The sequence below is a fragment of the Kitasatospora sp. NBC_01246 genome, from assembly GCF_036226505.1.
Classification (GTDB): domain Bacteria; phylum Actinomycetota; class Actinomycetes; order Streptomycetales; family Streptomycetaceae; genus Kitasatospora.
On record NZ_CP108484.1, the window covers coordinates 7,401,609 to 7,862,981 of the forward strand.

The following is a 461,373-nucleotide window of genomic DNA, read 5'->3' on the forward strand; positions in this document are numbered from 1 at the left end:
CCGGATCGCCCTCACCGGCACGCCCGTCGAGAACCGGCTGGCCGATCTGCACGCCGTCCTGGACTTCGCCAACCCCGGCCTGTTCGGCAGTGCGGAGTCGTTCAGGGAGCGTTTCTCGATCCCGGTCGAGCAGTCCGGAAACGCCGAGGTCGCGGCCCGGCTGCGGCGGTTGAGCGGTCCGTTCCTGCTCCGCCGGAGCAAGAGCGACCCGCTGATCGCCCAGGACCTCCCGGCCAAGCAGGAGTTCACCGTCCACTGCGGGCTCACCGCCGAACAGGCCGGTCTCTACCGGGCGGTGGTCGCCGATCTGCTGCGGCGCCTCCAGGGCATCCGGGGCGTGGAGCGCAAGGGGGCGGTGCTGGCGGCGATCGGCCGGCTCAAGCAGGTGTGCAACCACCCGGCCCAACTCCTCCACGACGGAACGGAGGTGGCCGGGCGCTCGGGCAAGGTCGAGCGGCTGGTCGAGGTGCTGGAGGAGGCGCTGGCCGAGGGGGACCGCGCGCTGGTCTTCACCCAGTACGCCGAGTTCGGCGCGATGCTCCAGCCGTACCTGAGCCGCCGCCTGGGCGGCGAGGTGCCGTACCTGCACGGCGGGGTGCCCCGGGGGCGGCGGGACGACCTGGTCGAGCGGTTCCGGGCCCCGGACGGCCCGCGGGTCTTCCTGCTCTCGCTCAAGGCCGGCGGCACCGGTCTGAACCTCTCCGCCGCCAACCAGGTGATCCACCTGGACCGTTGGTGGAACCCGGCGGTCGAGGACCAGGCCACCGACCGGGCGCACCGGATCGGCCAGCGCCGCGACGTGCAGGTCCGGCGGCTGGTCTGCGTCGGTACCGTCGAGGAGCGGATCGCCGACCTGATCTCCGCGAAGCGCGCGCTGGCCGACGCCGTGGTCGGCGGCGGCGAGCAGTGGCTGGCCGAGCTGTCCACCGAGCGGCTGCGCGAGCTGCTGACCCTGTCCGCCGACGCGATCGGGGAGTGACCCGCCGCCATGCCAGTACCGGATGACCGCCCGTTGACGGATTCGCTCGACACCTTCTGGCAGGGCAGGGTCCCGCCCCCGATCGAGCCCGCCGACGCAGGCCCCGAAGCGGCCCCGGCCGTCGACGGGTTGGTCGCCTCCGGGATCACCGTGCGCGGCCGCCCGCTGGAGGCGCTGCTCGCCCCCGCGTACCGGCGGTTCACCGACACCGGCTGACCGGTCGGGCCGCGTTCCGGAACGACCGGCAAGGAGGTCCCGTTCCGGCCCGCCGGACGAGCGGCCCCTCCCGGTCCCCCCGCCCGGAGCGACGCCTCCCGGTCCCAACCGCGCGGAGCGGCCCCCCGGGCCCAACCGCCCCGCCGGTGCCCGCGGTTCACGCCGCGGGCACCGGCCGGGCAGGCGGCAGGCCGGGCTACCGAGCCGTCAGCGGGTAGTGGTCGGAGAGGTCGTTGTAGGTGTAGCTCGTACCCCAACTGCTCACCGCCCACGGCGAGCTGTGGAAGCGGACCACCGTGTTGGTGTAGCGCGCCGGCCGGGCGTGGTCGGCCCGGTAGAGGACGTAGTCCAGGTCCTCCTTGGGCTCACCGGGGTAGCGGTAGGCGGCGATCGAGTTGTCGACCGTGTCGAAGGAGTTGGCCCAGCCGTCGCGGGTGTCGGCGGGCGCCACGTTCGCGTTGGTCAGCAGCGACGGGTACTCGCTGCCGTGCGAGTCGATGTTGAGGTCGCCCGCGATCAGCACCGGCTCGGCGGCCGGGATGTTCTTGCCGTCGATGAACGCCTTCATGGCCTTGAGCTGCGCCGCCCGGACCGCCGCGGGCTGCCCGGCCGAGCAGCCGGTGTCGGTGGACTGCAGGTGCGTGCCGATGACGTGCGTGCGCCGGCCGTTGACGTCCAGCACCGCGTAGACGAAGCCCTTGTTCGACCACCAGTCGCTGCCGCAGGCGTCCTTGAAGACGTACTGCTCCTTGCGCAGGATCGGCCACTTGCTGAGCAGCGTCACCCCGCCGTCCTCCGGGGTGGTGGAGGTGTAGCTGCCGCTGGTGGCGTCCCAGCCGGAGGTCGAGCGGCCGACCACGGGGGTGTGGTACGGGTACGCGGCGGAGGCCTGTGCGGTGAGCAGGTCGGAGGCGCTGTTGTCGAAGGCCTCCTGGAGCACGACCACGTCGTGGCCCTGGAAGACGTCGGCGGCCGCGATCGCCTTGGCCCGGTAGTCCTGGCCCCAGTTGGGGTACAGGTTCCTGCTCATCAGGAAGACGTTGTACGTCAGCACGTCGAGCGGCGCGACCGACGGGGTGGCGGCGCTCGCGGTCGGCGCGGTCACCGCCTGGGCGGCGGCGCAGGGGGCGAGCAGGGCGGCGGCGACGGCACCGGCGGCGGCGAGTCGCGAGGCGCGCCGGAGGGTGGTGGGAGTTGGCATGCGCGCAGTCAACGCGCTCCCGGCCACGTCCGGCAAGACGTTCGACAAGCAGTTTGTGAACTCATCGGTAACTCAAAGATGTCTGCTCAACTGGCTTTCCGGATCGTGGACTTGCCTGGACAACTTGTTCGGCCACCACATGTGCCGGTCCAGGTCCATGGTCAGCGCGGTGACCAGCACCGAGCGCACCACTAGGGTGTCCAGCAGCACTCCGAGTGCCACCGCGAAGCCGATCTCGGCGAACCCCACCACCGGCAGCGTCCCGAGCACCGCGAAGGTGCTGGCCAGGATCAGCCCGGCGGAGGTGATCACCCCACCGGTCGCGGCCAGCCCGGCCACCGCCCCCTGTCGGGTGCCGAGTTGGGCGGACTCCTCCCGCACCCGGGTCATCAGGAAGATGTTGTAGTCGATGCCGAGCGCGACCAGGAAGACGAAGACGAACAGCGGGAACGCGTTGTCCTGGCCCTCGAAGTGGAAGACGTGCTCGAAGAAGAACGCGCTGATCCCGAGCGCCGCCGCGTAGGACAGCACCACGGTCGCGATCAGCACCAGCGGTGCGGTGACGGCCCGCAGCAGCACCGCCAGGATCACCAGCACCACGCCGAGCACCAGCGGGATGATCGTCCGGTTGTCGTTGGCGGCGGCCCGTCCGGCGTCCAGGATCACCGCCGTGCTGCCGCCCACCTTGGCGTCGGCGTTCGGCACCGCGTGGACGGCGGCCCGCACCCGGTCCACGGTGTCCTTGGCGGCCTGGCTGTCCGGCGGGTCGGCGAGCGTGGCCTGGAACAGTGCCTGCCCCTCGTGGGTGGTCGGGGTCGACGTCCCGGCGATCCCGGGGGTCTCCTGCGCCACCGCGCGGACGGTACCGGCCTCGCCCGCCGCGCTGATCACGGTCAGCGGAGCGCCGGTGCCGCCGGGGAAGTGCTGCTCCAGCACCTGCTGGCCGACCACCGAGTCCGGCGTCCCGGTGAACGAGCCGGCCGTGCTCAGACCGGTGGCGTTCAGCGAGACCAGCCCGATGCAGCAGGCCCCGAGGGCCAGCGCGGTGCCGATCCACACCTTGCGCGGACGGCGGTTGATCCAGCCGCCGACATGGGCCCACCGGCCGGTCCTGGTCGGCTCCGGCGTCCCGTACGCGGGCTTGACCGGCCAGAACACCCAGCGGCCGACGACCACCAGCAGCGCCGGCAGCAGCGTCAGCATCGCGGCCAGGGCGACCAGCACGCCGATCGCGCAGACCGGGCCGAGGCCCCTGGTGGAGTTCATCTCGGCGACCAGCAGACAGAGCATCGAGGCGACCACGGTGGCCGAGGAGGCCAGGATCGCCGGCCCGGCCCGGTGCAGCGCGAACGCCATCGCCTCGTGCCGGTCCTCGTGCCGGCGCAGCTCCTCCCGGTAGCGGGCGGTGAGCAGCAGCGCGTAGTCCGTGCCGGCGCCCAGTACCAGCACGACGAGGATGCCGGCGCTCTGCGCGTTGACGGTCAGTCCGGAGTGCTCGGCGAGGAGGTAGATCACGGCCTGGGAGACGACGAGCGCGCCCGCCGCGGAGATCAGCGGCAGCGCCCAGAGCACCGGGCTGCGGTAGGTGAGCAGCAGCAGGATGATCACCACGCTGATGGTGGCGGCCAGCAGGGTGCCGTCGATGCCCGCGAACGCCTCGGCCTGGTCGGCGCCGACCCCGGCCGGGCCGGTGACGTGGGTGGCCATGCCCATGCTGTTGTCGGCGGCGGTCGCGCGCATGCTGTCCACCGCCGGACGCAGGTCCTGCCAGCCGCCGGTGCCGATGTCGACCGGCACGATCGTCTGCATCGCCTGGCCGTCGGCGGAGACCACCGGTCCGACCACCGGCCCCAGGACGTGCGGGGCGCTCGCGAAGGCCGTCGCGTCGCGGGCGGCCTCGACCCGGTCGGCGGGGGTGATCCCGCCGTCCCGCTGGTAGACCACCACGGCCTGCGCGGTGTCGACCGGTTGGAAGGCCCGCTGTTCGTTCAGGACCTGGGTGGACTCCGCGTTGCCCGGCAGCCAGCTGGACGCCTGGTTGTCCTCGGCGTCGGTGAGTTTGCCGGCCAGCGGCCCGGCCACCACCAGCAGCACCAGCCACAGCGCCAGGACCACCCACTTGCTGCGGCGGCCGCACGGCAGGGTGGCCAGCTTCCGGGTCGGGCTCATCGGAAACTCCCAGGGGCCTCGGGCGTCAGTCGTCCCAGCCTCCCACCGCTCCCGCGACCCGGCAGCCCGGGCTGAACCGGTCGGGGGGCGGTCCGTACCGAACCGGGCGGGGGCGGCCCGCCGGGCGTGGTCCGCGAGCCGCCCGCGGCGCCGGAGCCCGGCGGCTACGCCGGTACGGCGGCCCGCGCGCGCAGCTCCTTCAGGACCGCGATGTCCCTCGCGTGCCCGGTGCCGTCACCGCCGTGCTTGCGGTCCGGGGTCTCCACCAGAAGTGGGACACCGGCTGTCGCGGGGTGCTCGAAGAGCTCGCGGAACGGCTCCGCCCCGATCAGCCCGGCCCCGATGTTGGCGTGCCGGTCCTTGCGCGCGCCGACGGCGTCCTCCGAGTCGTTGGCGTGGATCAGGCGCAGGCGGCCCGGCCCGGCGGCCGCGACCAGGGCGTCCAGCGCCGCGCCGGTGCCGCCCGGCGCCGCCAGGTCGTGACCGGCCGCGAAGGCGTGGCAGGTGTCCAGGCAGACCCCGACCCTCGGGTGGCCGTCCAGCGCGTCCAGGTACGCCGCCAGGTCCTCCATCCGGGAGCAGAGCGAGCTGCCCTGACCGGCCGTCGGTTCCAGCAGCAGCCAGGGCGCGTCCTCGCCGAGCGCGTCCAGCTCGTCCAGCAGCGGCCGGACGTCCGCGCGGACCTGGGCCATCGCCTCGGCCCGCCGGGAGCCGCCGCCCGGGGCCGTCCCGACCGCCGAACCGGTGTGCAGCACCACGCCCGCGGCGCCGATCGCGTGGCCGCGCAGCAGGGAGTGCCGTAGCGAGTCGGCCGAGCGTTCGCGGGTTGCCGCGTTGTCCGAGCCGAAGTTGATCAGGTACGGCGCGTGCACGTACGCCGGGATGCCCTGCTCGGCACAGGCGGTGCGGAACTCCGCGTCCTGGGCGGGGTTGCCCGGGGGAGTGGCCCAGCCGCGCGGGTTCGCCACGAACACCTGCACCGTCTCGGCCCCGACCCGGCGCGCGTACGCGAGGCCCGTCCCGGCCAGTCCGCGGGCGGCCACCGGCACGTGGGCGCCGATCGGATTGCGGGCGGAGGCGGCGGGTACGGCCGCGGCGGGCGGCGCGGCGACGGCGGTGTTCATGACCCCGAGCATGCCACGCGGGCCGGCGGCCCCGGCGCCCGGACGGGTGCGGTCCGGACGGGCTCGCCCCGGCGACCGGCCACGGCAGGGCGCACCGCCGCCCCGCCCCACCGCCGCCCCGCCCCACCGCCGCCCCGCCCCACCGCCGCCCCGCCCCACCGCCGCCCCGCCCCACCGCCGCCCCACCCCGAGTCTCCCCGCCCACGGCCCCGATCCGTCGTCCCCCCGCCCCGCCCCGACCCACCCCCGCCGCCCCGCGCCACGCCGACGGGCCCGCCCACCCGGCCGACGCCCCGTCAGTCCCGCAGCCCAGCCCTGGTGGCGGGCCCCCTCGCGCGCCCATAGCGTCGATTCGGCCGACACCCACCGGTCGTCATCCCCCGCACACTCCGTGTCACCGCGCCGGCGTCCCCGCGAGCGCGCGAGAAAGCAGGTCACCACTCATGCCCACGCGACGGGTCCACCACCTCGCCGCGGCCACCGCCGCCGCCACGACCGCACTCACCACCGCCCTGACCGCGCTCGGCGCCGCACCTCCGGCGCACGCCGCCGGGACGGTGCACCTCGTCCAGCCGGGCGAATCGATTCAGCAGGCCGTCGACGAGGCCGGCCCCGGCGACACCGTCCAGCTGCTCCCCGGCACCTACCGGGGCAGCGTCCGGATCACCACCCCGGGCCTCACCCTGCGCGGCGCCGGCCCGGACAGCGTGGTCGCCCCCGGTGACGCCGCCGACGGCAACGCCTGCGCCACCGCCGGCCACGGCCTCTGCGTGGTCGGGGCCGACGCCGGCCCGCTCACCGACGTGACGATCGAGGCCCTCGCCGTCACCGGCTTCCGCAAGAACGGCATCAACGCCTCCGGCACCGACCGCATGACCGTCCGCGCCGCCTACGTCCACGACAACGGCCAGCAGGGCATCAGCCAGGAGAAGTCCACCCGTGCCGTGATCACCGGCAACGAGTCGACCCGCAACGGCCAGTCCGGCGTCTTCCTCGCCAACGCGGTGGACAGCGAGGGCGGGGCCCTCACCACCGACGGCACCGTGGTCAGCGGCAACCTGCTCACCGACAACCGGATCGGCGTCACCGTCCGCCGGCTGCGCGACCTCAGCGTCGAGGCGAACGAGATCCACGGCAACTGCGGCGGCGTCTTCATCGTCGGCGACGAAGGGGTCCCCCGGGCCGGGGCGCTGAGCGTCAGCCACAACAGGGTCGTGGCCAACAACAGCTACTGCCCGCCCAACCCCCGCCTCGACGCCATCCAGGGCACCGGCATCCTGCTCACCGGCGCCGAGGACACCACGGTGGCCGACAACGAGGTCACCGACAACGTGGGCGCCTCGCCGATGTCCGGCGGCATCGTGCTCTTCCGCAGCGTGGTCGGCGTGGCCAACGCCCGGAACACCGTCACCGGCAACCACGTGGTCGGCAACGGTCCGGCCGACCTCGCCGACCGCGACACCGGTACCTCCAACTCCTTCGCGCGCAACCAGTGCGCGGTCTCCGAGCCGGCCGGCCACTGCTGAGCCGCAGGCCCCCACCCGCGGCCGCGGGGCACCCCGGCCACCCGGCGAAGCCCAGGCTCCCCCGTACCCCAGCCCACCTCCCACCTGCAGAAAGACGGCACATGACCACCGCACCCGCCACCACCCCGCAGGCCGCGATGCGCCTGCGGGAGCTCGTCTTCGGCGCCGCCTGCGCCGCCGCCGTCCGCGCGGCCGCCAGGCTCGGGGTCGCCGACGCGCTCGGCGACACCCCGACCACCGTCACCGACCTCGCGGCCGCGCTCGACACCGAGCCCAAGCCGCTGCGCCGGCTGATGCGTGCCCTCACCTGCTACGGCATCTTCCACGAGACGGGTGACGACCGCTTCGAGCACACCGAGATGTCCCGCCTGCTGCGCGAGGACGCCCCGAACAGCCTGCGCTACATCTCCCTCTGGTGCACCGAGCCGTGGACGTGGGAGGCCTGGCCGAAGCTGGACGAGGCCGTCCGCTCCGGCCGCAACGTCTTCCCGGAGCTGTTCGGCAAGGAGTTCTTCGACTACCTGCACAGCGAGGGCGGGGACTCGGCCAAGGTCTTCGACAAGGCGATGACCACCTCCAGCCGGCAGTCCGCGGTCGACTTCGCCGAGTACCTCGACCTCACCGGGATCGACTCGGTGGTCGACATCGGCGGTGGCCAGGGCCATGTGCTGGCCAGCCTGCTGGAGAAGCACCCGGCCCTGCACGGCACCCTGCTGGACCTGCCCAAGGTGGTCGCCGGCGCCGACCCCCGGCTACGCGACGGCGGCGCCTTCGCGGCCCGGGCCCGGCTGGTCCCCGGTGACTGCCGGGTCGACATCCCGGTCCACGCCGACCTCTACATCATCAAGAACATCCTGGAGTGGGACGACGAGAGCACCCGTCGCACCCTCGCCAACGTGGTCCTGGCGGCCCGTCCGGGCGCGCGCGTCGTCGTGGTCGAGAACCTGGTCGACGACAGCCCGTCGATGCGCTTCACCACCGCGATGGACCTGATGCTGCTGCTCAACGTCGGCGGCGCGAAGCACTCCAAGGAGAGCCTGGTGCGGCTGATGGAGGAGGCCGGGCTGGACGTGGCCGACGTCCGCCCGGTCAACCCGTACCTGCACGCCTTCGAGGCCACCGTGCGCGGCTGACCGCCGCACCGCACCGAGCGACCGCCGGCCCCGCAGTGGGGACCGGCGGTCGCTCGGTGTCCGGGCTCACGCCTTGCGCGAGGACTCCAGGTGCGCGAAGACCACCACGTTGTCCAGGTAGTCCTTGCGCTTCTTGTCGTACACGCCGCCGCAGGTGATCAGCCGCAGCTGGGAGTCGGTGGTCTTCCCGTACACCTTCTGGTCGGGGAAGGCGTTCTTCGCGAAGGTCTCCACCGAGTCCACCACGAAGACGGCGACCGTGCCGTCGGCCCGCTGCACCTCGACCTTGTTGCCGGGGACGACCAGGCTGAGCAGCAGGAAGACCGCGGCGCCCTTGGCGGTGTCGACGTGTCCGGCCACCACGGCGGCGCCGCGTTCACCGGGCGAAACGCCGTCGCGGTACCAGCCGACCAGGTTCTTGTCCTCCGGCGGCGGTGCGTTGAGCTCACCGGTCGGGTTCAGCGTCAGCTCGGTGAAGGGCGCGTCGACGGCGATCTGCGGAATCCGCAGCCGGGTCGGCTTGGAGCGCTTCAGCACGGGGGCCGCCGGCTTGGCGGCGGCCGCGGGCGAGGCCGCGCCACCCGGGGACGCGCTCGCGGTGGCGGCCGGGGGAGCGGCCTGGCCGGGTCCGGGATCGGACGCGGGCGCCAGGTCCACCGAGTTGTAGATCATCAGCAGACCGGCGGCCGCGGCGCCCATACCCACGCGCAGCAACCGGGACGTTCCAGTGGCCGGACCGGCCATCGTTCCACTCCTAGGTCATGCCGGTCGTCACCACCGGGCGGTGTTCGCTGTCCACGGGCGGCGCCTGCGGCCGCCGGGCACGGCGCCGCCCGCCCCGAAGAGGAGGGGCCGGGGCGCCGCCGCACGTGCCCCCGCCGTGGCCACCACTAGGGACGGTGGCCACGGCGGGCAGGCTACGGAGAGAGCCCGGTCAGATCGCGGCGCCGCTGGTCCGGCGACCGCGCCGCAGCGCGATGGCGCCGGCGCCCAGGCCGCCGAGCAGCAGGACGGCGCCGGAGGCGAGGCCGCCACCGGACAGGGCGAGGCCGCCGCCACCGGTGTGCACGCCACCGTGCGGAGTCTTCTCCTCGGCCTTGTGCTCCTCGCCGGAGGGCGCGGAGGGCGCGGCCGGCGCGGAGGGCACGGACGGGGCGGCCTTGTCCTGCTTGTCGTCCCAGGTCTTCTGACCGTCGGGGGCGGCAGCCTTGTCCTGCTTCTCCTGCCAGGTGAGGTTCTTGTCGGCGGTGCCGTCCGCGTACGCGGCGGGGGCGGCAACGGTCAGGGCGGCGGCGACGGCCGCTCCGGCGAGCAGCGTGCGTGCAGAACGCATGGGGTGGGTCCTTCCGGCGCGGGCCGCGACTGCCGACACGTCGTCGGGCAAGGGGACTCGCGGAGTGCGCCTGAACCACCGTCATCCACCGCGGCGGCCGTTGCCACCGGAGGGCGGCGGTGGCCGGTGTGGCGGTGCGCCCTTCGAGTGGACTCCTGGGCGGGTTCACCCGAGTGCCCCGGCGATCCGGGTGATTCGGTATCCGGGCCCGGGACGCGCTGCGGCCGCCGCCGGCCGGGGCGGGCCGGCGGCCACCGCCCCCGCCCCGGTCACGTCGAACGGCGGGCCCGGGGCCACCGCCGGAGCGCTGGGCCCGACCGCGGGCCCGATTCAGTGCAGCTGCTGCACGCCCCCGCTGTCGCGGACGAAGACGGACCGGGTGTCGGTGGCCCGGTAGCGCTCCTTCAGGGTGAACGCGGCGGGCGTACCGGGCGCGGGCGCGTCCGGGGCCTCGTAGTAGAGGACGTACGTCTTCGCGCTGTCCGTCTGGCTCTCCAGCTGGAGCCAGCCGGTGAATCCGGCGGCCGGGAAGGTGCCGGTCGCGGTGACGGTCGTGGCGGAGGACGTCTGGCTGAACGCGAAGGCCGCGGTGCCGAGCTGGAGGCGCTTGTGCCCGCTCTCGTGCCAGCGGCGGAAGAGCGCGATCCACTCCTGCGGCCACGGGCCGCCCTCGGAGTCCGGAGGCATCCCGGCGCCGTCGATCCGGGAGAGGATGTCGTCCGCGTTCGCGACCACGGAGTCGAAGTCCCAGAGGTCGACCGCGAAGGTCATGTGCTCCTGGTCGGTCGCCCGGAACATGGGCCGGATGTGGAGTTCGAAGACCGGAGTACGCATCTCAGCCGTACACCTCCATCAGGACGTCCTTCAGGGCGACCTCCTGGAGCAGGCCGGGAGCCTCCTGGGGCCGGCCGTAGGGGTCGGGGGAGGGGAGGTACTGGAGCGTCAGCACGAGGTCCTCGGGGGCCGGGGCCGCTGCGAGGACGGCCGTGACGTCGAAGCGCGCGTTGCACTCGGTCGGGTGGTGGGGCTGCGGCCGGCCGTCTGCGGGGCGGTCGTCGGGGGCCGTCCGGTGCGACTTCCACATCGTGACGTAGCCGACGCCGTAGTGGTCGGCGAAGTCCGGGTCGTCGGCCCGGAACGCGACGTCGGCGGGGTGGACGTAGGCGCGCAGCACGTAGCTGCCGGCGACCGGGACCTTCAGGTCGTCGAGCCGGACCATCACCTTCCGCGCCTCGGCCGGCGGGGCGGCGAGGCTGAACTCGGCCCGGGAGTCGGCCCGCAGCGAGGCCGTGAGGCTCGGTGCGGACACCAGGCTCAACGGCTGCGCCGCCAGCAGCCGGCGGACGACCGGCTGCGGGGTCGGCACGTCGAAGTCGGCCTTGAGCCGGTCGGTGAGTTCGTACCGGTAGCCCAGCGCCACGGTGTCGGCGAAGTCCGCCACCTTGTGCTTCTCCTGGGAGAGGAAGCCGCGCAGGTCGTGGTCGGGCGAGGTGGGGGCGGGGGATCCGTTGCGGCGCTGCCACTCGGCCCAGAGCAGGTCGATGAAGGCGTGGAAGCTGTAGTAGATCGGGTCCATCGACGCGGTGGACGGGTCCGCCATCAGGCCGCCGATGTAGTTGCCGTGCATGAAGTTGTGCGGGCCGAACTCCAGTCGCCCGAAGTCGCCTCCCGGGTGGGCCGCCGGGAAGCCGCCGAACTCGCCCTGGTCGGTCTCGGTGGTCACGATGTCCAGGGTGTCGGGCGGAAGTGCCGTGGCCACGGTGTTGCGGTCCTCGACGAGCCCGGGCAGCGAGAACGCGGCCGGGAACTTCCCCGTCGTCTCCGGGTGCAGCCAGTCCCAGTAGGGCAGCGTGACGTTCGCCGTGCGCGGGGGATCGGACTCCTGCAGGAGCTTCTCGAAGTGGTACAGGTGCGAGCGGTGCCACGGCAGGAACAGGTCGTTGCCGTGCTCGCACGGGCCCACGAACATGTCGTTGTGCAGGGCGGCCTGGAAGTCGTACCCGGTCTCGTCGTCCGGGTTCGCGGCGGACCGTGCGCGCAGGATCCCGAGGGCGTGGACGTAGTCGTCCAGCTCGGCCGGGCTGAGGGAGTTGATGTCGCGTCGGCTCGTGGTCATGGGGTCACCTCCGTTGTGCGGCACACCGTATGCGCACGGGGTGATCGCCCTGGTGAGCCGTGCGGTGCGGCGCGCTCCGCGCCAGCCGACCGGCGTACCGCCCGGCGCCGGATCGTCCGCCCCGGCGCTCGGCGATGCGCCGGTCCGCGCCCCTGGCCGCGACACCGCCATCGTGATGACATGTACCCGACAAGCTCGCCGGATGGCACGCACGTGGGGGTGCGGCCCGTGACCGGTGGGCCGACGGAAGGAAATGCCCGTGACTGTACGCATGTTGGCCGCCGGCGGTGCGGCGGTGGCAGCGCTGCTCGGCTCCTCGTTCACCGGCGTCGGCGGCGAGGCCGCCGCGACCGGCTGGAGCACGCCGCCGCCGGACAAGATCGTCATCGACGTGGCCACCGTCAACGGGTCCGGCTGCCCGGCGGGTACCGCCGCCATCGCCGTCTCCCCGGACAACACGGCCTTCACCGTCACCTACAGCGACTACATCGCGCAGGTGGGCGTCGGGTCGAAGCCCACCGACTTCCGGAAGAACTGTCAGCTCAACCTGAACGTCCACGTCCCGCAGGGCTTCACCTACGCGATCGCCGCCGCCGACTACCGGGGCTACGCGCACCTGGAGCCGGGGGCGTCCGCCGTGCAGAAGGCGAACTACTACTTCCAGGGCTCGCCCCAGACCACCTCGCTCAGCCACAAGTTCACCGGCGCCGTCGACGACAGCTGGCAGGCGACCGACAGCGTCGCCGTGACGGCGCTGGTCTGGGCGCCCTGCGGGGAGCTGCGCAACTTCAACATCAACACCGAACTCCGGGTCAACGCCGGCACCTCGGACCCGACCAGGACCACCAGCTTCATGACCATGGACTCCACCGACGGCAGCATCAACACCGTCTACCACCTCGCCTGGAGGCAGTGCCCCTGACGCCGCACGGCCCGGCGGGCCGCTCCCCGACCTGCGCCGGGGGCGGCCCGCCGGGCCGGTGGTACGCGGTGTCAGCTCGCGTCGCCGCGCTCCCACCGGTAGAACTCGTGCGCCATGGCGTCCTTGGGCCCCCGCCAGGTGGCCGGGTCGTAGGCCTGCACGTAGGCGGTGAGCCGGTCGCTGACGTCCCGGAACTCCGGGTGCTCGACGACCCGGGCGACGGCCGGGCCCGGCGGGCGGTCCGCCTCGATCAGGTGCAGGTAGACGTCGCCGAACTGGAAGAGGCTGCGCCCCGTGACGCCGATCAGGTGCGGGAGTTCGCCCCGGTCGGACTCGGCGAACACCTCGGCGATGCCGCCGGCGGCGTCCGGCTTCATCCGGGCGACGATCAGTGCGCGGTGCATCCGGTTCAGACCTCCCCCGCCTGCTTCTCGACCTTCTCGCGGATCAGCTGCATCTGGACCCGCGAGTTGCGGTTGATGTGGTTCACCATGCCGTCGTCGTCGACCGGCGCGGTGGGCTTCATCGCGAAGTCCTGCACCCAGCGCATCCTGGTGCCGGCCGGGACCTCCGCGTACTCCCAGCGGATGTCCATGAACTCGAACGGCCCGGGCTCGACCCGGCGGGCGCGCACCGCGAGCGAGGCCCGGTCGGTGGTGCGCTCGGAGACCCAGCTCCACACCTGGCCGTTCTCGTCCGGGTGCATGGTCAGCCGGAACCGCACGCTGTCGCCGTCGCGCTGCAGCACCTCGACCGAGGCGTACTCGCTGAACAGCTGCGGCCAGTTCTCCAGGTCGTTGGTGACTTCCCAGACCAGGTCGAGCGGGGCGGCGATGACGATCTCGTTGTCCGTGTGTCCGGGCATCTCAGGCACCGGCCTTCGTGGCGAACGAGGAGTTCACCAGGTCGAGGAACTCGGCCGGCGTCTTCGCCGACTCCGCTCCGTTGGTGACCTTCACGCCGTGTCGGTTCTCCAGCTCGCCGACCACGCCGAGCAGACCGAGGGAGTCCACGCCGAAGTCGTCGAAGCTGGCGCCCGGGCGCTCCAGGTCGAGCGGGTCGATCACCACGCCGGCCCGCGCCTGGATCAGCGCGGCCAGTTCGGGATGGCTGAGGGTGTTGCTCACGGGATGTTCCCTTCAGTTCGTTGCCAGAGCAGTGGTTCGGTCAGGCCCGGTCCCCGCGCCGGAGCACCAGCGCGGAGTTGGAGCCCATCAGCCCGCGGCTGAGCACCAGCGCGGTGCGCAGCTCGGCCGGGCGGGCGCGGCCGGTCACCAGGGCGAGGTCGTGGCAGACCTCGGTGACGTTGGGGGTGGGCGGCACCACGCCGTCCTCCATGGCGAGCACCGCGGCGGCGGTGTCCAGCAGGGGCGCGCCGCAGTACGCCCGGCCGGTGCCCGCCTTCGGGGCGGTCACCGGTACCCGTTCGGCGTACGGGCCCAGGGCGTCGGCCAGGGCCAGCGCCTCGGCGCGGTCGGCGGCCGGGACGCCGAGGGCGTCGGCGAAGACCACGTCGACCTCCTCCGGGGCGATCCGGGCCTGGTCGAGCGCGATCCGGACGGCGTTGGCCAGCCCCTCGCGGGATTCCTCCCAGCGGGAGGCGCCGGTGAACGTGGCGCCGTGCCCGGCCAGGTACGCCCGGACGGTCGCGCCGCGACGGCGGGCCGTCTCCTCGTCCTCCAGCAGCAGCATCGCGCCGCCCTCGGCGGGGGCGAAGCCGTTGGCGGCGGCGGAGAACGGCAGGTAGGCCCGGTCCGGCCGGTCGTCGAGGCTGAGCTCGGGGTAGCCGAGCTGGCAGACCATCGAGTACGGCGCCAGCGGGGCCTCGGCCGCGCCGGCCACCACCGCGTCGGTGCCGCGCTCGATGGCCCGGGCGGCGTGCGCGAGGGCGTCCAGGCCGCCGGCCTCGTCGCTGGCGACCACCCCGCACGGGCCCTTGTAGCCGCCCCGGATCGAGACCTGGCCGGTGCTGGCCGCGTAGAACCACGCGATGGACTGGTAGGGGCCGACGAACTGTGGCCCCTGGCCCCAGAGTTGCTGCAGTTCGCGCTGGCCGAACTCGCCGCCGCCGGAGCCGGCCGCGGTCACCACGCCCACCCCGAACGGCTGGTCGGGGTCGGGAACGAACCCGGCGTCCGCCACCGCCAGGTCGGCGGCGGCCATCGCGTAGTGCGTGAAGCGGTCGGTCTGCACCAGGTAGCGGCTGTCGATCACGGACTGCGGGTCGAAGTCCCGTACCTGGCCGGCGACGCGCAGCGGAAAGTCCGCGCAGCCCTCGCGGGATATCCGGTCGAGGACGCTCACGCCCTGCCTGGTGGCCTTCCAGAAGGCGTCGGCCCCCACACCGTTCGGCGCGACCACGCCGAGGCCGGTGACCACCGCCCGGCGGCCCTGCTGACGTGACGTCATGGATCTCACCCCGTTCTGTTGAGCACGACGGCGGACTGGAATCCGCCGAATCCGCTGCCGACCGACAGGATGTGCCGGAGGGGCAGCTCGCGCGCGGTGCGCGGCACGTAGTCGAGGTCGCACTCCGGGTCCGGAGTCTCGTAGTTGGCGGTCGGCGGTACCACGCCGTGGGCCAGTGCGAGGGTGCAGGCGACCACCTCGATCGCGCCGATCGCGCCCAGCGAGTGCCCGACCATCGACTTGATCGAGCTCATCGGCGTCCGGTACGCGTGCTCACCGAGCGAGCGCTTGACGGCCGCCGTCTCGTGCCGGTCGTTCTGTTTGGTTCCCGAGCCGTGCGCGTTGACGTAGTCGACGTCGGTGCGGTCCACCCGGGCGTGGGCGAGCGACTCGTCGATCGCCCGGGACATCTCCAGCCCCTCCTGGGTGAGGCCGGTCATGTGGTAGGCGTTGCCGAAGGTCGCGAAGCCGCCGATCTCGCCGTAGATCCGGGCCCCGCGCCGCCGGGCGTGCTCCAGCTCCTCCAGCACCAGGACGGCGCCGCCCTCGCCGAGCACGAAGCCGTCGCGGTGGGCGTCGAAGGGGCGGGAGGCGTGCTCCGGGTCGTCGTTGCGTTCGCTGGTGGCCTTGATGGCGTCGAAGCAGGCGACGGTGATCGGTGAGATCGGCGAGTCGGAGGCGCCGGTGACGCAGATGTCGGCGCGCCCCTCCTCGACCGCCTGGAAGGCGTAGCCGATCGCGTCCAGTCCGGAGGTGCACCCGGTGGAGACGGTCTGCACCGGGCCGTGCGCACCGGTGCGCTCGGCGACCGCGGAGGCCAGCGTGCTGGGCGCGAAGGCGCGGTGCAGCTGCGGCTCGGCCCGTCGGTGGTCCACGTCCCAGCGCGCGCCGCCGGCGCTGACCAGGGCGTAGTCGTGCTCCAGCCGGGTGGTGCCGCCGACGGCGGTGCCGAGCGAGACGCCGATCCGCCACGGGTCCTCCGCGGCCAGGTCCAGGCCCGAGTCGGCGATCGCCTCGTCCGCCGCCACCATGGCGAACTGCACGTAGCGGTCGGCCCGTTGGACGTCCTCCGGGCTCAACCCGTGCGCCGCCGGGTCGAAGTCGCACTCGGCGGCGATCCGGGAGCGGAATCCGGTGGGATCGAAGAGCGTGATGCCCCTGGTCGCCGTCCGGCCGGAGGTGAGCAGTTGCCAGAAGGCCGGTACGCCCACGCCGCCGGGCGCGACCACACCGATCCCCGTGACGGCGACCCGCCGGGTCACGAAGCCACCTTGGCGTGTTCCGGCGGACCGGAGGTCACCGCTCCCTCGGTCTCCTCGGTGTCGACGTGGCCGAGCTCCGGGCGGGGGGCGAGCGGGCCGAGGTGGAAGACCATCCGGGCCTCGGTGTCGCCGACGTTGCGGAAGCGGTGGCGCATGTCGATCGGGATCATCAGGCCCTGGTCGGGCCGGAGCGAGTGGGTCACCCCGTCCAGGTCCACCTCCAGTTCGCCGGCGACCACGAAGACGAACTCCTCGGAGTACGGGTGGTAGTGCTCGCCGATCCGCTCGCCGGGCTGCACGATGGCCAGGCCCATGAAGCCGCTGGTGGCGCCGCAGGTGGTCGGGGTGAGCATGGCGCGCAGGTCGCCGCCGCGCCGGCGGTTCTCCGGCGCCTCGTCGACGTGCACGATCCGTGGGTACTGCGTGGACATGGTTTCTTCCTTCGGGAGTCGGAGCCGGCGCAGGGCCGATGGTCGGTCAGGTGAGCTGGGAGCTGCGGTCGGTGACCGGGCTCATGGCGCGGGCGGCGAGGAGGGCGCTCAGGCCGGCGACGGTGCGCAGGTCGCCCTCGGCGCCGAGGTCCAGCAGCCGGCCGAGGACGGTGGCCTCGCGCTCGCCGGCCACGCCCAGGGCGACGGCCGGCTCGGCCTCGGCCGGGACCCGCAGGTCCACCAGGCGGACCACGACGTCCTCCCGGTGGAAGACGGTGGCGGCCGCGAGCGGGCCGGTCGGGTCGGCGGTGGCCAGGTTGTCGTGCTCGGCGAGCAGGGCGGCCACGGCCGCGCCGTTGCCCGGCTTGACGGGGTAGAGCACGGCGTGCCGGTGCAGCCGGCCGGAGGCCGGGGAGCCGGCGATCGCCTGGTGCTCGGCGGGCAGCGCCGCACGGGCGAAGAAGGCGCGTGCCGCCTGCGGGTCTCCGAGCTGGCGGGCCTCCTCCAGGTACGGGTTGATGGCCTCCTCGACCGCGCGGACCTCGGGCTGCATCGCCACGTGGCGCAGCGCGTCGCCCAGGTTGCCGACCACCTCGACGGCCCGGACCACCCGGTTGCCGTGCATGAAGAGGGAGGTTCGGCGCAGCTGGGTGGTCTCGTCCACCTCGGCCTTGGGGGAGGCGTAGCCGGAGAGGATCCGGGCCACCTCGTGCTCGCTGCCGGGCTTGACGGTGAAGGTCAGGGCGTGCCGGACCACCCCGTCCGGGCCGGGCGCGGCCTGCGGCGGGCCGACGTGCCCGGCCGGCGCGGTGCGCGGCAGGCCGGGCGGCACGTCCACCGGCTTGCGGGTGCCGGTGGCGCCGGCCGCGGAGGTCTCCCGGAGGATGGAGTAGCGCAGCGAGCGGAAGGTGTCGCTGACGCAGCCGTGCATCGGCTTGACCATCTCGCGGTGGGCGGGGCTGTCCACCCACTCCAGGAAGGTCTCCTGGTCCTTCCACTCGCTGGTGATGAGCCACTGCCGCGGGTCGTTGATCGACTGGCAGAGCTGGTCGCTGACGTGGCCGGGGACCGAGGCCACCTGGTGGCGCAGCTTCTCGTACACGTCGAGGAAGCGCTGCTGGGCGCCGTCCTTGATCTCCAGCATCAGCATCACGCGCAGTCGGGTGTGCTGCTCGGAGTGCTGCTCGGCCTGCGGTTCGGACAGAGTCGTCATGATCCACTTTCTTGCTTCGGGCGCTGCCCGCGCCGTGCGCGCCGGGCGGCTTCCGTCCGGACGGGCCCCGGCGGGGGGAGGGCGGTGCGGTGGCGGTCGGCCCGGGCGGGTGGGGGCCAGGCCTGAGGTCGATCGTGCGCGGACCCCACGAGTGGCGCGAGATATGCGGGCCATCCGGGCGACGAGGCGGCAGAAGGGACCCGCGGCGGGGGATGGAAGAGCGGGGCCGACGTGCGCGAGGGCCCCGCCGAGGGCGACGCCGAGCCCCGTAGCCGGGTCGCGAACCCCCGTACAGGCTGGAGCAATTGATGAATCCGAAGGTTGACGACCGGGTGCCGGTCCTGATCGTCGGCGGCTCGCTGGTCGGGCTGTCGGCCTCACTCTTCCTGGGCCGACTGGGTGTCAGACACCTGCTGGTCGAGAAGCACGCCGACACCTCGCGTCACCCGCGTGGCCGAGGCAACAACGTCCGCACGATGGAGCTCTACCGGGGGGCGGGGATCGAGACGGCGATCCGCGAGGCCGCCTCGGTGCTCGCCGCGAACCACGGCATCCTGCAGGCCCCCTCGCTGACCGGCGAGGAGCAGGAGTGGCTGTTCCGGGAGATCGACCCGGGCGGCCGGCTGGCCCGGTTCAGCCCCAGCTCCTGGTGCCTGTGCAGCCAGAACGACCTGGAGCCGGTCCTGCTGAAGGCCGCCCGCGAGCTCGGCGGCGAGCTGCGCTTCAGCACCGAGCTGGTCTCCTTCGAACAGGACGACGAGGGGGTGACGGCGCTGCTGCGCAGCCGGGAGACCGGCGAGGAGCGCACCGTCCGGGCCCAGTACCTGATCGCGGCGGACGGCCCGCGCAGCCCGGCCCGGGAGGCGCTGGGCATCGGCCAGAGCGGCAAGGGCGAGCTGTTCCACAACGTCAGCATCACCTTCCGGGCCAAGCGGCTGGCCGAGGTGGTGGGCGACCGGCACTTCATCGCCTGCTACCTGACCAACCCGGACGCCGACGGCGCGCTGCTGCCGGTGGACAACCACGAGGAGTGGGTCTTCCACGCGCCGTGGCACCCGGAGCACGGCGAGCCGCTGGAGGCGTTCACCGACGAGCGGTGCGTCCGGCACATCCGGGCCGCCGTCGGGGTGCCGGACCTTGAGGTGGAGGTCACCGGCAAGGCCCCCTGGCACGCGGCCGAGCGGGTGGCGACGCGGTACTCCGCCGGGCGGGTCTTCCTGGCCGGGGACTCCGCGCACGAGATGTCGCCGACCGGCGCGTTCGGCTCGAACACCGGCATCCAGGACTCCCACAACCTGGCCTGGAAGCTGGCCGCGGTGCTCTGCGGCTGGGCCGGACCGGGGCTGCTGGAGACGTACGGGCAGGAGCGCCGGCCGGTGGCGGAGGTGACCAGCGAGCGGGCCTCGGCGCGCTCCGCCGAGCACAGCCACCCCGGGTACGCGGTGGTGCCCGGGGTCGGGCGGCAGGCCGGGGTGCTGGCGGTGGCACTCGGCTACCGCTACCCGGTGGGCGCGGTCGCCGGGGCGGACCCTGCCGGGCCGGTGGTGCCGGAGGCGTTCGAGTCCGGCGGCGAACCCGGCAGCCGGGCGCCGCACCAGTGGCTGCTGCGGGCGGGCGTCAAGCTCTCCACCCTCGACCTGTACGAGCAGGCGATGGTGCTGCTGACCGGCCCCGAGGGCACGGCCTGGCACCAGGGCGCCCGCCGGGCGGCCGACCGGCTGGCCGTGCCGCTGGACACCTACCGGATCGGTACCGGGGCGGAGGACGACCTGGCGCCCGAGCCCGGCGCGGACTTCGCCGAGCTGCACGGCCTCCGGCCGGGCGGCGCGGTGCTGGTCCGCCCGGACGGCTTCGTCGCCTGGCGGAGCGAGGACGCGGTGGCGGACCCGGAGGCGGCGGTGGAGGCGGCGCTGCGTACGGCTCTCAAGCTGTAGCCGCGAGCGGGCGGCGAACGCGGGGCGGGCCCGCCGGTGTGTACCGGCGGGCCCGCCCCGTGGTGTCCGACGAAGGGTCAGTGACCGCCGGCGTCGACCACCTCGATGTCCTCGATGTTCTGCTCGATGGCCTCGGCCGGCAGCGCGACCCGGATCGCCCAGAAGTAGACGCCGAGGGCGAAGACGGCGACCACGCCCATGTCCCACCACATCGGGATGTTGCCGCGGCCCTCGCCGAAGCCGCCCTGCCAGGAGATCAGGCCGAGGCCCACCAGGTAGACCGGCAGCCACTGGGCGGCCCGCCAGTCCAGGCGCGGGGCGTTCGGCAGGCCCTTGCGGATCGCGTAGGCGGCGTAGCTGCCGAGCAGCACGTAGCCGAGGACGATCGCGATGCCCAGGCGGGACAGGGTGTGCCAGCCGGCCCAGTAGATGATCAGGCTGGCGACCACGAAGGCCAGCGGCGAGATCACGCCGCCGAGCGGCAGCCGGTACGAGCGCTCACGGGCGGGCAGGCGGCGGCGCAGCGCGCCGAAGGCCAGCGGGGCGCCGGCGTACATCAGCACGCTGGCGGAGGTGATGAAGCCGACCAGCTCCTGCCAGCTCGGGAAGGGCAGGAAGCAGACGACGCCGGTGACGAAGGAGAGGATCAGGCCGAACCACGGCACGCCCCGGCTGTCCAGCTGCTCGAACTTCTGCGGCGCGTAGCCGTTCTTGCTCAGGCCGTAGGAGATGCGGGAGGTGGAGGTGGTGTAGATCAGGCCGGTGCCGCCGGGGGAGACGATGGCGTCGAAGTAGAGCACCCAGGCCAGCCAGCCGAGGCCGACCAGGGTGGCGAGGCCGGCGAACGGGCCCTCGATGCCGGGGAAGTCGAGCTTGTCCCAGCCGTTGGCGAAGGAGCTGAGCGGCAGCGCGCCGATGAAGACGACCTGGAGCAGGACGTAGATCAGGGTGCCGATGGCGACCGAGCCGAGCACCGCGCGGGGGATGTCGCGCTTGGGGTTGCGGCTCTCGCCGGAGATCTGGATCGCCTGCTCGAAGCCCAGCAGCGCGAAGATGATGCCGCTGGAGCTGATCGCGGCCAGCACGCCCTTGATGCCGAACGGGGCGAAGCCGTGCGAGGTGAAGTTCGAACCGTGGAAGTTGGTCAGCGCGAGCACGAAGATCGTCAGCAGCGGGACGAAGATCTTCAGCCAGGTGGCGATCGAGTTGGTGTGGGCCAGCACCCGCACACCGAGGAAGTTGACCGCGACGAAAACGCCCATCAGCAGGACGGCGACGATGAAGCCGCTGGTGGTGAGGGTGCCGTTGTCGTTCAGGAAGCTCTTGGCGAACTCCCAGTGCCCCGCGTACCCGATCATGGCCTCGACCTCGATCGGTGCCACGGTCGCGGCCTGCAGCCAGGAGAACCAGCCGAAGGACATGCCCGCCAGACCGCCGAAGGCGTAGTGCGGGTAGCGGGCCGTGCCGCCGGCGACCGGGAAGAGCCCGCCCAGCTCGGCGTGCACCAGGGCGAGGAGGACGATCGCGACGGCGCCGATGCCCCAGGAGACGAGCGCGGCCGGCCCGGCGACCATGACGGCGTTCTTGGCGCCGAACAGCCAGCCGGAGCCGATGATCGAACCCACCGAGGCCCACAGCAGGCCGATCAGGCCGACCTCGCGGCGGAGCGACCGATGGGTGGGTGTCCCGGAGTCGGGAGAGGTGCCGGTGCTCGGCGGGGACAGCTGGTTGAGGGATGCCATGCGAAATCTCTCTGTGGTGTGGGAACCCGGCGGACGGAGCGCGGAGAGTTGCCACACAGTAGGCGTATTCATAGGCCTATGCACAGATTTCATTACTGAATGTTTACCTACTTCCCCAGACATTCCCGCTGGTAGGGGGTCCTCTGTTCATGTGTGTGTTACGTGACTCGCCGGTAGGTCCAGCATTTGAGCCGGAATTGAGGTTCCGCACAAGATCCGGCAATGTGGACGGCAAATAGGGTTATAGAAATAGTGGCGGCCGCATAGGGATACCGGGCGGAATCGGTGAGGTGCCCTGTGGTCGGGGTCGTTCGTTCGCTACGGTATGCGCCACCACCGCGGCACAGCGTTGTGTCCGTGCGCTCGAACCCTCCCGAGGTGCGCGCAGATGAGACTCACCCCCCACGAGCAGGAACGCCTGCTCATCCACGTGGCCGCCGAGGTGGCCCGCGCCCGCCGGGCGCGGGGGCTGCGGCTCAACCACCCCGAGACGGTCGCGCTGATCACCTCGCACGTCCTGGAGGGCGCCCGGGACGGCCGGACCGTCGCCGAGCTGATGGACTCCGGCCGCAAGGTGCTCACCCGGGACGACGTCATGGAGGGGATCGCGGAGATGATCCCGGACGTCCAGGTCGAGGCGACCTTCCCGGACGGGACCAAGCTGGTCACCGTGCACGGGCCGATCCAGTGAGCGGCGAGCGGGCGTTCCCGGGGCAGATCCTCCACGGGGAGGGCGCGATCGGCCTCAACCCCGGTTTGCCGGTCACCCGGCTGACCGTCGTCAACGCCGCCGACCGGCCCGTCCAGGTGGGCTCGCACTACCACTTCGGGGAGGCCAACCCCGGCCTGGACTTCGACCGGTCCACCGCGCGCGGCCTACGGCTGAACATCCCGGCCGGCACCGCCGTCCGCTTCGAACCGGGCATCCCGGTGGAGGTCGAACTCGTCCCGATCGCCGGCCGGCGCGAGGTCCTCGGCCTGCGCGGCGCGGTCGGAGGTGCGCTCGATGACTGACCGCCCCGCCCTCTGGCTGACCCGCGAGCGCTACGCCGACCTGTACGGCCCGACCACCGGGGACCGGATCCGGCTCGGTGACACGAATCTGCTGATCGAGGTCGAGGAGGACCGCGGCCGCGGCGGCGACGAGGCCGTCTTCGGTGGCGGCAAGGTGATCCGGGAGTCGATGGGCCAGGCCCGGACCAGCCGCGCCGAGGGCGCCCCGGACACCGTCATCACCGGCGCGGTGGTGCTCGACCACTGGGGCGTCGTCAAGGCCGACATCGGCATCCGGGACGGCCGGATCACCGCCCTCGGCAAGGCCGGCAACCCCGAGACCATGGACGGTGTCCACCCGGACCTGGTGATCGGACCGGAGACCGAGGTGATCTCCGGCAACGGCCGGATCGTCACCGCCGGCGCCGTGGACGCCCATGTGCACTTCATCTGCCCGCAGTTGGTGGACGAGGCGCTGGCCTCCGGGGTCACCACCCTGGTCGGCGGCGGCACCGGACCGGCCGAGGGCAGCAAGGCGACCACGATCACCCCGGGGGCGTGGCACCTCGGCCGGGTCTTCGCGGCGCTGGACGGCCTGCCGGTCAACATCGGCCTGCTCGGCAAGGGCAACACCGTCAACCGGGCCTCGATGCACGACCAGCTGCGGGCCGGCGCGCTCGGGTTCAAGATCCACGAGGACTGGGGCGCCACGCCGGCCGCGATCGACGCCTGCCTCCGGGTCTGCGACGAGACCGGTGCCCAACTGGCCATTCACACCGACACCCTGAACGAGGCCGGCTTCGTCGGCGACACCCTCGCGGCGATCGCCGGCCGGGGCGTCCACGCCTACCACACCGAGGGTGCGGGCGGCGGCCACGCGCCGGACATCATCACCGTGGTCGGCGCCGCGAACGTGCTGCCCAGCTCCACCAACCCGACCAGGCCGCACACCGTCAACACCGTCTCCGAGCACCTCGACATGCTGATGGTCTGTCACCACCTCAGCCCGTACGTGCCGGAGGACCTCGCCTTCGCCGAGTCCCGGATCCGGCCGTCGACCATCGCCGCCGAGGGCATCCTGCACGACCTCGGCGCCATCTCCATCATCAGCTCCGACTCCCAGGCCATGGGCCGGATCGGGGAGGTGGTCCTGCGCACCTGGCAGACCGCCCACGTGATGAAGGCCCGGCGCGGCCCGCTCGCCGGCGACGGCCGGGCCGACAACCACCGGGCCCGGCGCTACGTCGCCAAGTACACCATCAACCCGGCCGTCGCCCAGGGCCTGGACGGCGAGATCGGCTCGGTCGAACCGGGCAAGCTCGCCGACCTGGTGCTCTGGTCACCCGCCTTCTTCGGGGTCAAGCCGGACCTCGTGGTCAAGGGCGGCCAGATCGCCTGGGCGCAGATGGGCGACGCCAACGCGTCCATCCCGACGCCCCAGCCGATGCTGCCCCGGCCGATGTTCGGCGCCATCGGGCGCTCGGCGGCGGCCAACTCGCTCAACTTCACCGCGGCGGCGGCGATCGAGGACGGCCTGCCCGAGCGGCTGGCCGAACAGCTGGGGGTCGCCAAGGCGTTCAGCGCGATCCGGAACACCCGGGGGGTCACCAAGGAGCGGATGGTCAACAACAGCGCGCGGCCGGACGTCCGGGTCGAACCCGACACCTTCACCGTCACCATCGACGGGGAACTCGTCACCCCCGAACCGGCCGCCGAACTGCCGCTCGCCCAGCGGTACTTCCTCTTCTGATGGGCCTCGCCGCGCTCCTGCTGCTCGCCGACGGCCGGTTCCCCGCCGGCGGGCACGCCCACTCCGGCGGGGCCGAGGCGGCGGTCCGGTCCGGGCGGGTGCGGGACACCGAGAGCATGACGGCGTTCCTCACCGGGCGGCTGCACACCACCGGTCTGGTGTCGGCCGCCCTGGCCGCGGCGGCCGCAGCCGGCCAGGACGCCGGCCGGCTCGACGCGGCCCGCACCGCCTCACCCGCCCTGCGCGCCACCAGCCGCCGGCTCGGCCGACAACTGCTCCGCGCCGCCCGCGCGGCCTGGCCGCACCCCGGACTCGACCGGCTGGCCGCCGAGTTCCCGCGCGGCGCGCACCAGAGCGTCGTCCTCGGCACCGTCGCGCTGGCCGCCGGCCTCACCCCCGCCCAGGCCGCGACCGCCGCCGCCCACGAGAGCGTCAACGGCCCGGCCACCGCCTGCGTGCGGCTGCTGGGCCTGGACCCGTACGAGGTCGCGGCCGCGCTGGCCCGGCTCGCCCCCGAACTCGACACCGTGGCCGAGGCCGCCGTCACCGCCGCCCTGGGCGGGGACCCGGACGCGCTGCCCGCCGCCTCCGCGCCGCTGCTCGACGTCTACGCCGAGCAGCACCACTCCTGGAAGGTCCGCCTCTTTGCATCGTGACCACGCCGACCCCGTCGACGCCCCCGCCCGCCACACCTACACCTCCACCGCCGCCGGCGGCACCCGCCGGCGCGCCCTGCGGATCGGCCTCGGCGGGCCGGTCGGCTCCGGCAAGACCGCCACCGTCGCCGCGCTCTGCCGCCTGCTGCGCGAGGAGCTGTCGCTGGCCGTCGTCACCAACGACATCTACACCACCGAGGACGCGGAGTTCCTGCTGCGCAACGCCGTCCTGCCGCCCGAGCGGATCACCGCCGTGGAGACCGGCTGCTGCCCGCACACCGCCATCCGCGACGACATCTCCGCCAACCTGGAGGCCGTCGAGGAACTGGAGGAGGCGGTCGGGCCGCTCGACCTCGTCCTGGTCGAGTCCGGCGGCGACAACCTCACCGCCACCTTCAGCCGGGGCCTGGTCGACCACCAGATCTTCGTCATCGACGTCTCCGGCGGGGACAAGATCCCGCGCAAGGGCGGCCCGGGAATCTCCACCTCGGACCTGCTGGTGATCAACAAGACCGACCTCGCCCCGCTGGTCGGCGCCGACCTCGACGTGATGGCCCGCGACGCCGCCGCCCAGCGCGGCCCCCTGCCCACCGTGTTCTCCGCGCTCACCTCACCCGACGGCGTGGCACCGGTCGCCGCCTGGGTCCGGGAGCGGCTGGCCGACTGGCGCACCCGGCCGTGACGGCTCCCATGGTGACGGCTCCCATGGTGACGGCTCCCACGGTGACGGCTCCGGTGACGACGGCCGCGGCCGGTCCCGTCCCGGCCGACGCGCCCCGGGCCGCGCTGGTGGCCCGGGCCCGGATCCGGGCCGAACCCGACGGGCGGGGCGCGACCGCCCTGCCCGTCCTCTCCGGCGCCGGACCGCTCGCCCCACGGCGCACCCGGGACGCCGACGGCGGAGCCCGGGTGGTGCTCGTCGGCTCGATGGCCGCGCCGCTCGGCGGCGACCGGCTGGCACTCGCGGTCGAGGTGGCCGACGGCGCGGCCCTCACCGTGACCAGCGCGGCCGCCACGATCAGCCTGCCCGGCCCCGGCCCCGCCCACTACGACGTCGAACTGACGGTGGGGGAGGGCGCCCGGCTCGACTGGTGCCCCGAGCCGGTGGTCGCCGCCGCCGGCAGCCACCTCCTGCTGCACACCCGGATCACCCTCGCCGCCGGTGCCCGGCTGCGCTACCGCGAGGAGCAGATCCTCGGCCGCCACCACGACTGGGCCCGGGCCGCCGGCCCCGGCCGGCTCACCTCCCGGCTGACCGTGCGCCGAGCCGGCCGGCTCCTGCTGGACCAGCGGACCGACCTCGGCCCCGGCGCCCCCGGCTGGGACGGTCCCGCCGTCCTCGGCGGCCACCGGGCCACCGGCCAGCTGCTCACCGTCGGCCACCCGCCGCCCGCGCCGCCGCGGTGGCCCGAGGCCGGGGACGCCGCTCTGCTCACCCTGCCCGACCCGGACGCCCGGCTGCTCATCGCCGCGGCCCCCGACGCGCTCGCCCTCCGGCGGGTGCTCGACGGGGACTGAGCGCCGGGGCCGCCGCCGCGGGGCGGCCCCGCGCGCGGCCGGCCGGGCGCTGATCCGATGCGAATGGTCGGACAAGCCCTAGCCTGGGGCGATGACCGATCGCCGGCCCGGCCGCTACCGCCCGCTCTCCCCGCTGCGCGAGCACCTGCGGGAGTCGTTCTGGTTCGCCCCGCTGGTCACCTGCGTCGCCGCGGTACTGTTCTCCGGGGTGACGGCCTGGCTGGACGAGGCCGTGGTCACCGCCAGCGTCGCCGAGACCGGCTCGGCGGACGAGCTGATGCGGTTCACCGGTGCGGCCAAGAGTGTGGTCTCCACGGTGAGTTCGGCGATGCTCACGTTCATCGGCGTGGTGTTCTCGATCTCGCTGGTCGCCCTGCAGATGGGCGCCAGCCAGTTCTCCCCGCGCGTCCTGCGGCTGTACGTCCGCAGCCGGCTCACCAAGGCCACCTTCTCGGTCTGCCTGGCCACCTTCCTGTTCGCCCTGCTCGTCCAGCTCAGCTACGACGACTCCGCCGACCCGGCGAAGGTCACCTCGGTGCCGGTCTTCTCCGGCCTCGGCTCCCTCCTGCTGGTACTGCTCAGCCTGGCGCTGTTCGTGCTCTACGTGCAGTCCACCATGCGGCTGCTGCGGGTGCCGCACGTCATCGACCGGGTCGCCAACGAGTCGGTGGCGGTGATCCTCCAGTACCGACGGATGCCGCCCGAGCCGCAGCCGCCGGCCGTCCCGGAGGGGGCGCCCACCCTGCTCCACGAGGGGCGCTCCGGGGTGCTGCGCGACGTCAACATCGGCCGCCTGGTCCGGATCGCCCGCAAGCACGACGTGGTGCTCCATCTGGTGCCCAGGATCGGCGACTTCATCACTCCCGGCACCCCGATCGTCCGGGTGGCCGGGGCCGCCGACCGGCCGCCGCGCCCGCGGGGGATCGCCCTGGCGCTCAACGTCGGCGTCGACCGCACCATGCACCAGGACCTCAGCTTCGGGTTCCGGCAGCTGGTCGACATCGCGATCCGCGCGCTCTCGCCCGCCGTCAACGACCCGACCACCGCCGTGCAGGCGATCGACCGGATCCACCAACTGCTCGGGATGCTGGTGCACGAGAGCTTCGGGGACCTCTGCTTCCGCGACCGGGCCGGCGCCGTCCGGCTGGTCGAACCGGTGCCGGACTGGCAGTCCGTGGTCGACCTCGCGTTCACCGAGATCCGGCTCTGCGGGGCTGGCCACCCGCAGGTGACCCGCCGGCTGGCGGCCGCCCTGGACGACCTGCTGCTGATCAGCCCCGACCGGCGGCGCTCGCAACTCCTGGAGCAGCGGCGCCTGTTGGACCGTGCCGTGGTCGAACAGCTGCCCGATCCGGAGGTCCGCGCCTTCGCCCTGCTGCCGGACCGGCAGGGCATCGGCTGAGGAGCCCCGGGGCCGGGCCGCCGCCCGACTACCCGGCCGCCACCAGGTCGGAGGGGTCGGTGTTGGCGCCGCAGAGCAGCACCGCGATCCGCTCGCCGGCCACGTCGTCCAGCTCCGTCACCGCGGCGAGCGCGGTGGCCGCCGCGTGCTCGACGGCGATCCGCCGCTCGTCCCAGAGCGCCTGCCGGGCCCGGACGATGGCGTCGTCCGGTACCAGCACGGTGCGGACGCCGTCCTGCCGGGAGGCGTGCACGGCCAGCGCGGTGGCCCGGCGGGCCCCTAGGGAGTCCGCGGCCACCGAGTCCACCGGGACGTCCACCGGGTGGCCGGCCGCGAGGGCCGCACCCAGTGCCCGGCTCCCCGTCGGCTCCACCGCCACCACCCGGACGCCGTGCTCCCGCGCCGCGGCGGCCACCCCGGCGAACAGTCCGCCGCCGCCCACCGAGACCACCACCGTGTCCAGACCGGGCAGCCGGGCCACGATCTCGTCCAGCACCGTCCCGGCCCCGGCCGCGATCAGCGGGTGGTCGTACGCGTGCGAGGCGAGCGCGCCGCCGTCCGCCGCGAACTCCTCGCAGGCCGCCAGCGCCTCGGCGTACTCGCGGCCCGCCAGCCGCACCTCGGCCCCGTAGGAGCGCAGCCGGGCCACCTTGACCGCGGGCGCGGTCTCCGGCAGGAACACGGTGGCCCGCACGCCGAGTTCGCGGGCCGCCCAGGCACAGGCGAGGCCGGCGTTCCCGCCGGAGGCGATGGTCACCCCGGCGGCCGGGAGGGTGCCCGCCTCGGTGTGCGCGAGCAGGAAGTTCTGCGCCCCGCGGGCCTTGAAGCTGCCGGTGTGCTGGAGGTACTCCAGGGCCAGCCAGACCCGCCCGCCGTCGTCCCCGGGTGCCACCACCACCGGCCGCACCCGCCCCGCGATCCGCCGCCCGGCCGCCTCGACCTCGCCGTACGTCAGGTGCTCCACGCTGCTGCTCCTCCCGGTCCGGGGGTGGAAGCCGACTTCCACCGCGTCACCGCCGACGGTACGTCGCGGCGGCCCACCAGCAGAAGATCACGACCGCCCGGCGGGGGCCGCACAGGGGTCGGGTCCGGGCGGCCGCGTAGGCTGACCGCCATGCGTTCCGTGATTCTTCCGCCGCCCGCCCGCTAGCGGGCGCGCTCCACGATTCCCCGCCCGGCGGCGCTGTCGCCACCGGGCCGCTGGATGCCGCCCGCGCCGACCGCGGACGTCACCGGCCCACCATCGTGGAGAACCAACGCATGACCACTCGTTCCGCCGTGCCGCTCCGGCACGGCCTGCTGTCCATCTCGGCCGCCGCCGTCGCCTGGGGCCTGGGCGGCGCCGCCGCCGCGCTGCTGCTGCGGACCACCGGGCTCGGCCCGGTGGCCGTCTGCTTCTGGCGGTTCGCCGTCGCGGCCGGCTGCCTGGCCCTCCTCCCCGCCCGCCGGGGGCGCGCCGGTGCGCGCGGCGCGGCCCTGCTCACCGGCCTCGGGCTGGCGGTGAGTCAGTGCGCCTACTTCGGCTCGGTGCAGTACGCCGGTCTCGGCCTCGGCACCCTGGTCACCATCGGTGCGGGGCCCGTCCTGACCAGTCTCGGCGCCCATCTGCTGCTCGGTGAGCGGCTCACCGTGCGGGCCTCGGCCGCGATCGCGGTCGCGCTGGGCGGGCTGGTCCTGCTGGTCGCCGCCCCGGCGGCCGGCCCGCGGCCGGTGCTCGGCGTCGCGCTCGCCGTCCTGGCGGGCGCCGGGCAGAGCGGCCTCACCCTCTGGGCCCGCGGCGGCGGTTCGGCCCGGGCGGACGTCGGCGCCTTCACCACCGGCATGCTCTGCCTGCTGCCCCTGGCCGCGGCCGACGGGGTGCTGCCGACTGCGGGCGGTCCGGCGCTGACGGCGGGCGCGCTGCTCTTCCTGGGGACCGTCCCCACGCTGCTCGCCTACCGCTGGTACTTCACCGGTCTGACGGCCGTCCCCGGGGCGACGGCCGCCGTGCTGGTGCTGCTGGAGCCGGCGACCGCCGCGCTGCTCGCCACCGTCTGCTTCGGCGAGCCGGTGACCCCGGCCCTGCTGGCGGGCTCCGTTCTGCTGCTGGCCGCGATCGCGCTGCTCACCCGCGAGAGCGGCTGACCGCTAGGGCCGCCCGCGCCCCGCCCGGTCGACGGTGGGGCGCGGGCGGCCTTACGGCACCGGCCGCAGCGTCGGTGGAGCAGGTGTCAGGGCGCGCAGCACGAGGTCGACCTGGACCCGCACCGCGCCGGCCCGGAGCAGCGCGGTGGAGATCGCGCGCAACTCCTGGGGGCCGCCGCAGACGAGCCGCAGTTCGAGGTCGGCGCCGCCGGCCAGCGCGAACCCGCTCCGGATGGCCGGGAACTCGGCGGCGAGCCGGTCGAAGTCGAGCGGTACGGGGCCGAAGCCGACCCGGACCAGGGCGTGCAGGGGCCGCCCGCCGCCGGGGTGCGGGGTTCCCCCGGGCCGGGCCGCCGGCCCGGGGGAGCGCTGTCCCGGGCCGGCGGCCCGCCGGTCCGGTTCGGGCGACCGGGCGCCGGGGACGAGCCGGAGCGTCGTCACCGGTGCTGGAGCTCGGTCCGGACAGCCGCCGCGGTGGGGCCGGTGGGCCCGGCGGGCGTGCTGGCAGCGCCCTCCCGGGCGGGCCTGGCGACGGGCGGTGCCACCAGCCGTGGATCCAGGACCAGGGCGTCCACGCCGAGCGGCGCGGCGAGCGCCCGCAGCGCAGGCTCGGCGAGTTCGGTGCACGCCTGGTCCGGTCCGAGGAGCGCGGTCAGCGCCTCGGTGGTGGCGAAGCCCACCGCGCAGCGACGGCCGTCGCGCAGGCGGAAGAGCCGGAGGGCGGTGGTGGATCCGGTGACGGTGACCGGGACGTGCCAGACGACGGGGGCCATGCGGTGCTCCCAAGGAGTGGTGGGGCCTGCGGGAACTGCTTACTCCGACGCTAGGGCGGCGGCGGGCCGTCGGTCGCTCCCCTGACGCGGCGTTGACCGAATGCGGTGCTGTGTTGACGGAGTCCTGACGGTCCCCGGACCTCCCCCCGATCACGCCTACCCTTTCCTTCCCTATACGCCCGATCGTCGTGGTAGTTTGCGTAATGATAAGGAAGATCGAAGGAAGCGAGGCCTGGTGGCGCCCTACTACTCGGTGGAACAGGTGGCCGAACTGCTGGACCTGCACGTGCGCACGGTGCGCGGCTACGTCCGCGACGGCCGCCTCCGGGCGACCAGGATCGGCAAGCAGTACCGGATCACCGCCCAGGACCTCGCGGAGTTCACCGGTGCCCCCGCGCCCGCGCCGGCCGAGGAGCGGCGCCACGCCGAGGCCTCGACCATCGTGCAGATCGACGCGATCGGGACGGTGGAGGCCGCTCGGCTGGCCAACACCCTGATGGCGGCCGTCGCGGGCCCGCGCGAGGACGGACCGCTGCGGGTCCAGACCCTGCACGACGAGCAGCGCTCGACGCTCAAGGTGGTCATCCTCGGGGGTCTGGCCGACACGGCCGAGCTACTCGTCATCGTCAACGCACTGATCGGGGAGAACGCCGATGTCTGAGTCCGCCGTCACCGTCCTGCGCCTGCCCGCCGACGGCCCGCCGGTGCGCGACGAACGGGATGCCACCGATCTGATCGGTGACGCGTTCGCGGCCGGCGCGGCCTGGGTCGTGGTGCCCGCCGAGCGCTTCGAGGAGGACTTCTTCCGCCTCAGCACCCGGATCGCGGGCGGGATCGTGCAGAAGTTCGCCACTTACCGGCTCGGCCTGGCCGTCGTCGGTGACATCTCCCGCCACACCGACGGCAGCGGCCCGCTGCGGGACTTCGTCCGGGAGAGCAACCGGGGCGGCCAGCTCTGGTTCCTCGCCGACGAGGCCGAGTTCGACGCCCGGCTCGCCGCGCACCGGTGAGGCCGCCGGCGGGGGGTTCCGCGGGCCCGCGCCCCGCTGCTCCGCTTGCCCGGCGCCCGCCCCGGGACGACGGTGGAGCTGACCGCCGCCGGCCTCACCGGGCGCGGGAGTGCACTCCGGTACGGGGGGAGGTGGAGCGAAGGGGCGAACACGAGATATCTTGACATCAAGACGTTGGAGACGTGAAGCGGAGTACCGATGACTGACTCGACCATCATCTATACGCACACCGACGAGGCGCCGGCCCTGGCAACGTACTCGTTCCTGCCTGTGGTGCAGGCTTACGCCTCGACGGCGGGTGTGCGGGTGGAGACCCGCGACATCTCCCTCGCCGGGCGGATCATCGCGAGCTTCCCGGAGCGTCTGGAGGAGGGCCAGCGGATCGAGGACGCCCTCGCCGAGCTGGGCGAACTCGCCAAGACCCCGAGCGCCAACATCATCAAGCTGCCGAACATCTCGGCCTCCATCCCGCAGCTGAAGGCGGCGGTCGCCGAGCTCCAGGCGCAGGGCTACGCGCTGCCGGACTACCCGGACGACCCGCAGACGGACGAGGACAAGGACGTCCGGGCCCGCTACGACAAGGTCAAGGGCAGCGCGGTCAACCCCGTCCTGCGCGAGGGCAACTCCGACCGCCGCGCCCCCGCGTCGGTCAAGAACTACGCCAAGACGCACCCGCACCGCATGGGCGCCTGGTCGGCCGACTCCAAGACCAACGTCGCGACCATGGGCGCGAACGACTTCCGGTCCACCGAGAAGTCCGCGGTGGTCTCCTCGGCCGGCTCGCTGCGCATCGAGCTGGTCGCCGAGGACGGCACCACCACCGTGCTGCGTCCGTCCGTCCCGGTCCTGGCCGGCGAGGTCGTCGACGCCTCGGTGCTGCACGTCGCCGCGCTGCACGAGTTCCTGGCGGCCCAGGTCGCCCGCGCCAAGAGCGAGGGCGTGCTGTTCTCGGTGCACCTCAAGGCCACCATGATGAAGGTCTCCGACCCGATCATCTTCGGCCACGTGGTCCGCGCCTTCTTCCCGAACACCTTCGCCAAGTACGGCGAGGCGCTGGCCGCGGCCGGTCTGAACCCGAACAACGGCCTCGGCGGCATCCTGGGCGGCCTCGAGAAGCTGGAGAACGGCGCCGAGATCAAGGCCTCCTTCGAGGCCGAGCTGGCCGAGGGCCCGGCCCTGGCCATGGTCGACTCCGACAAGGGCATCACCAACCTGCACGTGCCGAGCGACGTCATCGTCGACGCCTCGATGCCGGCCATGATCCGCACCTCCGGCCACATGTGGGGCCCGGACGGCAACGAGGCCGACACCCTGGCCGTGCTGCCGGACAGCAGCTACTCCGGCGTGTACCAGGCCGTCATCGACGACTGCCGCGCCCACGGCGCCCTCGACCCGGCCACCATCGGCTCGGTGCCGAACGTCGGCCTGATGGCCCAGGCGGCCGAGGAGTACGGCAGCCACGACAAGACCTTCGAGATCGCCGCCGCCGGCACCGTCCGGCTCGTCGACGACGAGGGCAACGTCGTGCTGGAGCAGGCCGTCGAGGCCGGCGACATCTTCCGCGCCTGCCAGACCAAGGACCTGCCGATCCAGGACTGGGTCAAGCTGGCCGTCACCCGCGCCCGCGCCACCGGCGACCCGGCCGTCTTCTGGCTGGACGAGAACCGCGCGCACGACGCCGTGCTGATCGAGAAGGTCAAGACCTACCTGCCGGAGCACGACACGGCCGGTCTGCAGATCGAGATCAAGACCCCGGTCGAGGCCACCAAGTTCTCGCTGGAGCGCATCCGCCGCGGCGAGAACACCATCTCGGTCACCGGCAACGTGCTGCGCGACTACCTCACCGACCTCTTCCCGATCCTGGAGCTGGGCACCAGCGCCAAGATGCTGTCGGTCGTCCCGCTGATGAACGGCGGCGGCCTCTTCGAGACCGGCGCCGGCGGCTCCGCCCCGAAGCACGTCCAGCAGCTGGTCAAGGAGGACTACCTGCGCTGGGACAGCCTGGGCGAGTTCTTCGCGCTGGCCGCCAGCTTCGAGCACCTGGCCCAGACCACCGACAACGCCCGCGCCCAGGTGCTGGCCGACACGCTGGACCGCGCCACCGGCACCTTCCTCAACGAGGACAAGTCGCCGAGCCGTCGCCTCGGCGGCATCGACAACCGCGGCAGCCACTTCTACCTGGCCCTGTACTGGGCCCAGGAGCTGGCCGGGCAGACCGCCGACGCCGAGCTGGCCCAGGCGTTCGCCGGTCTGGCCGAGGCGCTGGCCGGGCAGGAGCAGGTCATCGTCGAGGAGCTCATCGCCGTGCAGGGCTCGCCGGTCGACATCGGCGGCTACTACCAGCCCGACCCGGCCAAGGCCGCGGCCGTGATGCGCCCCTCGAAGACCTTCAACGAGGCGCTCGCCAACCTCGGCTGATCCCAGCCGGGCGGAGTCGGCACCAGGCCGGCACCGAGCCGTACCGGGAGGCCCCCGGGTCCGTTCGCGGACCCGGGGGCCTCTCCGCGTCCGGCGGGGCGGGCGGCCGGACGGCTCACCACCGCCAGCCCACCACCGCCCCCGCCGTCGCGAGCAGCAGCACGGCGACGGCGTTCGCCCGGGGGTACATCAGGCCCGTCGCGACCACCTCGCGCAGGACGGCGCTGGGCCAGTAGTACCCGGCCGTCGGCGCGCCGACGACCTGCCCCGGCACCCCGGCCCGGCGGGTGGTCACGGCGGAGCGCAGCACGTGGAAGCTGCTGGTCACCACGGTGCAGTGGTAGCCGGGCCGTTCGCGCTCCATCAGCTCGCGGCTGAAGGCGAGGTTCTCGGTGGTGCTGGTGGCCTTCTCCTCCAGCCGGATCCGCTCCCGCGGGCAGCCGGCGGCGACCAGGTGGTCCGCCATCGCCGAGGCCTCGGTGCAGCTCTCGTCCGGGCCCTTGCCGCCGGTCACCAGCATCAGCGGTGCGTGTCCGGCGGCCTCCTCGGCGCGGTAGAGCGCCATCGCCCGGTCCAGCCGGGCGGCCAGCAGCGGCGGCACCTCGCAGCCGTTCAGCCCGGCGCCCAGCACCACCAGGTAGTCGGCGCCGGGCCGGGGGGCGAGGCGCCGGTACAGCAGGGTGTACCCGAGGAAGCAGAGCAGCAGGAAGGCGCCGTAGCCGCCGAGCAGGACGGCGGCGCCGGCCGCCGCGCGCAGCGCCCGGACGCTGAGGTAGGTGGCCGAGAGCAGCAGCCCGAGCAGGGCGAGCAGGGCGGCGCCGGCGAGCAGGGACAGCAGGCTGGCCGGCCGGGTGCCCTCCCGCCGGACCATGGTGACCCCGTTGGCCACCAGCAGGGCGGCCGCGACCAGCCCGCTCAGCCAGACCGCGCCGGCCACGCCGGCGGTGACGGCGCTCGCGGCCGACGAGGAGAAGTGGCCGACCGCGCTCACCGTGCCGAGCGCCGCGCAGACGCCGATCAGGCCGATCAGCACCCCGTTGCCCAACCGTCTCGGTTCCTGGATCCGGGAGAGCAGGACCACGGCGAGCAGGGCGGCCATCAGAAGCGCTTGCATGCCCGGATCCTAGGCGGTGTCGGCAAGGTCGCGGCGTCGCGGACCCGGCGGGACTCTGCCAACACCCCCCCAGGCGCACACGCGCGGGCGCCGCCGCCTGCCGGGCTGGTCCCGGCGGGCGACGGCGCAGGTGGTGGCGGGAAGGGGCCGGAGGCGGGCTCACCCCTCCTCGTGCGGGCGGGCGTGGCGGGGCAGCAGGAAGGCCACCAGGAAGGCCAGCGCGAGCAGGCCCGCGCTGAGGCCGAAGGTCCAGCCGGCCGCGTGCCGGAAGCCCTCCGGACCGGCCCAGCCGAAGAACGCGGTGCCGAGCAGGGCGACCCCGATCGAGCCGCCGAGCTGCTGCTGCGCGTTGAGCACGCCGGAGGCCGAGCCGGTCTCGGCGTCCTCCACACCGGCCAGGGCGATGTCGAAGAACGGCGCCATGATCAGGCCGAGTCCGAATCCGGTGACCAGCAGCGCGGGGATCAGCGCCCAGCTGGTCAGGCCGCCGGCCCAGTGCTCCACCGAGACCCAGAGCCCGAGCGCGCCGGTGGCGGCGACCGCCATCCCGGCGTGCAGTACCCGGCGGCCGTAGCGGGGGCCGAGGACGCCGCCGGAGAGCACGGCGCCGGCCACGATGCCGAGCGAGAGCGGGATCATGCTGAGGCCGGAGTGCAGCGATGTCCAGCCGAGGCCGAGCTGGAGGTAGAGGGTGAAGGTCAGCAGCAGGCCGGAGAGCGCGGCGAAGAAGACCAGGCCGGTGGCGAGCGCCGAGGTGAAGGCCCGCTTGGCGAACAGCGAGGGCTCGATCAGCGGGGTGCCCCCGCGCCGCAGCACGCTGCGCTGGTGGAGGGCGAAGAGCCGGAGCACCGGAAGCGAGGCGGCCATGGCCAGGTACGTCCAGAGCGGCCAGCCCAGCTCGCGGCCCTGGACCAGCGGGTAGACCAGCAGCAGGACGGCGGTGCTGAGCAGCAGCACGCCCACCGGGTCGAGCCGGCCGGCGCCCTCCGCCCGGGTGGTCCGGTTGGCGGGCAGGATCCTGACGGCGGCCACCACGGCGAGCAGCCCGAGCGGCAGGTTGATCAGGAAGACCATCCGCCAGCCGGTGCCGAACCAGTCGGCGTCGGTGAGGTAGCCGCCGAGGGTGGGGCCGAGGACGGAGGAGAGCCCGAGGATCGGCCCGAACAGCCCGAAGGCGGCGCCGATCTCCTTGGGCGGGAACATCGCCTTGATCAGGCCGAGCCCCTGCGGGATCAATAGTGCGGCGAACAGGCCCTGGACGGTCCGGGCGGCGATCAGGGTGCCCGCGCCGGTGGCGGCCGCGCAGAGCACGGAGGCGAGCGTGAAGCCGGCCGCGCCGAGGACGAACAGGCGCTTGCGGCCGAAGAGGTCGCCGAGCCGGCCGCCGGTGATCAGCAGCACGGCGAAGGCGAGCGTGTAGGAGGCGGAGATCCACTGGATCTGCGCGTCGCCCCCGCCGAAGTCGCGCTGGATGGCGGGGGAGGCCACGCCGACGATCGTGGTGTCGAGGAGGTCCATCACCTCGGCGGCCAGGATCACGGCGAGGGCGGCCCAGCGCAGCCGGTATCCGGCCGGTTCGGGCTCGGCCGCGGTGGCGGCCGGGGGTGGGGCGGTCTGACTGGTCATGAGGGGGCTCTCCGGGATCCGGGGCTGGGAAGGGGACTGGAACTGGAACTGGGGGCGAACTCTGTTCGCCTGAACGAACACTGTTTTCTTCAACGAACAGTGTTTTCCCATGGAACGGTGTTCGTGTCAAGTACGCTGGGACTCGTCGCCGACCACGAAGGAGCCCCGATGACCAGTGCCGCCCCGCGTCCGAGCTGGCCAGCGCACTGGCAGGAGAAGGAGAAGGCGCCGGCCAAGCGCCAGCCGCTGAGTCGCGAGCGGATCGTCGAGGCGGCGCTGCGGATCGTCGACGCCGAGGGCATGGACGCGCTGAGCATGCGACGGGTCGGCCAGGAGCTCGACACCGGGGCCGCGAGCCTCTACGCCCACATCGGCGGCAAGGAGGAGCTGGTCGAGCAGGTCCTCGACCTGGCCTACTCCGAGATCGAACTCGAGGAGCCCGACGCGGCCGACTGGCAGGAGCAGATCAAGCGGCTGATGCGCCGCTCCCGGGACGCCCTGCTGGCGCACCGGGACCTCGCCCGGGCGGCGGTGGTGGCCAATGTGCCCACCACGCCGCACGCCATGGACATCGCCGAGTCCATGCTCGGCATCCTGCGCGCGGGCGGCCTCGACGAGCAGACCGCCGCGTACGGGGTCGACGTGCTCGGGCTCTACACCACGGCGACCACCTTCGAGGCGTCCACGCGTGGGGGCGGGAACTCCCAGGACTACACCGACCAGGTGCGGGAGTACTTCGGCACCATCCCCGCCGACCGCTATCCGATGATCACCTCGATGGCGGCGGCGCTCACCCGCAACGTCGGTGACGAGCGGTTCGAGTTCGGTCTGGACATCCTGGTGGCCGGCCTCGCCCGCCAGAACGGCTGGAAGGCCTGAGCCGCCAGGGCCCGAGCCGCCGGGGTCCTGAACCCCAGAGGAGCCTGCGGCCGGGGACGACGAAGCCCCCGCCGGTGGGGCGGGGGCTTCGTCACGGTGTCGGGGGCGGTGCCGGCGCGGCCGGTCAGCCCGCGTCGGCCGCCGGTGCCGGGGCGGCCCGCTGGCCGCGCTTGTCCAGCGAGGCCAGGTAGGCGTTGTACGCGGCCAGCTCGGCGTCCCCGCTGCGGTCCTCGGCGCGGTCGCGGCGGCGGGACACCCGCTGCTCGGACCGCATCCACTGGTAGACCAGCGCGATCAGCACGATCGCGGTCGGGATCTCGCCGAACGCCCAGGTGATGCCACCGGCCAGCTTCTGGTCGTCCAGCAGCTTCGTCCCCGGAGGCGCTCCCTCCTCGGTGAAGGTGGTCACCAGCGGGTGGCTGGCCATCATCACCGCGACGCCGAAGAAGGCGTGGAACGGCATCCCCATGAACAGCTCGATGATCCGCATCACGTGGCCAGGCCGGTGCGGGCCCGGGTCCACGCCCATGATCGGCCAGAAGAACGCCAGCCCGGCGGCGAGGAAGTGCACCATCATGAAGATGTGCCCGAGCCGGTACTGCATGAGGAAGTCGAACAGCGGGGTGAAGTAGACCCCGTAGAGGCTCGCGATGAACAGCGGGATGGTGAAGCCCGGGTGCGAGACGACCTTGACGTAGGTGCTGTGCAGCAGGGCCACCAGCAGCTCGCGCGGCCCGCGCGGCCGGCCCTTGCCGGCCGGGCGCAGCGCCCGCAGCGCCAGCGTGATGGGCGCGCCGAGCAGCAGCAGGATCGGCGACAGCATCGAGAGCACCATGTGCTGCATCATGTGCGCGCTGAAGAGCACCATGCCGTAGTCGTTCAGCCCGGTGCAGGTGACCAGGATCACCGAGCCGATGCCCGCCGCCCAGCCGACCGACCGGCCGATCGGCCAGCGGTCGCCGCGCCGGTACAGCCGGACGACGCCGGCGCCGTACAGCGCCAGGCCGGCCAGGCTGCCGATCAGGAAGACCCAGTCGGGAGACCAGGTCATGACGTTGGAGAGGGAGAAGGGGCCCAGCTCGGTCATTCCGCCGTGGTGGTGCATCCCTGACATTCCGTCGCCCATCGGCGGGTCCCGCTTTCCCTCGTCACGACCCTGGGTGGGTCCGGTTCGCCCGTTTTGCTTGCCTCCACAGCCTAGGCGGGCCTTACTCCGCCGCTTCCCCCGCCCCCCGTCCGCGGGGCGGCGGCGCGGGAAGGGGCGGCGCGCCGGTCGCCGTCCGCGCGCCGCCCCTTCCGTCCGTCCGGGCGGGTGTCAGGACCCGCTGTTCCCCTTCAGGCAGTAGCTCTTGTCCGTGTGCTCCTTCAGGTAGCCCGCCGTGATCAGGCCGCTCACGTCGAAGGTCGTCAGGGTGGGGTCGTTCGGCTTGAGGTCCGGGTCGAGCCACTGCTGGAGGCCGTTGCCGGGCTGCGAGAAGGCGCCCGCGATGTGGCCCTGCTGGACTTTGAACGCCTTCCGCACCTCGAAGCAGTGGTAGTTGGCCTCGCCCCCGTTGAGGGAGTCCGGCGGGAGGGCGCGCTCGGCGAACCGCGTGCCGCCGGGGGCCAGGAACCTGCCGCGGTCGTTGCTGCCGAAGCGGTCGAGCTTCTTGCCCGTCGGCAGGGTCACCTCGGTCATGTCGAGGTTGCCGCCGTTGGCGGTGAAGCCGTTGTGGTCCGGGTACTTCCAGCCCCGCCAGTCCCGGTACCAGTCCAGGAACCGGGCCGGCGTCACCCCGCCCAGCCGGTCGTAGTCCTTCAGCAGCGCCTTCAGCACCGGGCTCGTCGGCAGGGTGACCGGGCCGAGCTCCCGCCGGGTGCAGAGGTACTGGTCCGCGCCGGTGTCGTAGACCTTCGGGACGCCTTCGCACTCGTTGATCGGCACCCGCTGGGAGGGGGACGACTGCGCGACGGCGGTGCCGGTGGCGGCCAGGCCGGTCAGGGGGAGCGCGACCGCCATGGTGAAGGCGGCGAGAGCGGGACTGCGCATGCGTGGTTCCGTTCGGGAGGGGGAGTGGGGGCGCCTCGGTCACCCGCCCGCCCGGCGGGCCCGGTAGCCGAGAGCACGCGCACAGTTACCCATGGCGACACGGTTGGTGCACGGATGACCCACGCGCACAGCCTGCCGCCCACCCGTTCGGCCCAGGGCCCGTGCGGTGGAGGCCCGTTCGGGGGCTCCGCGGGCCGCCCGCCCAGGACCGCCGGACGGTCCCGCTGACGAGCCGCGCCGTGTCGGGCGCGGCGGCGCGGGGGAACGCCGAGGACCCGTCACCGCGGGTGGTGACGGGTCCTCGGCGGCGGGGCTCCGGTTCCACCGGGTGGCCCCGGCCTCGTGTCAGAGGCCCTGCCAGGCGGGCTTGGCGGCGTAGGTGTCGCGGAAGTAGTCGGCGAGCTTGAGGCCGGAGGCGGCCGCCTCGTCGACGACGACGGTGGCGTGCGGGTGCAGCTGCAGGGCCGAGGCGGGCACCATCGCGGACAGCGGGCCCTCCACCGCGAGGGCGACGGCCTCGGCCTTGGCCTCACCGGTGGCGAGCAGCACCAGGTGGCGGGCCTCCAGGATGGTGCCGATGCCCTGGGTGAGCACGTGGTGCGGGACTTCGTCGAGGCTGTCGAAGAACCGGGCGTTGTCCTCGCGGGTCTGCCGGGTCAGCGTCTTGATGCGGGTGCGCGAGGCGAGCGAGGAGCACGGCTCGTTGAAGCCGATGTGGCCGTCGGTGCCGATGCCGAGCAGCTGGAGGTCGACCCCGCCGGCCTCGGCGAGCGCGCGGTCGTACGCCGCCGCGGCCGCGGCGATGTCCGGCGCGTTGCCGTCCGGCCCGAGGAAGGACGCCTCGGTCAGGCCGAGCGGCCCGACGACCTCGCGCAGGACCACCGAGCGGTACGACTCGGGGTGGCCGGCCGGGAGGCCGACGTACTCGTCCAGCTGGCAGACGCGTGCGCGGGAGGCGTCCAGGGTCCCGGCCTGCACGCGGGCGGCCAGGGCCTGGTAGATCGGCGTCGGGGTGGAGCCGGTTGCCACCCCGAGCAGGGCGTCGGGCTTGTCGGTCAGCAGATCGGCGATCGCCGCGGCGATGAGGCTGCCTCCGGCGGCAGCGTCGGGCACGATCACGATTTCCATACGGATAGCCATTTCTGGAGAGCGACGTAGAGGTCTAGACCACATTCTGCCGCGAATTCCTCCCCCAGGTCCATTCCGTTCCCCTGGGCGTCCCGGAGGGTGGTCGGCCCCGCCCCGGACGGGGCGGGGCCGGGCGGTGGGCGGGCTCCTCGGCGGGTGGCCCCCGGAGCACACCGTCGACGGCGCCCCGTACGTGCACCAGGGTCATGTCGTCGGCTGCGACGCGTTCAGGATCCAGGCGCAGGCCGTCCTGCGGGCGGACACGCTCGACCGAACGCACTCGACCGGGACGGCGACGGCATCGCGTGCCCGGACCTCCCCGGGCCGAAGGACCGCAAACCGGGCCCCCGCCGGGCACCCCGGGGTCAGTTCCCCGGTACCAGGGTGTTCTCGCTGCGCCGGCCGGCTTCGAAGTCGTCGACGTTGCGGACCGTCGCCTCGATGATCTGGCCGACGGCGGTGTGCGTGAAGTAGGCCTGGTGGGAGGTGATCAGGACCTGCGGGAAGGTGACCAGCCGGGCGAGCGTGTCGTCGCTGACGCCCTCGACCGAGCGGTCGTAGAAGAAGACGCCGGTCTCCTCCTCGTAGACGTCCAGACCGACGCCGGACAGCCGGCCGGCGCGCAGCGTCTCGACCAGGGCGGTGGTGTCGACGAGGCCGCCGCGGCTGGAGTTGATCAGGATCGCGTCGTCCTTCATCAGGGCGAGCGCCGCGCCGTCGATCACGTGGTGGGTGCTCGGGACCAGCGGGACGTGCAGGCTGATCAGGTCGCTGCGGGCGAGCAGTTCGGCGCGGTCCACGTAGGTCATGCCGAGCGCGGTGCATGCGGGGTTTTCCGCGATGTCCCAGCCGAGCAGCTCGGTGCCGAAGCCGTGGGCGATCCGGGCGAAGCACTCGCCGATCTTGCCGGTGCCGAGCACGCCGACCGTCATCCCGTGGATGTCGCGGCCGAGCAGCCCGTCCAGCCGGAAGTCGAACTCGCGGGAGCGGTTGGTGGCCCGGGTGAGCCGCCGGTTCACCGCGAGCGCCAGCGCCCAGGCGTGTTCGGCGACGGCGTACGGGCTGTAGTACGAGACCCGGGCGACGGTGAGGCCGAGCTCGGCGGCGGCGTCCAGGTCGATGTTGTTGAAGCCGGTGGAGCGCTGCGCGATCAGCTCGGTGCCGCCGGATGCGAGCAGGCCGAGCGTCCGGGCGTCCAGGACGTCGTTGACGCTGCTGCTGACCGCGCGGTGCCCGGCCGCCAGCGGGGCGGTGTCGCGGTCGAGGAAGACCGCCAGGCTGCGCAGCGCGTGGCGCTCGGCGAAGGCCTTCTCCAGCAGGGGCCGCTCATCTTGTTGGACGCCGTAGGCGAGGATCTCCATCCCGTCACGCTACCGAGCCGTCCTGCTCCGACGCCCCCGACGCGTCGGGGGCGTCGCGCCCACCGGACGAATCGACAGTTGTGGCCGTTGGCACCGGGGTTCGGCCACCGACGGCCGGAGGGAGGCCGTCCCATCGCGCCATCCTGGCCGGGTGGTGCGGGTCACCGGGGAAGGGTCGGGGGCGAAGGATTTTCGGTGCGGGATCTGCACAGCGTGAAGATCGATCCGGGTCTGACGATCATTCAGTGGAGAAACGGGAGATCTTCCTGGGGCGTCCGAGGCGTGGGCAGCCGGGGGATGGCTGAATCCGCGCCAACCGTACGTACCCCCGCCGATCGGCAGTTCACTAGGTCGAGTTGCCCTGCGAGCATCGAAACAGCGAGCACGATCATGAAATCGCCTCGCATTAACGTTTCTGCAAGCTTTTCTGAACGGCGCCCCAACACCAGACGGGGTGCCCAAGGGGGGTACCACCATGTCCGAAGACACCCATGCCTCGGAGCTGACCCGGCGGCGGATGCTGCAGGGGGCCGCCGTGGCCCTGACCGCGGCCGCCGGCACCGTCGTGCTCGGCGTCGCCGGTCCGACCAGCAAGTCGGCGACGGCGGCCGACCCGGGGGCGTCCGACACCTTCGACGAGGTCTTCCAGGGCCGTCGCATCCAGGGCCGCCCGGTCACCGACGGCAGCAGCCACCACCACGGCGGCGCCGGCTACTCGGTGCGGATCGACGGCGACGAGCTGCACATGATGCGCAACGCGGACGGCACCTGGATCAGCGTCGTCAACCACTACCAGACCTTCGCCACGCCGCGCGCGCTCGCCCGCGCGGCCGTCAGCGAGCTGCAGGGCGCCACGCTCGTGCCGATCGCGACGGTCTGAGCACCGAGTCCGAACACCCGGACCAGGAACACCACTTCACACCCAAGGGGGGACTCATGGCAGTCCGCAAGAACCAGGCGACCCTGACGGCCCAGGAGAAGCGCGCCTTCGTCAACGCCGTGCTCGAACTCAAGCGCAACGGCGGTTACGACTCCTTCGTCACGACCCACAACAACTTCATCATCAGCGACACCGACAACGGCGAGCGGGTCGGCCACCGTTCGCCGTCCTTCCTGCCCTGGCACCGGCGCTTCCTGCTCCAGTTCGAGGAGGCCCTGCAGGCGATCGACCCGACCGTCACCCTCCCGTACTGGGACTGGACGGCGGACCGCACCACCACCGCCTCGATCTGGGGCGCCGACTTCATGGGCGGCAACGGCCGCAGCAGCGACGGCCAGGTGACCACCGGGCCGTTCGCCTTCTCCGGCGGCAACTGGGCGCTGAACGTGCGGCCGGACAGCCGCACCTTCCTGCGGCGCCAGTTCGGCGCCTCGGTCGCCCAGCTGCCGACCCGCGCCGAGGCCACCGGTGTGCTGGCGATCGCCGCGTACGACGCCGCGCCGTGGAACAGCGCCTCGGACGGCTTCCGCAACAACCTGGAGGGCTGGCGCGGGGTCAACCTGCACAACCGGGTGCACGTCTGGGTCGGCGGTCACATGACCACCGGCATGTCGCCCAACGACCCGGTGTTCTGGCTGCACCACTGTTTCATCGACAAGCTCTGGTCGGAGTGGCAGAAGCTCCACCCGTCGTCCACCTACCTGCCGGCGGCCGGCACGGCGAACGTGGTCGACCTCGCCGAGACCATGAAGCCGTGGAACAACGTGACCCCGGCGGACATGCTCGACCACACCGCCCGCTACACCTACGACACCGGCTTCTGATCGGCCGCGCGCCGACCTGACGCCCGCACGAGACGGCGCCGGCCCCCGAGCGGTTGCTCGGGGGCCGGCGGCCGCGGTCGGGTCTGGTCAGATGACCGTCTCCGCCTCCAGGTAACGCTCCTGCGGCACGGTCTTGAGCTCGGCGACGGCCTCGCCGATCGGCACCAGGTTGATGTTGGTGCCCTGCAGTGCGGTGATGTGGCCGAAGGCGCCCTTGTGGACGGCCTCCACGGCGTGCCAGCCGAACCGGGTGGCCAGCACCCGGTCGTACGCGGTCGGGGTGCCGCCGCGCTGGGTGTGGCCGAGGATCACCGGGCGGGCCTCCTTGCCGAGCCGGTGCTCCAGCTCCCGGGAGAGCTGGGTGGCGATGCCGGTGAACCGCTCGTGGCCGTAGATGTCCTTGCTGCCCTCTTCCCAGTGCATGGTGCCGGGCTCGGGCTTGGCGCCCTCGGCGCAGACCACGATCGCGAACTTCTTCTGCCGGTCGAAGCGCTCGCGGACGACGGCCGTGAGCTTGTCGATGTGGAACGGGCGCTCCGGGACGACGATCGCGTGGGCGCCGGCGGCCATGCCCGCGTTGAGCGCGATCCAGCCGGTGTGCCGGCCCATGACCTCGACGACCATGACCCGCTGGTGCGACTCGGCCGTGGTCTTCAGCCGGTCCAGCGCGTCGGTGGCGACCGAGACCGCGGTGTCGAAGCCGAAGGTGACATCGGTGCACGCGATGTCGTTGTCGATGGTCTTCGGCACGCCGACGATCGGCAGACCGGCGTCGCTCATCAGCTTGGCGGCCTTGAGGGTGCCCTCGCCGCCGATCGGGATGACCGCGTCCAGACCGAGGTCGGCGCAGTACCGCTTGGCGCGCTCGACGCCGTCCCGCAGATGGCTCGGCTGCACTCGCGAGGAGCCGAGGATGGTGCCGCCCTGGGCGAGGATGCCGCTCACCGAGTCCAGGGTCAGGGGGCGGTGGACGCCCTCCAGGAAACCTCGCCAGCCGTCCTCGAACCCGATGATCTCGTCGCCGTGGTCGACCACCCCCCGGTGGACCACGGAGCGGATCACCGCATTCAGGCCGGGGCAGTCACCGCCGCTGGTCAGCACTCCAATACGCATTGCTTTGCAACTCCCGAGCAGAACCGAGGAACGGCCGGACTACAGGCTGGGACGACGAACCGTCACCGTAGCGGTCGGTTCCCACACCGTGATGGCGGGGAGATGACCGAGGGGTGAAGGACCGGTCGATCCGGACAGAACGCCCGAAAACGACCGTGCAGTCGAGCATACGACCCCTGCGTCCGGCCGGGCAGGAGCCGACGCGGGAGCGGCGCCGTCGGCGCCCCCGCGCGGAAGTGCAGCCTGCTGCCGAGGAGGGTGTGCAGCCGGCATCCCCATTGTCGTACGTCCGGGCCCGCCCGTGGACCGGATGACCGCATCGCGGGCACCCGGTCGGAGCGGGCCGGCGTACTACGCGGGGCGCGAAGTGGCCGCGATGCGCTCGGCGCGCAGCGCGTCGTACCAGGTGGTGTCGGCCGGCGGCAGGGCGTTCACGTCCAGCGCCAGCTTGATCAGCATGTCCGCGACCGCGGGATTGCGGGCCATCACGGGGCCGTGCAGGTACGTCCCGAAGACGGTGTCCCGCCAGGCGCCCTCGGTGCCGTCACCGGTGCCGTTGCCCCGGCCCGCGGTGACGGTGGCCAGCGGCTGGACGCCCTGGCCGAGGTGCGTGATGCCCTGGTGGTTCTCGAAACCGGTCAGCTGCGGCAGGGCCAGGCGCGGGTCGACGTCGGCGAGCACGTCGCCGACGCAGCGGGCGCCCTCGCCGCGGGTGGTCCAGACGTCGAGCAGGCCGAGGCCCGGCTCGCGCTCGCCGAGGTCGTTGACGAACTCGTGGCCGAGGATCTGGTAGCCGGCGCAGACGGCGAAGATGATCGCGCCGTTCTCGGCGGCCCGGACCAGCCCGCTGTCGCCCCGCAGGCGCTCGGCGGCCAGCCGCTGCGGCCGGTCCTCACCGCCGCCGATCAGGTAGATGTCACCGCTGGTGGGCACCGCCTGGTCGGAGCGGACGTCGATCCTGGTCACGTTGAGGTGGCGCTGGCGGGCCCGGCGCTCCACGACCAGGGCGTTGCCCCGGTCGCCGTAGGTGCTGAGCAGGTCGGGGTAGACCCAGACCACGCGCAGGCTGCTCTCACTCATCCTCGAAGGCCTTCCGTCGTGAAGTGGGCTGCTGGGCCGGGCATCAGCCGGCCACGACCTTCCGCAGCTGCTGGAAGGCGGTGTAGTTGGCGATCGCCTCGATCCGGCCGGGCGGGGCCATCCGGACGGCCTGCTCCAGCGAGTCCACCACGTGGAACTGCAGCCCGGCGACCTCCAGGCGGACGGCGAGGTCCAGCTTGCGCTGGCCCATCACGAAGACCGGGTGCCCGGCGAGGCGCTCGTAGTCGACGTCCCAGAGCCACGAGGTGTCGGTTCCGTCGGCGTCGAGCGCGTTGACGGAGAGGATCACCGGCGCCGGCGGGCCGTCGATCAGCGAGAAGGTCTCCAGCCAGCCGGCCGGGTTCTTGGCGAGCAGCAGCCTGATGTCCCGGCCCTGGTACTGGACCACGTCGTAGCGGCCGGCCACGGCCGTCACCGACTGCATCCGCTCCAGTGCGACCTGCGGCGGGACGCCGAAGACGGCGGCCACGGCGGCGGAGCTGGTGGCGTTGGCCAGGTTGGCGCGGCCGGGCAGCTGGAGCTGGATCGGCCAGGCGCCGCGCTGCGGGTCGATCACGTGGGTGCCCTGGAGCGCCCAGTGCGGGTTGGGGCGCCGGAAGCCGCAGTCCTGGCAGAACCAGTCGTCGCCGGGGCGCTGCATCACGCCGCCGCAGGCGGGGCAGGACCAGGCGTCCTCCTTCCAGGCCTGTCCGGCGGCCACCCAGACCACCTTCTTGCAGGAGGAGGCGGCCCAGGTCACCAGCGGGTCGTCGGCGTTGGCGATGACCACGGCCTCGGTGTCCTGGAGGCCCTCACGCCACTTCTCGGCCATCATCCGGGTCTCGGCGGCGCGGTCCAGCTGGTCGCGCGAGAGGTTGAGCAGGGCGATCGCCTTGGGGTGGGTGTCACGGGCCACTCCGGCCAGGTACTTCTCGTCCACCTCGATGACGCCGAAGCGGGCGTCCGTGCCGCCGGCCAGGGCGGAGGTGATGCCGGCCGGCATGTTGGCGCCCAGGGCGTTGGAGACCACCGGGCCGGCGGCGCGCAGCGCCTCGGCGATCAGCCGGGTGGTCGTGGTCTTGCCGTTGGTGGCACTGACCAGCACGACGTCCAGGTGGTCGGCGAGGGTGGCGAGCAGGTCGGGGTCGAGCCTCAGGGCGATCTTGCCGCCGATCACCGAGCCGCTGCCTCGGCCCGCCTTCTGGGACAGGGCGGCGGCCACCTTGCCGGCCGTGACCGCGATCTTGGCGCGGGCGGGCAGCGAGGCGTCGCGTGCGCCTGTGGGCTCCGATTCGGTGCCTGCCATGCTCAGTGGTTCCTCCTTGCTGCGGCACCGCCCGGGGCCGGATAACGGGCCGTCGGGCGGCGGGGACGGGGCCAGCCTACCGACTCCGCCGCCCGGCTCGACGCTCCGGACCCCGCGCCGCCTGCTGCGACGGCGCCGGCTGCCTCGTCGGCGCCGCTCTGACGTGGCGTCAGAACGGGCGGTGTACGGAGGGGCCTTGCCCTACGGGGGACGCCTCGGCCGGGCCGGTCGGTTCCCCCGGCGCGCGCCTGCGAAGGGCCCGCCGAGCGGCCCGGCGGCGCCGGTCCGGGCCGGGCGCGCGACGGTCCGGGCGGCGTGATCGCCACCCGGACCGGTGTGCGTGCCGAGGCCCGCGGTGAGGATCCGGTGAAGACCGGACTACCTGCCCGGCCGGGTGGGCCAGGGCACGGGCAGCTCCTCGGCGGCCTCCGCCAGGTGCGCGGTGATCACCAGGGTGCCCTCCTCGACCTGGTAGTCCAGTGGCGCGGCCAGCTTGCGCATGGTGGCGATCAGCCCGGTGTTGGAGGAGTGGGTGACGGCGTAGACCGTCTCCACCCCGGCCTCCAGCGCCAGCGCGGCCATCCGCCGCATCAGGTCGAGCCCCAGCCCGCGCCGCTGCCAGTCGTCCTCGACCAGCACCGCGACCTCGGCGCTGCCGTCGTCCCACATCAGGTGCCCGAGGGCGACGATCCGCCCGTCGGGGGCCTCGACCGTGAGGGTCTGGCCGTGCCGGGCGTCCAGCAGGTGGTCCAGATAGCGGTCGGCGTCCCGGACCGGGCCGTGGTAGCGCCGGCGCAGGGTCTCCGGGGAGCAGCGCCCGTGCATCGCCAGCGCCGCCTCCCGGTCGCCCTCGTCCGCGCGCCGCACGGTCAGGTCCGCCCCGGCGGGCAGCCGCAGCCGGGCCCGGACGTCCGGCACCCGGGGGCCGAGCAGGGTGTCCAGCTCGACCAGGGCCTGGGCCCGGGCGAACTCGGTCGGGGTGAACGGCAGGTGCGGGCGGCTGAGCTCGATGAGGTCGCCGGAGGGCACCGGCAGCCGCATCAGGTGCCCGTCCACCCCGGCGCCGCCGCGCCGGGCCGCGCCCGGGTACTGCCGGATGGCGCACTGCCCGAACAGCCGGCGCAGCGCGATCGGCAGCTCGGCGGCGTCCAGCGCGGTGCGGGTCGCCAGTGCCAGGACGTGGGTGGGCACGTCCACCAGGTCGTGCGCGTCGGCCGGGTCGGTCCAGATGTCGTGCCCGCCGGCCGACGCCACCAGCGCGGCCAGGTCGGTCCGGGTGAGGGCGTGCGGCGCCCGGACGAAGAACTCGTCCACGGTGCCGTTCGGCAGCGGGTGGGACTGCATCGAGATGATGTTGACCTGCCGCTCGGCGAAGGCCGTGCAGACCCGGGCCAGACTGCCGGGGGAGTCCTGCACCGTGGTGCGGACCCGCCAGAGCGCGGTCTGCTCGAAGTCGGCCAGCGGCCCCTTCAGCCCCTCCGCCGCGTTCGGCGCGGGCGGACCCGGGGGCGCCGACGCGTCCGGGGCCGGCGGGCCGTGCAGATGGTGCCGGTGTGACCACCAGGTGTGGAACAGCGCCGTGGCGAGCAGGGCCACCGCCGAGGCGGCGAGCACCACCGGGCCCTCCGGGCCGTGCACGACGAGCTTGGCCACCAGGTCGGCGGCGGTCACCGAGAGGAAGACCGCGGCCAGCTCCACGGTGTCGCGGCGCCAGCGGTGGGTTCTGGCGCCGCGCCGTTGGGCACGGGAGGGGGCCGGCGAGTGGTCGGTGGATTCGGTCGTCGTCAGAGGCTCCGTGTGCTCCATGCCATCAATCTGCCGCTCCGGTGTTTCGCGATCACGAATCCCCCGTGACCTGTCGGTAAATGTCTCCGGGCCTCGGTTACCGCTGCTCGCCGGCGAGCAGTTCGGCCGCGGCCGACTTCACCTCGGTGAGCAGCAGGGCGAGGTCCGCCTCGGTGGTCGCGGCGTTCAACAGGCAGGCGCGCAGCATCTCGTGGCCGTCGAGCCGGGCGCCGGTGACGAAGACCCGGCCGCGCCGCTGCACCGCAGTCGGCAGCTCCCGGTTGAGCGCGTCCAGCGCGGCGCCGTCCAGGCCGGCGGCGCGGTGACGGAACGCCACGATCGAGGTCTGCACCTCGGCCAGCAGCTCCAACTCGTCGTCCGCCTCGACGAGTTCCCCGAGGTGGCGGGCCAGCGCGGTGCACCGGGCGATGTCCCGGGCGATGCCGTCGCGGCCCCGGTGGGCGATGGTGGCCCAGACCTTGAGGGCGCGGAAGGGGCGGGTCTGCTCGGTGCCGTACTCGGAGAACCAGCCGAGCGCCCCGGCGGCCTCGTCGCGCAGGTAGGGCGGCACCAGGCTGAAGGTGGCGCGCAGCTCCTCGGTGTTGCGCACCAGCGCGCAGCCGCAGTCCACCGGGACGCCGAGCCACTTGTGCGGGTCGAGGGCGAGTGAGTCGGCCCGCGCCAGCCCGGCGTAGCGGTGGGCGATCAGCGGGTCCAGCACGCCGAAGGCCCCGTACGCGCCGTCCACGTGCAGCCAGAGGCGCTGCTCGGCGCAGACGTCGGCGATCGGCCCGAAGGCGTCCACGGCGCCGGTGCCGACCGTGCCGGCGGAGGCCACCACCAGGAACGGCAGCAGTCCGGCGGCCCGGTCCCGCTCGATCGCGGCCCGCAGGACGGCCGGGTCGAGCCGGCCGTCGGGGCCGGTGGCGACGGTGCGCAGGTGCCGGCTGCCCAGGCCGAGCAGCTCGGCGGCCTTGCGCACGCACGAGTGCGTCTCGCCGGTGACGTAGCCGACCAGCGGCGGCAGCCCGGCGAGGCCGTCCTCGCGGACGTCCCACCCGGCCGCGCGGGCGGCCCGGTCGCGGGCGGCGGCGAGGCAGACGATGGTCGCCATCGAGGTGCCCGAGGTGAGCAGCCCACCGCCGGCCGGGTGGGGGAAGCCGACCAGCTCGGCGATCCAGCGGACCACGGCCCGCTCCAGGTGGACGTCGGCGTGGTCGCCGCCGGCCGAGCTGGGGTTCATGGCGGACGCGGCGAGGGTGGCGAGCACGCCGGCCGGCGCGGGGGCGGAGTTCACCCAGCCGAAGAACCGCGGGTTGCCGTTGCCCATCGGGTACGGCAGCACCTCCGCGTCGATGGCGGTGAGCAGCTCGGTGAGCGGCCGGCCGGCCGCGGGCAGCGGCGCGTCCAGCAGGGCCTGCCGGGCGCTGTCGTCCATCGGCTGCCAGACCGGGCGCGCGGGCAGGTCGGCGAGGTAGTCGCTGACCAGGTCGGCGGCGGCGTGCGCGGCGGCGCGGAAGTCCTCGGAGGTCACGGCGGGCTCCAGGTGGTACGGGGCCTGGTGGCGCGGCGTCCTCGGCGCACCCGGATCAGCCCGATCCTACGAAAGCGGGCCCGCGCCGTGCGGCGCGGGCCCGGTCCTGGGGGGAGGGGGTCAGTCCAGGGAGGCGGAGAGCCCGCTCGCCGAGCGGCAGTAGCCCTGCATCTCCTTGTTCGTGATCTTGGCGCAGAGCCGGCCGGCCGCGCCGCCGTCGGTGTAGTTGACCGTGTAGTAGCTGACCAGGCCCTCGGCGCAGGCCTTGCGCTGCCAGCCGTCGGCGGCGGTCGCGCACTGCTCGGCGGCCCAGTCCTCGCGGTCCAGGTTGTACTTCATGGTCCGCGAGCCGACGCCCCGGCTGCAGTCCACCGCGCCGCCGCTCGCCTTGCCGTTGAGGCACCACTTCAGCGCCTCGCCGTAGACCTCGGGGTGGTTCGGGTAGTCGTGCGAGGAGAGGAAGAAGGTCGGCGCGTAGAAGTAGCAGGCGGACTGGTAGAGGGCCGGCTGGTCCTTGCACGGGTAGAGCGGGTCCTGCGCGAGCTTGTCGGCGGGCAGGTTCGCCTTCGCCTTCTCGTCCTCCTCGTCCGGGCCGAAGAGCTGCATGAACAGGCCCTCCGAGCAGCGGATCCGGTTCTGGTCGGTGGTGAACTTGTTGCAGAGGTCGCGGGCCTTGGCCACGTCCTGCTTGGCGACGAACATCGTGCCGTGCCCGACGCCGTGGATGCAGGGGCCGGTGTTCTTGGGCGCGCAGAGCTTGAGCAGGTCCACCTCGGGCTGGGCGGAGGCGTTCAGCATCTCCTCGACCGCGCCGTGCAGGTAGCCGGCCGCGCAGGTCTCGTGGGGGAAGGAGATGACCTTCTGGAAGTCGGCGTTGTACCGCTTGACCGCCTCGTGCCCGAGCTCGTGCGCGATCGGGTGGCAGAACCGGACGGTGTACGGCAGCTGCTTGGTGATCCGGTCGAGGTCCGCCAGCGCCACCCCCGGGTCGCTCGCCTGCATCTCGGCCATCATCTTGTTGCGCAGCGTCGAGCGGGTCCAGACCGCCGGGTCACCGGTCGGGGTGGCCGTCGCGGCGCCGCCGACGGGGGGTGCGTTGGAGCCGGCCGCGGTGGCGGCGCCGGGGGCGGTCGCCGAGGTGCTCGTCGCGGGGGTCCAGTCGGTGACGGCCACCGACCCGAGGCCCAGCACTCCCAGCAGGAGGGCGGTGAGAATCGCGAAGACTCGCGGCTGCATGGCGGAGATCCCCCGGCGGATCGAGACGGACGGTTCGCTCCCCATCCTGACGCCACGGGGGCGGGAATCCGCGTTTTGGGCAGCCATTCGGGAGGTGTCGGCGACGCTATCGCACGTCGCACCCGGTCAACGAAGCGGGATGCCCGGCGGTCACCACCCGGACGGCGGGCACCCGGCACGCCGCCGTCCGGAGGTGACGGCCGCTCACAGTTCCAGGGAGACCTGGTACCCCGTCAGCCAGGCGTTGAGGTCCAGCGCCAGGTCGACGCCGAGCCGGACGGACTGCGGGTCGGTGTCCGGCGCGAGCGCGTCGGTGAGCGCCCGGCGGTCCAGCAGGCCGAGCACGGGGGCGCCCGGGTCGGCGGCGAGTTCGGCGAGTTCGGCGCGCAGCAGCGCCGGGTAGTGCGGATCCTGGACGACGGGGTACGGGCTCTTCACCCGGTCGGCGATCTCGGCCGGCAGCAGGTCGCGGACGGCGGCCCGCAGCAGGCTCTTCTCCCGGCCGTCGAAGCTCTTCATCGCCCAGGGGGTGTTGAAGACGTACTGGACCAGCCGGTGGTCGCAGAACGGCACCCGGACCTCCAGGCCGTTGGCCATGCTCATCCGGTCCTTGCGGTCCAGCAGGATGCAGACGAAGCGGGTGAGGTTGAGGTAGGAGATCTCGCGCATCCGGCGTTCCACCGGGTCGGCGCCGGGCAGGTGGGGGACTTCGGTCAGCGCCTCGCGGTAGCGGGCCCGCCGGTACTCGGCCACGTCGAGCTTCTCGGCCAGCCCCCGGTCCAGCAGCTGGTCGCGGGGGCCGGCGCCGGTTCCGCCGAGCTGGGTGACCGCGTCCACCCACGGGAAGTCGTCGGCGGCGACCAGCTTCGGGTCGTGGTACCAGCGGTAGCCGCCGAACAGCTCGTCGGCTGACTCGCCGGACAGCGCCACGGTGGACTTCTCGCGCACGCCCCGGAAGAGCAGCAGCAGCGAGACGTCCATGTCGCCGAAGCCGCCGGGGGTGTCCCGGGCCCGCAGTACGGCGGAGCGCTGCGCCGGGTCGGTGAGCGCGGCGCTGTCCAGCTCGATGACGTGGTGGTCGGCGCCGACGTGCCCGGCCAGCATCCGCGCGTAAGGGCCGTCCGGGGTGGACCGGACGGCGTCGGCCCGGAAGCTCTCGCTCTGGCCGGTGAAGTCGACCGCGAAGGAGCGCACCGGGCCGGCTCCGGCCGTCCGCAGCGCCCGGGCGGCGATGGCGGTGACGGCGCTGGAGTCGAGCCCGCCGGAGAGCAGCGAGCAGAGCGGGACGTCCGCCTCCAGCTGGCGGTGGACGATGTCCTCCAGCAGGGCGCGGACGGTGGCGACGGTGGTCTCCAGGTTGTGGGTGTGCTCGCGGGCCTCCAGCGCCCAGTACCGCCGGGTCGTGACGCCCTGGCTGCGCACCCGGACGACGTGGCCGGGCCGCACCTCGGCGATCCCCCGGTAGACGGTGCGGCCGGGGGTCCGGCTGACGGCGAGCATCTCGCGCAGCCCGTCCAGGTCGACCACCGCCCGGACGTCCGGGTGCGCCAGCACGGCCTTGGCCTCGGAGCCGAAGACCACGCCGTGCGGCGTCCGGAAGTAGTGCAGCGGCTTGACGCCCATCCGGTCGCGGACCAGCAGCAGCTCCTGGCGGCGGGAGTCCCAGACGGCGAAGGCGAACATGCCGTTCAGCCGCTCGGCCAGGCCCTCGCCCCACTCCAGGTAGGCGTGCAGCACCACCTCGGTGTCGCTGCGGGTGCGGAACCGGTGGCCGGCCGCCTCCAGCTCGGCGCGCAGCTCGCGGTGGTTGTAGACCTCGCCGCTGTAGGTGAGGGCGGCCAGTACGCGGCCGTCGTGCTCGACGGTCATGGGCTGGGTGCCGCCCTCGATGTCGATCACGGCGAGGCGGCGGTGGCCGAGCGCGGCGTGCCGCTCCAGGTGGGCGCCGCCGGCGTCCGGGCCGCGGCAGAGCTGGGTCCGCGTCATCGCGTCCAGCACTGGACGCTGGGCGGTGAGGTCGCGCTCGAAGTCGACCCATCCGGTGATCCCGCACATCAGCAAGCCTCCGGTCTTCCGCTACGCATCTCCGATGCGTATGCGGAGTATCACGCTACGGGGCGTAGTGGTGTCGCTACAAGGGTGTGTCGGCCGGGTGGCGAGCCGGCGCCGGTCGGGGTGGCGCGCCGCCACCTGAGAGGCGGAAGGGGCTTCGGGCGCCCCGCCTGGTCCGAATGTCGTAAGGTCTGCCCGAAATCGGGCAGGATCTTTGATCTCGCGGCTCGGTCCGGCCTAGGCTCCCCGTTCGTGTCCAGCTCTCCCGGCTCCTCGCACCCTCACGAAGACCTGCTCGCCCACCTCACCCGGACCAGCCCGCTCGGGCCCCGCGAGGCGGCGCGGGTGGTGGCGGAGGTGCTGGCGTACTTCTCCGAGACGGCCGAGGAGTACGTCCGCCGCCGCCACGGCGAGCTGCAGGCACGCGGCCTGACCAACGAGAAGATCTTCGCCCGGCTGGCCGAGGAGCTGCCCGCCCGGCGCGTCGCGGCGCCCGGGCTCTCGGCCCGCCAGCTGCGCCGGATCGTCTACGGCTGACCGCCGTCGCCCCTCGCCCTCCCCGTTCAAGGAGTCCACCCAGATGTGCGGAATCGTGGCCTACATCGGCCCCAAGGACGCGACCCCCTTCCTCCTGGAGGGCCTGGCCCGGCTGGAGTACCGCGGCTACGACTCGGCCGGCGTGGCCGTGACCGGCCGCACCGGCGGCCTCAAGCTCCGCAAGGTCAAGGGCCGGGTCGCCGACCTCGCCGCCGCCGTGCCGGCCCGGTTCAAGGGCACCACCGGCATCGGGCACACCCGCTGGGCGACCCACGGCGTGCCCAGCGACGCCAACGCCCACCCGCACCTGGACAACGCCGAGCGCATCGCCGTCGTCCACAACGGCATCATCGAGAACGCCGACGAGCTGCGGGCCAAGCTGACCGCCGACGGCGCGGTGTTCCGCTCCGAGACCGACACCGAGGTGCTCGCCCACCTGATCGCCGCGCACGCCGCCGAGGGCGCGGAGCTGGAGGACGCGGTGCGCGCCGCGCTCGCCAAGGTGGTCGGCACCTACGGCATCGCCGTGCTCGACGCGGAGCAGCCCGACCGGATCGTCGTCGCCCGCAACGGCAGCCCGATCGTGCTCGGCATCGGCGAGAAGGAGATGTTCGCCGCCTCCGACGTCTCCGCCCTCGTCCGCTACACCCGCCAGGTCGTCCACCTGGAGGACGGCGAGCTGGCCACCGTCCGCGCCGACGGCTTCCGCACCTTCACCGAGGACGCCCGCACCACCCACCGCCAGCCGTCCACCGTCGACTGGGAGATCGACTCCTACGACACCGGCGGCTTCGAGCACTTCCTGCTCAAGGAGATCCACGAGCAGCCCGGCTCGGTGGAGCGCACCCTCAGCGGCCGGCTCGACGAGCGCTTCGCCACCGCCCACCTCGGCGGTCTCAACCTGGACGCCCGCGAGCTGCGCGAGATCCGCCGGGTCAAGATCCTCGGCTGCGGCTCCGCCTACTACGCCGGCGAGATGGGCGCCCAGCTGATCGAGGAGCTGTCCCGGATCCCCGCCCACAGCGAGCCGGCCTCGGAGTTCCGCTACCGCAACCCGGTGATCGAGGCGGACACCCTGTACGTGGCGGTCAGCCAGTCCGGCGAGACCTACGACACGCTCGCCGCCGTCCAGGAGATCAAGCGCAAGGGCGGGCGGGTGCTCGGCGTGGTCAACACCGTCGGCAGCGCCATCGCGCGCGAGTGCGACGGCGGCATCTACCTGCACGCCGGACCGGAGATCTCGGTCGCCTCCACCAAGGCCTTCACCTCGACGGTGGTCGCCTTCGCGCTGCTCGCCCTGCACTTCGGCCGCATCCACGACCTCTCGCCCGCCGACGGCCGCCGGATCGTGGCCGGGCTGAAGGCGCTGCCGGACCAGATCCGGGAGATCCTCGCGCAGGGCGAGGAGATCGCCGAGCTCGCGGCCGCGTACGCCGAGTCCGAAGGCATGATGTTCATCGGCCGGGTCCGCGGCTTCCCGGTGGCCCGCGAGGGTGCGCAGAAGCTCAAGGAGATCTCCTACGTCCACGCCGAGGCCTACCCCGCCAGCGAGCTGAAGCACGGCCCGCTCGCGCTGATCAGCCCCGAGCTGCCGACCGTCGCGCTGGTTCCGGACGACGAGCTGCTCGACAAGAACCTCACCACCCTCGGTGAGATCAAGGCCCGCTCCGGCCGCGTGCTGGCCGTCGCCCACCGCCGGCCCGAGGCCAAGCTCGCGGACCACTGCGTCCTGGTGCCCAAGAGCGAGCCGGAGCTGGACCCGCTGCTCCTCAACATCCCGCTCCAGCTGCTGGCCTACTACGCCGCGGTGGCCCTGAAGCGCGACGTCGACAAGCCGCGCAACCTGGCGAAGAGCGTGACGGTCGAGTAGCGGCCGCCCGGCCGCACGGAACCGGCCGCCCGGGTGCGTCGCGCGCCCGGGCGGCCGCGCCGGTCCCGGAGATGATTGACTTTGCCAACCATCTCGGCCTACTGTCGACAGAAGCTTGATGTTGTCAACTATCAAGCGCTTCAAAATTTCCTGTCGGGAGTACTCTCATGAAGGCCATCACCGAATCCGATCCCGCCACCGTCGTCGCCGGGCTGCGCGCCGCCTTCGCGAGCGGCCGGACCCGCCCGGTCGCCTGGCGCCGGGAGCAGCTGGGCGCCCTGCGCGCGCTGCTCACCGAGCGAAGCGAGGATTTCCTCACGGCGCTCCACGCCGACCTCGGCAAGGGACCCGCCGAGGCGTACCGCACGGAGATCGCCTTCACCCTCAACGAGCTCGACCACACCGTCCGGCACCTGGACGAGTGGCTGAGCCCGCGGCCGGCCGACGTCCCCGAGGCGTTCCGCCCGGCCACCGCCCGGGTGGTCCGGGAGCCGCTCGGCGTGGTGCTGGTGATCGCGCCCTGGAACTACCCGCTCCAGCTCGCCCTGGCCCCGGTGGTGGGCGCGCTGGCGGCCGGCAACGCCGTCCTCGTGAAGCCCAGCGAGCTGGCCCCCGCCACCTCCGCCGCGCTGGCCCGGCTGCTCCCGCGCTACCTCGACCCGGAGGCCGTCGCCGTCGTCGAGGGTGCCGTCCCGGAGACCACCGCCCTGCTGGAGCAGCGGTTCGACCACATCTTCTACACCGGCAACGGCGCGGTCGGCCGGATCGTGATGACCGCCGCCGCCCGCCACCTGACCCCGGTGACCCTGGAACTCGGCGGCAAGAGCCCGGTGGTGGTCGACCCGGACACCGACCTGGAGGTCACCGCCCGGCGGCTGGCCGCCGGCAAGTTCCTCAACGCCGGCCAGACCTGCGTGGCCCCCGACTACGTCCTCGCCGTGGGCGGCACCGGCCCCGCGCTGGCCGGGCACCTGGCCGAGGCCGTCCGCGCGCTCTACGGCGAGGACCCGGCGGCTGATCCCGAGTACGGCCGGATCGTCAACACCCGCCACTTCGACCGCCTGGCCGCGCTGCTCGGCGACGGCCGCGTGGTCACCGGCGGCGGCCACGACCGGGCCACCCGCTTCATCGAGCCCACCGTGCTGGCCGACGTGGATCCGGACGCCCCGGTGATGCGCGAGGAGATCTTCGGCCCGGTGCTGCCGGTGCTGGAGGTGGCCGATCTCGACGCGGCGATCGCCTTCATCACCGCGCGGGAGAAGCCGCTCGCGCTCTACGCCTTCACGGAGTCGGAGACGACCAAGCGCCGGCTCGCCGAGGAGACCTCCTCCGGTGCCCTGGTCTTCGGCCTTCCGGTGTCCCATCTGGCCGTGCCCGAACTGCCCTTCGGCGGCGTCGGGGAGAGCGGCATGGGCAACTACCACGGCGAGTACTCGCTGGCGACGTTCAGCCACACCAAGGCGGTGCTCGACAAGCCGCTGGGCTGAGCCCGGGGGCCCGTCCAGGGGCGCCGCCCGCCTCCCGGGGCGGGCGGCGCCCGCGTTCGGAACCGGCCGCGCGCGGCCGGGCCGGACGGTGCCGGATGCCACACCGCGGACGCGCCCGGAAAAGGACCCCGTTTCGCGCCCGCACCTGCTACAGTCGACGTCAGTTGCAGTTTTGGTTCCCATGAACTCTGTGTGCGCCTGCCGGTTGTAACCGCTGGCGCATTTTTGTTTTCCCCGGATTTTCCTCGGGTGGGCCTCATCGCGGCGACGCGGGACTTCGCGAGGTGCGAAGCTCCGGATTTGCCCTTTCAAGGAGAATTTTTATGGCTAATGGCACTGTGAAGTGGTTCAACGCGGAGAAGGGCTTCGGCTTCATCGAGCAGGAGGGTGGCGGCCCGGACGTCTTCGCCCACTACTCGAACATCAACGCCCAGGGCTTCCGTGAGCTGCTCGAGGGCCAGAAGGTCGAGTTCGACGTCACGCAGGGCCAGAAGGGCCCGCAGGCGGAGAACATTCGCCCCCTGTAGTACGCACCGCTGAGCGGCCCTGGCCGAACAGCACGGGCCTGCACTGCGCTTCGCGCACGGTGCAGGCCCTTCGGCGTTCCCGGGGGCGGACCGGGCGGCCGTGGGCGCCCGCGGCCGACAGGCGGCGCCGGGACCGGCCGGAGCGAAGCCGACGGGCCCGGGACCCTGACTCCGCCGGGTCCGGTCCGTTAGCCTGGCGGTATGCCGAACCCGGATCCGTTGCTCATCAGTATCACCGCGATGGTGGAGTCGACGGGCAGTAATCAGATGCCGATCACCGTGGTCGTCCCCGGCGCAGTCATCACCGGGCGGCTCGCCGCCGAGACTGTCTGGCGGGAACGAGTCGCCGAAGTCCTGGAAGCGTCCGACCACCTCAAACCCTTCGCGCCGCTGTTCGCCGATGCGGTGACGGACGCCGACGCCCCGGTGACCCACCTGCACCTGCACCTCGCCAAGATCCTGCAGGGCAGCTTCGGCCTCCCGCACACCGGCGGGATGTACCGCATCGCGATCGACGACGTCAGCAGCTGGACCCTGGGGGACCTCAGCTACTCGGACCAGTGACGGCGGCGGGTGCCCGGCCGGTCGCGCAGGCCGGCCGGGCACCCGTCCTCAGCGCACCGCCGCGGCGGCGCGGAGGACGGCCGCGGCCAGCGCGTGGTTCTCCGGCGCACCACCGCCTTCGGTGCCGAACCTGCGGCGGGTGTAGCCGCACGCCACTCCGCTGCGAGGATCGGCGAACGACTGGGCGCCCACCGCGCCGCTGTGTCCGAAGGCGTGATCCCGGCCTTGCCCTCCGCCGCGAACTCCGGCCAGTGACGGGCCACTTCCTCGTCCAGGCCGAGCACGCCCCGCTGCACCAGCAGCGCCACCACCAGATGGGCGGCGCCCTTCGCCGAGGAGTAGACGGAGAGCAGCGAGTCACCCGCCATGCCCTCGCCCGTCCAGAGGTCCACCACCCGGCGGCCGTCCAGATGGGCGGCCAGCTGGGCGCCGCCGTGGCCCGGATCGGTGGCCACGACGGCGGCGAACTCCGCGCGCACCCCCTCGAATCCCGGCGCCACGCTGCCATGGACGGTGGTACTGCTCGACATTGGTCCCCCGGGGTCGCACACCTGGTCAGGCCTTGATCATCGGCCTGTCGAAGCGTCAACCACCGGTGGGCCGGGCGCATTCCTGCCGGGCACGCGGTTCCTTCGGGGCCGGGCCGGGCGTGGTCACCCGTCGGCCCGCTGCGCCGCGAGGGTGTTGAGCAGGGCGGCGCCGCGCTCGGCGTCGTCGACGCTGACCGCGAACTCCGCGCCCGTGCGCGGGTGGACGACCAGGCACTCGCCGCGCCGGAGCATCACGGTGGTGCCCAGCCCGCTCAGCCGATAGCCCCAGCCGCCGACCTGGGCGGGCGTCCGCTGTTCGACGCGGGCCGACTCGATGTCCTGGACCGGCCAGCGCCGGACCGGCCAGCCCGCCGGGCCGAAGGCCACCTCCAGGCCTTCGGGCGTCACCCGGGCCTGGACGGAGGAGCAGCCGAGCACCGCCGCGGCGACGAGGGCCAGCGGGGCGATCGCCGCCCAGGGGGCGTCGATGAGCCCGCCGGCCGCGGCGATCGCCCCGGCCGCCGCGGCCAGACCGAACACGGCAGCGGTCAGTTGGAGCCAGGGGTTGGTCGTCCAGGAGAGCCAGACGAACCGCTCTCCCACGGGGACGTCGAGCACCGGTCCGCCGGCCGGGGCCGCGGCGGCCGTCGTACCGCGCCGGCCGACGAGCAGGCCCAGCAGGCCGGCGAGCAGGGCCGCGCCCACGGTCAGGGCGACTGCGGCGCCGACCCCGTCGGCCTCGGCCCAGTCGGCGCGGTCCAGGTTGGCGTGCACGATGGCGGCCTGGGCGCCGGTCAGCAGGACGCCGGTGAAGAGCAGCGTCGCGCCGAACCAGGGGCGCGCCGGCGGGGTCGTGCGCCGGGTCAGCAGGGCGAGGACCAGTACCAGGACCGCCCAGATCAGGGCGGGGAAGAGCGGGACGGCCCAGCGGGGCAGCGAGCCGTCCGGCTGCCCGCCGTCGCCCCAGTGGGTGGCCACCCGCTGGGGCAGCCGCCCGGCGGCACTCAGCGGCAGGGCGACCAGCGCCGCCAGGACGCCGGTCACCCAGGCCGCCGCGCTCCAGCGCGCTCCACGATTCCGGTTCCCCCCACTGCTCACGGCAGCCTCCTGATCAGTTCGACGAGATCGGCCCGGCTGTACCCCAGGCGGGCCGCTTCGGCGACCAGTTCGGCCGCCTGCCGGGCCAGTTCGGCGCGCTGGCCGGCGCCGCCGGCGACGGTCACGCCGCGCCCCCGGCGGAACTCCAGCACTCCCTCGTCCCGGAGGGCCCGCAGGCCCCGCAGGACGGTGTTGGCGTTGACGCCGAGCGCGCGGGAGAGCTCCCGGGCGGGCGGCAGTCGGTCGCCCGGCGCGCACTCGCCCTCGGCGATCGCGCGCCGGATCGCACCCGCGACCTGCTCGTGCAGGGGGCGGTTGTCGGTGAGGTCCAGCTTGAGCAACATGGTGATATCGACAGTAGCACCATGTGGCGATAGTGCCATCGCCGAGGGAGCGGCCGGACCGCCGCGTCCGCGCCGGCCGAGGCCGTTCGCGGGGCGGGGGCCCGCCGGATTCCGGGCGCCGGGGGCTCGGCGCTCCGGGTGGCCTCAGTAGTCCGCGCTGGGCGCCGCCGCCGTGGGGCCGAGGTCCGGCGTGTCGCGGAGTTCGACCGCCTCCCCGTGGGTCTCCAGTTCGAGGACGACCAGCTCGTTGCGGCCGGCCCGCCAGAGCGGGGCCGGCGCGTACAGCGTGCGCTGCGGGCCCTGCCGGGTGTAGCGGCCGAGCAGGAAGCCGTTCAGCCAGAGCAGGCCCCGGCCCCAGTCCGGGAGGGCGACGAAGGCGTCGGCGGGGGCGTCCAGCGCGGCCTCGAAGCGGTGGAAGACCGGGTCACCGTCGGCGGCCGGTGCGGTGGCGTCACCGAAGGCGAGCGGGCCCAGGTCGTCGAGCGGGAGCGGGCGGATCTCCCAGCCGAAGAGGCGCTGGGAGCCGTGCGAGACGCCGCGGCCGATGCCCTTGCGGTCGTCCAGCTGAGGGCCGTAGTTCACCCGGCCGAGCGCCTCCACCAGGATGTCGAGCGCCGCACCGGCCGGGCCGCTCTCCAGCGGCAGCGTCCCACCGGGGGCATTGCGGTCCAGGACGCCGAGCGGCACGCCGTCGGCGAAGACGTGGGCCCGGTCGCCGATCCCGTCGATCCGCAGCGCCGCGGCCGGGCGGGGGCCGGGCACCCGGGTGCGGTAGTGGATCAGGCCGAGGGACTGGCCGACCCGCTCCATCGGCTCCGGCGTCGCGCTGCGGACCGGCGTGGACAGCGCGTCGAGGGAGGCCAGCAGGCGGGCGCGGCCGGTCGGGCTTGCGAGCCGCTGCGGCGCGACGCGCGGGGCGGGCTCCGGCAGCGCCGCGTCCGGCAGTGGGGCGTACTTGGCGATGACGGACCGGAACGCGTGGAACTTCTCGGTCAGTTCACCCGCCTCGCCGATCGGCGCGTCGTAGTCGTAGCTGGTGGAGGCGGGCTCGTACCCGGCGTCGTACGGATGGGCGCCGAAGTGGTTGGCGCCCGACCAGAAGCCGAAGTTCGTGCCGCCGTGGGCCATGTAGAGATTGACCGAGGCGCCGGTCGCGAGGAGTTCGTCGAGGGAGCGCGCGGACTCCCCGGCGTCGCGGACGTGGTGCGGCCCGCCGACCCGGTCGAACCAGCCGATCCAGAACTCCATCGCCGTCAGCGGGCCCTTGGGCTGGTGGCGGCGCAGGACGGCGAAGCGCTCGGCGGCCCGCGACCCGAAGGTGGCGGTGGCCAACTGGCCGGGGATCGCGCCGCCCTGCTGCATGGCGTCCTCGGCGCCGTCCGTGGTGAAGAGCAGGCAGTCCAGGCCCCGGCCGAGCAGGCCGTCGCGCAGGTGGGCCAGGTACCCGGCGTCGTCGCCGTAGCTGCCGTACTCGTTCTCGACCTGGACGGCGACCACCGGGCCGCCGCGGCTCGCCAGCAGCGGCAGGATCTCGGGCACCACGGCGTCGAACCAGCCGTCCACCTCGGCCAGGAAGGCCGGGTCGGCGCAGCGCAGCCGCACGCCGTCGGCGGCGAGCAGGCGGGCCGGGAGGCCGCCGAACTCCCACTCCGCGCAGATGTACGGGCCGGGGCGCAGGATCACGTCCAGGCCGTTCGCCCGCGCCAGCCAGGCGAACCGGGCGATGTCCCGCCAGCCGGTGAAGTCGACCTCGCCGGAGGACAGTTCGTGGAAGTTCCAGGGGACGTAGGTGTCGACGGTGTTGGCGCCCATCGCGCGCAGCCGGCGCAGGCGGTCGTCCCAGAGGTCGGGGTGGACGCGGAAGTAGTGCAGGGCGCCGGAGATGATCCGGTGCGGGGCGCCGGCGCGGCGGAACCCGGTGTCGTCGTAGTCGAGCAAGGGGGCCTGCCTTCGGTGGGAACACGGTGGGATCGCGGAGTGATCGTGGTGTGCCGGGCGAGGGTCGAGGGGCCGACGGTCGGTGTACGGGTGATCTTCGGAGCCTACCCGGGGCGGCCGACGGGATGCCGGAGCACGGGCCACCGGTGCGGGGCGTCGGGCTACGAGTCGGCCCGGTCCCGGAGGTCGGCGTGCCAGGGCGGGTTGGGGCCGGCGACCGAGCAGGTCAGGGCGGCCACCCGGGCGGCGAATCGGCAGGCGTCGTGCACCTCCTCCGGGGTCAGCGCGTCGAGGCGGCCGCCGAGCCGGCCGATCCCGCCGAGGTGGTGCAGCAGGCCGCCGGTGAAGGCGTCGCCGGCGCCGATGGTGTCGACCACGTCGGTCCGCGGGGCGTCGACGGTCAGCCGCTCGCCGTCCAGCGAGGCCAGCGCGCCCCGGCCGCCCAGGGTGATCACGACCAGTCGAACGCCGGCCAGGTGCCAGTCGTCGCAGGCGCGTTCGGCACTGACGCCGGGCAGCAGCAGGTCGAGGTCGTCCGCGCTGAGCCGCAGGATGTCGGCGGCCGCGCACCAGTGCGGAAGCCGGGACCGGTAGCGTGCCGGATCGACCAGCAGCGGACGCACGTTGGGGTCGATCGACACGGTCGGGCGGCCGGGGGCCCGGGTCAGCAACTCCTCGACGCGGGGGCCGCCGGGCTCGCGGACCAGGGCGAGCGAGCCGGTGTGCAGACAGCCCACGCCGGCCAGCGGGAGGGCGCCGAGCTCGGCCGGCGTCCAGGCCCAGTCGGCGGTGCCCTCGGCGTGGAACGAGTAGCGGGCCTGGCCCAGTTCGTCCACGGTGGCGATGGCCAGGGTGCTGGGTTCGGCCGCCGCGACACTGCCGCCGAGGTCGACGCCGGAGGAGTCGAGGTGCTGTCGGAACAGCGCCCCGAAGGGGTCGGCGGAGATCCGGCCGAGGAAGCGGGTCGGGGTGCCCAGCCGGGCCAGCGCGACGGCGGTGTTGGCGGGGCCGCCGCCGGGCAGGACGCGCAGCGCGAGTTCGCCGGGGCGCCGCTCGGCGGAGGAGTCGGTGAACGCGTCGGCGACGCACTCGCCGAGTACGGCGACCGGGAGTCGGGTCATGGCGGACCGCCTTCGGGAGAGGGCTCGTTGGGTGCTGCCGGGCGTCCCGGGCGACACCGCAGGGGTGTTCCCGGGGCACCTCAGCGTACGGGGGGATGCCGCCGGGGCGGGAGCACCGAAGGCCCGCACGGCGCCGGGCGGGCGTTGCTCACGGCGTTGCTCACGGCGCGTCGGATCAGGTGGCCCGGTCGCCCGGCCCGTCCGCCCGGCCGTCCGGTGGGGTGTCCGGGCGGGCGGAGCACGCCTAGACTGCGGAACTCGCGCGGTATTACCGACCGGTAGGGATGGGGAGTTCGGATGGCCGAGGAGCGGGTCCACGCGTTCGGGGACGACGCGTTGGGGGAGCACGACGCGGTCGCGCTGGCGGCGCTGGTACGGTCCGGCGAGGTCGCTCCCGGTGAGCTGGCCGCCGCCGCGGCGGCGCGCGCCGAGCGGGTCGACGCGGCGCTGGCACCCGTCGCGTTCGCGTCGTACGGGCAGCCGCGCAGCGCCCCGGCCGGTGGTGGGGCCCCGCTGTTCGGGGTCCCGAGCTACCTCAAGGACAACGTGGACCTGCGGGGGATGCCCACCGGGCAGGGCAGTTCGGCGTTCCGCGCCAAGCCGGCACGGCGCGACGCCGGCTTCGCCGAGCAGTTCCTCAGCACCGGCCTGGCGGTGCTGGGCAAGACCAGGATGCCGGAGTTCGGCCTCAACGCCTCGACCGAGTTCGCCGAGGCCCGGCCGGTCCGCAACCCGTGGCGGACCTCGCACTCGCCGGGGGCCTCCTCCGGCGGCGCGGCCGCGCTGGTCGCGGCGGGCGTCGTGCCGATCGCGCACGCCAACGACGGCGGCGGGTCGATCCGCATACCGGCCGCCTGCTGCGGCCTGGTCGGCCTGAAGCCGACCCGCGGCCGGCTGGTCGCCAACGACCAGGGCCGCCGGCTGCCGATCGACCTGGTGACGGACGGTGTGGTGACGCGCTCCGTCCGGGACACCGCCGCCTTCTTCGCCGCCGCCGAACTCCACCACCGCAATCCGGCGCTGCCGCCGCTCGGACTGGTGGAGGGCCCGGGGGACCGGCCGCTGCGGGTCGGCCTGGTGGTGGACTCCCCGATCGCCGTCACCGACGGGCCGACCCGGCAGGCGGTCGAGCGGACGGCGGCGCGGCTGGAGGCGATGGGGCACAAGGTCACGCCCGCGACGCTGCCGTTCGGCGAGGACTTCTCCCGCGACTTCACGCTCTACTGGGGCTGCATCGCCTTCATGATCGCCACCACCGGCCGGCTGCTGCTGGACCCGGGCTTCCAGGCGCGGAAGCTGGACGGTCTGACCACGGGGCTGCGGCGGCGCTTCCACCGGGAGTTCCTGCGCACGCCCGGCGTGCTGCGCCGGCTCCGGCAGGCGGAGGCTGCGTACGGCGGACTGTTCCGCGAGCACGACGTGATCCTCTCGCCGGTGCTGGCCCATGTCGCGCCGCCGATAGGGCACTTGAGCCCGAACGTGGCATTCGACGAGCTGCTGGACCGGCTGGGCCGGTACGTGGCCTTCACCCCGGTGAACAACGTGACGGGCGGCCCGGGGATCTCGCTGCCCGCCGAGTCGGCCGGGAACGGGCTGCCGATCGGGGTGCACCTGTCGGCCGCGCACGGCCGGGAGCGGCTGCTGCTGGAGCTGGCGTTCGCGCTGGAGGCGGACCGGCCCTGGCAGCGGATCCAGGACTGAGCGCGGGGTCGGCAGGCGTCCCGCGTGGTGCGTGCTCAAGCCGGGCCGGGCGAGGCGTCCCGCGTGAGGGGGTGCCGGTGCTCAGCCCGGGCCCGGGGAGGCGATCGCCCGGGCGGCCCGCACCTCCTGGCGCAGCGGCGCCAGCACGCCGTCCTCGGCGGACTCTCCGCCGGACTCCTCGCCGGTCTCCGGCCCGGTCCCTCTGCCGGTCCGCCCGGTGCTGGCGGCCGGGTCGGACGGCGGAGGGGTCGCGGGTCGCGGAGCGTCGGCGCGCAGGGCCGCCGCGAGCTCGTCGAGCTCACGGGTGATGGCGGCGACCTCGGCCGCCGGCGGCGGGGGCACCCCGTGGTCGATCCGGACCCGGGTGGCGGTGGTGGCCTCCACGATCCGCTCGACGGCGATGACCAGCGGCCACCACGCGGCGGCCCGCGCCCCGGTGGGCGGGGGTTCGGTGAGCGCCCGCTGGAACTCCGACCGCACGGCGGACAGGTCGCGGTAGAGCCTGCGCCGGTGGCGGAGCCGGGCCGACTGGTCCCGGCCGGGGTCCGCGTCGAACGCCAGCCTGACGTAGGCCGCGGTGTCCGCCGCGGCGTCCGCGAGCCGGTCGCCGATCCGGGTGTGCCAGGACTCCAGCCAGAGCAGGTAGCCGGCGATCAGCGAGACCCCGCAGCCGATCAGCGAGTCGTAGAGCCGGGGCGCCACCAGCCGGAACCCCTGGTGGTTGAGCAGGTCGGAGAGGAGCAGGATGACCGGGGTGATCGCCGCGGTCTGGAAGGCGTAGCCCTTCGCGGAGAACGCCGGGATCAGCATCGCGAGCAGGGCGATGGTCGGCACGTCCCACCATCCGCGCGGCACCTCGGCGAGGACCGGGACGGCGATCAGCAGGCCGACCGCCGTGCCGAACGCCCGCAGCACGGCGCGCGAGAAGACCGAGCCGAAGTCGGGCTTCATCACGAAGGTGACGGTCAGCGCCACCCAGTACGAGCGGGGCACGGCGATCACCGAGACCAGCGTCTGGGCGACGCCGATGCACAGGGCCAGCCGCAGGCCGTAGCGCCAGGACGCCCCGGACAGCAGGGCCGCGCGGGCCGTGCGGCGGGCCCGGACGTGCAGCACGGCGGGGCGGCCGAGCCGGTCGGCCCCGCCGAACGGGTCCGGCGCGGGCTCCCCGGCGACGGCGGCCGCGTACCGCAGCGCCTGGTCGACGGCCCGCTCCGAGGGACCGGTCGGCGGTGGCAGGTCCAGCGTGTGCGGCTCGCCGGGCCGCCCCCGCTCGACGGTGTCGGCCAGGGCCCGGGCCGCCGCCTGGTAGGCGTCCGGCAGCGGGCCGAGCGAGGCCGGGCGCAGCTTCGCCGCCGAGGCGGCCTCCACGACCGGGATCACGGCGTTGAGCTGGGCGAGCAGCCGGGTGAGGCCGGGGGAGCGGCCGTGCCGGCGGGTGCGGTGGGCGAGCAGCAGGTCGTAGGACCGGTTGAGCGAGTGGGTGACGGCCAGGCGCCGTTCGTCGTGCGCGGGGGTGCCCGCCGCCCGGAGGAAGTCGGCGACGGTCCGGTACGTCTGCGCGACCGCCGTCCGCTCCGGGACGCCACCGCGCAGCGGCCAGGCGAACAGGGTGAGCGCGAGCACCACCAGGCCGCCGAGGAGGAGCAGCAGCGGCGGCTTCCACCAGGGCGCCGGCATCGGCAGGCCGGCCCCGACGACGGCGTTGAGCAGGAGCAGCAGCCCCGACACCGAGGCGACCGAACCGATCGAGGAGATCATGCCGGAGACCAGCGCGATCAGGGTGAGCACGACGACGGCGAGCCAGCCCTCCCCGTACACCAGGGTGCCGAGGGTGACGCCGACGGCGCCGAAGAGCTGGGGGACGGCGATGTTGTAGACCCGCATCCGGTAGGCGTCGGCGGTGTCGCCGATGACTCCGGAGAGCGCCCCCATGGAGGCCAGCGCGCCGTACTGGGGCTGCCCGGCCGCGAGACCGACGGCGAGCGGCGCGGAGAGGGCGACGGCGGCGCGGGCGACGGCCGCCCAGGGGATCGGTGCGGGCTGCGGGCGCAGGCCCGCGGTGATCCAGCTGGGGGGTGCGAGCCGGCCGGCTCGTGCGCTCCGTGCCATACGAGAAACGTACGGCTCCGGGCCGGGGCGGGCCCGGTGTCGGCGCGCCGGACGGCTCGGTGTCGCGGCGCCGGGGGCGGGGTGCCGGGGGGCGGGGTGCCGCCCCGTCAGGGCCGGCCGACCGGGGTGGGGGAGGCGGCCGGGGTGGCCGGCGCGGCGGAGCCGTCCGGGAGGTCGCGCAGGCGGGGCAGCGGGGACAGCCAGAGGACGGCGGCGGCGAGCGGGACGGCGGCGGTGGCCAGCCACATCGCGGGCACCACCCCGACGGCGGAGGCGGTCGCGCCGCTGGCCAGGGCGCCGAGGGGGATGGCGCCGTAGTTGAGGAAGGAACCGCTCGCGCTGATCCGGCCGAGCACCCGGGCGGGGACGTGGCGCTGCTGGAAGGTGGCCCGGAGGACGTTACCGGCGACGATGCCCGCCGAGACGGCGAGACCGCCGAGGACGTAGCAGGCGACACCGGCGCCCGGCCCGGTCAGCGGGATCAGCAGGGCCAGCATCGGCACCCAGAACAGGAAGAGCATCAGGGCGCGGGCGGTGCCGATCGCGGCTCCGACCCGGCGGGCGACGGCCGCGCCGAGGACGCCGCCGGCACCGGCGGCGCCGACCACCGCGCCGATCGCGCCGTCGGAGAGACGGGCCTGCTCGACCAGGAAGACGACCTGGATCGACTGGTAGGCCATCAGGGCCATGTTGGCCAGCGCCCCGTGGAGGGCGAAGGTGCGCAGCCAGACGTCGCCGGTGATCAGGCGTAGGCCCTCGGAGACCTCGCGCCGCAGGTTCGGGCGGGGGCTCGGGGCGGTGCCCGGGTGGTCGCCGCGGCGTGCCGCCGGGGCGGGCTCGCGGGTGCGGATGGCGGCGGTGGAGAGGAGCGAGAGGAGGAACGTGGCGGTGTTCGCGAGCAGGCTGTTGACCGGGCCGAAGGTCTGGGCGGCGGCGCCGCCGGCGCCGAGCCCGACGATCTGGGCGGCCGAGGCGCTGCCGTGCAGGGCGGCGTTCCCCTCGGCGCGGTCCGGTTCGGCGACGAGGGCGGGGAGGTAGGCGGTGTACGCGGTCTGGAAGAAGACCTCGGCGGCGCCGGTCGCCGCGGCGACCGCGAGGAGCTGGCCGGTGGTGAGGACGCCGAGCACGGCGGCGGCGGGGACGGTGAGGTGGAGCACCAGGGAGACGGCGGTGGAGACGAGCATGACCGTCCGTCGGCGCATCCGGTCGACCCAGGCGCCGGCCGGCAGGCCGATCAGCAGCCAGGGCACCCACTTCGCGGCGACCAGCAGGGCGGCCTCGAAGGCGCCGGCGTGCAGGACGCCGACGGCGATCAGCGGTAACGACAGATTGGTGAGGGCGCCGCCGAACCTGCCGGCGACCTCGCCGGTGAAGAGAAGCCGGAAGTCCCGGTTGCGGCGGAGCAGCGAGCCGCGGGCGCCGGCGCTCATTCGGCACCGCGCGACGTACGGGGGAAGGACTGCAGTTGCACCACGACCGGCAGCGCGTCCGGCGCCGGGTCGGCGTCCGGGGCGGGGGTGTGGCGGCCGATCACCTCGAACAACTCCTCGTTGAGGGCCTTGAGCTGAGACGGCGTCAGGCGCAGGTTGGTCCAGTCCGCGATGGTGCCGGAGTTGCGCCAGTCGCCCGCCCAGTCCTCGCTGAGGTAGGAGGTGACGCGGTTGAAGTACTGCTGCACCAGCTCGTGCGTGTAGAGCGCCACCGCGCCCCGGCTGTCCGGGTCGTCCCGGAACTCGGCGGTGTTCAGCTCGTTGCGGACGGGGATCCGCCGCCACCAGCGCTCGCGCTTGGTGCCGCGTCCGGTGTCCTCCTCGATGAAGCCGTGCTCGGCGAGGTGGCGCAGGTGCCAGCTGACGGTGCCGGTGTTCTCGCCGAGCCGTTCGGCGAGCCGGGTGGCGGTGGCGGGACCGTCCAGCTTCAGCAGCTCGAAGATCCGCATCCGCAGCGGATGGGCCAGCCCGCGCAGGCTGCGGGCGTCCAGCCGGCGGAGCGGCCGGTCGGCCGGCGGCTGCGGCTCGGTCGGGTCCGGCGGCTCGGTGGGGGCGGGGTGTTCGGTCATGGCGCCATCGTAGGGTGCAGAGTGTTCTCTGCATAGGTGTCTCTGCAGAGAACACTCTGCAAGTTGCCCCGGAGTGATGCCCGGAGGAGTGTGGGGAGCGTGCGGAGCGGGCGGGCGGAGAACCGGAGTGACGTCCTCCGGGCACGTCGGCCTGCCCGGGGCGGTGGCCGACGGTCGATCGACTCGGTGATCTTCTAGAGTCGCCAGCGGTACGACTGTATGACCACCGTGCGGTCTCGGAGACTGTGCGGAGCGCGACACCGAGAGGCGGCACCACCATGAACGACCAGCAGGCTCCCGAGCCGTTCGAGCCCGTCGACGAGGACTGGCAGACCGCGCTGGCGGTCGTCGCCCACCCCGACGACATGGAGTACGGCGGTGCCGCCGCCGTCGCCCGCTGGACGGCCCAGGGCAAGAAGGTGGTCTATGTGATGGTCACCAGCGGCGAGGCCGGCATCGACTCGATGAGCCCCGAGGACTGCGGCCCGCTCCGCGAGGCCGAGCAGATCGCCTCCGCCGCCGTGGTCGGCGTCGACACCGTCGAGTTCCTCGGCCACCCGGACGGGGTGCTGGAGTACGGGCTGCCGCTGCGCCGGGACATCGCCCGGGCCGTCCGCCGCCACCGCCCGGACATCGTCATCACCAGCAACTTCCGTGAGACGTACGGCGGGGTCTTCCTCAACCAGGCCGACCACATCGCGGTCGGCCGGGCCACCCTGGACGCGGTCCGGGACGCCGCCAACCGCTGGGTGTTCCGCGAGCTGGTGGCCGAGGGGTACGAGCCGTGGAACGGGGTGCGGGCGGTCTGGGCGGCCGGCTCGCCCGAGTCGCGGCACGCCGTGGATACCACCGAGCACTTCGACAAGGGCGTCGCCTCGCTCGCCGAGCACAAGGCGTACCTGGCCGGGCTGGGCGGTGCGATGGCCGATCCGCAGGAGTTCCTGGAGGGCTTCGGCCGGGGCGCCGGCAGCCGGCTCGGCACCCGGTTCGCCGTCCCCTTCGAGGTGTTCCCGCTGCGCTGAGGCGTGCCGCGCGGGATCAGGAGCCGTGGTCGGCGTGCTCGCGGCGGCGCCGCCGGTGGCGCAGCAGCTGCCGGGCGGCGAGCGCCGCGCAGAGCACGCCGACGGCGACCAGCAGCCACAGCTGGTACCGGACCGCCGTCCGGTACACGGCCCCGATGTTGGCCCCGGCCAGGTAGCCGAAGGCGGACCAGACCCCCACCCAGAGCGCCGCGCCGAGCACGTTGAACGGCTGGAACCGCCGCCAGGGCATCTCGGTGGTGCCGGCGATGATGCCGTTGGTCTGGCGCAGCCCGTCCACGAAGCGCGCCACGGTGACGACCTTGCCGCCGTGCCGGGCGAAGAAGCCGTCGGCGCGCTCCATCCGGGCGGGGGTGAGCAGCACGTAGCGGCCCCACCGGTGGACGAAGGCGCGGCCGCCGGTGCTGCCGATCAGGTAGCCGAGGCTGTTCCCGAGGACGGCGGCCGCGAAGGCGATCCCGACCACGGCGGCCAGGTCGAGGTGCCCGGCGCCGGCGTAGACCGCGGCCAGCACCAGGATGGTCTGGCCGGGCGCGGGGATTCCGCAGTTGTCCAGCAGGACGAGGAGCGCCACGGCCGCGTAGCCGTACTCGTCGAGCAGCGGGGCGAGCCCGGCGAGCGGGCCGGGCAGTGCGGGCTCGGACACGTGGCTCACCACCCCGCGCCGGTCGGGCCCGGGGTGGCGGCCGGATGGGTCAGCGGAGCGCCTGGCGGGGCTCGATGTTGCAGTCGGGGCCGGGGTAGATCAGCCCCGTGTGGCCGTCCTCGAAGCGGACCATGTACGGCGGCTCGCCCTCCGCGCCGCGCACCTCGATGATCTCGCCCTTCTGGTCGACCATGCCCACCGCCCTGCTGTGGATGTGGAGCTGGTCACCTACCGCTGCGTGCATGGTCTGCTCCTCGGGTCGCGATGGCCGCCCGGGCGGCCGTTCTGCTTCCACTCTGCTGCGGCGGGGGCGGGCCCGCAACGGCTTGGCCGTGCGGCCGGTGCGGGGGGCGGGTGTCGTCGTGGGCCGGTCGACGTCGCCGGGCGGGGCACGGTGCGGGCCCGGTCAGTGGGGGCCGAACTGCTCGGCGAGGTAGCAGCGGACCAGTCGCTTGCACTCGCCGATCAGCGCCGGATCCCCGTCCGGAGCGCTCCGGAAGGCGAGCTTGAGCACGGCGTCCGCCGCCTCCAGGGCCACCCGCAGTGCGAGCGTGAGCGCCGCCGGGTCGGCCGTCGCGAACAAGTCGCCGCCGAGGGCCTGGAGGCGCAGCGCGACGGCGGTGTTGTTGTCGAGGTCGGTGTCGAGCAGGTGCAGGTCGTCCCGGACCCCGGCGGGCACGGCCGCGCCGGCCAGCCCGAAGTCCACCTGGCCGAAACCGGGGACGGCCCGCTTCATCGCCACGAACTCGTCCACCGCGAGGTCGGTGAACCCCGCGGTACCGGTCGGCGCCGCGTCGAGCAGCCGGCGGTCGAGGCGCTCCAGGTAGTGGTCGAGGTTGCGGCCGGCGAGCGCCGCCAGCAGGTCCTCCTTGCCGGCGAAGAACTGGTACAGCGTGCCGATCGGCACCTGGGCGCGGTGCGCGACCTCCTTGGTGGTGAGCGCGGCCGCGCCGACCTCGTCGAGCAGCCCCGCGCAGGCGTCCAGGAGCCGCTCGTAGCGCTCCTGGCTGCGCTGCTGCACCGGCCGCCGCCGGCCCGGTCCGCCCTGCCCGGCCACCCGGTGACTCCTCGTGTCCGCGCTCATGGGGCCACTGTGCCGCATCGGGTGTTCCACGGGCCAATCATCGCTGTGAGCCGTGCTCATATTCTTCGCCGCGGCGCCCCGGCCGAGCTGTCCGTCGCCCGGTCGCCGGCGGGTCGTCGCCGTCCGGCCGCCGGGACCGCGACGCCCGCTGCCGGGGCCGGGCACGGGCAGCGGTGGTTCCTGCGGCCGCGTGTGCCTGCGGCCGGGGGAGAGTGTTCCGCCATTGCGGCGACATCGCCCCGGCGCTGCCCGGTCCGATGATCCGAGCCGCATACCCTGTCGCCTTGCCGTCGCCCGACGGTGAGGCGGCGTGGGTCGGTGGACAGGGGTGCGGCTTGGTTTCGTCGGGTTCGGCCGATCCGGGGGCCGCGGCGTCGGGGCGGCAGCGCTTGCGTGCGTGGTTGCTGGACGGGCTGGCCGACATGGCCAAGCAGTACCCCGGGCCGCACGCGCAGGCGCCCGTCGAGCACCAGGGCGCCCGCTGGTGGCGGGTGATGTGCCTGACCGGTCTGGACTACTTCTCGACGCTCGGCTACCAGCCGGGCATCGCCGCGCTGGCGGCCGGCCTGCTGTCCCCGGTGGCGACCATCGTGCTGGTGCTGGTGACGCTGTTCGGCGCCCTGCCGGTGTACCGGCGGGTCGCGAAGGAGTCCCCGCACGGCGAGGGCTCGATCGCGATGCTGGAGCGGCTGCTCTCGTTCTGGAAGGGCAAGCTCTTCGTCCTCGCGCTGCTGGGCTTCGCCGCTACCGACTTCATGATCACCATCACCCTGTCGGCCGCCGACGCCACCGCGCACCTGGTGGAGAACCCGCACCTGCAGAGCGCGCTGAGCGGCCGGCAGGTGCTGATCACGCTCGTCCTGGTCGCGCTGCTGGGCGGCGTCTTCCTGAAGGGCTTCAGCGAGGCGATCGGCCTGGCCGTGGTGCTGGTCGCGATCTACCTGTCGCTGAACGTGGTGGTGGTGGCCACCGGGCTCTGGGAGGTCGCGCGCTCCCCGCACCTGGTCACCGACTGGTCGGACGCGCTGACCACCGAGCACGGCAACGTGGCCGCGATGATCGGCGTCGCACTGGTCACCTTCCCCAAGCTCGCGCTCGGCCTGTCCGGTTTCGAGACCGGCGTCGCGGTGATGCCGCACATCGAGGGCGATCCGGAGGACACCGAGGAACGGCCGACCGGCCGGATCCGGGGCGCCCGGAAGCTGCTGACCACGGCCGCGCTGATCATGAGCGTCTTCCTGATCACCACCAGCTTCATCACCACCCTGCTGATCCCGAAGGCGGCGTTCGAGCCCGGCGGCGAGGCCAACGGCCGGGCCCTGGCCTACCTGGCGCACGAGTACCTGGGCAGCGCCTTCGGCAGCGTCTACGACCTGGCCACGATCCTGATCCTCTGGTTCGCCGGCGCGTCGGCGATGGCGGGCATGCTCAACCTGATGCCCCGCTACCTGCCGCGCTACGGCATGGCGCCGGCCTGGGCGCGGGCGGTGCGGCCGATGGTCATCGTGCTCACCCTGATCGCCTTCCTGGTGACCTGGCTCTTCGACGCGAGCGTCGACGCGCAGGGCGGCGCGTACGCCACCGGCGTGCTGGTGCTGATCACCTCGGCCGCGATCGCCGTCACCATCGCCGCGCACAAGGCCCGCCAGCGCAACTGGACCGTCGGCTTCGCGGTGATCGCGGCGGTCTTCGTCTACACCACGGCGCTGAACATCGCCGAGCGGCCGGACGGCGTCAAGATCGGTGCCTGCTTCATCGCCGGCATCATCCTGCTGTCGCTGCTCTCCCGGCTCAAGCGGGCCTTCGAGCTGCGGGTGACGGACGTCGCGTTCGACGAGGCCGCCGAGCGTTTCGTCCGCGACTACACGCACCGCCCGCTGCGCCTGATCGCCAACGAGCCGAACAGCCGGGACCTCGCGGAGTACCAGGAGAAGAAGCGCCAGATCCGGGCGGACAACGACATCCCCGCCGAGGACGACCTGGTCTTCGTCGAGGTCACCGTGCTCGACCCGTCGGAGTTCGAGACCGTCCTGAAGGTCCACGGGGAGGTCCTGCACGACCGCTACCGGGTGCTCACCCTGGAGAGCTCCAGCGTGCCGAACGCCCTGGCGGCCCTCCTGATGGAAGTCCGGGACCGGACGGGGCAGCAGCCGCACATCTACTTCGAGTGGACCGAGGGCAACCCGTTCGCCCAGTTCCTGCGGTTCTTCCTGTTCGGCCACGGCGAGGTCGCGCCGGTCACCCGCGAGGTGCTGCGGGAGGCCGAGCCGGACCGCGGCCGCCGCCCCCGCGTCCACGTCGGGTGAGCGGGACTCCGGGGGCTGCGGGCGTCGAGGCGGGCCGGGCGCTCAGACCGGAACGACCGCGACCGGGCAGCCGGCGTGCCGGACGACCGCCTGGCTGGTCGAGCCCAGCCTGCCGAGCGGTCCGCGCTGCTCACCGTGGCGTCCGACGACGACCAGTCGCTGGGTCTGCGACCCGGCGACCAGCTCGCGGGCCGGGTTGGACCGCACCGCGGTCGCGGTGACGGTGACGTCCGGGAACTGTTCGCGCGGGCCGGCCAGCACCTCGGCCAGCAGCCGGTCGTGCTCGGCGGCGATGTCCGCCTCCTCGTAGACCAGCGGGAGGTCGTGCGCGGGCCCGGCGACCAGCGGATAGGCCCAGGCGTGGACGGCGAACAGGGGGAGGTTCCGGCGCCGCGCGGAGTCGAAGGCGTAGGCGAGGACCTCGTCGTCGTGTCCCTTGCCCTGGACGCCCACCAGCACGCCGCCGCCGCCGGCGCCGGCCCCGGTGTCGTGCACGACGACGACCGGGCAGGTGGCGTGGCCGGCGGCCCGGAGACTGGTCGAGCCGAGCAGCAGGCGGGGGAAGCCCCCCGTACCCCGGGCGCCCAGGACCAGGAGCAGGGCCTCCTCGGCCGCTGCCGCCAGCGCCTGCCGCGGATGGTCGTCCACCAGCTCCGTCACGACGGCGAGGCCGGGGTGCCTCAGCAGGGCGCGTTCGCGGGCCGCGTCGAGCAGGCCGGCGCCCGCGTCCTTGCTGAGCCGGGTCTCCTGACCCGCGGGAGCGTGTGCCGCCTCACCGAACCAGGCGTGGACCACGCGGAGCGGCGCGTTGCGCAGCCAGGCCTCGTCCGACGCCCAGTCCACGGCCTCCAGGCTCGACTGGGAGGCGGCGACGCCCACGACGACGGGGTTTCTCATGGCCGGCTCCTCCTGACTGCGGGGCGGCGTCGCGGGGCAGCCCGGTGCTCGCACGGGCACCGCGTCCGGTCCTGCGTCCAGGCTATGCCGCGACCCGCGCGGTGGCAGGGCGGGCGGGTCGCGGGCCGGGGGTCGCGGGTCGGGGGCCGGGTGCTCGTCCGGGGCCGGGGGCCGGGGCCGGGGCGGATGTCGGGCGGGCCGGTGGGGTGCCTGCGGGTGGCGTCGTGGCAACGCCTGGCGCGTGGGTGGTGCCATCTGGTGTCATCCGGTGTCATGAGACGTCATGAGGCGCCACGGGTGCTGCCTCCAGGGGCTTCGGGGTGCGAGGTGCCCGGTCGTTGGGGGTGCTTGCTCCAGGATCGGGCAGCTGGGAGGCCCGGGAATGCCTGGCACGAGGCCGATGTCAGGGTGGGTGCCATAAAGGCTTGCGGATGGCGCCATCATGGTGCCACCATAGCGTCATCGGCCTCGCGACGTCAGTGATCCCGGAGACGATCGACGACGTCGTGGTCCGAAGAACCACACCCGGCAGAGCACCATCGACCTCCTCCGGGCCGCGGGCTGAGCCCCGGCGCCGCCACCTCGCACACGCCCCAGTCACTTCAGTTCTCGAACGGGAGGGCTCATGCCTTCATCCGCCATGCCCACACCCAGGCGGGCCGACGGTCACCTGCCACCGGCCGCCGTCTCCGCCGTCGGTCTGCGCAAGTCCTACGGGGACAAGACCGTCCTCGACGGCATCGATCTGCGGATCCCGGACGGGTCCGTGTTCGCGCTGCTCGGCCCGAACGGGGCCGGCAAGACCACCGTCGTCAAGATCCTCTCCACCCTGATCGGCGCCGACGGCGGACAGGCCCGGGTGGCGGGCCACGACATCGCCACCGCGCCGCAGGCGGTGCGCGCCGCGATCGGTGTCACCGGGCAGTTCTCCGCCGTCGACGGCCTGATCACCGGCGAGGAGAACATGCTCCTGATGGCCGACCTGCACCACCTCACCAAGCGCGAGGGCCGCCGGGTCGCCGCCGAACTCCTGGAACGCTTCGACCTGGTGGAGGCGGCCGGGAAGCCCGCCTCCACCTACTCCGGCGGCATGAAGCGCCGGCTGGACATCGCCATGACGCTGGTCGGCGGCCCGCGGGTCATCTTCCTCGACGAGCCGACCACCGGCCTCGACCCGCGCTCGCGCCACACCATGTGGCAGATCATCCGCGAACTCGTCACCGGCGGCGTGACCGTCCTCCTCACCACCCAGTACCTGGGGGAGGCCGACCAACTCGCCGACCGCATCGCGGTCCTGAACGACGGCCGGATCGCCGCCGAAGGCACCGCCGACGAGCTGAAGCGACTCATTCCCGGCGGCCACGTGCGGCTGCGCTTCGCCGACCCGGCCGCCTACCGGTCCGCCGCCCTCGCCCTGCACGACGTCACCCGCGACGACGAGGCCCTGGCCCTGCGGATCCCCAGCGACGGCAGCCAGCGCGACCTGCGCGCCGTCCTCGACCGGCTGGACGCCACCGGCATCGCGGCCGACGAACTCACCGTCCACACCCCCGACCTCGACGACGTGTTCTTCGCCCTGACCGGCGGCACCGACCAGTCCAAGGAGACCGTCCGATGAGCTCCCTCTCCCTCGCCGTGCGCGACTCCTCCACGATGCTGCGCCGCAATCTCCTGCACGCCCGGCGCTACCCGTCACTCACCCTGAACCTGCTGCTCACCCCGATCGTCCTGCTGCTGCTCTTCGTCTACGTGTTCGGGGACGTGATGAGCGCGGGGATGGGTGGCGGCGCCGACCGCTCCGCGTACATCGCCTACGTCGTGCCGGGCATCCTGCTGATGACCATCGGTGGCACGGTGGTCGGGACGGCGGTGTCCGTCTCCAACGACATGACCGAGGGCATCATCGCCCGCTTCCGCACCATGGCGATCCACCGCGGGTCGATCCTCGTCGGACACGTCATCGGCAGCGTCCTGCAGTCGGTCGCCAGTGTCCTCCTCGTGGGCGCCGTCGCCGTGGCCATCGGCTTCCGCTCCACGGACGCCACCGCCCTGGAGTGGCTGGCCGCCTTCGGTCTGCTCGCGCTCGTCGCCCTGGCGCTCACCTGGATCGCGGTGGGGATGGGCATGGTCAGCCCGAACGCCGAGGCCGCCAGCAACAACGCGCTGCCGCTGATCGTCCTGCCGCTGATCTCCAGTGCCTTCGTCCCGGTCGACGCGATGCCGGGCTGGTTCCAGCCGATCGCCGAGTACCAGCCGTTCACGCCGGCCATCGAGACCCTGCGCGGCCTGCTGCTCGGCAGCGGGATCGGCTACAACGGCTGGCTCGCCGTCGCCTGGTGCGTGGCGCTCACCGTCCTCGGCTACCTCTGGTCGAAGTCGGTCTTCAACCGTGATCCGAGGTAGCGCCGGGCGGCCGGGGTGGGGTGGGGTGGGGTACGCGGACACCGCGTCGGCGCACCCCGCCCCGGCGGCGGTGGCCCGCGACCCGCGAGCGGAGGCCGGCGCGGCGCCCCCTCGGCCGCGCCGCCTGGGCCGCACCCGGCTGACGCGTCGTCCGGGCTGCGTCACCGGGTCGCGTCACCGGGCTGCGGCGAGGTCCTCGACCAGGCTGGCGGACGGCTGGGGGATCTCGCCGAAGTCCTCGTCCTCGCCGTCCACGACGAGTTGGTTGAGGACGGCCTGCAGCCGGGGCGGGAGGCGGGGGGCGAGACCGTCGTGGCAGCGGGCGAGGATGTCGTGCCGCACCTGCTCGGGGAGCAGCGCGGTGGCGGGGCGGTGGGGTCCGGGGCGGTGCCGCGAGTTCTCGGCCAGGTTCTCCGCCTGGGCGCGCCAGTAGGCGGCGTCCCGCGTCTCGCCCGCCTGCTGGTGGTGCAGGTGGAGGAGGTACGCGGCGGTGGTGCTACCGGAGCCGGCCGCGAACTGCCACCAGAACTGCGCGGCGTCCACCCGGCCGGTGAGGGCCAGCAGACAGGCGAGGACGAGCGCGCCCTCCGGGTGGATCCGGGACCCGTTGACCAGCTGTTTCAGGGACGCGCCGGCCTGCGGTGCGTTGAGGACCAGGGCGATGGCGAGAGAGAGTTCGTGGGCGGCCTGCTCGTGGGCGGAGGGGAAGGGTGCCGGTGCGACGGTGATCCGCGGCGGCTGCACGGGCGGTGCGGCCGCGGTGCCGGTGAAGACCTCCGTCCGGCCTCCCGCTTCCGTGTCGGTCGGCCAGCCGTTGCAGGCCGGGCCGCCGTCGAGCCAGGAGGTGAGGCCGGGGTGGTCGAGATTGCGGTTCACCGGGACTCCCTGTCCGAGAGGTCGGGTCGGCCGATGGCCTTGGCTATCCGCCGGCGGGCGTGGCGGCGGTTGGACCGCAGGGTGGCGGTCGGCGTGCCGAGGTAGGCGGCGGCCTCGTCGTCGTCCAGGTCGAGGCAGTAGGTGAGGACCATGATGTCGCGTTGGCGCTCGGGTAGGGCGAGGATCGCGGTGAGCAGGCCGATCTGCTCGGGCAGGGTCTCCAGGCTGAGCCGGGCCTGTCGGCAGAAGTGTCCGATCACGGCGTCCATCGCGGCGATCTGCACCGCGGCGGGCTGGCTCTGGGCGTCCAGCCAAGCGCCGAGGTGCTCCTTGAGCAGGCGCCAGGCGTAGGCGGCGGGGATCTCCTGGCGCAGGGCGAGGGACCAGTTGCGACGCAGGTGGGCCTTCATCTCGGCGACGATCAGTTCGGCGGCGCCGTGGTCGGCGCCGACCTGGGTGCGGGCGAAGCCCGACCAGGCCCGCTCGTGGGTGGCGCAGAACGCCTCGAAGGTGAGCCGCAAGCGGGGACCGTCCGGTGCGCTGCTGTCGTTCATGGCTTGCCCTCCCCTGCGCCCGCCCGTCGGGGGCGGCGCCTGCCGGTCGATCGTCATGTCGGTCCTCCTCGTGTCTGCGGTGTGGGGCCACCGAGCCTGAGCGAGGGAACGGTTGAGGCCCCCGTGGAACATGCAAGCGCAGCAGGGGCGGCTGTGTGCAAAGAGAGAATCAAGAATACTGACTGAAAGTAATATGATGAATACGCAGACGATACTGATGGATCGTCACATGCCGGTGGCATAGGTTGGACCGGTTCAGTGAGGCGCCGGTCGCAGCGGCCGCCGCGCCGGTTGACCGGCATCGGTCGTGGGCAGATGTCTCCACTGAGAGGTGCGCCCTGGCGCGCCTGAGCGCGCGCCGCATGGCGCATGGGGGTGGCGCGGCCCACGGGCCGACAAGGCGGGGGAGACAGATGGCGGGGAGCAGGGGAAGTCACGACGGCGTCGAGGTCGATCTGCAGTTGCACCGGGCGCACTCGGCCCGGATGTACGACTACTACCTCGGTGGGACGACCAACTTCGCGGCCGACCGCGAGGCCGCGGGGCAGGCCCTGGCCGTCTTTCCCTGGGCGCCCGTCGCGGCCCGGGCGAACCGGGCGTTCATGCACCGGTCCATCCGCTTCCTGGCCGGTACGGGGATCGACCAGTTCCTGGACATCGGTACCGGCATCCCGACCAGCCCCAACCTCCACGAGATCGCCCAGCAGGTCAATCCGCAGGCCCGGGTGCTCTACACGGACAACGACCCGATCGTCTTCGCCCACGCCCAGGCCCTCCTGCGTTCCAACCCGGCGGGCCGCACGGTCTACCTCCAGGCCGACGTCCACAAGCCCGAGGCCATCCTGGAGTCCGCGGAGCTGCGGGAGGCCCTGGACCTGGCGCGGCCGGTGGCCCTCAGCCTCGTGGCGCTCCTGCACTTCATCCCGGACGAGCGGCAGGCGCACGCCGTGGTGGACCGGCTCAAGAGCGCGCTCGCCCCCGGCAGCGCCCTCGTGATCAGCCACGGCACGGCGGACTTCGCGCCCGCCGCCGCCGAGCGCGTCAGCCAGGTGTACGCCGCCGCCGGCACCCCGGTGCGGATGCGCGGCCGGGAGGAGGTCCGGAGCTTCCTCGACGGCTGGGAGATCCGCGACCCCGGTGTGGTGGCCACCCACCGCTGGCGGCCCGATCCGGACGGCTCCGGCCCGGAGATCACCGAGGCCGAGGCCTCCGCCTACGCCGCCGTGGCCGTCAAGCCCTGACCGGCGCGCGGCCGCCCGCGGGAAGGGCCGGCCGTGGGAGAGGGCCGGCCGCGGGGCCGGAGACCGGTGCTGTTCCGGCGGGTGACAGGGGTGTGTCGTGAGCGGTCCCCGGTTCAAGGGATCATTGCCCTGGCACGTTGCGTCGAGACCTCGTGCGAACGCCTTGCAGACGGGCTGATCGGAGAACACATGTCACCCCTGGTACGTCGGCGGACCGGTCGTCGGGTCCTCGCTGTCGCCGCCCTGACCGCGGTGGCGGTCGGCGTCCCCGCGGTGCTCACGGCCATCCCCGCCTCCACGCCGGAGGCGGCCCCGCCCGGCTGGTCCGCCGGGATCCGCTCGTACCTGGTGATCAGCGCACCCGCCGACGTCCACTCCGCCAAGGCCGCCGTGGTGGCGAAGGGGGGCACGGTCTTCGCCTCCTACGACGCGATCGGCGTGGTCGTCGCGCACTCGACCACCGGCGACTTCGCGACCACGCTGCGGGGCGTGCCCGGGATCCAGCAGGTGGGCGCCACCCGCACCGCCGACGTGCCGGCCGACGCCTACGCCCCGGCGGTGCCGGCCGCCCCCGACGAGTCGGACGAGGCCCCCGACGAGACCGTCGGCTGGAACATGAGCCAGATCAGGGCCGACCAGGCCTGGGACGTGACCACCGGCTCCCGCACCGTCAAGGTCGGCGTGCTGGACACCGGTGTGGACGACCTGCACCAGGACCTCGCGCCCAACTTCGACGCCGCTGACTCCGTCTCCTGCGCCTACGGCAGGACCGATACCCGGGCCGGATCCTGGCGCGCCATCGGCTCGCACGGCACCCACGTCGCGGGGATCATAGCCGCGGCCAGGAACGGCGTGGGCGTCGTCGGTGTCGCCCCGGGCGTGGAGATCGCCTCGGTCCGGACCGCGGAGCCGGGCAGCCTCACCTACGCCGAGAACGCCGTGTGCGGGCTCGTCTGGGCCGGTGACCACGGCTTCCGGGTGACCAACAGCAGCAACGAGACCGACCCGTGGCTGTTCAACTGCCCGGACAACCCGGATCAGGCCGCCATCATCGAGGGCGTCAGGCGCGCCCAGGAGTACGCCGAGAGCCGGGGATCGCTCCAGGTCGCCGCCGCCGGCAACGCCAACCAGGACTTCGCCGGAACGCCGACGGACACGTCGAGCCCCAGCGACTCCGAGCCCTTCGAACGGACCGTCACCAAGGCCTGCCTCGACGTCCCCGCCGAGCTTCCGGGTGTGGTGGCCGTCGCCTCCACGGCCGTCGGCGGCGGCTGGGCGTCCTACTCCAACTACGGCGAGGGCGTCATCGCCCTCGCGGCGCCGGGCGGCGACGGTGACGCGGACGTGTACTCGACCGTGCCCGGCGGGGGCTACGGCATGATGAGCGGCACCTCGATGGCCTCCCCGCACGTCACGGGTGTCGCCGCGCTGATCGCGAGCACCGACCCGTCGCTCACCCCGGCCGGGATCCGCGAGCGCCTCGCCGCCCAGGCCGACCCTCAGCCGTGCCCCGCCTCGGACACCCGCTGCGTCGGCACCGAGGGCGACAACGGCTTCTTCGGCAAGGGCGAGGTCGACGCGCTGAAGGCGGTCGGGGGCGCCGTCGCCGCCACGCGGCGGCCGGTGGCGGTGGCCGGCGGCTCCCCGGAGTAGCGACCCGGCGGTCCGGGGCCGTCGTCGGGGCGCCGCGCCCCGACGCGCCCCGACGTACCCGCCGGTACCCCGACGTACCCGCCGGCGCCCGGACCCACCCGCGGGTCAGGGCCGTCCCGGGTGCGGTGCCGGGGGGCGGGGGAAGTCGGCCGGGTCGTGGGCGCAGATCAGTCGGACCTCGTCGTGGTGCGCGCGGCGCAGTTCGCGCAGGCGTTCCCGGTTCTGCAGGCGGGCGCCGTTGTCGAACGCCATCATGCGCTGGAAGGCCGTCAGCCCGGGCGGGCGGCGGGGTGCGGCGGGGTCGACGTCCGTCTGCGAGAAGTAGGCGTCGCCGCAGTGCAGCAGCCAGCGGTCGGCCTCCCGGACGGCGACGCCGCAGTGGCCGCGGGTGTGCCCCGGCAGGGGCACGAGCAGCAGGTCGGGGCCCCCGCGCCAGGGCGCCGGGATCGCGCGGAAGCCGTACCAGCTCTCGGTGGCGGCGTCCGGTCGGTGCTTCACCCAGCGCGGACCGTGGGCCCACTGGACCGGGCGGTAGCGGTCGCGTTCCCCGCGGGTCGCCAGGGCCTCGACGGCCCGGAGCTCGTCGGCCAGGACGTGGACCCGGGCGTGCGGGAAGTCGCCGATCCCGCCGGCGTGGTCGGGGTCGAGGTGGGTCAGGACGATGTCGCGGACGTCGCGCGGGTCGTGGCCGAGCGCGCGGATCCGGTGCACCGCGGTGGCGGCCGGCCGGAGCCGGGGCCGGACCGTCCGCAGGAAGGACCGCCCGAGCCGCCGCGGGTCCGCGACGTCAGCGGTCCCGAACCCGGTGTCGACCAGGACCAGTCCGTCCGCGCCCTCCACCAGCAGGCAGTGGGCCGTCAGCCGGCCGATCAGCGGTCCGCCGCTGCCCAGGAGCAGCCGGCCCCCGACGGGGCACATGGTGGCGCAGTTCAGGTGATGGATGGTCATCTCGTCTCCGGTGTCCCGTGCTAGGCGAGTCGCAGGCCGTGGCGGGCCCGGGGGGTGGGCGCGATCGCGGTCGGGCCCGCCGGGGTCCGGCGGCCCGCCGGTCCGGCCAGCCGCCCGTCCAGGTCCTCGGCCAGCCGGACGTCCCCGTGCGCGGTGTACAGCTCGCCCGCCGCCCGGAGCTGGTCGCCGGCCTCCTCGGTGCGTCCCGTCCCCGCCAGGAAGTCGGCGAAGTGACGCCGCACCAGGGCGTGCAGCCGGACGTTGCCGCTCGACCCGCACAGGTGCAGCGCCTCCCGCCAGACCCGTTCGGCCGCCTCCGGTTCGCCCAGCGCCTGCCGGGCGAGGGCCTCGCTGACCATCGCCCACAGGTGGGCGTTGGCGGTCGGACGGTCGGACAGCAGCGCGCGCGTCTCGCGGGCGTGCTCCAGCGCGGCCGCCGGCTCGCCCAGCACCACCTTGATCGCCGCCGCGTTGCTGAGCACGGTGGCGGCGTGCTCGCGCAGTCCGCTCGCCCGGATGAGGGCGAGGGCGGCCCGCGCGATCCGGTCCGCCTCGGCCGGGTCGCCGGACAGGGCGGCCATCGAGGACCGTACGGAGAGGGCGTGGATGTGCAGTTCGCCGTCGTCCGGGGTGGTCCGGCCGACGGCCCGCCCGGCGAGCGGCAGCGCCTCGGCGACGCGTCCGCTGGAGCCGAGGGCGCAGGCCGTCGCCGCCTCCATGGCGGCCAGCCCCTCCCGGCCGCCGTCCAGCCGGGCGGCCCGCAGCCCGACCCGCAGGCAGTCGAGCCGGTCGGCGACCCGCCCGGCGCCGTAGTAGAGGATCGAGGCCGACCGGGCCAGGCGCCACGCGCGTTCGTACTCGCCGCGATCGGTCGCGGCCGTCACCAGCGCGCGGAGCACCGGCTCCTCGGCGTGGCACCAGGCGAGCGTGGACCGGACGTCGCCGAGCCGCGGCAGCGCGCGCGGCCCGGGCCCGGCCGGCCGGAACGGCTCGTGGTACGGGTTGATCCGCCGGACCGCCAGGCCGGTCGCGACGAGCTCGTAGTCGACCAGGCGCCGGAACGCCGCCCGTTGCCGCTCGGGGGCGAAGCGGGCGAACAGCTCCGAACCGTAGAGCCGGACCAGGTCGTGCCGGCCGAAGCGACCGGGCGTCTGCTCCGCCAGTAGGTGGTGCGCGGTGAGCGGGCCGAGCGCGTGCCGGGCGCCCTCGGCGTCGGTGTCCAGCAGCGCGGCGGCCGCGTACGGGTCGGTGGTGCTGCCCGGGTGCACGGTCAGCAGCGCGAGCAGGCTCCGCGCGCCGTCCGGGAGATGGTGGTGCGTCAGGGTGAGCGCCGCCCGGACGCTGACCGCCCCGCCCTGGGTGCCGAGCGCGGCCAGCCGGGTGCCCTCGTCGCTCAGCTCGTCCACCAGGTCGGCGATCCGCCAGCCCGGGCGGGCGGCGAGCCGGGCGGCCACGATCCGCAGCGCCAGCGGGAGCCGGTCGCAGAGACCGATCAGCCGCCCGGCCGGCTCCGGCTCCGCCGCCACGCGCTCGGCGGTGAGCAGGCGCTCCAGCAGGCGGTGCGCGTCGGCGGACGGCAGGGCGGCGAGCTGGAGCAGCGCGGCGCCGTCGGTGACGACCAGGTCCTCCAGGCTGTTCCGGCTGGTGATCACGGTGGCGCAGCCGGGCCCGGACGGCAGCAGGTCGGCCACCTCGGCGGCGCACCGCGCGTTGTCCAGCACGACGAGCAGCCGGCGCCCCTGGGTGCGGTCACGGAACAGTGCCGCGCGCGCGGCCCGGTCCTCCGGGATCGCCTGCTCGGGGAGGCCGAGCGCGCGGAGGAAGCGGCCCAGGGCCCGGGCCGGGTCGCCCGGACCGGCGGGGTCGAAGCCGCGCAGGTCCGCGAAGAGGACGCCGTCCGGGAAGCCCGCCGCGACGCGGTGGGCCCAGTGGAGCACCGTCGCGGTCTTTCCCACCCCGGCGGGGCCGGTCACCACGGCCAGGCCGTCCCCGGTCCGGTCGGGCCCGCACTGCCGGCCGAGCCAGTGGTGCTCCGACGAGCGCCCGACGAAGCCCCGGGGCGGCCCGGGCAGGTCCCCGACGGCCACCGGCGGCTCGACGGCGGCCGTGTTGTCGGAGGTGTCGGAGGTGTCGGGGGTGTCGGGGGCCTGACGGGAAGGGGCGCCCCGGCCGGGGCGGTCGGTGGCCGGCAGCTCGGCCAGGGCTGCCTGCAGCGCGGGCCCCGGTGCGACGCCCAGTTCCTCGTCCAGCCGGGCACGGGCCCGGTGGTAGACGCGCAGTGCGTCCGCACCGCGACCGCTCTGGTGCAGACAGCGCATCAGCAGGGCCGCGGTGGGCTCCCGCAGTCCGTCCGCGCGGACGCTCTGCTCCAGGACGGGGACGGCCGCGTGGCCCAGGCCGAGCCGCAGCTGGCGCCGCGCCCACGCGGTCAGGGCCTCGGTCCGGCCCTCGTCGAGCCGGCCGGCCAGATCGGTGCAGAGCGGGGTGGCCGGAAGATCGGCCAGGGCGGCGCCGCGCCAGAGCCCGAGCGCCCGCTGGAGCAGCCCGGCGGCGGTGGCGTCGTCGGTTGTCTCGGCGGCCCGCGCGGCCAGTGCCCCGGCGGCGAGGGCGTCGACCGCCCCGGGGTCGCCGTCGAGCCGGTAGCCGGGCGCGCGGGTGGTGAGCGTGAACCCCGAGCCGGCCAGCACCTTGCGCAGCGCCGCGACGTGCCCCTGCAACGCCGCCTTCGCCTGGATCGGCGGCTCGTCGCCCCACATCAGCTCGAAGAGCCGCTCGACCGCCACCGTCCGGCCCAGCTCCAGCGCGAGCAGGGCGAGCACCGCCCGCCGCTTCGCACCGCCGACCGCGGCGGCCTCGCCGTCCGCGCGCCACAGCTCGACCGGTCCGAGCAGCCGTATCCCCATCGTCCCCGTCCCGCCTGTGCCGTGCCGCGCCCTGCGGTGCCCCTGCTGTGCTGTGCCTGTTCCGTGCAGGGGTGGCATCGTACCGACGGGTAGCATCCCGGTGGCACCCGTCGTCCGACGGGGGAGGGGCGGCGGGCGACCTCCTGGCGCCCGCCCCGGGGCCGGGCCGGGCGCCGTTCCGGGTGCCAGGTCGGGCGCCGGGCCCGGCGTCGCGTCAGAGACCGCCGAGCCCCGGGGGGTCGTCGACGGGCGGCCCGGTATGCGGACCTTCGGGCCAGGAGACGGCCCCGGAGAGGGGGCCGAGCCTGCCGGTGAAGCCGCCCCGACGAACGGCGGTGGCGAGCAACTCGGCATCGTGCGCGGAGAGATCGTCGTTGGTGCGGGGGATCCACGGCTCGTGGTCGGCGTAGTGGGCCTCCAGCGCGGCCCGCCCCGCGTCCGTCCGGCTGCAGTGCCAGTAGTGGCCGCTCACCGGCGGGGCGGCGGCCTTCCAGCCGACCGCGAGGAGGACGGCCGTGGCCACGAGCGGGACCAGGAACGCGCGGCCTCCCTCGGCGGCGGCCAGGCCGACGGCGGTCAGTCCCATCGCGACGGACGCCACCTGGGCCCACACCAGCCAGGTGTGGCTCCGCTGCGCCGCCCGGGACCGGCCGGGGTGCCGCACCAGCCCCTGGTCGCCGAGCCGGTCACCGATCGCGAGGACGGCCCGGCTCCGCTGGAACCGGTTCATCCGGCGCCAGGTCCGGCGGCTCGGCGAAAGCCCGATCACCTTGATCACGTCGGCTTCGACCGCGTCGCGCGGCACGGGATCGATGACGGTGAGCACCTTGTCCCGCGCCCTCAGCCGCCCGCCCAGCACCATCGCGGCCATGGCCGCCCGGGCGACCCGGTCCTCGTAGAGCTGCAGGAAGGCCACCTCGTAGAGCGTGAACTCCTCGCCGGGCGCCCGCGGAACGACCGGAGCGTCCAGGAAGACGCGGAGCGCGCGCCGGTACCGGACGGCGCAGGCCGCGGTCGACCCGTAGGCGACGACAAGCAGCACCCACCAAGGCACGGCACAGTCCCTCCACCCCGCCGACAGGTCACCCGCCCTCTACCCCGCCCGGTCGCGCCCGACGCGGAGGAGCCCCCGGCGACCGGGCTGCCCGGGCGGTGAGGGGCACGCGGAGGTCCGACGGGGCGTCAAAAATAGTTCCAGGACACCTGCAACCTCACCGGGGTCGGCACGTCTATGAGGTTGAGACGGTCGGGAAGCCCGGGTGTCTCGATCCGAAGCACAGGTACAGAGATCCCATGGGGGAACCATGAACAACCACGTCCTTGCCAAGCGCCGTCTCGGCTCCGCCGCCACTGCGGTCGCCCTCGGGCTCGGCGCCGGGCTGCTGGCCGCCGCCCCGGCCTCGGCGTCCGGGATGTCCTACGTCCCGCTCTCGGCCGACTCCGCGGTGGCGCTCCAGAACGCCGAGACCGGCAAGTGCCTGGGAGTCGTGGACTTCCGCACCGACGACGGTGCGCCGGTCCGGCAGTCGTCCTGGTGCTCCGACACCGCGCAGCAGTGGCGGATCAGCGACGGCTTCCTCGTGAACGTGTACAGCGGTAAGTGCCTTGAGGTGCCGGGCTGGAGCACCGACCGGGGCACCGCGGTCGACCAGTGGACGTGCAACGGCGGCGCCAACCAGCGCTGGGGCAAGGTCAACGTGAACGGCACCACCTCGGCCGTCGTCAACTTCAACAGCGGCCTCGTCCTCGACGTCTCCGGCGGGGACCCGAGTGACACGACCCCCGTGATCCAGTGGTCCCCGGGCGGCCCGGCGAAGACGAACCAGCAGTGGGCGCTCAACCCCGTCGGCTGACCCGCCCCGGCCACCCGGCCCGGCGCTTCCGCCGGGCCGGGTGGCCACCCTTGCCGGCCGGGTGCGGTCGGCGCAACTCGCCCGCGCCCGGGGCTTGGTCAGGCTTCCGGGGCGATGTCGGCGCGGGGTCGCCGATGTCGACGTGTCCGCGGTGGCACGTCAACCTCCGGATGTCCTGGCCGTCCACCTCTGGTGCTTCGGCGTCCGGCCAGTAACATGAGCCCTCCTCGCGTTTCTGTAGGAGGTTGTCATGCAGGCTCGACTTGAACTGCCGTCCGGGTTCCGCTGGGGCGTCTCCACGGCGGCCTACCAGATCGAGGGGGCCGTCGAGGAGGACGGCCGCGGGCCTTCGGTCTGGGACGTGTTCGCCGCCCGGCCCGGCGCGGTGCGGGACGGGCACACCGGGGCGGTGGCCTGCGACCACTACCACCGGTATCCCGAGGACATCGCGCTGATGCGGGGCCTCGGGCTGGACGGCTACCGGTTCTCGATCGCCTGGCCTCGCGTGCAGCCCACCGGCGCGGGCCCGGTCAATCCCGCCGGGCTCGACTTCTACGACCGGCTGGTGGACGCCGTGTTGGATGCCGGGATCACCCCGCTGCCCACGCTCTTCCACTGGGACCTGCCGCAGGCTCTGGAGGACGCCGGCGGCTGGCTGAACCGCGACACCGCGTACCGGTTCGCCGAGTACGCGGCGGTGGCCGCGGACCGGCTCGGCGACCGGGTACCCGCCTGGATCACCCTCAACGAGCCCTTCGTGCACATGGTCTACGGCTACGCGATGGGCATCCACGCCCCCGGCCGGACCCTGATGCTGGACGCACTCCCGGCCGCCCACCACCAGCTGCTCGGCCACGTCCTGGCCGCTGCCGCCCTGCGCGAGCGCGGCCTGGAGGTGATGATCGCCAACAACCTCACCCCGGTCTGGCCCGCCTCCTCCTCGGAAGCCGACCTGGTCGCCGCGCAGGCCTACGACGCCCTGCACAACCGCCTGTTCAGCGACCCGCTCCTGCTCGGCCGCTACCCCGACCTCGCCGCCTACGGCGTCGGCCCCGACCTCGGCGGCAGCGTCCGGGACGGCGACCTGAAGCTGATCGCCGGGACGCCCCTCGACGGCCTCGGCGTCAACTACTACAACCCCACCCGCATCGCCGCCCCCACCGACCCCGGCCTCCCCTTCACCGAAGCCCCCATCGAGGGCGTCCCCCGCACCGCCTTCGACTGGCCCGTCGTCCCCGACGGCCTGCGCGAACTCCTCGTCGGCCTCCGCCAGCGCTACGGCGCCGCCCTCCCGCCCGTCACCATCACCGAGAACGGCTGCTCGACCACCGAAACCCTCGACGACCAGCCCCGCGTCGACTACCTCGCCGGCCACCTCGACGCGGTGGCCGCAGCGGTCGCCGACGGCGTGGACGTGCGCGGCTACTACACCTGGTCACTGCTCGACAACTACGAATGGGCCGAGGGGTTCAGTCAGAGATTCGGTCTCGTCCATGTCGACTTCGAGACGCAGAAGCGGACCCCCAGGGCCTCGTACGGCTGGTATCGGGACGTGATCGCCGCCCAGCGGAAGCGGTCCGCGAGGTAGGCGGGCCGGTCTGGTCGGGCACCGGGCGGGGCTGCTTCACGCTCGCGCCACGCCTGTGCAACACGCTGCTGGGAGCATCGACCGCATGCTCTCCCTGGTCGCCCCGCCCACGCACGGCAGGACCGCGTCGCCCACCGAGGGCGGCGGGGCCGGGGCCGTGCTGCGCGCGGTACTGACCGGCGGCCCGCTGACCCGCAGCGCCGTCGGCCGGGCCACCGGCCTCAGCCCGGCTGCCGTCTCCCGGCACACCGCCGACCTCACCGGACTCGGGCTGCTGCGCGTCCTGCCACCGCCGGACGGTCCGCCCAGGGCGGGGCGCCCGCAGCTGCCGCTGGACATCGACACCCGTCACCACCTCGCCTGCGGGGTGCACATCGGGGTGCCGTGGATCACCTTCGCCCTGCTGGACCTGCGGGGACGGGTGGTCGCCCACGAACGCCTGCCCCGGCGCGGGGACGCCGCCGCGGTCCTGGGCACCATCAGGGCGTACCTACCGGGTTTCCTGGGCCGCCGGGCCACCGGCCACTCGGTGCTCGGCCTCGGGGTGGTCACCGGCGGCTGGGTGGACTCCGAGACCGGCCGCGTCGTCGCCCACGGCCCGCTCGGCTGGTACGACGTCCCCGTCCGCGACGTCCTGGCCGACGCCACCCGGCTGCCCGTGCACGTCGACAGCCACGCCCGGGCGCTGGCCCAGGCGGAGCTGCTGTTCGGCGCCGGCAGCACGGCCACCGAACTGGTCCAGCTGTTCGTCGGCAACGTCGTCGACGCGGCCATCGCCACCGGTGGCAGCGTGCTGCGCGGGAGGCGGTCCCGCGCGGGCGACATCGGCCACCTCGCCGTACCCGCCTCCACCGAGCCCTGCTCCTGCGGACGGACGGGCTGCCTCCAGGCCGCCGTCGCGGATCGGACCCTGGCCCGCCGGGCCCACGCCCTCGGCCTCGTCCCCGAACCCGACTTCGGCCTGTTGCTGGACCTGGCCGGCGCCGGGAACCGCGCTGCGATCCGCCTCTTCGAGGAGCGGCTCCGGCTCGTCGCGCCCGCCGCCGGCCTGCTGCTGGACGTCCTCAACCCCGAAGTCCTGGTGGTCAGTGAGGCGGGGCTGTCGGTGGCGCCCTGCCTGCACCCCTACCTGGCCGAACAGATCCGCCTGCACTCCAACGCCGCACCCGAGCAGCTGGTCACCGCCACTGCCTTCGGCGTCGACGTGCTGGCGGTCGCGGCCTGCGCCGGGGTGCTCGACAGCGTCTACCAGCGGCCGATGGAGCTGCGGACGGCCGGGAGCTCGACCGCCCGGGCGATGCGTTGAGCCCTCGTCAACGGCGCATTAATTCCACCGCCAGGCGAATCGTTGAACGGCCGGACGGCGGGTCGGAGAATCGGGTCAATCCCCTTTCTCCCGCCCGCCTGCCGAGCCCCGGAGCGTTCCGCCATGCCCGAAAGTCCCGCCGATCGCCAACTTCACTTCAACCTCTTCCTGATGGGAGTGGGCCACCACGAGGCCGCCTGGCGCCACCCCCGCACCGACCCGTCCGCCGCAGGCGACGTCGCGCACTTCCAGAGGCTCGCCCGGACGGCCGAGGCGGCCGCCTTCGACTCGGTGTTCCTCGCCGACGGCGTCGAGGCCCGCTCCGACGGTGGATGGGGCCTGATCAGCCACTTCGAACCATTCACCCTGCTCACCGCGCTGGCTGCGGTGACCACGAGGATCGGCCTGATCGGCACCGTCTCCACCGGCTTCTCCGAGCCCTACAACCTGGCCCGGCAGTTCGCCTCACTGGACCACATCAGCCACGGGCGGGCCGGCTGGAACATCGTCACCTCGGCCGGCGACCGCGCCGCCCAGAACTTCGGCCGCAGCGCCAACCAGGACCATGCCGTCCGGTATGAGCGGGCCGCCGAGTTCCTCGACGTGGTCACCGCCCTGTGGGACAGCTGGGAGGACGACGCGCTGTTGCTCGACCCTGCGAACGGGGCCTTCGCCGCCCCGGACCGGGTGCACGACATCGACCACGTCGGAAAGCACTTCCAGGTGCGCGGGCCGCTGAACATCCCGCGCAGCCCGCAGGGCCACCCGCTGCTCGTGCAGGCCGGATCCTCGGACGACGGCAAGGCCTTCGCGGCCCGTTGGGCGGAGGCGGTGTTCACCGCGCAGCAGACACTGGCCGAGGGGCAGGCCTTCTACGGCGACCTCAAGCGACGGACCGCCGAGGCCGGCCGCGACCCGGCCCGGGTAAAGATCCTGCCCGGCGTCGTCCCCGTCCTCGGCTCCACCGAGGCGGAGGCACGTGCCCTGGACGAGGAACTGGACGCGCTGATCAACCCGGCCCGCGCGGTCGGCGTGCTCTCCACGGTGCTCGGCGTCGACCTCACCGACCACCCACTGGACGAACCGCTGCCGCCGCTGCCGCCGGTCACCCGGATCAACGGTGCCAAGAGCCGCTTCGAGCTGATCCGCGACCTCGCCGAGCGCGACCGGCTGACCCTGCGCCAACTCGTCGGACGGCTCGGCGGCGGCCGTGGCCACCAGGTCGTGGTCGGCACCCCCGAGCACCTCGCCGACCACATCGAGACCTGGTTCACTCAGGGCGCCGCCGACGGCTTCAACATCATGCCGCCCGTCCTGCCCGGCGGCCTGGACGACTTCGTCGAGCAGGTGGTCCCGATCCTGCGGGCACGCGGCCTGTTCCGCGAGGGCTACACCGGGAACACCCTGCGCGAGCACTACGGCCTGCCGCGCCCGGCCGGGCGGTACACCGCGCCGTAACGGTCGCGCGTCGTAACGGTCGCGCGTCGGGTCGGGCGCCGGCCCGCACGTCGGCCCGGCGCCCGGCTGCACGGGGGAAGGCCCGGACCACTCGGTCCGGGCCTTCCCCCATGGCGTCGGCCGCCCGCAGCCCTCAGCCCTCGGCCCGGCCGCACGGAGTCCTCCGCGCGGCCGGGCTGCCGGTCAGGAGGTGTAGTGCGAGGCGTCGTCACCCTCCAGCACCTGGCTGGGCTCGCCCGTCACACCCACCGGGACGTCACCGGCGACGGTGACGCGGTGCAGGCGGCGCGGCAGGTCGTCGTAGTCGTCCGGCGCGTAGTGCTGGGTGGCGCGGTTGTCGAACAGCACCACGTCCCCCAGCTCCCAGCGCCAGCGGACCACGTTCTCGGGCCGGGTCACGTACGCCTGCAGGCTGCGCAGCAGGTCGTGGGACTCCGCGGTCGGCAGGCCGACGACCGACTGCGCGAAGCCGCCGATGAACAGCCCACGCTCACCGCTCTCCGGGTGCACCCGTACCACCGGGTGGACGGTGCGGTACTTGCGGGCGGTGAAGACCCGGCGGCGCTCCTGGTCCGCGGCGTCCAGCTCCTTTCCCTGCGCGTAGTCGTAGTCGTTGGTGTGCACGGCCCAGAGCCGGTCGGCGAACTCGCGCAGCTGCTCCGGAAGGTCCCGGTACGCGGCCTGGGTGTTGGCGATCAGCGTGTTGCCGCCGTACGGCGGGACGATCAGGCTGCGCAGGGTGCTGGCCTTCGGAGGCGTACGGACGAAGGTCACGTCGGTGTGCCAGCGGTTGGCCCGGCCGCCGTCCTCGCTGTCCACCGCCAGGACGTTCGGCTGGCCGTCGAGCGCGGGGACGGTCGGGTGCGCGGTGGTGAGGGTGCCGAAGTTGGCGGCGAAGCGGGTCTGGCCGTCGTCGTCCAGCTGCTGGGCGCGGAAGAAGAGCGCCTTGTGCTCCACCAACGCGGCGTTGAGCTTCTCGACGGTCTCCGCGTCGAGTGCGGCGGCGGTGTCGACGCCGAGGATCTCGGCGCCGATCCGGCCGCCGATCTTGCGGATCTCGAAGGTGCTGGTCATGGGGATCTCCTTCGGACGCTGGGTACGGTACGGACGGTCAGGAGGTGATGGGGGCGGCCGAAGCGGCCGGCCCCAGGGTCGGGCCGATCGCGCGCAGCGCGCCCGGGGTCCGGCCCCGGCCCCAGCCGATCTGCGCGCGGTAGCTGCCGAGCAGCCCGGCCTCGGTCAGCCGCCGCTCGTCGCGGACGGCCGGGTCCTGCGGCTGCGGGTGGGTGTACGGGGCGACGAACAGCGCGTCGACCGGGCAGTTGGCTTCGCACTGGAAGCAGGTCTGGCAGTCGTCCTGCCGGGCGATCGACGGGATGCCGTCGGTGCCCCGCTCGAAGACGTCGGTCGGGCAGACCTTGATGCACTTGTCGCAGGCGATGCAGCGTTCCGGGGAGACGAGTTCGATCATGCGGTGACCTCCGTGGTGGTGCGGGGCAGCGGGCGGGTCCAGACCTCGTCCAGGCCGCCGGTGGCGATCCGGTGGTGCTGCGCCGGATCCTGGTCGGGGTGGTCGAGCCGGCGGGCCATCCCCCGGGATTCGGTACGGGCGAGCGCCGAGCGGTACATCCAGCGGGCGTTCGCGGCGAGCGCCGCCGCCTGCCGGGCCCGGATCGCGTCCGCACCGGTGGCCCGCAACCCGGCCCGCAGCCGCGCCCAGGCGTCGTCGAGCACGGTGAGCGCCCCGGTGAGGCCGTCCCCGTGCCGGAGGTAGTTCTTGTCGTACGGAAGCACCTCGTGCTGGACGGTGGTGACGATCTCGCGGGCGTCCCCGCCGGGCGTCCCGGTGGGGCGCAGCCCGGCCCGGCCGGCTGGGGCGAGCGTACGACGATGGGCACCGGGCCCGAGCGCACGCGCGTACCCGGCGGCGCCTCGCCCGGCCCAGGTGCCCGAGGACATCGCCCATGCCGCGTTGTGGCTGCCGCCGCCGGTGAAGCCCCCGCAGATCTCCTCACGGGTGGCGGCGTCCCCGGCGGCGTACAGGCCGGGGACGGTGGTGCGGCAGTCGTCGCCCGCGATCCGGATGCCGCCGGTGCCGCGCACGGTGCCCTCGGCGAGCAGGGTGACGGCGAACCGGTCGGTGAACGGGTCGATGCCCAGCCGGTCGAAGGTCAGGAAGAAGTTGGGCTGGGCCAGGCGCATCGCGCGTCGGGCCGCTTCGTCGGCGCGGTCCAGCAGGCAGTACACCTTGTTCCCCGCCAGCAGTGAACGGGCGATCACCGAACGGCCGCCCTGGCTGGCCGCGCCCTCCAACGGGGCACCGTCCGCCGTGGTGAAACTGGCGTACGAGTAGAAGGCGGTCTTGGTCACCGAGGTGTGCTCCGGCGCGATGCCGTAGGCGTTGGAGAACTCCATCCCCGAGAGCTCGGCGCCGACTTCGGCCGCGTACAGGGCGCCGTCGCCGGTGTTGGTGTTGGTGCCGAGTGCCTTGCTGAGGAACGCGCAGCCCCCGGTGGCGAGCACCACGGCGCCCGACCGCACCAGGAAGGGGTGCCCGGCCTGCCGGCGGTGGCCCGCAGCACCGGCGACCGAACCGTCGATGGCGGTGAGCAGTTCGGTGACGGGGCTGTGGTCGAGGATGCGGACACCCGCCCGCCGCACCCGGATCCGCATCCGGCGCATGTACTCGGGGCCCTGCAGACCGTTCCGCAGCTGGCGGCCGTCCGGACTGGTCGGGAAGGGATAACTCCCGCTTTCCGCCAGCTCGTTCATGTTGGCGTAGGTCTGGTCGAGGACTCTGGTCATCCAGCGACGGTCGGCCAGGTAGCCGCCGAGCGCCTCCCGGCTCGCCATCGCCGCCTCGCGCCGCACCGGCTCCGGGTCGACGTACCAGACACCGGTGCCGCCTGCCGCCGTCGAGCCGCTCGTCCCGCAGTACCCCTTGTCGGCCAGGACGACGTCCGCGCCCGCGCGGGCCGCGTCCAGCGCCGCCCAGGTGGCCGCCGGGCCGCCGCCGACCACCAGGACGTCGGTCGTGAGCTCCTGTCGTGTACTCATGTCAGGCCTCTCAACCGCCCAGCGGGGCGCGCCAGGCGGTGAACCGGCGCTCCAGCGCGACCAGCAGCTGGTTGAAGACCAGCCCGATGACGGAGATCGTCACGATCCCCGCGTACATCTGCGGGATCGCGAAGTTGTACTGCGACGCGTTGATCAGATAGCCGAGTCCCGCCTTCGCCCCCACCATCTCGGCGGCCACCAGTACCAGGATCGACACCGCCCCGGCGAGCCGGACGCCGGTGAAGACCACCGGCACCGAGGCGGGCAGGATCACCTTCTGGAACAGCCGGGGCGCGGAGAGGTCCAGCGAGCGGGCGAGCCGGATCAGCGTCGGGTCCACACTGCGCACCGCGCTGATGGTGTTGAGCAGGATCGGCCACAGGCAGGCGTACAGCACGATCGAGATCTTGGACGTCTCGCCGATGCCGAGGATCAGCACGAACACCGGGAGCAGGGCGAGCGCCGCCGTGTTGCGGAACAGCTCCAGCAGCGGGCTGAGCAGGTCGGCCACCGGCCGGTACCAGCCGATCAGCAGGCCGAGCGGCACACCGATCACCACCGCCAGGCCGAAGCCGCTGAGCGAACGGGTCAGGCTGGCCAGCGTGTTGTCGGCCAGCTGGCCGTTCTGCAGCAGCCCGTACCAGGCGCCCAGCACCTCGCTGAACGGCGGCAGGAAGGTCGGGTCCACCAGCTCGAACCGCGGGGCGAGCTCCCAGAGCAGCAGCAGCGCGACGATCGCCACGGATTTCGTGGCGCCGCTCAGCAGTAGCCGCAGCAGACGGCGCGGCACCCTCGACCGGAGGGCCGGCGCCGGGGCCGCCGTCCCACCCGGGGCCGGTGGCGGGGTCGATGCACTGCTCGGGGCTGATACCCCGCCCGGGGGCGGTTCGACCGTAGGCCGGGGTTCGACGGGGAGCGTCCGCACGTCCACCGCCGCGCGCGGGTTCAGATCGGTGCTCATATGCGGCTGACCTCTCTCTCCAACTGCTGCGCACGGCTGACCTCGTCGTGCAGCAGGCTCCAGATCCGGTGGCGGTAGCGGGCGAACTCCGGGCTGGATCGCAGGTCGTGACCGGCCGCACGCTCACCCAGGTCGATCGGGACGACTTCCTTCACCCGGCCCGGCCGCGACGTGAGCACCGCGACGCGACCGCCCAGGTAGACCGCCTCCTCGATGCCATGGGTGATGAACACGACGGTCTTGCCCGTCCGCCGCCAGATCCGCAGTAGTTCGTCCTGGAGCGACTCGCGGGTCTGTGCGTCGAGCGCCGCGAACGGTTCGTCCATCAACAGGACGGCCGGGTCGTACGCGAGACTGCGGGCGATCGCGACCCGCTGCTTCATGCCGCCGGAGAGTTCGTGCGGGTGGCGGTCCTCGAAGCCGGTGAGACCGACCAGGTCGAGGTACTCCCGTGCCCTGGCGGCCCGTTGCCGCCTCGCCACGCCGGTGGCCTCCAGGCCGAACTCCACGTTGCCCTGGGCCGTCCGCCACGGCAGCAGTGCGTACTGCTGGAAGACGATGCTGCGGTCGATCCCCGGGCCGGTGACCGGCCGGCCGTCGAGCAGGATCTCGCCGGAGGTCGGCGCCGTCAGTCCCCCGAGGAGGTCCAGCAAGGTGGATTTCCCGCAGCCGCTCGGTCCGACGACCGTCAGGAACTCGCCCTTGGCGACGTCGAGTTCGACCGAATCGAGGGCGATGAACCCGGAGGGTGGGCGGTCTCCCGCACGCCCCCGGACCGGGAACGTCTTGGTGACCTGGCGGAGGCTGATGTGATCGGTCATCGCGGGCTCAGCTCCCGGCGGTGGGAGTGGGCGAGGCGGCCGAGTAGCCGTTGAACTGGTTGGTGTAGAGGTCGGCCGCCTTGACCTGCCCGGCCTTGATGTCACCGTGGGCGGTCAGCCAGTCGATCCAGAGCTGGAAGGTCTGGTCCGTGATCCGGCCGCCGGGCTCGGCGACGCCGAAGGACTTCCAGTACTGGAGCGCCGCGACGTCCTCGTTGCGGCCACGGCGCTTGATGATGTCCGTGCTCCGGGCGATCACCTCCTCGCGCGGCGTCGTCCGGGCCCACTCGATCGCCTTCGCGACCCCCGTGACGAAGACCCTCGACGTGGTCGGGTTCTGGTTGAGGAACCTGTCGGTCAGCACGTACGTGCCGGCGCTGAAGGCGCCCAGCAGGTCGAAGTCGCTGAACAGCGGCCTGATCCCGCCCGCCGCCAGCGCCTTGTCCCGCAGGACGCCGCCCAGCGAGGCGACCTCGATCTGCTTCTGGCGCAGCGCCTGCTCGGTGTTCACCGGGGGCACGACGATCCGCTCGACCCGGCGCAACTCCGATGCGGCGAAGCCGTTGCGCTGGAGGTAGGTGTCCAGCACCGCCTCGACGTGGGCGCCGAGCGTGTTCATCCCGACCTTCTTGCCGACCAGGTCCCGGGCGGAGCGGATCGGGCTGTCCTCCAGCACGTAGTAGCCGTTGTAGGAGGCGGCGTCGACGCCGTAGTAGCTGATCGCCGCCTTCACCGGGGCCCCGGCCGCGATCAGCTTGACGACGGCGCCGTTGAACGCCCCGCCGAAGTCCGTCTGCCCGGTCGCCGCCGACTGGATGTCCTGCGGGCCGCTGATCGTGTTACCCACCCACTCCAGCTTCACGTCGCCGAAGTAGCCGAGATCCTCGGCGAGTTCGGGCAACGTCACCTGCCCGACCCAGCCCTGGTAGCGGAGCTTCTTCGTCTCGGCGCCGCCGGCCGCCGTCGCCCGGCCGCAGGCGGCGGCCGCCGCCGCGACCGCGGCCAGCGTGAGGAACCGGCGTCGGGAGGTGGGTGGGGGAGCGGGCCATGAGGTCACGGGCATGGGGAGGTCCTTTGCGGGGTCGGCTGGGTACGCCGACGGGGACGCGCGGCAGGGCTGCGCGTCACGCGGCGAGGCGGGTGAACGGCTGATGGTGAACAGGAGCGCACCCGGCGCACAGGGCCGGGGCGGGGCGCCTAGGGCGCGGAGGCCGCGCAGGACGGCACGGCCGGGTACGGCGACAGCCCGGAGCTGCGGCCGCGACGTCAGGGCAACCGTGCCGGTAAGGCAACCGTGCCGGTAGGGCGACCGTGCCGGTTCAGGCCGACAGGTGAGAGGAGCGCGTCAGCGCCAAGGGGCGCCGGTCAGTGGCAGACAGCACAGATGGCGCTCGCGTGTCGTCGTAGATCGACGTGCAGGCGGCCCACAAGGCGCTCGGATTGGCTCACGTCCGACAGCCTGGCAGCTGACCCGAACCAGGTCAACGAATGTTCAGCCGCCGGAAGAAACCCGCCTCGGCCGGACCGGGGGCCCCGCGCAGACGCGTCCGGAGTCGCGCGGGGCGTCGCTCCTGGGGGCGGACCAGGGGTCGAGCCGGGGGTCGAGCCCGTCGCCGGCGGGCTCTCGGATGGGGCCGTACAGAAGACAGCCCGGCCGACGGGTCGAGTGGTTGCCGGCCGCCGCGACTCGGCATCGGTGGTCCGCCCCGTCGGCGGCTATGCGGCCCGGCGCATCGCAGGAGCCCCGTACCAGACGTTCTGCGGAAGGACCATCCTCACCTTCAAACCCGACTCCGACTACATCGATCCCGAGAAGCCGAAGCCGATGCAGGGGCAGTTCCATCCGGCAGCCGCGAGGTCAGCTTCACCGCCGGGCGCCAGGGCTGGTGGAACCACACCAGCCTCAACAGCAAGTAGCCACGAAGGGCGCCCCCACCGCGGCGCGAAAGGCGACCGTCGGGCCCTGGCCCCAGTGGATACCCCTGGCTGGAACGTCGGCCTTCGCGTCCGGCTCCGTGCTGACGCTCGACGGCGGCGGGTCCCTCGTCTGGGCCGACCGGCAGACGGATCACGTGAGGCGCCGGGGGTGGGGCGGCCGTCCCGGCGGTAGCGGTCGCCGCGGGGCGTCCGAGCGGGCGCGGGTCACGGGGCTCGCGACCCGCTCGTGGGTCCTGCGCGATCGCGGTTACTCGGCGTAGGGCTGGTCGGTTCCCTGGGCGCTGTAGCCGAGGCTCCAGATGTAGCCCTCCGGGTCGGCGAAGGTGCCGCCGTACCCGCCCCACGGCAGAGCGCCGGCGGGCTTGAGGACGGTGGCGCCGGCCTGCTGGGCCTCCGTCATGATCTCGTCGACCCGTGCCTCACTACGGACGACGTAAGTCAGGACCAGGCCGCTGAAGCCGCTGCCCTCCTGGTCCGTGCCGACCAGGTCGGCCAGGCCCTCGCGGCCGTAGAAGCCGACCGGCGAGGCGCCGTCCGATGCGAAGAACACCGAGACGCCGTAGTCGTTCTGGATCTTCCAGCCGAGCCCCTCGGTGTAGAACCGCTTGGCCCGGTCCATGTCCCGGACGCCGAGGAGGATGGAGCTGACGTGCGCCTTCATGGCTCACTCCTTGTACTGGTGGATGTGTGTGCGCTACTGGTGGAGGTGTACGCGATGTGTGGGGGTGTACGCGTCGGCGATCCGGGCCGGGGCCCGGCTGTCGTCGGCGGCGCGGACGATCGAGCGGGGTTGGGCGCGCAGGACCCGGTGGCCCGTCGGAGGCGCGGCCCGTCGTCAGGACGGCGTGGGGGCGAGCGCCTCGGCGGCCTCCCAGACGAACCCGTCCTGGTCGGTGAAGGCCCCGGCGTCGCTGCCGAGCACGATGCGGTGCGAGCCCGTGCCGTCGACGGGGACGCCGAGGTCCTTGGCCAGCGCGCGGCGCTTGTACAGCGCCAGCTTGACGGTGCCGGCCCGACCGGGGGCGAACTCGGTGTACTTGCCGCCGAAGCTCTTGGCCACGGTCAGGCCCCGGTCGACGTAGACCTGCTTGGTGGCCTTCACGTCCTCGACGCCGAGCAGTAGGACGACCTCGTCGATCTCGCGGGTGGCGGGGCCGCTGTCCTTCTTCGCGGAGGTCGCGATCTTCCAGATCGTCCCGTCCGGGGCCTGGACGACGCCGCCGTAGCCCCACAGCGACTTCGCGGCGGGCTTCAGGACGGTTGCCCCGGCGTCCACGGCGGCGCCGACGAAGCCGTCGACGGTCGCGGGCCCGGACACCGTGAGCGCCAGGGTGAAGCCGCGGAAGCCGGAGGAGTGCGCCCCGGACGCCCGCAGGCGGATGTGCGCGTCCACGCCGAAGGCGCGGTAGAAGCGGAGGGCGGCCTCGGGGTCGGCCACCTCAAGGGTGACGGAGGAGAGGGACGTGTGGGCTGCGGTGGAAGCGGTGGTTGCCATGACCATCACGCTAGGCGCTGCCCGGCGGCCGGGGCTTCTCGATTCCTGACCGGTCTCGCGACCCGCCTCGCGACCCACGCGGGCATCCCGTCCAGGATGATCGCCGGCCCCGCCGCGGGAGCGGGACGGCCGGCCGCCGCGTCCGCCGCACCCGCCGCGTCCGCCGCCCGGCGCCGGAAGGCTCCTGGCGGCATGCCGACCAGCTCGGTGAAGCGGGTGGTGAACGTACCCAGCGACGCGCAGCCGACCGCGCGGCAGACCTCGGTGACGCCGAGGTCGCCCCGCCGCAGCAGCGCCGCCGCCCGCTCGATGCGACGCGCCATCAGATACGCGTACGGCGACCGGCCGTAAGCGGCGCGGAACTCCCGACTCAGCTGCCCGGCGGGCATGTTCGCGTCGCGGGCGAGCGCCGCCACGTCCAGCGGCCGCGCGTACTCCCGGTCGATCCGATCGCGGACGCGGCGCAACCGCGCGAAGTCGGCCAGGCGCTGCGCCTGGACGAGCGCTCGCCGCCATTCCGGCCTGCACATGGGAACCCCCTCGTTCTCCGTCTGCCCTGCCCATCGGCGTCTTCGAGTGACCGGGGGTGGCCGAGACGGCTGCCCCCCGGACGCGTCCACGTGCCGCCGGTACCCCTCACGGGTGGTCGCGCGGCGGCTCGCACAGCCGCGCCGGTACCCGTACGGCTCAGCGCAGTTCCTGGATGCGGATCAGATTGCCCGCGGGATCGCGGAACGCGCAGTCGCGGACGCCGTACGGCTGGTCGGTCGGCTCCTGGACGACCTCGCTGTCACCGGCCTGCACCTTCTCGAAGGTGGCGTCGAGGTCCGGGGTGGCCAGCAGGATCCAGCCGTAGGTGCCCTTGGCCATCATCTCGGTGATCGTGCGGCGCTCGTCCTCGCTGATGCCGGGGTCGGCGGCGGGCGGCGCCAGCAGGATCGACGTGCCCGGCTGCCCGGCCGGGCCGACCGTGATCCAGCGCATCCTGCCCTGCCCGACATCGCTGCAGACCTCGAAGCCCAGGACGTCGCGGTAGAAGACCAGCGACGCGTCCGGGTCGTCGTGCGGAAGGGTGGTGGTGTGAATGCTGATGTCCATGGCGTGCAGGCTAGGGGCAACGCCGTGGCCCGCGCTTCTCGATTCCTGATCGATCGGGACACATTCGGACGTCGGCGGAGATGTCGGGCGGCGCGCCCTCGCGTCCCACGCCAGCGGCGGAGCGGAGCGGGGAGACCCCCGCCCCGCCCCCGCCCCGCTCCGCCCCGTCACGTCACTCGGCGGGCAGTCGAGGGGTGCGCGGCGGTTCCGTGCGGCGGGGGGCCGTCGCCTCGAAGGCGGCGCCGAGGGTCAGGAGCGCGTTGTCGTCGTAGGCGCGGCCGGCGAAGGTGAGGCCGACGGGCATGCCGGTGTCGGTCATGGTGCCCATGGGCACGGTCACCGTGGGGATGCCGAGGTGGCGGGGGACCAGGTTGCCGTTGGCGACCCAGACGCCGTTGCGCCAGCCGAGGTCGGCGGACGCCTCGGAGACGTCCATGTCGGCGGGGCCGACATCCGCGACCGCGGGGAACACGACGGCGTCCAGGCGCAGTTCGTCCATCCACTCCTCCAGGTCGACCCGGCGGGTCTCCTCCAGTCCGCGCAGGCCCGCTTCGAGGTGCGGCATGTCGGTGAAGGAGGCGTACGGGCGCTCGCGGACGAAGCGCGGGTAGTCGCCGATGGTGTCGTCGAAGCCGTCGTAGCGGTCGGGGAGTTCGCCCTGCTGCTTGGGCCAGATGCGGTCGCCGTCGACCTCGGCCAGGGTGGCGAGCGCGGGGTCGGCGTTGGCGCGCAGGAAGTCGTCCCACGCCCAGGCGGAGAGGTCCTCGATCTCGACGGTGAGGTAGTCACGGCCGACCAGGCCGCGGGTGAGCAGCGAGGGCGTGCCGGGGCGGTCGGACTCGTAGTTCGACACGACGGGGAAGTCGACCTCGACGACCTCGGCGCCGGCGGCCTCCAGGTCGCGGCGTGCGGCTTCCCACAGGGCGATCACCGAGGGGCGGGTGTCGATCCGCTGTCCGGTCTGGCCGCCGATGCCGCCCTCGGGGTTCGTCCCGGCCTCGGGGTCGGCGTTGATGTACATCCTGGGCACGCCGACGCGCTTGCCGGCGAGCGCGGCGCGCGCCGCCCCGGCGTCGGCGGGGGCGAGGGCCGGGTAGGAGGCGGGCCGCACCCGGGAGGCGGCGGGCAGCGGCACCCACGGCTGGGCGCGCCACAGGTCGCCGCGGGTCTCCGGGTCGTCGGCGACGATGACGTCGAGCAGCTCGAACAGGTCGGCCATGGTGCGGGTGTGCGGGACCACGACGTCCATGGTCGGCACGAGCGGCCAGTTGCCGCGCACCGAGATCACGCCGCGGCTGGGCGTGTAGGCGCACAGCGCGTTGTTGGAGGCGGGGGCCCGGCCCGAGGACCAGGTCTCCTCACCGAGGCCGAACGCGCCGAACGACGCGGCGGTCGCGGTGCCGGAGCCGTTGGAGGAGCCGGAGCCGTAGGCGCTGGTGAGCCAGTCGGCGCTGTACGGGCTCTCCGCGCGGCCGTAGACGCCGCGCTGCATGCCGCCGTTGGCCATCGGCGGCATGTTGGTCAGGCCGATGAGGACGGCGCCGCCCGCGCGCAGCCGCTCGATGGCGAAGGCGTCGCGCTGGGCGACGAGGTGCTCGAAGGCCGGCGAACCGGCGGCGGCCGTCAGCCCCTTCGCGAGGTAGCTGTCCTTCGCGGTGTACGGGATGCCGTCCAGCGGGCCGAGCGTCTCGCCGCGCGCGCGGCGAGCGTCGGAGGCCTCGGCCTCGGCGCGGGCGTCCGGGTTCATCACGACCATCGCGTTGAGGGCGGTGGCGGTGCCGGGCCGGTCGTACGCGTCGATCCGTGCGAGGTAGGCGTCGAGCAGCTCGACCGCGGTGGTCCGGCCCTTCTCCAGTGCCTCGCGCAGGTCGGCGATACAGGTCTCCACAACGTCGAATCCGCGCGTCATGCGGGTGCCTCCTGGGTGGGGGTCGGGCAGGTGGATCGCCGGGCGGCGGGCCGGTCGCGCGTACGCGGCCGCCACGCCTCCGGCGCACTGACTAGAATTTCAGTCTAGACTACGGATCTAGACCCCCAGGATCGAGGTGCGGCCATGTCGACGAGAGAGACCGAGCCGGTGACGGGTGCCGCGCAGGGTGCCGAGGCGTGCGGTGCGTCGGGCGCTGGGACGGGCACTGAACCGGGCGCCGCTCCCCAGCCTTCCCCGACCTCGGTCGACCGGAAGCGCCAGCCCAGCGGCGACGAGGCGCGGGGGCGGGCGATGCGGGCCGCCATCAGCGTCATCGCCGAGAAGGGCACCGCGGCCGTGCGGATGTCGGACATCGCCGCGCGGGCCGGCATGAGCACCGGGCACATCCTCTACCACTTCGGCAAGAAGGACCGGCTGCTGCTGGAGGTCCTCGCGTGGAGCGAGGCTGACCTCGGCTCCCGGTTCGAGCGGGCCGCGGACGAAGCCGCGTCCCCCGCCGAGAAACTGGCGCTGTTCGTCCGCTACTACCTGCCCCGCCACCCGGGCGACGAACGCTACGCGCTGTGGACGCAGGTGCTGGCCCAGTGCCACGACGACGCCGGCCGGCAGGTCCTCACCGACCTGTCCGACGTCTGGGAGGAGCGGCTGGAAGCCGTCCTCCGGGAGGGGCGGGCGCTGGGGCAGTTCGCCGACGTGGACCCTACCGAGTTCGTCATCAGGGCGGTGGCCATGCTCAACGGGCTCTCCGGGGACGTGATGTTCGGGCGGGCCCGTTGGCAGCACGCCTCGGCGCACGCCTTCGCGCTGGCCGCGCTCGAACGCGAACTGCGGCCGACCGGCCGGGCCTGAGGACGCGCCCCGCTGCCGTCGCACGGGTCCGGCGGGCCGAGGGCCACCACGTGCGGCGCGAGGATCGGCGACGACCGGCGGGGGCCGGCCGGTGCGGCCGCCCGGCGGCAGGCTGTGCGCGGTGCCTCGGGCTGCGGGAGCATGCCCTCATGGACACCGAGACTCTCGTACGCACCCGCCGGGCCCTGCACGCGGTGGCCGAGCTGGTCCTGGCCGGGCCGCAGTACCGGGACAGCGGAACCATCAGGCTGCGCGCCTGCGCGGGGGGCTTCGCCACCACGGCCGAACCGCGGCTGCGGGTGATCGGCGCGGAGCTGGTCGCGCCCGGGCAGGCGCTGTCCCTCGAATGGACCACCTGCACGGCGCTCGGTGCGGCCCTCGGACTCGCGGTCGGTGCCCCGGCCGGGCTGTACGGGGACGGACCGGTCGTGGCCGCCGACGACGCCGTCGAGACGGACCCGTCCGCCGCCCGCCGGCTCGCGCGGTGCTTCGCGCTCGGGGACGCCGCGTTGCGCGGGCTGTTCGCGGGGGCGGACCCGGTCATCTGGCCCGAGCACTTCGACATCGGGGTGACCGTCGACGGCGTGAACTACGGCGTCTCACCCGGCGACGCGTTCCAGGCGGAGCCGTACGCGTACGTCGGCCCGCCCACCCCGCGGCGGGGCGAGTTCTGGAACGCGCCGTTCGGCGCCGCCCGGCCGATCCGCGAACTCGGCGGCGTCATCGGCACCATGGCGTTCCTGGAGCAGGGCTGCGGGCTGGCCGCCACGGCCTGACCGGCCGGCGCGCGAGGGCGCTCCCGGCGGGACGGGGCCCGGCGGCGCTCCCTCGGTGGCCGGGGCCTCGCACTCCCGTGCCGAACGGGACGCAGGTCATGGCGGAGGTAGCGCCTGGCTGCGGCTTCGGGCGTCCGGCTGGTGTGAGAGCACGGAGGAGAGCACCGGGCGGCCTGGACGAGGACGTGGTGCTGGAGCGGACGGCGGCGATGCGCCGGCTGTCCCGCCGGGTGGTGCACGTGCTGCTGATCGGCGCGTCCGGCCCCGTCGGGGTGGTCGTCCGGGACAGCGTCGGCCTGGTCGGCCTGGTCGGCCTGGCGGCGCTCGGCGCGGCGCTGTGTGGGGCGTCGTTCGCCTGAACCCTGCCGGCCGGTTGGCTCGCGTTCACCCTCCTCCTACCGCCGCCGGGCGGCACCGCGGGGCAGGTGCTCCACTGGATGGCCGTTCTGCCCGGCACGGCGGCGTCCACCGGGACGGCGTGGGCCCTGTTCGCGACCGGCGCCGCGGCGTACGCGGCCGCAGGTCCGAGGCGGTAGCGGGCATTCCGGCGGTCGGTCGGGGCCGTGGAGACGGGTCCGGCGAGGCGTTCGGACAGGGCCATGATCCGCTGGGCGGGCGGAAGTTCGGTGCTGCCGAACTATTGGTAGGGAACTTTACTATCCATTAGGCTGTCGGTCGGCGGCTTGGCACGGCACCCCGGCTCGAAGGGGGTGTGACGTGCTCAGCGAGAGCTCTGACCCGGCCGCTGCGGTGGCGCGGTTGCCGCTCGCCCGGTGAGTTCGTGTGCTGTGGACCGGAGTCCAGCTCTCGCCATCTACTCAACGTCATGGAGTTCAGGGATGCGTCTGGGTGTCTCGGCAAGACCTGTTCGTGTCGGAGTGTTCGCCGCTGTGATCACGTTGCTCGGCGGCCTGTTGCTCGGCTGGTCCGGGCAGGCGGGGGCGGCGGTCGACCCGCTGCTCTCGCAGGGGAAGGCCGCGACGGCCTCCTCCACCGAGGGGTCGTCGTACGCGGCGGGGAAGGCGTTCGACGGGAGTACCTCCACCCGGTGGGCCAGTGTGGAGGGGAAGGACCCGCAGTGGCTGCGGGTCGACCTCGGGGTGAGCGCCAACGTCTCCCGGGTGAAACTGAGTTGGGAGGCCGCCTATGCGAAGGCGTACCGGCTGGAGGTGTCGGCGGACGGGGTGACCTGGACGGCGGTGGCCGAGGAGAAGGCCGGTAACGGCGGGACGGACGACTGGACGGGGCTGGCCGGAAAGGGCCGCTACGTCCGGATGTACGGGACGGCGCGCGGGACGTCGTACGGGTACTCGCTGTTCGAGATGCAGGTGTACGGAGTGCCGGACGGCACCCCGTCGCCGACCGGCACCCCCTCGCCGACCGGTACCGCGCCGGGCGGGGCGTTCACCGTGGTGGCGGCGGGCGACATCGCCGCCCAGTGCACCGCCGCGGACAGCGGCTGCGCGCACCCGAAGACGGCCGCGCTGGCCCAGCAGATCAACCCCAAGTTCTACCTGACGATGGGTGACAGCCAGTACGACGACGCCCGGTTGGCGGACTTCAAGGCCTACTACGACAAGACCTGGGGGGCGTTCAAGGCGAAGACCCATCCGGTGCCGGGCAACCACGAGACCTACGACCCGGCCGGGTCGCTCGCCGGGTACAAGGCGTACTTCGGCAGCATCGCCTACCCGCAGGGGAAGAGCTACTACAGCTTCGACGAGGGAAACTGGCACTTCGTCGCGCTGGACTCCAACGCCTTCGACCAGAGCGCCCAGATCGACTGGCTGAAGGCCGACCTGGCGGCCAACGGGAAGAAGTGCATCGCCGCCTACTGGCACCACCCGCTGTACTCCTCCGGCGGCCACGGCAACGACCCGGTCTCCCGGCCGGTGTGGAAGATCCTCTACGGGGCCAAGGCCGACCTGGTGCTGAACGGGCACGACCACCACTACGAGCGGTTCGCCCCGCAGGACCCGGACGGGAAGGCGACCGCGGACGGGATCGTCGAGATCGTCGGCGGGATGGGCGGCGCCGAGCCCTACCCGATCGAGCAGGTCCAGCCGAACAGCCAGAAGCGGATCAGCGGTGACTACGGCGTGCTGAAGCTGGACTTCACCGACTCCGGCTACGGCTGGAGCTACGTCGGGACGGACGGCCAGGTCAAGGACACCAGCCCGAAGTACAGCTGCCACTGATGATGTACCTCGCCACCACGGGCCGCCGTCCGGACGCGCCGTCCCGCCCCGCCGGGGCGGGACGGCGCGTCCCGGGCACGGTCGTCGCGCTCGGCGCGGTCAGCCTGGTCACCGATGTCTCCTCGGAGATGGTCACCGCCGTGCTGCCGCTCTACCTGGTGCTGGGGCTCGGCCTCTCGCCGCTTCAATTCGGTTTCCTCGACGGGCTGTTCAACGGGGCGACGGCACTGGTCCGGCTGCTCGGCGGCAAGCTCGCCGACCGCGGCGGCGGCCGGCACCGGACGGTCGCCGGGGTCGGCTACCTGCTGTCGGCGCTCTCCCGGCTCGGGCTGCTGCTGGCCGGCGGCGCGGCCGCCGGGATCGCCGCCGCGCTGGCCGCCGACCGGCTCGGCAAGGGCGTGCGGACCGCGCCGCGGGACGCGATGATCTCGCTCAGCGCGCCGCCGGAGGAGCTCGGGCGGGCGTTCGGGGTGCACCGGGCGATGGACACCACGGGGGCGCTGCTGGGCCCCCTGGTCGCGTTCGTGGTGCTGTGGGCGACGGCGGACGCGTACGACGCGGTCTTCGTGGTCAGCTTCGCCACCGGGCTGTTCGGCGTGCTGGTGCTGGTGCTCTTCGTCCCGGCCGGGGCGAGGCCGGCAGTCGGCGTGAAGCCGGTGGCCGATGTGAAGCCGGCGGTCGGCGTGAAGCCGGTGGCCGATGTGAAGCCGGCGGTCGGCGTGAAGCCGAGGCCGGCCGGCGGGAGGACCGGCGAGCGCGGCAGGACGGGGAAGAAGCCCAGGGCACTCGGCGACCCGGTGTTCCGGCGGGTCGTCACGGCCGCCGTGCTGCTGGGCGCCGCGACGATCGGCGACTCCTTCCTCTACCTGCTGCTCCAGCGCGGCCTGGACCTGCCGGCCCTGCTCTTCCCGCTGCTGCCGCTCGGCGCCGCGGCGTGCTACCTGCTGCTGGCCGTACCGGCGGGCCGGATCGCGGACCGGTCCGGGCGGCGCACCCCGTTCCTCTGGGGGCACGGTGCGCTGCTCGCGGCCTACCTCGTGGTGATGGCCCCGCCGGGCTGGCCGGCCACCGTACTCGTCCTGGTCCTCCTGGGCGTCTTCTACGCCGCCACGGACGGTGTGCTGATGGCACTCGCCGGGCCGGTCCTGCCGCTCGACGGCCGGGCGAGCGGGCTCGCGGTGCTGCAGACCGGTCAGGCGCTCGCCCGGCTGGTCGGCGCGGCGGGCTTCGGTGCGGCCTGGACGTGGTGGGGGCCGCGTCCGGCCCTGGCGGCGGCCGCGCTCGCGCTGGCCGCCGCACTCGTCGCGGCACGGCGGATCCTGCCGGAGCGGCCGGAGAGGGAGGTCTCGTGAAAGCGCGTTCGCTGGTGCTGATCACCGCGGCCCTGGTGCTGCTGGGCGGTTCCCTGGGGTACGTCCTGCACGCCAGGGAACGCGGCGGCGGGCAGCGGCTGGTCGCCGCCGCGGGCTCGTTCACCCTGGACGAGCCCGGGCTCTACTACCGGGATTCCGCCACCGGGCGGGTCGCCCGCGGTCCGGGGGTGGCGGACGGCCCGTCCTGCGTCCGCTTCCACGCCGCGGGGGACCGGGCGCTGTGCCTGCGCGCGCTGCCCGGCACCCCGGCCCGGACCCAGGCGGTGGTGTACGACCGGAAGTTCACCGAGCTCCAGTCGGTGACGGTGCCCGGGATCCCGAACCGGGCCCGGGTGTCGGCCTCCGGCCACCTGCTCGCCTGGACCGCCTTCGCGGTGGGGGACTCCTATGCGGCGGGCACCTTCTCCACCCGGACGTCGGTCCTGGACCTGCGTACCGGCTACCTGGTCAAGTCCATCGAGTCCATCCCGCTGACCGTCGACGGCGCCCGCTACCACGCCGCCGACGTCAACTACTGGGGCGTCAGCTTCGCCGCCGACGACAACCGCTTCTACGCCACCGTCTCGACCGGCGGCCGGACCCACCTGGTCGAGGGGGACCTCCGGGCCTGGTCGGCCCGCACCCTGCGGGAGAACGTGGAGTGCCCCTCGCTCTCGCCGGACGGCACCCGGATCGCCTTCAAGAAGAAGGTCTCGACCGACCCGGCGGCGCCCTGGCGGCTCCACGTGCTGGAGCTGGCGGGGATGGGCGAGCACCCGCTGGCCGAGTCGCGCAGCGTGGACGACCAGGCGGTCTGGCTCGACGGGGAGACGCTCGGGTACGCGCTGCCCGGCCAGGGCGGCAAGGGCACCGACGTCTGGAGCGTGCCGGCGGACGGCGGCGGGGCGCCGCGGCTGCTGGTGCCCGGCGGCTCGTCGCCGGTGGCCGTGGCCGCGGCGCCGAACTGAGCCGGGGGCCGGCACCACGCGGCCGTGCTGCCTCGACCGGCCGCCCGGGCTGGGCCGACCCGGCGCCACCGCACCGTGCGGACGGGGGTGCCCGGCGCGGCGGCGCCAGGTGGCAGTTCGGTCGCGCCGGGCGGTGCTCCCGCAGGTCGGAGGTGGTCGTGATGGCTGGTCAGATGGCGTGACGCGGCGGCAGCGAAGAACCGGCGGGTTCGGCTCCAGGGGTCTGGCCGAACCACCCGCCGATGTCCGGAGCAGCCCCGATGACCAGCGAGAACACCGTCCGCCCCGGCGGTCGCCGCGGGCCTGCGGGAACGGCTCGCCGACTCCGACGCGGACGTGCGGGCCTACGCGCGGCTGGCCCTGCGGACGGGTGAGCCCGGCGGGCGTCGGCGGTGATCAGGCGTAGATCCGGGCGTAGAGCTCCTGGATCTGCTCGGCGGTGGGCACGACGGGGTTGTTGGCGGGGGAGCCCGACCCCAGGGCCTGCTCGGCCATCAGGGGCGTCAGCCGGGCCCACGCGGCCGGGTCGATGCCGTGGGCGCGGGGGGTGGGGACGGCCAGGTCGTGGCAGAGCTCGTGGAGGGCGTCGACGAGCTTGGCGGCGGCCGCGCCCTCGGCGTCCGTCACGCTCGCGGCGCCCAGGGCGCGGGCGCAGTCGGCGTACCGGCCGGGGGCCGCGGCCACCGAGAAGGCGGTCACCGCGGGGAACAGCATCGCGTTCGACAGGCCGTGGGCGACGTGGAAGTGGGCGCCGATCGGACGGCTCATGCCGTGTACGAGGGCGACGCTGGAGTTCGAGAAGGCCATCCCGGCCTGGGTCGCGGCGAGCATCATGGCCTCGCGCGCCACGGCGTCCGAACCGTCCGCGTAGACGCGGCGCAGATGGCGGCCGATGGTGGCGATCGCGGTGAGGGCCAGACCGTCGGAGAAGGCGTTGGCCTTGCGGCTGACGTACGCCTCGACGGCGTGGGTGAGGGCGTCGACGCCGGTGTCGGCGGTCAGCCGGGGCGGCATCGACAGGGTCAGGTCCGCGTCGACGACGGCGGCGATCGGCTGGAACGCCGGGCCCAGGCAGAGCATCTTCTCGTCCGTGCCGCTGTCGGTGATGACGGTGACCTGGGTCGCCTCCGAGCCGCTGCCGACGGTGGTGGGGACGGCGATCACCGGGAGCGCCGGCCCGTGGTTGACGCGCGGCGCCTTGTAGTCGCGCATCCGACCGCCCTGAACGCCCAGCAGGGCGAGCGCCTTGGCGCTGTCCATCGGGCTGCCGCCGCCGAACCCGATGACGGAGTCCGCCCGGTGCCCGTGCAGCGCCTCCAGGCCCGCGGCCAGCGAGTCGGTGGTCGGGTCGGGCACGGTGCCGGAGAACAGGCGAGGGCTCAGCCCGGCCCGGACCAGCGTCGCGGTCACCCGCTCCGCCCCGCCCGTCCCGACCAGGAACGCGTCGGTGACGAGCAGGGGCCGGCTCAGCCCCAGTCCGGCGACGACGTCGCCCAGTTCCTCGACGGCGCCGCGGCCGACGCGCACGATCCGGGGCAGGGACAGGCCGGCGACCATGGGGGACCCTCTCGACGCGGGGAGGAACGGCGGCCGGGTGCGCCGGCCGACGGTGCCCCGACTCTGCCGCCCCCGAGTCGTGCGCTCAAGCACCAATCGTGCAGACGGGGTGTGCGCGAATGCAGATACGCTGCCTCGGTGCCCTCCCGTACCCGCCCGGTCGGCGACGACCCGGAGCCGCCGACGCGGCCGGAGCACGGCGGCCCCGACCCGCGCGCACTCCGCGCGGACGACCTGCGGTACCTGCTCGCCGTCGCCCGCACGGGCCGGCTGGTCAGCGCGGCCGACGCGCTCGGCGTGGACCACACCACGGTGTCCCGCCGGATCACCGCGCTGGAGAAGAGCCTCGGGGTACGGCTGATCGAACGCGGCACGGAGGGCTGGGGCCTGACCGACGCCGGCCGGTCCGTCGCGGACAGCGCCCGCGCGATCGAGGACGCCCTCGTCCGGGTCGTCGACGCGGTCTCCGGTCAGGACGCGCCGTCCCTGCACGGCACCGTCCGGGTGAGCGCCCCGGACGGCTTCGGCACCGTCTTCGCCACCCCGGCACTGGTCCGGGTACGCCGGCGCCACCCCCGACTGCGCGTCGAACTCATCACGGCCACGCGGCAGTTGAATCTGCGCCCGACCGGATTCGACCTCGCCCTGGCGATCGGCCGGCCACCGCGCAGCCGCCTGGTCACCGAGCACCTGACCGACTACGCGCTGGGCCTGTACGCCGCCGACGAGTACCTCGCGCGGTCCGGTCCGCCCGGCTCGGTCGCCGAGCTGCGGGAGCATCCGCTGATCTTCTACATCGACTCGATGCTCCAGGTCGGCGACCTCGACATCGAACGCCATCTGCCGGGCGTCACACCCGCGTTCTCCTCCACCAACGTCTTCGCCCAGGTCGAAGCCACCCGACTCGGCGCCGGGATCGGCGTGTTGCCGGCCTTCCTCGCCGAACGGGCCCGGCTGCGAAGGCTGTTGCCGGACGAGGTCGACATCCGGCTGCCGATCACGCTGGCCGTACGGCGCGAGGCGGTGACCCACCCCGCCGTCCGGGTCGTCCGCGACGCCCTCCACCACGAGGTCGCCCACCGCACCGCCGAACTCCTCCCCGCCGACTCGACCCGGGAGCCGGGACCACCACCTCCGAGCAGTACATGATGATCCGTCAGGCCGGAACGGCCTCGACCACGGAAAGGACGGTGGGGGTGGGGAGGACGCGGGAGAGGCGTAGGCCGGCGCGGTCGAAGAGGGCGGCGAAGTCCGCCTCGGTGCGTTCGCGGCCGGTGAGGGAGGCCATCATCATCAGGTCCAGGGTCTTGGACTGGTGCGGGGCGTTGCCCCGGGGGACCACCGCGTCCAGGACCAGGACGCGGCCGCCCGGGTGGAGCGAGCGGCGGCAGCTGGTCAGCAGGGTCACGCAGGTCTCGTCGTCCCAGTCGTGCGTGATGCGCTTGAGCAGGTGGATGTCGCCGGGCGGTGCGGACACGAAGAAGTCGCCCTCCGCGAGGGTCCAGCGGCCCGCGATCTCCTTGTCGGTGTCGAGACGATGGCCGGCCAGGACGTGGGCGCGGTCGTAGAGGACGCCCGCCACGCCCGGGTTGCGGCGCAGCACCTCCAGTAGCAGGCCGCCGTGGCCGCCGCCGACGTCCACGACGGTGCCGGTCTCCGGGAAGTCGTAGGCCGCCGCGATGACCGCGTTCTCGGCGTCGGACATCGCCGCCATGCCGCCGTGGAAGACGGCGGCGGTCCGCGCGTCCTGGGCGAACCAGTCGAAGAACGGCATGCCGAAGATGGCCTCGAACGACGCGGTGCCCTCGGTCAGGCAGCTCGTCAGCTCGCCGGCCGGCTGCCACATGGTGCGGTCGGTGAGCATCTGGACGGCCGTCCGGGCCGAGCAGGGGACGTCGCTGCGCAGCGCCTGGCCGGCGTCGGTCAGCGTGAACCGGCCCGCGTCGTCCTCCGCCACCACGCCCCGGGTGGCGAGCAGGCGCAGCACCCGGTGCAGGCTGCGGGCGTCCAGGCCGGTCGTGGTGGCGAGTTCGGCGGGCGTGCGGGGGCCGTCCGCGAGGTGGTCGGCCACGCCGACGTCGGCGGCGGCGCGGAGGGCGGCGGGGAAGAGGAAGCCGAGGGCCTCGTCGATGAGGAAGGCCGAGGAACGGCGGTAGCGGGCCTCGGGATCGGCCGCGCCGCCGGGCTCGGCGGCGGTGTCACCCGCCGCCGTCCGCTCGTCGAAGTGCTTGGCCTCGTCCTGGCGCATGCCGTCCTCCTCGCATCCGTGTCCCCGCCCGGGAAGGCTGCCCACGGGCGACGGGACCGAAGCGCACCACCCACCGGTCGGGTGCGGACGTTCGCCGGGGAACGACCCGCCTGGCCGTAGGGTCGTCGTGACACGTGACGGAAATCCGCGAAGGAGCGGCCCGATGGCGACCGGCCGGCGCATCCTCAAGGTCAACGGCGCGGAGCTGAGCGCCGACCTCCTCGGCGATCCCGCCGATCCCGCCGTCCTCCTGATCCACGGCGCGGGCCACTGCGCGCTCAACTGGAGCGACGGCTTCGTCCGGCGGCTGGCCGACGGGGGCAGGTTCGTCATCCGGTACGACAGCCGCGACGCGGGGGGATCGACGACCTACCAGGTGGGCGCCCCGCCGTACGGGCTGCCGGACCTGGCCGACGATGCCGCCGTCCTGATCGGCGCCCTCGGCCTGGGCGCGGCCCACGTCGTCGGCATGTCGCAGGGTGCCACGGTCGGCCAGCTGCTGGCCCTCGACCATCCGGACCGGGTGGCCACGCTCACCTGCGCGTCGTCCACGCCCGGCATCCCCGGGCAGGAGCAGGCGGACCTCCCGCCGATGTCGGACCGGCTCGCGGCCTTCTTCGCCCGGTCCGAGGCCCAGTCCGAGGCCCAGTCCGAGGCCGGTTCCGGGGCCGGGTCCGGGCCCGGAGTGGAGGACGGTGACGGCGAGGCCGGAGCGGACGGCGGTGGCGGGGTCGACTGGTCCGACCGGGACGCCGTCATCGCCTCGATCGTCGAGGGCGAGCGCCCCTTCGCCGCCGTCTCGCGACCGTTCGACGAGGACGCCGTGCGCCGGCTGGCCGCCCGGGTCGTGGACCACGCCGCCGACATCGCCGCCCAGTCGACCAACCCCTACCTCCTCGATGCCGGCCGCCCCTGGCGCCACCGGCTCGGCGGGATCACCGCGCCCACCCTGGTGCTCCACGGCGACGAGGACCCGCTGTTCCCGGTCGAGCACGGGCGCGCCCTGGCGGCGGAGATTCCCGGCGCCCGCTTCATCGCCCTCGAACGCACCGGGCACGAGGTCTTTCCCGAGGGGACGTGGGACGTCGTCGTCCCGGCGCTCCTCGCCCACACCCGCCGGCCGGGCGGCCCCGCCGCCCCGGGCCGGCCGTAGCGGGGAACGCGGGGAGACCCCCGCGTCGCAGCGCCGGGGCGCCGCGTCGCGGGGGTCTCCCGGGTGGACCGGTCAGCAGTGGACGCTGCGCTCGCACTCCTCGTAGCGGCGGATCTGCGCCTCGATGGCGGCCGCGCGGGCGTCCGTGACGTTGGCCTCCTGGAAGTGGCCCTGGCTGCGCAGGCGCTGGGCCTGCTGGCGCAGCTTGGCGGCCTGGACCTGCAGCTCACCGATGTTGACCGAGACGGAGGCGCGGGCCTGGGCGGGCGCGGCCTGGGCGGGCGCGGCGGCGAGGAGCAGGCCACCGGCGAGAACGGCCGAGACGGTCAGTGCGGACATGCGACGGAGCATGGTTTCCCCCTGGTTGTTCGATGGTTCATGTGCTGTTCGGTCATCCGTCGAACTGATGACTGCTCAGTAGCGTAAGTGATCATGCCCGATGACCGGGCACCGGACGCCGCATTGCGGACGTTCGGCGGGTCGGCGACCCTGCCGATCGGCGGGGGTGGGGCGGGGCGGCGGGGTGATCCATCGACGGCTACTGGCGAGTAATGTGGCTGATCATCACCTCCTCTGATGGGCCATCAGCTCGCTAGGCTCGACGGCCGGGCGGAGTCGCGAGGTTCGTGCGGCCCGTGTTGTCCGCATGGTCCGAGTGGCCTCCGTAATCCGAGCGATCCGAGCGATCCGAGTCGCTCCGAGTCGCTCCGAGCGGGCTCCGAGGATTCGCGTGATTCCAGTGGTTCGAATACAGAGGGAGCAGTGATGGAACGAGCCCACCCCCGTCCCGGCCGCCGGGCGGCCAGTGCCGTCCTGGTTGCGGCGCTCGCGCTCGGTGGGGCCGCCGTCGCACGGCCCGCCGCCGCGGCGGCCGCGACGGGGACCCCCGCGAGCGGCCCGGCAGCCGGCCCCGCCGCCGGCGCCGTCGGGTCGTTCCGGCTGGCCGACATCCCGGCGAACGACGGCGTGGTGCTCAAGGCGGACGTGTTCGCCCCGGCCCCCGGCAGTCCGGGGGCCGACCCGCGGGGGCGGTACCCGCTGGTGGTGCAGCCGGCCAGCTGGGGGCAGAACGACCTGGAGTACGTCGCCCAGGGCCACGCGCTCGCCGCCGCGGGCTACGTGGTCGTCACCTACACGGTGCGCGGCTTCTGGGGCTCCGGCGGCGAGGTCGACGTCGCCGGGCCGAAGGACGTCGCCGACATCTCCACGGTGATCGACTGGGCGCTGGCGCGGACCCCGGCGGACCCGGAGCGGATCGGCATGGTGGGGCTCTCGCTGGGCGGCGGCCTCACCCTCCTCGGCGCCGCCTTCGACCCCCGGATCAAGGCCGTCGCCTCGCTGAGCGGCTGGGCCGACCTGACCGACTCGCTGTACAGCGGGCAGACCCGGCACGTCCAGGCGGCCGCGGTGCTCGCCGGGATCCAGGCGCCGACCGGCCGCCGGAGCCCCGAGTTCAGCCGGGTGCTGGACGACCTCTTCGCCGACCGCGACCTGCCCGAGGTCGTCCGGTGGGCGGACACCCGCTCACCGGCCCGCTACCTGGACCGGATCAACGCCAACGGCACCGCCGTCCTGCTGGCGAACGCCTGGGGCGACAGCTTCTTCAACCCCGGCCAGGTGGCGGCCTTCTACCAGCGCCTCACCGGGCCCAAGCGCCTCGAACTGCGCCCGGGCGACCATGCCAGCCAGGAGTTCACCGGCCTGCTCGGCCTCTCCAACGCCGCCTGGAGCAGCGCCCGTTCCTGGCTCGACCAGTACCTCAAGGGTGCCCCCGGCGACTCGCGGCCGCCGGTCGACCTGGCGGTCCGCCCCACCGGTGCGCACGAGGCCCACCCCGACTGGCAGGCCGTCAGCTCCCGGACCGAGACGCTGGCGCTGGGTGCCGAGGACCTCGGCGGACCGGCCGCCGGGGACTGGCGGTCGACGCTGCGCGGCAACGCCGCCTCCGGGGCGAGCGGCGGCGTCGCCCTGCTGTCCGGGCTGGCGGACCAGGTGCTCCACCGGGCGCCGACCGCGGCCGTCCCGCTGCTGGACCGCTCCGCCGCCGTCGTCCGGCAGTCGCCGCCCCGGCCGCAGGGCCTGGCGGTGCGCGGAGCGGCCCGGGTGCACACCACGGTGACCGCCTCCGCCCCGCAGGGCACGGCCGTCGCCTACCTCTACGACGTGGACGCGCTGGGTGTGGGCCGGCTGATCTCGCACGGCCCGCAGAGCTGGTCCGACCGGACGCCGGGCCAGCCGTTCCCGCTGGACGTCACGCTCTTCGCCACCGCCTACGACCTGCCCGCCGGTCACCGGCTCGCGCTGGTGCTCGGCACCCGGGACGCCCTCTACGGCGGTCGCACGCCGTCCGGCTCCACCGTGACCTTCGGCTCCACGCGGGCCGACCCGGCCGTGCTGGACCTGCCGGTGCGCTGAGCCGGCGGCCGTTCGGCGGCTACGGCCCGAGGTCCTCCAGGACGGCCTGTGCCGCGTTGTGGCCGGGGATGCCGCTGACGCCGCCGCCGCGGACCGCCCCCGCGCCGCACAGCAGCACGTTCGGGTGCGCCGTCGCCACGCCCCAGCGGGCGGCGGCGCCGTCCGGCTCCCCGGTCGCGTAGGGGAACGCGAGGTCCCGGTGGAAGATGTGACCGCCCGGCAGGCCGACCTCCCGCTCCAGGTCCAGCGGCGTCCTGACCTCCACGCACGGCCGCCCGGCGGCGTCGGTGGCCAGGCAGTCGGCGAGCGGCTCGGCCAGCACCTCGTCGAGCCGGGCCAGGCTCGCCGCGAGCGCGAGCTCCTTGGCCGCCGGATCGGTGAACAGCCGCGCGGGCATGTGCAGTCCGAACAGGGTGAGCGTCTGGAGCCCCTGCCGGAGCGCCTCGGGCCCGAGGATCGACGGGTCGGTGAGGGTGTGGCAGTAGATCTCCGACGGCGGCACCGAGGGCATCCGGCCGGCCGACGCCTCGGCGTGGGCCGTCTCCAACTGCCGGTACCCCTCGGCGATGTGGAAGGTCCCCGCGAAGGCGTCGCGGGGATCCGCGGCCGGGTCCCGGAGCCGTGGCAGCCGGCGCAGCACCATGTTGACCTTCAGCTGGGCGCCCTCCGGGGCGGGCCCGGGGTCCTCGCCCAGCAGCCGGGCCAGGACGGCCGGGGCGGCGTTCGCCAGGACCCGGCGGCCCACCGCGGTGGCCTCGCCGCCCCGGTGGCGGTAGGACACCTCGGCCTCTCCGGTGCCGTCGGTGGCGACGGCGGTGACCTCGCAGCCGGTCCGGATCTCCGCGCCGGCCGCCAGCGCCGCCTCGGCCAGCGCGCCCGTCACCGCGCCCATCCCGCCGACCGGGACGTCCCAGTCGCCCGTCCCGTTGCCGATCACGTGGTACAGGAAGCAGCGGTTCTGCAGCAGCGAGGGGTCGTGGGCGTGGGTGAAGGTGCCGATCAGCGCGTCCGTCAGCACCACGCCGCGGACCAGGTCGTCGGTGAAGGTCCGCTCGATCGTCTCGCCCAGCGGGCGTTCGAAGAACGACTCCCAGAGGGCGTCGTCCGCGACCCGCCGGCGCAGCCCGGCCCGGGCGGGCAGCGGCTCGGTGAGCGTCGGGAACACCCGCTCGGCGAGCTTCCCGGTCGCCGCGTAGAAGCTCTGCCAGGCCTCCCACTCGCGCGGGTCACCGGTCAGCGCCCGGAAGGACGCCGCGGTCCGGGCGGGGTCGGCGGCGTCCACCAGCAGACCGGTCGGCCGGCCGTCCCGGACGGTGGGCGTGTAGGAGGAGATCCGGCGCCGCCGCAGGTCCAGCCGGAGCCCGAGGTCCCGGACGACCCGGCGCGGCAGCAGGCTCACCAGGTACGAGTAGCGCGACAGCCGGGCGTCCACGCCCGCGAACGCCCGGGCCGACACAGCCGCCCCGCCGACCTGCGCCAGCCGTTCGAGCACCAGCACCCGGAGGCCGGCCCGGGCCAGATAGGCCGCCGCCACCAGGGCGTTGTGGCCGCCGCCAACGATCACGACGTCGTGCCGGGAGAGCGGGTCCGCGTTCACGCGGTCACGCTACGCCTCGGCGGGCGGGTGGGGAACAGGCCGCGCGTCAGGTGGCCGGTATCCGTCGCGGGCGGTGGGCCGCCCTACCCCATCGGGGCTCTCGGGGTGTGCCGGACGGCGCTGTTCGCCCCCGGGACCGGGGGTGCCGGGCGGGCGCGCCGCCGGCGCAGCCAGATGTACAGCAGCAGGCACGGCAGCAGCAGGCCGCCGACGTTGAGCGCGACGAACGCGGTGAGGCTGCCGATGTGGTCGACCAGCCAGCCGAAGTTCTGGCCGAAGAAGCCGACCACGAAGGACAGCGGGAGGAAGACGGTCGCGACGATGGTGAGCCGCTCCATGGTGGCGGTCTGCCGGAGGTTGATCCGGTTCTGCTCGACGGAGATCACCGCGATGTTCGCCTCCAGGACGGTGGCCAGCAGGTCGCGCTGGGCGGCGACCTCCTCGTTGACCAGCAGCAGGTGGTCGTGCACGTCCCGGAAGTACGGCAGCAGTTCGGGCGCCGACCGGCCGGGCTGGAGCCGCCGGGCGAGCACGGCGAGCAGGGGGTGGACGACCCGGTAGAAGTCGGTGGCCTCGCGGCGCAGGAAGTAGATCCGTTCGGTCGGGGCGACCGTGCCCGAGAACACCGTGGCCTCGATCTCCTCGATGTCGCGTTCGAGTTCGGTGACGACGGGCGCGTAGCTGTCGACCACCTGGTCGAGGATCGCCCACAGGGTCGAGGCGCTGCCGGTCCGCAGCAGTTCGGGGCTGCGTTCGAGCCGGTTGCGGGCGCCGGCCAGCTCGCTGGCGATGCCCTGGCGGACGGTGATCACGAAGTGCTCGGCGAGGAAGACGCTGATCTCGCCGGAGTCGACCTCCTCGCGGTCGTCGTCGTAGCGCGCGGTGCGCAGGATGATCAGCTCGGTGCCGTCCTCGTAGCGCTCGGCCTTGGGCCGCAGGTGGTGGGCCTGGGCGTCCTCGACGGCGAGTTCGTGCAGTCCGAAGCCCTCGCGCACGGTGGCCAGCTCCTCGGGGGCCGGTTCGAACAGGCCCAGCCAGACGAACCCGCCCTGCGCGCAGCGCGCGGCCGCCTCCTCCAGCGGCATGGGGCCCTCGTGCTGGCGGCGTCCGTCGCGGTAGTGCGCGCAGTCGACGATCATGGCCTTCCTCCTCGTGCCCGGCCGACCGCGCCGAGTGCCGCCGCACCGGCGGGCGCGGCCGCCGCGGTCGCCCCCGCACTCGATGCTCCTCCGATTCGGCCGGACGTGCCGCACCGGCGGGGCCCGGGTACCCCGGTACCCCGCTGCTCCGGCGGACCGGCCGGTCCGCCGCTCGCCGGGGGCTCGGCCGCTCAGCCGGTCGACGGGAGCGGGTCGCCGAGGTAGCGGCGGCCGGCTATCTGCTCGAAGATCAGGTTGGTCCGGGTCTGCGCCACCGCCGGGTGGGTGGTGAGGTGGTCCACCACGAAGTCGCGCAGGCCCTCGGGCCCGGCGACGCCGACGTGCAGCAGGTAGTCGTCGGACCCCGCCATGTGGAACACCGCCAGGACGCCGGGCAGGTCGGGGGCGGTGCCGCGGAAGCTCTCGTTCTGCTCCCGGGTGTGGGCGCGCAGCCGGACGGAGATCATCGCCTGCAGCGGCAGGCCGATCGCGGCGGGGTCGACGTCGGCCCGGAAGCCCCGGATGATCCCGCGCTCCTGGAGGGCGCGGACCCTGGCCAGACAGGTGGAGGGGGCGATGCCCACCGCCTCGGCGAGCGCGTTGTTGGGCAGCCGGGCGTGCTCGGAGAGGACGCGCAGGATGGCCCGGTCCACGTCGTCGACGGGCGCTCTGCGGGGCGGTGGAATGTTCGGCATGCCGGGCAGGATTCCAGCTGTTTCCGCCGATCCGCAAGATCTCGGGCCGTGCCACCGAATCTTGTGCGGAGGAACTTCCCCCGGGCGCCGGGAAGTTCCATCCTGACCGCGAGCGTCGAACGCCCCTGCGGCGTTCCCCGCCGGTGGACGGCCCGCGGCGACCCCGTGCGGCCCCCACCGCGACCCCCACGTCGCCCCCCACACCAACACCCTGGAGTGCCGCGCCCATGAGCCCGACCGCCACCTTCGCCGCCGCGACCGCCGTCGACCCGGGGGCGGAGCTGGACGGCCGCGACTTCGTGCTCCCCACCGGCGGGCTGGACGACGACCGGCGCCTGCGCGCCCTGGACACCGTGGACGAGTACCTGACCCGCAAGCGCCGGCACCTGGTGGGCTACCAGGCCACCCAGGACATGCAGGGCTGCGCACTGGACCTGGCCCGGTTCATGCCGAACAACATCAACAACCTCGGCGACCCGTTCCAGAGCGGCGGCTACAAGCCGAACACCAAGGTGGTCGAGCGCGCGGTGCTCGACTACTACGCGGCCCTGTGGAACGCCGAGCGGCCGCACGACCCCGCCGACCCCGAGTCCTACTGGGGCTACATGCTCTCGATGGGCTCGACCGAGGGCAACATGTACGCGCTCTGGAACGCCCGGGACTACCTGAGCGGCAAGGCGCTGATCCAGCCGCCGACGGCCCCGTTCGACGCCCTTCGGTACGTGCAGGCCGCGCCCGACCGGGACAACCCGAACGCGCACCGGCCGGTGGCCTTCTACTCCGAGGACACCCACTACTCCTTCGCCAAGGCGGTGCGGGTGCTGGGTGTCGAGACCTTCCACGCCGTGGGCCTGGAGAAGTACGCGGACCGGTGCCCGCTGGTCGACCCCGCCACGGGGCGCCGCGAGTGGCCCACCGAGGTGCCCTCCCGCCCCGGCCCCTCGGGCCTCTCCTGGGACGGCCCGGGCGAGATCGACGTCGACGCCCTCGCGGTGCTGGTCGAGTTCTTCGCCGCGAACGGGCACCCGGTCTTCGTGAACCTCAACCTCGGCAGCACCTTCAAGGGCGCCCACGACGACGTCCGGCAGGTCTGCGAGCGGCTGCTGCCGATCTTCGAGCGGTACGGCCTGGTCGAGCGCCAGGTGGTCTACGGCACGGACCCGCGGACCGGGGAGCCGCTGGTCGACCTGCGCCGGGGCTTCTGGATCCACGTGGACGGCGCGCTCGGCGCCGGCTACGCGCCATTCCTGCGGCTGGCCAACCAGGACCCGGCGTACGGCTGGACCCCCGACGTCGAGCTGCCCGAGTACGACTTCGGCCTGAGGCTGCCCACCCGGGAGCACGGCGAGCTGGACATGGTCTCCTCGATCGCGATGAGCGGCCACAAGTGGCCCGGCGCGCCCTGGCCCTGCGGCATCTACATGACGAAGGTCAAGTACCAGATCTCGCCGCCGTCCCAGCCGGAGTACATCGGCGCGCCGGACACCACCTTCGCGGGCTCCCGCAACGGCTTCTCCCCGCTGGTCATCTGGGACCACCTGTCCCGGCACTCCTACCAGGACCAGGTGGACCGGATACGCCGGGCCCAGGAGCTGGCCGGGTACCTGGAGCGGCGGCTGCGGGGGATCGAGCGGGAGACGGGCGTCGAACTCTGGCCGGCCCGCACCCCGGGCGCGGTCACCGTGCGGTTCCGCAAGCCGAGCCCCGAGCTGGTGGCGAAGTGGTCGCTGTCCTCCCAGGACGTGCTGATGGTCCCGGGCGACGAGACCACCCGCCGCAGCTACGTGCACGTCTTCGTGATGCCCTCGGTCGACCGGGCGAAGCTGGACGCCCTGCTGGCCGACCTCGCCCGGGACCCGGTCGTGCTCGGGTCGGCCGGGTGACGCGGGGGGCCGCCGGGCCCGGCCCCGCGGCTCAGGCGGACCGGGTGAGGCGGATCGAGTGGGGGTGGCGGCGCCGGCCCGGTGGGAGGGCCCACGGCTGCGCCGGTGTCCGGAATCGCACCGGATCATCACCCCGACTGTAGTTTCAGTCAGGTTCGGGTCGGAAGGCATCCACCGGGCGGACCTCCCGATAGGATGATCCCCCGTGGCTGACCGTCGAAGCTTGATCATGGAAGCGGCCGCGCGGGTCATCGCCCGGCGCGGTGTCCGCGGGCTGCGGGTGGAGGAGCTGGCGTCCGAAGCCGGCGTCTCCACCGCGCTGATCTACTACCACTTCAAGGACCGCGCGGGGATCCTCCGGGCGACGTTGGAGTTCATCAACGGCCGGGCCGGTCGCTACACGACCGAGCGCGCTCCGGACGCCCCGCCGCTGGACGCCCGGGGCGAGCTGGAGCAGACCCTGCTGCTGGAGCTCCAGGACACTCCCGAGGTGCGGGAGAACAGCACGGCCTGGGGCGAGCTGCGGGCGAGCGCGGTGTTCGACCCGGACCTGCGGGAGGACCTGGCCCGCGCGACGCTGGTGTGGGTGCAGGAGGTCGCCGACCTGCTGGGCAAGGTGCGGCCGATGAACGGGGCCGCCGCGCTGGCGAGTTCCGCCGAGCGGCTGACCGCGCTCGTGGAGGGGCTCAGCGTCCGGTGGCTCAGCGGCAGCCTGCCGGGGGAGCACGCGCGTGAGCTGATGGCCGGTGCGATCGACATCGAGCTGGAGCGGCTGCGCCGCTAGGCGCCGGGGTCCGGACCGGACCGGTCCGGACCTGTTCGTGCCCGGGGAAGCGGGCCCGACTCGGCGGGTCACACCCGTGTCCGCGGCCTTGATCGAACTTTCAGTCAGACTGAGAGCGGGGCTGTGGCGCCGGGTACGACGGCCCGACCGCCCACGGCAGGGCCACCGGTCACCCGTTGGGCACTCGCCGAGGCGTTCTTCGGGCGCGAGGTCGTCCAGCTCGACGTCGACCGCCTGGTGGCCGGGGTCGGCGGCATCCACTGCTCCACGATGCAGGGGCCGCTCCCGTAGCAGCGGCCCCGGCCCCACGTTCCGCGCCGCCCAGTTCGGGGATTCCCCTCCGACGCCGCGGCGAAGGCGAAGCTCCGGTCTGCTCTTCCGCGGCCGGGTCGTCGAGCAGCTGAACATCGACCGCATCGGCCTCGGCGGGGGCGGCATCCACTGCGTCACCCGACCGCAGCCGGTCCCGTAGTGGCGGCCCGGCCCGGCGGGTGCGCGCCGGGCCCGGGTCTACCGGCCGTTCGGAGCCCCCGAGGCGGTGGGGTGGATCCGGCCGCGGCAGGCCCAGGCGGTGGCCGCCGCGAGGAGCGCGGTGCCGCCGCCCAGCAGCATCACGGCGGTGGTCGACCCGTGGTCCACCACGGTGCCGCCCGCCAGGGCGCCGATCGACAGGGTCGCCTGGAAGGACGAGGTGAACACCACCCCGGCCGCCTCCGGTGCCTGCGGCGCCGCGGCGAGGAACCAGGTCAGCGAGCAGACCGGGACGGCGCCGTACGCCACCCCCCAGAGCACCAGGACGACGGCGGCGCCCGGACCGGAGCCGCCCAGGACCGGCAGCAGCAGGGTCGCGCCGGCGAGCAGGGCGGCGGCGCCGGCCAGCGCCGCTCCGGGGGCCCGGGCCGCCCGGTCACCGGCGAGGACGTTGCCGAGCAGCCCGGCCGCGCCGTAACCGAGCAGGAGCCCGGTGACCAGCCCCGGCCCCGCGTGGGTGACCTCCGCCAGGAACGGCGAGACGTAGGTGTAGCTGCCGAAGTGGGCCAGCACGATCAGGAAGGTCACCGCCAGGCCGCTGCGGGTGCCCCGCCCGGCGAGCAGCCCGCGCAGCAGGCCGAGACCCGTGCCGGCCCCCGGCGGGAGCGGCGGCAGCGAGACCAGGAGTGCGAGGAGCACCAGTACGGTCAGCGCGGCCATCGCGGCGAAGGCGGTGCGCCAGCCGGCCAGTGAGCCCAGCAGGACCCCGGCCGGCACGCCGATGACCGAGCCGAGCGGCACGGCGGTGAAGAACACGGTGTTCGCCCGGGCCTGCCGCTCCGGTGCGACGAGGCGCGGGGCGAGCCCCGACCCGATCGACCAGAAGGCGCCGATCACCAGGCCGAGCGCGACCCGGGCCGCCAGCACCGCCCAGTAGGCGGGGGCGAGCGCGTTGAGCAGGTCGGCGAGCGCCAGCAGCGCCAGCAGGCCGCAGAGCATGGTGCGGCGGTCGGCGCGCCGGGTGGTGACGGTGACCACCGGCGCGGCCACCGCGGCGACCAGGCCGGGCAGCGTCATCATCAGTCCGGCCGTGCCGTCGGAGATCCGGAAGGAGGCGCCGATCGGGGTGAGCAGGCCGATCGGCAGGATCTCGGTGGTGACGAGGGAGAAGACGCCGGCCGTCACGGCCAGGACGGCGGGCCAGCCGCCGGTCCTGGCGCGGGGGCGGGGCGGGGCGCCGGCGGGTGTGGGCGGGGCGGGTGCGGGCGGGGTGGGGAGAGCGGTGTCGGGCACGCCGGCGGTCCTGTCCGTGTGGGGTGGGTTCAGGTCGAAGTCCACCAGTCCGGCCGGGTGTCGCGCTGGCGTGAATCCGACGTGAACGTCCGGTCCGAGCGGCGTTCCACCGCCCGCGCCCTGGACGGATAGCTCTCACTGAGAGCTAAAATGGAGGCATGACCGCGGATGTCACGGACACCCCCGACACCGCCCTGGGCGACGAGTTCTCCACCCTCCTCGTCGGGATCCAGCGCCTGGTCCGACGACGGCTGCGGGAGGGCCTGACCGAGCCCCGGCTGCGCGGCGCGCAGGTCGAACTGCTGCGCCTGGTGGCCGACTCGCCGGGCCTGCGGGTCTCGGACGCGGCCGCGGAGCTCTGCCTGGCCGGCAACTCGGTCTCCACCCTGGTCAACCAACTGGTCGCGCTGGGCCTGCTGCGCCGCGAGGTGGACCCGGCCGACCGCCGGGCCGCCCTGCTCCACGTCACCGACGAGGCGGTCGAACGGCTCGCGGCCTGGCGGGCCCGGCGGTCGGCGCTGGTCGGCGAGGTGGTGGCGGGGCTGTCCGCCGAGGAGCGGACGGCGCTGGACGCCGCGCTGCCCGCGCTGCGCGGCGTCGCGGTGGGTCTGCGCGCCCGACCGGAGACGAGGCCGGAGACGACGAAGCCGGAGAAGCCGGAGAAGCCGGCGACGAAGGGGAGGGTGCGGCGATGACGTCGGGCGAGGACGAGGCGGTGGTCTGCCGCGGCCTGGAGTACTCCTTCCATCGCGGCCGGGGGAAGGACGGTGCCACCAAGGCGGTCGACGGGGTCGACCTGACGGTCCGCACCGGCGAGGTGTTCGGCCTGCTCGGCCCCAACGGCGCCGGCAAGACCACCACGATCCGGGCGATCACCACCCTGCTCCCGACGGCCGCCGGCATGGTCCGGGTCTTCGGCCACGACGCGGCCCGGCAGCGGACGCAGGTGCGCCGGCTGCTGGGCTACGTCCCGCAGCAGCTGTCCGCCGACGCGGGGCTGACCGGTCGCGAGAACGTCGCCCTGTTCGCCCGGGTCTTCGACGTGCCGAGGTCCGAGCGGTCCGAGCGGGTCGCCCAGGCGCTGGCCGCCGTCGACCTCACCGAGGCCGCCGACCGGATGGCCGGCACCTTCTCCGGAGGCATGGTGCGCCGGCTCGAACTCGCCCAGGCCCTGGTCAGTGCCCCGCGCCTGCTCGTCCTGGACGAGCCGACGATCGGCCTGGACCCGATCGCCCGGGCCGGCGTCTGGGAGCGCGTCGACGCGATCCGCCGGGCCACCGGGATGACCGTCCTGGTGACCACCCACTACATGGACGAGGCCGACCGGCACTGCGACCGGATCGCGCTGATGGACCGCGGCCGGATCCGCGCGCTCGGCACCCCGGGAGAGCTCAAGGACCGGGTCCGGGAACAGGACCCGCGGCAGTCCGAGCCCAGTCTGGACGACGTGTTCCGCCACTTCTCGGGCCGCGGCCTGGGCCGTGGCGAGGCCACGGAAGGAGACTTCAGCGATGTCCGCCGAACCCGTCGCACGGCCGGCCGTGTCGGCTGAACCCGCCGGCCCCGCCCCGGCCACCGACCTGCCCGACCTCGCTCTGCTGCTGGTCCCGCCGCGTGCCCGCACCGGGTGGCGGGTGGTGCCGGCCCGGGTGGCCGCGATGTGCGTGGTCGAACTGCAGAAGCTGCGCCACGACCGGACCGAGCTGTACACCCGGGCGGTCCAGCCGGCGCTCTGGCTGCTGATCTTCGGCGAGACCTTCACCCGGCTGAAGGCGATCCCGACCGGCGGGATCCCGTACCTGGACTTCCTGGCGCCCGGGATCATCGCCCAGTCGGCGATGTTCATCGCGATCTTCTACGGCATCATGATCATCTGGGAGCGGGACTCCGGCGTGCTCACCAAGCTGCTGGTCACCCCGACCCCGCGGGCCGCGCTGGTCACCGGGAAGGCCTTCGCCGCCGGGGTCAAGGCGGTGCTGCAGGCCGCGGTGGTGGTGGTGCTCGCGGCGGCGCTCGGGGTCGCGATGACCTGGAACCCGCTGCGGCTGCTCGGCGTCGTGGTCGCGGTGGTGCTCGGGTCGGCCTTCTTCTCGTGCCTGTCGATGGCCATCGCCGGCCTCGTGCTCACCCGGGACCGGCTGATGGGCATCGGCCAGGCGATCACCATGCCGCTGTTCTTCGCCTCGAACGCGCTCTACCCGGTGGACCTGATGCCCGGCTGGCTGCAGGCGGTCAGCCGGGCCAACCCGCTCAGCTACCAGGTCGACGCGCTGCGGGGGCTCCTCATCGGCACCCCCGCGCACCTTCCGCTGGACTTCGCGGTGCTGACGCTGGCCTCGGGGCTCGGCATCGCGGCGGCCTCCGGGCTGCTGGGGCGGCTCGCGCGGTAGCGACCGGGCCGCGTCGGTGGCCGGGTGTGCCACGACGCCGCTGGACCGGACCGGGTGGTCGGGTGCAGCGGCGTTGTCGTGCCCGGGTGGGCGGGTGTGGCGGGTGGTGCTGGGGGTGTTACTTGGTGAGGCCGGCCTTGACGGAGCAGACGGGCCAGGCGCCGGGGCCCTGGGCGGCGAGGACCTTCTCGCCGATGGCGATCTGCTGGGCCTTGGTGGCCTGGTGGGCCTGGGGGGCGTAGGTGGTGCCGCCGAAGGCTGCCCAGGTGCTGGAGGTGAACTGGAGGCCGCCGTAGAAGCCGTTGCCGGAGTTGATGGCCCAGTTGCCGGTGGCTTCGCAGGCGGCGACCTTGTCCCAGACGTTGGCGGGGGCGGCGGAGGCGGTGTTGGCCGTGACGAGGCCGGCCACGGGCAGGGCGGTGAGGGCGCCGGCCATGAGTGCCGTGCGGACGCGGTTGCGGCGCTTGGTGGCGGTGGTGGTGGCGGCGGTGGTCTCGTTACGGAGGGTCATGCGGGTCCTTTCGGGGGGTGGGTGCGAGCGTGCGGAACCAGGCCCTGGGTGGGGTGGTTTCGTGTCGCGGGGGGTGGGGGCACCGGGTGCGGTGCGGGGTGGTGGGCCCTGCGGTGCGTGGTGGTCGGTGCAACGGGTTCGAAGTTACGGGGGTGGGGTGGGGGGTTTCAAGGATTCGTAGGTTTGGGCTGGTGGGTGGGTGGTTACCGGGGGTATGGATCTAGGGATTGGGCTGTTTTGAAGGTGTTTGCCCCGTTTTTCAAGATCGTTTGGGGGGTGGGAGTGGTCCGGGCCACAGGTTTGGGGGTGTGAGGCCGGGCACATCGTCGACGGTGGGTGACGGGGTGTCGGCGGGGGGTGCGGATCGTGGGGGGTGGGGGTCCGGGGTCGGGTGGCGCGCACCACAGCCCTCACCCGACGCCCGGAGGGCCACTACCCACGGTGACGATTTCGGGCCCCGAAACGGCGGGGCGCCCGGTCCCGCGCCGGTACCCCGGTCAGTTCGCGGCGTCCCGGACGTCGTCCGCCGGCGCCGCCTCCGGGCTCCGGTCGGCCCGCAGCCGCGATCCGGAGCAGCTAGCGGAGCGGCGCCCCGAACGCGGCTGGGAGCGGATCGACGACCGACGGGCGCCGGCCCACCCCCGTGGGACCGGCACCCGCCGCGTCGTCAGCCCGCCGGCCGGCCGGCGGAGCGCCGCAGGTGTTCGGCGAGGGCGAGGAAGACGAAGAAGTTCGGGATCGTGCTCACGGCGGCGTGGGTCAGGGCCCGCCACCGGCCGGCGACCCTGAGCTTGACGAAGCCGTCGAAGACCTTGATCTCCTGGATCTCCTGCCACTGCGCGGACTCGCGGGCCGAGCCGACGGCGTCCACGGTCAGCCAGAGCCGGCCGAACTCCAGTCGCCCGCCCGAGTCCAGGGCGGCGACCGCCCCGGGGAGCTGGGCCCGGGTGACGGCCTGCTGGAGCGCCGGCCCCCACTCCCGCGGGTTGCTGAATCCGCCCTTCTCGGCGACCTCGCCCGACCCGTCCGCCCGGCCGCGCAGCACGACCTCCGCGCCGTCCACGTCGGTGAGCGTGTACTCGTAGGACGTGTAGCCGCCGACGCCGGTGTGCCGGACGGTGTTCTGGAGGACGGACGTGCTCTCGTAGCGGACGGCGTGGACTCGGCCCTTCACCACGGCGGTGAGACCGCGCTCGTGGAGGTCGAGCCGGACGCCCTGGTTCTTCGCCGTCGTGGACCGTTCCTTCCAGATGCCCAGCGGGACCAGCAGCAGCAGTCCGAGCGGGATGACCGCCAGCGCCGCCGCCTCGGTGAGCGAGAGCACCAGCGCCAGCCCCCCGAAGACCACCGCCCCGGTCACCGCGCAGCCGAGCGAACTCGCCTGCGACCGGGTGCCCGGGTAGACCGCCACCCGGTCACCCAGCCGGTTGCGGACCGCCGCCTCGTCGATCAGCGTCAGAAGCTCGCTCCGGCCGTCCGCGAGGCCGTCCTGCCCGGTCATGCGCTGTCCTCTGCCTCGTGTTCGGGGTGTTCGTCGCGTCCGTGGTGTTCGCGGTGACCGGGCGGGCCCGTCCCGGCGGTGCGGGCCCACCGGTCGGCCGGGGCTCAGCCCGCCCGGTCGAAGGCGGCCTGGAGCCGGGGGACGTAGTCGGCGAGCGCCGGCGCCCAGCAGCCGTAGTTGTGGCCGCCGTCGCAGGTGGGCGACAGGGTCGAGCCGTCGCCGTAGTCGACGTAGCGGCTGGCGATGCCGAGCTGGTTCAGCCGGGTCCGGACGGTGTCGGTGGCGATCGCCGTGAAGTGGTCGATGGGCCCCCGGTCGCCGGTGTAGAGGGCGACGTCGGTGGCGGCCAGCTTGGCCAGGTTGGCGCCCGCGGCCGGGTTGACCTCGTTCCAGACGTGGTCGGCGCCGAAGACCGGGTAGGGCGAGCCGAAGATCGCGTCGCTGTCGACGTAGGGCCCGTAGCCGACGCACTGGCCGCTGCCGGAGGTGCTCACGGCGCACCACGCGCCCGGGAGGTTGAGTTCGGTGGCCAGGACCGTGGCGCGGATCTCGGTCATGCCGAGGTCGATGCCGCCGGACAGCGAGGCGACGTGGCCGAACAGGTCGGGCCGGAACTCGGCGTAGCGCAGCGCGCCGTAGCCGCCCATCGACAGGCCGACGACGGCCCGGTGCGACCGGTCGCCGAGGGTGCGCAGGTTGGCGTCGATGAAGGGGACGACCTGGCTGGTGTGGAAGGTCTGCCAGTTGGCCGCGCCGAGCACGGTGTTCTGCATGACCCAGTCGGCGTACCAGCCCTTGAGGCCGCCGTCCGGGACGACGGTGATCATCGCGTCGGAGTGCAGGGCGGGCGCGGCCGCGACGTCGTCCACGGTGCCGGCCCCGCCGTGCAGGAAGTACGTCACCGGCCAGCGCCGGCCGGGGTCGGCGGCGTAGCCCCGGGGGAGGAGGATCCGGATCTTGTGCGTGCCGGAGAGCTGACCGGTGGTCACGGTCAGCGTGAAGTCGGTGTCCGAGTGCACGTCGGGGGCGCCGACCTGGGTCAGGCCGAACCCGTCGGTGAAGGTCGGCGGGGCCGGGTCGGCCGCGTGCGCGGGCGCACCGACGAGCAGCGCGGACACGGCCATCGCCGCGGCGACGACGGCCGCCCTGGCGTGCCGGCGCCAGGCGGGCGGGAAGGAGGTCATCGAAGGTCCTCTCGGGGTGGGTGCAGGGGGGAGCGGGCCCCGCGGCCGGGCGACGGACGGGGGCGGGGCGCGGTGCTACAGCGCGCAGTAGGCGTCGACCGTCGCCTTGCCGGTGTCCTGCTGGCCCTTCGTCCCGGCGAGCAGGTGGAACTCGTTGTTGGCGCGCGCGACCTGCTTGGCGCCGTCGTCGCTGGTGTACCAGTCGCTGAAGTAGCCCAGTACGGCGCCGTTGTGGCTCCAGGCCCACTGGCCGCACGGCAGCTGCACGTGGATGATGCCCAGGCCGTAGCCCACGGTGCCGTCGGCGGTCACCGGGACGGTGGTCTTGAGCTCGGCCTCCTGCGCGGGTGCCAGGAGCCGGCCGGTGACCAGGGCCCGGGAGAAGGCCGTCAGGTCGTCCAGGGTCGACACGATCGCCCCGGCGGGCCCGAAGGTCTGGACGTCGGAGACGGTGACGTCCCTGATGCCGATGCCGATCACCGGGTACTCGTAGCCGTGCAGGTGGTTGCCGGAGATGGTCGGATCGCTGGTCGGGAAGGTCGTGTCGGCGAGGCCGAGCGGTTCGATGATCCGCTGCCGGATCTCGGTGGCGGCGTCGTTGCCGGTGACGGCCTTGATCACCATGCCGGCCAGGACGTAGTTGGTGTTGGAGTAGCTCCACTGCCCGCCCGGAGTGCCGGTGGGCCGGTGCTGGGCGAGGCCGAGGTTCACCAGGGTCTGCGCCGGCCAGGCCTTGGTGGGCTCGGTGTTCAGCGCGTAGGACAGCGCGAACCCGGTGTCCTTGGCGTAGTCGGGCAGGCCGGAGGTGTGGTTCAGCAACTGGCGGATCGTGATCGTGCTGCCGTCGTAGCCGTTCGCGGCGACCGCGCCGGGCAGCCACTTCGCGACGGTGTCGTCGAGGGACAGCCGCTGCTCGCCCTCCAGCTGGAGCAGCACGGTGGCGGTGAACGCCTTGGTGTTGCTGCCGATCCGGAACCTGGCCTTCGGATCGGTGGGCACCCTGGTGGACAGGTCGCCGACGCCCGCGTGCACGTACTGGGTGGTGTCACCCTGGCGGACCAGGCCGATCACGCCGGGGTATCCGTCGGCGACCCCCTGCTGGGCGCCGGCCTGGAGGAGGCCGGCGGCGGTCGGGGTGTCGGCGTGCGCCGGCCCGGCACCGGCGAGGGCGGCGAGCGCCAGCGCCGCGCCGGCGGCGGTCAGACGTAGGGGTTTCATCGGACTCCTCGGGCTGCGGGTGGTCATGGCGGCGCGCGGTGCTCGCGACCGGTCCGATGGGCCCGGACCGTCGGCGCGGCGCCGACCTGGTACCCGCGATCCTGCGGGCCGGCCGCGCCGGCGGACAGGCCATCGCACCGGCCACATGTGACCGGCCCCGCTCCGGCCCGCGGATGCCCGCCCCCGGCCTGCGGATTCCCGCGCCCCACCCGGGCGGCGCCGGCGGACCGGGCGCCGGCGGTCACGGCGTACCGGCCGGTGCGGGCGGGAAGGTGGCCGGTGCGTACTTGCCGTGCTGCTGGCGGAAGGTGCGGCCGAGGTGGTGCTGGAGCCGCTCGTGCCGGAACTGGTAGACCGCGCCGGTCTGGCGCAGCACGCCGCGCTGGTAGGCGTCGTCCAGGAACGCGACCGGGCGCCAGGGCAGCCGGCCGGTCAGCGGCAGCCAGACCCGGGCCAGCACCAGCCACTGGCCCCAGGCGGTGAAGGCGAGCAGATAGGCGACCGTCCCGCCGATCCCGCCGACCGCCCCGATGAACAGGCCGTCCGCCAGCCCCCAGTTCAGCGGACCCAGGACGCCCTGGAACAGGTCGACGACCAGGCGCCCGCCGCCGGCGATGGTGAGGGTGAGGGCCGGCGCCAGGACGAGGAACTGCCGGGCCACCGTGGCGCGGTTGGCGCTGAGCAGGCTGACCGGGGTGGCCGAGGAGGTGACGTCCACCGGCGCCTCCAGCGCGGCCGAGAGCCCGAAGACCAGGCCGGCCGCCGACCCGAAGGTCAGCCCGAGGCAGAGCATGTTGATCAGGGTGCCTTCGAGGACGTCCGGGTCGGTCAGCGGGGAGCCCGCGTACAGCGCGCGTTCCAGCGCGAGCGCGCAGGCACAGCCGACGCCCATCAGGGACCCGCCGAGCAGACCGTCCCCGAACCGGGCGAGGAAGGTGCGGACCGGCCGCCGGCCGAGGCTGTCGTGGGTGCCGGGCAGCCGCAGCCGCACCCGGGACGGCTCGAAGACCTCCCCGCCGCCGAAGGTGATCAGGATCGCGTACACCGACCCGAAGGCGAGCCCGGCCACCGGCCCCATCAGGCTGCCCTGCAGCAGCACCTCGCCGGCCCCGGTGCCGAAGCCGATGCCGAGCAGGCTGACGAACAGTCCGACGAACCAGTCGGCGAGGGCGACGCTCAGCGAGGTGGCCACGACCACGGCCAGGACCCGGGTCGAGCGCGGCAGCGTGTCGCCGAGCTGCCACCAGGCGAGGTCCTGCCGGTCGTGGTCGAGCCGGACCAGGTGGTGCGCGAGGTGGCCGAGCCAGTGCTGGGCGCGACCGGTGTCCCAGCCCGTCGGCCGGCCCGGTCGGCCGGCGGCGTCCCGCTCCGGGGCGCGGCGGCGGTACACCGCGGGGACGAAGCCCGCCAGCAGGTGCTCCTCCAGGGACTTCGCGGTGGGGAAGCGGGCGGTGTCGAGCAGTTCGGCGGGGTCGCGGCCGGGTGTCTCGCTGTAGGCGGTGCGCGCCAGGATCACCATGAGCGGCGTGGTCAGCACCGCGGCGAGGGCGGCGCCCGCCCCGCTCTCCCCGGCGCGCAGCTCGTCGAGCACGGTGTCCCACAGCGACCCGTCCTCGCTCCCGTCCTCGCTCCCGTCGGCGGCGGCGTCGCCGCGGCCGACCGACCGGGCCGTCCGGGGCAGGTAGTGGCCGAGGTCGTCGAGGGTGAGGTCGGCGAGCGTGATGCCGGCCGCCCAGAGCAGCGGCGCGTGCGCCTCCTGGACGGCCTCGGCGAACTCGTCGTGCCGGCTGGTGAGGACGAGCGGCAGGGTGGTGGCGTTGAGGGCGTCGAGGGCCTCCCGCCGCAGGCCCTCCGCGATCTCGTCGAACCCGTCGAGGACGGGGAGGACGAGGTCGGCGTCGACCAGCGCGGCGGCCAGCGTCGACCCGTGCGGTCCCCGGCGGGCCAGGTGCGGGTGGTCACGCAGCAGCCGCCCGACCAGCCAGTCCCGCAGCGCGGTGGTGGTCGGGTCCCAGGAGCCGAGACTGAAGATGACCGGGACCCGGCCGGCGGCGCCCGGGGCCTCCAACTGGTCCAGGACGAACCTGATCGTCAGGATCGACTTGCCCGAGCCGGCCCGGCCGAGGATCACCAGCCGCCCGGAGGAGATCCGCCGGTAGACCTCCGCCACGCTCCGCAGGTCACCGCTGAGGTCCATCGGGCGGGGGGCGGCCCCCGGGCCGAGCCGCTGGATGTTCTCCGAACGGTCCGTCAGCCCGGCCGGTGCCCGCTGCCACCGGACCGGGAGCGGGAACGGGTCGTGGACCCGGCGCTGCGCCTCCTCGCGGCGCCAGCGGCGTCTGACCTCGCCGGCCAGCTCCTGCGCGGCGTCGGCCAGCGCGCCGGGCACCGGGCGGGGCGCGGGCGGCGCGGGGGTCTCGGGTGGCGCCGACGGGCCGGGGGCCGGGGACTCGGCGGCCGGGCCGCCGGGTGGCGCGGGCGCCGGTTCGAGCGGCGCGGGAGCCGGCCGGGGCACCGCGGGAGCCGACGCGCCGCGCGCCTCGGCGAGCGTGCTCGCCAGCTGCCGGCGGTCCTCCGCGCTGATGTCGAGGGCGTCGGCCAGCAGGTTGACCGTACCCAGTCGATGGTCGCTGGACCTGCCGCTCTCCAGCCGGCGGATGGTGCGCACACTGACGCCGGAGCGCTCCGCCACCTGTTCCTGCGTCAGGCCCGCCTGGCCGCGCAGCCGGCGTAACAGCGTGCCGAGCTGATCCGTCAACGGGGCGCCTCTCTACTCGCCGGTAATCGCCGGTGAGCCTACCGGTGACGACCGGTCAGCGATGTCCGGCCGGTTGGCCTGTCCACCGAACATGACGAACGCCACAATCGCTGCCTTCGTGCAGGCGCTGTGCGGCGAGAAGCGAGGAGTCGACGTGGCCTACCGCTACTGGTGCGGTGAGTGCAGTTCCAGGACGGCCTGGCTCGGCGAGTCCGAGGGGGAGCGGCAGCAGGTCGAGCACTACGCGAAACGGCATCCCGGCATCCCGCCCGGCGGCCAGGTCGAGGTCGGCAGAAGACTCGACGCCGGCCGCGGCTGGCTCGCGCCGGCCGCGGCTGCGCTCGTCCTGCTGATCGTCGTGGTGGCCGTGGTGGCCGTGGTGGCCGTCGTGACCCGGTACCGGTAGGCCGCGCCGCCGCCGGCACCGGCCGCCCTTGGCCGGTCCGTGGCCTGTCCCGGCCGGTCGGCCGGAGCCCAGCATGGGCGCCGGGGCCGCACGCCCCCGGGGGCCGTGTCCGGCGCCCCGGCCGGCGGCACCCCACCCCTCCCAGCAACCGAAGGAGATCCATGTCCACTTCACCGCAGCCGGGGCAGGCCCTCACCCGGCGCTCGCTCCTGCGGACCGGGACGGGGCTCGCCCTGGGCACCGGCCTCGCCGTGGCCGCCGGGGTCGCCGCCGCCGGGCCCGCCGCCGCGACCAACGGCGTCGGCCAGACCGGCGCGCCCCTGTGCCAGCTGCCCGGTGACTCGGCGAGCCGGTACGGGCTGGGCAGCGGCGACCTGGGCATCCCGTACTACCGGGAGCACGACAACACCTGGGGCTACGTGTTCGGCGACTCCTTCGACACCGGCAACGGCTACCTCGGCTCCCCGGTGATGCTGAACCAGGCGACCTTCGACCGCTCCGGGGCGACCCCGATCTCGTTCGGCTACGCCATGCCCGACGGTTCCGCGGCCCAGCTCCTCGACTACGGCCACGGAACCGACAACGGCCACGGGGTGGAGAGCACCCGGATCCCGAACGACTGCATCGAGTTCGGCGGCCGCACCTACCTCCAGTACACCTCGGTGGCGCGCGGCATCGGCCCGGACCCGCTGCCCGCCGGCGAGGACGGCTCACTGATGTCGGGCGTCGCCTACTCCGACGACTCCGGCCGGACGTGGACCGACTACCCGTACCACTGGCCCGGCCAGGACCAGGGCGTCAACCAGTCGATGTACGGGATGTGGTCCTTCGCCGGCATCGACCCGGACGGCTGGCTCTACATCTACTCCAAGCGCTGGAACGGCACCCACAAGAACACCGCGGACCAGGGCGCGATCCAGTTGTTCCGGATCGACCCGGACGCGTTCCGGGCCGGCGACTTCGGGGCCCAGCAGAACTGGGCGTACGACGGCGGCTGGCACTGGGCCACCGACGGCACCCCGCCGACCCCGCTGTTCGGCCCCGGGAACAACATCGGCGAGTTCTCCGTGAAGCGGATCGACGGCCGCTACTGCATGAGCTACCTCGACCTGACGGACGGTTCGATCTGCACGCGCACCGCGCCCCGGCCCGACGCCGCGTGGTCGACGCCGGTCCCGCAGATCGTGGCGAGCAACCTCTGGCCGCCGAACCACTGGCGCCGGCCGCAGGTCGAGAGCCTCTACGGCGGCTACATCCACCCCGGCAGCGCCGGTGCGAACTCGCTGACGCTGATCGTCTCCCAGTGGACCGCGCAGGGCGCCTACCGGGTCCTGCAGTTCGACGGGATCCGGCCGTAGTGCGCGCCCCGCAGCGGCCGTCACGGCCGCCCCTCGACACCCCGCGACCCCCGCACCGGAAGGAGTCCCCGTGAGACTCGCCGTCCTGACCAGAGCGCTGGTGGGCGCGCTGCTCCTCTCCTCCGCCGTCCTCGCCACCACCGGCCCGGCCGCCGCGGCCACCGACGGCGCCAAGGACGTGACCTACCGGGGCACCACGCTGCGCGTCCCCGGCACCTGGCCGGTGATCGACCTGGACGCGGCGCCGGACACCTGCGTGCGGTTCGACCGGCACGCCGTCTACCTCGGCCGCCCCGGCGAGAACCAGGACTGCCCGTCCCACCTGCGGGGACGCAGCGAGGCGATCCTGGTGCAGCCAGCCCTACCCGGCGCGGAGCGCGGGGCACGGGAGAACACCGCCTCCCGCGAGATCACGGCGACCACCGGCGCGGTCACCGTCACCGCGGCCTACGGCACCGACCGGGCGGCGGTGGCGACCGTCCTCGACCGGGCCGGTCTGCCGCAGCCGCGCCGGACGGCGCAGGCACCGCGGAGCGCGGCCGACCCGGCCGGCGCCGGCGGCATCACGGCCGGCGCCGGCGCGGCGCTGACCGCCGCGGTGGACGGCGGCGCCACCAACTACACGGGCCAGGGCTTCGACCCGTGCGCGGCCCCGAGCTCGTCCACCATGCGCACCTGGATGGACGCCTCGCCCTACGGCGCGATCGGCATCTACATCGGCGGCGTCAACCGCACCTGCGACCAGCCGAACCTGACCGCCGACTGGGTCGCCCGGCAGGCCTCGATCGGCTGGCACTTCTTCCCGCTGTACGTCGGCCACCAGGCGCCGGGCGCCTGCCCCGGCTGCGCCACGATCCCCTCCGCGGCCCAGGGCGCGGCAGACGCCGACGACGCGATCGCGCAGATGTCGGCCCTCGGCTTCCCCCCGGGCACCCCGGTCTACATGGACAACGAGCACTACGCCCCGTCGTACTCGGGCCTGGTCCTCGGCTACCTGTCCGCCTGGACCACGCAGTTGCACGCCCGGGGCTACCTGTCGGGCGTGTACGGCAGCGCCGGCAGCACGATCTCCGACCTGGTCGCCCACTACTCCTCCTACGCGATGCCGGACGTCATCGACTTCGCGGCGTGGCCGGGCAACGGCAGCACCAGCACCTCGGACCCGGCGATCCCGGACCACCTGTGGGCGAACCACCAGCGGATCCACCAGTACACCGGTGGCCAGAACGAGACCTACGGCGGCATCACCATCAACATCGACGCCGACTACCTGGACGTCCGACTGGCGCCCACCGCCAGGGGGTGGGACGACTTCGGCGACGGCCGGCAGAACCCGGCGATCGGCCGGCAGGCCAACGGGGCGATGGTCGCGTTCGCGGTCGCGCCGGACCAGCAGGGGCTGTTCTTCCGCGAGCAGACGGCACCGAACGGCGGCTGGGGAACGTGGCAGCGGCTCGGCGGTCCGGTCGGCGGCCTGCCGGTGGTCGGCCGCGACCCCGACGGGCGGCTGGAGCTGTTCGTCCTCGGCCCCGGCCGGAGCAGCATCCAGCACAGCTGGCAGACCACGCCGAACGGCGGCTGGAGCACGTGGGACACCTCCTTCGGGCCCGCGGCGTCGGGCCTGAGTGTCGGTCAGAATGCGGACGGTCGGCTGGAGGTGTTCGCGGTGGCGCCGGATCGCAGTTCGATCTCGCACATCTGGCAGACGGAGCCCAACGGCGGGTGGAGTGGCTGGAACGGTGACGGCGCCGGGCCGTTCGGGGGCCCGACCGGTGGTGCGCCGGTGGTCGGTCACCAGGCCGACGGGCGGATGGCGGTCTTCGTGCTGGGACCGAACGGCAGCGGGGTGGCGATCCGCGAACAGGTGGCCCCGTCCGCCGGCTGGGGCGCCTGGAACGGCTCCTTCGGGCCCGCGGCATCCGATCTGAGTGTCGGTCAGAATGCGGACGGTCGGCTGGAGGTGTTCGCGGTGGCGCCGGATCGCAGTTCGATCTCGCACATCTGGCAGACGGAGCCCAACGGCGGGTGGAGTGGCTGGAACGGTGACGGCGCCGGGCCGTTCGGGGGTCCGACCGGTGGTGCGCCGGTGGTCGGTCACCAGGCCGACGGGCGGATGGCGGTCTTCGTGCTGGGACCGAACGGCAGCGGGGTGGCGATCCGCGAACAGGCGGCCCCGTCCGCCGGCTGGGGCGCCTGGAACGGCTCCTTCGGCGGCGCCGCCGCGACCGTGAACGTCAGCCGCAACGCGGACGGCCGGCTGGAGGTGTTCGCCCTCGCCCCCGGCGGAGCCAACATCTCGCACATCTGGCAGACGGAGCCCAACGGCGGCTGGAGTGCCTGGAACGCCGACGGCACCTTCGGCGGCGCCGCCTGGGTGGGCGTATGAACACGTCGAGAGGAACGGTCGAGAGCGCGATGCCACCGCGCACCCGCCCCGCCCGCCACGCGTCGCACGCCTCCAGGGCGACGGCCCCCGGTGGCCGGCGCCGGCCGGATCAGCGCGCGAGGAGGCGCCGGAGCCAGCGGGTACGGGCGTCGCGGGCGTCCCGGGCCAGCGCCGAGTGCGGCGCGAGGGTGTCGAAGCCGTGGCAGGCACCGGGCCACACGTGCAGTTCGGCCCGGCCGCCGGCCTGCCAGAGCGCCTGGGCGTAGGCGACGTCCTCGTCCCGGAGGGTCTCGGCCGATCCGACGTCGATGTAGGCCGGGGGCAGCCCGGACAGGTCGGTGGCGCGGGCGGGGGCCGCGTAGGGCGGGAGGTCCGCGGCACCGTACCGGTCACCCAGCAGGGCCTGCCACGCGGTGGCGTTGGAGACGCGGTCCCAGGTGTCGGTGCCGGCCAGCTGGTGGCTGGAGAAGGTGCGGTCGCGGTCGTCCAGCATCGGGCTGAGCAGCAGTTGCCCGAGCGGGACGGGCCCGCCCCGGTCCCGGGCGAGCAGGGCGAGCGCGGCGGCGAGCCCGCCGCCGGCGCTCTTGCCGCCGAGCACGATGCGCGCCGGGTCGATTCCCAGCCGGTCGGCGTACGCGGCCGCCCAGGTGAGGCCGGCGTAGCAGTCCTCCACCGGTCCGGGGTACCGCGCCCGCGGCGCCAGCCGGTACTCGACGGAGATGACGGCCAGCTCCAGCGGGAGCGCCCACTCCCGCAGCACCCGGGGGAGGACGGACCAGGCGTTGCCCATGACCATGCCGCCGCCGTGCAGGTAGTACAGCAGCGGCAGCGGCCGGGAGATCCCGGCGGGCCGGGCGCTCAGCAGGGTGACCTCCGGCCCGTCCGGCGGTCCCGGTACCCGGAGTTCGGCCACCTCGAAACGGCCGCCGTCGGTCAGCTCGTGGACGGCGGGCCGGGGCCGGGTCGCGGTGTCCCGGGCCTGGCGGGCCGCCAGGTTCGCCGGGGTGAGCGGCTCCCCGGCCGCGTCGCCCAGAGCCGCCAGCGCGGCGGCCAGCTCGGGGTCGAACGGGGGCGCGGTCCGGGCCTTCGGGGCGGGGCCGGGTGCGGCCGGCGGGTCGGCGACGCTCATGCCGGGCCGTCCGGTCGAGCCCCGGCGCGCCGGCCGGACGGGACCGGGGGGAGGCAGCACGTCGAATGAACGAGGTCCATAGGGCCAGTCAATCACCCGTCCGGCCGGGCCGCGGCCGGTCCGCCGCTCCGGTGGGCGGCCGGTTCCGGCCCACCCGGGGCGGCCCGGTCGGGCGGGGGCCGGGAGAATGGCGGCCATGACCACCACCCTCGATCACCCCGCCGCCGTCGCCGCGGAGACCGCCCGCTTCGTCGCCGTCGTCCGTGCCGCCGACCCGTCCACCGCGGTGCCCACCTGCCCCGGCTGGACGCTGGCCGACCTGGTGCGTCACGCCGGGAGCGTGCAACGCTGGTTCACCGTGCTGCTGCGGCAGCGGATCCAGGAGCCGCCGCGCAGCCGGGAGGTCGACCTGCGGCTGCCGGAGGGGCCGGACGGCTACCCCGACTGGCTGGCCGAGGCCGCGGTCGAGGCCGGTGCGGAGTTCGCCGCGGCCGACCTCGACGCGCCGATGTGGGCCTGGGGCGCCGACCAGCACGCCCGGTTCTGGGTGCGCCGGATGCTCTTCGAGACCCTGGTGCACCGCGTGGACGCGGAGCTCGCCCTGGGCCTGCACCCCGGGATCGACCCGGCGCTGGCGGCCGACGGCGTCGCGGAGTTCCTGGTCAACCTGCCCTTCGCCGCCGGCTTCGCGCCCGGGACGGCCCTCCTGCGGGCGGACGACCGGACCGTCCGGTTCACCCGCACCGACGGGGCCGGGGACTGGTTGGTCCGGCTGCGGCCCGACGGTTTCGGACTCGACCCGCAGGGTGCCGGGACGGCCGCCGACGTGACGGTGCGCGGCACCGCCGCGGACCTGCTGCTGTTCCTCTACGGCCGGTTGGACCGGGCCGCCGGCCGCTTCGAGGTGACGGGGGACGAGGGCCTGCTGGCGCACTGGGTGGCCAACTCCGCGTTCTGACTCCGCGTTGACCGGCGGGGCCGGCCGTCGCGAACGCGGCGGGCCGGGTGCGGCCGGGGCGGTGCCCCTCGCCACACCCGGCCCCGGAGGTCGGCCCGGTCGGCCCGGTCGGCCAGGTCAGACCCGGTCGGCCGCGATCAGGACGTACTGGAAGGAGCCGTCCTTGTACGAGGAGATGAACGCCTCCTCGATGCCCGTGACGAGCGAGGACGTCGCGCGCAGCTCCCAGTACGGCAGGGTCGCCGGGGTGAGGTCGATGACGGCCTGCGGCACGAGCCGGTTGTCCGCCATGGCACGCAGGTACTCCCGGCGGGAGTGGATGTTGCACTCGAAGTGCGCGTTGATCTGCGACACCCACTTCGACGGCTGCCCGTAGGCGGGGTTCCAGCAGCCCGTGATGGTGACGTACCGGCCGCCGACCGCCAGCATCCGGGAGTGCTCGGCGAAGAGGTCGTGCAGGTCGACGTACATGCTGGACTCGTTGTTCCACGAGCCCGCCACCTGGCCGGTCTCGAAGGGCATGTCGAGCATGTTGCAGACCCGGGACCGGACCGAGCCGTCGATGCCGAGCTCCCGGGCGCGCCGGTTGCCGAACTCGGCCTGCTTGGCGGAGAGGGTGACGCCCTCGACCTTGCACCCGAAGCGCTGGTGGGCCATCACCATGGAGCCGCCGCGGCCGCAGCCGGCGTCCACCAGGGTGGCGTCGGGGGCGATCGGGCCCAGGTGGTCCAGCAGCACCTCCGCCTGGGCGGACTCCAGCCGGTGCAGCTCGGCGATCACCTTCTTCTCGCGCTCGCTGTCGTCCGGGTCGCCCAGCGAGGCGTGGTCGATGTCGCCGATGCCGTAGTGGTGGTGGTAGAGGCCGTCGACGTCACCGAGGCGCAGATTGACGGGCCGGGCCTCGTGGTCCCAGTAGCGGGCGATGTCGCCCTGGTAGGGCGTGGCGGGACCGGGAACGAGGCTGGTGGGCGTGGTGGGGATATCGGTCGTGGTCATGGGTCAGCTCCTTGGTTACCAGAAGTCGGGCAGGCTGTAGCGGTAGGTGTTGGTCCGGTGCCAGTAGTGGTTGCCGTCGATCCACACGGCCACGCCGCGCAGGAAGCGCAGCAGGGGCGGCGCGGGGCAGGCGGCGGCCAGGGCGGCCGCCTCGGCCTCGAAGGCGTGCATGAGGTCGTTGTGGACCTCGACCGCCTTCAGGTAGCCGTCGCGGTCGGTGCCGCCCTCCTGCTCGGCGAGCACCACCGGGAGGTTCAGGTGCCGGCCGGGGCCGGCGAGTTCCTTGGTGTAGGAGTAGAGGTCGTTGACGATCGTGGTGGCGTTGGAACCGAGCGCGATGACCCGTTGCAGGGCGGGCAGCGTGTGCAGGTCGGCGGGCAGCTCGTAGCCGCCGACGGTGTCCGTGATGGTCGGGCACGGGCGGAAGTTGTTGAACTGGCGCATCGCCAGGTACTCCCAGACCGTGGGGACGTGCTCGGTCTCGGCCCAGGCCGCCTCGGCGAGGTACCCCAGGTGCAGGCGCGCCATGTCGTGCCGGAACCGGTCCGCCTGGGACGGGCTCGCGGCGCGGTGGAAGTAGTCCATGGCGGAGCGGTAGGCGCGCCGCGGGGCGTCCTCCTGGAGCGACTCCTCCCAGGCCGGCTGGTACTCCGCCGTGGTGTGCAGGGGGTCGAGCGCGGTGTGCGCGAGGAGCAGCCGCCCGCCGAGGCCGACCGGCGAGCCGCCGTGGTCCTCGCAGTAGCAGTCGTCCACCACGTTCTCGGCGACCATCAGCCGGGCGGCGACCATCAGGTGGTCGGTGTCGGGGGCGTCGGGGTGGCAGGCGACCATGTACCGGCCGATCGAGAACCCGTCGAACTGGTCCTCCCACTCCGGCGGGTACAGCTGGACCTCGTCCACCGCCCAGGTCTTGATCCGGTTGCCGACCTCCTCGACGCGCCCGGGGTCGGGCTCCGGTACCGGGTGGTAGTAGAGGCCCGGAACGGCGCCGCCGGCCTCGGGCGGTGGCGTACGGCGGCCCGGGTGCAGGCCGCCCGTGCCGAGGCCGCTGGGGCCGCTGAGGATCCGATCCAGGGCGGTACGGCTCATGACCGTACCGCCGAGGTGTCCCCGGTGATCTCCGGTCCGTTCTTCATGGGCATGGACGGGCCTCCCTCCGCGCAGGACCGCGCTGGATGACGGGCCGTCATCCGGCGCGACAGAAGGGGGGATCCCGCAGGTGGTACCCCCCTTGCCGTTCGCTGATCAACGGTAGGCGGGGTGGTCTCGGCCGGAGGCCTCCGGAGCGGTTGATCTACTCGATAGGGTGAATGTTCGGGAAGATCGGGTTTCAAGCGCGCGGTGTGCGCGTGGTGGGGGCGGCCGGGGCGGCGGCCGACCGGCCCGACGGCCGCCGACGGCCGGGTCCGGTACGGAGCCGGGCTCCCGCGCACACGCAGACCGGGGTCGGGTCGGGGGCGCGGAGGGCCGGGTCGGGTGGTGCGGGCGGAGGTGCGGATCGAGGGGTCGGGGTGCGGCGGGCGTTCCCCGCTGGGGACCGGGGACCACCGGCCCGTCGGGTCAGCCCTCGGTGTTCCGCTCGGCGCCCTCCGCCGCGGCGGCGTCCCGCCGGTCCAGGGCTTCGGCGGTCGCGGGGTACTTGGACCGCAGGCGGTCCCGGAGCGAGAGCGAGGGGCCGCCTGCCCCCTCGGAGGTCGCCGGGTCGGCGGCCGGGGCGGGGGTGGGACCGGTCACCGGGGTGGCGGCGTCATGGGCCGGGGTCGCGGAATCGGGCGCGGAGTCGGGCGCCGGGCCCGCGGGGGCGCGCAGCCGCGCCAGCTCGGCCTCCAGCTCGGCGACCCGGGACCGCAGCTGCTGCGCCTCCTGGGCGGCGTCCCGGTAGAGCTGCTTGTTGCGCTTGCCGACCTCGGAGAGGGTGTCCACCCGGTCCGCGAAGGCGTCGCGCTCACTGGCGATCGGCTGGACGATCTGGCCGGCGACCACCGCCGCGATCCAGTCGACCCACTCGTTGATCCGGGTGGTGCCCAGCGGGCCGATCAGCTCGGCGTCCTGCAGGCCGGTGAGCATGGGACGGCGGATCATGTCGGCGATGCTCCGCTGCGGGCCGCTCTGTTCGGTCACGACTGCTCCTCGATGCTTGCCCCGCGGTGGGGCGGTGGATGCCGCCGGCGTCACGGTCCGCAGGGCAGGTGCCGGTCTCCTCGGCGATCTCCAGCCTAGCCACCTGCGATTCGGCCGTCGCCGGGTGGCCGGGCCGGGGCCCCGGCGGGGGTGTTCCGGGCCGCCCGGCACCCGGTGGGGAGCGCCGGGCCTCAGTGGCCGGATCCGGTCGTCCGTGGACGTCGGACACCTCGGGTAGTTCGTGCCGCCAGGGATTTTACCGGGGGTTAACAATCGGCCACCGGGTCGACGGGTCGTGTCCGGACGGGCAAGGCGGCGGGGCCGTTCGGGCAATTGCCGTGGTGAAGCGCCCTCGCGGCCGTGATGCCTTGTGGGTACGGCCGGTTGGGCGCCGCCGACAGGCCTCTGACCTCCGGCGCTGAAGCTTGATGTCGTGTACAGAGCGACCCTTGACGCGTTCTGCTGATGCTGGTTCAGTTGCGCTGTGGCCTCACGGGAAGCACACGTATCTTACGAATCTCTCATGTATTCCACTCACAGTGATGCGATAGCCGTTGTCGGCCTGTCGTGTCGGTTACCCGGAGCTTCGACTCCCGATGAGCTGTGGCGACTTCTCCGGCACGGTGAAACCTCTGTCACGGAGGTCCCGGAAGGCCGGTGGGGTGAATTGCCGACGGATGGCGGACAAACAGTCGAAACCGGCGGATCGATACCCCGATGGGGCGGTTTCCTCGATCAGGTCGACCGATTCGACCCCGGCTTCTTCGGCCTTTCCCCGCGCGAGGCGGTCGCGACGGACCCGCAGCAGCGGCTGATGCTGGAACTCGCCTGGGAGGCCCTGGAGTACGCCGGGATCGTCCCGGCGACGCTCGACGGACGATCGGCCGGTGTCTTCTTCGGCGCGATATGGGACGACTACGCGACCCTGTTGCACCAGCGCGGTCCGCAGGCCGTCACCCAGCACAGCGTGACCGGGCTGCAGCGCAGCATGATCGCCAACCGGGTCTCCTACACCCTCGGCCTGCGCGGGCCCAGCCTGGTGACCGACACCGGTCAGTCGTCCTCCCTGGTCGCCGTCCACCAGGCCTGTGAGAGCCTGCGCGCCGGCGAGACCGACCTCGCGCTCGCGGGGGGAGTGAACCTCAACCTCGCCCCGCAGAGCAGCATCGCCGTCGCCCGGTTCGGCGGCCTCTCGCCGACCGGCCGGTGCCACACCTTCGACGCCCGCGCGGACGGCTACGTCCGGGGTGAGGGCGGCGCGGTGGTCGTCCTGAAGCGCCTCGCGGACGCGCTCGCCGACGGCGACGGGGTGCACTGCCTGATCCTCGGCGGCGCGGTGAACAACGACGGCGGCGGTGAGGGGCTCACCGCACCCAGCCCGGCGGCCCAGGAGGAGGTCGTCCGGCGCGCCTACCGCCGGGCCGGGGTGGACCCGGCGGACGTCCAGTACGTGGAACTCCACGGCACGGGCACCAAGGTCGGCGATCCGGTGGAGGCCGCGGCCCTCGGCGCCGCCCTCGGGCGGCTACGGGAGCCCGGGCGGCCGCTGGCGGTCGGCTCGGCGAAGACCAACGTGGGGCACCTCGAAGGCGCCGCCGGGATCGTCGGGCTGCTGAAGGTCGCCCTGAGTCTGCGGCACCGGGAGCTGCCGCCCAGCCTCCACTACGAGCGCCCCCATCCGCTGATTCCGCTGGACTCGCTCCACCTGCGCGTGCAGCGGGAGCTGGGGCCGTGGCCGGAGCCGGACCGGCCGCTGCTGGCGGGAGTGAGTTCGTTCGGCCTCGGCGGGACCAACTGCCATGTGGTGCTGGCCGCCGGGCCCCTGCCGACCGCCTCGGAGCCGGGGCTCTCGGAGGGCGGGCGGACGGAGGGCGGGCCCTCGGAGGTCGGCCCCTCGGAGGTCGAGGTTGCGGAGGCCGGGGGCTCGGCGGCCGGGCCTTCGGGCGGCGGGGCGGGGGCGGCCCGGACGGTGCCGTGGCTGCTGTCCGGCCGCTCGCCGGCGGCGCTGCGGGCCCAGGCGGCCGCGCTGCTGGCGCGGCTCGACGAGCGGCCCGGGCTCCGCGCGGCGGACGTCGGGTACTCGCTGGCCGTGACGCGCTCGGCCTTCGAGCAGCGCGCCGCGGTGACCGGTCGGGACGACGCCGGGCTCCGGCGGGGCCTGACGGCGCTGGCCGCGGGCGGGCGCGCCGCCGAGGTGCTGTCGGGGCAGGCGTACGGGCCCGCCCGGCTCGCCTTCCTGTTCGCCGGTCAGGGCAGCCAGCGGCCGGGAGCGGGGCGTGTGCTCTACCAGGAACACCCGGTGTTCGCAGCGGCGTTGGACGCGGTCTGCGAGCACGTCGACGCGGCCGCGGCCGCCGCGGGAGCGGGCCCGGACCGGCCGCTGCGGGACGTGCTCTTCGCGGCACCGGGCTCCGCCGCCGCGGATCTGCTGGACGGCACCGGTGTCGCGCAGCCCGCCCTGTTCGCGATCGAGGTCGCCCTGTTCCGGCTGCTGGAGAGCCGGGGCGTCCGGCCGGACCTCCTGCTCGGCCACTCCGTCGGCGAACTGGCCGCCGCCCACGTCGCCGGGGTGTTCCCGCTCGCGGACGCCTGCACGCTGGTGACCGCCCGCGGCCGGCTCATGCAGGCGCTCCCGCCCGGCGGCGCCATGGCGGCGCTGCAGGCCGGTGAGCAGGAGGTGCTCCCGCTGCTGGCCGGCCGGGAGCACCTGGTCGGCCTCGCCGCCGTCAACGGCCCGGAGGCGACCGTGGTCGCCGGGGACGCCGAGGAGGTCGAGCGGATCGCGGCCCACTGGCGGACCGCCGGCCGCCGGACCAGAAGGCTGCGGGTGAGCCACGCGTTCCACTCCCCGCACATGGACGCCGTGCTGGACGACTTCCGCGGCGTCGTGGCGGCCCTGGACCTCCGGCCGCCGGAGCTGCCGGTCGTGTCCACGGTCACCGGCGATCTCGTCACGGCCGAGGAGTTCGGCTCGGCCGAGTACTGGGTGCGGCACGTGCGCAGGCCGGTGCGGTTCCTCGACGGCATGCGCCGGCTGGAGCGCGAGGGCGTCACCGCCTACCTGGAGCTCGGGCCGGACGGCACGCTCGCCACGATGGGCCGGGACTGTCTGACCGAGCCCGCGCGGCCGGGCGCCGGTCCCGTCCTCGTGCCCACGCTCCGCAAGGACCGGCCCGAGGCCGACGCACTGGTCACCGCACTCGCCCGGCTGCACGTCCACGGCGTCGAGGTGGACTGGGCGGCGGAATTCGCCGGGCACGGCGCCCGGCGGGTCGAGCTGCCCACCTACGCGTTCCAGCGGGAGCGGTACTGGCTCGGGGGCGGCGTGCTCCCGCCGGCCCCGGTGGCCGGGACGGCGACCGCGCCTGCCGCGCCTGCCGCGCCTTCCGGGACCGACGCGGTCGACCGGCCGGAGCGGGCGCCGGTCGGCGACCGGGGCCCGGGCGCGCTGCTCGACCTGGTGCGCTCCGAGGCGGCCGCCGTGCTCGGCCACCACGACGCCGGGCCGGTCGACCCCGGGCTCTCCTTCAAGGAGCTGGGCTTCGACTCGCTGACCGCGGTGGAGCTGCGGGACCGGCTCGGCGCGGCCACCGGGCTGCGGCTGCCGACCGGTCTGCTGTTCGACCATCCGACGCCTCTCGTCCTGGCCGAGCGGCTGGGCGCCCTGCTCCAGCCGGCGGACCGCGCGGCGGGCTCCGGGGCCCTGGCGGAGCTGGACCGGCTGGAGCGGTCGCTGGCCGCGCTCGGGCCGGACAGCGCCGCCTGGGAGCGGGTCGAGGCCCGGCTGCGGTCCCTGCTGGCCGCCAGGCCGCGAACCGACGGCGACGACCCGAAGCCGAACAGGCTGCGGACGGCGACGGTCGACGAGCTCTTCGCCTTCATCGACCAGGAGTTCCGCACCTCCTGACGCGCCCCGACGCGCGATGTCCGAACCTTCCGCACGGCCGCACCGACACGGAGTGAGAGCAGTGGCGAACGAGGAGAAGCTGGTCGAGTACCTCAGGTGGGTGACCACCGACCTGTACCGGACCAGGGAGCGGCTGCGCGCGGCGGAGTCCGCGTCGGGCGAGCCGGTGGCCGTGGTGGGCATGGGCTGCCGGTTCGCGGGGGGCGTGCGGGCCCCGGAGGACCTGTGGCGGCTGGTGGTGGACGGGGGGGACGCCGTCGGGCCGCTGCCGACCGACCGGGGCTGGGACCTGGCAGAGCTGTTCGACCCGGAGGCCGGGCGGCCGGGGTCCAGCTATGTGCGGGCCGGTGGGTTCCTGGACGCGGTGGCCGAGTTCGACGCGGGGTTCTTCGGGATCTCGCCGCGTGAGGCGCTGGCGATGGACCCGCAGCAGCGGTTGCTGCTGGAGACCTCGTGGGAGGCGGTGGAGCGGGCGGGGATCGACCCGCTGTCGCTGCGGGGGAGCCGGACGGGCGTCTTCGCCGGGGCGACCTTCCAGGAGTACGGCCCCCGGCTGCACGAGGGCTCGGAGGACCAGGGCGGCTATCTGCTGACCGGCGTCACCCCCAGCGTGATCTCGGGGCGGGTCGCATACGCGCTGGGCCTGGAGGGGCCGGCGCTGACGGTGGACACGGCGTGTTCCTCGTCGCTGGTGGCGCTGCACCTCGCGGTGCGGTCCCTGCGGTCGGGCGAGTGCGACCTGGCGCTGGCCGGCGGGGTCACGGTGATGCCGACCCCGGGCATGTTCGTCGAGTTCAGCCGGCAGCAGGGCCTGGCGCCGGACGGACGGTGCAAGCCGTTCGCCGCCGCCGCGGACGGCACGGGCTGGAGCGAGGGCGTCGGTGTCCTGCTGGTGGAACGGCTGTCGGACGCGCGGCGGTTGGGGCATCCGGTGCTGGCGGTGGTGCGGGGCAGTGCGGTGAACCAGGACGGTGCGTCGAACGGCCTGACGGCGCCGAACGGTCCTTCGCAGCAGCGGGTGATCCGGCAGGCGCTGGCGGACGCGGGGCTCTCGGCGCGGGACGTGGACGCCGTGGAGGCCCATGGCACGGGCACCCGCCTCGGCGACCCGATCGAGGCCGAGGCACTGCTGGCCACGTACGGTCAGGGTCGGTCCGAGGGGGCGCCGCCGCTCCGGTTGGGCTCGGTGAAGTCGAACATCGGGCACACCCAGGCGGCCGCCGGGGTGGCCGGCGTGATCAAGATGGTGTCGGCGATGCGGGCGGGCGTGCTGCCCAGGACGCTGCACGTGGACGAGCCGTCCCCGCACGTGGACTGGAGCTCGGGAGCGGTCGAGCTGCTGACCGAGGCCCGGGAGTGGCTCCGGGGCGCGCGGCCGCGCCGCGCGGCCGTCTCCTCCTTCGGGATCAGCGGGACCAACGCGCACGTGGTGCTGGAGCAGGCGCCGGCCGAGGAGCCCGGCGAGGAGCCGGCCGGGCCGGAGAGCGGGCCGGTGAGCGGGCCGGCGGTGGTGCCGTGGCTGCTCTCGGGGCGCTCGCCGGAGGCGCTGGCCGCGCAGGCCCGGAGTCTGCTGGCGCACCTGGACGCCCGGGGCGCCCTGGATGCCCGGGACGCTCTGGACGTCCGGGGTGCTCTGGACGTCCGGGGCGGCGAACGGCCGGTGGACACCGGCCTCGCGACGGTGGTCACCCGGTCGGTCTTCGAGCACCGCGCCGTGCTGCTGGCCGGCCGCGCGGACCGGGAGGCGTTCCGGACCGGGCTGGCGGCACTGGCCGAGGGCCGGTCCGTCCCGCAGGTGATCGTGGGCGACGCGGCGGTCCGGCCCGGCCGGGTGGTGTTCGTGTTCCCGGGGCAGGGGGCGCAGTGGGCGGGGATGGGTGGGGAGTTGGTGGATTCCTCGCCGGTGTTCGCGGCGCGGTTGGCGGAGTGTGCGGAGGCGTTGCGGCCGTTCGTCGGTTGGGACGTGCTCGATGTGGTGCGGGGGGTTGCGGGCGCGCCTTCGTTGGAGCGGGTGGATGTGGTGCAGCCGGTGTCGTTCGCGGTGATGGTGTCGCTGGCGGCGTTGTGGCGTTCCTACGGTGTGGAGCCGTCGGCGGTGGTGGGCCACTCCCAGGGGGAGATCGCGGCGGCGTGTGTGGCGGGTGCGTTGCCGCTGTCGGAGGCGGCGCGGATCGTGGCGGTGCGCAGCCGGGTGATCGCGGAGCGGTTGGCGGGCCGGGGCGGGATGGTGTCGCTGGCGCTGAGCCCGGTCGGGGCGGGGGAGTTGGTGGCCGCCGCGGAGGGCCGGTTGTCGGTGGCGGCGGTGAACGGGCCCGGCTCGGTGGTGGTGTCGGGGGAGCCGGCGGCGTTGGAGGGGCTGCTGGCGGACTGTGAGGCGCGGGGGGTGCGGGCACGCCGGATCCCGGTCGACTACGCCTCGCATTCCGCGCAGGTCGAGACCGTGCGGGACCATCTGCTCGACGCGCTCGGCCCGGACCGGGCGGCGGCCTCGGAGGTGGCGTTCTACTCCACCGTCACCGGGGACCTCCTGGACACCGAGGGGATCGACGCCGACTACTGGTACCGCAACCTGCGCGAGACCGTGCGCTTCGACCAGGCCGTCCACCGGCTCTCCGCACAGGGCCACGGCGTCTTCATCGAGGTCAGCCCCCACCCGGTACTGCGCCCGGGCATCGAGGAGACGGTCGAGGAACTCGGCCGTGACGCCGTCGTGGTGGGAACGCTGCGCCGGAACGAGGGCGGACTCGAACGCTTCCTCACCTCGGCCGCCGAGGCCTTCGTCCGGGGCGGCCCGGTGGACTGGACGGCCGCGTTCGCGGGCACCGGTGCCACCCCGGCGAGCCTGCCGACGTACGCGTTCCAACGGCAGTCCTACTGGTGGCGGCCGGCCCCGGGCGCGTCGGGTGACGCGAGCACCCTGGGACTCACCCCGGTCGATCACCCCTTCCTGGGCGCGGCACTCGCGCTGCCCGACTCCGACGGCGTCCTCGTCACCGGTCGGCTCTCGCTGGCCGAGCACCCGTGGCTGGCGGACCACACCGTCCTCGGGACGACGGTGGTCCCGGGCACGGCCCTGCTGGAGCTGGCCTTCCAGGCCGCCGACCGGGCCGGGTGCGGCCGGATCGAGGAGCTCACGCTGCACGCCCCGCTCGTCCTGCCGGACCAGGGCGCGGTGTCGCTCCAGGTGGTGGTCGGCGCGCCCGACGAGGCCGGTCGGCGACCGGTGAGCTTGCACTCCCAGCCGGCGGGGGCGCCGGCCGAGCGGCCGTGGACCAGGCACGCCACCGGCCTGGCGGGGCCCGCCGGACCGGTAGGAGGGGCCGGAGCGGCCGGGGAACGCGACGCCGGCCCGGCGGCCTGGCCCCCACCGGGAGCGGGACCCGTCCGGATCGACGGGCTGTACGCCGGCCTGGCCGAGACCGGTCTGCCCTACGGCCCGGCCTTCCGGGGCGTCAGGGCGGCCTGGCGGCGGGGCGACGAGGTGTTCGCCGAGGTCGCGCTGCCCGAGGAGGCCGCCGACGGCGCCGACCGCTTCGCCGTGCACCCGGCGCTGCTGGACGCCGCGCTGCACGTCATCGGTCTGGCCCGGCCGGCCGCCGAAACGGCGGACGGCCTGCCGCAGCTGCCCTTCGCCTGGGAGGGCCTGACGCTGCACGCCGTCGGTGCGACCGCGCTGCGGGTCACGGTCACCCCGCTGGGGGCCGGCAAGGTGGCGCTGAGCGTCGCCGACACCACGGGCCGACCGGTCGCCGGAATCGAGTCCCTGGCGCTGCGGCCGGTCACCCGGGAGCAACTGGACGAGGTCGGCCGGGCCCACGGCGAGGCGCTCTTCCAGGTCGACTGGGTGGCCGTCGGCGCGCCCGCGGCCACCGCGTCGGGCTCCGGAGGCGACTGGGCCGTGGTGAGCCCCGGGGGCGCCGGCTTCGCGGGCCAGAGGCCCGGGGGCGCCGGCTCCGACGGCCCGGTCGGCGGGACGTTCGCCGATCTGCGCTCGCTGGCGGAGGCGGCGACGCGGACGAACGGTGCCGTGCCGGAGGTGGTCCTCCTGCCCTGCGCCGCCCCGGCCGCGACCCCCGGCGCGGCCGACCTCGGGGCGGCGGCCCGCGCGCTGGCCGCCGACGTCCTCGACGCGCTGCGGACCTGGCTTTCCGACGACCGGTTCGCCGCCTCCCGCCTGGTGGTGGTGACCAGGGGCGCCGTGACCGTCCGCCCCGGCGAGGGAGCGGCCGCGCCGGTGCAGGCCCCGGTGTGGGGCCTGGTGCGGGCCGCGCAGGCCGAGAACCCCGGCCGCTTCGTCCTGCTGGACCTGGACGAGGGCGACGCCCCACCGGCGCTGCTGGCCGCGGCCGTTCACTCCGGTGAGCCCCAACTCGCCCTTCGCGACGGCACGCTGAGCGTCCCCCGGCTCACCGGGGCGACAGCGGCGCTGACGCCGCCGGTCGGCGCGGCCGCCTGGCGGCTGGACATCGAGGGCAAGGGCACCCTGGAGAACCTGGCGCTGCTGCCGGGCCCGGACGACTCCGCCACCGGCCCGCTGGCCGAGGGCCGGGTCCGGATCGCGGTCCGCGCCGCCGGACTCAACTTCCGTGACGTCGTGGTCGCGCTGGGCCTGGTCCCGAGGCTCGACGGGCTCGGCATCGAGGGCGCCGGCGTGGTCACCGAGATCGGTCCCGGGGTGGCCGGGCTCGCCGTCGGCGACCGGGTGATGGGCCTGTTCTCCGGCGCGTTCGGACCGGTCGCGGTGGCCGACCACCGGGCCGTCGTCCCGATGCCCGACGGCTGGTCGTTCGCCGAGGCGGCCGCCGTCCCGGTGATCTTCCTGACCGCCTACCACGGCCTGCGGGACTTGGCGGACCTGCGGCGCGGCGAGAGCGTCCTGGTGCACTCGGCGGCCGGCGGGGTCGGCATGGCCGCGGTGCAGCTGGCCCGGCACTGGGGGGCCGAGGTCTACGGCACGGCCGGCCCGGGCAAGTGGGGCACCCTGCGCGCGTCGGGTCTGGACGAGGCGCACATCGCCTCCTCCCGGGACCTCGGCTTCGAGCAGCGGATCCTGGCGGCGACCGGCGGGCGCGGGGTCTCGGTCGTGCTCAACTCGCTGGCCGGCGAGTTCGTCGACGCCTCCCTGCGGCTGCTGACACGGGGAGGGCGCTTCCTGGAGATGGGGAAGACCGACCACCGGGACGGGGCCGAGGTGGCCGCCGCGCACCCCGGCGTCGACTACCGGATCTTCGACCTGATGGAGGTCGACCCCGGGCGGATCGGCGCGATGCTCCGGGAGGTCCTGGCCCTGTTCGCGGCCGGGGCCCTGCACCGGACGCCGCTGACCGTCTGGGACGTCCGGCGGGCCCCCGAGGCGTTCCGCCACCTCCGCCAGGCCCGGCACATCGGGAAGATCGTCCTGACCGTGCCCGCCGCGCCGGACCCGGACGGCACCGCGCTGATCACCGGCGCCCCGGGGACGCTGGGCGCGCTGACCGCCCGGCACCTGGTGACCCGCCACGGCGTACGGCACCTGCTCCTGGCCTCGCGCCGGGGCGCGAAGGCCGACGGAGCCGCCGCCCTCGCCGCCGAGCTGACCGCTCTCGGCGCCACCGTGACCGTCGCCGCGTGCGACGTCACGGACGGCGGGGCGGTCGCCCGTCTGCTGGCCGGGATCCCGGCCGAGCACCCGCTGACGGCGGTGGTCCACACGGCGGGCGTGCTGGACGACGGGGTCGTCACCTCGCTGGACCGGGCGCGGCTGGACGGCGTCATGGCGCCGAAGGTGGACGCCGCCTGGCACCTGCACCGGCAGACCGAGCACCTGGACCTCGCGGTGTTCGCCCTGTTCTCCTCCGCCACCGCCCTGGTGGGCGCCGCCGGACAGGGCAACTACGCGGCGGCCAACGCCTTCCTGGACGCCCTGGCCGCGCACCGGCGCTCGCGCGGCCTCCCGGCCCTCGCACTCGCCTGGGGGCTGTGGGCCGAACGCAGCGCCATGACGGGGCACCTCGACGGCGCCGACCTCGACCGGATGCGGCGGGTCGGCATGGGCGCGCTGTCCACCGAGGAGGGGCTGGCACTCTTCGACGCCGCCCACCGCGCGGCCGCGCCGGTCCTGGTGCCGATGCGTCTGGACACCGCCTCCCTGCGGGCACGGGCGGCCTCCGGCGCCGGGCAGACCGCCGTACCGCCGCTGCTGCGCGGGCTGGTCCGGGTGACCGACCGCCGGACGGCCGCCGCGGCCTCGCCCACCGGGGGGACGACGCTGGCCCAGCGGCTCGCCGGACTCCGCGGGCCCGAGCGCGAGCGGCTGGTCCTGGACCTGGTGCTCGACGAGACGGCCGTGGTGCTGGGGCACGGTCTCGCCGGCGCGGTCGACGCCCGCCGGGCGTTCCGGGACCTCGGCTTCGACTCGCTGGCCGCCACCGAGCTGCGGAACCGGCTGAACACCGCGACCGGACTGCGGTTGCCGACCACCACCGTGTTCGACCACCCGACGCCCGCCGAACTCGCGGCCCTGCTGCGCGCCCGGCTCGTCGGCGAGGCCGAGGCCACCGGGGCGCCGGTACCGGACGCCCGCGCCGGGGCGGCCGTCTACCAGGAACTCGACCGGCTGGAGGGCGCGCTCGGCGCGGTGGCGCAGAACGACGAGGCAGTCGCCGGCATCACCGAGCGCCTCGAAGCCCTCCTCGGGAAGTGGAAGGAGGCCCGCGCCTTCGAGACGGGGGCCACCGAGGACCGGCGGGACTACGAGTCCGCCACCGTCGACGACATCTTCTCGCTCATCGACGAGGAATTCGGCCTGTCCTGATCCGCCCCCGCTCCGCCCGGTCCCGTGCTGCCCCGCCCCGCTCCGTGCTGCCCCGCTGCTCCCTGCGGCTCCCCTGTCCCGACCGCCCGGCCTGACCTCGAACGGCGCTCCCGGCCTCTACCCGTTGGACGGATTCCCGATGGATAACGAAGAGAAGCTCCTCGATTACCTGAAGCGTGTGTCGGCCGACCTGCGGCAGACCAGGGAGCGCCTGCGGGCGGTGGAGGCCGCGTCGGGCGAGCCGGTGGCCGTGGTGGGCATCGGCTGCCGGTACCCCGGCGGGGTGCGGTCCCCGGAGGACCTGTGGCGGCTGGTGGTGGACGGCGGGGACGCCGTGGGGCCGCTGCCGACCGACCGCGGCTGGGACAACGAGGCACTGTTCGATCCCGAGGCGGCGCGGCCGGGATCCAGCTATGTGCGGGCCGGTGGGTTCCTCGACGCGGTGGCCGAGTTCGACGCGGCGTTCTTCGGGATCTCGCCGCGTGAGGCGCTGGCGATGGACCCGCAGCAGCGGTTGCTGCTGGAGACCTCGTGGGAGGCGGTGGAGCGGGCGGGGATCGACCCGGACTCGCTACGGGGGAGCCGGACGGGCGTCTTCGCCGGCGCGCTCTCCCAGGAGTACGGCCCCCGGCTGCACGAGGGCTCGGACGACCTCGCCGGCTACCTGCTGACGGGCAACACGCTCAGCGTCCTGTCCGGCCGGGTCTCGTACGCGTTGGGGTTGGAGGGGCCGGCGGTGACGGTGGACACGGCGTGTTCGTCGTCGTTGGTGGCGTTGCACCTGGCGGTGCAGTCGTTGCGGTCGGGTGAGTGCGACCTGGCGTTGGCGGGTGGGGTGACGGTGATGTCGACTCCGGGGATGTTCGTGGAGTTCTCGCGGCAGCGGGGGTTGTCGAGGGACGGTCGGTGCCGTTCCTTCTCGGTGGATGCCGAGGGGTTCGGTATGGCCGAGGGCGTTGGTGTCCTGCTGGTGGAACGGCTGTCGGACGCGCGGCGGTTGGGGCATCCGGTGCTGGCGGTGGTGCGGGGCAGTGCGGTGAACCAGGACGGTGCGTCGAACGGTCTGACGGCGCCGAACGGTCCGTCGCAGCAGCGGGTGATCCGGCAGGCGCTGGCGAACGCCGGACTGTCCGCGCCGGACGTGGACGTGGTGGAGGCCCATGGCACGGGGACCCGCCTCGGCGACCCGATCGAGGCCCACGCGCTGCTCGCCACCTACGGCCAGGACCGCCCGGCGGAGCGGCCGTTGTACCTCGGGTCGGTCAAGTCCAACATCGGGCATCCGCAGGCGGCTGCCGGGGTGGCCGGTGTGATCAAGATGGTGTCGGCGATGCGGGCGGGTGTGCTGCCGAGGACGCTGCACGCCGACCAGCCCTCGCCGGAAGTGGACTGGGACGCGGGGTCGGTGGAGTTGCTGTCGGAGGCCCGGGAGTGGGGTGCTTCGGTGGAGCGGCCGCGTCGGGCGGCTGTCTCCTCCTTCGGGATCAGCGGGACCAATGCGCATGTGGTGCTGGAGCAGGCGCCCGTGGAGGAGCCGTCGGCCGCGTCGTCGGGGCCGGGGGTGGTGCCGCTGGTCGTGTCCGCGAGGGGCGGGTCGGCGTTGCGCGCGCAGGCGGCGCGGTTGGCCGACTGGTGGGAGGCGCGTGACGACCTGGGTGTGCCGGATGTGGCCTATTCGCTGGCCTCGGGGCGTGCGCGGCTGGAGCGCCGGGCCGTGATCGTGGCGGGGGACCGGGCCCAGGCGCTGGCGGGCGTCCGTGCGCTGGCTTCGGGCGAGCCGTCGCCCGCGCTGGTGGAGGGTACGGCCGATCCGCTGGACGCCTCCGGCGTGGTGTTCGTGTTCCCGGGGCAGGGGGCGCAGTGGGCGGGAATGGGTGGGGAGTTGGTGGATTCCTCGCCGGTGTTCGCGGCGCGGTTGGCGGAGTGTGCGGAGGCGTTGCGGCCGTTCGTCGGTTGGGACGTGCTCGATGTGGTGCGGGGGGTTGCGGGCGCGCCTTCGTTGGAGCGGGTGGATGTGGTGCAGCCGGTGTCGTTCGCGGTGATGGTGTCGCTGGCGGCGTTGTGGCGTTCCTACGGTGTGGAGCCGTCGGCGGTGGTGGGCCACTCCCAGGGGGAGATCGCGGCGGCGTGTGTGGCGGGTGCGTTGCCGCTGTCGGAGGCGGCGCGGATCGTGGCGGTGCGCAGCCGGGTGATCGCGGAGCGGTTGGCGGGCCGGGGCGGGATGGTGTCGCTGGCGCTGAGCCCGGTCGGGGCGGGGGAGTTGGTGGCCGCCGCGGAGGGCCGGTTGTCGGTGGCGGCGGTGAACGGGCCCGGCTCGGTGGTGGTGTCGGGGGAGCCGGCGGCGTTGGAGGGGCTGCTGGCGGACTGTGAGGCGCGGGGGGTGCGGGCACGCCGGATCCCGGTCGACTACGCCTCGCATTCCGCGCAGGTCGAGACCGTGCGGGACCATCTGCTCGACGCGCTCGGCCCGGACCGGGCGGCGGCCTCGGAGGTGGCGTTCTACTCCACCGTCACCGGGGACCTCCTGGACACCGAGGGGATCGACGCCGACTACTGGTACCGCAACCTGCGCGAGACCGTGCGCTTCGACCAGGCCGTCCACCGGCTCTCCGCACAGGGCCACGGCGTCTTCATCGAGGTCAGCCCCCACCCGGTACTGCGCCCGGGCATCGAGGAGACGGTCGACGCCGTGGTTGTCGGGTCGTTGCGGCGGCACGAGGGTGGGCTTGAGCGTTTCCTCGCGTCGGTGGCCGAGGTGTGGGTGCGTGGTGTGCCGGTGGACTGGGGCGTGGCCACGGGGGGTGGGCGTCGGGTGGAGTTGCCGACGTATGCGTTCCAGGGTGAGCGGTTCTGGCTGGAGCCGTCGGTTGTGGGTTCGGGTGTTTCGCCGTTGAGTGCGGTGGATGCGTTGCGGTATCGCGTGGTGTGGCGGCCGTTGGATGTGGCTCCGGCGGTGGGGTCGGGGGGTGCGTGGCTGCTGGTGGTGCCGGAGGGTGGTGCCGACGGTGGCTGGGGGTCGGCGCTGGTGTCGGCGTTCGCCGAACTCGGTGTGGATGCCGCTGTGTTGGTGGCGGACGGTGCGGTTGGGCGTGACTCGTTGGCGGCGTCGTTGAAGGGGCGTGAGCCGGCGGGGGTGGTGTCGCTGCTGGGCAGCGGGCCGGGCGCGGTGGCCGGTGGTGGGTCGGTGCCGTGGGGTCTGGCGGCGTCGGTGGCGTTGGTGCAGGCGTTGGAGGACGTGGGTGTGGCGGCGCCGTTGTGGTGTGTGACGCGGGGCGCGGTGGCGGTGGGTGGTGGTGAGCGGGTGTCCGGTCCGGAGCAGGCGATGCTCTGGGGTCTGGGCCGGGTGGTCGCCGCGGAGCTGCCGGACCGTTGGGGTGGGGTGGTGGATGTGCCGGAGTCGCCCGGCGTCGATCTGGCGCGGGCCACGGTCGCCGCCCTGATCGGCGGCCACGGTGAGGACGAACTTGCGGTCCGTGCTGCGGGGTTGTCCGTCCGCCGGTTGGAGCGGGCGCCGCTGGCGGGCCGTCCGCCGGTGCGTGACTGGAAGCCCGGCGGCACCGTGCTGATCACGGGTGCCACCGGCGCGCTCGGCCGTCACCTCGCCCGGCGCCTGGCCGCCGACGGCGCCGAACACCTGCTGCTGCTGAGCCGGAGCGGTCATGCCGCACCTGGCGCCGAGGCGTTCGAAGCGGAGCTCACGGGGCTCGGCGCGAAGGTCACCGTGGCCGCGTGCGACGTGTCCGACCGGGATGCGGTCGCCGAGGTGCTGGCCGCGCTGCCGGCGGAGCACCCGCTCACCGCCGTGTTCCACACGGCCGCCCTGCTCGACGACGCGCTGATCGGTGACCTGACCGCACATCAGATGGAGCACGTGCTCCGGGTCAAGGTCGGCGGCGCCCGGGTGCTGCACGAGCTGACCGAGGGCCTGGACCTCTCCGCCTTCGTCCTGTTCTCCTCGATCGCCGGGACGTGCGGCCTGGCCGGTCACGCCAACTACGCACCGGGCAACGCTTATCTGGACGCGCTGGCGCACCAGCGGCGGGCGGACGGCCTGCCCGCCACCGCGATCGCCTGGGGCCACTGGGACGGCGGCGGCATCGCCGCACCCGCCATCGAGGAGCAGATCCGGCGACGCGGTGTGCTGACCTTCCGGCCGGAGCTGGCGCTGGACGCGCTCGCGGGGATCCTCGACCACGACGAGACCGCGGTCGCCGTCTTCAGCACCCGCTGGGACGGTACCGGGCTCGGCGCGGGCGCCAGGCCGGTCCCGCTGCTGAGCGACCTGCTCGCCGCCGATCGCCCGGTGGCCGGTCCGGAGCGGACGCCCGCGACCTCCGCCGAGGAGTCCCCGGACCTGGCCCGCCGCCTGGCCGGACGCTCCGCCGAGGAGCAGCGGAAGGCTCTGCTGGACACCGTCCGCCAGGTGGTCGCCTCCGTCCTGCGGCACTCCTCTGACGACACCGTCCCGCCGAGCCGCGCCTTCAAGGAGCTCGGCTTCGACTCGCTCACCGCCGTCGAACTGCGCAACCGCCTGCGGATCGCGACCGGCCTGCGGCTGACCGCCACCCTGATCTACGACCATCCGACGCCCGTCGCCCTGGCCGACCACCTGCACGCGGAACTCTTCGGGCACCAGCCGGCCTTCCCGGCCGCCCGTCCGGTGCCGGCCGGATCCGACGAGCCCGTCGTGATCGTCGGGATGAGCTGCCGGTACCCCGGTGGCGTGCGCTCGCCGGAGGACCTGTGGCGGCTGCTCGACGCGGGGACGGACGCGATCTCCGCGCTGCCCGCGGACCGCGGCTGGGACGTCGACGGCCTGTACGACGCCGACCCCGACGCGTCCGGGCGGTCCTACGTCCGAGCCGGCGGATTCCTGGACGCCGCCACCGAGTTCGACGCGGCGTTCTTCGGGATCTCGCCGCGGGAGGCGCTGGCGATGGACCCGCAGCAGCGGTTGCTGCTGGAGACCTCCTGGGAGGCCTTCGAACGGGCGGGGATCGACCCCGAATCGGCCCGGGGCAGCAGGACCGGCGTTTTCGCGGGCCTCAGCATGCAGGACTACACGACCCTGCTGCGCGAGGCGTCGACCGAGGTCGAGGGCTACGCGGTGACGGGTAGCGCGGGCAGCGTGCTCTCGGGCCGGGTCTCGTACGCGTTGGGGTTGGAGGGGCCGGCGGTGACGGTGGACACGGCGTGTTCGTCGTCGTTGGTGGCGTTGCACCTGGCGGTGCAGTCGTTGCGGTCGGGTGAGTGCGACCTGGCGTTGGCGGGTGGGGTGACGGTGATGTCGACTCCGGGGATGTTCGTGGAGTTCTCGCGGCAGCGGGGGTTGTCGAGGGACGGTCGGTGCCGTTCCTTCTCGGTGGATGCCGAGGGGTTCGGTATGGCCGAGGGCGTTGGTGTCCTGTTGGTGGAGCGGCTGTCGGACGCGCGGCGGTTGGGGCATCCGGTGCTGGCGGTGGTGCGGGGCAGTGCGGTGAACCAGGACGGTGCGTCGAACGGTCTGACGGCGCCGAACGGTCCGTCGCAGCAGCGGGTGATCCGGCAGGCGCTGGCGAACGCCGGACTGTCCGCGCCGGACGTGGACGCCGTCGAGGCCCACGGTACGGGCACCACCCTGGGCGACCCGATCGAGGCGCAGGCCCTGCTGGCCACCTACGGTCAGGACCGCGCCGGGGGAGCACCGCTCTGGCTGGGCTCGGTGAAGTCGAACATCGGGCACACCCAGGCGGCTGCCGGGGTGGCGGGTGTGATCAAGATGGTGTCGGCGATGCGGGCGGGCGTGCTGCCCAGGACGCTGCACGCCGACGAGCCCTCGCCGCACATCGACTGGTCCTCGGGCGCGGTGGAGTTGCTGTCGGAGGCCCGGGAGTGGGGTTCTACGGTGGAGCGGCCGCGTCGGGCGGCTGTCTCCTCCTTCGGGATCAGCGGGACCAATGCGCATGTGGTGCTGGAGCAGGCGCCGGTGGAGGAGCCGTCGGCCGCGTCGTCGGGGCCGGGGGTGGTGCCGCTGGTCGTGTCCGCGCGGGGCGGGTCGGCGTTGGGGGCGCAGGGCGCGCGGTTGGCCGACTGGTGGGAGGCGCGGGACGACCTGGGTGTGCCGGATGTGGCCTATTCGCTGGCCTCGGGGCGTGCGCGGCTGGAGCGCCGGGCCGTCGTCGTCGCGGAGGACCGGGCCCAGGCGCTGCTCGGTCTGCGCGCCGTGGGCGGGGCCTCGCCGGTAGCGGGGGTCGTCGAGGGCACGGCCGACCTGCCGAATGACGCGGGGGTGGTGTTCGTCTTCCCGGGTCAGGGAGCGCAGTGGGTAGGCATGGGACGGGAGTTGCTGGATTCCTCGCCGGTGTTCGCGGCGCGGCTGGCGGAGTGCGCGCAGGCCTTGAAGCCCTTCGTCGACTGGGACGTGCTCGATGTGCTGCGGGGCGTGCCCGGCGCGCCGTCGCTGGACCGGGTGGATGTGGTCCAGCCGGTGTCCTTCGCGGTGATGGTCGCACTGGCCGAGCTGTGGCGTTCCTACGGTGTCGAGCCGTCGGCGGTCGTCGGCCACTCCCAGGGGGAGATCGCGGCCGCCTGTGTGGCGGGTGCGCTCTCCTTGGTGGACGCGGCGCGGATCGTGGCCTTGCGCAGCCAGGTGATCGCGGACGCACTCGCGGGGCTGGGCGGGATGGTGTCGCTGGCGCTGAGCCCGGCGCCGGCCGGGGAGTTGGTGGCTGCCGCGGAGGGCCGGTTGTCGGTGGCGGCGGTGAACGGGCCCGGCTCGGTGGTGGTGTCGGGGGAGCCGGCGGCGTTGGAGGGGCTGCTGGCGGGCTGTGAGGCGCGGGGGGTGCGGGCGCGCCGGATCCCGGTCGACTACGCCTCGCACTCCGCGCAGGTCGAGACCGTCCGGGGCCGACTGCTCGACGTCCTGGGCGAGGTCACCGCCCGGTCGGCGGAGGTGCCCTTCTACTCGTCCGTGACCGGCGGCCGGGTGGACACGACGATGCTGGACGCGGAGTACTGGTACCGGAACCTGCGGGAACCGGTGGCGTTCGCCGCGGCCGTGCGGGCCTGTGCGGCCGACGAGTTCCGGGCGTTCGTCGAGAGCAGCGCGCACCCGGTGCTGAGCCTGGCCGTCGAGGAGACGTTGGAGGAGCACGGCGGAGAAGCCGTGGTTGTCGGGTCGTTGCGGCGGCACGAGGGTGGGCTTGAGCGTTTCCTCGCGTCGGTGGCCGAGGTGTGGGTGCGTGGTGTGCCGGTGGACTGGGGCGTGGCCACGGGGGGTGGGCGTCGGGTGGAGTTGCCGACGTATGCGTTCCAGGGTGAGCGGTTCTGGCTGGAGCCGTCGGTTGTGGGTTCGGGTGTTTCGCCGTTGAGTGCGGTGGATGCGTTGCGGTATCGCGTGGTGTGGCGGCCGTTGGATGTGGCTCCGGCGGTGGGGTCGGGGGGTGCGTGGCTGCTGGTGGTGCCGGAGGGTGGTGCCGACGGTGGCTGGGGGTCGGCGCTGGTGTCGGCGTTCGCCGAACTCGGTGTGGATGCCGCTGTGTTGGTGGCGGACGGTGCGGTTGGGCGTGACTCGTTGGCGGCGTCGTTGAAGGGGCGTGAGCCGGCGGGGGTGGTGTCGCTGCTGGGCAGCGGGCCGGGCGCGGTGGCCGGTGGTGGGTCGGTGCCGTGGGGTCTGGCGGCGTCGGTGGCGTTGGTGCAGGCGTTGGAGGACGTGGGTGTGGCGGCGCCGTTGTGGTGTGTGACGCGGGGCGCGGTGGCGGTGGGTGGTGGTGAGCGGGTGTCCGGTCCGGAGCAGGCGATGCTCTGGGGTCTGGGCCGGGTGGTCGCCGCGGAGCTGCCGGACCGTTGGGGTGGGGTGGTGGATGTGCCGGAGTCGCCCGGCGTCGATCTGGCGCGGGCCACGGTCGCCGCCCTGATCGGCGGCCACGGTGAGGACGAACTTGCGGTCCGTGCTGCGGGGTTGTCCGTGCGGCGGTTGGAGCGGGCGCCGCTGGCGGGTCGTCCGTCGGTGCGTGACTGGAGGCCTGGCGGCACTGTGCTGATCACGGGTGCCACCGGCGCGCTCGGCCGTCATGTCGCCCGGCGCCTGGCCGCCGACGGCGCCGAACACCTGCTGCTGCTGAGCGAGGACGCCTTCGAGGACGCCGAGTTCCTCGCCGAGCTGACCGCCTCCGGTGCCCGGGTGAGCGCCCACCGGTGCGAGGTGTCCGACCGGGCCGCGGTGGGCGAGCTGCTGGCCGGGCTGCCCGGGGAGCACCCGCTCACGGCCGTGTTCCACGCCGCCACGCTGCTCGACGACGCCCTGGTCAATGCCCTGACGGTTGATCAGATGGAGCACGTGCTCCGGGTCAGGGCGGGCGGTGCCCGGGTGCTGCACGAGCTGACCGAGGGCCTGGACCTCTCCGCCTTCGTCCTGTTCTCCTCCTTCGCCGGGACGTGCGGCCTGGCCGGTCACGCCAACTACGCACCGGGCAACGCCTATCTGGACGCGCTGGCGCACCAGCGGCGGGCGGACGGCCTGCCCGCCACCGCGATCGCCTGGGGCCACTGGGACGGCGGCGGCATCGCCGCACCCGGTACCGAGGACCGGATCCGCCGGCACGGCGCCCGGGACCTCGACCCGGAGCTGGCCCTGGACGCCCTCGGGGGGATCCTGGACCACGACGAGACCTCCGTCGCCGTCCTGCACTGCGCCTGGGACGACCCTGCCTGGCGCCTGCCCCTGCTGGGCGGTCTCCGCGCCGAACGGCCCGGGCCGGCGCCGTCCGGCCCGGCGGTCGCCGACCCGTCGGACGACCCGGCGGCCGCGCTGGCCCGCCGCCTGGCGGAGCTGCCGGAGGCCGAGCGCCCCGGCGCCCTGCTGGCGCTGGTCCGGCCGGTGATCGCGACCGTCCTGCGGCACTCCTCGCCGGACGCGATCGAGCCCGACCAGCCGTTCAAGGACCTCGGCTTCGACTCGCTCACCGCCGTCGAACTGCGCAACCGCCTTCGGACCGCGACCGGCCTGCGGCTGACCTCCACCCTGATCTACGACCATCCGACCCCGGCGGCGCTCGCCGATCACCTGCACGCCGAACTGGCCCCGCGCCCCGACACCACCGTGGTGCCGGTCCTGGCCGAACTGGACCGGCTGGCGGCGGTCCTGTCCGCCGCCTCGCTCGCGGTGGCCGAACGCCAGGCGGTCGGCGACCGCCTCCAGGACCTGCTGGCCGGCTGGCGCGCCACCGCGTCGCGCGCCGACGGTCCCGCCGACACCGTCACCGAACTCGAAGCCGTGACCGACGACGAGCTGATCGGGCTCCTCGGCGACGAGTTCGGCATCTACCAGCCCGATCACTCCGCAGAGGGAAACGCTCATGAATGACGACCGGATGCGCTACTTCCTCAACCGGGTGACCGCCGAGCTGCGCGAGACCCGCGACCGCCTGCGGGAGGTGGAGGACAGCCGGCAGGAGCCGATCGCGATCGTCGGCATGGCCTGCCGGCTGCCCGGCGGCGTCACCTCGCCCGAGGGCCTGTGGGACCTGGTGGCGGCGGGCTCCGACGTGATCTCGGGGCTGCCCGTCAACCGCGGTTGGGACCTCACCGACTTCTACGACCCGGACCCCGACGTGCCGGGCCGCTCCTACGTCCGGGCCGGCGGGTTCCTGCACGAGGCCGCCGAGTTCGACGCCGCGTTCTTCGGGATCTCGCCGCGCGAGGCGCTGGCGATGGACCCGCAGCAGCGGCTGCTGCTGGAGACCGCCTGGGAGGCCTTCGAGCACGCGGGCATCGATCCGGTGTCGGTGCGCGGGACCGACACCGGGGTCTTCGCCGGCGTGGTCTACGGCGACTACGCGCGGCGCGGTGCGCAGATCCCGGCCGATCTGGAGGGGCACGTCGGCACCGGCAGCGCCGCCAGTGTCGCCTCTGGCCGGATCTCCTACACCCTGGGCCTGGAAGGCCCCGCGGTGACGGTCGACACCGCCTGCTCCTCCTCCCTGGTCGCCCTGCACCTGGCCGTCCAGTCGCTGCGGTCGGGCGAGTGCTCGCTGGCGCTGGCCGGCGGGGTGACGGTGATGCTCACCCCCGAGGAGTTCGTCCGCTTCTCCCGGCTGCGCGGTCTGTCCACCGACGGGCGCTGCCGGGCCTTCGGGGCCGGCGCGGACGGCTTCGGGATGGCCGAGGGCGTCGGGCTGCTGCTGGTCGAGCGGCTGTCGGACGCGCGCCGCAACGGGCATCACGTCCTGGCGGTGGTGCGCGGGTCGGCGGTCAACCAGGACGGCCGGTCCAACGGGCTGTCCGCGCCGAACGGCCCCGCCCAGCAGCGGGTGATCCGGCGGGCCCTGGCCGACGCCCGGCTGTCCGCCGCTGAGGTGGACGTGGTCGAGGCGCACGGCACGGGCACGAAGCTCGGCGACCCGATCGAGGCCCAGGCCCTGCTCGCCACCTACGGCCGGGACCGGCCGGCGGAGCAGCCGCTCTGGCTGGGCTCGCTGAAGTCCAACGTCGGCCACGCCCAGGGGGCGGCCGGCGTCTCCGGGGTGATCAAGATGGTGATGGCGATGCGGAAGGAGGTCCTGCCGAGGACGCTGCACGCCGAGGAGCCGTCCCCGCACATCGACTGGTCCTCGGGCGCGCTCCGGCTGCTCACCGAGGCCCGGCCGTGGCCGGCGGGGGAGCACCCGCGCCGGGCCGGCGTCTCGTCGTTCGGCATGAGCGGGACCAACGCGCACGTCGTCCTCGAACAGGCCCCCGCCCCGGTGGACGCGGAGCCGGGGGAGGCGCCGGCCGCGGTCGCGCCGGTGCCCGCGTCCGCCGTGGTGCCGTGGCTGCTGTCGGCGCGCAGCGCGCCCGCGCTCCGCGAGCAGGCCGCGCGCCTGCGTTTGGCCCTCGGGGCGGGCCGGGCCGAGGATCCGGCGGCGGTCGGCCATGCGCTGGCGACCACCCGGGCCGTGCTGGAGCACCGTGCGGTGGTGCTCGGGACCGACACGGACAGCCTGCTGCGCGGCCTCGACGCCGTGGCCGGGGACTTCCCGGCGCCGGGTGTGGTCCGCGGCGTGGCGGCGGGCCCCGGCCCGGGCCGGGTGGTGTTCGTCTTTCCGGGGCAGGGTTCGCAGTGGGTCGGGATGGGTGTGGAGCTGTTGGCGGAGTCGGAGGTCTTCGCGGCGCGGTTGGCGGAGTGTGCGGAGGCGTTGGGGCCGTTCGTCGGCTGGGATCTGCTCGATGTGGTGCGTGGTGTGCCCGGTGCTCCGTCGTTGGAGCGGGTGGATGTGGTGCAGCCGGTGCTGTTCGCGGTGATGGTGTCGTTGGCGGAGTTGTGGCGGTCGTACGGTGTGGAGCCGTCGGCGGTGGTGGGGCATTCGCAGGGGGAGATCGCGGCGGCGTGTGTGGCGGGTGCGTTGTCGCTGTCGGACGCGGCGCGGATCGTGGCGTTGCGCAGTCGGGCGTTGACCGGGTTGGCCGGGCGCGGTGGGATGGTGTCCGTTCCGCTGCCTGCCGGTGAGGTCGGTGAGTTGATCGTCCGCTGGCGGGACCGGATCCAGGTGGCGGCGCTGAACGGCCCGGCGGGGACGGTGGTGGCCGGTGAACCGGCTGCGCTGGAGGAGCTTCTGACGCATTGCCAGGAGTACGGGGTGCGGGCCCGGCGGATTCCGGTGGACTACGCCTCGCACACCTCGCAGGTGGAGCGGTTGCGCGAGGAACTGCTGGCGGTGCTCGCGCCGGTCGAGCCGGGACCGGCCGAGGTGCCGTTCTACTCGACGGTCGAGGAGCGCTGGCTGACCGGCGCCGAGCTCGATGCCGACTACTGGTACCGCAACCTGCGTCGGACCGTCGCCTTCGAGCCCGCGACCCGGGCGCTGGCGGAGCAGGGCCACGGCGTCTTCGTCGAGGTCAGTCCGCACCCGGTGCTGACGGCGGGCCTCCAGGAGACCCTGGAGGCGGCCGGGATCCAGGGCATCGTGACCGGCTCGCTCCGCCGCGACGACGGCGGGCCCGCCCGGTTCCTCGGCTCGCTCGCCGAGGTGCACGTCCAGGGCCGCCCGGTGGACTGGGCGGCGGCCTTCGGCGGCCCGCCCGCACGGCGGGTGGAGCTGCCGACCTATCCGTTCCAGCGGCAGCGCTACTGGCTGAACGCCTCCGGGCTCACGAGCGGCGGACTGACCGGCGCGGGGCTCGGCACGGCGGACCATCCGCTGCTCGGCGCGGTGATCGAACCGGCCGACAGCGACGAAGTCCTGTTCACCAGCCGGCTCTCGCTGGACACCCACCCCTGGCTGGCCGACCACGCCGTGGCGGGCACCGCCATCCTGCCGGGCACCGCTTTCGTCGAACTGGCCGTCCGGGCCGGTGACCAGGTGGGGTGCGAGCTGCTCGACGAGCTGGTCATCGAACGGCCGCTGGTGCTGCCCGACCAGGGCGGTCTCCAGTTGCAGGTGCGGGTGGGCGCCGCCCAGCCGTCCGGGGTGCGGCAGGTCGGGGTCCACACCCGCCCGGACCAGGGCGGCGAGGAGCCGTGGACCCGCCATGCCACCGCCGTGCTGGCGGCCGCCGGCTCGGCCGGGGACCGGTCCCCGGAGGCCTTCGACGCCGAAGTGTGGCCGCCGCCCGGCGCGGTGGCCCTGGAGACCGCCGGGCTGTACGAGCGGCTGGTGGCGGCGGGCTACCACTACGGGCCCGCCTTCCGGGGGCTGCGCGCCGCCTGGCGCCGTGGCGACGAGGTGTTCGCCGAGGTCGGCCTGGACGAGGAGCAGTCGGCCGAGGCGGGCCGGTACGGGCTCCACCCGGCGCTGCTGGACGCGGCCCTGCACGCCACCTTCCTGACCGGCGCCGACGCTGACGCTGAAGCAGGCGCAGGCTCAGGCGCCGGGACCGACGCGGTAGCCGGTCCCGGGGCCCCGACCGCCACCCGACTGCCGTTCGCCTGGAACGAGGTGCGCGTCCACGCGGTGGGCGCTTCGGCCCTGCGCGTCCGGCTGCGGCCGGACGGACCGGACCGGATGGCCCTGTCCGTCGCCGACCCCGCCGGGCAGCCGGTGGCGACCGCCCGGTCGCTGGCCCTGCGTCCGGTCTCCGCCGAGGAGTTCGGCGCGGGGGGCGCCGCCGTCGGGGACTCCCTCTACCGGATCGCATGGGCGCCGGCGCCCGGTGCGCCGGCGGCGGCGGCCCCGGCCCCGGCCGTGGTCGTCGAGCACTTCCCCGCGCCCGGGGAGGAGGGGGCGGCGGCCGTGCACCTGCTGGCCCGGCGGGCGCTCGACACCCTGCGGTCCTGGCTGGCCGACGAACGGTCGGCGGACCACCGGCTGGTGGTGGTGACGCGCTCCGCGACCGCCGTCCGGCCGGACGAGGCCGCGGACCCGGCCGGTGCGGCCGTCTGGGGGCTGGTGCGCTCCGCGCAGGCCGAACACCCGGGGCGCCTGGTCCTGGTGGACGTCGACGACCCCGCCGCAGTGCCGCTCCTGCCGCCCGCCGTCCTCGCCTCCGAGGAGCCCCAACTGGCCCTCCGGGCGGGCGAGGTGCTGATGCCCCGGCTGGTCCGGGCGATCCCGTCCGGGGGCGGCGCACCGGCCCCGCGGTTCGATCCCGAGGGCACGGTGCTGGTCACCGGTGGTACCGGCACGCTGGGGTCGTTGCTGGCCCGGCACCTGGTGACGGCGTACGGGGTGCGGCATCTGCTGCTGGTGGGCCGCGGCGGCCCGGCGGCCCCGGGCGCCGGCGAACTGGAGGCCTCGCTGCGCGAACTGGGCGCCCAGGTGACCATCGCGGCCTGCGACACCACGGACCGCGACGCGCTGCGGGAGCTGCTCGCCGGCCTCCGGCGCCCGCTGACCGGTGTGCTGCACGCCGCCGGGGTACTGGACGACGGCCTGGTGGCCGGGCTGACGCCGGAGCGGCTGGCGGTCGTCCTGCGGCCCAAGATCGATGCCGCGCTCGCGCTGCACGAGCTCACCGCCGGCGAGGATCTCGCCGCGTTCGTCCTCTTCTCCTCCGCCGCGGGCGTGCTCGGCGGCGCCGGCCAGGCCTCCTACGCGGCGGCCAACGCCGCCCTGGACGCGCTCGCCGGGGCGCGCCGGGCGCGCGGGCTGCCCGCCGTGTCGCTGGCCTGGGGCCTGTGGGCCGAGGCCAGCGGGATGACCGGTCACCTGGACCGGGCCGACCACCGCCGGATCGCCCGGAGCGGCGTGCGGCCGTTCTCCTCGGAGCAGGGGCTCGCGCTGTTCGACGCCGCGCTCGTGGCCGACGAGGCGGTGCTGGTGCCGATGGCGCTCGACCTGGCCGGGCTGCGGTCCGCGGACGCGACCGTCCCCGCCCTGCTGCGCGGCCTGGTCCGGCCGGGGCGGCGGGTGGCCCGGGCCGCCGCCGAGGGCCGGGCGGCCGGCACCCTGACGGAGCGGCTCGCCGGCCGGCCGGCGGGTGAGCGCGGTCGGGCCCTGCTGGAGCTGGTGCGCGCGCACGCCGCGACGGTGCTCGGTCACAGCACCGGCTCCGGGATCGAACCGGCGCTCGCCTTCCGCGAGTTGGGCTTCGACTCGCTGACCGCGGTGGAGCTGCGCAATCGGCTCGCCACGGCCACCGGGCTCCGGCTGCCGGCCACCCTGGTGTTCGACCATCCGACGCCGGCCGTGCTGGCGCGGCGGCTGGAGGCCGAGCTGTTCGGCGAGGCCGAGGGCGCCCGCCCGGCCGCACTCGCCGCCGAGGCGCAGGACGAGCCCATCGCGATCGTCGGCATGTCCTGCCGCTTCCCGGGCGGCATCGACTCGCCGCAGGACCTCTGGGAGACGGTCGCGGCGGGCCGGGACGTGGTCGGGAGCTTCCCCGAGAACCGGGGCTGGGACCTCGACACGCTGTTCGACCCGGACCCGGACCGTCCGGGCAAGAGCTACGTCGACGCGGGCGCGTTCCTCGCCGACCCCGGGGAGTTCGACGCGGAGTTCTTCGGCATCTCGCCGCGCGAGGCGCTGGCGATGGACCCCCAGCAGCGGCTGCTGCTGGAGGCCTCCTGGGAGGCGTTCGAGCACGCGGGCATCGACCCGGCGGCGCTGCGGGGCAGCGACACCGGGGTGTTCGCGGGGCTGCTCTACCACGAGTACGGCGCGCTGCTCGACCGGGCCGAGGGGGCGTCCGAGCTGGAGGCCTACGCGGGTACGGGCGGTGCGGGCAGCGTCGCGTCGGGCCGGATCTCCTACACGCTCGGGTTGGAGGGCCCGGCGATCACCGTCGACACCGCCTGCTCGTCCGCCCTGGTGGCGGTGCACCTGGCGAGCCGTTCGCTGCGCTCGGGTGAGTGCTCGCTGGCGCTGGCCGGCGGCGTGACCGTGATGACCACGCCGGCCGCGTTCACCGGTTTCTCCCGGCAGCGCGGGCTGGCGGCGGACGGGCGGTGCAAGCCGTTCTCCGCGACGGCCGACGGCACCGGCTGGTCCGAGGGGGTCGGCCTGCTGGTCCTGGAGCGGCTCTCCGACGCGCGCCGCCACGGACACCGGGTGCTCGCGGTGGTCCGGGGCAGCGCGGTCAACCAGGACGGGGCGAGCAACGGGTTGTCGGCGCCGAACGGACCGGCGCAGCAGCGGGTGATCCGGCAGGCGCTGGCCAACGCCGGGGTCGCCGCCGGCGGCGTGGACGCCGTCGAGGCGCACGGCACCGGAACGGTGCTGGGCGATCCGATCGAGGCGCAGGCGCTGCTGGCGACGTACGGCCAGGACCGCGCCGAGGCGGAACCGCTCTGGCTGGGCTCGGTGAAGTCGAACCTCGGCCACACCCAGGGCGCCGCCGGCGCCGCCGGAATGATCAAGATGATCCAGGCGATGCGGCACGGTGTGCTGCCGAAGACGCTGCACGTGGCGGAGCCGACGGGGCAGGTGGACTGGTCGTCGGGTGCGGTGGAGCTGTTGACGCGGGCGCGGCCGTGGCCGGAGACGGGGCGGCCGAGGCGTTCGGCGGTGTCCTCGTTCGGGATCAGCGGGACCAACGCGCATGTGGTGCTGGAGCAGGCACCGCCGGAGCCGTCGGAGTCGGCGGAGGCGAGCGGGGTCGGTGTGGTGCCGTGGCTGCTGTCGGGTGGTGACGAGGGCGCCCTGCGGGCCCAGGCCGGCCGGCTGGCGGCGCATCTGCGGGAGCGGCCGGAGCTGGGCGTGCGGGACGTCGGCCACGCGCTGGCGGTCACCCGGGCGGCGCTGCCCGAGCGGGCCGCGGTCCTGGGCGCGGACCGGGCGGCGCTGCTGCACGGCCTGGACGCGCTGGCCGAGGGCCGGCCCGCCGCCGCGACGGTGCGGGCCCGGGCGACGGCCGACGACCGGGTGGTGTTCGTCTTTCCGGGGCAGGGTTCGCAGTGGGTCGGGATGGGTGTGGAGCTGTTGGCGGAGTCGGAGGTCTTCGCGGGGCGGTTGGCGGAGTGTGCGGAGGCGTTGGGGCCGTTCGTCGGCTGGGATCTGCTCGATGTGTTGCGTGGTGTGCCCGGTGCTCCGTCGTTGGAGCGGGTGGATGTGGTGCAGCCGGTGCTGTTCGCGGTGATGGTGTCGTTGGCGGAGTTGTGGCGGTCGTACGGTGTGGAGCCGTCGGCGGTGGTGGGGCATTCGCAGGGGGAGATCGCGGCGGCGTGTGTGGCGGGTGCGTTGTCGCTGTCGGACGCGGCGCGGATCGTGGCGTTGCGCAGTCGGGCGTTGACCGGGTTGGCCGGGCGCGGTGGGATGGTGTCCGTTGCGCTGCCCGCCGGTGAGGTCGGTGAGTTGATCGTCCGCTGGCGGGACCGGATCCAGGTGGCGGCGCTGAACGGCCCGGCGGGGACGGTGGTGGCCGGTGAACCGGCGGCGCTGGACGAGCTTCTGACGCACTGCCAGGACCGCGGGGTGCGGGCCCGGCGGATTCCGGTGGACTACGCCTCGCACACCTCGCAGGTGGAGCGGTTGCGCGAGGAACTGCTGGCGGTGCTCGCGCCGGTCGAGCCGGGACCGGCCGAGGTGCCGTTCTACTCCTCGACGACCGGGAAGACGATGGAGGGGTGGGAGCTCGACGCCGCCTACTGGTACGCCAATCTGCGGCAGCCGGTGGAGTTCGAGGCCGCCACCCGGGCGCTGCTCGACGACGGCCACCGGGTCTTCGTCGAGGTCAGCCCCCACCCGGTGCTCACCACCAGCATCCAGGACACCGTCGAGAGCGCGGAGGCCACGGCGACGGTGACGGGCACGCTGCGCCGTGACGAGGGCGGGCCGGAGCGCTTGCTGGCCTCGGTGGCCGGGCTCTGGGCCGCCGGTGTGCCGGTCGACTGGAGCGCCGCCACCGCCGGTGGCCGCCCGGTCGAGCTGCCCACCTACGCCTTCCAGCGCCGCCGCTACTGGGTGCGGACCGCGGCGGACGAGCAGGGCGGCTCGGCCGCCGGCCTCGGGCTGGGGGACGCCGGCCATCCGCTGCTCGGCGCCGTGGTCGCCCCGGCGGGCGGTGACGGCCTGCTGCTCACCGGCCGGCTGTCGCGGCGCGGCCACCCGTGGCTCGCCGACCACGCCGTGCGGGAGACGGTGCTGCTGCCGGGGACGGCCTTCGTCGAGCTGGCCGTCCGGGCCGGTGACGAGGCCGGCTGCCCGGTCGTCGAGGAACTGGTCATCGAGGCGCCGCTGGCGCTGCCCGAGCGGGCGGCGGTCGGCATCCAGGTCGCGGTCGGGGACGCCGACGACACCGGACGGCGCACGGTGACCGTCCACGCCCGCCCGGGCGAGGGGCGACCGTGGACCAGGCACGCCTCCGGGACCCTCGCCCCGGCCGACCCCGTGGAGGAGCCGGCCGACCTGGCCGTCTGGCCCCCCGCCGGTGCGGTCGCGGTGGACACCGCGGGCTTCTACGAGGGCCTCGACGAGGCCGGGTACCGCTACGGACCGGCGTTCCGCGGCCTGCGGACCCTCTGGCGGCGCGGTCCGGAGCTCTTCGCCGAGGTCGGCCTCCCGGAGTCCGAGCGCGCCGGGGCCGGGCGCTACGGACTGCACCCCCCCCTGCTGGACAGCGCCCTGCACGCCTGGGCGCTCCAGGGCGTCGGCGGCGCCGCCCGGCTCCCTTTCTCGTGGAGCGGGTTCCGCCTGCACGCCTCGGGCGCCACGGCGCTGCGGGTCCGGCTGGTGCCGACCGGTGAGGACAGCGTGTCGCTGCTGGTCGCCGACGAGGACGGCCGTCCGGTGGCCTCGGCGGCCTCGCTGCTGGTCCGGGAGATCCCGGGCGGCGCGCTCGCGCAGCGCGAGGCGGTGGCCCCCGACGCGCTCTTCGACGTGGCCTGGCAGCCGCTGCCGCTCCCGGCCGGACCGGTCGCGCGGACGGCGCGGATCCTGGTCACCGCGGCGGGCGACGCCGACCCGGCCCGGGCCGTCCGGGACGCCGTCCGGCACGCACTGACGGAGGTCCGGGCCAGGCTGGCCGAAACCCCCGCCGACGCGGGCCCGCTGGCCGTGGTGACCCGCGGTGCGGTGGCCGCCCGGGCGACGGACGGCGCGCCGGACCCGGTGGGCGCCGCCGTGCTGGGGCTGCTCCGCTCCGCCCAGGCCGAGCACCCCGGCCGGTTCGTCCTCGTCGACCTCGACGACGATCCCGCCGCCCCCGGGCTGCTGGACGCCGCCGTCGCCACCGGCGAGCCCCAACTCGCGGTCCGCGACGGCGTACTGCACGCCCCCCGGCTGGCCCGGGCGGTGGCGGCCCGGGGTGAACTGGCACTGCCCGACCCGACTGAGCTGCCCGCCACGCCTGAGCGGCCCGACACGCCCGCCTGGCACCTGACCGCCGACGCGTCGGGCACCCTGGAGGGCCTGGCGTTCGCCCCGCACCCCGAGGCGCTCGCGCCGCTGGCCGCCGGCGAGCTGCGGATCGCGGTCCGCGCGGCCGGACTGAACTTCCGGGACACCCTGGTCGCGCTGGGGATGTACCCGGACCCGGCGGCGTACCTCGGCGGCGAGGGCGCCGGGGTGGTGCTGGAGACCGGCCAGGGGGTGACCGGCTTCGCCCCCGGGGACCGCGTCCTCGGCATGCTGCCCAAGTCCTTCGGACCGGTCGCGGTGGCCGATGCCCGGCTGGTGGCCCGGATTCCCGAGGGCTGGTCGTTCGCCGAGGCGGCGGCCATGCCGGTCGCCTTCCTGACGGCCTACTACGCCCTGTACGACCTGGCCGACCTGCGCCCCGGCGAGTCGGTGCTGATCCACGCCGCCGCCGGCGGCGTCGGAACGGCCGCCGTGCAACTGGCCCGGCACCGGGGCGCCGAGGTCTACGGCACGGCCGGCCGGGGCAAGTGGCCGGCGCTGCGCTCGCTCGGCCTCGACGACGACCGCATCGCCGACTCGCGGACCACCGGCTTCGAGCAGGCGTTCCTGGCGGCCAGCGGCGGGCGCGGGATGGACGTCGTCCTGGACTGCCTCGCGGGGGAGTTCGTCGACGCCTCGCTGCGCCTGCTGCCCCGTGGCGGAAGGTTCGTCGAGCTGGGCAAGACCGACGTCCGCGCCGCCGACGAGGTGGCCGCCGCGCACCCGGGCGTGACCTACCGGGCGTTCGACCTGGTGGCGGCCGCCGGCCCGGACCGGATCCAGCAGATGCTGGCCGAACTGGTGGACCTCTTCGAGCAGGGCGTGCTGTCGCCGCTGCCGACGACCTGCTGGGACGTCCGGCGGGCACCCGAGGCCTTCCGGCAGCTGAGCCAGGCCAAGCTGGTCGGCAAGGTCGTGCTGACCGTCCCTCGGCAGCTGGGCCCCGAGGGCACGGTGCTGGTCACCGGTGGTACCGGCACGCTGGGGTCGTTGCTGGCCCGGCACCTGGTGACGGCGTACGGGGTGCGGCATCTGCTGCTGGTGGGCCGTGGTGGCCCGGCGGCCGAGGGTGCCGGTGAACTGGAGGCCTCGCTGCGCGAACTGGGCGCCGAGGTGACCATCGCGGCCTGCGACACCGCCGACCGCGACGCGCTGCGGGAGCTGCTCGCCGGGGTCCGACCGCCACTGAGCGGCGTCGTGCACACCGCGGGCGTGCTCGACGACGGCGTGGTGGAGTCCCTGACCGCCGAGCAACTGGACGCGGTGCTGCGGCCCAAGGCCGACGCGGCACTCGCGCTGCACGAGCTCACCGCCGGTGAGGACCTCGCCGCCTTCGTCCTCTACTCCTCGGCCGCCGGTGTCTTCGGCAGCCCCGGGCAGGCCAACTACGCGGCGGCCAACGCCTTCCTGGACGCGCTCGCCGCCCGGCGGCGGGAGGCCGGCCGGCCGGCGCTCTCGCTCGCCTGGGGGCTCTGGGAGCCCAGCAGCGGGATGACCGGACACCTCGGCGCGAGCGACCACGGCCGGCTGGCCAGGAGCGGCGCCCTCGGGATGACCCCGGAGCAGGGCCTCGCCCTGTTCGACGCCGCGGTCCGGCTGGACCGGTCGACGCTGGTGGCCGCGCCGCTCGACCTGGCCGGCCTGCGCGAGCGCGGCGGGGACGTCCCCCCGCTGCTGCGCGAGCTGGTCGCCCCGGCGCGCCGGACGGCCGGCACCGGCCGGCCGGAGGACGGTTCGCTCGTCCTGCGGCTGACCAGGCTGCCCGCGGCCGAACGCACCCGCGTCCTGCTGCGGGCGGTCCGGGGCCACGCCGCCACCGTGCTCGGCCACGACGGGCCGGACCTGGTGGGGGCGGACCGCCCCTTCAAGGACCTCGGCTTCGACTCGCTGACCGCCGTCGAGCTGCGAAACCGGCTGAACACGGCGACCGGGCTGCGGCTGCCCGCCACCGTGGTCTTCGAGAGCCCGAGCGCGCGCGAACTCGCCGAGCGGCTGCGGCGGGAGCTCTTCCCCGACGGGGAGGCGCCCGGGGCCGTCGCCGTCGCGGTGCCCGGTACCGGCGCCGACGAGGACGGGATCCGCCGGACCCTCGCCGCGCTGCCGCTCGACCGGCTGCGGGAACTGGGCCTGCTCGACGTGCTGTTGGGCCTCGCCGAGGAGGCCCCGGCCCCCGCAGCGGCCCCCGGGCCGTCCCCCGAGCCGTCCCCTGTCTCGGCGCCCGACCCGACGCCCGACCCGACGTCCGACCCGGCGCCCGTCGCGGAGGACGAGCTCGACCGGCTCGACGGCATGGACGCCGAAGACCTGATCGCCCGCGCGTTCGGCAGCACGACATGACGCCGCGCCCCGACCGCCCGGCCGGTCCGCCCGTCCGGGCCCCGCATGCCGACCGACCCGGAACCGCCAGTGGAGGAAAGATGGCTGAGACCCAGGACCGCCTCGTCGAAGCCCTGCGGCTCTCGCTGAAGGAGAACGAGCTGCTGCGCCGGCAGAACGCCGAGCTCGCCGACCCCGCGCCCGAACCGATCGCGATCGTGGGCATGGCCTGCCGCCTCCCGGGCGGGGTGCGCACCCCGCAGGACCTCTGGACGCTGCTGACCGACGGCGCGGACGTGATCGCCGACCTGCCCCGGGACCGCGGCTGGGACATCGACGGCCGGTACGACCCCGACCCGGACGTGCCCGGCACGTTCTACGTCCGGCAGGGCGGCTTCCTGACGGACGTCGCGGAGTTCGACGCGGAGTTCTTCGGCATCTCGCCGCGCGAAGCGCTCGGGATGGACCCCCAGCAGCGGCTGCTGCTGGAGACCTCCTGGGAGGCCGTCGAGGCGGCGGGCATCGACCCGCACTCCCTGCGCGGCAGCCGGACCGGCGTCTTCGCGGGCCTCGGCTACCACGACTACGGCACCCGGCTGGGCCGGGTGCCGGACGGGCTGGAGGGCTACCTGGGCAACGGCCGCTCGGGCAGCGTCGCCTCCGGTCGGGTCTCCTACACGCTCGGGCTGGAGGGGCCGGCCGTCACGGTGGACACGGCCTGCTCGTCCTCGCTGGTCGCGCTGCACCTCGCGGCCCGCTCGCTGCGCCAGGGCGAGTGCGACCTCGCCCTGGCCGGCGGGGTGACGGTGATGTCCACCCTGGACGGCATCCTGGAGCTGGCCCGCCAGCGGGCCCTGGCCCGTGACGGCCGCTCCAAGGCGTTCGGCGCCGGCGCCGACGGCATGAGCATGGCCGAGGGGGTCGGCCTGCTGCTGGTGGAGCGGCTCTCCGACGCCCGCCGCCTCGGCCACCCGGTGCTCGCGGTGCTCCGGGGCAGCGCGATCAACCAGGACGGCAGGTCGAACGGCCTGACCGCGCCGAACGGCGCCGCGCAGCGCCGGGTGATCCGGCAGGCCCTCGCCGAGGCGCGGCTGACGCCGGACCAGGTCGACCTGCTGGAGGCGCACGGCACCGGCACCGCGCTGGGCGACCCGATCGAGGCCGTCGAGCTGCTGGCCACCTACGGCCAGGGCCGGCCGCAGGAGCACCCGGCCTGGCTGGGCTCGGTGAAGTCGAACCTCGGCCACACCCAGTTCGCCGCCGGTGTCACCGGGGTCATCAAGGCCGTCCTCGCGATGCGGCACGGTGTGCTGCCGAAGACGCTGCACGCGGACGAGCGGACCGGGCAGGTGGACTGGTCGTCGGGTGCGGTGGAGCTGTTGACGCGGGCGCGGCCGTGGCCGGAGACGGGGCGGCCGAGGCGTTCGGCGGTGTCCTCGTTCGGGATCAGCGGGACCAACGCGCATGTGGTGCTGGAGCAGGCACCGCCGGAGCCGTCGGAGTCGGCGGAGGCGAGCGGGGACGGTGTGGTGCCGTGGCTGCTGTCGGGTGGTGACGAGGGCGCCCTGCGGGCCCAGGCCGGCCGGCTGGCGGCGCATCTGCGGGAGCGGCCGGAGCTGGGCGTGCGGGACGTCGGCCACGCGCTGGCGGTCACCCGCGCGGCGCTGCCCGAGCGGGCCGCGGTCCTCGGCGCGGACCGGGCGGCCCTGCTGCACGGCCTGGACGCGCTGGCCGAGGGCCGACCCGCCGCCGCGGTGGTCCGGTCCGCCGTCACCGAGCACGACGGCACCGTCTTCGTCTTCCCGGGCCAGGGCTCGCAGTGGCTCGGGATGGGTGTCGAGCTGCTGGCGGAGTCGGAGGCCTTCCGGGACCGCATGGCGGAGTGCGCCGAGGCGCTGAAGCCCTTCGTCGACTGGGACCTCCTGGACGTCCTGCGGGGCGCGCCCGGCGCGCCGTCGCTGGACCGGATCGACGTCGTCCAGCCCGTGCTGTTCTCCGTCCTGGTGTCGCTGGCGGCGGTCTGGCGCTCCTTCGGGGTGGAACCCTCGGCCGTGGTGGGGCACTCCCAGGGCGAGGTGGCGGCGGCCTGCGTGGCCGGTGTGCTGACGCTCCCGGACGCCGCCCGGCTGGCCGCGCTGCGCAGCCGGGCCCTGGCCCGACTGGCCGGACTCGGTGGGCTGGCCCCGGTGTTCCTGCCGGTGGAGCAGGTGCGCGAACGCCTGCGGGCCTGGGAGGGCCGGCTCTCGGTGGCGGCCGTGAACGGGCCGGGCACCGTGGTGGTGTCGGGGGACCTCGACGCGCTGGGCGCCTTCGTGAAGGACTGCGAGGCGGACGGCGTCCGGGTCCGCCGGGTCCAGGCGGGCGTCGCCTCGCACGGGCCGCAGATCGATCTGGTCCGGGACGAGCTGGCCGGGGTACTGGCGCCGGTCGTGCCGGGCCCGGCCGCGATCCCGTTCTACTCCTCGGTCACCGGTCGGCTGATGGAGGGGCGGGAGCTGGACGCCGCCTACTGGTACGCCAATCTGCGCCAGCCGGTGGAGTTCGAGGCCGCCACCCGGGCGCTGCTCGACGACGACCACCGGGTCTTCGTCGAGGTCAGCCCCCACCCGGTGCTGGCGGCGAGCATCCAGGACACCGTCGAGAGCGCGGAGGCCACGGCGACGGTGACGGGCACGCTGCGCCGTGACGAGGGCGGGCCGGAGCGCTTGCTGGCCTCGGTGGCCGGGCTCTGGGCCGCCGGTGTGCCGGTCGACTGGAGCGCCGCCACCGCCGGCGGGCGCCCGGTCGAGCTGCCCACCTACGCCTTCCAGCGCCGCCGCTACTGGCTCGACGCCGAGCCGGAGGAGGAGCCGGAGCCGGGCGGCCGGCCGCTCGCGGACCAGCCGTTCTGGGCGGCCGTCGAGCAGGGCGACATCGAGGCCCTGGCCCGCGCGCTGGGCGCCGGACCGGACGGCGGGGCGGCCGTCGACGCCCTGGCGCCCGCCCTGCCGCTGCTCGCCGCCTGGCGACAGCGGCAGCGGACGCTGTCCGTGGTGGACGGCTGGCGGTACGTCATCGACTGGCAGCCGCTCCGCGAGCCGTCCGGGCCGGCCCTGTCCGGCACCTGGCTGGTGGTGGTCCCGGCCGGTGACACCGGTGACCCGTGGGCCGCCGAGGCCGAACGCGCCCTCGCCGAGCACGGCGCCCGGGTGCTGCGGATCGCGCTCGACCCGGCCGCGGACCGCGCCAGGCTGGCCGACCGGCTGCGCGAACTCGCGGGCGGGCCGGAGCCCTTGGCGGGCGTGCTGTCGCTGCTGGCGCAGGCCGGGCAGCCGCACCCCGAGCACCCCGCGCTGTCGGTGGGCCTGGTGCTCACGCTGACCCTGGTGCAGGCGCTCGGTGACGCCGGTGTCGCGGCCCCGCTCTGGTGCGCGACGCGCGGCGCGGTCACGGTCGGCGCCGCCGACCCGCTCGACAGCCCCGGCCAGGCCGCCCTCTGGGGCCTGGGCCGGACGGTCGCCCTGGAGCACCCCGACCGCTGGGGCGGCCTGGTCGACCTGCCCGGGCAGCCGGACGACCGGGCGCGTGCCCGGCTGTGCGGCGTGCTCGCGGGCATCGCCGACGAGGACCAGGTGGCCGTCCGGGCCGGCGGCCTGTACGCGCGCCGGCTGGTCCGCGCGTCGGCCCCGGCCCCCGGGGCCGAGGTCGCAGCGGGGGCCGGGGCCGAGCCGGGGACGGCGGCCGAACCGGCCGGCTGGCGGCCGCGCGGCACCGTCCTGCTCACCGGCGCCACCGGGGCGGTCGGCCCCTATCTCGCCCGCTGGCTGGCCCGCAGCGGGGCCGAGCACCTGGTGCTCACCAGCCGCTCCGCCGCCGGCGGTCCGGCCACCGACGCGCTGCGGGCCGAACTCGCGGCCGCCGGTACCAGGTTGACGGTCACCGCGTGCAACGTCGCGGACCGGTCCGCGCTCGCCGCGCTGGTGGCCCGGCTGGCGGCGGACGGCACGCCGGTGCGGGCCGTCGTGCACGCGGCCGCCTTCATCCGGCTGAGTTCGCTGGACGCCACCACCCCGGCGGAGTTCGCCGAGGTGGTCGCGGCCAAGGCGGACGGCGCCCGCCACCTCGACGAGATCTTCGACCGGGACGACCTGGACGCCTTCGTGCTCTTCTCGTCCGTCGCAGGGGTCTGGGGCAGCGGCGACCACGGCGCCTACGCGGTGGCCAACGCCTACCTGGACGCCCTCGCGCAGCAGCGCCGGGCGCGCGGGCTACGGGCGACCGCGGTCGCCTGGGGGCTCTGGAACACCCCGGACCGCTGGGGCCCCGAGGGCCCGTCGAAGGAGGCCGAGCGCCGGCTGTTCCGGCAGGGGCTGCCGCTGATGGACCCCGAACCGGCCGTCGCCGCCCTCCAGCAGGTGCTGGACCGCGACGAGACCTTCGTCGCCCTGGTCGACGTGGCCTGGGACCGCTTCGTGCCGACCTTCGCCTCCGCCCGGCCGCGGCCGCTCCTGGACGCCATCCCCGAGGCCCGCCGGGGCCGCCGGAGCGAGCAGCCGGAGCCCGGGCACGCGGCGGACGCCCTCGCCCGGTGGCGCGACCGCCTGGCGGGCCGCCCGGCGGCGGAGGCCGACCGGGAGCTGCTGGAACTGGTCGCCGGGACGGTGGCGGCGGTGCTCGGCCACGACTCGCCCGAGGCGATCGCGACCGGGCGGCCCTTCCGCGAACTCGGCTTCGAGTCGCTGGCCTCGGTCGACCTGCGCAACCGGCTGAACGCCGCGACCGGCCTGCGGCTGCCGACCACCGTGGTCTTCGACCACCCGACGGTCCGGGCGCTCGTTGACCGGCTGCGGACCGAGATCCTGGGGGAGTCGCCCCAGGTGGCCGAGCACCCGGCGCCCGCCGGTGCCGCGGCCGGGGACGACCCCGTCGCGATCGTGGCGATGAGCTGCCGGCTGCCGGGCGGCGTCCGGACGCCCGAGGACCTCTGGCAGCTGCTCGACGCCGGTACGGACGCCGTCTCCGGGCTGCCCACCGAGCGCGGCTGGGACCTCGCGGGCCTCTACCACCCGCAGCCCGGACGCCCCGACACCACCTGCACGCGGGAGGGCGGATTCCTGCACGACGCCGCCGAGTTCGACCCCGGGTTCTTCGACATCGGCCCGAGCGAGGCGCTGGCGATGGATCCGCAGCAGCGGCTGCTGCTGGAGGCCTCCTGGGAGGCCGTCGAGCGGGCCGGCATCGACCCGCACGCCCTGCGCGGCAGCCGAACCGGCGTCTACATCGGCTCCCGCTACCAGGGCTACGGCGCGCGGGCCGAGGTCACCGACGAGCTGTCGGCGCACCTCGGTCTCGGCGACGTGATCAGCATCCTCTCCGGCCGGGTCTCCTACACCCTCGGCCTGGAGGGCCCGGCGGTCACCGTCGACACGGCGTGCTCGTCCTCGATGGTCGCCCTGCACCTGGCCGCCCAGGCGCTGCGCCAGGGCGACTGCTCGCTCGCCCTGGCGGGCGGGGTCACCGTGATGTCCTACCCCTCCGAACTGGTCGGGCTGAGCCGGCTGGGCGAGCTGTCGGCGGACGGCCGCTGCAAGTCCTTCTCGGCGGAGGCCGACGGCATGGGGATGGCCGAGGGCGTCGCCGTCGTCCTGCTGGAGCGGCTGTCGGACGCCCGCCGGCACGGGCACCCGGTGCTGGCCCTGGTCCGCGGCTCGGCCGTCAACCAGGACGGCGCGAGCAACGGGCTCACCGCACCCAACGGTTCGGCGCAGCGGCGGGTGATCCAGCAGGCTCTGGCCAACGCCGACCTGACGCCCGATCAGGTCGACGCGGTGGAGGCGCACGGTACCGGTACGGCGCTGGGCGATCCGATCGAGGCCACCGCGCTGCTGGCCGCCTACGGGGCCGGCCGCTCGCCCGAACGGCCGCTCTGGCTGGGCACCATGAAGTCCAACATCGGCCACACCCAGTCGGCGTCCGGCGTGGCCGGAGTGATCAAGATGGTGCTGGCCATGCGGCACGGCGTGCTGCCCAGGACCTTGCACGCGGACCGGCCGTCACCGCAGGTGGACTGGGACGCCAGCGCGGTCCGGCTGCTGACGCGGGCGCGGTCCTGGCCGGAGACCGGTCGGCCCAGGCGGGCCGGGGTGTCCTCGTTCGGGATGAGCGGCACCAACACCCATGTCGTGCTGGAACACGTGGCCGAGGGCGCCCCGGACTCCGGGGGCGCTCCGGCTCGGCAGCACGGGCCGCTGCCCTGGGCACTGTCGGGCCGCACCGCGGCCGGGCTGGCCGCCCAGGCGGCGCGCCTCGCCGCCTTCCTGGAGTCCGGGGCCGAGCCGTCCGCCCTGGACGTCGCCTTCTCGCTGGCCACCGGCCGGGCGGGCCTGGAGCACCGCGCGGTGGTGTTCGCCGCCGACCGGGAGGGGTTCCTCGGCGGGCTCAAGGCGGTGGCCGAGGGGGCGCCGGCCGAGAACGTGATCGACGGCCGGCCGGAGGCGGACACCGCGGCCCAGGCGACCGGGACGGCCGGCGGACTGGAGGCGCTCGCCCGGCGGTGGGTGCGCGGCCAGGACGTCGACTGGCGGACCGCCCTGCCGGGCGGGCGGCGGGTGGACCTGCCCACCTACGCCTTCCAGCGCGAGGCCTTCTGGCTGACGCGCTGACGCGCTGACCCCCCGGCACCCGCGCGGGCCGGTCCGGACGGGAGCACCGTCCGGACCGGCCCGCGCGGTTCGGCTCAGGTGCGGGCGGCCGTCTGCCGCTCGGCCCAGCCGGCCAGCTCCTCGCGCCCGATCTTCGCGTTGTGCCGGATGTCGACCGGGAACCCCGGGTGCCGCAGGAACTCGCGCAGCCCGGCCGTCAGCGGCCGGTCGGCGCCGAGCCGGCGCAGCTCGGTCAGCAGCTCCGGCCACTGCTCCTCGGAGACGCCGTCCTCGGTCTCCACGCACACCACCGGGCGCTGGGCCCCGGGGGCCCCGATGCCGACCAGCGCGCTGCGCCGGACCAGCGGGTGCGCGTTGAAGACCCCCTCGCAGCGGACGGTGTGCAGGTCGCCCCCGGCGGTGCGCACCCGCTGGGCCCGGCGCCCGCAGAACCAGAGGCGCCCGGCGTCGTCCAGGTAGCCCAGGTCACCGGTCCGGTGCCAGGTCCGCTCGGGACCGTCGGCGGGCCGCTCGCGGATCTTGTACTGGGCGTTGGCGTCCGCGGTGGCGTGGTAGCGCGGGCTGACCACGTCCCCCGCCACCACGATCTCGCCGATCTCCCCCGCGGGGACCGCCAGGTCGTCCTCCCAGTCCGGCAGCGGGCCGTCGTCGACCCGCACCAGCCGCACCAGCGTCCCGTCGACCGGCCGGCCGACGCAGGTGCCGTCGCCCAGCGCGCCCCGGGCCGCCGTCTCGCCCAGGATCTCGGCGGACTCGATCGAGGAGATCGGCATCGCCTCGGTGGCGCCGTAGGCGACGTGGATCCCGGTCCGCTCGTCCAGCACCCGGCGCAGCGAGGCGACCAGGTCGGGCGGGACGGGTGCGCCGGCGGACACCACGCCGCGCAGCTCGGGCAGCGGGACGCGCTCGCGCTCCAGGTGGGCGGCGAGGACGCGGAACAGCGCCGGGGAGCCGAACACGGTGGACACCCGGAACCGGGTCAGGGCCGCCGTCAGCAGCTCCGGGTCCGCCTGCGCCACCTTGGCCGGCGCGATCGGCGCCAGCACCATGGTCGAGCCGTAGATGAGGTCGAACAGCCCCCAGATCGGGACGGTGACCAGGGATATGTCGTCACGGTCGCGCCCGTGCGCGGCGTGCATCTGGCGGGCCGTCGCGGTGGCCATCCGGTGGACGCTCTCGACGCCCTTGGCGGCCCCGGTGCTCCCGGTGGTGAAGGCGATCATCATCAGGTCGTCGCCGGTCACCGGCCGGGCCGGCGCCGAGCCGGAGCCGCCGAGCAGCCCGTCCAGGGTGTGGCCGCCCCAGAACCAACGCCGGCCCAGCGTCACCTTGATCCGGACGGTCGCGAAGGTGCGGCGGCCGAGCACTCGGACGGCGTGCGCGACCGAGGGCCCGACGAAGGCCTCCGCGCCCACCGCGCGGTAGCAGTTGAGCATGCGCTTGATGCCCATGCCCGGGTCCACCACCACCGGTACCGCGCCGATCCGCAGCAGCGCGAAGACGAGGATGTACAGATCCGGTCCGGGCTTGGGCATCAGGATGGTCCGCATGCCCGAGGTGATCCCGATCCGGCTGAACCCGGCCGCCAACTCCTCGACCCGGCGTTGCAGTTCGCCGTAGCTGAGCTCGCGGTAGCGGATCGCGCCGTCCGGCTCCCGGCCGTCGGGGTGGATGATCGCGGTCTTCTCGGGGGAGGTGCGGGCGTGCCGTTCCAGGTAGTCGGCGAGACCGGCCTCGGCCTCGAAGGGGTGCCGGGGTGCGACGGTCATCGGCGGGCCGCCCGTCCGGCGGTGGCCTCGACTCCGCGGTGGCGCCTGGCAGTCATCACTGGTTCTCACTCCTCGGGGTCCACACGAAGGCGCGCTCCCCGTAGCGCCGCCCTGACATGTCGCACCGGGCGGCACACGGTGCCCGTGCGGCAGCCGGTGCCGGTGGGCCTCGGACGACAGGAGTGACGCTACCGGCCGGGCGATCATCGCGGTCGAGAACCGTCAAAAAGGGTCGTGCGCGGTGCAGATGGACCGCCCGACCCGGATCGCCGGCCGCACGCGAAGCCAATGAGACGATACGTCTCGTCTTGACGAGAAGGCGGAACGGGGACGATAGTGGAGGCATCAAACGAGACGAACCGTCTCGTCTCTCGCACGTGGAGGAGTACCGGGTATGCGCACCTCAGCCGCAAGCACCGACCGGGTCTGGTTCATCACGGGCGCCAGCCGGGGCCTCGGCCGCGCCTTCGCGGACGCGGCACTCGCCGCGGGGGACCGGGTCGCGGTCGCCGCGCGCACCACCGGGCCGCTGGAGGAGCTGGCGGCCGCCCACCCCGGGCGGGTGCTGCCCCTCGGGCTGGACGTGACCGACCGCGGCGCCGTCTTCGCGGCGGTCGACGAGGCCGTCGGCCACTTCGGCCGGCTCGACATCGTCGTCAACAACGCCGGGATGCTCTCGATGGGCATGGTCGAGGAGTTCGGCGAGGCCGAGGCCCGGGCCCACCTCGACGTCAACTTCTTCGGCGCGCTCTGGGTGAGCCAGGCGGTGCTGCCCGTGCTGCGCGGGCAGGGCTCCGGGCACCTGGTGCAGATCTCCAGCGTCGCCGCGCTGGGCGGATTCCCGAGCACCGGGCTCTACAGCGCCGGCAAGTTCGCGCTGGAGGGCCTGAGCGAGGCGATCGCGAGGGAGGTGGCGGGCTTCGGCGTGAAGGTGAGCATCGTGCAGCCCGGTGGCTACTGGACCGACCTCTACACGGCGATGCACAGCACCGACACCCTGGACGCCTACGACCCGCTCCGGGCCGAACTGGCGAAGCAGTTCGCCGAGGGCTCGGTCGACAGCGACCCGAAGCTCGCCGCCGAGGCGCTGCTCCGGCTCGTCGACAGCGACGAGCCTCCGCTGCGCCTGCTGCTGGGGAGCATGGTCTACGACCTGGCGTTCGACATCGCGCGGACCAGGATGGAGACCTGGGCCGGCTGGGAGGAGGTCAGCCGTGCGGCGGAGCGCGCGGTGCCCGCGCCCGGCCCGGCCGCCGGGGTGCGGTGACCGCCGGGGCGGCCGCCGGCGCGCGGCGTCAGGCGTCGGTCGGCAGGACCGGGGTGAGGCGGCGCGGTGGCGCCGTGCGCGGCTGGGCGGGGAGCGGGAGGGCGAGGGCGTCGCGGCTGCCGGCCGGCAGCGCCAGCGCGGCCCCGACCTCGGCGGGCAGGTCGCACAGGCCGAGCAGTCCGGTGCAGAGCCGGGCGGTGGCACGGTGCCAGTCACCGGAGCGCCGGAGGAGGGTGTGACCGCTGCCGACCACGGTGTAGCCGCAGACCCCGGCCCCGGCCGAGCGGGCGCGGGCGGCGAAGGCGCGGGTGTCGGCCGGGCCGGTGACCTTGTCGCGGTCGCCGTGCAGCATCAGGACGCTCCGGCCGGCGAGCTGTTCGCACGGATCCTCCGCCGGGCACCAGGGCGCCAGCGCGACCACGCCGGTGACGTTCGGGTGGCCCGCCGCGCGCAGCGCCGCCCGGCCGCCCATCGAGTGGCCGACCAGCAGGGTCGGCACGTGCCCCAGCTCCTCGGCCAGGTCGCCGAGCGCGGCCCGGGTGTCCCGGGCGGCGTCGGCGCGCTCGCCGTTCCAGCCCTGGTGGCGGTAGCGGACGGTGCCGATCGCGACCCCGGCCCCCGCCGTCTCCCGGCGCAGGGCCCGGACGAAGCCGGTCATCCGCAGACCGGGCAGGTTGACCGGGCCGGGCCGGCCGAGGCCGTGCTCCCGGCCGCCGTGCAGGACCAGCACCGCGGCCACCGGGCGCTCGGGCAGCTCCCGCCAGACCAGCGCCCGGTGGCCGGTCGCACCGCTCTCGCGACCCGCCCGGACCGTGCTCCCCGTGTCGCCGTTCACCCTGTACCGTCCCGCCCCCGCCGTCCGTCCGTTGGACCGCCACTGTACGCGGCGACCCGCCGGCGCCGGGCCCGCCCGGGAGGATCGCCCCGGCCGCGCCCGTCCTCAGCGGGTGAGCAGGCCCTGCTCGCGCACCAGCCAGCAGATCGCGGTCAGCCGGTGCACCGCGAAGTCGTACCCCACCGGCTCCCGCCAGCCGATGTCGATCAGCGCGTCGACGAACTCCGCCGCGTACTGCGACAGCTCCGCGCGGTCCAGCGCCAGGGGCAGCAGCTCCGGGCCCTGCGCGTAGAGCAGCTCGCGCAACTGGGCGACGTGCTGGTCGACCGCGGCGACGAAGCCGGGCTCGAAGGCGAACTCGGCCAGCCGCGGCGTGAAGGCGGCGACGATCCCGGGCAGCGGGCAGCCGGCCGGCTGGTCGGGGGAGTCGCGGTGGGACTCGTCGGGCGTGGCGAACATCCGTCCAAGGTAGGCGAGCGGCGGCGGGGGAGCGGCCGCGCGGGCTGAGACCTTGGCCACCCCGCCGCCCGCGGCCCGGCCGGTCCCGCCCCCCGCCCCGCCGCGTGGCCGAAAGCGCGGATCGCCCGGAAGCACGGGGCGATCTGCCCCAGAATGGACCGCATGGATCTTCGAATCTTCACCGAGCCCCAGCAGGGCGCGAGCTACGACACGCTGCTCCGGGTGGCGCGGACCACCGAGGAGCTCGGCGCCTTCAGTGCCTTCTTCCGCTCCGACCACTACCTCAAGATGGGCGGGGTGAGCGGCCTGCCCGGCCCGACCGACGCCTGGATCACGCTGGCCGGCCTCGCCCGCGACACCAGCACCATCCGCCTGGGCACCCTGATGACCGCCGCCACCTTCCGGCTGCCCGGGGTGCTCGCCATCCAGGTCGCCCAGGTCGACGCGATGAGCGGCGGCCGGGTCGAGTTCGGCCTCGGCGCCGGCTGGTTCGAGGAGGAGCACACCGCCTACGGCATCCCGTTCCCCAAGGAGAAGTTCGGGCGGCTGGAGGAGCAGCTGGCGATCATCACCGGCCTCTGGAACACCAAGGTCGGCGACACCTTCGACTTCGCCGGCGAGTACTACCGGCTGACCGAGTCGCCGGCGCTGCCCAAGCCCGCCCAGGAGAAGATCCCGGTGCTGGTCGGCGGCACGGGCCCGACCCGGACGCCGGCGCTGGCCGCCCGCTTCGCCGACGAGTTCAACCTGCCCTTCGTCTCGGTCGAGCAGAGCGCCGCCCAGTTCGGCCGGGTCCGGGCCGCCGTCGAGCGGGCCGGGCGCCAGGCCGACGACCTGGTGTACTCCAACGCCCTGGTCGCCTGCGTGGGCCGGGACGACGCCGAGGTGGCCCGCCGGGCCGCCGCGATCGGCCGCGACGTGGACGAGCTGAAGGCCAACGGCCTGGCCGGCACCCCCGACGAGGTGGTGGCGACGATCGGCCGCTACGCCGCCGTCGGCTCCGAGCGCTTCTACCTCCAGATCCTCGACCTGGACGACCTCGACCACCTGGAGCTGATCGCCTCCCGGGTCGCCCCGCAGCTGGGCTGACCCGCCCCGCGACCGTCCGCCTCCCCTGCCCGCCCCTGCCCACCTCCGCCCGCCTCCGCCCGCCTGCGCCGCCGGGCGGGGGCGGGCGGGCGGGCGGGGGCGGCGCGCTCTGCCCCGGGCAGCCGGGCCGAAACAGCCGGTACGAACGGCCGGGGCGAATGCGTCGGTTCCGAGGGCGTGGTGCGAGGGCGTTGTGCGGGAGGCGCCGCCGCGGCGCGGGAGGGCTCGGCCGCACCGGCGCTGACCACTAGTCTTTACTCTCTCTTGAAGGGGGAAGGTTTCTTCGGGAGGCGGAGGCCGGGGAGCCGGGGCCGCGGAGTCAGGGGGAGTGCCGGTGGTTGAGGTCGGGGTGTCCGGGGCCAAGGTGCCCGTACCGAGATCGGCGTGCGCCGCCGAGGTCCGCCCGGCCGCGCCGGTGCTGCGCCCGCGCGGCCTGCACGACCTGCGCCGGGGGCCCGGCACGGCCGGGTGCCCCGAGGCGGGGGCCGCCGCGGTGCCCGCGCAGGCGCTGCACTACCGCGCCGACGACCTGCTGGTCGTGTCGGGCCTGCCGGGCAGCGGCAAGAGCACCCTGATGCGCCGCTGCGTCCGAGCCCCGCTGGTCGACTCCCAGCAGGTGCGGGAGGAGTACGCGGCCCGGGTCCCCGGCTGGCTGCCCTATGCCGCCTACCGCCCGCTGGTGCGGGCCGCGCACTACCGGCGGCTGCGCCGCGCCGTCCTGGCCGGCGGCCCGCTCGCGGTGCACGACTGCGGCACGCTGCCCTGGGTGCGGTACTGGCTGGGCCGCGCGGCCGCCCGGCAGGGGCGCCGGGTGCACCTGATCGTGCTGGACGCGAGCGCGGAGGAGGCCCGGGACGGCCAGCACGCCCGGGGCCAGCGCGTCTCCGCGTACGCCTTCGCCCGGCACCGCGAGTCCGCCCGGCGGCTGCGCGGGCGGCTGGCCGGGACGGGCGAGCCGCCGGCGGGCTGTGCGTCGGCGGTGGTACTCGACCGGGCCGGTGCGCGCGCCGTGCGGGAGATCGTCTTCGTGGCGTCGTAGTCTCGGCGAGGCGGTGCGGGGCCGCCCACCCGACCGGTCCGGTCGGCCTTCCGAGGCCTGTCCGGCGGACGGAGCGTCAACTTTCGGACAACCCGGGGGCGTTGCCCCGACCGTGCGGCACCGGAAATGCTCCACCTGTGACCGGGGTCACTCGATCGGGCTTCCGGGTTATGTCCGATATGTCGTCAGGACTTCGCGGCCGGAAGAAACCTGACGCGTACACGCGGCCCTGCGTAGCCTAGGCTCGGCGGCCCCCCTCCGCCACCCCCCACAACTCCCCCTCAGGAGCGCAGATGCGTCGTTCTGCCCGCGTACCCTCGCGTGTCCCCCGCAGATTCCTCAGCGCCGCAGCCCTCGTCACGGCCCTCGGGCTCACCCAGTTCGCCGCCCCCTCGGCGTTCTCCACCGCCGCCGCGCAGGCCCCCGGCGCGGTCGCCGCCCCGTGCGTCGGCGGGGAGAGCCAGGACGCCGGGGCCCGCAAGCCCGCCGGCAGCCCGGGCGGCCAGGAGCCCAACGCCGTCACCGAGGCCCAGGCCCAGGCGATGGACGCGGACCTCAGCGCCCGGGTCGCCCAACTGGCCCACTCCTCCCAGGGCAGCGCGCTGCTCGCCCCGGGGACGCTCGCCGCCACCACGACCATCCCGGTGTACGTCCACGTGGTCCACGCCGGATCGACGGGCAAGCTGACCGCGACGGACATCAGCCGGCAGATCTCCGTCCTCAACGCCGCCTACGGCGGCCAGGGCGCGGGCAACACCGCCAGCCAGTTCCAGTTCCAGCTGACCGGCACCGACTACACCGACAACTCGTCCTGGTACAACGGCATCACCCCGGGCTCCTCGGCCGAACGGTCGATGAAGAGCTCGCTGCGCAAGGGCGGTGCCAACGCCCTCAACCTCTACACCGCCAAGCTCGGCCAGTCGCTGCTCGGCTGGGCGACCTTCCCCAGCTCCTACCGGTCGAACCCGAGCGACGACGGCGTGGTCATCCTCGACAGCTCGTTCCCCGGCGGCTCGGCCACCAACTACAACGAGGGCGACACCGTCACCCACGAGGTCGGCCACTGGCTCGGGCTGTACCACACCTTCCAGGGCGGTTGCGGCGGCCAGGGCGACTACGTCTCGGACACCCCGGCCGAGAAGACCGCCGCGTACCAGTGCCCGGCCGGCCGCGACACCTGCACGGCCACCGGCGTCGACCCGATCCACAACTTCATGGACTACACCTACGACTCCTGCATGACCCAGTTCACCCCCGGCCAGGTCGCCAGGATGTCCAACTCCTGGGCCGCCTACCGGGCCTGACGGGCCGTCCGTCCAGAGACCCTGGCGGGTGCGCGGGCAACGAGGCCCGCGCACCCGCCAGTACCAGTCTCCGCCCCCGGCCCGTCCGCCGGACCCGCGGGCGCGTCACGCTTCTTGGGTCCCGGGGCGGGACCGCACAGGGTTCGAAAGTGTTCGACGTCTTCGGCGTGGCAATTAGCGGCCATATGCCCGTATTGATCTATGTTTGCCTGGTCAGCGGCAGGTGAAGCCGAGGTAGTCGAACAAGGAGCAGCGGCATGGCCGACAGCGCGGAACCCCTGATCGTCGTCGGCGTGGACGGCTCGCCCGCCTCGGAGCGGGCGCTGCGCTGGGCGATCGACTACGCCAGGCTGGCCGGCGGCGGCGTCCGGGCGATCGCCGCCTGGGAGTACCCGGCGTTCTACGGCTGGGCCGGGCTCGCGATGCCCCCGGCCGAGGGCTTCAATCCCGAGGAACTGGCCGGGCGGACGCTCTCCGAGACGGTCGCCAAGGTCGCCGGGGCCGACGCCGGGGTCCGGATCGCCGAGACGGTGATGCCCGGCAACGCCGCGCAGGCCCTGCTGGAGGCGGCCCAGGGCGCCGCCCTGCTGGTGGTCGGCAGCCGGGGCCTCGGCGGATTCTCCGGCGCCCTGCTCGGATCCGTCAGCCGCCACCTCACCGAACACGCCCCCTGCCCGGTCGTCGTGGTGCGCGAGAAGTAGGCCCCGCCGACCGTGTCGGCGCCGGCCGGCGGGGGAGGATGGGGGCATGCCTGAAGGTGACTCCGTCTACCGTGTGGCGGCCCGGTTGCACGAGGAACTGGCCGGCCGGGTGCTGACCGCGGCCGATCTGCGGGTGCCCGCGCACGCCACCGCCGATCTGACCGGGCGGCGGGTGCTGGAGGTCGCCCCGCGCGGCAAGCACCTGCTGACCCGGCTCGACGGCGGCCTCACCCTCCACACCCATCTGCGGATGGACGGCCGCTGGGCGGTCTACGGCCCCGGCGAGCGATGGTCGGGCGGACCCGCCTGGCAGATCCGGGCCGTCCTCGGCACCGAGCACAGCACGGCGGTCGGCTACCGGCTGCCCGTCGTCGAGCTGCTGCGCACCGCCGAGGAGGAGCGGGTCGTCGGCCACCTCGGGCCCGACCTGCTCGGCCCCGACTGGGACGCGGGCGAGGCCGTCCGCCGGCTCCTGGCCCAGCCCGGTCGGCCGCTCGCCGAGGCGCTGCTCGACCAGCGCAACCTGGCCGGCATCGGCAACGTCTACGCCAATGAGCTCTGCTTCCTCGCCGGGGTCACCCCGTGGACTCCGGTCGGCGAACTCCCTCGCCCCGAAAGGCTGGTGGAGCGCTCCCAGCAGATCCTCGACGCCAACCGGCTGCGCCCCGGGCACGTCACCACCGGCGACACCCGGCCGGGCCGCCGGCACTGGGTGTACGGCCGGGCCGGGCGGCCGTGCGCGCGCTGCGGCACGGTCGTCCGGACGGCGACCCAGGGCACGCCGCCACAGGAGCGGGTGGCGTTCTGGTGCCCGCACTGCCAGCGCGGGCCGGCCCCCGGGACGCGGACCGCTACTCGACCAGGGCCGGGTGGCGCGGGTCGTCGACCCGGACGGTGAGGTCGGCCGCCTCGGCGGGGACGGTCTCGGCCGCGTAGCGGGCGAACGCGGGCAGCGTCCACTGCTCCTGGGCCGGAGTGCGGCGGGCCAGCGCGGCCGGGGTGAGCGCCAGGTGGACGGTCAGCTCCAGCGGCAGCCAGCGGCCGAGCAGCAGCGCGCCGTCCAGCAGCAGCACGCCGCCGGGCGGCAGCGGCGTGTACGGCGCGCGGGTCGCCCGGTCGGTGACCGGGTCGCGCAGCGACGGCAGGACGAGGCCGGTGCCGCCGGGCTCCAGAGGGTCCAGCACCTCGCGCAGCAGGGCGCCGTCGTCCAGCCAGAGGTCGTGGTAGGCGTCCGGGTCCTGCTTGCCGTACTCCAGCCGGACCGAGGCCGGGCGGAGGAAGGCGGCCGCCGACACCCGCAGGGTGGGGCGGCCGCGCTCCCGCAGCGGCTCCACCAGCGCGTCGGCGAGTGCGTCGGGCCGGGCGGCCGGGGCGCCGTCCACGGCGACCCGCAGCCACCGCTCACCGGCTCCGGGCAGGGCGGTGACGCGGTCGGCGAGGCGCTCGGCGAGCCGGTCGGGCGAGATCGGGTGTACCTGCACGCCGCCATCCTCCCCCGTCGCCGGGGCGGCGGCGGGACCGGGGCCGCGCAGCGGTGACCGCGGGTCAGGCGAGCGGGAGCGCGTGCAGGACGTCGTCGTGGCCGGCGTACAGGCGGGTCGCGTCGTGGGAGAGCGACCAGACGTCCACCCCGGGGCCGGAGTCGCGGAAGGTCCAGCGCTCCTCGCCGGTGGCGGCGTCCAGGGCGCGGACGCCCGCGGCGGCCGGACCGGGCACGTAGAGGACCGGCCCGGCGAGCAGCGGGCTGCTGCGGCGGTCCAGCCGGAACGGCAGGCGGTGCTCCCAGACCTGGGCCCCGGTGTCCGCGGCGTGGGCGGTGACCAGGCCGTTGTCGCGGAACAGGTGGACCAGGGCGCCACCGGCGACCGGCGGCAGCAGCCGCCACTCGTCGGCCGGCCCCGGGACGACCGACCAGTGCGGGCCGCCGTCCGCCACCCGCAGGGCCCGCAGCCCGGCCGGGCCCTGCGGGGCGTAGACGTGCTCCGGATCGGTGACCGCCCAGCCCGTGCCCCTGTCGGTGGGCACCGTCCAGAGCCGCTTGCCGGTGGCGGCCTCCAGCAGGCGCAGGCCGCCGGCCGAGCCGTCGAAGGCCGGCACCCGGCCCCCGGCCGCGGTGAGCGGGGAGAGCGGCCGCTCCCCCTCGGACGGACGGGACCAGAGCACCCGGCGGTCCGTGACGTGCACCGCGAAGAGCCGGCCGTCCCCGGTGAACGGCCGGGGCTGGAACTCGCCGTACACGACGTCGCCCGCGCAGCCGAACAGCGTGACGGTGCCGTTGCCCAGCTCCTCCGGCAGCGGCAGGCTCCACTCGGCGGCCGGGTCGGTGAGGTGGTGGCTGTCGAGGTGGCCGTTGGAGGTGGTGAACACCCGGTCGGGGCCCACCACCACATGGGCGCCCGGCTGCTGCACGTCGTTCGGCCAGTCCGCCTTGGCCGCGGCGAACGACAGCAGCCGCAGCGGCCTGCCGTCGGCCGGGTCGAGCACTTGGAGCCCCTCGCGGGTGAGGAAGACGGGGACGGCCGGGCGGCCGGTCAGCCGCTCGGACGCCATCGCCTCCCGGCCCCGGTACGTCCAGAGCGGCTGCGGTCCGGCGACGCGGGTCGGCAGCGGCCGGGGCGGAGCGGGCGCCGGTCCGTCCGCCGAGCGGGCGAACGCCCAGACCGCGGCGCCCGCCGCGAGCACCCCGGCGCCGGTCAGCAGCCGCCGCCGGGTCAGCCGCGGCCCGCCGCCCGCCTCGGAGCCGCCGCTCAGCACGTCGGCCGGTTCGGCCGGCCGGTCGTCGCTCTCGCCGTCCCACTGCCAGGCGGCGCCGGCCTCCTCGGTCTGCGCCGGTCGGGCACGGTCGGACGGTGCCGGCTGCATGGACGTACTCGTTTCCCCGGGGCAGCCGCTGCGCTGCGCTGTCCGAGTGAGGATATCGAAGCGCGTCCGGACGGTTCGCGGGCGGCCGGTGCCGGGGCGGCGCCCGGCCACCCGGACGAGGGCCGCCGGCCCCGGCGGGCCGCCTCAGCTGCCGTGGTCGGCCAGCTCGGCGAGCACCTGGGCGTGGCAGGCGAGCGGGACGCACCAGCAGCCGAGCCGGCGGCCGCGCAGCTCCGGCAGCAGGGCGAGCAGGTCCGGCCGGTCCAGCAGGTAGGCGCGGTACTCGACGAGCATCCGCTCCCGGCTGAGGTCCGGTCCGGGCCGGTAGGGGCAGTGCAGCGGGGACTCGTCGAGGTGCCAGCCGCCGCGGTGCATCGCCCGCCCGACGTAGACGACGTCGGCGTAGTCGGGATCGTCGCGATGGCCCTTGAGGTTGACCACGGTGGTGCGGCCCGGATCGGTCGGCATGGTGACCATGCTGGCGCGGTCCGGCCCGGGCGGCACGCGGGGCTCGCCTTGACAGTCCCTTGACCCGGGCGTAGCAAGAGAAGATGCGCCAGGGTGTGCCGGCGGACCGGCCCGGTCCGCATGTGACCGGCGGGACTCGGGCGACGCGACCCGACGCGCGCCGCCCCCGGGAGCGCGATGCCGTGGCCGGGGCGACGCACGAGCGGGACGCGCTGCTCGCGACCGCCGTCCGCAGGGTGCTCGCCGAGACCGACGCGTACGGCGGGATGGTCTACCTGCGGGCCCGGGACCGGCGCTCACTGGTGCTCTGCACCATCGCGGGTGTGCCGCTGTCGATCATCGCCCAGTTCCGGCGGATCGCCGCGGCCGGGCCGATGCCGGTGGCGGTCAGCTTCCGCACCGGCCGGGTGGTCGCGCTGGCCGACACCGAGGACACCATGCGGCGCTTCCCGCAGATGGCCGTCGGCATGCCCTACGACTTCGCCTCCGCCTGCGTGCCCGTCAAGGCGGGCAAGGAGACGTACGGGGTGATCGGCGTGCTCTGGGCCGCCTCGGACGAAGGCGTGCCGGCGGGCGCGCAGCGGCACCTGCGGTCGGTGGCCGACGGGCTGGCCGCCGCGCTGGCGGCGCTGGACGGGAACGGGCGGCTGATCGAACCCAATGGCGAGACCGCCGTGGTCGAGCTGGCGCCACCGTCCCCGCCGACCACCAGGGTCGGCCTGTTCGACTGGAACCTGGCCACCGGGGCGCTCGCCGTCGACGAGCCGTTCTGCGAGATCTTCGGGATGTCGCCCGCCGAGTTCGACGGCCGGGCGGCCACCCTGACCACCCGGATCGCCCCCGGCGACCTGCCGGAGCTCCGGGCCGCCGCCCGGGCCGCGCTGGACGAGGGCCGGATGCTGGCCGCCCGGGTCCGGGTGCTCGACCACGACGGCCACCCCTATCCGGTCGAGCTCTGGGGCCGGGTGCCCGAGACCGCCGGGCCGGACGGCCGCACCCACCTGGTCGGCGCCGTGCTGGACACCCGGACCGGCACCGCCGCGGCCGAAGCCGTCGAGCGGCTGCGCGACGGCGTCTTCTCGCTGGACCCGGACGGCCGGATCACCTACGCCAACCGCAGCGTCGAGCTGCTGCTGCACGCCCGCCGCGAGGACCTGGTCGGCCACCACCCGTGGGACGTGCTGCCCTGGCTCTCCGACCCGGTCTACGAGAACCGCTACCGCGCCGCGATGGTCTCCCAGCAGCCCACCGCCTTCCTCGCGGCCCGCCCGCCGGACGGCTGGCTGGCGTTCTCGCTCTACCCGGACACCCACGGCGTCACCGGTCGGGTGGTCGCCGCCGAGCCGCCCGCCGGCGCGCCGGAGCCGCCGGCCGAACCCCCGCCCGGCGCCCGGACCAGCGTCGGGGCCATGTACCACCTGCTCCAGCTGGCCAGCGCGCTGAGCGAGGCCGTCACCGTCCGGGAGGTCTGCCGGGCCGTCGCCGACCAGATCCTGCCGGCCTTCGGCGGCCAGGAGCTCGCCATCTACACCGTCCGCGACAAGCGCCTCCACCTGGTATCCCAGAGCGGCTACCCGGACGGCTTCCTGGACCGCTTCGAGGGCACCCCGATCGGCGCCCGGGTGCCCGGCGCCGAGGCGCTCAGCTCCGGCACACCGATCTTCTTCGAGTCCGTCCACGAACTCGCCGCCGCCTACCCCGGCATCGCCCTGGACGAGATGCGCGCCTGGGCGTTCCTGCCGCTGATCGCCTCCGGCCACCCGGTCGGCAGCTGCATCATCGGCTTCGACGAGTCCCGCGCCTTCACCCTGGAGGAACGCGGGCTGCTCACCGCCCTCGGCGGCTTCATCGCCCAGGCCCTGGAGCGGGCCCGGCTCTACGACGCCGAGTTCGCCCTCGCCCGCGGCCTCCAGCAGGCCCTGCTGCCGCACCGGCTGCCGCGCCTGGAGAACGTCCGGATCACCGCCCGCTACCTGCCCGGCACCCAGGGGATGGAGATCGGCGGCGACTGGTACGACGCCATCGTCACCGGCCACGACCTCAACCTGGTGATCGGCGACGTCGAGGGCCACAGCGTCGGCGCCGCCGCCACCATGGGCCAGCTGCGCAGCGCGGTCCGGGCCTTCGCCGCCAGCGGCCACCCGCCGGACCAGGTGCTCGCGCAGACCAACCGGCTGCTGCTCGACCTCGACCCCGGGCTGCTCGCCAGCTGCTGCCTGATCCGGCTCACCCCCGCCGACGGCACCGCCAGGATCGCCCGGGCCGGCCACCTCCCGCCGGTGCTGCGCCACCCGGACGGCAGCACCGAGGCGCTGTACGTGGCGGGCGGGCCGCTGCTTGGCGTCGACCACTGGGCCGAGTACCCGGTGAGCGAGTTCCGGATGGCGCCGGGCTCGCTGCTCGCGCTCTACACGGACGGGCTGGTCGAGGACCCCGCGGTGGAGATCGACCACGGCGTGGACCGGCTGCGCGACGCCCTCACCGGACCGGCCGGCGCGGCCGGCGACGCGGAGGACGGGCTGGAACGGCTGGCGGAGCGGCTGCTGCAGGAGGTCGGCTCCACCGACCGGGTGGACGACGTGGCGCTGATGCTCACCGCCTACGGGTGAGCCGGCCGCAGCCGCCGACGGAGCCCGCGACTTTCGTCGGCCCGCGACTTTCGTCGGGGCGGGCAACGACGAACGGTGGCGGTGCCCGGGCGGGCCGCTTCGCTAACCTCGCGGCGTGGACGCGATAGCGAAGGCCTGGTCGAGGGCGGTACGAGCGGCGCTGCCCGGGCCCTGGCGGCCCTGGACGGTGGCCCGGGAGGCCGTCGGCGCGCTGCTGGTGGGCGCGCTCGCGGCGCTGATCGAGATGGTCTCCCACACCTGCCTCTGGCCGGTCGTCGGCCTCGGTGCGGCCGTGCTCTTCCTGCTCCGGCGCGCCCTGCCCTCGACCGTGCTGCTGCTCGCGGCCGGCGCCTGCGGCTGGTTCGGCGGGACACTGCCGCTGCTGGTCTTCGCCGGCTGGTCGGCCGGCGCCCGGGTGAAGCGGGTCGGTGTGCTGGCCGGCTCGTTCGCCGGTGCCTTCCTGCTGACGACGGCCGTCAGCGCCGTGAAGGAGGCCGGGTCGACGCCGATCAAGCTGACGATCGGGCTCTCGCTGGGCGGGTTCCTGCTGATCGCCGTGCTGCCCGCGCTCTGGGGCCGCTACCGGGCCCAGCGCCGGGCACTGCTGGACGCGCTGCGCGAGCGCAACGAGCAGCTGCTGCGCGAGCGTGCCATGGTGGCGCACCAGGCCAGGCTGCGCGAGCGGCACCGGATAGCCCAGGACATGCACGACAGCCTGGGCCACCAGCTCGCCCTGATCTCCGTCCACTCCGGCGCGCTGGAGGTCGACCGCACCCTGTCCGACCGGCAGCGGGAGGCGGTCGGCGTGCTGCGGCTGGCCGCCGTCACCGCGATGCGCGAGCTGCGCGAGGTGGTCGGCGTGCTGCACGACGAGTCGAGCGCCCGGGAGCCGGCCCCGGTCGGCGGGCCGGCCGGCGCCACCGTGCGCACCGGTGGCACGGAGGGCATCGAGAAGCTGGTCGAGTCCTCCCGGGCGGCCGGGACGACGGTCTCCTTCGGCGAGGACGGCGAGCGCCGACCCGCGGCCGCCAGCGTCGGCCAGGCCGCGTACCGGATCGTCCAGGAGGCGCTCACCAACGCGCACAAGCACGCCCCCGGCGCGCCCATCTCGGTGGCGCTGCGCTACGAGCCGGACGCCCTGGTGGTCGAGGTGGCCAACCCCCGCGCCCCGGAGCCGGCCGAAGTGCCGGCGGGTGGCCGGGTCGCGCCGGTCAGCGGCGGTCAGGGGCTGACCGGACTGCGTGAGCGGGCCCGGCTGGTCGGCGGGATGGTGCACGCCGGGCCGACCGCCGAGGCCGGGTTCCGGCTCGCCGCGGTGCTCCCCTACGAGGGGGCCGGCGGCGATCCGGCCGCCGCCCCGGGCGCGGCCGGCGAGGAGGAGGCCTGGGTGCGGGACGTGCTGCCGGAGGTCGGGAGCGGGTCCGGCGACCGGCGGCGGCGCAGCCCGGCGATCGGCTGCGCGGTCGGCGGGGTGGTGGTGCTGCTCACCGTGCTCGGCCTGCTGGTCTGGGGTGTGGTGGCCTTCATCGGCGCCGCGGGCGACGCGACCGTGCCGCGCGGGCTGTACGACTCGCTCCAGGAGGGCACTCCCGAGGCCGAGGTGGGGGGCCGCCTCCCGATCGGCAACAGCCTCTTCACCCAGGACTACGAGGGCAGCGGCCCGACCCCGCCGGCCGGTTCCTCCTGCCGCTACTTCGTCTACGGGACCACGGGCGGCCTGGGGAGCGAGGAGGAGGTGGCGCGGTTCTGCTTCAAGGACGGCGTGCTGCTGGAGAAGCAGCACTACCCGGCCCGGTCCTGACGCCTCGCCACCGGGGCCGCCCGGGCCGGTGACCGGTCGGCCAGCGAGATGTGAGGATGGTGGCGAGCAGCGCCACCCGCACCACATCGAGGGGATGACCAGCAGTGATCCGAGTCCTCGTCGCCGACGACGAGCCGCTCATCCGGGCCGGGATCAGGATGATCCTGTCCTCCGCCGACGACATCGACGTGGTCGCCGAGGCCGCGGACGGCCGGCAGGCCCTCGACCTCGCGCTGGCCCACCGGGTCGACGTCGTCCTGCTGGACATCCAGATGCCGGTCATGGACGGGCTGACCGCCCTCGGCGAGCTGCGCCGGGTGGTGCCCGGCGCGCGGGCGCTGATCCTCACCACCTTCGGGGAGCGCGACAACGTCCTGCGCGCCGTCACGGAGGGCGGGGCCGGGTTCCTGCTCAAGGACACCGCGCCGGCCGAGCTGATCCAGGCCGTCCGCGCCGCCGCCACCGGCAACGCCTTCCTCTCTCCCGCCGCGACCAGGTACATCGTGGACTCGCTGGCCGGCGCCCGCAGCGGCCCGGCCGCGGCCCGGGGCGCGTCCGCCCGGCAGCGGCTGGAGGTGCTGACCGCGCGCGAGCTGGAGGTTCTGGCCCTGCTGGGCGAGGGGCTCTCCAACGCCGACGCCGGCGCCCGGATCCACATGAGCGAGGCGACGGTGAAGACGTACGTCAGCCGGATCCTGGCCAAGCTGGGCTGCGAGAACCGGGTGCAGGCGGCGCTGCTGGCGCGCGACGCGGGGCTGGGTGGCGGGATCTGACCCGGCCGGGTGCCCGGTGCCGGGTTCCCGGTCAGCGGGTGGCGATCCGCAGGGCGAGCCGGGTGTTGGAGTGGGCGACGCCCGCCTCGTGCTTCAGCCGGCGCAGCAGCTGGTCGAGTCCGGCGGCGTCGGCCACCCGGGCGCGCAGCAGGTAGTCGTACTCGCCGGTGACATGGGCGGCCTCGGTGACGCCGGGCAGTCGTAGCGCGGTGGTCTCGAAGGCGTCGCTGTCCGTCTCCGGGCGCAGCCGGACGTCGACGAAGACGGTCAGGCCCGGACGGGCGGTGTCGGCGGCCGGGTCGACCAGGGCGGTGAAGCCCCGGATCACACCGCTGCGGACCAGCCGGCGGACCCGGTCGGCCGTCGCGTTGGCACTCAGGCCCACCCGGGCGCCGAGGTCGCGGTAGGAGATCCGCGCGTCCGCGCGCAGTTCGCCGATGATTTCGCTGTCGAGGGCATCCATACCGCGATTGTCGCGGCCCTGGCCGGTTTTCGGCCGCCGTTGTCGCGGCGGGTGGGCCACGGTGGCGCCATGACTTTCGGGACGGCCCTCGGGGCCGGGGTGACGGCGACGGACCCGATCCAGGCCGTGGCGGCCGCGGCGGGGCCGGCGGCGGCGGCGCTGGCGGGCGTCGGGGCGGGGCTGGGCGTGGCGGTGCCGCTGGGGGCGGTCGGGGTGCTGCTGCTGGAGGAGGGGCGGCGCGGGCGCGCGGCCGCGGTGAGTGCGGCGTGCGCGGTGGCCTGCGTGGACGCGGCGTACGCGGCGCTCGCCACGGCGCTCGGCTCCCGATGGGCATCTACCTCCGCCGGCTGGGAGTCCTGGGCCCGGATCGGCTCGGCGGTGGTGCTGGTGGTGGTGGCGGTCCGGGGGCTGCTCGGGCTGCGGCGGGCACCGGGCGGGCCGGCGGGCCCGGGCAGGGCGAACCGGGGCGGCAGGGCGGGCCGGGGCGGCGGGGCCTTCGTGGGCGCGGCGGGCGGGGGTGGGGCGGGGCCGGCGGGCCCTCCGGTCCGGGCTTTCCTGCGGTTCACCGCCCTGACCGCGGTGAATCCGACCACCGCGCTCTACTTCGCCGCCCTGGTCACGGGCGGTAGCGGCCCGCGGGGCGGCCCGGGTGGCGCGGCCTTCGTCGCCGGGGTGCTGGTGGCCTCGCTGCTCTGGCAGCAGGGGCTGGCGGCGGTGGGCGTCTCCGTGGGCGCGCGACTCTCGCCGCGGGCCCGGGCGCTCAGCCACTGCGTCGGGTACGGACTGGTCGTGTGCTACGCGCTGCGCATGGCGTGGCCACGCTGAGTGACAGGTGTGGGCGACGCCACGGGGGCGGCCCGCGGAACCGGGAACTCCGGTGGCGGTGGTGACGGTCAGTCGGCCCGCCATCGCTCTGGGTCGACGGTGTGGGAGGCCTCACAGATGGACAGGTGTGAGCGATGGCACGGAAATTGATCATTCGATCTTGGAAATGCGGTCAAACACGTAAATTTCGGGCACAGTTTCATGATCGATACCGCCGGTAACAGTCAACTGACCTGCGGCGTCCAAGAATTGCTTGAAGCCGCCCCGGGTGGGGCCGTAGCTTCATTGGCGGTGCAACGAGCACCACCCGGGTTCACCCCCGACGCACAGCCCGCCGACTGACCCCCGGCGCGAGGGCCGTGCCCGTTGACGCGACCGGCTCGAACAGGCCGTCGGCGAGCGAGGGTGGCCGGGGCGGCGCGGCACGTCCGACACGTGCCCGGCCGCCCGTCGAGTGAGGTGAGCGCGAAGGCCCTGCCAAGGGTCTGGTTCCGCCTGCCCGCCCGGGGCTTGTCGAGAGGACTTTCATGACGATCCGTAACGAGACCGCCGCTGCCACCACCAACACCACCACCGCCGGGAAGCGCCGCAGCCGTGCCCGTCTGGTGCTGGTCGGCGGGGCCGTCGCGGCCCTCCCGGTGGCCGGCCTCGTCACGGCCACCTCGGCCTCTGCCGCGTCCACCTCGACCTGGGACGCCGTCGCCCAGTGCGAGAGCGGTGGCAACTGGAGCATCAGCACCGGCAACGGCTTCTCCGGCGGACTGCAGTTCACCCCGTCCACCTGGGCCGCGTACGGCGGTACCGCCTACGCCTCGCAGGCCAACCAGGCCACCAAGGCGCAGCAGATCTCGGTCGCCGAGAAGGTGCTCGCCTCGCAGGGTCCCGGCGCCTGGCCGGTCTGCTCGGCGAAGGCCGGTCTGGCCAAGGGCGGCGCCCCGGCGGCCGTCGACACCGCCGCCCAGGCCGCCCCCAAGGCGCAGCAGCCGGCCAAGCCCGCCAAGCCCGCGCAGACCCCGCAGGCGAAGCAGGCCCCGGGCAAGGCCGCGCAGGGCGACCAGGCCCAGAAGTCGCAGAAGACCCAGTCCTGGAAGTCCCAGGACACCGCCAAGCCGGCCAAGCCGGCCGCCGCCGACCGGAACGGCTCCGGCGGCAGCTACACCGTCAAGAGCGGCGACACCCTGAGCGACATCGCGGCCAAGTTCAGCACCGACACCGCGAGCCTGCACGCCAAGAACGTCAAGGCGATCGGCGGCAACCCGGACCTCATCTTCCCGGGTCAGACCCTCAGCGTCTGACGCCCGCCCCGCACCTCGCACCGAGCGGCCGCCCCGTCCAGGGGCGGCCGCTCGGGCGCGTCGGTAGGGTCGACGCCATGCCCCGACTGATCGGTGACGGCGAGTTGACCAGCTCGGACGTGGTCGCCAACAACACCATGAACCGCGAGCGAGGGCTCAGCGGCGTCAACAGCTACACCCGGGAGCTGGGCTTCGACCCGGCCGGGTGGTTGGGCGGCCGCTGCGGCGCCCCCAGCTGGCTGGACCTGTGCAGCGGGGAGGGGCGGGCGCTCGTCGAGGCCGCCCACCGGCTGCCGACCGCGAGCGTGCTGACGGGTGTCGACCTGGTGGGCCCGTCGGCCCCGCCGGCCGCCCTGCCGGCGGGTGCGGCGCGGCTGGAGCTGGTGACGGCGGCGGTGGCGGACTGGGTCCCGGAGCGGGCCTACGACCTGATCACCTGTGTGCACGGACTGCACTACCTCGGCGACCAGCTCGGTGCGATCGCCCGTGCGGCGGGCCGGCTGGTGCCGGACGGGCGGTTCGCCGCGCACTTCGACCCGGATTCGGTGCGCCGGGCGGACGGATCGAGCGCCGCGCGCGCCGTCCTGACGGCGTTGCGCGCGGCGGGGTTCGAGTACCGGGCCCGGCGGCACCTGCTGGTGCTGGACGGTGGGCGGACCGTGCGCCTGCCGTTCGGGTACCTGGGGGCGGACCCGACGGCCGGTCCGAACTGGACCGGCCAGCCCGCGGTGGCCTCGTACTACCGGGAACAGCCGATTGTTGAAGATTGAACGCGACGTCCGAATACCGCCGGACTCGTGGGCGGCGCCGGTCGAGGATTGAGTCATGTCCGCGAACGAGTCAAGGAGTTCTGACGATATGACGATGACCCAGCTTGCGAAGCTCGACGGCAAGGTGGCCCTGGTGACCGGCGGCAGCCGGGGGATCGGGGAGGCGGTGGCCCTGCGGCTGGCCGAGGATGGCGCCGACGTCGTGGTCACCTACCAGGGCAGTGCGGAGCGGGCCGAGGCGGTCGCGGCCAAGATCACCGGCATGGGCCGGCGCGGCTGGGCCGTCCGGGCGGACAGTGCCGACCCGCAGGCCGTCCGGGCCGTGGTCGAGGCCGTGGCCGAGCGCTTCGGGCGGCTCGACATCCTGGTCAACAACGCCGGCGTCGGCGTGCTCGGCCCGATCGAGGAGCTCACGCTCGACGACGTGGACCGGGTGCTGGAGGTGAACGTCCGGGCGCCGTTCCTCTACGCCCAGGCGGCCTCGGCCCACCTGGCCGAGGGCGGGCGGATCGTCACGATCGGCAGCTGCGTCGCGAAGCACGTGGCCTTCCCCGGTGCCACGCTCTACGGGACGAGCAAGGCCGCCATGATCGGTCTCACCAAGGCGCTCTCGCGCGAGCTGGGCCCGCGGGGGATCACCGCGAACGTCGTCCACCCCGGCCCGATCGACACCGAGCTGAACCCGGCGGACGGTCCGTCGGCGGAGTTCCAGCGCGGGCTGACGGCACTCGGCAGCTACGGCCGGGTCGAGGACGTCGCGGCCACCATCGCGCACCTCGTCGGTGAGGACGGCCGGTACATCACCGGCGCCGAGATCGCCGTGGACGGCGGCCTCGCCGCCTGATCCGGCGTGGTCCGGTCCGATCGGGCCTGATCCGGCGTGGTCCGGCCCGTTCGGGGCGGCCGGCGGGCCGGTCGAACGGGGGCGACGGCCGGCCCGGCGCGGTGTTGCGCCGGGCCGGTTGTCGGTCCCCCCGCTTACGATCGGCCGGTCCGACCGCTCGCCCCGAATCGAAGAGGTGTGCCATGACCGCAACGGAAGACCCGATCGACCTGCTCGCCCGGGCCCTCGCCCAGACCGCCGGGCTGATCGACGGCATCGGTGCCGAGCAGGGCATCCACCCGAGCACCTGCCGCTCCTGGGACGTCACCCAGCTCGTCAGCCACCTCCTGTTCGACCTGCGGCAGTTCACCCTGCGGGCCGAGGGCGGCGACCCGGACTGGTCACAGCCCTTCGACCGGGTCGAGGGCGACTGGCTGCACGCCTTCGAGGCCGGCGCCGAAGAGCTGGTGGCCGCCTGGCGCGCGGCCGGCGACCTGGACGGCGTCATCGAACTCCCCGGGGGGAAGCACCTGCCCGCCCGCTTCCCGCTGGACCAGCAGATCGCCGAGTTCGCCGTGCACGGCTGGGACGTGGCCCGCTCCACCGGCCAGTCCACGGCCGGCCTGGACCAGGAGGTCGGGCGGGCCGCGCTCGACTGGGGGCGCGGCGCGCTGCGCCCCGAGTACCGGGGCAGCGAGGAGGAGCACCACTCCTTCGGCCCCGAGGTGGCCGCCCCCGAGGACGCTCCGGTCTACGACCGGTTGGCCGCCTTCTTCGGCCGGGACCCTGAGGCCCGCTGAGCCGCGGGCGGGGTGGCCGGTCGCCGGTGGCCGGCGCCCGGACCAACCGGCTCCGGCTCCCACCCGTACGGAATCCGGCAGGATCCGCTGATGACCCGATCCGCGGTGACTTTGCGCAAGCCCGTGCTCGACGACTGGCAGGCCGTGCACTCCTGGGCCGGCCTTGAGGAGGCTTGTCGCTACCAGGCCTGGGGGCCGAACACCGAGGACCAGACGCGCGCGTTCGTGCAGACCGCCGTCGACGCCTGGTCGCACGCCCGTCAGCAGCGATACGTCTACGTCGCCCGCTTCGAGGGCGAACTCGTCGGCATGGGCGAGCTGCACATTCGCAGCCGTCGCCATCGGCAGGGCGAAATCGCCTACATCGTGCACCCGAGGGCCTGGGGGCGTGGCGTGGGCACGGCGATCGGACGGGAGCTACTGTCGCGCGGGTTCGGCGAGTTGGGGCTCCACCGGATCTACGCGACCTGTGACCCCCGCAACCTCGCGTCGGCCCGGTTGCTGGCCGGGCTCGGCATGACGTACGAAGGGCGGCATCGGCACACCGCGTTGATCCGGGACGGCTGGCGGGACTCCGAGATGTTCGGCATCCTCGAAGCGGAATGGCGGCCGAACCCCGGCGATGGACGGTGATCTCGCTGGTGCGGGCCCATTCGGGCAAGGGCGCGGCCATCGTTGTCGGCACGGGCCGGGCCGAGACGTTCCGGTTCGGCAGGGGTGTGGCCGGTCCGTCCCGGGCCGGGATCAGGGCGTGGGGCGCGGTGCGGGCCCGGCCGTGGTCCGGGTGGTGAACACGGGTACGAGTCCGGGTGCGAAACCGGTCGTCGCCGTGGGTGCCGGGGCCGCCTGGGCGGCGGCGGCCTTCTTGATCGCCTCGCGGATCCGCGGGTAGGTGCCGCAGCGGCAGATGTTCTGGATCCCGTCGATGTCGGCGTCGGTCGGCGCCGGGGTGCGGCGCAGCAGGGCGACGGCCGTCATGATCTGGCCGGGCTGGCAGAAGCCGCACTGGGCGACGTCGCACTCCAGCCAGGCCTCCTGGACGGGATGCAGGACCTCGCCGTCGGCGAGGCCCTCGATGGTGGTGACCGTCCGTCCGGCGCAGTCCTTGACCGCCGCCGTGCACGGCTGGAACTCCTCGCCGTCCAGGTGGCTGGTGCAGGCGCGGCAGACGCCGACCCCGCAGCCGTACTTGGGGCCGGTGACGCCGAGCTTGTCGCGCAGCACCCAGAGCAGTGGCATGTCGTCCGGCGCCTCGACGGTGACCGGCTGCCCGTTGAGGACGAAGGTGTGGCTGGGCATGGGGAGTCGGGCCCTTCGAAGAGGTCGGTGGCGGCGGCGGACCGGGGCCACCGGGGGAGTGCGGGCGGCGGGTCAGAAGTCGAGCGGGAAGGAGCGCGGGGCGGTTCCGGTCGCGCGGGCGTAGGCGTTGGCGACCGCGGCCGAGGCCGCCGGGACGCCCAGCTCGCCCGCGCCGCCGGGTGGACCGCTCGGCGGCAGCAGGTGGATCTCGACCGAGGGCGGGGTGTCCCGCTGCCGGGCGTAGCGGAAGTCCGAGAAGCTGCCCTCGCGGACGGCGCCGTGGTCGATGTGGTTGCCGGCCCGGAGGATCACCGAGATGCCGTCGATCAGCGCGCCCGTCAACTGGGCCTCCAGACCACTGGGGTTGATCACGCGGCCCACGTCAGCGGCGATCACCGCCCGGGTGACCCGCGGCCGGCGGGGGTCGGAGGCGTCCAGCTCGACCAGGTAGGCGACCCGGCCGCCGTTCTCGTCGTGGTAGCCGATGCCCTGGGCCTGGCCGGCGGGCATCGGGCGGCCCCACCGGCCGGCCTGGGCGACCTTGTCCAGAACGGCCCGGCCCTGGGCGTCGCGCAGCCGGGCCCGGCGGAAGGCGACCTGGTCCTGGCCGAGCCGCCGGGCCAGTTCGTCCATCATGATCTCGTCGGCGACCCGGACGGTGCCCGAGTAGACCGAGCGCCAGCTACCGGTGGGCACCTCCAGCGGCACCTCGGAGAGCAACTGGGTCGGGACGCCGACGTTGTACGGGTTCTTCTCACTGAGCAGGAAGAAGGCCTGGGCGAGGCTGATCCCGGCCACCGAGAGGTTGAACCCGGCGGCGGTGAGCGCCTCGCCGAGGCCGTGCCGGAAGTCGGTCCGCACGGTGGCGACCCGGTGTTCGTAGCTGAGCACCTGCCCCAGGCCGTAGGTGGCGCGCACCCGGTGGTGGCTGGCGGGGCGCATCCGGCCGTGGCGCATGTCGTCGTTGCGGGTCCACATCAGCTTGACCGGGCGGCCCGCCGCCCGGGAGATCTGGGCGGCCTCCAGTGCGGCGTCGAAGAACAGCCGCCGGCCGAACGAGCCGCCGCCGCGCACCACATGGACGGTGACGGCGTCCTGCGGCAGGCCGAGTTCGGCGGCGATCGTCTGCTGGGCCACGATCGGGGTCTGCGAGGCGAACCAGATCTCGGCCCGGTGGGGGCGCACGTCGGCGACGGCGGTCAGCACCTCCATGGGGGCGTGGTTGACGAAGGCGAAGTCGAACTCGCCGTCCACGTACTGGGTGAGCAGCGGCGGGACGAGGAACGGGGCGTGGGCGGCGCGGAGTCGGGCCCGGATGTCGGCGTCGGAGAGCGCCGCGACCGGACCGGGGTTCCAGGACGTGCGGAGCGCGTCGCGGGCCTTGAGCGCCTGGTCGAAGGTTTCTGCCAGGACGGCCACGCCGCTCGGGATCCGCACCACGCCGAGGACGCCGGGCATGGTGCGGGCGGCCGAGGCGTCCAGGGACTTGAGGGTGCCGTTGATGGTGGTCGGGCGGGCGACCACGGTCGGCACCGCGCCGGGGACGGCGAGGTCGCCGGCGTACTTCGCGCGGCCGGTGACGATGGACCGGGCGTCGATCCGCCCGGTCCGCCGGCCCACCAGGCGCTGCTGGTCGGCCGGCTTCGGGGTGGCGGGCACGGCCGGGACGGCCACGGCGGCTGCCTCGGCGGCGAGTTCGCCGTAACCGGCCCGACGGCCGTCGGGGGCGAGGACGGCGGAGTCGGCGGTGCGCAGCGTGTCGGCCGGCAGCGACCAGCGGCGGGCGGCGGCGGTGACCAGCCGGGCGCGGGCGGCGGCGGCCGCCGCGCGGACCGGGTCGTACAGCGAGCGCACCGAGTTGGAGGCGCCGGTGAGCTGGTTGAACAGCAGGTCGGGGCGGCCGTCGGAGAGCGGGACGTCGACATCGCCGAGCCGGGCGTCGAGTTCGTCGGCGACGAGCATCGCGATGGTGGTGGTGAGGCCCTGGCCGACCTCCAGCCGGGGGAGGTGGAGCGCGGCGCGACCGCCGGGGGTGATCTCCAGGACCAGCAGGTGGGCGGTGGGCAGTCCGGCCACGATCAGCGCGTCGCCGAGGTCCAGGATGTCCGGGATGCCGGGCAGACCGAGCAACTGCGGTGCCTCGGCGGCCCGTTCGGCGGCGGCGTGGGCGGTGGCGGGTGCGGCGGCGTCGAGTCCGGCCCGGGCGGCGACGGTGAGGGTGGGTGCGGCCAGCAGATAGGTGAGGAAGCGGCGGCGGCCGGTGGGCCTGGCGGCACGGTCGGCGGCGGCCTGGGCGGCGGTGTCCCGCCCGCTGTCCGGGGATGCGACGGAGGTGCTGATGGCAGGAGCCCTTCGAGCCGGGGTCGGCTCCGGCCGGGCGGCCTCGGCGGCCCCGGCCCCGGTGCCGGATCACGAACGCGGTCGAGCATAGGAGGGGGCTACTGGCCGGTCAACACGGGCACTTCGGGCCGGAACGGGCATCTGCGGGGATGTCGGATGGGGCGGATACGGACGGCACCGCAGGGCGTGGCGGCGGCCGCGGTACCGCTGTCCGGGTGACGGCCGGGCCTTGCCCGTACGGGGGTTCGCCGCTCGGCCGCGGGTCCGGCCCGGGGTGTCCGCGAGTCCGCCGGCGAGCGGGACCGCGAAGCCGCAGGAGGCGCCCGTGCGGGTGGTCGGAGCGGACCGGGGCGGCCCGCTCCGACCACCCGCGGGCGTCAGCCCTCCTCGGGCGCCGGGAACCCGAACCGCGCCAGCAGCTCGGCGGTGTCGAGCAGTTGGACACCGAGCCCGGCGACCTCGGCCAGCCCCTGCTCGCTGGTGCGGGAGATCGCGTCGGGCACGGCCACCACCCGGTAGTCCCGCTCGCTGGCCTGGATCAGGGTGGCCCGGGGGCAGTTCGGGAAGTTGCAGCCGACGAGGACGACGGTGTCCACGCCGTGCCCCTCCAGCAGCTCCTGCAGGGGCGTCCGGTAGAACGCGCCCCAGCGCGGTTTGAAGATCGCGTACTCGCTCGGACCCAACTCCTGGGCCCGCCCGGCCAGCAGGAGCTCGGGGTCGAGCGGGGGCGCGCCGAGCGGGGCGAGCGCCGGGGCGAGCCCGCTCCCCTCGGAGCCGGGCGAGACCAGGTCGGTGCCGGAGGCCAGCAGCGTCCGGCGGACCAGGTCGGCGTTGCCGCCGCCCTTCTCGTACAGCCGGACGACGTGGACCACCGGGCGGCCGGCGGCGCGGAAGGCCTCGACCGTCCGGCGCACCTGCGGCAGCACCTCGGTCGTGCCGGGGATGCCGTAGGGGCTCTCGGAGAGGAAGTCCCGCTGCAGGTCGATGGTGACCAGGGCGGAGGACGCCGGGTGCGGGGCGAGGTGCGGGTCGGCCGTCGTCATGCCGCCTCGATCAGGTCGGCGAGGAAGCGCTGCTCGATCCGCTCGACCGTGCGGAAGTCGTCGACGCTGACCTCCTGGAGGTCGATGGTGCGGCCGGAGATGCTCTCCAGCAGGTAGATGAACTCAAGGAAGTCCAGGGAGTCGATGAGGCGGCCCTCGATGAGGTCCTCCTCGCGGTCGATCTCCCGGTCCAGCTCGGGGTTCTTGGCGTTGATCCACTCGATGATCTGCTGCATGACAGCTCCTGGGAGGTTTCGAAGGTGCGCCGGCGACACGTCCGTGACGGAGTCCGCGGGGACGGCGCCGGCCCGGCAGGCGGTAGGACGGGCGGGCGGTACGGGCGGCCCTCAGGCGGTGGTGCCCCCGGCGCGGCCCACCAGGAGGCGGGCCGACTGCTCGGCGGTGGGCAGCACCTCGATGTCCGACAGCCCGGCCGCCGTCATCAACTCCGCCATCTCCGCGGTGGTGTAGCTGCGGCCGCCGCTCCAGAGGGCGAGGGCGGAGAGGTTGTGCAGGGTGGTGAAGACCGGCGCGGTGCGGGACTCCTCCAGGAAGTGGCCGTGCACCAGGACCCGGCCGCCGGTGCGCAGCGCCGCCGCCGAACGCCGCAGGATGGAGAGGCAGTTCTCCGGGCTCTCCTGGTGCAGCACGTTGGAGAGCAGCACGACGTCGGCGTCGGTGCCGAAGGCGTCCCGGTAGTAGTCGCCGGTCCGGGCGGTGATCCGGTCGGCCAGACCGGCCTCGCCGATCACCTTGCCCGCCAGCTCGGCCACCGGCGCGAGGTCGACCACCTCGGCCCGCAGCCCCTCCCAGACCCGGCAGAACGCGATGCTGTAGCTGCCCGCGCCGCCGCCGACGTCGATCAGCCGCCGGGCGTCCTCGGGCGGCAGCGCCCGGGCGACGGCCTCCGCCGTCCGGGAGTTGTACTCGTGCATGCCGAGGATGAAGTCCTCGACGTACGCCGGGTCGTCGGTGAGCCGGCCGCTGCGGTCCTCGACCGCGCGGCCCTGCTCCAGGGCCTGGCCGAGCCGGCCCCAGGGCTGGTACCAGCGGCCCATCACCCGGACCCAGCGCACCAGCGACTCCGGCGAGCCGGTGGTGAGCAGGCGCTCGGCGGTGCGGGTGTTGCGGTACCCGCCGTCGGGGTCCCGGGTCAGCAGCCGCAGGGCGGTCGCGGCGTCGAGCAGCCGCAGCGCGGAGTCCGCGGGGACGGCGCATCGCTCGGCGACCTCGTCGACGCCCAGCGGGCCGTCGGCGAGTGCGTCGAACACCGCGAGCTCGACCGCGGCGATCAGTACCTGGGAGTGCCAGTAGCCGAACGCCAGCTGGCTGACCTGGGTCAGTCCGAGGTCCAGGGCCATGGGGTCACGTCCTTTCGGAGGGTCGGAGGGAGTCGGGGACCGCGTCGCCGGTGAGGGCGGCGTCGCCGGCGAGGGCGGCCCGGAACTCCTCGCGGAGCCGGGCGACCACCCGCCCGGCGGGCTCGACGGCCGTGATCCGCCCGCTGCCGAGGCCGGCGTAGCGGGCCATGGCGTCGATTCGGCCCTCGGCCTCGACGGTGGGGGCGGCCGCGGAGCCGCGCGGCACCGGACGGCGGACCCCCATCACGGTGGTCCAGGCGATCAGGGTGGCCGGCGGCGGCTCGGGCGAATCGGTGACCGGCCCGCGCAGCACCCGGTGCGGACGGCCGGGCCAGCCGATCGAGAAGCGGTCGGTGATCAGGGTGTCCGCGCCGGTCGCCGCGACGACGGCCTTCTTGTAGTCGTCGTGCGCGGCGGACTCCGCGGTGGTCACGAAGACCGTGCCGCACAGCGCCCCGCTCGCCCCGGCCCGGAGCGCGGCCAGCAGGCCGGCGCCGTCGGTGACGGCGCCGGACGCCAGCGCGGGCGGCTCCTGGTCGTAGGCGGCCAGCAGCTCGGCGAGCGGCCGGGTGCCGAGGTGGTGGCCGCCGGCCTCGGTGCCCTGCAGCACGACGGCGTGGGCGCCCAACGCCGCGGCGGCGGCCGCGTCCTCGGGCGTGCCGACCTGGACGACCAGCCGGTGGCCGGCGTCGAGCACCCGGCGGGCCTCGGCCTCCGGCGGCAGGCCGTAGCTGTTGAGCACGAGCTGCCGGTCGGCCGCCTCGATCAGCGCGCCGATCTGCTCCGGGAGCAGCCGGCCCGACACCTCGGGGATCAGATTGACGCCGAAGGTGCGCGCCGTGCGGCGGGCGGTGTCGCCGATCAGCTCGACGGCCAGCGCCCGGTCGCCCTTGTAGAGCGCGACCGTGCCCAGCGCGCCCGCCTCGCTGACGGCGGCCGCCAGGGCCGGTCCGGCGATGCCGCCCATACCGGCCTGCACCAGGGGGAACTCCACGCCGAGGGCGGCGGCGCCGCGCTCGGCCGCGGCGAGCACCCGGGCCCGCTCCCCGGTGTCAGGCGCGGACATCGCGCACCCGGGCCAGGGCCTTCTCGGCGGTGCCGTGGGCGAGCAGCATCGCGTGCACCCAGCGCTCGACGCCGAACGCGGTGCAGCTGCTGTGCGCGGTCTCGCCGCCCGAGGTGATGCCGAGCCGCTCGCCGAAGAAGTTGCGGTGGCGGTTGACCGAGGCGATCGCGGTGCCGTCGGTGGCGACGAACTCGTACTTCACCGGGTCCAGGGCCATCAGCTTCGCCCGGGAGCCGGTCCGGTCGTAGAACGGGTCGTTGGCGGGCTGGTACGACAGCTCGACGCCGAGGCGCCCGGCCAGCTCCTCGACGAAGACCCGGGAGGTGGCGACGTGGTCGCGGGCACCGTCGGCCGAGCCGAAGTACACGACCTCGCGCATGTGGAAGCCCCAGAGCCGGCGCAGGCCGTCGTAGTGGTCCTCGTTGCGGAAGCAGCGGCCGACGGCGGTCAGCCGCAGCTCCTCGCCGACCTCCTGGCCCTCCAGCGAGAGCAGCACGCCGTAGCAGGTGGCCGAGGGCAGCACGTAGCCGGTGGGCTCGACGGGCTGCCGGCCGGCCTCCGCACCGGCCGCCAGCTCGTCGACGGCCTGCTCGGACAGGCGGGCCGCGAGCACCCCGAGGTGGGGGAAGTTCCGGAAGTAGTCGAGCTTGGCCAGGCCCTCGACGGGCAGCAGCGGCGGGCCCACCACGGCGGGCGCGGCGACCTGGTCGGCCAGGCCGGTGAAGAGCGCGTCGAGCTCCAGCAGCAGCGCGGCCCGGTCGGGGTCGAGGGCGACCAGGCCGGGGCCGGGGTCGCGCAGCCGGACGGCGGTGGGCTCTACGGTCGATGTCATGCGAGCGGTACCTCGTTCTCGTGGATGGGGCCGGAGGGCTGGTGGTTCCGGTGGTTCTGGCGGTTCTCGTGTGCCGGTGGTCCCGGCGGGGCCGAGGGCTCAGGCGGCCTTCGGTGCGAGCACGCCGATCCGGCGGTAGAAGGCGGTGGTGCGGCTGACGATCGCGTCGTGGACCGGCCCCCGGGCCGGGTCGGCCAGCAGGCGGGTGCGGAAGGCGAACGGGTCGGGGATGCCGGCGTCCCGGTAGACGTCCACGCTGTAGAGCTGCTGGATCGAGGCGTTGATGTACTTCTCGATGTACTGCCGGGCGGCGCTCAGCTCCTGCTCGTCGCCGGCCTCGCGCAGCCGGTCCCAGAGCGCCCGGACCAGCTGGGCGCCGAACGCGATGTGCCGGGACTCGTCCTGGTGGTGGACCCGGTTGATCGCCCGGATCGTCTCCGGCAGCGCGGTGTCACCGGCCATCTTGCTGTTGAAGTGGTCCACGATCTGCTCGAAGATCAGGATCCGGCTGAACACGATGAAGTTGTCGAACAGCGCGGAGTGCTTCTGGTCGCCGAAGCTCATCGCCCGGTTGGGGTAGAGCTTCCCGCCGTAGCGCAGGCAGAACTCGGCGAAGAACCACATGTGTTCGTTCTCCTCCCCCAGGAAGTGGTGGAAGAACGGCGTGGGGATCTCGTAGCCCGGGGCGTGGATGCGCGCCACGACCTCCTGCATCAGCTCGCGGATGCCGTGCACGTTCAGGCTGTAGAAGTTGACGCTCTCCCACTTGGCCAGCGTCAGGTACTGCTCGCGGGTGAGTTCGGCGGCCGCGTCGGTGCCGTGGACCGTCATCAGGTCCTCGCTCATCCACAGGGCGCCCTCGGGGATGCTCTCCGGCCAGTCGAAGGTCTGGTACGGGTTGTAGTACTCGTTCTCGGCGGCGGTGGTCAGGCGCTCGACGGCGGCGCTGACCTCCTCGTCCCAGATGGCGGGTGCGGTACTGCTCATGGGTGCGTGCTCCTGTGCGACGGAGGGCTTCTGGGGTACTTCGGGCGTACGTCGGGCGTACTTCGGCCGGGCGTACTTGGGCGAACGTCGGGCGCGCTCCGAGGTACGTGGACGTACTTCGGGCGTGACCGGACCTACGCCGGGCGTACTTCGGCCGGGCGTACTTCGGTGGTGGGGGAGGGAGGTCGGGTCAGGAGCCGGCGACCGGGAGGGTGTCCAGGCCCGGCAGGCCGGCCGCGCTCTCCACGAGCAGCCGCTCGAAGGCGCGCAGCAGGCGCTCGATCTCCGGACGGGGGATCAGCGCGGTGTCGGCCATCAGGTACAGCAGGCAGGTGTCCGGCTCGTAGGTGGTGTGCACGAAGAAGTCGGCGTCCTGGCGCTCCCAGGTGCCGATCAGCGAGACCTCGGTCTTCTCGGTGAGCGCCCGCAGCTGCTCCGCGGAGCCGTCGGTGGCCGGCAGCCGCTCCCAACGGTCGTGCAGGCGGACGTCGTTGAAGAAGGACGCGAGCCGCAGGGCGCCGCCGCTCGCCTCCCGGGCCGCGTCGATCACCCCGTCGACCACCAGCGGGTCGTACTGCGCGAAGCGGTAGGCGTTCATGCCGGCGAGGAAGGTGGCGCGGATGACCTCCTCGAAGGTCGGCCGGGCCACGTCCAGGGAGAACAGCGCGTTGGCGGTCATTGCGGCGACCAGGCGGCGGCTGCGCTCGTCGTGCCGGTTGACGGCGATCAACTGCAGGACGGCGGTGCTGTTCCCGGTGTACGCGCCGAGCAGCGCGGCCGTCCCGGCGAGCAGGACGGTACCGGTGCTGACCCCGCAGCGGTCGGCGAGCGCGCTGGCGGCCACCGCTGTGGCGGGCGAGTCCATGCGCAGCCGGACGAACCGCTCGGCGGCGTCCGTGACCGGGGAGGCCTCGCCCGCGACCGGGGGGAACCGTGTGGCCGGGAACATCGTGGGCGGCAGGCCCGCGAGGCTCCGGCGCCAGTAGTCGACCGAGGCGGCGCCGCGGGCGGCGCCCGGGCCCTCGGTCTCGAACCCCGCCTGGTCCAGCGGCTGCCAGGCCGGCGGCTCCGGGTCCTGCCCGGCGAGCAGGTCGCGCAGGTCCTGCTCGACCTGCTGCACGCCCCAGAAGTCGACGCCCAGGTGCGAGAAGACCAGCGCGACCTGGACCGGCTCGCCCTGTTCCGTCACCACGGCGCAGCGGAACGGCCACTCCTCGCGGTGCCGGAAGGGTTCGGCCGCCAGCGCCCGGGACACCTCGTCGGCGACCGTCGCGCCCTCGCCCGGCGGGGCCTCGTGGACGGGGACGGCCAGCTCGCCGGAGGCCGACACGTGCTGCACCGGCCCCTGCCCGGTCTGCTCGAACCGGGTGCGCAGTGCCTCATGGCGCGAGAGCAACCGGCCCAGTGCGTCTTCAATCTGATGGCGCGTCAGACCAGGTGGTGCGGACACGACCCGGGGGATGTTGTAGTAGTGGGCGCCTTCGTCGAGCCACTGGATGGACTTCCAGATGGCGCGCTGACCCCAGGTCATCGGGGCGCTCCCGGTCCGGTCCCCGTGGAACCGGAGGGAGCCGACACGACGTTGTTCCATGCCTATGCCTCTCGGGGCTGCGCCGCGTCAGCGGCGCGGTCGGTTGACGGCGTGGTGCGGTGCGGTGATGCGGTGGGGCTGCCGCGTCCTCGGCCGGGCGCCACGGCAGTGGGGCGCCTCGGGGGTGCGGTGCATCGCTCGGGGACGTGCGGGCGGGCCCGGTCGACCGCCGTACGCGGCCGGCCCGGCGGAACGCGAGGCGGGAGCGGTGCGGCGGTCGACCGGCAGTCGCGGGGACGGTGCGGCGTGAAGTCCGGTGGAGGGTGGGACGCCGCGGAGGGTGGGGCTGGCTGTGGGCCTCGCCCTCGGTCCGGCTTCCAGAGGTGCGGGGCCACCGATCGGGCGGCGGCCCACGTCGACCCCGGTCCGAGGTGAAGGACGGAGACACCGACCCGGCCGGCCGGTTTGCTCCCTTCCGCTTCGGACCCTAGCGACCACCGCTTCGGGTTGTCCAGCACCTTCCGGCGGCCCGCGCCGCCCCTCGGCCGGGCGGGCCGAACCACCCGGCCCGCCCGGAACCGGCAGTTCCACGAATTCCTTGACGTGACCACTGGTCTAGTCCAAGCTGATCGCGGCGCACGATCATGAGCAGCAGCGGAACAAAATCGGTTGTCACCCACGCCCGCCGCTCCGCCGACCGCCCGGGTACCCCGTGGCTCCTGCTCGCGCCGAACCGCACAGCCGCCGGTCCTGCTTCGGGGTGTCTTCCAGCACCGGTACGAACGACCGCGGTCGACGACGTGTCACGCGTCCGCTCCCTTCCTCGCCGGCCCGGCAGTCCGCCGGTTCCGCCCGTCCGTCCTTCCGGTCCACGTCCTGTCGTTCGCCCGGCTCATCGTTCGCCCTGCACGTCGTTCACCCGGCTCGTCATTCGCCCTGCACGTCGTTCACCCGGCTCGTCGGGCCGGTGCCTCACCGGTCCGCCGGCTTCGTCAGCACACTTGTCCACGGGGGTTTTCAAGGTGTCGTCATCCGTTCCGTCTGCCGACGCCGGCTGGCTCGGCAGCCGCGTCAGGCGCTGGCGCGCCGTCGTCGAGCTGCTGCGCCATGCCGGCGCCGGCCTGCTCGTGTCGGGCGCCGTGGTCCACCTCGTGGTCGGGCTGCTGCCGATCGCGTTCATCGCCTGGACCAGCCGGGTCATCGCGGACATCCCGGCCGCCGCGGCGGCCGGGGGCACCACGGGAGCGGACTGGAAGAAGGTCGCCGCGGCGCTCGGCATCGCCGTCGGGGCGTTCGTGCTGCAGCAGTTGCTGACCCCGTTCCAGACCGTGGTCAGCGAGGTGGTCACCCGCCGGGTGGACGGCGCCTGCATCGGCCGGCTGATGGACGGCGCGCTGAACGACCTGCCCGCGGCGGAGCTGGAGCGGCAGGACGTGCTCGACCTGCTCTCGGACGCCCGCAGCGCCTTCGACCGGGCCCGGCCCACCCCGGGCGACGCCGCCGCCGGAGCCCTGGCGCTGATCGCCCGCTACGCCCAACTGGCGGGCGCCGCCGTGATGGTGGCGGTCACGCTGGGTGTCCTCCCCGGGGTCATGGTGGCCCTCACCGCCCTGGTCATCCGCTTCGGCCAGCGCGGCTCGCTGGGCCGCTTCGCCACCCTGCTGGGCTCGCTGGCCGGCCCGCGCCGCCGGGTCGGCTATCTGCGGCGGGCCGCCGGCGGGCCCGAACTCGCCAAGGAGACGCGGATGCTGGGGCTGTTGCCCTGGCTGCTCGGCCGTCACGAGCGGGAGGCCCGCGAATACCTCGAACCGCTCTGGACCGGGCGCCGCCGGCTGCTCTTCTGGCCCTTCGTCGGCCTCGCGGTGGTCGGTCTGCTCGGCGGCGGCACCGCGCTCGTGGTCCTGGCCCGCAGCGGGGTCGACGGCACGCTGTCGCTGCTCCAGCTCTCGGTGGCGCTCCAGGCCGTGCTGATCCCGATGCGCTTCGGTGTCTACTTCCCGGAGAGCGACGTCCAGACCCAGTACGGGCTGGCGGCCTACGACTCCCTGGTCCGCTTCGAGGCCCTGGCCCGCGCCCGCGTGCCCGCGCGGCCCGGCGTCGGCCCCGCGTCGGACTCCGCCGCCGGGACCTCGCCCGCCGGGACCTCGCCCGCCGGTATGTCGCCCACCGGGGCCTCGCCCGCGATCGACGGTCCGATCCGCTTCGAGAACGTCGCCTTCCGCTACCAGGAGGACGGCCCCGACGTGCTGCGTGGGCTGGAGCTGGAGCTGCGGCCGGGCCGATCGACCGCGATCGTCGGCCTCAACGGCTCCGGCAAGACCACCCTGGTCAAGCTGCTGGCCGGGCTCCACGAGCCGACCGAGGGCCGGGTCACCGCCGGCGGCACCGACCTCGCCGGGCTGCCCGCCGAGGCGTGGCAGCGCCGGATCGCCGTCATCTTCCAGGACTTCACGCGCTACCAGCTCACCGCCGCGGAGAACATCGGGATGGGCCGGCCGGAGCTGCTCGGCGACCGCGAGGCACTGCTCGCCGCCGCCGAACGGGCCGGAGCGGCCGAGATCGTCGCGCGGCTCCCGAAGGGCCTGGACACCGTCCTGTCCACCCAGTACGAGGGCGGCAGCGACCTCTCCGGTGGGCAGTGGCAGCGCATCGCGCTGTCCCGCGCCCTGCTCGCGGTGGACGCCGGCGCCTCGCTGCTGATCCTCGACGAGCCCACCGCGCAGCTCGACGTGCGGGCCGAAGCGGCCTTCTTCGACCGCTTCCTGGAGATGACCGAGGGCATCACCAGCGTGATCATCGCCCACCGGTTCTCCAGCGTGCGCCGCGCGGACCGGATCGTCGTGCTGGCCGACGGCGGCGTGGCGGAGAGCGGCACCCACGAGCAGCTGATGGAACTCGACGGCCGCTACGCCGAGCTGTTCAGGATCCAGGCGGAGCGGTTCGCGCGCGACGAGGAATCCGGCGACGGCCCGACCGACGCGCAGGACCCGGACGGACAGGAAGAGGACCGCACCATGCGCCCGGTGGGTGCCCGATGACCACACTGTTCCACGCCGTGCGCCGGCTGCTGAGGCTCGCCGTGCACTGCGACTCCCGCCGGCTGACCCACGCCGTTCTGCTGATGACCGTCGGCTACCTGGCCACACCGCTGATCGCGGTCAGCCTCAAGGAGCTGACCACGGCCGCCATCGACGGCACCGGCTCGGCCGCCACCTGGCTGGCGCTGACCACGGCGCTCCTGCTGGTCGTCGAACTGACGATGAATCACTTCGCCCACCTCTCCTACTTCGAGCTGGGTGAGCTGGAGGAGCTCAGCCTGCAGGCCGAGGTGATCTCGATCGCCCACGGCGACCGCGGCCTGGAGAAGCTGGACCGCGCTGACGTCGCCGACGCCCTGACCCTGATCCGCGAGGAGCTGCCGCGCACCCGCGCCGCGCTCGAAGCCGTCCTCCAACTCGGCGGCCTGGGGCTTCAGATGGCCGTCACCGCCGTCCTGCTCGGACTGCTCAACCCGTGGCTGCTGCTGCTCCCGCTGTTCGCCGTGGTGCCCGTGCTGGTCGGCAACCGGGCCCAACTCCTGGTCGATCGGGGCAAGGAGGCCACCGCGCCGGAGAACCGGCTGGGCCGGCACCTGCTCGAACTCGCCACCACCCACGCCTCCGTGAAGGAGGTGCGGCTGTCCGGCGCCGCGTCGGTGCTCATCGAGCGCCACGGCCGCGACTGGCGGCGCGCCACCGGCACTCTGGCCCGCGCCCACGCCAAGGCCGGACTGCTGCGCGCGATAGGGCAGTTGGCCTTCGCCGCCGCGTACGGTGGTGCGATCTACCTGGTTGCCCGGCAGACCGTGAACAGCGGCGCCGGCGCCGGCATCGGCGACGTCATCCTGGTCATCACGCTGGCCGCGCAGGTCAGCCTGCAGGTCTCCAGCGCGCTCACGCTGCTCTCGGTGCTCCAGGGCGCCGGCCGCACCCTGCAGCGGCTGGACGGGCTCCGCGAGCCGCGCCGGGAGGAGGCGGCGGGCGGCGCCGTCCCCGAGGCCATGACGGCCGGCATCCGCCTGGAGGGCGTCACCTTCCGGTACCCCGGCCAGCAGCGGGCCGTCCTGGACGACGTCACCCTGGACATCCCGGCCGGCGCGGCGCTCGCCGTGGTCGGCGAGAACGGCGCCGGCAAGAGCACCCTGGTCAAGCTGCTGTGCGGGCTCTACCGGCCCACCTCCGGCCGGATCCTGATCGACGGCGTCGACCTGGAGGAGTGCGACCCGCAGCTCTGGCAGCGCCGGGTGGCCACGCTGTTCCAGGACTTCGCCCGGCTGGAGCTGAGGCTGCGGGACAACGTGGGCATCGGGGACCTGGAGCGGCTGGACGACGACGCGGCGCTCACCCGGGTTCTGGAGAGCGCCGACTGCGGCCCGGCGCTGGCCCGGGTCGACGGCGACCTCGACGGGCTGCTCGGCCGCGGCTACGGCGACGGGGCCGAACTCTCCGGCGGCCAGTGGCAGAAGCTCGGCCTGGCCCGGGCCCTGCTGCGCCGCCGCCCGCTGCTGGTGGCGCTCGACGAACCGGCCTCCGCCCTGGACGCCACCGCCGAGCACGCGCTGTTCGAGCACTTCGCCGACCTCGCGGCCCAGGCCCGGGCGGACACCGGAGCGGTCACCCTGCTGGTGTCGCACCGCTTCTCGACGGTGCGGATGGCGGACCTGATCGTGGTGTTGGAGGGCGGCCGGGTCTCGCAGGTCGGCAGCCATGCCGAACTCGCCGCCGCGGAGGGCCTGTACGCGGAGCTCTACCGTCTGCAGGCCCGCGTCTACCGCTGAGTTCTGCCGTCGGCGGGTCCGCGTTCGCCGCTGGGCTCTGCCGTCGGTGGGTCCGCGTCTACCGCTGAGCTCTGCCGTCGGTGGGTCCGCGTTCGCCGCTGGGCTCTGCCGTCGGTGGGTCCGCGTTCGCCGCTGGGCCGACGGCCCGGTCCCGCCCCCTTCGCCGGGGCCGGGGCCGGACCGGGACCGGACCGGCCCCGGCGGCGAAGTGGCCCACTCCTGTGCCACACCACTGGCCCTGTCGGCCGGTCCACCCGCTCCCTAGCATTGATCCTGTCAGTGCGACCGAGCGGCCGACGGCCGCCCGACCCGGGAGAGCTGTGTCGATTCGATCCGTCCCACCGGCAGGGGCCCGGCGGACCCTCGCCGCCGCCCAGTTGATCAGCTCGATCGGCGACGGCGCGTACTTCACCTGCTCGGCGCTGTACTTCACCCACGTCGTCGGCCTCTCGCCCGCCCGGCTCGGCCTCGGCCTGGCCGTCGCCTGGGCGATCGGCTCGCTGGCGGGAGTCCCGCTCGGCCACCTCGCCGACCGGCGCGGGGCGCGGGGCACGGCGGTGCTGCTGGCCCTGGCCACCGGTGCGGCCGTCGCCTCCTTCCTGGTCGTCCACTCCTTCGCGGCGTTCCTGCTCGCCGCCTCCGTGTACGCCACGACGCAGTCCGGGCTCACGGCCGCGCGCCAGGCGCTGGTCGGCGGCCTCGTTCCGCGCGAGGAGCGCACCGAACTGCTCGCCCGGCTGCAGTCCACCCTCAACGCGGGACTGGCGCTCGGCGCGGCCCTCGGTGGCGTCGTCCTGACCGTCGGCACGCGGACGGCCTTCCTCGCCGCCTTCCTGGTGACCGCGCTGGGCTTCCTGGGCGCCGGACTGACGCTGCTGCGACTGCCCGCGGTGGCGCCCGGCCGGGACCGGACCGGCGCCGCGCCCCGGCTGGAGGTGCTCTCGGACCGGCCGTTCGCGGTGGTGACCCTGCTCAACACCGTCCTGCTGCTGCGGATGCCCCTGCTCAGCCTGGTGATCCCGCTCTGGATCGCCGAACGGGCGCCAGGGCTCGGCTGGTTGGGATCGGGCCTGTTCGTCCTCAACACGGTCGGGGTGATGCTCTTCCAGGTGCGGGTGGCCCGCCGGGTCACCGGACTGCGGACCGCCTCGCGGGCCGTGCGCGAGGCCGGCGTCGTGCTGCTCGTCTCCTGCGTGGTCTTCGCCGTGGCCGCCGCCGCGGGCCTGCCGCCCTGGGCGCTGGGCGGGCTGCTGGTCGCCGCCGCGGCGCTCCAGGTGGCCGGTGAGCTGCGGCAGTCGGCCGGCTCCTGGCAGATCGCCTTCGACCTGGCGCCGGCCCATCAGACCGGCCAGTACCAGGGGTTCTTCGGCTCGGGTGTGGCCGTGGCACGCACGGTCGGGCCGCTGCTGCTCACCACGCTGCTGCTGAGCTGGGGCACGCCGGGCTGGCTGCTGCTGGGCGCACTGTTCGCGGCGGCCGGCTGGGCGATGGGGCCGGCGGTGCGTTGGGCGGAGCGCCGCCGCCCGGGAGCGGTGGCGGCGCCACCGGCGGCGCGGGCGCTACCCGCGCGAATCTGACGGGACATCACCAGCAGGCGGGCGCTGTCCGGATGGTGAGGGGGTGCGGACGGCCCGCGGCGGATTTTGCGCCAGATCCTGTTCCGATAACGGAAATTGCCGGACAGATGGCGTCGCACCAGAAGAATCCACGGTGGTACGTGGTCTTCCCCTCCCGAGGAGCGGCTGCCAGGCTGACCGGGTTTGCAGAACCGGAGGAGGTTACGTGTCCCGTATCACCAGTCTCGCGCTGGCGGTCGCCAGCGCGTTCGCGCTCGTCGCCGGCACCACCGCCGCCGCCTCGGCGGCACCCGACCCGGGCGCGGCGGCCGCCGAGGCCCGGGTCGACCCGGTCGCCTGGGCACCGTGCAATCCCGACCCGTCCAAGCCGGACCCCGGGATATACGACTGCGCCGTCTACCCGGTGCCGCTGGACTACGCGCACCCGTCCGGCGAGAAGATCGGCATCGCCATGATGCGCCGGCGCGCGGGTGACCCGGCGAAGCGGATCGGCTCACTGTTCCTCAACCCCGGCGGCCCGGGCGGCAGCGGCTACCTCTGGGCGACCACGACCCGCTTCGAGCCCGAGGTCCAGGCCCGGTTCGACCTGGTCGGCTTCGATCCGCGCGGCGTCGGCCTGAGCAACCCGCTGAAGTGCTTCGGCACCGACGAGGAGGCCAACGGCGTCTTCGACCGGCTGACCGGGGTGCCCGTCACCAAGGCCGAGATCGACGGCACGCTGGCCGCCACCCGGGACTACACCGACGCCTGCGACCGCAACGCCGGCCCGCTGATCGAGCACATGTCGACCGAGAACGTGGTCCGTGACCTCGACCGGATGCGCCGCGGGGTCGGCGACCGCCAACTCTCCTTCGCCGGCTTCTCCTACGGCACGCTGATCGGCGCCACCTACGCCAACATGTATCCCGACAAGGTCCGCGCGGTGATCATCGACGGCAACGTCGACCCGAACCTGCGGCTGCACGACGGCCTGGAGTACGACCGGCAGCGCGCGAACGGCTTCGAACTCGCCCTGGACGAGTACCTGAAGCGCTGCGAGGCGGCCGGTGCGCCGCGCTGCGCCTTCGGCGCGGGCGACACCCGGGCGAAGTTCGACGCGATCCGCGACCACCTGCGCACCTCCCCGGTCACCCTGCCGAACGGCACCCGGGTGACGCTGTCCAGCTTCACCAGCCAGGTCGCCAACGCGCTCTACGCGCAGAGCCGGCAGGCCCCGCTGGCCACCTCGCTGCAGGCGCTGGACGACGTGCTCCGCCAGCAGAAGGCCCCGTCCCTGGCCGTCCCGAAGAACGCGGCCGACGCCGACCCGCTGGCGGTGACCGTGCCCGCCGCGCTGCGCGAGGCCCCGGCGGACACCCCGTACTCGGCGGACGACTCCTACTACGGCGTCAACTGCCAGGACAAGCCGTACCCGTCCAACCCGCGGGCCTTCGTCAACGCGGCCCGCTCCTGGGAGCGCGACGCGCCGACCTTCGGGCGCTACCAGGCCTTCGACGCGCCCGCCTGCGCGACCTGGCCGGCCCCGGCGCGCGACGTCGAGCGGTACACCGGCCCGTGGAACCGGCGCACCGCCACCCCGGTGATGGTGATCGGCAACCTCTACGACCCGGCCACCCAGTACACCTTCGCCAAGCGCATGCAGCGCCAGCTCGGCAGCGCCGTCCTGGTCAGCGTCGACGTGATCGAGCACTGCGCGGTCGGCCGGAGCAAGGAACTGAACAAGCTGGTCACCTCCTACCTGGTGAGCCGGCAGGTGCCGGCTCCCGGCCAGCTCCTCAAGCCGGACGCCGAGGCCTTCCCGCCGGTGGCCTGACCCCGCCGGGTCGGCAGGCAGCCGACGGGCGACCGGCCCCCCGTCCGTGCGGCGGGGGGCCGGTGCTCGGTCCGGCCCCCGCCCGGGGGAGGGGCCGGTGCTCGGTCCGGCTCGGGTTGGGGCCGGTGCTCGGGCCGGCTCGGGCATGGCGTAGGTTTCCCTTCGGAACTGAGTCAGTACTGAAAGGGAACTCGCGATGACCACGGAGACCGGCCGGCCGACCCCGCAGCAGACCTGGACCGCCGTCGACGGCTACTTCAACGGCCTGCTGGTCGAGGAGGACGCCGCCCTGCTCGCCGCCGTCGCCGACAGCGAGGCGGCCGGGCTGCCCCCGCACCAGGTGGCACCCAACCAGGGCAAGCTGCTCGCCCTGCTGGCCCGCGTGCACGGCGCCCGCCGGGTGCTGGAGATCGGCACCCTCGGCGGCTACAGCACCATCTGGCTCGCCCGCGCGCTGCCCGAGGGCGGCCGGGTGGTCACCCTGGAGGCCGACGAGCGGTGCGCCGCCGTCGCCACCCGCAACCTCGAACGGGCTGGGCTCGCACCGGTCGTGGACCTGCGCACCGGCCCGGCGCTGGACACCCTGCCGCAACTGGAGCAGGAGGGTGCCGAGCCCTTCGACCTGGTCTTCATCGACGCCGACAAGCCCAGCAACCCCGACTACCTGGAGTGGGCGCTACGGCTCACCCGGCCCGGCAGCCTGATCATCGGCGACAACGTGGTCCGCGACGGCGCCGTCACCGACGGGACCAGCACGGACCCCCGCGTCCAGGGCGTGCGCCGCTTCACCGAGCTGATCGCCGCGCACCCCCGGCTGACCGCCACCGCCGTCCAGACCGTGGGGGAGAAGGGCTACGACGGCTTCGTCGTCGCGCTGGTCACCGCCTGACCGGCGGGGCCCGTCCGGACGCGCGGGGGTCTCCCCCGGCGGCCCGTGGTTTGACAGGGTGGGGTCGGCGCGGCCGCCGCCCGGGACCGGCCCGGACGGACCGGCCCCAGGAGAGGACGGCGACCGGTCATGACGGGGCAGCAGTTCGGGGACTACCAGAACGAGATCTACTTCGACGCGCTGTTCGGCAGGCTGCCGAAGCTCCCGATGGCCTTCGCCGAGCTGGCGGCGCGTGCCGAGGCCGCGCTGCCGCCGACGCTGCTGTCCTACGTGGCCGGCGGCGCCGGTGACGAGCGGACCCAGCGCGCCAACGCGGCCGCCTTCGACCGGTGGGGCCTGGTGCCCCGGATGATGGTCAGCGCCGCGCGGCGCGACCTGTCGGTGGACCTCCTCGGAATGCGGTGGCCCGCACCGCTGTTCCTGGCGCCGATCGGCGTGATCGGCCTCTGCGCCCAGGACGGCCACGGCGACCTCGCCGCCGCCCGGGCCGCCGCGCGCACCGGCGTGCCGATGGTGGCCTCCACCCTCTCGGTCGACCCGCTGGAGCAGGTCGCCGCCCAACTCGGCGACACCCCGGGCCTGTTCCAGCTCTACACCCCCACCGACCGGGCGCTCGCCGAGAGCCTGGTGCGCCGAGCCGAGGAGGCCGGCTACCGGGGCATCGTGGTCACCCTGGACACCTGGGTGACCGGCTGGCGCCCGCGCGACCTCGCCACCGGCAACTTCCCCCAGCTGCGCGGGCACTGCCTGGCCAACTACACCTCCGACCCGGTCTTCCGGGCCCGCCTCGCCAAGGCCCCGGAGGAGGACCCGGGCGCCGCCGTGCTGGAGTGGGCGGGTGTCTTCGGCAACCCGCTCACCTGGGCCGACCTGCCCTGGCTGCGCTCGCTCACCGAGCTGCCGCTGATCCTCAAGGGCCTCTGTCACCCGGAGGACGTCCGCCGCGCCCGGGACGGCGGCGTGGACGGCGTCTACTGCTCCAACCACGGTGGCCGGCAGGCCAACGGCGGCCTGCCGGCGCTGGACGCGCTACCCGGCGTGGTCGAGGCCGCCGACGGCCTGCCCGTGCTCTTCGACTCCGGTGTGCGCAGCGGCGCCGACGTGGTCAAGGCACTCGCCCTCGGCGCCACGGCGGTCGGCGTCGGCCGCCCGTACGCCTACGGCCTGGCCCTCGGTGGCGAGGACGGCGTGGTGCACGTGCTGCGCTCGCTGCTCGCCGAGGCCGACCTGATCATGGCGGTGGACGGCTATCCGACGCTCGCCGACCTGCGTGCCGAGGACGCCCTGCGCCGGGTGTGGAGCTGACGACGAGCCGCCGGGCCGTGGAGGGGGGTCAGGATCGGCAGGGCCCGCTGCTCGTCCTGGCGGACGCGGTGGCGCTCGGCAAGGGAGTGCGGCCGGCGCAGGTGGTTCGCACCGGTGTGAGGCGACGCGAATCGTGTACTATGTCATCCCTATGATGACAAGCATCCAGTCATCGAAAGGGTGACAACATGGACGGCCAGGACACCGGCGCGGCCGGGGTGGGGCCGGCCTCGTTCCTGGCCGCCGCCGCCGCGCTGGGCACGATGGACGCCGCCGCCCGCACCGCCCGCCACGCACCCCCGGACGACACCGGACAAAACGATCCGCAGCAGGCCCTTTCCGCACTCCTGCTGCTGCGCCACCTGCGCGCGGAGCTCGCCGACTGGGAGTCCGGCCTGATCGAGACCGCCCGCGACGCGGGCGCCACCTGGGCCGAGCTCGCCGAACCGCTGGGCGTCCAGAGCCGCCAGGCCGCCGAACGCCGCTACCTGCGCCTGCGCCCCAACGCTGACGCCGGCACCGAGGCGGGCAGCACCGGCGAGCAGCGCGTCCAGGCCACGCGCAGCCAGCGCGCCGCCGACCGCGCGGTGGCCACCTGGGCCCGCGACAACGCCGCCGACCTGCGCCGCCTCGCCGGACAGATCGGCGCCCTGGACGGCCTCGGCCCCCAGGCAGCCCCCGCCGTCGAACGCCTCCTGGACGCACTGGGCCACCACGACCCTGCCCGTCTGCTCGCCCCGCTCGCCGAGACCCGGCCCCTCCTGGAGGCGGGCCACCCGAAGCTCACCGACCGCCTCGATCAGCTCACCGCCCGAGCCGACCAGCTGCGGGACGACAGCGCTCGGCAGCGCCGCACACCGCCAGCCGGCCCGTGACCGCGCCGGGCAGGCCGCTGCCGGTCCGCGACCCGCACGCCAGTGGCCCCGCGCCCACCGTCACCACCGGCGACGGCGACGGCGACGGCGGCGTGGTGGTGCCGGACCTGACGGGCTCGTCGGTTCCGGTGGCCCTCGTCGAGCAGGCCCTGGTCGCCGCCGCCGTCGCCGCCGCCGTCGCGGCCGACGACGCGGCCGGCGGGATCGTGCGCGTCGACCGGTACGGCACGCGCCCGGACCCGCCCGTGGTCCGCTACGGCGCGACGCTGGAGTGCCGAGACGGCTGGAAACTCTTCCTGTCCTGCGACGGCACCGCCCGGCCCGGCCACACCCGCCCCGAGCAGCCCTACCAGCCCCTCAGCCACATCTGAACACCCCGGGGCCGGCCACGCGGTACACCCGCCGGCCCCGGGGGCCTGACCGGATACGAACCCTTTCCACCACTCGAAGGAGAAGCCTCCCGTGGCCAGTCCGACCCAGACGCTGGAGTTCCAGGCGGAGACCCGCCAGCTGCTGCAGCTGGTGATCCACTCGATCTACTCCAACAAGGACATCTTCCTGCGCGAGCTGATCTCCAACGCCTCCGACGCCCTCGACAAGCTCCGCCTGGAATCCCTCACCGACTCCACCCTTGAGGCCTCCGACCCGCACATCGTCCTGGAGGTCGACAAGGACGCCCGCACCCTGACGGTGCGGGACAACGGCATCGGCATGACCCGCGACGACGTCGTCGACCTGATCGGCACCATCGCCAAGTCCGGCACCGCCGGCCTGCTGGCGAAGATCAAGGAGGCGAAGGACGCGGATGCCGCGCAGCACCTGATCGGCCAGTTCGGCGTCGGCTTCTACTCGGCGTTCATGGTCGCCGACAAGGTCACCCTCCACACGCGTCGCGCCGGCACCGAGCAGGGCACCGTGTGGGAGTCCGACGGCGAGGGCACCTACACGATCGCGGAAGTCGAAGGTCTGCCGGTGGGCACCTCGGTCACCCTGCACCTCAAGGCCGAGGACAGTGAGGACGGGCTGGGTGACTACCTGGCCCGGTGGAAGATCCGGCAGATCGTCAAGCAGTACTCGGACTTCATCCGCTGGCCGATCCGGATGGCCACCGAGCCCGTCAGTACCACTGCCGACGACAGCGCCGACGCCGACGCCGACGGTGTGGCTGCGGGCGAGCCGGAGACGCTGAACTCGATGAAGGCGCTGTGGGCCCGTCCTCGCAGTGAGGTGACCGAGGCCGAGTACAGCGAGTTCTACCAGCAGATCAGCCATGACTGGCAGGCCCCGGCCGAGACCGTTCACATGCGCGCCGAGGGTACCTTCGAGTACGAGGCGCTGCTGTTCATCCCCGCCCAAGCCCCGTTCGACCTGTTCTCCCGGGACACGAAGCGGGGCGTGCAGCTGTACGTCAAGCGGGTGTTCATCATGGACGACTGCGACGCGCTGATGCCGAACTACCTGCGGTTCGTCAAGGGCGTGGTGGACGCCCACGACCTGTCGCTGAACGTCTCCCGCGAGATCCTGCAGCACGACCGCCAGATCACCGCCGTGCGCCGGCGCCTCGTCAAGAAGGTCCTCGGCGCTCTCAAGGACATGCGGACCAAGAACGGCGAGACCTACGCGAAGGTGTGGGAGCAGTTCGGCCGGGTCCTCAAGGAGGGCCTGATCGAGGACCGCGACAACACCGACGCCCTGTTGGAACTGGTCAGCGCCGCCTCGACCTATGACGCGGAGAAGCCGACCACGCTGCGCGACTACGTCGCGCGGATGAAGGACGGCCAGGACACCATCTACTACCTGACCGGCGAGAACCGGGCGATGGTGGAGAACTCCCCGCACATGGAGGCCTTCACCGCCAAGGGCTACGAGGTCCTGATCCTCACCGACCCCGTCGACGAGGTCTGGACCGACCAGATCCCCGCCTTCGACGGCCACCGCTTCCAGTCCGTCGCCAAGGGCCAGGTCGACCTCGATGACAACGCCGACGGGGAAGGCAGTGACGAGGCGAAGGCGGAGAAGGCGCAGCGCGAAGAGGACTTCGCCGCCCTCCTCGCCTGGCTCCAGGCCACGCTGGCCGAGCACGTCAAGCAGGTCCGACTCTCCACCCGCCTGACCACCTCCGCCGCCTGCCTGGTCGGCGACGCCCACGACCTGACCCCCACCCTGGAGAAGATGTACCGGGCCATGGGCCAGGAACTTCCCCAGGTCAAGCGCATCCTCGAACTCAACCCCAGCCACCCCCTCATCACCGCCCTGCACCAGGCCCACCAGGCCGGAGCGGACAACCCGGCTCTGGCCGAAACCGCCGAACTCGTCCACGGCAGCGCCCTGCTCGCCGAAGGCGGAGACCTGCCCGACCCGGCCCGCTTCACACGCCTGCTGGCCGACCGCCTCACCCACGCCCTGTAGCCCCCGCCGGGGCGCGGCCCGCCGGTCAATCGACCAGTCCGGCCGGCCGCGCCCCGCACCGCGCTCGGCCGTCCCCGCCCGGCGCGCGCCGCCGGGAAGGGCCTTGGGGCGCTGCCGCGGCCGGGCACACCGAGGACGCGGACCGCATCGCCTCACGCAGACGGCCCCCCGTCGACCTGCTGCTGGACCGCTCCCGCGTGCCTGCCGCAGAGGTCCAGGCCGGCCGGGTCACCGTCGTCGGGCTCTCCTACCGGCTCGCCGACGGCACCGCCCACCTGGTCACCAGCCTGGCAGGAGTCACTCTGCCTGGGGGGCCGGATGGGCGGGGGCGTGGAGGGAATCGCGCAGGGCCTACAGGTCGGCGATGGAGTCCGGTTCGGCGAAGCGGGCCAGTAGCCGGCGGATGGTTCGCCGCCGCCGCGGACAGCTTCGATGATCGCCTCGACGAGGGCAGCCTGCCCGTCCCGGGCGGTCTGCGGTGCTCCGGGTGCCAGGCCCTCCGCTCCCGCCCCCTGCGCGCTACTGCTTGTTCGTCGGCAGGGCGTGGCGGCGGCTCGGGGGGTGCCGCCGCCACGCACCGGAAGAGTACCTCACTCGCGGCGAACGCAAAATCTATGCGCGCTGGAGTAGACATTGCTCGCGGGCGGGTCTAGCGTTTCTCTCGTAGACAGCAGTCGGCGATACCGGCCAGACACGAACTGGCCGGGGTTGTTGGACAGAAGTTCGCAGTTCGGTCCGGCAGTGGAGTTCCGAAGCCAGGCAGGTGCAGGACGGCGACGGGGCTGGCTGCCGGACCGGGCGGCCCGCAGGTATCAGGGGCCGCCACCAGCGGTACCGGTTGTGCGTAGTTCAGTGAGTGCAGTACAGGCAGTACGGAAATGACAGTGCAGTCCAGAGGATGAATGGAGGGCGCAAGCGCCATCAGGATCGCCCGGCCCGTGAACACTCGCCCGGGCGGACACCGCAGACCCCCACGCAAGGACGGTGGTTTCCGGTCACGCATACGCGATCCCCGCACACCCCGGCCTCCGGGGCAACGCGGAACCCAAGGACCGGCCCAGGCCGGTAGATGGTGTTGTACCCCTTCGGGGCCCCGGAGCCGACACGGCCGCCGGGGCCCCTCAATGCGTTCTCGCAGAACCAGGGGGGTTCAGTGACGACGCCCATCCCCCATTGGCGCCGGCCGCCTGCCGCATCGTCATCCCCGACCGAACGGGTAGGGGATGAACGACCCGGAAGTGACTTCCGGCGGGGAGGAGAGGTGTCCTACCGGGCGGCGTGGAACCAGCCTGCGCCGGTGAGGCGGGCCGTGCGGTGGGAGTGGCCGACCGGCGGTCGGGGGTGACCGGGGCGGCCTGCGGTGAGCACCTGCCGCTCACCGCGGGCCGGTCTCGTCGGCCTGGTGGGTGGATCAGGTGTCGGCTGCGGGTTCCTGCCCGGCGTCGCGGCGGAGCTGTTCGTTGATGCGCAGGGCTTCTTCGAGTTGGTCTTCGAGGATGATGATGCGGCAGGCGGCGTCGATGGGGGTGCCCTGGTCGACGAGGTCGCGGGCGCGCATGGCGATCCGTAGTTGATAGCGGGAGAAGCGGCGATGGCCGCCGTCGGAGCGCAGGGGTGTGATGAGGCCCTGGTCGCCGAGGGCGCGTAGGAAGCCGGGGGTGGTGCCGGTCATCTCGGCGGCGCGGCCCATGGTGTAGGCGGGGTAGTCGTCGTCGTCGAGGGAGTCGGGGGTATGCGGTCGAATGGCTGTCGTGGTCACTGCACCTCTTCTAGTTGTTGTGCCCGGGGACGCGCTGAGGGGCCCCGGGGCCGTTGCGGCTCCCGGGGCCCCGAAGGGTTTTACACCATCTACCGGCTCTGGGGCCGGGGTCCTTGTGTCCGCACTGCCCCGGGGGAGGGGGTGTGCGGGGATCGCGTATGCGTGACCGGAAACCACCGTCCTTGCGTTGGGGTCTACGGAGTCCGCCCGGGCTGTTTCCTCACGGGCCGGGCGATCCTGATGGCGCGTTGTCCCTCCATTCATCCTCTGTACGGGCCGGTTACTGCGAACTGCGGTACTTCCCACTGCGTGGTAGTGCCAACTACCCGGTCCTGCTGCGGCGGTCCCTGGCGGTCCCGCCGACTCCGGCAGCCAGCCCCGTCGCCCGTCCTGCTCAACCTGCTCGGCTTGGAACCCCACTGCCGGACTCCCAGTGCGCGCGCCCGCAGCCTGGGCGCCTTCACCGGGATACCGCGTACTGCGACTGCCGGTACTGCCGAACTCAACTTCACCTACGAGTAGTGCACTTGCTGAACTGCGGTACCGCTCGGCGGTGGCCCCTGATACCTGCGGGCCACCCGGCCCGGCCGCCAGTCCCGTCGCCTACTGCACCATCCATGGCTTCAGAACCCTGCAACCGTGCCGACCTGCGCACTTCTGAACTGCTGCCCGCCAGTTCGTGTCTGGCGGGTACCGCTTGATCTCGTCTACGAGAGAAACACTAACCACGGTGCGCGGCAATGTCTACTCCAGCGGGCATAGATTTTCCGCGCCGGTCGGGGAGGCAGTCTTCGCCCCGCAGGAGGCGGGGCGCCCCGCCTCGCCGCGGTCAGGCGGAGATGGCCTCGCGTTCGCCTTTCGCCGTGATGGCGATCTTGCGGGGGCGGGCCTTCTCGCTGATCGGCACGCGCACGCTCAGCACCCCCTGGTCGTAGTCGGCCTCGATCCGGTCGGTGTCCAATGCGTCGCCCAGGAACACCTGCCGGGAGAAACGGCCCAGCACCCGCTCGTCCGCCAGCACCTCCGCGCCCTGCGGCAGCCCGGACGCGCGCTCCGCGCGCACGGTCAGGGCGTTGCGCTCCACGTCCAGGTCGATGGTCTTCGGGTCGATGCCCGGCAGGTCCAGGCGCAGCACGAACACCTCGCCGTCGCGGTAGGCGACCAGCGGCATCCCCGCCGGCTGGGAGGCGGTACCGACCAACTGCTGGGTCAGCCGGTCCAGGTCGCGCATTCCGCGCAGGGAGTCGGTACGCATCAACAAAGGGATCAGCTCCTCACGGTCGTGAACGGTCACGGGTGCCCAGAGGCGCCATGGCGCCGGACCTGCCCGGCTCTGTCCTCCTGCCTGGGCACCTCGACGAGAAAGTTATAGCGACGCCAGAGCTTTCTTGACAAGCTGACGCTCAACTTTGGCGAGCTCGGTGCGCGCGACCTTCGGCGTGGCGAGGTCTGTGCGGCGAGCGTGTCGGACGTCGAGGACATCATGGTGGGTGAGACCCCGATCGAGGCGAGCGACGCCGTCGCGGCCGCGATCGGGGGCTACCGGCAGGCGATGACCTACATCCAGCGCCTCACCGAGGCCGGCGAGGACTTCGCCTACGGCCAGGAACTGCTCGACGCGCTGCACTTCATGATGCGGGGCCACCACCTGCCCAAGCGCCGATGCCGCCGCCCACCAGGTCGAGCGGGTGGCGGACGAGGATGGCCGCTCGCCGCACGTGAGGGACGGACTCGTCCCGGTGCCGGCTGGGCCACGCCCCATGTCGAGGGCGTTCACGCCCGCCGGGTGGAGCCCTGGCCACCGAGCCGGGTCCGGTTCGTCGCCCGCGGCGATTGATCGGGTGGCTTCTTGCCGGCCAGGGCTCTTGTTGTGCCTCAGAGCTCGCCGAGGGGAATCTTGGGATCCGTCAGGCGGTCGGCGTCCACCACGCGCTTGGAGACGATCAGTTCGCGGATCGGGTCGGTGACGTCCCAGACGTTGACGTTCATCCCCGCGAGCACCCGGCCGTCGGCGAGCCAGAAGGCGATGAACTCGTTGGCCTTCACATCGCCGCGGAAGACCACCCGGTCGTAGCCGCCGGGCTCCACGTAGCCGGTGTACTCCATGCCGAGGTCGTACTGGTCGGTGAAGAAGTACGGCACCCGGTCGTACGGCGTGTCCTGGCCGAGCATCGCCCGCGCGGCGGTCTGCGGTTGGTTGAGTGCGTTGGCCCAGTGCTCAACCCGGATGTGGCGGCCGTACAGCGGGTGGAAGGCGTTGGCGACGTCGCCCGCCGCGTGGATGTCCGGGTCGGAGGTGCGCAGGTACTCGTCGGTCTTCACGCCGTTGTCGAGCGCCAGCCCGGCCGACTCGGCCAGCGCGGTGTCGGGGGCGACGCCGATGCCGACGATCACCGCGTCCGCCGCCACCGTCGTGCCGTCGCCGAGCCGGACGCCGGTGACCGTGCCGCCCTCGCCCGTCAACTCCTCCACCTGGGCGCCGAACCGCAGGTCCACGCCGTGGTCGCGGTGCAGGTCGGCGAAGACCTGGGCGACCTCGCGGCCGAGCACCCGCAGCAGCGGGAGCTCGGCCGCCTCCAGCACGGTGACCTCGGCACCCGCCGTCCGGGCCGCCGCCGCCGTCTCCAGTCCGATCCAGCCGGCCCCGATCACCACGACCCGGGCACCCGGTACCAGCGCCGCCCTGATCCGGTCGCTGTCCTCCACCCGGCGCAGGTAGTGCACGCCGTCCTGCTCCGCGCCGGGTACCGGCAGCCGGCGCGGCACCGAACCGGTGGTGAGCAGCAGCTTCGCGTACTCGATCCGGCCGGCGTCGGCGAGCGTGACGGTGTGCGCGACCGGGTCGACCGAGGTGACGGCGGTGCCGAGCCGCAGCGTGACGTCGTGGTCGGAGTACCACTGCGGCGGGTGGACGTAGATCTTCTCGCGCGGCGTCTTGCCGAGCAGATAGCCCTTGGAGAGCGGCGGCCGCTCGTACGGGCGCTCGTGCTCGGCGCCGATCAGGACGATGTCGCCCTGGTGGCCGGCCTCGCGCAGGGCCTCGGCCGCCTTCGCGCCGCCGAGGGAGGCGCCGACGATGACGTACGGGCGCCCGCGCCCGTCGGCCGTACCCGCTGTGTCCGTGCTCATGCTGAACTCCTCGCTCTCCGGCCGGAATCACGGACAGCCTGCCGCCGGTCGGAGGGCCTGTCGAGGCCACGCCAGGCGCGCCGCGACAGGCTCCCCCGAACGGGTGAAGCGAGGGCGTTCGGGGTTTGCGGCGGCCAGCAGGCGGACGTGAGGGCGCCCCGCGTAAGGGCACCTGCGTCAGGGCACCCGCGTCACGGCGTGTGCGTCATCGCCTCGCGGACCAGTGCGGTGTCGACGAACTGCTCGAAGCGGACGATCCGGCCGCCGCGCACCGTGAAGTGGTGGGCCACCCGGACGTCGAGCGGTCGGCGGGTGGCCCGGTTGACCGCGGTGTAGCGGGCCAGCACTACGACGTTCTCGCCGGCCACCACGTAGCTGTCGTCGTGGGCCGTCCAGTCCTCCCAGTCGGCGGCCAGCCGCTCCATCACGCCGCCGGTGACGCCCTTCGGTGTCCGGTAGGTGCCGCCCAGCGGGAAGCCGGCCATCTCCGTCCACTCGACGTCCTCGGCCAGGGTGGCCCGCAGCGCGGCCAGATCGCCGCGTGCCGAGGCCAGGTACTGGCGGCGCACCACGTCCGCGGGCGCGTCGGACTCGGCGAACGACATCTCGGACCTCGGGATCTCGATCATCGCGGCTCAGCCCCAGACCATCTCGCCCTTGGCGACCTTCGTACCGAGGTCGACCGCCAGTGCCATGCCCAGCCCCGGGTAGCGGTGCTCCAGCGCCTCCTTGGCGGCGGCCGCGTCGGGGGCCCGGCCGATCTCGGTCTCGAAGGAGCGCAGGTAGTCGCGGGTGTGCGCGATCGCCGTGGTGTCGGTGGGCGCGTCGGCGGTCCGGTGGCCCGCCACCACGAACTCCGGCTCCAGCGCCTCCATGCCGTCCAGCAGGTCGATCCAGGCACCCCGCTGCGCCGGGGTCGGGGTGTCGGCGGTCCAGACGTGCAGGCCCTCGAAGAGCAGGACCCCGCCGAGGAGCGCCCGGTGGTGGTGCTGCCAGAGGTAGTGCCGGTCCGGCAGGTGGAAGTCGGCGCCGCGCAGTTCGAACCGGTGTCCCTCGAAGACGAGCTCGTCACCGTGCAGCGGCTCCGGCCGCACCAGGCGGGTCGGCAGCTCCGGTCCGAGGTGCGCCCAGGCCTTGAGCTTGCCCTCGTAGGACTCCTGGATGTGCTCGACGGTGGACGCCGTGGCCAGGAACCGCGCCTGCGGGAAGGCGTCCTGCACCTCCTGCGCGCCGAAGTAGAAGTCCGGGTCGCCGTGGCTGACGAACACCGTGGTCAGCCGCTTGCCCGAGGCCCGGATCCGGTCGACCAGCCGGCGCCCGTCGGAGCGGGTGAACCCGGCGTCCACCAGCAGGGCGTCGTCGGGCCCGGTCACCAGCACGGAGGTCTTGTTGAGCGAGCTGTCGGGGCTGTCGATGACCTCGAAGTCGAGTGAGCTCATGCGGGTGTCCTTCCTCGGGCCGGGCCGGCCGCCGTGCAGCGCGCGCGTCGCCGCCCAGCATCGGCGACCGGAGCGCGGCCCGCACCTCGGGCGGGAGCCGGACCGCTCACCGGCCCCGCGGGTCGGGGCGGCTCCAGAGGGTGAGGTCGCTGCTGGTGGCCACGGCCAGGGTCCGCCCCGAGGGGGAGAACCCGGCGGCGCGGAAGGTCGACCAGGAGGAGTGGAACACCTGCCACCAGGTCTCGCCGTGGTCGCCGGTGTACGGTCCGCCGCCGGTGCAGAGCAGGACCCGCTCGTTGGGCCATTCCGGGACGAGCACCTCGACGTGCCAGCCGTCGTCGGTACCGGTGTGCAGGCCGCCGCCGTGGAGGCCGGCCACCGGGACGCGGACGTCGGCGACCGGGCCGATGCCGGGGCAGGCGAGGTCCGGACCGTCCGGCTCCTCCTCGGGGTCGTACACCCGGGCGATCTTCTCGCCGGTCGTCGCGTCGAAGAGGCCGTGCCCGGCGGTCGAGACCGCCAGGACGAGGTCGTGGCCGGTGGCCGGGTCGGTGGCGAAGCCGATCCCGAGCAGCCCGCCGACCGCGATCATGCCGGGACCGACGGGCTGCCAGGGCGCCGGCGGCGGCGTGACGGTGGCGGCGAGGAAGCGGTCGCGGAGCTGCTGCTGGAAGACGGTGACGGCCATGGGGGGATCCTCCCACCGCCGACCGGTCACCCCGGCGGAGCCAGCCTGGTCACCGCCCCGGCCGCGAGCAGGGTGGCGGCCGCCAGCGCGGGCCAGAGCACGCCCGGCCCGGCGGCCAGCAGCGCGGTCAGCACGGCCGGGGCCAGCGCGCGGCCGACGCCCGTCGACAGCTCCCAGCGGGCGAGCGCCCGCCCGAGCAGCCGGGGCGGCGCGACGGCGGCGACCAGGGCCGTCCCCGAGCCGCTGTAGAGGATCTCGCCCAGCGTGAACAGCACCGAGACGGCCGCCACGGTGGCCGCACCAGCGGTGCCGCCGATCGCCCACGCCGCCCAGAAACCCAGGTAGGAGAGCGCCAGGACCGCTCCGGCGGAGGCCAGCACGGCCCGTCGCGAACGGCGGGCGAGCCGGAGCACGATCGCGAGCTGAAGCGTGATCACCAGCACGGTGTTGCCCACGAACACCCCGGAGGACCAGGCCGGGGACGCGTGCAGATGGAGGACCAGCAGCGCGGGCAGGGCGACCTCCAGGACGTCGAAGCAGAACGCGTAGGGGAGGGCGGCGATGCTGAGCAGGCCGATCCGGCGCAGCACCGGAGCCGCGGCGGAGCCGGCCGTCGGGTCGGGGGCCCGGTCGGCGGCCAGGGCCGGGTCCGGTGCGGTGGCCGGTGCGGGGCTCGGGGCAGCCGCGGCGCCGGGGTCGGTGACCCGGAGCGAGTGCACCAGCGCCGCCGCGACCAGGCACGCGGCGGCCGTCGCCCCGGCCAGCAGCCGGATCGCGCCCGACCCGCCGGTCACCGCCAGGGTGGCGAGCAGCGCGCCCGCACCCAGACCCGCGTTGCGCAGCGTCCGCCCGGCGGCCAGCGCGGCGTCCCGGGTGCGCCCCTCGGTGAGGGTGCTGACCAGCGCCGCGTGGGTGGTCGGCCAGTTCTGGCCGCCGATGCCGAGCAGCACGGCGGCCGCCGTGAACCCGCCGAGGCCGTCCGCGGACAGCAGCACCACCGAGCCCACCGCCCTGATCAGCAGGGTCGCCGCCGCCGGGAGGCTGCGCGCGCCGCGGTCGATCCAGCGGCCGGTCAGCGGGAGCACCAGCAGGCCCGCCAGCAGACCGGCGGAGAGCGCGAGGCCGACCGTGCCCGCGCCGAGCCGCAGCACCCCGATGCCGTAGAGGAGCATGAACGGGCGGAGCAGACCGGTGCCGAGCGCGTCCACCAGCAGCGCGGTGGCGTAGCGGAGGCCACCGGCGGCGGTGAGCAGCGCCAGCAGGGCGGCCGGCCCGGGCCGGGCGGCGGTCGGGCCCGGCGGCCGGCCGGCCCGGGCGGAGGCCTCTGCGGAGCGGGACTTCTGCTGGAGCTGGTTCATGGCCGGTACCGTGCGGCCGCGCACCGCCCCGCAGCACGCCGATTGACGACTCCCGTCAATCGACGGCGCTGCCGTCGTGACGGGCTGGCAGGATCACCGGAGTGAGCCTCAGCATCGACATCACCGCGCTGCCCGACGACCGCGTCTTCTTCACCCCCTCGCCGCTGGCCGAGCTGAGCTCGATGCTGCACGTCCTCGCCGAGCCCGCGCACCACCCCGGGCTGCACGGCTGGGCGGCGAGCACGGCCGCCTCGCTCCCCCCGGAGCTGTCCGAACGCCTCTCCGAGGCCGACTTCCTCTGGCGCTCCTCGCGGGCCGACTTCCTCGTCCCGGGTCGGCCGGGGGCCACCCTGGCCGAGGAGCTGGACGCCGTCGACCGGATCGACGACGAGCTGTACGTCCGGGCGGCCTCCTTCATGACCTGCGGGACGTCCCGGCTCTCCGAGCGGCGCGACTCGCCGCTCAGCGACCCCGTGGCGCAGGAGCGGGCCCGGGAGCTCGCGATGGCCCGGGGCCCTCGCCAGGCGGCCTTCGCCGACCGGCTGTTCGCCGACCCGCCGGCCGTCCGGGCCCTGCTCCGCCGGCTGCTGGAGGACTGCGGGGAGGCGTTCTTCGCGGCTGCCTGGCGCCGGGTGCTGCCGGACCTCGCGGCCGACGCCCGGCACAAGGCGGACCGGCTGGCCCGGCACGGCCTCGGCAGCGCCCTGGCGGCGGTGTCCTCCTCGATCGCCCTGGAGGAGCGGGCGGACGGGCGGCGGCGGATCGTCATCGACAAGCTGCAGGACAGCGCCACCCGGTCCGACGCCGGGGGAGTGACCTTCGTGCCGACCGCCTTCGGGCACCCGCACCTGCTGGTGGTGCACGAGCCCGGGTGGCGGCCGGTGGTGCAGTACCCGATCGCGGAGGGCGGGCTGCCCGAGCCGGTCTCGCTCGCCGTGGTGCAGCAGCGGTTGGAGGCGCTGGCCCACCCGGTCCGGCTCCGGCTCGCCCGCACGATGGCGCGCGGTCCGCACACCACGGGGGAGCTGGCGGCGGCCTGGCAGCTCAGCGCGCCGGAGGTGTCGCGGCACCTGGCGGTGCTGCGTCGGGCCGGGCTGCTCACCACCCGGCGGCGCGGGCGGTACATGCTGTACCAGCTCGACCTGGCGGGCAGTGCCCGGCTGGGCTCGGACCTGCTGGAGGCGGTGCTGCGCTGACGGTGCGGTGCCGGCGCGGTGCCGGCGCGGTGCCGGCGCGAGGGAGGGCCCCGGGACCGGACAGGACGGGACGGACCGGCGGGTCGTCGGCGGTGGTGCGTCGGGGGCGCGCGGGCCGGGGAGGGGCGTGCGACGTGCGGCGCACCACCGATCGGGGCCGACGGGTGGGAACAGGCGGCCGAACGACGGTGTTCGACCGGGCATGATCACTGACGACGCGCCCGCGGCAGCTCCCCAGAGCGACGTCCTGCGCTACGCGGCCTTCTCCACCGACCCCGGCGGTGGCAACCCGGCCGGTGTGGTGCTCGACGCCTCCGGCCTGTCCGCGGAGCGGATGCTCGCCATAGCCGCCGAGCTCGGCTACTCCGAGACGGCCTTCCTGATACCGGACGCGGCCGGCTCCGTCGCGGGCCCGGCCGGGGCCGGTTACACCGTGCGGTACTTCAGCCCGCTGCTGGAGGTGCCGTTCTGCGGCCACGCCACCGTCGCCTCCGCCGTCGCGCTCGCCGAGCGGACGGGCCCGGGCCGGTTCGTCTTCGCCACGCAGGCCGGCGAGGTGCCGATCGAGGTGGACAAGGGCGCGGACGGCGTCCTGCGCGCCACGCTGACCAGCGTCGAGCCCCACATCGAGGAGGTGAGCGGCGCGGACGTCGAGGAGGCGCTCGCCCTGCTCGGCTGGTCGGCCGACGAGCTGGACGCGGCGCTGCCGCCCCGGATCGCCTACGCCGGCGCCCGGCACCTGGTGCTGGCCGCCGCCACCCGTGACCGGCTGGCCCGGCTGGACTACGACTTCGACGGCCTCGCCGCCTACATGACGGCCCGCGGGCTCACCACCGTGCAGCTGGTCTGGCGGGAGAGCGAGCACGTCTTCCACGCCCGTGACCCGTTCCCGGTCGGCGGCGTCGTGGAGGATCCGGCGACGGGCGCGGCGGCCGCCGCCTTCGGCGCCTACCTGCGGGAGCGGGGCGCGGTGACCGCACCGGCCACCCTGACGATCCACCAGGGCGAGGACCTCGGCCGCCCGGGCGTGCTGGGCGTCGAGCTGCGCGCGGACGACACCCGCGTCCGGGTCTCAGGTGCGGGGGTGGTGATCCCGTAGCGGCCGAGGGGCCCTCGGACCGTCGGGGTCCGGCGCCGGGGTCCGGGCGGCCTCGTCCGTCCGGACCCCCGGAGGGTGGGCGGCGACGGGGAGCCGGAGGCGCGGCTGGGCCCGGCAGCCACTGGACGCCGCCTCCTCCCAGGGCCGTCGGCCGCCCGCGTCCGGCCACACCAGCTGGACGACGGGCACCGGCACCCGCATGTAGAAGCCGACCGCGCTGCCGAACAGCGGCCGGTGCCGGCCGGGATCGACCGGCCTGACCATCAGCGGGTGGCCGTCGAGGAGGCCGTCCGGTTCGGCCGGGCCGGTCGCGCAAAGCCGTGTGGCGGCTTCCTCGACCCAGCTCATCGGGTGCTGCACGCGCACTCGAACATGGCTACCTTCGGCAGGCGGTGGGAGTGCCGGAGGCCCACGGTGAGCGCCCGGTCCGGCACGTCACCGCCCGCCACCCCGACGATGTGCCGGCCCCTGCTCCGGACGTCCGCCACTTCGGGCGCCCAGTGCAGTCGGCGGTGGCGCCCCGTCACCTCGGGCGCGCAGAGCACGCAGGGGCAGTGGGGGAGTCAGCCTGGTCGGTCGGTCGGTCGGTCGCTCGGTTCGGTGGCGCAGCCGAGGCGGAGGTGGTGGGCGGAGGCGGTGCGCGGAAAACCGATTGCGCACGTCGAACGGGTGGGGGACCCTGCGCGGATGGAACAGGCGAACGGTCGGACGGTCAGCATCCACGTCACCCACGGCAGTGAATACCTCGGCCCGGTAGGGCCGTTCGAGGTGGACGGGGCGTGGTGGTCGTCGGCCGGGCCGGTCGTCGAGCGGCTGTCCGAGGAGCTGGGGGTGCCCGTGCTGGTGCTCCGGCTCGCCGAGGTGGCGGCGGGTGGCGGCGGCAGCGGCGGGCACGTGGTCTACCACGCGGAGGCACTGGAGCGCCCGGCCGCCCTGGTGCCGCGTCAGGCGGGTGCCGAGGCGGCCGCCCTGCTCGGGCCGGCCGAGCGGCGGGCCGGCTGGGCCACCCAGGCCGGGCTGCGGGCCACCCTCGACTGGGCGGAGCGGACGCTGCACCGGGTGGGCCGTCCGGTGGCCGGCCCGGTGGAGCAGGTCCGGACGTGGAACCTGTCCGGACTCTTCCGCTACCGGACGGCGACCGGCGTCGACGCCTGGCTGAAGGTGACCAACCCGGCGTTCAACGCCGACGAGGGCGCGGTGATCGCGCTGCTCGGCAGCGTCGATCCCACCCTGGTGCCGCGGCTGCTCGGCACCGACCCGGTGCACGGGCGGCTGCTGCTCGACCACGCGCCCGGGGAGGACTGCTGGGGTCCGTCCGGGGAGGAGGTCGCTGCCGTGGTGCCCCGGCTGGTCGCCGCCCAGGCGGCGCTCGCCGCCGACGGCCGGGCCGCCGCGGCCGGCCTGCGGGACCGCACCCCGCGCACGCTGGTCGCCCAGGTGGGCGCGTTGCTCGACCGTCTGGAGCGGGAAGCGGAGGGCGCCGCGGAGCCGGCCGGCCCGGGAGCGTCCGGTGAGTCGCTGACGGCCGAGGAGTTCGCCGCCGCCCGGGCGCTCGCGGACCGGCTGCCCGCGCTGGTCGCGGAGCTGGCCGCCTGCGGGCTGCCCGAGACCCTGGTGCACGGGGACTTCCACCCCGGGAACTGGCGCTCCGACGGCACGCGGGCGGTGGTCGTCGACTACGCGGACTCCTGCTTCGGGCACCCGGCGCTGGACGGGCTGCGCCCCCGGCAGTACGTGTCCGACGAGCGCTGGGCGCAGGTCGCCGCAGTGTGGGCCGGTGCCTGGCGGGAGCACGCCCCCGGGTCGGATCCGGAGCGCGCCCTGGCGCTGGTCGAGCCGCTCTACCACCTCGCCTACGCGGTGCGGTACCAGGAGTTCCTGGACCACATCGAGACCAGTGAGCGGCCGTACCACGAGGGGGACCCGGTGAGCGAGCTCCGCGCCGCGCTGGCCTGCGCGGAAGCCGCCGCCCGGGCCTGAGCGGCCGTCCGGGGCGGTCGGCGCCGCCGCTCCCCGGGCCGGAGGGCGGCGCCGGCGGTCTCAGTCGGACGGCGCGACCCGGCGGCCGTCCCGTGCCGAGTGCAGGGCGAGCGCCTCGACCGGGCAGCAGTCGACGGCCTCGGCGAGTCGCTCCGTCAGCCGCTCGCCGGCCGGTCCGCCGTCGGGCGCGGATCCCCGCAGGGGGTGGGCCACGCCGTCGGCGCCCAGCGCCAGCGAGCCGGGAGCGGTGTGCGCGCACATGCCCGAGCCGATGCAGCGGTCCCGGTCGACCCGGACCACCACCGGGTCGTCCTCCTGGGGCGGGCCTCCGGCCGCAGCCGCCGCAACCGCGGCCGCGGGAGCGGGAGCGGTCGGGGAGGAGGGCTGCCGGGAGCCCGCCCGCCGGGTGTCCGGCGCGGGCCCGGCCGAGTCCGGTGTCACCAGGAGACCTGGAGCGTGTTCGGACTGCGCGTCAGCAGCCCGCGCCGCCAGTCGATGGAGTCCGTCGGCCCGACGAGTCGCAGCGCGGGCAAGCGGCGGGCCAGCCGGTGCAGGGCCAGCTCCAGTTCCATCCGGGCGAGCCAGGCGCCCAGGCAGTGGTGCGGCCCGGCGCCGAAGGTGTACATCGGCGCGGCCAGCGGCGAGAAGAGCTCGGTCAGCAGATCGCCGGTGAAGACCTCGGGGTCGTGGTTGGCGGTCGTGGTGTCGGCGGCGACCACGCTGCCGGCCGGGATCACCACGCCGCCGATCTCCACCTCCTCGACGGCGCGCCGGAACAGACCGGGGAGTGCGTCGCCGTCCCCGAGCGGGACGCCGCGCAGCAACTGCTCGGTGGCGGCGGCCGCGCTCTGCTCGTCGGAGGCCAGCCGGTGCCAGGCCTCGCGGCCGTCACTCAGCAGATACACCAGGGCGTTGCCGAGCATCGTCATGGTCGTCTCGTGCCCGGCCACCACGAGGCCGATCACCAGCGAGACCAGCTGCCGCTCGGTGATGCCCCCGCTCTCCCGGGCCGCTGCGAGCAGGCCGCTGACCAGGTCGTCACCGGGCGCGGCCCGGCGTTCGGCGATCAGGCCGGCCCCGAAACCGGCGAACTCCTCCATGGCCACCCGGACCGACTCGGTCGAGTGCGCGGTGGTGGAGAGCGCGTGGTCGCTCCAGTGGGCGAGGCGCTTGCCGTCCAGGCCGTCGAGGCCCATCAGCCTGCTGATCACGGCCACCGGCAGCGGGCGGGTGTAGGCGGCGATGATGTCGGCGGGGGAGCCCTGGTCGATCAGCTCGTCCAGCAGGGCCTCAACCACCGAGGCGACCCAGGGCCGCCAGCGGGCTATCGCGCGCGGGGTGAACGCCCGCTGCACCGTGCGGCGCAGCCGCTGGTGGTCGACGCCGTCGAGGTTCAGCATGCCCTCCGGGTTGTCCAGGAGGTTCGGGGTGAGCGTGAGCGGGGGTGCCTCGGGCGCGTAGAGCGGGGCGCGGCCCAGGCGCGGATCGGTCAGCACCTGCCGGACGTCGGCGTGCCGGCTGACCAGCCAGACCGGGGTGCCGGTGGGCAGCGCCCCGAGGCGCGGCGGGCCCGGTTCGAGGCGCCGCAGGCAGTGCAGCGGCGGCAGCGCGGGCAGGGCAGGTGGGCCGGCCAGCGCGGGCGGCGCGGCCGGGTGGGACGCCGGGGCCGGACGGGGCGGGCCGGGCGCATGGGTCTCGGCGGTGCCGGTCGTGGCACGGGTGGCACTGTTCTCGGCGGACATCCGTACTCCAGACTCCAGGGCGGTGGGCCGCGGGGGCGGCCCGACGGGGGGTGGATCCGGGGAGGTGCGCGGGGGTGGGGCATGCGGTCGAGGCGGGCGGTCTGGATGGGCGGTCGGGACGGCGCAGGGGGTGTCGGGGTGGTGCGGAGCGGGGCGGATCGGCGGAAACGGTCGGTCGGGGAGGCCTGGCACGGTGCGGCCGGTCCGGGCGGCGACGCGGGCGGACGGGGCAGGTGAGTCGGACGGGTCGTTACGACCGTACGTGGGCGCCGAGCCACAGTCAGCAACCATTCCAGCCAACGCGGGGTGGTTGAGGGGCCGATGACGGGCGCTCGGTCGCGCCCACGCGCCCCCGCCGCCCGGAGGCGGTGAGCGGCATCACCGGGGCCGTTCGCCGGGCGCGCCCCGCACTGGGCGATACGCTTCGTGGGCAAGTCGTTTGACGCAGGTCACGCCGGTGCAGAGCCGCACCGGCCGACGGAGGTGGAATCGGATGGCCCAGCAGGTGAAGGCAGTCATCGCGCGTGCCAAGGGCGCGCCCGTGGAGGTGACGACGATCGTCGTACCCGACCCCGGGCCGGGCGAGGCGGTGGTGCGGATCCAGGCCTGCGGCGTCTGCCACACGGACCTGCACTACCGGGAGGGCGGCATCAACGACGACTTCCCGTTCCTGCTGGGGCACGAGGCGGCGGGGATCGTGGAGTCGGTCGGCGAGGGCGTCACCGAGGTCGTGCCCGGTGACTTCGTCGTCCTCAACTGGCGTGCGGTCTGCGGCCAGTGTCGCGCGTGCGAGCGCGGGCGCCCGCAGTACTGCTTCGACACGCACAACGCCAAGCAGAAGATGACGCTGCTGGACGGCACCGAGCTGTCCCCGGCGCTGGGCATCGGCGCGTTCGCGGAGAAGACCCTGGTCGCGGCCGGCCAGTGCACCAAGGTCGACCCGAGGGCCGAGCCGGCCGTCGCGGGCCTGCTGGGCTGCGGTGTGATGGCGGGCATCGGCGCCGCGATCAACACCGGCAACGTCGGCCGGGGCGACTCGGTCGCGGTGATCGGCTGCGGCGGTGTCGGCGGCGCGGCCGTGCTCGGCTCGCGGCTGGCCGGCGCGGGGAAGATCATCGCGGTGGACATCGACGACCGCAAGCTGATCACCGCGGAGAAGCTCGGTGCCACCCACACCATCAACTCCCGCACCGCCGACCCGGTGGAGGCGATCCGCGAGCTGACCGGCGGCCACGGCGCGGACGTCGTGATCGATGCGGTCGGCCGCCCGGAGACGTACAAGCAGGCGTTCTACGCCCGTGACCTGGCCGGCACGGTCGTCCTGGTCGGCGTCCCGACGCCGGAGATGACGCTGGAGCTGCCGCTGCTGGACGTGTTCGGCCGGGGCGGCGCGCTGAAGTCCTCCTGGTACGGCGACTGCCTGCCGTCGCGGGACTTCCCGATGCTGATCGACCTCTACCTCCAGAGCCGGCTGGACCTCGGCGCGTTCGTCAGCGAGACCATCGAACTCGACGGCGTGGAGCAGGCGTTCGCGCGCATGCACGAGGGTGATGTGCTCCGTTCGGTGGTGATCCTGTGAGCGGCGCGCGGATCGACCGGCTGGTCACGGCCGGCACCTTCGACCTCGACGGCGGCAGCTGGGAGGTGGAGAACAACGTCTGGATCGTCGGTGACGACGACGAGGCCGTGGTGATCGACGCGGCGCACGACGCCGAGGCGATCGAGGCGGCCCTCGGCGGGCGCCGCCTGCTGGCGATCGTCTCCACCCACGCGCACAACGACCACATCGACGCGGCCCCGGCGCTCGCCGACCGCACCGGTGCGCCGATCCTGCTGCACCCGGACGACCTGCCGCTCTGGAAGCTCACCCACCCGGACCGCCTGCCGGACGGCGAACTCGCCGACGGACAGCGGATCGAGGTGGCCGGCACCGAGCTGACCGTGCTGCACACCCCCGGCCACGCGCCCGGCGCGGTCTGCCTCCACGCGCCCGGGCTCGGCACGGTCTTCACCGGCGACACCCTCTTCCAGGGCGGCCCGGGCGCCACCGGCCGGTCGTTCTCGCACTTCCCGACGATCATCGACTCGATCCGGGACCGCCTCCTCTCGCTCCCCCCGGAGACGGTGGTCCGCACCGGCCACGGCGACCCGACCACGATCGCCGCCGAGGCGCCCGCACTTCCGGAGTGGATCGCGCGCGGCCACTGACCGCGATGGTCCCCGGCCCCGGCCCCGGCAGCCGGCAGCCGGCAGCCGGCTCCGGCAGGTGACCGCGGGCGATGCCCGGCCCGGTGCCCCGCGCACCGGGCCGGGCGCCGTACGATCGCGGGCATGGCCCATGATCCGCACGCACTCGACGAAGCCTTCCTCGCCTTCTGGCGGGAGCGGCACATCTCCACGCTGACCACCCGGCGCCCCGACGGCTCGCCGCACGTGGTGCCGGTGGGGGTGACGTACCAGCCGGAGACCGGGACGGCGCGGGTGATCAGCAGCCGGACCAGTCGCAAGGTGCGCAATGTGCAGGCCGCCGGGGCCGAGGGCATGCGGGTGGCGGTCTGCCAGGTGGACGGCGCGCGCTGGTCGACGCTGGAGGGCGTGGCCGTGGTGCGGAACGAGCCGGACGCGGTGGCCGATGCCGTCCGGCGGTACACCGAGCGATACCGCGAGCCCCGGGTGAACCCGGACCGCGTGGTCATCGAGATCACCGTCGACCGGGTGCTCGGCCGGGCGTAACGGCCGCGACGGCAGCGGCCCGTCGGTGTGCCCGGAGCTTCGTGGTACCCGTGGTGCCTGCGTGATGTGGGTGTTTATCGGCCGTTGATCGCCGACGCCTAGCGTTGGCGGCATGAACGAGGGAACGGTCGAGGAGCAGGGCGGGCGGGCGCTGCCCGACGGGCGGATGACGGAGCAGGACACGGAGCGCTTCCGGGTGCTGCTGGCGCGCCTGGGCGACTCGCTGACGGCGGACCGTCGGGCGGCCGCCGAGGCGGGGTTCGATGCGTGAGTCCGGGGTGACGACGGCCGGTGAGCGCGGGCCGGTCGCGGTGCTGCCGCTCTGGCAGCGCGGGCCGGTGTCCGCCCCCTGGTCGGGTTCGCTGCCGGACCCGCTGTCCGGTTCGGCGACGGGCGGGCTGCCGGTGGCGGGACCTGTCCCGCTGCCGGACCCGGCCGGGCCGGCCCGGGGCGGGGGAGCCGGCTGCTCGGGAGTCGGCGCCGGCGCCGGCGCCGGTGCGGGTGTCGCTGTCGGCGCCGGTGTCGGCGTGGCCGTGGCTGCCGGTGCGGGCGTGGACTACTTCACGAAGCGGACCTCCGGGTAGTCCGCAGAGGGGCCGTTCAGCAGTGCGCTCGGGCGGCCGAGCAGGTGCTGGTCGAAGAAGGCGCCCAGGCAGGCCCGGGACGCGGCGAGCGCGCGTTCGCCGCGGAGGATGCCGTACTGCGGGCGTGCCGTCTCCGGCGGGTATCCGGTCGCGCACCCCGAAGGCTTCCAGCACCCAGGGCAGGTCACAGAAGGACAGGTGACCGCCCTCGGGCAGGTCCAGCCAGCGCCGCCAGCCCGTCAGCTGCTGCCAGGTTCGCTCCCAGTCGGCCGCCGCCTCCGGCGCCTCGTCGCCGCGCCGCGCGCTGGGCAGGAGTACGGCCCGGCGAGGCCCTCGGCGGGCAGCGGGGCGAAGAAGTCGCGGAGCCGTGGTCCGTCGCAGGTCGGAGCCGCCGCGCCGGGCGGCCCGGCCTCGCGGACGACGCCGGCTCCGCCTGAGGTGGGGTCAGCGGCCCTGCGCGGGCGGCGATCGCGCCCGGCCCGCGCAGGGCGGGGGTGCTCAGCAGTCGCAGCCGCAGTCGCACCCGTCGCATCCGCAGCCGTCGCAGCACCCGCCGTCTCCACAGCAGTTGCAGCAGTCACCGCAGTTGCTGCAGCAGTCCCCGCAGTCCCCGCAGTCGACGTCCTGCCGTGCACACCACCCCTCCTTGCGCTCGCGCGAGAACGGATCGTCGTGCGAGCAGCACATCAGCTGGCAGGTGCAGGCCATCAGCGCCCAGACCGCGCAGCCGGCCAGCAGGTTGCGCCGGTGCGGGGGGCGGCCGCCGGGCGGGGTGAACCCGGGGCCCTGCGGCACCCAGGGCGGGATCGGCGCGCCGGGACCGGCGGGCGGCGCCTGCCCCGGGTCCTGCCGGGGCGCCGACCGGTACGGGTCGGAACCGTAGGGGTCGGAGCCGAGCCCGACGCCCCCGTTCCCGGCGGAACCGTGCCCGGCGGCGCCGTCGGCGGGCGCCGTCCGGGTCCGGCAGGTGGCGGTGTGCGCGGCCGGGCCGAAGACGCGCTCCACGGCCCGCTCCGTCTCGTGCGCGAGCAGGGTGTGCACCAGGGCCCGGTCGGTCAGCTCCACCTCGCGCAGCGCGAGCCGGATGCCGTGGACGGCGTCCCGGCAGAGGCGTTCGGCCTCGGCCCGGTCGGTGCCGGTCGCCGTGAGCGGGTTCCAGGCTCCGCTCGCGGCGTCCTCGGCCTGGTCCTCGGCGGCGTCCAGCAGGTGGGCGAGCCGGCCGAACAGACGCCCCGCCTCCGCCAGCGGTTCGGCGTTGCCGGGCCGGCCGGCCAGGACGGCGGTGTGGGCGAACGCCGCCGAAGTGGCGCTCTCGGTCGGCTCGGTGACCAGCAGGACGGACCCGCCCGGGGGCAGCGCACGCTCCAACGCGCCCTGGCGGGAGGCCGCGTCGAGCAGGACGGCGGTGTCGAAGCCGACCGCCGAGGCGCCGCCCGCGCTCTTGCGGTCCCAGCGCCTGGTGACGGCGCGGGCCCCGGCGGCGACCGGGCGCCGGGCGAACACGCCGTCCCGGTCCTCGACATGGTCGCGGATCTTCACCGAGGCGAGCGCCAGCGAGACGGCGGCCGCCAGCCGGGCGCCCTCGCCCTTGGCGACCGAGGCGGTGCGCATCCCGCGCAGCGGGCAGGGCCCGGCGGTGCGGCGCCAGGAGGCGTCGTCCTTCGCGCTCTGTGCCTCGACCAGCACCGAGATGATCAGACCGTCGTAGTTGGTGGCCGTCCGGGCCAGTTGGCCGTGGTCGTCCCTGAGTGCCAGGCAGAGTCCGCACAGATGAGCCATCCACGAGGCCTGCAGCCGCTCGGAGAGCCGGTGCCGACACGGCCTGATGATCCCGAACATGATCCCCCTTGGTGCGCGGGCCCTGGTCGGCCCCCGATCGCGGACATCATATGACCGGCAGTTCACGGCTTTGGAAGGGTCGTGAACCAGGTGGGTAACACCGGCGGGGAGGCCGTCCGCCGTAGGTCGCGGCGCAGGCCGCAGGCGTGCGGGACCGGCTCCGCGCCCGGCGCGGGCCGGTCAGCCGGTGAGGACGCCGGAGAGCTCGGTGACCGCGCTGGTGCTCTTCGCCGGGGGCGGCGACACCTTCACCGGCTTGCCCAACTCGGTGAAGGCGACCGTGGTGACGGCGTGGATCGGGTCCATGTCCAGGACCAGCCGGACCTTCGCCACCCGGCCCTGGGGGTCGACCCAGACCTCGGCCGGGATCCGGAGGTCGCCGCCGCCGAGGCTCCGGTAGGTCGCCAGCTTGGCCTGGACCTCCGGTGCCAGGCGCAGGACGACGGCGTCGTCGGCCAGCACGCCGCTGTACCGCACGGTGCGGACGCCGTCCAGCTCCTCCTCCCCGTTGCGGACGACCCGGGTCAGCGTGGAGAGCTGCTGCAGGACGTGCTCCGGGTCGTTGACCGGCGACCGGAGCAGGGCGTGCGCGACGGTCCGCTCGCGGTCGATCGCCGCCCAGGACCCCGCGGGCACTCCCGCCGAGCCGCGCACGTACACCTGGCCGTCGGCGAAGACCTCGTCGAGGTGGCTGATCGCGCCCCCGGGGAGGTCGACGCCGAGCTGCCCCCGGTCCGCCGCCATGTCGAAGTCCCCGGCCACGGCCAGGTTGTACGTGGTGTCGCCGTTGGTGAGCTGCACGGTCTGGCCGACCCTGGCGCTGGTGCGGCCGGTGGCGGCCGCGGCCTCGCGCACGGCGGCGGCATGCTCCGCGGACGGCCCGGCCGGGGCGCTCGTGGCACCCGTGGGCGCCGCCGGAGCGCCCGCCGACGCCGAGACGCTCGCCGAGGCGCTCGCCGACGGCCCGGCGGCGCTCCCGCCGGCGGCGGACGAGCAGCCCGCCGCGCACAGCAGCGCGAGCACGGTACTGACGAGACCTGTGGAACGGCGCACTTCTTCCCCCGACCTGGTGGTGACACGGTGACGACGGCCGGGCCCGCCGCGCGGTGCGACGTCCCCGTGGTGGTGCGTGCTCCGCACCCGCCCGGCCCACCGACCCTATCGGGCCAGGTCAGGGGCGTTTCGGCGGGGTGGTTCCACCCGGCCCCGGGCGGTCGCGCGGCGGCCCGCCTATCGGGTCGGGTCCGAGCGGAAGGCCCGCCGGTAGGCGGCGGGCGTGGTGCGCAGTGCCTCGTGGAAGCGCCGGCGCAGGTTGACCGCCGAGGAGAGGCCGACCCGGTGCGCGATGGTCTCCACCGGCAGGTCGGTCTCCTCCAGCAGGGCCCGGGTGGCGGCGATCCGCCGGTCCAGCAGCCAGCGTCCGGGACTGATGCCCAGTTGCTCGGTGAAGCGCCGGGTCAGCGTGCGGCCCGAGACCTGGGAATGGAGCGCCATCTCGGCGACGCTGACCTGCTGGTCCAGCCGCCCGCCCAGCCACTCCAGCAGGGGGGCCAGCGAGTCGGTGACCGGTCCGGAGGTCGGCAGTTCGGCGTACTGCAGCTGGCAGCCCTCGCGGTGCGGCGGCATCACCATCTGCCGGGCGATCCGCATCGCGTGCGCGGCGCCGTGGTCGGTGCGCACCAGGTGCAGGCAGAGGTCGACGCCGGCCGCCGATCCGGCGCTGGTGGCGACATCGCCGTGGTCCACGTAGAGCACCGCGGGGTCGACCCGGACCTGGGGGAACCGGTCGGCCAGTTCGGCGGCCCGGGCCCAGTGGGTGGCGGCCCGTCGGCCGTCCAGCAGTCCGGCGGCGGCGAGCACGAAGGCGCCCGAGCAGATGCCGACGATCCGCGCGCCGCGCCGGTGCGCCCGGCGGACCGCCTCGACCACCGCCGGCGGCACCTCGGTGCCGGCCGGCTGCTGCCAGCCGGGGACCAGGACGGTGTCCGCGCGCTCCAGCGCGTCCAGGCCCGCCGTGACCAGCAGGTCGTAGCCGACCTGGGTCCGCACCGGGCCGGGGTGCTCGGTGCAGACCTCGACCGTGTAGCGGGCGGGGATCGCCGGGCCGTGGTCGCCCAGCACCTCGGTCGCGCAGGCCAGCAGGAAGGTCGACTGCGGGGGCTGGAGCAGGGCCACGACCCGGTGCGGCGCCGGGAATCCGGGCGGCGGACGAAGCGTCATGGCGCGAAAGTACCCCATCATGTCGTTCGGGACACTGGGGTGGTCGAATGGTCCAGACCACCATCGTGCTGTGACCACCTCGCAGACGCACACCCAGAACGCACCGAACAGCCAGAACACCAAGGACGCGCAGAACAGTCGGACCACCCGGAACGTCCGGACCACCCGGAACGTCCGGACCGCTCGCGCCGCCCGGACCGGTCCGCCGCCCGCCCGGCCCCCGTTGTGGGACCGGCGCTTCACGCTCTACTTCGTCGCCCGCGCGGTCTCGCTGGTCGGCGACGCGATGATGCCGGTCGCCACCGCACTCGCGGTCGGCGCGCTCTACGGGATCTCCGGGGTCGGCATCGTCCTCGGCATCTGGACCGGGACGGTCGTCACCCTGGTCCTGTTCGGCGGGGTGCTCGCCGACCGGGTCGGTGCGCGCCGGATGATGGTCGGCGCGGACCTCGCCCGGGTGCTCACCCAGGGGGTGCTGGCCGCCGCGTTCTTCGTGGGACCGCCGCCGTTCTGGCTGCTGGTGACCATGGCGGCGCTGGCGGGTGCGGCCACCGCGATGTTCCAGCCCGGGGTGAACGGGATGGTCCCGCTGGTCGCCCGCGAGCCGCAGCGGGCGAACGCCACGCTCAAGGTGGCCGACGCGCTCGCCCAACTGCTCGGCCCGGCCCTGGCGGGCCTGCTGATCGCGCTGACCGGCGCCGGGACGGTCTACGCGATCGACGGCGCCACCTTCCTGCTCAGCGCCCTGTGCCTGGCGCTCATCCGGCTCGCCCCGGCCGGCGCGCCCGAGGCCGCCCCGCCCGCCGCCGGCTCCCCGGCGGGCGCCGACCCCGGTGCCCGCACCGGCGGTTCGCTCCGCCGCGACCTGCGCCAGGGCTGGCAGGAGTTCCGTGCGCGCACCTGGATGTGGGCGGTGATCCTGATCTGGGTGGGCTACGGCGTGCTGCTCTTCGGTCCGCTGGTGCCGCTCAGCTCGGCGCTGGTCGGTGCCCGGCTCGGCCCGAACGCCTACGGTCTGGCGGTCTCCTTCCTCGGCGTCGGAACGGTGCTCGGCGGGCTGCTGGCCCTGCGGGTGCGCCCGGCCCGGCCGTTGGCCGCCGGTGCGGCGGCGATGGCGCTGTACACCGTGCTGCCGCTCTGCGTCGCACTGGACACCGGCCTGCCGGTGCTGCTGGCGGGCCACGTGCTCGGCGGCGGCGCCTGGGCGTTCTGGTCGGTGATGTGGGCGACCAGTGTGCAGACCCACACCCCGCCCGCGGTGCTCAACCGGGTCAGCGCGTACGAGCTGGCGGGCTCGGTGTCCGGGATCGCGCTCGGTCAGATCCTGGCAGGACCGGCCACCGCGCTGGCCTCCCCGGGGCGGCTGCTGCTGGTGTCGGCGGGTGCCTGCCTGGCGGGCTGCGTGGCGCTGTTCGCGATCCCGGCGATCCGCACGCTGGGCCGTGCCGCTCCCGCGGGCGGCACGCCGGAGGCGCCGGGCCGACCCGGACCTGCGGCCTCGGAGGCCCCGGACTGCTGACGTACCGCCGGGTGGGCGCCGGGGCGCGGAGCGGCCGGTGCCGCCGGGGTGGTCGCGCCGCGCACCGGCCGCACACCGGTGGCACCGCCGGGGTGCGGCCGTGCACGCCACGCGCCGGCGCCCCCCCCGCCGGGCCGCTCGACCGGGGCCCGCGCCCTGTAGGTGATCCCATATCCGGGATAGCATCGCGAATATGGGAATCGATACGGCCGCCGACGAGCGGCTGGCCATCCGACTGGCCGAACTCCGCGTCGAACGCGGTTGGACGCTGGAGGAGTTGGCGCGCCGGGCAGAAGTGAGCCGGTCCACGCTGTCCCGGGTCGAGCGGGCGGAGGTCAGCCCGACGGCCGCCCTGCTCGGCCGGCTCTGCGCCGTGTACGGGCGCACGATGTCGCGGCTGCTCGCCGAGGTCGAGTCGGCCCCGGCCGGGCTGGTCCGGGCCGGGGAGCAGCGGGTCTGGCGTGACGAGGCGACGGGGTTCGTGCGGCGTTCGGTGTCCCCGCCGGACGGCTCGCTGCGGGCCGAGATCATCGAGGGACTGCTGCCGGCGGGCGCCGACATCGCCTACGACCGGCCGTCCGTCCCCGGCCTGGAGCACCACCTCTGGCTGCTGGAGGGCCGGTTGGAGCTGACCGTCGACGGCGAGCCGCAGCAGCTCGCGGCCGGCGACTGCCTGCGGTTCACCGCTGACAGCACCCGGTTCCGCAGCCCGGGGCCCGAGGCCGCCCGCTACGTCCTGGTGGTGGTCGAGCCGTGACCCCCGCCCCCGGCCCGGCGGCGCCGCCCCGGGAGCGCTTCGACGCGGCCGGGCGCCGCGTCCTGCTGGTCTGCGTCGCGGGCGGGTTCACCACCCTGCTCGACCAGTCCGTCCTCAACACCTCGATACCCGCCCTCCGGGAGAGCCTGCACGCCGGCCCCGCCCATCTGCAGTGGATCGTCGCCGGCTACTCGCTCGCCTTCGGCCTGGCCCTGGTCCCGGGCGGGCGGCTCGGCGACGTCCGCGGCCGCAAGTGGTTCTTCGTCACCGGCCTGGCCGTGTTCACCGCCGTCAGCGTGCTCTCCGCGACCGCGACCGAGCCCTGGGTGCTGGTGGCCGCCCGGCTGCTCCAGGGCGCCGGGGCCGGGCTGGTCAACTCCCAGATGATCGGCACCATCCAGGACGTGTTCGACGGCCAGCTGCGGGCCCGGGCGCTCGGGATGTACGCCGTCACCGGCGGCCTGGCCTTCGCGCTCGGGCCGCCGATCGGCGGCGCCGTCCTGGCCGCGGTCGGACCGGGGTTCGGCTGGCGGCTGACGTTCCTGCTCAACGTGCCGTTCGGGCTGGCGACCGTCGTGCTGGCGGCCCGCTGCCTGCCGCGCCCGCGCCCCAGTGCCCGCAACGCCGACCTCGACCTGGTCGGGCTGCTGCTGGTCGCCGCGCTGACCCTGGTGCTGATGCTGCCGTTCGTGCAGCCGCCCGCCTGGACCGGCTGGCTGGCCTTCGGCGCCGGCGCGGCCCTGCTGCTGGGCGCGCTGGTGTGGTGGCAGCGCCGCTGCGCCCGGGCCGGCGGGCACCCGTTGATCCACCCGGCGCTCACCCGGTCCGCGCCGTACGCGCTCGGCACGGCGGTGGCGATGGCCCAGTTCGGCTCGTCCGTGGCGGCCGGGCTGGTGCTGGCGATGTTCCTGCAGGACGGGCTCGGCCTCTCCCCGATGGGCGCGGCGCTGGTCGCGCTGCCCTCGGCGGTCTCGATGGGCGTCGCCTCGGCGCTCGCCTGGCGGGTGGTGCAGCGCTTCGGCCGGCGGACCGTCACCGCGGGCCTGACGCTCGCGGCGCTGGTGATGCTCACCGGCGGCCTGGTCGTGCGGTGGGCGCCGACGGGTGGGCTGCCCTGGCTGCTGGCGGGGCTGCAACTGCTCGGCGGCGCGGCCGCGGGCGTGATGGGCGCGACCAACCAGGCGTACGTGCTGCGCCATGCGCCCGCCGAGGCGGCCGGGGTGAGCGGGGCGATCCTGCAGATGGCGCAGCGGATAGCGGCGGCGGTCTGCGTCTCGGCGCTCTCCGGTGTCTACCTGCGCGCGACGGGCGGCGGTGGCGGTCACCGGGCCGCGTACACCTCCGCCAGTGCCGTCTGCGCGGCGGTGGCCGCCCTGGCGGTGCTGGCCTCGGTGCTCGCGAGCCGGGCGGCGGCCCGGGAGGACGGCGGACCGGTGGCGGCCCGGGAGGACGCGCGACCGGTGGCGGTACCGCTGCCCGGGCAGGCCGGACCCGAAGCGCCCGCCCCCGGCCGGATCGGCGAGGTGCCGGTCGGCGAGGTGCCGGTCGGCGAGGTACAGGCCGGCGAGGTACAGGCCGGGAAGGTGCGGGCCGGCGAGGTACGGGCCCGGGGATAGGACCGGGACCGGCCGGGTTGAGCGGTGGGCGAACGGCCTGTCGGCAGCCGGGGGCCACGGCGTACGGTGATCGGCATGACCGATCATCGGACCGTGGAACTGCCGGAGGTCACCCTCGCCTACCGCGAGTCCGGCCCGCCGGGTGCCCCGCCGCTGCTCCTGCTGCACGCGCTCGGCGAGCGGGCCACCGACTGGGCCGGCGTGCTGCCGGACCTCGCGCCGCGCCACCGCGTCCTCGCGCTCGACCTGCGCGGCCACGGGGACAGCGGCCGGCCCGGCCGGTACGGCGTCGAGCCGATGCGGGACGACGTCCTCGCCTTCCTGGACGCGCTCGGGCTGGACCGGGTCGATGTCGTCGGGCACTCGATGGGCGGTGTGGTGGCGTACCTGCTGGCGCAGGAGCACCCCGAGCGGGTCGGCCGGCTGGTGCTGGAGGACGTCCCCGCGCCCTACCCGCGGCCGGCGGCCCCGGTGGCCGACGCGCCCCCCGGGCCGGTGGACTTCGACTGGGCGGTGGTGAAGCCGGTCAAGGCGCAGCTGGACACCCCCGAGCCGGTCTGGCTGGAGCGGATGGCCGCGATCACCGCACCCACCCTGGTGGTGGCCGGTGGCCGGGCGAGCCACGTCCCGCAGGACCGGATCGCCGAGATGGCCGGGCGGATCCCCGACTGCCGGGTGGTCACCGTCGAGGCCGGGCACCTGGTCCACCACACCCGGCCGGCGGAGTTCGTCGCGGTCGTCGCGCCGTTCCTGGACCTCGCCCGGCGCTGAGGGGCGAGCGCGGCGCCGCCCCGGGCGACCGGGGCGGCGCCGGGCCCGGGATCAGACGCCGTGCTCGGCCGGGAGCCGGCCCGCCCGGACGGCCGTGACCAGGTCGGCGTGGTCCGCCTCGGTCCGGTCCGCGTACGCCACCGCGAAGGTGGCGACCGCCTCGTCCAGCTCCTCGTTCTTGCCGCAGTAGCCGGTGATCAGGCCCGGGTCGGCGGTGTGCGCATGGGCCCGGGCGAGCAGGGCGCCGGTGATCCGGGCGTAGTCGTCGAGCTGGGCGGGCAGCAGCGCCGCCGGGTCCACACTGCCCTTGCGGTTGCGGAACTGCCGTACCTGGTAGGGCAGTCCGTCCACGGTGGTCCAGCCGAGCAGGGTGTCGCTGACCACCTGCATCCGCTTCTGGCCGAGGACCACCCGGCGGCCCTCGTGGCCCTCCGGCGCGGTCACCGGGTACCCGGCGCGGGCCAGGTGCGGCAGCAGGACCGACGGCCGGGCCTCCTTCACCTGGAGCACCAGCGGCTGCTCCCGGTGGTCGGTCAGCAGCACGACGTACGAGCGGGTGCCGACGCTGCCGGTGCCCACCACGCGGAACGCCACGTCCTGCACCCGGTAGCGGGCGAGCAGCGGGTGCAGCTCCGCGGGTACCGTGCCGACGTAGGGGCCCAGCGCGGCGGCCACCGCGGCGGCCGTCGCGTCCGGGACCTCGCTGAGCACCGGGGGCGCCGCGGTGAACCGCAGGCCGCCGTCCTGCGCGCGGACGGTGGACTTGGCCGCGAACCTGGCGCTCGTGTTGCCCAGCGCCTTCGCGCCGACCTTCTGCAGGGCGTCGGCCAGGTCGTGCGCCTGCGCGAACGAGACCAGCTGGTCGTCGGCGACGGCGTTCCAGGCGTCCAGGACGGGCAGCTTGGCCAGCGCGCGCATGGTGCGGCGGTACGAGCCGGCGGCGTCGAACGCGGCCTGGCGGGCGGTGGTCTCGTCGGCCCCGACCTCGCGGCCGGCCAGTACCAGGCTGGCGGCGAGCCGCTTGAGGTCCCACTCCCACGGGCCGGGCACGGTCTCGTCGAAGTCGTTGATGTCCATCACCAGCTGCCCGCGGGCGTCGCCGTACAGGCCGAAGTTGGCCGCGTGCGCGTCGCCGCAGAGCTGGGCGGTGATCCCGGAGGTGGGTGTCGGGGCGAGGTCGGCGGCCATCAGGCCGGCCGAGCCGCGCAGGAAGGCGAACGGCGTGGCCGCCATCCGGCCCAGCCGGATCGGGACCAGCTCGGTGATCCGCCCGGCGTTGGACGCCTCGATCGCCGCTATGGCGGTCGGACGGTCGTCGGCGGTGGCGAACTCGGCGTGCCGCTCGCGCGGGATGCGCTCGCGCAGGGCCTTGCCGCGCTCGCGGGCGCGGCCGTCGTGGTGCGGCGCGAACCCGTCGACGGCGAACCGCCGCCCCCGGCCGGCCGCTTCCGCCCGTACGCCGGACTCCTCCACCGCTTCGGTGAGCTGCGTCATGGTGCCCCGCCCCGTCCTCTGTCGTTCCCGCCCGCGACCTGCGCGGACCCGGCCCGTCGGCGGGCCGGGCAGCAGGTTACCCGCCCGCCCGGACAACCCGTCGGGAGGGAGGGACGCCCGGGGCGGTGCCGCGGTTGCGGGGGCGGGGCGCGGCGTCAGCCCCCGAGAAGTGCTTTGTGGGCGCCGTACGCCTCGATGAAGCCCTGGACGGCCCGCAGGTCGCCCGGGAAGGACGCGGACCGCCACTTCGCCTTCGTGCCGTCGCGGTACTGGAGGTCGATCCACACGGCGAGGTTCACCATGGTGCTGTCGGAGAAGCTCTGCCCCCTCACCTGGAGGGTGATGTCGGTGAGGGCGTAGAAGTCGACGACGGCCGGCGGGTGGCGCTCGTCCGTGTACTCGACGGTGCCGTCCGGGGTGATGACCAGCAGCGGGTCCGGATCGTCCGACGTCCCCCGGAAGAACCCCTTCAGCTTGCCCCGCCTCTTGGTGAAGACGTGCCAGTCCGTCGGTACGGGGCCTTGGCGTGCCTGCCAGAGGATCGTGTGCGGATCGGTCATGTCAGCTCCGGATCGTGCCACCACCGCCGACCGGTGGACGCCCCCGATGAGGCGTGCGCGTACGGGTCGGCGGCGGCGCCCGCCGACCGCGCGCGGGGCGGCTCCGGACCGACCGGGACCACCAAGGATTGTCCGTCCCCCACCGACCGGGCGCCACCGCGGCACCGGGTGGTCCCCGGCTCGCGACACCCCCTAGGGTGGCCCGATGGGTGAGCTTCGGGGGAGTGGCGGGGTCCGGGCGGTGGCCGGGGTGGCGGCGGTGCTGGTAGTGGGGGCCGGGCTCGGGGTGCGGGCGGTCGGCGGGGGCGAGTTCGCCAAGTACGCGGGCGACGCGCTGTACACGGTGCTGGTGTACGCCCTGGTGGTGCTCGTCGCGCCGCGGCTGCGTCCGGTGGCCGCCGGTGCGGTGGCGGCGGGGCTGAGCTGGGCGGTGGAGCTGTTCCAGCTCACCGGCGTCCCCGACGACCTGGCGCGGCGCAGCACGGTGGCCCGGCTGGTGCTCGGGTCCACCTTCAACGCGCCGGACCTCTGCTGGTACCTGGTCGGCGCGGCGGCCGCCGGGCTGCTGCACGCGGGGGCGGCCCGGCTGGTGCGGTCCGCTTCCGTGGGGAGGGGGACCGCACCCGGCCGGGCCTGACGGTTCGTCAGAGCGGGAGCAGCTCCGGCCGCTTCGCCTCGACGTGGTCGCCGGAGGACTCGCCGCGCAGTCGGCGGCCGACCCACGGCAGCAGGAACTCGCGCGCCCACTGGAGGTTCTCCCGGCGCTGGTCGGCGGCGGACTGGTACGGCAGGACCGGCCAGGGCGCCTCCGGGTCCTGCTCGGTGCGCAGGCCCAGCGAGCGGGCGGCCAGCAGGGCGACCCGCTGGTGGCCGTCGGGCGAGAGGTGCAGGCGGTCCTCGCTCCACGCCCGGCGGTCCTGCACCGCGCGCAGTGACCAGAGGTCCGCGACCTTGCAGCCGTTGCGGTCGGCGACGGCCCGCATGTGGCCGTTGTACGTGGCGATCTTGCCGCGCAGGTGCTTCAGCAGCGGCACGCCCCGGGTGTCGAAGCCGGTGCAGATGAGCACCGTCCCGGCGGACTCGGTGAGTTGGACGATGGCGCGCTCGAAGCGCTCGGCGACCTCGTCCGGGTCGCTGCCGGGTCGCAGGATGTCGTTGCCGCCGGCGCAGAAGGTCACCAGGTCCGGCTGGATGCGCCGGACCTGCGGCACCTGTTCCGCCGTGACCTGGTCGAGCAGCCGGCCCCGCACCGCGAGGTTGGCGTAGCGGAACTCGCCCGGCGGGCGTCCGTCGGCGAGCAGGCCGGCGAGCCGGTCGGCCCAGCCGGCGAAGGCGCCGCCGACGCCGGGGTCGTTGAGCCCCTCGGTGAAGCTGTCCCCGAGGGCCGCGTACGAACTGAGGTCAAGAGTCTCCTGGAGGTTCGGCATGAAGGAGATAGTTCACTGTCTCAAGTGACCTACGCCACCGTAGGTGGCCCCCGGGGGGACGTGAGATGGGCCACGTACGGATTCAGCAGGTTCCGGGAATATCGCGGGGGGCGGGGCGCGCCGGGGGCGGCGGGCGGTCGAACCGACCTGATGAATCGTCAGGGCGGTGAGCCAGATAGCTCCGTCGGAGAAATGACAAGATCGTGACCCCCTTCCGCTTCCGGTCCGCCGGTGCCCACCCTGGAAGGGCCCCGCCGTTCGGCGGGCGCCCCACCACAGGAGGGCGCAAGCATGACCGACACCGATCCCCTCACCGCGTCCAGGACCCCCGGAACGGGCTGGTACGTCGACGACCGCTGCACCAACTGCGACGTCGCCCGCCAGCTCGCCCCCGATCTGATCCGCGAGCGCGACGGCCGCTCCGAGGTCGTCCGCCCGCCCCGCGACGAGGCCGAGCTGCGGCAGCTGTACGCCGCCGCCCACGCCTGCCCCACCCGTTCCGTCCGCCTCCGCGGCCGGCCGCTCGACCCGGCACGGGACCCGTTCCCGCTCGCGCTCGACGAGGACCTGCTGCTGTGCGGCCACAACTCCCAGCACACCGCCGGCGCCAACGCGTACCTGCTGCGCCGGCCCGGCGGGTACCTGATGGTGGACACGCCCCGGTACGCCGAACCGCTGGCAGCCCGCTACGAGGCGCTCGGCCCGGTGACCGACGTGCTGCTCACCCATCGCGACCACGCGGCGCACGGCCGCGCGTACGCCGACCGGTTCGGCGCGCGGCTCTGGATCCACGAGGGGGACCTCGACGCCGCGCCCGACGCCGACCGGGTGCTGCGCGGCCGGGAACCCGTGGAGATCGCCCCCGGGGTCGTGGCCCACCCGTTCCCCGGGCACACCCTGGGCAGCGTCCTGTACGTGGCCGACGACCGGTACTGCTTCAGCGGCGACAGCTTCTACTGGTCGCGCACCACCGGCGACCTGGAGGTGGCCGACGGGGTCACCTGGTACTCGATGGAGGAGCTGGCGGCCTCGCTCGCCCGCGGCGTCGGGCGCCTGCGCTTCGAGTGGGTGCTTCCGGGGCACGGCGACCGGCGGCGGATGCCGGCCGGGGAGGCTGGCCGGCGGCTGCGGGCGCTGGCCGAGCGGTGCGCCGGGCTGCGGACGAGGCCGGTCGACTTCGTCCTGCGCTGGTAGGCCGGCGGCCGGGCGGCGGCGCCCCGGCGTCGTGACGGAGCCTCCGCGCACCCGTGCCCCGGTGCCCGGCGCCCCCGTGCGCCGGGGTGCGCGCCGGGTGCGCGGGGTGTTGCACCCGGCGATGGTGTCCGCTCATGTGTGCGAACGGATTCGCGTGGGCAGCCGCCCTCTGAGGTGCGATACGCACCGGCACGCCCCCACGTGCTCCGGTACCCGAGGCCGCGTTCTCCACCGCCCCGGCGCCCCAGCGCACAGCATCCCGATCCCAGCAGTCCCGGACGGCGGAGGTAGCCGCATGCCGAACCGAACCCCGGAGCGCACCGCGAGGCCGCGGCGCTACCTGATGTGCCGGCCGACGCACTTCACCGTCGACTACGCGATCAACCCCTGGATGGACCCGGCCCGACCGACCGACACCGAGCTCGCCGTCCGCCAGTGGGAGCGGCTCTGTTCGATCTACCGGCGGCTCGGCCACACCGTCGAGCTGATCGAGCCGGTGCCGGGCCTGCCCGACATGGTCTACACCGCCAACGGGGCCACCGTCCTGGACGGCCGGGCCCTGGTCGCGACCTTCCGGCACCCCGAGCGGGCCGGCGAGTCCGACGCCCACGAGGCGTGGTTCCGGTCCGCCGGCTACCGCGAGGTCCACCGGGCCGGGCACGTCAACGAGGGGGAGGGCGACCACCTGGTGGTGGGCCGCCGGGTGCTGGCCGGCACCGGGTTCCGTACCGATCCGGCGGCGCACGCCGAGGCCCGGGCCCTGTTCGGGGTCCAGGTGCTCGGCCTGACCCTGGTCGACCCGCGCTTCTACCACCTGGACACCGCGCTCGCCGTCCTCGGCGACGACCACGTCATGTACTACCCGGAGGCCTTCACGCCCGACAGCCAGGCGCTGCTGCGCAGCCTCTACCCCGACGCGATCCTCGCCGACCGCGCGGACGCCGAGGTGTTCGGCCTCAACGCGGTCTCGGACGGGCGGCGGGTCCTGCTGCCGGAGGCCGCCAAGGCGCTGGCCGGCCGGCTGGCCGAGCACGGCTACGAACCGGTGCCGGTGGACGTCTCCGAGCTGCTCAAGGGCGGCGGCGGCGCCAAGTGCTGCACCCTGGAGCTGCGGCCGGCCTGAGCGCCCCCGGCCGTCCGGAAGGCACTCGGGCAGCGGTGGTCCGGTCAGTGGTCGCTCAGGCAGTGGCCGCCTGGGCTCAGGCGCCCTGTCCCAGCCAGAGGTCGGGGCCGAACACCTCGTAGTGGATGTCGGCGGCCGCCACGCCCGCGGTGAGCAGCTGGGCCCGCACCGAGCGCAGGAAGGGCAGCGGCCCGCACAGGTAGGCGACGGTCCCGGCCGGGACCGGCACCGTCGAGAGGTCGACCAGGCCGGTGCGCTCGGCGGGCCAGTCGCCCACCGGCCGCTCGTAGAAGACGTGCGCGACGGCGTTCGGCAGCTCGGCGGTGAGCCGGTCGAGTTCGGCCCGGAAGGCGTGCGCGTGCTGGTCCCGGTCGCCGTGCACGGAGATCACCGTCCGGGGGGAGCCGGTGGCGGCGAGGTGGTCCAGCATGGCCGTCATCGGCGTGTTGCCGATTCCGGCCGAGGCCAGCAGCACCGGTCCGGCGCCGTCGGCGAGGGTGAGGTCGCCGAGCGGCGGGGCGAGTTCGACGACGTCGCCGGTGTGCAGGTGGTCGTGCAGGTGGTTGGACACCTCGCCGGCCGGTGCCCCGTCGGCCCCGGCACCGACCCGCTTGACGGTGAACCGGAGCGCGCCGCCGGAGCTCCCCGAGAGGCTGTACTGGCGGATCTGCCGGGCGCCGTCCGCCATCGTCGCGCGCACCGAGACGTACTGGCCGGGCCGTGCGGGCGGGACGGGGCCGTCGTCGGCGGGGCGGACCAGGTAGGTGGTCACGTCGTCGGTCTCCCGGCGCCGGGCGATCACGGTGAAGCGGCGCCAGAGGTCGTCCGGGGCGCCCGACTGCGCGGCGGCGGTCTCGGCGCGCAGCCGGTCCTCGATGGCGATCAGCGCGTTGGCCATCAGCCAGTACACCTCGTCCCAGGCGGCGGCGACCTCCGGGGTGACGGCCTCGCCGAGTACCTCGACGATGGCGGCGAACAGGTACTTCTGGACGATCGGGTACTCGTCGTTCCGGATGCCGACCGAGACGTGCTTCTGGGCGATCCGGGCGAGCATGGCGTCCGGCCGCAGGTCGGGGTGGGCGATCAGGGCGGACGCGAAGGCGGCTATCGAGCCGGCCAGCGCCTGCCGCTGGGTGCCGTTGGCCTGGTTGCCCCGGTTGAACCGGTCGCGCAGCAGCTCCGGGTGGTCGGCGAAGAGCGTGTCGTAGAAGAGCGGCGTGATCTCGCCGATCGCGCCGCCCACGGCGGGCAGGGTGGCTTCGACGATCTCGGCGGACTTGGCGGACAGCATGGGGCTCACTCCGAACTGGCATCTGAAATGCGTATTAAAGGTCGTGCGGAGGCGCGACCCGGCGGGTCGGTGAACGGGGGTGTGGGGTCAGCCGGCGGGTCTGCCGGAGAGGCTCAGCAGGACCGGCCCGGTGGGCGGGCCGACCAGGTCGTCGATCGAGAGCGGATCGAGCGAGGCGAAGAACGCCTCCTGCGCGGTCCGCAGCGCCCCGCGCAGCCGGCAGGCGGCCCGTAGCGGGCAGGGCGGCTCGTCCTCGCAGCCGACCACGTCGCCGACGCCCTCCAGCTCGCGCACCAGCGCCCCGAGCGAGCCGGTCCGGCCGGCGGAGGTGAGCGCGAGGCCCCCGCCCCGCCCGCGCCTCGCCTCGACCGCACCGAGGTGCTGGAGCCGGCTGACGACCTTGGCGGCGTGGGTGTACGGCACGCCCACCGACTCGGCCACCTCGCGGGTGGTCGGGTTCGCGTCCTCGTCGAGGACCGCCAGCCGCATGGCGATGCGGAGGGCGATGTCGGTGCTCTTGGTCAGCCTCACGCCCGGCAGGCTATCGAATGCGAATCCTGGAATCCAATTTGGGGTGCGCCCTCGGCGCCCGGGTGGAGCGCCCTGGTGGAGCGCCCGGGTGGAGCTGCACCCGGTGGCACACGGACGCGCCCCGCCGGGAGCCGGCGGGGCGCGTGGTGGGCGGCGGGGCGGGCGGGTGACCCGGTCAGCTCCGGACCGCCTCCGGCCGGGCCGGCGCGCCCGCGACCGGGTCGGCGGCGGCCGGGCCGCCGATCACGAACGGTGCGGGCCGACGGGCCGGGACGAGCAGGGCGGCGACGGCCGCCGCCAGGCAGAAGGCGGCGAGCAGGGCGAACCCGTGGGTGTAGCCCGATTCGTAGGGGTGGCCGGAGGGCTGCAGGTGGCCGGTGACCAGGCTGGTCATCAGCGCGGCGCCGATGGAGCCGCCGATGGTGCGGATGTTGGCGTTCATGCCGGTGGCCGCGCCGGTCTGCGCGGCGGGCACGCTCTGGACGATGAGGTTGCTCATCGAGGCGAAGGCGAGGCCGATGCCGAGCCCGAAGACCCCCGCCGCCAGGGCGACCTGCCACGGCCGGTCGTGCCAGGCGGCGAGCATCGCGCAGGCGGCCGAGCCGAAGACGGCGCCCGCGGTCAGCTGGGCCTTGGCGGGGAACCGGCCGGCGAGGCGCCCGCTGAGGATCCCGGCCACGAACATGGTGACCAGCATGGGCAGCATCAGCAGCCCCGCGCCGGTGATGCTCGACCCGAAGCCGTAGCCGGCCGAGGTCGGCGTCTGCGCGAAGCCGGGGAGGAAGGCCCAGACCGCGTACATGCCGCCGCCGAAGAGCAGGGCGGCGGTGTTGGTCGTCCAGACCGCCGGGAGGCGCATGATCCGCAGGTCGATCAGCGGGTTGCGCGAGCGGGCCTCGACCAGGGTCCAGAGGCCGAAGAGGACGACGGCCGCGACCAGCAGGCCGATCACCCCGTTGGAGCCCCAACCCCACTTCGAGGCCTGGCTGATGGGCAGCAGCAGGGCCACCAGCCAGCCGGAGAGGAGGACGGCGCCGAGCCAGTTGACACTGCCCGCGCCGCCGGCGCCCTCGGCGCGCTTGGGCGACTCCGGGACGTAGCGCTGGGCGATCACGGCGGTGACGGCGACGATGATCACCGGGAACCAGAAGAGCCAGCGGTAGTCCAGCGCGCCGACGATCGGTCCGGCCAGGACCATGCCGAGGCCGCTGCCCACCGCGATGACGGCGGACAGGTTGCTGATGCCGGTCGCCACCCGGGAGGCGGGGAACTCGTCGCGGATGATGCCGAAGGACAGCGGGAAGAGTGCGCCGGCGATGCCCTGGATGACCCGGGCGATGATCAGGACGGTGATGTTGGGAGCCAGGGCGGCGACCAGGCAGCCCACCAGGAGCGCGCCGAGCGCGGCGACCAGGGTGCGCTTCTTGCCGACCAGGTCGCCCACCCGGCCGAGGATCGGTGTGAAGATCGAGGCGGAGAGCAGGTAGGCGGTCATCACCCAGGTGACGGTCGCCTGCGAGGTGTTCATCGCGTGCTGGACGGTGGGCAGGGCGGGCGTGATCAGCGACTGGAGCAGGGCGAACACGCCCGCGCCGGTCGCGAGGACGCCGAAGGTGAGGCGATTGGACGGGCGGCTCATCGAACCTTCTCGGGGCATGGGGCGCGCAAGGGGAGCGCGCCCACGGGCTGCGGGCGGAAGCGGTGTGCGTGGTGCTTGGTGTGCGTGGTGTGCTGTGTGCTGGGTGGCGCGCGCTGTGCGGTGCCGGCGCCGGTGCGGTCGGAGCTGTGGTGCGTACCGCCGAAGGCGCGGCGAAGTGCGAGGTGTGGAGAACGGGCCAACAGGGCCGGTGCGTACGGCGCGGGCCGGCGGGTGCGCTCGGGATCCGGTGCCGGATCGACGGACGCGCTGGTGCCTCCACCGGGTGTGCCGGCAGGGGCGGGGACAGGACCTCACTGCTAAAGTTGAGGCATGCCTCCAGATTAGCGGAGGCGTACCTCCGCTTCAACCCGGTGTCCGAAAAGAGAGCCCCAGTGACGGAACAGGTCGTGGTCGGCGAGTTTGTGGCGGCCCAGCGCCCGCGCCGCGCCGATGCCGCGCGCAACTTCGACGCGCTGCTGGTCGCCGCCCGCGAGGCCTTCGCCGAGCACGGCGCCGAGGCCTCGCTGGAGGACATCGCCCGGCGGGCCGGCGTCGGCATCGGCACCCTCTACCGCAACTTCCCCACCCGTCGGCACCTCTTCGAGACGGTCTACGCCAACGAGGTCAATGAACTGAGCCTGGCCGCAGGGGAGTTGTCGGGCGAGTCGCCCTGGGAGGCGCTGACCGGCTGGCTGCGCAGGTTCGTCGCCTACACCCTGACCAAGCGGGCGATCCGCGAGGCGCTGGAGGGGGAGGAGTCGGACATCTTCCTGGCCTGCCGGCAGTCGATGTTCGACGCGAGCGCACCGCTGCTCAGGCGCGCGCAGGACGCGGGGGTGGCGCGGGCGGACATGTCCATCGACGACCTGCTGCGCCTCGTCTCGGGTGTCAGCTCGGTCGCGTTCCCCGACGAGGAACAGCGCGACCGCGTCCTGGCCATCGCCCTGGACGGCGTGCGGACCACCGCCTGACCGGCGACCGGCGCTCCCCGGCGGGCCGTTCGCACCCGCCCGCTCGCCCGCGACCGGGGAGAAGCGGGTGCGGGCCGTCCCGGCCACCGGCGTGTCGGCGGCGTCTCCTACGATGACGGGCATGAACGCTGACGGGTCGGACGCACGGCTCATCGACGGCCGGTTCGAGCTGCTGCAACGACTCGGCGGCGGAGGCATGGGCCTGGTCTGGCGCGCCCGGGACAACGCGCTCCACCGCGAGGTGGCGCTCAAGGAGGTCCGCCCGCCCGACCCGGCGATGGCGGCCGCCAACCCCGAGGACGCGTTGGAGCTGCGCGAGCGGGTGCTCCGCGAGGCGCGCTCCCTGGCGCGGCTCCAGCACCCGAACGTGGTGATCATCCATCACATCGTCGACACCGCCGACCATCCGCACCCCTGGCTCGTGATGGAGCTGGTCACCGGCGGCAGCCTCGCCGACCGGCTCTCCCGCGGCCCGCTCACCGTGCCCGAGGCGGCCCGGATCGGCCGCGGTGTGCTCTCCGCCCTGCGCGCCGCCCACGCCGCCGGCATCCAGCACCGCGACGTCAAGCCCGGGAACGTACTGCTGCGCCCGGACGGCACGCCCGTCCTCACCGACTTCGGCATCGCCGCCATGCAGGGCGCCACCGCCCTCACCAGCACCGGGGCCCTGATCGGCTCGCCCGAGTACATCGCCCCCGAGCGGATCCGCGGGGCGGAGGGCAACCCGTCGTCCGACCTGTGGTCGCTCGGCATGATGCTGTACGTCGCGGTCGAGGGCCACCACCCGCTGCGCCGCGCCACCACGCTCGCCACCCTCGCGGCCGTCCTGGACGAGCCGCTGCCGCCGCCGGCGCGGGCGGGGCAGCTCGCCCCGGTGCTGGCGGCCGTGCTCGCCAGGGATCCGGCGGTCCGTCCGAACGCGGAGCAGCTCGACCAGGCGCTCGCAGCCGCGGAGGCCGGGGCCGCCCCGGGCCCGGCCGGCGGTCCGGTGGCCTGGTCGCCGACGGGTCTGGACCTCCCGCGGCCCGCGGCGACCCCGTGGCCCGGTGCCGACCCGGCGATGAACGCCTGGACCGGATCCGCGCCCGGATCCGCCCCCGGCACCGGGGGCGGTCCCGGCGGTCCCGGGTACGACAGCGGCTCCGGCGCCGGTCCCGGGTACGGCCACGGGTACGGCTACGGCGCCGCCCCGGCCGACACGTTCGGTCACCCCGGGGAAGCCGGGCCGGGCCGCCCCGGCTTCCCCGGGCACCCGGTCGACGCGGTCCCGGCGGACGCCGTCCCGACCGGCGCGACCACGCACGGCCCGGCGGCCCCGGTGCCTCGGGGCGGGCGGGCGCGGGCGGTCACCCTCTCGGTCGTCGCCGTCGCACTGGCGGGTGCCCTCACCTGGACCCTCCTGCCCGACTCGGGCGCCGAGAACGACGCGGGCGCCGCCCCGGGCCCGTCGGTGTCCGGCCCGGCGGCGACCGGCAGCACGGGCCCCACCACCCCCGCCGCCGCGTCGACCGCGCCCGAGCCGGCAGCCGCCCCGTCGGTGACGGCCAAGACCGCGCCCCCGTCCGCCGTCCCCCCGGACTTCCTCACCCCGGCCGGGGTCCGCACGACGGTCGAGGCCTTCCGCCCGTCGCTGGCGGATTCCAAGATCACCCAGCTCACGGTCTACCCCACCTACGCGAGCGCCGAGGGGCCGACCGCGGCCGACCCGACGGTGTTCGACCGGCTCAACTACCGCGACGGCAAGGTCACCCGCACCCCGGGCGGCACCATGACGTCCCGTCAGAAGACCGTCGACCTGCGGAGCTACGACTGGGACATCATCCCGGCCCTGCTCCAGAAGGCCCAGGACACCCTCAACGTCCCCAACCCGACCAGCCGTTACCTCATCATCGGTCCGGACAGCTCCGACGGCACGCCCAGCATCAAGGTCTACCTGTCCGGCGAGTACGGCGGCGGCTACCTCTCCGCCGACACCAAGGGCACCGTGAAGCGGTCGTTCCCGCGCGGCAGTTGAGCGCGGCGCCCGGCGGCAGCGCCTGAGCGCGGTCCCCGAGACCGGTACCCGAGCGGCACCCGAGCCGCGCCGGCCTCAGACGGGCGGCGCGGCCAGTGCGCGGAAGGCCAGCAGGGCGATGTCGTCCCGGGTCTCGGCGACCTGGGCGAGCACGTGGTCGCAGAGTTCGTCCAGCGGCCGGTGGCCGACCGCGCCCGCCGCCTGCGCCAGCCGGTCCAGGCCGACGGTCAGGTTCTCCCCGGGCACCTCGACCAGCCCGTCGGTGTAGAGGAGCACGGTGTCCCCGGGCGCGATCCCGGTGCTGTGGGTGTGGCGCCGCTCGGCGGGGGCCACGCAGAGCGGCACGTCGGTCTCCTCGGTCACCAGGAAGCGCGGCTCGCCCGAGGCGGGTACCAGCAGTGGCGGCGGGTGCCCGGCGTTCGACCAGGTCATCCGCCAGCCGTCGTCGACCCGGGTGAGGTTCAGGTGGACGGCGGTGGCGAAGGCGGCCACGCCGAGGCCGTCGGCGGCCGTGTCGAGCGCGGCGAGGGTGTCGGCCGGGGTGTGCAGATGAGTGCGGTTGTAGGCGACCGACCGCAGCATGCTGCGCAGCTGCCCCATGGTGGTGGCCGCGGTGAGGTCGTGCCCGGCCACGTCGCCGATGGTCAGGGCGAGCGAGCCGTCTGGCAGCAGGAAGGCGTCGTACCAGTCGCCGCCGACCTCGGCCGCCCGGTTGCCGGGCTGGTAGCGGGCGGCGAGCTCGGCGCCGAGGACGACCGGCGGGGCGGTGAGCAGCGCCCGTTGGAGGACGAGTGCCACCTGCCGGGTGCGCTGGAGCTCCAGGGTCTGGCGCAGCGTGGCCTGGGCGCGCTGGAGGACGTCCTGGAGCAGGTCGATGTCCGGCCGGCCGGGCGGCGGGGTGTCCTCGCAGCCGGCCGCCGCGGCGAGGGCGACGGTGATGCCGTCGATGACGATCGGCAGCAGGGTGAGGCTGGTGGCGCGGGCCCGGGTGAGCCACTGGGCCGACTCCCGGGGGACGACGCCCGGGGGGATCTCGCCGACCGGGAAGGTCAGGAGCGCGGGGGCCTGGCGGGCGACGACCCGCAGGGCGGCCGGCCCGAGCCGGTAGCTCTGCTGGCGCAGCGCGGGCAGCGCGGGCAGCGGAGGCAGGCCGGGCCGGGCGGTGGAGGCGATCCGGGTGCCGAGGATCTCGTCGGGCCGGGTGGCGTGCTCGCGGGTGGAGAGCAGGAACACCGTGCAGGCGTCGGTGAGCTCCGGGACGACGAGGTCCGCGACGGCGGCGAAGGCGTCGTCCGGGCGGGCGGTCTCGGTCACCGCGAGGGCCCCGGCGAGCAGCCGCTCGCGGAGCCGGTTGCGCCAGCGGTCCTCGATGTCGGAGGTGGCCCCGACCCACTCCACCGGCCGGCCCTCGCGGACGATCGGCACCGCGCGGGCGGAGACGTGCCGGTACTCCCCGGTGACGGTGCGCACCCGGAAGGAGTGCTCGAACATGGTCGGCTCGGCGTCCGCCGCCTTCAGCCACTGCTCGGCCAGCCCGGCCCGGTCCCGGGGGTGGATGAGCTCGAACCAGGCCTCGTCCATGGTCTCCCGCCAGGGCTGCCCGGTGAGCCGCTGCCAGCCGGGCACGAGCTCGGCCATGCTGCCGTCCGCGCGGACGATCCAGACCAGCTGGGAGACGGCGGAGATCAGCGCCTCGTACCGCTCCAGGGTGCGCAGGCGGTCGGTGGAGAGCTGTTCGGCCTGCTGGGCGGCGTGCACCTCGGTGGTGGTGTCGATCGCGGCGATCAGGATGCCGGGGCCGAAGCGGGAGGAGATCGGGGAGCAGCTGTAGACGAAGTGCCGGTGGTCGCCGTCACCGTCCCCGGGCCGTTCCACCGTCCGGGGCGTGGTCACCTGGCGGGCGGTGCCGTCGGCGAGGACGTTGTCGAGCGTCTCGAAGAACCGCTCCACCCCGGGTTCGGCGAACAGCTCCCGGACGGGGACGCCGATCGACCGCGGCCCGAACAGCTCGCGGAAGGCGTCGTTGCGGTAGACCAGGCGGTGTTCCCGGCCCGCGGTCAGGGCGATCGCCACGATCGCCCGGTCGAAGACCTCGGGTGTCAGCTGCGGCTCGACCACCCCGTGGTGCCCCCTTGTCCGGTGTTGTGTCGTGCGGCAACCGCGTCCCCGTACCCGGGGTGTCCGGCTGCCTCCGGCCGGCTGCCCTCGGGTCTGCCCTTGCGGCGATCGCCCGCGGCCGTCCTTGGCACGATACGGTCTGGCCGGTACATCTGTACCGTTATGCCACGATTGTCGCCCTTGCCGGGGGTGACGCGTGAGTGCCCGGCGGCCGCGAGTTCGGCCGGGGCCGCCCGGGGCACCCGCTGCGCTCGCCTGCTGCGCTCACCCGGCCGGCAGCACGTTGGACAGCGGGAGGCCCTCGAAGAAGGCCACCGCCTCCTCGCGCCAGTGCGGGCGCCAGCCCGAGGCCTCCCCGGCGGCGGCCTCGGCGCAGCGGCGGATGTCGGCGCGGAGCCTGCCGTCCACGCCCAGCGACCGGGCCAGCTCGCGGACGCGCCCGACCGTCGCCGCGGAGCAGTCCGGATCGCCGAGCGCGGACTCCACCACGGCCCGCTGCGCGTCGTCCGCGGCGGCGAGCAGGGCGCTCACGGCGTAGCTGCGGCGGCCGGACCGGAGGTCGGCGCCGGTCGACTTGCCGGTGGCCGCCTCGTCGCCGAACAGGTCGAGGTAGTCGTCGCGCAGCTGGCCGCCGATGCCGACCAGCGTCGCGTACCGGCGCAGGCGCGCGTCGTGCGCGGCCACGTCCTCGCCGGCCGCCAGCAGGCCCAGCCGCAGCGGGGCGAGGACGGAGTAGCGGGTGGACTTGTACTCGCAGACGGTGTGCAGGAACTCCTCCTCCGGAAGCGCCCGGAAGTCGCGTTCGAGGTCGACGATCTGGCCGGTGACCGTCTCCGCGGCGGCGTTCAGCTGCACCTCCAGCATCGCCTGGCGCAGCTCGGCGGGGACGTCCGCCTCCAGCAGGACGCGCATCGAGAGGAAGGCGGCGAGGTCCCCGGCCAGGACGGCCAGGCCCAGCGCGGTGCGGTCCGCCGCCGGGAACTCCTCGCGGTAGGCGTAGTAGGTGGAGGGGCCGCCCCGGCGTACCGGCGCGTCGTCGATGATGTCGTCGTGGACGAGCCCGTGCGTCTGGAGCAGTTCGATGCTCAGCGCGGCCTCCGCCAGACCGGGCACCGGCTCGGTGGTCACCAGCCGGGCGGCCTCGTACAGCAGGGCGACCCGCAGCCGCTTGCCGCCGCGCAGCGAGAGGTCCCGCAGCAGCTCCAGGCAGCGGGGGGTGAAGCGGCTGAGCGGTGGCGTGTCGAGGCGCTCCGGCAGGGAGGCGAAGTAGGCCTCGAAACGGAGGTCGAACCGCCGCCGGTGTCCGGCGGCCCGTTCGCGGGCGGCTGCCATGATCGTCTGGTTCACGTGCCCTACCCTCGCACCCCCGCGCCCGGGCCCGCCGACGGGGGCCGGGTGCCTCGCGGGCGGCGCGCGGCGCGGCTACGGACAGGCGCGGTTCGTGTCCCGGGGAGCTTTGCCGGGTCGGCCGGGCTCCCCGGCCTTCGGCCGGGAGGTGGCCTCGGCACCCTTGCTCCGGCCGCGATACCGACCTGTCGGCCGCCGCCCGCGTCGGCCCCGGGTGGCCCTGACGCCGAGTCGGGGGAGTGGGAAGTCGGCGGGGCCGACTTCCCGGTCGGCCCCGCGTGCGGTCGGCGCTCGCCGACCGCACGCGGCCGGCGAGCGCCGACGGCACTTCGCCGAGCTCGATCTCCTCGACGGCCGGGTGCGCTTTCGCGGCTACTCGGTCCGCCCGCCGAGCCAGTCGCGGAGGAGGAACGCGGCCTCGGCCTCCTCCGCCTCCGACCGACGGGTGTCCTCCTCCCAGACCACGGTTCGGAAGAGTCGGGTGTCCCGCCACTGGGCCAGCGGCCGGTCGAGGTCCTCGTCGTTGGCCTCGTCGAGGTAGCGGCTCGCAGCGGTGTAGACCAACCGGAGTTCGGCGCCCACCACGTGGTACTGGTCGCACTGCGGAAGGAGTTCCCGCTGCATCGGCAGGGTCCTGTCCAGCTCGACGCCACCGAGATAGCTCGGCATCTCCGCCCGCATCAACTCGTCGAGGTCCCCGAGCTGCCCCGTGGTGAGCCCGGTGACGGTCGACACGGCGAGGTTGCGCGAACGGATCAGCGCGGTGAGCCCCGGGACGGTGAGGGACTTCCAGAGCGGGGGCGTGCGGGCGAGCAGGTGCGCGGCGATGTCGCCCGGGGTGGCTCCTGCGGCGAAGGCGGGCCCCGGTGACAGGCTCGCGACGGCCACGCCGAGGTCGCGACGGTACTCCGGGGCGATCCTGGTCGACTGGGTCAGCACGGCGCGGTCGATCTGGCCCGGGATCACCCGGTCCTCGTCGAAGAGCAGGGCGATACCCGTACGGCTCACGGCAGTTCCTTCTCGGGTGCGGGGAATGGCGACCCCTTCCCCGGGGCGGGTGGAGAACTCGTTGCGGAAATCGGCGGCGGTGAGTCCGGCCGGCGTGCGCAGTGCGGACGCGCCCATGTGCTTGAGGTGTGACTGGAACGGGGTCTCGGGCTGGCCGAAGACGAGCGCGGAGACGCGGATCGTGCCGTCGTCCAGGACCGCGGCCACGGTACCGAGGCCGGAGTAGACCAGCGGGTTCCGCGCGGCGTCGTGGAGCGTGCCCGAAGCGGTGACCGTCGTGAGCCAGTGCGGGTCGAAGGTGATGACGACGCTGCGTCCGCCGATGTCGAAGCAGAGGTGCGGGTCCTTCGCGAGGACTCCGGTGGGCTCCGACGGAGGCATCGTCGGGGGATTGCGGCAGCGCATCCGCGCTTCGAAGGAGACCAGCAGGCCGCGGTGTACGTGGTCGATCGTGCTCTCGCACAGCCTGGTCGCCGACTCGGCGTCCCACGTCTCGAACAACGGTCTGACACGGGAGACGAAGAGCCCGGGGGCCAGCCCCTGGCCCCGGAACGGCTTGGTGGTGTCGAGCTCCGCGTTCCTCGCCGCGCCGAGGATCGCGCTGCCGTCCGAGAGCATCGCGATCCGTGGCAGGTTGACCAGATCGACGCTGGAGAAACGTGCTCGCCAGCTGTGCGAGGACTTCCGCAGCGCCTCGGCGACGGCCTCGTCGGGAGGGCCGCTCTCCGGTGCCGCGTTCACCACCACGACGTTCACGCCGCCGTGGATGTCCCCCGCCTGAACGGCTGCCCCGGTGACCCGGCCGGAGAGGTCGTTGCGAACGTTCGGCGACGCCTGGTCGTGTGTCGTGCCGTCCCCCGCCGGTTCCACGTCGCTACCTCGCTCGGACTCACACCGGTCTGATGGGGTACACACATTACCCACGAGAGGTCGGGTCGGCCGACTTCCTGTGCTCGGGCCGCCGCTCCGGTGGTGTCAGGAGGCGCCGAAGACCTGTTCCAGGGCCTTGCGTGCGGCGAGCCGCCCTGCTTCACGAAACGCGCGGGGGTGGGAGTCGACGGGGTGGACGACCATGGACCGCAGCACGGCCCGGCAGTGGAGGGTGATCCGCCCGTCCTCGGCCAGCACCTCGCGCATGCCCTCGTCGAGCGCTTCGAGGAGTGAGAAGACCTCGCGGTAGTCCTCGTCGCCGCCGGCGGGGCCGAAGCGGAACCGGACGTCGTCCGGGAGGGTGAGCTCGAAGCGGGTGGGGCCGGTGCACGGCTCGAAGTCGACCGTCACGACGGCCGCTCCGCCTCCGCACCCGCCGGCCTGCCGGAGGTGCCGCGCCTGCACATCGCGGAGGGGCCGGGGCGGGAAGCGCATCGGTTCTGCGGGCATCCGGCCATCGTAGAGCGGGGCTGCGCGGACCGGTCGCCCCGGCCGCTCCCTGCCAGGGTGACGGCACCCTGTGAGTCAGGGGGAACGCCCGGACGTGCACAGGAAGTCGGCCATACCGACTTCCTGTGCACCGCGTTCTGTGGGCACCGACCGTCAGCCGTCGCCGGGGGCCTGCGCCTCGGCGGTGAGGAGGGCGAGCAGGCCGGGGAAGCGGGCGTCGATGTCGGTCCGGCGGAGGGCGGCCATCCGGCTGTTCCCCCGGTCGACCTGCCGGATCAGGCCGGCCTCGCGCAGCGCGCGGAAGTGGTGGGTGACGGTGGCCTTCGAGACGGGCAGCGCGAAGGAACTGCAGGTGCGCGCGGTGCCGTCCGGCGAGCAGGCCAGCTCGCGGACCACTCGGCGGCGCAGCGGGTCGGCGAGCGCCGCCAGCACCTTGCCGAGCTCGATCTCCTCGACGGCCGGGTGCCCTTCCTCGTCGGGCATGGGTGACCTCCCTCAGGTACGGCTTGAATCGTACCTCTCGGCAGCGGTACTGTCCCCGAGGTATGAGATTCGTCGTACCTCGGGTGAGGGAGAAATCGCATGGATCAGCTGGTCACGCTCGTCGGGATCGCCCGCCCGAAGCCCGAACGGGCCTTGGAGCTAAAGGAGTTGCTGCTCTCCTTCGTGGCCCCCACCCGGCGGGAGCCGGGCTGCCTGGAGTACCACTTCCACGAGGATCGCGAGGAGCCCGGCGTCTTCGTGTTCTACGAGGCGTGGCGAAGCCAGGCCGACCTCGACGCCCACCTGGCCCTGCCGCACCTGAGCGCCTTCTGGGAGCGGCGGATGGACTACCTGGCCAGTGACCTGGAGATCCGCTTCCTGACGATGCACAGCCCCTACGGCCGGGAGTAGCCCGCCGCCGGCTGCCATTCGGCGGCTGTTATTCGGCGGGGATGCCGCGGAGGAGGAAGGGGAGGTGGGCGCCGCGGGCGAGGGCGTCGAGGGCCTGGGTGACGCGGTGGTGCTGGTCGGGGTCCATGGTGTCGGCGAGGTGGTCGGGGTGGATGAAGTGGAGGCCGGTGATGTGGTGCGGGGGTCGGTGGTGGGTGGTGGTGGCTTGTTGGGCGCGGGTGAGGCGGCCGCCCCAGTAGACGAAGTCGATGGCTTCGGGGAGGAGTCGGGCGTCGGTGTAGTCGGTGGCGAGGATGCTGCGCAGGGGGAGGACGAGGCCGGTTTCGGTCTCGGTGTGACGGCGGGCGGCGAGGTGGGGGAGTTCGTTGCGTTCGGCGCTGCCGCCGGGGAGGGTGAGGCCGTTCTGGTGGGTGGTGGCGACGAGGAGGACGGCGCCGTCGGGGTCGAGGGCTAGGGTCTGGTGGCCGAGGCGTCGGCGGGGCGGGTTGGTGAGGATGTCGGGCAGGGGGTAGAGCACGGCTTGCTCCTGGGGTGGAGGGGGTTGGAGTCGCCAGGTGTAGGCGGTGGGGAGTCCGGCGACGACGCCGGTGGTGAGGATGAGGCCGAAGACGAGGAGTCGGGGTGTGAGCGGCCCGTCGCGGATCGGCCGGCAGGCGAGGGCGGCAGCTCCGGCGCTGAGCGCGGGGATCGTGAGGGTGACCGCGAGGAGCCTGGACGCCGGGCTCACGCCGCGCTGTTCGCGCGGGGCGGGCTCGGGTGCTGGACGGGGATGTGGCGGGGCTGGTCGAGCCGCTGGAGGTCCTCGGGCCGGGTGGTCCACTCGCAGCCGCCGGCTTCGGGCCGGAGGTAGGCGGTGCCGCCGAGGGTGTCCATGTAGACGCCTTCGGCGGGCTGCCCGTCGGGGGAGCGGTGGGCCCGGTCGCGGACGACTTCGCCGATCCGGGGCTGGTAGGCGGGCGTGCGGGGGCGGCTGGGCATGCGGGCTCCTTGGTAGCTCTGTGCGTCGAGTCCCTTACGGCTCGTGTTTATGATGACCCTCGTTGGTGCAGGATCAGCCCGAGATCTGAATTTGATGCTGATGATCCACAAGTTGGTGGGACATGGTTAATCGCAGGCAACTTGACCCGACATCAGGCCCGTGGGCGCCCTTCGGCGTGCAACTGCGCAGGTCGCGAGAGGTGAAGGGGCTTACGCAGGCCCAGCTGGCGAAGAAGGTCGGATTCGACCCGTCCTATGTCTCCTACGCTGAACTTGCAACGCGCGAGCCTCCGAGTGAGAAGTTCGCTCGTAGGGCCGACGAGGCGCTGGAGACCGGAGGAACGCTGCTGCTGATGTGGCTGCAGAACAAGCACTCGGCTCTCCTGGAGGGCTTCCCCGAGTATGCGAGCCACGAAGCGAAGGCTGCCGAGATACGGATCTTCGAATCAGGCGTCGTTCCTGGGCTGTTCCAGACCGAGGCCTACGCAACTGCCCTGGCCATGGCCGATGTTCGTCGTGGAGCGATCACTCAGAGGCAAGCGGACGAGCGAGTCACCTTCCTGCTCACTCGTCAGCAGTTGCTGCGGCGGAGCAGCCCTCCGCTCGTGCATGCCGTTCTCGACGAGAGCTGCTTGCGGCGGCCGATCGGGGGGTGGGGCGTGATGGACGAACAACTCGGCTTTCTGGAGCAGCAGTTCGACGTGAGTCACGTGATTCTTCAGGTTGCCCCGTTTGCCATGGCAGAGCACAGGCCGTTCGCTCTGCCTATGGTGCTCCTTACGCTCTCTGATCACTCGTTTTTGGGGTATTCGGAGTCGGAGGGGCGCAGTCATCTTGAGCGCAATTCTGGCGCGCTGACAGCGTGGAAGAGACAGTACGATCGACTGCAGGTGGGAGCGCTGGCCGAGACGGCGACTCTCGAATGGATTCGCGCTGCTCGGGAAGGAACCACATGTCCGACATCAACTTGACTCGCGCCGCGTGGGTGAAGTCCAGCTACAGCCAGCAGGGTGGCAACTGCATCGAGGTGGCGCCCGGGTTCCCTGGTGCCATGCCTGTTCGTGACTCCAAGGACTCCGAGGGGCCTTCGCTCGTCTTCGCAGCCGATGCCTGGCGGTCGTTCGTCGCCGCCGTACAGGCGGGCGAGTTCGGCGCCGTCTGATCGATCGTCGCCTGCGCCCTCCGATCGCATCCGATCGGAGGGCGCTCTGCGTGGGTAGCCTCAAGGTGATGGGTGGTGAACCCAAGCTTGAGGAAGGAGCTTCGGCTGCGATGCTCGTCGACCTGAGTGGTGCCCGGTGGCGGAAGAGCAGCTACAGCAATGGCGGTGGCGGCTGCGTGGAGGTTGCGGACGGCTACGGCGGTGCCATGCCCGTTCGTGCCTCCAAGGATCCCGGCGGGCCCGTGCTCGTCTTCGCGGCCGATGCCTGGTGGGTGTTCGTTGCAGGCGTTCAAGGTGGGGAGTTTCGGTTGTCGTCAGAGTGACGAATAGTCGCTACTCTGGCCCCATGCGAATCACTCTCACGCGTGCCAGTGTTGCCATGGGGGACGATGTGGACGCGCCCCACGAAGCCCACCTGGAGGCCGACGGCGCCACCACGCTCGGCGAGTTCGTGCGTCAGGTCGCCCTCTCGGGGTACTTCCCGCAGATGGCCTGCTGGGTGGTGTTCGATGGCCGGCGGAAGCCGGCGCCCGCGCCGATCGCGATGCTCTCGGCGCCCTGGGAGCAGCCGCGGTTCCTGGACGACGCGCTGCGGCACCGGTCGCTCGACTCGCTCGCGGGTGAGCACGGTGAACTCGGTGAGAACGGCGAGCTGAGCCTCTTCTTCGACTACCGGGCGACCATCGCGCCGGACGTCCTGTGGCAGCGCCTCATCGGCTGACCGACGCCCCGACGCCCCCTCACCCCGTGCCGAACGTCCGGCGCAGACAGGTCGCCAGCCGGTCCGGGGTGGGCGGGTGGAAGCGTCCGGCGAGGTAGCCGTCGGGGCGGATCAGGAAGGCCTCGCCGGGGCGGGCCCCGTAGGCGCTGCGGAACTCGCCGCCGGTGTCCCGGGCGGTCGGCAGCCGCCACAGGGGCGCGGGCGCGTCCGGTGCGAGCACCGCGTAGACGTCCAGCAGCCCGTGGGCCGTGGAGAGGGCGGCGACCGCGCACGTGGTGACCGGCTCCTCGGGTGTCGCCGCGTCGAGGTGGAACAGCAGGGTGTGGCGCGGGCCGCGCAGCAGGTCGAACAGCCGGACGGGGTAGTGCGCGAGGTCGCGCGCCAGTCCCCGGCTGTCCGGGGCCCGTTCGCCGGAGCCGGGCCCGTGCCCGTGCCCGGCCGGTCCGCCGTCGCCCTCCGGCTCGACCAGCGGGCTGTCCGGGTAGCCGACCAGCAGCTGGGCCTCCCGCCGCAGCACCGCGTCGAGGATGTCGGGCGAGCCGGGGTCGGCCTGGACGCCGGTCCGGGAGTGGCGCACCGTCCGGCCGACCACCTCGGCGCCCACCGGGTGTCGTTCGGCGTGGTAGCTGTCGAGCAGGCCGGCGGCGCCGACGCCCCGGACGGCGAGCGCCAGCTTCCAGGCGAGGTTGTAGGCGTCCTGGATGCCGGTGTTCATGCCCTGCGCGCCGGTGGGCGGGTGGATGTGGGCGGCGTCGCCGGCCAGGAAGAGCCGCCCGGCCCGGTAGCGGTCCACCAACCGGTGGCTGATCCGGAAGGTGGAGGACCAGCGCAGCGCCGAGGCGTGCGTCGGCTGCGGCGAGAGCCGGTCGAGCACGGCCTGGATGTGCCGCAGTTCGGGGGCCGCTCCGCTCTCCAGCCCGTGCGCGACGCCGTCCTGGGCCCCGGCGCGGGCCAGTTCGTCCGGGACCAGCATCGACACCCGGTAGCGCTTGCGGCCGGGGAGCGGGATGCAGACCAGCAGGTCGTCGACCCGGCCTTCGGCGTCGTGGTGGGTGGCGCGGACGCCGTACCCGGCGGGGAGGTCCCAGTCGACCTCGACGTCGCCCAGCATGTACTGCTCGGGGAAGGCGTCGCCCTCGAAGCGCAGGCCCGCCGCCTTCCGGACCAGGCTGTGCGCGCCGTCGCAGCCGATCACGTAGCGCGCCCGGACCTCCCGCGGCCCGGACGGTGTCGCGAGCACGGCCAGGACCCGGCCGTCGGGCCCGTCGGCACCACCGGTGCCCGCCTCGGCCTCCTGATCGAGGGCGAGCAGCTCCGTGCCGCGCTCGACCCGCGTGCCGTACCCGGCGAGGTGCTCGGCGAGCAGCCGCTCCGTCGTGTACTGGGGGAGCGCGGCGAAGCCGTAGGGGATGTCGGGCGGCATCGTGAGCTCGATCCGCGGCCCGGGCCGCCCGTCGACGAAGGGCAGCTGGCCGTGCATCGGGACGGCCTCGTTCAGCGCCGCGCCGACCAGGCCCATGGCGTCCCACACCTCCATGGTGCGCGGCTGGACGCCGACGGCCTTGGCGTAGTGCTGGGGGACGGCCAGCCGGTCGATGATCCGGCAGTCGACCCCGTGGCGGCGAAGCTCGGCCGCGGCCGTCAGTCCGACCGGGCCCGCGCCCACCACCAGTACGTCGATCTCGTCCATGACCGCTCCCGGGGACGTCCTGACCGCCTCCCTCCAGGCTGCGCCCGACCGGCACCGGTCCGCCACCGCTGCCGGAGAGCCCAGCCACCGCTGCCGGAGGGCCCGGCCGCCGGTACCCGAGCGAGCCCCGGCCACCGGTGTCGGAGCGGCCCCCGGCCACCGCCGCCGCGGTGACCTCCCGGGCCGGCGACGGAGGGCAACCAATTCCAAACACTTGGCGACAATCCCGGCCAACTCATGACGGTCCGTCAATCAGCCTTCTACGCTTCGTCCGGCCCCGGTGCGGTGGCGGAGCCGCCGCCGCACCCGGTCGCTTCCCCCGATGTACTGACGAGTCTGGAGCAGACCCCCGTGAGAATAAGCCGTTCCCCGAGCCGCACCTGGACGGCCGTGGTCGCCACCGGCGCGGCCACGGCCGCGCTGTTGGTGCAGCCCGCCACAGCCTGGGCCGCGGCGCCCGCGCCCGTCGTGACGACCACCGTCGCCGTGGCGCCCTACCCGGCGGGCGTCGCACTCGCGCCGGACGGCAGCCGGGCGTACGTGACCAGCCAGAGCAGCGGCACCGTCACCGTGCTCGACGCCGCCACCGGCGCGGTCTCCGGCACGTTCACGGCCGGCAGCGGCTCGTACGCCGTGGCCTGGTCCCCCGACGGGCAGCACGCTTATCTGACCCACCAGCTCGACGACGCGGTCAGCGTCGTCGACACCGCGAGCAACACCGTGGCGGCCACCGTCGCGGTCGGCGCCGAGCCCTTCGGGGTGGCCGTCTCTCCGGACGGCGCCCGCGCGTACGTCAGCAGCGCCGGCGCGGCGACCGTGAGCGTGATCGACACCGCGAGCAACACCGTGACCGCGACCGTCCCGGTCGGCGCGGAGCCGCACGGCGTGGCCGTCTCGCCCGACGGGGCGCACGTCTACGTCGCCGCCTCGGGCGCGCAGGCGGTGGACGTCATCGACACCGCGAGCAACACGGTGAGCGCGGACGTCCCCGTCGGCCACGGAGTCTTCGGCCTGGCGCTGAGCGCCGACGGCTCCCGCCTCTGGACGGGCAACGGCGGTGACGACACCGTCAGCGTGCTGGACACGGCGGGCCGCACCGTCGTGTCCACGGTGACGGTCGGGGCCAACCCGTTCTCGGTCGCGCTCTCGCCCGACGGCAAGTCGGCGTACGCCTCCAACTACGGTGACGGCACGCTGAGCGTGATCGCCACCGCGGACCGCAAGGTCACCTCGACGGTGCCGGTCGGCACCAGCCCGTACGCGCTCGCCGTCACCCCGGACGGGCGGCGCGGCTACCTGGCCGACTTCGCCGCGAACGCCGTGACGGTGCTCGGCTTCCCGCTGCCGGTGCCGGTCGTCACCGGGGTCAGCCCGGCGAGTGGACCGCAGGCGGGCGGGACGAAGGTCACCATCACCGGGACCGGCCTGAACGGCGCCACCGCCGTGAGCTTCGGCGCGGCCGGGAACGCCACCGCCGTCTCGTGCACGGAGACCGGCTGCACCGCCACCGCTCCCGCCGCCGCCGCGGCCGGGGTCGTCGACGTCCGGGTCACCACGGCCGGCGGTACCAGTGCCGTCGTCCCGGCCGGGCGCTTCACCTACACCGCGCCCACCGCCGACCTCGCGGTCTCGCTCGCCGCCACCCCGGTGGGCGGCCTGTTCTCCGGGCGGGTCGACTACACCCTCACCGTCACCAACCAGGGCCCGGAGACGGTGACCTCGGCGACGATCTCGGCCGACCTGCCGGCCGGCTTCACCGCCTCCTCGACCGACTGCACGATCGCGGCGGGCAAGCTGACCTGCGCGGTCGCCGGTCCGCTCGCGAAGGGGGCGAGCGTCACCCGGCACGTGACGGTCCACGTCGGCCTGCTCAACCTCGGCCGGACCTTCACCGTCACCGCCGCTCGCACCGCGAGCGCGCCCACCGACCCGGTGGCGGCGAACGACCGCGCGTCCCGCACCTGCTCGGCCACGCTCGCGTTGCTGATCAGCTGCAAGTGAGTCCGGCGCCGCCGACGCTCCCCTTCGGGAGGGCGTCGGCGGCGCCGCCGTGCACCGCTTCGGCGCTCAGCCGACGGGTGCGCCGAACCACTCGGCGAGCCGGTCGAGCAACTCGCCCTGGTCCTCGCCGACCCAGGCCACATGGCCGTCCGGCCGCACCAGCGCCGCGGGCACGTCCACCTGCGCGCCGGCGTCGGCGACCCGGTCGACCCGGTCCGCCCAGCCCGCCACCGAGAGCCGCCCGGTCCGGTCGAGCAGCAGGCCCCGGCCCTCGTGCATCAGCCCGTAGAGGCGGCCCTCCGCCAGCCGGACGTCCCGCAGCCGCCGGCCGACCAGGTCGTGGCCCCCGCCGAGGTCGTAGCGGACCTCGACCGCCGTGATCATCCCGGTCACCTGGCGGTTCACCTCCTCGATGTCCATCAGCCTGGACAGCAGGTTCCGCAGCGCGGTCGCGCCCGGGGAGGCCCCCAGCAGCGTGATCTGCGCCCGGGTGTTGTCCAGCACGGCGGAGCCCACCGGGTGGCGCTCGGCGTGGTAGCTGTCCAGCAGCCCCTCCGGTGCCCAGCCGTTGACCGTGGCGGCCAGCTTCCAGCCGAGGTTGAACGCGTCCTGGATACCGGTGTTCAGGCCCTGGCCGCCGGTCGGCGGATGGATGTGCGCGGCGTCGCCGGCCAGCAGCGCCCGGCCGACCCGGTAGCGCTCGGCCTGCCGGGTGGCGTCGCCGACCCGGGAGAGCCAACGCGGCGAGTGCACACCGAAGTCGGTGCCCGCGAAGGCCCGCAGCTGCTGCTTGAACTCGTCCAGGGTCGGCGGGACCGACCGGTCCTCGGCCACCCCGGCGGCGGGCACGATGATGCGGAACACGCCCTGCTGCCCGTCGACGTCGGGGGCCACGCCGAACCGCGGCTGGGTCGCGCGGACCTGCTCGACGACGGCCGCGATGGTCGCCCGGTCCTCGGCCGCCCCCATGTCGCCCAGCAGCGTATCGACGGTGGTGGGCTCACCGGGGAAGGCGACGCCGAGCAGCTTGCGCACCGTACTGCGGCCGCCGTCGCAGCCCACGAGGTAGCGCGAGCGCAGCCGCGTTCCGTCCGCCAGCTCGACGCCCACCCCGTCCTCGTCCTGGCTCAGTCCGACCACCTCGCGGCCGCGCCGGATCTCGGCCCCGAGTTCGTGGGCGCGCTCGGCGAGCAGCAGTTCCGTCGCGGTCTGGGAGACGGCGAGTCCGTACGGGTGGGCGGTGTCCAGCGTCTCCGGCCACGCCTTGTGGACGCCGCCGAAGAAGCCGCCGATCCGGAACTTCTCGCCCGCGGCGAGGAACCGGTCCAGGAGACCGCGCTGGTCCATCATCTCGACGCTGCGCGTGTGCAGGCCGCGCCCGCGCGACCGGGCGTCCGGCTCCGTCGCCCGCTCCAGCACCACCACCTCCACTCCGGCCAGCCGCAATTCGGTCGCCAGCATCAGGCCGGTCGGTCCGCCGCCGACCACGATCACGTCAATCATCAGAACGCCCGTTCAACGAGAGTGGATTTCCGGACGGTCGGCCGCTGCCCGTCCGGTGGTGCGTACACCCCGGCCCATGCCGGATTTCCGTGTCCGCGAGCTGCGCCGGGAGTTCCGGCCGTCGTGCGGCCCCCGCGCCGGGAGCGGTGGACGGGCGCCGATCCGTCAGGGCCGCAGGTCCCGGCCCAGGTCGACCATTGTGCGGCGGCCCCGGGGTCTTGCCGCAAGGCCGGGGGTGCGCTATATCTTGGTAGCGGCGAGGAGTGGATTCACCTCCTCGCCTTAGTCATTTCCCCGTCCGCGGCTTCCTTCCGAATCGGTGCCGCCGTCCGGACGGAATTGTTCCGGGCACGGTGAACCCCCGGGCCCTTTCGAGAGCGCGCCCATTCTGCGGCCATTCCCCCCGGAGTTTCGGCGCGCCGCGCCCGGCGCGCCCGTGCGGTGGCAGCCCCGCACAGTCGCTCTGGACGGAACGTCCGGGCTGGACGTACAGTCCAGATATGACCGCGGAGACCCCCGACCCACGCGTCCGGACCTGGGCGCCCGTCTGCCAGGCGGTGGCCCTGCTCCTCGGGCCGTACGCCGAGGTGGTGCTGCACGACGCCGTTCGGGACGAGGTGCTCGCCATCTGGCACCCGATGAGCGGCCGCGCCCCCGGCGACCCCTCGCTGCTCGGCGAGCTGGACGACCTGGTCCCTGCCCTGCCCGAGGTCTACGGGGCCGATGTCCTCGGGCCGTACGAGAAGCTGCTGCCCGACGGCCGGCGCCTCTCCTCGGTCAGCGCCGTCCTGCGCGACGACGACGGCCGGGCCTCGGCGGTGCTCTGCGTCAACCTCGACCGCGGACCGCTGGAGCAGGCCGCCGCCCTGCTGGCCGGCTTCGCCGCACCCACCGCGCCGCGGCCCGAGCCGCTCTTCGAGCGCGACTGGACGGAGCGGATGAACGACGTCATCGGCGGCTACGTCCGCGCCCACGGCCGCCCGCCGGACCGGCTGGGCCGCGAGGACCGGCTCGCCGTCCTGCGCGAACTCGACCGGGCCGGGGTGCTCGCGGTGCGCCGGGCGGTGCCGGCCGTGGCGACCGCGCTCAAGGTCTCGCGCTCCACCGTCTACACCCTGCTCGCCGAACTCCGGGCCGAGCCCGAGCCCGTCGCCGAACCCGAACGCCCGGCCGAACCCGCACCCGGGGCCGAACCCGAACGCCCGGCCGAGCCGTAGCCCGGTCCGGGACCGGGCTACGGGCACCGGACCCCACCGCACCGCAGAGGAACCAGTGATGACCACGCTCCCCGACTTCCGGCTCGAAACCTACTTCTCCCGCTGGGAGTTCACCGCCCGCCACCACCTCACCGCCTCCGACGCGCAGACCATGACGATGTCCGAACTCCTCGCCCTGGCGGACCAGGAGGAGCGGCAGGCCTGGGACACCCTGGCCCTCGGCTACACCGAGACCTTCGGCGACCCGGCCCTGCGCCGGGCGGTCGCCGGGATGTACGAGCAGGTCGGCGCCGACGACGTGATCTGCTTCGGCGGCGCCCAGGAGGCGCTCAACCTCGCCATGCAGGTGCTGCTCGGCCCCGACGACCACGCCGTCGTGCTGACCCCCAACTACCAGTCCGCCGAGACGATCCCGCTCTCCCTCTGCGAGGTCACCGGCGTCGCCCTGGACCCGGCGCGCGACTGGGCGCTGGACCTCGACGAGCTGGTGGCCGTGCTGCGCCCGAACACCCGGGTCGTCTCGGTCAACTTCCCCAACAACCCGACCGGCAAGGTCATCGGGGCCGACGACTTCACCCGCCTGGTCCGGCTCTGCGACGAGCGCGGCATCCGGCTCTTCAGCGACGAGGTCTACCGCGGCCTGGAGCGCGACCCGGGCCGCACCCTGCCGCAGGCCGCCGACCTCTCCGAGCGTGCCCTGTCGCTGAACGTCACCTCCAAGTCGCTCGGCCTGCCCGGCCTGCGGATCGGCTGGATCGCCTGCCGCGACCGGGAGTTGCGCTCCCGGCTGGAGCGCGCCAAGCACTACACCACCATCTGCAACTCGGCCCCCGGTGAGATCCTGGCCCGGATCGCGATCCGGAACCGGGAGCACATCCTGGCCCGCAACCGCGCGATCATCGACGCGAACCTGCCGCTCTTCGACGCCTTCTTCGCCGAGCACGCCGAACTGTTCGACTGGCGGGCCCCGGACGGCGGCTGCGTCGCGTACCCGCGCTACCTCGGACCGGACGGCGTCGAGGCGTTCTGCACCGCGCTGGTCGAGCAGGCCGGTGTCCTGCTGCTGCCGGCGAGCATCTACCGTTCCGAGCTCACCCCGACGCCGACCGACCGGTTCCGGATCGGCATCGGCCGCCGCGACCCGGCCCCGGCCCTGGAGGCCCTCACCGACTGGCTGAAGGGCCGGCGCTAGGGAGGCGCGGTGCCGAGGTCAGCCCTGCCGGGCCTCCTTGGCCCGGTGCTTGAGACCGAACAGCGCGCCGGAGAGACCGTGCGGCACCAGCCAGGACACGTCCTCGCGGTCCTCAGCTCCGAAGCGGTACTTGTAGGGCTCGGTGCCGCGCAGGAAGTCGAAGGTGGTCAGGCCCTGTCCGGCGGCCGCCCGGACGGCCTCGGCGATCACCGCCGTGCCGAGCCGCAGCGGGGCCCAGGCCTGGTCCCAACCGATCTGGTAGTAGGCGAAGGTGTCCCGCCAGCGGAACCCGTAGAGGGCGCCGACCACCTCCCCGGCGCGCTCGGCGACCAGGAAGGCCGGGCCCTCGCCGCGCCCGGTGGCGGCCGAGCGCTCGATCAGGCGCACGTGCAGCGGTGCGCGGGCCTCGTCGAAGGTGGTCGGCAGGCCGAGAGCGCCCCGGCGCAGCCGGTGCAGTCGGAGCACGGTGTGCAACAGGGTTATCCGCTCGGCGAGTTCGCCGCTCCCCACGGCCGGCGCCACCCAGCGGAAGGTGATCCCCCCGGCGGCGAGCTTGCGGCCGTAGCGGCGCAGGTCGGCACGGAACTGGCGGGAGCCGAGCGCGTCCGCACCCGGGGTGAGGTCGACCCGCGGGCACGGGGTGCGGCCGACCTCGACCGCACCGGCGGGCAGCAACCCGCTCTGGCCCGGGTCGAGATCGGTGAGCAGCAGGGTCGCCCGCCGGGCGCGCCGGGCCAGCCAGGCGGCCACCTCGGCCCGTCGCTCGGGTGCGACGGTGACGCCGCAGTGGTCGGCCGCGCCGGGGCCGGAGCCCAGCACCGTCAGACAGGGGACGGTCAGCGGCGCCCGCGGGTGCAGCCGCCGCCGGGTGCGCAGCAGCGGTACGACGGCGCTCACCCGGCCGTCCGGCTCGCGCCAGACGGTGACCTCGCCGCCGCCCTGCCGCGCGCCCAGCGTCTCCCACCAGGAGAGCGCCCACTCCGGCGTGGTGAACCAGGAGCCGCCCGGATCGGCGGCCGCCAGCTCCCGCCAGCCGTCCAGCACCCGCGCCGGCAGCGCGGCCGTCCGGTACCGGACCGGTCCGGGCGCCGCACCGACCGCACTCTTCGCCGTGATCTCCAACGCCCCGCCCCCCAGGTGGTGTTCAGGCGCCGCCGCGCAACCGGTGCACGGCCGGGTGCAGCCCCGAGAGAATGGTGTCGAACCTGTCCCGGCTCGTGGTGGAGTTCACCCGGAGCCGGCTGATTCGCAGCGGGCGTCCGGGCAGCAGCCGGTCGTGCCGGTGGTCGAACAGGAAGCCGACCCGGTAGCCGAGCCGGCGCAGCACGGGCTCGGCGCGCTGGTCGAGGTTGCCGTTGGGGTACGCGAAGGCGGTGGGTTCCTCGCCGTCGAGCCAGCCGGTGAGCGCGTGGTGTGCGGTGGTGATCTCGTCCCGGAGGGTGTCGTCCTCGCACTGGTCGAGGCAGGGGTGGCCGACGGTGTGGTTGCCGATCGCCACCCCGGAGCGGTGGAGCGTCAGCAGGTCGTGCCGGGTGAGCTGCTCCTGCCGGGGCGCGCGGGCCCGGGCGCTCTCGCGCAGTTCGGCGAGGGCGGTGCGGCGGTCGCGGTCGGGTAGGGTCTTCAGCCGGCGCACCACCGCGCCGGGCGGGCAGCCCGCCAGGCTGCGCGCGGTGCCGCCGCGGGAGGCCAGGAACGCGGCCTCGGACCACCAGAACGGCCGGTCGCCGTCGATGAGTTCGGTGACCACGAAGGCGGCGGCCGGGATCCGGAGCCGGGTCAGCACGGGCAGGGCCTCGGTGAGCACCGTCCGGTCGCCGTCGTCGAAGGTGACCAGCACGCTGCGGGGTGGCAGCGGACGGCCGGAGCGGACGGCCTGCTCGACCCGGGGCAGCGAGATCGGGCGGGCGATCCGGACCAGGCGGGCCATCTGGAGCGCGAAGGTCCGCGGGTCGTCCACGCCGTGGTAGGCGAGGACGGCGAGACGGCGGGTGGCGGCGAGCCGGAACAGCGGCTGCAGCGGGGAGTTGCGCAGCGCGGCGTCGACGCTGCTCCGGCGCCCGGCGAGCCGGCCGGGCGGGGGAGCAGCGGCTCCGGCCCCCCCGACCGGCGGCGGCGCGGCCCCGGTCGTCGGGCCGGCGCCTCTGCTGCTCGGACCGTCACCGGCCCCGGTCGCACGCGTGGTCCCCTCGGGCATCGACACGCTCCCCCTTCTCCCCGTGAGCACTGCCGTGAGCGACTGCCATCGGCGCTGCGGCGCGGGAGTCGGGCATGGCACACGGGCAGGGTCCGCCCGCACGGGCGCACCTCTGCCGGGTGGGCGGCCCGCCCCGCTCCCCGAATTGCCAAGATAGTGCAAAATCCCATGCTCCGAGGAGGGTTGCGCACGGCGGGCGGGTTTCGGGGGACAGGTTGGCGCATTGTCGGCGCGCGCCTGGCCCGAGTGCGGGCCGGGAGTCTCCTGAGTGGCCGCCGGTGGTGCCGGGGGAGCGGGTGGAGCCGGTCCGCCGGGGTGCGGGTGTGCCGCGCGGGGGTGGGCCGGCCGCCGGTTGCGGACCCGGCGGCCGGCCCCGGAGAGGGGCCCGACGGCCCCGGCTCACGGATCCCCCGTACTCCCCGTACTCCCCGTACTCCCCGGCGACCGGCGTCCCGGCGACGCGTGGCGGGGCACCGCGGGGTTCTCCGGTGGATCAGAAGGGGGCGGTGCAGGTGGTCACCTGGTGCTCGGCCTCCAGGGCCGGGCCGCCGACCGCGCAGATCATCTTGAGATCCCCGGTGACCACGCGCGGCGTCACGGCCTTGGCGTACCCCTTGGTGACGGTGGTCGCGGACGCGACGGTGACCCATGGGCTGCCCCAGGCTCGCTGCGTCCTGACCTCGACCTGAACCACCGTCAGCTGTGTCGAGGAGGCCGGCGAGACGTGCGCCACCCCGACGACTCCTCCGCCGTCCTTCTCCAGCCATACGCAGGGCCGGTTGACGGCGGCGATACACGCCACCTCACCGGTCCCGTTCGTCGTCGACGCCGCCGAGGCCGGGGTGGCCATCGACGCCGTGATCCCTGCCACCGCGACCATCAGGGCTGCGATCCGAGCGCGCATGATATGAACCTCCTTGGAAATCAAGGGAATCTCACTCCGTGGGATGAGTCTTGCACATTTCGTGGGCATGCCATATGTGTGCTGCGTCACACTCAAGGTGACCGTTCAACTACGCACCGCAACCGGCGGATCGGCCTCCGGTCGTGAGCGACCCCGGGCGGCGGGGCGAACCGGCCCGGAGGGCGCCCCGCGCGGCGCGTCGGCGACCGGCCCGGCCGACCCCGTCGTGAGCCGGTCCGCGGGCTCGCCAAGTCGACGTCGGGACAGTCCGGTTGACGCCCCGACGACCCCGGCCGCCCCGCGCCGCCCCGGCGTTCACTCGTACGGGTGGCGGACCGGCGCGAAGCCGTTCGGACGGCTACGATCGACGCGACCTACGGAGGTGGCCTGCGTGGACACGGTCATCGTGCAACTGCCCGAACCCCGCCCGAAAGCCCCGCCCGGCGGGCGGCCCGCACCGATCGGCGCGCGGCCCGGCCCGCCCGGTGGGCGCTCCGCACCGCCCGGCAGGCCCGCGCTGCTGCGCCTGGGCCCGGGCGAGGTCGCGGAGTTCGGGCGCGGCGAGCCCGGCCGCCCGCCCGCCATCCCCCTCACCGACCAGGGCGTCTCGCGCCGCGCCGGCGAGGTCACGGCCGCCGAGGACTACTGGCGGCTCTCCAACTTCAGCACCTCCGCGACGTACGTGGTGGAGAACCTCGAAGGGGCGGGCGAGCACGTCAAGGTGGCTCCCGGCCGGCTCGGCGCACCGGTGCCCTTCGAGTTCTCCCGGGTGCTCCTGCCGGCCCTCGGCGGGCCGGTCGCCTTCAAGGTGTTCGCACCCCAGCACGCCTACCTGGAGGGCGAACCGGCAGCTTCCGAGGGCGAGATGACGGTCAGTCCGTTCGCCCTCGACCCGACCTCCAAGTACTTCCTCGTCCTGCTCGCCCTCTGTGAGCCGCGACTGCGCTCGCCCTCCGCCGCCGTCGTCCCCGGCGTCACCGACGTGCTGGCCCGGCTGCGTTCGCTGCCCTCCTGCCGAGGGCTCACCCGATCCGCCGTCAACTACCACATCGACTACCTGGTGGCCACCAAGCTACGGCTGCGCGACACGCCGGACGAGGCGCCGGACGACGCCGCCCGGGCCGGTGGCAAGCGGGAGGAGCTCGTCGCGCTGGCTCTGCGGTTCGACCTCGTCCGGGAGGAGCATCTGGCCCTGCTCCCGCCCCGGCGGGGCGGCTGATCCGCCGTGCCCGCGCCCGCCCGGCCCGGCCCGCCGCACCTCGACGTCCCGGCCGGCTACACGGTGGCCGGGTACCGCATCGCCGAGCTGCTCGGCGCCGGTGCCTGGGGCAGCGTCTACGCCGCCCATCGGCCGGGCGGCGGACCGGCCGACCTCGCGGTCAAGTTCCTCTGCCCGGCCCGGCTCAGCCCCGGCCAGCGCCGCACCATGGCGCAGCTCGCGCGCAGCGAGATGCGGTTCGGCCGACGCGCGGACCACCCGAACCTGATCCGCACGCTCGCCGTCCTCACCGTCGCCGACCCCGCGCACCCGGGGCTCGACGGCGCACTGGCGCTGGTGATGGAACGTGCCGAGCGCAGCCTCCAGGACGTCCTCGCCGCCGCCCGGCCGCACACGCTCGTCCCCGACGCCGAGCGGATCCTGGCCGGGGTCTGCGCCGGGCTCGCCCACATGCACGCCGCGGGCTGGGTGCACGGCGACCTCAAGCCCGGCAACATCCTGCTGATGCCGGACGGCACCGCCCGGCTCGCCGACTTCGGCCTCACCGTCGAACTGGAGGGCACCCACGCCTACGCCCCGCCGCTCGGCTCGCCCGACCACGTGCCGCCCGAGTGGTGGTCCCAGCGCACCGGTGCGCGCGGTGTCGCGGTGCGGCCGAGCGCCGACATCTGGGCCTTCGGGGTGCTCGCCCACCAGCTGCTCACCGGCGGGCTGCACCCGTTCCTCGGGGCGACCGCCCGGGCCCGCGCGCTCGCCGCGCAGGCCTACGCGCGCGGCGTGGCGCCGCTGAGGCTGGACGACGCGCTGCCCGCGCGCTGGCGCCCGGCCGTCGCGGCCTGCCTGACCGCGGACCGGGCGAAGCGGGGGCGGGTGGACCTCGCCGCCCTGCGGGTCGCGCTGCTCGCGGCGGCGGCGCCCGGGCCCGCCGGTGCGCCGGGGGCGCGCGGCCCGGTGCGGGCGCCGCGCCCGGAGCGCGCTCGCCGGCTGCTCGCCGGGGCCGGTCCGGCCGCGCTGGTCACTGCCGTGCTGCTGATCGCGGGCGGCCCGGAGCCGTCCGACCGGGCGTCGGCCGGATTGGCGCCGGGTGCACCGACCGCGCCGGCGTCCGGTGGCCCGTCCTCCGGGGGAGCGCCGCAGGCGCCACCCTCGGCGACCGCCGCCCTGGCCCCGGCCGGGGGGATCCCGGTGGGCTCCGACATCCCCGAGGCGCTGCGCGGCCCGATCCAGGACGCCGCCCGGCGCTGCCCCGAGCCCGAGATCACCCCCGCCCTGCTGGCGGCCATGCTCAAGGCCGAGAGCGGCTTCGACCCGGAGGCCGCCCGCCCGGAGACCGGCGAGTACGGCGTCGCGATGTGGACGCCCACCGTCTTCAACGCCTGGGCGCAGGACGGCGACCACGACGGCACCAAGGACTACATGGACCCGGCCGACGCGATCGTCTCGATGGGCAACTACGTCTGCTGGCTCGACCAGCAGCTCAAGCGCCGCGGCTACACCCGGGACCTCCCGGCCCTGATCACCGCCGGCTACCGGACCAGCGACAAGACCGTCGCCGACGCGGGCGGCGTCCCCGACCGGGTGAAGCCGCACGTCGCGAGGGTGCTGGGCTACCTCGCGGAGTACGGGGGCTGAGCGGCCCGGAACGGTTCGGACACGGTATGACCCCGACCACATCCGTGCCGCCCCACCGGCGGGGTTGCCCGGCTACCGGGCCCCGGCAATGCGATGCTCGGCCGCATGATCACGAAGCTCCGCGCGGCCACCACGCAGTGGACCGTCGTCGTCCCGGTGGTGTCGTTCGTCGTCCTTGTCCTCACCTGGCACCGCGACCTGCCCGGCTGGGTGGTGGGCGTGATGGCCTGCTTCCTGGCCGGCGCGGTGCTCGCCGCGGTGCACCACGCCGAGGTGGTGGCGCACCGGGTGGGGGAGCCGTTCGGCTCGCTGGTGCTGGCGGTCGCGGTCACCGTCATCGAGGTGGCGCTGATCGTGACCCTGATGGCGGACGGCGGGGACAAGGCCGCGACGCTCGCCCGGGACACCGTGTTCGCCGCCGTGATGATCACCTGCAACGGCATCCTCGGCCTCTCCATCCTGGTGGCCGCGATCAAGTACCGGGTGGCGGTCTTCAACGCCGAGGGCACCGGCGCGGCGCTGGCCACCATCGGCACCCTCGCCACGCTCAGCCTGGTGCTGCCGACCTTCACCACCAGCTCGCCGGGACCGCAGTTCGCGCCCGCCCAACTGGCCTTCGCGGCGGCCGCCTCGCTGGTGCTGTACGGGCTGTTCGTGGCCACCCTGACCTTCCGCCACCGGGACTACTTCCTGCCGGTCACCCCCGAGGGAAAGGTGCTCGACGAGGAGGACCACGCCGATCCGCCGACCATGCGCGCGACCCGGGTCAGCCTGGCCCTGCTGGCGGTGGCGCTGATCTCGGTGGTGGGCCTGGCCAAGGGCGTCTCGCCGACCATCGAGTCCGCCGTCTACTCGGCCGGGCTGCCGTCCTCCGTGGTGGGTGTGGTGATCGCCCTGCTGGTGCTGCTGCCGGAGACCATCGCGGCGCTGCGCTCGGCCCTGCGCAACCGGGTGCAGACCAGCCTCAACCTGGCGCTCGGCTCGGCGCTGGCGAGCATCGGCCTGACCATCCCGGCCGTCGCGATCGCCTCCGCCTGGCTCCCGGGGCCGCTGGAGCTGGGCCTCGGGCCGACGCACCTGGTGCTGCTCGTGTTGACCGTCGCGGTCGGCACGCTCACCGTCATCCCGCGCCGCGCGACGCCGCTGCAGGGTGCCGTCCACCTCTCGGTGCTGGCGGCGTACGTGGTGCTCGCGATCAATCCCTGAGCGGGCGAGGGCCGGGCGGGAGCGGGCCGAAGCGGGCCGAAGCGGGCGTAACCGGCGGTCCGGCGACGAGGGGGTCGCCGGACCGCCGCTTACGCCCGCCGGGCCGCCGTCCGCCCACCCGCCGCCCGGGCCCGCCGGGGCGGCGTGCGAGGATGGCCCGGACCGCCCCCGACGGCGGACCTCCGCCGACCGGCCACCCCCTCACCCCAGGGTGGCCCGACTGGGCACACGGCGACGAGGTCCGCGCTCCGTACCCCGGCAGCCATTCCGGCGCGGCGTCTCCCTGCCTGCTCCCCCTCACCTGCGAAGAAGACGCACCGCGATGCTCCGCACCCGTTTCGCCGTACCCCCGTCCGGACCGAACCCCACCTCCCCGACCACCCGCTCCCGCACCCGCTCCCGGGTACCGCTGCGCGCCGCCGCGCTCGGCGCGGGCGGGCTGCTGCTCTCCGGCTGCGGCAGCGCCCCCGTCGCCCAGCCCGGCAGCCAGCAGGACCTCCGCGCCCGCCTCCCCAAGGCGGTCAGGGACGCCGGTGTGCTCAAGATCGGCTCGTACCTGACCTACCCGCCGGTGGACTTCAAGGACCCGGCCGGCGAGCTCGCCGGGCTGGACCCGGAGCTCGCCAGGGCGATCGGCTCCCACCTCGGCCTCCGGGTCGAATTCACCGACATGCCGTTCGACAAGCTCATCCCGGCCGTCCAGGCCAAGCAGCTCGACCTGGCGATGTCGGCCGTCATCGACACCAAGCAGCGCCAGCTCGGCGCCGCCGACGACGGGCACCAGGCCGACCCGGGCGTGGACTTCGTCGACTACTTCGCCACCGGCACCTCGATGGTGGTCAAGGCCGGCAACCAGCTGAACCTCACCACGCTGGACAGCCTCTGCGGCCGGACCGTCGCCGTCCAGCGCGGCACCGTCCAGGACGAACTGGCCGGCCGGCAGACCGCGGCCTGCCTGCGGATCGGCAAGCCCCTGCAGATCCACCGCTTCGACACCGACGAGCAGGCGCTCGCCGAGGTGGCCTCCGGCGCCGCGGTCGCCGATCTGAACGACTACCCGGTGGCCCAGTACAACACCACCCAGCCGGGCCGGGCCGGGGTGTTCCAGCTGGCCAACACGCATTTCCTGCAGTCCGGCCCCTACGGCATCACCGTCGCCAAGGACAACACCGCCCTGCGGGACGCCGTCGCCAAGGCGCTGGACCAGGTGATCCGCGGCGGCGAGTACGACAAGATCCTCGACAAGTGGAACGTCCGCTTCGGCGCGGTCTCCAGCGCGGTGGTCAACGGCGGCCTCTGACGCGGTGGCGCCGACCCCGCCCCGATGGCCGCAACGACCGGCGATCGGGGCGGGGCCCGCGTGTCGGGGCGCGGCACGGTGGTCGCTGTCCCTATCGTCTGAGACCGCTGAGTCCGCTGAGTCCGCAGCCGATCCGATGACCACGTGGGAGTGCGAGATGCCAGGCCCAGAGCAGCAGTTGTCCGCCGCCGGTGCCACCGGCCGCCCGGAGGACGGCGCCGACGTGATCGTGGTCGGCGCCGGCCCGGCGGGCTCCACCGCCGCCTACCACCTCGCGCGGACCGGGCTCGACGTGCTGCTGCTGGAGAAGTCCTCCTTCCCCCGGGAGAAGGTCTGCGGCGACGGCCTGACACCCCGTGCCACCAAGCAGCTGGTCGACCTCGGCATCGACGTCTCGGAGGAGGCCGGCTGGCTGCACAACCGGGGGCTGCGCCTGGTCTCCGGCCGGCGCACGCTGGAGCTGGACTGGCCGCAGCTGTCGGCCTTCCCCTCCTTCGGACTCGTCCGGCGGCGGGCGGACTTCGACGAGCTGCTCGCCCGCCGGGCCGCCTCGGCGGGTGCCCGGCTGGTCGAACACGCCAATGTGGCGGGCCCGTTGGTCGACGAGAGGACCGGTCGGATCACCGGTGTGACGGCCCGGCTGGGGGAGGACCGGCGGCCCGTCGACTACCGCGCGCCGCTGGTGGTCGCCGCCGACGGGAACTCCACCAGGCTCTCCCTCGCCATGAAGCGCTACCGCCGCACCGACCGCGCGATGGGCGTCGCCTACCGGACGTACTTCACCACCCCGCGGCACCAGGACCGCTACCTGGAGGCGTGGCTCGACCTGCGCGACCCGAAGGACCCGGCGCGACGCCTGCTGCCGGGCTACGCCTGGGTGTTCGGGATGGGCGACGGCACCGCCAACGTCGGCCTCGGCGTGCTGGACACCGCCGCGGTGGCCGGCGAACTCGACTGGCGCGACCTGCTGCGGCGCTGGTGCGCCGCGCTGCCGCCCGAGTACGGCTACACCCCCGAGGGCGTCACCGAACCCGTCCGGGGCTCCGCCCTCCCGATGGGCCTCAACCGCCAACCCCACTACGCCGACGGCCTGTTGCTGGTCGGTGACGCGGGTGGGACGGTCAGCCCGGCGACCGGCGAGGGCATCGCCTACGCGATGGAGTCCGGTCGGTACGCCGCCGAGACGGTCGTCCAGGCGCTGGCCCGGCGCACCGACCGCGGCCGCGAACTCGCCCTGCGCGGCTACCCGCAGGCCTTGCGCTCCGCCTACGACGGCTACTTCGCACTCGGCCGGCTCGTCGCCGACGTGCTCGGCCGCCCCCGGCTGCTCGGCGCCGCCGGTGCGCTCGGCCTCGGCCACCCGGCCCTGCTGAAGGTGGCCTTCCGGCTGATGGTCAACCTCACCGAACCGAACTCCCGCGACGCCCTCGACCGGGTGGTGCACGCCCTCGGCAAGCTGGCACCCAGCAGCCGCTGACCGACGGCCGGTCGCCCCGGGGGCGTGACCCTCCAGTCTGCGCGCCCCTAGGGCCGGGCGGGCGCCGGTTGGCCGGATCCGGTGGGACGGGTGGTGTCGTGGGCCGTTCCGGTTGACGGGGGGTCAGGTGATCCGTTTGTCTGGGTGGCGACACGGACACGGAGGGTGACAGACCATGCTCCGGTCCGCACCGACGCCGATCCGACGGAGACACCGTGCACCTTCGCCTTCGCCTGCTTCTCGCGCCGCTCACCGCGGTAGTGGCCCTGCTCGCCCCCGCCGTTCCGGCGTCCGCCGCCGACCCGGCCGAAGCCACCCCCTCCGACGCGTGCTCGGCGGCCGACCACCACGGCGACCCCCGCCTCGGCCCCGAGGACCTGCCGCGCACCGGCCCGGTCGGCCGCGAGCTGATCGGCTACCGGCGCACCGGCGGCCTCCCCGAGGACACGTTCCTCGCCACCTACTACGGCGCCACCGCGAACAACGGCGGCCCGGGCTGGATCTACCCGCCGGCCGACGGCTACCTCACCCTCCCGGACGGCACCCCGGTCGAGGTCGAGGTCACCCTGTACCCGAACCAGAACATCGACCGCTACGGCAGCGAGTACGGCGCCTTCCTCGCCCCCGAGGGCCTGCCCTACGCCAGCCGCTCGATCCCCCCGCAGAGCCTCGACAGCACCCCGGCGCCGGGCTGCAACTACCACGACTACAAGGTGCTCAAGCCGTTCAAGGTGCACGCCGGCCCGATCGCGCCGTGGTTCGGCCAGCCCGGGCTCGGCCTCCAGTACCAGCTCGACGCCGGGCTCGTGCCGGACGGGCCGGCCCGGCTGAACGTGCTCTGGCTCGTCGACCACGGGTACCTCGCCCGGATCTGACGCCCGCCGGAGGCCCGCCGGACCCGCCCGCCGGGCCTCCGCCGCCGGGAGGCCCGGCCGGGCGCGAAATTCGTTGGCGCGCCCACCCGGTCCGGGATAGGAAGGCCCGATGAGTACCACTGAGACCACCCCCGACCGGCGCGGCTTCACCGCCGTGATCCTCGACCTGGGCGACATCCAGCTCCACCCCTGGGGCCGGCTGACCGACGTCCGGGGCGGGGTGGTGCCCGGGCTGCTGGCCGCCGCCGCCGATCCGGAGATCGCCCGGTGGAACCCGCTCCGCGCCACCGACCCGGCCGGGGCCGAGGCCTACCTGGACCGCTGCGACGCGGGCTGGGCCGACGGCGCCACGGCCGCCTTCGCGGTGGTCGGCGCCGCCGGCGGCACGCTGCTCGGCAACTGCGCGCTCCGCTGGGTCGACCGCGCCGACGGGCTCGCGATGATCGGCTACTGGCTCCTCCCGGCCGCCCGCGGGCGCGGCGTCGCGACCCGGGCCGTCCGGGCCGTCACCGGCTGGGGCATCGCCACGGCCGGGACCCGCCGGATCGAGATCGCCCACGCGGTCGGCAACGACACCTCCTGCCGGGTGGCCGAGCGCTGCGGCTACCCCGCCGAGGGCACCCTGCGTGCCTCCCACCACTACGGCGACGGCGGCTACCAGGACGAGCACCTGCACGCCCGCCTCGCCACCGATCCCGAGCCGCCGCTGCGCTGACCGGTCCTCCCGGTCCGGCCCCGGCGCAGCCGTGCCCGGGCGCGCGGCGGGGGTACGGGCCTAGTCTGGAAGGGCGCGTCCGTGCGCGGTGCGGAACGGGGACGGTGGGCCATGACGGTCATCTCGGCGGCACTCTTCGGTACCGACTGGCGCACCGCGTCACCCGGCTCCGAAGCGTTGCTGCACGAGTGCGCGGCGCGAGGCTGGACGGTCCTGGTGATGGGGCCCGGGCCGGCCGAGGTACCGGTCCTGGCCCTGGCGGCCCCGGGTGACGAGCCCGTCCGGGCGGCCCTCGGCCTGGTCGACGGCAGGCCCGAGCACGCGGTGGTGGTCGCCGCGAGCCTGCGCGAGGTGCTGATGGCGCGTCGCGCGCGGGTCCCGTGCGTCGCCGTGGCGGGCGACGCCGGACCGCGGTCCGAGCTGCGGGCGGCCGGCGCGGTCGAGGTGCACCGCGACGCCGTCGCCCTGTTGCGCGTGTTGGACGACAGCCTGTTGGCCCGGCCCCGGGCCTTCGGCGACTGCCGCCCGACGGCTCCGGCCGCACCGGCCGGCCGGAGCGGTTGACGTACACCCCGACCGGGCATCCGCCCGGAGACGAGGACGGCGTCACCGGAAGCGTCGGAGGTGACCGAGATGGACGGACCCGCGTTGAGCGGACGGGAGCGGCGTCTCCTGGAGGAGATCGAGAGCGATCTGCGCCAGGACGCCCGCCTGAACCGGCGGTTGAGCACGATGGGGGTCAAACAGCCGGGGCGGGTCCGGGGCGGGCTGAGTCGCCTGTGGCACCGGCTGCCCGCCGGGGTGGTGATGACGGCGCTGGTGATGTCCGCGATCTGCCTGAGCATCGGCGTGCGCACCCCGACCGTGCCCGTACTGACCGCCGTGGTACTGGTCTGGACGGTCAGCGTGGCCGTCGCGGCCGTGGTGGCGCTGCTGCTGCGGCGGCGCCGCCGCGCGGCCGGGATCCCCCCGGAGGGCCCGCTGGGCGGCGACCGCCCCGACGGGCGGGAACGCCCGGACGGCCGGGACCGGCCCGAGGGCCGCGAGCGCCGGCCGTGGGACCGGCCGGAGGCGTGAGCGCCATGACCACCGAACTGCGGGAGTACCGTCCGGGCTCCCACCATGCCGCCGACCAGACCCTGGTCGGCTACGAGGTCGAGGGCACCGACGGTCCGCTCGGGCGGGTCGAGCGGGACACCGGCGACCGGCTGCTGGTCGATGCCGGGGCGTGGGTACCGGGCTTCCGGGTCCCGGTGCCGGTCGCCCTGGTGGCCCGGATCGACCATCTGGAGCTGGTGGTCCACCTGGACTGCCCCCGGGCGCACGTCCGCGCCCTCCCCCCACCCGCCGTCGTCGAGGCGCGCGGGGGCGGCCGGCCGCCCCGGGGGTGATCCCGGCCCCGGGCGCGCGGATCAGTCGCCCCGCAGCCGGACGAAGGTGGCCGCCGGCGGCCGGCCGGTGACGGTCACCTCCGCCCGCAGCGGGCCGGTCAGCGGCCGCAGGCTGCCGTGGTCCGGGTCGCGCACCGGTGCGCCCAGCAGTCCGTCCAGCGCCTCCGCGACCTGCCGCGCCTGCACCGCGGTGAGCCGGGGCGTGGAGAGCAGCACCGGGCCGTCGTCCAGCTCCAGGACCAGCGCCTGCGGCCGGGCGGCCGTTCCGACGACCGCCCGGACGGTCGCGTCGACGGTGTCGCTGCGCCGGTACTTGACCCAGAGCCGGCCGGCGCCGCGCGCCCGGTAGGCCGAGCCGGCGGCCTTGCAGACCAGCCCTTCGACGCCGGTGTCGGCCAGCTGCTCCATCCAGCTCAGCGCCTCCGTCCGGTCGGTGGTGGCCAGCACCGGCTGGACCGGCGGCGGGACGCCGTCGAGCGCGGCCAGCAGCAGCCGGCGCCGGTCGGTGAGCGGCAGTCGGCGGACGTCGCGCCCGGGCAGCGCGAGCAGGTCGAAGGCGACCAGCCCGAGCGCCACCCCGTCCGACGCCCGGCCCTCCCGGGTGCGCAGCAGTTCCTCGAAGGCGAACCTGCCGTCCCGCCAGGCGACCAGCTCCGCGTCCAGCACCAGCCCGGCGGGCAGCCGGGCCACGGCGGCGGCGATCGGGGGGAACTCCGCGCCGAGGTCCCGCCCGGACCGGGACTGCAGGAACGCCGGGCGCTCCCCGCGGGCGAAGGCCACACAGCGGAAGCCGTCCAGTTTCAGCTCGTACTGCACGCCGGAGCCGCCGAGACCGTCGGACGGCGGGACGGCGGTCACGGCGGCCGGGCGCATCACCTCGACGGGCGGCTCCAGCACCACCGGGGAGCCGGTGCCGCTACCGGTGGCGGTGCGGGTGCGCGTGCGGGTGCTGCTGCGCGGCGGGTCGCTGCGGCCGGCCGGTGGCTCGTCCGGCGACGAGGGCGCCGACGCCGGCGAGGGGAGCGGGCGGGCCCGTCCACCCTCCAGGAGCGGCGCGAGCAGGTCCCCGAACTCCGCCAGCCGGTCCGGGAGTTCGGCGAGGTCGAAGGTCAGGTCCGCCGTCGAGCCGGCCGCCTCCAGCTCCGCCCAGGAGACCGGCGTGGACACCGTGGGCCGGGGCCGGGCCCGCAGGGTGTAGGGCGCGGCGGTGGTCTTCCTGGCGTTGTTCTGCGACCAGTCCACCAGGACCCGCCCGGCCCGGCGCGCCTTCGCCATGGTGTGCACCACCAGGTCCGGATGGGCCGCCTCCAGCGCGGCCGCGAGGGCCTTGGCGTAGGCGGAGACCTTGCTGCTGGGCGTCGGCTCCAGCGGCACCAGCAGGTGCAGCCCCTTGGAACCGGAGGTCTTCACCCAGCAGTCGAGGCCGTCCGCCGCCAGCCGCTCGCGCAGCAGCCCGGCCACCGTCCGGCAGGTCAACACCGACGCGCCCTCGCCCGGGTCGAGGTCCAGCACCAGCCGGTCCGCCAGCCCGGGCGCGGCGGCGTGCCACTGCGGCACGTGCAGCTCCAGACAGCCCAGGTTGGCCGCCCAGAGCAGCGCCGCACCGTCGTCCAGCACCACCTGCCGGAGGTCCCCGGAGCTGCTCGGCACCTCCACGGTGCGGACCCAGCGGGGTGTCCCGGCGGGCGGGTTCTTGGCGATGAACGCCTCGCCCTCGACCCCCTCCGGACAGCGCAGGAAGGAGACCGGACGGTCCCGCAGATGGGGCAGCAGCACGGTGTGCACGGCCGCGTAGTAGCGCAGCACGTCCCCCTTCAGCGTGCCGGTGCGCGGGTAGTACACCTTGTCCAGGTGCGAGAGGGCGATCGTGCGCCCGTCCACCACCATCTGCGGCATGGCCGCCTCCGAGCTGCGCCGGGACCGCGCGCCCGTTCGCCGGGCCCGCGCAGCCAGTCTGCCCGCCCGCCCGCTACGGCGCGAGCAGGCTACGGGCCGTCCGGAGCAGCTCCTCGTCGGCGGCCGGCTCGCGCACCCCGGCGAGGCCGGAGCGGAACAGCGAGGCGCCCTCGACCAGCATCAGGAACACCTGGGCGCGGCCCTGGACGACTGCCTCCGGCAGGTCGGGCCGGCGGTCGGCGAGGAAGGCCGCGATCCGGGCCCGGTAGTCGGCGTAGAAGGCGCGGACGGCGTCCGCCACCGCCTCGTCCCGGGCGGCGAAGGCCCAGACCTCGGCGAACAGCCGCACCAGCCGGACGTCCTCCTGTTCGGCCAGCAGGGCGCTGATCAGCGCCTGTGCCGTCCGGTCGGCGGCCTCGGCCGCCCCGGCGCCCGCCGGGTCCGCCGTCGCCGCCGGGTCCGCCGGGGCGAGCAGGGGCGCCAGCCGCTCGGCGGACCGGGTGAGCACCCGCCCCAGGACGGCCGCCACCAGCGCGGCATGCGTCGGGAAGTAGTACTGCAGATGCCCCAGCCGGACCCCGGCCGCCGCCGCGACCGCCCGCATCGACAGCTCGGCGCCGCCCGCGGTCACCAGCAGGTCCTCGGCCGCGTCCAGGAGTTCCGCGCGCCGCTGCTCGCCCTTGCCGCTCACGCCGCCACCGCCGCCCGCTCGCTCCGGACGTCGACCGTGACGCCCAGGGCCGCGAGATCGGCCAGGACCCGCCCCGGGCGGGGCGTCTGCTCCGGGAACGCCACCCCGGCCGGAGCCGGCGCGCCGTCCGTCCCGAGCACCCGTCGCAGGCCCAGCAGGGCGCCGACCGCCGTCAGGTGCGCCTGCCCGGAGCGGTCCTCGACCACCGCGCCCAGCCCGGCCCCGCCGTGCCCGACGTCGATCCGCAGCCGGGCCACGCCGCCCTCGCCGGGCGAGTACAGCAGGGCGCGCCGGGCCGGCTCCCAGCGGTCGCCCCGGCCCCAGCGGAAGAGTCCGGTGTGCTTGGCGGCCAGCAGCGCCGCGGTGCTGAGCGGGGAGCTGAAGCCGATCCGGGTGGTGGCGGTGGTCGTACCGAGCGTGAGCGGGAGGGTGAACTGCTCCGGCGTGTCGATCCCGGCGACCTTGGTGGCGTCGTCACCGATCCGTACGGTGCGCGGCCCGCTGAGCGGGGCCACCGACCGGCGGCGGCCGTCCCGGACCACCTCGTAGTCCAGGCCGAGCCGGTCCATGAACTCCACCGAGTCGGCGCCGGCCCGGTCCGCGAGGTCCCAGCGGATCGCGGTCTCGACCCGCTCGGCGCCGCCGAGCCGCTCCGCCAGGGCGGCCGCGACCAGGCTGGTGACCCCGCCCATCCATGCGGAGGAGAGCAGCACGGGGCTGCTCGGGCGCAGCAGCGCCGCCACCGTGGCGGCCCGCTGCAGCCGGGCCGTCCAGCGGGTCACGTCCACGAACGGCACACCGGCCCGGACGGCGGCCCGCAGCACGCGGTCGTCCGGGTCGTTGACCACCCCCACCACGGCGCGGACGGCGGCCTCGAAGGGCGCCGGGTCGGCGAGGTCCCAGCGGCGGACGGTGACGGCGGGGGTGCCGGCCGGCTGCCCGAGCTCCTGGGCGAGCGCGGCCCCGCGCTGCTCGGAGCGGCCGGTGAGCAGCAGGGGCCAGTCGGGCGCCGCCAGCCGGGCCAGCTCGGCGCCGACGGTGCCGTAGCCGCCGACCAGCAGGACGGGACCCTCGGGATCGTGGGTCAGGTGGTCGTGGACGTCCGGGGAGAGGTTCATGGGGAAAGAATAGGTCAGTCGACCTAAAAGTTCTGTGAGCCCGTCAACGGAGCCCCGTCACCAGCGCGTACGCGTCCCCGACGTGGTCCTCGATCCGGGCCCAGTCGATCGGCGGTCCGTCGAGACGCACCCCGACCCAGCCGCGGTGGCCCACGTACGGAGGCCGGAAGTACCGCTCCGGCGCCTCGGCGACCAGTGACTCCTGGGCGCCCGCCGGAGCCGGGCACCAGAAGGCGAGGCGGTCGTCGTGGTGGTGGTCGGCGAGCATCACGAACAGCCGGGCCCGCCGCCCGGCCCCGGCGAACCAGGTCGGCTCCCCGTGGCTGACCCGCTCGGACACCTCCGGCAGCGCCAGGCAGAGCGCCCGCAGCCGGTCGACGGGGCCCGCCACCCCCGTAGGGGGCCCCGCCGGCCCCGCGGCCGTCACCGCGGCCACCGCCTCAGCCGGCAGACGGGCGGGGCGAGCCCGGGTAGGTGCCGAAGTACCACTGGTTGCCCTCCGGGTCGGCGGCCGCGAAGTCCCGCGAGCCGTACTCGGTCTCGTGCAGCTCCTTGGTGATCCGGGCCCCGGCGGCCACGGCCCGCGCGTGCAGGGCGTCCGGCTCCGCCGTGACCACGTACGCGCTGAAGGCGCCCGGCTGCCCGGGGCAGGGCTCGCCGCCCCCGGCCTCGGGCCGGTCGGAGCCCAGCATCACGCCACCGCCCTCCGGCCAGGCCAGCTCGGCGTGCGCGACGAACTCGCCCTCGCCGTACGCGACGACCTCCTCGAAGCCGAAGGCCTCCACCAGGAAGCGGATCAGGGCACGGGCGTCGCGGGCGCGCAGGCTGGGCCACACCTGCGGGGCGGGCGTCTTCTCGTTCATGGGGATCTGCCTCCTCGGGGCGGTTCGGGTCCCTCTCACGACCCCCACTCTGGCGCGGCCGCCCCCGGGCCGCCTTGGACGTTTCGGAACTTCGCCGCGTCCGGGCCCTCCTCGGCCAGCCAGAGGCTGGGCGCGCACCCGGCCAGCGCGCGGAACTCGCGGGCCAGGTGGGCCTGGTCGAAGTAGCCGCAGCGGGCCGCCAGCTCCGCCAGCCGGGGCGCCGGGCCCGCAGCGGCCAGCAGGTGCCGGGCGCGGTCGAACCGGATCACCCGGGCGGCGGCCTTCGGGGTCAGCCCGGTCTCGTGGCGGAACCGGCTCCGCAGGTGCCGGCTGCTCCATCCGGTCTCCCGCGCCAGCGCCGACACCGGGAGCGACCCGCCACTGCGCCGCAGCTCGGACCAGGCGCGGACGACCTCGGGCGGTACCCGCCCGGAGGGACGGGCGGCGCGCAGCAGCGCGCCGTCCAGGACGGCGAACCGCTCCGGCCAGTCGGCGGCCAGTTGGAGCTCCTCCTGGAGCCGCCCGCTCGCCCGCCCCAGCACGGCGTCCGCCGGCACGTCCACGCCCGCCAACTCCCCGGCCGGCAGGCCGAGCAGGGCGCGGGCGGCCAGCGGGTGGACGGCGATCTGGACGCCGGACTGCCGCCCGTCGTGGGTGATCAGGGCGGGCGAGGTGTGCAGCCCGCCGAGCAGGGTGGCGTAGTCGCCGCCGGGCTGGGCCGGATCCGGGTGGCCGGCGACGGTCAGCGGCTCGTCCAGGGTGAGGATGAAGGTCAGGTACGGGGACGGCAGGCCCCGGTGCACGGCGGGTGCCAGGCCGCGCTGGCGGTAGCCGGAGTACCAGGCCACGTACGGCCGCAGCGCGCTGGCGGGCCGGGCCCGTACGGACTCGTCGACCGGGCCGGGGAGGTCCTGCGTCACGCCCCCAGTATCGCTCCCGGTGCCGGTCCCGGCGGGCCGGGGGCGCCGCCGTGCTGGCTCGCGGGCGCCCGGGGTGTTGCTTATGGTGAGCGCACCGGAACACCCGGTGCTCGGGGGGAAGACCTGCGAAGGAGTCCCAGTGACCACTGCCCGAGAGATCATGCACACCGGTGCCCAGTGCATCCGCGCCGACCAGACGCTCGCCGAAGCCGCCATGATGATGCGGGACATGAACGTCGGCGCTCTCCCGATCTGCGGCGACGACCAGAAGCTGAAGGGCATCATCACCGACCGCGACATCGTGGTCCGATGTATCGCGGAGGGCAAGGAGCCGGCGGACATGACCGCCATGGAGCTGGCCGGGCACCTGCACTGCGTCCGCGCCGACGACTCCATGGAGGCGGTGCTGAAGAAGATGGAGCAGCACCAGATCCGGCGCATCCCGGTGATCGACGGCGACCGGCTGGTGGGCATGATCAGCGAGGCCGACCTGGCCATGGGCCACCGCGACGGCCACCGGCTGACGGACCAGCAGATCATCGAATTCATGGACAGCGTCTACATGATGCGGTGATCGCGCGGCGCCGGGCCCGGTGCGGGAGCGCCCCGGGTCGAGTCGGCCGGTGCCCCTCCGCGTGAGCGGCTCGGCGCCGTCCGGGTGTGCCACGACGCCGCTGGACCGGATCGGGTGGTCGGGTGCAGCGGCGTTGTCGTGCCCGGGTGGGCGGGTGTGGCGGGTGGTGCTGGGGGTGTTACTTGGTGAGGCCGGCCTTGACGGAGCAGACGGGCCAGGCGCCGGGGCCCTGGGCGGCGAGGACCTTCTCGCCGATGGCGATCTGCTGGGCCTTGGTGGCCTGGTGGGCCTGGGGGGCGTAGGTGGTGCCGCCGAAGGCTGCCCAGGTGCTGGAGGTGAACTGGAGGCCGCCGTAGAAGCCGTTGCCGGAGTTGATGGCCCAGTTGCCGGTGGCTTCGCAGGCGGCGACCTTGTCCCAGACGTTGGCGGGGGCGGCGGAGGCGGTGTTGGCCGTGACGAGGCCGGCCACGGGCAGGGCGGTGAGGGCGCCGGCCATGAGTGCCGTGCGGACGCGGTTGCGGCGCTTGGTGGCGGTGGTGGTGGCGGCGGTGGTCTCGTTACGGAGGGTCATGCGGGTCCTTTCGGGGGGTGGGTGCGAGCGTGCGGAACCAGGCCCTGGGTGGGGTGGTTTCGTGTCGCGGGGGGTGGGGGCACCGGGTGCGGTGCGGGGTGGTGGGCCCTGCGGTGCGTGGTGGTCGGTGCAACGGGTTCGAAGTTACGGGGGTGGGGTGGGGGTTTCAAGGATTCGTAGGTTTGGGCTGGTGGGTGGGTGGTTACCGGGGGTATGGATCTAGGGATTGGGCTGTTTTGAAGGTGTTTGCCCCGTTTTTCAAGATCGTTTGGGGGGTGGGAGTGGTCCGGGCCACAGGTTTGGGGGTGTGAGGCCGGGCACATCGTCGACGGTGGGTGACGGGGTGTCGGCGGGGGGTGCGGATCGTGGGGGGTGGGGGTCCGGGGTCGGGTGGCGCGCACCACAGCCCTCACCCGACGTGCCCCGTCCGCTCACCCGGCGTGTCCGCCATAGCCTCTGGGCATGAGCAACGAGAGCGATGCAGAGGCCGTCGGCGGCGCCGAGGAGCCGGGGGCGGCGGTCGCGCCCGCCGGGTTCGAGCTGGGGACCGACGGGCCCAAGGTGATCCTGGCGGGGCTGGACGGCTCGGAGTCCTCGTGGCGGGCGACCGCCTACGCGGCCGGTCTCGCCCGGCGGCAGAACGCGACCCTCGCGGTGGCGTACGTCCAGCCCGTCCTCGGGGCGGCCACCGCGCTCGCGGGCGCGGCCGTCGGGGAGACCACGCAGGAGATCGCCGACGAGCTGCTGGCGGCGCTGCGTGAGGCGGAGCGGCGGCTGAGCGACGTCTGGCGGCTGGACTGGCGCTTCCTGACCCTCCGGGGCGACCCGTTCGCGGGCCTCGCGCGGATGGCGGACGAGCTGCGGGCGGACGCCGTGGTGGTCGGCGGCTCCGAGCAGGCCGGGCACCGGGTGATCGGCTCGGTCGCGGTCCGGCTGGTGAAGGCGGGCCGCTGGCCGGTGACCGTGGTGCCGTAAGGGGGGAGGGGCGGGGGCCGGCGGAGTTGGACGTGCGGAAGGGCTGCGATCCGGGTGGGACCGGACCGCAGCCCTTCCGGCTGTCGGGAGGTCGCTCAGCCGAGGATGCTGACGCCGTTGCCGCAGATGTTGATCGGGATGCTGATCGGGATCTGGATCTGGTTGCCGGAGAGGACCCCCGGCGAACCGGTGACGACGCCGCTGGCGTAGGCACCGCCGGTGTTGACGCAGGTGGTGCCGGAGGACAACTCGGCCGCGGCGGCGCTGTGCCCGACCCCGTCGCAGTCCCCCGCGAAGGCGGGGCCGGTGGATATGACGGCCAGCGCGGCGGTGAGACCGGCGGCGAGCAGGTACTTCCTGGTGTTGGTCATGCCGGTAGGAATAGCCAGCCGACACGCTGAACCGGACACGATCCGACCGGAGTGCCACCCGATCGGCGCTGCGATCCGACTCGGATGCAGGAACCGGGCCGGCCGGCCGTCACCCGAACGGCGGGCATCGGGCGCGAGCACCGCCGGGCCGCCGGTCCCGGTCCGGGGCCGGGCGCTGTCCCGGCTCGCGGTCGGGGCCGCGATGGGGCGCCGGTCCCGTGCGTCCGGGACGTCCGCCGTCCGATGCTCGATGCGCGGGGCCGGTACGACGGCCCCGGGGCGTACCGCCCGACGACCCGCTACGGCTCACGCCACGCAAGGGAGACCGCATGTTCGCGCACTGGGGTACCTTCACCAAGAACGACACCCTCGGAGACTGTCTCGGCGTGGCCCAGAGCGCGCTGCAGCGCCAGGGCTTCCAGGTCTGGGACCTCGCCGGCGACGGCGACTACCAGGTGATCGGCGGCAACTCCGCCGTGATCGCCAACATCGTCTGCGTTCCGCAGTCCGGGAACATCTGGATCACGGTCAGCGCCTACTCCACCGACTCGGCGCTCGCCGAGCGGACCCGGAACGACGTCCGCACCTACATCGTCAACTCGGTCCGGATCGACTGAGACCGGCCGGTTCCGGCCGGGCCCCGGCGCGAGCCGGTCCGCGGGGCGGTGCCACCCGCCCGCCCTCGGGCCGGTTCGTACCCGGCGATAGGGTTCGGGACCATGACGGACACCCCGGTCGCACACCCCCGGAAGCCCGCCCGCCCGACGGCCGGGCCGAGACCCCGCCCGGCGGCGGCAGCGACGGCTGCGGCACCGGCGACGGCGACGCTCGTGGCCGGCCCGCCCGACGGCCCGGCCGGCAGTGACCTGCACCTCGAACTGCCCGCCACCGGCGGCCGCCGCGCCGCGCTGATGGCCGCCCTGCGCGAGGCGATCCGCAGCGGCCGGCTCGCCCCCGGCACCCGGCTGCCGCCGTACCGCTCGCTCGCCGCCGACCTCGGCATCGCCCGCAACACCGCCGCCGACGCCTACGCCGAGCTGGCCGCCGAAGGCTGGCTGACCGCCCGTCAGGGCTCCGGCACCACCGTCGCCGACCGGGCCGAGCCGGTCGCCGCGACCCGGGCCCGCCGGACGTCCCCGTCGCGCCGGCCCGCCCACGACCTGATCCAGGGCCGCCCCGACGCCTCCGCCTTCCCCCGCGCCGACTGGCTCGCCGCCGGCCGCCGGGCGCTCACCTCCGCGCCCAACGAGGCCTTCGGCCCGGGTGACCCGCAGGGCCGCCGCGAGCTGCGGGTCGCCCTCGCCGACTACCTGGCCCGGGCCCGGGGCGTGCGCACCGACCCCGAGCGGATCGTGGTCTGCTCCGGCTTCGCCCACGCGCTGCGGCTGCTGTTCGACGGCGCGGGCGCGGTACTGGGCGGCCCCGCAGCCGGTCCGCTGGCCGTCGAGGCCTACGGGCTGGGCTTCCACCGGGCGCTGCTGGCCAGGGCGGGGGTGACGACGCTGCCGCTGCCGCTGGACGAGGACGGCGCGCGGATCGACGCGCTCGCGGAGCACCCGACGGTGCGCACGGCGCTGCTCACCCCGGCCCACCAGTTCCCGACCGGCGGCCCGCTGCACGCCGCCCGGCGCGCGGCGGTGATCGACTGGGCGCGCGGGAGCGGCGCGCTGGTACTGGAGGACGACTACGACGGCGAGTTCCGCTACGACCGGCGCCCGGTCGGCGCGGTGCAGGGGCTCGACCCGGAACGGGTGATCTACCTCGGCAGTGTCAGCAAGAGCCTGTCGCCCGCGCTGCGGCTCGGCTGGATGGTGCTGCCCGAGCAGCTGGTGGACCGGGTGCTGGCCGTCAAGGGCGAGCGGGAGGCCTGGGCGAGCGCGCTCGACCAGCTGACGCTCGCGGAGTTCATCGAGTCGGGCGGCTACGACCGGCACGTGCGGCGGATGCGCCGGCGCTATCGGGACCGCCGGGACCACCTGCTGGCCGAACTGGCCGTGCGGGCGCCGCACATCGAGGTGTCCGGGATCGCGGCCGGCCTGCACGCGGTGCTCCGGCTCGCGCCCGGCACCGAGCGGTCCGTGCTCAAGGCGGCGGCCTACCGGGGACTGGCCCTGGACGGGCTGGCGGACTACCGGCACCCGCTGATCGGGCCGGACGCGATGCCCGTGGCGGACGGTCTGGTGGTCGGCTACGCCACGCCGGCCGACCACGCCTACCAGGCGGCCGTCGCCGCGCTCTGCGACGTCCTGCCCGCCCCGCTCTGACCGGGGCCGCCGGCCCGCACGCTCCGGCCCTTACCCTCGGGCCCGCACCCTCCGGCCCGCGCCCTCCGGCCCCGGGTGGGTGGTGCGGGCCGGAGGGTAAGGGGAGGGGCCGTGGCGGGAGGTGTCGTGGCGTAGTCAATGGCCCGCCGCGTCCGCTCCGCTGTCATATGCCGGTACGGGCCCGGGCGGAGGCCGGTGCCACGACCGGCGGTGCCGCCTAGGCTCACTGGTCATGCGCAGAACACATGTGAGCCGTCTCGGAATCGCTGCGATCCTGGCCCTCGTCGTCGGTCTGCTCCTCTCGGCCGCTCCCGCCCAGGCGGACACGCCGCTGCTCACGGTCGGCTCCGACCGGGCGACGGCGACCCCGGGCTCCGCGGTCACCCTGACGTTGACGCTGACCAACCCGCACGACACCCCCGTGCGGTTCGTCTACCAGTCCGTCCAGCCGACCTACCAGACCAGCCAGGTCCCCGGTCTGGCGTACGCCTTCTCGTCCTGCGGCGGGGCGGTCAGCGCGTGCGACACCGGCGGCACCAGCGGCCTGGTCCACCACACCGTGCCCGTCGCGGCGGGGGCCTCCACCACCGTGACGCTGACCTACGACATCGCGGCCGGCTCGGCCTGCGGCGCCGGCACGCGGATCGACTTCTACACGTACCTCTACTACGAGTACCAGTCCGGCGCGGCCTCCGACTCCGGCATCTTCGACATCCCCGGCAACGAGGTCGTCTGCTCCTGACCCCGGCCGGTCCGGCCCGCTCGCGCGGGCACCCGTCCCACAGTCCCCCGTCAGGTGCCGGCCGCCCCCGTACCGGCACCTGACGGGCCTTTCGCGTGCGCTGTCGGACCCTTGTGACAGGCTTGCGCGCATGGCCGAACCGCTGACCGATGCGACCGACCGCGCCGCCGCGAGCGCGCCCGCGGGCCTCCCCGCGCGCATGACCGCAGCCGCGAGCACGACCGCCGGGGCGGCCGGCTCCCCGGGCCGGTCCGCCGCCCGCCCGGGGGAGCCGGGCCCGCGCGGGTTGCCCGTCCCGCCCGGTGTCGCCGAGGCGATCCGGGCCCGGGCCGACGAGCGGACTGCTCCGCTGGTGCACGGCCTGATGCGGCCCTCGCTGGCGCTCGCCGCCGGGGGCGACGGTCCGTCGGCCGGGGTGCTCGGCGGGCTGCCCGCCCTGCCGGCCGGCACCGGGTGGCCGGAGTTCGCCGGCCGCCCGATGCAGCTGCTGGCCCAGCTCGACTGCGCCGGCCTGGCGGAGGCCTTCCGCACCACCGGCCGGGGCGGTGACTGGCCGCTGCCGACCGCCGGGCTGCTCCTCTTCTTCCACGACGAGTGGCTCTCCGACTTCACCGGCCGTGGCTGCCGGGTCCTGCATGTGCCCGCGGGCGCACCGCCCGGACCGGCCCCGGCCGACGGCCCGGGCACCCCCGCCGTCCCGGCCGTCGAGGTCCGGGCCGAGTGGCGGCTCTCCGCGCCCTCCTACCAGGACCGCGAGCTGGAGAACGTCTTCCCCGACGACTTCATGATCGCCCTCGACCTCGCCGCCGACTTCCGCGACCACCTCGCCGCCCCCGGCGTGCGGGTGCTCGGCTGGTGCGACACCGACACCGGCCGCCCGGCGGGGCACCGGCCGCTGCTGCAGATCGGGAGCCGCGCCCTCGCGGTGGACTGGGGCGAGTGCGTCAACGTGTCGTTCTGGATCACCGACGAGGACTTGGCGGCGGGCCGCTTCGACCGCGTCCGGCACGGCTTCGAGGTCGCCTGAGCGGGCCGGCGAACGCCGCTCGGAGCGGGCCCGCCACCGCTGCCCGGGCGGGGCCGCCCGGCCGCCACTAGGCTGCTGGAAGAGGTGGGGGCACCCGCCCGCGACCGCCGGTCCGCCCGGCCGAGCGGTCGGACCCCGATCGCCGAACCGGTGGGACGGACGTGGTAGCAGAGGGATCGGCGACATTCGACGCGGCGGCGCCCGACGGCGCGGAGCCCCCGGTCGGCGAGCTGCTGCGCTCGGTCCGGGCCCACCCCTCACTGCTGCCCGAGACCCTCGCCGTCTTCGCCGTCCGCCACCGCGGCCCCCGGGCCGCCCGCCGGGTCGCCGCGCTGCGGGCGGCCCACCCGGAGGCGACGCCGCAGGAGCTGGCCGGACTGGCGGTGACGCACGCCCGGCGGGTGAGTCAGAGCGAGGGCGCCTTCGTCGGCGGGCCGTTCATGGTGCTCATCCCCTTCGCGTTCTGCACCGCGCTGCTGGCCCAGGCCCAGCTGTTCCTCGAACTCGCCGCCCTGGCCGGGAGGGACCCGGCCGCCCGGCCCCGGGCCGCCGAGATCCTGGTGCTCCAGGGCGCCTACCCCGATGTCGCGGCCGCCGGGCGCGCCCTGGACACCGCGCCCCGGCCCTCGGGCGGGCGGCGGCGCGGGCTCTGGTCGCTGCTCCGGCGGATGGCCCGGCTGCTCGGGCTGACCAGTGAGGGGGCCGATCCGCCGCCCTCCCGCTGGCGGACGGCCGGCGGCTGGCTGCTGGTCCTGCTGGTCTTCCTGATCGGGCTGGTCGCGCCGCTGGTCTGGCTGCCCTACATGGGCTTCTCCTACGCCCGGGCGACCGACCGGGTCGGCAGCCGGTCCGTCGACTTCTACTTCGGCGGTGACGTCGCCGGGGCCGCGCTGCGGCGGCGCCGTCGTCGCGCCGACCCGGCGACCGTCGCGGCCACCATCAGGGCGGGGATCTCGCTGGTCCTGCCGGTGGGGGCGGTGATCATGCTGCTGCTCGCCGACATCCGGGTCGCGGGCAGCCGGTGGCCGCTGATGTCGATCATCCTGCTCGTGCTGTCCGTCCTGGTCGGCGAGGTCTGGTACCGCCGCCACCGGCGCCACCGGCGGGCCGCGGCGCAGGACGGGTGACGGTCCGCCGTTCGGGCGTCCGACGGGCCGTCACCCGGCCCTTGGCCGGGTGTTCGACGAGCGAACACCTGTGCCATCCGCTCGTGGGCCGCCCGGCGGCCCGCGGGCCCGCACGTCGCTCCGTTCGGGTGGAGGGGATCGTTCCGGTGGGCGGGCGATTCGCATGCACAGCAAGTCCGGGGTCAATGGGAGGAACGCACGGGATTCCAACCGCCAGGCGCATCAGATTCACCCTATCGGGGGGTGCTTTGGGGCCGTACGGCTTTGGCCGGGCGCGGGTGATCTAGGGTTCCCGGTGGGTCGCCCCGAGTGGGCGGACACCATCGCGCTCTCTCGCCAACACCCCTTCCCGTACGCGTATCTGATGATCCGTCCCCGGACTCCGGGGCGGGTCGGCGTGACCTTGACCAGATGAAGGAGACCCTGCCGATGCCGGTGGACACGAACCCGGAGACGCAGCAGGTACCGCAGCAGTCGAGCCTGACGACGGCCGCTGCCCGCAACCTCGCCACCACCACCAAGTCCGCACCGCAGATGCAGGAGATCACCTCCCGCTGGCTGCTCAAGGTGCTCCCCTGGGTCCAGGCCGCCGGTGGCGCCTACCGGGTGAACCGCCGGCTCACCTACACCGTCGGCGACGGCCGGGTGGAGTTCATCAAGACCGGCTCGGAGGTCCGGGTCATCCCCCGTGAGCTCGGGGAACTCGCCCTGCTGCGCGGCTTCGACGACGACGGGGTGCTGACGGCCCTCGCCGACCGCTGCGAGCAGCGCGACTTCGGCCCCGGCGAGGTGCTGGCCGAGCGGGGCACCGAGGCGGACCGCATCTACCTGATCGCCCACGGCAAGATCAACCAGATCGGCACCGGCAAGTACGGCGACGAGACGGTGGTCGGCGTGCTCGGCGACGGCGACCGCTTCGGCGAGCACGCCGTGCTCGACCCGGACGCCGTCTGGGAGTTCACCGCCACCACGGTGACCGCCGGCACCGTGCTCTCGCTGCCGAGGCGCGAGTTCCAGGCCATCCGGGACGGCTCGCCCGCGCTCCAGCGGCACCTGGAGGAGTTCCTGGCCCTGCCGCTCCAGCGCCAGAACGAGCGCGGTGAGGCCGAGATCGCTATGTCGGCGGGCCACCACGGCGAGTTCGAGCTGCCCGGCGCCTTCGTGGACTACGAGCTGAAGCCGCGCGAGTACGAGCTGAGCGTCGCCCAGACGGTGCTGAAGGTGCACAGCCGGGTCGCCGACCTCTACAACCAGCCGATGAACCAGACCGAGCACCAGCTCCGGCTGACCATCGAGGCGCTGCGCGAGCGCCAGGAGTACGAGCTGGTCAACAACCCGGAGTTCGGCCTGCTCAACAACGCCGACTTCTCGCAGCGGATCCAGACCCACTCGGGCCCGCCCACCCCGGACGACCTCGACGAGCTGCTGAGCCGCCGCCGCGACCCCGACTACCTGCTCGCCCACCCGCGCGCGATCGCGGCGATCGGCCGCGAGCTGAACTCCCGCGGGCTCTACCCCCACCATGTCGACCTCGGCGGGCAGCAGGTGCCGGCCTGGCGCGGGGTACCGATCCTGCCGTGCAGCAAGATCCCGATCACCAAGGAGAACACCAGCTCGATCCTGGTGATCCGGACGGGCGAGGACAACCAGGGCGTCATCGGCCTGCACCAGACCGGCATCCCGGACGAGTACCAGCCGAGCCTCTCGGTGCGCTTCATGGGCATCAGCGAGAAGGCGATCATCTCGTACCTGGTCAGCGCCTACTACTCGGCCGCGATCCTGGTGCCGGACGCGGTCGGCGTCCTGGAGAACGTCGAGATCGCGCACGGTCGCCACTGAACAACGGCCCGATCGGGCGCGGGCGGGCCGTAACCGGCCCACCGCAAGATCGTTTCACCTGACGTCGGACGGCCCGCCCCTCAAAGGCGGGCCGTCCGATGTCGCCCCTCCCGGCGCCGACCGGGCTCCAGGACGGGGCCGACTTCCGACGAGGACAACTCCCCACGAACGCGGACCTCCTGACGATGCGAGAGATACATGGAGCCCCTGGCGCAGCCCCGGCGGGCACGGCGGATACCGGTGGACGGGCCGTCGTGACCGCAGACCTGATCGTCGTGAGCAAGGGCGCTTCCGGGCGCCGGGCCCGGCTGGCCGGCGCGGCAGCCGGGGTGGCCGCCCTCTGCGCGCTGCTGAGCGGCGCGACCGGTGCCGCCCGGACCCCCGAGCACCACGGCGGGGGCGACCCGCACGGGCCGGTCGTCGAGACCTGCGTCTCCACCGGCACGGACGTCTCGGTGTCGGTCGGCCGAGGTGGCGTGGGCGTCGATGTCGATGTCGACGTGGAGGTGGGCGTCTCGGTCGACCTCTCCGGAGTGCTGCACCACCCCGGTCCGCACCCGAAGCCCAGTCACCCGCCCTGGCACCACCACCACCACCCGTGCCCGAGCCCCACCCCGACGCCCAAGCCGAGTCCGACGCCGACACCCACCCCCACGCCGACGCCGACTCCCACCCCCACCCCGACGCCGACGCCGATCCACCCGCCGACGCCGGAGCCGAAGCCCACCCCGACGCCGACCCCCGCGCCGGTGCCGCCGCCCGCCCCGACGCCGAGGCCCACCCCGCCGCCCGCGTCGACCAGGCCCGTGCCGAAGCCCACGCCGAAGCCGACCGCGGCACCGGTCGTGCCACCGGCCCCCGCGCCCGAGCCGCCCTCGCCGACCGCCACGCCGAGCCCGGCGGCCGTCGAAGCGAAGCCGCGGCCCGTGGTCAAGCCCGTCCGGGTGCCGCTGGCGGCCCCGCCGGTGCCCGCTCCGGAGCGCCACCACGGCAGCTCGCCGACCCGGACGATGCTGCTCGTCACCGTGCCCGCCGTGCTCGCCGCGGCGGCCCTGCGCCCGCGCGGCCGGTCCGGCCGGGGCGGCTCCGGCCGCTCCTGAGGCGCCCGGCCCCCGAGGCGGCCCGGCCCGGCCGGCCGCCTTCGACCGCCCGGTCGTCGGGTGAGCGGGTGACGGCCGGGCCCGATACAGAGAACCCGAGCTGAAGAAGGGAGTTCCCATGTCCGAGTGGTTGGCGCTGGCCATCGCCATGTCGGCGGCCTGCGCCGTCGTGGTGGCGGTGGTGCTGCTGAGGCACCGCAGGGTCAGTGAGGAGGAGGACACCGACGAGACGCCCGACGTCATCGAGTACATGACGATGATGATCGGCGTGGTCTACGCGATCGTGCTCGGCCTGGCCATCGCCGGCGTCTGGGAGGCGCGCGGCGCCGCCCAGGACGACGTGGCGCGCGAGGCGCAGTCGCTGCACGAGGTGAGCGAGCGCGCCCAGATCTACCCGGTCGAGTTCCGCGACAAGGTCCGCGCCGATGTGGACGCCTACGTCTCCTACGTGGTCGACACCGAGTGGACGTACATGCGCGAGCACGGCGAGATCTCCGAGCGCGGCACCGAGTTACTCGACAAGCTCCGCACGGACGTCGCCACCCGCACGCCGGCCAGCGATCTGGAGGCCCAGGCCTACCAGCCGATCATGGACCGGATCAGCACCGTCGACGACGCCCGCAGCGCCCGCGGCCAGAACGCCGGGCCGACCATGCCGGGCGTGGTCTGGTTCGGCCTGATCGTCGGAGCCGTGGTGACCGTCGGCATGGTGTTCGCACTGCAGATCCGGCGCTCGCCGCGGGAGTTGCTGCTGGCGGGGGCGTTCAGCGCGCTGATCGCCTTCCTGCTCTTCCTGATCTGGGACTTCGACGATCCGTTCGGCCGGAGCGTCTCGGTGACCACGCAGACGTTCACCGACCTGTTCCCGACCCTGGGCGGTGGCGACTGAGCGTCACGCGGACCGGCGTTCCTTCGATAATCTGATCCGGCCGTCGGGGGTCGGTCCCGTCGGGCGCATCGAGAGGATCGTCAGTCGTGACCTACCCGCCGCCCCAGCAGGGCGCGCCCTACCCGCCCCGACGCCCCCAGGTCGCCTGGTGGTGGCTGCCCGAGAAGGAGCGCCGCCGGCGCCGCAAGCAGCGCGAGGAGTGGCGGGCGTACCAGCGGCGGAAGGGCAAGAAGAACGACAACGACTGCTCGGACGCCTGCGACTGCTGTGACCTCGGGGACCCGTGCCTGATCGCGCTCGTCCCGGTGATGATGGCCGCGGGCCTGAGGTTCGCCCTCGGTGGCGGCCGCGGACGGCGCGGCGCGGCCGCCGATCCGTCGGCGCCCGCCCCGGCCGGCTTCGCGGCGGGCGTGCTGTACGGGGCGGTGCGGTACTACCGGAGCGAGATCAGTCCCCGGCGACCGGCCTGCTGCCCGTACACGCCGTCCTGTTCCACCTATGCCGTCCAGGCGCTGCACCGGCACGGTGCCGTGCGCGGGGCGCGGCTGACCGCAGGCCGGCTGCTCCGCTGCCGCCCGGGCACGGCGCGCCGCGGCGGGGCGGACCCGGTGCCGGGGCGGTAGGGCCCGTCGCGAGGAGCGGTGACGCAGGGGCCGCGCGGATCACGGTGATCCGCGCGGCCCCTGCCCGGTGGTGCGTCAGCGCAGGCTGCTGTCGATCGCGTTCAGCAGGGTGCCGGAGGCGTCGTCGTTCTCCAGGGAGAAGGCGAACATCCCGGCCAGGCCCTTGCTCTTGGCGTACGCCCCGCGGGCCTGGATGGCCTGCGGGGTGTCACCCGTCCAGAAGTTGGTCCCGTCGTAGACCCAGGAGGTCTCCGTCACCGGGTCCCAGTGGGTGTTCGCCGCGCTGGCGTTGAGCTCCTTCCAGGCGGCCAGGCCGGCCTCGGCGCTCAGCGGCTTGGCTGGGGTCGGACCGGTCGCGCTCTGGTACAGGCCGTAGTTCGAGCCGGCCGGCACGCCCGTCCAGCCGCGCCAGTAGAACGGGATGCCCAGCACCAGCTTGTTGGTCGGGAAGCCGCCCGCGATGCCGTACTCCGGCAGGCCGGTGGTGTACGCGGCGAGGGTGGTGTCCACGTTGTACTTGCGGGTGCCGGGAGTGATCGGCGTGGTCGGGTCGGCCGGGCTGTCGTGCAGCGGGTCCTGGTGGTTGGTCGGGCCCTTGGCGTCCCAGGCGCCGTGCATGTCGTAGGTCATGACGTCGGCGTAGTCCAGGTAGGCGCCGATCTTGTCGGTCTCCAGCTGCGCGATCTTGTCCTGGCCGCTGGGCAGTGCGGCGGTCAGCAGGAACCGCTTGCCCTGGGCGTTGCCGAGGGCGTCCAGCTGGGTGCGGAACTCCTTCAGCAGCAGGGTGAAGTTCTGCTTGTCGGCGGCGGAGTAGTGGTTGCCGGTGTGGCCGCCGGCCGAGCCCGGGTACTCCCAGTCGAGGTCCACGCCGTCGAAGAGTCCGGCCGCCGAGGCCTGGCCGCCCGAGGCGTCACCGGCCACGCCGGTCGGCAGGTTGCCCTTGAGGAACATGTCCACGCAGGAGGAGACGAAGGCCTTGCGGGAGGCGTCCGTCGCGGCCGCGTCCGAGAAGTACTTGGAGTACGTCCAGCCGCCGATCGAGATGGTGAACCGCAGGTTCGGGTACTTGGCCTTCAGCTGGCGCAGCTGGTTGAAGTTGCCCTTGAGCGGCTGCTCCCAGGTGTCGCTGCTGCCGTCCACGCTAGCCGCGCCGTTGTAGTCGGCCTGGTAGTCGGCGTAGGCGTCCCCGGCGCCGTCCCCGGCGTTGGGGTTGGACTCGTTGGCCGAGTCGGAGGCCTTCACGGCCTGGAAGCAGGTGTGCGTGGTCGGGTGGATGTTGGCGAAGGCGTAGGTGATCACGTCCAGCTTGCCCGCCGCGCCGCTGGTGTCCACGTTCTTCGCGTGGTACGCGTTCTCGTAGACGCCCCACTGGTCGAAGTAGGCCGAGCGGAACGGGCTCGCGGCCGGGGCGGGCGCGGTGGTGGTGCCCACCGGCGCGGACTGCGCGGAGGCGTGGCTGCCCGAGTAGCCCTGGACGGTGAACCGGTAGTTGGTGCTCGGCAGCAGCGAGCTGACGGCCACCGAGGTGCCCATCGAGGTCGCGACCAGCTGGCTGCCGGAGTAGACCTTGTAGGCCACCGGGCCGTCGCCGCCGGTCAGCGTGGACGGCTGCCAGCTGAGCACCACGGCGTTGCCGGTGACCTTGCCGACGGTGAGCCCGCCGGGCACGGTGACCTTGCCGTCCCCGGCCGGGCCGGTGCCCGTCGCCGTGGCGGTGGCCGTCGCGGTGGGGCTGGTGGTCGCCGTCGGGCTGTTCGAGGCCGTCGGGCTGGTGCTCGCGGTGGGGCTGTTCGAGGCGGTGGGGCTGGTGCTCGCCGTCGGGCTGCTGGTCGCGGTCGGGCTGCTGGTCGCCGTGGGGCTGCTGGTCGCGGTCGGGCTGCTGCTGCTGGTCGGCCCGGCCGGGCCGGTCAGGCTGAGGTCGTCTGCCCGGTAGGTGCCGGTGCCGTACCAGCCGTGCGTGAACACCGTCACCGAGGTGGTGGCGGCGCCGGTGGTGAAGGTGCTGCTCAGCTGCGTCCAGCCGGTCGCGTTGGGCGTCCAGGAGGAGGAGTTGACCCCGGTGCCGGTCGCGCCCAGGTAGACGTAGCTGCCCTGGACCCAGCCCGACAGGGTGTACTGGGTGTTGGGCAGCACGGTCACGGTCTGCTGGCACTGCGCGGTGTCGGAGGCCGATGCGGCCCCGCTGAGCGCGTAGCTCCCGCCGTGCACCGGCGTGGTGACGACGGATCCGTTGACGCAGGTCCAGCCGGCCAGCGAGCCGGTCTCCAGACCGGCGTTGGCGAGCAGGTTGACGGGCGCCGCGGAGGCCGTGTTCAGGGAGAGCGCGAGGGCGGCGGTGCCGGTGGTGAGCGTGGCCGCCAGGGCCAGCGCGGTGGCTCGCCGGCGTGGTGCGGCGGCCCGGCGCTCGGCGGGGCGCGCGGGCGTGACTCGGTCGTGCATGCGGTGTCCTCCGGATGAGTGGGGGTTCCGGCGGTGCGGTGGCCCGGGTGGGCCGAAGGGAGCCGAGCCGAGCGCTGTGGGGGCGCGCGGGCGGGGTGACACATGCTTCGGTACGACGCGTCGAGACCGTCGGGCCGGGCCCGTACGCATCGACGACATCACAGATTGGACTGGACCAATATTCGCCGTCAAGGGTGTCCGCCCGCTGGACGGTCGGCGGCCCCCCGCCGGTACGGTGGCGTACGGAGCAGCCCCGCCGAACGGAGGACGAGCCATGGACAGCCAGGACTGGAACGACCGCTACGCCGCGAGCGAGCTGGTCTGGGGCGCCGAGCCCAACCGCTGGGTGGTCGGCGAGCTGACGGGCCGCACTCCCGGCCGCGCCCTGGACGTCGCGGCCGGCGAGGGGCGCAACAGCATCTGGCTCGCCCGGCAGGGCTGGCGGGTGACCGGCCTCGACTTCTCCGCCGTCGCCCTGGAGCGCGCCGAGCGGCTCACCGCGGACCTGCCCGACGAGGTCGCCGACCGGCTCACCTGGCGCCACGACGACGCCCGCGGCTTCCCGCTCCCGGCCGAGGGCTACGACCTGGTGCTGGTCGCCTACCTCCAGCTCCCCGCCGCCGACCGCCGCACCGCGCTGCGCCGGGCCGCCGCCGCGCTCGCCCCCGGCGCCACCCTGCTGGTGGTCGGCCACGACAGCAGCAACCTCACCGAAGGGGTCGGCGGCCCGCAGGACCCGCGCGTCCTCTTCACTCCGGACGACGTGCTCGCCGACCTCTCCGACGCCGGGCTGCGGACCGTCCGCGCCGAGCGGGTGCTCCGCCCGGTGGCCGCGGAGGCCGGACACCGCGACGGGGCTACCGGCGGGCGCGCTGCCGCGGTCGACGCCCTGGTGCGGCTGGAGCGGCCGTTGGAGCGGCCGTAGCGGGGGTCCGTCGGCGTCGCCGGGCGCCGCGTGCGGGACCTGCGCCGGAGCCCGCTTGCGGAATCGCGGCCGGGAGGCCGGTGGGTCGTCGCTAATCCCTCCGTGTCCGGATGATGTGGTGTTGATCGTAGGAGCGGGGTACGGGGATTCCCAGGACCGACCCTGCGCACCCGGGAATCTCTACAGTGCTGTAGATTCAGGACGCAGGGCGGAGCAACGAGGAGGACGCGATGAGCGTTTCGCTGGCCAAGGGGCAGAAGCTGAGCCTGGAGAAGCCGGGCGGGGGGCAGCTGGGCGTGGTGCGGATGGGCCTCGGCTGGCGGGCCGCCCAGCGGAAGGGGTTCTTCGCCAAGCTGTTGGCCTCGCAGGAGATCGACCTGGACGCCTCGGCGGTGCTGTTCGCCGCCGGCAAGCCGGTGGACGTGGTCTTCTTCCAGCACCTCACCAGCAACGACGGTTCGGTGCGGCACAGCGGGGACAACCTGACCGGCGGCGCCGGCGACGCCACCGACGACGAGTCGATCACGGTGGACCTCACCAGGGTGCCGAGCGAGGTCGACCAGATCCTGTTCACCGTCAACTCCTTCACCGGGCAGACCTTCCAGGAGGTCGAGAACGCCTTCTGCCGGCTCGTCGACGAGCAGACCGGCGCCGAGCTGGCCCGGTACACGCTCACCGGCGGCGGCCCGTACACCGCCCAGATCATGGCCAAGGTGCAGCGCACGGCCGGTGGGTGGCAGATGGCCGCGATCGGCCAGCCGGCCAGCGGGCGGACCTTCCAGGACCTGATGCCGGAGCTGGCCAAGCACCTCTGACGGTGCGCCGCGGGCCCGCCCGCGCCGCGCCGCCCGCGACCGGCCCTCCGGCCGGTCCGTCGACCGGCGGCGCGGGGGCCGTCCGATCTCCCCCCGGACGGGCCCCGCGCCCGCTGTCCCCGTCCCGCGCGGTCGCGCGGACGGCCCTCCGGTCAGCCGCCGTTGCCCGGTCGGGTGCACTTCCCCGATATCCCTGCGGCCCACTCACCGCGTCCGCTAACACTGGCCGCATGGACGATGACGCTGCGCAGCTGCCGGGGCACCTCACCATCCGGGTCGCGCACACCGACGACCCGGTCGCGGCCGTGGCCGGTCTGGAGGCGTGGGCCTCCCGGGAGCGGTATCCGAGCCTGATGATGATGGCGCCCGCCTTCGGCAGTCTGGAGCGCACCCCCGAGGGGACCTGGCGGATCCTCGGCTACCGCGGGACCACCCCGCAGATGGCCCGCGACGACCTCGGCCACCAGTTCCGCTGCTGGGCGCGGGCCGAGCGCGGCGCCCGGTTCGCCGCCACCTGGGACATCACCGACGAGGAGCGGGCCGCCTACACGGCGGCGTACCGGCGGATGGAGTGGGAGGCGCTCGACGAGATCACCGTCGCCGGGCGGGAGTACCGGATCTTCCGGGCCGAACAGGTGCTGCGCTCGGGCCCCGAGGGCATCGAACCGCCGCGCCCCACCGACCCGGACCCGGCCGCCGTCGGCCAGGCCTACCGGCTGCCGTCCCGGGTCGACGGCTTCGTCGTCGACCCCGGTGCCGACGTCACCCTGGTCGACGGGATCCTGCGGCTGGACATGATGACGCTGGTGCCGGCCGGCCGGGGCATCCCCGAGAACGTCCGCGCCGACGCCCGGCACGCCTCCAGCCGCTACCCCAAGGTGTTCGTGCTCCCGGTGCACTGCGCCGTCGCCGAGTACGAGGACGGCCACTGGGGCCCGATGACCGGGGCCTACGAGACCCCGCAGGCCGCCCGCGACAGCCTCGCCGCCTACCTGCGCGAGTTCGCCCCGCGGCTGCTGCCGGACCTCGGCGAGGACGAGCGCGCCCGGTACGCCGCCGCCGCCGACCGGCTGGACGCCGAGCGCGGACACGAACTCCGGGCGGCCGACCGGCGGTTCCGGCTGGTGCGGGTCGAGCCGGTGCTCCGTCTCGGCCCCGACGGGCCCGAACGGCCGCGGCCCTCCGACTGGGACCCGGACCTCCCGGTCAAGGCCCAGGAGGAGCAGGACCGGGCGGCCGGCCGCTACCCGGACGACGAGGACGACGAGGACTGAACGGCCGCCGGCCCGGTGCGCCCGCTGATCGGGGCGCCCGGGCCGGGGTCACGCGTGCTCCATGCGTGTTCCGTGCGTGCTCGGTTCGTACTCGGCGCGTGGTCAGTGCGCCGAGGGCGAGGGGGAGGCGGCGGCCGAGGAGGAGCCACTCGGGGTGGCGGTGGCCGACGGGGTGCCGGTCGGGGTGCCGGTCGGCGTCGGGCAGCCGGGCGCCGGGGGCGTCGCGGTGGCGGTGGCCGACGGGGTGGCCGTCGGGCTCGCGCCGTCGGTGGGCGTCGCCGTCGCCGTGGGGGTGGCACAGGTGGTGGGCGTGGCGGTGGGGGTGGCCGTCGGGGTGGTGCTGGGGGTGGCCGTCGGGGTGGTGCTGGGCGTGGCGGTCGGCGAGGTGCTCGGCGTACCGGTCGGGGTGGCACTGGGCGTGGCACTCGGCGTGGCACTCGGGCTCGGGCCGGCCGAGGGCGAGGCCGACGCGGTGGGCGTGGGCGCCCCCGTCGGCGTCCCGCTCGGGCCACCGGTCGGCGTGCCGGTCGACGGCGCCGGGGATGCCGAGGGCGAGGGCGTCGTGGGGCCGGTCGCCGGTACGGGCACGGTCGGCGACGGTGACGGCGCGGTCAGCGCGCCGGCCGGGGCGGGCCGGTCCGGTGTCGTGGTCGCCGTCCCGCTGCCGAAGTGCGCCATCCAGTTCTTGACGGTCCGCAGGTACTCGCCCGAGTTGTTGTAGCCGAGGATCGCCCGGTCCAGCTGGGCCGGATTGCCGAGGTCGCGGCCGCCCGCGCAGAGGTAGCGGCCGGCCGACTCGGCGGCGTCGAAGACGTTGTTGGGGTCCGCCCGGCCGTCGCCGTTGGCGTCGACCCCCCAGTAGGCCCAGGTGGAGGGGATGAACTGCATCGGTCCGACGGCCCGGTCCCAGAGCCGGTCGCCGTCGTAGCGGCCACCGTCGGTGTCGGAGATCGCGGCGAAGCCGTTGCCGTTGAGCGCCGGGCCGAGGATCGGCCGGTACGTCGTCCCCGCGGCGTCCACCCCGCCCCGGTTGGCCTGGCCGGACTCGACCTCGCCGATCGCGGCCAGCAACTGCCACGGCAGGTGACAGCCGGGCGAGCGGACGGCCAGCGCGGCCTCGGCCTTGCGGTAGGCGGCGAAGACCGTCGCCGGCAGGGCGGGCCCGGTCCGGAACGGTCCGGCGGACGGGTCGCCCGGCAGGGTCGTGGGCGGCTGCGGCAGCGGGACGGCGCCCCCGCCGTCGACCGGCACGGTCGGCCCGCCGGCGGGCGACGGCGGTTCGGAGCCGGGCGGCGTGGTGCCGGGAGCGGTGGCGACCACGGAGGTGGTCGGGTCGATCACGGGCGGCACCGGCTCGGCGGCCGCGACACCGGAGAGGCCGAGTCCCGTCACCTGAGAGCCGGTCAGGGCCGCGAGCGCGGTGAACGCGGCGGCCGTCCCGGTCACCCGCTTGCCCAGCCGTATCCGGCGCCCCGTCTGTCGTCCGCTGTCGACCCGTGCCTTCATGCCGTGCCCTCCCCGTCACCGTCCGGACCCCGGGGGAACGGACGGGCTGTCACCATCGTGCCTGCCAGTGCATGACAGTTCGTGTTACCGGAATGATTAGTATCACGATGATCTGACCGGACCCGGGTGAGCAGCGGCTGTCCCGGGCCCCACCGTCCGGTGAACGGGCAGGTGGCGAGGGTGCGCCCGGCGGTACCCGGCGGGCCGGGGAGCGGCGCCGGGGCTCAGAACTCGACGAGCTGACCGTCCTCGGCGACGGCCGCGCCCGCCGCCGCCAGGGCCGGTGCGAGGGCGGCGGCGCCGGGGGAGCCCGGGTGGGCCAGCGGGTTGGTGTTGTTGAGGTGGGTGTAGAGGTAGCGCGGGCCGGGGTGGCGGCCCAGGTGGACCAGCGAGTCCCGGACCGCCAGGTGGCCCATGCCGCGGGAGGAGCGCGAGCCGCCGGTGCGCTCGGCGAGTTCGTCGTCGGTGGCGAAGGTGCCGTCGAGGATCACCACGGCCGCACCGGCCACCGCCCGGTCGAGCTCCGGCGTCCAGGCGGCCAGTCCGGGCGCGTACACCGCGCTCGACCGGCTCCCGGCGGCGGTGAAGCGGTAGCCGGTCACCCAGTCCGCCCGGCCGTCCCAGGCCTTGCCGGGCAGGTCGGCGGCGTACCGCGGCCGCTTTCCGCCCAGCGCCAGCGGCTCGGCGCGCAGCCCGCCGGCCAGGTCGAAGGCGGTGCCCGGCGCGACGGACTGCCAGCGGGCCTTGGTGTAGGGCGCGAGCAGCGGGCCGACCGGGAAGGCGCCGTGCAGCGCGGCACGGACCGGTTCGGTGGCGTGCACGCTCAGCCCGGCGGGTGGCGGCGTGTGACACCGCCGTTCGGCCCCCCGGAGGGGTGTCGCGCGGGCGGCCCGGGGGCGGGGATGGGTGGAGTCGGCTCATGCGGTCCGCCTTGGCTTTCGGGGGAGTACCGGGTACGGCACGGTGGCGTCATTCTGTGAACGCCCGTGCCGTACCCGCATCCGCCCGCAGGCCCCCGCCCGGCGCCGTTCACGCCCCGGAGGGAACCGGCTGCGCCGCCCGGCGTCCCCTCGGCGGCCGGTTCGGGGGCCGCCGGGCGGCATCTGCCGGTTCGGGGGCCGCCGGTTCGCCGTGGGCTCAGCCGCCGAGCGACTTGGCCAGCACCATCGCCAGCCCGCTCTCGGCGAGCGCCTCCGCCGGGGCGTTGACGCCGTCGCCCGGGCCGCGGTCCTTCACCACCTCGACGGCGTAGACGCGTCCGCCGGCCACGAAGAGGGCCCTCGGGTGGGTGCCGTCCTTACGCTGGGTCAGTACCGCCTCCTGGCCGACCCCCGGCAGGGTGGTGACCTGGAGCTGGCCGTCCGCCTTGGCCGAGGCCAGGGCGGTCGGGGTGGTCTCGCGGATCGAGGCGTAGGAGTCGGGCGAGCCCCAGGTGCAGCCCCAGACCGGGCTGCCGTCGCTCGCCGGGTCGGGGTGGGTGCCGCGGAACGGGCCCGAGGTGCCCACCGCCGCGACGACCTGGGGGGACTGCAGCAGCGTGCAGGCGTCCGCCGGCCGCCCGGCGGGCGCGGCGGTGGGTGCTCCGGTGCTCGCGGGGGCGGGCGCGGAGGCGCTGGATCCGGGTGTCGTCGCCGCCGTGGGCGCGGCCGCGCCGGGCGTCGTCGCGGCCGCGGCGGGTGTGGTGGGCGGGGGCGCGGCCGTCGCCCCGCCGGAGGACGAGCAGCCGGCCACGGCGACGCCCGCGAGGGCCAACGCGGGCAGCCAGAGCTGCCGACGCCCGTACCGGACCGCTGATTTGAGCTGCATGGGACCCCCTCGTCCGGCGCCCGCCGGTGCGGCGGACTGTGGTGCTCCAGGGATCCTAGTGGCCGGGCCGGTCCGGTATTTCCCGTTCCGGAAACGGGAGTTGCACAGCTGCGTCACGAGCCCGACCCGGCGCGTCCGGCGGTCGGACCGGCGGTCCGGGGTGCGGGGGTGGTACGCGCACGTGCGGCCGGGCTCCCGGCGGCGCCCGGGACGGGAGGGTCTGACCAGGACCGATGCGACGCAAGTCCTTTACCAGTACCGGGCGGTCGGTGTCGAGCTCTCCTTCCTCAGCTCCCCGGACGGGTGATGTTCTGGTGAAAGTGGTCATGCCAGGAATGGCGGCCCGGCATCCTTGGGCCGGTGACCAGGCGGATCCCGCAATCGGCGGATCCCGAGACCAGGCGGATGGAGGCCCAGACGGTGAGCACGAACCTGCCGGAGACCGTGGCGGAGGGGCCGGTCCTCCCGGCGCCGCCCCGGGTCGTGGACGACCTGGCCCGTGACCTGACCCATGCCGCCGCCGCCGTCCGGGCGGTCTCGCGGGCGGGGCGCAGCGGCGGCGACGTCGCCGTCGCGGCGTACACCGCCGTGGTGTGCACCGGCCGTTCGGCAGCCCGGGCACTGGAGGAGGCGGCCGCGTGGTGCCGCCAGGCACCCGAGGCGGAGGTGCACTCGCTGGCCTGGGCACGGGTGCCCGGGCACCGCGACGACGTCTACGAGTACCGCGTCACGCTGGCCGTGAGCTTCCCCGACCACGAGACCGGCGAGCACAGCGGCGACACCCACCACGCCCCGCGCTGAGCCGGATTATGATCGCTCCCATGGATGACGGGGGCACGAAGGAGATACGGGCGACCACGGACGGGGAGACCGAACTCTCCACCGGGGCGGCGGTGGCGGTGACCGTCCTGGCGGCGCTGGGGGCGGTGGCGGTCCTGCTGGCCGTTCTTCACTGGCTGGGCTGGACCGCCCCCGGGATCGGCTGGCTGCTTGCCAAGGGCGCCGTCAAACTCTGCGCCGGCGGCGCGGTCGGCCTGATCGGTACCCTCGCCTGGCTCCGCCAACGGCACGCCTCACGCGGGTAGTTCCGCCGTCGTCCGCACGCCGACGCCCTCGTGCCGTCACGCCGGGGGCGGGACGGGGACCGGGGCCACGGCAGCTGGATGGCGTTCAGTCCCAGTCGGCGTTGGCGGGGACGGTGTAGGTGCCGGCCTGGAAGGCGGTGATGCGGCCGGTGGTGTCGGCGAGACCGGTGTAAAGGCCGATGGCGCCGTCGGTGCGGTGGTAAAGCGGGCCGAGGTCGCTCCGTTCTCGCGCCGGCGGTGGTCAGGGGACCAGGACGAGCCGGCCGCGCAGGCCGCCGCCGGCCAGTCGGCGGTGGGCGTCGGCGGCCCGGGCCAGCGGGTGGGTGGCGGCGACCCGGAGGGTGAGCCGGCCCGCGGCGGCGAGGGCGGACAGCTCGGCGAGCGCCGGGCCGTCGGCGGCGATCCAGACGGTGGCGACCCGGATGCCGCGCAGGCCCTGGGGCGCGCTTCCGGACACGGTGACGAAGCTGCCCCGGTTGCGGACGGCGCCGAGTGCGACCACCCCGAGCAGGGCGGCGTCCAGGGCGCCGTCCACCCCGCCCGGGACGAGCGCCCGGACGGCGGCGGCCGGATCGGCGGTACCGCGCGGCACGAACCACTCGGCCCCCAGACCCCGGACCAGCGCCTCGTCCGCCGCACCGGCCAGGGCCACGACCCGCAGGCCGCGCAGGGCGGCGAGTTCGACGGCGAAGCCGCCCACCGCGCCGGCCGCGCCGGTCACCAGCAGCGAGGCGCCGGCCGGGAGGCCGAGCAGGTCCAGTGCCTGGGCGGCGGTCAGTCCGTTCAACGGCAGCGTCGCCGCCTCGACCGCCGGCACCCCCGCCGGGGCCGGGGCGAGCGCCGAGGCGTCCAGCACCACGTACTCGGCGTAGGTGCCGAGCGGGACGTCCAGACGGTCGCGCAGACCGATCACCGGGTCGCCCGGGCCGAAGCCGGACACTCCAGGGCCGACCCGGTCGACCGTGCCCGCCACGTCCCAGCCCAGCCCGGTCACCTCGCGCGGTGCCATCAGCCCCGCCGCCACCAGGGCCCCGGAGCGGGTCACGGCGTCCACCGGATTGACCCCGGCGGCGGACACCCGGACCCGTACCTGGCCAGGGCCGGCCTCGGGTACGGGCACCTCGACCAGCTCCAGGGCTTCCGGACCGGCATGGCTGCGGACGACGACGGCGCGCACGGGGCACTCCTCGGGGAGGGGACGGCGGGACCCGGCGGTCCCGGGGCGATCGGACTTGCCAACGGCACCCACGCTAGGGAGAGTTGCTCTCCGGTCGGAAGCACGCACCGCGAAGTGCGTACCGTACGGGGAGGGAAGCCCATGGCCACCATGACCGCCGCCCAGCGCCGCTCGGCCGAGCGCGCGAGCTTCGACGCCTACCTCGCGCAGTGCCCGGCGCGGCAACTGCTCGACCGGATCGGCGACAAGTGGGTCAGCCTCCTCGTCAACGCGCTGGCCGACGGCCCGCAGCGGTACAGCGAGCTGCGCCGCCGACTGGCCGGGGTCAGCGAGAAGATGCTCACCCAGACCCTGCGCGCCCTGGAGCGGGACGGCCTGCTCACCCGCACCGTCACGCCCTCGGTGCCCGCCCGGGTCGACTACGCGCTGACGCCGCTGGGGACCGGACTGCTGCCGGTGGTGCGGGCGATCAAGGCCTGGGCGGAGGAGAACATGCCCGAGGTGCTCGCCGCCCGGGACGCCTACGACACCCGGCCGGACGTACGCGGCGCGGGGGGCTGAGGGCCCGGCCGGCCCGAGGGCGGGCGGAGCGCCTCGTCGAGGCGGACCGCGAGAGTGTCCCAGGGGCGGCAGTCGACCACCGGGAGGCCGTACCGGTCCGCCTGCTCGGCGAGCCAGTGCGAGTACCGGGCGCCGACCTCGGCCCGCCGCACCTGCGGGCCGCACCCGGGCTCGCGGGCGGCGTAGTTGGCGGTGATCCGGGCCGCGTCCGGCTCGTGCAGGAACACCGCCCGGACGCGGCGCCCGGCCGCCCGCCCCGCCTCGACGGCCCGGGCGGCGGCGGCCGGGGTGAGGTAGTCGCCCTCGACGACGGCGGGCACGTCCACCGTCAGGCGGTTGCGGACGACACCGAGGACGGCGGGCTCCAGCGCCCCGGCGGTCGCGATCTGCAGCTCCAACTCCTGCTCCGCTGTGCGGGGTTCGGCAGGGTCAGGGCTGTCGAAGTGGTGCAGCCCCGGGTGCTGGGCGGCTGTGGTGATCTCCTGGACGGCGCTGACCACGTCGTCGAACTCCACCACGAACGCGCCCGTCTCCCGGGCCAGTCGCGCGGCTGCCCGGCTCTTCCCGATGCCCGAGGCTCCGCCGATCAGCACGATGTCCCACCACAAGGTCGTCATGCGGCGGACCGTATCGCGGGCCGAGGGGCGGGATCACCCGCAATCCACCGGGCCGGTGCGGCGGCGGGCCGGCCCGGCCGCATGGCGGCGGTGCCCGGCGGGCTCGGGCGGCGTCCACTAGCGTGGGGTGGATGACAGGCAGTGAGCACACCGTGCTGATCGTCCTGCGGGGCAACAGCGGATCCGGCAAGTCGAGCATCGCGGCCGCGCTGCGGGCCCGGTGCGGGCGGGGGAGGCTCGCGCTGGTCGGCCAGGACAACCTGCGCCGGACCGTGCTGCAGGAGCGGGACACGGACGGTTGCGCCTCGATCGGCCTGATCGACACCGTCGCCCGCTACGCCCTCGACCACGGCTTCCACGTCGTCGTCGAAGGCATCCTGGCCGCCGCGCGGTACGGCCCGATGCTCGGGCGGCTGGCCGCGGACCACCGCGGCCGCACCCTGCTGTACTACCTCGACGTCGACCTGGCGGAGACTCTGCGCCGGCACTCGCTGCGGCCGCAGGCCGCCGAGTTCGGCTCCGAGGAGATGACCGGCTGGTACGTCGGGGGCGATCTGCTGCCCGGTGGTGCGGAGCAGGTCGTCGGCGAGGACAGCACCCTGGAGCAGACCGTGGCGCGGATCCTGGCGGACGCCGGTCTGACGCCGCCGGCGTCCGGAGCCGGCGAGCCCTGAGCTGCCGATTCCTCGGTTGCCGAGCCCTGAGCCGTCGGAGTTCTGGGCCGTCGGAGTTCTGGCCCGCCGGGGCTTCCCGGGGAGGGCGGGCGGATCCTCGTCACGCCTCGGTGGACTTCGGGGGGTGGTCCAGGCGGTACTGCCAGCTGGTCAGCAGGCCCTCCAGGGCGGTGGCCTCCTGGGGAGTGAGCAGCTCCAGCAGGCGGTGCTCGTTGCGCATGTGGGCGGAGAACGCCTCGTCGATCAATCGCCGGCCGGCCGGGGTGAGTGCGACGACGCGCCCGCGCCCGTCCTCGTCGCTGCGACGGCGGGTGACCAGCCCGGCCCGCTCGAGGCGGTCGATCCGCTTCGTCATGGCGCCGGTGGTGACCATCGTGTGGGCGGCGAGTTCGCCGGGGGCCCGTTCGAAGGGGGTGCCGGCTCGGCGCAGCGCGGCGAGCACGTCGAACTCGCCCTCGCCGAGGCCGTAGCGGGCGTACACCAGGCCGAGCTCGTCGGTGAGGCGGGCGGCGAGGCGGTGCAGCCGGCCGATCACCGCCTGCGGCGAGACATCGAGGTCGGGCCGCTCCCGCCGCCATTCGGCCTGGATGGCGGCCACGTGGTCCGGGGCTCCGGGCGGCGGTCCGAGCGGGTCGCGCTGCTGTTCCATGGCGCCATCCTAGCGGGATAGCTTCCTGGGAAGTTAATATTGCTTCCATGGAAGCGAATATTCGGTGGATCCTGGTGACCGCCGTCGCGCCGGTCGCCTGGGGTGCCAACTACTACGTCACCCACGAGTTCCTCCCGGCGGACCGCCCGATCTGGGGTGCCGCCCTGCGGGCCCTGCCGGCCGGCCTGATCCTGCTCGCCCTCGCCCGGCGGTTGCCGCGCGGGGCCTGGTGGTGGCGCTCGGCGGTGCTCGGACTGCTCAACACAGGAGTCTTCTTCGTCCTGCTCTACGTCGCCTCGCAACTGCTCGCCACCAGCGTCGCCTCGACCGTCATGGCGGCCTCCCCGCTGGCGATGATGCTGATCGCCTGGGCCCTGGTGGCCGAGCGGCCGGCCCGCGCGCACCTGGTCGGCGCGCTGGTGGGGCTGGGCGGGGTCGGGCTGATGGTGCTCGGCCGGGCGGGTGCGGTGAGCCCGGCCGGGTTGGCCGCCTCGATGGCCGCCATGCTGGTCTCCTCCTTCGGATACGTCCTCGCCGGCCGTTGGCGCGACGGTGCGGACGTCCTGGCCTCGACCTCCTGGCAGCTGATCGCGGGCGGCCTCGTCCTGCTCCCGGTGGCCGCGGTTGCCGAGGGGGCGCCGCCGGTGCCCGCCCTGGCGGAGCTGCTGGCGTTCGGGTACGTCGCCGTGGTGGCCACGGCGCTGGCGTTCCTCGCGTGGTTCGCCGGTCTGCGGCGCCTGCCGGCCGGGACGGTCGGCCTGGTCGGCCTGCTCAACCCGATCACCGGTGTCCTGCTCGGTACGGCGGTGGCGGGAGAGGAGCTGGGGCCGGTCCAGGCGGGCGGGTTGCTGCTGGTGCTGGTGGGTGTGCTGCTCGGGCGGCCGCGTGCGGCGGGGCGGCGCGCGGAACGCCCACGGCCGGGGGCGCCGGTGGAGGGGGTCGAGACGGTCGAGACGGTCGAGGGTGGGGCCCGCCGGGGTGCGGGGCGCGGGGCGGGCGGGGCGTTCCGGGCCCGGCGACGTGGGTGAGCCGGCTCAGCTGGTTCACCCCGGCGGCCGGGTGCGGCAGACCCGTTCTGACCTGCGCGTCCTGCCCCGCCCGGGGTGGTCCGGCGGGCTACCGTGGCCGGGCGGCCGCACCCGGGTCGCGGCGGGTGCGACGGACGGAGGGACATGCAGTTCGACGAGCAGGGGGACCTCGACACCTCGCAGGTGGACGACCGGCGCGGCCGCCCGGGTGGCCGGGTCGCCATCGGCGGTGGCGCGGCGGGCCTGCTGATCACGCTGGTCGCGGTGCTCTTCGGGGTCGACCCGAGCCTGCTCGGTCTCTCCGAGGGAGGCGGTCCCGGTGCGGACGCGCGCCCCAGTACCGCCGGCGAGGTGCAGCAGGTCTGCCGGAGCGGCGCGGACGCGAACCGCCGTCAGGACTGCCGGATCGTCGCCGTCACCAACAGCCTCCAGGAGTACTGGCGGGGCGAACTGCCCCGGCGCGGCACGCCCTACCGCCCCGCCGAGACGGTCCTGTTCACCGACCGCGTCTCCACCGCCTGTGGCGCGGCGACGTCCGCCGTCGGCCCGTTCTACTGTCCGGGCGATCGTCAGGCCTACTTCGACCTCGGCTTCTTCGACGAGCTCTCCACCCGCTTCGGCGCCCGCGGCGGCCCCTTCGCCGAGGCGTACGTGGTGGCCCATGAGTACGGGCACCACATCCAGAACCTCACCGGCACGACCCAGCGGGTCGGCGGGGACCGGCAGGGCCAAAACAGCGCCTCGGTGATGCTCGAACTCCAGGCGGACTGCTACGCGGGGGTCTGGGCGCACCACGCCACCACCACCCCGCAGGCCTCCACCGGCCGGCCGCTGATCAGCACCCTCACCGACCAGGACATCGCCCAGGGTCTGGACGCCGCGGCCGCCGTCGGCGACGACCGGATCCAGAAGCAGGCGACCGGCCGGATCGACCCGGAGGTCTGGACGCACGGCTCCTCGGCGCAGCGCCAGGCCTGGTTCACCGCCGGCTACCGCACGGGCTCGATGAGCGACTGCGACACCTTCGCGACCCCGCGCTGACCCTGTTCGGACTTCACGCCGACCGGTACCGGTATCGGTATCCGTATCGGGCTGGTCCGAAGCTGCTCGGTGCGTATCGTCCCGCGCGCCACGCCGCCCGCCACACCCTGTCATCCGTCAGGGACCGTTGCCGCCGCACCGCTCCTACGCTGCTGATCAGTGGCCGGATCACTCACCGCCGGCCCCGCGACCCCAGAGGGAGAACCACATGCGCAGGATCCTGCACGCCGCCGCCGCGCTCGCCCTGGCGACCGCCGCCGTCACCACCCTGGGTGCCACCGGCGCCCAGGCCGCCGGCAGCTGGGACGGCTGCCCGTCCGGAGCGGTCTGCATCTACGGCGAGGGCGCCCCCACCTCCACCCCGCCGACCGATGTCTTCTACAGCTACGGAGCCCACAACCTGAGCAACAAGACGGGCTGGCACTGGGTCCTCAACAACCAGACCGGTGGCGCCCACGCCCGCCTGTGCCTCGGTTACAACGGCACCAACTGCAACTACGACATGGCCGCCCAGAACGGCGTCTGGGCCGACCTGGGCCCGGTCAACTCCATCACCCTCGACCGCCCCTGAGCTCCGCCGGCTCCGATCCGCCGAGGATGCGTTGGTGGTCGCCGGGCCCGGCGGCCACCAACGCACTCCGGGCAGGCCGGGGCCACCACCCGTCCGCCCGGACCGCACCCGGCGCCGGGGGGCGCCTGGGTGCCGGTCAACCCGACTGCGGGGAGGGGCAGCTGAGATCACGGGCGGGGACGCGGTCGTCGAGCAGGTAGGACTCGACGACCTCGCGGACACAGGCGTTGGACCCCGGGTACTGGCCGTGGTCGCCGCTGCCGGTCACCGTCACCAGCCGGGAGCCGCGCAAGGCCCGGTGGGCCGAGCGGGCCGCCTCGTAGTAGGTGGCCGGGTCGTGCACCGAGTTGAGCATCAGCGTGGGCGGCAGGCCCGCCCCCGTCACCCGCACCCGGGGTGCGGTCGGCGCCGGCCAGGTGGCGCAGACGGCAGCGAAGGCCAGCGTCCGGGCGCCCGCCAGCGGCCAACGGGCGGTGAGTTCGCGGCCCCGCGCGACCCAGGTGTCCAGATTACCCGTCCAGGGCGTGTCGTTGCAGGTCACGGCGAAGTACTCGGCGAGGAACCCGGGGCTCAGGTACTGGCCGAAGACCTGCCGCGCCGTCTCCCGGGCGGCCGGGCTCGCGCCCGGCCAGTCGTCCAGTGCGGTCAGGGCGGTGGCCAGCGCGGGGAATCCGTCGCTCGCCCGGTAGACGGCCTGGACGGTGCCGTTGTCCAGCTGGTTGGGGCCGACCGTCAGGGCGCCGTCGACGAGCGGGCCGTCGTGCAGGGCCGCGCGCCGCCGCTCCCAGTGGGCCCCGGCCTCGGCGACGGTGGCGCCGTAGTGGTACGTGTCGTCCCGGGCCGCCAACCAGGGCAGGAAGTCCTCCTCGAAGCGGCGCTGGAAGCTCATCGGCTGCCCCAGCTGGAACCGCTCCCAGCTGCCGTCGAAGCCGACGTTGCTGTCCAGCACCATCCGCTCCACCCGCCGCGGGAAGAGCGTCGCGTAGTACGCGCCGATCATGGTCGCGTAGGACGGGCCGTAGTAGGTGATCCGCCGCTCGCCGAGCAGGGCGCGGAAGAGGTCGAGGTCGCGGACGGTCTGCTCGGTGGTCAGGAACGGCAGCAGACCGCCGCTGCGCCGCGCGCAGTCGGCGCCGAGGCGACGGGAGTTGTCGATCACGCGGGCGCGGGCGGCCGGGTCGTCGTCGCGGAAGTCCCCGGCGAAGAAGTCCTGGAACTCCTCCGGTGTCTGGCAGACGGGCCGGGTGCTCCGGCCCACCCCGCGCTGGTCGAAGCCCACCACGTCGTACGCGGCTCCGACGGCCGGCGCCGCGCGCACGAAGCTGCCCGGCCGCAGCAGCCCCGTCCCGCCGGGGCCGCCGGCGGCCATCAGCAGGGTGCCGCGCCGCTTCGCCGGGTCGTCCGCCCGGTGCCGGGACACCGCGACGGAGAGGTCCGGACCGCGCTTCGGGTGGTGCCAGTCGCGCGGGACGGCCATCGTGGCGCACTCCAGATCGGGCGCCTCCGCACAGGGCTGCCAGGCGAGTCGCTGCTGGGTGTAGCGGGAGGGGACGGGCGGTACCGGGGCCGCGGCGGCCGCGGCCGCGGCGGCGCCGGTGACGGGCAGGGACAGGGCGGCGAGGAGCGCGGCCACCGCGGTGGCGAGCGCCCCCCGGCGCCGGCGGGTGCTGGGTACGGATTCGTTCACGTCTTGATCCTCGGGGCCCGGAGCGGGTGCGGTCGATCCGGCACGCACCACTTTTCGGGGTGGTGCGGACGACACCCGCCGAACGGCGGGGGCGCCGAGGGCGCAGGGCTCCTCCAGGTCGCCCGGACAGCACTGTTGACGGGCCGTCGGCCGGGCGAACGGCGGGCGCGCGAGGGGGACGGCCCGGTCGTGTGTCGGGGTCGCGCCGCCCGGAGGAGCGATTGTCGGTGCAGGTCGTTAGGCTGCCGTCCGCAGTGATCGGAACGGAACCAGCACGGGCACGGGGCAGGCGGTAGCGGTATGACGACGACGGACGACGGGGTGGGCGGGGCCCGCGAGGCGCTGGCCGCGCTGCGCGCGCTGGCGCAGGAACCGTCCGGTGGGATCGAGCTGCTGGGCGGCTTCACGGACGAACAGATGGACGCCTGGCCGGTCTTCGTGCCGGCGGCCTGCCGCGCGGTGCTGCGCGAGGTCGGTGGGGTCGAGAGCGAGGAGTGGGGCACCTACGCCTTCGGTCCGGTCGGCGGGGAGGCACCGGCCGAGGGCTACCTGGTCGTCGGTGAGACCGGCTACGAGGGCGGGCAGCTGGTGGTCGGCGTCGGGGCGGCGGCGCGTGCCGACTGGGGCCCGGTGCTGCGCCTCGAACCCTGGGGGGACGAGGAGAGCGTCGTCGAGGCGCCCGGATTCGTCGGCTGGCTGCCGGAGTTGGCCGGCCGGCTGGCCGAGGGTGAGGACGCCTGGCAGCAGCCGGCCGGTGCCTCGACGGTGCTCGCCGTGCCCTCGCTGCGGGCGGCGGCCGCCGATCCCGGGCTCGCCCGGCTGGCCGGCCCCGGCGACAGTCTGACCGACGTCGTCGACCTGCGGGAACTGCCCGGCTACCCGTGCACGCTCGGCTGGGAGCCGTACTACTCGACCGCGCACGCCACCGCGGACACCAGCGGCAGCGAGGTCTCGTTCACCCTGGTCGGCGACGGGCGGGCGCTGCTGGTCCGGAGCCTGGTCAGTGGGGACTTCCTGGGCCGCCCGGTCGAGCGGCCCGCCGTCCCCGCCGACGCTCCCGAGCGGGCGGTGGCCGAACTGCGCGCCCTGGCGGCGGAGCTGCCCGGCCTGGTGGTCCTGGAGGGGGGCTGCACGGAGGCGGAGTTGGACGACTGGCCGGTGCCGCTGCCCGGCGAGGTGCGCGCCGTGCTGCGGGAGCTCACCGGCGTCCGGATCGCCGGTCTGGAGCCGGTCGAACTGCGCCCCGGTGCGGTGGCCGACCGGCACTCGCCGACGCTGGTGGACATGGTCGGCGGCCCGGGCTCGTTCTGGCCGGTGGCCTGGCTGGACCGGGGCCGCGACCCGGTCTCCGTGCAGGTGCGGATCGACCGGGAGACGGGGGAGTGGGGCCATGTCGTCTCCGTCCCGGGGGACGCGGAGCGGCTCGCCGAATGGCCGGAGGTGTCCCTGCTCGCCGAATCGCTGCCGCACCTGCTGCTCGTCCTCGCCCGGGCCGCCCGCGGTGCGGCGCGCCGGGCGGCGACGGCGGACGGCGGTGTGGACGGCGCCCGGTTCGCGAGCCGGGTGCGGTCCGCCCTCCACCACTTCCTGCCCAACACGGGCGAGCCCTGGGTCTTCTCGGCCCCGGCGCGGGAGTGGGCCACGGCCGGCGACGCACTGCGGGCCGCGGCGGCGGCCGCGCTCCCGGGGGACGCCCTGGTGGCGGACCTGCGGGAGGCGCCGATACCGGCCGACCTCTGCTTCCACCGGGTGCGGGCCTGGGGCTACCGGACCCGGGCCGAGCGGCTGTGCTTCCTGGCGGGCGGCCGGATCGTCGCCGTCGTCCCGGTCACCTAGTCGTGGAACGTCGTGGTCGCCGTCAGTGCCACGCGTCCGGTGCTGACGCGGTTGACCGGTGCGGCGGCTTCGGCGTAGCCGAACGAGACCCCGACGAGCAGCTTCCCTCCGCTGACGGCTGATGGCCCATCTGGTCACCACGCTCGTGGCGGAGCTGGGGTGCGCCGAGCCCGCCGTTCGCCGAGCAGTCGGTGACCCTCGCGGACGGCGCGGCCAGTCGCGCCATGGTGTTGAACGAGACGGACTACGGCCGGCACGCGCGCGGCTGCGGAGACCCTCCTCGCCCACGCCCTCGCGCCTCCCCTCCGCTGATCGCGCCCGGGCGCGTTCCCCGGGCGCGGCGGGCGGGTCGACGGGTCGGGCTCGGGGGGCCTTCGGGGCGGGCCGGCGGTTCGAGGGGGCGGGCGGGTTCAGTAGCGTGGCGGGCATGACTACGCACAAGGCCGCACCGGTGAACGTCGACGAGATGCTCAAGGACCTCAGGACACTCGTCGAGGTCGAGTCCCCGTCACGTGACCTCGACGCGCTGAAGGCCTCGGCCGACGCCGTGGCGGGTGTGGTCGAGAGCCGTCTCGGCGGGCGCGCGGTGCTGGTCGGGACCGACGCCGGGCCCCACGTCCACTGGTCGGGCGGCGGCGAGCCCAAGGTCCTGATCCTCGGCCACCACGACACGGTGTTCCCGTTGGGCACCATCCGGCGCCGCCCGTTCACGGTCGAGGGCGGCCGTGCGACCGGTCCCGGGGTCTTCGACATGCTCGGCGGCCTGGTCCAGGCCGTGCACGGGCTGGCGGCCCTCGACGACCTGTCGGGCGTGGAGATCCTGGTGACCGCCGACGAGGAGGTCGGCTCGGGCTCGTCCCGGGCCCTCATCGAGGAACGTGCGCGGGCCTGCGGCGCCGTGCTGGTCTTCGAGGGGGCGGCCGACGGCGGGGCGCTGAAGACCGGCCGCAAGGGCTGCGGCACGTTCGAGGTCTCCGTCGTGGGCCGGGCCTCGCACGCGGGCCTCGAACCCGAGGCGGGCGTCAACGCCCTGGTCGAGGCGGCGCACCAGGTGCTCGACATCGCGGCGCTCGGCCGGCCGGAGGTCGGCACGACCGTGGTCCCGACCGTGGCCTCGGCGGGCACCCTGGACAACGTCGTGCCGGCCGGGGCGACCGTCACCGTCGACGTCCGGGTCGAGTCGGCCGGGGAGAAGGAGCGGATCGAGGCCGCCTTCGCGGCGCTCGCCCCGCATCTCGACGGGGCGCGGATCACGGTGCGGGGGAGCGTCGGCAGGCCGCCGATGCCCGCGTCGGCGTCGGCCGCACTCTTCGCGCTGGCGGAGCGGTTGCTGCCCGGTGTGGGGAGCATGAGGGTCGGCGGTGGGAGCGACGGCAACTTCACGGCCGCCCTGGGGATCCCGACACTCGACGGACTCGGAGCGGTCGGCGGGGGTGCCCACGCGGACCACGAGTACCTGGAGGTCGCGTCGATGGCCGAGCGGGCGGATCTCGTCGCCGGTCTGGTGACGGCGATCCGGAACGCGTAGGACGCTCCCGCGGCCGGCCCCGCCACCGACCCGCCCGCGACGTGCGGGTGCCCGGTGCCGAGGGCACCGGGCACTCCCGGGAGCGGTGACGGCGGGGCTCAGTAGGCGACGGTGAAGCGGGTGCGGTGGTGGGCCGGCCGAGCGGCCTCGTCGAGGAGGGCGACGGCGAGGTCCTCCATGGAGATCGCCGAGACACCGGCCTCGTCGACCAGCAGCTCGTCGCGCCCGAGGCGGTAGTGGCCGGTGCGCCGGCCCGGTTCGAGCAGCGCGGCGGGGCTGAGGTAGGCCCAGTCGACCTCGGTCTCGGCCCGGTAGAGGGCGAGCTGCTCGCCGCAGGCGAGGGCGATGGGGAGCCAGGCGGCCGGGAAGTCGGGGTCGTCGATGACGGTGGCGCCGTCGCCGCCGGGCAGGGTCAGGCTGCCCGCGCCGCCGACGACGAGCAGGCGGACGTCCGTCCCGGCCAGGCCGGCCAGCAGGCCCTTGGTGGCGAGCGCCAGGTCGGGCTCGCTGCCGGGGGCGGGGCGGGTGGCGCTGATCACCACGGACCGGCCGGCGGCGAGACGGGCGACGTCCTCCGGGTTGCGGGCGTCGCCGGTGGCGATCTCGGCGGCGGCCGGCAGCGCGTGCGGCCGGGACGGGTCGCGGAGGACGGCGGTGACCTCGTGGCCCCGGGCGAGGGCCTCGGTCACCACCCGGCTGCCGACGTTGCCGGTCGCGCCGAAGACGGTGATGCGCATGGGATGGCTCCGGTTCTCTGGTTGGTGTTGGTGAGGGGTGGTGTGGGTGAGGGGTTCTGCGGGAGTGCCTGACGACGGTTCAGGCGCGTACGGCGGCGGAGTGGTTCGCGGGCCGCTCGCCGTCCCGCGCGGGTTCCGGGCCGGTCGGGTCTGCGGGGTCGGTCGGGTCGGCCGGGGCCGCGGCGGTGCGGGGTCGCTGGGTCTGGGCGGCGACCAGCGAACCGAGCACGATCACCGCGCCGAGCCCCTGGACGGGGGTGAGGTTCTGTCCGAGGACGAGCCAGCCGAGGGCGGTGGCGACCACCGGGCTGAGCAGTCCCAGGAAGGTGACCGAGGTGGCGGGCAGCGCCCGGATGCCGCGGAGCCAGAGCGCGTACGACAGGGCCGCGCCGATCAGGCCGAGGTAGCCGTAGCCGAGCAGGTTGTCGCCGGTGAGGTGGGAGGGCGGGGCGCCCTCGACGACGAGGGCGACGGGCAGCAGCAGCAGTCCGCCCGCGGTGAGCTGCCAGCCGGTGGTGGCGAGCAGTGGTGCCGGTGAGGTCCAGCGCTTGGAGAGGACGACGCCGGTGGCCATCACGACCGCGCCGCCGAGCGCGGCCACGACCCCGAGGGCGTCGAGCTGGGCGCCGGCGCGCAGGACCAGCAGGCTGACGCCGGCGATCCCGGCGATGCCGGAGAGGAGGGTGCGCAGTGAGAGCCGGTCACCGAGCAGACCGGCCGAGAGCCCGGCGGCGATCAGCGGCTGGACGGCGCCGACGGTGGCCGCGACCCCGCCCGGCAGTCGGTAGGCGGCGATGAAGAGCAGGGCGAAGAACGCGCCGATGTTGAGCGCGCCCAGGACCAGTGAGCGCCACCACCAACTGCCCTTCGGGAGCCGGCGGGTGAGGGCGATGAGCAGCAGCCCGGCGGGCAGGGCGCGGATCACCCCGGCGAGCAGCGGGCGGCCGGGCGGGAGCAGTTCGGTGGTGACGAGGTAGGTCGAACCCCAGATGGCGGGGGCCAGCGCGGTCAGCAGGACGATTCCGAGTCGTCGATTCCTTAGCACTAAGCCAATGTATCTCAGCACTAAGGCATCTCGGGGCGGCGTCGGCCGTTCGGTCGTGTGAGGTATCTCACCGCTAAGGCATCGTTTAGGCTGGGGGCGTGGCAGATCATGTGGACCGGCTGGTCAAGCAGTGGGGCGCCGAGCGCCCCGACCTCGACGTCTCCCCGATGGAGGTGATCGGCCGGCTGAAACGGCTCACCTACCTGGTGGAGGCCGAGCTCAAGCGGAACTTCGCCACCCACGGTCTGGACGCCCCCTCCTTCGACGTCCTCGCCACCCTGCGCCGCAGCGGCCCGCCCTACCGCCTCACCCCGACCGGCCTGATGCGGACCGCGATGGTCACCTCCGGTGCCATCAGCCAGCGGCTCGACCGGCTGGAGGCCCGCGGTCTGGTCACCCGCACCCCCAGCGGCTCCGACGGGCGGAGCCGGGACGTCGAACTGACCCCCGAGGGCCGCGCCCTGGTCGACCGGGCGCTCCCGGACCACCTGGTCACCGAACGGCGGCTGCTGGCCGGCCTGGACGAGCGGCAGACCGAGGCGCTGATCGACGCCCTGCGAACCCTCCTCGCCTCCCTCGGGGACAGCCCGGAGTAGCACAACCGGGACCGGGGCGGGACCGGGACCGGGGTGGGACCGGGGCGCCACCGGCCCCGGGCGGCAACGGCAGCCGGACGGTCAGGGGTTGACCGCCACCGCCTTGAAGAAGGTGTAGTGGAACGTCCCGCCCTCCTCCGCCGTGCGCCGCAGGTCGGCGATGCCGCGGTCGAACGCGGCCGCGGTGCTGAGCCCCGCGGCGAGGGCGTCGGCGCGCACGGACTCGACCATCGCGACGAAGGTCCGCCGGGTGAACCCCTCCACCAGCGCCGGCCGGCTGTCGTCCACCGAGACGGTGAGCGGGCGGACGGCGATGTCCCGGAAGCCCGCGGCCGCCAGGACGGGGTGCAGCCGGCGGCCGAGGAGCGCGTCGCCGCCCGCGTCGGCCTGGAGCCGGACCAGGTGGTCCACGGTCGCCCGCGCGGCGGCGCTGTCCGGGTGGAAGAACGTCGACCCGTGGTCCCCCTCGATCACCGTGACGGTGCCGCCGGGCCGCAGCACCCGCCGCAGCGCGGTCAGCGCGGCCGACGGATCCGCCAGGTGCTCCAGCACGAAGCAGACGAAGAGGTGGTCGAACGAGTCGTCCGGAAAGGGCAGTTCGTGCAGGTCCCCGTGGTGCCAGGTCACCTGCGCGCCGGGCGCCTGCGCTGCCACCCGGGCGCGGGCCTGGGCGAGCGAGTCGGCCGAGATGTCGGCGGCCGTCAGCTCCGCGCCCGGGCTGGACGCCAGCAGGTGCACGGTCTGCGCCCCGACGCCGCAGCCCGCCTCCAGGACCCGGCTGCCCGCCGGGTAGGCCGTACCGGCGTGCAGCAGTTCGGCGAGGGTGTCGGCCTGGTCGCCCAGCCGCAGCGCCTCGGTGGGCGAGTAGCCGTGGACGTAGGAGTGCTCGCCGGCCTGTTCACCGCCCCGCTCGTGGGCGTGTGCGCGGGGCCGGCGGTCGTCGTGCGGGAGCGGGGTGCTCGCCCGTCCGGCGGTGGGGGCTGCTGCGGTGTCCGTCGTCTCCGTGGTCATGACCCCACCCTGGCCCGCACAATGGCCCGGTGAACAGGTCCAAAGTGACGCCCGCTCAGGGGTCCATAACCGCCGGTGCGGACTTCCTCCAGCTCGACGCCGCCGACGCCCCGCCCGGCGGCCTCGGCGACTGGCTGGCCCACCGCCTGCGCGAGGCGATCTCGGACGGCCGGCTCCCGGCGGGCAGCCGCGTGCCCGCGACCCGGGTGCTGGCAGCGGAGCTGCGGATCTCCCGGGGGGTCGTCACCGACGCGTACCGGCGCCTCACCGAGGAGGGCCGGCTCGCCGGTCGGGGGCGCGGCGGCACGGTCGTCCTCGCCGCGGCCGTCTCCGTACCGCCGCCGCCGTTCGTGACCCCGGTGCCGGCCGCGCCGGAGCCCGCCCTGTTCGCGGCCGACCCCGTCCCCGCCAGCTTCGACGCGCTGCGGGCCGCGCCCGCCCGGATCGACCTCTCGCCCGGCGTGCCCGACCTCGCCGCCTTCCCCCGGGCCGCCTGGCTCCGGGCCGAACGCGCCGTCCTCGACGCGCTCCCCGCCCACGAGTTCGGCTACGGCGACCCGAGGGGCAGCGCCGCGCTGCGCCGGGCCGTCGCCCGCTGGCTGGCCCGCAACCGCGGCATCGGCGCCGACCCCGACGAGGTGCTGATCGTCGCGGGCGCCGCCCAGGCCCTCGCCCTGCTCGGCCAGGTCTTCGGCCGGGCGGGGATCAGCGAGGTCGCCGTCGAGGACCCGGGCTCGCTCGGCACCCGCCAGCACCTCGGCCACTGGCTCCGCGCCACCCCGCCCGTCCCGGTCGACGCGGAGGGCATCCGGGTCGACGCACTGCGCGCCACCGGCGCCCCGGCCGTGCTGCTCACCCCCGCCCACCAGTTCCCGACCGGCGTGGTGCTCGGTGGCCGGCGCCGCCGCGAACTGCTGCACTGGGCCGGCGAGGGCGGTCTGGTGATCGAGGACGACTACGACGCCGAGCACCGGTACGACCGCCCGCCGGTGCCCGCCCTGCGCGCGGTCCTCCCCGAGCAGGTCTGCTACATGGGCAGCGTCTCCAAGCTGCTCGCCCCCGCGCTGCGGACGGGGTGGCTGCTCGTCCCGCCCCGCTACCGCGAGGCCGCCCTCGCGGCCAAGCGCTTCGCCGACCTCGGCAATCCCGTGCTGCCCCAGCTGGTGCTGGCCCGGCTGATGGACTCCGGCGAGCTGGAGCGGCACCTGCGCCTGCTGCGGCCCCGGCACCGGCGCCGCCGGGACGCGATGATCGCCGCGATCGGCGCGCACCTGCCGGGGGCCGTCGTGCACGGCGCCGCGGCCGGGCTGCACCTGATGGTCAACTTCCCGGCCGGGCTCGGCTGCGGAGACGCCGAACTCGCCACCGCGGCGCTCGCGCACGGCGTCAAGGTGCAGCCGCTCTCCTGGCACGCCCGGCTGCCGCACCCGCCCGGGCTCGTCCTCGGTTACGCGGCGGGCACGCCGGGCGGGATCGAGGAGGGCATCGCCGTCCTGGGCCGGCTGCTGCGCGGGCCGAGGTGACGGGCCGTGGAGGCGCCCGGGGCCGGGGGAAGGCGGGTGCCGTCCGCCGTGCCGGTCGGCCGCCACCCCGGTAGCGTGGCGGACCGGGCGGGCACCTCGCCCGGTCCGCCCGTACCCGTCCGCCCGTACCCGTCCGCACTCGTCCCAGTCCCGGGGAGGCCCGATGCCGTCGCTGCCGCGGACCGCCGGTGTCGTGCTCCCGGTGCTGCTGCTGACCGCGGCGGCCCTGGTGCCGGCCTGTTCGGCGCAGGGAGGGCAGCGACCGCCGTCGGCGGCGGAGAGGACCTCGTCGATGGCCACCGGTCCGGATGCCGCGTCGCCCACCACCGCGGGCTCCCCCTCGCCCACCGACCGGACCGCCGGTCTGGACTCCCGGCAGCTCGCCGGCCGGCGGATCGTCTACTCCTACCCGGGCCCGACGCCGTCGCCCACCGTGCTCCGGGCTATCCGCGAGGGCCGGGCGGCCGGTGTCATCCTGTTCGGCGAGAACGTCACCTCGCCGGAGCAACTCAAGTCAGCTGTCGGCGAGTTGCGGCAGGCCGCGGCCGAGGCGCCGGACCCCCGCCCGCTCCTGCTGCTGACCGACCAGGAGGGCGGTCAGGTGCGCCGCCTGCCCGGCGCGCCCGTGCTCTCCGCGCGCCGCACCGGGGCGTCGGCCGATCCCGTCGGCGAGGCCGCCCGATCGGGAGCCGGGGCGGCCCGCACGGTCGCGGACGCCGGCCTGAACGTCAACCTCGCCCCCGTCCTCGACGTCTACGACGCCCCGGACAACTTCATCGACCACCGCGAGCGCTCCTACGGCCAGGACCCGGCCTTCGTGGCCCGGCTGGGGAGCGCCTTCCTCACCGCCCAGCAGGACCTCGGCGTCGCCGCCACCGCCAAGCACTTCCCCGGCCTCGGCTCCGCCCCCGGGGGCCTGGACACCGACGAGGGCCCCGTCACCCTGCCCGTCCCCCTCGCCGACCTCCGGGCCCGGGGCGAGGAGCCGTACCGGGCCGCCATCGCCGCCGGGGTCCGGCTGGTGATGACCTCCTGGGCGGTCTACCCCGCCCTCGACCCCGACCGTCCGGCGGGTTTCTCCCCGGCCGTGGTCCAGGGCGAACTCCGCGACCGGCTGGGCTTCCGGGGCGTCACCGTCACCGACGCCCTGGAGGCCGGGGCCCTCGCCCCCTACGGCGACACCGGCGCCCGCGCCCTGGCCTCCGCCGGGGCGGGCATGGACCTGTTGCTCTGCTCCGCCCGCGACGCCGGCCAGGGCGAGGCCGCCGCGACCGCCCTCGCGACCGCCCTCGACGCGGGCGGCCTGGACCGGACGGCCTTCCTGGAGTCCGTCCGGCGGATCGACGCCCTCCGGGACTCGGTCGCCGGGAGCTGAGCGGGAGCCGGGGGAGGGCGGCTCAGCCGTCCAGGAGGGTGCGCAGGTCCAGGATGCGGTAGCCGCGGTCGCGGACGGCGTCGATGATCAGGGGGAGCGCCTCGGCGTCCAGGCAGCGCCGCTCGGCGCTCGCGTCGGACGTGCCGACGTGGAGTTGGAGGATGGCGCCGGGGGCGAGGGCGGCGAGGGCGCGGTCGACGGCCCTGGCGGTGGTCATGCCGCCGGCGGTGCCGAGGTAGCCGTTGGTGTCGGTGGTGAACTCCAGGTCGGCGAAGCCGAGCGCGTTGACGTCGGCGATCCGCTGCGGCGTCGTCTCGCTGTAGGGGAAGCGGAAGAACGGCAGGGGGTCCGTCCCGGCGGCCTTGCGGATCGCGGTGTCGGCGCGCAGCACCTCGGCCCCGGCCTGCCGGGCGTCGAGCTCGGTGAACAGCGGGTGGCTGTACGAGTGGTTGCCGAGCCCGTGCCCGGCGGCCGCCATCGCGCGGACCGCGTCCGGGTGCCGCTCGGCGTACTGGCCGGTGGGGAAGAAGGTGGCCGGCGCCCCGCGCTCCCGCAGGGTGCTCAGCACGGTGTCCAGGCCGGTCTCGTCCCAGGCGGCGTTGAAGGTCAGGGCCAGGACGCGATCCCCGGTGGGGAGCAGGCGCACCTCCGCACCCATCAGCGGTGCGGGCACCGGCCGGGCGGCGACGAGGGCGAGGGCGGCGAGCACGGCGGCGAAGGTCGTGCGGAAGGGCTTCACGCCTGCCCAACGCGTCCGGACCGGGCGGGGCACGCGGCGCACCGCCGACCGGGTGTCCCGTGCGCCCGGACCCCGGGCGGCTCGGTCGGTCTCGGTCGGGACGGGCGGGGCGGCAGTGATCGCGCCATCGAAGGTCGATTTCTGGTCTGTTCAGGTTTTCCGGGGTGGATCACCACTCAGGTGTTCGAATCCCATGCCAGGGTTGAGGCATGGCACATGTGAAATGTCACATGTGAATGAGTCGATGTTTCAGAAGACGGAGAATCCGATGAACCGAATCGCTCTGCTCGCCGCCGGGGTCGCCGGGGCGGCGACCCTGCTGGCCGTTCCGGCGCAGGCCGGTGCCGCCACCACGACCGCCACCGGCACCGTCACCACCTGCGGTGCCTCCGGGCTGCAGGCCGGCCTGGCGACCAAGGTGTGCGTCGAGGTGACCGGTGACCAGGTCCAGCTGTACGGACAGGTCTCGCTGGCCGGTCCGCCGACCCCGGGCGGTCCCGCCCCGCAGACCAAGGAGCTGCTGACCACGCTGTCCGGTGAGGTCGTGGGCGGTGCCTCGCTCGGCTCGTCGAACGGGCGCACGCTGTTCACCGCCAGCACGGTGCAGGTCCGTGGCGTCGGCGGTACGGTGCCCTGCGGGTCCACCGTCCACGGCAGCTTCGGCGTGGCGTCCTTCCCGTGGAACCCGGCTCCGGTGACCGTCGACGTGGTGGTGGCCTGCTAGGCGACGCGTGCGCGGCGGCCGGGCCCGGGGGTGGTGCGAACCCCCGGGCCCGGCCACCGCGTTTCCCGGGGGGCGCCCCGGGCTCGGCCCGGCGCGCCCCCGGGGTGCTCGGGCTCCGGATGATGATGACTTGAAGAAATCTTCATCTGTCAGGATGATGCTTCCCGGTCGTGGCGGCCGGGGCACGGCCCCGCCGGCGCGGGCGTGCACACCGGCACCACCGAGCAGCAGGGAGCGAGCGGACGATGGCGGTCCCGCTGTACCAGGCCAAGGCGGAGTTCTTCCGCACCCTCGGGCACCCCGTCCGGATCCGGGTCCTGGAGCTGCTCCAGGACGGGCCGCGGCCGGTGCGCGAACTGCTGGCCGAGATCGGGATCGAGCCGTCCAACCTCTCCCAGCAGCTCGCCGTACTGCGCCGCACCCGGCTGGTCACGGCCACCCGTGAGGGCAACACCGTGGTGTACGCGCTGAGCACGCCGGACGTCGCCGAACTCCTGCGGGCCGCCCGGCGGATCCTCACCGACCTGATCACCGACCAGGGCGCGCTGCTCACGGAGCTCCGGGGGCCGGACGCCGCCGGGGCGCCGGGCCCCCGTGCCGAGCGGGTGACGAGCGGATGACGGCCGTCCGGCCCGACGCCGCCGCCCGGCCGTCCGATCGCGCACCCGGCCCCCGACCGAAGGAGAACCCGGCCATGGCCAGCGGCACCAGCGACGAGAAGAGCAGGCGCAGGGCGATGCTGATCCGCGCGGGCATCTACATCTTCGCCACCCACCTGTTCGCCGGGTTCGTGCTCCTGCTGTTCACCCTCGGCGACCGTCACTGAGGTAACGGCGACTGGTGCTGGTCCACGCGTAGACGCCGTCGACCAACTCCCGGCTGCCGTCGAGGTACCAGTGCCCGGCGGGGTGGCGGCGCCGCAGCCGGCGGCGCAGCGTCCGGCTCTCCTCCCGCAGCCGCGCGATCCGGGCGCGCACCGACAGCTCCGCCCGGCGGCGGGTGCAGCCGCGGACCCGCTGCAGGGTCAGCACGGTGTTGAAGGCGGCGGCCGGCTGGCGCTCCTCCCGCTCCAGCGAGTAGAGGTCGTTGATCAGCGTCGCGGCGTCGGCCGTGTGGGCGCGCAGCCGGTGCAGTTCGGGATCGGCGTGCAGCCCGGCGGGCGCGTCGGCGCCGTGGACGCGCTCCAGTATGTTCATGAACGGGTAGAGGCAGCTGGCGTGGCGGCGCAGCCGCATCGTCTCGGGGAGGCCGGGGGAGGTGCCCCGCGACCGGTGCACCGCCTCGGCGATGAAGGTGTCCAGGCAGGACCGCCACTCGGTGGCGCCGCGCGCGCGCCAGGCCGGTGACATGCCCTCGTTCTGCCGCAGCCACAGCTCCCGCCAGGCACCCAGGAGCCGGTCGTCGCCGGGGGCCGGTCCGGCGGGCGCGGTCGCGCGGTCGGGGCCGGTGAGGACGGCGAGCAGCGGATCGACGAGGGCGCGGGCCCGGTCGGGGTGGCGGCCGGGGGCACCGTCGAAGCGGTCGTCGAGGATGGTGAACCAGCCCAGGACGTCGACGAGCAGGTCGAGTTCGGCGCCGCGGGCCCGGGGGTAGGCGTGGCCGATCAGCTCGGGGAGCGCGTAGGCCTGGTAGCGCGGCAGGTCGGCCGGGGTGAGCAGGCCGTGGCCGACCACCCAGTCGGCGTGCCGGGCGGTGGAGGCGCGCAGTTCGGCGGGCCGGCGTGGGCCTCCGGGGGCGGGCGGCCGGGCGGCGGGGTAGGCGGGCGGGGCAGGCCGGGGGCCGAGCGCGGCCCGGGCGGCGACCGCGGCGGGGCGGGCCGGCACCTCGTGCGGCGCCCGGTCGTCCGGCCGGCCGGCCGGTCGGTCCGGGGCGGGGGAGGTGCGCGGGGCGAGGCGGACGCGCAAGTCCTGGGCCTGGACGGTCGTCCAGACCACCTCGCGGGCCCGGGATCCCGCCACCGCCGTCGGCCGCCAGCGGCGCAGGATCGCGGCGGCGGCCACGGTCAGCTCCGCCCAGGCGAACGCCTCGCCGATGCACTTGTGCTTGCCCGCGCCGAACGGCAGGAACGCCTGCCGCCCGGCGGTCGCGGCCGAGCCGCCCTCGCGCCAGCGGCCGGGGTGGAAGCGCAGCGGCTCCGGGTAGAGGTGCGGGTCGCGGTGCAACGCGGTGAGGCTGTACAGCAACTCGGTGCCGGCCGGGATCCGGTACGGGCCGAGCTCGACCGGCACGGTCGCCGTCCGCATCAGGAAGGCGTTCGGCGCGTGCAGCCGGACCACCTCCTGGGTGACGCTGCGGGTGTAGCCGAGCCGGGCGAGCGCCTCGGGGGTCGGGACGGTGCCCGCCGGGAGGTGTTCGTCCAGCTCGGCCAGCACGCGGGCCTCCACCCCGGGGTGGCGCAGCAGTTCGTCGAGCAGCCAGGTGAGCGTGGTGGAGACGGTCTCGGTGCCCGCGCCGAACATGGTGATCGCCTCCGACCGGACGTCGGCCTCGGTGAGCGGCCGGCCGGTGGCGGGGTCGGTGGCCGCGCGCAGCAGCGCGGGGAGGGTGCGGTCCGCCGGGCCGGAGGGCCGCCCGCCGCCCGCGGAACCGCCGAACGGGCAGCCGCCCGCCGGCGCGCCGCCGGGCCGGGTGCTGCCGTCGACGGCCTGGTCGACGACCTGGTTCAGCACCCGCACGGCGGCGTCGAACCGCCGGTTGACCGGCAGCGGCAGCCGGGCGAACGCCGGGTGCGGGTACAGCGACTGGACGATCTGGCCCTTCACCAGGTCGGGCAGCGCCCGGTGGAAGGCGAGCGTGGCGTCCTCGCTCAGCCGGGCGTCGAACAGCGTGCTGGTGACGATCTCCAGCGCGAGGTGGTTCATCTCCTTCGCGACGTCGAGGACCTGGCCCTCCCGCCAGCTCCCGGCCCGCTCCTCGGCGACCCGGTGCATCACCGCGAGGTACTCGGCCGTCCGCTCCGGGCCGAAGGCGGGCTGGACGGTCCGGCGGCGGTCGCGGTGCGCCTGGCCCTCGGACATCAGCAGGCCGTCACCGAACGCCGTCCTGAGGGTGTCCTGGACGGCGCCGCGCGGGCAGTCGTACGCGAGCGCGACCAGCAGGGTGTGGACCAGGCCGGCGTCGGTGACGACGCAGACGGTGCGCGGGCCGAGCCGGATCCGCACCACGCCGCCGTGGCGGGCGAGCGAGCCGAGGAAGCCGAGCGGGTCGCGCAGCAGAGCGGGGGCGTGGCCGAGGCCGGGCAGCGCGCCCGGCGCGAGCGGGGGAGGGGCCGCGGGGGTTCTCCGGGGGGTGCTTCTGGAGGGAACGGTCGATCTCCGGGTCTCAGTCGTCAGGACCATGACATTACCTCTCACCAGATGAACCGTCGCGGCGGCACCGCCGGTGTCGTCGCCGCGACCGGGGGGAATCGGGGGCTCCGCGGAGCGGACCCCGCGCGCACCACTGCCAGAGGGCGCACGACATGGGAAACGCGCCGGTCCGGCGGGCGTTGCGCCGTACTCCGGTGGATCACCCCATCGGTGGAGCGCGTGGCGTGCGGCCCGCGAGCGGCGCCCCGGCTGCCGGGGACACGGCGGAGGCGCGTGACGGGGACCCCGGAGGCCCGTGCGGCCGGTCCGGTGCGGCCGGGCCCGGCCCGGTCGTCCGGCCCGGGCCGGGTGGTCCCGGGCTGCCGCACAGACCAGGTCTTTCGGCCCTCGGCGGGAGGGCCCCGGGCGGTCCAGCATGGTCCCGGACCGAGGAGGACCTGATGACCCGTCTGCACCACCCGCCGGCCCCCGACCTGCGGGTGGAGATCCGCGGCGAACTGCCGCGCGCGGATGCCGAGTACGCGCGGGCGCGGGCACTGGGGCTGGGCACGGCCCTCGGGCCGGGCGCGCACGCGGTCCGGATCCGGCTCACCCGGCTGCGCCACCGCTCGCTCACCCGGCCGGTCGTGGCGCAGGCCGCGGTCGAGCTGGACGGTGTCGGCCCGGTCCGGGTGCAACTGGCCGCCGCGACCGGGGCCGAGGCGGTGGACGTCGCGCTCGGCACGCTGGCCGGGCGCGCCACGCGGCTGCGCGAGCAGGGGGAGATCGGACTGGCCGCGGTGTACGAGAGCGCCTACCGGCCGCAGTACGCGCCGCGCCCGCTGGCCGAACGGCAGCTCGTCCGGCGGAAATCGGTCACGCCGGCCCGCTGCACCCCCGACGAGGCCGCCCGCGCGATGCTGGCCCTGGACCACCGCTTCCACCTCTTCGTCGACGCGCTCACCGGCCAGGACGCCGTCGTCCACCGCGGTGCGGTGAGCGGCGGCCTCCGGGTGGTGCGCACCCACGCCGGCGCGCGCGCCGGCGGCTCCGGGCTCCTCACGACCGAAAGCCCGCGTCCCGCGCCCACGTCCGACCTGGCCGAGGCGGCCCGCCGGCTCTGGCTCACCGGTCGGCCGTTCGTCTTCCACACCGATCCCGGCGATGCGCGGGGCCGGGTGCTCTACCGCCGCTACGACGGCCACTACGGCTTGATCACGGCGGTAGCGCGGCCCTGCTGAGGGGCAGGTATCGGACGGCACCGGTCGCCCGGGACGACCCCGGCCGGTCCGGTACCGCAGGACGCAGGACGCAGGACGAACGAGGCGAGACGCAGGACGCACGAGGCAAAGCGCAGGACGCAGGACGCGGCACGGCACCGCCCCGAACGAGTGACGAGCAGACGAGCACCCGACCGACCGGCACACCCCTAGCGCAAGACGGGAACTGGGACCATGGACTGCGAAGAAGTCATGCTGACCGTCCGGATCTCCGCGGCCGAGCGGGCCCTGCTGCGCGCACTGGCCCGCGGCCACCGCGGTGACGTGTCGGAGGTCGCGGTGGACGGCCTGCTGGACGTCATCCCCGCCCTGCACGACGACGCGGGCGTGCCGGGGCTGCTGCGCGTTCTCGCCCGGCCCGCGCCCTGCGCCGTCACCCTCTGGCTGCCCCTGCCGGTCGCGGACCTGCTCCCGCTGGTCGGTGAGCGGGTCACCCGGGCCGCCGGGCTGCCGGTCGGCCCCGCCAGTGCGGCGCTGGCGGCCGGGCTGCGGCTCTGGTTGGCGGGTGACCCGGACCGCCTGGCGGCCTCCCTCGCCGCCATGCACGCGCAGGGTGTCCACTCCTACGGCGTGGGACACCTGGGCGTCGCGGCCTGAGCAGCCCTGAGCAGCCCTGAGCAGCCCTGAGCAGCCCCGACCCGCCGTGAACTGCCCTGAGCCCGTGCCCTTCGTGCGGGGCCGCGGTTGTCGTACCCCTCTGGTACTCCTGACGGCATGACGGAACACGCCTCGGCCGCCGACCTCGCCCTGCTGCGCGCCGCGTTCGGTGCCGACCGGGCCGGGTCGTCGCGGACACCACCACTCGGCCGCGGCGGGGTGCGCGCCTTCGAGGCCGAGCACGGCATCGTGCTGCCAGAGCCGTACCGGACGTTCGTGGCCGAGATCTGTGACGGCTTTTCGGACGGCCCGCCGCACCACGGGCTGATACCGGCCGCCGCGCTCCCGGCCGACTGGGGCGCCGGCCGTCCCGGGCAGGTCCTCGCCGAGCCGTTCCCGCTGTCGGCCGCCTGGCTGTGGGACGACGATCCACGGCCCGAGGAGGAGGTCGAGGCGCTCCTGGACCGGGTCTTCCACCACGGCTCGATCGTGCTGGGCACGGACGGCTGCGGGATGTACTGGCACCTGGTGGTCTCCGGCCCCCGGCGCGGCGAGATCTGGCTGATCACGGGTGAGGGCGCCGTCCCCTACCGCGCCCCGGACGGCGGGTCGGCGGGGGAGCCGGGCTTCGCGGGCTGGGTCGCGCGCTGGGCGGCGGGCCTGCCGTGGTGGTCGGAGTGACAGCAGGGGCCGGGCGGGCCTGCCGGGGCGGTCCGAATGGCATGTCCTGGGCGGGAAGTTGGCTGGTCGGAGTTCTGGTCACGGCGCCGGCTCAGGTCTAGCATTCCGGTCACGGCAGCCGTGGTCCGGGCATTCGGACCAGCCGGCCGGGTGGCTCCGCCACCTCATGCCGGGGAGCGCGTACCCCCCGAGCGCGCTTCCCGGCGCCGCCGGCCGACCGTCGGCGGGGCCGTCGGCGACCGGGGCCGGGCGGTCGGTACGGGCCGGTAAGAACAGGTCGGTCAGTACGGTCCGGTCAGTACGGTCCGGTCAGTTCGGCCACCCGCGGGAACCGGGCGATCGCCTCGCCGAGGGTCGGTGGGACGGTCCGGCGGGGCCGCAGCGTGGCGAGGGCCACCGCGGGCGAGGTCAGCCGGTCGGCGGGGGCGGCGAGCGAGAAGACGTCGAAGTAGGCCGCCGAGACGGCCGGGTCGGTGAGGGCGGCGCGCAGCAGCCGCTCGGTGTACCAGCGGCCGAGTCGCGCGGTCGGCCGCTGGGCGGGAGGTTCGTTCGACCGTGCGCCGGGGAAGTCCCGGTCCTGCTCCTCGGCCATCTTCCACGGGGTGTCGACGGCGCGGGCGATCCGCCGCTGCACGGTGGCGCTGACGTGCGGGTGGAGCCCTTCGGCGTCGAGGGTGGTCCGGATGGCGACGGCGCACTGCGCGGCGACGGCCATGCCGTGGCCGTAGACCGGGTTGAGGGCGGCCAGCGCGTCGCCCGTCGCGGCGAACCCCGCGGGTGTCCCGCTCTCGTAGCAGCGGCGGCGGTTCAGCGTGCCGCGACACGTGCGGATCGGGCCGACGGGGCGGGCGGCGCGGGCCAGGTCGTGCACGACCGGGTGGGTGAGGCCCTTGAGGAAGGTGTGGAACTCGGCCTCGGTGCGGGAGGGTTCGCCGGCCCGGGTGCCGGAGAGGGTGATGATCCAGCGGTCGTTCTCGATGGGGACGACGGTGGCGCCGCGCCCGGGTGTCCGCCGGCCGGGGACGGGGACGATGCTGACGACGGGGAAGCCCTGGTTGCCGCGCGGCGCGTCGAACAGGCGGGCGGCATAGGCGAGTCCGGCATCCACGGTGACCTCCCGCGGACCTGTCGAGCCGAGTGCGCGCAGCCAGCGCGGGGCCTGGGAGCGGCGGCCGGTCGCGTCCACGACCAGGTCGGCCGGGAGGGTCTCGCGCGATCCGTCCGGGTTCCGCACCAGCGCCCCGCGGACCTGGGCCGCGTCGCCGGTCAGGCCGAGGACGGAGGTGCCCTCGCGGATCGTGACGGCGGCCCGGCCGCGCAGCCGCTGCCGGACGATGTGGTCGAGCAGGTGCCGGCTGCAGGCGATCAGATAGGCGGTCGACTCGAAGGCCTGGAGCCAGCCCGGGCCGAGGCGCATCAGCATGCCGGAGGGCATCGGCCGGCGGTGTGCTCCGGCGGCCAGCAGCGCGTCGACGGTTCCCGGCAGCAGCGCGTCGAGGGCGTCGGCTCCGCCACCGAGCAGGATGTGGCTGAAGTCGCCCTGCGGTAACCCCCGGCGCGGGTGCGGCCCGTCGGGGAGGGTGTCCTGTTCGACGACGGTGACGCGGCGGGCGTGCGGTTCGAGGGCCGCGGCGGCCAGGAGCCCGGCGAGTCCGCCGCCGAGCACGACAGCGGTGCTCACCGCGCTCCGGCGGAGCGGTCGGACGCGCGGTGGTCGAACAAGCGGTGGGTGGGCGTGCGGTGGGCGGTGAGGCGCTCGGAGTCGGGGTGCGCCGAGCCGCGGTGGGCGGTCGGGCGTGGGGCGTCCGGCGGGTCGTGCGGGAGTGGCACCAGGTGCCCGACGGGCGGCCGGGGAATCATCGAGGAGCCTCCGTGCGGTAGCGGACGGCGGGGCCGCCCAGTGGACGAGGGTGCGGACGAACGGGTTCCGCTCGTGCACGAACTCCGCTTCGGGGGAGCCGACTTCGCGAAGCCGCGAGGGGGGTGCCGGCGGGGTGGGGCGCCCGGGCAGCCCGTGGCGGTGGCATCGGTGGCGGCCGGACGGGCGGCCGCCCCGACCCCCCGACCGGAGCCCGGCGAACCCGGCTCCATGCCCCCACCCCCGCTCTTCGATCGCCGGTCCCCGGCCGCCGGTCACCGCACTCCGGCGGTCACCGGTCATCGGCCACCGGTCGGTCGGCCGAGGAAGCCCATTCTGGCCAGCGGCCGCAACTGTTCAAAGGACAACCTTCGTTCTTCCCTCGCACGGGTGACCACGGCCCCCGGGTGAACGGCGGTCACACGGGCGACCGGACCGGTCGGGCGGGGCCGTCCGGGAGCCGGTGCGGTGCGGGCCGGGCGGCCCGAGCACCGGCCCGCGCCGCGGGGTTCGCCGCGTGCTCGGTGGGCCCGTTCGCGCGCCGGTTCGAAGCCATCCGCAGATCTGCGCGAGTTTCGAAAGGAGGTTTCTGTTATCCGGCCCGGTCGGCCGTGGTCTCCCTGGTGTCGGACGGTCCGGCCGCCGCGAGCAGCGGCAGGCGGACCGTCGCACCGAGGAGAGGAGACGGACACATGGGAGACCGGAGCAGCGAGCGCCGGAGTACCGAGCGGCGTCGCCGCCGGAGCGGCAGGCCCGGGCGCCGGACGGCGCTCCTGGCCGCGGCCGTGGTGGCCGGGCTGGTCGCGGGCGCACTGGGGATCCAGACCGCGTTCGAGCCGGCCGCGGACCGCAGCGTGTCGGTGGCGGCGGACGCCGCGGCCGACCGGGCGGCGGGTGGCATGGCCGGAGTGGTCGCCGACGGCGACGACCCGGGGGAGACCGGCACCGCCGAGGGGGCCACCCAGGCGCCCGCTCCGCAGCGGGAGAAGAAGGCCGCCCCACTGCAGGAGATACCCAAGGACCAGCCGGAGCGCGGTCTCGTCTACGCCGGTCTGGCCCTGCCGAGCGGCGACCGGTGCGCCGGCTCGCTGGAGGTCTCGGGCGGGCAGCTCTGCAGCCACGGGCCGGACGCGCCGCCCAAGGACGTGGACATCCGCAAGGACATCCCGCCGGTGGCCGCCGCGGCCGACCGGGCGCCGGTGCTCACCCCGGCCCCGGACGCCCAACCGCCCGCCGCCGCTGACCTGTTGAAGGGTGCGGCGCCCGTCCTGGACGCCGGGCAGAAGGCCCTGCTGGGTGACGCCGCCGCCGGAGCGCCCGCGCCCCAGCAGGCCGCGGCCGCCGCCGGCTCCGCGCTCGTCTGCGAGGGCGACGGCAGCACCGGCAACCGGGTCCAGGCGGTGTACGTCCACGCCCCCGGCAATGACCGGTTCGCCCAGTACCTGGCCTCGTTCAAGAAGTGGGCCGCGGACGTCGACGTCATCTACAACGCCAGCGCCCAGGAGACCGGCGGCGTGCGGCACGTCCGCTTCGTCACCGAACCCGACTGCACCGCCTCGGTGCTGAACGTGCAGATCTCGGACTCCGAGATCAAGGACTTCAACGCGAGCAACCGCGCGCTCGCGGCGCAGGGGTTCAACCGCAAGGACCGCAAGTACATGATGTTCACCGATGCCAAGGTCTACTGCGGCATCGGCACCTTCGCGGGCGACGAGCGCCCCGGGCAGGACAACCTGAGCAACTTCGGCCCGTCGTACGGCCGGACCGACTCCGGCTGCTGGGGCGGCTCCACGGCGGCGCACGAACTCGGCCACAACCTGGGTGCGGTGAGTAACAGCGCACCCAACTCCAGCAAGGGCGGCCACTGCGTCGACGAGTGGGACCTGATGTGCTACTCGGACACCCCGTACTACCCGGCGATGAAGACGGTCTGCCCGGACAACGCCAGTGACAACCGGCTCGACTGCCACCACGACGACTACTACAACACCGCTCCCGCGCCGGGCAGTTACCTGGCCACGCACTGGAACGTCGCCAACAACCGGTTCCTGATCCCCGGGGGCGGCACCGGCCCGAACCCCAACCCGAGCCCCACCGCCACCCCGACGGCCACGCCGACCCGGACCACCACGCCGAGCCCGACCGGCACGCCGACCAAGACGCCGGCGCCGACCCCGACCGGGAGCCCGACGGCGACCACCACCCCGTCGCCCACCGGTACGCCGACCCGGACCGCCTCGCCCACGCCGACCCCGACCGCCTCGCCCACCGGTGGCACCGCGCCTGATGTGACGGCCAGTCAGCTCACCCAGAACTCGGTCATGCTGAGCTGGACGGCCGCGCCGGCGGCCGCCGGGTACGACATCCTGCTGAACGGCCAGACCATCGGCACCGTCCGCTCCACCGTCGTCGGTGTCGTCGGGCTGGCGCCCAACACCTCGTACACCGTCGCCATCGCCGTCCGCGACAGCGCGGGCAGCGTCTCCAAGCCCGGTCGCTCCGCCACCTTCCGCACCCTCGCCGACGCCGGCCAGCCGCAGCCGGGCACCCGCTACACGATGGTCAACGGGCTGACCGGTCAGGCCGCCGACCTCTGGGGCAGCTCGCTCAACGACGGCACGGTGGCCATCGCGTACCAGCGCACCGGCTACGCCAACCAGAAGTGGAGCTTCGAGGACGCCGGTTCGGGCACTGTGCGGATCAAGTCGGCGCGTTCCGACAAGTGCCTCCAGCTGGGCGGCACCCCGGTGGCCGGCCAGTACCTCGCGCAGCAGCCCTGCTCCGACTCCGGCGCGCAGAAGTGGCGGCTCACCCAGTCGGGCGGTGGGGTCACCCTGACGGCCGAGGGTTCGAGCCTCGTCCTCGGGGTCAGCAGCCGCTGGTACTACGGCGGTTGGCTGCTGGAGCTGCAGAAGCCCAACGGCCAGGCCTACCAGTCCTGGACGCTCCAGAAGACCAGCTGACGGCGGCCCCGCCGAGGACCGTCCGACGGCGGGTCGCCCCGCCGTACCCGTTCCCCCGCCCGTCCCGATGACCCCGGGTGCGGCCGCCACCGCTCGACAGCGGTGGCGGCCGCACCCGGCCACCCCCGAGGATGCCCCACCATGCGCACCCGAACGTTCGCCACCGCCCTCGCCCTCGCGGGGGCGGTCGTTCTCGCACCCGCCGCACTGCCCGCCGCCGCCCACGGCGACACCGTCCACCTGGAGGTCACCGGGCAGGACAGCGGACACGTCACCACCGTGGCCACCTGGGAGAACGACCACGACCCGGTCACCGAGGAGTTCGCCGGGTCGCTCGCCGCGACCTCCGCCGACGGCCGCTCGGCCGGGCCCTGGCGTCTGGTCGCCGTGCCCGGGCACCCCGGCTCCTACACCACCCGGGAGATGCTGCCGGCCGGCCACTGGCGGATCACGGTGGACTGCGCGTTCCCCTCGCTCGGGCACGGCGAGCGGGAGCTCGACATCGAACCGGCGGTCATCTCCGACCCGCCCCTGCCGACCCCCACCGGGACGTCCGGCGCGCAGCCCACCACCGCCGGGCCCACGGTGGGGCCCACCGTCGTGCCCACGCCCACGCTCACGTCCGGAGCCACGCCCGCACCGACCCCTCCGGCGGGGTCCCCCTCCGCCGGACCGACGGCCGGCCCGACCGCCGGGCAGACCGTGCCCCCCACGCAGGACACCGCCGCCGGGAGCGACGGTTCGTCCACGGCGGTCCGGCTGGCCGTCGGCACCGCCGTGGCCGCCGTCGTCCTGGCCGCCACCGGCTTCGCGCTCCGCCGGGGCCGCCGGCGCTGACTCCCGGTCGAAGGATCCGCAGGTCAGCGGAACCGGCGGGCCCGAACCCACCGTCCCCCCTCTCAACCGGACGCCGCCACGGCGTCCGATGGGAGCAAGGGAGCGTCCGCGTATGAAGAAGGTCCTGATCACCGGTGGCGCGGGATACATCGGCAGCACCGTCGCGTCCGCACTGCTCGACCAGGGCATCACGCCGGTCGTGCTCGACGACCTCTCCACCGGCCGGCCGGAGTTCGTCGAGGGCCGGGAGTTCTACCGGGGCGACATCGCCGACGCGGACCTCCTGGACCGCGTCTTCGCCGAGCACCCCGACATCGGCGCCACCCTGCACTGCGCGGCCCGGATCGTGGTGCCGGAGTCGGTCGCCAAGCCGCTGTTCTACTACCGGGAGAACGTCGCCAAGACCGTCGAGCTGCTGGAGGGCCTCCAGCGCAACGGCTGTACCCGGGTCGTCTTCAGCAGCTCCGGCTCCATCTACGCGCCCACTCCGGACGCCCGGGTCGACGAGAGCTGCCCCGTCGCCGCCGGCAGCCCGTACGCGCGGACCAAGCAGATGATGGAGCTGGTCCTCCAGGACTGGACCCGGGGCGAGGGCGCCGAGGACCTCCGGGTCGTCGCGCTGCGCTACTTCAACCCGGTCGGCGCCGACCCGCGGCTGCGCACCGGCCTGCAGGACCTCCGGCCGACCCACGCCCTCGGCAAGCTGATCGAGGCCCATGCCGACGGCGTGCCGTTCACCGTCACCGGCGCGGACTGGGCGACCCGGGACGGTTCCGGCATCCGGGACTACATCCACGTGCAGGACGTCGCCGAGGCCCATGTCGCCGCGCTCACCCGGTTCGACGAGGTGATCAAGCCCGCGGCCGAGGACCGCTACCGGGTGATCAACATCGGCACCGGCGAGGGCACCACCGTCCGCGAGCTGATCGCGGCCTTCGAGGCCGCCGTCGGCGCCGAGGTCGAGGTCCGGGAGGCGGACCCCCGGCCCGGCGACGTGATCGGCTGCTACGCCGCCGTCGACACCGCCCGCGAACTCCTCGGCTGGACCGCGCGGCGCACCATCGCCGAGGCCGTCGCCGACGCCCTCGCCTGGCGCGCCAAGTGGACGGCGCACCTCGCCTCCGCCTGACGGGCTCCGTCCCGCCCCGCGCAGGCCCCGCCCGGCGCCGGACGGGGCCTGCGCGGGCCGGAACCGCCGCACCCGCCCACCGCGTCTTCCGGCGAAGGCGAAGGCGAAGGCGAGAACCGGGCCGACGGCCGCGCGGGCGGGCCACCGGGCAGCCCGCCGGCCGCACCGGACCGTGGGGAGCGGAGCACCCGGTGGGAGAGCGGGTGGCCGGAATCAGCTGGTGGACGTGGACGTGGACGTGGACGCGCAGGGCGCTGATCGGACTCTGCGGGGCGGTCCTGCTGCTTCCGGTGGCGCTGGTCGCGATCCGGCTCGCGGCTGGGACGACGGCACCCCGCCGGCGCTCCCGAGGGTGCTGCTGCTGCCCTACGCGGCGGTCGCCGGTCTGGTGGTGCTGGGTGTGCTGCTCGCCCTGCGCCCGTGGTGGGCGGCGGCCCTGGCCGGGCTGCTCGCCACCGGTCTGACGAACACCCACGCCGAACTCGGCCGGGGCGGTTCGCCCGCCTGGCCGGAGGACAATGCGGACTTCCCGCACCTACCGCCGATGATTCAGATCGGCCATGTCCTCCGTGGTGAAGGTTTGACCGCCGTGGCGGTGTCCGGGCACCGCGTGCCGGGTACGGATCACCGTGCGGTGGTGGCCGAACTCGCCGTGACGGGCTGAACGTCGAACGGTCGGTGCGGCCTGCGCCGCGCCGGTCGTCGGCATGGCTCGGACCGGCCGGCCGCCCTTTGTGCACACGGAGAGCGACATGCCACAGGCGTCACTCCGGTCACAGAAATGATCACGATCATCACCCGATCGTGTTCGACATGACGTAGAGTCTGAATCGGCATGGACAGGCCAGGGGGCGCGTCCGAGTGCGTCTTCCGGCGGGGGCCGGGGGGCGACGGCCCGCGGTGCGGGCGGGGACGGGTCTTTCCGGCATGTCGCACAGCGGGCGAGGCTGCGGGCCGAGGGGGTGGATGCTGCGTGCGGATCGAGTCGGTGGTCGTGGTGGGTCGCGACGTGTCTGAACAGCTGCGGCGGCGAGACGATCTGTTCCACGATGTGGCCAGCCCTTTCCAAGGCCTCGGTGTTCTGGGCATGCTCGTGGGGGGCCTCCGGGGGGGCGCCGCCTTCGCCGGTCACGGCGACCGGGGTCGCTGTCGCAGCCCGGGTCACCGGCCGACGGGACATCAGGGTGCCTGCGGCGAAGGCCTCTTACAGATCGGACGGTGTTCGCTGCCCTACCGTTCGCGGATGACCGACGACCCGGTCATCGCGCATTCCTCTCCCCGTCTCCTCCCGCCGGCCCCGTCCGGTGGTCGGGCGGCTGTTCAGAGCCCCGACGACATTGTGGTCGCACCCGGCACCTCGTGACCGGAGCGGGCTCTTCCGGCTCATCGGCTGCGCGCCGCCGCGCGTTCGGCGGCCGACGCGCCGTCGCGCAGTGGTCAATCTCACGTCAGCGCCCCAGGCGGCCCCGGCAGGTCTTCCTGGAGTCGAACGACGGCTCTGTGGAAGGGGGTTGCCGAATGTTGTCCAGACGTTCCGGCGCTCCGGAACCGGCCCTTCCGTCCTGCGGACCGGGCCCGGCCCGCCGGTCGACGGGCTCGGGACACGGGGGCCCGACCATGCGTCGCGGACCGCCGGGCCGCCGCTCGTCCGCGACCGACCAGGCACCACCGGCACGATCGTGTTGCAGGCCCCACATTCCCATGTCGAATCGAGTGGCGTCCGACGATGCCCGCCGAGCAGCCGGGCAGGACAGGGCGGTACCGATTCCGAGTCGGAGGATACAGTGTCATTTCGGACTTACGCGGCGCCCGGTCCTTCCCTGCAGTTATCCGACGAAGTCGTCCAGTTGGCGGCGCGTTCCGCCCAGTCGTGGCTCGACGGCCAGCTCGGTAGGAGTATGGATCTGGCTGCCGCCGCCACGGGCCGGGCGCAGGCCGGAGCGCCGGGCTCCTGCTCGCTGAAGGCGAGGATCTGGCACGCGACGCTGTTGACCCGCGTCCGCGGTCTGGGGGCGGCTACCAACATGCTCGCCGACGACACGTCACCTGTCCACGGATCGAACCAAGTTGAGAAGCGTGCCGCTCATTTGCTGTGCGAGGCGGAGCTGAGCCTGGCCAAGGGCGAGCTCGACCGGGCGGTCGCCTCGGCCCAGGCCGGTCTCCGGCTGGCCCAGCAGGCCGGCAACCGGTCGCTGAACCCGAGCGGGTTCCTCGTCATGGCGGTCAGTACGACCCGGCAGCTGGACCTCACCACCGCCCTCCAGTACGCGAACCGGCTGCGGGACCACGCCCTGCTCGGACGCGCGAACCTGATGGCCGGGCAGTGCGCCTGGGCCGTCGCCCAGGTGCTGGAGGCCCGGGACGGGACGGAGAGCATCGCCCACCTCCTGAAGGGGCTGGTGCACGACGGTGCGCTGGCCCGGGAGTTGCTGGTCTCGCAGCCGGCGGCGGCGGCCTGGCTGGTCCGCGCCGCGCAGCGGCTGTCGGACGACGAGATCGCCGTCCGGACGGTCACCCAGGTCAACGAACTGGCGGCGCGCAACCCCAGCTTCCGCACCGTCCAGGCGGCGTCCGCGCACGCCATCGGCCTGTTCGAGCGGAACGCCGCGGCCCTGGAGCGGGCCGCCGGCCTGCACCTGGACCGGTGGGCGCAGGCCTCCGCGCTGGAGGACGCGAGTGCGGTGCGGTTCGCCCGCCGCTCCGAGCAGGACCAGGCCGTCGAGCTGCTGAAACGGGCGGCGGACGGCTACGGGGCGGTCGGTGCCTCCCGGGACGTCCTGCGGGTGCGCAGCAAGCTCAGGGAACTGGAGGGCAACAGCGGGCAGTTCTCGCGCCGCCCGAGCCGGACCAGAACGATGGCCAGCCAGTTGACCGACACCGAGTACGCGGTGGCGGAGCTGGTGAGCCAGGGACTCACCAACGGGCGGGTGGGGCGACAGCTCTTCATGTCCCCGCACACGGTGGCGTTCCATCTCAAGAAGATCTTCCGCAAGCTCGACGTCGCCTCCCGGGTGGAGCTGGCCGGCACCTGGAACCGGCTCGTGGAGGAGCGGACGACCGAATTGGGCGCGGAGTCCGCGTTCGTGCCCGAGGTACCGGCCGGGCGGTTGGCCGTGTGAGGCCCGCGCGCCGGTGCGACGGTGTGCGGACGGTCGCGGAACGGGCCCTTCCGACGGGGCCGCCGCGGCGTGCCGCCCGGCCGTCCGGGCCGGCGCGTGGGCCCGCCGCGCGGCTCCTCACGGGCCGGTGGCCACCCGCGCTACCAGACTGAGGGATGCCCGTCCGGGGCGCTTCTCCTTAGACTCGAAGAGCGTTGGAAAAGCAGTTCTCGGTGAATCGCTCAGGACAATCCAGGGGCCCTTTGTGTCTTCTCTTCTCCACATTGATTCGAGCATCCGCGCCACCGGCTCCGTGACGAGGCAGTTGTCGTCGTATTTCGCCACCCAGTGGCGCCAGAACCACCCGGGTGACGGTTACACCTACCGGGACCTGGCGGCCCAGCCGGTCCCGCACATCACCCACGCGGTGCGCGAGTCGCTCCTGGACCCCAGCCGTGACCACGGGCTGGCGCCGGCGGAGAAGGCGCTCACCGAGGCCGTGGTGGCCGAGGTCCGCGAGGCGAGCACGATCGTGCTCGGCGTCCCGATGTACAACTACGCCGTGCCGTCGACGATCAAGTCGTGGATCGACCTGCTGGTCAGCCCGGCCCACATGGTGCCCCCGGGCGCCGAGTCGGGCCCGCTGAGCGGCAAGACGGTCATCGTGGTCACCGCCCGCGGCGGCTCGTACGCGCCGGGCACGCCGCGGGAGGGCTGGGACCACCAGGAGCCCTACCTGCGCGCGGTGCTGAGCTCGATCGGCCTCGCCGACGACCTGAAGTTCGTGCACGCCGAGCTGACCCTCGCGGCGATCGTGCCGGCGATGGCGGCGCTCAAGCCGCTGGGCGAGCAGTCCCTGGCGAACGCCAACGAGACGCTCAAGAAGCTGGCTCTCTGATTCCACGGAACGGCCCGGCCGTCATTCGCGGCCGGCGGGAACATCGCGGCGGGCTTGTGCCGGATTCGCCGCGTGATTCGCCGTGCCCGCACACCGGTGCGGGCCCGGTGAATTGTCCGGGAAACGGCTCCGTACCGAACCGGCGGGGCTGCCGTTTTCGTGCGCAGGGATATTTCGACCCGAAACGGAGAAGGTGCGTCATGAGCGAGGCGATCTCTTACGAGGATGCCTGGGCGCGGACTGACAAGTTCGACCCGCCGGCGATTTTCGACGAGCTGCGGAAGGAGCGCCCGCTGGCGCGGATGGTCTACCCCGACGGGCACGTCGGGTGGATCGCCACCAGCCACGAGCTCGCCCGGCAGGTCCTGAGCGACCCGAAGTTCAGCCACAACCTGGAGATCGGGCACTTCCCGGTCACCAAGTACGGTGGCCCGGTACCGCAGTTCCCGGCCATGCCGGGGATGTTCATCCACATGGACCCGCCGGAGCAGACCCGGTTCCGCAAGCTGCTGACGCGCGAGTTCACCGGCCGCACGATCAACCAGCTGACGCCGCAGGTCGAGGCGGTGGCCGCCGAGCAGATCAAGGTCATGCGCGAGCACGGCAACTCCGCCGACCTGCTGGAGACCTTCGCCAACCCGCTGGTCCTGCGGGTGCTGTCGGACCTGATCGGCCTGCCCTACAGCGAGCGGGACCGCTACGCCGAGGCGCCGGCGGTCATGAACAACCCGTTCGGTGACGCGCAGGAGTCGATGGCCGCGTTCGCCCAGGTGGGCGCGTTCATCCACGAGACCATCGCGCGCAAGAAGGCGGAGCCCGGGGACGACATCCTGAGCCGGCTGATCGCCACCGGGGAGCTCAGTGACGAGGAGCTGGGCAACATCACCGCCCTGCTGCTGTTCGCCGGTTACGAGACCACGGAGGGCGCGCTGACGGTCGGCGTGTTCGCGCTGTTGCACCACCCGGAGCAGCTGGCCGCCCTGCGGGCCGACCCCTCGAAGATCGACGACGCGGTGGAGGAGATTCTCCGCTACATCACCGTCAACCAGTACGAGATCTTCCGGACCGCCCTGGAGGACCTCGAACTCGGCGGCCACGCCGTGAAGAAGGGCGAGACGGTCACCGTCTCGCTGCCGGCCGCCAACCGCGACCCGGCGAAGTTCGGCTGCCCCGCCGACCTCGACCTCTCCCGGGACACCGCGGGCCACGTGGCCTTCGGCTACGGCGTCCACCAGTGCATCGGCCAGAACCTGGCCCGGCTGCAGCTGCGGGTCGGCCTGCGGGCCCTGCTGGAGGCCTTCCCCGACCTGCGCCTGGCGGTGCCGGCGGACGACGTCCCGCTGCGGACCCACGGGTCCGTCTTCGCTGTGAAGTCCCTGCCCGTTTCCTGGTAACTCCCTGCTCTCCGGAAGGAGTTCGCGGTAAGGTGCGCCCCGATCTGATCACCCCGCTCCCGGTCATCCTCCGGGAGAACGCGGTCCGTTTCACGGACAAGATCGCTTTCGAGGACGACCGGCACGCGGTCACCTACGGAGAGCTCGAAGCACGGACGCGGAGGCTGGCCGGTCACCTGGCCGGCCTCGGCGTCCGGCGCGGGGACCGGGTGGCACTCTGCCTCGGCAACTCCGTGGCCATGGTGGAGGGCTATCTCGCCGTCGTGCGGGCCGGCGGCATCGGTGTGCCGGTGAACCCGCGGGCCACGGCGGCCGAGACCGAGTACCTGCTGACCGACAGCGGCGCGGTCTTCGCGCTGACCGACACCGGTCACGCAGAAACGTTCCTTCGATTGCTGCCGGCCCCGGCCGGTGCGTCCGGCGTGCTGGTGGCCGGCCCGGCCCCGGCCCCGGCGGGCACCCTCTCCTTCGACGAACTCGCCGTCACCGAACCCGTCACCGAGGCCCCCGACGACCTCGGACTGGACGAGGTGGCCTGGATGTTCTACACCTCGGGCACCACCGGCCGGCCCAAGGGCGTGCTGTCCACCCAGCGCAACTGCCTCTGGTCCGTGGCCTCCTGCTACGTGCCCGTGCCGGGCCTGTCCGAGCACGACCGGGTGCTGTGGCCGCTGCCGCTCTTCCACAGCCTCTCGCACATCGCCTGCGTGCTCTCCGTCCCGGTGGCCGGCGCCACCGCCCGGATCATGGACGGCAGTTCCGCGGACGACATCCTGACCGCGCTCCGCGAGGACCGCTCCACCTTCCTCGCCGGCGTCCCCACCACCTACCACCACCTGGTCACCACCGCCCGGCGGACCGGTCTGTCGCTGCCCGACCTGCGGATCGGGCTGGTCGGCGGCGCCGTCACCGGCTCCGAACTGCGCCGCTCCTTCGAGGAGGGCTTCGGGGTGCCGCTGGTCGACGCCTACGGGAGCACCGAGACCTGCGGCGCGATCACCATCAACCCGCCGGACGCCGCCCGCGTCGAGGGCTCCTGCGGCCTGCCCGTGCCGGGCGTCGGCGTGCGGATCGTCGACCCGCGCACCGGCCTCGACGTCGCGGCCGGCGAGGAGGGCGAGGTCTGGGTCAGCGGACCGAACGTCATGGTCGGCTACCACAACAGCCCGGAGGCCACCGCCGCGGCGGTGCGGGACGGCTGGTTCCACACCGGCGACCTGGCCCGGCGGGACGAGGCCGGGTACTTCACCATCTGCGGCCGCCTCAAGGACCTGGTCATCCGCGGCGGCGAGAACATCCACCCCGACGAGGTCGAGGCCGTCCTGCGCACCGTCGAGGGCGTGGCCGACGCCGGGGTCGCCGGGGTGGCGCACGACACGCTCGGCGAGGTGCCCGTCGCCTGGGTGGTCCCCGGGCCGGCCGGCCTCGACACCGCCGCGCTGATCGACCGCTGCCGCGAGCGGCTCTCCGCGTACAAGCTGCCCGAGCGGGTCTACGAGGTCGCCGGGATCCCCCGGACGGCCTCCGGGAAGATCGTCCGGCGCCTGCTGGCCGAGCAGCCCGCCCGGCTGCGCTACGCCGCCGACGGACACCATGACGCCCTGCTGGCACCGGCCTGGGTGCCGGCGCCGCCCGCACTCCCGGCGGCCGCCGGAACAGCCGCACCGGGCTGGGCGGTGGTCGGCCCGGCCGACGCGCTCGTCACCGGCCTGCGGGCCGCCGGTCTCGACGTCCGGCACCACCCCGACCTCGCGGCCCTGGACGCCGCCGTGGCCGCCGGCGAGCCGGCTCCCGGCGTGACCCTGCTCGACCCGGTGGCCACCGCCGCCGAGGGCCGTGCCTCGGCCACCCGGCCGGTACCAGCCGGGGCCCGGCTGGTCCTGCTCACCCGCGGCGCGGTGACCGCCACCGAGGGGGACGCCGCGCCCGACCCCGCGGGCGTCCCGCTCTGGGCCGTCGCGCGCTCCGTCCAGGCCGGCAGTGACCGCCCCGAGGCCGTGACCGTCCTCGATCTCGACGCCCGGCCCGGCGTCGAGGTGTCCGCCCCGGAGCTGCTGGCCGCCGTCGCCTCCGGTGAACCCCAACTCGCCCTGCGGGCCGGGCAACCGCTGGTCCCACGACTGCTCCCGGTGCCGGTCGCCGACCGTCCGCTCGGCGCCGGCCCGGCCGGACTCGGCGCGACCGTGGTGGTCACCGGGGCCGACACCCCGGCCGGCGCCGCTCTGGTGCGCCACCTGACCACCGCGTACGGGGTGGAGCGGTTGCTGCTGGTCGACGCGCCGGATGCGGGCGAGCCGCTGGACGCCGACCTCCCCACCGGGCTGGAGCTCGCCCGGGTGACCGCCGACGGCACGGACCGGGCCGCACTGCGGACGGCGCTCGCCGGCCTCGGCCACCCGGTCACCGCCGTCGTGCACGCCGCCGGGGACCAGGCCCTCGCCCGGGCCCTCGACGAGCTCACGGCCGACACCGGCCTCACCGCCTTCGTCGCCGTCACCGGCACCGCCGCCGTGCTCGGCTCCCCCGGGGCCCCGGACACCGCCGTCGCCGAGGCGCTGACGGAGGCACTGGCGCACAGCCGCCGGCTGCGCGGGCAGGCCGGCTCGGCCCTCGCCTGGAGCACCGGCTACCCGGTGGCCGACGCCACCGAGGAGGCCGGGGCCCGGCACCTGCGGGACGGGCTCGCCGCCTTCGACCTGCTGATCGAGACCGGCGCCCCGGCACTGGTGGCGCTGCGGACCGGCCCGCTCGACCCGGACGGCCGGGTGCCGGCGGTCCTGCGCGCCCTCGCGGCCACGCCGCCGCCCGCCGCCCGGCCCGACGAGACCGTCACCGCCGACCTGCGCGCCCGCCTGTCGGTCCTGGACGAGCGGGCGCAGCTCGCCCTGCTCGAAGAGCTGGTCCGCACCCAGGCCGCCGCCGTGCTGAACCGGCCCGGCACCGGCGCCGTCCCGGCCGGACAGGCCTTCCGCGACCTGGGCCTCACCTCGCTCGCCGTCGTCGAACTGCGCAACCGGCTGACCGGGAGCACCGGGCTGCGCCTGCCCGCCACCGTGAGCTTCGACCACCCGACGCCGGAGGCGCTGGCGGCCCACCTGCGGGCCCGCGTCCTCGGCCTGCGGGAGGCCCCGGAGCCGGCCGGCCGGGCGGTGCCCGCCGATCCGGACGAGCCGATCGCGATCGTCGGCATGGCCTGCCGCCTGCCGGGCGGTGTGACCGGCCCGGAGGAACTTTGGCGGCTGGTCAGCGAGGGCCGGGAGGCCCTGTCCGGCTTCCCGGAGGACCGTGGCTGGGACTTGGACGCCCTGTTCTCCGGCGACCCGGAGCAGGCCGGCACCTCCACCGCCGACCGCGGCGGGTTCCTGCGCGACGCCGGTCTGTTCGACGCCGGGTTCTTCGGCATCAGCCCGCGGGAGGCGCTGGCGATGGACCCGCAGCAGCGGCTGCTGCTGGAGGCGTCCTGGGAGGCGATGGAGCGGGCCGGTATCGACCCGGCCGGTCTGAAGGGCGCGGACGTCGGGGTGTTCTCCGGGGTCATGGGCCAAAGCTACGGCGCGGGCGGCGCGGCGCCGGCGGAGCTGGAGGGCTTCACCGCCACCGGTACGGCGTCGAGCGTGGCGTCGGGCCGGGTCTCCTACGTGTTCGGGTTCGAGGGCCCGGCGGTGACGGTGGACACGGCGTGCTCGTCGTCGCTGGTGGCGATGCACCTGGCCGCGCAGGCGCTGCGGCGCGGGGAGTGCTCGCTGGCGCTGGCCGGCGGCGCGACCGTGATGGCGACCCCGGACACTTTCGTGGAGTTCTCGCGGCAGCGGGCGCTGGCGACGGACGGCCGCTGCAAGTCCTACGCGGACGCGGCGGACGGCACCGGCTGGGCCGAGGGCGCGGGCGTCGTGGTGCTGGAGCGGCTCTCCGAGGCGCGGGCCAACGGGCACCACGTCCTGGCGGTGCTGCGCGGCAGCGCGGTGAACCAGGACGGTGCGTCGAACGGTCTGACCGCACCCAACGGGCTCTCCCAGCAGCGGGTGATCCGCAAGGCGCTGGCCAACGCGGGCCTGTCCACCGCCGAGGTGGACGTCGTCGAGGGGCACGGCACCGGCACGGTGCTGGGTGACCCGATCGAGGCCCAGGCCCTGCTGGCCACCTACGGTCAGGACCGGCCCGCCGAGCGGCCGCTGCGGCTCGGCTCGCTGAAGTCGAACATCGGCCACACCCAGGCCGCGGCCGGGGTGGCCGGTGTGATCAAGATGGTGCAGGCGCTGCGGCACGGCGTCATGCCGCCCACCCTGCACGTGGACGCGCCGTCCACCCAGGTGGACTGGTCGCTCGGCGCGGTGGAGCTGTTGACCGAGGCCCGGGACTGGCCGGAGACCGGGCGCCCCCGGCGGGCCGCCGTCTCCTCCTTCGGTGTCAGCGGCACCAACGCGCACCTGATCCTGGAGCAGGCCCCCGAGGAGGAGCCGGCCGAGGTCGAGGCCGGCCCCGCGGGTGTGCTGCCGCTGGTGGTCTCGGCGAAGAGCGCGGCCTCGCTGGCGGGCCAGGCCGGGCGGCTGGCGCCGTTGGTGACGGCCGGTGACCGGGCGGCCCTGGCCGGTGCGCTGGTCACCCGGCGGGCGCTGCTGGACGAGCGCGCCGTGGTGGTGGCCGGCACCTCGGAGGAGGCGCTGGCGGGGCTGGCCGCGTTGGCGCGCGGGGAGTCGGCGCCGGGGTTGGTGACGGGCAGTGTGTCCGGTGCGGGCCGGACGGTGCTGGTGTTCCCGGGGCAGGGTTCGCAGTGGGTCGGGATGGGGCGTGAACTGCTGGACGCCTCGCCGGTGTTCGCGGAGCGCGTCGCGGAGTGCGCCCGGGCTCTGGAGCCGTTCGTCGACTGGTCGCTGGAGGACGTGCTGCGCGGTGAGGCCCCGGCCGAGCTGCTGGAGCGCGTCGACGTGCTCCAGCCGGCGAGTTTCGCGGTGATGGTCGGTCTGGCGGCGGTCTGGGCGTCGGTGGGTGTGGTGCCGGACGCGGTGGTCGGGCACTCGCAGGGGGAGATCGCGGCGGCCTGCGTGGCCGGTGCGCTGTCGTTGGAGGACGCGGCGCGGATCGTGGCGGTGCGCAGCCAGGTGATCGCGGGCAGCCTGGCCGGGCGCGGGGGGATGGCGTCGGTGGCGCTCTCCGAGGCCGACGCCGTCGAGCGGCTGGTGCGCTGGGCGGACCGGGTGGAGGTCGCGGCCGTCAACGGACCGGCCTCGGTCGTGGTGGCCGGTGACGCCGAGGCCTTGGACGAGGCGTTGGAGGTGCTGGCGGCCGACGGCGTGCGGGTGCGCCGCGTGGCGGTGGACTACGCCTCGCACACCCGTCATGTCGAGGCGATCGAGGAGACCCTCGGCGAGGCCTTCGCGGACATTCGCAGCCAGGCCCCGCGGATTCCCTTCTACTCGACCGTCATGAGTGCTTGGGTCACCGAGGCCGGCGTGCTGGACGGCGGCTACTGGTACCGCAACCTGCGCGGTCAGGTCCGGTTCGGCCCGGCCGTCGCCGCGCTGCTCGAAGCGGGCCACACGGTGTTCGTGGAGTCGAGCGCGCACCCGGTGCTGGTCCAGCCGGTCAGTGAGATCGTGGACGAGGCCGGGGCCGAGGCCCTGGTCACCGGGACGCTTCGGCGGGACGAGGGCGGTCCGCGCCGGCTGTTCGCCTCGATGGCCGAACTCTTCGTCCGCGGCGTGGCCGTGGACTGGACGGGCGTGCTGTCCACCGGCACCGCCCGCGTCGAGCTGCCGACCTACGCCTTCGACCACCGGCACTACTGGCTGCGGACCACCCGGGCCACCGACGCGGCCTCGCTCGGCCAGGCCGCCGCCGACCACCCGCTGATCGGCGCGATCGTCGGTGTGCCCGGCTCGGGCGGCTTCATGACCACCGCGCGGTGGTCGCTCGGTGCGCACCCGTGGCTCTCCGAGCACGTGGTCGGCGACACCGTCCCGGTACCCAGCGCGGCGCTGGTCGAGCTGGCCGTCCGGTTCGGCGACGAGGTCGGCACCCCGACCGTCGCGGAACTGACCGTCGACCGGCCGGTGGTGCTCCCGCTGCGCGGGGGGCGCGCCGTCCAGATGACCGTCGGAGCGGCCGACGACACCGGGCGGCGCGCCGTCGAGGTGTACTCCCGCGCGGACGACGCGCCGCTGGACGCGGAGTGGACGCGCCACGCCCACGGCACCCTGGCACCCGCCCCGGCGGACACCCGGGCCGCCGGGCCCGCCGACGGCCCGGTGGCCGAGGTCTCGCTGGACGACGCGGCCGGCCCCGCCGACCGATTCGGCCTGCACCCGGCGCTGCTGGACGCCGCCGTGCGCACCGCCCTCCCGGAGGGCGCGTTCGCCGCCGAGTGGCGCGGGGTGACCCTGCTGGCCTCGGGCGCCACCGAGCTGCTGGTCCGCACCTCCGGGACGACGGACGAGGGGGCCCGGCTGGAGCTGAGTGACCCGACCGGTGCGCCGGTGCTGATCGCCGATGCCGTCCTCGCCCGGCCCTACGCGCCGGAACAGGACGCTGTCGCAGGGGAGTTGACGCAGGACGCGCTGTTCCGGCTGGAGTGGTCCGAACTGCCGCTGCCCGCCGTGGCAGAGGCCGCCCCCGGTACGGCGACCATCGCGACCGCCGGGGACGTCGAGACCCTCGCCGCGTCCGACGGTCCGGCCCCGGAGGTGCTGCGGTACGCCGTGGAGCACCCGGGGGGTGACCCCCGGGCCGCCGTGGCCGCCGCGCTGGCCGTCCTCCAGGCCTGGCTGTCCGCCCCCGCGCTGGCGCAGTCCCGGCTGGTCGTCTCGGTGGGCGGGGACGGGACCGACCTCGCGACCGCCGCCGTGTCCGGTCTGCTGCGCTCGGCGCAGTCCGAGCACCCGGACCGCATCGTGATCGCCGAACTCGACGACTCCGCCGCCGCGTTGCTGCCGGCCGTGCTGGCCAGTGGCGAACCGCGGGTGCGGGTCCGGGCGGGCCTGGCCGAGGTACCCCGGCTGGTCCGGGCCACCGTCCCGGAGCGCCCCACGGGGACGCCCGGAGCCGGGACCGCCGAAGCCGGGACGCCCGGAGCCGAGGCGCCCGGAGCCGGGACCGCCGCGGGCCTCGACCCCGCCGCGGGCCTCGACCCCGCCGGGACCGTCCTGGTCACCGGCGGGACCGGGACGCTCGGCGCCCTGGTCGCCCGGCACCTGGTCACCGCGCACGCCGCCCGCCACCTGCTGCTGGTCAGCCGCCGCGGCCCCGCCGCCGAGGGCGCGCAGGCGCTGCGCGAGGAACTCGCCGCGCTGGGCGCCACCGTCACCGTCGCCGCCTGCGACACCGCCGACCGCGCCCAGCTCGCCGCGCTCCTCGCGGCGGTACCGGCCGAGCACCCGCTGACCGCCGTCGTGCACACCGCCGGCGTCCTGGACGACGGCGTGGTCACCGCGCTGACCCCGGACCGGGTCGACACCGTGCTGCGGCCCAAGCTGGACGCCGCGCTCCACCTGCACGAGCTCACCCGGGGCCTGGACCTCACGGCCTTCGTGCTGTTCTCCTCGGCCGCCGGCGTCCTGGGCAACCCCGGCCAGGGCAACTACGCGGCGGCCAACGCCTGCCTGGACGCCCTGGCCGAGCTGCGTCGCGGGCTCGGCCTGCCCGGCGTCTCGCTCGCCTGGGGCTACTGGAGCCAGGCCAGCGGCATGACCCGCCACCTCGGCACCGCCGACCTCCGGCGCACCAGGCGGCTGGGCATGGCCGGGCTGTCCGACGCCGAGGGGATGGCCCTGCTGGACGCCGCCCTGCGCGCCGGCGCCGGGACGCCCGCCGCCCTGGTGGCCGCCAGGTTCGACCTGCCCGCCCTGCGCGCGGCCGCCCGCAGCGGCCCCGTGGCACCGCTGCTGCGCGGCCTGGCACCGGCCGGACGGCGGACCGTCCGCGCCGCCGCCGGCCCCGACACCGGCTCCCTGCGGGACCGGCTCGCCCGGCTGGGTGAGGCCGAGCGGACCGAGCAACTGGTGGCCCTGGTGCGCCGGCACGCCGCCGAGGTGCTCGGCCACGCCGCCCCCGACGCCGTCCGGGCCGACCGGGCCTTCAAGGAGGCCGGCTTCGACTCGCTGACCGCCGTGGAGCTGCGGAACCGGCTGGCCTCCGCGAGCGGACTCACGCTCTCCTCGACCATCGTCTTCGACTACCCGAAGCCGGTCGCCCTCGCCGAGCACCTGCGCGTCAGGCTGTTCGGCAGCACCGCCCCGGACGGCGCCGGGACGGGCCGCGCGAGCGCCGCAGCCGTCGACCCCGACGAGCCGATCGCGATCGTGGCGATGTCCTGCCGCCTCCCGGGCGGGGTGCACAGCCCCGAGGACCTCTGGCGGCTGGTGGCCGACGGGGTCGACGCCGTCACCGAGTTCCCCGAGGACCGCGGCTGGGACATCGAGCGGCACTACGACGCCGACCCGGACAGCGCGGGCAAGACCTACGTCCGCCACGCCGCCTTCCTCGACGACGCCACCGGGTTCGACGCCGGCTTCTTCGGCATCTCGCCGAACGAGGCGCTGGCGATGGACCCGCAGCAGCGGCTGCTGCTGGAGACCTCCTGGGAGGCCTTCGAACGCGCCGCGATCGACCCCACCGGGCTGGGCGGCCAGGACATCGGCGTCTTCGTCGGCGTCAACAGCCACGACTACACCGTGCGGATGCACCAGGCGGCCGGCGTCGAGGGCTTCCGGCTCACCGGCGGCTCCGGCAGCGTCCTGTCAGGCCGTGTCGCCTATCAGTTCGGCTTCGAGGGCCCGGCCGTCACGGTCGACACCGCCTGCTCCTCCTCGCTGGTCGCCCTGCACCTCGCGGCCCAGGCGCTGCGCCGGGGCGAGTGCTCGATGGCGCTGGCCGGCGGCGTGATGGTGATGGGCAACCTGGAGACCTTCGTGGAGTTCTCCCGGCAGCGCGGGCTGGCCCCGGACGGCCGCTGCAAGGCCTTCGCGGACGGCGCGGACGGCACCGGCTGGGCGGAGGGCGTCGGCGTGCTGCTCGTCGAGCGGCTCTCCGAGGCGCGCCGGCGCGGCCACCAGGTCCTGGCGGTGATCAGCGGCAGCGCGGTCAACCAGGACGGCGCGTCCAACGGTCTGACCGCGCCGAACGGGCTCTCCCAGCAGCGGGTGATCCGCACGGCGCTGGCGAACGCGGGCCTCTCGCCGGCGGAGGTGGACGCGGTCGAGGCGCACGGCACCGGCACCGTCCTCGGCGACCCGATCGAGGCGCAGGCGCTGCTGGCCACGTACGGGCAGGACCGCGTGGACGGGCAGGAGCCGCTCTGGCTCGGCTCGGTCAAGTCGAACATCGGCCACACCCAGGCCGCGGCCGGGGTGGCCGGAGTGATCAAGATGGTGATGGCCATCCGGCACGGCGTCCTGCCCCGGACGCTGCACGTGGACCGGCCCTCGACCCATGTGGACTGGTCGGTGGGCGCGGTCGAGCTGCTGACCGAGGCCCGGGACTGGCCGGAGACCGGCCGCCCGCGCCGCGCGGGGGTGTCCTCCTTCGGCATCGGCGGGACCAACGCGCACGTCCTGGTGCAGCAGGCGCCGGCCGACGCCGCCGCCGTGCCGGAGCCCGCACCGCCGCAGGACCCGGCCGACGCCGCCCAGGCGCCGCCGGTGCTCGTCCCGGTGCCGGTCTCGGCCAGGTCGGCGGCCGCGCTGCGCGGCCAGGCGGGGCGGCTCGCCCGCTTCGTCGACGACCGGTCCGACGTCCCGCTGGCCGGGACGGCCCACGCGCTCGCCACCGCCCGGGCCGGGCTCGACCACCGCGCGGTGCTGCTGGCGGGTGACCGCCGGCAGCTGGCCGGCGCCCTGCGCGCCCTCGAAGCGGGCACGCCCGACGCCACGACCGTGGTCGGCAACGCCGCCGCCGGCGGCAGGCTGGCCTTCCTCTTCACCGGGCAGGGCAGCCAGTGGGCCGGGATGGGCCGCCGCCTCGCCGAGGCCTTCCCGGTCTTCCGGGACGCCTTCGCCGCCGCCTGCGCCGCCGTCGAGCGGCACCTGGACGGCGCGTCGACGCGCCCGCTGCACGAGATCGTCTTCGCCGACCCCGGTACGGCGGAGGCCGCGCTGCTCGACGAGACCCTGTACACCCAGGCCGGTCTCTTCGCCCTGGAGACGGGGCTGTTCCGGCTCTTCACCTCCTGGGGCGTACGGCCCGACCTGCTGGCCGGGCACTCGATCGGCGAGCTCGCCGCCGCCCACGCCGCCGGCATCCTCGACCTCGCCTCGGCGGGCGAACTGGTCGCCGCCCGAGGGCGGTTGATGCAGGCACTGCCGGCCGGCGGCGCGATGGTCGCGGTGCGGGCGACCGAGGCCGACGTCGCGCCGCTGCTGGCCGGCGCGGCGGGCGTGGTCGGTGTCGCGGCGGTCAACGGCCCCGACTCGCTGGTGCTCTCCGGCGCCGAGGACGCGGTGCTCGCCGTCGCGGCCGAGCTGGCCCGGACCGGTCACAAGACCCGGCGGCTCACCGTCAGCCACGCCTTCCACTCGGCCCTGATGGAGCCGATGCTGGCGGAGTTCGAGGCGGTCGCGGCCAAGCTGAGGTACCGGCCGGGCAGCATCCCCGTGGTCTCCACCGTCACCGGCCGGCTCGCCGAGGAGGGGCACTTCGGGACGGCGTCGTACTGGGTCGACCAGGTGCGCGACGCCGTCCGGTTCGGCGACGCGGTCACCGCGCTGCGCGACCAGGGCGCCGCGACCTACCTCGAACTCGGCCCGGGCGGGGTGCTGACCGCGATGGCGCTCGGCACGCTCGGCGAGCGGCAGGCCGGCGGCTGCGTCGCCACCCTGCGCGGCGACACCCCCGACGACACCGCCGTCCTCACCGCGCTCGCCGAACTGCACGTGCGCGGCGGGGACGTGGACTGGCCCGCCGTCCTCGGCCGGCCGGTCACGGCGGTCGGCGCCGAACTGCCCACGTACGCCTTCCAGCACGAGCGGTACTGGGTCGAGAGCGGCGCCGCCGCGGACGCCGAGGCACTCGGCGCCCGCAGCACCGGGCACCCGCTGCTCGGCACCGTCGTCGACGTCCCCGGCGAGGACGGCGGCACCGGCGTCGTGCTCACCGGGCGGCTGACCCGGCGCAGCCGGGGCCTGCTGGTCGACCCGGCCGACGCCGGTGACACCGCCGTCCCGGCGGCCGTGCTGCTGGACCTGCTCGTCCTGGCCGGCAGCGAGGCCGCCAGCGGCGCCGTCCGGCAGCTCACCGTGGTGACGCCGCTGGTCCTGCCCGGCCACGGGGACCTCCAGCTGCGGGTCTCGGTGGAGGCCCCGGGTACGGACGGCCTGCGCCGCGCCGGGGTGCACTCCCGGCCGGCCGGACCGGACCAGGGCCCCTGGGTCTGCCACGCCCGCGCCCTGCTGGCCCCCGGGCTGCCGCAGCCCGGCTTCGACCTGCGGGACTGGCCGTCCGCCGAGGACGCAGCGGACACCGCGGACACCGGCGAGGCGGCGGACACCGGCGAGGCCGCGGACACCGCGTCCCCCGCCGCGAAGGTGGCCGGCGTCCGCAGGCTCTGGCAGCGCGACGGCGGGCTCCTCGCCGACATCGAGCTGCCCGCCGAACTCCTGGCCGAGGCCGAGGCGTTCACGCTCCACCCGGCACTCGTCGACACCGCGCTGAAGGTCCTCGCCGCGCACACCGGAGGCGACCCCGACGGGCGCGACCGCGAGCCGGCCGCCTGCGCCGAACTCGCCGTGTACGCGGAGGGCGCCGCCACCCTGCGGCTGCGGATCACCCCGGCCGAGGGCGGCCGCCACCTGCTGGAGCTGGCCGACGCGGAGGGCGAACCGGTCGCCACCATCGGGCCGTTGACGACGGCGGGCACCGACGGGGCCACCCGTGCCGACGCCGTTCCCGTGGCGGTTCCGGCGGCCCCGGCGGACGCCCCGCTGGCCCGGCGCGTGGTGCGGCGCGGTGCGGCGGCCGGTGGTTCGACGGCCGCCCGCCTCGCCGACCTCGCCCCGGCGGAACAGCACCGCCGGCTGATGGCGCTGGTGCAGGAGAGCGCCGCCGCCGTCCTGGGCCACCAGGGCGCCGACTCCTTCGACGCCGGCCAGCCGTTCCGCGAGCTCGGCTTCGACTCGCTCAGCGCCGTCAAACTCCGCAACCGGCTGCAGGACTTCACCGGCCTGTCCCTGCCGACCAGCCTGGTCTTCGACTACCCGACCCCGGCCGCACTGGCGGACCACCTGCGCGGCGAACTGCTCGGCGAGCGGCCGGCGGACGGGCAGGCGGCCACGGCGGCCGCCACCGACCCGGACGAGCCGATCGCCATCATCGCCATGAGCACCCGGCTGCCGGGCGGCGTGAACACCCCCGAGGAGCTCTGGACCATGGTCGCGGAGGGGCGGGACGGGCTCTCCGCCTTCCCCACCGACCGGGACTGGGACGTCGACAAGCTGTACCACCCGGACCCGGCCCACCCGGGCACCAGCTACACCCGGGTCGGCGGATTCCTGCACGACGCGGCCCAGTTCGACGCCGGGCTGTTCGGCATCTCGCCGCGTGAGGCACTCGCCATGGACCCGCAGCAGCGGCTGCTGCTGGAGACCTCCTGGGAGGCGCTGGAGCGGGCCGGGATCGACCCGCTCTCCACCCGGGGCCGCGACATCGGCGTCTTCACCGGCATCGTCCACCACGACTACGTGACCCGGCTGCGGCAGGTGCCCGACGACGTGCAGGGCTACGTGATGACCGGGACGTCCTCCAGCGTCGCCTCGGGCCGGGTGTCCTACGTGTTCGGGTTCGAGGGCCCGGCGGTCACCGTGGACACGGCCTGCTCGTCGTCCCTGGTGGCGATGCACCTGGCCGCGCAGGCGCTGCGGCGCGGCGAGTGCTCGATGGCACTGGCCGGCGGGGCGACCGTGATGTCCAGCCCGGACGCCTTCCTGGAGTTCTCGCGGCAGCGCGGCCTCTCCGCCGACGGGCGCTGCAAGGCCTACTCGGCGACGGCCGACGGCACCGGCTGGGCCGAGGGTGTGGGCGTCGTGGTGCTGGAGCGGCTCTCCGAGGCGCGGCGCAACGGGCACCGGATCCTGGCCGTACTGCGCGGCAGCGCGGTGAACCAGGACGGCGCGTCGAACGGCCTGACCGCGCCCAACGGCCCCTCGCAGCAGCGGGTGATCCGCCGGGCGCTGGCGAACGCGGGCCTGAGCGCCGCCGAGGTGGACGTGGTCGAGGGCCACGGCACCGGCACCTCGCTGGGCGACCCGATCGAGGTCCAGGCCCTGCTGGCCACCTACGGCCAGGACCGGCCCGCCGACCGGCCACTGCGGCTCGGCTCGCTGAAGTCCAACATCGGCCACACCCAGGCGGCGGCGGGTGTCTCCGGCGTGATCAAGATGGTGGAGGCGATGCGGCACGGCGTGATGCCCGCGACCCTGCACGTCACCGAGCCGACCCCGCAGGTGGACTGGGCGGCGGGCGCCGTCGAGCTGCTCACCGAGGCGCGGGAGTGGCCGCGCGACGGCCGGCCGCGCCGCGCGGCGGTCTCGTCGTTCGGTGCGAGCGGGACCAACGCGCACGTGATCCTGGAGGAGGGCCCCGAGCCGGTCCCGGCGGAGCCGGCCGACGGGCCCGCGCCGGACGCGGTGGTGCCGCTGGTGGTGTCGGCGCGGAGCGCCGCCTCGCTGGCGGGCCAGGCCGGCCGGCTGGTCGCCTTCGTGGAGTCGGCGCAGGCCGCGCCGCTCACCGGAGTCGCCGGGGCACTGATCGCGCGGCGGGCGGTGCTCGCCGAGCGCGCGGTGGTGGTGGCCGGTTCGCGGTCCGAGGCGCTGGCCGGGCTGGCCGCGCTGGCCCGGGGCGAGCGCAGCCCCGCCGTGGTGACCGGGACCGCCGCGTCCTCCGGCGGACCGGGCCGCACCGTGCTGGTCTTCCCGGGACAGGGTTCGCAGTGGGTCGGGATGGGGCGTGAACTGCTGGACGCCTCCCCGGTGTTCGCCGAGCGGGTGGCCGCGTGCGCCCGGGCGCTGGACCCGTGGGTGGACTGGTCGCTGGTGGACGTGCTGCGCGGGGACGCGCCGGCCGAGCTGCTGGACCGGGTGGACGTGCTCCAGCCGGCGAGTTTCGCGGTGATGGTCGGCCTGGCCGCCGTCTGGGCCTCGGTCGGCCTGGTGCCGGACGCCGTGCTGGGCCACTCCCAGGGCGAGATCGCGGCGGCCTGCGTGGCCGGTGCGCTGTCGCTGGAGGACGCCGCGCGGATCGTGGCGGTGCGCAGCCAGGTGATCGCCGGCAGCCTCGCCGGGCGCGGCGGGATGGCCTCGGCGGCGCTCTCCGAGGCCGACGCGCTGGTCCGGCTGGCGCCGTGGGCGGACCGGGTGGAGGTCGCCGCGGTGAACAGTCCGACGTCCGTGGTGGTGGCCGGTGACGCCGAGGCGCTGGACGAGGCGCTGGAGGTCCTGGCGGCCGACGGTGTCCGGGTGCGCCGGGTGGCGGTGGACTACGCCTCCCACACCCGCCACGTCGAGGCGATCGAGGACACCTTGGCGAAGGCCTTCGCGGACATCCGCAGCCAGGCCCCGCTGGTCCCGTTCTTCTCCACCGTCACGGGCGAGTGGATCGACGAGGCCGGCGTGCTGGACGGCGGCTACTGGTACCGCAACCTGCGCGGCCAGGTCCGCTTCGGGCCGGCCGTCGCCGCCCTGCTCGGCCAGGGCCACACCGTCTTCGTCGAGGCGAGCGCGCACCCCGTACTGGTCCAGCCGGTCAACGAGATCTTCGACACCGCCGAGGACGACAGCGTCCGGCTGCGCGCCGTCGTCGGCGGCACGCTCCGCCGCGAGGAGGGCGGGCCGCGCCGGCTGCTGGCCTCGATGGCCGAACTCTTCGTCCGGGGCGTCGCCGTGGACTGGACCGGCATCCTGCCCGCCGGGGCCGACGCCCCGCTGGCGGAGCTGCCGACCTACGCCTTCGACCGCCGGCACTTCTGGCTCCAGGAGGGCGGGACGCCCGACGCCGCCGCCTCGGCGGCCGAGGGCGCGGACGCCGACTTCTGGGCGGCCGTGGAGCAGACCGACCCCGACTCGCTCGCCCGACTGCTCGACCTGGCCGCGGCCGACCAGCGCGAGGCGCTGCGCACGCTGACCCCCGTCCTGGCCGACTGGCGGGGCCGGCGGCGGCGCCGGTCCAGCGCCGAGAAGCTGCGCTACAACGTCACCTGGCGGCCGCTCGAACGCGAGGCCGTCGGTGTGCCGGGCGGGCGGTGGCTGGTGGTCGTCCCGTCCGGGCGACCGGTGGACGCACCCGTCGACGGCCTGCCGGCCGCGCTGGCCGCGCAGGGGCTCGACCTCGTCACCCTGGAGGTCGCGGCCGAGGAGACCACCCGTGCCCGCCTCACCGAACGGCTGACCGCCGTGCTGGCCGAGCGGGACGTGACCGGCGTGCTCTCGCTGCTCGCGCTCGACCCGGGGACCACCGGGCCGGACGTGAGCGCCACGGTGGCCACCCTCGCGCTGATCCAGGCGCTCGGCGACGCCGCGCCCGGCCGTCCGCTCTGGTGCCTCACCCGGGGCGCCGTGAACATCGGGATCCAGGACACCCTCACCGCACCGGCGCAGGCCGCGCTGTGGGGCCTGGGCCGGGCCGCCGCGCTGGAGTTCCCCGACCGCTGGGGCGGTCTGATCGACCTGCCCGCCGCGCACGACGCCCGGACGGCGCAGTACCTGCTCGGCGCGCTGAACGGCGCCGCCGGCGACGACCAGCTCGCCGTCCGCCGCTCCGGCGTCTACAGCCGCCGACTGGTCCGCAAGGCCGCGCCGGAGCCCACCACGGGCGGCTGGCAGCCCAGCGGCACCGTGCTGGTGACCGGCGGGGCCGAGGGGCTCGGCCGCAACGCCTCGCTCTGGCTGGCGGAGTCCGGCGCGAGCCGGCTGATCGTCACCACCGGCCCCCGGACGGGCGAGGAGGACCTGGCCGGGCTGCGGGCGGAACTCGCCGCACTGGGCACCGGCACCACCGTGGTGGCCTGCGCCGACGCCGACCGGGACGCACTCGCCCGGCTGGTCGCCGAGGCGCCCGCGGACCAGCCGCTCACCGCCGTGCTGCACGCGGCCGACATGGCCTGGACCGGCTCCGTCACCGACACCGGCGCGGCGGACCTCGCCGAGGTCTTCGCCGCCAAGGTGGACACCGCCTTCTGGCTCGACGAGCTGTTCGCCGACACCCCGCTCGACGCGTTCGTCGTCTTCTCCTCGATCGCCAGCGTCTGGGGCGGCGGCGGGCAGGGCGTCTCCGGCGCGGCCAACACCGTGCTGGACGCGCTGGTCGAGTGGCGTCGCGGACGCGGCCTGCGGGCGACCTCGATCGCCTGGGGCGCCCTCGACCAGGTCGGCGCCGGGATGGACGAGGCGACCCTCGCCCAGCTGCGCCGCCGGGGCGTCCTGCCGATGGCTCCGCAGGTCGCGATGACCGCCTTCGAGCAGGCGGTGCGGGCGCACGAGAAGTTCGTCACGGTGGCCGACATGGACTGGGACGCCTTCATCCCGGCGTTCACCTCCGTCCGGGCCAGCCCGCTCTTCGCCGACCTCCCCGAGGCCGACGCCGCACTGCGGGCCTCCCAGCCGGACAGCCGGAACAGCGACACCACCTCCTCGCTGGTGGACTCGCTGCGGGCCGTCCCGGAGGCGGAGCAGGGCCGGATCCTGCTGAAGCTGGTCTGCGGCCACGCCGCGACCGTCCTCGGCCACAGCGGCGCCGAGAGCATCGGCCCGCTGCAGGCCTTCCAGGAGGTCGGCTTCGACTCGCTGGCCGCCGTCAACCTGCGCAACAGCCTGCACGTCGCCACCGGCCTGCGGCTGCCCGCGACCCTGATCTTCGACTACCCCACCCCGGACGCCCTCGTCGGCTACCTGCGCGCCGAACTCCTGCGGGACACCGGCGACGACCTCGACGGGCGGGAGGACGACCTGCGGCGCGCGCTCGCGGACGTCCCGTTCGCCCGCTTCAAGGAGGCCGGCCTCCTGGACACCCTGCTCGCCCTCGTCGAGACCGAGGAGGCCCCCGCACCTGACGCGGCGGCCGAACCGGCCGAGGACGACGCCGACCTGATCGATGCCATGGACGTCGCCGACCTGGTGCAGCGCGCCCTCGGCCGGAACTGACCCGGACGCCCGGCGACCGCCCAGAACCACCCCGAACCGCCCAGAACCACCCCGAACCGCCCAGAACCACCCCGAACCGCCCCGATGACCCGGTACGACCAGCTGACCACTGACAGCGGACTGACACGGAGGACGTAGGAACATGACGACGCCGGACGAGCAGATCGTCAACGCACTTCGTGCCTCGCTGAAGGAGAACGCGCGGCTCCAGCAGGAGAACCAGAAGCTCCTGGAGGCCCCTGCCGAGCCCATCGCCATCGTGTCGATGGCCTGCCGGTACGCGGGCGGGATCCGTACCCCCGAGGACCTCTGGCGGGTCGTCACCGACGGCACCGACGTGTACACCGCGTTCCCCGAGGACCGGGGCTGGGACCTCGAAGGCCTCTACCACCCGGACCCGGACAACCCCGGCACCACCTACGTCCGCGAGGGCGCGTTCCTGCACGACGCCGGCCAGTTCGACGCCGGGTTCTTCGGCATCTCGCCGCGCGAGGCGCTCGCCATGGACCCGCAGCAGCGGCAGCTGCTGGAGGTGTCCTGGGAGGCCCTGGAGCGGGCCGGCATCGCCCCGCACTCCGTCCGGGGCACCGACATCGGGGTGTTCGCCGGCATCGTGCACCAGGACTACGCCCCGGACCTCAGCGGCTACGAGGGCTTCCTCAGCCTGGAGCGGGCCCTGGGCACCGCCGGCGGTGTCGCCTCCGGCCGGGTCGCCTACTCGCTCGGGCTGGAGGGCCCGGCGGTCACCGTCGACACCATGTGCTCCTCGTCGCTGGTCGCCATCCACCTGGCCGCGCAGGCGCTGCGCCGCGGCGAGTGCTCGATGGCGCTGGCCGGCGGTGCGACCGTGATGTCGACCCCGGGCGGCTTCGTGGGCTTCGCCCGCCAGCGCGGCCTGGCCTTCGACGGCCGCTGCAAGTCCTACGCGGCCTGCGCCGACGGCTCCAGCTGGGCCGAGGGCGCCGGTGTCATCCTGCTGGAGAAGCTCTCCCGGGCCAGGGAGCTCGGCCACCGCGTGCTGGCGGTCGTCCGGGGCTCCGCGCTCAACCAGGACGGCGCCTCCAACGGTCTGACCGCGCCCAACGGCCCCGCCCAGCAGCGGGTCATCCGCAAGGCGCTGGACAGCGCCAACCTGTCCACGGGCGACATCGACATGGTCGAGGGCCACGGCACCGGCACCGTCCTCGGCGACCCGATCGAGGCGCAGGCGCTGCTGGCCACGTACGGGCAGGACCGCGTGGACGGCCGGGAACCGCTGCGGCTCGGCTCGGTCAAGTCGGTGATCGGCCACACCCAGGCGGCGTCCGGGGTCGCCGGTGTGATCAACATGGTGCAGGCGCTGCGGCACGGCGTGATGCCGGCCACCCGGCACGTCGACGCGCCCACCCCGCAGGTGGACTGGACGGCGGGCGCCGTCGAGCTGCTGACCGAGACCCGGCCCTGGCCGGAGACCGGGCGGCCGCGCCGGGCCGGGGTCTCCTCCTTCGGCGCCAGCGGCACCAACGCGCACCTGATCCTGGAGCAGGTTCCCGAGGACGAGCCCGCCCAGGCCGGGGCCGCGCCCGACGCCGTGGTGCCGCTGGTGGTCTCGGCGGCCTCCGAGGGGTCCCTGACGGGCCAGGCCGAGCGGCTGGTCTCCTTCCTCGACGCCGCGGAGGGGGTCTCCCTCGCCGGTGTGGCGGGGACGCTGGCCACCCGGCGCGCGGTGCTCGGCGAGCGGGCGGTGCTGGTGGCCGGTTCGCGGGACGAGGCGCTGGCCGGGCTGGCCGCGCTGGCCCGGGGCGAATCCGCCGCCGGGCTGGTGACGGGGAGCGCGACCGGGGCGGGCAAGCTCGTCCTGGTCTTCCCGGGGCAGGGTTCGCAGTGGGTCGGCATGGGCCGTGAACTGCTGGACTCCTCCCCGGTGTTCGCCGCGCGCGTCGCGGAGTGCGCGGCGGCGCTGGAGCGCTGGGTGGACTGGTCGCTGGAGGACGTGCTGCGCGGCGAGGCCCCGGCCGAGCTGCTGGAGCGCGTCGACGTGCTCCAGCCGGCCAGCTTCGCGGTGATGGTCGGTCTGGCCGCCGTCTGGGCGTCCGTGGGCGTGCTGCCGGACGCGGTGGTCGGGCACTCCCAGGGCGAGATCGCGGCGGCCTGCGTGGCCGGTGCGCTGTCGCTGGAGGACGCCGCGCGGATCGTGGCGGTGCGCAGCCAGGTGATCGCGGGCAGCCTCGCCGGGCGCGGCGGGATGGCCTCGGTGGCGCTCTCCGAGACCGACGCCGTCGAGCGGCTGGAGCGCTGGGCGGACCGCGTCGAGGTCGCCGCCGTCAACGGCCCGGCGTCCGTGGTGGTCGCCGGTGACGCCGAGGCCCTCGACGAGGCCCTCGACGCGCTGGAGGACCAGGGCGTGCGGGTGCGGCGGATCGCGGTGGACTACGCCTCCCACTCCCGGCACGTCGAGGCGATCCAGGAGACCCTCGGCGAGGCCTTCGCGGACATCCGCAGCCAGGCCCCGCTGGTCCCGTTCTTCTCCACCGTCACCGGGGAGTGGATCGACGGGGCGGGCGTGCTGGACGGCGGGTACTGGTACCGCAACCTGCGCGGCCAGGTCCGCTTCGGCCCGGCGATCACCGCGCTGCTCGGCGCGGGCCACACCGTCTTCGTCGAGTCCAGCGCCCACCCGGTACTGGTCCAGCCGATCAGCGAGCTGGTGGACGCCGCCGACGCCTCGGCCGTGGTCACCGGTTCGCTGCGGCGGGACGAGGGCGGCCCGCGCCGCCTGCTGACCTCGATGGCCGAACTCTTCGTCCGGGGCGTCGCCGTGGACTGGACCGGCCAGCTGCCGGCCGGGGCCGACACCGCCCTGGTCGACCTGCCGACCTACGCCTTCGACCACCAGCACTACTGGCTCCAGCTGACCGGATCGGCCACTGACGCCGCCTCGCTGGGCCTCACCGGCACCGACCACCCGCTGCTCGGGGCGGTGGTGCGGCTGCCGCAGTCGGACGGGCTGGTCTTCACCTCCCGGCTGTCACTGCGCACCCACCCCTGGCTCGCCGACCACGCCATGCAGGGCGTGGTGATCGTCCCCGGCACCGTCTACGTCGACCTGGCGGTGCGCGCGGGCGACGAGTTCGGCTGCGGCATCCTCGAAGAGCTGGTCATCGAGGCCCCGCTGGTGCTGCCCGAGCAGGGCGGCGTGCGGGTCCAGGTCGCCGTCGGCGGCCCCGGCCCGACCGGCTCCCGCACGGTGGACGTCTACTCGCTGCGCGAGGACGCCGCCGGCGAGGACGGCGACGGCGAGTGGACCAGGCACGCGACCGGTCTGCTCTCGTCCGCCGCCCCGAGCGGCAGCACCACGCCCGCCGTGGACTTCGCCGCCTGGCCGCCGGCCGGCGCCGAGCCCGTGGAGATCGAGGACTTCTACACCGACCTGGTCGTCCGCGGCTACTCCTACGGCCCGGCGTTCCAGGGCCTGCGGGCGGTCTGGCGGCGCGGCGAGGAGCTCTTCGCCGAGGCCGTGCTGCCGCCGGAGCAGCGGGAGCACGCCGACCGGTTCGGGATCCACCCCGCCCTGCTGGACGCCGCCCTGCACACCAACGCGTTCACCAACCCGGAGGACGGCCGCAACGTGCTGCCGTTCGCCTGGAACGGGCTGGTGCTGCACGCGCTGGGCGCCTCCGCGCTGCGGGTGCGGGTCGCCCCCCGGGGTACCGACGCGCTGTCCTTCCAGGCCGCCGACGAGGCCGGCGAGCTGGTCCTGACGATGGACTCGCTGGTCTCGCTGCCGGTCTCCGCCGAGCAGTTGGGCAGCGCGGCCGGCCAGGACGGCCGGGACTCGCTGTTCCGGGTCGAGTGGACCGGGCTGCCCGCGCCCGAGGGCGCCACGGCCGCGCCGGTCTGGGCCCCGCTGTCCGGACCGGAGGACGTGGCCGCGCTGGCCGACCGCGAGAGCGTGCCGGCGGTCGCCGTGCTGGACGCGACCGCGGCCGACGCCGAGGCCGACCCGCTGGAGCTCACCTGCCGGGTGCTGGCCGCGATCCAGGCCTGGACGGCCGCGCCGGGCCTGGCCGAGGCCCGCCTGGTGGTCGCCACCCGGGGCGCCGTCCCGGCCGGCGGCGAGGCCGCGGTGACCGACCCGGCCGGCGCCGCCGTCTGGGGCCTGGTCCGCGCCGCCCAGGCGGAGAACCCGGACCGGATCGTCCTGGTCGACCTCGACCCCGCCGCCGCGGCCGGGGCGGGAGCGGTCCTCGGGGCGGTGCTGGCCTCCGGCGAGCCGCAGGTCGCGGTGCGCGGCACGGCGCTCTCCGCCTCCCGCCTGGTGCGCGCCGACGCAGCCCCGGAGGAGGCCTCTGCCACCGCCTTCGACCCGGACGGCACCGTCCTGGTCACCGGCGGCACCGGCTCGCTCGGCGCCGTGGTCGCCCGCCACCTGGTCACCGAGCACGGCGTCCGGCACCTGGTGCTGGCCGGCCGCCGGGGCCCCGCCGCCGAGGGCGCCGACGAACTGGCCGACGAACTCGCCGGACTCGGCGCCACGGTGTCGGTCGTTGCGAGCGACGTCGCCGACCGGGAGGCGGTGGCCGCGCTGCTGACCGCCGTCCCGGCCGAACACCCGCTGACCGGCCTCGTCCACCTGGCCGGCATCCTGGACGACGGGGTGCTCGGCGCGCTGACGCCGGAGCGGATCGCCGGGGTCTTCGCGCCCAAGGCGACCGCGGTGCGCCACCTGGACGAGCTGACCCGCGAACTCGCCCCGCAGCTGCGGACGTTCGTGGTCTTCTCGTCCGCCGCCGCGCTGCTCGGCTCGGCCGGCCAGGGCAGCTACGCCGCCGCCAACGCCTACCTCGACGCCCTGATGACCCGCCGTCGGGCCGGCGGACTGCCCGGTCTCTCGCTGGCCTGGGGCCTCTGGGAGCAGAGCACCGGCCTGACCGCCCACCTGAGCGAGGTCGACCAGGCCCGGATGAGCCGCGGCGGCGTCCTGGCGCTGACCCCGGCCGAGGGCCTGGCCCACTTCGACACCGGTCTGCGGGCCGAGCAGGCGCTGCTCGTCCCGATCAAGCTCGACCTGCGGGCGCTGCGCTCGGACACCGCGTCCGGCGGCGCCGTCCCGCACATGCTGCGCAGCCTGGTGCGGAGCGGGCGCCGGGTGGCACGGACCGCCGCCGGGGACGGCAGCGGGCTGGTACGCCGCCTGGCGGGGAAGTCCGAGGCCGAGCAGGAGAGCATCCTGCTGGGCATCGTCCAGGCCGAGGCCACCGCGGTGCTCGGCTTCAACGGCCACGAACTGGCCCAGGGCACCCGGGGCTTCAGCGACATCGGCTTCGACTCGCTCACCGCGGTCGAGCTCCGCAACCGGCTGAGCGCCGCGACCGGGGTCAAGCTGCCCGCCACCCTGATCTTCGACTACCCCACGCCGGTGGCGCTCGCCCGCTTCCTGCGCGAGGAGCTCGGCGACACCGCGGCCGGTGCCGCCGCCGCCCCCACCGTGGTCGCGGCCGACCCGGACGAGCCGATCGCCATCGTCGGCATGGCCTGCCGGCTGCCCGGCGGCGTGGTCGACCCCGAGGGCCTGTGGCGCCTGGTGCACGAGGGCCGCGACGGCATGGTGGGCTTCCCGGACAACCGCGGCTGGAACCTCGACGAGCTCTTCGACGACGACGCCGCGAAGCCCGGCACCTCCTACGTCCACAAGGGCGGCTTCCTGCGCGACGCCGGGGAGTTCGACGCCGAGTTCTTCGGGATCTCGCCGCGGGAGGCGCTGGCGATGGACCCGCAGCAGCGGCTGCTGCTGGAGGCCTCGTGGGAGGCGCTGGAGCGGGCCGGCATCAACCCCGGCACGGCGCGGGGCGGCAACATCGGCGTCTTCTCCGGTGTCTCCATCCACGACTACGTCGAGTCGCTGACCAGCATGCCCGCCGAGCTCGAAGGCTTCGTCACCACCGCGACCGCGGGCAGTGTGGCCTCGGGCCGGGTCTCCTACGTGTTCGGCTTCGAGGGCCCGGCGGTCACCGTGGACACGGCCTGCTCGTCGTCGCTGGTGGCGATCCACCTGGCCGCGCAGGCGCTGCGGTCCGGCGAGTGCTCGCTGGCGCTGGCCGGCGGCGTCGCCGTGATGGGCTCGCCGGTCGGCGTCCTCGGCATGTCGCGCCAGCGCGGCCTCGCCGCCGACGGCCGGGTCAAGGCGTTCTCGGCGGGCGCCGACGGCACCATCCTCTCCGAGGGCGTCGGCATCGTGGTCCTGGAGCGGCTCTCCGAGGCCCGGCGCAACGGGCACCAGGTGCTCGCGGTGCTGCGCGGCAGCGCGGTGAACCAGGACGGCGCCTCCAACGGCCTGACCGCGCCCAACGGCCCCTCGCAGCAGCGGGTGATCCGCAAGGCGCTGGCCAACGCGGGCCTGGCCGCCTCGGACATCGACGCGGTGGAGGCGCACGGCACCGGAACGGCGCTGGGCGACCCGATCGAGGCGCAGGCCCTGCTGGCCACCTACGGCCGGGACCGCGACCCGGAGCGGCCGCTCTGGCTCGGCTCGCTGAAGTCCAACATCGGCCACACCCAGGCCGCGGCCGGTGTCGCGGCCGTCATCAAGATGGTGCAGGCGCTGCGGCACGGCGTGCTGCCCTCCACACTGAACGTCAGCGCGCCGACCCCGGAGGTGGACTGGTCCGCCGGTGCGGTCGAGCTGCTGACCGAGGCGCGCGACTGGGCCGCCGGCGGCCGGCCGCGCCGGGCCGGGATCTCCTCCTTCGGGATCAGCGGCACCAACGCGCACCTGATCCTGGAGGAGTCCGCCGAGGTGCCGGCCGTCGAGCCGGCGGCGGGCGACGTGCTGCCGGGCGCCGACGCGGTGCCGCTGGTGGTGTCGGCCGCCTCGACCGGCTCGCTGGCCGGTCAGGCCGCGCGCCTGGCGGCCTTCCTCGACACGGCGGACCGGCCGTCGCTCGCCGCCACGGCGAACGCGCTGCTGTCCCGGCGCGCGCTGCTCTCCGAGCGCGCGGTGCTGGTGGCCGGTTCGACGGAGGAGGCGCTGGCCGGGCTGGGCGCGCTGGCCCGGGGCGAGTCGGCCCCGGCCCTGGTGACCGGCGGTTCGCTCGGCTCGGCCGGTGCGGGCCGGACGGTCCTGGTGTTCCCGGGGCAGGGCTCGCAGTGGGCCGGCATGGGCCGTGAACTGCTGGACACCTCCCCGGTGTTCGCCGAGCGGATCGCGGAGTGCGCCCGGGCGCTGAGCCCCTGGGTGGACTGGTCGCTGGAGGAGGTGCTGCGCGGCGAGGCCCCGGCCGAGCTGCTCGACCGGGTGGACGTGCTCCAGCCGGCCAGCTTCGCCGTGATGGTCGGTCTGGCCGCCGTCTGGGCGTCCGTGGGCGTGCTGCCGGACGCCGTGCTGGGCCACTCCCAGGGTGAGATCGCGGCGGCCTGCGTGGCCGGTGCGCTGTCCCTGGAGGACGCCGCCCGTATCGTCGCGGTGCGCAGCCAGGTGATCGCCGGTCAGCTGGCCGGTCGCGGTGGCATGGCGTCGGTCGCGCTCCCCGAGAGCGAGGCGCTGACTCGCCTGGAGCGCTGGGCGGACCGCGTCGAGGTCGCGGCCGTCAACGGCCCGGCCTCGGTCGTGGTCGCCGGTGACGCCGAGGCCTTGGACGAGGCGCTGGAGGTGCTCGCGGCCGACGGCGTGCGGGTGCGCCGGGTCGCGGTGGACTACGCCTCCCACACCCGCCATGTCGAGGCGATCGAGGAGACCCTCGGCGAGGCCTTCGCGGACATCCGCAGCCAGGCCCCGCTGGTGCCGTTCCTCTCCACCGTCACGGGCGAGTGGATCGACCAGGCGGGCCTGCTGGACGGCGGGTACTGGTACCGCAACCTGCGCGGCCAGGTCCGCTTCGGCCCCGCCGTCGCCGCGCTGCTCGAAGCGGGCCACACGGTGTTCGTCGAGTCCAGCGCCCACCCGGTGCTGGTCCAGCCGATCAACGAGATCGTCGACGAGACCGCGGTCGACGCCCTGGTCACCGGCTCGCTTCGACGGGACGAGGGCGGTCCGCGCCGGCTGTTCCTGTCGATGGCCGAACTCTTCGTCCGCGGCGTGGCCGTGGACTGGAGCGGCGTGCTGCCCACCGGCACCGCCCGCGTCGAGCTGCCGACCTACGCCTTCGACCACCGGCACTACTGGCTGCAGACCGCCCCGGCCACCGACGCGGCCTCGCTCGGCCAGGCCACCGTCGACCACCCGCTGATCGGCGCCGTCGTCCGGCTGCCGCAGTCGGACGGGCTGGCGTTCACCTCCCGGCTGTCGCTGCGCACCCACCCCTGGCTGGCCGACCACGGCGTCGGCGGGGTCGTCCCCGTCCCCGGCGCCGCGCTGGTGGAGCTGGCCGTCCGCGCCGGTGACGAGGTCGGTTGCGGCACCCTCGACGAGCTGGTGATCGAGGCCCCGCTGGTGCTGCCCGAGCACGGCGGCGTCCGGGTCCAGGTCACCGTCGGCGGCCCCGACGGGGCGGGCGCCCGCAGCGTCGACGTCTACGCCGCCCGCGAGGGCGCCGACGACGACACCGGCGCCTGGACCAGGCACGCCACCGGCCGGCTCGCCCCGGCGGCGGCCCGCACCGAGGCGCACGCCGACCTCGTCGTCTGGCCGCCCACCGGCGCCCGGCAGGCGAGTGCCGACGAGCTGTACGACGACCTGCTCCGCCTCGGCTACGCCCTCGGCCCGGCCTTCCAGGGCGTCCGCGGGCTCTGGCGGCGCGGCGAGGAGGTCTTCGCCGAGGTCGCGCTGCCCGAGGACCAGCGTGCCGACGCCGGCCGCTTCGGCATCCACCCGGCGCTGCTGGACGCCGCCCTCCAGTCCGGCCTGCGGCACGCCGCCGTGGCCGACGGGACCGCGGGCGGACCGCGGCTCTGGCAGCCGGCCGAGTGGACCGGCCTGACGCTGCACGCCGCCGGCGCCTCGGCGCTGCGGGTGCGGCTCGCGCCGTCCGACCGGAACGGGCTCTCGCTGGAGGCCGCCGACGAGACCGGCGGCCCGGTCCTGACCCTGGAGGCGCTCGCCTTCCTGCCGGTCTCCGCCGAGCAGCTCTCGTCCGCCGCGGCGGACGCCGGCCCGGACGCCCTCTTCCGGGTGGACTGGACCGACCTGCCCGAGACCCCCGCCGGCGGCGAGACGCTGCCGCCGTGGGTGCCGCTGTTCCACGCGGACGAGGTGCAGATCCTCGCCGACAACGTCACCTCCCCGGTGGTCGCGCTGGTGGAGGCGACCGACCGGCGCGGCGACGCCCTGGCCCTGACCGGCCGGATCCTGGACCTCGTCCAGACCTGGCTGGCCGCACCGAGCCTGGAGGACTCCCGGCTGGTGCTGGTGACCCGGGGCGCGGTGCCGGCCGGCGGCGACGCGGCGGTGACCGACCCGGCGGGCGCCGCCGTCTGGGGCCTGATCCGCGCCGCCCAGGCGGAGAACCCGGACCGGCTCGTCCTGATCGACACCGACACCGCCACCGACCTCACCTCCGGCACCGACGTCGAGCCGCTGCTCACCGCCGTGCTGGGCTCCGGCGAGCCGCAGGTCGCGGTCCGGGCCGGGGTGCTCTCCGCACCGCGGCTGGTCCGCGCGGCCGGTGGCGACGCGACCGGCGCCGAACCGGCCTTCCGCCCGGACGGGACCGTCCTGGTCACCGGTGGCACCGGCTCGCTGGGCGCGCTGCTGGCCCGGCACCTGGTCACCGAGCACGGCGTCCGGCACCTGGTGCTGGCCAGCCGGAGCGGTCTCGGGGCCGAGGGCGCGCCGGAGCTGGTGGCCGAACTGGACGGGCTGGGCGCGGCGGTGACGGTCGCCGCCTGCGACGTCGCCGACCGGGCGGCGGTGGCCGCGCTGCTGGCCGCAGTCCCGGCCGAGCACCCGCTGACCGGCGTCGTGCACACCGCCGGTGTGCTGGACGACGGCGTGATCGGCGCGCTGACGCCCGAGCGGATCGCCGGGGTCTTCGCGCCCAAGGTGACCGCCGTACAGCACCTGCACGAGCTGACCCGCGACCTGGGCCTGACGGCCTTCGCGGTGTTCTCCTCCGCCGCCGGCCTGTTCGGCTCGGCCGGTCAGGGCAACTACGCGGCCGCCAACGCCTACCTGGACGCCCTGATGGCCCGCCGGCGGGCCGACGGGCTGCCCGGTGTCTCGCTGGCCTGGGGCCTGTGGGAGCAGAGCACCGGCCTGACCGCGCACCTGAGCGAGCTGGACCAGGCCCGGATGAGCCGCGGCGGCGTCCTGGCGCTGACCCCGGCCGAGGGCCTGGCCCTGTTCGACGCGGCCCTGCACGCCGACCGGGCCCTGGTCGTGCCGATCAAGCTCGACCTGCGGGCGGCCCGCGCCGACGCGGCCTCCGGCGGCGCCGTCCAGCCGCTGATGCGGGGTCTGGTCCGGGCCGGCCGGCAGGCCGTCCGGGCGGCGGCCGCCCAGCGCAGCGGCGGCGGGCTGGCGGACCGGCTGGCCGGGCTGTCGGCCAGCGAGCAGGAGGCCCTGCTGCTCGACCTGGTCCGCGGCCAGGTGGCGACCGTCCTCGGCCACGCCGGGGCGGACAGCGTCAAGGCGGAGAAGGCCTTCAAGGACGCCGGCTTCGACTCGCTGACCTCCGTCGAACTGCGCAACCGGGTCCGTGAGGCGACCGGCCTCAACCTGCCCACCACCGTGGTCTTCGACTACCCGACCCCGCTCGCCCTGGCCCGCCACCTGCACGGCGCGTTCGGCCACGTGGCCGCCGCGGCCGGGCCGGCGGCGCCGGCCGTCCTGGCCGCCGACCCCGACGAGCCGATCGCGATCGTCGGCATGGCCTGCCGGCTGCCCGGCGGCGTGGCGAGCCCGGAGGACCTCTGGCGGCTGGTCGCCGACGGCAGGGAGGCCCTCTCCCCGTTCCCGGAGGACCGCGGCTGGGACCTGGACGGCCTGTTCGACGCCGACCCCGGCCGGATCGGCACCTCCTACGTCGACCGGGGCGGCTTCCTGCACGAGGCCGGTCTGTTCGACGCCGGGTTCTTCGGGATCTCGCCGCGCGAGGCGCTCGCGATGGACCCGCAGCAGCGGCTGCTGCTGGAGGCGTCCTGGGAGGCGCTGGAGCGGGCGGGCATCGACCCGGCCGCGCTGAAGGGCACCGACGTCGGCGTCTTCTCCGGCGTCATGAGCCAGGGCTACGGGTTCGGCGGCGAGGTGCCGCCGGAGCTGAGCGGCTTCACCGCGACGGGCTCCGCCGGCAGCGTGGCCTCCGGCCGGGTCTCCTACGTGTTCGGCTTCGAGGGCCCGGCGGTCACCGTGGACACGGCGTGCTCGTCGTCGCTGGTGGCGATCCACCTGGCCGCCCAGGCGCTGCGCCAGGGCGAGTGCTCGATGGCGCTGGCCGGCGGCGCGACGGTGCTGGCCAACCCGCACACCTTCGTGGAGTTCTCCCGCCAGCAGGCGCTCTCGCCCGACGGCCGCTGCAAGGCCTTCTCCTCGACGGCGGACGGCACCGGCTGGGCCGAGGGCGCTGGTGTGGTGGTGCTGGAGCGCCTCTCCGAGGCGCGGCGCAAGGGGCACCGGGTGCTCGCGGTGGTCCGCGGGTCGGCGGTGAACCAGGACGGCGCGTCGAACGGTCTGACCGCACCCAACGGGCCCTCGCAGCAGCGGGTGATCCGCAAGGCGCTGGCCAACGCGGGCCTGTCCACCGTCGAGGTGGACGCGGTCGAGGCGCACGGCACCGGCACGGTGCTCGGTGACCCGATCGAGGCGCAGGCGCTGCTGGCCACCTACGGCCAGGACCGGGAGCCGGGGCGTCCGCTCTGGCTCGGGTCCGTGAAGTCCAACCTGGGGCACGCGCAGGCCGCCGCCGGGGTCGCCGGTGTGATCAAGATGGTGGAGGCGCTGCGCCACGGCGTGCTGCCGCCCACCCTGCACGTCGAGGAGCCCTCGACCGAGGTGGACTGGCAGGCCGGCGCGGTCGAGCTGCTGACCGAGGCGCGGGACTGGCCGGAGACCGGCCGCCCCCGGCGTGGCGGGGTGTCCGCCTTCGGCGTCAGCGGGACGAACGCGCACCTGATCCTGGAGCAGGCCCCGGTCGAGGCCGAGGCGGAGGCCGTCGCGGTCGAGGCCGCTCCGGCCGGCGCGGCGCCGCTGGTGCTGTCGGCGAAGAGCGCGGGCTCGCTGGCCGGGCAGGCCGACCGGCTGGCGCCCTTCGTCGAGACCTCCGAGGCCGGGACGGCGGAGATCGCCGCCGCGCTGCTGGCGCAGCGGGCGCTGCTGTCGGAGCGCGCGGTGGTGCTGGCGGGTTCGCCGGAGGAGGCGCTGGCCGGGCTGAGCGCCCTGGCGCGGGGCGAGCACAGCCCCGTCCTGGTGACCGGCACGGTGTCCGACACCGACCGGACCGTGCTGGTGTTCCCGGGGCAGGGGTCGCAGCGGGTCGGGATGGGCCGTGAGCTGGCCGAGCGGTACCCGGTGTTCGCCGAGGCCTTCGACGCGGCCTGCGCGGCGCTGGACGCGCAGTTGGCGGGGTGGACCGACCACCCGGTCAAGGACGTGGTGCTGGGCACGGCCGGATCGCTGGACCAGACCGTCTACACCCAGGCCGGGTTGTTCGCCGTGGAGACGGCGTTGTTCCGGCTGATCGAGTCCTGGGGCGTCCGGCCGGACGCGGTGATGGGCCACTCGATCGGGGAGATCACGGCCGCGCACGTAGCCGGGGTGCTCTCGCTCGGCGACGCGGCGGCGGTGGTCGCCGCACGCGGTCGGCTGATGCAGGCGCTGCCCTCGGGCGGCGCGATGGTGGCGGTGGCAGCCACCGAAGACGAGGTGGCCGAACTCCTCGATGACGGCGTGGACCTGGCGGCGGTGAACGGCCCGTCGTCGGTGGTCCTCTCCGGTGAGGAGGCGGCCGTGCTGAAGGCCGCGGAGCAACTGCGCGAGCAGGGCCGCAAGGTCAAGCAGCTGACCGTCTCGCACGCCTTCCACTCGGCGCTGATGGAACCGATGCTGGCGGAGTTCGCCACCGCCCTGGCCAACGTGTCGTGGGGCGAGCCCAAGCTCGCGGTGATCTCCAACGTCACCGGTCGGGTGGCCGAGCCCGGCCAACTGGCCGACCCCGCCTACTGGGTGGACCATGTGCGCCGCCCGGTCCGGTTCGCCGACGGCATCGCCACGGCGGCCGGTCCCGGTAACGCGGTCTTCGTCGAGCTGGGCCCCGGCGCCGCGCTCAGCAGCGCGGTGGCGGAGTCCGCCGGGGAGGACGCGGTCTGCGTCGCCGCCCTGCGCGACGGCCGCCCCGAGGCGCACACCGTACTGACCGCGGTGGCCGAACTCTTCGTCCGGGGCGTCGCGGTGGACTGGACCGGCCTCCTGCCCACCGGCACCGCCCACCTGGAGCTGCCGACCTACGCCTTCGACCACCGGCACTACTGGCTGCAGACCACCGCCGCCACCGACGCGGTCTCGCTCGGCCAGGTCACGGCCGACCACCCGCTGCTCGGCGCGGTGGTGGAGGTGCCCGAGACGGGCGGGGTGCTCTGCACGTCCCGGCTGTCGCTGCGCACGCACGCCTGGCTCGCCGACCACGCCGTCGGCGGGGTCGTGCTGGTCCCCGGCACCGGCCTGGTGGAGCTGGCCGTTCGGGCCGGCGACGTGGTCGCCGCCGGCGGGCTCGACGAACTGGTCATCGAGGCACCGCTGGTGGTGCCCGAGCACGGCGGAGTCCGGATCCAGGTCGCCGTCGGCGGCCCCGACGAGGACGGCACGCGGACCGTCGCCGTCTACTCGGCCCGCGAGGACGCGGCCGGCGAGATCGGCCCGGACGCCTGGACCCGGCACGCGGCCGGCACCCTGACGGCGGTCCCGGCCGACCGCCCGATGGCGCCCGGCTTCGACACCACCGCCTGGCCGCCGGCCGGCGCGGAGCCCGTGGAGCTCGACGTCGCCGGCTTCTACGAGGACCTCGCCCGGCACGGCTACGCCTACGGCCCGGCGTTCCAGGGCCTCCAGGCCGTCTGGCGGCGCGGTGAGGAGCTCTTCGCCGAGGTCGCCCTGCCGGACGAGCGGCGCGACGAGGCCGCACGCTTCGGCATCCACCCTGCACTGCTCGACGCGGCCCTGCACACCCAGGCGTTCGCCCAGTCCAAGGACGGCCACAACGTCCTGCCGTTCGCCTGGAACGGGCTGGTGCTGCACGCCGCCGGCGCGGGCGCCGTCCGGGTCCGGATCGCCCCGCAGGGGCCGGACAAGCTCGCGCTGACCGCGGTCGACGAGGCCGGCGGCGCCGTCCTGACGGTGGATTCGGTGACCTTCCGGCCGGTGGACGTCGAGCAGTTGGACACCGCGGCGGCCGCGGACGAGGGCCGCGACGCACTGTTCCGCCTGGAGTGGAGCACACTGCCGGCGGCCGCGGCCGCGGCGGCGCCGTCCTGGGTGCCGGTCGCCACCGGCGAGGAGGTGGCCGCGCTGGCCGCCGAGGCCCCGGCCGTCGCCGTCCTGGAGTCCCACGGCGGCGAGGACGCCGACCAGGTGCTCGCCCTGACCGCACAGGCGCTGGACGTCGTCCAGGCCTGGCTGGCCGACGCGGCCTTCGAGGACGCGCGGCTCGTGGTGGTCACCCGGGGCGCGGTGCCGGCCGGCACCGACGCCGACGTCACCGACCCGGCGGGCGCGGCGGTCTGGGGCCTGCTGCGCACCGCGCAGGCCGAGAACCCGGACCGGATCGTCCTGCTCGACCTCGACCCGGAAACCGACGGCTCCTTCACCACCGTGCTCGGCGCCGTCCTGGCCGCCGACGAGCCGCAGGTCGCCGTCCGGGCGGCGGCACTCTCCGTGCCGCGCCTGGTCCGGGCGCAGGCCCGGCCCGCGACGGAGGCACCCGAGGCGTTCCGCCCGGACGGGACCGTCCTGGTCACCGGTGGCACCGGCTCGCTGGGCGCGCTGCTGGCCCGGCACCTGGTCACCGAGCACGGCGTCCGGCACCTGGTGCTGGCCAGCCGGAGCGGTCTCGGGGCCGAGGGCGCGCCGGAGCTGGTGGCCGAACTGGACGGGCTGGGCGCGGCGGTGACGGTCGCCGCCTGCGACGTGACCGACCGGGAGGCGGTGGCCGCGCTGCTGGCCGCCGTCCCGGCCGAGCACCCGCTGACCGGCGTCGTGCACACCGCCGGTGTGCTGGACGACGGCGTGATCGGCGCACTGACGCCCGAGCGGCTGTCCCGCGTGTTCGCCCCGAAGGTGACCGCCGTGAGCCACCTGGACGAGCTCACCCGTGACCTCGACCTGACGACCTTCGCGGTGTTCTCCTCCGCCTCCGGCCTGTTCGGCTCGGCCGGTCAGGGCAACTACGCGGCGGCCAACGCCCACCTCGACGCCCTGGCGCACCGGCGCCGGGCGGCGGGCCTGCCCGGTACGTCCCTCGCCTGGGGCCTCTGGGAGCAGATCAGCGGCATGACCGCCCACCTGGGCGCCGCCGACCAGGCCCGGATGAGCCGCGGCGGGGTCCTGCCGATCGGCCCGGCCGAGGGCATGCGGTTGTTCGACGCGGCGCTGCGGACCGACACGGCACTGGTCGTGCCGATCAAGCTGGACCTGCGGTCGCTGCGGGCCGACGCGGCCGCCGGCCGCACCGCCCAGCCGCTGCTGCGGGGACTGGTGCGCTCCGGGCGGCAGTTGGCCCGGACGGCGGCCGGTGACAGCGGCGGGCTGACCCGCCGGCTCGCCGGCCTGGCCCCGGCGGCGCAGGAGGCCCTGCTGCTGGACCTGGTCCGCGGCCAGGTGGCGACCGTGCTCGGTCACGCCGGGCCCGACCAGGTCGGCCCGGAGACGGCGTTCAAGGACGCCGGCTTCGACTCGCTGACCTCGGTCGAACTGCGGAACCGGCTGCGCGAGGCGACCGGTCTGAAGCTGGCCGCGACGGTGGTCTTCGACTACCCCGCGCCGCTCGCCCTGGCCCGGTACCTGCACGGCGAGCTCGGCACCACCGACGACGCGCTGTCGATGGTGAACGCCAAGATCGAGGACATCGAGTCGCTGATCGCCGGACTGGTGTCCGACGAGTCCAAGAAGGCCGGCATCGTGCTCCGCCTCCAGGGGTTGGTGGCGAGGTTCAACGGGGTCGAGCAGACGGAGGAGTCCACGGTCGCCGAGCAGTTGGAGTCCGCCTCCGCCGATGAGGTCCTCGACTTCATCAACGACGAGCTCGGCATCTCTTGAGCACCACGCCTTCACGGTCTGCCCAAACCCCGGTGAGGAATTGACGATGGCCACGGACGAGAAGATCCTCAAGTACCTCAAGCGTGTCACGGCCGAACTGCACGACCTGCGCAAGCAGGTCCAGCGGAACGCGGACGAGCCGGTCGCGATCGTGGGCATGGCCTGCCGCCTGCCCGGCGGCGTGACCGGCCCCGAGAGCCTGTGGCAGCTGGTCAGTGAGGGCCGGGACGGCGTGTCGGCGTTCCCGGACGACCGCGGCTGGGACCTGGACGCGCTGTTCGACGACGACCCGGACAAGGCCGGCACCTCCTACGTCGCGCAGGGCGGGTTCCTGCGCGACGCGGGGAAGTTCGACGCCGAGTTCTTCGGGATCTCGCCGCGCGAGGCGCTCGCCATGGACCCGCAGCAGCGCCTGCTGCTGGAGACCTCCTGGGAGGCGCTGGAGCGCGCCGGCGTCGACCCGACCTCGCTCAAGGGCGCGGACGTCGGGGTGTTCAACGGGATCATGGGCGTCGACTACTTCTTCGGCGGCAACGTGCCGCCGGAGCTGGAGGGCTTCGCCGGGACGGGCGCGGCGGGCAGCGTGGCCTCGGGCCGGATCTCCTACGTGTTCGGGTTCGAGGGCCCGGCGGTCACCGTGGACACCGCCTGCTCCTCGTCCCTGGTGGCGATCCACCTGGCCGCGCAGGCCCTGCGCCGCGGCGAGTGCTCGATGGCACTCGCCGGCGGCGCGACCGTGATGGCGACACCGCACACCTTCGTGGAGTTCTCCCGCCAGCGCGGTCTGGCCTCGGACGGCCGGTGCAAGTCCTACGCGGACGCGGCGGACGGCACCGGCTGGGCCGAGGGCGCGGGCGTGGTCGTGCTGGAGCGGCTCTCCGAGGCCCGCCGCAAGGGACACCGGGTGCTCGCGGTGCTGCGCGGCAGCGCGGTCAACCAGGACGGCGCGTCCAACGGTCTGACCGCGCCCAACGGCCTCTCCCAGCAGCGGGTGATCCGCAAGGCGCTGGCGGCGGCCGGGCTCACCCCGGCCGACGTGGACGTGGTGGAGGGCCACGGCACCGGCACGGTGCTGGGCGACCCGATCGAGGCGCAGGCGCTGCTGGCCACCTACGGCCAGGAGCGCGAGCCCGGGCGTCCGCTCTGGCTGGGCTCGCTGAAGTCCAACATCGGCCACGCCCAGGCGGCGGCCGGTGTCTCGGGCGTGATCAAGATGGTGCAGGCGCTGCGGCACGGCGTGCTGCCCGCCACCCTGCACGTCGACGCGCCGTCCTCCCAGGTGGACTGGTCGGTCGGCGCGGTCGAGCTGCTCGACCGCAGCCGGCCCTGGCCGGAGGTGGACCGGCTGCGCCGGGCCGGGGTCTCCTCCTTCGGGGTCAGCGGGACGAACGCGCACCTGATCCTGGAGCAGGCGCCCGAGGACGAGGTGGAGCCCCTCGCGGGTGAGGCCGCACCGGGGGCCGGGGCCGTGCCGCTGGTGCTCTCGGCGAAGAGCGCCGGGTCGCTGGCCGGTCAGGCCGAGCGGCTGACCGCCTTGGTCGGTGCGTCGGAGCAGGAACTCCCGGACGTCGCCGCCGCGCTGGTGTCGCAGCGGGCGCTGCTGTCCGAGCGCGCGGTGGTGCTGGCGGGCTCCTCGGAGCAGGCGCTGGCGGGGCTGGACGCGCTGGCGCGCGGGGAGTCCGACGCCGCGCTGGTGACGGGCAGCGGCTCGGTCCCGGCCCGGACGGTGCTGGTGTTCCCGGGGCAGGGGTCGCAGCGGGTCGGGATGGGCCGTGAGCTGGCGGAGCGGTACCCGGTGTTCGCCGAGGCCTTCGAGGCTGCGTGTGCCGCGTTGGACGAGCGGTTGGCGGGCTGGACCGAGCACCCGGTCAAGGACGTGGTGCTGGGCACGGCCGGATCGCTGGACCAGACCGTGTACACCCAGGCCGGGTTGTTCGCCGTGGAGACGGCGCTGTTCCGGCTGATCGAGTCCTGGGGTGTCCGGCCGGACGCCGTCATGGGCCACTCGATCGGGGAGATCACGGCTGCCCATGTGGCCGGGGTGCTCTCGCTGGCGGACGCGGCGGCGGTGGTCGCCGCGCGCGGCCGGCTGATGCAGGCGCTGCCCTCGGGCGGCGCGATGGTCGCGGTCGCCGCGACCGAGGCCGAGGTGGCCGAATTCCTCGGTGCGGGCGTGGACCTGGCGGCGGTGAACGGCCCGTCGTCGGTGGTCCTCTCCGGCGAGGAGGCGGCCGTGCTGAAGGCCGCGGAGCAACTGCGCGAGCAGGGCCGCAAGGTCAAGCAGCTGACCGTCTCGCACGCCTTCCACTCGGCGCTGATGGAACCGATGCTGGCGGAGTTCGCCACCGCCCTGGCCAACGTGTCGTGGGGCGAGCCCAAGCTCGCGGTGATCTCCAACGTCACCGGCCGCGTCGCCGACCTGGGCCAACTGGCCGATCCCGCCTACTGGGCGGACCATGTGCGCCGCCCGGTCCGGTTCGCCGACGGCATCGCCACGGCGGCCACCCCCGGTGGCGCGGTGTTCGTCGAACTCGGCCCCGGCGCGGCACTGAGCGGCGTGGTGGACGAGACGGTCGACGGCCGAGCCGTGTCGGTGGCCGCGCTGCGCGACGGCCGCCCGGAGGTGCCCACCCTGCTGGCCGCGGTGGCCGAACTCTTCGTCCGGGGCGTCGAGGTGGACTGGGTGAAGACCCTCCCCGCCGGAGCCGGCGCCGCCCGGGTGGAGCTGCCCACCTACGCCTTCGACCACGAGCACTACTGGCTCCGGATGCTGGCCTCGGTGACCGACGCGGCGGCCCTGGGCCTGACCGGCGCCGGTCACCCGCTGCTCGGCGCGGTCGTCCAACTGCCGCAGTCCGACGGCCTGGTGTTCACCTCCCGGCTCTCCCTGCGCACCCATGACTGGCTCGCCGACCACGCCGTCGGCGGGGTCGTGCTCGTCCCCGCCACGGCGCTGGTGGAGCTGGCCGTCCGGGCCGGTGACGAGGTCGGCTGCGGCACCCTCGACGACCTGGTCGTCGAGGCGCCGATCCTCCTGCCCGAGCACGGCGGGGTCCGCGTCCAGGTCGCCGTCGGCGGCCCCGACGCGCACGGCGCCCGCACGGTGGAGGTGTACTCCGCCCGCGAGGACGCCACGGACGCGTGGACCCGGCACGCCACCGGCACCCTGACGGCGACGAAGGACGCCGACGGCCCGGAGTTCGACTTCACCGCCTGGCCCCCGGCCGGCGCGCAGCCGGTCGACCTCGGTGACCTCTACCCCGACCTGGTCGCCCAGGGCTACGCCTACGGCCCGGCGTTCCAGGGCCTGCGGGCGCTCTGGCGGCGCGGCGAGGAACTGTTCGCGGAGGTCGCCCTGCCGGAGGACCAGCACGACGAGGCCGACCGCTTCGGCATCCACCCCGCGCTGCTCGACGCGGCCCTGCACCCGGGCCTGCGGGACACCGTGGCGGCCGACGCCGACCGGCTGTGGCAGCCGCTGCGCTGGAGCGGGCTGGTGCTGCACGCCACGGGCGCGGCGGCCCTGCGGGTGCGCCTGGCCCGGCTCGGCGCCGGCACGCTGGCCTTCGAGGCCGCCGACGAGACCGGTGCCGCCGTGCTGGCGGCCGACTCCGTGACGCTCCGCCCCGTCGCCGTCGAGCAGTTGGCCGCCTCGGCGGGCGCGACCGGCGGCGACGCGCTGTTCCGGGTGGAGTGGACCGAGCTGCCCCCGGCCGCCGCTCCGGCCGCCGTGCGGTGGACGGTGCTGTCCGGTGCGGCCGAGGTGGCCGCGCTCGCCGCCCCGGCCGACGGCGCGCCGGCGCCGTCCGTGGTGGTCCTGGACGCGGTCGGGGACGGTACGGGCGAGCACGCGGTGCTCGGTCTGACCGGCCGGGTGCTGGCGGTCGCGCAGTCCTGGCTGGCCGCGTCCGGCCTCGAAGGCTCCCGACTGGTGGTGCGCACCCGGGGTGCGGTGCCCGCCGGTGGCGACGCCGGGGTGACGGACCCGGCGGGTGCCGCGGTCTGGGGTCTGATCCGGGTCGCGCAGGCGGAGAACCCGGACCGGATCGTGCTGCTGGACACCGACACCGAGGCCGACACCGACCTCGGTGCCGTCCTCGCCGCCGTGCTGGCCACCGGTGAGCCGCAGGTCGCCGTCCGGGGGGCGGCCCTGTCCGCGCCGCGCCTGGTCCGCGCCACCGACGGCGCCGCGACCGACGGGCCCGCCGCGTTCGACCCCGAGGGCACCGTCCTGGTCACCGGCGGCACCGGCTCGCTGGGCGCGCTGCTGGCCCGGCACCTGGTCACCGGGCACGGCGTCCGGCACCTGCTGCTGGTCAGCCGCCGGGGTCTCGGCGCCGAGGGCGCACCGGAGTTGGCGGCGGAGCTGGAGGATCTCGGCGCGACGGTGACCGTCACCGCCTGCGACGTGGCCGACCGGGAGTCGGCGGCCGCACTGCTCTCCGGCGTCCCGGCCGAGCACCCGCTGACCGGGGTGGTGCACACCGCGGGTGTGCTGGACGACGGGGTGTTCGGGGCGCTGACGCCCGAGCGGCTGGCCCGTGTGTTCGCCCCGAAGGTGACCGCGGTGCGGCACCTGGACGAGCTGACCCGTGAACTGGCGCCGGAGCTGCGCTCGTTCGTGCTGTTCTCGTCGGCGGCCGGGGTCTTCGGCTCGGCCGGTCAGGGCAACTACGCGGCGGCCAACGCCTATCTGGACGCGGTCGCCCACCGGCGCCGCGCCGACGGCCTGCCCGCCGCGTCGCTCGCCTGGGGCCTCTGGGAGCAGGCCGGTGGCATGGCCGCCCACCTCACCGAGGCCGACCAGACCCGGGTGAACCGGGGCGGGTTCCTGGCGATCGCCCCGGCCGAGGGCCTGGACCTCTTCGACGCGGGCCTGCGCGGCGGCCGGGCCGTGACCGTGCCGATCAAGCTCGACCTGCGCGCCGTCCGGGCCGAGGCCGCGTCCGGCCGCGGCGTCCTGCCGCTGCTGCGCAGCCTGGTGCCGGTCGGCCGACGGGCCGTCCGGACCGCCTCCGGGCTGGCCGACCGGCTCGCCGGGCTGGCGGTGGCGGAGCAGGAGACGCTGCTGCTGGACCTGGTCCGCACCCATGTCGCGACCGTGCTCGGACACGCCGGCGCGGCGAACGTCAAGGCGGAGAAGGCGTTCAAGGACGCCGGCTTCGACTCGCTCACCTCCGTCCAACTGCGCAACCGGCTCCGCGAGTCGACCGGGCTCAACCTGCCCACGACCGTCGTCTACGACTACCCCACGCCGGTCGCGCTCGCCCGCTTCCTGCGCGAGGAGCTCGGCGACACCGCCGCCGCTGCCGCCGTCCCGACGGTGGTGGCGGCCGACCTCGACGAGCCGATCGCGATCGTCGGCATGGCCTGCCGGCTGCCCGGTGGCGTGGTCACCCCGGAGGACCTCTGGCGGCTGGTCTCCGAGGGCCGGGACGCGGTGTCCGGCTTCCCCGAGGACCGCGGCTGGGACGTGGGCGGCCTCTTCGACGACGACCAGGAGAACATCGGCACCTCCTACGTCGACCAGGGCGGCTTCCTGCACGACGCGGGGCTCTTCGACGCGGGCTTCTTCGGGATCTCGCCGCGCGAGGCGCTGGCGATGGACCCGCAGCAGCGGCTGCTGCTGGAGATGTCCTGGGAGGCGCTGGAGCGGGCCGGGGTCGACCCGGCCGCGCTGAAGGGCCGGGACGTCGGGGTGTTCTCCGGCGTGATGACCCAGGGCTACGGGATCGGCGGCGTCATCCCGCCGGAGCTGAGCGGCTTCACCGCCACCGGCTCCGCGATGAGCGTGGCCTCGGGCCGGGTCTCCTACGTGTTCGGCTTCGAGGGCCCCGCGGTGACGGTGGACACGGCCTGCTCGTCGTCCCTGGTGGCGATGCACCTGGCCGCGCAGGCACTGCGGTCCGGCGAGTGCTCGCTGGCACTGGCCGGCGGCGCGACGATCATGGCGACGCCGCACACCTTCGTGGAGTTCTCGCGACAGAAGGCACTCGCCCCCGACGGGCGGTGCAAGGCGTTCTCCTCGACCGCCGACGGCACCGGCTGGGGCGAGGGCGCGGGCGTCGTGGTGCTGGAGCGGCTCTCCGAGGCCCGGCGCAACGGACACCGGATCCTGGCGGTGCTGCGCGGCAGCGCGATCAACCAGGACGGTGCGTCGAACGGTCTGACCGCGCCGAACGGGCCCTCGCAGCAGCGGGTGATCCGCAAGGCGCTGGCCAACGCGGGCCTGGCCGCCTCGGACGTCGACGCGGTGGAGGCGCACGGGACGGGGACCTCGCTGGGCGACCCGATCGAGGCGCAGGCGCTGCTGGCCACGTACGGGCAGGGGCGCGGGGACGGGGAGGCACCCCTCTGGCTCGGCTCGGTCAAGTCCAACGTCGGCCACACCCAGGCCGCGGCCGGGGTGGCCGGTGTGATCAAGATGGTGGAGGCGCTGCGGCACGGTGTGCTGCCGCCCACCCTGCACGTCGAGGCCCCGACGCCGCAGGTGGACTGGTCGGTCGGCGCGGTGGAGCTGCTGACCGAGGCGCGGGAGTGGCCGGAGACCGGCCGCCCCCGGCGGGTGGGCGTCTCCTCCTTCGGGCTGAGTGGGACCAACGCGCACCTGATCCTGGAGCAGGCGCCCGAGGAGGACCCGGCCGAGGTCGGGGCCGCGCCCGACGCCGTGGTGCCGCTGGTGGTGTCGGCGGCCTCGACGGCCTCGCTGGCCGGGCAGGCCGAGCGGCTGGCGGCCTTCGTCGAGGCGTCCGCGCCGGTCTCACCGGCCGCGGTGGCCGGGGTCCTGGCGACCCGGCGGGCGGCGCTCGGTGAGCGCGCGGTGCTGGTGGCGGGCTCGCGGTCCGAGGTGCTGGCGGGGTTCGCCGCGTTGGCGCGCGGGGAGTCGGCGCCGGGGTTGGTGACGGGCAGTGTGTCCGGTGCGAGCCGGACGGTGCTGGTGTTCCCGGGGCAGGGTTCGCAGTGGGTCGGGATGGGGCGTGAACTGCTGGACGCCTCGCCGGTGTTCGCCGAGCGGGCGGCCGCGTGCGCGGCGGCGCTGGAGCGCTGGGTGGACTGGTCGCTGGAGGACGTGCTGCGCGGGGACGCGCCGGCCGAGCTGCTGGACCGGGTGGACGTGCTCCAGCCGGCGAGTTTCGCGGTGATGGTCGGTCTGGCGGCGGTCTGGGCGTCGGTGGGTGTGGTGCCGGACGCGGTGGTCGGGCACTCGCAGGGCGAGATCGCGGCGGCGTGCGTGGCGGGTGCGCTGTCGCTGGAGGACGCGGCGCGGATCGTGGCGGTGCGCAGCCAGGTGATCGCCGGGAGCCTCGCCGGTCGCGGGGGGATGGCGTCGGTGGCGCTCTCCGACAGCGAGGCTGTCGAGCGGCTGGTGCGCTGGGCGGACCGCGTCGAGGTCGCGGCCGTCAACGGCCCGGCCTCGGTGGTCATCGCGGGTGACGCCGAGGCGCTGGACGAGGCGCTGGAGGTGCTGGCGGCCGACGGGGTGCGGGTGCGCCGGGTGGCGGTGGACTACGCCTCCCACACCCGTCATGTCGAGGCGATCGAGGACACCCTGGCGGAGGCCTTCGCGGACATTCGCAGCCAGGCCCCGCTGGTCCCGTTCCTCTCCACCGTCACGGGCGAGTGGATCGACGAGGCGGGCGTGCTGGACGGCGGGTACTGGTACCGCAACCTGCGCGGTCAGGTCCGGTTCGGCCCGGCGATCGCGACGCTGTTGGACCAGGGTCACACGGTGTTCGTGGAGTCGAGCGCGCACCCGGTGCTGGTCCAGCCGGTCAGTGAGATCGTGGACGAGGCCGGGGCCGAGGCCCTGGTCACCGGGACGCTGCGGCGGGACGAGGGCGGCCTGCGCCGCCTGTTCGCCTCGATGGCCGAACTCCACGTCCGCGGCGTGGCCGTCGACTGGACCGGTGTGCTGCCGGCCGGCGCCGAGACCGCCCAGGTCGACCTGCCCACCTACGCCTTCGACCGGCAGCACTTCTGGCTGCGGACCTCCCCGGCCACCGACGCGGCCTCGCTCGGCCAGGCCACCGCCGACCACCCGCTGATCGGCGCGGTGGTCCAGGTACCCGAGACGGGCGGCGTGCTCTGCACCTCCCGGCTCTCCCTGCACACCCACCCCTGGCTGGCCGACCACGCCGTCGGCGGCGCCGTGCTGGTGCCCGGCACCGGTCTGGTCGAGCTGGCGGTACGGGCCGGTGACGAGGTCGGCTGCGGCACGCTGGACGAGCTGGTGATCGAGGCCCCGCTGGTCCTGCCCGAGCACGGCAACGTGCGGGTCCAGGTCGCCGTCGGCGGCCCCGACGGGGCGGGCGCCCGCAGGGTCGGCATCTACTCGGTCCGCGAGGACGCGGCCGGGGACACCGGCGCGGACGCCTGGACCCGGCACGCCACCGGTACCCTGACGGCGACCTCGGACGCCGGCGGTCCCGCGTTCGACTTCACCGCCTGGCCGCCCGCCGACGCGGAGCAGCTGGGTGTCACCGGCGGCTACGAGCTGCTGGCCCAAGCCGGTTACGGCTACGGGCCGGTGTTCCAGGGCGTGCGGGCGGTCTGGCGACGCGGCGAGGAGCTGTTCGCCGAGGTCGCCCTGCCCGAGGACCAGCGGGACGCCGCCGGCCGGTTCGGCATCCACCCCGCGCTGCTCGACGCCGCCCTCCACCCCGTCATGCTGGACGTGGCGCTGGGGGACCCGACGGGCGTGAACCGGGCGGGCGACGAGTCCGAGGTGCACCTGCCGTTCGGCTGGAACGGGCTGCGGCTGCACGCGGCCGGTGCCTCGGCGCTGCGGGTGCGCCTGGTGCGGTCCGACGCGCAGACGCTCGCGCTGGAGGCCGCCGACGAGACCGGCGGAGCCGTCCTGACGCTCCGTTCGCTGGTCTCGCGCGCCGTCTCGGCCGACCAGCTGGGCAGCGCGGGCGGCGACGAAGGCCGCGACGCGCTGTTCCGGGTGGAGTGGACGGAGCTGCCCACCGGTACCGCTCCGGGCCTGGAACTCCCGCCGGCCTGGGTGCCGGTGGCCTCGCCGGACCACGTGGCCATGCTGACCAACGGCTCGGGCGTGCCCCCCGTGGTCGTCCTGGACGCGGTCGGGGACGGCCCGGACGAGTACGCGGTGCTCGGTCTGACCGCCCGGGTGCTGGACGTCGTCCAGGCCTGGCTGAGCACCCGGGGGCTGGACGCGGCACGGCTGGTCGTGGTCACCCGGGGTGCGGTGCCCGCCGGTGGCGACGCCGCGGTGACGGACCCGGCGGGCGCCGCGGTCTGGGGTCTGATCCGGGTCGCGCAGGCGGAGAACCCGGACCGGATCGTGCTGCTCGACACCGACGCCGCCCCCGGGACGGACGTCGAACCGGTGCTCGCCGCCGTGCTGGGCACCAACGAGCCGCAGGTCGCGGTCCGCGGGACGACGATGTACGTGCCCCGGATCGCCCGGGCCACGGCCCCGGCCGACGAGGCCGCGGCGTTCGACCCCGAGGGCACCGTCCTGATCACCGGCGGCACCGGCACCCTCGGCGGCCTGCTGGCCCGGCGCCTGGTCACCGGGCACGGGGTCCGGCATCTGCTGCTGGCCAGCCGGAGCGGCCTGCGGGCCGAGGGCGCAGCGGAGTTGGCGGCCGAGCTGACCGCGCTGGGCGCGACGGTGACCGTCACCGCGTGTGACGTGGCCGACCGGGAGTCGGTGGCCGCACTGCTCTCCGGCGTCCCGGCCGAGCATCCGCTGACGGGTGTGGTGCACACCGCGGGTGTGCTGGACGACGGGGTGTTCGGGGCGCTGACGGCGGAGCGGCTGGCCCGTGTGTTCGCCCCGAAGGTGACCGCGGTGCGGCACCTGGACGAGCTGACCCGTGAACTGGCGCCGGAGTTGCGCTCGTTCGTGCTGTTCTCGTCGGCGGCCGGGGTCTTCGGCTCGGCCGGTCAGGGCAACTACGCGGCGGCCAACGCCTATCTGGACGCGGTCGCCCACCGGCGCCGCGCCGCCGGCCTGCCCGCGATGTCCCTGGCCTGGGGCCTCTGGGAGCAGGCCACCGCGATGACCGCCCACCTCGACACCGCCGAGGAGGCCCGGACCGGCCGGAGCCGGAGCCGTTCGCTGGCCTCGGACGAAGGTCTGGACCTCTTCGACGCGGCGCTGCGCACCGGCGACGCGCTGCTCGTCCCGATCAAGCTGGACCTGCGGTCCATGCGCGCCGACGCGGCGGCGGGCCGCGAGGTGCCGCCGCTGCTGCGCGGGCTGATCCGGGCGAGTCGGCAGACCGCGCGGTCGGCGGCGGCCGACGGTACGGCCGGCCTGGCCGGCCGGCTGACCGGGCTGACGGTGGCCGAGCAGGAGGCGCTGCTGCTGGAGCTGGTCCGCGGCCACGCGGCGACCGTGCTCGGGCACGCGGGACCGGAGGGCGTGAAGACCGACACGGCGTTCCGCGACTCCGGCTTCGACTCGCTGACCTCCGTCGAGCTGCGCAACCGGTTGCGCGAGGCGACCGGTCTGAAGCTGCCCGCGACGGTGGTCTTCGACCACCCGACCCCGCTCGCCCTCGCCCGGCACCTGCACGAGGAGTTCGGCCACGTGGCCGCCGAGACCGGCGCGGCGGCGCCGGCGGTCGTGCTCGCCGACCCGTCCGAGCCGATCGCGATCGTCGGCATGGCCTGCCGGCTGCCCGGCGGTGTGGCGAGCCCCGAGGACCTCTGGCGGCTGGTCAGCGAGGGCCGGGACGCGATGTCCGGCTTCCCGTCCGACCGCGGCTGGGACCTGGACGGCCTCTTCGACGCGGACCCGGACAAGGCCGGGACCTCCTACGTGGACCAGGGCGGCTTCCTGCACGAGGCGGCGCTGTTCGACGGGGGCTTCTTCGGGATCTCGCCGCGCGAGGCGCTGGCGATGGACCCGCAGCAGCGCCTGCTGCTGGAGACCTCGTGGGAGGCGCTGGAGCGGGCGGGCATCGACCCGGCCACGCTCAAGGGCACCGACGTCGGCGTCTTCTCCGGTCTGATGGGCGCGGGCTACGGCTCGGGCAGCGACGTACCCGCCGAGCTGGAGGGCTTCGTCACGACCGGCGCCGGCAGCAGCGTGGCCTCGGGCCGGGTGTCCTACGTGTTCGGGTTCGAGGGCCCCGCGGTCACCGTGGACACGGCCTGCTCGTCGTCCCTGGTGGCGATGCACCTGGCCGCGCAGGCGCTGCGGACCGGTGAGTGCTCGCTGGCCCTCGCCAGCGGCGCGGCCGTGATGACCGGCCCCGGCGCGTTCGTGCAGTTCTCCCGCCAGCGCGGTCTGGCCTCGGACGGCCGGTGCAAGTCCTACGCGGACGCGGCGGACGGCACCGGCTGGGCCGAGGGCGCGGGCGTGGTGGTGCTGGAGCGCCTCTCGGAGGCCCGCCGCAAGGGGCACCGGGTGCTCGCGGTGGTCCGCGGGTCGGCGGTGAACCAGGACGGCGCGTCCAACGGTCTGACCGCGCCCAACGGGCCCTCACAGCAGCGGGTGATCCGCAAGGCGCTGGCCAACGCGGGCCTGTCCACCGCCGACATCGACGCGGTGGAGGGCCACGGCACGGGCACCGTGCTGGGGGACCCGATCGAGGCCCAGGCGCTGCTGGCCACCTACGGGCGCGGCCGTGACCCGGAGCGGCCGCTCTGGCTGGGCTCGCTGAAGTCCAACATCGGCCACACCCAGGCGGCTTCCGGCGTGGCCGGTGTGATCAAGATGGTGCAGGCGCTGCGGCACGGCGTGCTGCCGCCCACCCTGCACGTGGACGCGCCGTCCTCGCAGGTGGACTGGACGGCGGGCGCCGTCGAGCTGCTGACCGAGGCGCGGGAGTGGCCGGAGACCGGCCGCCCGCGGCGGGTGGGCGTCTCCTCGTTCGGGCTGAGCGGGACCAACGCGCACCTGATCCTGGAGCAGGTGCCGGAGGAGAACGCGGTGGAGCGGCCCGCCGTCGAGCCGACGGGTGTGGTCCCGCTGGTGCTGTCGGCGAAGAGCGCGGGCTCGCTGGCCGGGCAGGCCGACCGGCTGGCGCCCTTCGTCGAGACGTCCGGGGCGGGGACGGCGGAGATCGCCGCCGCGCTGCTGGCGCAGCGGGCGCTGCTGTCGGAGCGCGCGGTGGTGCTGGCGGGTTCGCCGGAGGAGGCGCTGGCCGGGCTGAGCGCCCTGGCGCGCGGGGAGTCCGCCGCCGGTGTCGTGGCCGGGGGTGGCCAAGCCCGGACGGTGCTGGTGTTCCCGGGGCAGGGGTCGCAGCGGGTCGGGATGGGCCGGGAGCTGGCCGAGCGGTACCCGGTGTTCGCCGAGGCCTTCGACGCGGCCTGCGCCGCGCTGGACGCGCAGTTGGCGGGCTGGACCGAGCACCCGGTCAAGGACGTGGTGCTCGGCACGGCCGGATCCCTCGACCAGACCGTCTACACCCAGGCCGGGTTGTTCGCCGTGGAGACGGCGTTGTTCCGGCTGATCGAGTCCTGGGGCGTCCGGCCGGACGCGGTGATGGGCCACTCGATCGGGGAGATCACGGCCGCGCACGTGGCCGGGGTGCTCTCGCTCGGGGACGCGGCGGCGGTGGTCGCCGCACGCGGCCGGCTGATGCAGGCGCTGCCCTCGGGCGGTGCGATGGTGGCGGTGGCAGCCACCGAGGCCGAGGTGGCCGAACTCCTCGGTGACGGCGTGGATCTGGCGGCGGTGAACGGTCCTTCGTCGGTGGTCCTCTCCGGTGAGGAGGCGGCCGTGCTGAAGGCCGCGGAGCAACTGCGCGAGCAGGGCCGCAAGGTCAAGCAGCTGACCGTCTCGCACGCCTTCCACTCGGCGCTGATGGAACCGATGCTGGCGGAGTTCGCCACCGCCCTGGCCGAGGTCTCGTGGGGTGAGCCCAAGCTCGCGGTGATCTCCAACGTCACCGGCCGTCCGGCCGAGCCCGGTCAACTGGCCGATCCCGCCTACTGGGTGGACCATGTCCGCCGCCCGGTCCGGTTCGCCGACGGCATCGCCACGGCGGCCGGTCCCGGTAACGCGGTCTTCGTCGAGCTGGGCCCCGGCGCCGCGCTGAGCGGCGTGGTCGCGGAGTCCGCCGGTGAGCGCGCGGTCACGGTGGCCGCGCTGCGCGACGGCCGCCCCGAGGCGCACACCGTACTGGCCTCGGTCGCCGAACTCTTCGTCCGGGGCGTCGAGGTGGACTGGGCGAAGACCCTGCCCGCCGGCCTTCCGGTCACCCATCTGGAGCTGCCCACCTACGCCTTCGACCACGAGCACTACTGGCTCCGGAGCGCTGCCGCCACCGACGCGGCCTCGCTCGGCCAGGGCCGGGCCGACCACCCGCTGCTCGGCGCCGTCGTCCAACTGCCGCAGTCGGACGGCCTGGTGTTCACCTCCCGGCTGTCGCTGCGCACCCACGGCTGGCTCGCCGACCACACCGTCGGGGGAGTGGTCCTCGTCCCCGGTGCCGCCCTGGTGGAGCTGGCCGTCCGGGCCGGGGACGAGGTCGGCTGCGGCACCCTCGACGACCTGGTCGTCGAGGTACCGCTCCTCCTGCCCGAGCACGGCGGGGTCCGGGTCCAGGTCGCCGTCGGCGGCCCGGACGAGCAGGGCGCCCGCAAGGTCGAGGTGTACTCCGCCCACGAGGACGCGACGGAGACCTGGACCCGCCACGTCACCGGCACCCTCGCGGTGGCGCCCACGGCGGGGGCCGAGCCGTTCGACACCGGGGCGTGGCCCCCGGCCGGTGCGGAGCCGGTCGACGTCGACGGCCTCTACACCGAACTCATCGCTCACGGCCACGAGTACGGACCGCTGTTCCGCGCCCTCCGGGCGGTGTGGCGGCGCGGCGACGAGGTGTTCGCCGAGCTCGCCCTGCCCGACGGGCAGCGGGACACCGCCGCCCGGTTCGGCCTGCACCCCGCGCTGCTGGACGCCGCCCTGCACCCCGCCCTGCGGGACGCGGCCGCGGCGGACCGGGACCGGACGTGGCAGCCGCGGGAGTGGCACGGGCTGGCCCTGCACGCCGTCGGCGCCTCCGCGCTGCGGGTGCGGATCACCGCGGCCGGGCCCGACACGCTGGCACTGGCGGCGGTCGACGAGGCCGGCGGCCCGGTCCTGACGGCAGCCGCGGTGACGCTGCGGCCGCTCTCCGCCGAGCAGTTGGCGGCCGCGGCGGGCACGGCCGACGACGACGGCCTGTACCGGGTCGACTGGACGGCGCTGCCCCCGGCGCCGCTGCAGGGCACCGGCACGGCGCCGCGGCGCGCGGCCGTCGCGACCGAGGCGGACCTCGCGGCCCTGACGGCCGGTGGGGACGTTCCCCCGGTCGTGGTCCTGACGGCCGTCACCGACGGCGAGGGGGAGGACGCCGTCCTCCCGCTCACCACCCGGGTGCTGGCCGTGGTGCAGTCCTGGCTGGCCGACGAAACCCTGGAGGACTCCCGCCTGGTGGTGCGGACCCGGGGCGCGGTGCCCGCCGGCGGCGACGCCGCGCTCACCGACCCGGCCGGCGCCGCCGTCTGGGGCCTGGTCCGAGCGGCCCAGGCCGAGAGCCCGGACCGGATCGTCCTGCTCGACCTCGACCCGGCCGCGCCGGACGACCTGGACACCGCGCTCGCCGCGGCGCTGCCGCTCGGCGAGCCGCAGGTCGCGGTGCGCGGGACGGCGCTGCACGTACCGCGCCTGGCCCGGACCGCCGGCGAGGTGCCCGGCGGCGAACCGGCCTTCCGCCCGGACGGCACGGTCCTGATCACCGGCGGCACCGGCTCGCTCGGCGCCCTGACCGCCCGTCACCTGGTCGCGCGGCACGGCGTCCGCCACCTGGTCCTCGCGGGCCGGCGCGGCCCGGACGCCGACGGCGCGGCGGAGCTCGCCGCCGAGCTGGAGGCCGCCGGGGCCACGGTGTCGGTGGTGGCCTGCGACGTCACCGACCGGGAGGCGGTCGCGGCGCTCCTGGCCGCCGTGCCGGCCGGGCACCCGCTGACCGGCATCGTCCACGCCGCCCGGGTCTTCGACGCCGGGGTGATCGGCGAGGTCGACCCGGACCGGATGGCGCGGGTCTTCGCGCCGAAGGTGACCGCCGTCCGCCACCTGGACGAGCTGAGCCGCGAACTCGCCCCCGAGCTGGACGCGTTCGTCCTGATGTCCTCCGCCTCCTCGGTCTTCCTGGGCGCGGGCACCGGCGGCTACGCCGCGGCCAACGCCTATCTGGACGCGGTGGCGCACCGGCGCCGCGCGGCAGGCCTGCCCGGTACGTCCCTCGCCTGGGGTGTGTGGGCGCAGGCCGACGGCTCCGCCGACGGGCCCGGTCAGGACCGGAGCGGCCGCCGCGGCGGTGTCCGGCCCCTGACGGCCGAGGCGGGCACGGCGCTGTTCGACGCGGCGCTGCGCACCGGCGAGGCCCTGCTGGTGCCGGTCGAGCTCGACCTCCGGGCGCTGCGCGCCGACGCCGCGCTCGGCGGCGGGGTCCCGCCGCTGCTGCGCGGTCTGGTCCGCACCGGCCGGCAGGCCGTCCGGGCGGCCGCCGGTGACGGCGGCGGCGGGCTGGCCCGCCGGCTGGCCGGGCTGGCGCCCGCCGAGCAGCAGGCCCTGCTGCTGGACCTGGTCCGCGCCCGGGTGGCGACCGTCCTCGGTCACGCCGGGTCCGAGCAGGTCAGGCCGGAGACGGCGTTCAAGGACGCCGGCTTCGACTCGCTCACCTCCGTCGAACTGCGCAACCGGCTCCGGGAGGCGACGGGCCTGGGCCTGCCGGCCACGGTGGTCTTCGATTACCCGACGCCGCTGGCCCTCGCGCACTACCTGCACGACCGGCTGGACCCGTCCGGCGGGGCCACCGCCGCCTCGCACCCGCTGCTGGCCGAACTGAGCAGGCTGGAGGCGATGCTGGCCGAGACACCGGCCGGTGACACGGCCCGCGCCCAGGTCGCCACCCGGCTCCAGGGCCTGCTGGCCGCCTGGTCGACGGCGAACGGCGGCGGGGCGGCCGAGGAACAGATCGACTACGACACCGCCTCCGACGACGAGCTCTTCGACCTCATCGACACGGAGTTCGGCAGCTGACCGCCACCGGCACCCCCGCAGACCACCCGACGCCACAGCCTTCTAGGAGCCGAACTTCGATGGCGGATGAAAGCAAGCTTCGCGACTACCTCAAGCGCGTCCTCGCCGAAGCGCGCCGCTCCCAGCAACGCGTGCTGGAGCTGGAGGCCGAGAAGGCGGAGCCGATCGCGATCGTGGGCATGGCGTGCCGGCTGCCGGGCGGAGTGGCGGGCCCCGACGACCTGTGGCGGTTGGTCACCGAGCGCGGGGACGGCGTGTCGGGCTTCCCGACCGACCGCGGCTGGGACCTGGACGGGCTGTTCGACGAGGACCCGGAGAAGAGCGGCACCTCCTATGTGAGCCGGGGCGGCTTCCTGCACGAGGCGGGGCTGTTCGACGCGGGCTTCTTCGGGATCTCGCCGCGCGAGGCGGTGGCGATGGACCCGCAGCAGCGTCTGCTGCTGGAGACCTCGTGGGAGGCGCTGGAGCGGGCCGGCGTCGACGCGGCGGGGCTGAAGGGCTCGGACGTCGGCGTCTTCGTCGGAGTGATCAACGAGGGCTACGCGACCGGCGGCCCCGTCCCCCCGGAGCTGGAGGGCTTCACCGGGACGGGGACCACCGGCAGCGTGGCGTCGGGCCGGATCTCCTACGTGTTCGGCTTCGAGGGTCCGGCGGTCACCGTGGACACCGCCTGCTCGTCGTCGCTGGTGGCGATGCACCTGGCCGCGCAGGCGCTGCGGCGCGGGGAGTGCTCGCTGGCGCTGGCCGGCGGTGCCACCGTGATGGCCGGGCCGGGCATGTTCATGGAGTTCTCGCGGCAGCGGGCGCTGGCGGCCGACGGCCGGTGCAAGTCCTACGCGGACGCGGCCGACGGCACGGGCTGGGCCGAGGGCGCCGGCATGGTGCTGCTGGAGCGGCTCTCCGAGGCGCGGGCCAACGGGCACCACGTGCTGGCCGTGCTGCGCGGGTCGGCGGTGAACCAGGACGGCGCGTCCAACGGGCTGACCGCGCCCAACGGCCCCTCGCAGCAGCGGGTGATCCGCAAGGCGCTGGCGGCGGCCGGGCTCACCCCGGCCGACGTGGACGTGGTGGAGGGGCACGGCACCGGCACGGTGCTGGGCGACCCGATCGAGGCGCAGGCGCTGCTGGCCACCTACGGCCAGGAGCGCGAGCCCGGGCGTCCGCTCTGGCTGGGCTCGCTGAAGTCCAACATCGGCCACACCCAGGCCGCCGCCGGGGTGGCGGGCGTGATCAAGATGGTGCAGGCCATGCGGCACGGCGTGCTGCCCGCGACCCTGCACGTCGACGCGCCCAGTACCGAGGTGGACTGGTCGGCCGGCGCGGTGGAGCTGCTCACCGAGGCGCGGGACTGGCCGGAGACCGGGCGGCCGCGCCGGGCCGGGGTCTCCTCCTTCGGCGTCAGCGGTACCAACGCGCACGTCGTCCTGGAGGAACCGCCCGCCGAGGCACCCGCCGAGCCGGACGCGGGGCGGTCCGCCCCGGGCGGTGTGCTGCCGCTGGTCGTCTCGGCGTCCTCGGCCGGCTCGCTGGCCGGGCAGGCCGAGCGGCTGGCGGCCTTCCTCGGGACCGCCGAGGGGCCGGAACCGGCGGACGTCGCCGCCGCGTTGGCCACCGGGCGGACGGCGCTCGCCGAGCGCGCGGTGCTGGTGGCCGGTTCGACGGAGGAGGCGCTGGCCGGGCTGGGCGCCCTGGCCCGGGGCGAGTTCGCTCCCGGGCTGGTGACGGGCAGCGCGGCCGGGGCGGGCAAGCTCGTCCTGGTGTTCCCGGGGCAGGGTTCGCAGTGGGTCGGGATGGGGCGTGAACTGCTGGACGCCTCGCCGGTGTTCGCGGAGCGCGTCGCGGAGTGCGCGGCGGCGCTGGAGCGCTGGGTGGACTGGTCGCTGGAGGAGGTCCTGCGCGGTGAGGCCCCGGCCGAGCTGCTGGAGCGCGTCGACGTGCTCCAGCCGGCGAGTTTCGCGGTGATGGTCGGTCTGGCGGCGGTCTGGGCGTCGGTGGGTGTGGTGCCGGACGCGGTGGTCGGGCACTCGCAGGGGGAGATCGCGGCGGCCTGCGTGGCGGGTGCGCTGTCGTTGGAGGACGCGGCGCGGATCGTGGCGGTGCGCAGCCAGGTGATCGCCGGGAGCCTCGCCGGTCGCGGTGGGATGGCGTCGGTGGCGCTCTCCGAGAGCGAGGCCGTCGAGCGGCTGGTGCGCTGGGCGGACCGGGTGGAGGTCGCGGCCGTCAACGGCCCGGCCTCGGTCGTGGTGGCCGGTGACGCCGAGGCCTTGGACGAGGCGTTGGAGGTGCTGGCGGCCGACGGCGTGCGGGTGCGCCGGGTGGCGGTGGACTACGCCTCGCACACCCGTCATGTCGAGGCGATCGAGGAGACTCTCGGCGAGGCCTTCGCGGACATCCGCAGCCAGGCCCCGCTGGTGCCGTTCCTCTCCACCGTCACGGGCGCTTGGGTCACCGAGGCTGGCGTGCTGGACGGCGGGTACTGGTACCGCAACCTGCGCGGCCAGGTCCGCTTCGGCCCGGCGATCGCGACGCTGCTGGACCAGGGCCACACGGTGTTCGTGGAGTCGAGCGCGCACCCGGTGCTGGTCCAGCCGGTCAGTGAGATCGTGGACGAGGCCGGGGCCGAGGTTCTGGTCACCGGGACGCTGCGGCGGGACGAGGGCGGCCCGCGCCGCCTGCTGGCCTCGATGGCCGAACTCTTCGTCCGGGGCGTGGCGGTGGACTGGACGGGCGTGCTACCGACCGGCACCGCCCGCGTCGAGCTGCCGACCTACGCCTTCGACCACCGGCACTACTGGCTCCAGCTCGGCCCGGCCGCCGACGCGGCCTCGCTCGGCCAGTCGGCCGCCGACCACCCCCTGATGGGCGCCGTGACGGAGGTGCCGGAGACCGGCGGCCTGCTCGGCACCTCGCGGCTGTCGCTGCGCACCCACCCCTGGCTGGCCGACCACGTCGTCGGCGGTGCCGTGCTGCTCCCGGCCGGCGCCCTGGTGGAGCTGGCCGTGCGGGCCGGTGACGAACTGGGCTGCGGCACCCTCGACGACCTGGTGGTCAAAGCTCCGCTGCTGCTGCCGGAACAGGGTGGCGTCCGGGTCCAGGTGACCGTCGGCGGCCCCGACGAGAGCGGTGCCCGCAGCGTCGCCGTCTACTCGACCCGGGAGGACGCCGCGGGCGACACCGGCGGCGACACCTGGACCCGCCACGCCACCGGCACCCTCACCGCGACGACCAAGACCGCTGCCCCGCAGGCCGACTTCACCGTCTGGCCGCCCGCCGGGGCCCGGCCGGTCGACGTCGACGCCCTCTACGCCGACCTCGGCGGGCACGGCTACCAGCACGGCCCGGCCTTCCGGGGCCTGCGCGGGCTCTGGCAGCGCGGCGCGGAGACCTTCGCCGAGGTCGCGGTGGACGAGGAGAGCCGGGAGGAGGCCGGGCGGTTCGGCCTGCACCCCGCCCTGCTCGACGCCGCCCTGCACCCGGCCCTGCGGGACACCGCGGTGGCCGACGGCGCCGCGACCGGCGCCCGGGTCTGGCAGCCGCTGGCCTGGCAGGGGCTCGCCCTGCACGCCGTCGGCGCCTCCGTGCTGCGGGTGCGGATCGCGCCGCGGGGCGGCGACGCCCTGACGGTGGAGGCGGTCGACCCGGCCGGCGGCGTGGTCCTGACGGCGGGCTCGGTGGAGCTGCGGCCGCTGACCGCCGAGCAGTTGACGGCCGGCCCGGGCACGGCGGGCGCCGACTCGCTGTTCCGCGTCGAGTGGAGCGACCTGCCACCGTCCACGGTGGCGGCGGCCGACCGGCCGGTCTGGGTCGCGGTGTCCGACGCGGCCGGGATCACCGCGCTGGCCGACGGCGCGGGCCCGGAGGCGGCGCTCCCCGCCGTGGCGGTCCTGGACGCCGTGGCGGACGGCGCCGACGGCGTCGACGCCGCGCTCGTCCTGACCAACCGGGTGCTGGCGGCCGTCCAGGCCTGGCTGGCCGCGCCCGGACTGGAGGAGGCCCGGCTGGTCGTCGCCACCCGGGGCGCGGTCGGCGCCGGCGCGGACGGCGCGGTCACCGACCCGGCCGGTGGCGCGGTGTGGGGCCTGATCCGCGCCGCCCAGACCGAGAACCCGGACCGGATCGTCCTGCTCGACCTCGACCCCGCCGCGGACCTCGACCTCGACCTCGCCCCGGTGCTGGGCACGGCGCTCGCCACCGGGGAGCCCGAACTGGCCCTGCGCGGCACGGCGCTGTCCGTCCCGCGGCTCGTCCGCGCCGCACCGGCCGCCGGGGCCGACGGCGGGACGGGGACCGGCCTCGACCCCGAGGGCATCGTCCTGATCACCGGTGGCACCGGTTCGCTGGGCGGGATCCTCGCCCGGCACCTGGTCGCCGACCACGGCATCCGGCACCTGGCGCTGGTCAGCCGGCGCGGCCCGGCGGCCGAGGGCGCGGCCGAGCTGGTCGCCGAACTGAAGGGGCTCGGCGCGACGACGGTCGCGGTGGAGTCCTGCGACGTGACCGACCGGGCGGCCGTGGCGGACCTGCTGGCCGACGTGCGCCGCGCCGGGCGCCGGCTGACCGCCGTCGTGCACACCGCGGGCATCGCCGACGCCGGTGTCATCGGCTCGCTGGACCCCGAGCGGGTCGCCCAGGTCTTCGCCCCGAAGGTCACCGCGGCCCAGCACCTGGACGCCCTGACCCGCGAACTCGCCCCCGACCTGGACGCGTTCGTGGTCTTCTCCTCGGTCTCCTCGGTGTTCCTCGGCGCGGGCACCGGCAGCTACGCGGCCGCCAACGCCTTCCTGGACGCCCTCGCCCACCAGCGCCGGGCGGCCGGTCTGGCCGCGACCTCGCTGGCCTGGGGCCTGTGGAACCAGACCGCCGGCGGTATGGCAGCCGGCATGGACGACCTCACCCGCAGCCGGATGAACCGACGCGGCGGCGTGCTGGCGATGACGGCCGAGGAGGGCATGGACCTCTTCGACGCGGCCCTGCGCACCGGCGAGGCGCTGCTCATCCCGGCCAAGCTGGACCTGCGGGCGCTGCGCGCCGGCGCCGCGGCCGGCCGGGACGTCCCGACCCTCCTGCGCGGCCTGGTGCGGACCGGGCGGCAGCTGGTGCGGGCGGCCTCGGGGGACGGCGGCGGCGGGCTGGCCGGTCGGCTGGCCGGGCTGGCGGCGGCCGAGCAGGAGGCGCTGCTGCTGGAGCTGGTCCGCGGTCACGCGGCGACCGTGCTCGGGCACGCGGGGCCCGACGCGATCAGGAGCGGGACGGCCTTCCGGGACTCCGGCTTCGACTCGCTGACCTCCGTCGAGCTGCGCAACCGGCTGCGCGAGGCGACCGGTCTGAAGCTGGCCGCGACGGTGGTCTTCGACCACCCGACCCCGCTCGCGTTCGCCCGTTACCTGCACGCCGAGTTCGGTCTCGTCGCCGACGGGACCGCCGCGGCGGCGCCGGCGGTCGCGCCCGCCGAACCGGACGAGCCGATCGCGATCGTCGGCATGGCCTGCCGGCTGCCCGGCGGCGTCGGCAGCCCGGCGGACCTCTGGCGGCTGGTCAGCGAGGGCCGGGACGCGATGTCGGGCTTCCCCGAGGACCGCGGCTGGGACGTGGCGGACCTCTTCGACGCCGACCCCGGAAAGGCCGGCACCTCCTATGTGAGCCAGGGCGGATTCCTCTACGAGGCGGGGCGGTTCGACGCCGGGTTCTTCGGCATCAGCCCGCGGGAGGCGCTGGCGATGGACCCGCAGCAGCGGCTGCTGCTGGAGACCTCGTGGGAGGCGCTGGAGCGGGCCGGCATCGACCCGCTCTCGCTGAAGGGCACGGACGCCGGGGTGTTCTCCGGTGTCATGGGCCAGGGCTACGGCGCCGGCGGCGCGGTGCCCGCGGAGCTGGAGGGCTTCACCGGCACCGGCGGCATGGGCAGCGTGGCCTCCGGCCGAGTGGCCTACGTCTTCGGCTTCGAGGGCCCGGCGGTCACGGTGGACACGGCCTGCTCGTCGTCGCTGGTCGCGATGCACCTGGCCGCGCAGGCGCTGCGCCAGGGCGAGTGCTCGATGGCGCTGGCCGGCGGTGCGACCGTGATGGCCACCCCCGGCACCTTCGTGGAGTTCTCCCGCCAGCGCGGCCTGGCGACGGACGGCCGCTGCAAGTCCTACGCGGACGCGGCGGACGGCACAGGCTGGGCCGAGGGCGCTGGTGTGGTGGTGCTGGAGCGGCTGTCGGAGGCGCGGCGCAAGGGGCACCGGGTGCTCGCGCTGGTGCGCGGGTCGGCGGTCAACCAGGACGGCGCGTCCAACGGGCTGACCGCGCCCAGCGGGGTCTCCCAGCAGCGGGTGATCCGCAAGGCGCTGGCCAACGCGGGCCTGACCGGCGCCGAGGTGGACGTGGTCGAGGGCCACGGCACCGGCACGGTCCTGGGGGACCCGATCGAGGCGCAGGCGCTGCTGGCCACCTACGGCCAGGACCGGGAGCCGGGGCGTCCGCTCTGGCTGGGCTCGCTGAAGTCCAACATCGGCCACACCCAGATGGCCGCCGGGGTGGCCGGTGTGATCAAGATGGTGGAGGCGCTGCGGCACGGTGTCCTGCCGCCCACGCTGCACGTGGACGCGCCGTCCTCGCAGGTGGACTGGACGGCGGGCGCCGTCGAGCTGCTGACCGAGGCGCGGGAGTGGCCGGAGACCGGCCGCCCCCGCCGGGTGGGCGTCTCCGGCTTCGGGGTCAGCGGGACGAACGCGCACCTGATCCTGGAGCAGGCCCCGGTCGACGAGGCGCAGGCCGTCGCGGTCGAGGCCGCTCCGACGGGTGTGGTCCCGCTGGTGCTGTCGGCGAAGAGCGCGCGGTCGCTGGCCGGGCAGGCCGACCGGCTGGCGCCCTTCGTCGAGACCTCCGAGGCCGGGACGGCGGAGATCGCCGCCGCGCTGCTGGCCCAGCGGGCGCTGCTGTCGGAGCGCGCGGTGGTGCTGGCGGGTTCGCCGGAGGAGGCGTTGGCCGGGCTGAGCGCCCTGGCGCGGGGCGAGCACAGCCCGGTGCTGGTGACCGGGACCGCCGGTGAGGCGGCGCGCACGGTGCTGGTGTTCCCGGGGCAGGGGTCGCAGCGGGTCGGGATGGGCCGGGAGCTGGCGGAGCGGTACCCGGTGTTCGCCGAGGCCTTCGACGCGGCGTGTGCCGCGTTGGACGAGCGGTTGGCGGGCTGGACCGAGCACCCGGTCAAGGACGTGGTGCTCGGTACGGCCGGATCGCTGGACCAGACCGTGTACACCCAGGCGGGTCTGTTCGCGGTGGAGACGGCGTTGTTCCGGCTGATCGAGTCCTGGGGCGTCCGGCCGGACGCGGTCATGGGCCACTCGATCGGGGAGATCACGGCCGCCCATGTGGCCGGGGTGCTCTCGCTCGGCGACGCGGCGGCGGTGGTCGCCGCGCGGGGCCGGCTGATGCAGGCGCTGCCGTCCGGCGGTGCGATGGTGGCGGTGGCAGCCACCGAGGCCGAGGTCGCCGAACTCCTCACGGATGGCGTGGATCTGGCGGCGGTGAACGGTCCTTCGTCGGTGGTCCTCTCCGGCGAGGAGGCGGCCGTGCTGAAGGCCGTTGAAGCCCTCAAGGCGCAGGGCCGCAAGGTCAAGCAGCTGACCGTCTCGCACGCCTTCCACTCGGCGCTGATGGAGCCGATGCTGGCGGGGTTCGCCGCCGTCCTCGCCGAGGTGGTCTGGCGCGAACCGAGGCTCCCGGTGATCTCCAACGTCACCGGCCGACCGGCCGAGCCCGGCCAACTGGCCGACCCCGCCTACTGGGTGGACCACGTGCGGCGCCCGGTCCGGTTCGCCGACGGCATCGCCGCCGCGGCCGGGGACGGCACCGCACTGTTCGTCGAACTGGGCCCCGGCGCCGCGCTCAGCAGCGCGGTGGCGGAGTCCGCCGGCGACGGCGCGCTCTGCGTCGCGGCCCTGCGCGACGGCCGCCCCGAGGCGCACACCGTGCTGGCCGCGGTGGCCGAACTCCTCGTCCGGGGCGTCGCGGTGGACTGGTCCGGCCTCCTGCCCGCCGGCCCGGGCCACCTGGAACTGCCGACCTACGCCTTCGACCACCGGCAGTACTGGCTGCAGCCCGCCCCGGCCGCCGACGCCGCCTTCCTGGGGCTGAACGGGACCGACCACCCGCTGCTCGGCGCGGTGATGCACCTGCCGCAGAACGACGGCCTGGTGTTCACCTCCCGGCTCTCGCTGCGCACGCACCCGTGGCTCGCCGACCACGCCGTCGGCGGGGTCGTCCTGCTGCCCGGCACCGGCCTGGTCGAGCTGGCCGTCCGGGCCGGCGACGAGGCCGGCTGCGGCGCCCTGGACGAACTGGTCATCGAGGCACCGCTGGTGGTGCCGGACCACGGCGGCGTCCGGGTCCAGGTCGCGCTCGGCGGCCCGGACGAGCGGGGCACCCGGACGGTGGAGGTGTACTCCGCCCGGGAGGACGCGATGGAGGCCGGTACGGACGGCTGGACCCGCCACGCCACCGGCACCCTGCGGCCGGCCGGGACCGGCGCCGCACCGGAGTTCGACCTCACCGCCTGGCCGCCGCCCGGCGCCCAGCCGGTCGAGGTCGACGTCGAGGGCTTCTACGCCGACCTGATCCGGCTCGGCTACACCTACGGCCCGTCGTTCCAGGGCCTGCGGGCGGTCTGGCGGCGCGGCGAGGAGGTCTTCGCCGAGATCGCCCTGCCGGAGGACCACCGCGAGGGGGCGGGCCGCTTCGGCATCCATCCCGCGCTGCTCGACGCCGCCCTGCACGCCAACGGCTTCGTCCGCCCGGCCGACGCCCCCGAGGCGGCGGACGAGCCCCGGACGGTCCTGCCGTTCGCCTGGAACGGGCTCACCCTGCACGCCGTCGGCGCCTCGGCGCTGCGGGTCCGGGTGGCACCGTCGGGCCAGGACGCGGTGTCGCTCCAGGCCGCCGACGAGACCGGCGGTCCGGTCCTGACGCTGGACTCCCTGGTGTTCCGCGCCGTCTCCGCCGAGCAGCTGGAGGCGGCGGCGGGTGCGCCGGGCGGCGACTCGCTGTTCCGGGTGGAGTGGACGGCCCTGCCGTCGCCGCCGCCCCTCGCGGCCGCGCCGAGCCGGGTGTCCGTCGCCACCGCCGACGAGGTGACCGCGCTGGCCGCGGCGGGCGGGGTGCCGGACGCCGTGGTGCTGACGGCGGCCGGTGCGGACGCGCTGGAGCTCGGCACCCGGGTGCTCGACGTGCTCCAGGCGTGGCTGGTCGCTCCGGCCCCGGAGACCTCCCGACTGGTCGTGGCGACCAGCGGCGCGGTGCCCGCCGGTGGCGACGCCGCGGTGACCGACCCGGCCGGCAGCGCCGTCTGGGGCCTGGTCCGGGCCGCCCAGGTGGAGAACCCCGACCGGATCGTCCTGCTCGACACCGCTGCCGGCACCGACGCCGACGCGGTCCTCGCCGCCGTGCTGGCCACCGGTGAGCCGCAGGTCGCGGTCCGCGGCCCGGTGCTCTCCGCGCCGCGCCTGGTCCGGGCCGGCGCCGTCGACCGGGCGGAGCCGGTGCTGGACCGGGCGGGGACGGTGCTGGTCACCGGTGGTACCGGGTCGCTGGGTGCGGTGCTGGCCCGGCACCTGGTGACCGAGCACGGGATCCGGCATCTGGTGCTGACCAGCCGGCGGGGCCTGGAGGCCGACGGTGCCCGGGAGTTGGTGGCCGAGCTGCACGCGCTCGGCGCCGAGTCGGTGGCCGTACCGGCCTGTGATGTGACCGACCGGGACGCACTGGCCGCACTGCTCGCCTCCGTGGTCGACGAGCGTCCGCTGACGGCCGTCGTGCACACCGCGGGCGTCCTGGACGACGGGGTGATCGGCGCGCTGACGCCCGAGCGGCTGGCCCGGGTCTTCGCCCCGAAGGTGACCGCCGTCGGCCACCTTGACGAGCTCACCCGCGAACTCGCCCCCGACCTGGCGGCGTTCGTCGTCTACTCCTCCGCCTCCGGCCTGTTCGGCTCCGCCGGCCAGGGCAACTACGCGGCGGCCAACGCCTACCTCGACGGCCTGATGGCCAGGCGCCGGTCGGCCGGCCTGCCGGCGCTCTCGCTCGCCTGGGGCCCGTGGGAGCAGAGCGCCACCGGGATGACCACCGGCGCCGAGGCGGCCGGGCGCACCCGGACGAACCGCCGCGGCGGCATTCTCGCGCTCGGGCCGGCGGAGGGCACCGCGCTGTTCGACGCCGCGCTCGGCGCGGAGGAGGCGCTGCTGGTGCCGATCAAGCTGGACCTGCGGGCGATCAGGGCCGAGGCCGCGACCGGCGGGGGAGTACCGCCCCTGCTGCGCGGCCAGGTGAGGGCCGGCCGCCAGGTGGCCCGGGCCGCGTCCGGCGACGGCGGTGACGGCCTGGTGCGCCGGCTCACCGGGCTCGCCCGGGCCGACCAGGAGGCCCTGCTGGTGGACCTCCTGCGGGCCCAGGTCGCGCTGGTCCTGGGCCACACCGGACCGGACGGGGTGGTGGCCGGGACGTCCTTCAAGGACGCCGGATTCGACTCGCTCACCTCGGTCGAGCTGCGCAACCGGCTCCGCGAGGCCACCGGCCTCAATCTGTCCGCCACCGTGGTCTTCGACTACCCGACCCCGCTCGCCCTGGCCCGCCACGTGCACGGCGAACTGCTCCCGGACGGCGCGGCGAGCGGCCCGGAAGTGGACGAGGACCGGCTGCGGCACGCCCTGGTCTCCCTCCCGATGGCCCGATTCCGGGAGGCCGGGCTGATGGAAGCCCTGGTCAGGCTGGTCGCACTGGACACCGGCGGACCGGCGGCCGACGCGGCGGACGAGGACGACCGGCCGGGCACGCTCGCCGACCTGGACGTCGACGACCTCGTCCAACTGGCGCTCGGCGGCGACGACGACGAGGGCCTCGAAAGCTGATGCGGTACAACGTGAATGGGGCAGTGAAGTGAGTACTTCATACGAGAAGCTTGTCGAGGCGCTGCGGAAGTCGCTCGAAGAGGTCGGCTCGCTGAAGAAGCGGAACCGCCAACTCGTCAGCGCCTCCAGCGAGCCTGTGGCGATCGTGGGTATGGCGTGCCGGCTGCCCGGTGGTGTCGACAGCCCGGAGGGGCTGTGGGACCTGGTCAGCGAGGGCCGGGACGGTGTCTCGGGCTTCCCCTCCGACCGGGGCTGGGACCTCGACGGGCTGTTCGACGAGGACCCGGAGAACCGCGGCACCTCCTACGTCGACCAGGGCGGCTTCCTGCACGAGGCCGGTCTCTTCGACGGGGGCTTCTTCGGGATCTCGCCGCGCGAGGCGCTCGCCATGGATCCGCAGCAGCGGCTGCTGCTGGAGACCTCCTGGGAGGCGCTGGAGCGGGCCGGCATCGACCCGGCCACGCTCAAGGGCAGCGATGTCGGGGTCTTCAACGGGATCATGGGCGTCGACTACTTCGCCGGCGGCAGCGTGCCGCCGGAGCTGGAGGGCTTCACCGGGACGGGCGCGGCCGCCAGCGTGGCGTCCGGCCGGATCTCCTACGTGTTCGGCTTCGAGGGCCCGGCTGTGACGCTCGACACCGCCTGCTCCTCCTCGCTGGTGGCGATCCACCTGGCGGCCCAGGCGCTGCGCCGCGGCGAGTGCTCGATGGCGCTGGCCGGCGGCGCGACCGTGATGGCCACCCCCGGCCTCTTCATCGACTTCTCGCGCCAGCGCGGGCTGGCCGCCGACGGCCGGTGCAAGGCGTACGCGGACGCGGCGGACGGCACAGGCTGGGCCGAGGGCGCGGGCGTGGTGGTGCTGGAGCGGCTCTCCGAGGCGCGGCGCAAGGGGCACCGGGTGCTCGCGGTGGTCCGCGGCAGCGCGGTGAACCAGGACGGCGCGTCGAACGGTCTGACCGCGCCGAACGGTCCCTCGCAGCAGCGGGTGATCCGCAAGGCGCTGGCCAACGCGGGTCTTTCCACCGCGGATGTGGACCTGGTGGAGGGCCACGGCACGGGCACGGTGCTGGGTGACCCGATCGAGGCGCAGGCCCTGCTGGCCACCTACGGCCAGGACCGGCCCGCCGAGCGGCCGTTGCGGCTCGGCTCGCTGAAGTCGAACATTGGCCACACCCAGGCCGCCGCCGGGGTGGCCGGTGTGATCAAGATGGTCCAGGCGCTGCGGCACGGCGTCATGCCGCCCACCCTGCACGTGGACGCGCCGTCCACCCAGGTCGACTGGTCCGCCGGTGCGGTGGAGCTGCTGACCGAGGCGCGGGACTGGCCGGAGACCGGCCGCCCCCGCCGGGCGGCGGTGTCCGGCTTCGGCGTCAGCGGCACCAACGCGCACCTGATCCTGGAGCAGGCCCCCGAGGAGGAGGCGCGGCCGGCGGCCGTGCCCGAGGGCGTCGTCCCGCTGGTGCTGTCGGCCGCCTCGGCCGCCGCCCTGGCCGGCCAGGCCGGGCGGCTGGCCGCCTTCGTCGAGGCGTCCTCCGTCGACGGGCCCGGGGCCGGGGCGCCGGTCGCGGTGGCGGGTGCGCTGCTCGCCCAGCGCGCGGTGCTGGGCGAGCGGGCGGTGCTGGTGGCCGGCTCGCGCGAGGAGACACTGGCGGGCCTGGCCGCGCTGGCACGCGGCGAGTCCGCGCCCGCCGGGGCGAGTGGCGGCGCGTCCCCGTCCGGCGGCCCGGGGAAGGTGGTCCTGGTCTTCCCGGGTCAGGGTTCGCAGCGGGTCGGGATGGGCCGTGAGCTGGCGGAGCGGTACCCGGTGTTCGCCGAGGCCTTCGACGCGGCCTGCGCGGCGCTGGACGCGCGGTTGGCGGGGTGGACCGAGCACCCGGTCAAGGACGTGGTGTTCGGTACGGCCGGATCGCTGGACCAGACCGTGTACACCCAGGCCGGGTTGTTCGCCGTGGAGACGGCGTTGTTCCGGCTGATCGAGTCCTGGGGTGTCCGGCCTGACGCGGTGATGGGGCACTCGATCGGGGAGATCACGGCCGCGCACGTGGCCGGGGTGCTTTCGCTCGGGGACGCGGCGGCGGTGGTCGCCGCGCGCGGTCGGCTGATGCAGGCGCTGCCGTCCGGCGGCGCGATGGTGGCAGTGGCAGCCACCGAGGCCGAGGTCGCCGAACTCCTCGGTGACGGCGTGGACCTGGCGGCGGTGAACGGTCCTTCGTCGGTGGTGCTCTCCGGCGAGGAGGCGGCGGTCCTGAAGGCCGCGGAGCAACTGCGGGAGCAGGGCCGCAAGGTCAAGCAGCTCACCGTCTCGCACGCCTTCCACTCGGCGCTGATGGAGCCGATGCTGGCGGAGTTCGCCGCCGTGCTCGCCGACGTCGCCTGGGGCGAGGCACAGGTCCCGATCGTCTCCAACGTGACCGGACAGGTGGCCGCGCCCGGTCAACTGGCCGATCCCGCCTACTGGGTGGACCATGTCCGCCGCCCGGTCCGGTTCGCCGACGGCATCGCCACGGCGGCCGACGGCGGCTCCGCACTCTTCGTCGAGCTGGGCCCCGGCGCCGCGCTGAGCGGCGTGGTCGCGGAGTCCGCCGGTGAGCGCGCGGTCGCGGTGGCCGCGCTGCGCGACGGCCGCCCCGAGGTGCACACCGTGCTGGCCTCGGTCGCCGAACTCTTCGTCCGTGGCATCGAGGTGGACTGGGCGAAGACGCTGCCCGCCGGCTTCACGCCCACCCATCTGGAGCTGCCCACCTACGCCTTCGAGCACGAGCACTACTGGCTCCCGGCCACCCCGCTGACCGACGCCACCTCGCTCGGCCAGGGCAAGGCCGACCACCCGCTGCTCGGCGCGGTCGTCCAACTGCCGCAGTCCGACGGCCTGGTGTTCACCTCCCGGCTGTCGCTGCGCACGCACGCCTGGCTCGCCGACCACGCCGTCGGGGGAGTGGTCCTCGTCCCCGGGACCGGTCTGGTGGAGCTGGCCGTGCGGGCCGGCGACGAGGTCGGTTGCGGGGTGCTGGACGAACTCGTCATCGAGGCACCGCTGGTGGTGCCCGAGCACGGCGGCCTGCGGGTCCAGGTCGCCGTCGGCGGCCCGGACGAGCGGGGCGCCCGCACGGTGGAGGTGTACTCCGCCCGCGAGGACGCGGTGGAGGGCACCGACACCGCGGGAGCCATGGACGCCTGGGTCCGCCACGCCACCGGCACACTGCTGCCGACGACGGCCGGCGCCGCCGAGCCGGAGTTCGACTTCACCGCCTGGCCGCCGCCCGGCGCGCAGCCGGTGGACATCACCGGCGGCTACGACCTGCTCGACCGCGCGGGGTACGCCTACGGCCGGTCGTTCCAGTGCGTGCGTGCGGTCTGGCGGCGCGGCGAGGAGATCTTCGCCGAGGTGGCCCTGCCGGACGAACTGCGCGAGCGGGCAGCCGGGTTCGGCATCCACCCCGGCCTGCTCGACGCCGCCCTGCACTCCAGCATGCTGGACGCGGCGGCCGCGCTGAGCGGCGCCCGGCCGGACGACGCACCGGACGAGGAGCCGGTGGTCCGGCTGCCGTTCGCCTGGAACGGGCTGGTGCTGCACGCGGCCGGGGCCGCCTCGGTCCGGGTGCGGGTCGCCCGGCCGGGGCCGGACGTCCTGTCGCTGGAGGCCGTCGACGACGCCGGCGGGCTCGTCCTGACGCTTGACTCGCTGGTCTCCCGCGCCGTCTCCACCGAGCAGTTGGAGGCGGCGGCGGGGACGCCGGGCAGCGACGCGCTGTACCGGGTGGAGTGGACCGAGTCGGCCACCCTGCCCGCCGCCCCCACCCCCGGCCCGGTCCCGGCCCGGGTCACCGCCCCGGCGGACCTGGCGGCACTGTTCGAGGGCGAGGGCGAGGGCGAGGGCGAGGGTGAGGGTGAGGGTGAGGGTGAGGGCACCGGCGCCGCCGCGCCGACGGCGGTGCTGCTGGAGGCCGTCACCGACAGCCCCGGGGACACCCCGCTCGCGCTGACCCGGCGGGTGCTGGAGGTCGTCCGGGCCTGGCTGGCCGGGCCCGCCCCGGCGCGGGCCCGGCTGGTGGTGGCGACCAGGGGCGCGGTGCCCGCCGGCGGCGACGCCGCGGTGACCGACCCGGCCGGCGCCGCGGTCTGGGGTCTGCTCCGGGCGGCGCAGGCGGAGAACCCGGACCGGATCGTGCTGCTCGACGCCGAGTCCGGCACCGACCTCGACGCGGTGCTGACCGCCGTGCTGGCCACCGGTGAACCGCAGGTCGCCCTGCGCGGTGCGGCCCTGTCCGTGCCGCGCCTCGCCCGGGCCGGTATCGCCCGGGGCACCGCGCCGGTGCTGGACCGGGCGGGGACGGTGCTGGTCACCGGTGGTACCGGGTCGCTGGGTGCGGTGCTGGCCCGGCACCTGGTGACCGAGCACGGGATCCGGCATCTGGTGCTGACCAGCCGGCGGGGTCTGGAGGCCGAGGGTGCGCGGGAGCTGGTGGCCGAACTGTACGCGCTGGGCGCCGAGTCGGTGGCGGTGCCGGCCTGTGACGTGACCGACCGCGACGCGCTGGCGGACTTGCTGGCCGCCGTCCGGCGCGACGGTCACCGGCTGACCGCCGTGGTCCACGCGGCGGGTGTCTTCGACGGCGGTGTGGTCGGCGAGATCGACCCGGAGCGGCTGGAGCGCGTCTTCGCACCGAAGGTGACGGCGACTCGGCACCTCGACGAGCTGACCCGTGAACTCGCCCCGGACCTGGACGTGTTCATCACGTACTCCTCCGTCTCGGCGGTGTTCCTGGGCGCGGGCACCGGCGCCTACGCGGCGGCGAACGCCTACCTGGACGGGCTGATGGCCCGGCGCCGGGCGGACGGCCTGCCCGCGCTGTCGCTGGCCTGGGGCCCGTGGGCGCAGAGCGACGGCATGGGCGCCGACCTGGACGAGCTGTCCCGGAGCCGGATGAACCGGCGCGGCGGCGCCCAGCCGCTGACGCCGGCGGAGGGCATGGAGCTCTTCGACACCGCGCTGCACAGTGACCGGGCGCTGCTCGTCCCGGTCAAGCTGGACCTGCGGGCCCTGCGCACGGCCGCCACGGCCGGCGCCGGGGTGCCGCCCCTGCTGCTGGGCCTGGTCCGCCCCGGCCGGCAGTCGGCGCGGGCCGCCGCGACCGGCGCCGGCGGCGGGCTCGCCGGCCGGCTGGCCGGGCTGGCCGCGGCCGAGCGCGAGGCGCTGCTGCTGGAGCTGGTCCGGACGCACGTCGCGTCGGTGCTCGGCCACGCGGGCGCGGCGAAGGTCGCGGCGGAGCGGGCCTTCAAGGACGCTGGCTTCGACTCGCTGACCTCCGTCGAGCTGCGCAACCGGCTGCGCGAGGCCACCGGCCTCAGCCTGCCCGCCACGGCCGTCTTCGACTACCCCACCCCGCTCGCCCTGGCCCGCTACCTGGACGGCGAGTTCGATGGCACGGCGGTCGCGGCGGGGCCGGTGGTACCGGCGGCGGCCGTGCACGATCCGGCCGATCCGGTGGCGATCGTCGGCATGGCCTGCCGGCTGCCCGGCGGGGTGGCCACCCCGGAGGACCTGTGGCAGCTGGTCACCGAGGGGCGGGACGGCGTGTCGCTGTTCCCCTCCGACCGCGGCTGGGGCCTGGACGAGCTGTTCGACGCCGACCCGGAGAGCGAGGGCACCTCCTACGTCAGCCAGGGCGGCTTCCTGCACGAGGCACCGCTGTTCGACCCGGCCTTCTTCGGGATCTCGCCGCGTGAGGCGCTGGCGATGGACCCGCAGCAGCGGCTGCTGCTGGAGACCTCCTGGGAGGCGATGGAACGGGCCGGCATCGACCCGGGCTCGCTGAAGGGCACCGAGGTCGGGGTGTTCAACGGCATCATGGGCGTCGACTACTACGCCGGTGGCAGCGTGCCGCCGGAGCTGGGCGGCTTCGCGCTGACCGGCGCCGGCGCCAGTGTGGCCTCGGGCCGGGTGTCCTACGTGTTCGGCTTCGAGGGCCCGGCGGTCACCGTGGACACGGCCTGCTCCTCCTCGCTGGTGGCGATCCACCTGGCCGCCCAGGCGCTGCGCCAGGGCGAGTGCTCGCTGGCCCTGGCCGGCGGTTCGACGGTGATGTCCAGCCCGAGCATGTTCATGGAGTTCTCGCGGCAGAAGGCGCTGGCGACGGACGGCCGCTGCAAGTCCTACGCGGACGCCGCCGACGGCACCGGCTGGGCCGAGGGCGCCGGTGTGGTGGTGCTGGAGCGGCTCTCCGAGGCGCGGCGCAACGGCCACCCGGTGCTCGCGGTGCTGCGCGGGTCCGCGGTGAACCAGGACGGCGCGTCCAACGGTCTGACCGCGCCGAACGGCCCCTCCCAGCAGCGGGTGATCCGCAAGGCGCTGGCGGCGGCCGGGCTGTCGACGGCCGATGTGGACCTGGTCGAGGGCCACGGCACGGGCACCGTCCTGGGGGACCCGATCGAGGCGCAGGCGCTGCTGGCCACCTACGGTCGCGGCCGTGACCCGGAGCGCCCGCTCTGGCTGGGCTCGCTGAAGTCCAACATCGGCCACGCCCAGGCGGCGGCGGGTGTCTCGGGTGTGATCAAGATGGTGCAGGCGCTGCGGCACGGCGTGATGCCCGCGACCCTGCACGTGGACGCGCCCTCCTCGCAGGTGGACTGGACGGCGGGCGCCGTCGAGCTGCTGACCGAGGCGCGGGAGTGGCCCGAGGTGGACCGGCCGCGCCGGGCCGGGGTCTCCTCCTTCGGCCTCAGCGGGACCAACGCGCACGTGATCCTGGAGCAGGCCCCCGAGGAGCAGCCGGCCGAGGCCGGGTCCGCCCCCGACGCCGTGGTGCCGCTGGTGGTCTCGGCGAAGAACGCCGCCTCGCTGGCGGCCCAGGGCGGGCGGCTGACGGAGCTCGCCGGGGCGACCGCCCCGGCGGCGCTGGCCGGTGCGCTGCTCTCCCGGCGGGCGCTGCTCTCCGAGCGCGCGGTGGTGGTGGCCGGGTCCCCGGCGGAGGCGTCGGCCGGGCTGGCCGCGCTGGCCCGGGGCGAGTCCGCCGCCGGGCTGGTGACGGGCACCGCGGGCACGGTGGGCAAGCTCGTCCTGGTCTTCCCCGGCCAGGGGGCGCAGTGGGCCGGGATGGGCCGTGAACTGCTGGACACCTCACCGGTGTTCGCCGAGCGCATCGCCGAGTGCGCCCGGGCGCTCGGCCCCTGGGTGGACTGGTCGCTGGAGGAGGTGCTGCGCGGCGAGGCGCCGGCCGAGGTCCTGGACCGGGCCGATGTGGTGCAGCCCGCGAGCTTCGCGGTGATGGTCGGACTGGCCGCCGTCTGGGCGTCGGTGGGGGTGATCCCGGACGCGGTGCTGGGGCACTCGCAGGGCGAGATCGCGGCGGCCTGCGTGGCCGGTGCGCTCTCCCTGGAGGACGCGGCCCGGATCGTCGCGGTGCGCAGCCGGGTGATCGCCGGTCAGCTGGCCGGGCTCGGCGGGATGGCCTCGGTGGCGCTCTCCGAGGCCGAGGCGCTGGCCCGGTTGGAGGGCTGGGCGGGCCGGCTGGAGGTCGCGGTGGTCAACGGCCCCGCGTCGGTGGTGGTCGCCGGTGACCTCGACGTGCTGGACGAGGCCGTCGAGGTGCTGGCCGCCGACGGGGTACGGGTGCGCCGGGTCGCGGTGGACTTCGCCTCCCACACCCGGCACGCCGAGGCCCTGGAGGAGGTCCTGGCGGAGGCGTTCGCGGACATCCGCGGCCGGGCGCCGCTGGTCCCGCTCTTCTCGACGGTGACCGGTGAGTGGGTCCGCGAGGCCGGCGTGATCGACGGCGGCTACGTGTACCGCAACCTGCGGAGCCAGGTCCGCTTCGGCCCGGCGGTCGCCGCGCTGCTCGCCGAGGACCACACGGTGTTCGTGGAGGCCAGTACCCACCCGGTGCTGGCCCAGCCGATCACCGAGGTCGCCGACGGGGCCGGGGTCGAGGTCCTGGTGACCGGTTCGCTGCGGCGGGACGAGGGCGGCCCGCGCCGCCTGCTGGCCTCGATGGCCGAACTCTTCGTCCGCGGTGTGGCGGTGGACTGGACGGGCGTGCTGCCCGACGCGGCCGGTGGCGCCGAGGTGGACCTGCCGACCTACGCCTTCGACCACCAGCACTACTGGCTCCCGATGACCGCGGCGGCCACCGACGCGACCTCGCTGGGCCTGGCGGGGGTGGACCACCCGCTGCTCGGCGCGGTGGTCGAGGTGCCAGAGACCGGCGGGGTGCTGTGCACCTCCCGGCTCTCCCTGCGCACCCATCCCTGGCTGGCCGACCACGCGGTCGGCGACGTCGTGCTGGTGCCCGGGACGGGCCTGGTGGAGCTGGCCGTGCGGGCCGGTGACGAGGTCGGCTGCGGCACGCTGGACGAGCTGGTGATCGAGGCCCCGCTGATCCTGCCCGAGCAGGGCGGCGTCCGGGTGCAGGTCACCGTCGGCGGTCCGGACGAGGGCGGTGCCCGCACGGTCGCCGTGTACTCGACCCGCGAGGAGGCCGTCGGCGACCCGTGGACCCGGCACGCCACCGGTGTCCTGACGGCCACGGCCCGGGCGGCCGGGTCGCGGTTCGACTTCAGCGCCTGGCCGCCGCCCGGCGCGGAGCGGGTGGAGATCGGTCCCGAGGAGTTCTACGCCGGTCTGCTGGAGCACAACTACGTCTACGGGCCGGTGTTCCGGGGCCTGCGGGCGGCCTGGCGGCGCGGTGACGAGGTCTTCGCCGAGATCGCCCTGCCGGAGGACCACCGGGGCAGCGCCGCCGGGTTCGGCATCCACCCGGCGCTGCTGGACGCGGCCCTGCACGCGAAGGCCTTCCTGAGCACGGGCGACCACCGGACGATGCTGCCGTTCGCCTGGAACGGCCTGGTCCTGCACGCCGCGGGCGCCTCGTCGCTGCGGGTGCGGGTCGCCCAGCCGGCGCCCGACGCGCTCTCGCTGGAGGCGGTCGACGAGGCCGGCGGCGCCGTCCTGACGGCCGACTCGCTGGTGTTCCGCCCGGTGTCCGCCGAGCAGTTGGGCGCGGCGGCGGGCCGCGCGGGCGGCGACTCGCTGTTCCGGGTGGACTGGACGGAGGTGCTCCCGGACGGGGCCGCCGGCTCGCCGTCCTGGGTACGGCTGTCCACCGCCGAGGAGGTGGCCACCCTCGCGGAGGACGCGCTGTCCGGGGCGGCCGTCCCGGAGACCGCGATCCTGGAGGCGGTCACCGGCGGCGACGCGGACACCCCGCTGGACGTGACGGACCGGGTGCTGGAGGTCGTCCAGACCTGGCTGGCCGGCGCCGGGCTGGAGGAGACCCGGCTGGTGGTGGTGACCAGGGGCGCGGTGCCCGCCGGTGGCGACGCCACGGTGACGGACCCGGCCGGCGCCGCCGTCTGGGGTCTGGTCCGCGCGGCGCAGGCGGAGAACCCGGACCGGATCGTGCTGCTGGACACCGACGCGTCCGACCTGTCGGAGGTCGAGCCGCTGCTGGGGCCGGTGCTGGCCGTCGGCGAGCCGCAGGTCGCGGTGCGCGGCGCGACGCTCCACGTGCCCCGGCTCGCCCGGGCCGGCGCCGTCGACCGGGCGGAGCCGGTGCTGGACCGGGCGGGGACGGTGCTGGTCACCGGTGGTACCGGGTCGCTGGGTGCGGTGCTGGCCCGGCACCTGGTGACCGAGCACGGGATCCGGCATCTGGTGCTGACCAGTCGGCGGGGCCTGGAGGCCGAGGGTGCCCGGGAGTTGGTGGCCGAGCTGCACGCGCTCGGCGCCGAGTCGGTGGCGGTGCCGGCCTGTGACGTGACCGACCGGGACGCGGTGGCGGAGCTGCTGGCCGCCGTCCGGCGCGACGGCCGCCGGCTGACCGCGGTGCTGCACGCCGCGGGCCTGTTCGACGCGGGCGTGATCGGCGAGGTCGACCGGGAGCGGCTGGAGCGGGTGTTCGCGGCGAAGGTGACCGCGACCCGGCACCTGGACGAGCTGACCCGCGAACTGGCCCCGGAGTTGGACGCGTTCGTGGTCTACTCGTCGGTGTCGGCGGTGTTCCTTGGCGCGGGCACCGGCGCCTACGCGGCGGCGAACGCCTACATGGACGGGCTGATGGCCCGGCGCCGGGCGGCCGGTCTGCCGGCGCTGTCGCTGGCGTGGGGCCTGTGGGAGCAGGAGACCGGCATGGCGGCCGGCACCGACGACCTCACCCGCAGCCGGCTGAACCGGCGCGGCGGTCTGCTGGGCATGACCCCGGCCGAGGGCATGGAGCTGTTCGACACCGCGCTGCGCGGTGACCGGGCGCTGCTGGTGCCGGCCAAGCTGGACCTGCGTGCGCTGCGCGCCGACGCCGCGGCCGGGCGCGAGGCACCGCCGCTGCTGCGCGGCCTGGTGCGCGCGAGCCGGCAGCTGGCCCGGGCCGCGGTCTCGGGGGACGAGCGGCGCAAGCTGGCCGAGCGGCTGGCCGGGCTGCCCGGCGCGGAGCGCGCGACGCTCCTGCTGGACGTGGTCCGGGCCCAGGTCGCCGTCGTCCTCGGCTACAGCGCGTCCCACCACATCGACGTGGACCAGGGCCTCTTCGAGATCGGCTTCGACTCGTTGACCGCGCTCGAACTGCGCAACCGGCTGGGCGAACTGATGGGGGCGAAGCTCTCGGCCGGTCTTGTTTTCGATCACCCGACGCCGGGGATGATTGTCGCGCACATGCAAGAGCGCATGTTCGGCGAGGGCACGGGGGGTGTCGCGGCCATCTCGGTCTGAGCCGCCACGGCCGGGCCCCTGCCGCAGCCCCGGAGCGGTCCGGCGAGCGGCCCGGCCGACAAGCCGATGAACGACCCCGAACGAGCGGCCCTGATCCGGCTCGCGGACAAGAGAGGAGATGACGACGTGTTCGACGCGGACGCCTACCTCCGGCGCATCGGTTGCGCCGGGCAGACGCGCGTGGACATCGAGACGCTGCGCACCCTGCACAAGCGGCATCTCATGGCGATCCCGTACAACATCGCCGCCCAGGACTTCACCGACGGCATCAACCTCGTCGACCTCGACGAGGACGCCGTGTTCGAGACGGCCGTCGTCGAGGGACGGGGCGGCACCTGCTTCCAGCTGAACCGGCTGTTCTTCCGGCTGCTCGGCACCCTTGGCTACGAGGTCTCCCTGATGGCGGCCAGTACCGCCGAGGGCAGGGAGAACTTCGGCACCGAGATCGAGCACATGTTCGTCCGGGTGGCGCTGGACGGCGCCGAGTGGCTGGTCGACGTGGGCTACCCGGGGCCGTCCTACCTCGAACCGCTGCTCGTCACCGACGCGGTGCAGACCCAGTACGGCTGCCAGTACCGGCTGGTGGACCGGGGCGACGGTGAGACGGCGCTGCAGCGCCGGGGGCGGGTGACCCGCTGGAGCGTCGTCTACACCTTCAAGCTGCTGCCCCGGCGGTGGAGCGACTGGAAGGCACTGGAGGACCGCGCCCGGGAGAACCCGGCGCCGCCCCCCGAGGGGGACATGCAGGGCGTCCTCTACGGCCGGGCGTTCGAGGACGGCCAGGCCGTCCTGAAGGGCCGCCGGCACCTGACGGTCCGGGACGGACGGGAGCGGGTGCGCACCGTCGTCGACGACGACGAGCACCGCGTGCTCGTCGACACGATCGTGTCCGGGGACCTCCCCTGACCGGCGGGAACACCGCCGGGAGCACCCGCGGGAACACCGGCGGGAGCACTTCCGGCAGCACCATTCGCAGACGATGTACGACAATTCTGGAAGGGAATCCAATGGCGAAGAACTCGGCCGATGTGGTTGTCATCGGCGGCGGCCCGGCCGGCGCGGTCAGCGCCTTTGTCCTGGCCAAGCAGGGTCATTCCGTGGTGCTCCTGGAGCGCGACGAGTTTCCGCGCTTCCACATCGGTGAGTCCCTGCTGCCCTACATGATGGGGCTTTTCGACCGGATCGGCCTGCGCGAGGCGCTGGAATCCCGCGGATACGTCCCGAAGTTCGGTGGCGAATTCATCGACCCGACGGAGAAGAAGTTCTTCTCGGGCGTCTTCCGCGCGGACTTCAGCAAGCAGGGCGAGGGGCGCTTCGACCGCGCCTTCCAGGTCGAGCGGGCCCGGTTCGACGCGATGCTCGTCGAGGAGGCGGCCAAGGCGGGCGCCGAGGTCCACCTGGGCGCCGGCGTCAAGGACCTGCTGATGGAGGGCGACCGGATGGTCGGCGTCAGCTACGAGAAGGACGGCGAGGAGCACGAGGTCCGGGCGACCTACGTGATCGACGCCAGCGGCCGGTCCGGGCGGATCGCCAACAAGTTCGGGCTCCGCAAGACGCTGGAGAAGCTCCGGATGGTCGGGGTGTTCCGGCACTACGAGGGCCTCGACGAGAAGCACAACCTCGGGGCCGAGGGCGACATCCAGGTCGGCGCGCACAACGACGGCTGGGTGTGGGCGATCCCGATCTCCAAGGAGGTCATCAGCGTCGGCACCGTGATGCCGCGTGACACCTTCCGGGCGGCGGGCTCGCCGGAGGCGGCGTTCGACGAGCACCTGAACCGGGTGCCGCGGATCACCGCGCGGCTCACCGGCACCCGGCCGAGCATGGACCTCAAGATCGAGACCGACTACTGCTACCACGCGGACACCGTCACCGGCCCCGGCTGGGTGATGGTCGGCGACGCGGGCTGCTTCGGCGACCCGATGTTCTCCGGCGGCGTGCTGGTCGCGACCGCCACCGCCACCCGCGCCGCCGAGACCCTCGACGCGGCGCTGAAGTCCCCGGCGGACGCCGACGCGCTGATCGACGAGTACTCGAACTACTTCAAGACCGGGTACGACACCTACATCCGGCTGATCCACGCCTTCTACGACGGCGAGCTGGTCTCGGTGGCCGCCGACGCCGGCCGGACCACCTCCCGCGACGCGCTGGAGCGCTACCTGATCCGGCTGATCGGCGGCGACTTCTGGAGCGAGCACAACGCCGTCGCCCAGGAGATGCGCCGGCGCCCGGAGTGGGACACCTTCGCGCCGTTCCAGCGGGTCTTCGGCTGCCCGTCCTACCCGCAGCTCGACGAGCACGACCGCAAGGAGCGGGCCGAGGCCCGCATCCTGCGGGTGACCACCGGCCAGTAACGGCCGGGCACGTCCTGCGCACGCCCGGGATCCCGGCGGCCGACCGCCGCCGGGGCCCCGGGCGCGGATCCGGGCCCGGGTGGCACCGGAGCAGGGGCCCCACCGCGGGCGCACCACCGAAGAGTCGGCGTTCGACGTTCTACAGGACAGGTTGAAGCGGCGTGAGAGAACAAGTTCCGGTGCGCATCGGCGACCGTTCGTACGACGTGCTCATCGGCCCGGGAGTGCGCTCCTCGCTGGCCGAGGTGATCCGGGGGCTCGGTGCCCGGCGGGTGGCGGTGGTGTCGGCGCGCCCCGCCCAGTGGGTGCCCGACACGGGTGTCGAGACCCTGCTGCTGCCCGCCCGGGACGGCGAGCCGGACAAGAACCTCGCCACCGTCGAGGCGCTCTGCGCGGAGTTCGTGCGGTTCGGGCTGACCCGCTCCGACGCCGTGGTCTCCTGCGGCGGCGGCACCACCACCGACGTGGTCGGCCTGGCGGCGGCCCTCTACCACCGCGGGGTGCCCGTCGTGCACCTGCCGACCACGCTGCTGGCCCAGGTGGACGCCAGCGTCGGCGGCAAGACGGCGGTCAACCTGCCGTCCGGCAAGAACCTGGTGGGCGCCTACTGGCAGCCCGCCGCGGTGCTCTGCGACACCGACTACCTGGCGACGCTGCCGCACCGCGAGATGCTCAACGGCCTCGGCGAGATCGCCCGGTGCCACTTCATCGGCGCCGGCGACCTGCGCCCGCTGGCCCTGGCGGACCGGATCGCCGCCAGCGTGACGCTCAAGGCCGGCATCGTCTCGGCCGACGAACGCGACACCGGACTTCGGCACCTGCTCAACTACGGCCACACCCTGGGCCACGCCCTGGAGGTGGCCACCGACTTCGCGCTGCGCCACGGCGAGGCGGTCGCCGTCGGCACCGTCTTCGCGGGCCTGCTCGCGGGCGTCCTGGACCGGATCGACCCCGCCCGGGTGGACGAGCACCGGGCGGTCGTCGCCTCCTACGGCCTGCCCGGCGCGCTGCCCGAGGGCGTGCGGCCGGGCGAACTGGTCGAGCTGATGCGGCGGGACAAGAAGGCCCTCAGCGGGCTGGCCTTCGTGCTGGACGGCCCGGCGGGCGCGGAACTGGTCCACGACGTGCCCGAGCGGGCCGTCCTGGAGGCCCTGGCGCGGATGCCGCGCCGGCCGCTCACCCGGCTCGTCGGGCACGGCGCCGACGGGCCCGCCGGGACGGGGGCGGCGGTGTCATGAGGCACTCACCACGGCGGCCGCCCGGCGGCCCGCCGGCCGCGCGGACCGGCCCGGCGGAACGGCTGCTCGCCGACCGCCTCGCCGCCGCGCTGGCCAGGCCCGCCGCGCAGCAGCCCGGCTGGCCGGACCGGGCCCGCGCGCAGGAGGTCGTCGCCAGGCTGCGCGCCGCCGCACCGATCGTCACGCCCGCCGAGACCGCGCGGCTCGCCGAGCGGCTGGCGGCCGTCGCCCGGGGCGAGGCCTTCCTGCTCCAGGGCGGCGACTGCGCGGAGACCTTCGCCGACAACACCGAGCCGCACCTGCGCGCCAACCTCGGCCTGCTGCAGCGGATGGCCCTGGTGCTCGCCCACACCACCGGACTGCCGGTGGTGCCGGTCGCCCGGGCAGCCGGCCAGTACGCCAAGCCGCGCTCCCACCAGGTCGACGCCCACGGCCTGCCGGTCTACCGGGGCGACATCGTCAACGGCGTCGAACCCACGCCCGCCGCCCGCACCCCGGACCCGGAGCGGATGCTGCGGGCCCACGCCGAGGCCTCGCGGACGGTGGCCATCGCCCGCCGGCTCCGCCGGGACGGCCTGGGCGACCCGCACGCGCTGCACGCCGAGAACCTCCGCTTCGTCCGCGACGCGCCCGGGGGCCACCGGTACGCGCCGGCGGCCGAGGAGATCGGCCGCGGCCTGGGCCTCCCGGCCGGCCCGGGAGCCGACGGCGGGACGGCGCCCGGGAGCGAGGTCTACGTCAGCCACGAGGCCCTGCTGCTGGACTACGAGAGCGCCCTGCTCCGGGTGACGGACGACGGGCCGGAGCCGCTGTACTCCAGCGGACTGGCGCACTTCCTCTGGATCGGCGAGCGCACCCGCGGGCCCGAGGACGCGCACATCGCCTTCGCGGAGCTGCTGGCCAACCCGATCGGCGTGAAGATCGGCCCGGGCACCACCCCCGAGCAGGCGGTCGAGTACGTGCGCCGGCTCGACCCGCACGGCACCCCCGGGCGGCTGACGCTGATCAGCCGGATGGGGCACGCGCGGGTCCGCGAGGTGCTCCCGCCGATCGTCGAGAAGGTCACCGCCTCCGGCCACCAGGTGGTCTGGCAGTGCGACCCGATGCACGGCAACTCCCGCACCGCGGACAACGGGTACAAGACCCGCCACTACGACCACGTCGTCGAGGAGATCGCCGGCTTCCTCGACGTCCACCGCGCGCTCGGCACCCACCCCGGCGGCCTCCACCTGGAGTCGACCGGCGAGGACGTCACCGAGTGCCTCGGCGGCGCCCGGGGGATCGCCGAGCACGAGCTGCCCGGCAACTACCGGACCGCCTGCGATCCGCGCCTGAACGCCGAGCAGTCGATGGAACTCGCCTTCACCGTCGCGGAGATGTTCGCGGAGACGGTCGCACAGGGCACCGCACCCCGCCCCGGGAGGCCACGATGACCGACGCCCCGCAGCACGCCGTCCCGCCCGGCCCGCCGATCGGCGGGGCCACCCGGCTGTACGCCGTCCTCGGCGACCCGGTCGCCCAGGTGCAGTCACCCGGGCTGCTGAACCCGCTGTTCGCCCGGCTCGGCATCGACGCGGTGCTCGTCCCGGTGCACGCCCGGCCGGGGGACCTGGCCACGGTGGTCCGCGGCCTGCAGCACATCGGCAACCTGGACGGCCTGTTCGTCACCGTGCCGCACAAGGCCGCCGCCGCCGGCCTCGCCGACCGGCGCAGCCGCACCGTGGAGATCACCGGCACCGCCAACGTGCTGCGCCGCGAACCCGACGGCGGCTGGCTCGCCGAGAACTTCGACGGCTCCGGCTTCGTCGCGGGCCTGGCGCGGGCCGGCCACGACGTCCGCGGCCGCCGGGTCGCGCTGGCCGGCGCCGGCGGGGCGGGCAGCGCCATCGCGGCCGCCGTGCTCGGCGCGGGCGCGGAGCGGCTCGCCGTCACCGACCCGGACGGGCCCCGGCTGGCCGCGCTCGTCGCACGGCTGGCCGAGCACTGGCCCGGCCGGGTCCGGGCCTCGGCCGAACCGCCCCTGCACGACAGCGACATCGCGGTGAACGCCAGCCCGCTGGGCCTGCGCCCGGGCGACCCGCTGCCGTTCCGGCCGGACGCCCTCGCGCCCGGCGCCGTGGTGGCGGACATCATCATGCAACCGAGGGAGACGCCGCTGCTGCGGCTGGCGGCCGCCCTGGGGTTCGACGTCCACCACGGAATCCACATGCTGAACGGTCAGGTGGACGAGTACCGCGCATTCTTCGGGCTGCGCTGACGGGTGATCGGCAGGTCGGGGCCGACGACTACCAGAACGAGGGATGCGGGCCGCCGAGGGCGGCGCCTACTGTGAGGCCGCAATACCTTGCGTGAAATCCCAGGGGCCATTGTTCCGCTCTTCCGTCGGCCACGCGCCCCGCCCGCTCAATCCCGCCAGGCCGTCCAAAAGCGGAGACCAGTTCGTAGCGGAGATTTGGAGAGACATGAACGCGCGACCGGCACCGGAATTCCCCTCCTGGCCGCAGTACGACGACGACGAGCGGAGCGGCCTGATACGCGCTCTGGAGCAGGGCCAGTGGTGGCGCATGGGCGGGGACGAGGTGAACTCCTTCGAGCGCGAGTTCGCCGACCACCACGGCGCACCGCACGCCCTGGCGGTCACCAACGGCACGCACGCGCTGGAGCTGGCGCTGCAGTGTCTGGGCGCCGGCCCGGGCACCGAGGTCATCGTGCCGGGCTTCACCTTCATCTCCTCCTCCCAGGCCGCCCAGCGGCTCGGCGCGGTCGCCGTCCCCGTCGACGTCGACCCGGTGACCTACAACATCGACGTGGCGGCCGTGGCCGCCGCGATCACCCCGCGCACCCGGGTGATCATGCCCGTGCACATGGCCGGGCTCATCGCGGACATGGACGCCCTCGGCAAGCTCTCCGAGTCCACCGGCGTCCCGCTGCTCCAGGACGCCGCGCACGCGCACGGCGCGCGCTGGCAGGGCAAGCGGGTCGGCGAGCTCGGCTCGGTGGCCGCCTTCAGCTTCCAGAACGGCAAGCTGATGACCGCCGGCGAGGGCGGCGCCCTGCTGTTCCCCGAGTCGGAGCTGTACGAGGCCGCGTTCTTGCGGCACAGCTGCGGCCGGCCGCGCACCGACCGCCGGTACTTCCACCAGATCGCCGGCACCAACATGCGGCTCAACGAGTTCTCGGCGTCCGTGCTCCGCGCCCAGCTGCGCCGCCTCGACGCCCAGACCGACCTGCGCGAGGAGCGCTGGAACCTGCTGTCCGGCCTGCTCGGCGCGATCGACGGCGTCGTCCCCCAGGGCAGCGACCCGCGGGCCGACCGCAACTCGCACTACATGGCGATGTTCCGGATCCCCGGCATCTCCGAGGAGGGCCGCAACGAGCTCGTCGACCGCCTGGTCGACGCCGGCCTGCCGGCCTTCGCCGCGTTCCGCGCGATCTACCGCACCGACGCGTTCTGGGAGACCGCCGCCCCCGACGAGACCCCGGAGGCGGTCGCCGAGCGCTGCCCCAACACCGAGGCCGTCAGCCGGGACTGCGTCTGGCTGCACCACCGCGTCCTGCTCGCCTCCGAGGAGGCCCTGCACGCCACCGCCGCGATCGTCGCCGACGCAGTGGCTGCCCTGTGAGGCATCGCGCCGCCGTCGTCGGGCTCGGCTGGGCCGGCCGGGAGCTCTGGCTCTCGCGGCTCAGGACGCACGAGGACTTCGACGTGGTCGCCGTCGTCGACCCCGACCCGGCGCTGCGGGCGGCGGTCGGCGAGGCGACGGGCATCCCCGCCCACGCGGCGGTGGACGCGCTCCACCCCGAGGACGTCGACGTCGCCGTCGTCGCCGTGCCCAACCACCTGCACGCCGAGGTGGCCGCGGCGCTGCTGCGGCGAGGCCTCGCGGTCTTCCTGGAGAAGCCGGTCTGCCTGACCTCCGCCGAGGCGGACGACCTGGCGCGGGCCGAGCTCGACGGCGGCATGCTGCTGGCCGGCAGCGCCGCCCGGCACCGCGCCGACGTCCGCGAACTGGCCGCGCTCGTCCCCGACCTGGGGCGGGTGCGGCACGTCGACCTGTCGTGGGTGCGGGCCCGCGGCGTCCCGAAGGCCGGCGGCTGGTTCACCCGGCGCAGCACGGCCGGCGGCGGGGTGCTGGTCGACCTCGGCTGGCACCTGCTGGACGCGCTGGCCGCCCTGGTCGGGCCGGCCGAGTTCGCCCAGGTGGTCGGCGCGACCTCCGACGACTTCGTCAACGTCGGCGCCTGGTCCGCCGCCTGGCGCCAGGACCGGCCCGCCGACGCGCTCACCGGCGACGTGGAGGACACCGCCCGCGGCTTCCTGGTCCGCGAGGACGGCATCTCCGTCTCGCTGCGGGCCAGTTGGGCCTCCCACGAGGCCCTGGACGTCTCCCGGATCGTGGTCGAGGGCAGCGCCGGCAGCGCGGAACTGCGCTGCACCTTCGGCTTCAGCCCCAACCGGCAGCCCGAGCCGGTCCTGACCCTGACCCGGGAGGGCACCACCCGTCGGATCGCCGTGCCGGCGGAGCCGATCGGGGCCGAGTACCGGCGCCAACTGGACGGCCTCGGGGCACTGCTGGCCGACCCCGCCCATCGCGGCCGGGCCATCGCGCAGGCGCGTGGCACGGTCCAGCTCATCGAGAGTTTCTACGAATCGGCCCGCGTTGCCGGCCGGGCGCGATCCGCCCGTCCCGCAGCCGCCCACGAGGAGGTGAGGACCTCATGACCGCCACATCGGCACCCGGGTCCGCCACGACCACGGACAGAGCAGCGAACCCCCGGCAGGCGGTCGTCTTCGACCTGGACGGGGTCATCGTCGACAGTTTCGCCGTGATGGGCCAGGCGTTCTCCATCGCCTACGCCGAGATCGTCGGCGGCGGCCCGGCGCCCTTCGAGGAGTACCAGCGCCACCAGGGCCGCTACTTCCCCGACATCATGCGGATCATGGGCCTGCCGCTGGAGATGGAGGCGCCCTTCGTCCGCGAGAGCTACCGGCTCGCGCACCAGGTGCAGGTCTTCGACGGCATCCCCGAACTGCTCCAGGAGCTCCGTGACCGGGGCCTGCGGATGGCCGTGGCCACCGGCAAGGCCGGCGACCGGGCCCGCTCCCTGCTCGACGGCCTTGGCCTGCTCCCGTACTTCGCCCACGTGATCGGCTCCGACGAGGTGGCCCGGCCCAAGCCCGCCCCCGACATCGTGCTGCGCGCGCTGGAGCTGCTGGACGTGCCCGCCGACCAGGCCATCATGATCGGTGACGCGCCGACCGACCTGGCCAGCGCCCGGGGCGCCGGCGTCGCCTCCGCCGCCGCCCTCTGGGCCGGTCCGGACGAGGCCGAGCTGCTCGCGGCCGGCCCCGACGTGGTGCTGCGCCGCCCGGTCGAGCTGCTCGCCCTCTGCCCGGCCCTCAGCGAGCGCTGACCCGACCGCGCGGAGGCGGCACACCATGCGGACCGGCGAGAACGGACCGGCACCGGGGCCAGGCGGCGCGGCGGACGCTGAGGAGGCGCCGCGCTACCTCGGCATCGACGTCGGCGGCACCAAGGTCGCCCTGCGGGCGGAGTCGGCGACGGGCCGGGCCGAGGAGACCTCCTTCGCCTGGGGCCCCGGCCGCGACGCCGACCACGACCTGGCCCGGCTCGCCGAGCACGTCGGCGCGCTGGCGGCCCGGTCGGGCGCGCCCTTCCGGGCCGTCGGTGTCGCGATGCCCGCCACCGTCGGCCCGGACGAGCGGGTCACCGCCTGGCCCAGCCGGCCGGAGTGGACTGGTCTGCCCCTGGGCCCGGCACTGCGGGCGCTGTTCCCCGGGGCGGCCGTCGTCTGGGCGGACGACGGGGACCTCGCGGCCCTCGCCGAGGCCGAGGCGGCGGCCTGCGCCGACCTCCTCTACCTGGGCGTCGGCACCGGCATCGGCGGCGGCCTCGTGCTCGGCGGCCGGCTCTGCCCGGGCCCGGCGCACGGCTCCTTCGAACTCGGCCACCTGGTCGTCGAACTGGACGGCCCGGTCTGCGTCTGCGGCCGCCGGGGGTGCCTCCAGGCGACCGCCTCCGGGCCCGCCACCCTGGCCCGCGCCGAGCGGCTGCGCGGCGCGCCCGTCACCTTCGACGAGCTGCGGGCGGGGCTGCGGGCCGGGCAGTCCTGGGCCGTCACGGCACTCGACCGGACCGGCCGCGCCCTGGCCGCCGCCGCCGTGGGCGTGGCGGAGCTGCTCCACCCCCGGCTCGCCGTGCTCGGGGGCGGCTTCGCGGCCGGCATCCCCGAACTCGCCGACCGGACGGCCGAGCACCTCGCCGCGCTCGCCCGGCCGGGCCTGGCCCCGCTGCCGGTCGCCCCGGCCCGGCTGGGCGGGCTCTCCTCGCTGCGCGGCGCCGTGCTGCTGGCCCGCGGGCAGTAGGGCGCGGGACGGCCCGCCCGGACCAGCCGGTCCGGGCGGGCCGTCGCCGCGTCAGCCCCCGTGGCCCGCCGCGCCCGCCGGTACGGCGGCTGTCAGCCCGGCCCGCAGCCCGTCCACCAGCGCGGCCGCGCCCGCCGGCTCGCCGGCCGCGCCGAACACGTGGTAGTCCGGGCGGACCAGCAGCGCGCTCGCCCCGTACCGCGCCAGGTAGGCCCCGTAGACGCCGTCCGTGTCCACCACCCGGACCTCGCCCGACTCCCCGGCGCCGCCGTCCCCCTGCCCGTCCCGGGTCCGGCCGGCCGGCAGCAGCCGCACCACGTGCGCCCGCAGCCCGGCCAGGAAGGAGAGCCGCTCCGCGCCGAGTCGGGCGTCCGCCCCGGGCGCGAGCAGCAGCACGAAGCCGCGCCCGACCACCTCGTCGAACAGGCCGCGGCCGCCGGGCCCGTCGACCACCCCCTGCGGCACGACCTCGCCGGCCGGCCTGAGCGGTCCGTCGCCCACGCCGCTGTACAGCAGGCCCTCGGTGAGGGGCTTGGCCGGCTCCGGCCGGGTCGGGCCCCGGCCGTGCCGGTTGGCCAGCACCGTGGCGTCCCGCTCGGCGGCGGCGGCCGGGTCGGTCACGCAGATCACCCGGCCCAGCTGGACCGAGGCCAGGATCGACTCCCTGACCTGCGCCCGGCGTTCCCCGGTGTAGGTGTCGAGCACCGCCTCGTCGGCGAGACCCCGCAGCACGAGGTCCAGCTTCCACGACAGGTTGACCACGTCCCGGATGCCCGAGCACATGCCCTGCCCGGCGAACGGCGGCATCAGATGGGCCGCGTCACCGGCCAGCAGCACCCGGCCCGCCCGCCAGCGGTCGGCCCACCGGGCCTGGAACATGTAGGTGGTGCTGCGCAGCAGGGTGGCGGTGTCCGGCGTGACCCCGAACGGGGCGAGCAGCCGCCAGGCCGTCTCCTCGCGGTTCAGCTCGGCGGCCCGCTCGCCCGGCAGCCGCATGAACTCCCAGCGCCGGTGCCCGGGGCCGCTGCCCACCAGCGTGGTGGGCCGGGTCGGGTCGCAGATCTGCAGGTTGGTCGGTACGAACGCCCGCGGCTCGCGCAGTTCGACGTCGCACAGCAGCCACTCGTAGGAGAAGCCGAGGTCGGTGACGGGGACGTCGAGGTGGTCCCGGACGAAGCTGTTGGCGCCGTCGCAGCCCACCACCCAGCGGGCCGAGACCGTCCGCGCCGCGCCGTCCTCGTCCTCGGCCGTCACCAGGACCCGGTCGCCGTGGTCGGCGATCCCGACGACCTGCCGGCCGCGCTCCACGGTGATCCCGGGCAGCCGCGCGGTCCGGGCGGCCAGCAGCTCCTCCAGGGCGGGCTGGTGCATGGTGTTGGCATCCGGCCAGCCGTACGGGCCCGGGGTCCGGAACTCGATGTCCAGCAGGGTCTCGCCGGCCGCCGTCCGCCACTGGTAGCCGGAGGCCGGTTCGGTGATCCGGCCGAGGTCCGGGCCGATCCCGCAGGCGGCGAGCAGCCGGGCGGTCTCCCCGTCGAAGCTGGTCGCCCGGGGCAGTGTGTACGGGCGCCGGCGGCGTTCCAGCACGGTCGTCCGCCAGCCGTGCTGGGCGAGCAGGACGGCGAGCGCGGCCCCGATCGGCCCGTTGCCGACGACGACCACGTCCGTGTCCGTCGGGCCGGTCGGGGGCTCGTGCGGTGACACCTTGGGCATAGGGACCCCTCATCGCAGGGAGGCGGCGGACCGGTGCGGACCGGTGCACGGCGGGTGGGCACGGCGGCGGGAACACGGCGGAGGAGCGCGCAGGCGCTGCTCGGACGCCGCGGCGGCTGCGCGCGACAACGGGGCGCGACAGCCCTGGCAGGAACATCGGAAGACTACTACCGCGACCCGCGTGAAGCGTCAACGTCCGCCCCGGGCTATCAGATCGGGGGATACCACGACCGGTCTTGATCGGCCTACTGTGCGGACGTCCCGAAGAATCCGGGGACCCGTGCGCAGTCCGCCCGCCACCGCCTTCCGGCGTGGGCCCGCGGCCGCGCCACGGACCGTTGCCCGAAGGGAAGATCCGGCATGGCCCAAGCGACGACCGCCCACTACGAGAAGTGGGTCAGTGTCTTCCACCCGGTGCCGACGAGCACCGTGCGGCTCGTCTGCCTGCCCTACGCCGGCGGGTCCGCGAGCTTCTTCTTCCCGGTGTCGCGGGTGCTCGCCCCGAAGGGGATCGAGGTGCTGGCGATCCAGTACCCGGGCCGTCAGATGCGCCACCAGGAGCCGGGCATCGACAACATCCCGGAGTTCGCGGACGAGATCTTCGCGGCGGTGCGCCACCTGGACGACAAGCCGCTGGCGCTGTTCGGCCACAGCATGGGCGCGGTGCTCGCGTACGAGGTGGCCCTGCGCCTGCGGCGGGCCGGACTCCCGGCACCGGTACGGCTGTTCGCCTCCGGCCGGCGGGCGCCGTCCCGCTACCGCGACGAGAACGTCCACACCGGCTCGGACGCCGACGTGGTGGCCGAGCTCAAGGCGCTGAGCGGTACCAGCCAGCTCATGCTGGCCGATCCGGAGAACCTGGCGATGATCCTGCCGGCCATCCGCAGCGACTACACCGCCATCGAGCGCTACCGGCACGACCCCGACCAGCGGCTGGACTGCCCGCTGACGGTGCTCGCCGGCGACAGCGACCCGCGGGTGTCGATCGACGAGGCGCGGGCCTGGGAGGAGCACACCACCGGGGCGACCGAGCTGGAGGTCCTCCCCGGCGGACACTTCTTCCTCGCCGACCGGAGCGCCGAGGTGATCGAGCTGCTGGCCCGGAGACTCACCGGGCAGGACGCCGCAACCAACCGCTGAACCACCTCCTGGAATGGGTCGACATGCGAACCGCCGCACCCGTGCCGACGATCGGCCAGCACTCGCTCCTGGTGTTCCTCCTCCAGGTCGCCGTGCTGCTCCTCCTGGCACTCGTCCTCGGCCGGCTGGCCCAGCGCTTCAACCTGCCCGCGGTGGCCGGTGAGCTGTGCGCGGGCGTCCTGCTCGGGCCCTCGGTCCTCGAACCGCTGCTGCCGGGCTTCTCCGACTGGCTGCTGCCGCAGAAGCCGGACCAGCTGCACCTGCTGGACGCCGTCGGGCAGCTCGGCGTGCTGCTGCTCGTCGGGGTCACCGGCGCGGAGCTGAAGTTCGCCCTGGTCCGCCGGCGCGGGCTGACCGCGGCCCGGGTCAGCATCGCCGGCCTGCTGCTGCCGCTGGGCCTCGGGATCGGCACCGGCTACCTGCTGCCGCGGTCCTTCCTGCCGAGCGGCGCGGACCCGGCGGTGTTCGCGCTCTTCCTCGGCGTGGCGATGTGCGTCACGGCGATCCCGGTGATCGCCAAGACCCTGCTGGACATGAAGCTGCTGCACCGCGACATCGGCCAGCTCATCCTGGCCGCGGGCGTGGTCGACGACGTGGTGGGCTGGTTCCTGCTCTCCGTCGTCTCGGCGATGGCCACCGCCGGGCTGACCGCCGGGGTGGTCACCACCGCGGTGCTGTACCCGATCGGCGTGGTGGTCTTCGCCCTGGTGGTCGGCCGCCCGCTGGTCGGCCGGGCCCTGCGCGCGGCCGGCCGGTCGGAGGGCCCGATGCCGACGATCGCCACCGCCGTGGTGCTGGTGCTGTTCAGCGCGGCGGCGACGCAGGCGATGCACCTGGAGGCCATCTTCGGAGCCTTCGTCTGCGGTGTGCTGATCGGCACCAGCGGCGAGCTGGACCCTGCGAAGCTGGAGCCGCTGCGGACCACGGTGCTGGCCTTCCTGGCCCCGCTCTTCTTCGCCACCGCCGGCCTGCGGATGGACCTCACCGCGCTGGGCCGCCCGACCGTCCTGGGCGTCGCGGTCGCGGTGCTCGCCGTGGCGATCTTCGGCAAGTTCGTGGGGGCCTTCATCGGGGCCAGGCTCAGCCGGCTCAACCGCTGGGAGGCGCTGGCGCTCGGTGCCGGGATGAACTCCCGCGGCGTTGTCGAGGTGATCGTCGCGATGACCGGCCTGCGGCTCGGCGTCCTGAACACCGAGACGTACACCATCATCATCCTCGTCGCGATCGTGACCTCGCTGATGGCGCCGCCCATCCTGCGGTACGCGATGACCCGCGCCGAGGAGGTGGCCGGGGCCGAACTCGGCCTGGGCGACCAGCACACCGACCCGGTACAGACCCCCGACCGGGCACCCGGCGCGATCCGCGTCTCCGACCAGCGAGGTGACTCATGACCACGATGCTTCTCCTGAACGGCCCCAACCTCGGGATCCTCGGCCAGCGCGAGCCGGAGATCTACGGCACCGACACGCTGGCCGACATCGAGAAGGCCGTCGCCGAGGAGGTGAGCGGCGTGGGCTGGGAGGTCCGCTCGATCCAGCACGACTCCGAGGGCGACCTCGTCCGGGCCATCCACGAGCACCGGCTCAGCAGTGTCGGCGCGGTGGTCAACCCCGGCGCGCTGATGATCGCCGGGTGGAGCCTGCGCGACGCGCTGGCGAGCTATCCGCAGCCCTGGGTCGAGGTGCACCTGAGCAACGTCTGGGCGCGCGAGCAGTTCCGGCACGAGTCGGTGATCGCCCCGCTGGCCGGCGGTGTGGTGGTCGGGCTCGGCGCCTTCGGCTACCGCCTGGCGGCCCGCGCCCTGGTGCACCTGACCGCCGCCGACCGCTGACGACCCGCCGGGCCGCCGCGGCCGGCCCGCCGCGTACGGCCGGGGGACACCGCCGGCCCGTCAGACACCTCCGGACCGTCCGGACCACGCGTTGAGAGGAAGACCCGGCCCATGAGGCTCAAGCTCCACGAAGTCGGCGACGGCGACAAGGTCGCCCTGCTCGTCCACAGCATCATCTCGTCGTCGGACACCTGGAGCCGGGTGGCGCCCCGGCTGGCCGACCGCGGCTACCGGGTGATCATGCCGGACCTGCGCGGCCACGGCGAGAGCCCGCAGGCCGACTCCTACTCGCCGGAGCTGCTCGCCGCCGACCTGGTGGAGTCGCTGCCGGCCGGCGCGGACCTCGCGATCGGCCACTCCTTCGGCGCCTCGGTGCTCTCGCTGGCGGTGGAGGGGCTGCGCCCGGCCAAGGTGGTCTACAGCGACCCCGCCTGGCGTTTCACCGAGAAGGCGGTCGCGGAGATCCGCGAGTTCGCCCAGTTCACCAAGGTGGCGACCGCCGAGGCCATCCGCCCGATGTTCCTGCGCTGGCAGCCCGAGGACATCGAGGCCGAGCTCGCCGGGTACGCGCGGTGGGACGTCCGGGCCGTCGACTGGCTGGAGAGCTCGCACAGCTACGTACCGGCCCGCCCGGTCGTGCCCTCGCTGGTCCAGGGCGCCGGCGACCACCACCTCGTCCCGGACGAGCTGGCCGAGACCCTGCGCGCGAGCGGGTTCGAGGTGCGGTACGTGCCGGACACCGGCCACTGCATCCACCGGGACGACCTGGACGGCTTCCTGGCCTCCCTCGAAGGCTGGATCTGACCTTATGGGCAAGGAAAGTTGACGTTCAATCAGGTCATTCGGCCGGCGACGCGACACGGTCGCCGGCCGAGCGGCCGAACGGTGATCGGCCTGCGTGGTAGTGTCGCCGCGTGAGCTCTGGCCGCCTTGATCACACACATGAAGGCACTTCTCCGACCGACGGGAAACCGCAGGTCGTCCACGGTTCCTTCGCCCTGCAGGTCGGCTTCTCGGCGCCGCCGGAGCAGGTCTTCGCGGCCTTCGCCGAGCCCGCGCTGCGCATCCGCTGGTTCCGCCTCCCCGGCTCCTCGAAGCACGCCACCCACGCGCTGGACTTCCGGGTCGGCGGCAGCGAGGTGGCGACCAACCTGTTCGTCTCCGGGGACATCGAGGAGCGACTCGAATACCGCTCCCGGTTCCACGACATCGTGCCCGGCGAGCGCATCGTCTACGTGTACGAGGCCCACGTGGACGGCCTGCGCCGCTGGGTCTCCCTGGTGACGCTCGAACTCGTCGCCCAGGGCGCCGGATCCCGGCTCGACTGGACCGAGCAGTACGCGTACCTGGTGCTGAGCGGGGACGGCACCCAGGACACCGCCCACCTCCAGGGCGGCACCCGGCTGATGCTCAACGGACTGTCCGCCGTGGTCGACCCGGAGCGCTACCGGGGCCTGGCGAAGATCCGCCCCGAAGAGTCCTGACCCTTCGTCAGTATCTCGCGAGAGGCGCAGCCGGCACGGGCGGCCCCCTGTCGAGGGGGCCGCCCGGACCCCCGGCCGCGCCGGGACCTCGGGCGGAAGCCGGGATCCGCTCGCGCGGGGGCGACGAAGCGTCAGGTGTTCGAGGCGCGCACCGCGGTGAGGGTGGCCGGCTCCGGCTCCGCCGGGCTCGGCGCGGGACGGCGGCGCCGGGCGAGGGCGAGGAGGAGGGCGCCCGCGGCCGCGCCGGCGAGGAGGACGATCGCGGCGACCGAGGCCGCGCGGCCGACGGCGTCGGTGAAGGCCTGGGCCACGTCCTGCGGCCGCGGGTTCCGGAGGGCGCCGAGCCGCTCGCCGAAGCGGCTGGTCATCAGGGTGCCGAGGACGCTGGTGCCGAGCACCGCGCCGACCTGGCGGGCGGCGTTGACCGTGCCGGCGGCCGCGCCCTCCTTGCCGCGCGGCACATGGCCGACCGCCAGCGCGGTCGAGGGCGCGCCGGCCAGGCCGCAGCCGAAGCCGAACAGCACCAGCGCCGGGGCGTAGCCGCCGAACCCGTCGGCCGGTTCGACGGTGGCGAACAGGCCGGCGCCCGCCGCCGCCAGCAGCAGCCCGGTGATGATGAGCCGGGCCGCGCCGAACCGTGGCCCGAGGATCCCGGCGACCGCCGAGGCCAGGATGAACATGCCGAATTCCGTGAGGAGTTGGACGCCCACCTGGAGCGCGGTCAGTCCGCGCACCTGCTGCAGCCAGAGCACCTGGAGCATGGCGAGGCCGACGAAGCCGAACAGGACGGTGCCGGCCAGCAGCAGCGCCGCGCTGTACGAGGGGTCGCGCATCAGCCGCAGGTCGAGCAGCGGGTGGGTGCGGCGCAGTTCGACCACGGCGAAGGCGGCGAGCAGGACGGCCGAGCCGAGGGCGGCGGCCAGTGGGGCGCCGCCGAGGTAGCTGTGGTGGCCGCCGTCGATCAGCCAGTAGATGAGCAGGGCGAGCCCGCCGGTGGCGAGGATCTGCCCGGGCCAGTCCAGGCGGACGCCCTCGGCCCGGGACTCGGTCACGCCGAACAGGGCGGCGGCGCCGGCGATCGCGGCGATCGCGGGGCCGAGCCAGAACGCGGTGTGCCAGGTCGACCAGCGCAGCGCCAGCCCGGCCGTGATCGGCCCGAGGGCGAGGCCGAGGCCGGAGGCGGCGGCCCAGGCGGCGATCGCGCCGGCCCGCCGGCGCGGGTCGGGGAAGGCGTCGGTCACCAGGGCGAGCGAGCTGGGGGTGATCAGCGCGCCGCCGAGTCCGGCCACCGCCTGCCCGAGCAGGACGGTGGACAGGCTCCCGGCGAACACCAGGACCACCCCGCCGGCGGCCATCGCGAGCGCGCCCAGCAGGAAGATCCGCCGGCGGCCCCAGCGGTCGGCGAACGCGCCGCCGCCCAGTACGACGGAGGCCACCACCAGGGTGTACATGCTCGGGATCCAGACCAGGTCCGCGGCGTCGAGGCCGAGGTCGGCGCGGACCGCGCCCAGCGTGCCGATGGTCTGGGTGGTCTGGATGAAGACGGTGAAGAGGCCGAGGCAGGCGGCCAGCAGCACGGTCCCGGTGCGGTCAGTGCGCGGCATCGGGCACCTCCGGGGTGCGGGGCGCGGCGGTGCGGGGGGCGGTCACGAGAGCTCCCAAGGGCGTGGGTTTGACATCGCGACTCACTGTAGCGCTGTGCGTTTGATAATCCAACTATGCAGGTGGATGGCGTGACGCAGCGGCGGGGCGCCCGGTGGATCCGAGGCGCCCCGCCGCTGCGGAGGAGTGGTCGGTCAGCTGGGCGTGCTGCCCGAGGCGCCGGGGCACGGCGGGAGGGTCGAGGGCGCGACGGTCGCACAGGTCGCCGTGGCCACCGTCGGCCCGGACGCCGTCGCCGAGTTCGCGGACGCCGTCGCCGTGGAGGGCGTCACGCTGGCGGTGGACGGGCCGGGCGGCGAGGACGAGGTGGGGCCGGCGGACTTGGTCGACGACGAGGCCGACGCCGAACCGGTGCTCGCCGAGGACGACGGGCCGGAGGACGGCCCGGACGGCGTGCCCGAGGAGCTGGAGGCCGAGGCCGACCCGGTCGACGGACCGGTCGAGCCCGAGGTCGAGCCGGAGGTCGAGGGCGAGCCCGAACCCGAGGTGGAGCCCGACATCGACGCCGACGGGGAGACCGGCTTCATCGGAGCGGCCGGCGGGATGCCCGGCACCAGGACCTCCGGCGGCTGGACCGTCTTGTCCACCACCTTGATCTGCCCGGTCAACCGGGCGAACCAGCCGCCGGTGGTGATGTCCACCAGGACGAGCTCCGTCACCGGCTTCGGCGCCGCCACCACGATGACCAGCGAGGACGGCTGGAAGCCGGTCCACGACTTGCCCGTGTACTTGGCGTCGCTCACCAGCTCCGGCGGCTTCAGCGGGTTCCCGCAGCTGCAGCGCACCCGCGGTACGCCCTGCGCGTCGACCAGGACGGCGGTGCCGGCCTGCAGCACCGACTGGTAGGCGACCGACGCCCCGCCCTTGTAGCTGTGGTTGGTGACCCGGGTGTCCACCCGCAGGTAGGCGGAGGTCAGCGAGCGCAGATAGCCCGGGATGGCGGACTGCTCGATTCCCTGGGCGGCCGCCCAGGCCCGGCCGGTGTCCCCGGTCGACGTCATGGAGATCAGCCGTTCGACGTCGCAGGCCGGCTTGGACTTCTCACCGGCGTAGAGTCCGGCCGAGGAGCCCTGCACGGTGCGGATGCCGCTCGGCGAGGCCGCGGCGGTGCTCTTCGTGGCGCCGCCCGGACTGCCCGGGGCCGACGCGGGAGAGGAGACCGCGGTGGTCTCGACCGACTGGGTGAACGGCGCCGGTCCCGGATCGCCCGGAGTCTGCAGCGCCACCTCGTTCGCGGCCGGGATGGCATCGCTGGGGGTACCGCTCCCACCGCCGCCGCTGTTGACGATCAGCACCGTCGCCAGCACGGCCAGCGCCGCGGTGCCCCCGGCCAGCGCCAGCTTCGTGCGGGACCGCCACCACGGCGTCGGACGCCCGCCCGGCCCACCGGCAGAGGAGCCGCCGGAGGAGCCGCCCGGCCCGGACGGCCCGGACGGGGGAACGGACGGCGGTCCCGGCGGGCCGCTGGACGGCGGCCCGGAGAGCGGGCCGGACGGCGGGCCGGACGGGGGCCCGGAGAGGGGCGGTTGGGAACTCATCGAGGCTCCGTTTCGCGGGCGGCCGGCGAAACGACCGGCACAGAAGGCTCCTGCCACTGGCTTCCATTTCTGCCCCCGCCCGGCAACCGCCGCAACAGCACGCCACCGCCGGCTCGCTGTGCGCACACAGCGCGCGCGGCCCGGTCCTGGGTGACGCTGGACTCAGACGCGAGGGGGGCACCCGAGTCCACCAGGAGCCCGCATGCCCCAGGAGCCCCCCACCACGGCCCCCGGCCCGCCCGGCGTTCTGCGCGGCTGGCTGGACGCGTCGGCGGTCGTCCTCGCCGGGATCGCCGCGATGGCGGCGGTGGCCGCCCTCGGCCTCTGGGCCGCCGGCGCCGGCTCCCTGCCGGGCGGCGGCTTCCCGTACGTCCTGGCCGGTGCGCTGGCGCTCGCCGTCGGGGGCTCCGTGCAGCTCGACGGCGGGGCGGGCTTCTTCGCCCAGGTGGACGCCGGGATCACCGCGATGCCGCTGACCGTCGGACTGGTCGGCGCCCTGGTGATGGCGGAGGTGTTCCTGCGCCAGCTGCGATTCCGGGCGGTCGCAGGCGGCGCCGAACTGCTCGGCCGGGTGGCCCGGACGGCGGCCGTCTGGGTGGTGGCCCTGGTGCTGATCACCCTCGCCGCCCGGCACACCTTCGTCGTCCCGCTCGGCGACGACCTCGTCCAAGACCTCGGCGGCGCCCTCGGCCTGACCCCCGAGATCGGCTTCCACGCGGAGCCGCTGAGCACCATCGGCCTCGGGCTGCTCTGGCTGCTGGTGGTCCTGGCGGCCACCTTCGCGGTCTCCCGCCGGGCGCCGCTGCCGCGCGGCCTGGTGCCGTTCCAGCAGGCCGTCCGGCCGGCCGCGTTCGCGATGCTGCTGGTGCTGCTCACCTGTGTGGTGCTCGGCCTGGTGGCGGGGCTCGTCACCGCCGTCGTGCACGGCGACGCCCGGGCGACGCTGGCCCTGCTCCTGCTGGCGCTGCCCAACCTGGTCTGGCTCGCCCTCGGGCTGGGGATGGGCGCCGAGTGGCACGGCCACCTGGTCGGGGCGATCGGGCTGCCCGTCCCGGAGTCGCTGTCCGAGGTGCTGCGCGCACCCGAGGGCAAGTCGGCCACCATCAGTCTCAGCACCCTTGCGGAGCAGGACGGCCGGGTCTGGTGGCTGCTGCCGCTGACGGCCGTGCTGCTGCTGGCGGCCGGCTTCCTCACCGCCTACCGCTCCCCGCGCGGGGTCCGGCTCTGGCAGCACGCCGTCCGGCTGGGCGCGGCCGCGGCCGTGACGATGCTGCTGGTGGGCGTCTGGTCTCGGGTCTCCGCCGACTACGGCCTCTCGGTGCTCGGGGTCGGCGCCGGGGACGGCGGGCTGGGCGATCTGCTCGGCTCCGTGCTCGGCGACACCAACCCGGTCGCGGGCCTCGGCGGCGGCTCGCTCGTGCTCGACCCGAAGCTCTGGCTGCTGGTGCCGCTGGCGGCGGCCTGGGGCCTGGTCGCCGGCCTGCTCGGCGGTCTGCTGGCGGCCCACCGGAGCAGGCGCGGCGAGATCGCGGCGGACGGCGGCTGACGGCCGGGACCGCCAGGTGTCAGCGTCCCCGGGGGTGGACGACCGGCGTCGCCCAGTCCGGCGGCTCGGGCACCGGGGGCGAGACGTACGGCCCGCCCGCGCCGCCGCCGTACGCCGGGAGCACCTGGGTGGCCGGTCCGTCCGCCAGCCAGGGCGTGGCGGGGCCGGGCGCCTCGGCGGTGGCGGCGCGCAGCTCGGCGACGAACTGCAGGCAGCTGGCGTACCGCTGCTCGGGTGATTTGGCGAGTGCCCGGGCCACCACGGCGTCCACCTCGGCGGACAGGTCCGGGCGGTGGTCCCGCAGCGTCGGCGGCGGGTCGTTGAGGTGGGCCCAGAGCAGCGCGAGGTCGCTCTCCCGCCGGAACGGCGGCGTCCCGGCCAGCATCTCGAAGACCACACAGGCCAGGCTGTACTGGTCGCAGCGGCCGTCCAGCGGCCGTCCGGAGATCTGCTCGGGCGCCGCGTAGTCCAGGGTGCCGACGATCTGCCCGACGGTGGTGAGGCCGCTGAGCGAGAGCGACTTCTTGGTGAGGCCGAAGTCGGCCAGGTACAGGTGCTCCGGGTGTTCGCTGTCCGTGCCCGCGGCGACCAGCACGTTGCCCGGCTTGACGTCCCGGTGGACCAGGTCCTGGTCGTGCGCCGCGTCCAGCGCGGAGCCGATCTGCAGGGCCAGCCGGGCCGCCCGGCCGACCGTGAACGCGCCGCCCCGGTTCATCAGCCCGCGCAGGTCGCCGCCGTGCACGAAGCGCATCGCGATGAACAGGATCCCGTCCGTCTCGCCCGCCTCGAACACCGGGATGATGTGCGGGTGGTCGATCGCGGCGGCGGCCTCCGACTCGTGGATGAACCGCTGGCGGAACACCTCGTTGCGGGCCAGCTCCGGCGCCAGCAGCTTCACCGCGACCGTCCGGCCCAGCCGCAGGTCCTTGGCCCGGTACACGACGGCCATGCCGCCCCGGCCGATCTCGGCCTCCAGCCGGTAGCCGGCCACCCGCCGCCCGACCATGCCGGACGGCAGACCGGGGACCTCCTCGGTGTGCGAGCCGGTCGGCGGCGGCGGTTCGGTGGGCTCACCGCTGCCCGACTCCTCCGGGGGGATCACGGCTCACCCGTCCGGGTCGGCTCGTACCCGGTGGGGGCTCGGCCGGGCGCGGGCGCGGGCGAGGGCGAGGGCGCCGGGCCGGGCGCGGGCGGCGGCGAGGCGGCCGGGCGCGGGGTCGCGGCCGGGGAGGCGTTCGGCCGCCCGGGCGCCGCGTAGGTCTGCAATTGGAGGCCGTCGCAGTAGCACCAGCGGTCGTGCACCGGGTCGAACAGCCAGAGCGCCTCGCCGTCGACGACCAGCCCGATCCGCAGGCCGCGGGCCCGGTCCCGGAAGGTCTCCAGATCGGCACTGCCGGCCGCGAGGTCCTCCAGCAGCGCCCGGTAGCGGGCCAGCGCGCCCTCGGCCTCGGCCAGCGCCGGGCGGGGGTCGGCCGTCCGGGCCGGCGGGCCGGTGGCGTCCGGCGGCGCCGTCGGGAGGTTGATCAGCAGTCGGCCGTCCACCCAGGTGGCCCAGCCGTTGGAGCAGAGCACGTGCCCCCAGTCACCCTGCCGGGCGATCAGCTGGACCGGCAGCAGCGGGTCCAGCCGGGCGGCCGGCTGCGCCGGGTCGGGGGCCGTCCAGGTGGCCATCCCGTCCGGCGGGGCGACATGGGTCGGGCGGAACGCGAATTCGTCCATGGGCTCCGTCCATCGGAGGCGTTCACTTCTGCGTGATCACTTCCAGCTGATCACCTGCGTCCTGCACACCTGCGTCCTCCACATCCGCGTCCCGGTCGCGCGCATCCGATCACTTCCGCATGATCGAGGGCTCCTGCCGGCGCAGCAGTGCCAGCACGGCGCCGCCCAGCACCACCGAGAGGCCCACCAGGATGCCCAGGCACCGCAGCCAGCGGGTGCGGTCGGGGCGGAACAGCGGGTCCGCGGTGATCGCGGTCGGGAAGACCGTGTGCAGATCGACGGTCTGGGCCATGGCGGCCAGACCCCAGCGCGACGGCACCAGCCAGGCGAACTGCTCCAGGCCGGGCACTCCGTGCAGCTTCAGCATGGCGCCGCTGAAGACGATCTGCACCACCGAGAGGAGCACCAGCATCGGCATGGTGGCCTCCTCCTTGCGGACCAGCGCGGAGACCAGCAGGCCGAGCATCATGGCCGAGAAGGAGAGCATCGCGACGGCCAGGATCAGCTCGGCGAGCGGCGGCAGCACGACGCCGCTGTGCACCGTCACCCCGTTGGGCAGCGTCGGGCTGAGGTCCACCCCGGCCAGGCCCACCGTGGTCAGCACGGCCGCCTGGGCCACCGTCACGGTGCCGAGCACCACCACCTTGGAGACCAGGTACGCCGATCTGGAGAGCCCGACCACCCGTTCCCGCTGGTAGATCGGCCGTTCCTTGACGATCTCGCGCACCGCGTTGGCGGAGCCGGTGAGCAGCCCGCCGATGCACAGGGTGAGCACCACGTTGATGGCGTTGTCGGGGGAGATCCGGGCGCCGGCCATCGCCCGGCACATCACGCCGATGATGAACGGCAGGGCGATCATCACGGTGAGGAAGAGCCGGTCGGCGGCCAGCACCGCGGTGTAGCGGCGGACCAGGGTGCCCAGCTGGGAGAACCAGCCCTGCGGCTTCTCCCGTCCGATCGGGCTGCCGCCGACCGCGGCCGGGCGCCCGGCGGGGACGCCCGGCACCGCGCCGGCGGCGACGTACCGCTGGTACTGCGGGGACGCCAGGAACCTGCGCTGCCAGGCGGCGTGGTCCTCGCTCTCGAAGGCCTCGAAGGCCTCGGGCCACTCGGAGTAGCCGAAGAACTCCAGGGCCTCGCCGGGCGGCCCGTAGTAGGCGGTCCGCCCGCCCGGGGCCAGCACCAGCAGCCGGTCGCAGACGGACAGGCTCAGGACGCTGTGGGTGACCACCACGACGGTGCGGCCGTCGTCGGCGAGGCCGCGCAGCATCGTCATCACCGAGCGTTCCATGCCCGGGTCCAGCCCGGAGGTCGGCTCGTCGAGGAAGAGCAGGGAGGGCTTGGTCAGCAGCTCCAGGGCGACGCTGACGCGCTTGCGCTGGCCGCCGGAGAGGCTGGAGATCACCAGGTCGGCCCGGCTGTCCAGGCCGAGTTCGTGGATCACCTCGTCGACCCGGGCCTCGCGCTCCGCCTTGGTGGTGTCCCCGGGGAAACGCAGTTCGGCCGCGTAGGAGAGCGCGCGGCGGACGGTGAGCTGGGTGTGCAGGATGTCGTCCTGCGGCACCAGGCCGATCCGGCGGCGCAGTTCCGCGTAGTCGCGGTACAGGTCGCGGCCGTCGTAGAGGACGGTGCCCTCGTCGGCCGGGCGCAGCCCGGTGAGGGCGTTGAGCAGGGTGGACTTGCCGGCGCCGCTGGGCCCGGCCACCGCGAGCAGGGCCTTCTCGGCGAGCGGGAAGCCGACGCCGTCCAGCAGCACCCGGCGGTCGGGGCCGACCCGGACCACTAGGCCCTGGACGTCCAGCGAGATCTCGCCGGTGTCGGTGTACTCGACCAGCTCGTCGCCGGACAGGCAGAGCGCGAAGTGGCCGATGCCGACGATGTCGGCCGGTCCGACCGGGGCCCGGACCACCGGGCGGCCGTTGAGGTAGGTGCCGTTGTGGCTGGCGAGGTCGACGATCTCGTGCCCGCCGTCGGGGAGGGTGCGCAGCTCGGCGTGGTGGCGCGAGACCACCAGGTCGTCCAGGACGAGGTCGTTGTCGTCGGCCCGGCCGATCCGCACCGTCCGGCCAGGGAGCCGGATGATCGCGCTGGGCTGCCGGAAGACGCCGGAGGCCTGCGGGGCGATCAGCGACGGCCGCTCGCGGCCGGCCGGCGCGGGCAGCCCGGCGAAGGTCGCGGAGGGGCCGTCGGCGGGGTTGCCGAACCGTAGCCGGGTGCCGGGGCCGACGTCCTGGTGGTCGATCCGGCGGCCGTCGGTGAAGGTGCCGTTGGTGCTGCCGACGTCGTCCAGCAGCCAGTGGCCGTCACTGGTGTGCAGGACGGCGTGGTGCCAGGAGACCCGCGGGTCGTCGATGACGATCTCGCTGGTCGGGTCGCGGCCGACGTGGTACGACCGGCCGGGATCGATCAGCTGCGAGTCCCGGTCGGTGACGAGGACCAGAGGCGGCGCGACGGGCGCGCCTGCGCGCTCTCCCATGGTTCGGATTCTAGTCCGGCCGGGGCGGCCCGGCGTTCCCGGCGGGGCTCCGGGGGCGCTACCGCCCTTGACCAGCCCGAGTCAATTGGACTGGACCACTGGATCGGAAGCGGACCGCTGCCCTATCGTTTGCCCCATCGTCCGGAGCGTCTGCCACGCCGTCCGGAGCGTCTGCCCGCCGCCCGGAGCGCTCCGGGCGGCCCCCCGCGAGCCCCTGGATGGACCGATGAGTCTCTGGCCGCAGTTGCGCGATTCCCGGCTGGTCCGGGCCGGCCGGGCCCCGGGGACCCGCCTGCGCTGCGGGCTGATGGACACCATGCTGGCCGACCTCTCGGTCTCGGTGGTCCTCTTCTTCGAACAGACCCTGGACGAGGACCGGCTCGCCGCCGGCCTCGCCCGGGCACTGGCGCAGGTCCCGGTGTTCGCCGGGCGGCTGCGCACCGACGGCGACGAACTGACCGCCGTCTGCGACGACTCCGGTGTACCGATGGACAGTTACGACGTCGACGGCACGCTGGCGGAGGCGATGGGCCGGGTCACCTCGGCCGGCGCCGCGCTGGCCGACCCGGTGGACGCCCCGGCCGCCCGGGCCGGCGGCGTCCCGCTGCTCACCGTCCGGATCACCCGGCCCTCGGCCGGCGGCACGGTGCTGGGCTGCTCCTGGCACCACGCGATCGGTGACCTGCAGAGCTTCATGCTGCTGATGCGGGCCTGGTCCGCCGCGGTCGAGGGTGAGGAGCTGCCCGAGGCCGAACTGGTCGAGGACCAGGACGCGTTGCTCGGCAAGGTGCTGCCCGCCGAGGACTGCGGGCGGCCCGGGTTCCGACTGCCCGACCCGGCCGAGGCCGCCGTGCTGGCCGCTGCGGTGGCGGCCGGGCCGCGCGCCAACCGGACCGTCCAGCTGTACTTCGGCGAGGCCGAACTCGCCCGGATGCGCGAGGAGTTCAGCGCGACAGCAGGGCGAAGACTCTCCTCCGGCGACGTGCTCTGCGCCCATGTCGTCAGTACGGTGCGGGAGTTGGACGAGGACGGCGAGACCCGCTGGCTCACCGTCCCGGTCAACGCACGCCGCCCGCTCGGTCTGCCGCCGACCCTGGTCGGCAACCTGCTGGGGGACGTCCACCTGCCCCACGCGGCGCAGGACGGCCCGGCGGCCCTCGCGGCCGCCCTGCGCGAGGCGCTGGAGGGCTTCGCCGACGGGCACCTCAACCTCCGCTCCAATCTGGCCTTCCTGGAGGCGATCGGGCGGTCCCGGCTGCGCGACTGTGTGCCGCTCGGCTTCGACCCGGAGCACCGCCGGTTCAGCTTCTCCAACTGGAGCCGGTTCGGTGCCTACCGGATCGCCTTCCAGGGCCACCGGCCGGTGTTCTTCAGCCCGGCCGCCAACTACCCGCTGCCGTGGGTCTCCTGGACGGTGGAGGGGTTCCACGGGGCCGGAGCGCTCACCACGGCGGTGCTCCCGGCCCGGTTGGCCGCCCGGCTGCGCAGCGCCGAGGGGCGGGCGGCACTGCACCGCCACCGCGACCCGGCCGACGTGCTGCCCGAGCTGGCCACCACCCTCGCGAAGGTGCTCTGACCCGGTCGGGCCGCCGCATAACGGCGACGCCGACGAGGGGGTGGGCCGTCGGGCCCACCCCCTCGTCGGAGGTCCGGGAGGGCACCAGGGCGGTGCCGTCCGGTGCCGGTCAGGCCGGGAAGGCCTCCTCGATCGCCGTCCAGAGCCGCACCCGGGCGCTGAGCGCGAGCCGGACGGTCTCCGCGCAGGCCGCCCACTTGGCGTCGTCGTCGCCGCAGAGGTCGATCAGCATCTGCATCGCCATCGGGGTGTGCTGCTCGCCGTCCACCTCGATGTGCCGGGCCAGGTAGTCCTTGAACACGGTGAGCGCGCCGTCCGGGTCGTCGATGCTGATGACCTGGGCGAACATGTCGGGGATGAGGTCCTCGCGGCCGAAGGCGAACGCGGCCGCGCGGCAGTGCACCGGCGCGTTCTCGATGATCTCCCAGGTGGTCGCGGTGAAGTCCACGGCGGCCTGCGGCACCCCGGCGGTCTTCAGCGCCTCGGGCACCGGGGTGCCCGCGCGCAGCAGCTCCAGGAAGGCCTCGACCGGTGCCGGGTCGGCGCCGGCCTGCCGCATGCCCTCGACGTACAGCTCGAAGTGGCTGGTGAAGCCCTCGCCGAGCTCGTCGCTCTCCTCCACCAGCACGATGTCGTTGATCAGCCGGCGGCTGGCGGTCGGGCCGTTCGGGACCCACGGCACGTCGACGCAGGTCAGCTCGCGCTGCAGGCTCTTCAGCAGCGACATGAAGTCCCACACGGCGAAGACGTGCCGGTCCAGGAAGGTGCGCACGTGCCCGATGCTGGTCAGTCCGCCGTAGACGGTGTGGCCGACGACCTCGCGGCGCAGCGGGTCGATGGCCTCCTGGAGACCGGTCAGGCCGGGGTGCGAACGGTCCCAGTGGTAACGGCTGGTGGACATGTGGAGCTCCTTCACGGGGGAACGGGATTCTGCCACGAGGGGTGCGCGCCGAACAGGGGGCGCGCACCCTCGGGTTACTTCATGACGGTGCGCAGCGCGTGCCGCAGCTGCTCCCGGCCGGGCTGGAGGGCGCGGTCGAGGGCGGGGGCGAACGGCAGGACGGCGCCGTCGGGGCGGGTGACGCGGCGGGGCGGGGCGATCAGCCGCATCTCCTCGGCGGCGGTGGCCAGCACCTCGGCGCCGATGCCGCAGCTGCGGTTGGAGTCGTCGACGACCACCAGCCGGCCGGTGCGCTCCAACGAGGCGGCCAGCGCCGTCCAGTCGAAGGGGTGCAGCGTACGGGGGTCGAGCACCTCGACCGAGATCTCGTCGGCGAGCTCCTCCGCGACCGCCAGCGCGTCGTGCACCAGGTGGCCGACGGCGACCAGGGTGACGTCGGTGCCGGTGCGGTGGACGCGCGCCGAGCCGAGCGGGATCGGCTCCAGC

General features: G+C 74.9%; 330 protein-coding genes and 3 pseudogenes (2 of these 333 running past the window's edge). 180 read left to right on the forward strand and 153 right to left on the reverse strand.

All coding sequences use genetic code 11. The features are described 5' to 3' along the window. On the forward strand, positions 1–979 hold the end of the coding sequence (locus OG618_RS31405; RefSeq protein WP_329490961.1) for a DEAD/DEAH box helicase. The gene continues 2,186 nt to the left of window position 1, outside the view; 979 of the gene's 3,165 nt are visible here — the last part of the coding sequence; its start codon lies off the left edge, out of view; its stop codon occupies positions 977–979. A 9-nt stretch (positions 980–988) separates the two neighbouring features. Beyond that, a complete protein-coding gene (locus tag OG618_RS31410; protein ID WP_329490962.1) occupies positions 989–1,195 on the forward strand; it encodes a hypothetical protein in 207 nt (68 codons plus the stop codon). A gap of 196 nt (positions 1,196–1,391) precedes the next feature. On the opposite strand, the gene sph is transcribed toward OG618_RS31410, so the two are convergent. The 3 genes from sph to OG618_RS31425 form a co-directional block, all read right to left on the reverse strand. Continuing rightward, positions 1,392–2,396, reverse strand: a complete 1,005-nt coding sequence (gene sph / locus OG618_RS31415) for a sphingomyelin phosphodiesterase (RefSeq protein WP_329490963.1) — start codon at positions 2,394–2,396, stop codon at positions 1,392–1,394. A 72-nt stretch (positions 2,397–2,468) separates the two neighbouring features. Then, positions 2,469–4,565 carry an MMPL family transporter gene (locus OG618_RS31420; RefSeq protein WP_329490964.1) on the reverse strand — a complete coding sequence of 699 codons (2,097 nt, stop codon included), beginning with the start codon at positions 4,563–4,565 and terminating at the stop codon, positions 2,469–2,471. 164 nt (positions 4,566–4,729) lie between these two features. Then, positions 4,730–5,689, reverse strand: coding sequence for a deoxyribonuclease IV (locus tag OG618_RS31425; protein ID WP_329490965.1), 960 nt, complete (start codon positions 5,687–5,689; stop codon positions 4,730–4,732). Between the two features lie 443 nt (positions 5,690–6,132). Between OG618_RS31425 and OG618_RS31430 the strand changes: the two genes are divergently transcribed. Beyond that, positions 6,133–7,215 (forward strand): right-handed parallel beta-helix repeat-containing protein, encoded by a 1,083-nt coding sequence (locus OG618_RS31430; protein WP_329490966.1) that lies wholly within the window; start codon positions 6,133–6,135, stop codon positions 7,213–7,215. A 101-nt stretch (positions 7,216–7,316) separates the two neighbouring features. Then, positions 7,317–8,348, forward strand: a complete 1,032-nt coding sequence (locus tag OG618_RS31435; protein WP_329490967.1) for a methyltransferase — start codon at positions 7,317–7,319, stop codon at positions 8,346–8,348. A 66-nt stretch (positions 8,349–8,414) separates the two neighbouring features. Here the strand turns inward: OG618_RS31435 and OG618_RS31440 are convergent, their stop codons facing one another. The 4 genes from OG618_RS31440 to OG618_RS31455 form a co-directional block, all read right to left on the reverse strand. Beyond that, on the reverse strand, positions 8,415–9,092 hold the full coding sequence (locus OG618_RS31440) for a class F sortase (RefSeq protein WP_329490968.1): 678 nt from the start codon (positions 9,090–9,092) through the stop codon (positions 8,415–8,417). Positions 9,093–9,282: 190 nt separating this feature from the next. Next, positions 9,283–9,681: a hypothetical protein gene (locus OG618_RS31445; protein WP_329490969.1), complete on the reverse strand. Its 399-nt coding sequence runs from the start codon at positions 9,679–9,681 to the stop codon at positions 9,283–9,285. Positions 9,682–10,011: 330 nt separating this feature from the next. Continuing rightward, positions 10,012–10,515 carry a hypothetical protein gene (locus OG618_RS31450; protein ID WP_329490970.1) on the reverse strand — a complete coding sequence of 168 codons (504 nt, stop codon included), beginning with the start codon at positions 10,513–10,515 and terminating at the stop codon, positions 10,012–10,014. A 1-nt stretch (position 10,516) separates the two neighbouring features. Then, the gene (locus OG618_RS31455; RefSeq protein WP_329490971.1) at positions 10,517–11,797 is read right to left on the reverse strand and encodes a tyrosinase family protein; all 1,281 of its coding nucleotides are present in this window, start codon (positions 11,795–11,797) and stop codon (positions 10,517–10,519) included. Positions 11,798–12,050: 253 nt separating this feature from the next. Between OG618_RS31455 and OG618_RS31460 the strand changes: the two genes are divergently transcribed. Further along, positions 12,051–12,719, forward strand: coding sequence for a DUF4360 domain-containing protein (locus OG618_RS31460; protein ID WP_329490972.1), 669 nt, complete (start codon positions 12,051–12,053; stop codon positions 12,717–12,719). 71 nt (positions 12,720–12,790) lie between these two features. Here OG618_RS31460 and OG618_RS31465 read toward each other — a convergent pair whose 3' ends face one another. Genes OG618_RS31465 through OG618_RS31495 form a run of 7 tightly spaced genes read right to left on the reverse strand, consistent with a single transcriptional unit; the run spans position 12,791 to position 18,034 of the window. Further along, on the reverse strand, positions 12,791–13,123 hold the full coding sequence (locus OG618_RS31465; protein WP_329490973.1) for a TcmI family type II polyketide cyclase: 333 nt from the start codon (positions 13,121–13,123) through the stop codon (positions 12,791–12,793). 5 nt (positions 13,124–13,128) lie between these two features. Then, positions 13,129–13,584 (reverse strand): SRPBCC family protein, encoded by a 456-nt coding sequence (locus OG618_RS31470; RefSeq protein WP_329490974.1) that lies wholly within the window; start codon positions 13,582–13,584, stop codon positions 13,129–13,131. A 1-nt stretch (position 13,585) separates the two neighbouring features. After that, positions 13,586–13,846 (reverse strand): acyl carrier protein, encoded by a 261-nt coding sequence (locus OG618_RS31475; protein WP_329490975.1) that lies wholly within the window; start codon positions 13,844–13,846, stop codon positions 13,586–13,588. A gap of 40 nt (positions 13,847–13,886) precedes the next feature. Then, positions 13,887–15,128 (reverse strand): beta-ketoacyl synthase N-terminal-like domain-containing protein, encoded by a 1,242-nt coding sequence (locus tag OG618_RS31480; RefSeq protein ID WP_329490976.1) that lies wholly within the window; start codon positions 15,126–15,128, stop codon positions 13,887–13,889. A 5-nt stretch (positions 15,129–15,133) separates the two neighbouring features. Next, positions 15,134–16,390 carry a beta-ketoacyl-[acyl-carrier-protein] synthase family protein gene (locus OG618_RS31485; protein ID WP_329490977.1) on the reverse strand — a complete coding sequence of 419 codons (1,257 nt, stop codon included), beginning with the start codon at positions 16,388–16,390 and terminating at the stop codon, positions 15,134–15,136. Further along, positions 16,387–16,821 (reverse strand): cupin domain-containing protein, encoded by a 435-nt coding sequence (locus OG618_RS31490; protein ID WP_329490978.1) that lies wholly within the window; start codon positions 16,819–16,821, stop codon positions 16,387–16,389. The genes OG618_RS31485 and OG618_RS31490 overlap by 4 nt, the downstream gene beginning before the upstream one ends. 46 nt (positions 16,822–16,867) lie before the next feature. Next, the gene (locus OG618_RS31495; RefSeq protein WP_329490979.1) at positions 16,868–18,034 is read right to left on the reverse strand and encodes a SchA/CurD-like domain-containing protein; all 1,167 of its coding nucleotides are present in this window, start codon (positions 18,032–18,034) and stop codon (positions 16,868–16,870) included. Between the two features lie 308 nt (positions 18,035–18,342). Between OG618_RS31495 and OG618_RS31500 the strand changes: the two genes are divergently transcribed. Next, positions 18,343–19,968 carry an FAD-dependent oxidoreductase gene (locus OG618_RS31500; RefSeq protein ID WP_329490980.1) on the forward strand — a complete coding sequence of 542 codons (1,626 nt, stop codon included), beginning with the start codon at positions 18,343–18,345 and terminating at the stop codon, positions 19,966–19,968. A gap of 77 nt (positions 19,969–20,045) precedes the next feature. Here OG618_RS31500 and OG618_RS31505 read toward each other — a convergent pair whose 3' ends face one another. After that, a complete protein-coding gene (locus OG618_RS31505; protein WP_329490981.1) occupies positions 20,046–21,710 on the reverse strand; it encodes an APC family permease in 1,665 nt (554 codons plus the stop codon). Positions 21,711–22,098: 388 nt separating this feature from the next. On the opposite strand from OG618_RS31505, the gene OG618_RS31510 reads away from it, so the two are divergent. The 7 genes from OG618_RS31510 to OG618_RS31540 all read left to right on the forward strand — a co-directional run bounded on the left by OG618_RS31510 (position 22,099) and on the right by OG618_RS31540 (position 28,029). Next, positions 22,099–22,401 (forward strand): urease subunit gamma, encoded by a 303-nt coding sequence (locus tag OG618_RS31510; protein WP_329490983.1) that lies wholly within the window; start codon positions 22,099–22,101, stop codon positions 22,399–22,401. Next, positions 22,398–22,724, forward strand: a complete 327-nt coding sequence (locus OG618_RS31515; RefSeq protein ID WP_329490984.1) for an urease subunit beta — start codon at positions 22,398–22,400, stop codon at positions 22,722–22,724. The genes OG618_RS31510 and OG618_RS31515 overlap by 4 nt, the downstream gene beginning before the upstream one ends. Next, entirely contained in the window at positions 22,717–24,453 is a 1,737-nt protein-coding gene (locus tag OG618_RS31520; RefSeq protein WP_329490985.1) for an urease subunit alpha, read from the forward strand. The genes OG618_RS31515 and OG618_RS31520 overlap by 8 nt, the downstream gene beginning before the upstream one ends. Next, the gene (locus tag OG618_RS31525) at positions 24,453–25,109 is read left to right on the forward strand and encodes an urease accessory protein UreF (protein WP_329490986.1); all 657 of its coding nucleotides are present in this window, start codon (positions 24,453–24,455) and stop codon (positions 25,107–25,109) included. The genes OG618_RS31520 and OG618_RS31525 overlap by 1 nt, the downstream gene beginning before the upstream one ends. Continuing rightward, entirely contained in the window at positions 25,099–25,791 is a 693-nt protein-coding gene (ureG, locus tag OG618_RS31530; RefSeq protein ID WP_329490987.1) for an urease accessory protein UreG, read from the forward strand. Before OG618_RS31525 ends, ureG begins: the two co-directional genes overlap by 11 nt. A 23-nt stretch (positions 25,792–25,814) precedes the next feature. Further along, positions 25,815–26,627 (forward strand): urease accessory protein UreD, encoded by an 813-nt coding sequence (locus tag OG618_RS31535; protein ID WP_329490988.1) that lies wholly within the window; start codon positions 25,815–25,817, stop codon positions 26,625–26,627. Between the two features lie 91 nt (positions 26,628–26,718). Then, on the forward strand, positions 26,719–28,029 hold the full coding sequence (locus tag OG618_RS31540) for a DUF2254 domain-containing protein (RefSeq protein WP_329490989.1): 1,311 nt from the start codon (positions 26,719–26,721) through the stop codon (positions 28,027–28,029). Between the two features lie 28 nt (positions 28,030–28,057). Here OG618_RS31540 and OG618_RS31545 read toward each other — a convergent pair whose 3' ends face one another. Continuing rightward, positions 28,058–28,993: a serine/threonine dehydratase gene (locus OG618_RS31545; protein ID WP_329490990.1), complete on the reverse strand. Its 936-nt coding sequence runs from the start codon at positions 28,991–28,993 to the stop codon at positions 28,058–28,060. 296 nt (positions 28,994–29,289) lie between these two features. Here OG618_RS31545 and OG618_RS31550 point away from each other — a divergent pair, with 296 nt between their 5' ends. After that, positions 29,290–30,153: a DMT family transporter gene (locus tag OG618_RS31550; RefSeq protein WP_329490991.1), complete on the forward strand. Its 864-nt coding sequence runs from the start codon at positions 29,290–29,292 to the stop codon at positions 30,151–30,153. 51 nt (positions 30,154–30,204) lie between these two features. Here the strand turns inward: OG618_RS31550 and OG618_RS31555 are convergent, their stop codons facing one another. Beyond that, a complete protein-coding gene (locus OG618_RS31555) occupies positions 30,205–30,594 on the reverse strand; it encodes a hypothetical protein (RefSeq protein ID WP_329490992.1) in 390 nt (129 codons plus the stop codon). Then, positions 30,591–30,926 (reverse strand): SAV_915 family protein, encoded by a 336-nt coding sequence (locus OG618_RS31560; RefSeq protein WP_329490993.1) that lies wholly within the window; start codon positions 30,924–30,926, stop codon positions 30,591–30,593. The genes OG618_RS31555 and OG618_RS31560 overlap by 4 nt, the downstream gene beginning before the upstream one ends. Before the next feature lie 235 nt (positions 30,927–31,161). Here OG618_RS31560 and OG618_RS31565 point away from each other — a divergent pair, with 235 nt between their 5' ends. The 3 genes from OG618_RS31565 to OG618_RS31575 all read left to right on the forward strand — a co-directional run bounded on the left by OG618_RS31565 (position 31,162) and on the right by OG618_RS31575 (position 34,354). Then, a complete protein-coding gene (locus OG618_RS31565; protein WP_380392260.1) occupies positions 31,162–31,587 on the forward strand; it encodes a helix-turn-helix domain-containing protein in 426 nt (141 codons plus the stop codon). Then, a complete protein-coding gene (locus tag OG618_RS31570) occupies positions 31,580–31,936 on the forward strand; it encodes a DUF4180 domain-containing protein (RefSeq protein WP_329490994.1) in 357 nt (118 codons plus the stop codon). The genes OG618_RS31565 and OG618_RS31570 overlap by 8 nt, the downstream gene beginning before the upstream one ends. A 198-nt stretch (positions 31,937–32,134) precedes the next feature. Next, positions 32,135–34,354 carry an NADP-dependent isocitrate dehydrogenase gene (locus OG618_RS31575; protein ID WP_329490995.1) on the forward strand — a complete coding sequence of 740 codons (2,220 nt, stop codon included), beginning with the start codon at positions 32,135–32,137 and terminating at the stop codon, positions 34,352–34,354. Positions 34,355–34,469: 115 nt separating this feature from the next. Here OG618_RS31575 and OG618_RS31580 read toward each other — a convergent pair whose 3' ends face one another. Further along, entirely contained in the window at positions 34,470–35,468 is a 999-nt protein-coding gene (locus OG618_RS31580) for a YdcF family protein (RefSeq protein ID WP_329490996.1), read from the reverse strand. 159 nt (positions 35,469–35,627) lie between these two features. Continuing rightward, on the reverse strand, positions 35,628–37,094 hold the full coding sequence (locus OG618_RS31585) for an MFS transporter (protein WP_329490997.1): 1,467 nt from the start codon (positions 37,092–37,094) through the stop codon (positions 35,628–35,630). A 168-nt stretch (positions 37,095–37,262) separates the two neighbouring features. Here OG618_RS31585 and OG618_RS31590 point away from each other — a divergent pair, with 168 nt between their 5' ends. Continuing rightward, on the forward strand, positions 37,263–37,973 hold the full coding sequence (locus OG618_RS31590) for a TetR/AcrR family transcriptional regulator (protein ID WP_329490999.1): 711 nt from the start codon (positions 37,263–37,265) through the stop codon (positions 37,971–37,973). A 124-nt stretch (positions 37,974–38,097) separates the two neighbouring features. On the opposite strand, the gene OG618_RS31595 is transcribed toward OG618_RS31590, so the two are convergent. From OG618_RS31595 to OG618_RS31610, 4 genes are all read right to left on the reverse strand, one after another. Beyond that, on the reverse strand, positions 38,098–39,078 hold the full coding sequence (locus OG618_RS31595) for a cytochrome c oxidase assembly protein (protein ID WP_329492364.1): 981 nt from the start codon (positions 39,076–39,078) through the stop codon (positions 38,098–38,100). Between the two features lie 210 nt (positions 39,079–39,288). Then, a complete protein-coding gene (locus OG618_RS31600) occupies positions 39,289–40,002 on the reverse strand; it encodes a TNT domain-containing protein (RefSeq protein WP_329491000.1) in 714 nt (237 codons plus the stop codon). 345 nt (positions 40,003–40,347) lie between these two features. Next, positions 40,348–41,130: a glucosamine-6-phosphate deaminase gene (nagB, locus tag OG618_RS31605; protein ID WP_329491001.1), complete on the reverse strand. Its 783-nt coding sequence runs from the start codon at positions 41,128–41,130 to the stop codon at positions 40,348–40,350. Between the two features lie 365 nt (positions 41,131–41,495). Further along, entirely contained in the window at positions 41,496–42,491 is a 996-nt protein-coding gene (locus tag OG618_RS31610) for a 2-hydroxyacid dehydrogenase (protein WP_329491002.1), read from the reverse strand. A 475-nt stretch (positions 42,492–42,966) separates the two neighbouring features. Between OG618_RS31610 and melC1 the strand changes: the two genes are divergently transcribed. Together melC1 and melC2 are read left to right on the forward strand one after the other, a co-directional pair. Further along, positions 42,967–43,371, forward strand: coding sequence for an apotyrosinase chaperone MelC1 (gene melC1, locus OG618_RS31615; RefSeq protein ID WP_329491003.1), 405 nt, complete (start codon positions 42,967–42,969; stop codon positions 43,369–43,371). A gap of 56 nt (positions 43,372–43,427) precedes the next feature. Further along, positions 43,428–44,255, forward strand: coding sequence for a tyrosinase MelC2 (gene melC2, locus OG618_RS31620; RefSeq protein ID WP_329491005.1), 828 nt, complete (start codon positions 43,428–43,430; stop codon positions 44,253–44,255). Between the two features lie 87 nt (positions 44,256–44,342). Here melC2 and OG618_RS31625 read toward each other — a convergent pair whose 3' ends face one another. The 7 genes from OG618_RS31625 to asnB all read right to left on the reverse strand — a co-directional run bounded on the left by OG618_RS31625 (position 44,343) and on the right by asnB (position 54,364). Next, a complete protein-coding gene (locus OG618_RS31625) occupies positions 44,343–45,368 on the reverse strand; it encodes a 6-phosphofructokinase (RefSeq protein WP_329491007.1) in 1,026 nt (341 codons plus the stop codon). 351 nt (positions 45,369–45,719) lie between these two features. After that, positions 45,720–46,448, reverse strand: a complete 729-nt coding sequence (locus OG618_RS31630) for a type 1 glutamine amidotransferase (RefSeq protein ID WP_329491008.1) — start codon at positions 46,446–46,448, stop codon at positions 45,720–45,722. A 43-nt stretch (positions 46,449–46,491) separates the two neighbouring features. Then, entirely contained in the window at positions 46,492–47,754 is a 1,263-nt protein-coding gene (locus OG618_RS31635; protein ID WP_329491009.1) for a MurT ligase domain-containing protein, read from the reverse strand. A 378-nt stretch (positions 47,755–48,132) separates the two neighbouring features. Continuing rightward, positions 48,133–49,560, reverse strand: coding sequence for a GNAT family N-acetyltransferase (locus tag OG618_RS31640; protein ID WP_329491010.1), 1,428 nt, complete (start codon positions 49,558–49,560; stop codon positions 48,133–48,135). A gap of 76 nt (positions 49,561–49,636) precedes the next feature. Then, complete coding sequence (locus OG618_RS31645) at positions 49,637–51,073, reverse strand: pyridoxal phosphate-dependent decarboxylase family protein (RefSeq protein WP_329491011.1); 1,437 nt, start codon at positions 51,071–51,073, stop codon at positions 49,637–49,639. Positions 51,074–51,193: 120 nt separating this feature from the next. Next, the gene (locus OG618_RS31650; RefSeq protein ID WP_329491012.1) at positions 51,194–52,309 is read right to left on the reverse strand and encodes a hypothetical protein; all 1,116 of its coding nucleotides are present in this window, start codon (positions 52,307–52,309) and stop codon (positions 51,194–51,196) included. Positions 52,310–52,513: 204 nt separating this feature from the next. Continuing rightward, positions 52,514–54,364, reverse strand: a complete 1,851-nt coding sequence (gene asnB / locus OG618_RS31655; protein ID WP_329491013.1) for an asparagine synthase (glutamine-hydrolyzing) — start codon at positions 54,362–54,364, stop codon at positions 52,514–52,516. Positions 54,365–54,613: 249 nt separating this feature from the next. On the opposite strand from asnB, the gene OG618_RS31660 reads away from it, so the two are divergent. The 5 genes from OG618_RS31660 to OG618_RS31680 all read left to right on the forward strand — a co-directional run bounded on the left by OG618_RS31660 (position 54,614) and on the right by OG618_RS31680 (position 59,346). Next, the gene (locus OG618_RS31660) at positions 54,614–54,898 is read left to right on the forward strand and encodes a hypothetical protein (RefSeq protein WP_329491014.1); all 285 of its coding nucleotides are present in this window, start codon (positions 54,614–54,616) and stop codon (positions 54,896–54,898) included. A 43-nt stretch (positions 54,899–54,941) separates the two neighbouring features. Beyond that, positions 54,942–56,768 carry a glutamine--fructose-6-phosphate transaminase (isomerizing) gene (glmS, locus tag OG618_RS31665; protein WP_329491015.1) on the forward strand — a complete coding sequence of 609 codons (1,827 nt, stop codon included), beginning with the start codon at positions 54,942–54,944 and terminating at the stop codon, positions 56,766–56,768. 167 nt (positions 56,769–56,935) lie between these two features. Beyond that, positions 56,936–58,255 (forward strand): aldehyde dehydrogenase family protein, encoded by a 1,320-nt coding sequence (locus OG618_RS31670; RefSeq protein WP_329491016.1) that lies wholly within the window; start codon positions 56,936–56,938, stop codon positions 58,253–58,255. 323 nt (positions 58,256–58,578) lie between these two features. After that, entirely contained in the window at positions 58,579–58,782 is a 204-nt protein-coding gene (locus OG618_RS31675; RefSeq protein WP_042388274.1) for a cold-shock protein, read from the forward strand. Between the two features lie 201 nt (positions 58,783–58,983). Continuing rightward, entirely contained in the window at positions 58,984–59,346 is a 363-nt protein-coding gene (locus OG618_RS31680) for a hypothetical protein (RefSeq protein ID WP_329491017.1), read from the forward strand. On the opposite strand, the gene OG618_RS38080 is transcribed toward OG618_RS31680, so the two are convergent. The 5 genes from OG618_RS38080 to OG618_RS31705 all read right to left on the reverse strand — a co-directional run bounded on the left by OG618_RS38080 (position 59,331) and on the right by OG618_RS31705 (position 64,377). Next, complete coding sequence (locus OG618_RS38080) at positions 59,331–59,876, reverse strand: serine hydrolase domain-containing protein (protein ID WP_442906893.1); 546 nt, start codon at positions 59,874–59,876, stop codon at positions 59,331–59,333. The two genes, OG618_RS31680 and OG618_RS38080, sit on opposite strands and share 16 nt — an antisense overlap. Positions 59,877–59,999: 123 nt before the next feature. Further along, positions 60,000–60,974 (reverse strand): DUF1648 domain-containing protein, encoded by a 975-nt coding sequence (locus tag OG618_RS31690; RefSeq protein ID WP_329491018.1) that lies wholly within the window; start codon positions 60,972–60,974, stop codon positions 60,000–60,002. Continuing rightward, positions 60,971–61,318 carry a GntR family transcriptional regulator gene (locus OG618_RS31695; protein ID WP_329491019.1) on the reverse strand — a complete coding sequence of 116 codons (348 nt, stop codon included), beginning with the start codon at positions 61,316–61,318 and terminating at the stop codon, positions 60,971–60,973. The genes OG618_RS31690 and OG618_RS31695 overlap by 4 nt, the downstream gene beginning before the upstream one ends. Positions 61,319–61,462: 144 nt before the next feature. Then, positions 61,463–63,256, reverse strand: coding sequence for a glycoside hydrolase family 35 protein (locus tag OG618_RS31700; RefSeq protein ID WP_329491020.1), 1,794 nt, complete (start codon positions 63,254–63,256; stop codon positions 61,463–61,465). 161 nt (positions 63,257–63,417) lie between these two features. After that, the gene (locus tag OG618_RS31705) at positions 63,418–64,377 is read right to left on the reverse strand and encodes a carbohydrate kinase family protein (RefSeq protein ID WP_329491021.1); all 960 of its coding nucleotides are present in this window, start codon (positions 64,375–64,377) and stop codon (positions 63,418–63,420) included. A gap of 297 nt (positions 64,378–64,674) precedes the next feature. Here OG618_RS31705 and OG618_RS31710 point away from each other — a divergent pair, with 297 nt between their 5' ends. Next, positions 64,675–66,078: an amidase gene (locus OG618_RS31710; RefSeq protein ID WP_329491022.1), complete on the forward strand. Its 1,404-nt coding sequence runs from the start codon at positions 64,675–64,677 to the stop codon at positions 66,076–66,078. A gap of 81 nt (positions 66,079–66,159) precedes the next feature. Here OG618_RS31710 and OG618_RS31715 read toward each other — a convergent pair whose 3' ends face one another. The 3 genes from OG618_RS31715 to OG618_RS31725 all read right to left on the reverse strand — a co-directional run bounded on the left by OG618_RS31715 (position 66,160) and on the right by OG618_RS31725 (position 70,249). Beyond that, entirely contained in the window at positions 66,160–68,190 is a 2,031-nt protein-coding gene (locus tag OG618_RS31715) for an FUSC family protein (protein WP_329491023.1), read from the reverse strand. Positions 68,191–68,297: 107 nt separating this feature from the next. Further along, positions 68,298–69,620, reverse strand: coding sequence for an MFS transporter (locus tag OG618_RS31720; protein WP_329491024.1), 1,323 nt, complete (start codon positions 69,618–69,620; stop codon positions 68,298–68,300). After that, positions 69,617–70,249, reverse strand: a complete 633-nt coding sequence (locus OG618_RS31725; protein ID WP_329491025.1) for an ArsR/SmtB family transcription factor — start codon at positions 70,247–70,249, stop codon at positions 69,617–69,619. The genes OG618_RS31720 and OG618_RS31725 overlap by 4 nt, the downstream gene beginning before the upstream one ends. A gap of 278 nt (positions 70,250–70,527) precedes the next feature. Here OG618_RS31725 and OG618_RS31730 point away from each other — a divergent pair, with 278 nt between their 5' ends. Further along, on the forward strand, positions 70,528–71,271 hold the full coding sequence (locus OG618_RS31730) for a PIG-L deacetylase family protein (protein ID WP_329491026.1): 744 nt from the start codon (positions 70,528–70,530) through the stop codon (positions 71,269–71,271). Between the two features lie 16 nt (positions 71,272–71,287). Here the strand turns inward: OG618_RS31730 and OG618_RS31735 are convergent, their stop codons facing one another. The 3 genes from OG618_RS31735 to OG618_RS31745 form a co-directional block, all read right to left on the reverse strand. Further along, a complete protein-coding gene (locus OG618_RS31735) occupies positions 71,288–71,935 on the reverse strand; it encodes a DedA family protein (protein WP_329491027.1) in 648 nt (215 codons plus the stop codon). 49 nt (positions 71,936–71,984) lie between these two features. Further along, a complete protein-coding gene (locus tag OG618_RS31740; protein WP_329491028.1) occupies positions 71,985–72,179 on the reverse strand; it encodes a DUF1918 domain-containing protein in 195 nt (64 codons plus the stop codon). Between the two features lie 162 nt (positions 72,180–72,341). Continuing rightward, a complete protein-coding gene (locus OG618_RS31745) occupies positions 72,342–73,019 on the reverse strand; it encodes a TetR/AcrR family transcriptional regulator (RefSeq protein ID WP_329491029.1) in 678 nt (225 codons plus the stop codon). Between the two features lie 422 nt (positions 73,020–73,441). Between OG618_RS31745 and OG618_RS31750 the strand changes: the two genes are divergently transcribed. After that, positions 73,442–75,325, forward strand: a complete 1,884-nt coding sequence (locus OG618_RS31750) for an amino acid transporter (protein WP_329492365.1) — start codon at positions 73,442–73,444, stop codon at positions 75,323–75,325. 42 nt (positions 75,326–75,367) lie between these two features. Here the strand turns inward: OG618_RS31750 and OG618_RS31755 are convergent, their stop codons facing one another. Beyond that, entirely contained in the window at positions 75,368–76,222 is an 855-nt protein-coding gene (locus tag OG618_RS31755) for a universal stress protein (protein ID WP_329491030.1), read from the reverse strand. Positions 76,223–76,862: 640 nt separating this feature from the next. On the opposite strand from OG618_RS31755, the gene OG618_RS31760 reads away from it, so the two are divergent. Together OG618_RS31760 and OG618_RS31765 are read left to right on the forward strand one after the other, a co-directional pair. Beyond that, positions 76,863–77,840 (forward strand): ATP-binding cassette domain-containing protein, encoded by a 978-nt coding sequence (locus OG618_RS31760; RefSeq protein ID WP_329491031.1) that lies wholly within the window; start codon positions 76,863–76,865, stop codon positions 77,838–77,840. Continuing rightward, positions 77,837–78,625: an ABC transporter permease gene (locus OG618_RS31765; RefSeq protein ID WP_329491032.1), complete on the forward strand. Its 789-nt coding sequence runs from the start codon at positions 77,837–77,839 to the stop codon at positions 78,623–78,625. Before OG618_RS31760 ends, OG618_RS31765 begins: the two co-directional genes overlap by 4 nt. 174 nt (positions 78,626–78,799) lie before the next feature. On the opposite strand, the gene OG618_RS31770 is transcribed toward OG618_RS31765, so the two are convergent. Next, positions 78,800–79,501 (reverse strand): hypothetical protein, encoded by a 702-nt coding sequence (locus OG618_RS31770; RefSeq protein ID WP_329491033.1) that lies wholly within the window; start codon positions 79,499–79,501, stop codon positions 78,800–78,802. Further along, the gene (locus OG618_RS31775) at positions 79,498–80,055 is read right to left on the reverse strand and encodes a sigma factor-like helix-turn-helix DNA-binding protein (RefSeq protein WP_329491034.1); all 558 of its coding nucleotides are present in this window, start codon (positions 80,053–80,055) and stop codon (positions 79,498–79,500) included. The genes OG618_RS31770 and OG618_RS31775 overlap by 4 nt, the downstream gene beginning before the upstream one ends. Before the next feature lie 413 nt (positions 80,056–80,468). Here OG618_RS31775 and OG618_RS31780 point away from each other — a divergent pair, with 413 nt between their 5' ends. Together OG618_RS31780 and OG618_RS31785 are read left to right on the forward strand one after the other, a co-directional pair. Further along, positions 80,469–81,296: an SAM-dependent methyltransferase gene (locus OG618_RS31780; protein ID WP_329491035.1), complete on the forward strand. Its 828-nt coding sequence runs from the start codon at positions 80,469–80,471 to the stop codon at positions 81,294–81,296. A gap of 189 nt (positions 81,297–81,485) precedes the next feature. After that, the gene (locus tag OG618_RS31785) at positions 81,486–82,949 is read left to right on the forward strand and encodes a S8 family peptidase (RefSeq protein ID WP_396490585.1); all 1,464 of its coding nucleotides are present in this window, start codon (positions 81,486–81,488) and stop codon (positions 82,947–82,949) included. A gap of 105 nt (positions 82,950–83,054) precedes the next feature. Here OG618_RS31785 and OG618_RS31790 read toward each other — a convergent pair whose 3' ends face one another. The 3 genes from OG618_RS31790 to OG618_RS31800 form a co-directional block, all read right to left on the reverse strand. Next, complete coding sequence (locus OG618_RS31790; RefSeq protein ID WP_329491036.1) at positions 83,055–83,897, reverse strand: MBL fold metallo-hydrolase; 843 nt, start codon at positions 83,895–83,897, stop codon at positions 83,055–83,057. Between the two features lie 20 nt (positions 83,898–83,917). Then, positions 83,918–86,800: an AfsR/SARP family transcriptional regulator gene (locus tag OG618_RS31795; RefSeq protein ID WP_329491037.1), complete on the reverse strand. Its 2,883-nt coding sequence runs from the start codon at positions 86,798–86,800 to the stop codon at positions 83,918–83,920. 214 nt (positions 86,801–87,014) lie between these two features. After that, positions 87,015–87,842 carry a TIGR04222 domain-containing membrane protein gene (locus OG618_RS31800; protein WP_329491038.1) on the reverse strand — a complete coding sequence of 276 codons (828 nt, stop codon included), beginning with the start codon at positions 87,840–87,842 and terminating at the stop codon, positions 87,015–87,017. Between the two features lie 262 nt (positions 87,843–88,104). Between OG618_RS31800 and OG618_RS31805 the strand changes: the two genes are divergently transcribed. From OG618_RS31805 to OG618_RS31820, 4 genes are all read left to right on the forward strand, one after another. Continuing rightward, positions 88,105–88,653 (forward strand): RICIN domain-containing protein, encoded by a 549-nt coding sequence (locus tag OG618_RS31805; RefSeq protein ID WP_329491039.1) that lies wholly within the window; start codon positions 88,105–88,107, stop codon positions 88,651–88,653. A gap of 250 nt (positions 88,654–88,903) precedes the next feature. Continuing rightward, positions 88,904–90,241 (forward strand): GH1 family beta-glucosidase, encoded by a 1,338-nt coding sequence (locus OG618_RS31810; RefSeq protein WP_329491040.1) that lies wholly within the window; start codon positions 88,904–88,906, stop codon positions 90,239–90,241. An 85-nt stretch (positions 90,242–90,326) separates the two neighbouring features. Then, complete coding sequence (locus OG618_RS31815; protein ID WP_329491041.1) at positions 90,327–91,547, forward strand: ROK family transcriptional regulator; 1,221 nt, start codon at positions 90,327–90,329, stop codon at positions 91,545–91,547. A gap of 123 nt (positions 91,548–91,670) precedes the next feature. Then, positions 91,671–93,005: an LLM class flavin-dependent oxidoreductase gene (locus OG618_RS31820; RefSeq protein WP_329491042.1), complete on the forward strand. Its 1,335-nt coding sequence runs from the start codon at positions 91,671–91,673 to the stop codon at positions 93,003–93,005. Positions 93,006–93,188: 183 nt separating this feature from the next. Here the strand turns inward: OG618_RS31820 and OG618_RS31825 are convergent, their stop codons facing one another. The 11 genes from OG618_RS31825 to OG618_RS31875 all read right to left on the reverse strand — a co-directional run bounded on the left by OG618_RS31825 (position 93,189) and on the right by OG618_RS31875 (position 104,284). After that, the gene (locus OG618_RS31825; RefSeq protein ID WP_329491044.1) at positions 93,189–94,079 is read right to left on the reverse strand and encodes a TauD/TfdA dioxygenase family protein; all 891 of its coding nucleotides are present in this window, start codon (positions 94,077–94,079) and stop codon (positions 93,189–93,191) included. Positions 94,080–94,116: 37 nt separating this feature from the next. After that, on the reverse strand, positions 94,117–94,476 hold the full coding sequence (locus OG618_RS31830) for a 4Fe-4S dicluster domain-containing protein (protein WP_329491045.1): 360 nt from the start codon (positions 94,474–94,476) through the stop codon (positions 94,117–94,119). Continuing rightward, on the reverse strand, positions 94,473–96,062 hold the full coding sequence (locus OG618_RS31835) for an FAD-binding protein (protein ID WP_329491046.1): 1,590 nt from the start codon (positions 96,060–96,062) through the stop codon (positions 94,473–94,475). The genes OG618_RS31830 and OG618_RS31835 overlap by 4 nt, the downstream gene beginning before the upstream one ends. Positions 96,063–96,072: 10 nt before the next feature. Then, positions 96,073–96,804 (reverse strand): ABC transporter permease, encoded by a 732-nt coding sequence (locus tag OG618_RS31840; RefSeq protein WP_442906894.1) that lies wholly within the window; start codon positions 96,802–96,804, stop codon positions 96,073–96,075. A gap of 215 nt (positions 96,805–97,019) precedes the next feature. After that, a complete protein-coding gene (locus OG618_RS31845) occupies positions 97,020–97,844 on the reverse strand; it encodes an ABC transporter ATP-binding protein (protein ID WP_329491048.1) in 825 nt (274 codons plus the stop codon). Positions 97,845–97,851: 7 nt separating this feature from the next. Continuing rightward, a complete protein-coding gene (locus OG618_RS31850; protein ID WP_329491049.1) occupies positions 97,852–98,907 on the reverse strand; it encodes an ABC transporter substrate-binding protein in 1,056 nt (351 codons plus the stop codon). A gap of 1,122 nt (positions 98,908–100,029) precedes the next feature. Next, positions 100,030–100,443: a VOC family protein gene (locus OG618_RS31855; protein WP_329491050.1), complete on the reverse strand. Its 414-nt coding sequence runs from the start codon at positions 100,441–100,443 to the stop codon at positions 100,030–100,032. A 174-nt stretch (positions 100,444–100,617) separates the two neighbouring features. Further along, positions 100,618–101,283 carry a glyoxalase gene (locus OG618_RS31860; RefSeq protein ID WP_442906895.1) on the reverse strand — a complete coding sequence of 222 codons (666 nt, stop codon included), beginning with the start codon at positions 101,281–101,283 and terminating at the stop codon, positions 100,618–100,620. Further along, positions 101,283–101,807, reverse strand: a complete 525-nt coding sequence (locus tag OG618_RS31865) for a helix-turn-helix transcriptional regulator (RefSeq protein WP_329491053.1) — start codon at positions 101,805–101,807, stop codon at positions 101,283–101,285. Before OG618_RS31865 ends, OG618_RS31860 begins: the two co-directional genes overlap by 1 nt. Before the next feature lie 157 nt (positions 101,808–101,964). Beyond that, positions 101,965–102,375, reverse strand: coding sequence for a VOC family protein (locus tag OG618_RS31870; RefSeq protein WP_329491054.1), 411 nt, complete (start codon positions 102,373–102,375; stop codon positions 101,965–101,967). Positions 102,376–102,547: 172 nt separating this feature from the next. Beyond that, the gene (locus OG618_RS31875; protein ID WP_329491055.1) at positions 102,548–104,284 is read right to left on the reverse strand and encodes an amidase; all 1,737 of its coding nucleotides are present in this window, start codon (positions 104,282–104,284) and stop codon (positions 102,548–102,550) included. Positions 104,285–104,428: 144 nt separating this feature from the next. On the opposite strand from OG618_RS31875, the gene OG618_RS31880 reads away from it, so the two are divergent. From OG618_RS31880 to OG618_RS31905, 6 genes are all read left to right on the forward strand, one after another. Next, complete coding sequence (locus tag OG618_RS31880; RefSeq protein ID WP_329491056.1) at positions 104,429–105,154, forward strand: TetR/AcrR family transcriptional regulator; 726 nt, start codon at positions 104,429–104,431, stop codon at positions 105,152–105,154. A gap of 149 nt (positions 105,155–105,303) precedes the next feature. Further along, a complete protein-coding gene (locus OG618_RS31885) occupies positions 105,304–105,930 on the forward strand; it encodes a hypothetical protein (RefSeq protein WP_329491057.1) in 627 nt (208 codons plus the stop codon). 143 nt (positions 105,931–106,073) lie between these two features. Further along, a complete protein-coding gene (locus OG618_RS31890; RefSeq protein WP_329491058.1) occupies positions 106,074–106,289 on the forward strand; it encodes a hypothetical protein in 216 nt (71 codons plus the stop codon). Between the two features lie 531 nt (positions 106,290–106,820). Next, positions 106,821–108,128: a discoidin domain-containing protein gene (locus OG618_RS31895; RefSeq protein WP_329491059.1), complete on the forward strand. Its 1,308-nt coding sequence runs from the start codon at positions 106,821–106,823 to the stop codon at positions 108,126–108,128. Positions 108,129–108,130: 2 nt separating this feature from the next. Beyond that, entirely contained in the window at positions 108,131–109,480 is a 1,350-nt protein-coding gene (locus tag OG618_RS31900) for an MFS transporter (protein ID WP_329492366.1), read from the forward strand. Continuing rightward, positions 109,477–110,448: a TolB family protein gene (locus OG618_RS31905; RefSeq protein WP_329491060.1), complete on the forward strand. Its 972-nt coding sequence runs from the start codon at positions 109,477–109,479 to the stop codon at positions 110,446–110,448. The genes OG618_RS31900 and OG618_RS31905 overlap by 4 nt, the downstream gene beginning before the upstream one ends. A 396-nt stretch (positions 110,449–110,844) precedes the next feature. On the opposite strand, the gene OG618_RS31910 is transcribed toward OG618_RS31905, so the two are convergent. Further along, positions 110,845–112,005 (reverse strand): iron-containing alcohol dehydrogenase, encoded by a 1,161-nt coding sequence (locus tag OG618_RS31910; protein WP_329491061.1) that lies wholly within the window; start codon positions 112,003–112,005, stop codon positions 110,845–110,847. Between the two features lie 138 nt (positions 112,006–112,143). Between OG618_RS31910 and OG618_RS31915 the strand changes: the two genes are divergently transcribed. Further along, positions 112,144–113,154, forward strand: coding sequence for a LysR family transcriptional regulator (locus tag OG618_RS31915; protein ID WP_329491062.1), 1,011 nt, complete (start codon positions 112,144–112,146; stop codon positions 113,152–113,154). A 7-nt stretch (positions 113,155–113,161) separates the two neighbouring features. On the opposite strand, the gene OG618_RS31920 is transcribed toward OG618_RS31915, so the two are convergent. Beyond that, positions 113,162–114,253 (reverse strand): methyltransferase, encoded by a 1,092-nt coding sequence (locus tag OG618_RS31920; RefSeq protein ID WP_329491063.1) that lies wholly within the window; start codon positions 114,251–114,253, stop codon positions 113,162–113,164. Positions 114,254–114,416: 163 nt separating this feature from the next. Here OG618_RS31920 and OG618_RS31925 point away from each other — a divergent pair, with 163 nt between their 5' ends. Beyond that, positions 114,417–115,406: an alpha/beta fold hydrolase gene (locus OG618_RS31925; protein ID WP_329491064.1), complete on the forward strand. Its 990-nt coding sequence runs from the start codon at positions 114,417–114,419 to the stop codon at positions 115,404–115,406. Between the two features lie 72 nt (positions 115,407–115,478). Here OG618_RS31925 and OG618_RS31930 read toward each other — a convergent pair whose 3' ends face one another. Beyond that, on the reverse strand, positions 115,479–115,745 hold the full coding sequence (locus tag OG618_RS31930) for a hypothetical protein (protein ID WP_329491065.1): 267 nt from the start codon (positions 115,743–115,745) through the stop codon (positions 115,479–115,481). Between the two features lie 426 nt (positions 115,746–116,171). Here OG618_RS31930 and OG618_RS31935 point away from each other — a divergent pair, with 426 nt between their 5' ends. Then, positions 116,172–117,821, forward strand: coding sequence for a CocE/NonD family hydrolase (locus OG618_RS31935; RefSeq protein WP_329491066.1), 1,650 nt, complete (start codon positions 116,172–116,174; stop codon positions 117,819–117,821). 19 nt (positions 117,822–117,840) lie between these two features. Here the strand turns inward: OG618_RS31935 and OG618_RS31940 are convergent, their stop codons facing one another. From OG618_RS31940 to OG618_RS31950, 3 genes are all read right to left on the reverse strand, one after another. Next, complete coding sequence (locus tag OG618_RS31940; protein WP_329491067.1) at positions 117,841–119,418, reverse strand: phytoene desaturase family protein; 1,578 nt, start codon at positions 119,416–119,418, stop codon at positions 117,841–117,843. 83 nt (positions 119,419–119,501) lie between these two features. Continuing rightward, positions 119,502–120,557: a magnesium and cobalt transport protein CorA gene (locus OG618_RS31945; RefSeq protein WP_329491068.1), complete on the reverse strand. Its 1,056-nt coding sequence runs from the start codon at positions 120,555–120,557 to the stop codon at positions 119,502–119,504. Positions 120,558–120,748: 191 nt separating this feature from the next. After that, the gene (locus OG618_RS31950) at positions 120,749–121,252 is read right to left on the reverse strand and encodes an Lrp/AsnC family transcriptional regulator (RefSeq protein WP_329491069.1); all 504 of its coding nucleotides are present in this window, start codon (positions 121,250–121,252) and stop codon (positions 120,749–120,751) included. 227 nt (positions 121,253–121,479) lie between these two features. On the opposite strand from OG618_RS31950, the gene OG618_RS31955 reads away from it, so the two are divergent. The 3 genes from OG618_RS31955 (at position 121,480) to OG618_RS31965 (ending at position 124,210) form a co-directional block, all read left to right on the forward strand. Next, complete coding sequence (locus OG618_RS31955; RefSeq protein ID WP_329491070.1) at positions 121,480–123,135, forward strand: histidine decarboxylase; 1,656 nt, start codon at positions 121,480–121,482, stop codon at positions 123,133–123,135. Between the two features lie 229 nt (positions 123,136–123,364). Further along, a complete protein-coding gene (locus tag OG618_RS31960) occupies positions 123,365–123,919 on the forward strand; it encodes a TetR/AcrR family transcriptional regulator (protein WP_442906965.1) in 555 nt (184 codons plus the stop codon). Between the two features lie 123 nt (positions 123,920–124,042). After that, positions 124,043–124,210 (forward strand): agmatine deiminase family protein, encoded by a 168-nt coding sequence (locus OG618_RS31965; RefSeq protein WP_329491072.1) that lies wholly within the window; start codon positions 124,043–124,045, stop codon positions 124,208–124,210. 219 nt (positions 124,211–124,429) lie between these two features. Here OG618_RS31965 and OG618_RS31970 read toward each other — a convergent pair whose 3' ends face one another. After that, complete coding sequence (locus OG618_RS31970) at positions 124,430–125,683, reverse strand: MFS transporter (RefSeq protein ID WP_329491073.1); 1,254 nt, start codon at positions 125,681–125,683, stop codon at positions 124,430–124,432. Between the two features lie 158 nt (positions 125,684–125,841). Here OG618_RS31970 and OG618_RS31975 point away from each other — a divergent pair, with 158 nt between their 5' ends. From OG618_RS31975 to OG618_RS31985, 3 genes are read left to right on the forward strand one after another with little or no spacing between them, the layout of a single operon-like run. Then, positions 125,842–126,378, forward strand: a complete 537-nt coding sequence (locus OG618_RS31975) for a MarR family winged helix-turn-helix transcriptional regulator (RefSeq protein WP_329491074.1) — start codon at positions 125,842–125,844, stop codon at positions 126,376–126,378. After that, on the forward strand, positions 126,375–127,235 hold the full coding sequence (locus OG618_RS31980) for an ATP-binding cassette domain-containing protein (protein WP_329491075.1): 861 nt from the start codon (positions 126,375–126,377) through the stop codon (positions 127,233–127,235). Before OG618_RS31975 ends, OG618_RS31980 begins: the two co-directional genes overlap by 4 nt. Then, complete coding sequence (locus OG618_RS31985; RefSeq protein ID WP_329491076.1) at positions 127,195–128,073, forward strand: ABC transporter permease; 879 nt, start codon at positions 127,195–127,197, stop codon at positions 128,071–128,073. Before OG618_RS31980 ends, OG618_RS31985 begins: the two co-directional genes overlap by 41 nt. 118 nt (positions 128,074–128,191) lie before the next feature. On the opposite strand, the gene OG618_RS31990 is transcribed toward OG618_RS31985, so the two are convergent. The 5 genes from OG618_RS31990 to OG618_RS32010 form a co-directional block, all read right to left on the reverse strand. Then, positions 128,192–128,584 carry a transglycosylase family protein gene (locus OG618_RS31990; protein WP_329491077.1) on the reverse strand — a complete coding sequence of 131 codons (393 nt, stop codon included), beginning with the start codon at positions 128,582–128,584 and terminating at the stop codon, positions 128,192–128,194. A 667-nt stretch (positions 128,585–129,251) separates the two neighbouring features. Next, positions 129,252–130,085 carry a DUF6585 family protein gene (locus OG618_RS31995; RefSeq protein WP_329491078.1) on the reverse strand — a complete coding sequence of 278 codons (834 nt, stop codon included), beginning with the start codon at positions 130,083–130,085 and terminating at the stop codon, positions 129,252–129,254. Positions 130,086–130,189: 104 nt separating this feature from the next. Beyond that, the gene (locus OG618_RS32000; RefSeq protein ID WP_329491079.1) at positions 130,190–131,269 is read right to left on the reverse strand and encodes an alpha/beta hydrolase; all 1,080 of its coding nucleotides are present in this window, start codon (positions 131,267–131,269) and stop codon (positions 130,190–130,192) included. A 75-nt stretch (positions 131,270–131,344) separates the two neighbouring features. Continuing rightward, on the reverse strand, positions 131,345–132,487 hold the full coding sequence (locus OG618_RS32005; protein ID WP_329491080.1) for a serine hydrolase domain-containing protein: 1,143 nt from the start codon (positions 132,485–132,487) through the stop codon (positions 131,345–131,347). 241 nt (positions 132,488–132,728) lie between these two features. Further along, positions 132,729–135,245 carry a helix-turn-helix domain-containing protein gene (locus OG618_RS32010; RefSeq protein WP_329491081.1) on the reverse strand — a complete coding sequence of 839 codons (2,517 nt, stop codon included), beginning with the start codon at positions 135,243–135,245 and terminating at the stop codon, positions 132,729–132,731. Positions 135,246–135,336: 91 nt separating this feature from the next. Between OG618_RS32010 and OG618_RS32015 the strand changes: the two genes are divergently transcribed. The 3 genes from OG618_RS32015 to OG618_RS32025 all read left to right on the forward strand — a co-directional run bounded on the left by OG618_RS32015 (position 135,337) and on the right by OG618_RS32025 (position 139,395). Then, on the forward strand, positions 135,337–135,651 hold the full coding sequence (locus tag OG618_RS32015; protein ID WP_329491082.1) for a hypothetical protein: 315 nt from the start codon (positions 135,337–135,339) through the stop codon (positions 135,649–135,651). 161 nt (positions 135,652–135,812) lie between these two features. Beyond that, positions 135,813–137,009, forward strand: a complete 1,197-nt coding sequence (locus OG618_RS32020; protein WP_329491084.1) for a DUF4185 domain-containing protein — start codon at positions 135,813–135,815, stop codon at positions 137,007–137,009. A gap of 70 nt (positions 137,010–137,079) precedes the next feature. Next, positions 137,080–139,395, forward strand: a complete 2,316-nt coding sequence (locus OG618_RS32025; RefSeq protein WP_329491085.1) for a glycoside hydrolase domain-containing protein — start codon at positions 137,080–137,082, stop codon at positions 139,393–139,395. Positions 139,396–139,504: 109 nt separating this feature from the next. Here the strand turns inward: OG618_RS32025 and OG618_RS32030 are convergent, their stop codons facing one another. Next, entirely contained in the window at positions 139,505–140,524 is a 1,020-nt protein-coding gene (locus tag OG618_RS32030) for an alpha/beta hydrolase (RefSeq protein WP_329491086.1), read from the reverse strand. A 196-nt stretch (positions 140,525–140,720) separates the two neighbouring features. Here OG618_RS32030 and OG618_RS32035 point away from each other — a divergent pair, with 196 nt between their 5' ends. Further along, positions 140,721–141,482 (forward strand): maleylpyruvate isomerase family mycothiol-dependent enzyme, encoded by a 762-nt coding sequence (locus tag OG618_RS32035; protein ID WP_329491087.1) that lies wholly within the window; start codon positions 140,721–140,723, stop codon positions 141,480–141,482. 117 nt (positions 141,483–141,599) lie between these two features. Here OG618_RS32035 and OG618_RS32040 read toward each other — a convergent pair whose 3' ends face one another. The 3 genes from OG618_RS32040 to OG618_RS32050 all read right to left on the reverse strand — a co-directional run bounded on the left by OG618_RS32040 (position 141,600) and on the right by OG618_RS32050 (position 144,599). Beyond that, positions 141,600–142,478 carry a geranyl diphosphate 2-C-methyltransferase gene (locus tag OG618_RS32040; RefSeq protein ID WP_329491088.1) on the reverse strand — a complete coding sequence of 293 codons (879 nt, stop codon included), beginning with the start codon at positions 142,476–142,478 and terminating at the stop codon, positions 141,600–141,602. 15 nt (positions 142,479–142,493) lie between these two features. Further along, positions 142,494–143,690 (reverse strand): family 2 encapsulin nanocompartment cargo protein terpene cyclase, encoded by a 1,197-nt coding sequence (locus OG618_RS32045; protein ID WP_329492367.1) that lies wholly within the window; start codon positions 143,688–143,690, stop codon positions 142,494–142,496. Positions 143,691–144,038: 348 nt separating this feature from the next. Continuing rightward, positions 144,039–144,599: a hypothetical protein gene (locus tag OG618_RS32050; protein WP_329491089.1), complete on the reverse strand. Its 561-nt coding sequence runs from the start codon at positions 144,597–144,599 to the stop codon at positions 144,039–144,041. Positions 144,600–145,122: 523 nt separating this feature from the next. On the opposite strand from OG618_RS32050, the gene OG618_RS32055 reads away from it, so the two are divergent. The 5 genes from OG618_RS32055 (at position 145,123) to OG618_RS32075 (ending at position 182,984) form a co-directional block, all read left to right on the forward strand. Then, the gene (locus OG618_RS32055; RefSeq protein ID WP_329491090.1) at positions 145,123–148,506 is read left to right on the forward strand and encodes a type I polyketide synthase; all 3,384 of its coding nucleotides are present in this window, start codon (positions 145,123–145,125) and stop codon (positions 148,504–148,506) included. Between the two features lie 16 nt (positions 148,507–148,522). Continuing rightward, the gene (locus tag OG618_RS32060; RefSeq protein WP_442906896.1) at positions 148,523–155,299 is read left to right on the forward strand and encodes an SDR family NAD(P)-dependent oxidoreductase; all 6,777 of its coding nucleotides are present in this window, start codon (positions 148,523–148,525) and stop codon (positions 155,297–155,299) included. A gap of 139 nt (positions 155,300–155,438) precedes the next feature. Next, a complete protein-coding gene (locus tag OG618_RS32065; RefSeq protein WP_329491092.1) occupies positions 155,439–164,642 on the forward strand; it encodes a type I polyketide synthase in 9,204 nt (3,067 codons plus the stop codon). Between the two features lie 28 nt (positions 164,643–164,670). Next, on the forward strand, positions 164,671–176,364 hold the full coding sequence (locus tag OG618_RS32070; protein WP_442906966.1) for an SDR family NAD(P)-dependent oxidoreductase: 11,694 nt from the start codon (positions 164,671–164,673) through the stop codon (positions 176,362–176,364). A gap of 80 nt (positions 176,365–176,444) precedes the next feature. Continuing rightward, positions 176,445–182,984 carry a type I polyketide synthase gene (locus OG618_RS32075; protein ID WP_329491094.1) on the forward strand — a complete coding sequence of 2,180 codons (6,540 nt, stop codon included), beginning with the start codon at positions 176,445–176,447 and terminating at the stop codon, positions 182,982–182,984. Between the two features lie 74 nt (positions 182,985–183,058). On the opposite strand, the gene OG618_RS32080 is transcribed toward OG618_RS32075, so the two are convergent. After that, on the reverse strand, positions 183,059–184,753 hold the full coding sequence (locus tag OG618_RS32080; protein WP_329491095.1) for a fatty acid CoA ligase family protein: 1,695 nt from the start codon (positions 184,751–184,753) through the stop codon (positions 183,059–183,061). 394 nt (positions 184,754–185,147) lie between these two features. Here OG618_RS32080 and OG618_RS32085 point away from each other — a divergent pair, with 394 nt between their 5' ends. Beyond that, entirely contained in the window at positions 185,148–186,020 is an 873-nt protein-coding gene (locus OG618_RS32085; RefSeq protein ID WP_329491096.1) for an SDR family NAD(P)-dependent oxidoreductase, read from the forward strand. 28 nt (positions 186,021–186,048) lie between these two features. Here OG618_RS32085 and OG618_RS32090 read toward each other — a convergent pair whose 3' ends face one another. Together OG618_RS32090 and OG618_RS32095 are read right to left on the reverse strand one after the other, a co-directional pair. Next, a complete protein-coding gene (locus OG618_RS32090; protein WP_442906897.1) occupies positions 186,049–186,855 on the reverse strand; it encodes an alpha/beta hydrolase in 807 nt (268 codons plus the stop codon). Positions 186,856–186,960: 105 nt separating this feature from the next. After that, on the reverse strand, positions 186,961–187,314 hold the full coding sequence (locus tag OG618_RS32095; RefSeq protein WP_329491097.1) for a DUF6401 family natural product biosynthesis protein: 354 nt from the start codon (positions 187,312–187,314) through the stop codon (positions 186,961–186,963). A 162-nt stretch (positions 187,315–187,476) separates the two neighbouring features. On the opposite strand from OG618_RS32095, the gene OG618_RS32100 reads away from it, so the two are divergent. The 5 genes from OG618_RS32100 to OG618_RS32120 all read left to right on the forward strand — a co-directional run bounded on the left by OG618_RS32100 (position 187,477) and on the right by OG618_RS32120 (position 192,345). After that, the gene (locus tag OG618_RS32100; RefSeq protein WP_329491098.1) at positions 187,477–188,403 is read left to right on the forward strand and encodes an LLM class F420-dependent oxidoreductase; all 927 of its coding nucleotides are present in this window, start codon (positions 187,477–187,479) and stop codon (positions 188,401–188,403) included. A 334-nt stretch (positions 188,404–188,737) separates the two neighbouring features. Beyond that, the gene (locus OG618_RS32105; protein ID WP_329491099.1) at positions 188,738–189,442 is read left to right on the forward strand and encodes an AAA family ATPase; all 705 of its coding nucleotides are present in this window, start codon (positions 188,738–188,740) and stop codon (positions 189,440–189,442) included. Between the two features lie 293 nt (positions 189,443–189,735). Beyond that, positions 189,736–190,746 (forward strand): zinc metalloprotease, encoded by a 1,011-nt coding sequence (locus OG618_RS32110; RefSeq protein WP_329491100.1) that lies wholly within the window; start codon positions 189,736–189,738, stop codon positions 190,744–190,746. Positions 190,747–191,003: 257 nt separating this feature from the next. Next, positions 191,004–191,447: a universal stress protein gene (locus OG618_RS32115; RefSeq protein WP_329491101.1), complete on the forward strand. Its 444-nt coding sequence runs from the start codon at positions 191,004–191,006 to the stop codon at positions 191,445–191,447. Positions 191,448–191,493: 46 nt separating this feature from the next. Beyond that, positions 191,494–192,345: a DNA-formamidopyrimidine glycosylase family protein gene (locus tag OG618_RS32120; RefSeq protein ID WP_329491102.1), complete on the forward strand. Its 852-nt coding sequence runs from the start codon at positions 191,494–191,496 to the stop codon at positions 192,343–192,345. Here OG618_RS32120 and OG618_RS32125 read toward each other — a convergent pair. From OG618_RS32125 to OG618_RS32135, 3 genes are all read right to left on the reverse strand, one after another. Next, entirely contained in the window at positions 192,299–192,928 is a 630-nt protein-coding gene (locus OG618_RS32125; protein WP_329491103.1) for a uridine kinase, read from the reverse strand. The two genes, OG618_RS32120 and OG618_RS32125, sit on opposite strands and share 47 nt — an antisense overlap. A 64-nt stretch (positions 192,929–192,992) precedes the next feature. After that, a complete protein-coding gene (locus OG618_RS32130) occupies positions 192,993–194,309 on the reverse strand; it encodes an outer membrane protein assembly factor BamB family protein (protein WP_329491104.1) in 1,317 nt (438 codons plus the stop codon). A gap of 144 nt (positions 194,310–194,453) precedes the next feature. After that, positions 194,454–194,777 (reverse strand): DUF4326 domain-containing protein, encoded by a 324-nt coding sequence (locus OG618_RS32135; protein ID WP_329491105.1) that lies wholly within the window; start codon positions 194,775–194,777, stop codon positions 194,454–194,456. Positions 194,778–194,959: 182 nt separating this feature from the next. On the opposite strand from OG618_RS32135, the gene OG618_RS32140 reads away from it, so the two are divergent. The 3 genes from OG618_RS32140 to OG618_RS32150 all read left to right on the forward strand — a co-directional run bounded on the left by OG618_RS32140 (position 194,960) and on the right by OG618_RS32150 (position 199,960). After that, the gene (locus OG618_RS32140) at positions 194,960–197,386 is read left to right on the forward strand and encodes a SpoIIE family protein phosphatase (protein ID WP_329491106.1); all 2,427 of its coding nucleotides are present in this window, start codon (positions 194,960–194,962) and stop codon (positions 197,384–197,386) included. A gap of 115 nt (positions 197,387–197,501) precedes the next feature. Next, the gene (locus OG618_RS32145; RefSeq protein WP_329491107.1) at positions 197,502–199,187 is read left to right on the forward strand and encodes a histidine kinase; all 1,686 of its coding nucleotides are present in this window, start codon (positions 197,502–197,504) and stop codon (positions 199,185–199,187) included. Between the two features lie 104 nt (positions 199,188–199,291). Next, on the forward strand, positions 199,292–199,960 hold the full coding sequence (locus tag OG618_RS32150; RefSeq protein ID WP_329491108.1) for a response regulator transcription factor: 669 nt from the start codon (positions 199,292–199,294) through the stop codon (positions 199,958–199,960). 31 nt (positions 199,961–199,991) lie between these two features. Here the strand turns inward: OG618_RS32150 and OG618_RS32155 are convergent, their stop codons facing one another. Further along, complete coding sequence (locus OG618_RS32155) at positions 199,992–200,423, reverse strand: Lrp/AsnC family transcriptional regulator (RefSeq protein ID WP_329491109.1); 432 nt, start codon at positions 200,421–200,423, stop codon at positions 199,992–199,994. Between the two features lie 69 nt (positions 200,424–200,492). Between OG618_RS32155 and OG618_RS32160 the strand changes: the two genes are divergently transcribed. The 6 genes from OG618_RS32160 to OG618_RS32185 all read left to right on the forward strand — a co-directional run bounded on the left by OG618_RS32160 (position 200,493) and on the right by OG618_RS32185 (position 205,569). Further along, positions 200,493–201,248, forward strand: a complete 756-nt coding sequence (locus tag OG618_RS32160) for a LysE family transporter (protein WP_329491110.1) — start codon at positions 200,493–200,495, stop codon at positions 201,246–201,248. A 527-nt stretch (positions 201,249–201,775) separates the two neighbouring features. After that, the gene (locus OG618_RS32165; protein WP_329491111.1) at positions 201,776–202,543 is read left to right on the forward strand and encodes a LysM peptidoglycan-binding domain-containing protein; all 768 of its coding nucleotides are present in this window, start codon (positions 201,776–201,778) and stop codon (positions 202,541–202,543) included. A 77-nt stretch (positions 202,544–202,620) separates the two neighbouring features. Next, positions 202,621–203,313, forward strand: coding sequence for a class I SAM-dependent methyltransferase (locus OG618_RS32170; RefSeq protein ID WP_329491112.1), 693 nt, complete (start codon positions 202,621–202,623; stop codon positions 203,311–203,313). A gap of 94 nt (positions 203,314–203,407) precedes the next feature. After that, complete coding sequence (locus OG618_RS32175; protein WP_329491113.1) at positions 203,408–204,157, forward strand: SDR family NAD(P)-dependent oxidoreductase; 750 nt, start codon at positions 203,408–203,410, stop codon at positions 204,155–204,157. Between the two features lie 182 nt (positions 204,158–204,339). Beyond that, positions 204,340–204,936, forward strand: a complete 597-nt coding sequence (locus OG618_RS32180; RefSeq protein WP_329491114.1) for a TIGR03086 family metal-binding protein — start codon at positions 204,340–204,342, stop codon at positions 204,934–204,936. A 90-nt stretch (positions 204,937–205,026) separates the two neighbouring features. Then, a complete protein-coding gene (locus OG618_RS32185) occupies positions 205,027–205,569 on the forward strand; it encodes a GNAT family N-acetyltransferase (protein WP_329491115.1) in 543 nt (180 codons plus the stop codon). A 219-nt stretch (positions 205,570–205,788) separates the two neighbouring features. Here OG618_RS32185 and OG618_RS32190 read toward each other — a convergent pair. The 9 genes and pseudogenes from OG618_RS32190 to OG618_RS32230 form a co-directional block, all read right to left on the reverse strand. Continuing rightward, positions 205,789–206,235 (reverse strand): annotated as a pseudogene (locus OG618_RS32190) ((2Fe-2S)-binding protein); the annotation flags it as partial. A 72-nt stretch (positions 206,236–206,307) separates the two neighbouring features. Beyond that, on the reverse strand, positions 206,308–208,365 hold the full coding sequence (locus OG618_RS32195; RefSeq protein ID WP_329491116.1) for a xanthine dehydrogenase family protein molybdopterin-binding subunit: 2,058 nt from the start codon (positions 208,363–208,365) through the stop codon (positions 206,308–206,310). Between the two features lie 587 nt (positions 208,366–208,952). Next, a complete protein-coding gene (locus OG618_RS32200; RefSeq protein ID WP_329491117.1) occupies positions 208,953–209,618 on the reverse strand; it encodes a cysteine hydrolase family protein in 666 nt (221 codons plus the stop codon). Next, on the reverse strand, positions 209,615–209,854 hold the full coding sequence (locus OG618_RS32205; protein WP_329491118.1) for an acyl carrier protein: 240 nt from the start codon (positions 209,852–209,854) through the stop codon (positions 209,615–209,617). Before OG618_RS32205 ends, OG618_RS32200 begins: the two co-directional genes overlap by 4 nt. A 111-nt stretch (positions 209,855–209,965) precedes the next feature. Next, positions 209,966–210,979 (reverse strand): class I SAM-dependent methyltransferase, encoded by a 1,014-nt coding sequence (locus tag OG618_RS32210; protein WP_329491119.1) that lies wholly within the window; start codon positions 210,977–210,979, stop codon positions 209,966–209,968. 4 nt (positions 210,980–210,983) lie between these two features. Next, entirely contained in the window at positions 210,984–212,045 is a 1,062-nt protein-coding gene (locus tag OG618_RS32215; protein ID WP_329491120.1) for an NAD(P)H-dependent flavin oxidoreductase, read from the reverse strand. Further along, positions 212,032–212,877, reverse strand: a complete 846-nt coding sequence (locus tag OG618_RS32220) for an aminoacyl--tRNA ligase-related protein (RefSeq protein ID WP_329491121.1) — start codon at positions 212,875–212,877, stop codon at positions 212,032–212,034. The genes OG618_RS32215 and OG618_RS32220 overlap by 14 nt, the downstream gene beginning before the upstream one ends. Before the next feature lie 99 nt (positions 212,878–212,976). After that, on the reverse strand, positions 212,977–213,864 hold the full coding sequence (locus tag OG618_RS32225; protein ID WP_329491123.1) for a diiron oxygenase: 888 nt from the start codon (positions 213,862–213,864) through the stop codon (positions 212,977–212,979). A gap of 190 nt (positions 213,865–214,054) precedes the next feature. Then, positions 214,055–215,395, reverse strand: coding sequence for a condensation domain-containing protein (locus tag OG618_RS32230; protein ID WP_329491124.1), 1,341 nt, complete (start codon positions 215,393–215,395; stop codon positions 214,055–214,057). 1,022 nt (positions 215,396–216,417) lie between these two features. Here OG618_RS32230 and OG618_RS32235 point away from each other — a divergent pair. The 9 genes from OG618_RS32235 (at position 216,418) to htpG (ending at position 229,079) form a co-directional block, all read left to right on the forward strand. Further along, entirely contained in the window at positions 216,418–218,433 is a 2,016-nt protein-coding gene (locus OG618_RS32235) for an ABC transporter ATP-binding protein (RefSeq protein WP_329491125.1), read from the forward strand. Further along, a complete protein-coding gene (locus OG618_RS32240) occupies positions 218,430–220,211 on the forward strand; it encodes an ABC transporter ATP-binding protein (RefSeq protein ID WP_329491126.1) in 1,782 nt (593 codons plus the stop codon). Before OG618_RS32235 ends, OG618_RS32240 begins: the two co-directional genes overlap by 4 nt. 320 nt (positions 220,212–220,531) lie before the next feature. Next, a complete protein-coding gene (locus OG618_RS32245; RefSeq protein ID WP_329491127.1) occupies positions 220,532–221,788 on the forward strand; it encodes an MFS transporter in 1,257 nt (418 codons plus the stop codon). A 205-nt stretch (positions 221,789–221,993) separates the two neighbouring features. Next, positions 221,994–223,601 carry an alpha/beta hydrolase gene (locus tag OG618_RS32250; protein WP_329491128.1) on the forward strand — a complete coding sequence of 536 codons (1,608 nt, stop codon included), beginning with the start codon at positions 221,994–221,996 and terminating at the stop codon, positions 223,599–223,601. A 196-nt stretch (positions 223,602–223,797) separates the two neighbouring features. Continuing rightward, positions 223,798–224,490 (forward strand): O-methyltransferase, encoded by a 693-nt coding sequence (locus OG618_RS32255; RefSeq protein WP_329491129.1) that lies wholly within the window; start codon positions 223,798–223,800, stop codon positions 224,488–224,490. Between the two features lie 129 nt (positions 224,491–224,619). Beyond that, entirely contained in the window at positions 224,620–225,795 is a 1,176-nt protein-coding gene (locus OG618_RS32260) for an alpha-hydroxy-acid oxidizing protein (RefSeq protein WP_329491130.1), read from the forward strand. 188 nt (positions 225,796–225,983) lie between these two features. Next, positions 225,984–226,670, forward strand: coding sequence for a type III effector protein (locus OG618_RS32265; RefSeq protein ID WP_329491131.1), 687 nt, complete (start codon positions 225,984–225,986; stop codon positions 226,668–226,670). Further along, entirely contained in the window at positions 226,667–227,041 is a 375-nt protein-coding gene (locus tag OG618_RS32270; protein WP_329491132.1) for a hypothetical protein, read from the forward strand. The genes OG618_RS32265 and OG618_RS32270 overlap by 4 nt, the downstream gene beginning before the upstream one ends. A gap of 91 nt (positions 227,042–227,132) precedes the next feature. Then, positions 227,133–229,079 (forward strand): molecular chaperone HtpG, encoded by a 1,947-nt coding sequence (gene htpG / locus OG618_RS32275; RefSeq protein WP_329491133.1) that lies wholly within the window; start codon positions 227,133–227,135, stop codon positions 229,077–229,079. A 1,411-nt stretch (positions 229,080–230,490) separates the two neighbouring features. On the opposite strand, the gene OG618_RS32280 is transcribed toward htpG, so the two are convergent. Together OG618_RS32280 and OG618_RS32285 are read right to left on the reverse strand one after the other, a co-directional pair. Next, positions 230,491–230,769, reverse strand: coding sequence for a helix-turn-helix domain-containing protein (locus OG618_RS32280; RefSeq protein ID WP_329492369.1), 279 nt, complete (start codon positions 230,767–230,769; stop codon positions 230,491–230,493). A gap of 898 nt (positions 230,770–231,667) precedes the next feature. After that, a complete protein-coding gene (locus tag OG618_RS32285; protein WP_329491134.1) occupies positions 231,668–232,093 on the reverse strand; it encodes an Hsp20/alpha crystallin family protein in 426 nt (141 codons plus the stop codon). A gap of 207 nt (positions 232,094–232,300) precedes the next feature. On the opposite strand from OG618_RS32285, the gene OG618_RS32290 reads away from it, so the two are divergent. After that, positions 232,301–232,675, forward strand: a complete 375-nt coding sequence (locus OG618_RS32290) for a hypothetical protein (RefSeq protein WP_329491135.1) — start codon at positions 232,301–232,303, stop codon at positions 232,673–232,675. A 38-nt stretch (positions 232,676–232,713) separates the two neighbouring features. Here OG618_RS32290 and OG618_RS32295 read toward each other — a convergent pair whose 3' ends face one another. The 5 genes from OG618_RS32295 to OG618_RS32315 form a co-directional block, all read right to left on the reverse strand. Beyond that, on the reverse strand, positions 232,714–233,967 hold the full coding sequence (locus tag OG618_RS32295) for an NAD(P)/FAD-dependent oxidoreductase (protein ID WP_329491136.1): 1,254 nt from the start codon (positions 233,965–233,967) through the stop codon (positions 232,714–232,716). Between the two features lie 191 nt (positions 233,968–234,158). Further along, complete coding sequence (locus OG618_RS32300; protein WP_329491137.1) at positions 234,159–234,596, reverse strand: nuclear transport factor 2 family protein; 438 nt, start codon at positions 234,594–234,596, stop codon at positions 234,159–234,161. 6 nt (positions 234,597–234,602) lie between these two features. Continuing rightward, positions 234,603–235,406, reverse strand: a complete 804-nt coding sequence (locus OG618_RS32305) for an MBL fold metallo-hydrolase (protein WP_329491138.1) — start codon at positions 235,404–235,406, stop codon at positions 234,603–234,605. Between the two features lie 106 nt (positions 235,407–235,512). Further along, the gene (locus tag OG618_RS32310; RefSeq protein ID WP_329491139.1) at positions 235,513–236,094 is read right to left on the reverse strand and encodes a hypothetical protein; all 582 of its coding nucleotides are present in this window, start codon (positions 236,092–236,094) and stop codon (positions 235,513–235,515) included. A 26-nt stretch (positions 236,095–236,120) separates the two neighbouring features. Beyond that, the gene (locus OG618_RS32315; protein WP_329491141.1) at positions 236,121–237,452 is read right to left on the reverse strand and encodes an MFS transporter; all 1,332 of its coding nucleotides are present in this window, start codon (positions 237,450–237,452) and stop codon (positions 236,121–236,123) included. A 101-nt stretch (positions 237,453–237,553) separates the two neighbouring features. Between OG618_RS32315 and OG618_RS32320 the strand changes: the two genes are divergently transcribed. Then, entirely contained in the window at positions 237,554–238,648 is a 1,095-nt protein-coding gene (locus tag OG618_RS32320; protein ID WP_329491142.1) for a DUF5937 family protein, read from the forward strand. Positions 238,649–238,850: 202 nt separating this feature from the next. Then, a complete protein-coding gene (locus OG618_RS32325; protein WP_329491143.1) occupies positions 238,851–239,747 on the forward strand; it encodes a PhzF family phenazine biosynthesis protein in 897 nt (298 codons plus the stop codon). On the opposite strand, the gene OG618_RS32330 is transcribed toward OG618_RS32325, so the two are convergent. Continuing rightward, on the reverse strand, positions 239,721–240,113 hold the full coding sequence (locus tag OG618_RS32330; protein ID WP_329491144.1) for a DUF4262 domain-containing protein: 393 nt from the start codon (positions 240,111–240,113) through the stop codon (positions 239,721–239,723). The two genes, OG618_RS32325 and OG618_RS32330, sit on opposite strands and share 27 nt — an antisense overlap. 321 nt (positions 240,114–240,434) lie before the next feature. Here OG618_RS32330 and OG618_RS32335 point away from each other — a divergent pair, with 321 nt between their 5' ends. Further along, positions 240,435–241,727 carry a phosphotransferase gene (locus tag OG618_RS32335; RefSeq protein ID WP_329491145.1) on the forward strand — a complete coding sequence of 431 codons (1,293 nt, stop codon included), beginning with the start codon at positions 240,435–240,437 and terminating at the stop codon, positions 241,725–241,727. 60 nt (positions 241,728–241,787) lie between these two features. Here the strand turns inward: OG618_RS32335 and OG618_RS32340 are convergent, their stop codons facing one another. Together OG618_RS32340 and OG618_RS32345 are read right to left on the reverse strand one after the other, a co-directional pair. After that, positions 241,788–242,168 carry a ferredoxin gene (locus OG618_RS32340; RefSeq protein ID WP_329491146.1) on the reverse strand — a complete coding sequence of 127 codons (381 nt, stop codon included), beginning with the start codon at positions 242,166–242,168 and terminating at the stop codon, positions 241,788–241,790. Further along, complete coding sequence (locus tag OG618_RS32345; protein WP_329491147.1) at positions 242,165–243,469, reverse strand: cytochrome P450; 1,305 nt, start codon at positions 243,467–243,469, stop codon at positions 242,165–242,167. Before OG618_RS32345 ends, OG618_RS32340 begins: the two co-directional genes overlap by 4 nt. 493 nt (positions 243,470–243,962) lie before the next feature. Between OG618_RS32345 and OG618_RS32350 the strand changes: the two genes are divergently transcribed. The 5 genes from OG618_RS32350 (at position 243,963) to OG618_RS32370 (ending at position 246,786) form a co-directional block, all read left to right on the forward strand. Beyond that, complete coding sequence (locus tag OG618_RS32350; protein ID WP_329491148.1) at positions 243,963–245,048, forward strand: S-(hydroxymethyl)mycothiol dehydrogenase; 1,086 nt, start codon at positions 243,963–243,965, stop codon at positions 245,046–245,048. Beyond that, the gene (locus tag OG618_RS32355) at positions 245,045–245,677 is read left to right on the forward strand and encodes an MBL fold metallo-hydrolase (RefSeq protein ID WP_329491149.1); all 633 of its coding nucleotides are present in this window, start codon (positions 245,045–245,047) and stop codon (positions 245,675–245,677) included. Before OG618_RS32350 ends, OG618_RS32355 begins: the two co-directional genes overlap by 4 nt. A 123-nt stretch (positions 245,678–245,800) precedes the next feature. Next, entirely contained in the window at positions 245,801–246,202 is a 402-nt protein-coding gene (locus tag OG618_RS32360; RefSeq protein WP_329491151.1) for a pyridoxamine 5'-phosphate oxidase family protein, read from the forward strand. A gap of 112 nt (positions 246,203–246,314) precedes the next feature. Then, positions 246,315–246,473 (forward strand): hypothetical protein, encoded by a 159-nt coding sequence (locus OG618_RS32365; protein ID WP_329491152.1) that lies wholly within the window; start codon positions 246,315–246,317, stop codon positions 246,471–246,473. Further along, on the forward strand, positions 246,466–246,786 hold the full coding sequence (locus OG618_RS32370; RefSeq protein ID WP_329491153.1) for a hypothetical protein: 321 nt from the start codon (positions 246,466–246,468) through the stop codon (positions 246,784–246,786). The genes OG618_RS32365 and OG618_RS32370 overlap by 8 nt, the downstream gene beginning before the upstream one ends. Here the strand turns inward: OG618_RS32370 and OG618_RS32375 are convergent. The 4 genes from OG618_RS32375 to OG618_RS32390 form a co-directional block, all read right to left on the reverse strand. After that, positions 246,759–246,974 carry a hypothetical protein gene (locus OG618_RS32375; RefSeq protein ID WP_329491154.1) on the reverse strand — a complete coding sequence of 72 codons (216 nt, stop codon included), beginning with the start codon at positions 246,972–246,974 and terminating at the stop codon, positions 246,759–246,761. The genes OG618_RS32370 and OG618_RS32375 overlap by 28 nt on opposite strands. 310 nt (positions 246,975–247,284) lie before the next feature. Continuing rightward, positions 247,285–248,625 (reverse strand): DUF5685 family protein, encoded by a 1,341-nt coding sequence (locus OG618_RS32380; RefSeq protein ID WP_329491155.1) that lies wholly within the window; start codon positions 248,623–248,625, stop codon positions 247,285–247,287. A 180-nt stretch (positions 248,626–248,805) separates the two neighbouring features. Then, positions 248,806–249,648 carry an LppX_LprAFG lipoprotein gene (locus OG618_RS32385; RefSeq protein WP_329491156.1) on the reverse strand — a complete coding sequence of 281 codons (843 nt, stop codon included), beginning with the start codon at positions 249,646–249,648 and terminating at the stop codon, positions 248,806–248,808. 207 nt (positions 249,649–249,855) lie between these two features. Continuing rightward, positions 249,856–250,845, reverse strand: a complete 990-nt coding sequence (locus OG618_RS32390; protein ID WP_329491157.1) for a GlxA family transcriptional regulator — start codon at positions 250,843–250,845, stop codon at positions 249,856–249,858. Between the two features lie 70 nt (positions 250,846–250,915). On the opposite strand from OG618_RS32390, the gene OG618_RS32395 reads away from it, so the two are divergent. The 4 genes from OG618_RS32395 to OG618_RS32410 all read left to right on the forward strand — a co-directional run bounded on the left by OG618_RS32395 (position 250,916) and on the right by OG618_RS32410 (position 255,508). Beyond that, positions 250,916–252,364, forward strand: coding sequence for an MFS transporter (locus OG618_RS32395; protein ID WP_329491158.1), 1,449 nt, complete (start codon positions 250,916–250,918; stop codon positions 252,362–252,364). Positions 252,365–252,557: 193 nt separating this feature from the next. Further along, entirely contained in the window at positions 252,558–253,121 is a 564-nt protein-coding gene (locus tag OG618_RS32400) for a helix-turn-helix domain-containing protein (protein ID WP_329491159.1), read from the forward strand. Further along, a complete protein-coding gene (locus OG618_RS32405) occupies positions 253,118–254,737 on the forward strand; it encodes an MFS transporter (RefSeq protein WP_329491160.1) in 1,620 nt (539 codons plus the stop codon). The genes OG618_RS32400 and OG618_RS32405 overlap by 4 nt, the downstream gene beginning before the upstream one ends. Before the next feature lie 75 nt (positions 254,738–254,812). Beyond that, positions 254,813–255,508 carry an alpha/beta fold hydrolase gene (locus OG618_RS32410; protein ID WP_329491161.1) on the forward strand — a complete coding sequence of 232 codons (696 nt, stop codon included), beginning with the start codon at positions 254,813–254,815 and terminating at the stop codon, positions 255,506–255,508. A 51-nt stretch (positions 255,509–255,559) separates the two neighbouring features. Here the strand turns inward: OG618_RS32410 and OG618_RS32415 are convergent, their stop codons facing one another. Next, positions 255,560–257,002 carry a DUF2252 domain-containing protein gene (locus OG618_RS32415; protein ID WP_329491162.1) on the reverse strand — a complete coding sequence of 481 codons (1,443 nt, stop codon included), beginning with the start codon at positions 257,000–257,002 and terminating at the stop codon, positions 255,560–255,562. 155 nt (positions 257,003–257,157) lie between these two features. Then, on the reverse strand, positions 257,158–257,562 hold the full coding sequence (locus tag OG618_RS32420) for a hypothetical protein (protein ID WP_329491163.1): 405 nt from the start codon (positions 257,560–257,562) through the stop codon (positions 257,158–257,160). A 205-nt stretch (positions 257,563–257,767) separates the two neighbouring features. Between OG618_RS32420 and OG618_RS32425 the strand changes: the two genes are divergently transcribed. After that, a complete protein-coding gene (locus tag OG618_RS32425) occupies positions 257,768–258,199 on the forward strand; it encodes a ribosomal maturation YjgA family protein (RefSeq protein WP_329491164.1) in 432 nt (143 codons plus the stop codon). 7 nt (positions 258,200–258,206) lie between these two features. On the opposite strand, the gene OG618_RS32430 is transcribed toward OG618_RS32425, so the two are convergent. Next, on the reverse strand, positions 258,207–258,989 hold the full coding sequence (locus tag OG618_RS32430; protein WP_329491165.1) for an SGNH/GDSL hydrolase family protein: 783 nt from the start codon (positions 258,987–258,989) through the stop codon (positions 258,207–258,209). Between the two features lie 291 nt (positions 258,990–259,280). Here OG618_RS32430 and OG618_RS32435 point away from each other — a divergent pair, with 291 nt between their 5' ends. Next, positions 259,281–260,183, forward strand: a complete 903-nt coding sequence (locus OG618_RS32435; protein WP_329491166.1) for an MBL fold metallo-hydrolase — start codon at positions 259,281–259,283, stop codon at positions 260,181–260,183. Between the two features lie 295 nt (positions 260,184–260,478). Beyond that, positions 260,479–261,306 (forward strand): dimethylargininase, encoded by an 828-nt coding sequence (gene ddaH, locus OG618_RS32440; protein ID WP_329491167.1) that lies wholly within the window; start codon positions 260,479–260,481, stop codon positions 261,304–261,306. Positions 261,307–261,382: 76 nt separating this feature from the next. Here the strand turns inward: ddaH and OG618_RS32445 are convergent, their stop codons facing one another. The 3 genes from OG618_RS32445 to OG618_RS32455 form a co-directional block, all read right to left on the reverse strand. Then, complete coding sequence (locus tag OG618_RS32445; protein ID WP_329491168.1) at positions 261,383–262,597, reverse strand: globin domain-containing protein; 1,215 nt, start codon at positions 262,595–262,597, stop codon at positions 261,383–261,385. Positions 262,598–262,684: 87 nt separating this feature from the next. Beyond that, entirely contained in the window at positions 262,685–263,128 is a 444-nt protein-coding gene (locus OG618_RS32450) for an RrF2 family transcriptional regulator (protein WP_329491169.1), read from the reverse strand. A 175-nt stretch (positions 263,129–263,303) separates the two neighbouring features. Then, on the reverse strand, positions 263,304–264,767 hold the full coding sequence (locus OG618_RS32455; RefSeq protein ID WP_329491170.1) for an MFS transporter: 1,464 nt from the start codon (positions 264,765–264,767) through the stop codon (positions 263,304–263,306). A 392-nt stretch (positions 264,768–265,159) separates the two neighbouring features. On the opposite strand from OG618_RS32455, the gene OG618_RS32460 reads away from it, so the two are divergent. Together OG618_RS32460 and OG618_RS32465 are read left to right on the forward strand one after the other, a co-directional pair. Next, complete coding sequence (locus OG618_RS32460; protein ID WP_329491171.1) at positions 265,160–265,738, forward strand: TetR/AcrR family transcriptional regulator; 579 nt, start codon at positions 265,160–265,162, stop codon at positions 265,736–265,738. Between the two features lie 121 nt (positions 265,739–265,859). Next, on the forward strand, positions 265,860–267,752 hold the full coding sequence (locus OG618_RS32465) for a protein kinase domain-containing protein (protein WP_329491172.1): 1,893 nt from the start codon (positions 265,860–265,862) through the stop codon (positions 267,750–267,752). 75 nt (positions 267,753–267,827) lie between these two features. Here OG618_RS32465 and OG618_RS32470 read toward each other — a convergent pair whose 3' ends face one another. The 5 genes from OG618_RS32470 to OG618_RS32490 form a co-directional block, all read right to left on the reverse strand. Beyond that, positions 267,828–269,870: a SpoIIE family protein phosphatase gene (locus OG618_RS32470; protein ID WP_329491173.1), complete on the reverse strand. Its 2,043-nt coding sequence runs from the start codon at positions 269,868–269,870 to the stop codon at positions 267,828–267,830. A gap of 264 nt (positions 269,871–270,134) precedes the next feature. Further along, positions 270,135–271,202, reverse strand: a complete 1,068-nt coding sequence (locus OG618_RS32475) for a polyprenyl synthetase family protein (RefSeq protein WP_329492370.1) — start codon at positions 271,200–271,202, stop codon at positions 270,135–270,137. Between the two features lie 387 nt (positions 271,203–271,589). After that, complete coding sequence (locus OG618_RS32480) at positions 271,590–273,095, reverse strand: hypothetical protein (protein ID WP_329491174.1); 1,506 nt, start codon at positions 273,093–273,095, stop codon at positions 271,590–271,592. Positions 273,096–273,200: 105 nt separating this feature from the next. Beyond that, positions 273,201–273,506: a hypothetical protein gene (locus OG618_RS32485; RefSeq protein ID WP_329491175.1), complete on the reverse strand. Its 306-nt coding sequence runs from the start codon at positions 273,504–273,506 to the stop codon at positions 273,201–273,203. Positions 273,507–273,758: 252 nt separating this feature from the next. Next, on the reverse strand, positions 273,759–274,088 hold the full coding sequence (locus tag OG618_RS32490) for an ArsR/SmtB family transcription factor (protein WP_329491176.1): 330 nt from the start codon (positions 274,086–274,088) through the stop codon (positions 273,759–273,761). A 99-nt stretch (positions 274,089–274,187) separates the two neighbouring features. On the opposite strand from OG618_RS32490, the gene OG618_RS32495 reads away from it, so the two are divergent. Beyond that, entirely contained in the window at positions 274,188–274,499 is a 312-nt protein-coding gene (locus OG618_RS32495; RefSeq protein WP_329491177.1) for a putative quinol monooxygenase, read from the forward strand. A gap of 28 nt (positions 274,500–274,527) precedes the next feature. Here the strand turns inward: OG618_RS32495 and OG618_RS32500 are convergent, their stop codons facing one another. Beyond that, positions 274,528–275,226: an NUDIX domain-containing protein gene (locus tag OG618_RS32500; RefSeq protein WP_329491178.1), complete on the reverse strand. Its 699-nt coding sequence runs from the start codon at positions 275,224–275,226 to the stop codon at positions 274,528–274,530. Beyond that, positions 275,223–275,477, reverse strand: coding sequence for a hypothetical protein (locus tag OG618_RS32505; protein WP_329491179.1), 255 nt, complete (start codon positions 275,475–275,477; stop codon positions 275,223–275,225). Before OG618_RS32505 ends, OG618_RS32500 begins: the two co-directional genes overlap by 4 nt. Positions 275,478–275,599: 122 nt before the next feature. Between OG618_RS32505 and OG618_RS32510 the strand changes: the two genes are divergently transcribed. The 4 genes from OG618_RS32510 (at position 275,600) to OG618_RS32525 (ending at position 277,360) form a co-directional block, all read left to right on the forward strand. Next, on the forward strand, positions 275,600–276,448 hold the full coding sequence (locus tag OG618_RS32510; RefSeq protein ID WP_329491180.1) for a helix-turn-helix domain-containing protein: 849 nt from the start codon (positions 275,600–275,602) through the stop codon (positions 276,446–276,448). Beyond that, positions 276,430–276,639, forward strand: a complete 210-nt coding sequence (locus OG618_RS32515; RefSeq protein ID WP_329491182.1) for a DUF397 domain-containing protein — start codon at positions 276,430–276,432, stop codon at positions 276,637–276,639. Before OG618_RS32510 ends, OG618_RS32515 begins: the two co-directional genes overlap by 19 nt. Before the next feature lie 110 nt (positions 276,640–276,749). Next, complete coding sequence (locus tag OG618_RS32520) at positions 276,750–276,962, forward strand: DUF397 domain-containing protein (protein ID WP_329491183.1); 213 nt, start codon at positions 276,750–276,752, stop codon at positions 276,960–276,962. Between the two features lie 23 nt (positions 276,963–276,985). Next, on the forward strand, positions 276,986–277,360 hold the full coding sequence (locus tag OG618_RS32525) for a hypothetical protein (RefSeq protein ID WP_329491184.1): 375 nt from the start codon (positions 276,986–276,988) through the stop codon (positions 277,358–277,360). A 19-nt stretch (positions 277,361–277,379) separates the two neighbouring features. Here OG618_RS32525 and OG618_RS32530 read toward each other — a convergent pair whose 3' ends face one another. Next, positions 277,380–279,050 (reverse strand): FAD-dependent monooxygenase, encoded by a 1,671-nt coding sequence (locus tag OG618_RS32530; protein ID WP_329491185.1) that lies wholly within the window; start codon positions 279,048–279,050, stop codon positions 277,380–277,382. A gap of 351 nt (positions 279,051–279,401) precedes the next feature. Here OG618_RS32530 and OG618_RS32535 point away from each other — a divergent pair, with 351 nt between their 5' ends. Next, the gene (locus tag OG618_RS32535; protein WP_329491186.1) at positions 279,402–281,051 is read left to right on the forward strand and encodes a YVTN family beta-propeller repeat protein; all 1,650 of its coding nucleotides are present in this window, start codon (positions 279,402–279,404) and stop codon (positions 281,049–281,051) included. 66 nt (positions 281,052–281,117) lie between these two features. Here the strand turns inward: OG618_RS32535 and rox are convergent, their stop codons facing one another. Further along, positions 281,118–282,554, reverse strand: coding sequence for a rifampin monooxygenase (gene rox, locus OG618_RS32540; protein ID WP_329491187.1), 1,437 nt, complete (start codon positions 282,552–282,554; stop codon positions 281,118–281,120). Positions 282,555–283,054: 500 nt separating this feature from the next. Here rox and OG618_RS32545 point away from each other — a divergent pair, with 500 nt between their 5' ends. Together OG618_RS32545 and OG618_RS32550 are read left to right on the forward strand one after the other, a co-directional pair. Next, on the forward strand, positions 283,055–283,771 hold the full coding sequence (locus OG618_RS32545; protein WP_329491188.1) for a helix-turn-helix transcriptional regulator: 717 nt from the start codon (positions 283,055–283,057) through the stop codon (positions 283,769–283,771). Between the two features lie 58 nt (positions 283,772–283,829). Next, entirely contained in the window at positions 283,830–284,963 is a 1,134-nt protein-coding gene (locus OG618_RS32550) for an aminotransferase class I/II-fold pyridoxal phosphate-dependent enzyme (protein ID WP_329491189.1), read from the forward strand. An 18-nt stretch (positions 284,964–284,981) separates the two neighbouring features. Here the strand turns inward: OG618_RS32550 and OG618_RS32555 are convergent, their stop codons facing one another. The 3 genes from OG618_RS32555 to OG618_RS32565 all read right to left on the reverse strand — a co-directional run bounded on the left by OG618_RS32555 (position 284,982) and on the right by OG618_RS32565 (position 288,061). Continuing rightward, entirely contained in the window at positions 284,982–286,085 is a 1,104-nt protein-coding gene (locus OG618_RS32555; RefSeq protein ID WP_329491190.1) for a GNAT family N-acetyltransferase, read from the reverse strand. Positions 286,086–286,107: 22 nt separating this feature from the next. Then, entirely contained in the window at positions 286,108–287,157 is a 1,050-nt protein-coding gene (locus OG618_RS32560) for a polysaccharide deacetylase family protein (protein ID WP_329491191.1), read from the reverse strand. 493 nt (positions 287,158–287,650) lie between these two features. Then, positions 287,651–288,061, reverse strand: a complete 411-nt coding sequence (locus OG618_RS32565; RefSeq protein ID WP_329491192.1) for a hypothetical protein — start codon at positions 288,059–288,061, stop codon at positions 287,651–287,653. Positions 288,062–288,452: 391 nt separating this feature from the next. On the opposite strand from OG618_RS32565, the gene OG618_RS32570 reads away from it, so the two are divergent. From OG618_RS32570 to OG618_RS32615, 10 genes are all read left to right on the forward strand, one after another. Next, positions 288,453–289,280, forward strand: a complete 828-nt coding sequence (locus OG618_RS32570; RefSeq protein WP_442906898.1) for a serine/threonine protein kinase — start codon at positions 288,453–288,455, stop codon at positions 289,278–289,280. A gap of 6 nt (positions 289,281–289,286) precedes the next feature. Continuing rightward, complete coding sequence (locus OG618_RS32575) at positions 289,287–290,912, forward strand: serine/threonine-protein kinase (RefSeq protein WP_329491193.1); 1,626 nt, start codon at positions 289,287–289,289, stop codon at positions 290,910–290,912. Positions 290,913–291,017: 105 nt separating this feature from the next. Continuing rightward, complete coding sequence (locus tag OG618_RS32580; RefSeq protein ID WP_329491194.1) at positions 291,018–292,118, forward strand: calcium:proton antiporter; 1,101 nt, start codon at positions 291,018–291,020, stop codon at positions 292,116–292,118. 322 nt (positions 292,119–292,440) lie between these two features. Next, a complete protein-coding gene (locus OG618_RS32585) occupies positions 292,441–293,418 on the forward strand; it encodes an ABC transporter substrate-binding protein (protein WP_329491195.1) in 978 nt (325 codons plus the stop codon). Positions 293,419–293,575: 157 nt separating this feature from the next. Continuing rightward, a complete protein-coding gene (locus OG618_RS32590; RefSeq protein ID WP_329491196.1) occupies positions 293,576–294,895 on the forward strand; it encodes a geranylgeranyl reductase family protein in 1,320 nt (439 codons plus the stop codon). 215 nt (positions 294,896–295,110) lie between these two features. Next, positions 295,111–295,770 carry a TNT domain-containing protein gene (locus OG618_RS32595; RefSeq protein ID WP_329491197.1) on the forward strand — a complete coding sequence of 220 codons (660 nt, stop codon included), beginning with the start codon at positions 295,111–295,113 and terminating at the stop codon, positions 295,768–295,770. 109 nt (positions 295,771–295,879) lie between these two features. Then, the gene (locus OG618_RS32600) at positions 295,880–296,485 is read left to right on the forward strand and encodes a GNAT family N-acetyltransferase (protein ID WP_329491198.1); all 606 of its coding nucleotides are present in this window, start codon (positions 295,880–295,882) and stop codon (positions 296,483–296,485) included. 111 nt (positions 296,486–296,596) lie between these two features. Further along, on the forward strand, positions 296,597–297,049 hold the full coding sequence (locus tag OG618_RS32605; protein WP_329491199.1) for an HAD family hydrolase: 453 nt from the start codon (positions 296,597–296,599) through the stop codon (positions 297,047–297,049). Between the two features lie 69 nt (positions 297,050–297,118). Further along, positions 297,119–297,562: a hypothetical protein gene (locus OG618_RS32610; RefSeq protein ID WP_329491200.1), complete on the forward strand. Its 444-nt coding sequence runs from the start codon at positions 297,119–297,121 to the stop codon at positions 297,560–297,562. Positions 297,563–297,567: 5 nt separating this feature from the next. Then, positions 297,568–297,876: a hypothetical protein gene (locus tag OG618_RS32615; RefSeq protein ID WP_329491201.1), complete on the forward strand. Its 309-nt coding sequence runs from the start codon at positions 297,568–297,570 to the stop codon at positions 297,874–297,876. Between the two features lie 21 nt (positions 297,877–297,897). Here OG618_RS32615 and ligD read toward each other — a convergent pair whose 3' ends face one another. From ligD to OG618_RS32650, 6 genes are all read right to left on the reverse strand, one after another. Then, positions 297,898–299,772, reverse strand: coding sequence for a non-homologous end-joining DNA ligase (gene ligD, locus OG618_RS38085; RefSeq protein WP_442906899.1), 1,875 nt, complete (start codon positions 299,770–299,772; stop codon positions 297,898–297,900). A gap of 73 nt (positions 299,773–299,845) precedes the next feature. Next, positions 299,846–300,463 carry a TetR family transcriptional regulator gene (locus OG618_RS32630; protein ID WP_329491203.1) on the reverse strand — a complete coding sequence of 206 codons (618 nt, stop codon included), beginning with the start codon at positions 300,461–300,463 and terminating at the stop codon, positions 299,846–299,848. Further along, positions 300,460–301,581: a saccharopine dehydrogenase gene (locus OG618_RS32635; RefSeq protein WP_329491204.1), complete on the reverse strand. Its 1,122-nt coding sequence runs from the start codon at positions 301,579–301,581 to the stop codon at positions 300,460–300,462. Before OG618_RS32635 ends, OG618_RS32630 begins: the two co-directional genes overlap by 4 nt. 43 nt (positions 301,582–301,624) lie before the next feature. Next, positions 301,625–301,972, reverse strand: coding sequence for an MmcQ/YjbR family DNA-binding protein (locus OG618_RS32640; RefSeq protein WP_329491205.1), 348 nt, complete (start codon positions 301,970–301,972; stop codon positions 301,625–301,627). 49 nt (positions 301,973–302,021) lie between these two features. Then, a complete protein-coding gene (locus tag OG618_RS32645; RefSeq protein ID WP_329491206.1) occupies positions 302,022–302,444 on the reverse strand; it encodes a VOC family protein in 423 nt (140 codons plus the stop codon). A 35-nt stretch (positions 302,445–302,479) separates the two neighbouring features. Beyond that, positions 302,480–303,364 (reverse strand): helix-turn-helix domain-containing protein, encoded by an 885-nt coding sequence (locus OG618_RS32650; RefSeq protein ID WP_329491207.1) that lies wholly within the window; start codon positions 303,362–303,364, stop codon positions 302,480–302,482. Positions 303,365–303,503: 139 nt separating this feature from the next. On the opposite strand from OG618_RS32650, the gene OG618_RS32655 reads away from it, so the two are divergent. Further along, positions 303,504–303,938 (forward strand): CBS domain-containing protein, encoded by a 435-nt coding sequence (locus OG618_RS32655; protein ID WP_329491208.1) that lies wholly within the window; start codon positions 303,504–303,506, stop codon positions 303,936–303,938. 178 nt (positions 303,939–304,116) lie between these two features. On the opposite strand, the gene OG618_RS32660 is transcribed toward OG618_RS32655, so the two are convergent. Next, complete coding sequence (locus OG618_RS32660; RefSeq protein WP_329491077.1) at positions 304,117–304,509, reverse strand: transglycosylase family protein; 393 nt, start codon at positions 304,507–304,509, stop codon at positions 304,117–304,119. A 462-nt stretch (positions 304,510–304,971) separates the two neighbouring features. Between OG618_RS32660 and OG618_RS32665 the strand changes: the two genes are divergently transcribed. Further along, complete coding sequence (locus tag OG618_RS32665; protein WP_329491209.1) at positions 304,972–305,484, forward strand: universal stress protein; 513 nt, start codon at positions 304,972–304,974, stop codon at positions 305,482–305,484. Positions 305,485–305,579: 95 nt separating this feature from the next. Here the strand turns inward: OG618_RS32665 and OG618_RS32670 are convergent, their stop codons facing one another. Continuing rightward, positions 305,580–305,855, reverse strand: a complete 276-nt coding sequence (locus OG618_RS32670) for a chaplin family protein (protein ID WP_329491210.1) — start codon at positions 305,853–305,855, stop codon at positions 305,580–305,582. A gap of 329 nt (positions 305,856–306,184) precedes the next feature. Between OG618_RS32670 and OG618_RS32675 the strand changes: the two genes are divergently transcribed. The 9 genes from OG618_RS32675 (at position 306,185) to yidD (ending at position 315,466) form a co-directional block, all read left to right on the forward strand. Beyond that, positions 306,185–306,472 (forward strand): hypothetical protein, encoded by a 288-nt coding sequence (locus OG618_RS32675; RefSeq protein WP_329491211.1) that lies wholly within the window; start codon positions 306,185–306,187, stop codon positions 306,470–306,472. A gap of 102 nt (positions 306,473–306,574) precedes the next feature. Then, positions 306,575–308,119 carry a MocR-like pyridoxine biosynthesis transcription factor PdxR gene (gene pdxR / locus OG618_RS32680; RefSeq protein ID WP_442906900.1) on the forward strand — a complete coding sequence of 515 codons (1,545 nt, stop codon included), beginning with the start codon at positions 306,575–306,577 and terminating at the stop codon, positions 308,117–308,119. A 232-nt stretch (positions 308,120–308,351) separates the two neighbouring features. Continuing rightward, on the forward strand, positions 308,352–308,861 hold the full coding sequence (locus OG618_RS32685; RefSeq protein WP_329491213.1) for a hypothetical protein: 510 nt from the start codon (positions 308,352–308,354) through the stop codon (positions 308,859–308,861). 130 nt (positions 308,862–308,991) lie between these two features. Beyond that, positions 308,992–309,888: a YwqG family protein gene (locus tag OG618_RS32690; protein ID WP_329491214.1), complete on the forward strand. Its 897-nt coding sequence runs from the start codon at positions 308,992–308,994 to the stop codon at positions 309,886–309,888. A 161-nt stretch (positions 309,889–310,049) separates the two neighbouring features. Beyond that, positions 310,050–311,015, forward strand: a complete 966-nt coding sequence (locus OG618_RS32695; RefSeq protein WP_329491215.1) for a hypothetical protein — start codon at positions 310,050–310,052, stop codon at positions 311,013–311,015. Positions 311,016–311,444: 429 nt separating this feature from the next. Continuing rightward, positions 311,445–312,854 (forward strand): family 2B encapsulin nanocompartment shell protein, encoded by a 1,410-nt coding sequence (locus OG618_RS32700; RefSeq protein ID WP_329492373.1) that lies wholly within the window; start codon positions 311,445–311,447, stop codon positions 312,852–312,854. A 254-nt stretch (positions 312,855–313,108) separates the two neighbouring features. After that, complete coding sequence (locus OG618_RS32705) at positions 313,109–313,954, forward strand: hypothetical protein (RefSeq protein ID WP_329491216.1); 846 nt, start codon at positions 313,109–313,111, stop codon at positions 313,952–313,954. Positions 313,955–314,072: 118 nt separating this feature from the next. Next, positions 314,073–314,843 carry a bestrophin-like domain gene (locus OG618_RS32710; protein ID WP_329491217.1) on the forward strand — a complete coding sequence of 257 codons (771 nt, stop codon included), beginning with the start codon at positions 314,073–314,075 and terminating at the stop codon, positions 314,841–314,843. Between the two features lie 86 nt (positions 314,844–314,929). After that, positions 314,930–315,466, forward strand: a complete 537-nt coding sequence (gene yidD, locus OG618_RS32715) for a membrane protein insertion efficiency factor YidD (RefSeq protein ID WP_329491218.1) — start codon at positions 314,930–314,932, stop codon at positions 315,464–315,466. 75 nt (positions 315,467–315,541) lie between these two features. On the opposite strand, the gene OG618_RS32720 is transcribed toward yidD, so the two are convergent. Further along, positions 315,542–317,905 (reverse strand): glycosyl hydrolase family 18 protein, encoded by a 2,364-nt coding sequence (locus OG618_RS32720; RefSeq protein WP_329491219.1) that lies wholly within the window; start codon positions 317,903–317,905, stop codon positions 315,542–315,544. A gap of 274 nt (positions 317,906–318,179) precedes the next feature. Here OG618_RS32720 and OG618_RS32725 point away from each other — a divergent pair, with 274 nt between their 5' ends. The 3 genes from OG618_RS32725 to OG618_RS32735 all read left to right on the forward strand — a co-directional run bounded on the left by OG618_RS32725 (position 318,180) and on the right by OG618_RS32735 (position 320,919). Then, positions 318,180–318,830: a class I SAM-dependent methyltransferase gene (locus OG618_RS32725; RefSeq protein WP_329491220.1), complete on the forward strand. Its 651-nt coding sequence runs from the start codon at positions 318,180–318,182 to the stop codon at positions 318,828–318,830. Positions 318,831–319,060: 230 nt separating this feature from the next. Then, positions 319,061–319,645: a TerD family protein gene (locus OG618_RS32730; protein ID WP_329491221.1), complete on the forward strand. Its 585-nt coding sequence runs from the start codon at positions 319,061–319,063 to the stop codon at positions 319,643–319,645. 230 nt (positions 319,646–319,875) lie between these two features. Next, positions 319,876–320,919, forward strand: coding sequence for a DUF5954 family protein (locus OG618_RS32735; RefSeq protein WP_329491222.1), 1,044 nt, complete (start codon positions 319,876–319,878; stop codon positions 320,917–320,919). A 102-nt stretch (positions 320,920–321,021) separates the two neighbouring features. Here OG618_RS32735 and OG618_RS32740 read toward each other — a convergent pair whose 3' ends face one another. From OG618_RS32740 to OG618_RS32750, 3 genes are all read right to left on the reverse strand, one after another. Continuing rightward, positions 321,022–322,425: a lytic transglycosylase domain-containing protein gene (locus OG618_RS32740; protein ID WP_329491223.1), complete on the reverse strand. Its 1,404-nt coding sequence runs from the start codon at positions 322,423–322,425 to the stop codon at positions 321,022–321,024. Positions 322,426–322,649: 224 nt separating this feature from the next. Further along, entirely contained in the window at positions 322,650–323,246 is a 597-nt protein-coding gene (locus OG618_RS32745) for an MBL fold metallo-hydrolase (protein ID WP_329491224.1), read from the reverse strand. A gap of 316 nt (positions 323,247–323,562) precedes the next feature. After that, positions 323,563–324,231: a hypothetical protein gene (locus OG618_RS32750; protein ID WP_329491225.1), complete on the reverse strand. Its 669-nt coding sequence runs from the start codon at positions 324,229–324,231 to the stop codon at positions 323,563–323,565. 420 nt (positions 324,232–324,651) lie between these two features. Here OG618_RS32750 and OG618_RS32755 point away from each other — a divergent pair, with 420 nt between their 5' ends. Together OG618_RS32755 and OG618_RS32760 are read left to right on the forward strand one after the other, a co-directional pair. Then, positions 324,652–325,032 carry a hypothetical protein gene (locus tag OG618_RS32755; protein WP_329491226.1) on the forward strand — a complete coding sequence of 127 codons (381 nt, stop codon included), beginning with the start codon at positions 324,652–324,654 and terminating at the stop codon, positions 325,030–325,032. Positions 325,033–325,052: 20 nt separating this feature from the next. Further along, complete coding sequence (locus OG618_RS32760) at positions 325,053–325,316, forward strand: hypothetical protein (protein ID WP_329491227.1); 264 nt, start codon at positions 325,053–325,055, stop codon at positions 325,314–325,316. 241 nt (positions 325,317–325,557) lie between these two features. On the opposite strand, the gene OG618_RS32765 is transcribed toward OG618_RS32760, so the two are convergent. Then, a complete protein-coding gene (locus OG618_RS32765) occupies positions 325,558–326,493 on the reverse strand; it encodes an NADP-dependent oxidoreductase (RefSeq protein ID WP_329491228.1) in 936 nt (311 codons plus the stop codon). Positions 326,494–326,634: 141 nt separating this feature from the next. Here OG618_RS32765 and OG618_RS32770 point away from each other — a divergent pair, with 141 nt between their 5' ends. Then, positions 326,635–327,054: a winged helix-turn-helix transcriptional regulator gene (locus OG618_RS32770; RefSeq protein WP_329491229.1), complete on the forward strand. Its 420-nt coding sequence runs from the start codon at positions 326,635–326,637 to the stop codon at positions 327,052–327,054. Here OG618_RS32770 and OG618_RS32775 read toward each other — a convergent pair. Continuing rightward, positions 327,015–327,671 carry an AAA family ATPase gene (locus OG618_RS32775; protein ID WP_329491230.1) on the reverse strand — a complete coding sequence of 219 codons (657 nt, stop codon included), beginning with the start codon at positions 327,669–327,671 and terminating at the stop codon, positions 327,015–327,017. The genes OG618_RS32770 and OG618_RS32775 overlap by 40 nt on opposite strands. A gap of 131 nt (positions 327,672–327,802) precedes the next feature. Between OG618_RS32775 and OG618_RS32780 the strand changes: the two genes are divergently transcribed. Then, on the forward strand, positions 327,803–328,345 hold the full coding sequence (locus OG618_RS32780; RefSeq protein WP_329491231.1) for an AAA family ATPase: 543 nt from the start codon (positions 327,803–327,805) through the stop codon (positions 328,343–328,345). 100 nt (positions 328,346–328,445) lie between these two features. Here OG618_RS32780 and OG618_RS32785 read toward each other — a convergent pair whose 3' ends face one another. Further along, a complete protein-coding gene (locus tag OG618_RS32785) occupies positions 328,446–328,994 on the reverse strand; it encodes a MarR family winged helix-turn-helix transcriptional regulator (protein WP_329491232.1) in 549 nt (182 codons plus the stop codon). A gap of 47 nt (positions 328,995–329,041) precedes the next feature. Between OG618_RS32785 and OG618_RS32790 the strand changes: the two genes are divergently transcribed. From OG618_RS32790 to OG618_RS32800, 3 genes are all read left to right on the forward strand, one after another. After that, a complete protein-coding gene (locus OG618_RS32790; RefSeq protein ID WP_329491233.1) occupies positions 329,042–330,022 on the forward strand; it encodes an EamA family transporter in 981 nt (326 codons plus the stop codon). Between the two features lie 144 nt (positions 330,023–330,166). After that, positions 330,167–331,063, forward strand: coding sequence for a KPN_02809 family neutral zinc metallopeptidase (gene ypfJ / locus OG618_RS32795; RefSeq protein ID WP_329491234.1), 897 nt, complete (start codon positions 330,167–330,169; stop codon positions 331,061–331,063). A 208-nt stretch (positions 331,064–331,271) separates the two neighbouring features. Further along, positions 331,272–331,634: a hypothetical protein gene (locus OG618_RS32800; protein WP_329491235.1), complete on the forward strand. Its 363-nt coding sequence runs from the start codon at positions 331,272–331,274 to the stop codon at positions 331,632–331,634. 136 nt (positions 331,635–331,770) lie between these two features. Here the strand turns inward: OG618_RS32800 and OG618_RS32805 are convergent, their stop codons facing one another. Next, positions 331,771–333,321 (reverse strand): alpha/beta hydrolase, encoded by a 1,551-nt coding sequence (locus OG618_RS32805; protein ID WP_329491236.1) that lies wholly within the window; start codon positions 333,319–333,321, stop codon positions 331,771–331,773. A gap of 300 nt (positions 333,322–333,621) precedes the next feature. Between OG618_RS32805 and OG618_RS32810 the strand changes: the two genes are divergently transcribed. Both OG618_RS32810 and OG618_RS32815 read left to right on the forward strand, forming a co-directional pair. Next, the gene (locus OG618_RS32810; protein ID WP_329491237.1) at positions 333,622–335,157 is read left to right on the forward strand and encodes a hypothetical protein; all 1,536 of its coding nucleotides are present in this window, start codon (positions 333,622–333,624) and stop codon (positions 335,155–335,157) included. Between the two features lie 427 nt (positions 335,158–335,584). Further along, positions 335,585–336,685, forward strand: a complete 1,101-nt coding sequence (locus tag OG618_RS32815; protein ID WP_329491238.1) for a M20 family metallopeptidase — start codon at positions 335,585–335,587, stop codon at positions 336,683–336,685. A gap of 98 nt (positions 336,686–336,783) precedes the next feature. On the opposite strand, the gene OG618_RS32820 is transcribed toward OG618_RS32815, so the two are convergent. Both OG618_RS32820 and OG618_RS32825 read right to left on the reverse strand, forming a co-directional pair. Next, positions 336,784–337,422: an NAD(P)-dependent oxidoreductase gene (locus tag OG618_RS32820; protein ID WP_329491239.1), complete on the reverse strand. Its 639-nt coding sequence runs from the start codon at positions 337,420–337,422 to the stop codon at positions 336,784–336,786. A 79-nt stretch (positions 337,423–337,501) separates the two neighbouring features. Further along, positions 337,502–338,467 (reverse strand): EamA family transporter, encoded by a 966-nt coding sequence (locus OG618_RS32825; protein WP_329491240.1) that lies wholly within the window; start codon positions 338,465–338,467, stop codon positions 337,502–337,504. A 98-nt stretch (positions 338,468–338,565) separates the two neighbouring features. On the opposite strand from OG618_RS32825, the gene OG618_RS32830 reads away from it, so the two are divergent. Next, complete coding sequence (locus tag OG618_RS32830) at positions 338,566–339,063, forward strand: MarR family winged helix-turn-helix transcriptional regulator (RefSeq protein ID WP_329491241.1); 498 nt, start codon at positions 338,566–338,568, stop codon at positions 339,061–339,063. Positions 339,064–339,144: 81 nt separating this feature from the next. On the opposite strand, the gene OG618_RS32835 is transcribed toward OG618_RS32830, so the two are convergent. Next, complete coding sequence (locus OG618_RS32835) at positions 339,145–340,074, reverse strand: methyltransferase domain-containing protein (protein WP_329491242.1); 930 nt, start codon at positions 340,072–340,074, stop codon at positions 339,145–339,147. Positions 340,075–340,103: 29 nt separating this feature from the next. On the opposite strand from OG618_RS32835, the gene pdxR (OG618_RS32840) reads away from it, so the two are divergent. Continuing rightward, the gene (gene pdxR, locus OG618_RS32840; RefSeq protein WP_329491243.1) at positions 340,104–341,597 is read left to right on the forward strand and encodes a MocR-like pyridoxine biosynthesis transcription factor PdxR; all 1,494 of its coding nucleotides are present in this window, start codon (positions 340,104–340,106) and stop codon (positions 341,595–341,597) included. 163 nt (positions 341,598–341,760) lie between these two features. Continuing rightward, on the forward strand, positions 341,761–342,972 hold the full coding sequence (locus OG618_RS32845) for a glycoside hydrolase family 3 N-terminal domain-containing protein (protein WP_329491244.1): 1,212 nt from the start codon (positions 341,761–341,763) through the stop codon (positions 342,970–342,972). A gap of 22 nt (positions 342,973–342,994) precedes the next feature. Here OG618_RS32845 and OG618_RS32850 read toward each other — a convergent pair whose 3' ends face one another. Next, positions 342,995–343,711: a polysaccharide deacetylase family protein gene (locus tag OG618_RS32850; RefSeq protein WP_329491245.1), complete on the reverse strand. Its 717-nt coding sequence runs from the start codon at positions 343,709–343,711 to the stop codon at positions 342,995–342,997. A 268-nt stretch (positions 343,712–343,979) separates the two neighbouring features. Here OG618_RS32850 and OG618_RS32855 point away from each other — a divergent pair, with 268 nt between their 5' ends. The 3 genes from OG618_RS32855 (at position 343,980) to OG618_RS32865 (ending at position 345,261) form a co-directional block, all read left to right on the forward strand. Further along, entirely contained in the window at positions 343,980–344,435 is a 456-nt protein-coding gene (locus OG618_RS32855) for a hypothetical protein (RefSeq protein ID WP_329491246.1), read from the forward strand. Positions 344,436–344,680: 245 nt separating this feature from the next. Beyond that, positions 344,681–345,055, forward strand: coding sequence for an ArsR/SmtB family transcription factor (locus OG618_RS32860; protein WP_329491247.1), 375 nt, complete (start codon positions 344,681–344,683; stop codon positions 345,053–345,055). 74 nt (positions 345,056–345,129) lie between these two features. Continuing rightward, positions 345,130–345,261, forward strand: a complete 132-nt coding sequence (locus OG618_RS32865; RefSeq protein ID WP_329491248.1) for a DUF6126 family protein — start codon at positions 345,130–345,132, stop codon at positions 345,259–345,261. Here the strand turns inward: OG618_RS32865 and OG618_RS32870 are convergent. After that, positions 345,239–347,773 (reverse strand): cytochrome P450, encoded by a 2,535-nt coding sequence (locus tag OG618_RS32870; RefSeq protein WP_329491249.1) that lies wholly within the window; start codon positions 347,771–347,773, stop codon positions 345,239–345,241. The two genes, OG618_RS32865 and OG618_RS32870, sit on opposite strands and share 23 nt — an antisense overlap. 410 nt (positions 347,774–348,183) lie before the next feature. Here OG618_RS32870 and OG618_RS32875 point away from each other — a divergent pair, with 410 nt between their 5' ends. The 3 genes from OG618_RS32875 (at position 348,184) to OG618_RS32885 (ending at position 350,280) form a co-directional block, all read left to right on the forward strand. Next, complete coding sequence (locus tag OG618_RS32875) at positions 348,184–348,963, forward strand: sigma 54 modulation/S30EA ribosomal C-terminal domain-containing protein (protein WP_329491250.1); 780 nt, start codon at positions 348,184–348,186, stop codon at positions 348,961–348,963. 213 nt (positions 348,964–349,176) lie between these two features. Next, positions 349,177–349,599, forward strand: a complete 423-nt coding sequence (locus OG618_RS32880) for a hypothetical protein (RefSeq protein ID WP_329491251.1) — start codon at positions 349,177–349,179, stop codon at positions 349,597–349,599. A gap of 117 nt (positions 349,600–349,716) precedes the next feature. Further along, positions 349,717–350,280, forward strand: a complete 564-nt coding sequence (locus OG618_RS32885) for an SMI1/KNR4 family protein (RefSeq protein WP_329491252.1) — start codon at positions 349,717–349,719, stop codon at positions 350,278–350,280. Positions 350,281–350,575: 295 nt separating this feature from the next. On the opposite strand, the gene OG618_RS32890 is transcribed toward OG618_RS32885, so the two are convergent. After that, positions 350,576–351,961 carry an NAD(P)/FAD-dependent oxidoreductase gene (locus OG618_RS32890; RefSeq protein ID WP_329491253.1) on the reverse strand — a complete coding sequence of 462 codons (1,386 nt, stop codon included), beginning with the start codon at positions 351,959–351,961 and terminating at the stop codon, positions 350,576–350,578. A gap of 869 nt (positions 351,962–352,830) precedes the next feature. On the opposite strand from OG618_RS32890, the gene OG618_RS32895 reads away from it, so the two are divergent. From OG618_RS32895 to OG618_RS32995, 21 genes and pseudogenes are all read left to right on the forward strand, one after another. After that, a complete protein-coding gene (locus OG618_RS32895) occupies positions 352,831–355,101 on the forward strand; it encodes an RICIN domain-containing protein (RefSeq protein ID WP_329491254.1) in 2,271 nt (756 codons plus the stop codon). Positions 355,102–355,242: 141 nt separating this feature from the next. Further along, entirely contained in the window at positions 355,243–355,938 is a 696-nt protein-coding gene (locus OG618_RS32900; protein ID WP_329491255.1) for a hypothetical protein, read from the forward strand. Positions 355,939–356,050: 112 nt separating this feature from the next. Further along, a complete protein-coding gene (gene galE, locus OG618_RS32905) occupies positions 356,051–357,067 on the forward strand; it encodes a UDP-glucose 4-epimerase GalE (protein WP_329491256.1) in 1,017 nt (338 codons plus the stop codon). Between the two features lie 220 nt (positions 357,068–357,287). Beyond that, positions 357,288–357,731, forward strand: coding sequence for a hypothetical protein (locus OG618_RS32910; RefSeq protein WP_329491257.1), 444 nt, complete (start codon positions 357,288–357,290; stop codon positions 357,729–357,731). Between the two features lie 1,234 nt (positions 357,732–358,965). Next, on the forward strand, positions 358,966–360,186 hold the full coding sequence (locus OG618_RS32915; RefSeq protein ID WP_329491258.1) for a helix-turn-helix transcriptional regulator: 1,221 nt from the start codon (positions 358,966–358,968) through the stop codon (positions 360,184–360,186). Positions 360,187–360,430: 244 nt separating this feature from the next. Next, positions 360,431–361,063 (forward strand): FMN-dependent NADH-azoreductase, encoded by a 633-nt coding sequence (locus OG618_RS32920; RefSeq protein WP_329491259.1) that lies wholly within the window; start codon positions 360,431–360,433, stop codon positions 361,061–361,063. Between the two features lie 200 nt (positions 361,064–361,263). Further along, entirely contained in the window at positions 361,264–362,457 is a 1,194-nt protein-coding gene (locus OG618_RS32925; RefSeq protein WP_329491260.1) for a cytochrome P450, read from the forward strand. Positions 362,458–362,489: 32 nt separating this feature from the next. Beyond that, positions 362,490–379,328 (forward strand): annotated as a pseudogene (locus tag OG618_RS32930) (type I polyketide synthase); the annotation flags it as partial. Positions 379,329–379,716: 388 nt separating this feature from the next. Next, positions 379,717–395,730, forward strand: coding sequence for a type I polyketide synthase (locus OG618_RS32935; RefSeq protein WP_329491263.1), 16,014 nt, complete (start codon positions 379,717–379,719; stop codon positions 395,728–395,730). Between the two features lie 46 nt (positions 395,731–395,776). Further along, entirely contained in the window at positions 395,777–411,739 is a 15,963-nt protein-coding gene (locus tag OG618_RS32940) for an SDR family NAD(P)-dependent oxidoreductase (protein ID WP_329491264.1), read from the forward strand. A gap of 59 nt (positions 411,740–411,798) precedes the next feature. Continuing rightward, positions 411,799–422,622, forward strand: a complete 10,824-nt coding sequence (locus OG618_RS32945; protein ID WP_329491265.1) for a type I polyketide synthase — start codon at positions 411,799–411,801, stop codon at positions 422,620–422,622. Positions 422,623–422,665: 43 nt separating this feature from the next. After that, positions 422,666–433,321 (forward strand): annotated as a pseudogene (locus OG618_RS32950) (type I polyketide synthase); the annotation flags it as partial. 66 nt (positions 433,322–433,387) lie between these two features. Beyond that, entirely contained in the window at positions 433,388–434,227 is an 840-nt protein-coding gene (locus OG618_RS32955; RefSeq protein ID WP_329491267.1) for an arylamine N-acetyltransferase, read from the forward strand. Positions 434,228–434,328: 101 nt separating this feature from the next. Beyond that, complete coding sequence (locus OG618_RS32960; protein ID WP_329491268.1) at positions 434,329–435,675, forward strand: NAD(P)/FAD-dependent oxidoreductase; 1,347 nt, start codon at positions 434,329–434,331, stop codon at positions 435,673–435,675. A 161-nt stretch (positions 435,676–435,836) separates the two neighbouring features. After that, complete coding sequence (locus tag OG618_RS32965) at positions 435,837–436,913, forward strand: 3-dehydroquinate synthase family protein (protein ID WP_329491269.1); 1,077 nt, start codon at positions 435,837–435,839, stop codon at positions 436,911–436,913. After that, the gene (locus tag OG618_RS32970; protein WP_329491270.1) at positions 436,910–438,346 is read left to right on the forward strand and encodes a 3-deoxy-7-phosphoheptulonate synthase class II; all 1,437 of its coding nucleotides are present in this window, start codon (positions 436,910–436,912) and stop codon (positions 438,344–438,346) included. Before OG618_RS32965 ends, OG618_RS32970 begins: the two co-directional genes overlap by 4 nt. Continuing rightward, positions 438,343–439,170 (forward strand): shikimate dehydrogenase family protein, encoded by an 828-nt coding sequence (locus tag OG618_RS32975; RefSeq protein WP_329491271.1) that lies wholly within the window; start codon positions 438,343–438,345, stop codon positions 439,168–439,170. The genes OG618_RS32970 and OG618_RS32975 overlap by 4 nt, the downstream gene beginning before the upstream one ends. Before the next feature lie 205 nt (positions 439,171–439,375). After that, entirely contained in the window at positions 439,376–440,536 is a 1,161-nt protein-coding gene (gene rifK / locus OG618_RS32980) for a 3-amino-5-hydroxybenzoate synthase (protein ID WP_329491272.1), read from the forward strand. Then, positions 440,533–441,636, forward strand: coding sequence for a Gfo/Idh/MocA family protein (locus tag OG618_RS32985; protein ID WP_329491274.1), 1,104 nt, complete (start codon positions 440,533–440,535; stop codon positions 441,634–441,636). Before rifK ends, OG618_RS32985 begins: the two co-directional genes overlap by 4 nt. Further along, positions 441,633–442,328 (forward strand): HAD-IA family hydrolase, encoded by a 696-nt coding sequence (locus OG618_RS32990; protein WP_329491275.1) that lies wholly within the window; start codon positions 441,633–441,635, stop codon positions 442,326–442,328. The genes OG618_RS32985 and OG618_RS32990 overlap by 4 nt, the downstream gene beginning before the upstream one ends. A gap of 25 nt (positions 442,329–442,353) precedes the next feature. Further along, complete coding sequence (locus OG618_RS32995; RefSeq protein ID WP_329491276.1) at positions 442,354–443,301, forward strand: ROK family protein; 948 nt, start codon at positions 442,354–442,356, stop codon at positions 443,299–443,301. A 51-nt stretch (positions 443,302–443,352) separates the two neighbouring features. Here OG618_RS32995 and mhpA read toward each other — a convergent pair whose 3' ends face one another. Then, entirely contained in the window at positions 443,353–445,014 is a 1,662-nt protein-coding gene (mhpA, locus tag OG618_RS33000) for a bifunctional 3-(3-hydroxy-phenyl)propionate/3-hydroxycinnamic acid hydroxylase MhpA (protein WP_329491277.1), read from the reverse strand. A gap of 360 nt (positions 445,015–445,374) precedes the next feature. Between mhpA and OG618_RS33005 the strand changes: the two genes are divergently transcribed. From OG618_RS33005 to OG618_RS33025, 5 genes are all read left to right on the forward strand, one after another. Continuing rightward, a complete protein-coding gene (locus OG618_RS33005; RefSeq protein ID WP_329491278.1) occupies positions 445,375–446,154 on the forward strand; it encodes a thioesterase II family protein in 780 nt (259 codons plus the stop codon). Between the two features lie 23 nt (positions 446,155–446,177). Next, positions 446,178–447,545, forward strand: coding sequence for a cation:proton antiporter (locus OG618_RS33010; protein WP_329491279.1), 1,368 nt, complete (start codon positions 446,178–446,180; stop codon positions 447,543–447,545). After that, positions 447,542–447,985, forward strand: coding sequence for a type II 3-dehydroquinate dehydratase (locus OG618_RS33015; RefSeq protein WP_329491280.1), 444 nt, complete (start codon positions 447,542–447,544; stop codon positions 447,983–447,985). The genes OG618_RS33010 and OG618_RS33015 overlap by 4 nt, the downstream gene beginning before the upstream one ends. Before the next feature lie 111 nt (positions 447,986–448,096). Further along, a complete protein-coding gene (locus OG618_RS33020; protein ID WP_329491281.1) occupies positions 448,097–448,789 on the forward strand; it encodes an alpha/beta fold hydrolase in 693 nt (230 codons plus the stop codon). A gap of 110 nt (positions 448,790–448,899) precedes the next feature. Next, entirely contained in the window at positions 448,900–449,469 is a 570-nt protein-coding gene (locus OG618_RS33025) for an SRPBCC domain-containing protein (RefSeq protein WP_329491282.1), read from the forward strand. 131 nt (positions 449,470–449,600) lie between these two features. On the opposite strand, the gene OG618_RS33030 is transcribed toward OG618_RS33025, so the two are convergent. Both OG618_RS33030 and OG618_RS33035 read right to left on the reverse strand, forming a co-directional pair. Further along, positions 449,601–451,073 carry an MFS transporter gene (locus tag OG618_RS33030; RefSeq protein WP_329491283.1) on the reverse strand — a complete coding sequence of 491 codons (1,473 nt, stop codon included), beginning with the start codon at positions 451,071–451,073 and terminating at the stop codon, positions 449,601–449,603. A gap of 192 nt (positions 451,074–451,265) precedes the next feature. Continuing rightward, positions 451,266–452,669 (reverse strand): DUF6777 domain-containing protein, encoded by a 1,404-nt coding sequence (locus OG618_RS33035; protein WP_329491284.1) that lies wholly within the window; start codon positions 452,667–452,669, stop codon positions 451,266–451,268. A gap of 202 nt (positions 452,670–452,871) precedes the next feature. On the opposite strand from OG618_RS33035, the gene OG618_RS33040 reads away from it, so the two are divergent. Then, entirely contained in the window at positions 452,872–454,215 is a 1,344-nt protein-coding gene (locus OG618_RS33040; RefSeq protein WP_329491285.1) for a streptophobe family protein, read from the forward strand. A gap of 19 nt (positions 454,216–454,234) precedes the next feature. Here the strand turns inward: OG618_RS33040 and OG618_RS33045 are convergent, their stop codons facing one another. The 3 genes from OG618_RS33045 to OG618_RS33055 form a co-directional block, all read right to left on the reverse strand. After that, on the reverse strand, positions 454,235–455,221 hold the full coding sequence (locus OG618_RS33045; protein ID WP_329492374.1) for a serine/threonine-protein kinase: 987 nt from the start codon (positions 455,219–455,221) through the stop codon (positions 454,235–454,237). 92 nt (positions 455,222–455,313) lie between these two features. Continuing rightward, positions 455,314–455,934 carry a hypothetical protein gene (locus OG618_RS33050; protein ID WP_329491286.1) on the reverse strand — a complete coding sequence of 207 codons (621 nt, stop codon included), beginning with the start codon at positions 455,932–455,934 and terminating at the stop codon, positions 455,314–455,316. 109 nt (positions 455,935–456,043) lie between these two features. Beyond that, entirely contained in the window at positions 456,044–458,410 is a 2,367-nt protein-coding gene (locus OG618_RS33055; protein ID WP_329491287.1) for an ABC transporter ATP-binding protein/permease, read from the reverse strand. Between the two features lie 226 nt (positions 458,411–458,636). Between OG618_RS33055 and OG618_RS33060 the strand changes: the two genes are divergently transcribed. Further along, positions 458,637–459,986 (forward strand): acyltransferase, encoded by a 1,350-nt coding sequence (locus tag OG618_RS33060; RefSeq protein WP_329491288.1) that lies wholly within the window; start codon positions 458,637–458,639, stop codon positions 459,984–459,986. 109 nt (positions 459,987–460,095) lie between these two features. On the opposite strand, the gene OG618_RS33065 is transcribed toward OG618_RS33060, so the two are convergent. Both OG618_RS33065 and OG618_RS33070 read right to left on the reverse strand, forming a co-directional pair. Beyond that, the gene (locus OG618_RS33065; protein ID WP_329491289.1) at positions 460,096–460,887 is read right to left on the reverse strand and encodes a DUF3050 domain-containing protein; all 792 of its coding nucleotides are present in this window, start codon (positions 460,885–460,887) and stop codon (positions 460,096–460,098) included. Between the two features lie 74 nt (positions 460,888–460,961). After that, positions 460,962–461,373, reverse strand: partial view of an alpha-ketoacid dehydrogenase subunit beta gene (locus OG618_RS33070; RefSeq protein WP_329491290.1) — the final stretch only. The gene runs 551 nt beyond the window's last position; the window shows 412 of its 963 coding nt (coding positions 552–963); its start codon lies off the right edge, out of view; the stop codon is at positions 460,962–460,964.

Coding starts and splice junctions, on each gene's coding strand:
- OG618_RS31410 (WP_329490962.1), top strand. CDS start 989: ATGCCAGTACCGGATGACCGCCCGTTGACGGATTCGCTCGACACCTTC.
- sph (WP_329490963.1), bottom strand. CDS start 2,396: ATGCCAACTCCCACCACCCTCCGGCGCGCCTCGCGACTCGCCGCCGCC.
- OG618_RS31420 (WP_329490964.1), bottom strand. CDS start 4,565: ATGAGCCCGACCCGGAAGCTGGCCACCCTGCCGTGCGGCCGCCGCAGC.
- OG618_RS31425 (WP_329490965.1), bottom strand. CDS start 5,689: ATGAACACCGCCGTCGCCGCGCCGCCCGCCGCGGCCGTACCCGCCGCC.
- OG618_RS31430 (WP_329490966.1), top strand. CDS start 6,133: ATGCCCACGCGACGGGTCCACCACCTCGCCGCGGCCACCGCCGCCGCC.
- OG618_RS31435 (WP_329490967.1), top strand. CDS start 7,317: ATGACCACCGCACCCGCCACCACCCCGCAGGCCGCGATGCGCCTGCGG.
- OG618_RS31440 (WP_329490968.1), bottom strand. CDS start 9,092: ATGGCCGGTCCGGCCACTGGAACGTCCCGGTTGCTGCGCGTGGGTATG.
- OG618_RS31445 (WP_329490969.1), bottom strand. CDS start 9,681: ATGCGTTCTGCACGCACGCTGCTCGCCGGAGCGGCCGTCGCCGCCGCC.
- OG618_RS31450 (WP_329490970.1), bottom strand. CDS start 10,515: ATGCGTACTCCGGTCTTCGAACTCCACATCCGGCCCATGTTCCGGGCG.
- OG618_RS31455 (WP_329490971.1), bottom strand. CDS start 11,797: ATGACCACGAGCCGACGCGACATCAACTCCCTCAGCCCGGCCGAGCTG.
- OG618_RS31460 (WP_329490972.1), top strand. CDS start 12,051: ATGCCCGTGACTGTACGCATGTTGGCCGCCGGCGGTGCGGCGGTGGCA.
- OG618_RS31465 (WP_329490973.1), bottom strand. CDS start 13,123: ATGCACCGCGCACTGATCGTCGCCCGGATGAAGCCGGACGCCGCCGGC.
- OG618_RS31470 (WP_329490974.1), bottom strand. CDS start 13,584: ATGCCCGGACACACGGACAACGAGATCGTCATCGCCGCCCCGCTCGAC.
- OG618_RS31480 (WP_329490976.1), bottom strand. CDS start 15,128: ATGACGTCACGTCAGCAGGGCCGCCGGGCGGTGGTCACCGGCCTCGGC.
- OG618_RS31490 (WP_329490978.1), bottom strand. CDS start 16,821: ATGTCCACGCAGTACCCACGGATCGTGCACGTCGACGAGGCGCCGGAG.
- OG618_RS31495 (WP_329490979.1), bottom strand. CDS start 18,034: ATGACGACTCTGTCCGAACCGCAGGCCGAGCAGCACTCCGAGCAGCAC.
- OG618_RS31500 (WP_329490980.1), top strand. CDS start 18,343: ATGAATCCGAAGGTTGACGACCGGGTGCCGGTCCTGATCGTCGGCGGC.
- OG618_RS31505 (WP_329490981.1), bottom strand. CDS start 21,710: ATGGCATCCCTCAACCAGCTGTCCCCGCCGAGCACCGGCACCTCTCCC.
- OG618_RS31510 (WP_329490983.1), top strand. CDS start 22,099: ATGAGACTCACCCCCCACGAGCAGGAACGCCTGCTCATCCACGTGGCC.
- OG618_RS31520 (WP_329490985.1), top strand. CDS start 22,717: ATGACTGACCGCCCCGCCCTCTGGCTGACCCGCGAGCGCTACGCCGAC.
- OG618_RS31525 (WP_329490986.1), top strand. CDS start 24,453: ATGGGCCTCGCCGCGCTCCTGCTGCTCGCCGACGGCCGGTTCCCCGCC.
- OG618_RS31535 (WP_329490988.1), top strand. CDS start 25,815: ATGGTGACGGCTCCCACGGTGACGGCTCCGGTGACGACGGCCGCGGCC.
- OG618_RS31540 (WP_329490989.1), top strand. CDS start 26,719: ATGACCGATCGCCGGCCCGGCCGCTACCGCCCGCTCTCCCCGCTGCGC.
- OG618_RS31550 (WP_329490991.1), top strand. CDS start 29,290: ATGACCACTCGTTCCGCCGTGCCGCTCCGGCACGGCCTGCTGTCCATC.
- OG618_RS31560 (WP_329490993.1), bottom strand. CDS start 30,926: ATGGCCCCCGTCGTCTGGCACGTCCCGGTCACCGTCACCGGATCCACC.
- OG618_RS31570 (WP_329490994.1), top strand. CDS start 31,580: ATGTCTGAGTCCGCCGTCACCGTCCTGCGCCTGCCCGCCGACGGCCCG.
- OG618_RS31575 (WP_329490995.1), top strand. CDS start 32,135: ATGACTGACTCGACCATCATCTATACGCACACCGACGAGGCGCCGGCC.
- OG618_RS31580 (WP_329490996.1), bottom strand. CDS start 35,468: ATGCAAGCGCTTCTGATGGCCGCCCTGCTCGCCGTGGTCCTGCTCTCC.
- OG618_RS31585 (WP_329490997.1), bottom strand. CDS start 37,094: ATGACCAGTCAGACCGCCCCACCCCCGGCCGCCACCGCGGCCGAGCCC.
- OG618_RS31590 (WP_329490999.1), top strand. CDS start 37,263: ATGACCAGTGCCGCCCCGCGTCCGAGCTGGCCAGCGCACTGGCAGGAG.
- OG618_RS31595 (WP_329492364.1), bottom strand. CDS start 39,078: ATGCACCACCACGGCGGAATGACCGAGCTGGGCCCCTTCTCCCTCTCC.
- OG618_RS31600 (WP_329491000.1), bottom strand. CDS start 40,002: ATGCGCAGTCCCGCTCTCGCCGCCTTCACCATGGCGGTCGCGCTCCCC.
- nagB (WP_329491001.1), bottom strand. CDS start 41,130: ATGGAAATCGTGATCGTGCCCGACGCTGCCGCCGGAGGCAGCCTCATC.
- OG618_RS31610 (WP_329491002.1), bottom strand. CDS start 42,491: ATGGAGATCCTCGCCTACGGCGTCCAACAAGATGAGCGGCCCCTGCTG.
- melC1 (WP_329491003.1), top strand. CDS start 42,967: ATGTCCGAAGACACCCATGCCTCGGAGCTGACCCGGCGGCGGATGCTG.
- melC2 (WP_329491005.1), top strand. CDS start 43,428: ATGGCAGTCCGCAAGAACCAGGCGACCCTGACGGCCCAGGAGAAGCGC.
- OG618_RS31625 (WP_329491007.1), bottom strand. CDS start 45,368: ATGCGTATTGGAGTGCTGACCAGCGGCGGTGACTGCCCCGGCCTGAAT.
- OG618_RS31630 (WP_329491008.1), bottom strand. CDS start 46,448: ATGAGTGAGAGCAGCCTGCGCGTGGTCTGGGTCTACCCCGACCTGCTC.
- OG618_RS31635 (WP_329491009.1), bottom strand. CDS start 47,754: ATGGCAGGCACCGAATCGGAGCCCACAGGCGCACGCGACGCCTCGCTG.
- OG618_RS31640 (WP_329491010.1), bottom strand. CDS start 49,560: ATGGAGCACACGGAGCCTCTGACGACGACCGAATCCACCGACCACTCG.
- OG618_RS31650 (WP_329491012.1), bottom strand. CDS start 52,309: ATGCAGCCGCGAGTCTTCGCGATTCTCACCGCCCTCCTGCTGGGAGTG.
- asnB (WP_329491013.1), bottom strand. CDS start 54,364: ATGTGCGGGATCACCGGATGGGTCGACTTCGAGCGCGACCTCACCGCC.
- glmS (WP_329491015.1), top strand. CDS start 54,942: ATGTGCGGAATCGTGGCCTACATCGGCCCCAAGGACGCGACCCCCTTC.
- OG618_RS31670 (WP_329491016.1), top strand. CDS start 56,936: ATGAAGGCCATCACCGAATCCGATCCCGCCACCGTCGTCGCCGGGCTG.
- OG618_RS31675 (WP_042388274.1), top strand. CDS start 58,579: ATGGCTAATGGCACTGTGAAGTGGTTCAACGCGGAGAAGGGCTTCGGC.
- OG618_RS31680 (WP_329491017.1), top strand. CDS start 58,984: ATGCCGAACCCGGATCCGTTGCTCATCAGTATCACCGCGATGGTGGAG.
- OG618_RS38080 (WP_442906893.1), bottom strand. CDS start 59,876: ATGTCGAGCAGTACCACCGTCCATGGCAGCGTGGCGCCGGGATTCGAG.
- OG618_RS31695 (WP_329491019.1), bottom strand. CDS start 61,318: ATGTTGCTCAAGCTGGACCTCACCGACAACCGCCCCCTGCACGAGCAG.
- OG618_RS31705 (WP_329491021.1), bottom strand. CDS start 64,377: ATGACCCGACTCCCGGTCGCCGTACTCGGCGAGTGCGTCGCCGACGCG.
- OG618_RS31710 (WP_329491022.1), top strand. CDS start 64,675: ATGGCCGAGGAGCGGGTCCACGCGTTCGGGGACGACGCGTTGGGGGAG.
- OG618_RS31715 (WP_329491023.1), bottom strand. CDS start 68,190: ATGGCACGGAGCGCACGAGCCGGCCGGCTCGCACCCCCCAGCTGGATC.
- OG618_RS31720 (WP_329491024.1), bottom strand. CDS start 69,620: ATGAGCGCCGGCGCCCGCGGCTCGCTGCTCCGCCGCAACCGGGACTTC.
- OG618_RS31725 (WP_329491025.1), bottom strand. CDS start 70,249: ATGACCGAACACCCCGCCCCCACCGAGCCGCCGGACCCGACCGAGCCG.
- OG618_RS31730 (WP_329491026.1), top strand. CDS start 70,528: ATGAACGACCAGCAGGCTCCCGAGCCGTTCGAGCCCGTCGACGAGGAC.
- OG618_RS31740 (WP_329491028.1), bottom strand. CDS start 72,179: ATGCACGCAGCGGTAGGTGACCAGCTCCACATCCACAGCAGGGCGGTG.
- OG618_RS31745 (WP_329491029.1), bottom strand. CDS start 73,019: ATGAGCGCGGACACGAGGAGTCACCGGGTGGCCGGGCAGGGCGGACCG.
- OG618_RS31750 (WP_329492365.1), top strand. CDS start 73,442: ATGGCCAAGCAGTACCCCGGGCCGCACGCGCAGGCGCCCGTCGAGCAC.
- OG618_RS31755 (WP_329491030.1), bottom strand. CDS start 76,222: ATGAGAAACCCCGTCGTCGTGGGCGTCGCCGCCTCCCAGTCGAGCCTG.
- OG618_RS31760 (WP_329491031.1), top strand. CDS start 76,863: ATGCCCACACCCAGGCGGGCCGACGGTCACCTGCCACCGGCCGCCGTC.
- OG618_RS31765 (WP_329491032.1), top strand. CDS start 77,837: ATGAGCTCCCTCTCCCTCGCCGTGCGCGACTCCTCCACGATGCTGCGC.
- OG618_RS31775 (WP_329491034.1), bottom strand. CDS start 80,055: ATGAACGACAGCAGCGCACCGGACGGTCCCCGCTTGCGGCTCACCTTC.
- OG618_RS31780 (WP_329491035.1), top strand. CDS start 80,469: ATGGCGGGGAGCAGGGGAAGTCACGACGGCGTCGAGGTCGATCTGCAG.
- OG618_RS31785 (WP_396490585.1), top strand. CDS start 81,486: ATGTCACCCCTGGTACGTCGGCGGACCGGTCGTCGGGTCCTCGCTGTC.
- OG618_RS31790 (WP_329491036.1), bottom strand. CDS start 83,897: ATGACCATCCATCACCTGAACTGCGCCACCATGTGCCCCGTCGGGGGC.
- OG618_RS31795 (WP_329491037.1), bottom strand. CDS start 86,800: ATGGGGATACGGCTGCTCGGACCGGTCGAGCTGTGGCGCGCGGACGGC.
- OG618_RS31805 (WP_329491039.1), top strand. CDS start 88,105: ATGAACAACCACGTCCTTGCCAAGCGCCGTCTCGGCTCCGCCGCCACT.
- OG618_RS31810 (WP_329491040.1), top strand. CDS start 88,904: ATGCAGGCTCGACTTGAACTGCCGTCCGGGTTCCGCTGGGGCGTCTCC.
- OG618_RS31815 (WP_329491041.1), top strand. CDS start 90,327: ATGCTCTCCCTGGTCGCCCCGCCCACGCACGGCAGGACCGCGTCGCCC.
- OG618_RS31820 (WP_329491042.1), top strand. CDS start 91,671: ATGCCCGAAAGTCCCGCCGATCGCCAACTTCACTTCAACCTCTTCCTG.
- OG618_RS31825 (WP_329491044.1), bottom strand. CDS start 94,079: ATGACCAGCACCTTCGAGATCCGCAAGATCGGCGGCCGGATCGGCGCC.
- OG618_RS31830 (WP_329491045.1), bottom strand. CDS start 94,476: ATGATCGAACTCGTCTCCCCGGAACGCTGCATCGCCTGCGACAAGTGC.
- OG618_RS31835 (WP_329491046.1), bottom strand. CDS start 96,062: ATGAGTACACGACAGGAGCTCACGACCGACGTCCTGGTGGTCGGCGGC.
- OG618_RS31845 (WP_329491048.1), bottom strand. CDS start 97,844: ATGACCGATCACATCAGCCTCCGCCAGGTCACCAAGACGTTCCCGGTC.
- OG618_RS31850 (WP_329491049.1), bottom strand. CDS start 98,907: ATGCCCGTGACCTCATGGCCCGCTCCCCCACCCACCTCCCGACGCCGG.
- OG618_RS31855 (WP_329491050.1), bottom strand. CDS start 100,443: ATGAAGGCGCACGTCAGCTCCATCCTCCTCGGCGTCCGGGACATGGAC.
- OG618_RS31860 (WP_442906895.1), bottom strand. CDS start 101,283: ATGGTCATGGCAACCACCGCTTCCACCGCAGCCCACACGTCCCTCTCC.
- OG618_RS31865 (WP_329491053.1), bottom strand. CDS start 101,807: ATGTGCAGGCCGGAATGGCGGCGAGCGCTCGTCCAGGCGCAGCGCCTG.
- OG618_RS31870 (WP_329491054.1), bottom strand. CDS start 102,375: ATGGACATCAGCATTCACACCACCACCCTTCCGCACGACGACCCGGAC.
- OG618_RS31875 (WP_329491055.1), bottom strand. CDS start 104,284: ATGACGCGCGGATTCGACGTTGTGGAGACCTGTATCGCCGACCTGCGC.
- OG618_RS31880 (WP_329491056.1), top strand. CDS start 104,429: ATGTCGACGAGAGAGACCGAGCCGGTGACGGGTGCCGCGCAGGGTGCC.
- OG618_RS31885 (WP_329491057.1), top strand. CDS start 105,304: ATGGACACCGAGACTCTCGTACGCACCCGCCGGGCCCTGCACGCGGTG.
- OG618_RS31900 (WP_329492366.1), top strand. CDS start 108,131: ATGTACCTCGCCACCACGGGCCGCCGTCCGGACGCGCCGTCCCGCCCC.
- OG618_RS31910 (WP_329491061.1), bottom strand. CDS start 112,005: ATGGTCGCCGGCCTGTCCCTGCCCCGGATCGTGCGCGTCGGCCGCGGC.
- OG618_RS31920 (WP_329491063.1), bottom strand. CDS start 114,253: ATGCGCCAGGACGAGGCCAAGCACTTCGACGAGCGGACGGCGGCGGGT.
- OG618_RS31925 (WP_329491064.1), top strand. CDS start 114,417: ATGGCGACCGGCCGGCGCATCCTCAAGGTCAACGGCGCGGAGCTGAGC.
- OG618_RS31930 (WP_329491065.1), bottom strand. CDS start 115,745: ATGTCCGCACTGACCGTCTCGGCCGTTCTCGCCGGTGGCCTGCTCCTC.
- OG618_RS31935 (WP_329491066.1), top strand. CDS start 116,172: ATGGAACGAGCCCACCCCCGTCCCGGCCGCCGGGCGGCCAGTGCCGTC.
- OG618_RS31945 (WP_329491068.1), bottom strand. CDS start 120,557: ATGATCGTCGACTGCGCGCACTACCGCGACGGACGCCGCCAGCACGAG.
- OG618_RS31950 (WP_329491069.1), bottom strand. CDS start 121,252: ATGCCGAACATTCCACCGCCCCGCAGAGCGCCCGTCGACGACGTGGAC.
- OG618_RS31955 (WP_329491070.1), top strand. CDS start 121,480: ATGAGCCCGACCGCCACCTTCGCCGCCGCGACCGCCGTCGACCCGGGG.
- OG618_RS31960 (WP_442906965.1), top strand. CDS start 123,365: ATGGAAGCGGCCGCGCGGGTCATCGCCCGGCGCGGTGTCCGCGGGCTG.
- OG618_RS31975 (WP_329491074.1), top strand. CDS start 125,842: ATGACCGCGGATGTCACGGACACCCCCGACACCGCCCTGGGCGACGAG.
- OG618_RS31980 (WP_329491075.1), top strand. CDS start 126,375: ATGACGTCGGGCGAGGACGAGGCGGTGGTCTGCCGCGGCCTGGAGTAC.
- OG618_RS31985 (WP_329491076.1), top strand. CDS start 127,195: ATGTCCGCCGAACCCGTCGCACGGCCGGCCGTGTCGGCTGAACCCGCC.
- OG618_RS31990 (WP_329491077.1), bottom strand. CDS start 128,584: ATGACCCTCCGTAACGAGACCACCGCCGCCACCACCACCGCCACCAAG.
- OG618_RS31995 (WP_329491078.1), bottom strand. CDS start 130,085: ATGACCGGGCAGGACGGCCTCGCGGACGGCCGGAGCGAGCTTCTGACG.
- OG618_RS32000 (WP_329491079.1), bottom strand. CDS start 131,269: ATGACCTCCTTCCCGCCCGCCTGGCGCCGGCACGCCAGGGCGGCCGTC.
- OG618_RS32005 (WP_329491080.1), bottom strand. CDS start 132,487: ATGAAACCCCTACGTCTGACCGCCGCCGGCGCGGCGCTGGCGCTCGCC.
- OG618_RS32015 (WP_329491082.1), top strand. CDS start 135,337: ATGACGAACGCCACAATCGCTGCCTTCGTGCAGGCGCTGTGCGGCGAG.
- OG618_RS32020 (WP_329491084.1), top strand. CDS start 135,813: ATGTCCACTTCACCGCAGCCGGGGCAGGCCCTCACCCGGCGCTCGCTC.
- OG618_RS32030 (WP_329491086.1), bottom strand. CDS start 140,524: ATGAGCGTCGCCGACCCGCCGGCCGCACCCGGCCCCGCCCCGAAGGCC.
- OG618_RS32035 (WP_329491087.1), top strand. CDS start 140,721: ATGACCACCACCCTCGATCACCCCGCCGCCGTCGCCGCGGAGACCGCC.
- OG618_RS32040 (WP_329491088.1), bottom strand. CDS start 142,478: ATGACCACGACCGATATCCCCACCACGCCCACCAGCCTCGTTCCCGGT.
- OG618_RS32055 (WP_329491090.1), top strand. CDS start 145,123: ATGTATTCCACTCACAGTGATGCGATAGCCGTTGTCGGCCTGTCGTGT.
- OG618_RS32060 (WP_442906896.1), top strand. CDS start 148,523: ATGTCCGAACCTTCCGCACGGCCGCACCGACACGGAGTGAGAGCAGTG.
- OG618_RS32065 (WP_329491092.1), top strand. CDS start 155,439: ATGGATAACGAAGAGAAGCTCCTCGATTACCTGAAGCGTGTGTCGGCC.
- OG618_RS32075 (WP_329491094.1), top strand. CDS start 176,445: ATGGCTGAGACCCAGGACCGCCTCGTCGAAGCCCTGCGGCTCTCGCTG.
- OG618_RS32080 (WP_329491095.1), bottom strand. CDS start 184,753: ATGACCGTCGCACCCCGGCACCCCTTCGAGGCCGAGGCCGGTCTCGCC.
- OG618_RS32085 (WP_329491096.1), top strand. CDS start 185,148: ATGCGCACCTCAGCCGCAAGCACCGACCGGGTCTGGTTCATCACGGGC.
- OG618_RS32095 (WP_329491097.1), bottom strand. CDS start 187,314: ATGTTCGCCACGCCCGACGAGTCCCACCGCGACTCCCCCGACCAGCCG.
- OG618_RS32100 (WP_329491098.1), top strand. CDS start 187,477: ATGGATCTTCGAATCTTCACCGAGCCCCAGCAGGGCGCGAGCTACGAC.
- OG618_RS32110 (WP_329491100.1), top strand. CDS start 189,736: ATGCGTCGTTCTGCCCGCGTACCCTCGCGTGTCCCCCGCAGATTCCTC.
- OG618_RS32115 (WP_329491101.1), top strand. CDS start 191,004: ATGGCCGACAGCGCGGAACCCCTGATCGTCGTCGGCGTGGACGGCTCG.
- OG618_RS32120 (WP_329491102.1), top strand. CDS start 191,494: ATGCCTGAAGGTGACTCCGTCTACCGTGTGGCGGCCCGGTTGCACGAG.
- OG618_RS32130 (WP_329491104.1), bottom strand. CDS start 194,309: ATGCAGCCGGCACCGTCCGACCGTGCCCGACCGGCGCAGACCGAGGAG.
- OG618_RS32135 (WP_329491105.1), bottom strand. CDS start 194,777: ATGCCGACCGATCCGGGCCGCACCACCGTGGTCAACCTCAAGGGCCAT.
- OG618_RS32155 (WP_329491109.1), bottom strand. CDS start 200,423: ATGGATGCCCTCGACAGCGAAATCATCGGCGAACTGCGCGCGGACGCG.
- OG618_RS32160 (WP_329491110.1), top strand. CDS start 200,493: ATGACTTTCGGGACGGCCCTCGGGGCCGGGGTGACGGCGACGGACCCG.
- OG618_RS32165 (WP_329491111.1), top strand. CDS start 201,776: ATGACGATCCGTAACGAGACCGCCGCTGCCACCACCAACACCACCACC.
- OG618_RS32170 (WP_329491112.1), top strand. CDS start 202,621: ATGCCCCGACTGATCGGTGACGGCGAGTTGACCAGCTCGGACGTGGTC.
- OG618_RS32175 (WP_329491113.1), top strand. CDS start 203,408: ATGACCCAGCTTGCGAAGCTCGACGGCAAGGTGGCCCTGGTGACCGGC.
- OG618_RS32180 (WP_329491114.1), top strand. CDS start 204,340: ATGACCGCAACGGAAGACCCGATCGACCTGCTCGCCCGGGCCCTCGCC.
- OG618_RS32185 (WP_329491115.1), top strand. CDS start 205,027: ATGACCCGATCCGCGGTGACTTTGCGCAAGCCCGTGCTCGACGACTGG.
- OG618_RS32200 (WP_329491117.1), bottom strand. CDS start 209,618: ATGACGACGGCCGACCCGCACCTCGCCCCGCACCCGGCGTCCTCCGCC.
- OG618_RS32205 (WP_329491118.1), bottom strand. CDS start 209,854: ATGCAGCAGATCATCGAGTGGATCAACGCCAAGAACCCCGAGCTGGAC.
- OG618_RS32210 (WP_329491119.1), bottom strand. CDS start 210,979: ATGGCCCTGGACCTCGGACTGACCCAGGTCAGCCAGCTGGCGTTCGGC.
- OG618_RS32215 (WP_329491120.1), bottom strand. CDS start 212,045: ATGTCCGCGCCTGACACCGGGGAGCGGGCCCGGGTGCTCGCCGCGGCC.
- OG618_RS32220 (WP_329491121.1), bottom strand. CDS start 212,877: ATGACATCGACCGTAGAGCCCACCGCCGTCCGGCTGCGCGACCCCGGC.
- OG618_RS32225 (WP_329491123.1), bottom strand. CDS start 213,864: ATGAGCAGTACCGCACCCGCCATCTGGGACGAGGAGGTCAGCGCCGCC.
- OG618_RS32230 (WP_329491124.1), bottom strand. CDS start 215,395: ATGACCTGGGGTCAGCGCGCCATCTGGAAGTCCATCCAGTGGCTCGAC.
- OG618_RS32240 (WP_329491126.1), top strand. CDS start 218,430: ATGACCACACTGTTCCACGCCGTGCGCCGGCTGCTGAGGCTCGCCGTG.
- OG618_RS32255 (WP_329491129.1), top strand. CDS start 223,798: ATGACCACGGAGACCGGCCGGCCGACCCCGCAGCAGACCTGGACCGCC.
- OG618_RS32260 (WP_329491130.1), top strand. CDS start 224,620: ATGACGGGGCAGCAGTTCGGGGACTACCAGAACGAGATCTACTTCGAC.
- OG618_RS32265 (WP_329491131.1), top strand. CDS start 225,984: ATGGACGGCCAGGACACCGGCGCGGCCGGGGTGGGGCCGGCCTCGTTC.
- OG618_RS32280 (WP_329492369.1), bottom strand. CDS start 230,769: ATGGGCCGCGCCGCCGAGATGACCGGCACCACCCCCGGCTTCCTACGC.
- OG618_RS32285 (WP_329491134.1), bottom strand. CDS start 232,093: ATGCGTACCGACTCCCTGCGCGGAATGCGCGACCTGGACCGGCTGACC.
- OG618_RS32295 (WP_329491136.1), bottom strand. CDS start 233,967: ATGAGCACGGACACAGCGGGTACGGCCGACGGGCGCGGGCGCCCGTAC.
- OG618_RS32300 (WP_329491137.1), bottom strand. CDS start 234,596: ATGATCGAGATCCCGAGGTCCGAGATGTCGTTCGCCGAGTCCGACGCG.
- OG618_RS32305 (WP_329491138.1), bottom strand. CDS start 235,406: ATGAGCTCACTCGACTTCGAGGTCATCGACAGCCCCGACAGCTCGCTC.
- OG618_RS32310 (WP_329491139.1), bottom strand. CDS start 236,094: ATGGCCGTCACCGTCTTCCAGCAGCAGCTCCGCGACCGCTTCCTCGCC.
- OG618_RS32315 (WP_329491141.1), bottom strand. CDS start 237,452: ATGAACCAGCTCCAGCAGAAGTCCCGCTCCGCAGAGGCCTCCGCCCGG.
- OG618_RS32325 (WP_329491143.1), top strand. CDS start 238,851: ATGATCACTGACGACGCGCCCGCGGCAGCTCCCCAGAGCGACGTCCTG.
- OG618_RS32335 (WP_329491145.1), top strand. CDS start 240,435: ATGGAACAGGCGAACGGTCGGACGGTCAGCATCCACGTCACCCACGGC.
- OG618_RS32345 (WP_329491147.1), bottom strand. CDS start 243,469: ATGTCCGCCGAGAACAGTGCCACCCGTGCCACGACCGGCACCGCCGAG.
- OG618_RS32350 (WP_329491148.1), top strand. CDS start 243,963: ATGGCCCAGCAGGTGAAGGCAGTCATCGCGCGTGCCAAGGGCGCGCCC.
- OG618_RS32360 (WP_329491151.1), top strand. CDS start 245,801: ATGGCCCATGATCCGCACGCACTCGACGAAGCCTTCCTCGCCTTCTGG.
- OG618_RS32365 (WP_329491152.1), top strand. CDS start 246,315: ATGAACGAGGGAACGGTCGAGGAGCAGGGCGGGCGGGCGCTGCCCGAC.
- OG618_RS32370 (WP_329491153.1), top strand. CDS start 246,466: ATGCGTGAGTCCGGGGTGACGACGGCCGGTGAGCGCGGGCCGGTCGCG.
- OG618_RS32380 (WP_329491155.1), bottom strand. CDS start 248,625: ATGTTCGGGATCATCAGGCCGTGTCGGCACCGGCTCTCCGAGCGGCTG.
- OG618_RS32390 (WP_329491157.1), bottom strand. CDS start 250,845: ATGACGCTTCGTCCGCCGCCCGGATTCCCGGCGCCGCACCGGGTCGTG.
- OG618_RS32400 (WP_329491159.1), top strand. CDS start 252,558: ATGGGAATCGATACGGCCGCCGACGAGCGGCTGGCCATCCGACTGGCC.
- OG618_RS32410 (WP_329491161.1), top strand. CDS start 254,813: ATGACCGATCATCGGACCGTGGAACTGCCGGAGGTCACCCTCGCCTAC.
- OG618_RS32415 (WP_329491162.1), bottom strand. CDS start 257,002: ATGACGCAGCTCACCGAAGCGGTGGAGGAGTCCGGCGTACGGGCGGAA.
- OG618_RS32420 (WP_329491163.1), bottom strand. CDS start 257,562: ATGACCGATCCGCACACGATCCTCTGGCAGGCACGCCAAGGCCCCGTA.
- OG618_RS32425 (WP_329491164.1), top strand. CDS start 257,768: ATGGGTGAGCTTCGGGGGAGTGGCGGGGTCCGGGCGGTGGCCGGGGTG.
- OG618_RS32430 (WP_329491165.1), bottom strand. CDS start 258,989: ATGCCGAACCTCCAGGAGACTCTTGACCTCAGTTCGTACGCGGCCCTC.
- OG618_RS32435 (WP_329491166.1), top strand. CDS start 259,281: ATGACCGACACCGATCCCCTCACCGCGTCCAGGACCCCCGGAACGGGC.
- ddaH (WP_329491167.1), top strand. CDS start 260,479: ATGCCGAACCGAACCCCGGAGCGCACCGCGAGGCCGCGGCGCTACCTG.
- OG618_RS32445 (WP_329491168.1), bottom strand. CDS start 262,597: ATGCTGTCCGCCAAGTCCGCCGAGATCGTCGAAGCCACCCTGCCCGCC.
- OG618_RS32455 (WP_329491170.1), bottom strand. CDS start 264,767: ATGAGCCGCCCGTCCAATCGCCTCACCTTCGGCGTCCTCGCGACCGGC.
- OG618_RS32465 (WP_329491172.1), top strand. CDS start 265,860: ATGAACGCTGACGGGTCGGACGCACGGCTCATCGACGGCCGGTTCGAG.
- OG618_RS32475 (WP_329492370.1), bottom strand. CDS start 271,202: ATGGCAGCCGCCCGCGAACGGGCCGCCGGACACCGGCGGCGGTTCGAC.
- OG618_RS32490 (WP_329491176.1), bottom strand. CDS start 274,088: ATGCCCGACGAGGAAGGGCACCCGGCCGTCGAGGAGATCGAGCTCGGC.
- OG618_RS32495 (WP_329491177.1), top strand. CDS start 274,188: ATGGATCAGCTGGTCACGCTCGTCGGGATCGCCCGCCCGAAGCCCGAA.
- OG618_RS32505 (WP_329491179.1), bottom strand. CDS start 275,477: ATGCCCAGCCGCCCCCGCACGCCCGCCTACCAGCCCCGGATCGGCGAA.
- OG618_RS32510 (WP_329491180.1), top strand. CDS start 275,600: ATGGTTAATCGCAGGCAACTTGACCCGACATCAGGCCCGTGGGCGCCC.
- OG618_RS32515 (WP_329491182.1), top strand. CDS start 276,430: ATGTCCGACATCAACTTGACTCGCGCCGCGTGGGTGAAGTCCAGCTAC.
- OG618_RS32520 (WP_329491183.1), top strand. CDS start 276,750: ATGCTCGTCGACCTGAGTGGTGCCCGGTGGCGGAAGAGCAGCTACAGC.
- OG618_RS32525 (WP_329491184.1), top strand. CDS start 276,986: ATGCGAATCACTCTCACGCGTGCCAGTGTTGCCATGGGGGACGATGTG.
- OG618_RS32530 (WP_329491185.1), bottom strand. CDS start 279,050: ATGGACGAGATCGACGTACTGGTGGTGGGCGCGGGCCCGGTCGGACTG.
- rox (WP_329491187.1), bottom strand. CDS start 282,554: ATGATTGACGTGATCGTGGTCGGCGGCGGACCGACCGGCCTGATGCTG.
- OG618_RS32545 (WP_329491188.1), top strand. CDS start 283,055: ATGACCGCGGAGACCCCCGACCCACGCGTCCGGACCTGGGCGCCCGTC.
- OG618_RS32550 (WP_329491189.1), top strand. CDS start 283,830: ATGACCACGCTCCCCGACTTCCGGCTCGAAACCTACTTCTCCCGCTGG.
- OG618_RS32560 (WP_329491191.1), bottom strand. CDS start 287,157: ATGCCCGAGGGGACCACGCGTGCGACCGGGGCCGGTGACGGTCCGAGC.
- OG618_RS32565 (WP_329491192.1), bottom strand. CDS start 288,061: ATGCGCGCTCGGATCGCAGCCCTGATGGTCGCGGTGGCAGGGATCACG.
- OG618_RS32580 (WP_329491194.1), top strand. CDS start 291,018: ATGATCACGAAGCTCCGCGCGGCCACCACGCAGTGGACCGTCGTCGTC.
- OG618_RS32585 (WP_329491195.1), top strand. CDS start 292,441: ATGCTCCGCACCCGTTTCGCCGTACCCCCGTCCGGACCGAACCCCACC.
- OG618_RS32590 (WP_329491196.1), top strand. CDS start 293,576: ATGCCAGGCCCAGAGCAGCAGTTGTCCGCCGCCGGTGCCACCGGCCGC.
- OG618_RS32600 (WP_329491198.1), top strand. CDS start 295,880: ATGAGTACCACTGAGACCACCCCCGACCGGCGCGGCTTCACCGCCGTG.
- OG618_RS32605 (WP_329491199.1), top strand. CDS start 296,597: ATGACGGTCATCTCGGCGGCACTCTTCGGTACCGACTGGCGCACCGCG.
- OG618_RS32610 (WP_329491200.1), top strand. CDS start 297,119: ATGGACGGACCCGCGTTGAGCGGACGGGAGCGGCGTCTCCTGGAGGAG.
- OG618_RS32615 (WP_329491201.1), top strand. CDS start 297,568: ATGACCACCGAACTGCGGGAGTACCGTCCGGGCTCCCACCATGCCGCC.
- ligD (WP_442906899.1), bottom strand. CDS start 299,772: ATGCCGCAGATGGTGGTGGACGGGCGCACGATCGCCCTCTCGCACCTG.
- OG618_RS32635 (WP_329491204.1), bottom strand. CDS start 301,581: ATGAACCTCTCCCCGGACGTCCACGACCACCTGACCCACGATCCCGAG.
- OG618_RS32645 (WP_329491206.1), bottom strand. CDS start 302,444: ATGAACGAGAAGACGCCCGCCCCGCAGGTGTGGCCCAGCCTGCGCGCC.
- OG618_RS32660 (WP_329491077.1), bottom strand. CDS start 304,509: ATGACCCTCCGTAACGAGACCACCGCCGCCACCACCACCGCCACCAAG.
- OG618_RS32665 (WP_329491209.1), top strand. CDS start 304,972: ATGAGCAACGAGAGCGATGCAGAGGCCGTCGGCGGCGCCGAGGAGCCG.
- OG618_RS32670 (WP_329491210.1), bottom strand. CDS start 305,855: ATGACCAACACCAGGAAGTACCTGCTCGCCGCCGGTCTCACCGCCGCG.
- OG618_RS32675 (WP_329491211.1), top strand. CDS start 306,185: ATGTTCGCGCACTGGGGTACCTTCACCAAGAACGACACCCTCGGAGAC.
- pdxR (WP_442906900.1), top strand. CDS start 306,575: ATGACGGACACCCCGGTCGCACACCCCCGGAAGCCCGCCCGCCCGACG.
- OG618_RS32685 (WP_329491213.1), top strand. CDS start 308,352: ATGCGCAGAACACATGTGAGCCGTCTCGGAATCGCTGCGATCCTGGCC.
- OG618_RS32690 (WP_329491214.1), top strand. CDS start 308,992: ATGGCCGAACCGCTGACCGATGCGACCGACCGCGCCGCCGCGAGCGCG.
- OG618_RS32700 (WP_329492373.1), top strand. CDS start 311,445: ATGCCGGTGGACACGAACCCGGAGACGCAGCAGGTACCGCAGCAGTCG.
- OG618_RS32710 (WP_329491217.1), top strand. CDS start 314,073: ATGTCCGAGTGGTTGGCGCTGGCCATCGCCATGTCGGCGGCCTGCGCC.
- OG618_RS32720 (WP_329491219.1), bottom strand. CDS start 317,905: ATGCACGACCGAGTCACGCCCGCGCGCCCCGCCGAGCGCCGGGCCGCC.
- OG618_RS32725 (WP_329491220.1), top strand. CDS start 318,180: ATGGACAGCCAGGACTGGAACGACCGCTACGCCGCGAGCGAGCTGGTC.
- OG618_RS32730 (WP_329491221.1), top strand. CDS start 319,061: ATGAGCGTTTCGCTGGCCAAGGGGCAGAAGCTGAGCCTGGAGAAGCCG.
- OG618_RS32735 (WP_329491222.1), top strand. CDS start 319,876: ATGGACGATGACGCTGCGCAGCTGCCGGGGCACCTCACCATCCGGGTC.
- OG618_RS32740 (WP_329491223.1), bottom strand. CDS start 322,425: ATGAAGGCACGGGTCGACAGCGGACGACAGACGGGGCGCCGGATACGG.
- OG618_RS32750 (WP_329491225.1), bottom strand. CDS start 324,231: ATGCAGCTCAAATCAGCGGTCCGGTACGGGCGTCGGCAGCTCTGGCTG.
- OG618_RS32760 (WP_329491227.1), top strand. CDS start 325,053: ATGGATGACGGGGGCACGAAGGAGATACGGGCGACCACGGACGGGGAG.
- OG618_RS32770 (WP_329491229.1), top strand. CDS start 326,635: ATGGCCACCATGACCGCCGCCCAGCGCCGCTCGGCCGAGCGCGCGAGC.
- OG618_RS32775 (WP_329491230.1), bottom strand. CDS start 327,671: ATGACGACCTTGTGGTGGGACATCGTGCTGATCGGCGGAGCCTCGGGC.
- OG618_RS32780 (WP_329491231.1), top strand. CDS start 327,803: ATGACAGGCAGTGAGCACACCGTGCTGATCGTCCTGCGGGGCAACAGC.
- OG618_RS32785 (WP_329491232.1), bottom strand. CDS start 328,994: ATGGAACAGCAGCGCGACCCGCTCGGACCGCCGCCCGGAGCCCCGGAC.
- OG618_RS32790 (WP_329491233.1), top strand. CDS start 329,042: ATGGAAGCGAATATTCGGTGGATCCTGGTGACCGCCGTCGCGCCGGTC.
- ypfJ (WP_329491234.1), top strand. CDS start 330,167: ATGCAGTTCGACGAGCAGGGGGACCTCGACACCTCGCAGGTGGACGAC.
- OG618_RS32800 (WP_329491235.1), top strand. CDS start 331,272: ATGCGCAGGATCCTGCACGCCGCCGCCGCGCTCGCCCTGGCGACCGCC.
- OG618_RS32810 (WP_329491237.1), top strand. CDS start 333,622: ATGACGACGACGGACGACGGGGTGGGCGGGGCCCGCGAGGCGCTGGCC.
- OG618_RS32815 (WP_329491238.1), top strand. CDS start 335,585: ATGACTACGCACAAGGCCGCACCGGTGAACGTCGACGAGATGCTCAAG.
- OG618_RS32820 (WP_329491239.1), bottom strand. CDS start 337,422: ATGCGCATCACCGTCTTCGGCGCGACCGGCAACGTCGGCAGCCGGGTG.
- OG618_RS32835 (WP_329491242.1), bottom strand. CDS start 340,074: ATGACCACGGAGACGACGGACACCGCAGCAGCCCCCACCGCCGGACGG.
- OG618_RS32845 (WP_329491244.1), top strand. CDS start 341,761: ATGCCGTCGCTGCCGCGGACCGCCGGTGTCGTGCTCCCGGTGCTGCTG.
- OG618_RS32855 (WP_329491246.1), top strand. CDS start 343,980: ATGAACCGAATCGCTCTGCTCGCCGCCGGGGTCGCCGGGGCGGCGACC.
- OG618_RS32860 (WP_329491247.1), top strand. CDS start 344,681: ATGGCGGTCCCGCTGTACCAGGCCAAGGCGGAGTTCTTCCGCACCCTC.
- OG618_RS32865 (WP_329491248.1), top strand. CDS start 345,130: ATGGCCAGCGGCACCAGCGACGAGAAGAGCAGGCGCAGGGCGATGCTG.
- OG618_RS32870 (WP_329491249.1), bottom strand. CDS start 347,773: ATGGTCCTGACGACTGAGACCCGGAGATCGACCGTTCCCTCCAGAAGC.
- OG618_RS32875 (WP_329491250.1), top strand. CDS start 348,184: ATGACCCGTCTGCACCACCCGCCGGCCCCCGACCTGCGGGTGGAGATC.
- OG618_RS32880 (WP_329491251.1), top strand. CDS start 349,177: ATGGACTGCGAAGAAGTCATGCTGACCGTCCGGATCTCCGCGGCCGAG.
- OG618_RS32885 (WP_329491252.1), top strand. CDS start 349,717: ATGACGGAACACGCCTCGGCCGCCGACCTCGCCCTGCTGCGCGCCGCG.
- OG618_RS32895 (WP_329491254.1), top strand. CDS start 352,831: ATGGGAGACCGGAGCAGCGAGCGCCGGAGTACCGAGCGGCGTCGCCGC.
- OG618_RS32900 (WP_329491255.1), top strand. CDS start 355,243: ATGCGCACCCGAACGTTCGCCACCGCCCTCGCCCTCGCGGGGGCGGTC.
- galE (WP_329491256.1), top strand. CDS start 356,051: ATGAAGAAGGTCCTGATCACCGGTGGCGCGGGATACATCGGCAGCACC.
- OG618_RS32915 (WP_329491258.1), top strand. CDS start 358,966: ATGGATCTGGCTGCCGCCGCCACGGGCCGGGCGCAGGCCGGAGCGCCG.
- OG618_RS32925 (WP_329491260.1), top strand. CDS start 361,264: ATGAGCGAGGCGATCTCTTACGAGGATGCCTGGGCGCGGACTGACAAG.
- OG618_RS32935 (WP_329491263.1), top strand. CDS start 379,717: ATGACGACGCCGGACGAGCAGATCGTCAACGCACTTCGTGCCTCGCTG.
- OG618_RS32940 (WP_329491264.1), top strand. CDS start 395,777: ATGGCCACGGACGAGAAGATCCTCAAGTACCTCAAGCGTGTCACGGCC.
- OG618_RS32945 (WP_329491265.1), top strand. CDS start 411,799: ATGGCGGATGAAAGCAAGCTTCGCGACTACCTCAAGCGCGTCCTCGCC.
- OG618_RS32955 (WP_329491267.1), top strand. CDS start 433,388: ATGAACGACCCCGAACGAGCGGCCCTGATCCGGCTCGCGGACAAGAGA.
- OG618_RS32960 (WP_329491268.1), top strand. CDS start 434,329: ATGGCGAAGAACTCGGCCGATGTGGTTGTCATCGGCGGCGGCCCGGCC.
- OG618_RS32970 (WP_329491270.1), top strand. CDS start 436,910: ATGAGGCACTCACCACGGCGGCCGCCCGGCGGCCCGCCGGCCGCGCGG.
- OG618_RS32975 (WP_329491271.1), top strand. CDS start 438,343: ATGACCGACGCCCCGCAGCACGCCGTCCCGCCCGGCCCGCCGATCGGC.
- rifK (WP_329491272.1), top strand. CDS start 439,376: ATGAACGCGCGACCGGCACCGGAATTCCCCTCCTGGCCGCAGTACGAC.
- OG618_RS32990 (WP_329491275.1), top strand. CDS start 441,633: ATGACCGCCACATCGGCACCCGGGTCCGCCACGACCACGGACAGAGCA.
- OG618_RS32995 (WP_329491276.1), top strand. CDS start 442,354: ATGCGGACCGGCGAGAACGGACCGGCACCGGGGCCAGGCGGCGCGGCG.
- mhpA (WP_329491277.1), bottom strand. CDS start 445,014: ATGCCCAAGGTGTCACCGCACGAGCCCCCGACCGGCCCGACGGACACG.
- OG618_RS33005 (WP_329491278.1), top strand. CDS start 445,375: ATGGCCCAAGCGACGACCGCCCACTACGAGAAGTGGGTCAGTGTCTTC.
- OG618_RS33010 (WP_329491279.1), top strand. CDS start 446,178: ATGCGAACCGCCGCACCCGTGCCGACGATCGGCCAGCACTCGCTCCTG.
- OG618_RS33015 (WP_329491280.1), top strand. CDS start 447,542: ATGACCACGATGCTTCTCCTGAACGGCCCCAACCTCGGGATCCTCGGC.
- OG618_RS33020 (WP_329491281.1), top strand. CDS start 448,097: ATGAGGCTCAAGCTCCACGAAGTCGGCGACGGCGACAAGGTCGCCCTG.
- OG618_RS33030 (WP_329491283.1), bottom strand. CDS start 451,073: ATGCCGCGCACTGACCGCACCGGGACCGTGCTGCTGGCCGCCTGCCTC.
- OG618_RS33035 (WP_329491284.1), bottom strand. CDS start 452,669: ATGAGTTCCCAACCGCCCCTCTCCGGGCCCCCGTCCGGCCCGCCGTCC.
- OG618_RS33040 (WP_329491285.1), top strand. CDS start 452,872: ATGCCCCAGGAGCCCCCCACCACGGCCCCCGGCCCGCCCGGCGTTCTG.
- OG618_RS33045 (WP_329492374.1), bottom strand. CDS start 455,221: ATGGTCGGGCGGCGGGTGGCCGGCTACCGGCTGGAGGCCGAGATCGGC.
- OG618_RS33050 (WP_329491286.1), bottom strand. CDS start 455,934: ATGGACGAATTCGCGTTCCGCCCGACCCATGTCGCCCCGCCGGACGGG.
- OG618_RS33055 (WP_329491287.1), bottom strand. CDS start 458,410: ATGGGAGAGCGCGCAGGCGCGCCCGTCGCGCCGCCTCTGGTCCTCGTC.
- OG618_RS33060 (WP_329491288.1), top strand. CDS start 458,637: ATGAGTCTCTGGCCGCAGTTGCGCGATTCCCGGCTGGTCCGGGCCGGC.
- OG618_RS33065 (WP_329491289.1), bottom strand. CDS start 460,887: ATGTCCACCAGCCGTTACCACTGGGACCGTTCGCACCCCGGCCTGACC.